General features: G+C 66.6%; 420 protein-coding genes, 5 tRNA genes, 2 pseudogenes and 1 riboswitch (2 of these 428 only partly in view). Of the genes and pseudogenes, 192 read left to right on the top strand and 235 right to left on the bottom strand.

Features of this window, described 5'->3' with window-relative positions; genetic code table 11:
• From NMP03_RS03010 to lon, 5 genes are all read right to left on the bottom strand, one after another.
• Window positions 1–276 carry the beginning of a TonB-dependent receptor domain-containing protein gene (locus NMP03_RS03010; protein ID WP_256507061.1) on the bottom strand. The gene continues 2,478 nt to the left of window position 1, outside the view, so the window shows 276 of its 2,754 coding nt (coding positions 1–276); its start codon is at window positions 274–276; its stop codon lies off the left edge, out of view.
• 91 nt (window positions 277–367) lie between these two features.
• Complete coding sequence (locus tag NMP03_RS03005; RefSeq protein ID WP_256507060.1) at window positions 368–1,972, bottom strand: hypothetical protein; 1,605 nt, start codon at window positions 1,970–1,972, stop codon at window positions 368–370.
• Between the two features lie 283 nt (window positions 1,973–2,255).
• Window positions 2,256–2,330 (bottom strand) — tRNA-Val (locus NMP03_RS03000).
• Window positions 2,331–2,425: 95 nt separating this feature from the next.
• Window positions 2,426–2,698: an HU family DNA-binding protein gene (locus tag NMP03_RS02995; RefSeq protein ID WP_256507059.1), complete on the bottom strand. Its 273-nt coding sequence runs from the start codon at window positions 2,696–2,698 to the stop codon at window positions 2,426–2,428.
• A 142-nt stretch (window positions 2,699–2,840) separates the two neighbouring features.
• Window positions 2,841–5,237 carry an endopeptidase La gene (gene lon / locus NMP03_RS02990; protein ID WP_256507058.1) on the bottom strand — a complete coding sequence of 799 codons (2,397 nt, stop codon included), beginning with the start codon at window positions 5,235–5,237 and terminating at the stop codon, window positions 2,841–2,843.
• A gap of 55 nt (window positions 5,238–5,292) precedes the next feature.
• Between lon and NMP03_RS02985 the strand changes: the two genes are divergently transcribed.
• Window positions 5,293–6,972: a M1 family metallopeptidase gene (locus NMP03_RS02985; protein WP_256507057.1), complete on the top strand. Its 1,680-nt coding sequence runs from the start codon at window positions 5,293–5,295 to the stop codon at window positions 6,970–6,972.
• Window positions 6,973–6,993: 21 nt separating this feature from the next.
• Here NMP03_RS02985 and NMP03_RS02980 read toward each other — a convergent pair whose 3' ends face one another.
• Entirely contained in the window at window positions 6,994–8,109 is a 1,116-nt protein-coding gene (locus NMP03_RS02980; protein ID WP_256507056.1) for a calcium:proton antiporter, read from the bottom strand.
• A gap of 107 nt (window positions 8,110–8,216) precedes the next feature.
• Between NMP03_RS02980 and NMP03_RS02975 the strand changes: the two genes are divergently transcribed.
• Together NMP03_RS02975 and NMP03_RS02970 are read left to right on the top strand one after the other, a co-directional pair.
• Window positions 8,217–8,450 carry a hypothetical protein gene (locus NMP03_RS02975; RefSeq protein ID WP_256507989.1) on the top strand — a complete coding sequence of 78 codons (234 nt, stop codon included), beginning with the start codon at window positions 8,217–8,219 and terminating at the stop codon, window positions 8,448–8,450.
• Window positions 8,451–8,486: 36 nt separating this feature from the next.
• On the top strand, window positions 8,487–8,756 hold the full coding sequence (locus tag NMP03_RS02970) for a DUF1294 domain-containing protein (RefSeq protein WP_256507055.1): 270 nt from the start codon (window positions 8,487–8,489) through the stop codon (window positions 8,754–8,756).
• Window positions 8,757–8,807: 51 nt separating this feature from the next.
• Here NMP03_RS02970 and clpX read toward each other — a convergent pair whose 3' ends face one another.
• From clpX to NMP03_RS02945, 5 genes are all read right to left on the bottom strand, one after another.
• A complete protein-coding gene (clpX, locus tag NMP03_RS02965) occupies window positions 8,808–10,076 on the bottom strand; it encodes an ATP-dependent Clp protease ATP-binding subunit ClpX (RefSeq protein ID WP_033921312.1) in 1,269 nt (422 codons plus the stop codon).
• Between the two features lie 142 nt (window positions 10,077–10,218).
• Entirely contained in the window at window positions 10,219–10,860 is a 642-nt protein-coding gene (locus NMP03_RS02960; RefSeq protein ID WP_256507054.1) for an ATP-dependent Clp protease proteolytic subunit, read from the bottom strand.
• 99 nt (window positions 10,861–10,959) lie between these two features.
• The gene (locus NMP03_RS02955) at window positions 10,960–11,898 is read right to left on the bottom strand and encodes a glycosyltransferase family 2 protein (RefSeq protein ID WP_256507053.1); all 939 of its coding nucleotides are present in this window, start codon (window positions 11,896–11,898) and stop codon (window positions 10,960–10,962) included.
• Window positions 11,899–12,040: 142 nt separating this feature from the next.
• Complete coding sequence (tig, locus tag NMP03_RS02950) at window positions 12,041–13,651, bottom strand: trigger factor (RefSeq protein WP_256507052.1); 1,611 nt, start codon at window positions 13,649–13,651, stop codon at window positions 12,041–12,043.
• A 68-nt stretch (window positions 13,652–13,719) separates the two neighbouring features.
• Window positions 13,720–13,804, bottom strand: a tRNA-Leu gene (locus NMP03_RS02945).
• A 111-nt stretch (window positions 13,805–13,915) separates the two neighbouring features.
• Between NMP03_RS02945 and NMP03_RS02940 the strand changes: the two genes are divergently transcribed.
• Together NMP03_RS02940 and NMP03_RS02935 are read left to right on the top strand one after the other, a co-directional pair.
• A complete protein-coding gene (locus tag NMP03_RS02940; protein WP_256507051.1) occupies window positions 13,916–14,140 on the top strand; it encodes a hypothetical protein in 225 nt (74 codons plus the stop codon).
• A 19-nt stretch (window positions 14,141–14,159) separates the two neighbouring features.
• Window positions 14,160–14,375: a hypothetical protein gene (locus tag NMP03_RS02935; protein ID WP_256507050.1), complete on the top strand. Its 216-nt coding sequence runs from the start codon at window positions 14,160–14,162 to the stop codon at window positions 14,373–14,375.
• Between the two features lie 49 nt (window positions 14,376–14,424).
• Here the strand turns inward: NMP03_RS02935 and gatB are convergent, their stop codons facing one another.
• From gatB to gatC, 3 genes are read right to left on the bottom strand one after another with little or no spacing between them, the layout of a single operon-like run.
• A complete protein-coding gene (gatB, locus tag NMP03_RS02930) occupies window positions 14,425–15,903 on the bottom strand; it encodes an Asp-tRNA(Asn)/Glu-tRNA(Gln) amidotransferase subunit GatB (RefSeq protein ID WP_256507049.1) in 1,479 nt (492 codons plus the stop codon).
• A gap of 1 nt (window position 15,904) precedes the next feature.
• Complete coding sequence (gene gatA, locus NMP03_RS02925; protein ID WP_256507048.1) at window positions 15,905–17,389, bottom strand: Asp-tRNA(Asn)/Glu-tRNA(Gln) amidotransferase subunit GatA; 1,485 nt, start codon at window positions 17,387–17,389, stop codon at window positions 15,905–15,907.
• On the bottom strand, window positions 17,386–17,673 hold the full coding sequence (gene gatC / locus NMP03_RS02920) for an Asp-tRNA(Asn)/Glu-tRNA(Gln) amidotransferase subunit GatC (RefSeq protein ID WP_256507047.1): 288 nt from the start codon (window positions 17,671–17,673) through the stop codon (window positions 17,386–17,388). The genes gatA and gatC overlap by 4 nt, the downstream gene beginning before the upstream one ends.
• A gap of 131 nt (window positions 17,674–17,804) precedes the next feature.
• Here gatC and NMP03_RS02915 point away from each other — a divergent pair, with 131 nt between their 5' ends.
• The 11 genes from NMP03_RS02915 (at window position 17,805) to xylA (ending at window position 30,748) form a co-directional block, all read left to right on the top strand.
• Entirely contained in the window at window positions 17,805–18,908 is a 1,104-nt protein-coding gene (locus NMP03_RS02915; protein ID WP_256507046.1) for a DUF3089 domain-containing protein, read from the top strand.
• Window positions 18,905–19,366, top strand: a complete 462-nt coding sequence (gene ruvX / locus NMP03_RS02910) for a Holliday junction resolvase RuvX (RefSeq protein WP_256507045.1) — start codon at window positions 18,905–18,907, stop codon at window positions 19,364–19,366. The genes NMP03_RS02915 and ruvX overlap by 4 nt, the downstream gene beginning before the upstream one ends.
• A gap of 118 nt (window positions 19,367–19,484) precedes the next feature.
• Entirely contained in the window at window positions 19,485–19,757 is a 273-nt protein-coding gene (locus NMP03_RS02905; RefSeq protein ID WP_256507044.1) for a hypothetical protein, read from the top strand.
• The gene (locus tag NMP03_RS02900; RefSeq protein ID WP_256507043.1) at window positions 19,754–21,277 is read left to right on the top strand and encodes a methyl-accepting chemotaxis protein; all 1,524 of its coding nucleotides are present in this window, start codon (window positions 19,754–19,756) and stop codon (window positions 21,275–21,277) included. The genes NMP03_RS02905 and NMP03_RS02900 overlap by 4 nt, the downstream gene beginning before the upstream one ends.
• Before the next feature lie 40 nt (window positions 21,278–21,317).
• Window positions 21,318–22,307, top strand: coding sequence for an aspartate carbamoyltransferase catalytic subunit (locus NMP03_RS02895; RefSeq protein ID WP_256507042.1), 990 nt, complete (start codon window positions 21,318–21,320; stop codon window positions 22,305–22,307).
• Window positions 22,304–23,524 carry a dihydroorotase gene (locus tag NMP03_RS02890; RefSeq protein ID WP_256507041.1) on the top strand — a complete coding sequence of 407 codons (1,221 nt, stop codon included), beginning with the start codon at window positions 22,304–22,306 and terminating at the stop codon, window positions 23,522–23,524. The genes NMP03_RS02895 and NMP03_RS02890 overlap by 4 nt, the downstream gene beginning before the upstream one ends.
• A gap of 114 nt (window positions 23,525–23,638) precedes the next feature.
• Complete coding sequence (locus NMP03_RS02885; protein WP_455153312.1) at window positions 23,639–24,784, top strand: aldose epimerase family protein; 1,146 nt, start codon at window positions 23,639–23,641, stop codon at window positions 24,782–24,784.
• 30 nt (window positions 24,785–24,814) lie between these two features.
• Window positions 24,815–26,617, top strand: coding sequence for an IlvD/Edd family dehydratase (locus NMP03_RS02880; RefSeq protein WP_256507039.1), 1,803 nt, complete (start codon window positions 24,815–24,817; stop codon window positions 26,615–26,617).
• 223 nt (window positions 26,618–26,840) lie between these two features.
• Window positions 26,841–27,974 (top strand): glycoside hydrolase family 43 protein, encoded by a 1,134-nt coding sequence (locus NMP03_RS02875; RefSeq protein ID WP_256507038.1) that lies wholly within the window; start codon window positions 26,841–26,843, stop codon window positions 27,972–27,974.
• Window positions 27,975–27,980: 6 nt separating this feature from the next.
• Entirely contained in the window at window positions 27,981–29,441 is a 1,461-nt protein-coding gene (gene xylB, locus NMP03_RS02870; protein WP_256507037.1) for a xylulokinase, read from the top strand.
• A complete protein-coding gene (xylA, locus tag NMP03_RS02865; protein WP_256507036.1) occupies window positions 29,438–30,748 on the top strand; it encodes a xylose isomerase in 1,311 nt (436 codons plus the stop codon). Before xylB ends, xylA begins: the two co-directional genes overlap by 4 nt.
• 79 nt (window positions 30,749–30,827) lie before the next feature.
• Here the strand turns inward: xylA and NMP03_RS02860 are convergent, their stop codons facing one another.
• A complete protein-coding gene (locus tag NMP03_RS02860) occupies window positions 30,828–32,447 on the bottom strand; it encodes an alpha-N-arabinofuranosidase (protein ID WP_406698412.1) in 1,620 nt (539 codons plus the stop codon).
• A gap of 88 nt (window positions 32,448–32,535) precedes the next feature.
• On the opposite strand from NMP03_RS02860, the gene NMP03_RS02855 reads away from it, so the two are divergent.
• From NMP03_RS02855 to NMP03_RS02780, 16 genes are all read left to right on the top strand, one after another.
• Window positions 32,536–34,548, top strand: coding sequence for a glycoside hydrolase family 43 protein (locus tag NMP03_RS02855; protein WP_256507035.1), 2,013 nt, complete (start codon window positions 32,536–32,538; stop codon window positions 34,546–34,548).
• Window positions 34,549–34,624: 76 nt separating this feature from the next.
• On the top strand, window positions 34,625–36,580 hold the full coding sequence (locus NMP03_RS02850) for a sialate O-acetylesterase (protein ID WP_256507034.1): 1,956 nt from the start codon (window positions 34,625–34,627) through the stop codon (window positions 36,578–36,580).
• Window positions 36,577–37,635, top strand: coding sequence for a glycoside hydrolase family 43 protein (locus NMP03_RS02845; RefSeq protein WP_256507033.1), 1,059 nt, complete (start codon window positions 36,577–36,579; stop codon window positions 37,633–37,635). The genes NMP03_RS02850 and NMP03_RS02845 overlap by 4 nt, the downstream gene beginning before the upstream one ends.
• A gap of 88 nt (window positions 37,636–37,723) precedes the next feature.
• On the top strand, window positions 37,724–37,978 hold the full coding sequence (locus NMP03_RS02840; protein WP_256507032.1) for a hypothetical protein: 255 nt from the start codon (window positions 37,724–37,726) through the stop codon (window positions 37,976–37,978).
• A gap of 74 nt (window positions 37,979–38,052) precedes the next feature.
• Complete coding sequence (gene cysS, locus NMP03_RS02835; RefSeq protein ID WP_256507031.1) at window positions 38,053–39,495, top strand: cysteine--tRNA ligase; 1,443 nt, start codon at window positions 38,053–38,055, stop codon at window positions 39,493–39,495.
• 150 nt (window positions 39,496–39,645) lie between these two features.
• Complete coding sequence (locus NMP03_RS02830; RefSeq protein ID WP_256507030.1) at window positions 39,646–40,581, top strand: D-2-hydroxyacid dehydrogenase; 936 nt, start codon at window positions 39,646–39,648, stop codon at window positions 40,579–40,581.
• Between the two features lie 39 nt (window positions 40,582–40,620).
• Window positions 40,621–42,210 (top strand): class II 3-deoxy-7-phosphoheptulonate synthase, encoded by a 1,590-nt coding sequence (locus NMP03_RS02825; RefSeq protein WP_256507029.1) that lies wholly within the window; start codon window positions 40,621–40,623, stop codon window positions 42,208–42,210.
• 168 nt (window positions 42,211–42,378) lie between these two features.
• Window positions 42,379–43,167, top strand: a complete 789-nt coding sequence (locus NMP03_RS02820; protein ID WP_256507028.1) for a 3-keto-disaccharide hydrolase — start codon at window positions 42,379–42,381, stop codon at window positions 43,165–43,167.
• A 67-nt stretch (window positions 43,168–43,234) separates the two neighbouring features.
• Window positions 43,235–44,902, top strand: a complete 1,668-nt coding sequence (locus NMP03_RS02815; protein WP_256507027.1) for a formate--tetrahydrofolate ligase — start codon at window positions 43,235–43,237, stop codon at window positions 44,900–44,902.
• A 61-nt stretch (window positions 44,903–44,963) separates the two neighbouring features.
• A tRNA-Glu gene (locus tag NMP03_RS02810) sits at window positions 44,964–45,038 on the top strand.
• A 174-nt stretch (window positions 45,039–45,212) separates the two neighbouring features.
• A complete protein-coding gene (locus tag NMP03_RS02805) occupies window positions 45,213–45,515 on the top strand; it encodes an integrase arm-type DNA-binding domain-containing protein (protein WP_256507026.1) in 303 nt (100 codons plus the stop codon).
• An 18-nt stretch (window positions 45,516–45,533) separates the two neighbouring features.
• A complete protein-coding gene (locus NMP03_RS02800) occupies window positions 45,534–45,710 on the top strand; it encodes a hypothetical protein (protein WP_256507025.1) in 177 nt (58 codons plus the stop codon).
• Between the two features lie 39 nt (window positions 45,711–45,749).
• Window positions 45,750–46,205, top strand: a complete 456-nt coding sequence (locus tag NMP03_RS02795) for an ATP-binding cassette domain-containing protein (protein ID WP_256507024.1) — start codon at window positions 45,750–45,752, stop codon at window positions 46,203–46,205.
• Between the two features lie 15 nt (window positions 46,206–46,220).
• Window positions 46,221–46,361 carry a hypothetical protein gene (locus tag NMP03_RS02790; protein ID WP_256507023.1) on the top strand — a complete coding sequence of 47 codons (141 nt, stop codon included), beginning with the start codon at window positions 46,221–46,223 and terminating at the stop codon, window positions 46,359–46,361.
• Between the two features lie 931 nt (window positions 46,362–47,292).
• Window positions 47,293–47,922, top strand: a complete 630-nt coding sequence (locus NMP03_RS02785; protein WP_256507987.1) for a DUF938 domain-containing protein — start codon at window positions 47,293–47,295, stop codon at window positions 47,920–47,922.
• A 148-nt stretch (window positions 47,923–48,070) separates the two neighbouring features.
• Entirely contained in the window at window positions 48,071–48,406 is a 336-nt protein-coding gene (locus tag NMP03_RS02780) for a TfoX/Sxy family protein (RefSeq protein ID WP_256507022.1), read from the top strand.
• Between the two features lie 433 nt (window positions 48,407–48,839).
• On the opposite strand, the gene NMP03_RS02775 is transcribed toward NMP03_RS02780, so the two are convergent.
• From NMP03_RS02775 to NMP03_RS02740, 8 genes are all read right to left on the bottom strand, one after another.
• Window positions 48,840–49,160, bottom strand: coding sequence for a hypothetical protein (locus NMP03_RS02775; RefSeq protein ID WP_256507021.1), 321 nt, complete (start codon window positions 49,158–49,160; stop codon window positions 48,840–48,842).
• Between the two features lie 354 nt (window positions 49,161–49,514).
• Window positions 49,515–52,073: a TonB-dependent receptor gene (locus tag NMP03_RS02770; RefSeq protein ID WP_256507020.1), complete on the bottom strand. Its 2,559-nt coding sequence runs from the start codon at window positions 52,071–52,073 to the stop codon at window positions 49,515–49,517.
• 82 nt (window positions 52,074–52,155) lie between these two features.
• A complete protein-coding gene (locus tag NMP03_RS02765; protein ID WP_256507019.1) occupies window positions 52,156–52,323 on the bottom strand; it encodes a hypothetical protein in 168 nt (55 codons plus the stop codon).
• An 8-nt stretch (window positions 52,324–52,331) separates the two neighbouring features.
• Window positions 52,332–53,282, bottom strand: coding sequence for a hypothetical protein (locus NMP03_RS02760; protein WP_256507018.1), 951 nt, complete (start codon window positions 53,280–53,282; stop codon window positions 52,332–52,334).
• A gap of 13 nt (window positions 53,283–53,295) precedes the next feature.
• Entirely contained in the window at window positions 53,296–53,685 is a 390-nt protein-coding gene (locus tag NMP03_RS02755; RefSeq protein WP_256507017.1) for a hypothetical protein, read from the bottom strand.
• Between the two features lie 131 nt (window positions 53,686–53,816).
• The gene (locus tag NMP03_RS02750) at window positions 53,817–54,002 is read right to left on the bottom strand and encodes a hypothetical protein (protein ID WP_256507016.1); all 186 of its coding nucleotides are present in this window, start codon (window positions 54,000–54,002) and stop codon (window positions 53,817–53,819) included.
• A gap of 618 nt (window positions 54,003–54,620) precedes the next feature.
• Complete coding sequence (locus NMP03_RS02745) at window positions 54,621–56,216, bottom strand: alkaline phosphatase D family protein (protein WP_256507015.1); 1,596 nt, start codon at window positions 56,214–56,216, stop codon at window positions 54,621–54,623.
• A 13-nt stretch (window positions 56,217–56,229) separates the two neighbouring features.
• Complete coding sequence (locus NMP03_RS02740) at window positions 56,230–59,661, bottom strand: TonB-dependent receptor (protein WP_256507014.1); 3,432 nt, start codon at window positions 59,659–59,661, stop codon at window positions 56,230–56,232.
• 214 nt (window positions 59,662–59,875) lie between these two features.
• Here NMP03_RS02740 and NMP03_RS02735 point away from each other — a divergent pair, with 214 nt between their 5' ends.
• From NMP03_RS02735 to NMP03_RS02710, 6 genes are all read left to right on the top strand, one after another.
• Window positions 59,876–61,132 (top strand): 2OG-Fe(II) oxygenase family protein, encoded by a 1,257-nt coding sequence (locus tag NMP03_RS02735; protein WP_256507013.1) that lies wholly within the window; start codon window positions 59,876–59,878, stop codon window positions 61,130–61,132.
• Between the two features lie 85 nt (window positions 61,133–61,217).
• On the top strand, window positions 61,218–61,691 hold the full coding sequence (locus tag NMP03_RS02730) for a hypothetical protein (protein WP_256507012.1): 474 nt from the start codon (window positions 61,218–61,220) through the stop codon (window positions 61,689–61,691).
• Window positions 61,692–62,314: 623 nt separating this feature from the next.
• Window positions 62,315–65,137: a bifunctional diguanylate cyclase/phosphodiesterase gene (locus NMP03_RS02725; protein WP_256507011.1), complete on the top strand. Its 2,823-nt coding sequence runs from the start codon at window positions 62,315–62,317 to the stop codon at window positions 65,135–65,137.
• Between the two features lie 169 nt (window positions 65,138–65,306).
• Window positions 65,307–66,635, top strand: a complete 1,329-nt coding sequence (locus NMP03_RS02720) for a Gfo/Idh/MocA family protein (protein WP_256507010.1) — start codon at window positions 65,307–65,309, stop codon at window positions 66,633–66,635.
• Window positions 66,636–67,315: 680 nt separating this feature from the next.
• Entirely contained in the window at window positions 67,316–70,087 is a 2,772-nt protein-coding gene (bamA, locus tag NMP03_RS02715) for an outer membrane protein assembly factor BamA (protein WP_256507009.1), read from the top strand.
• Window positions 70,088–70,189: 102 nt separating this feature from the next.
• Complete coding sequence (locus tag NMP03_RS02710; RefSeq protein ID WP_256507008.1) at window positions 70,190–70,510, top strand: hypothetical protein; 321 nt, start codon at window positions 70,190–70,192, stop codon at window positions 70,508–70,510.
• A gap of 37 nt (window positions 70,511–70,547) precedes the next feature.
• On the opposite strand, the gene NMP03_RS02705 is transcribed toward NMP03_RS02710, so the two are convergent.
• Window positions 70,548–71,855, bottom strand: coding sequence for a sensor histidine kinase (locus tag NMP03_RS02705; protein WP_256507007.1), 1,308 nt, complete (start codon window positions 71,853–71,855; stop codon window positions 70,548–70,550).
• An 8-nt stretch (window positions 71,856–71,863) separates the two neighbouring features.
• Entirely contained in the window at window positions 71,864–72,595 is a 732-nt protein-coding gene (locus tag NMP03_RS02700) for a response regulator (RefSeq protein ID WP_256507006.1), read from the bottom strand.
• A 498-nt stretch (window positions 72,596–73,093) separates the two neighbouring features.
• On the opposite strand from NMP03_RS02700, the gene NMP03_RS02695 reads away from it, so the two are divergent.
• On the top strand, window positions 73,094–73,843 hold the full coding sequence (locus tag NMP03_RS02695; RefSeq protein WP_256507005.1) for a winged helix-turn-helix domain-containing protein: 750 nt from the start codon (window positions 73,094–73,096) through the stop codon (window positions 73,841–73,843).
• A 219-nt stretch (window positions 73,844–74,062) separates the two neighbouring features.
• Here NMP03_RS02695 and NMP03_RS02690 read toward each other — a convergent pair whose 3' ends face one another.
• Window positions 74,063–74,656 (bottom strand): DNA-3-methyladenine glycosylase, encoded by a 594-nt coding sequence (locus NMP03_RS02690; protein ID WP_256507004.1) that lies wholly within the window; start codon window positions 74,654–74,656, stop codon window positions 74,063–74,065.
• A 113-nt stretch (window positions 74,657–74,769) separates the two neighbouring features.
• Between NMP03_RS02690 and NMP03_RS02685 the strand changes: the two genes are divergently transcribed.
• Complete coding sequence (locus tag NMP03_RS02685; protein WP_256507003.1) at window positions 74,770–75,519, top strand: DUF72 domain-containing protein; 750 nt, start codon at window positions 74,770–74,772, stop codon at window positions 75,517–75,519.
• Window positions 75,520–75,539: 20 nt separating this feature from the next.
• Here NMP03_RS02685 and NMP03_RS02680 read toward each other — a convergent pair whose 3' ends face one another.
• From NMP03_RS02680 to NMP03_RS02670, 3 genes and pseudogenes are all read right to left on the bottom strand, one after another.
• Entirely contained in the window at window positions 75,540–76,823 is a 1,284-nt protein-coding gene (locus tag NMP03_RS02680) for a DUF2254 family protein (RefSeq protein ID WP_256507002.1), read from the bottom strand.
• Window positions 76,824–76,907: 84 nt separating this feature from the next.
• Complete coding sequence (locus tag NMP03_RS02675; protein WP_256507986.1) at window positions 76,908–77,765, bottom strand: CHAD domain-containing protein; 858 nt, start codon at window positions 77,763–77,765, stop codon at window positions 76,908–76,910.
• A gap of 84 nt (window positions 77,766–77,849) precedes the next feature.
• Window positions 77,850–78,359: pseudogene (locus NMP03_RS02670) on the bottom strand (CYTH domain-containing protein); the annotation flags it as partial.
• Between the two features lie 161 nt (window positions 78,360–78,520).
• On the opposite strand from NMP03_RS02670, the gene NMP03_RS02665 reads away from it, so the two are divergent.
• Together NMP03_RS02665 and NMP03_RS02660 are read left to right on the top strand one after the other, a co-directional pair.
• The gene (locus tag NMP03_RS02665) at window positions 78,521–79,540 is read left to right on the top strand and encodes a PAS domain S-box protein (RefSeq protein ID WP_256507001.1); all 1,020 of its coding nucleotides are present in this window, start codon (window positions 78,521–78,523) and stop codon (window positions 79,538–79,540) included.
• A gap of 27 nt (window positions 79,541–79,567) precedes the next feature.
• On the top strand, window positions 79,568–80,875 hold the full coding sequence (locus NMP03_RS02660; protein ID WP_256507000.1) for an NRAMP family divalent metal transporter: 1,308 nt from the start codon (window positions 79,568–79,570) through the stop codon (window positions 80,873–80,875).
• A gap of 3 nt (window positions 80,876–80,878) precedes the next feature.
• Here the strand turns inward: NMP03_RS02660 and NMP03_RS02655 are convergent, their stop codons facing one another.
• Window positions 80,879–82,207 (bottom strand): glycoside hydrolase family 130 protein, encoded by a 1,329-nt coding sequence (locus NMP03_RS02655; RefSeq protein WP_256506999.1) that lies wholly within the window; start codon window positions 82,205–82,207, stop codon window positions 80,879–80,881.
• Window positions 82,208–82,242: 35 nt separating this feature from the next.
• Window positions 82,243–82,458 carry a hypothetical protein gene (locus NMP03_RS02650; protein ID WP_256506998.1) on the bottom strand — a complete coding sequence of 72 codons (216 nt, stop codon included), beginning with the start codon at window positions 82,456–82,458 and terminating at the stop codon, window positions 82,243–82,245.
• Window positions 82,459–82,597: 139 nt separating this feature from the next.
• Here NMP03_RS02650 and NMP03_RS02645 point away from each other — a divergent pair, with 139 nt between their 5' ends.
• On the top strand, window positions 82,598–83,053 hold the full coding sequence (locus tag NMP03_RS02645; protein ID WP_256506997.1) for a potassium channel family protein: 456 nt from the start codon (window positions 82,598–82,600) through the stop codon (window positions 83,051–83,053).
• Window positions 83,054–83,141: 88 nt separating this feature from the next.
• Window positions 83,142–84,218, top strand: a complete 1,077-nt coding sequence (locus NMP03_RS02640) for an NAD(P)-dependent alcohol dehydrogenase (RefSeq protein WP_256506996.1) — start codon at window positions 83,142–83,144, stop codon at window positions 84,216–84,218.
• 85 nt (window positions 84,219–84,303) lie between these two features.
• On the opposite strand, the gene NMP03_RS02635 is transcribed toward NMP03_RS02640, so the two are convergent.
• Genes NMP03_RS02635 through NMP03_RS02625 form a run of 3 tightly spaced genes read right to left on the bottom strand, consistent with a single transcriptional unit; the run spans window position 84,304 to window position 86,851 of the window.
• Window positions 84,304–85,863, bottom strand: a complete 1,560-nt coding sequence (locus NMP03_RS02635) for a bifunctional aminoglycoside phosphotransferase/ATP-binding protein (protein ID WP_256506995.1) — start codon at window positions 85,861–85,863, stop codon at window positions 84,304–84,306.
• A gap of 11 nt (window positions 85,864–85,874) precedes the next feature.
• Window positions 85,875–86,102 (bottom strand): hypothetical protein, encoded by a 228-nt coding sequence (locus NMP03_RS02630; protein ID WP_256506994.1) that lies wholly within the window; start codon window positions 86,100–86,102, stop codon window positions 85,875–85,877.
• 38 nt (window positions 86,103–86,140) lie between these two features.
• Complete coding sequence (locus NMP03_RS02625; RefSeq protein WP_256506993.1) at window positions 86,141–86,851, bottom strand: NAD(P)H-dependent oxidoreductase; 711 nt, start codon at window positions 86,849–86,851, stop codon at window positions 86,141–86,143.
• 199 nt (window positions 86,852–87,050) lie between these two features.
• Between NMP03_RS02625 and NMP03_RS02620 the strand changes: the two genes are divergently transcribed.
• The gene (locus NMP03_RS02620; RefSeq protein ID WP_256506992.1) at window positions 87,051–89,705 is read left to right on the top strand and encodes a bifunctional acetate--CoA ligase family protein/GNAT family N-acetyltransferase; all 2,655 of its coding nucleotides are present in this window, start codon (window positions 87,051–87,053) and stop codon (window positions 89,703–89,705) included.
• Between the two features lie 15 nt (window positions 89,706–89,720).
• On the opposite strand, the gene NMP03_RS02615 is transcribed toward NMP03_RS02620, so the two are convergent.
• The 4 genes from NMP03_RS02615 to NMP03_RS02600 all read right to left on the bottom strand — a co-directional run bounded on the left by NMP03_RS02615 (window position 89,721) and on the right by NMP03_RS02600 (window position 93,551).
• Window positions 89,721–90,344 (bottom strand): response regulator transcription factor, encoded by a 624-nt coding sequence (locus NMP03_RS02615; RefSeq protein WP_256506991.1) that lies wholly within the window; start codon window positions 90,342–90,344, stop codon window positions 89,721–89,723.
• Window positions 90,341–91,810 carry a PAS domain-containing sensor histidine kinase gene (locus NMP03_RS02610; protein ID WP_256507985.1) on the bottom strand — a complete coding sequence of 490 codons (1,470 nt, stop codon included), beginning with the start codon at window positions 91,808–91,810 and terminating at the stop codon, window positions 90,341–90,343. Before NMP03_RS02610 ends, NMP03_RS02615 begins: the two co-directional genes overlap by 4 nt.
• A 535-nt stretch (window positions 91,811–92,345) precedes the next feature.
• Entirely contained in the window at window positions 92,346–92,687 is a 342-nt protein-coding gene (locus NMP03_RS02605) for a response regulator (protein ID WP_256506990.1), read from the bottom strand.
• Between the two features lie 60 nt (window positions 92,688–92,747).
• Window positions 92,748–93,551 (bottom strand): universal stress protein, encoded by an 804-nt coding sequence (locus NMP03_RS02600; protein ID WP_256506989.1) that lies wholly within the window; start codon window positions 93,549–93,551, stop codon window positions 92,748–92,750.
• Window positions 93,552–93,729: 178 nt separating this feature from the next.
• Between NMP03_RS02600 and NMP03_RS02595 the strand changes: the two genes are divergently transcribed.
• A complete protein-coding gene (locus NMP03_RS02595; protein WP_256506988.1) occupies window positions 93,730–94,305 on the top strand; it encodes an NAD(P)H-dependent oxidoreductase in 576 nt (191 codons plus the stop codon).
• 207 nt (window positions 94,306–94,512) lie between these two features.
• Here NMP03_RS02595 and NMP03_RS02590 read toward each other — a convergent pair whose 3' ends face one another.
• A complete protein-coding gene (locus NMP03_RS02590; RefSeq protein WP_256506987.1) occupies window positions 94,513–97,476 on the bottom strand; it encodes a TonB-dependent receptor plug domain-containing protein in 2,964 nt (987 codons plus the stop codon).
• A 607-nt stretch (window positions 97,477–98,083) separates the two neighbouring features.
• Between NMP03_RS02590 and NMP03_RS02585 the strand changes: the two genes are divergently transcribed.
• The 8 genes from NMP03_RS02585 (at window position 98,084) to NMP03_RS02550 (ending at window position 107,294) form a co-directional block, all read left to right on the top strand.
• The gene (locus NMP03_RS02585; protein ID WP_256506986.1) at window positions 98,084–98,821 is read left to right on the top strand and encodes a GntR family transcriptional regulator; all 738 of its coding nucleotides are present in this window, start codon (window positions 98,084–98,086) and stop codon (window positions 98,819–98,821) included.
• A 77-nt stretch (window positions 98,822–98,898) separates the two neighbouring features.
• Window positions 98,899–100,290, top strand: coding sequence for an amidohydrolase family protein (locus tag NMP03_RS02580; protein WP_256506985.1), 1,392 nt, complete (start codon window positions 98,899–98,901; stop codon window positions 100,288–100,290).
• The gene (locus NMP03_RS02575; protein WP_256506984.1) at window positions 100,287–101,600 is read left to right on the top strand and encodes an MFS transporter; all 1,314 of its coding nucleotides are present in this window, start codon (window positions 100,287–100,289) and stop codon (window positions 101,598–101,600) included. Before NMP03_RS02580 ends, NMP03_RS02575 begins: the two co-directional genes overlap by 4 nt.
• On the top strand, window positions 101,597–102,382 hold the full coding sequence (locus tag NMP03_RS02570; protein ID WP_256506983.1) for a gluconate 2-dehydrogenase subunit 3 family protein: 786 nt from the start codon (window positions 101,597–101,599) through the stop codon (window positions 102,380–102,382). The genes NMP03_RS02575 and NMP03_RS02570 overlap by 4 nt, the downstream gene beginning before the upstream one ends.
• The gene (locus tag NMP03_RS02565) at window positions 102,382–104,163 is read left to right on the top strand and encodes a GMC family oxidoreductase (protein ID WP_256506982.1); all 1,782 of its coding nucleotides are present in this window, start codon (window positions 102,382–102,384) and stop codon (window positions 104,161–104,163) included. Before NMP03_RS02570 ends, NMP03_RS02565 begins: the two co-directional genes overlap by 1 nt.
• A 12-nt stretch (window positions 104,164–104,175) precedes the next feature.
• On the top strand, window positions 104,176–104,574 hold the full coding sequence (locus tag NMP03_RS02560) for a c-type cytochrome (RefSeq protein WP_256506981.1): 399 nt from the start codon (window positions 104,176–104,178) through the stop codon (window positions 104,572–104,574).
• Entirely contained in the window at window positions 104,571–105,806 is a 1,236-nt protein-coding gene (locus tag NMP03_RS02555; protein ID WP_256506980.1) for an iron-containing alcohol dehydrogenase, read from the top strand. Before NMP03_RS02560 ends, NMP03_RS02555 begins: the two co-directional genes overlap by 4 nt.
• A gap of 12 nt (window positions 105,807–105,818) precedes the next feature.
• A complete protein-coding gene (locus NMP03_RS02550) occupies window positions 105,819–107,294 on the top strand; it encodes an NAD-dependent succinate-semialdehyde dehydrogenase (RefSeq protein ID WP_256506979.1) in 1,476 nt (491 codons plus the stop codon).
• A 123-nt stretch (window positions 107,295–107,417) separates the two neighbouring features.
• Here NMP03_RS02550 and NMP03_RS02545 read toward each other — a convergent pair whose 3' ends face one another.
• Window positions 107,418–108,200, bottom strand: a complete 783-nt coding sequence (locus NMP03_RS02545; RefSeq protein WP_256506978.1) for an enoyl-CoA hydratase — start codon at window positions 108,198–108,200, stop codon at window positions 107,418–107,420.
• The gene (locus NMP03_RS02540) at window positions 108,197–109,384 is read right to left on the bottom strand and encodes a CaiB/BaiF CoA transferase family protein (RefSeq protein ID WP_256506977.1); all 1,188 of its coding nucleotides are present in this window, start codon (window positions 109,382–109,384) and stop codon (window positions 108,197–108,199) included. Before NMP03_RS02540 ends, NMP03_RS02545 begins: the two co-directional genes overlap by 4 nt.
• Window positions 109,385–109,589: 205 nt before the next feature.
• On the opposite strand from NMP03_RS02540, the gene NMP03_RS02535 reads away from it, so the two are divergent.
• The 3 genes from NMP03_RS02535 to NMP03_RS02525 are packed head-to-tail and all read left to right on the top strand — an operon-like array spanning window position 109,590 to window position 112,293.
• Window positions 109,590–111,443, top strand: coding sequence for an outer membrane protein assembly factor BamB family protein (locus tag NMP03_RS02535; RefSeq protein WP_256506976.1), 1,854 nt, complete (start codon window positions 109,590–109,592; stop codon window positions 111,441–111,443).
• A gap of 8 nt (window positions 111,444–111,451) precedes the next feature.
• Complete coding sequence (locus NMP03_RS02530; RefSeq protein ID WP_256506975.1) at window positions 111,452–111,769, top strand: hypothetical protein; 318 nt, start codon at window positions 111,452–111,454, stop codon at window positions 111,767–111,769.
• The gene (locus tag NMP03_RS02525; protein WP_256506974.1) at window positions 111,769–112,293 is read left to right on the top strand and encodes a gamma carbonic anhydrase family protein; all 525 of its coding nucleotides are present in this window, start codon (window positions 111,769–111,771) and stop codon (window positions 112,291–112,293) included. The genes NMP03_RS02530 and NMP03_RS02525 overlap by 1 nt, the downstream gene beginning before the upstream one ends.
• A gap of 36 nt (window positions 112,294–112,329) precedes the next feature.
• Here the strand turns inward: NMP03_RS02525 and NMP03_RS02520 are convergent, their stop codons facing one another.
• The 3 genes from NMP03_RS02520 to NMP03_RS02510 are packed head-to-tail and all read right to left on the bottom strand — an operon-like array spanning window position 112,330 to window position 114,688.
• Window positions 112,330–113,322 (bottom strand): SMP-30/gluconolactonase/LRE family protein, encoded by a 993-nt coding sequence (locus NMP03_RS02520; protein ID WP_256506973.1) that lies wholly within the window; start codon window positions 113,320–113,322, stop codon window positions 112,330–112,332.
• An 11-nt stretch (window positions 113,323–113,333) separates the two neighbouring features.
• Window positions 113,334–113,768, bottom strand: a complete 435-nt coding sequence (locus tag NMP03_RS02515; RefSeq protein WP_256506972.1) for a hypothetical protein — start codon at window positions 113,766–113,768, stop codon at window positions 113,334–113,336.
• A gap of 14 nt (window positions 113,769–113,782) precedes the next feature.
• Entirely contained in the window at window positions 113,783–114,688 is a 906-nt protein-coding gene (locus NMP03_RS02510; RefSeq protein WP_256506971.1) for a cupin domain-containing protein, read from the bottom strand.
• 112 nt (window positions 114,689–114,800) lie between these two features.
• On the opposite strand from NMP03_RS02510, the gene NMP03_RS02505 reads away from it, so the two are divergent.
• The 6 genes from NMP03_RS02505 (at window position 114,801) to NMP03_RS02480 (ending at window position 124,375) form a co-directional block, all read left to right on the top strand.
• The gene (locus tag NMP03_RS02505) at window positions 114,801–116,120 is read left to right on the top strand and encodes an MFS transporter (protein ID WP_256506970.1); all 1,320 of its coding nucleotides are present in this window, start codon (window positions 114,801–114,803) and stop codon (window positions 116,118–116,120) included.
• Window positions 116,121–116,175: 55 nt separating this feature from the next.
• Window positions 116,176–117,150 carry a cupin domain-containing protein gene (locus NMP03_RS02500; protein WP_256506969.1) on the top strand — a complete coding sequence of 325 codons (975 nt, stop codon included), beginning with the start codon at window positions 116,176–116,178 and terminating at the stop codon, window positions 117,148–117,150.
• Between the two features lie 133 nt (window positions 117,151–117,283).
• A complete protein-coding gene (locus NMP03_RS02495) occupies window positions 117,284–119,635 on the top strand; it encodes a glycoside hydrolase family 95 protein (protein WP_256506968.1) in 2,352 nt (783 codons plus the stop codon).
• Between the two features lie 32 nt (window positions 119,636–119,667).
• A complete protein-coding gene (locus tag NMP03_RS02490; RefSeq protein WP_256506967.1) occupies window positions 119,668–120,732 on the top strand; it encodes an alpha/beta hydrolase in 1,065 nt (354 codons plus the stop codon).
• A gap of 44 nt (window positions 120,733–120,776) precedes the next feature.
• Complete coding sequence (locus tag NMP03_RS02485; RefSeq protein WP_256507984.1) at window positions 120,777–122,672, top strand: NPCBM/NEW2 domain-containing protein; 1,896 nt, start codon at window positions 120,777–120,779, stop codon at window positions 122,670–122,672.
• Window positions 122,672–124,375 carry a GH39 family glycosyl hydrolase gene (locus tag NMP03_RS02480; RefSeq protein ID WP_256506966.1) on the top strand — a complete coding sequence of 568 codons (1,704 nt, stop codon included), beginning with the start codon at window positions 122,672–122,674 and terminating at the stop codon, window positions 124,373–124,375. Before NMP03_RS02485 ends, NMP03_RS02480 begins: the two co-directional genes overlap by 1 nt.
• 48 nt (window positions 124,376–124,423) lie before the next feature.
• Here NMP03_RS02480 and NMP03_RS02475 read toward each other — a convergent pair whose 3' ends face one another.
• The 3 genes from NMP03_RS02475 to NMP03_RS02465 all read right to left on the bottom strand — a co-directional run bounded on the left by NMP03_RS02475 (window position 124,424) and on the right by NMP03_RS02465 (window position 128,047).
• Window positions 124,424–125,827 carry an NAD(P)H-dependent flavin oxidoreductase gene (locus NMP03_RS02475; protein WP_256506965.1) on the bottom strand — a complete coding sequence of 468 codons (1,404 nt, stop codon included), beginning with the start codon at window positions 125,825–125,827 and terminating at the stop codon, window positions 124,424–124,426.
• 79 nt (window positions 125,828–125,906) lie between these two features.
• Window positions 125,907–127,046, bottom strand: a complete 1,140-nt coding sequence (locus NMP03_RS02470) for a glycosyltransferase family 4 protein (RefSeq protein WP_256506964.1) — start codon at window positions 127,044–127,046, stop codon at window positions 125,907–125,909.
• Window positions 127,043–128,047 (bottom strand): alpha/beta fold hydrolase, encoded by a 1,005-nt coding sequence (locus NMP03_RS02465; RefSeq protein ID WP_256506963.1) that lies wholly within the window; start codon window positions 128,045–128,047, stop codon window positions 127,043–127,045. The genes NMP03_RS02470 and NMP03_RS02465 overlap by 4 nt, the downstream gene beginning before the upstream one ends.
• Window positions 128,048–128,065: 18 nt before the next feature.
• Between NMP03_RS02465 and NMP03_RS02460 the strand changes: the two genes are divergently transcribed.
• From NMP03_RS02460 to NMP03_RS02420, 9 genes are all read left to right on the top strand, one after another.
• Window positions 128,066–129,427, top strand: a complete 1,362-nt coding sequence (locus NMP03_RS02460; RefSeq protein ID WP_256506962.1) for a protein adenylyltransferase SelO — start codon at window positions 128,066–128,068, stop codon at window positions 129,425–129,427.
• 87 nt (window positions 129,428–129,514) lie between these two features.
• Complete coding sequence (gene astD, locus NMP03_RS02455; protein ID WP_256506961.1) at window positions 129,515–130,930, top strand: succinylglutamate-semialdehyde dehydrogenase; 1,416 nt, start codon at window positions 129,515–129,517, stop codon at window positions 130,928–130,930.
• A 9-nt stretch (window positions 130,931–130,939) separates the two neighbouring features.
• Window positions 130,940–131,515 carry a DUF6891 domain-containing protein gene (locus NMP03_RS02450; RefSeq protein WP_256506960.1) on the top strand — a complete coding sequence of 192 codons (576 nt, stop codon included), beginning with the start codon at window positions 130,940–130,942 and terminating at the stop codon, window positions 131,513–131,515.
• Between the two features lie 77 nt (window positions 131,516–131,592).
• Entirely contained in the window at window positions 131,593–132,381 is a 789-nt protein-coding gene (gene cobA / locus NMP03_RS02445) for a uroporphyrinogen-III C-methyltransferase (RefSeq protein ID WP_256506959.1), read from the top strand.
• Window positions 132,378–132,674: a DUF2849 domain-containing protein gene (locus tag NMP03_RS02440; protein ID WP_256506958.1), complete on the top strand. Its 297-nt coding sequence runs from the start codon at window positions 132,378–132,380 to the stop codon at window positions 132,672–132,674. Before cobA ends, NMP03_RS02440 begins: the two co-directional genes overlap by 4 nt.
• A gap of 1 nt (window position 132,675) precedes the next feature.
• The gene (locus NMP03_RS02435) at window positions 132,676–134,313 is read left to right on the top strand and encodes a nitrite/sulfite reductase (RefSeq protein WP_256506957.1); all 1,638 of its coding nucleotides are present in this window, start codon (window positions 132,676–132,678) and stop codon (window positions 134,311–134,313) included.
• Entirely contained in the window at window positions 134,300–134,761 is a 462-nt protein-coding gene (locus NMP03_RS02430) for a DUF934 domain-containing protein (protein ID WP_256506956.1), read from the top strand. The genes NMP03_RS02435 and NMP03_RS02430 overlap by 14 nt, the downstream gene beginning before the upstream one ends.
• Entirely contained in the window at window positions 134,754–135,533 is a 780-nt protein-coding gene (locus NMP03_RS02425) for a phosphoadenylyl-sulfate reductase (protein WP_256506955.1), read from the top strand. The genes NMP03_RS02430 and NMP03_RS02425 overlap by 8 nt, the downstream gene beginning before the upstream one ends.
• 134 nt (window positions 135,534–135,667) lie before the next feature.
• Window positions 135,668–136,519: a universal stress protein gene (locus NMP03_RS02420; RefSeq protein ID WP_256506954.1), complete on the top strand. Its 852-nt coding sequence runs from the start codon at window positions 135,668–135,670 to the stop codon at window positions 136,517–136,519.
• On the opposite strand, the gene NMP03_RS02415 is transcribed toward NMP03_RS02420, so the two are convergent.
• A complete protein-coding gene (locus NMP03_RS02415) occupies window positions 136,516–137,274 on the bottom strand; it encodes a Crp/Fnr family transcriptional regulator (RefSeq protein WP_256506953.1) in 759 nt (252 codons plus the stop codon). The two genes, NMP03_RS02420 and NMP03_RS02415, sit on opposite strands and share 4 nt — an antisense overlap.
• 141 nt (window positions 137,275–137,415) lie before the next feature.
• Between NMP03_RS02415 and NMP03_RS02410 the strand changes: the two genes are divergently transcribed.
• The 3 genes from NMP03_RS02410 to NMP03_RS02400 all read left to right on the top strand — a co-directional run bounded on the left by NMP03_RS02410 (window position 137,416) and on the right by NMP03_RS02400 (window position 140,491).
• Window positions 137,416–137,847 carry a DUF1810 domain-containing protein gene (locus tag NMP03_RS02410; RefSeq protein WP_256507983.1) on the top strand — a complete coding sequence of 144 codons (432 nt, stop codon included), beginning with the start codon at window positions 137,416–137,418 and terminating at the stop codon, window positions 137,845–137,847.
• Window positions 137,848–138,053: 206 nt separating this feature from the next.
• Window positions 138,054–139,001 (top strand): manganese catalase family protein, encoded by a 948-nt coding sequence (locus tag NMP03_RS02405; RefSeq protein WP_256506952.1) that lies wholly within the window; start codon window positions 138,054–138,056, stop codon window positions 138,999–139,001.
• Between the two features lie 146 nt (window positions 139,002–139,147).
• Window positions 139,148–140,491, top strand: coding sequence for a dicarboxylate/amino acid:cation symporter (locus NMP03_RS02400; protein WP_256506951.1), 1,344 nt, complete (start codon window positions 139,148–139,150; stop codon window positions 140,489–140,491).
• Window positions 140,492–140,497: 6 nt separating this feature from the next.
• Here NMP03_RS02400 and NMP03_RS02395 read toward each other — a convergent pair whose 3' ends face one another.
• Window positions 140,498–143,008, bottom strand: coding sequence for an ABC transporter permease (locus NMP03_RS02395; protein ID WP_256506950.1), 2,511 nt, complete (start codon window positions 143,006–143,008; stop codon window positions 140,498–140,500).
• Window positions 143,005–143,703 (bottom strand): ABC transporter ATP-binding protein, encoded by a 699-nt coding sequence (locus NMP03_RS02390; RefSeq protein ID WP_256506949.1) that lies wholly within the window; start codon window positions 143,701–143,703, stop codon window positions 143,005–143,007. The genes NMP03_RS02395 and NMP03_RS02390 overlap by 4 nt, the downstream gene beginning before the upstream one ends.
• On the opposite strand from NMP03_RS02390, the gene NMP03_RS02385 reads away from it, so the two are divergent.
• Window positions 143,698–144,426: an arylesterase gene (locus NMP03_RS02385; protein ID WP_406698111.1), complete on the top strand. Its 729-nt coding sequence runs from the start codon at window positions 143,698–143,700 to the stop codon at window positions 144,424–144,426. The two genes, NMP03_RS02390 and NMP03_RS02385, sit on opposite strands and share 6 nt — an antisense overlap.
• On the opposite strand, the gene NMP03_RS02380 is transcribed toward NMP03_RS02385, so the two are convergent.
• The 3 genes from NMP03_RS02380 to NMP03_RS02370 are packed head-to-tail and all read right to left on the bottom strand — an operon-like array spanning window position 144,415 to window position 147,513.
• Window positions 144,415–145,050, bottom strand: a complete 636-nt coding sequence (locus NMP03_RS02380; protein WP_256506947.1) for a 2-dehydro-3-deoxy-6-phosphogalactonate aldolase — start codon at window positions 145,048–145,050, stop codon at window positions 144,415–144,417. The genes NMP03_RS02385 and NMP03_RS02380 overlap by 12 nt on opposite strands.
• On the bottom strand, window positions 145,047–145,913 hold the full coding sequence (locus tag NMP03_RS02375; protein WP_256506946.1) for a 2-dehydro-3-deoxygalactonokinase: 867 nt from the start codon (window positions 145,911–145,913) through the stop codon (window positions 145,047–145,049). Before NMP03_RS02375 ends, NMP03_RS02380 begins: the two co-directional genes overlap by 4 nt.
• A 4-nt stretch (window positions 145,914–145,917) precedes the next feature.
• Window positions 145,918–147,513: a sodium/sugar symporter gene (locus NMP03_RS02370; protein WP_256506945.1), complete on the bottom strand. Its 1,596-nt coding sequence runs from the start codon at window positions 147,511–147,513 to the stop codon at window positions 145,918–145,920.
• Between the two features lie 126 nt (window positions 147,514–147,639).
• Here NMP03_RS02370 and NMP03_RS02365 point away from each other — a divergent pair, with 126 nt between their 5' ends.
• Window positions 147,640–148,356, top strand: a complete 717-nt coding sequence (locus tag NMP03_RS02365; protein ID WP_256506944.1) for a FadR/GntR family transcriptional regulator — start codon at window positions 147,640–147,642, stop codon at window positions 148,354–148,356.
• Window positions 148,357–148,497: 141 nt separating this feature from the next.
• Here the strand turns inward: NMP03_RS02365 and NMP03_RS02360 are convergent, their stop codons facing one another.
• Window positions 148,498–149,526, bottom strand: a complete 1,029-nt coding sequence (locus NMP03_RS02360; RefSeq protein WP_256506943.1) for an oxidoreductase — start codon at window positions 149,524–149,526, stop codon at window positions 148,498–148,500.
• Window positions 149,527–149,732: 206 nt separating this feature from the next.
• On the opposite strand from NMP03_RS02360, the gene NMP03_RS02355 reads away from it, so the two are divergent.
• Genes NMP03_RS02355 through NMP03_RS02345 form a run of 3 tightly spaced genes read left to right on the top strand, consistent with a single transcriptional unit; the run spans window position 149,733 to window position 155,645 of the window.
• The gene (locus NMP03_RS02355; RefSeq protein ID WP_256506942.1) at window positions 149,733–150,959 is read left to right on the top strand and encodes an efflux RND transporter periplasmic adaptor subunit; all 1,227 of its coding nucleotides are present in this window, start codon (window positions 149,733–149,735) and stop codon (window positions 150,957–150,959) included.
• A gap of 1 nt (window position 150,960) precedes the next feature.
• Window positions 150,961–154,182, top strand: a complete 3,222-nt coding sequence (locus NMP03_RS02350) for an efflux RND transporter permease subunit (protein WP_256506941.1) — start codon at window positions 150,961–150,963, stop codon at window positions 154,180–154,182.
• Window positions 154,179–155,645, top strand: a complete 1,467-nt coding sequence (locus tag NMP03_RS02345; RefSeq protein WP_256506940.1) for an efflux transporter outer membrane subunit — start codon at window positions 154,179–154,181, stop codon at window positions 155,643–155,645. The genes NMP03_RS02350 and NMP03_RS02345 overlap by 4 nt, the downstream gene beginning before the upstream one ends.
• Before the next feature lie 170 nt (window positions 155,646–155,815).
• Here NMP03_RS02345 and NMP03_RS02340 read toward each other — a convergent pair whose 3' ends face one another.
• The 6 genes from NMP03_RS02340 to NMP03_RS02315 form a co-directional block, all read right to left on the bottom strand.
• Complete coding sequence (locus tag NMP03_RS02340; RefSeq protein ID WP_406698106.1) at window positions 155,816–157,204, bottom strand: alpha,alpha-trehalose-phosphate synthase (UDP-forming); 1,389 nt, start codon at window positions 157,202–157,204, stop codon at window positions 155,816–155,818.
• The gene (locus NMP03_RS02335) at window positions 157,201–158,997 is read right to left on the bottom strand and encodes a glycoside hydrolase family 15 protein (RefSeq protein ID WP_256506938.1); all 1,797 of its coding nucleotides are present in this window, start codon (window positions 158,995–158,997) and stop codon (window positions 157,201–157,203) included. Before NMP03_RS02335 ends, NMP03_RS02340 begins: the two co-directional genes overlap by 4 nt.
• Window positions 158,994–159,749: a trehalose-phosphatase gene (gene otsB / locus NMP03_RS02330; protein WP_256506937.1), complete on the bottom strand. Its 756-nt coding sequence runs from the start codon at window positions 159,747–159,749 to the stop codon at window positions 158,994–158,996. Before otsB ends, NMP03_RS02335 begins: the two co-directional genes overlap by 4 nt.
• A gap of 81 nt (window positions 159,750–159,830) precedes the next feature.
• Window positions 159,831–161,303, bottom strand: a complete 1,473-nt coding sequence (locus tag NMP03_RS02325; RefSeq protein ID WP_256506936.1) for a flavin-containing monooxygenase — start codon at window positions 161,301–161,303, stop codon at window positions 159,831–159,833.
• An 82-nt stretch (window positions 161,304–161,385) separates the two neighbouring features.
• Window positions 161,386–165,600, bottom strand: a complete 4,215-nt coding sequence (locus tag NMP03_RS02320; protein WP_256506935.1) for a translocation/assembly module TamB domain-containing protein — start codon at window positions 165,598–165,600, stop codon at window positions 161,386–161,388.
• Window positions 165,600–167,768 (bottom strand): autotransporter assembly complex protein TamA, encoded by a 2,169-nt coding sequence (locus NMP03_RS02315; protein ID WP_406698408.1) that lies wholly within the window; start codon window positions 167,766–167,768, stop codon window positions 165,600–165,602. The genes NMP03_RS02320 and NMP03_RS02315 overlap by 1 nt, the downstream gene beginning before the upstream one ends.
• Before the next feature lie 271 nt (window positions 167,769–168,039).
• Here NMP03_RS02315 and NMP03_RS02310 point away from each other — a divergent pair, with 271 nt between their 5' ends.
• Window positions 168,040–169,059, top strand: a complete 1,020-nt coding sequence (locus tag NMP03_RS02310; protein WP_256506933.1) for a YihY/virulence factor BrkB family protein — start codon at window positions 168,040–168,042, stop codon at window positions 169,057–169,059.
• Here NMP03_RS02310 and NMP03_RS02305 read toward each other — a convergent pair whose 3' ends face one another.
• Entirely contained in the window at window positions 169,060–171,156 is a 2,097-nt protein-coding gene (locus NMP03_RS02305; RefSeq protein WP_256506932.1) for a malate synthase G, read from the bottom strand.
• 77 nt (window positions 171,157–171,233) lie between these two features.
• On the bottom strand, window positions 171,234–171,686 hold the full coding sequence (locus NMP03_RS02300; RefSeq protein WP_256506931.1) for a MarR family winged helix-turn-helix transcriptional regulator: 453 nt from the start codon (window positions 171,684–171,686) through the stop codon (window positions 171,234–171,236).
• A 135-nt stretch (window positions 171,687–171,821) separates the two neighbouring features.
• On the opposite strand from NMP03_RS02300, the gene gntA reads away from it, so the two are divergent.
• Complete coding sequence (gene gntA / locus NMP03_RS02295) at window positions 171,822–172,511, top strand: guanitoxin biosynthesis heme-dependent pre-guanitoxin N-hydroxylase GntA (RefSeq protein WP_256506930.1); 690 nt, start codon at window positions 171,822–171,824, stop codon at window positions 172,509–172,511.
• Window positions 172,469–173,101: a DUF1989 domain-containing protein gene (locus NMP03_RS02290; RefSeq protein WP_406698102.1), complete on the top strand. Its 633-nt coding sequence runs from the start codon at window positions 172,469–172,471 to the stop codon at window positions 173,099–173,101. Before gntA ends, NMP03_RS02290 begins: the two co-directional genes overlap by 43 nt.
• On the opposite strand, the gene NMP03_RS02285 is transcribed toward NMP03_RS02290, so the two are convergent.
• Window positions 173,080–174,015: a GGDEF domain-containing protein gene (locus NMP03_RS02285; protein WP_256506928.1), complete on the bottom strand. Its 936-nt coding sequence runs from the start codon at window positions 174,013–174,015 to the stop codon at window positions 173,080–173,082. The two genes, NMP03_RS02290 and NMP03_RS02285, sit on opposite strands and share 22 nt — an antisense overlap.
• Window positions 174,016–174,289: 274 nt before the next feature.
• On the opposite strand from NMP03_RS02285, the gene NMP03_RS02280 reads away from it, so the two are divergent.
• Window positions 174,290–174,817, top strand: a complete 528-nt coding sequence (locus tag NMP03_RS02280) for a c-type cytochrome (RefSeq protein WP_256506927.1) — start codon at window positions 174,290–174,292, stop codon at window positions 174,815–174,817.
• Window positions 174,818–174,897: 80 nt separating this feature from the next.
• Here the strand turns inward: NMP03_RS02280 and NMP03_RS02275 are convergent, their stop codons facing one another.
• The 7 genes from NMP03_RS02275 to NMP03_RS02245 all read right to left on the bottom strand — a co-directional run bounded on the left by NMP03_RS02275 (window position 174,898) and on the right by NMP03_RS02245 (window position 181,488).
• Window positions 174,898–175,095 carry a hypothetical protein gene (locus tag NMP03_RS02275; protein WP_319937617.1) on the bottom strand — a complete coding sequence of 66 codons (198 nt, stop codon included), beginning with the start codon at window positions 175,093–175,095 and terminating at the stop codon, window positions 174,898–174,900.
• 41 nt (window positions 175,096–175,136) lie between these two features.
• Window positions 175,137–175,628 carry a TspO/MBR family protein gene (locus NMP03_RS02270; protein WP_256506926.1) on the bottom strand — a complete coding sequence of 164 codons (492 nt, stop codon included), beginning with the start codon at window positions 175,626–175,628 and terminating at the stop codon, window positions 175,137–175,139.
• A complete protein-coding gene (locus NMP03_RS02265; protein WP_256506925.1) occupies window positions 175,625–176,818 on the bottom strand; it encodes a geranylgeranyl diphosphate reductase in 1,194 nt (397 codons plus the stop codon). Before NMP03_RS02265 ends, NMP03_RS02270 begins: the two co-directional genes overlap by 4 nt.
• Window positions 176,815–178,137, bottom strand: a complete 1,323-nt coding sequence (locus NMP03_RS02260; RefSeq protein ID WP_256507981.1) for a BCD family MFS transporter — start codon at window positions 178,135–178,137, stop codon at window positions 176,815–176,817. The genes NMP03_RS02265 and NMP03_RS02260 overlap by 4 nt, the downstream gene beginning before the upstream one ends.
• Window positions 178,131–179,039: a chlorophyll synthase ChlG gene (gene chlG, locus NMP03_RS02255; RefSeq protein ID WP_256506924.1), complete on the bottom strand. Its 909-nt coding sequence runs from the start codon at window positions 179,037–179,039 to the stop codon at window positions 178,131–178,133. The genes NMP03_RS02260 and chlG overlap by 7 nt, the downstream gene beginning before the upstream one ends.
• A gap of 86 nt (window positions 179,040–179,125) precedes the next feature.
• Window positions 179,126–180,559 (bottom strand): transcriptional regulator PpsR, encoded by a 1,434-nt coding sequence (gene ppsR, locus NMP03_RS02250; RefSeq protein ID WP_256506923.1) that lies wholly within the window; start codon window positions 180,557–180,559, stop codon window positions 179,126–179,128.
• A 41-nt stretch (window positions 180,560–180,600) separates the two neighbouring features.
• Window positions 180,601–181,488 (bottom strand): cobalamin B12-binding domain-containing protein, encoded by an 888-nt coding sequence (locus NMP03_RS02245; protein ID WP_256506922.1) that lies wholly within the window; start codon window positions 181,486–181,488, stop codon window positions 180,601–180,603.
• A 220-nt stretch (window positions 181,489–181,708) separates the two neighbouring features.
• Between NMP03_RS02245 and bchF the strand changes: the two genes are divergently transcribed.
• From bchF to hemA, 14 genes are read left to right on the top strand one after another with little or no spacing between them, the layout of a single operon-like run.
• Window positions 181,709–182,212 carry a 2-vinyl bacteriochlorophyllide hydratase gene (bchF, locus tag NMP03_RS02240; RefSeq protein WP_256506921.1) on the top strand — a complete coding sequence of 168 codons (504 nt, stop codon included), beginning with the start codon at window positions 181,709–181,711 and terminating at the stop codon, window positions 182,210–182,212.
• Complete coding sequence (locus tag NMP03_RS02235) at window positions 182,209–183,492, top strand: ferredoxin:protochlorophyllide reductase (ATP-dependent) subunit N (protein ID WP_256506920.1); 1,284 nt, start codon at window positions 182,209–182,211, stop codon at window positions 183,490–183,492. Before bchF ends, NMP03_RS02235 begins: the two co-directional genes overlap by 4 nt.
• A 4-nt stretch (window positions 183,493–183,496) precedes the next feature.
• On the top strand, window positions 183,497–185,053 hold the full coding sequence (gene bchB / locus NMP03_RS02230) for a ferredoxin:protochlorophyllide reductase (ATP-dependent) subunit B (RefSeq protein WP_256506919.1): 1,557 nt from the start codon (window positions 183,497–183,499) through the stop codon (window positions 185,051–185,053).
• Window positions 185,043–188,687 (top strand): magnesium chelatase subunit H, encoded by a 3,645-nt coding sequence (locus tag NMP03_RS02225; protein ID WP_256506918.1) that lies wholly within the window; start codon window positions 185,043–185,045, stop codon window positions 188,685–188,687. The genes bchB and NMP03_RS02225 overlap by 11 nt, the downstream gene beginning before the upstream one ends.
• Before the next feature lie 11 nt (window positions 188,688–188,698).
• Window positions 188,699–189,583 carry a ferredoxin:protochlorophyllide reductase (ATP-dependent) iron-sulfur ATP-binding protein gene (bchL, locus tag NMP03_RS02220; RefSeq protein ID WP_256506917.1) on the top strand — a complete coding sequence of 295 codons (885 nt, stop codon included), beginning with the start codon at window positions 188,699–188,701 and terminating at the stop codon, window positions 189,581–189,583.
• On the top strand, window positions 189,580–190,266 hold the full coding sequence (gene bchM / locus NMP03_RS02215; RefSeq protein ID WP_256506916.1) for a magnesium protoporphyrin IX methyltransferase: 687 nt from the start codon (window positions 189,580–189,582) through the stop codon (window positions 190,264–190,266). Before bchL ends, bchM begins: the two co-directional genes overlap by 4 nt.
• Window positions 190,263–191,690 (top strand): BCD family MFS transporter, encoded by a 1,428-nt coding sequence (locus NMP03_RS02210; RefSeq protein ID WP_256506915.1) that lies wholly within the window; start codon window positions 190,263–190,265, stop codon window positions 191,688–191,690. The genes bchM and NMP03_RS02210 overlap by 4 nt, the downstream gene beginning before the upstream one ends.
• Before the next feature lie 13 nt (window positions 191,691–191,703).
• Window positions 191,704–192,477 (top strand): photosynthetic reaction center subunit H, encoded by a 774-nt coding sequence (puhA, locus tag NMP03_RS02205; RefSeq protein ID WP_256506914.1) that lies wholly within the window; start codon window positions 191,704–191,706, stop codon window positions 192,475–192,477.
• Complete coding sequence (gene puhB / locus NMP03_RS02200) at window positions 192,474–193,103, top strand: photosynthetic complex putative assembly protein PuhB (RefSeq protein ID WP_256506913.1); 630 nt, start codon at window positions 192,474–192,476, stop codon at window positions 193,101–193,103. Before puhA ends, puhB begins: the two co-directional genes overlap by 4 nt.
• On the top strand, window positions 193,100–193,573 hold the full coding sequence (puhC, locus tag NMP03_RS02195; protein ID WP_256506912.1) for a photosynthetic complex assembly protein PuhC: 474 nt from the start codon (window positions 193,100–193,102) through the stop codon (window positions 193,571–193,573). Before puhB ends, puhC begins: the two co-directional genes overlap by 4 nt.
• On the top strand, window positions 193,570–193,860 hold the full coding sequence (locus NMP03_RS02190; protein WP_256506911.1) for a hypothetical protein: 291 nt from the start codon (window positions 193,570–193,572) through the stop codon (window positions 193,858–193,860). Before puhC ends, NMP03_RS02190 begins: the two co-directional genes overlap by 4 nt.
• Window positions 193,857–194,948, top strand: coding sequence for a magnesium-protoporphyrin IX monomethyl ester (oxidative) cyclase (gene acsF / locus NMP03_RS02185; protein ID WP_256506910.1), 1,092 nt, complete (start codon window positions 193,857–193,859; stop codon window positions 194,946–194,948). Before NMP03_RS02190 ends, acsF begins: the two co-directional genes overlap by 4 nt.
• Entirely contained in the window at window positions 194,945–195,727 is a 783-nt protein-coding gene (puhE, locus tag NMP03_RS02180; RefSeq protein ID WP_256506909.1) for a putative photosynthetic complex assembly protein PuhE, read from the top strand. Before acsF ends, puhE begins: the two co-directional genes overlap by 4 nt.
• A gap of 15 nt (window positions 195,728–195,742) precedes the next feature.
• On the top strand, window positions 195,743–196,963 hold the full coding sequence (hemA, locus tag NMP03_RS02175) for a 5-aminolevulinate synthase (protein ID WP_256506908.1): 1,221 nt from the start codon (window positions 195,743–195,745) through the stop codon (window positions 196,961–196,963).
• A 40-nt stretch (window positions 196,964–197,003) separates the two neighbouring features.
• On the opposite strand, the gene NMP03_RS02170 is transcribed toward hemA, so the two are convergent.
• The 13 genes from NMP03_RS02170 to NMP03_RS02110 form a co-directional block, all read right to left on the bottom strand.
• A complete protein-coding gene (locus NMP03_RS02170) occupies window positions 197,004–197,306 on the bottom strand; it encodes a hypothetical protein (RefSeq protein WP_256506907.1) in 303 nt (100 codons plus the stop codon).
• A gap of 167 nt (window positions 197,307–197,473) precedes the next feature.
• The gene (locus NMP03_RS02165; RefSeq protein ID WP_256506906.1) at window positions 197,474–198,142 is read right to left on the bottom strand and encodes a DUF4197 family protein; all 669 of its coding nucleotides are present in this window, start codon (window positions 198,140–198,142) and stop codon (window positions 197,474–197,476) included.
• A 42-nt stretch (window positions 198,143–198,184) separates the two neighbouring features.
• Entirely contained in the window at window positions 198,185–199,447 is a 1,263-nt protein-coding gene (locus tag NMP03_RS02160; protein WP_256506905.1) for a DUF3422 domain-containing protein, read from the bottom strand.
• 178 nt (window positions 199,448–199,625) lie between these two features.
• Window positions 199,626–200,783, bottom strand: coding sequence for a photosynthetic reaction center cytochrome PufC (gene pufC / locus NMP03_RS02155; RefSeq protein WP_256506904.1), 1,158 nt, complete (start codon window positions 200,781–200,783; stop codon window positions 199,626–199,628).
• The gene (gene pufM / locus NMP03_RS02150; protein ID WP_256506903.1) at window positions 200,780–201,751 is read right to left on the bottom strand and encodes a photosynthetic reaction center subunit M; all 972 of its coding nucleotides are present in this window, start codon (window positions 201,749–201,751) and stop codon (window positions 200,780–200,782) included. The genes pufC and pufM overlap by 4 nt, the downstream gene beginning before the upstream one ends.
• A gap of 11 nt (window positions 201,752–201,762) precedes the next feature.
• The gene (gene pufL, locus NMP03_RS02145; protein WP_256506902.1) at window positions 201,763–202,602 is read right to left on the bottom strand and encodes a photosynthetic reaction center subunit L; all 840 of its coding nucleotides are present in this window, start codon (window positions 202,600–202,602) and stop codon (window positions 201,763–201,765) included.
• A 142-nt stretch (window positions 202,603–202,744) separates the two neighbouring features.
• On the bottom strand, window positions 202,745–202,933 hold the full coding sequence (gene pufA / locus NMP03_RS02140; protein ID WP_256506901.1) for a light-harvesting antenna LH1, alpha subunit: 189 nt from the start codon (window positions 202,931–202,933) through the stop codon (window positions 202,745–202,747).
• Window positions 202,934–202,945: 12 nt separating this feature from the next.
• Complete coding sequence (gene pufB, locus NMP03_RS02135; RefSeq protein WP_256506900.1) at window positions 202,946–203,179, bottom strand: light-harvesting antenna LH1, beta subunit; 234 nt, start codon at window positions 203,177–203,179, stop codon at window positions 202,946–202,948.
• Window positions 203,180–203,318: 139 nt separating this feature from the next.
• On the bottom strand, window positions 203,319–204,761 hold the full coding sequence (bchZ, locus tag NMP03_RS02130; RefSeq protein ID WP_256506899.1) for a chlorophyllide a reductase subunit Z: 1,443 nt from the start codon (window positions 204,759–204,761) through the stop codon (window positions 203,319–203,321).
• Entirely contained in the window at window positions 204,758–206,101 is a 1,344-nt protein-coding gene (gene bchY, locus NMP03_RS02125; protein ID WP_406698406.1) for a chlorophyllide a reductase subunit Y, read from the bottom strand. The genes bchZ and bchY overlap by 4 nt, the downstream gene beginning before the upstream one ends.
• Before the next feature lie 202 nt (window positions 206,102–206,303).
• Window positions 206,304–207,287 carry a chlorophyllide a reductase iron protein subunit X gene (locus tag NMP03_RS02120; protein ID WP_256506897.1) on the bottom strand — a complete coding sequence of 328 codons (984 nt, stop codon included), beginning with the start codon at window positions 207,285–207,287 and terminating at the stop codon, window positions 206,304–206,306.
• On the bottom strand, window positions 207,284–208,210 hold the full coding sequence (gene bchC, locus NMP03_RS02115) for a chlorophyll synthesis pathway protein BchC (protein ID WP_256506896.1): 927 nt from the start codon (window positions 208,208–208,210) through the stop codon (window positions 207,284–207,286). The genes NMP03_RS02120 and bchC overlap by 4 nt, the downstream gene beginning before the upstream one ends.
• Window positions 208,211–208,316: 106 nt before the next feature.
• Window positions 208,317–209,423 carry a methyltransferase gene (locus NMP03_RS02110; RefSeq protein ID WP_256506895.1) on the bottom strand — a complete coding sequence of 369 codons (1,107 nt, stop codon included), beginning with the start codon at window positions 209,421–209,423 and terminating at the stop codon, window positions 208,317–208,319.
• A 74-nt stretch (window positions 209,424–209,497) separates the two neighbouring features.
• Between NMP03_RS02110 and crtD the strand changes: the two genes are divergently transcribed.
• Window positions 209,498–211,054, top strand: a complete 1,557-nt coding sequence (gene crtD, locus NMP03_RS02105) for a 1-hydroxycarotenoid 3,4-desaturase CrtD (protein ID WP_256506894.1) — start codon at window positions 209,498–209,500, stop codon at window positions 211,052–211,054.
• A complete protein-coding gene (locus NMP03_RS02100) occupies window positions 210,985–211,887 on the top strand; it encodes a hydratase (RefSeq protein ID WP_256506893.1) in 903 nt (300 codons plus the stop codon). The genes crtD and NMP03_RS02100 overlap by 70 nt, the downstream gene beginning before the upstream one ends.
• Here NMP03_RS02100 and NMP03_RS02095 read toward each other — a convergent pair.
• The 4 genes from NMP03_RS02095 to NMP03_RS02080 are packed head-to-tail and all read right to left on the bottom strand — an operon-like array spanning window position 211,879 to window position 215,556.
• A complete protein-coding gene (locus tag NMP03_RS02095; protein ID WP_256506892.1) occupies window positions 211,879–212,022 on the bottom strand; it encodes a hypothetical protein in 144 nt (47 codons plus the stop codon). The two genes, NMP03_RS02100 and NMP03_RS02095, sit on opposite strands and share 9 nt — an antisense overlap.
• A complete protein-coding gene (bchO, locus tag NMP03_RS02090; RefSeq protein WP_256506891.1) occupies window positions 212,019–212,900 on the bottom strand; it encodes an alpha/beta fold hydrolase BchO in 882 nt (293 codons plus the stop codon). Before bchO ends, NMP03_RS02095 begins: the two co-directional genes overlap by 4 nt.
• On the bottom strand, window positions 212,897–214,588 hold the full coding sequence (locus NMP03_RS02085; protein ID WP_256506890.1) for a magnesium chelatase subunit D: 1,692 nt from the start codon (window positions 214,586–214,588) through the stop codon (window positions 212,897–212,899). The genes bchO and NMP03_RS02085 overlap by 4 nt, the downstream gene beginning before the upstream one ends.
• Window positions 214,585–215,556 carry an ATP-binding protein gene (locus NMP03_RS02080; protein ID WP_256506889.1) on the bottom strand — a complete coding sequence of 324 codons (972 nt, stop codon included), beginning with the start codon at window positions 215,554–215,556 and terminating at the stop codon, window positions 214,585–214,587. Before NMP03_RS02080 ends, NMP03_RS02085 begins: the two co-directional genes overlap by 4 nt.
• A gap of 49 nt (window positions 215,557–215,605) precedes the next feature.
• Here NMP03_RS02080 and NMP03_RS02075 point away from each other — a divergent pair, with 49 nt between their 5' ends.
• Both NMP03_RS02075 and NMP03_RS02070 read left to right on the top strand, forming a co-directional pair.
• Window positions 215,606–216,085 (top strand): TspO/MBR family protein, encoded by a 480-nt coding sequence (locus NMP03_RS02075; RefSeq protein ID WP_319937615.1) that lies wholly within the window; start codon window positions 215,606–215,608, stop codon window positions 216,083–216,085.
• Window positions 216,086–216,182: 97 nt separating this feature from the next.
• The gene (locus tag NMP03_RS02070) at window positions 216,183–216,974 is read left to right on the top strand and encodes a DUF2189 domain-containing protein (RefSeq protein ID WP_256506888.1); all 792 of its coding nucleotides are present in this window, start codon (window positions 216,183–216,185) and stop codon (window positions 216,972–216,974) included.
• A gap of 19 nt (window positions 216,975–216,993) precedes the next feature.
• On the opposite strand, the gene NMP03_RS02065 is transcribed toward NMP03_RS02070, so the two are convergent.
• Genes NMP03_RS02065 through ccmC form a run of 7 tightly spaced genes read right to left on the bottom strand, consistent with a single transcriptional unit; the run spans window position 216,994 to window position 221,932 of the window.
• Entirely contained in the window at window positions 216,994–217,641 is a 648-nt protein-coding gene (locus NMP03_RS02065; protein WP_256506887.1) for a tetratricopeptide repeat protein, read from the bottom strand.
• 13 nt (window positions 217,642–217,654) lie between these two features.
• Window positions 217,655–218,062: a cytochrome c-type biogenesis protein gene (locus NMP03_RS02060; protein ID WP_256506886.1), complete on the bottom strand. Its 408-nt coding sequence runs from the start codon at window positions 218,060–218,062 to the stop codon at window positions 217,655–217,657.
• Window positions 218,059–218,586 carry a redoxin family protein gene (locus NMP03_RS02055; RefSeq protein ID WP_256506885.1) on the bottom strand — a complete coding sequence of 176 codons (528 nt, stop codon included), beginning with the start codon at window positions 218,584–218,586 and terminating at the stop codon, window positions 218,059–218,061. Before NMP03_RS02055 ends, NMP03_RS02060 begins: the two co-directional genes overlap by 4 nt.
• Window positions 218,583–220,646: a heme lyase CcmF/NrfE family subunit gene (locus tag NMP03_RS02050; protein ID WP_256506884.1), complete on the bottom strand. Its 2,064-nt coding sequence runs from the start codon at window positions 220,644–220,646 to the stop codon at window positions 218,583–218,585. The genes NMP03_RS02055 and NMP03_RS02050 overlap by 4 nt, the downstream gene beginning before the upstream one ends.
• A gap of 10 nt (window positions 220,647–220,656) precedes the next feature.
• Window positions 220,657–221,091 carry a cytochrome c maturation protein CcmE gene (ccmE, locus tag NMP03_RS02045; protein ID WP_256506883.1) on the bottom strand — a complete coding sequence of 145 codons (435 nt, stop codon included), beginning with the start codon at window positions 221,089–221,091 and terminating at the stop codon, window positions 220,657–220,659.
• A complete protein-coding gene (locus tag NMP03_RS02040; protein WP_256506882.1) occupies window positions 221,088–221,216 on the bottom strand; it encodes a hypothetical protein in 129 nt (42 codons plus the stop codon). The genes ccmE and NMP03_RS02040 overlap by 4 nt, the downstream gene beginning before the upstream one ends.
• Window positions 221,213–221,932, bottom strand: coding sequence for a heme ABC transporter permease CcmC (ccmC, locus tag NMP03_RS02035; RefSeq protein ID WP_256506881.1), 720 nt, complete (start codon window positions 221,930–221,932; stop codon window positions 221,213–221,215). The genes NMP03_RS02040 and ccmC overlap by 4 nt, the downstream gene beginning before the upstream one ends.
• A gap of 247 nt (window positions 221,933–222,179) precedes the next feature.
• Between ccmC and NMP03_RS02030 the strand changes: the two genes are divergently transcribed.
• The 3 genes from NMP03_RS02030 (at window position 222,180) to dapE (ending at window position 225,925) form a co-directional block, all read left to right on the top strand.
• The gene (locus NMP03_RS02030; protein WP_256506880.1) at window positions 222,180–222,848 is read left to right on the top strand and encodes a glutathione S-transferase family protein; all 669 of its coding nucleotides are present in this window, start codon (window positions 222,180–222,182) and stop codon (window positions 222,846–222,848) included.
• Window positions 222,849–222,967: 119 nt separating this feature from the next.
• A complete protein-coding gene (locus tag NMP03_RS02025) occupies window positions 222,968–224,755 on the top strand; it encodes a putative bifunctional diguanylate cyclase/phosphodiesterase (protein WP_256506879.1) in 1,788 nt (595 codons plus the stop codon).
• 48 nt (window positions 224,756–224,803) lie between these two features.
• Window positions 224,804–225,925: a succinyl-diaminopimelate desuccinylase gene (gene dapE, locus NMP03_RS02020; RefSeq protein WP_256506878.1), complete on the top strand. Its 1,122-nt coding sequence runs from the start codon at window positions 224,804–224,806 to the stop codon at window positions 225,923–225,925.
• Here dapE and NMP03_RS02015 read toward each other — a convergent pair.
• From NMP03_RS02015 to NMP03_RS02000, 4 genes are all read right to left on the bottom strand, one after another.
• Entirely contained in the window at window positions 225,903–227,576 is a 1,674-nt protein-coding gene (locus NMP03_RS02015; protein WP_256506877.1) for a putative bifunctional diguanylate cyclase/phosphodiesterase, read from the bottom strand. The two genes, dapE and NMP03_RS02015, sit on opposite strands and share 23 nt — an antisense overlap.
• Before the next feature lie 107 nt (window positions 227,577–227,683).
• Window positions 227,684–228,220 (bottom strand): Smr/MutS family protein, encoded by a 537-nt coding sequence (locus tag NMP03_RS02010; RefSeq protein WP_256506876.1) that lies wholly within the window; start codon window positions 228,218–228,220, stop codon window positions 227,684–227,686.
• 31 nt (window positions 228,221–228,251) lie between these two features.
• Window positions 228,252–229,496: a murein transglycosylase A gene (mltA, locus tag NMP03_RS02005; RefSeq protein ID WP_256506875.1), complete on the bottom strand. Its 1,245-nt coding sequence runs from the start codon at window positions 229,494–229,496 to the stop codon at window positions 228,252–228,254.
• A 25-nt stretch (window positions 229,497–229,521) separates the two neighbouring features.
• Window positions 229,522–230,142, bottom strand: coding sequence for a Tim44/TimA family putative adaptor protein (locus NMP03_RS02000; RefSeq protein WP_256506874.1), 621 nt, complete (start codon window positions 230,140–230,142; stop codon window positions 229,522–229,524).
• Between the two features lie 205 nt (window positions 230,143–230,347).
• Between NMP03_RS02000 and secB the strand changes: the two genes are divergently transcribed.
• The 3 genes from secB (at window position 230,348) to trpS (ending at window position 233,601) form a co-directional block, all read left to right on the top strand.
• Window positions 230,348–230,869 carry a protein-export chaperone SecB gene (secB, locus tag NMP03_RS01995; RefSeq protein ID WP_256506873.1) on the top strand — a complete coding sequence of 174 codons (522 nt, stop codon included), beginning with the start codon at window positions 230,348–230,350 and terminating at the stop codon, window positions 230,867–230,869.
• A gap of 148 nt (window positions 230,870–231,017) precedes the next feature.
• The gene (murJ, locus tag NMP03_RS01990) at window positions 231,018–232,577 is read left to right on the top strand and encodes a murein biosynthesis integral membrane protein MurJ (RefSeq protein ID WP_256506872.1); all 1,560 of its coding nucleotides are present in this window, start codon (window positions 231,018–231,020) and stop codon (window positions 232,575–232,577) included.
• Window positions 232,578–232,593: 16 nt separating this feature from the next.
• On the top strand, window positions 232,594–233,601 hold the full coding sequence (gene trpS / locus NMP03_RS01985; RefSeq protein ID WP_256506871.1) for a tryptophan--tRNA ligase: 1,008 nt from the start codon (window positions 232,594–232,596) through the stop codon (window positions 233,599–233,601).
• 35 nt (window positions 233,602–233,636) lie between these two features.
• On the opposite strand, the gene dnaA is transcribed toward trpS, so the two are convergent.
• From dnaA to mutM, 3 genes are all read right to left on the bottom strand, one after another.
• Window positions 233,637–235,016, bottom strand: a complete 1,380-nt coding sequence (gene dnaA / locus NMP03_RS01980) for a chromosomal replication initiator protein DnaA (protein WP_256506870.1) — start codon at window positions 235,014–235,016, stop codon at window positions 233,637–233,639.
• A gap of 437 nt (window positions 235,017–235,453) precedes the next feature.
• Complete coding sequence (gene rpsT / locus NMP03_RS01975) at window positions 235,454–235,717, bottom strand: 30S ribosomal protein S20 (RefSeq protein ID WP_256506869.1); 264 nt, start codon at window positions 235,715–235,717, stop codon at window positions 235,454–235,456.
• Between the two features lie 97 nt (window positions 235,718–235,814).
• The gene (gene mutM / locus NMP03_RS01970; protein ID WP_256506868.1) at window positions 235,815–236,627 is read right to left on the bottom strand and encodes a bifunctional DNA-formamidopyrimidine glycosylase/DNA-(apurinic or apyrimidinic site) lyase; all 813 of its coding nucleotides are present in this window, start codon (window positions 236,625–236,627) and stop codon (window positions 235,815–235,817) included.
• A gap of 89 nt (window positions 236,628–236,716) precedes the next feature.
• Between mutM and NMP03_RS01965 the strand changes: the two genes are divergently transcribed.
• The 10 genes from NMP03_RS01965 to NMP03_RS01920 all read left to right on the top strand — a co-directional run bounded on the left by NMP03_RS01965 (window position 236,717) and on the right by NMP03_RS01920 (window position 244,993).
• Window positions 236,717–237,448 carry a class I SAM-dependent methyltransferase gene (locus NMP03_RS01965; protein WP_256506867.1) on the top strand — a complete coding sequence of 244 codons (732 nt, stop codon included), beginning with the start codon at window positions 236,717–236,719 and terminating at the stop codon, window positions 237,446–237,448.
• 127 nt (window positions 237,449–237,575) lie between these two features.
• Complete coding sequence (ubiB, locus tag NMP03_RS01960) at window positions 237,576–239,108, top strand: 2-polyprenylphenol 6-hydroxylase (RefSeq protein WP_256506866.1); 1,533 nt, start codon at window positions 237,576–237,578, stop codon at window positions 239,106–239,108.
• Window positions 239,105–240,220: a hypothetical protein gene (locus tag NMP03_RS01955; RefSeq protein ID WP_256506865.1), complete on the top strand. Its 1,116-nt coding sequence runs from the start codon at window positions 239,105–239,107 to the stop codon at window positions 240,218–240,220. The genes ubiB and NMP03_RS01955 overlap by 4 nt, the downstream gene beginning before the upstream one ends.
• A complete protein-coding gene (gene coaBC / locus NMP03_RS01950) occupies window positions 240,217–241,443 on the top strand; it encodes a bifunctional phosphopantothenoylcysteine decarboxylase/phosphopantothenate--cysteine ligase CoaBC (RefSeq protein WP_256506864.1) in 1,227 nt (408 codons plus the stop codon). Before NMP03_RS01955 ends, coaBC begins: the two co-directional genes overlap by 4 nt.
• Complete coding sequence (locus NMP03_RS01945; RefSeq protein ID WP_256506863.1) at window positions 241,430–242,242, top strand: alpha/beta hydrolase; 813 nt, start codon at window positions 241,430–241,432, stop codon at window positions 242,240–242,242. The genes coaBC and NMP03_RS01945 overlap by 14 nt, the downstream gene beginning before the upstream one ends.
• Window positions 242,239–242,691: a dUTP diphosphatase gene (gene dut, locus NMP03_RS01940; protein WP_256506862.1), complete on the top strand. Its 453-nt coding sequence runs from the start codon at window positions 242,239–242,241 to the stop codon at window positions 242,689–242,691. The genes NMP03_RS01945 and dut overlap by 4 nt, the downstream gene beginning before the upstream one ends.
• Window positions 242,691–243,095: a hypothetical protein gene (locus NMP03_RS01935; RefSeq protein ID WP_256506861.1), complete on the top strand. Its 405-nt coding sequence runs from the start codon at window positions 242,691–242,693 to the stop codon at window positions 243,093–243,095. Before dut ends, NMP03_RS01935 begins: the two co-directional genes overlap by 1 nt.
• Window positions 243,092–243,847: a HesA/MoeB/ThiF family protein gene (locus tag NMP03_RS01930; protein ID WP_256507979.1), complete on the top strand. Its 756-nt coding sequence runs from the start codon at window positions 243,092–243,094 to the stop codon at window positions 243,845–243,847. The genes NMP03_RS01935 and NMP03_RS01930 overlap by 4 nt, the downstream gene beginning before the upstream one ends.
• Before the next feature lie 61 nt (window positions 243,848–243,908).
• Window positions 243,909–244,664: a metallophosphoesterase family protein gene (locus NMP03_RS01925; protein WP_256506860.1), complete on the top strand. Its 756-nt coding sequence runs from the start codon at window positions 243,909–243,911 to the stop codon at window positions 244,662–244,664.
• The gene (locus tag NMP03_RS01920) at window positions 244,640–244,993 is read left to right on the top strand and encodes a peroxiredoxin (RefSeq protein WP_256506859.1); all 354 of its coding nucleotides are present in this window, start codon (window positions 244,640–244,642) and stop codon (window positions 244,991–244,993) included. Before NMP03_RS01925 ends, NMP03_RS01920 begins: the two co-directional genes overlap by 25 nt.
• Here the strand turns inward: NMP03_RS01920 and galU are convergent.
• Window positions 244,990–245,859 (bottom strand): UTP--glucose-1-phosphate uridylyltransferase GalU, encoded by an 870-nt coding sequence (galU, locus tag NMP03_RS01915; protein WP_256506858.1) that lies wholly within the window; start codon window positions 245,857–245,859, stop codon window positions 244,990–244,992. The two genes, NMP03_RS01920 and galU, sit on opposite strands and share 4 nt — an antisense overlap.
• A 120-nt stretch (window positions 245,860–245,979) precedes the next feature.
• Here galU and NMP03_RS01910 point away from each other — a divergent pair, with 120 nt between their 5' ends.
• The 4 genes from NMP03_RS01910 (at window position 245,980) to wecC (ending at window position 249,878) form a co-directional block, all read left to right on the top strand.
• A complete protein-coding gene (locus tag NMP03_RS01910) occupies window positions 245,980–246,345 on the top strand; it encodes a VanZ family protein (RefSeq protein WP_256506857.1) in 366 nt (121 codons plus the stop codon).
• A 61-nt stretch (window positions 246,346–246,406) separates the two neighbouring features.
• Complete coding sequence (locus NMP03_RS01905; protein WP_256506856.1) at window positions 246,407–247,405, top strand: NAD-dependent epimerase; 999 nt, start codon at window positions 246,407–246,409, stop codon at window positions 247,403–247,405.
• Between the two features lie 57 nt (window positions 247,406–247,462).
• Window positions 247,463–248,587 (top strand): non-hydrolyzing UDP-N-acetylglucosamine 2-epimerase, encoded by a 1,125-nt coding sequence (wecB, locus tag NMP03_RS01900; protein WP_256506855.1) that lies wholly within the window; start codon window positions 247,463–247,465, stop codon window positions 248,585–248,587.
• Window positions 248,577–249,878: a UDP-N-acetyl-D-mannosamine dehydrogenase gene (gene wecC / locus NMP03_RS01895; protein ID WP_256506854.1), complete on the top strand. Its 1,302-nt coding sequence runs from the start codon at window positions 248,577–248,579 to the stop codon at window positions 249,876–249,878. The genes wecB and wecC overlap by 11 nt, the downstream gene beginning before the upstream one ends.
• 2 nt (window positions 249,879–249,880) lie before the next feature.
• On the opposite strand, the gene NMP03_RS01890 is transcribed toward wecC, so the two are convergent.
• Window positions 249,881–250,900 (bottom strand): M48 family metallopeptidase, encoded by a 1,020-nt coding sequence (locus tag NMP03_RS01890; protein ID WP_256506853.1) that lies wholly within the window; start codon window positions 250,898–250,900, stop codon window positions 249,881–249,883.
• Window positions 250,901–251,296: 396 nt separating this feature from the next.
• Between NMP03_RS01890 and NMP03_RS01885 the strand changes: the two genes are divergently transcribed.
• Entirely contained in the window at window positions 251,297–251,542 is a 246-nt protein-coding gene (locus tag NMP03_RS01885) for a hypothetical protein (RefSeq protein WP_256506852.1), read from the top strand.
• A 161-nt stretch (window positions 251,543–251,703) separates the two neighbouring features.
• On the opposite strand, the gene NMP03_RS01880 is transcribed toward NMP03_RS01885, so the two are convergent.
• The 5 genes from NMP03_RS01880 to rpsU all read right to left on the bottom strand — a co-directional run bounded on the left by NMP03_RS01880 (window position 251,704) and on the right by rpsU (window position 255,686).
• A complete protein-coding gene (locus NMP03_RS01880; RefSeq protein WP_256506851.1) occupies window positions 251,704–251,835 on the bottom strand; it encodes a DUF2474 domain-containing protein in 132 nt (43 codons plus the stop codon).
• Window positions 251,835–252,842, bottom strand: coding sequence for a cytochrome d ubiquinol oxidase subunit II (gene cydB, locus NMP03_RS01875; RefSeq protein ID WP_256506850.1), 1,008 nt, complete (start codon window positions 252,840–252,842; stop codon window positions 251,835–251,837). Before cydB ends, NMP03_RS01880 begins: the two co-directional genes overlap by 1 nt.
• The gene (locus NMP03_RS01870) at window positions 252,842–254,371 is read right to left on the bottom strand and encodes a cytochrome ubiquinol oxidase subunit I (protein WP_256506849.1); all 1,530 of its coding nucleotides are present in this window, start codon (window positions 254,369–254,371) and stop codon (window positions 252,842–252,844) included. The genes cydB and NMP03_RS01870 overlap by 1 nt, the downstream gene beginning before the upstream one ends.
• Before the next feature lie 270 nt (window positions 254,372–254,641).
• Window positions 254,642–255,301 carry an FKBP-type peptidyl-prolyl cis-trans isomerase gene (locus NMP03_RS01865; protein ID WP_256506848.1) on the bottom strand — a complete coding sequence of 220 codons (660 nt, stop codon included), beginning with the start codon at window positions 255,299–255,301 and terminating at the stop codon, window positions 254,642–254,644.
• 178 nt (window positions 255,302–255,479) lie between these two features.
• Window positions 255,480–255,686, bottom strand: a complete 207-nt coding sequence (gene rpsU, locus NMP03_RS01860) for a 30S ribosomal protein S21 (RefSeq protein WP_033922075.1) — start codon at window positions 255,684–255,686, stop codon at window positions 255,480–255,482.
• A gap of 223 nt (window positions 255,687–255,909) precedes the next feature.
• Here rpsU and NMP03_RS01855 point away from each other — a divergent pair, with 223 nt between their 5' ends.
• Complete coding sequence (locus tag NMP03_RS01855; RefSeq protein ID WP_256506847.1) at window positions 255,910–257,217, top strand: MFS transporter; 1,308 nt, start codon at window positions 255,910–255,912, stop codon at window positions 257,215–257,217.
• Between the two features lie 3 nt (window positions 257,218–257,220).
• On the opposite strand, the gene NMP03_RS01850 is transcribed toward NMP03_RS01855, so the two are convergent.
• The 3 genes from NMP03_RS01850 to NMP03_RS01840 form a co-directional block, all read right to left on the bottom strand.
• Window positions 257,221–257,613: a response regulator gene (locus tag NMP03_RS01850; protein ID WP_256506846.1), complete on the bottom strand. Its 393-nt coding sequence runs from the start codon at window positions 257,611–257,613 to the stop codon at window positions 257,221–257,223.
• 65 nt (window positions 257,614–257,678) lie between these two features.
• Window positions 257,679–260,120, bottom strand: a complete 2,442-nt coding sequence (locus NMP03_RS01845; RefSeq protein ID WP_256506845.1) for an ATP-binding protein — start codon at window positions 260,118–260,120, stop codon at window positions 257,679–257,681.
• A gap of 43 nt (window positions 260,121–260,163) precedes the next feature.
• Entirely contained in the window at window positions 260,164–261,495 is a 1,332-nt protein-coding gene (locus NMP03_RS01840) for an EAL domain-containing protein (RefSeq protein ID WP_256507978.1), read from the bottom strand.
• A gap of 473 nt (window positions 261,496–261,968) precedes the next feature.
• On the opposite strand from NMP03_RS01840, the gene NMP03_RS01835 reads away from it, so the two are divergent.
• From NMP03_RS01835 to NMP03_RS01820, 4 genes are all read left to right on the top strand, one after another.
• Window positions 261,969–263,297 (top strand): UDP-glucose dehydrogenase family protein, encoded by a 1,329-nt coding sequence (locus NMP03_RS01835; RefSeq protein ID WP_256506844.1) that lies wholly within the window; start codon window positions 261,969–261,971, stop codon window positions 263,295–263,297.
• 63 nt (window positions 263,298–263,360) lie between these two features.
• A complete protein-coding gene (cysD, locus tag NMP03_RS01830; RefSeq protein ID WP_256506843.1) occupies window positions 263,361–264,275 on the top strand; it encodes a sulfate adenylyltransferase subunit CysD in 915 nt (304 codons plus the stop codon).
• The gene (gene cysN / locus NMP03_RS01825) at window positions 264,275–266,209 is read left to right on the top strand and encodes a sulfate adenylyltransferase subunit CysN (protein WP_256506842.1); all 1,935 of its coding nucleotides are present in this window, start codon (window positions 264,275–264,277) and stop codon (window positions 266,207–266,209) included. The genes cysD and cysN overlap by 1 nt, the downstream gene beginning before the upstream one ends.
• Window positions 266,191–266,934, top strand: coding sequence for a 3'(2'),5'-bisphosphate nucleotidase CysQ (locus NMP03_RS01820; protein WP_256506841.1), 744 nt, complete (start codon window positions 266,191–266,193; stop codon window positions 266,932–266,934). Before cysN ends, NMP03_RS01820 begins: the two co-directional genes overlap by 19 nt.
• Before the next feature lie 7 nt (window positions 266,935–266,941).
• Here NMP03_RS01820 and NMP03_RS01815 read toward each other — a convergent pair whose 3' ends face one another.
• The 3 genes from NMP03_RS01815 to glmU all read right to left on the bottom strand — a co-directional run bounded on the left by NMP03_RS01815 (window position 266,942) and on the right by glmU (window position 272,238).
• Window positions 266,942–268,768, bottom strand: coding sequence for a putative bifunctional diguanylate cyclase/phosphodiesterase (locus tag NMP03_RS01815; RefSeq protein ID WP_256506840.1), 1,827 nt, complete (start codon window positions 268,766–268,768; stop codon window positions 266,942–266,944).
• Window positions 268,769–269,045: 277 nt separating this feature from the next.
• The gene (gene glmS, locus NMP03_RS01810) at window positions 269,046–270,881 is read right to left on the bottom strand and encodes a glutamine--fructose-6-phosphate transaminase (isomerizing) (protein ID WP_256506839.1); all 1,836 of its coding nucleotides are present in this window, start codon (window positions 270,879–270,881) and stop codon (window positions 269,046–269,048) included.
• Window position 270,882: 1 nt separating this feature from the next.
• A complete protein-coding gene (gene glmU / locus NMP03_RS01805) occupies window positions 270,883–272,238 on the bottom strand; it encodes a bifunctional UDP-N-acetylglucosamine diphosphorylase/glucosamine-1-phosphate N-acetyltransferase GlmU (RefSeq protein WP_256506838.1) in 1,356 nt (451 codons plus the stop codon).
• A gap of 76 nt (window positions 272,239–272,314) precedes the next feature.
• Between glmU and NMP03_RS01800 the strand changes: the two genes are divergently transcribed.
• The gene (locus NMP03_RS01800) at window positions 272,315–273,001 is read left to right on the top strand and encodes an HAD-IA family hydrolase (RefSeq protein WP_256506837.1); all 687 of its coding nucleotides are present in this window, start codon (window positions 272,315–272,317) and stop codon (window positions 272,999–273,001) included.
• Here NMP03_RS01800 and NMP03_RS01795 read toward each other — a convergent pair.
• Genes NMP03_RS01795 through NMP03_RS01780 form a run of 4 tightly spaced genes read right to left on the bottom strand, consistent with a single transcriptional unit; the run spans window position 272,983 to window position 275,594 of the window.
• A complete protein-coding gene (locus NMP03_RS01795; protein ID WP_256506836.1) occupies window positions 272,983–274,077 on the bottom strand; it encodes a nucleotidyltransferase domain-containing protein in 1,095 nt (364 codons plus the stop codon). The genes NMP03_RS01800 and NMP03_RS01795 overlap by 19 nt on opposite strands.
• Window positions 274,074–274,928, bottom strand: a complete 855-nt coding sequence (locus NMP03_RS01790) for an HprK-related kinase A (RefSeq protein WP_256506835.1) — start codon at window positions 274,926–274,928, stop codon at window positions 274,074–274,076. The genes NMP03_RS01795 and NMP03_RS01790 overlap by 4 nt, the downstream gene beginning before the upstream one ends.
• The gene (locus NMP03_RS01785) at window positions 274,925–275,197 is read right to left on the bottom strand and encodes an HPr-rel-A system PqqD family peptide chaperone (RefSeq protein WP_256506834.1); all 273 of its coding nucleotides are present in this window, start codon (window positions 275,195–275,197) and stop codon (window positions 274,925–274,927) included. The genes NMP03_RS01790 and NMP03_RS01785 overlap by 4 nt, the downstream gene beginning before the upstream one ends.
• Before the next feature lie 7 nt (window positions 275,198–275,204).
• Window positions 275,205–275,594: a hypothetical protein gene (locus tag NMP03_RS01780; protein WP_256506833.1), complete on the bottom strand. Its 390-nt coding sequence runs from the start codon at window positions 275,592–275,594 to the stop codon at window positions 275,205–275,207.
• A gap of 101 nt (window positions 275,595–275,695) precedes the next feature.
• Here NMP03_RS01780 and NMP03_RS01775 point away from each other — a divergent pair, with 101 nt between their 5' ends.
• From NMP03_RS01775 to NMP03_RS01720, 12 genes are all read left to right on the top strand, one after another.
• Window positions 275,696–276,946 (top strand): ATP-binding protein, encoded by a 1,251-nt coding sequence (locus NMP03_RS01775; RefSeq protein WP_256507977.1) that lies wholly within the window; start codon window positions 275,696–275,698, stop codon window positions 276,944–276,946.
• 55 nt (window positions 276,947–277,001) lie between these two features.
• The gene (locus NMP03_RS01770; RefSeq protein ID WP_256506832.1) at window positions 277,002–278,036 is read left to right on the top strand and encodes a substrate-binding domain-containing protein; all 1,035 of its coding nucleotides are present in this window, start codon (window positions 277,002–277,004) and stop codon (window positions 278,034–278,036) included.
• Entirely contained in the window at window positions 278,033–279,409 is a 1,377-nt protein-coding gene (gene pstC / locus NMP03_RS01765) for a phosphate ABC transporter permease subunit PstC (RefSeq protein WP_256506831.1), read from the top strand. The genes NMP03_RS01770 and pstC overlap by 4 nt, the downstream gene beginning before the upstream one ends.
• Window positions 279,402–280,700 (top strand): phosphate ABC transporter permease PstA, encoded by a 1,299-nt coding sequence (gene pstA / locus NMP03_RS01760; protein ID WP_406698076.1) that lies wholly within the window; start codon window positions 279,402–279,404, stop codon window positions 280,698–280,700. Before pstC ends, pstA begins: the two co-directional genes overlap by 8 nt.
• On the top strand, window positions 280,700–281,512 hold the full coding sequence (gene pstB, locus NMP03_RS01755) for a phosphate ABC transporter ATP-binding protein PstB (protein ID WP_319937613.1): 813 nt from the start codon (window positions 280,700–280,702) through the stop codon (window positions 281,510–281,512). The genes pstA and pstB overlap by 1 nt, the downstream gene beginning before the upstream one ends.
• 25 nt (window positions 281,513–281,537) lie before the next feature.
• Complete coding sequence (gene phoU / locus NMP03_RS01750; protein ID WP_256506830.1) at window positions 281,538–282,227, top strand: phosphate signaling complex protein PhoU; 690 nt, start codon at window positions 281,538–281,540, stop codon at window positions 282,225–282,227.
• A gap of 11 nt (window positions 282,228–282,238) precedes the next feature.
• The gene (gene phoB, locus NMP03_RS01745) at window positions 282,239–282,931 is read left to right on the top strand and encodes a phosphate regulon transcriptional regulator PhoB (RefSeq protein WP_256506829.1); all 693 of its coding nucleotides are present in this window, start codon (window positions 282,239–282,241) and stop codon (window positions 282,929–282,931) included.
• 108 nt (window positions 282,932–283,039) lie between these two features.
• On the top strand, window positions 283,040–283,498 hold the full coding sequence (locus NMP03_RS01740) for a hypothetical protein (protein ID WP_256506828.1): 459 nt from the start codon (window positions 283,040–283,042) through the stop codon (window positions 283,496–283,498).
• A 380-nt stretch (window positions 283,499–283,878) separates the two neighbouring features.
• Window positions 283,879–284,424, top strand: a complete 546-nt coding sequence (locus NMP03_RS01735) for a hypothetical protein (protein ID WP_256506827.1) — start codon at window positions 283,879–283,881, stop codon at window positions 284,422–284,424.
• Window positions 284,424–285,227 (top strand): glycoside hydrolase family 18 protein, encoded by an 804-nt coding sequence (locus tag NMP03_RS01730; protein WP_256506826.1) that lies wholly within the window; start codon window positions 284,424–284,426, stop codon window positions 285,225–285,227. The genes NMP03_RS01735 and NMP03_RS01730 overlap by 1 nt, the downstream gene beginning before the upstream one ends.
• Window positions 285,224–286,207 carry a lipase family protein gene (locus NMP03_RS01725; RefSeq protein WP_256506825.1) on the top strand — a complete coding sequence of 328 codons (984 nt, stop codon included), beginning with the start codon at window positions 285,224–285,226 and terminating at the stop codon, window positions 286,205–286,207. Before NMP03_RS01730 ends, NMP03_RS01725 begins: the two co-directional genes overlap by 4 nt.
• 151 nt (window positions 286,208–286,358) lie before the next feature.
• Complete coding sequence (locus NMP03_RS01720; RefSeq protein WP_406698403.1) at window positions 286,359–288,497, top strand: TonB-dependent receptor; 2,139 nt, start codon at window positions 286,359–286,361, stop codon at window positions 288,495–288,497.
• Window positions 288,498–288,620: 123 nt separating this feature from the next.
• Here NMP03_RS01720 and NMP03_RS01715 read toward each other — a convergent pair whose 3' ends face one another.
• From NMP03_RS01715 to NMP03_RS01705, 3 genes are read right to left on the bottom strand one after another with little or no spacing between them, the layout of a single operon-like run.
• Window positions 288,621–290,024 carry a sensor histidine kinase gene (locus tag NMP03_RS01715; protein ID WP_406698072.1) on the bottom strand — a complete coding sequence of 468 codons (1,404 nt, stop codon included), beginning with the start codon at window positions 290,022–290,024 and terminating at the stop codon, window positions 288,621–288,623.
• Window positions 290,025–290,026: 2 nt separating this feature from the next.
• Window positions 290,027–290,704, bottom strand: a complete 678-nt coding sequence (locus tag NMP03_RS01710) for a response regulator transcription factor (RefSeq protein WP_256506823.1) — start codon at window positions 290,702–290,704, stop codon at window positions 290,027–290,029.
• Between the two features lie 25 nt (window positions 290,705–290,729).
• Complete coding sequence (locus tag NMP03_RS01705; protein WP_256506822.1) at window positions 290,730–291,044, bottom strand: hypothetical protein; 315 nt, start codon at window positions 291,042–291,044, stop codon at window positions 290,730–290,732.
• Window positions 291,045–291,180: 136 nt separating this feature from the next.
• On the opposite strand from NMP03_RS01705, the gene NMP03_RS01700 reads away from it, so the two are divergent.
• The 3 genes from NMP03_RS01700 to NMP03_RS01690 are packed head-to-tail and all read left to right on the top strand — an operon-like array spanning window position 291,181 to window position 293,559.
• Entirely contained in the window at window positions 291,181–292,962 is a 1,782-nt protein-coding gene (locus NMP03_RS01700; RefSeq protein ID WP_256506821.1) for an ABC-F family ATP-binding cassette domain-containing protein, read from the top strand.
• A 31-nt stretch (window positions 292,963–292,993) separates the two neighbouring features.
• A complete protein-coding gene (locus NMP03_RS01695; protein WP_256506820.1) occupies window positions 292,994–293,272 on the top strand; it encodes a ribbon-helix-helix domain-containing protein in 279 nt (92 codons plus the stop codon).
• Complete coding sequence (locus NMP03_RS01690) at window positions 293,272–293,559, top strand: type II toxin-antitoxin system RelE/ParE family toxin (RefSeq protein WP_256506819.1); 288 nt, start codon at window positions 293,272–293,274, stop codon at window positions 293,557–293,559. The genes NMP03_RS01695 and NMP03_RS01690 overlap by 1 nt, the downstream gene beginning before the upstream one ends.
• On the opposite strand, the gene NMP03_RS01685 is transcribed toward NMP03_RS01690, so the two are convergent.
• Genes NMP03_RS01685 through NMP03_RS01665 form a run of 5 tightly spaced genes read right to left on the bottom strand, consistent with a single transcriptional unit; the run spans window position 293,556 to window position 301,180 of the window.
• Complete coding sequence (locus NMP03_RS01685) at window positions 293,556–294,371, bottom strand: ATP-binding protein (RefSeq protein ID WP_256506818.1); 816 nt, start codon at window positions 294,369–294,371, stop codon at window positions 293,556–293,558. The two genes, NMP03_RS01690 and NMP03_RS01685, sit on opposite strands and share 4 nt — an antisense overlap.
• 49 nt (window positions 294,372–294,420) lie before the next feature.
• Window positions 294,421–296,403: a tetratricopeptide repeat protein gene (locus NMP03_RS01680; RefSeq protein ID WP_256506817.1), complete on the bottom strand. Its 1,983-nt coding sequence runs from the start codon at window positions 296,401–296,403 to the stop codon at window positions 294,421–294,423.
• Window positions 296,387–297,730, bottom strand: a complete 1,344-nt coding sequence (prsR, locus tag NMP03_RS01675) for a PEP-CTERM-box response regulator transcription factor (protein WP_256507973.1) — start codon at window positions 297,728–297,730, stop codon at window positions 296,387–296,389. Before prsR ends, NMP03_RS01680 begins: the two co-directional genes overlap by 17 nt.
• Before the next feature lie 8 nt (window positions 297,731–297,738).
• Window positions 297,739–299,802: an XrtA/PEP-CTERM system histidine kinase PrsK gene (gene prsK, locus NMP03_RS01670; RefSeq protein ID WP_256506816.1), complete on the bottom strand. Its 2,064-nt coding sequence runs from the start codon at window positions 299,800–299,802 to the stop codon at window positions 297,739–297,741.
• Window positions 299,792–301,180, bottom strand: coding sequence for a TIGR03013 family XrtA/PEP-CTERM system glycosyltransferase (locus tag NMP03_RS01665; protein WP_256506815.1), 1,389 nt, complete (start codon window positions 301,178–301,180; stop codon window positions 299,792–299,794). Before NMP03_RS01665 ends, prsK begins: the two co-directional genes overlap by 11 nt.
• Window positions 301,181–301,411: 231 nt before the next feature.
• On the opposite strand from NMP03_RS01665, the gene NMP03_RS01660 reads away from it, so the two are divergent.
• Entirely contained in the window at window positions 301,412–302,401 is a 990-nt protein-coding gene (locus NMP03_RS01660) for a mannose-1-phosphate guanylyltransferase (protein ID WP_256507972.1), read from the top strand.
• A gap of 123 nt (window positions 302,402–302,524) precedes the next feature.
• Here NMP03_RS01660 and fdxA read toward each other — a convergent pair whose 3' ends face one another.
• Genes fdxA through NMP03_RS01645 form a run of 3 tightly spaced genes read right to left on the bottom strand, consistent with a single transcriptional unit; the run spans window position 302,525 to window position 305,745 of the window.
• On the bottom strand, window positions 302,525–302,866 hold the full coding sequence (gene fdxA, locus NMP03_RS01655; RefSeq protein WP_033922413.1) for a ferredoxin FdxA: 342 nt from the start codon (window positions 302,864–302,866) through the stop codon (window positions 302,525–302,527).
• A gap of 37 nt (window positions 302,867–302,903) precedes the next feature.
• Entirely contained in the window at window positions 302,904–303,236 is a 333-nt protein-coding gene (locus NMP03_RS01650; RefSeq protein WP_256506814.1) for an RNA-binding S4 domain-containing protein, read from the bottom strand.
• Between the two features lies 1 nt (window position 303,237).
• On the bottom strand, window positions 303,238–305,745 hold the full coding sequence (locus NMP03_RS01645) for a helicase-related protein (RefSeq protein WP_256506813.1): 2,508 nt from the start codon (window positions 305,743–305,745) through the stop codon (window positions 303,238–303,240).
• A 598-nt stretch (window positions 305,746–306,343) separates the two neighbouring features.
• Between NMP03_RS01645 and NMP03_RS01640 the strand changes: the two genes are divergently transcribed.
• Complete coding sequence (locus NMP03_RS01640; protein WP_256506812.1) at window positions 306,344–307,855, top strand: M23 family metallopeptidase; 1,512 nt, start codon at window positions 306,344–306,346, stop codon at window positions 307,853–307,855.
• Window positions 307,856–307,997: 142 nt separating this feature from the next.
• Here NMP03_RS01640 and NMP03_RS01635 read toward each other — a convergent pair whose 3' ends face one another.
• The 9 genes from NMP03_RS01635 to NMP03_RS01595 all read right to left on the bottom strand — a co-directional run bounded on the left by NMP03_RS01635 (window position 307,998) and on the right by NMP03_RS01595 (window position 317,105).
• The gene (locus NMP03_RS01635) at window positions 307,998–309,632 is read right to left on the bottom strand and encodes an ATP-binding protein (RefSeq protein WP_256507971.1); all 1,635 of its coding nucleotides are present in this window, start codon (window positions 309,630–309,632) and stop codon (window positions 307,998–308,000) included.
• A gap of 131 nt (window positions 309,633–309,763) precedes the next feature.
• Window positions 309,764–310,528 carry a TIGR02186 family protein gene (locus NMP03_RS01630; protein ID WP_256506811.1) on the bottom strand — a complete coding sequence of 255 codons (765 nt, stop codon included), beginning with the start codon at window positions 310,526–310,528 and terminating at the stop codon, window positions 309,764–309,766.
• A complete protein-coding gene (locus tag NMP03_RS01625; protein ID WP_256506810.1) occupies window positions 310,525–311,439 on the bottom strand; it encodes a sulfite exporter TauE/SafE family protein in 915 nt (304 codons plus the stop codon). Before NMP03_RS01625 ends, NMP03_RS01630 begins: the two co-directional genes overlap by 4 nt.
• A gap of 301 nt (window positions 311,440–311,740) precedes the next feature.
• Entirely contained in the window at window positions 311,741–313,231 is a 1,491-nt protein-coding gene (gene rpoN / locus NMP03_RS01620) for an RNA polymerase factor sigma-54 (protein WP_256506809.1), read from the bottom strand.
• 136 nt (window positions 313,232–313,367) lie between these two features.
• Window positions 313,368–314,144 carry an LPS export ABC transporter ATP-binding protein gene (gene lptB, locus NMP03_RS01615; protein WP_256506808.1) on the bottom strand — a complete coding sequence of 259 codons (777 nt, stop codon included), beginning with the start codon at window positions 314,142–314,144 and terminating at the stop codon, window positions 313,368–313,370.
• A gap of 297 nt (window positions 314,145–314,441) precedes the next feature.
• Entirely contained in the window at window positions 314,442–314,984 is a 543-nt protein-coding gene (locus NMP03_RS01610; RefSeq protein WP_256507970.1) for an LptA/OstA family protein, read from the bottom strand.
• Window positions 314,984–315,628, bottom strand: coding sequence for an LPS export ABC transporter periplasmic protein LptC (gene lptC / locus NMP03_RS01605; RefSeq protein ID WP_256506807.1), 645 nt, complete (start codon window positions 315,626–315,628; stop codon window positions 314,984–314,986). The genes NMP03_RS01610 and lptC overlap by 1 nt, the downstream gene beginning before the upstream one ends.
• Window positions 315,621–316,241 (bottom strand): ribonuclease D, encoded by a 621-nt coding sequence (locus NMP03_RS01600; protein WP_256506806.1) that lies wholly within the window; start codon window positions 316,239–316,241, stop codon window positions 315,621–315,623. The genes lptC and NMP03_RS01600 overlap by 8 nt, the downstream gene beginning before the upstream one ends.
• Window positions 316,242–316,289: 48 nt before the next feature.
• On the bottom strand, window positions 316,290–317,105 hold the full coding sequence (locus tag NMP03_RS01595) for a TerC family protein (RefSeq protein WP_256506805.1): 816 nt from the start codon (window positions 317,103–317,105) through the stop codon (window positions 316,290–316,292).
• A 209-nt stretch (window positions 317,106–317,314) separates the two neighbouring features.
• On the opposite strand from NMP03_RS01595, the gene NMP03_RS16165 reads away from it, so the two are divergent.
• The 3 genes from NMP03_RS16165 to NMP03_RS01575 all read left to right on the top strand — a co-directional run bounded on the left by NMP03_RS16165 (window position 317,315) and on the right by NMP03_RS01575 (window position 320,005).
• Window positions 317,315–318,139 (top strand): cold-shock protein, encoded by an 825-nt coding sequence (locus tag NMP03_RS16165; RefSeq protein WP_319937612.1) that lies wholly within the window; start codon window positions 317,315–317,317, stop codon window positions 318,137–318,139.
• Between the two features lie 25 nt (window positions 318,140–318,164).
• Complete coding sequence (locus tag NMP03_RS01580) at window positions 318,165–318,971, top strand: glutaminyl-peptide cyclotransferase (RefSeq protein ID WP_256506804.1); 807 nt, start codon at window positions 318,165–318,167, stop codon at window positions 318,969–318,971.
• An 83-nt stretch (window positions 318,972–319,054) separates the two neighbouring features.
• Window positions 319,055–320,005, top strand: coding sequence for a glutathione S-transferase family protein (locus NMP03_RS01575; protein ID WP_256506803.1), 951 nt, complete (start codon window positions 319,055–319,057; stop codon window positions 320,003–320,005).
• A 7-nt stretch (window positions 320,006–320,012) separates the two neighbouring features.
• Here NMP03_RS01575 and NMP03_RS01570 read toward each other — a convergent pair whose 3' ends face one another.
• The 3 genes from NMP03_RS01570 to NMP03_RS01560 all read right to left on the bottom strand — a co-directional run bounded on the left by NMP03_RS01570 (window position 320,013) and on the right by NMP03_RS01560 (window position 322,451).
• Entirely contained in the window at window positions 320,013–321,608 is a 1,596-nt protein-coding gene (locus NMP03_RS01570) for a cisplatin damage response ATP-dependent DNA ligase (protein ID WP_256506802.1), read from the bottom strand.
• Window positions 321,609–321,619: 11 nt separating this feature from the next.
• On the bottom strand, window positions 321,620–321,805 hold the full coding sequence (locus tag NMP03_RS01565; RefSeq protein WP_256506801.1) for a DUF1328 family protein: 186 nt from the start codon (window positions 321,803–321,805) through the stop codon (window positions 321,620–321,622).
• Window positions 321,806–321,950: 145 nt separating this feature from the next.
• The gene (locus NMP03_RS01560; RefSeq protein ID WP_256506800.1) at window positions 321,951–322,451 is read right to left on the bottom strand and encodes a Dps family protein; all 501 of its coding nucleotides are present in this window, start codon (window positions 322,449–322,451) and stop codon (window positions 321,951–321,953) included.
• A gap of 174 nt (window positions 322,452–322,625) precedes the next feature.
• On the opposite strand from NMP03_RS01560, the gene NMP03_RS01555 reads away from it, so the two are divergent.
• Entirely contained in the window at window positions 322,626–324,143 is a 1,518-nt protein-coding gene (locus NMP03_RS01555) for an MFS transporter (protein WP_256506799.1), read from the top strand.
• Complete coding sequence (locus NMP03_RS01550) at window positions 324,140–325,189, top strand: serine hydrolase domain-containing protein (protein ID WP_256506797.1); 1,050 nt, start codon at window positions 324,140–324,142, stop codon at window positions 325,187–325,189. The genes NMP03_RS01555 and NMP03_RS01550 overlap by 4 nt, the downstream gene beginning before the upstream one ends.
• A 124-nt stretch (window positions 325,190–325,313) precedes the next feature.
• Here the strand turns inward: NMP03_RS01550 and NMP03_RS01545 are convergent, their stop codons facing one another.
• Together NMP03_RS01545 and NMP03_RS01540 are read right to left on the bottom strand one after the other, a co-directional pair.
• A complete protein-coding gene (locus tag NMP03_RS01545) occupies window positions 325,314–326,924 on the bottom strand; it encodes an N-acyl-D-amino-acid deacylase family protein (protein WP_406698062.1) in 1,611 nt (536 codons plus the stop codon).
• Window positions 326,921–329,281: a penicillin acylase family protein gene (locus NMP03_RS01540; RefSeq protein ID WP_256506796.1), complete on the bottom strand. Its 2,361-nt coding sequence runs from the start codon at window positions 329,279–329,281 to the stop codon at window positions 326,921–326,923. Before NMP03_RS01540 ends, NMP03_RS01545 begins: the two co-directional genes overlap by 4 nt.
• A gap of 417 nt (window positions 329,282–329,698) precedes the next feature.
• Between NMP03_RS01540 and NMP03_RS01535 the strand changes: the two genes are divergently transcribed.
• Window positions 329,699–332,737, top strand: coding sequence for a TonB-dependent receptor domain-containing protein (locus tag NMP03_RS01535; protein WP_256506794.1), 3,039 nt, complete (start codon window positions 329,699–329,701; stop codon window positions 332,735–332,737).
• 100 nt (window positions 332,738–332,837) lie between these two features.
• Here the strand turns inward: NMP03_RS01535 and dnaJ are convergent, their stop codons facing one another.
• On the bottom strand, window positions 332,838–333,959 hold the full coding sequence (gene dnaJ, locus NMP03_RS01530) for a molecular chaperone DnaJ (protein WP_256506793.1): 1,122 nt from the start codon (window positions 333,957–333,959) through the stop codon (window positions 332,838–332,840).
• Between the two features lie 120 nt (window positions 333,960–334,079).
• Window positions 334,080–335,987: a molecular chaperone DnaK gene (gene dnaK / locus NMP03_RS01525; RefSeq protein ID WP_256506792.1), complete on the bottom strand. Its 1,908-nt coding sequence runs from the start codon at window positions 335,985–335,987 to the stop codon at window positions 334,080–334,082.
• 174 nt (window positions 335,988–336,161) lie between these two features.
• Here dnaK and NMP03_RS01520 point away from each other — a divergent pair, with 174 nt between their 5' ends.
• The 6 genes from NMP03_RS01520 to NMP03_RS01495 all read left to right on the top strand — a co-directional run bounded on the left by NMP03_RS01520 (window position 336,162) and on the right by NMP03_RS01495 (window position 342,357).
• On the top strand, window positions 336,162–336,602 hold the full coding sequence (locus tag NMP03_RS01520) for a copper chaperone PCu(A)C (protein ID WP_256506791.1): 441 nt from the start codon (window positions 336,162–336,164) through the stop codon (window positions 336,600–336,602).
• Window positions 336,599–337,519 carry a hypothetical protein gene (locus NMP03_RS01515; RefSeq protein ID WP_256506790.1) on the top strand — a complete coding sequence of 307 codons (921 nt, stop codon included), beginning with the start codon at window positions 336,599–336,601 and terminating at the stop codon, window positions 337,517–337,519. The genes NMP03_RS01520 and NMP03_RS01515 overlap by 4 nt, the downstream gene beginning before the upstream one ends.
• Window positions 337,516–337,962, top strand: a complete 447-nt coding sequence (locus NMP03_RS01510) for a vgr related protein (RefSeq protein ID WP_256506789.1) — start codon at window positions 337,516–337,518, stop codon at window positions 337,960–337,962. Before NMP03_RS01515 ends, NMP03_RS01510 begins: the two co-directional genes overlap by 4 nt.
• 184 nt (window positions 337,963–338,146) lie before the next feature.
• Entirely contained in the window at window positions 338,147–340,417 is a 2,271-nt protein-coding gene (locus tag NMP03_RS01505; RefSeq protein ID WP_256506788.1) for a TonB-dependent receptor, read from the top strand.
• Between the two features lie 113 nt (window positions 340,418–340,530).
• Entirely contained in the window at window positions 340,531–341,742 is a 1,212-nt protein-coding gene (locus tag NMP03_RS01500) for a dipeptidase (RefSeq protein ID WP_256506787.1), read from the top strand.
• Window positions 341,743–341,919: 177 nt separating this feature from the next.
• Window positions 341,920–342,357: a DUF4168 domain-containing protein gene (locus NMP03_RS01495; protein WP_256506786.1), complete on the top strand. Its 438-nt coding sequence runs from the start codon at window positions 341,920–341,922 to the stop codon at window positions 342,355–342,357.
• A gap of 50 nt (window positions 342,358–342,407) precedes the next feature.
• Here NMP03_RS01495 and dmeF read toward each other — a convergent pair whose 3' ends face one another.
• The 6 genes from dmeF to NMP03_RS01465 form a co-directional block, all read right to left on the bottom strand.
• Window positions 342,408–343,373 carry a CDF family Co(II)/Ni(II) efflux transporter DmeF gene (gene dmeF / locus NMP03_RS01490; RefSeq protein WP_256506784.1) on the bottom strand — a complete coding sequence of 322 codons (966 nt, stop codon included), beginning with the start codon at window positions 343,371–343,373 and terminating at the stop codon, window positions 342,408–342,410.
• A complete protein-coding gene (locus NMP03_RS01485; protein ID WP_256506783.1) occupies window positions 343,370–343,645 on the bottom strand; it encodes a metal/formaldehyde-sensitive transcriptional repressor in 276 nt (91 codons plus the stop codon). Before NMP03_RS01485 ends, dmeF begins: the two co-directional genes overlap by 4 nt.
• Before the next feature lie 45 nt (window positions 343,646–343,690).
• A complete protein-coding gene (locus NMP03_RS01480; protein WP_256506782.1) occupies window positions 343,691–344,251 on the bottom strand; it encodes a septal ring lytic transglycosylase RlpA family protein in 561 nt (186 codons plus the stop codon).
• A 184-nt stretch (window positions 344,252–344,435) separates the two neighbouring features.
• Window positions 344,436–345,131 carry a hypothetical protein gene (locus NMP03_RS01475; protein WP_256506781.1) on the bottom strand — a complete coding sequence of 232 codons (696 nt, stop codon included), beginning with the start codon at window positions 345,129–345,131 and terminating at the stop codon, window positions 344,436–344,438.
• 124 nt (window positions 345,132–345,255) lie between these two features.
• Window positions 345,256–345,645 (bottom strand): MarR family winged helix-turn-helix transcriptional regulator, encoded by a 390-nt coding sequence (locus tag NMP03_RS01470; protein ID WP_256506780.1) that lies wholly within the window; start codon window positions 345,643–345,645, stop codon window positions 345,256–345,258.
• Between the two features lie 34 nt (window positions 345,646–345,679).
• Window positions 345,680–346,030, bottom strand: coding sequence for a hypothetical protein (locus NMP03_RS01465; RefSeq protein ID WP_256506779.1), 351 nt, complete (start codon window positions 346,028–346,030; stop codon window positions 345,680–345,682).
• 148 nt (window positions 346,031–346,178) lie between these two features.
• Here NMP03_RS01465 and NMP03_RS16160 point away from each other — a divergent pair, with 148 nt between their 5' ends.
• Window positions 346,179–346,346 carry a hypothetical protein gene (locus NMP03_RS16160; protein ID WP_319937633.1) on the top strand — a complete coding sequence of 56 codons (168 nt, stop codon included), beginning with the start codon at window positions 346,179–346,181 and terminating at the stop codon, window positions 346,344–346,346.
• Window positions 346,346–346,771, top strand: coding sequence for a type II toxin-antitoxin system VapC family toxin (locus tag NMP03_RS01460; protein WP_256506778.1), 426 nt, complete (start codon window positions 346,346–346,348; stop codon window positions 346,769–346,771). Before NMP03_RS16160 ends, NMP03_RS01460 begins: the two co-directional genes overlap by 1 nt.
• A gap of 174 nt (window positions 346,772–346,945) precedes the next feature.
• Here NMP03_RS01460 and guaA read toward each other — a convergent pair whose 3' ends face one another.
• From guaA to NMP03_RS01255, 41 genes are all read right to left on the bottom strand, one after another.
• On the bottom strand, window positions 346,946–348,502 hold the full coding sequence (gene guaA, locus NMP03_RS01455) for a glutamine-hydrolyzing GMP synthase (RefSeq protein ID WP_256506777.1): 1,557 nt from the start codon (window positions 348,500–348,502) through the stop codon (window positions 346,946–346,948).
• A 54-nt stretch (window positions 348,503–348,556) separates the two neighbouring features.
• Complete coding sequence (locus NMP03_RS01450; protein WP_256506776.1) at window positions 348,557–348,709, bottom strand: hypothetical protein; 153 nt, start codon at window positions 348,707–348,709, stop codon at window positions 348,557–348,559.
• A gap of 14 nt (window positions 348,710–348,723) precedes the next feature.
• Window positions 348,724–350,877: a prolyl oligopeptidase family serine peptidase gene (locus tag NMP03_RS01445; RefSeq protein WP_256506775.1), complete on the bottom strand. Its 2,154-nt coding sequence runs from the start codon at window positions 350,875–350,877 to the stop codon at window positions 348,724–348,726.
• Window positions 350,878–350,981: 104 nt separating this feature from the next.
• On the bottom strand, window positions 350,982–351,404 hold the full coding sequence (rplQ, locus tag NMP03_RS01440) for a 50S ribosomal protein L17 (protein ID WP_256506774.1): 423 nt from the start codon (window positions 351,402–351,404) through the stop codon (window positions 350,982–350,984).
• Window positions 351,405–351,579: 175 nt separating this feature from the next.
• Window positions 351,580–352,644: a DNA-directed RNA polymerase subunit alpha gene (locus NMP03_RS01435; protein ID WP_033921090.1), complete on the bottom strand. Its 1,065-nt coding sequence runs from the start codon at window positions 352,642–352,644 to the stop codon at window positions 351,580–351,582.
• Between the two features lie 102 nt (window positions 352,645–352,746).
• On the bottom strand, window positions 352,747–353,136 hold the full coding sequence (gene rpsK / locus NMP03_RS01430) for a 30S ribosomal protein S11 (RefSeq protein ID WP_033921091.1): 390 nt from the start codon (window positions 353,134–353,136) through the stop codon (window positions 352,747–352,749).
• A 63-nt stretch (window positions 353,137–353,199) separates the two neighbouring features.
• The gene (gene rpsM / locus NMP03_RS01425) at window positions 353,200–353,568 is read right to left on the bottom strand and encodes a 30S ribosomal protein S13 (RefSeq protein ID WP_033921093.1); all 369 of its coding nucleotides are present in this window, start codon (window positions 353,566–353,568) and stop codon (window positions 353,200–353,202) included.
• 158 nt (window positions 353,569–353,726) lie between these two features.
• Entirely contained in the window at window positions 353,727–354,302 is a 576-nt protein-coding gene (locus tag NMP03_RS01420) for a Uma2 family endonuclease (protein WP_256506773.1), read from the bottom strand.
• 50 nt (window positions 354,303–354,352) lie between these two features.
• Entirely contained in the window at window positions 354,353–355,006 is a 654-nt protein-coding gene (locus NMP03_RS01415; RefSeq protein WP_256506771.1) for an adenylate kinase, read from the bottom strand.
• Window positions 355,007–355,042: 36 nt separating this feature from the next.
• Entirely contained in the window at window positions 355,043–356,413 is a 1,371-nt protein-coding gene (gene secY, locus NMP03_RS01410) for a preprotein translocase subunit SecY (RefSeq protein ID WP_256506770.1), read from the bottom strand.
• 220 nt (window positions 356,414–356,633) lie between these two features.
• A complete protein-coding gene (gene rplO, locus NMP03_RS01405; protein ID WP_256506769.1) occupies window positions 356,634–357,191 on the bottom strand; it encodes a 50S ribosomal protein L15 in 558 nt (185 codons plus the stop codon).
• Window positions 357,192–357,293: 102 nt separating this feature from the next.
• Window positions 357,294–357,470 (bottom strand): 50S ribosomal protein L30, encoded by a 177-nt coding sequence (rpmD, locus tag NMP03_RS01400; protein WP_033921099.1) that lies wholly within the window; start codon window positions 357,468–357,470, stop codon window positions 357,294–357,296.
• Between the two features lie 5 nt (window positions 357,471–357,475).
• The gene (rpsE, locus tag NMP03_RS01395; protein ID WP_256506768.1) at window positions 357,476–358,219 is read right to left on the bottom strand and encodes a 30S ribosomal protein S5; all 744 of its coding nucleotides are present in this window, start codon (window positions 358,217–358,219) and stop codon (window positions 357,476–357,478) included.
• Window position 358,220: 1 nt separating this feature from the next.
• Window positions 358,221–358,577, bottom strand: coding sequence for a 50S ribosomal protein L18 (gene rplR, locus NMP03_RS01390; RefSeq protein WP_033921100.1), 357 nt, complete (start codon window positions 358,575–358,577; stop codon window positions 358,221–358,223).
• On the bottom strand, window positions 358,577–359,110 hold the full coding sequence (rplF, locus tag NMP03_RS01385) for a 50S ribosomal protein L6 (protein ID WP_256506767.1): 534 nt from the start codon (window positions 359,108–359,110) through the stop codon (window positions 358,577–358,579). Before rplF ends, rplR begins: the two co-directional genes overlap by 1 nt.
• Complete coding sequence (gene rpsH, locus NMP03_RS01380; protein ID WP_033921102.1) at window positions 359,110–359,505, bottom strand: 30S ribosomal protein S8; 396 nt, start codon at window positions 359,503–359,505, stop codon at window positions 359,110–359,112. Before rpsH ends, rplF begins: the two co-directional genes overlap by 1 nt.
• 9 nt (window positions 359,506–359,514) lie before the next feature.
• Entirely contained in the window at window positions 359,515–359,820 is a 306-nt protein-coding gene (gene rpsN / locus NMP03_RS01375) for a 30S ribosomal protein S14 (protein WP_256506766.1), read from the bottom strand.
• Window positions 359,821–359,980: 160 nt separating this feature from the next.
• Entirely contained in the window at window positions 359,981–360,562 is a 582-nt protein-coding gene (gene rplE, locus NMP03_RS01370; protein ID WP_319937611.1) for a 50S ribosomal protein L5, read from the bottom strand.
• Window positions 360,555–360,872: a 50S ribosomal protein L24 gene (gene rplX / locus NMP03_RS01365; protein WP_256506765.1), complete on the bottom strand. Its 318-nt coding sequence runs from the start codon at window positions 360,870–360,872 to the stop codon at window positions 360,555–360,557. The genes rplE and rplX overlap by 8 nt, the downstream gene beginning before the upstream one ends.
• Window positions 360,872–361,240: a 50S ribosomal protein L14 gene (rplN, locus tag NMP03_RS01360; protein ID WP_033921107.1), complete on the bottom strand. Its 369-nt coding sequence runs from the start codon at window positions 361,238–361,240 to the stop codon at window positions 360,872–360,874. The genes rplX and rplN overlap by 1 nt, the downstream gene beginning before the upstream one ends.
• A gap of 63 nt (window positions 361,241–361,303) precedes the next feature.
• On the bottom strand, window positions 361,304–361,582 hold the full coding sequence (gene rpsQ, locus NMP03_RS01355) for a 30S ribosomal protein S17 (RefSeq protein WP_033921109.1): 279 nt from the start codon (window positions 361,580–361,582) through the stop codon (window positions 361,304–361,306).
• A gap of 11 nt (window positions 361,583–361,593) precedes the next feature.
• On the bottom strand, window positions 361,594–361,797 hold the full coding sequence (gene rpmC, locus NMP03_RS01350; protein ID WP_033921110.1) for a 50S ribosomal protein L29: 204 nt from the start codon (window positions 361,795–361,797) through the stop codon (window positions 361,594–361,596).
• Window positions 361,798–361,802: 5 nt separating this feature from the next.
• On the bottom strand, window positions 361,803–362,234 hold the full coding sequence (rplP, locus tag NMP03_RS01345) for a 50S ribosomal protein L16 (RefSeq protein ID WP_033921111.1): 432 nt from the start codon (window positions 362,232–362,234) through the stop codon (window positions 361,803–361,805).
• A 10-nt stretch (window positions 362,235–362,244) separates the two neighbouring features.
• Complete coding sequence (gene rpsC, locus NMP03_RS01340; RefSeq protein WP_256506764.1) at window positions 362,245–362,952, bottom strand: 30S ribosomal protein S3; 708 nt, start codon at window positions 362,950–362,952, stop codon at window positions 362,245–362,247.
• Between the two features lies 1 nt (window position 362,953).
• Window positions 362,954–363,337: a 50S ribosomal protein L22 gene (rplV, locus tag NMP03_RS01335; RefSeq protein WP_033921115.1), complete on the bottom strand. Its 384-nt coding sequence runs from the start codon at window positions 363,335–363,337 to the stop codon at window positions 362,954–362,956.
• Window positions 363,337–363,615: a 30S ribosomal protein S19 gene (gene rpsS, locus NMP03_RS01330; protein WP_256506763.1), complete on the bottom strand. Its 279-nt coding sequence runs from the start codon at window positions 363,613–363,615 to the stop codon at window positions 363,337–363,339. The genes rplV and rpsS overlap by 1 nt, the downstream gene beginning before the upstream one ends.
• Before the next feature lie 4 nt (window positions 363,616–363,619).
• Complete coding sequence (rplB, locus tag NMP03_RS01325) at window positions 363,620–364,492, bottom strand: 50S ribosomal protein L2 (RefSeq protein WP_256506762.1); 873 nt, start codon at window positions 364,490–364,492, stop codon at window positions 363,620–363,622.
• A 5-nt stretch (window positions 364,493–364,497) separates the two neighbouring features.
• Window positions 364,498–364,812, bottom strand: a complete 315-nt coding sequence (locus tag NMP03_RS01320) for a 50S ribosomal protein L23 (RefSeq protein WP_033921120.1) — start codon at window positions 364,810–364,812, stop codon at window positions 364,498–364,500.
• On the bottom strand, window positions 364,805–365,431 hold the full coding sequence (rplD, locus tag NMP03_RS01315) for a 50S ribosomal protein L4 (protein ID WP_256506761.1): 627 nt from the start codon (window positions 365,429–365,431) through the stop codon (window positions 364,805–364,807). The genes NMP03_RS01320 and rplD overlap by 8 nt, the downstream gene beginning before the upstream one ends.
• A 2-nt stretch (window positions 365,432–365,433) precedes the next feature.
• Window positions 365,434–366,189, bottom strand: coding sequence for a 50S ribosomal protein L3 (gene rplC / locus NMP03_RS01310; RefSeq protein WP_033921123.1), 756 nt, complete (start codon window positions 366,187–366,189; stop codon window positions 365,434–365,436).
• A gap of 283 nt (window positions 366,190–366,472) precedes the next feature.
• Window positions 366,473–366,781, bottom strand: a complete 309-nt coding sequence (rpsJ, locus tag NMP03_RS01305; RefSeq protein ID WP_033921125.1) for a 30S ribosomal protein S10 — start codon at window positions 366,779–366,781, stop codon at window positions 366,473–366,475.
• Between the two features lie 244 nt (window positions 366,782–367,025).
• Entirely contained in the window at window positions 367,026–368,216 is a 1,191-nt protein-coding gene (tuf, locus tag NMP03_RS01300; protein ID WP_256506758.1) for an elongation factor Tu, read from the bottom strand.
• 81 nt (window positions 368,217–368,297) lie between these two features.
• Entirely contained in the window at window positions 368,298–370,394 is a 2,097-nt protein-coding gene (gene fusA / locus NMP03_RS01295; RefSeq protein WP_256506757.1) for an elongation factor G, read from the bottom strand.
• Between the two features lie 220 nt (window positions 370,395–370,614).
• Window positions 370,615–371,085, bottom strand: a complete 471-nt coding sequence (gene rpsG, locus NMP03_RS01290; RefSeq protein ID WP_256506756.1) for a 30S ribosomal protein S7 — start codon at window positions 371,083–371,085, stop codon at window positions 370,615–370,617.
• Between the two features lie 48 nt (window positions 371,086–371,133).
• Window positions 371,134–371,505: a 30S ribosomal protein S12 gene (gene rpsL, locus NMP03_RS01285; protein ID WP_033921175.1), complete on the bottom strand. Its 372-nt coding sequence runs from the start codon at window positions 371,503–371,505 to the stop codon at window positions 371,134–371,136.
• A 766-nt stretch (window positions 371,506–372,271) separates the two neighbouring features.
• Window positions 372,272–373,270 (bottom strand): alpha/beta fold hydrolase, encoded by a 999-nt coding sequence (locus NMP03_RS01280; protein ID WP_256506755.1) that lies wholly within the window; start codon window positions 373,268–373,270, stop codon window positions 372,272–372,274.
• 140 nt (window positions 373,271–373,410) lie between these two features.
• Window positions 373,411–374,715, bottom strand: coding sequence for a Xaa-Pro dipeptidase (locus tag NMP03_RS01275; protein WP_256506754.1), 1,305 nt, complete (start codon window positions 374,713–374,715; stop codon window positions 373,411–373,413).
• Window positions 374,716–374,803: 88 nt separating this feature from the next.
• Window positions 374,804–376,204: a dihydrolipoyl dehydrogenase gene (gene lpdA / locus NMP03_RS01270; RefSeq protein ID WP_256506753.1), complete on the bottom strand. Its 1,401-nt coding sequence runs from the start codon at window positions 376,202–376,204 to the stop codon at window positions 374,804–374,806.
• Entirely contained in the window at window positions 376,197–376,622 is a 426-nt protein-coding gene (locus tag NMP03_RS01265; RefSeq protein ID WP_256506752.1) for an acyl-CoA thioesterase, read from the bottom strand. The genes lpdA and NMP03_RS01265 overlap by 8 nt, the downstream gene beginning before the upstream one ends.
• Window positions 376,619–376,816 carry a hypothetical protein gene (locus NMP03_RS01260; protein ID WP_256506751.1) on the bottom strand — a complete coding sequence of 66 codons (198 nt, stop codon included), beginning with the start codon at window positions 376,814–376,816 and terminating at the stop codon, window positions 376,619–376,621. The genes NMP03_RS01265 and NMP03_RS01260 overlap by 4 nt, the downstream gene beginning before the upstream one ends.
• A 10-nt stretch (window positions 376,817–376,826) precedes the next feature.
• Window positions 376,827–378,161: a pyruvate dehydrogenase complex dihydrolipoamide acetyltransferase gene (locus tag NMP03_RS01255; protein ID WP_256506750.1), complete on the bottom strand. Its 1,335-nt coding sequence runs from the start codon at window positions 378,159–378,161 to the stop codon at window positions 376,827–376,829.
• A 176-nt stretch (window positions 378,162–378,337) separates the two neighbouring features.
• On the opposite strand from NMP03_RS01255, the gene NMP03_RS01250 reads away from it, so the two are divergent.
• A complete protein-coding gene (locus NMP03_RS01250; RefSeq protein WP_033921137.1) occupies window positions 378,338–378,793 on the top strand; it encodes a universal stress protein in 456 nt (151 codons plus the stop codon).
• A gap of 189 nt (window positions 378,794–378,982) precedes the next feature.
• Window positions 378,983–380,281 (top strand): M20/M25/M40 family metallo-hydrolase, encoded by a 1,299-nt coding sequence (locus NMP03_RS01245; RefSeq protein WP_256506749.1) that lies wholly within the window; start codon window positions 378,983–378,985, stop codon window positions 380,279–380,281.
• 377 nt (window positions 380,282–380,658) lie between these two features.
• On the opposite strand, the gene NMP03_RS01240 is transcribed toward NMP03_RS01245, so the two are convergent.
• From NMP03_RS01240 to NMP03_RS01215, 6 genes are all read right to left on the bottom strand, one after another.
• On the bottom strand, window positions 380,659–381,288 hold the full coding sequence (locus NMP03_RS01240; protein ID WP_256506748.1) for a glutathione S-transferase family protein: 630 nt from the start codon (window positions 381,286–381,288) through the stop codon (window positions 380,659–380,661).
• A gap of 44 nt (window positions 381,289–381,332) precedes the next feature.
• Window positions 381,333–382,202 (bottom strand): dienelactone hydrolase family protein, encoded by an 870-nt coding sequence (locus tag NMP03_RS01235; protein WP_256506747.1) that lies wholly within the window; start codon window positions 382,200–382,202, stop codon window positions 381,333–381,335.
• Between the two features lie 234 nt (window positions 382,203–382,436).
• Complete coding sequence (locus tag NMP03_RS01230) at window positions 382,437–383,108, bottom strand: DUF1013 domain-containing protein (protein WP_256506746.1); 672 nt, start codon at window positions 383,106–383,108, stop codon at window positions 382,437–382,439.
• A gap of 102 nt (window positions 383,109–383,210) precedes the next feature.
• Window positions 383,211–384,236 (bottom strand): glycosyltransferase family 4 protein, encoded by a 1,026-nt coding sequence (locus NMP03_RS01225; RefSeq protein ID WP_256506745.1) that lies wholly within the window; start codon window positions 384,234–384,236, stop codon window positions 383,211–383,213.
• A gap of 5 nt (window positions 384,237–384,241) precedes the next feature.
• Window positions 384,242–385,165: a UDP-2,3-diacylglucosamine diphosphatase gene (locus NMP03_RS01220; protein WP_256506744.1), complete on the bottom strand. Its 924-nt coding sequence runs from the start codon at window positions 385,163–385,165 to the stop codon at window positions 384,242–384,244.
• A gap of 112 nt (window positions 385,166–385,277) precedes the next feature.
• Window positions 385,278–386,288 (bottom strand): NAD(P)H-quinone oxidoreductase, encoded by a 1,011-nt coding sequence (locus NMP03_RS01215; RefSeq protein ID WP_256506743.1) that lies wholly within the window; start codon window positions 386,286–386,288, stop codon window positions 385,278–385,280.
• A gap of 77 nt (window positions 386,289–386,365) precedes the next feature.
• Here NMP03_RS01215 and NMP03_RS01210 point away from each other — a divergent pair, with 77 nt between their 5' ends.
• The 9 genes from NMP03_RS01210 (at window position 386,366) to aat (ending at window position 392,849) form a co-directional block, all read left to right on the top strand.
• Complete coding sequence (locus tag NMP03_RS01210) at window positions 386,366–386,563, top strand: DUF1192 domain-containing protein (protein WP_256506742.1); 198 nt, start codon at window positions 386,366–386,368, stop codon at window positions 386,561–386,563.
• Between the two features lie 126 nt (window positions 386,564–386,689).
• The gene (gene clpA / locus NMP03_RS01205) at window positions 386,690–389,017 is read left to right on the top strand and encodes an ATP-dependent Clp protease ATP-binding subunit ClpA (protein WP_256506741.1); all 2,328 of its coding nucleotides are present in this window, start codon (window positions 386,690–386,692) and stop codon (window positions 389,015–389,017) included.
• 56 nt (window positions 389,018–389,073) lie between these two features.
• On the top strand, window positions 389,074–389,271 hold the full coding sequence (locus NMP03_RS01200) for a CopG family transcriptional regulator (protein ID WP_256506740.1): 198 nt from the start codon (window positions 389,074–389,076) through the stop codon (window positions 389,269–389,271).
• Complete coding sequence (locus NMP03_RS01195; protein ID WP_256506739.1) at window positions 389,271–389,546, top strand: type II toxin-antitoxin system RelE/ParE family toxin; 276 nt, start codon at window positions 389,271–389,273, stop codon at window positions 389,544–389,546. Before NMP03_RS01200 ends, NMP03_RS01195 begins: the two co-directional genes overlap by 1 nt.
• A 79-nt stretch (window positions 389,547–389,625) precedes the next feature.
• On the top strand, window positions 389,626–390,225 hold the full coding sequence (locus NMP03_RS01190; protein WP_256506738.1) for a hypothetical protein: 600 nt from the start codon (window positions 389,626–389,628) through the stop codon (window positions 390,223–390,225).
• Window positions 390,226–390,230: 5 nt separating this feature from the next.
• A complete protein-coding gene (locus NMP03_RS01185; protein WP_256506737.1) occupies window positions 390,231–390,761 on the top strand; it encodes an OmpA family protein in 531 nt (176 codons plus the stop codon).
• A gap of 74 nt (window positions 390,762–390,835) precedes the next feature.
• Window positions 390,836–391,219 (top strand): hypothetical protein, encoded by a 384-nt coding sequence (locus tag NMP03_RS01180; RefSeq protein ID WP_256506736.1) that lies wholly within the window; start codon window positions 390,836–390,838, stop codon window positions 391,217–391,219.
• A 119-nt stretch (window positions 391,220–391,338) separates the two neighbouring features.
• Window positions 391,339–392,070: a ParA family protein gene (locus NMP03_RS01175; RefSeq protein ID WP_256506735.1), complete on the top strand. Its 732-nt coding sequence runs from the start codon at window positions 391,339–391,341 to the stop codon at window positions 392,068–392,070.
• A complete protein-coding gene (gene aat, locus NMP03_RS01170) occupies window positions 392,067–392,849 on the top strand; it encodes a leucyl/phenylalanyl-tRNA--protein transferase (RefSeq protein WP_256506734.1) in 783 nt (260 codons plus the stop codon). Before NMP03_RS01175 ends, aat begins: the two co-directional genes overlap by 4 nt.
• Window positions 392,850–392,884: 35 nt before the next feature.
• On the opposite strand, the pseudogene NMP03_RS01165 reads toward aat, so the two are convergent.
• From NMP03_RS01165 to NMP03_RS01145, 5 genes and pseudogenes are all read right to left on the bottom strand, one after another.
• Window positions 392,885–393,118, bottom strand: a pseudogene (locus NMP03_RS01165) (DUF2155 domain-containing protein); the annotation flags it as partial.
• Between the two features lie 218 nt (window positions 393,119–393,336).
• Window positions 393,337–393,726, bottom strand: a complete 390-nt coding sequence (locus NMP03_RS01160) for an NADH:ubiquinone oxidoreductase subunit NDUFA12 (RefSeq protein ID WP_256506733.1) — start codon at window positions 393,724–393,726, stop codon at window positions 393,337–393,339.
• 68 nt (window positions 393,727–393,794) lie between these two features.
• Window positions 393,795–394,319 carry a DUF192 domain-containing protein gene (locus NMP03_RS01155; protein WP_256506732.1) on the bottom strand — a complete coding sequence of 175 codons (525 nt, stop codon included), beginning with the start codon at window positions 394,317–394,319 and terminating at the stop codon, window positions 393,795–393,797.
• Between the two features lie 7 nt (window positions 394,320–394,326).
• The gene (locus NMP03_RS01150; RefSeq protein ID WP_256507966.1) at window positions 394,327–394,866 is read right to left on the bottom strand and encodes a cold shock domain-containing protein; all 540 of its coding nucleotides are present in this window, start codon (window positions 394,864–394,866) and stop codon (window positions 394,327–394,329) included.
• An 89-nt stretch (window positions 394,867–394,955) separates the two neighbouring features.
• Window positions 394,956–395,519, bottom strand: coding sequence for a regulatory protein RecX (locus tag NMP03_RS01145; protein ID WP_256506731.1), 564 nt, complete (start codon window positions 395,517–395,519; stop codon window positions 394,956–394,958).
• A gap of 118 nt (window positions 395,520–395,637) precedes the next feature.
• Between NMP03_RS01145 and NMP03_RS01140 the strand changes: the two genes are divergently transcribed.
• From NMP03_RS01140 to NMP03_RS01130, 3 genes are all read left to right on the top strand, one after another.
• A complete protein-coding gene (locus tag NMP03_RS01140) occupies window positions 395,638–397,422 on the top strand; it encodes a fatty acyl-AMP ligase (protein WP_256506730.1) in 1,785 nt (594 codons plus the stop codon).
• A gap of 169 nt (window positions 397,423–397,591) precedes the next feature.
• The gene (locus NMP03_RS01135; protein WP_256507965.1) at window positions 397,592–399,889 is read left to right on the top strand and encodes a putative bifunctional diguanylate cyclase/phosphodiesterase; all 2,298 of its coding nucleotides are present in this window, start codon (window positions 397,592–397,594) and stop codon (window positions 399,887–399,889) included.
• A 73-nt stretch (window positions 399,890–399,962) separates the two neighbouring features.
• Window positions 399,963–400,038 (top strand) — tRNA-Trp (locus NMP03_RS01130).
• A gap of 20 nt (window positions 400,039–400,058) precedes the next feature.
• Here NMP03_RS01130 and NMP03_RS01125 read toward each other — a convergent pair.
• Window positions 400,059–400,184: a hypothetical protein gene (locus tag NMP03_RS01125; protein ID WP_256506729.1), complete on the bottom strand. Its 126-nt coding sequence runs from the start codon at window positions 400,182–400,184 to the stop codon at window positions 400,059–400,061.
• A gap of 315 nt (window positions 400,185–400,499) precedes the next feature.
• Here NMP03_RS01125 and secE point away from each other — a divergent pair, with 315 nt between their 5' ends.
• From secE to NMP03_RS01110, 3 genes are all read left to right on the top strand, one after another.
• Window positions 400,500–400,697: a preprotein translocase subunit SecE gene (gene secE / locus NMP03_RS01120; protein ID WP_256506728.1), complete on the top strand. Its 198-nt coding sequence runs from the start codon at window positions 400,500–400,502 to the stop codon at window positions 400,695–400,697.
• A gap of 17 nt (window positions 400,698–400,714) precedes the next feature.
• Window positions 400,715–401,251 (top strand): transcription termination/antitermination protein NusG, encoded by a 537-nt coding sequence (nusG, locus tag NMP03_RS01115; protein WP_256506727.1) that lies wholly within the window; start codon window positions 400,715–400,717, stop codon window positions 401,249–401,251.
• A 389-nt stretch (window positions 401,252–401,640) separates the two neighbouring features.
• The gene (locus NMP03_RS01110; protein WP_256506726.1) at window positions 401,641–402,726 is read left to right on the top strand and encodes a glycoside hydrolase family 26 protein; all 1,086 of its coding nucleotides are present in this window, start codon (window positions 401,641–401,643) and stop codon (window positions 402,724–402,726) included.
• Window positions 402,727–402,748: 22 nt separating this feature from the next.
• Here the strand turns inward: NMP03_RS01110 and NMP03_RS01105 are convergent, their stop codons facing one another.
• The 3 genes from NMP03_RS01105 to NMP03_RS01095 all read right to left on the bottom strand — a co-directional run bounded on the left by NMP03_RS01105 (window position 402,749) and on the right by NMP03_RS01095 (window position 407,063).
• Entirely contained in the window at window positions 402,749–404,461 is a 1,713-nt protein-coding gene (locus NMP03_RS01105) for a response regulator (RefSeq protein WP_256506725.1), read from the bottom strand.
• The gene (locus NMP03_RS01100; RefSeq protein WP_256506724.1) at window positions 404,442–405,953 is read right to left on the bottom strand and encodes an ATPase domain-containing protein; all 1,512 of its coding nucleotides are present in this window, start codon (window positions 405,951–405,953) and stop codon (window positions 404,442–404,444) included. Before NMP03_RS01100 ends, NMP03_RS01105 begins: the two co-directional genes overlap by 20 nt.
• 111 nt (window positions 405,954–406,064) lie before the next feature.
• A complete protein-coding gene (locus NMP03_RS01095; RefSeq protein WP_256506723.1) occupies window positions 406,065–407,063 on the bottom strand; it encodes a hypothetical protein in 999 nt (332 codons plus the stop codon).
• A gap of 66 nt (window positions 407,064–407,129) precedes the next feature.
• On the opposite strand from NMP03_RS01095, the gene NMP03_RS01090 reads away from it, so the two are divergent.
• The gene (locus NMP03_RS01090) at window positions 407,130–407,558 is read left to right on the top strand and encodes an endonuclease domain-containing protein (RefSeq protein ID WP_319937609.1); all 429 of its coding nucleotides are present in this window, start codon (window positions 407,130–407,132) and stop codon (window positions 407,556–407,558) included.
• 202 nt (window positions 407,559–407,760) lie between these two features.
• Here NMP03_RS01090 and katG read toward each other — a convergent pair whose 3' ends face one another.
• On the bottom strand, window positions 407,761–409,983 hold the full coding sequence (katG, locus tag NMP03_RS01085) for a catalase/peroxidase HPI (RefSeq protein WP_256506722.1): 2,223 nt from the start codon (window positions 409,981–409,983) through the stop codon (window positions 407,761–407,763).
• A gap of 270 nt (window positions 409,984–410,253) precedes the next feature.
• Between katG and rplK the strand changes: the two genes are divergently transcribed.
• Together rplK and rplA are read left to right on the top strand one after the other, a co-directional pair.
• Window positions 410,254–410,685 (top strand): 50S ribosomal protein L11, encoded by a 432-nt coding sequence (rplK, locus tag NMP03_RS01080; RefSeq protein ID WP_256506721.1) that lies wholly within the window; start codon window positions 410,254–410,256, stop codon window positions 410,683–410,685.
• 4 nt (window positions 410,686–410,689) lie between these two features.
• Window positions 410,690–411,379, top strand: coding sequence for a 50S ribosomal protein L1 (rplA, locus tag NMP03_RS01075; protein WP_256506720.1), 690 nt, complete (start codon window positions 410,690–410,692; stop codon window positions 411,377–411,379).
• A gap of 81 nt (window positions 411,380–411,460) precedes the next feature.
• Here the strand turns inward: rplA and NMP03_RS01070 are convergent, their stop codons facing one another.
• Entirely contained in the window at window positions 411,461–412,072 is a 612-nt protein-coding gene (locus tag NMP03_RS01070) for a L,D-transpeptidase family protein (protein WP_256506718.1), read from the bottom strand.
• Between the two features lie 493 nt (window positions 412,073–412,565).
• Between NMP03_RS01070 and rplJ the strand changes: the two genes are divergently transcribed.
• Both rplJ and rplL read left to right on the top strand, forming a co-directional pair.
• Window positions 412,566–413,081, top strand: a complete 516-nt coding sequence (rplJ, locus tag NMP03_RS01065) for a 50S ribosomal protein L10 (RefSeq protein ID WP_256506717.1) — start codon at window positions 412,566–412,568, stop codon at window positions 413,079–413,081.
• Window positions 413,082–413,141: 60 nt separating this feature from the next.
• Entirely contained in the window at window positions 413,142–413,516 is a 375-nt protein-coding gene (rplL, locus tag NMP03_RS01060) for a 50S ribosomal protein L7/L12 (RefSeq protein WP_256506716.1), read from the top strand.
• A 104-nt stretch (window positions 413,517–413,620) separates the two neighbouring features.
• Here the strand turns inward: rplL and NMP03_RS01055 are convergent, their stop codons facing one another.
• Complete coding sequence (locus NMP03_RS01055; RefSeq protein ID WP_256506714.1) at window positions 413,621–414,367, bottom strand: SDR family oxidoreductase; 747 nt, start codon at window positions 414,365–414,367, stop codon at window positions 413,621–413,623.
• Window positions 414,368–414,648: 281 nt separating this feature from the next.
• Here NMP03_RS01055 and NMP03_RS01050 point away from each other — a divergent pair, with 281 nt between their 5' ends.
• Together NMP03_RS01050 and NMP03_RS01045 are read left to right on the top strand one after the other, a co-directional pair.
• The gene (locus NMP03_RS01050) at window positions 414,649–416,067 is read left to right on the top strand and encodes a L,D-transpeptidase family protein (RefSeq protein WP_256506713.1); all 1,419 of its coding nucleotides are present in this window, start codon (window positions 414,649–414,651) and stop codon (window positions 416,065–416,067) included.
• A gap of 11 nt (window positions 416,068–416,078) precedes the next feature.
• Window positions 416,079–416,381, top strand: coding sequence for a hypothetical protein (locus NMP03_RS01045; RefSeq protein ID WP_256506712.1), 303 nt, complete (start codon window positions 416,079–416,081; stop codon window positions 416,379–416,381).
• 267 nt (window positions 416,382–416,648) lie between these two features.
• Here the strand turns inward: NMP03_RS01045 and NMP03_RS01040 are convergent, their stop codons facing one another.
• Window positions 416,649–417,887, bottom strand: a complete 1,239-nt coding sequence (locus NMP03_RS01040; protein WP_256506711.1) for a threonine synthase — start codon at window positions 417,885–417,887, stop codon at window positions 416,649–416,651.
• A 49-nt stretch (window positions 417,888–417,936) separates the two neighbouring features.
• Entirely contained in the window at window positions 417,937–419,286 is a 1,350-nt protein-coding gene (locus NMP03_RS01035; RefSeq protein WP_256506710.1) for a hypothetical protein, read from the bottom strand.
• Between the two features lie 302 nt (window positions 419,287–419,588).
• Here NMP03_RS01035 and rpoB point away from each other — a divergent pair, with 302 nt between their 5' ends.
• On the top strand, window positions 419,589–423,770 hold the full coding sequence (gene rpoB, locus NMP03_RS01030) for a DNA-directed RNA polymerase subunit beta (protein WP_256506709.1): 4,182 nt from the start codon (window positions 419,589–419,591) through the stop codon (window positions 423,768–423,770).
• 123 nt (window positions 423,771–423,893) lie between these two features.
• On the top strand, window positions 423,894–428,174 hold the full coding sequence (gene rpoC, locus NMP03_RS01025; protein ID WP_256506708.1) for a DNA-directed RNA polymerase subunit beta': 4,281 nt from the start codon (window positions 423,894–423,896) through the stop codon (window positions 428,172–428,174).
• A gap of 92 nt (window positions 428,175–428,266) precedes the next feature.
• Here the strand turns inward: rpoC and NMP03_RS01020 are convergent, their stop codons facing one another.
• The 5 genes from NMP03_RS01020 to lepA form a co-directional block, all read right to left on the bottom strand.
• Complete coding sequence (locus tag NMP03_RS01020; protein ID WP_256506707.1) at window positions 428,267–428,887, bottom strand: ATP-binding cassette domain-containing protein; 621 nt, start codon at window positions 428,885–428,887, stop codon at window positions 428,267–428,269.
• Entirely contained in the window at window positions 428,877–429,566 is a 690-nt protein-coding gene (gene modB / locus NMP03_RS01015) for a molybdate ABC transporter permease subunit (protein ID WP_256506706.1), read from the bottom strand. Before modB ends, NMP03_RS01020 begins: the two co-directional genes overlap by 11 nt.
• A complete protein-coding gene (modA, locus tag NMP03_RS01010; protein ID WP_256506705.1) occupies window positions 429,566–430,297 on the bottom strand; it encodes a molybdate ABC transporter substrate-binding protein in 732 nt (243 codons plus the stop codon). The genes modB and modA overlap by 1 nt, the downstream gene beginning before the upstream one ends.
• Before the next feature lie 223 nt (window positions 430,298–430,520).
• On the bottom strand, window positions 430,521–430,907 hold the full coding sequence (locus NMP03_RS01005; protein WP_256506704.1) for a phasin family protein: 387 nt from the start codon (window positions 430,905–430,907) through the stop codon (window positions 430,521–430,523).
• Between the two features lie 289 nt (window positions 430,908–431,196).
• The gene (lepA, locus tag NMP03_RS01000; protein WP_256506703.1) at window positions 431,197–432,993 is read right to left on the bottom strand and encodes a translation elongation factor 4; all 1,797 of its coding nucleotides are present in this window, start codon (window positions 432,991–432,993) and stop codon (window positions 431,197–431,199) included.
• A 177-nt stretch (window positions 432,994–433,170) separates the two neighbouring features.
• Here lepA and NMP03_RS00995 point away from each other — a divergent pair, with 177 nt between their 5' ends.
• Both NMP03_RS00995 and NMP03_RS00990 read left to right on the top strand, forming a co-directional pair.
• Window positions 433,171–434,007 (top strand): CsgG/HfaB family protein, encoded by an 837-nt coding sequence (locus NMP03_RS00995; RefSeq protein ID WP_256506702.1) that lies wholly within the window; start codon window positions 433,171–433,173, stop codon window positions 434,005–434,007.
• An 89-nt stretch (window positions 434,008–434,096) separates the two neighbouring features.
• Window positions 434,097–434,173: transfer RNA gene (locus NMP03_RS00990), tRNA-Pro, on the top strand.
• 37 nt (window positions 434,174–434,210) lie between these two features.
• Here the strand turns inward: NMP03_RS00990 and NMP03_RS00985 are convergent.
• The 11 genes from NMP03_RS00985 to NMP03_RS00935 are packed head-to-tail and all read right to left on the bottom strand — an operon-like array spanning window position 434,211 to window position 444,978.
• Entirely contained in the window at window positions 434,211–434,747 is a 537-nt protein-coding gene (locus NMP03_RS00985) for a histidine phosphatase family protein (protein ID WP_256506701.1), read from the bottom strand.
• A complete protein-coding gene (locus NMP03_RS00980; RefSeq protein ID WP_256506700.1) occupies window positions 434,744–435,565 on the bottom strand; it encodes an adenosylcobinamide-GDP ribazoletransferase in 822 nt (273 codons plus the stop codon). The genes NMP03_RS00985 and NMP03_RS00980 overlap by 4 nt, the downstream gene beginning before the upstream one ends.
• Complete coding sequence (gene cobT, locus NMP03_RS00975; protein WP_256506699.1) at window positions 435,522–436,535, bottom strand: nicotinate-nucleotide--dimethylbenzimidazole phosphoribosyltransferase; 1,014 nt, start codon at window positions 436,533–436,535, stop codon at window positions 435,522–435,524. The genes NMP03_RS00980 and cobT overlap by 44 nt, the downstream gene beginning before the upstream one ends.
• Window positions 436,532–438,001: a cobyric acid synthase gene (locus NMP03_RS00970; RefSeq protein ID WP_256506698.1), complete on the bottom strand. Its 1,470-nt coding sequence runs from the start codon at window positions 437,999–438,001 to the stop codon at window positions 436,532–436,534. Before NMP03_RS00970 ends, cobT begins: the two co-directional genes overlap by 4 nt.
• Window positions 437,989–438,903 carry an adenosylcobinamide-phosphate synthase CbiB gene (gene cbiB, locus NMP03_RS00965; RefSeq protein WP_256507963.1) on the bottom strand — a complete coding sequence of 305 codons (915 nt, stop codon included), beginning with the start codon at window positions 438,901–438,903 and terminating at the stop codon, window positions 437,989–437,991. The genes NMP03_RS00970 and cbiB overlap by 13 nt, the downstream gene beginning before the upstream one ends.
• A complete protein-coding gene (locus tag NMP03_RS00960) occupies window positions 438,903–439,676 on the bottom strand; it encodes an ABC transporter ATP-binding protein (RefSeq protein ID WP_256506697.1) in 774 nt (257 codons plus the stop codon). The genes cbiB and NMP03_RS00960 overlap by 1 nt, the downstream gene beginning before the upstream one ends.
• Complete coding sequence (locus NMP03_RS00955; protein ID WP_256506696.1) at window positions 439,673–440,632, bottom strand: FecCD family ABC transporter permease; 960 nt, start codon at window positions 440,630–440,632, stop codon at window positions 439,673–439,675. Before NMP03_RS00955 ends, NMP03_RS00960 begins: the two co-directional genes overlap by 4 nt.
• Window positions 440,629–441,459 (bottom strand): ABC transporter substrate-binding protein, encoded by an 831-nt coding sequence (locus tag NMP03_RS00950; protein WP_256506695.1) that lies wholly within the window; start codon window positions 441,457–441,459, stop codon window positions 440,629–440,631. The genes NMP03_RS00955 and NMP03_RS00950 overlap by 4 nt, the downstream gene beginning before the upstream one ends.
• Window positions 441,456–442,067, bottom strand: coding sequence for a cob(I)yrinic acid a,c-diamide adenosyltransferase (gene cobO / locus NMP03_RS00945; RefSeq protein ID WP_256506694.1), 612 nt, complete (start codon window positions 442,065–442,067; stop codon window positions 441,456–441,458). Before cobO ends, NMP03_RS00950 begins: the two co-directional genes overlap by 4 nt.
• Entirely contained in the window at window positions 442,064–443,080 is a 1,017-nt protein-coding gene (locus NMP03_RS00940) for an aminotransferase class I/II-fold pyridoxal phosphate-dependent enzyme (protein ID WP_256506693.1), read from the bottom strand. The genes cobO and NMP03_RS00940 overlap by 4 nt, the downstream gene beginning before the upstream one ends.
• Window positions 443,080–444,978 carry a TonB-dependent receptor plug domain-containing protein gene (locus NMP03_RS00935; RefSeq protein ID WP_256506692.1) on the bottom strand — a complete coding sequence of 633 codons (1,899 nt, stop codon included), beginning with the start codon at window positions 444,976–444,978 and terminating at the stop codon, window positions 443,080–443,082. The genes NMP03_RS00940 and NMP03_RS00935 overlap by 1 nt, the downstream gene beginning before the upstream one ends.
• A gap of 143 nt (window positions 444,979–445,121) precedes the next feature.
• A riboswitch (cobalamin riboswitch) is annotated at window positions 445,122–445,320 on the bottom strand.
• Between the two features lie 29 nt (window positions 445,321–445,349).
• Between NMP03_RS00935 and cobU the strand changes: the two genes are divergently transcribed.
• A complete protein-coding gene (cobU, locus tag NMP03_RS00930; protein ID WP_256506691.1) occupies window positions 445,350–445,859 on the top strand; it encodes a bifunctional adenosylcobinamide kinase/adenosylcobinamide-phosphate guanylyltransferase in 510 nt (169 codons plus the stop codon).
• 208 nt (window positions 445,860–446,067) lie between these two features.
• Window positions 446,068–446,907, top strand: coding sequence for an HpcH/HpaI aldolase/citrate lyase family protein (locus NMP03_RS00925; protein WP_256506690.1), 840 nt, complete (start codon window positions 446,068–446,070; stop codon window positions 446,905–446,907).
• A 6-nt stretch (window positions 446,908–446,913) separates the two neighbouring features.
• Here the strand turns inward: NMP03_RS00925 and NMP03_RS00920 are convergent, their stop codons facing one another.
• From NMP03_RS00920 to NMP03_RS00890, 7 genes are all read right to left on the bottom strand, one after another.
• A complete protein-coding gene (locus NMP03_RS00920; RefSeq protein ID WP_256506689.1) occupies window positions 446,914–447,987 on the bottom strand; it encodes an AI-2E family transporter in 1,074 nt (357 codons plus the stop codon).
• Window positions 447,988–448,061: 74 nt separating this feature from the next.
• Window positions 448,062–450,206, bottom strand: coding sequence for a TonB-dependent receptor (locus NMP03_RS00915; protein ID WP_256506688.1), 2,145 nt, complete (start codon window positions 450,204–450,206; stop codon window positions 448,062–448,064).
• Window positions 450,207–450,327: 121 nt separating this feature from the next.
• A complete protein-coding gene (locus NMP03_RS00910; RefSeq protein ID WP_256506687.1) occupies window positions 450,328–450,513 on the bottom strand; it encodes a hypothetical protein in 186 nt (61 codons plus the stop codon).
• A gap of 8 nt (window positions 450,514–450,521) precedes the next feature.
• Window positions 450,522–451,673 carry a PepSY-associated TM helix domain-containing protein gene (locus tag NMP03_RS00905; RefSeq protein WP_256506686.1) on the bottom strand — a complete coding sequence of 384 codons (1,152 nt, stop codon included), beginning with the start codon at window positions 451,671–451,673 and terminating at the stop codon, window positions 450,522–450,524.
• A gap of 384 nt (window positions 451,674–452,057) precedes the next feature.
• Window positions 452,058–453,986, bottom strand: coding sequence for a 1-deoxy-D-xylulose-5-phosphate synthase (gene dxs, locus NMP03_RS00900; protein WP_256508172.1), 1,929 nt, complete (start codon window positions 453,984–453,986; stop codon window positions 452,058–452,060).
• Window positions 453,987–454,050: 64 nt separating this feature from the next.
• Window positions 454,051–454,512: a Fur family transcriptional regulator gene (locus NMP03_RS00895; RefSeq protein WP_256506685.1), complete on the bottom strand. Its 462-nt coding sequence runs from the start codon at window positions 454,510–454,512 to the stop codon at window positions 454,051–454,053.
• A gap of 44 nt (window positions 454,513–454,556) precedes the next feature.
• Window positions 454,557–454,937: a MerC domain-containing protein gene (locus NMP03_RS00890; RefSeq protein ID WP_256506684.1), complete on the bottom strand. Its 381-nt coding sequence runs from the start codon at window positions 454,935–454,937 to the stop codon at window positions 454,557–454,559.
• 167 nt (window positions 454,938–455,104) lie between these two features.
• Between NMP03_RS00890 and NMP03_RS00885 the strand changes: the two genes are divergently transcribed.
• Both NMP03_RS00885 and cutA read left to right on the top strand, forming a co-directional pair.
• Complete coding sequence (locus NMP03_RS00885) at window positions 455,105–456,163, top strand: COX15/CtaA family protein (RefSeq protein ID WP_406698023.1); 1,059 nt, start codon at window positions 455,105–455,107, stop codon at window positions 456,161–456,163.
• Window positions 456,160–456,421 carry the 5' portion of a divalent-cation tolerance protein CutA gene (gene cutA, locus NMP03_RS00880; protein ID WP_256506683.1) on the top strand. It continues 56 nt past the right edge of the window, so only the first 262 of its 318 coding nucleotides appear in the window; its start codon is at window positions 456,160–456,162; its stop codon lies beyond the right edge, outside the window. Before NMP03_RS00885 ends, cutA begins: the two co-directional genes overlap by 4 nt.

Here is a 456,421-nt window from a genome sequence, read left to right as displayed (position 1 = left end):
GACGACGATATCTTCCTGCGCGTCACCCGAGCCGGGCCCCGAAATTTCGGCCTCCTCCAGAATGTCGGCTTCCGTCTCTGCCTGCTGGCTGGTCGAGTCGGGGGCCACGGTCTGCGGCATCGCCTGCGTGCCGCCAGCGCCCGGAGCGACCGTCTGGCCCGCCGGGGGGGTCGATGTCTGCCGGGTGTTCGGGACCGCAGCCGCCAGCGCCTGTGGCGCGACGAGCTGGGTCGTCAATAGGAGGAGGCTGCCGAATGCGGTCTGCTGTTTCATCATCTAGTTCCGGATCAGAGGTCGTCGTCACGCGAGCGATGCGGGGGTGGCGGGCGATTGCACCACCACCCCCGCATCTTGGCCGCTCGGCGCGTTACGTGGTCGGAAAACCGGTGCACGCCCCGCTGGTCGAACCGAAGTTCGCGCGGTTCGAGTTGCAGGTCCAACCCTGATACCAGGTGTCGTTCGGGCCGCTGACGGCACCGATATAGCTGGTCTGCACCAGGAAGGCCGACCCCGCCGGGTTCAGCGTTGCTGCGTTGAACGCCGGGACGGCGAGGGCCGCAGCAGCCGGGAGATACCCACCGGTAACGGCGCCCGCAGCCGTACCGTTGGTGACGTTGTTGTTGCCCGCGACCAGCTCAGCCTGCTCGGCGTTGGTGACGGTCACGCCGCCCTGCGCGGTTTCGGCGCTAAGCGCGCTGCAGGCGAAGTAAACCGAGTTGAAGCGAAGCGGTCCGGCTTCGTCGATGGCGGGGTTCGCCGGACGGATGGTCGACTTGCCACCGTTGTCGGTGGTGCCAGCGATCACGTTGAGGCACGCCTGCTGGGTTACCACGATGCCGTTCACGAAGGTGAAGTCGGCGCCACCGCGCGGGCGAAGCGCTGCGGGGGTGCCCGAGTTGGTCGACGTGTGGATGAAGGTGAAGTTAGCGATCCGGCCGTTCTGGCGCGGAACCGCGTCTTCGTTGTTGTTCGAGTCGATCTCCATCATGAAGTTGTCGCTCTGGTTGTTGACCGGCTTCTGGATGCCGATCGCGAACTGGATGAAGCCCTTCCAACCAACATCGGTATCCAGCGTATCATCGTCGATGCCGGTGCCGACGAAGTAGCGCAGGTTGTGCGTGCCACCGAAAATCTCGATGCCGTCATCCGAGCTGTTGTGGATCTGCAGATATTCGAAGCGCGTGCCCGAACCGACGCCGCCGGTGGTGATGCCCTGCAGTTCGTTGTTGGGGCTGATGACGGTGCCCGAATAGCGGACCTGAACGTAGCGCATGACGCCCGAGCTGTCGCCCGAGGTGGCACCGCCATAGATCACGTTGCCGGTGCCTTCGACGGTGTTTTCGCAATTCACCGCACCGCCGCCAACGCCGCTGAGGTTGCAGTTCGAGATCGGCGCGCGGCCGGCGATGATGATGCCGCCCCACAGGCCCTGCGATTCGTCGGTCGCGGTGCCGCGCAGGTTCTGCTCGGCGGTGAAGATGATCGGCGCGTTGGCCAGGCCCTCGGCGATGATCGTCGATCCGCGGTTGATCGACAGGAAGTCGTTCTCGGCGTTGGTGGTGTTTGCGTAGATCAGCACGCCAGGTTCGATCGTCAGATTGCCCGCGGTACCGGCGGTACCCGCGCCACCGCGATCGACGCCGACATCGACGCGGCCATTGATCTCATACGCGGTGCCCGCGCGACGCGGCAGCGTCAGATTGGTGACCAGCGACGGGATACGGCACGAGCGCAGATTGCCGATGATGCCGACATCGGTCGTACCCGTCGGGCAGCTAGCGGCAGGTGTTCCGGCGGTCGAGGTTGGGGTGGGCGTTGGGGTTGGCGCCGGCGCGGGGGCAGGCGTCGGGGCAGGCACGACGATCACGCCTTCGCCTGGCGATGCGACGCTCGACGCGCCGTCGCAGGCGGCGAGCGAGGCTGCGGCGCAGCTGGTGAGCAATACGAGGCTGAGGCGTTTGAAATCGGCCATGAAGAATCTCCGTTCCGGTGCTTCCGGTTTGCGAGGGCTGGGCATGGGCGCCCACGATCGACTCGGAAATCCCCCTGTCGACCTCGCGCCCTCGCTAGGGCCCAAGCATGACTACGGGATGGGATTTTGAAGAAAGTTCGGTGGCAGTTTTATTGCTGAACCGTGACGGTTGTTACGCCGCGGTTACAGCGCGCCGCCGATCTGCGGCCCGGCCCCTGCGCCTAACCCCCGACGCGGACACGAAAAACCCCGCCGGCTCTCGACCGACGGGGTTTCGAAAATCTGGTGGGCGCGGCAAGGATTGAACTTGCGACCCCACCCGTGTGAAGGGTGTGCTCTACCACTGAGCTACGCGCCCGCTGCCGAAGCGGCGAACCGAACGGCGGGAGCGCGCTCTTAAGCGAGGCGCGCGCCCTTTGTCCAGCCCGTCGATCGACGGCGTATGTCAGTCGATCAGTTGACCGAATCCTTCAGGCCCTTGCCGGCCTTGAACTTGGGCTGGGTCGAGGCCTTGATCGTCATCGGCTCGCCGGTGCGCGGGTTGCGACCGGTCGATGCCTTGCGCTTGCTGACCGAAAAGGTGCCGAAGCCGACCAGGCGAACTTCGTCGCCCTTCTTGAGCGCGCCCGAGATCGAATCAAACACTGCTTCGACCGCCTTGATCGCGTCGCCCTTGGTAAGCCCCGAATGGTCGGCAACCTGGCCGATCAGTTCCTGTTTGTTCATCCCAAAACCCCTGCTCTAAAAACCGAAACCTGCTCGCTCGCGGATCGAACGTCCGCAATCGGTGCGGCAGTAAGGCCGCTCCAACGCCCTGTGTCAAAGGGATTTGGGCGTTTTTGCGGCCAAACGTCCGAAAAACGGCGGGTTAGTGGTGCACAGACCCCGCCACCGGCGGCACCCCGGGCGGGGGCAAGGCGGCCAGCTCGTCGGCCTCGGTCCAGTCGATCGCCGTCAGCGGTTCGACCAGCGCCAGGCGAAGCACCTCGTCGACATGGCTGACCGGGATGATCTTGAGCCCGTCGCGGATCACCGCGGGGATCTCGACCAGGTCCTTCTCGTTTTCCGCCGGGATCAGCACCGTCGTGATCCCGCCGCGCATCGCCGCGAGCAGCTTTTCCTTCAAGCCGCCAATCGGCAGCACGCGGCCGCGCAGCGTCACCTCGCCGGTCATCGCGATCTCGCGGCGAACCGCAACGCCGGTGAGCGTCGAGACGATCGCGGTGACGATGCCGATACCCGCCGAAGGACCGTCCTTGGGCACCGCGCCCTCGGGCAGATGGATATGGATGTCCTTGCGCGCGAACAGGCTGGGCTTGATCCCATAGGACGGCGCGCGTGCCTTGACGAAGCTGAACGCCGTTTCGATCGATTCCTTCATAACATCGCCGAGCTTGCCGGTGATCTTGGCCGCGCCCTTGCCGGGCACGGTGACGCTTTCGATCGTCAGCAATTCGCCGCCGACTTCGGTCCAGGCAAGCCCGGTGACCGCGCCGATCTGATGCTCTTCCTCGCCGATGCCGAAGCGATGCTTGCGGACCCCGGCATATTCGCCGAGATTTTCGGGCGTGATCGTGATGCTGGTCGCCTGGCCCTCGAGGATCTTGCGCAGCGCCTTGCGCGCCAGCCGCGCGATCTCGCGCTCGAGCGTGCGGACGCCTGCCTCGCGGGTATAATGGCGGATCAGGTCGCGCAGCGCCGCCTGTTCGAGCGTGAACTCGCCTTCCTTCAGGCCATGCGCGTCGATCTGCTTGGCGATCAGATGCCCCTCGGCGATCTCGACCTTTTCATCCTCGGTATAGCCCTCCAGCCGGATGATCTCCATCCGGTCGAGCAGAGGCTGCGGCAGATTCAGCGTGTTCGCGGTCGTGACGAACATGATGTCCGACAGGTCGACGTCGATCTCGAGATAATGGTCCTGGAACTTGCCGTTCTGTTCGGGGTCGAGCACCTCGAGCAACGCCGATGCCGGATCGCCGCGGAAATCCTGGCCCAACTTGTCGATCTCGTCGAGCAGGAACAGCGGGTTCGACGTGCCGGCCTTGCGCAGGTTGGTCACGATCTTGCCCGGAAGCGAACCGATATAGGTGCGGCGATGCCCGCGAATCTCGGCTTCGTCGCGCACGCCGCCCAGCGACTGGCGGATGAACTCGCGCCCCGTCGCCTTGGCGATGCTCTTGCCGAGCGAGGTCTTGCCGACGCCGGGAGGGCCGACGAGGCACAGGATCGGCCCCTTCAGCTTGTTGGTACGCGCTTGGACCGCGAGATATTCGATGATCCGGTCCTTGACCTTCTCGAGGCCATAATGATCGGCATCGAGCACCGCTTCGGCCTCGACCAGATCCTTCTTGATCTTCGATTTCTTGCCCCAGGGCAGCCCGAGCAGGACGTCGAGATAGTTGCGCACCACCGTCGATTCGGCCGACATCGGTGCCATCGTCTTGAGCTTCTTGAGCTCGGCGGTGGCCTTGGTCCGCGCTTCCTTGCTCAGCTTGAGCGTCGCGATCTTCTGCGTCAGCTCCGCGATCTCGTCGCCATCGCCCTCCTCGCCCTCGTTGCCCAGCTCGCGCTGGATCGCCTTGAGCTGTTCGTTGAGGTAATATTCGCGCTGGGTCTTCTCCATCTGGCGCTTCACGCGGCTGCGGATCTTCTTTTCGACCTGCAGCACGCCGAGCTCGCCCTCCATGAAGGCGAACACCATTTCGAGCCGCTTGCGCGGGTCGATCTCGACCAGCAGCGACTGCTTGTCGGCGACCTTGACCGCGATGTTGCCCGCGATCGCATCGGCTAGGCGCGAGGCATCGTCGAGCTCGCCCAGCTGCACCGCGGTTTCGGCGGGCAGCTTGCGGTTGAGCTTGGCGTAATTCTCGAACTGGTCGACCACCGATCGCATCAGCGCCTGCACCTCGGTGCCCTCGACGGCCGCTTCCTCGACCGGCGAGACTGTCGCGGTGAGATAGCCGTCCTTGGCCTCGAGCTGGTCGAGATTGGCGCGCGCCTTGCCCGACACCAGCACGCGGACGGTGCCGTCGGGCAGCTTGAGCAATTGCAGCACTTCGGCCGAGACGCCGGTGTCGTACAGATCGTCGCGGCCAGGATCGTCCTGCGCGGGATCGAGCTGGGCGACCAAGAAAATCTCCTTGTCGTCGGCCATCGCGGCTTCGAGCGCCGCGACCGACTTGTCGCGACCAACGAACAGGGGCACGATCATGTGCGGAAACACGACGATGTCGCGTAGCGGCAATACGGGATAGCTGGATTTCATGAACACTCCGATGGCGTCCGACAAACGACGCCTTTGCAACCTATATGGGGGCGCGATGCAAGGCATCAATCGTGCGGCGCTGCTTGGCGCCGTCGCGCTGCTCACCCCCGCCGCCGCCGATCCGGGTAAGCCGCCGCTCAGCGCGCAAACCGCCACGACGGGCGGGCCGCTCGACCCCGATCAACAAAAGCTGATCTTCGACACCGCCGACCTAGCGTTCGAAATCTTTCCCGAGCGTGAAGCGATCGCTGGCGTGGCGACGCTCGGCTTCACCGCCAAGGCGCCGGTCCGCCGGTTGGTGATCGATCTCGACCGTAATTTGCCGGTGAGTGCGGTGGCGATCGACGAGGTCGCGCTGCCGCGCAGCGCCTGGCGCAACCCGCAAGGCCGCATGACGATCGACCTGCCGCGGCAGGTTGCCGCGGGCGGCAAGGTCAGCGCGCGGATCAGCTATGCCGGTACCCCGCATGTCGCGGTGCGCGCGCCGTGGGACGGCGGCTTCGTCTGGGCGAAGACCCCGTCAGGCAAGCCCTGGGTTGCGACCGCGATCCAGGGCGAGGGCTGCGACCTGTTCTGGCCATGCATCGATTATCCGACCTACGAGCCCAAGCGCATCGACCTGCATATCACCGTTCCCCCCGGGCTCGGCGCGCCCTCGAACGGCGTGCTGACCGGCATCGACACACTGCCCGACGGGCGGAGCCGGTGGAACTGGAGCGTCGCCAATCCGACGATCCATTCGGTCGCGCTCAATGTCGGGCCGTATCGCGAACTCAAGGCGGTCCATACCAGCCGCTTCGGCAACCAGATCCCGATGCATTTCTGGTATCTCGAAGGCAATGAGGCCAAGGCGCGCGGGCTATTCGCCGAATTCGCGCCGACGCTCGATTTCTACGAAGCGATGGTCGGCCCCTACCCCTTCGCCGCCGAGAAGATGGGCGTGGTCGAGACCCCGCACCTCGGCATGGAGCACCAGACGATCAACGCCTATGGCAATGGCTACAAGCAGGCGCCCGAGGGCTTCGACTGGCTGCTGCACCACGAATTCGGCCATGAATGGTTCGCCAACCAGATGACGGTGGCGAACTGGGACGATTTCTGGCTGCACGAGGCCTATACCCAATATATGCAGCCGCTCTACGGCCGTGCCCGCGAGGGCGAAGGACGCTATCTGGCCATGATGCGAGCCGGGCGGGCGCGGTTCGAAAATCTCCATCCGATCGTCTCAGGGAGCGCGCGCGCCGCGAACCTGGTGAGCGACGAAGCGACCGGGCCGGGCAGCGACATTTATTTCAAGGGCGCGTGGATGCTCCACACGCTGCGCGGGCTGATCGGCGATGCGAAGTTCGGCGAAATCATGCGCCGCGTCGTCTATGGCCGGCCCGATCCCGCGCCGGGCAACTTCACCTCGCGCTTCGCGACGACCGCCGAATATCGCGCAATCGTGAACGATGTGGCCGGGCACGACCTAGGCTGGTTCTTCGACGTATATCTGGGGCAGGCAGCGTTGCCCGAACTCGTCGAGACGCGCACGCCGGGGCGGTTGGCGCTGGCGTGGAAAGTGCCGGGGGGTGGCGACTTTCCCCTGCCGGTCGAGGTGTCGGTCGCAGGACGGATGAAGACGCTGGCGATGGCGGAAGGGCACGGTTCGATTGCCGTACCGGCGGGGGCGCAGGTTATCGTCGATCCGCAGTCGCGCGTGCTGCGCAAGCTACCGGGCGACGGCGGCAGCTGACGCGCCACCGCCCGGCTCGGATTACGGCACCACCGTCGTGAACAAATAGGTCGCGAAGATCAGCAGATGGACCACCCCCTGCAACACGGTCGTCCGCCCGTTGCCGAGCGACAGCACCGCGACCAGCAGCGACAGCCCGAGCAGCACGATCGCCTTCGAATCAATGCCGAGCGCGATGTCGAGCCCGAGCACCAGCGACACGATCGCCACGGTCGGGATCGTCAGCCCAATCGTCGCCAGCGCCGAGCCGAGCGCGAGGTTGAGGCTGGTCTGCAGCCGGTTACGCCGCGCCGCCTTCACCGCGGCGAGGCTCTCGGGCGCAAGCACCAGCGCGGCGATCGCCACGCCGACCGTTGCCAGCGGCAGTCCTGCGCCGAGCACGCCGCGCTCGAGCGTCGGCGCCAGATCTTTCGCCAGCAGCACCACCGATACCAATGCCACCAGCAGGACCCCGAACGCGGTCCAGGCCTGTCGAGTGGTGGGCGGCGCTGCATGCGCCTCGTCGCCCAGATCGCCGTCGGCCGCGGGCAGAAAATAATCGCGGTGGCGAACGGTCTGCACCAGCACAAACGTTGCGTAGAGGATCAGCGAGATCGTCGCGGTGAACATCAATTGCGCGGGGCTGAAATAGGGCCCGGCGCGCGCGAGCGTGTAGTTGGGCAACACCAGGCTGAGCACCGCCATCGCCGCCAGCACGCAAAGCGACGCACTGACGCCCTTCAGCACGAAGACCTGTTCATGATGCCGCACCGCGCCCACCAGCAGGCAGATGCCGACGATTCCGTTGAGGATGATCATGATCGCCGCGAACACCGTGTCGCGCGCCAAGGTCGGGGCATCGTCGCCGCCGGTGAGCATTAGCGAGACGATCAGTGACACCTCGATCACCGTCACCGATACCGCCAGCACCAAGGTCCCGAACGGTTCGCCGACCTTGTGCGCAACCACTTCAGCCTGATGCACCGCCGCGAGCACGCATCCGATCAGGATCGCCACCGCCACCGCGATTCCCGCACCTCCGATCTTGGCAAGCGACAGGCCAATCGCGATCAGCCCTAACGCCGGCAGCGCCAGCGACCATAAGGGCAGCATAGGATGATCGGGCAGGTCTGGGGCAGCAATCGGGGCAGCGGGCATGCGGTCTCCTGTCAATTCGGTCGCTCGACGAATGAGCGGGCGCAGCCGGGGTTCCGAGTATCATAGCCAGGCACCGGTGCGTTACGCGCCGATAGGAGATATTGCAGATGACGATCTGGACCAACCGTGCCGCCGAAATGGCGGCCACCTTCATGATCGGCGACGGGCTGTTGGGGCTCGTGCAGCCCAAACGGCACGTCGGTCTGTGGGAGCGTGACGCGCTGGGTGCCGAGAAGCTGGTCGCCCCCTTCCGCGGTCGCCCGGGCCGACGGCAGGCCTATGCGGTGGTACAGATCGCCGCCGGGCTGGTCCTGGCAAGCCGCCAGCGCGGACGGGGTTAAGATTAGCGAAACTTGCCCCGCTTATCATCTATCCCCATGATATATTGGCTGATTACCGCCGCCATCGTGCTGAACGGCTGGACGATGCTCCGCTTCTGGCAGGACAAGCAGCGCGCGATCGAGGGCCTCCGGCGCATCCCCGAAAGCGACCTGCTCGGCCTAGCGCTGATTGGCGGGTCACCGGGCGCGCTGCTTGCGCGGCATCTGTTCCGGCACAAGACGCGCAAACAGCCTTTCTCGACCTATTTGCTGCTGATCGTGATGATCCAGGTCGGGGTCGGGATCGGCCTATGGCTACCGCGATAAAAAGGGGCCCCGGTTTCCCGAGGCCCCTTCGCTAGCAGCATCGCCAATCGATCAGGCGGCGCCGCTGCCCGCTTTTTCCTTCTTGGCGTACACGCGCACCGGTTCCTTGCGGCCCTCGATCACGTCCTTGTCGACCACGACCTCGTCGACGCCGTCCATGCTCGGCAGGTCGAACATCGTGTCGAGCAGAATGCCCTCGAGGATCGAGCGGAGCCCGCGCGCGCCGGTCTTGCGTTCGATCGCCTTCTTCGAGATCGAGACCAAGGCCTCGTCGTTGAAGCCGAGCTTGACGCCCTCCATGTCGAACAGCTTCTGATACTGCTTCACCAACGCGTTCTTGGGCTCGGTGAGGATCTTCATCAGTGCCGACACGTCGAGATCCTCGAGCGTCGCGATCACCGGCAGACGGCCGACGAATTCGGGGATCAGGCCGAACTTCAGCAGATCCTCGGGTTCGACTTGCTTGAGCGTCTCGCCGGTGCGGCGTTCCTCGGGCGCGGCGACATAGGCGCCGAAGCCGATCGACTTGCCCTGCAGGCGATCGCCGATGATCTTCTCGAGGCCCGAGAACGCGCCACCGCAGATGAACAGGATGTTCGTGGTGTCGACCTGCAGGAATTCCTGCTGCGGATGCTTGCGCCCGCCCTGTGGCGGCACCGACGCTGTGGTGCCCTCCATCAGCTTGAGCAGCGCCTGCTGAACGCCCTCGCCCGACACGTCGCGCGTGATCGAGGGGTTCTCGGCCTTGCGGCTGATCTTGTCGATCTCGTCGATATAGACGATCCCGCGCTGCGCGCGCTCGACGTTATAGTCCGAAGCCTGGAGCAGCTTGAGGATGATGTTCTCGACATCCTCGCCGACATAGCCCGCCTCGGTCAGCGTCGTCGCATCGGCCATCGTGAAGGGCACGTCGAGGATTCGCGCCAGCGTCTGCGCCAGCAGCGTCTTGCCGCAGCCGGTCGGGCCCACCAGCAGGATGTTCGACTTCGAGAGCTCGACATCGGCACCCTTGGCGCCATGGTTGAGCCGCTTGTAATGGTTGTGCACCGCCACCGACAGCACGCGCTTGGCGCGCTTCTGGCCGATGACATAATCGTCGAGCACGTCGCAGATTTCCTGCGGCGCAGGCACGCCGCCGTCTTTCTTGCTCACCAGCGCGGACTTGGTTTCCTCGCGGATGATGTCGTTGCACAGTTCGACGCATTCATCGCAGATGAACACCGTCGGCCCGGCGATGAGCTTGCGCACCTCGTGCTGCGACTTGCCGCAGAAGGAGCAATAGAGGGTGCTCTTCGAGTCGCCACCGCTCAGCTTCGTCATTCGATTTCATCCTTGGCGCCGCTCGGGCGCTTTAATCCACCCGCCATCCTACACGGCAGGGTATCAGGGGCAACGCACAAATTGGGGGCTGCCCCCGCCCCCCGCAATGCAGGCCCGCCGAAACGGACCTGCATCCTAGGCCTTACATCGTCGGCGTGGTGCCCGTCGATGGATCCTCGGGCACGCCCGGGCGCTTGTCGTACACTTCATCGACCAGGCCGAAAGCCTTGGCTTCGTCGGCTTCGAGGAAGGTATCGCGGTCCATCGCCTTTTCGATCTCCTCGATCGGCTTGCCGGTGTATTTGGCGTAGAGCTCGTTCATCCGACGGCGGATGCGAAGGATCTCGCGCGCCTGGATCTCGATGTCGCTCGCCATGCCCTGCGCGCCGCCCGAAGGCTGGTGCACCATGATCCGCGCGTTGGTGAGCGCGACGCGCATCCCCGGCTCGCCCGATGCCAGCAGGAAGCTGCCCATCGACGCTGCCTGCCCCATGCAGACCGTGCCGACGCGCGGGCGGATATACTGCATCGTGTCGTGGATCGCCATGCCGGCGGTCACGACGCCGCCGGGCGAGTTGATGTACATCCAGATGTCCTTCTTCGGGTTCTCGGACTCGAGGAAGAGCAGCTGTGCGGTGATGAGCGAGGCCATGCCGTCCTCGACCCCACCAGTGACGAAAACGATGCGCTCGCGCAGAAGCCGCGAGAAAATGTCGAAGCTGCGCTCGCCACGGCTCGACTGTTCGATGACGATAGGAACGAGTGCGCTCATAGGGTCGTGCATGGAAATCCCGCTCAGAAGTTGAAACGCCAACATCGGCGCTAGTGAAGTGCCGCGCAAGGGGGCGCGGCGGGTTGGGCGAACGTAGCCTCAGCGGCGGGGCTAGCGGTCGCCGCCGCGCGATGGCGCCGGATGCGCCAGATAGGCCAGCCGCCGCACCTCGCGCCGCCCGCGCACCACGGTATCGAGGATCAATCCTGCGAAAAGGTTGAGGAAGGCGAGGATCATCAGCCCGGTCGCGAGAATCGCGGTGGGAAAGCGCGGCACCAGCCCGGTGTCGATATAGGTCGCGACCAGCGGGATCGACAGGACCAGCGCCAGCAGCGAGATGGCAGCGGCGATCAGCCCGAAGAACAGCATCGGCCGTTCGATCCGGTACAAGGTCGCGATCGTCGTCGCGATTCGAAAGCCGTCGCCATAGGTGTTGAGTTTCGATTCGGAGCCTTCGGGCCGCGCGAAATAGGGGGTTTCGACCTCGGCGACGGGCATTTTGAGTTCGAGCGCGTGGACGCTGATCTCGGTCTCGATCTCGAACCCCGCCGACAGCGCGGGGAAGCTTTTGACAAAGCGGCGCGAAAACACGCGATAACCCGACAAGATGTCGCTGAAGCTGCGGCCGAACAGCCGCGCGAGCATGCCGGTCAGCGCCTTGTTCCCGAACTGGTGGCCGCGGCGATACGCTTCGGTCGCCTCGTGCACCCGGCTGCCGACGACCATGTCGAGCTGTTCGTCGAGCAGACGTGCGACCATCGCCGGCGCCGAGGCGGCGTCGTAGGTCGCATCGCCATCGGCCATCACATAGATATCGGCGTCGACATCGGCGAACATCCGCCGCACCACCGCGCCCTTGCCCTGTACCCGTTCGGTGCGGACGATAGCGCCGGCAAAGGCGGCGACCTCGGCGGTGCGGTCGCGACTGTTGTTGTCGTACACATAGACGCGCGCGCCGGGCAGCGCGGCGCGGAACGCCACCACCGTCTGCGCGATCGCGGCTTCCTCGTTATAGCAAGGCAGGATCACCGCGATGCGTGGTTCGGTCACATTGCCCCCAAAGCTTCTCCCGCCGGCGGGAGAAGGATACCGTAGCTCGGACACGAAGCGGCCTAGCACAGGTTGGATGAGGGCGGTGCGAGCTGATTAGCTCGTGCGCTCGCTGGTGCAAGCGCTCCGCCCTCACCCAAAATTACTCGGCGTCGGTCTTCTTCTTGCGCGCCGGTGCCTTCTTCTTGGGCGCCTCGGCAGCCTCGTCCGACGCTTCGGCGGCGGCTTCGACCGGCTCTGCAGCCTTCTTGGTCGCTGCCTTCTTCTTAGGAGCAGCGGCTTCGGCAGGCGCGTCGGGTTCGGCGGGCGCTACGTCCTTGTCGGCCGCCGGCTTGGCAGCGGCCTTCTTGGTCTTCGCCTTTGGCTTGGCCGGCGCCTCGTCATGGTCGTGGTCGCAATCGGGGCCATGGACATGCGGCACCACGCCGTCCTCGCTCTCGATCGCGGCTTCGAGTTCCTCGCGCGATACTTCGCGCTCGGTCACTTCGGCCTTGTCGAACAGGAAGTCGACGACCTTGTCCTCGTACAGCGGCGCGCGCAGCTGGGCAGCCGCCATCGGCTCCTGCTGGATATATTGCATGAAGCGCTCGCGGTCTTCCTGGCGATATTGCTGCGCGGCCTGTGCGACCAGCCGGTTCATCTCGGCCTGCGTCACTTCGATGCCATTGGCCTGGCCGATCTCCGACAGGAGCAGCCCCAGGCGTACCCGGCGCTCGGCGATCTTGCGGTAATCGTCGCGCTCGCTCTCGAGCTCGGCCATCGCCGCCGCGGGATCTTCCTCATGGCCGGCTTCATGCTCGAGCTGCTGCCAGATCTGGTTGAACTCAGCCTCGACCATCGACGGCGGCACGGGGAAATCATGGCCCTCGGCGAGCTGGTCGAGCAGCTTGCGCTTCATATGGGTGCGGGTGAGCTGGCCGGTCTCGTTCTCGAGCTGGCCCTTCATCAGCCCCTGCAGCTGCTCGAGGCTCTCGAGCCCGAGCGACTTGGCGAAATCGTCGTCGATCGCCATTTCACCCGAAACCTGAACCTTCTTGACCGTCAGGTCGAAGGTCGCGGGCTTGCCCGCCAGCGTGTCGACGCCGTAATCCTCGGGGAAGGTCACCTCGATCTGCTTTTCGTCGCCGACCTTCACGCCGACGAGTTGATCCTCGAACCCAGGGATCAAGCGGCCGGTGCCGATCTCGACCGACATGTCCTCGCCGGTGCCGCCGTCAAAGGCGACGCCGTCGACCTTGCCCAGGAAATCCATCACGACCAAGTCGCCGGTGGCGGCTGCATGCCCCTCGGGCGCGTCGTCGAACTTCTTCTGCTGCGATGCCAGCTGGTTGATCTGCTCGGCAACCCGCTCCTCGGGCACCGGCACGATCAGCCGCTCGAGCTTGAGCCCCTCGATCGACGGCGCAGGCACGTCAGGGAGCACTTCGAGCTCGACCTTGACCGCTGCGTCCTTGCCTGGCGCATAATCGTCGAGCGACACTGCAGGCGCCATTGCCGGGCGCAGCTTCTGCTCGGCGATCAGCTGCTGGATGCCTTCCTGGATCGAGTTGTTCAGCGCGTCCTGCGCGATCGACTCGCCGTGCATCTTGCGCACCAGATTGGCGGGCACCTTGCCGGGGCGGAAGCCGGGCATGCGGACCTGCGGCGCGACACGCTTCACCTCGGCATCGACCTTGGAATCGATATCCTTGGCGGTGATGGTGAGCGTGTAGGCGCGCTTGAGGCCCTCGTTCAACGTCTCGACAGTCTGCATGTGCGGGGTCGCGCTTTCGTTTCTCGTGAATCCATATGTGGCTGCATCGCCCCTGCATGGGGCGAGACTGGTGCGGGCGAAGGGACTCGAACCCCCACATCTTGCGATACTTGGACCTAAACCAAGCGCGTCTACCAGTTCCGCCACGCCCGCCTGAGAGGACACCGCCGATCAGCCGGCGTCTATAGCAGCCGTGCGAGACAGGGCAAGACACAAGGCAACCGCTATCGATGCGGTTCGTTGTGCCCCTGAAGGAGAGTGTCGATGCCCGTAGAACCCCCGATGCCCGAACAACCGATGCCCGGCGAACCCGGCCAGCCCACCGCACCGCCGCCCGAGGCACCGCCGCACCCCGGCGAACAGCCGAGCCAGCCCGGCATCCCCGCCAGCCCGCCACCCGAATTCAACCCGCCCGGCCCCGATATCGACGTCCCCTCGCCGCAGCCCGGCGGCGATCCCGGCGTTGCCCCCGGCCAGCCGGTAATGTGATTAAACAAGGAGAAGCCCGATGAGCGATCGCGACCCGCATCCAGACAGCATGCCGCAGGACAATACCGACCGCCGCTCGGATATCGAACGCGCGGTTTCGGGGCGCAACGACGATGTCGAGAATGTCGAGGGCGGCACCGGCGGCACCACGTCGCCGACCGAACCGACGGTCTCGCCCGACAGCGCGGGCGGTTCGGGCGGCGTCGTCCGCAACCAGGACGCCGACGCGCAGTAAGTGCACAAGCGGGGCGCACCGACCGCGCGGGGCGCCCCGTTCGAAGGCCTTAGCCGAGCGCCTTCTTCAGCAGTTCGTTGACCACACCGGGGTTGGCCTTGCCGCCCATCGCCTTCATCGTCTGGCCGACGAAGAAGCCGAACAGCTTGTCCTTGCCGCCGCGATAATCGGCGACCTTGTCTGGGTTGGCGGCGATGACCTTGGCGATCTCGGCCTCGATCGCGCCGGTATCGCTGGTCTGCTTGAGCCCGCGTTCCTCGACGATCACACCCGCGCCCTGCCCGGTTTCGAGCATGATCTCGAACACCTGCTTGCCCAGCGTATTCGAGATCGTGCCGTCGGCGATCAGCGCCAGCAATTCGGCGCCCTGCGCGGGGTTGACCGGGCTGTCGGCGATGTCGCGGCCCAGCCGGTTGAGCGCGCCGAACAGGTCCGAAATCAGCCAGTTCGCCGCCGCCTTTGCCGTCACCTGCGAACCGCATTCGGCCAGCAGCGCCTCGAACCAGCGCGTGGTCTCGACCTCGGCGGTGAGCACCGCGGCGTTGTACGCCGACAGCCCCAGCTCGGTTTCGTAGCGCCGGCGCTTCGGATCGGGCAGCTCGGGCAGGCTCGCGCGGCATTCGGCGAGGAAGCCATCGTCGAGCACCAGCGGCAGCAGATCGGGATCGGGGAAATAGCGATAGTCGTGCGCGTCTTCCTTCGACCGCATCGACCGCGTCTCGCCGCGATCGGGATCGTAGAGCCGCGTTTCCTGAACGATCTTGCCACCGGCTTCGAGTACGTCGACCTGGCGCCGCGCCTCATGCTCGATCACCGCCATCACGAAACGCACCGAATTGACGTTCTTCGTCTCGGTCCGCGTGCCGAACTCCTCGCCGGGCTTGCGCACGCTGACATTGACGTCGGCGCGCATCGAGCCTTCCTCCATATTGCCGTCGCACGAGCCGACATAGCGCAGGATCGAGCGCAGCTTGCGGACATAGGCGCCGGCTTCGGCGGGCGAGCGCATGTCGGGTTTCGACACGATCTCCATCAGCGCGACGCCCGACCGGTTGAGATCGACATAGCTTCGCGTCGGATGCTGATCGTGCATCAGCTTGCCAGCGTCCTGCTCGACATGGATCCGCTCGACGCCGATCGCCTTGACCGGCGATTCGGGGTCCTTCTCGTCGAGCTGGACGGTGATCGTCCCCTCACCTACCAGCGGATGATAGAGCTGGCTGATCTGATAGCCCTGCGGCAGATCGGCGTAGAAATAATTCTTGCGATCGAAGCGCGACCATTTGTTGATCGCCGCATCGATCGCCATGCCGGTGCGCACCGCCTGGCGGATGCATTCGCGGTTCGGCGTCGGCAGCATCCCCGGCATCGCCGCATCGACCAGGCTGACCTGGGTGTTGGGCTCGGACCCGAACGCGGTCGACGCGCCCGAGAAGAGCTTGGCGTTCGAGGTGACCTGCGCATGGACTTCGAGGCCGATGACGACCTCCCAGTCGCCGGTGGCGCCCTGGATGCGATAGCTGCTCATCTTACCACCATGCCTCGGCGCGGGCGGTGAAGCCGGCGCGTTCTTCCAATGCCAGGCCGGCATTCAGCACGCTCTGTTCGTCGAGCGGGCGGCCGATCACCTGCAACCCCAGCGGCAGGCCGCCGGCGTCGAGTCCGCCGGGCACCGACATCGCGGGCAGCCCCGCCAGTGACGACGGCACGGTGAACACGTCGTTCAAGTACATCGCCAGCGGATCGGCCATCTTCTCGCCCAACGCGAACGCCGCCGACGGCGCGGTCGGGGTCAGCAGCAGGTCGCAATGGTCCCACGCCTCGGCGAAATCGCGCGCGATCAACGTTCGGACCTTTTGCGCCTGGGTGTAATAGGCGTGGTAATAGCCCGCCGACAGCACATAGGTGCCGATCATGATCCGACGCTTCACCTCGGGACCAAAGCCCGCCGATCGAGTCGCGGCGTACATGTCCTGCAGGTTCGCGCCCTCGGGCAGTTCGCGCTGGCCATAGCGGACGCCGTCATAGCGCGCGAGGTTCGACGACGCCTCGGCCGGGGCGATGATGTAATAGGCCGGGAGTGCGTAGCGGGTGTGCGGCAGCGATACCTCGACGATCTCTGCCCCGGCGTCGCGCAGCCAGTCGATCCCCTGCTGCCACAACGCTTCGATCTCGGCGGGCATACCCTCGACCCGATATTCCTTGGGAATACCGACGCGCTTGCCCTTGAGATCGCTCGACAATCCGGCTTCCCAATGCGGTACTTCCAGATCGAGCGAGGTAGAATCCTTGGCGTCGAACCCGCTCATCGCCTCGAGCATGATCGCGCAGTCACGCACATCACGTGCCATCGGCCCCGCCTGGTCGAGCGACGAGGCGAAGGCGACGACGCCCCAGCGCGAGCAGCGGCCGTACGTAGGCTTGATGCCCGAGATGCCGACAAACGCCGCGGGCTGGCGGATCGATCCGCCGGTGTCGGTGCCGGTCGCCGCGGGGCACAGCCGCGCCGCGATCGCCGAGGCGCTGCCGCCCGACGATCCGCCAGGGGCCATCGCGGCGTTGCCGCCGTCGTTGCGCCGCCAGGGGCTGATGACGTTGCCGAAATAGCTCGTCTCGTTCGACGACCCCATTGCGAACTGGTCGAGGTTGAGCTTGCCGAGCATCCCTGCCCCGGCTTCCCACAATTTCCCCGACACCGTCGATTCATAGGGCGGCACGAAGCCTTCGAGGATGTGGCTCGCTGCGGTGGTCTGCACGCCCTTGGTGCAGAACAGATCCTTCATGCCGATCGGCACGCCCGCCAGCGGCTTGGCCGCGTCGCCTGCCGCGCGCGCGGCGTCAGCGGCGTCGGCGGCGGCCAGAGCATGATCGGGGGTGTCGACGATGAAGGCGTTGAGCGCCTTCGCGCCGGCAACCGCCGCGTTGAAGCCTTCGGCCACTTCGCGCGCCGAGAAATCGCCTGCGCGAAATCCGTCACGGATACCGGCGACGGTGAGGTCGGTAAGCTTGGTCATTCGATCACCTTGGGCACCGCGAAAAAGCCATGTTCGGCCTGCGGCGCGTTGGCCAGCACCAGGTCGCGCTGGTCGGGCTCGGTCACCACGTCTTCGCGCAAACGAAGCGTGTTGGGGATGACGGCGGTCATCGGCTCGATGCCGGTGACATCGACCTCGCCCAATTGCTCGATCCAGCCAAGGATGTTGTTGAGTTCGGGCGCCATTGCCTGCGCCTCGTCATCGGTGATCGCGATCCTGGCGAGGCTCGCGATGCGTTTCACGGTTGCGGTGTCTACGGACATTCGTCGCGGCTAGCATCGTGCCTTGCCCGCTTCAAGCGTCCACCCCCCAAAGCTGCGGTTGCGCCGCGCGCAAGGCTGTCGCACGGGGTGTGCGCGGGTCCGCTGGTTCGCGGGCAGGAAGGATTTGGATAGTGGCGCGCAAATTTCTGTACGTGGTGGCGGTGCTCATCATCCTCGCGATCGCCGCGGCGTTTGCCTATCGCCTGTACGGGATCGAGCTGCTGCGCCGGACGATGGTGCCGAGCGCACCGTTCGAGGCGCTGCCCGAGCCCGAGCCCAATGCCTATGCCAAGCCCGCCATGTGGATCGCGCGGCCCGATCGCGCGGGCAATCCGGCGCTTTGGGTGCCGCAGGGGCTGACCGTCGGCGCGAATCCGCCCGCCGCCGTGTTCTTCATCCACCCCACCTCGTATCTCGATCGTGGCCACTGGAACGCGCCGCTCGACAATGCCGACGCCAATGGCCGCGCCGAGATTTTCCTGCGCGGCCAGGCGAGCGCGTTCAACGAAGTCGGCGCGGTCTGGGCCCCGCGCTACCGCCAGGCGACCTTCGGCGCGTTCCTGACCAGCGAGGACAGCGCGCGCCAGGCGTTGGCGCTCGCCTATCGCGACGTGCTGGCAGCGTTCGACCAGTTTGTGGGCGAAGTCGGTCCCGATCGACCCATCATCCTTGCCGGGCATAGCCAGGGCGCGCTGCACCTGACGCATCTGCTCAAGGACCGGATCGCGGGCCAGCCGATCGCCGACCGGATCGTCGCCGCCTATGTCGTCGGCTGGCCGGTGTCGAAGCCCGCCGATCTGCCCATGCTCGGCCTGCCCGAATGCGCGACGGCGCAGCAGTCCGGCTGCATCCTCTCGTGGCAGAGCTTTGCCGAGCCCGCCGATCCCTCGCTGATCTTCGACACCTTCGATCAAACCACCGGCTTCAACGGCCTGCCGCGCGCGGGAACGCCATTGGTGTGCACCAACCCGATCACCGGCAATGCCGGCGATTCGGCCGAGGCTCCGGCCAATCTGGGCGCATTGTTCCCGTCGGAAGACCTGACCGAGGCGACGCTCGAGCCCGGGCGCATCCCGGCGCGCTGCGAAGGGCGCGGTATCCTGATGATCGGCAGCCCCCCCGACCTCGGCAATTACGTGCTGCCGGGAAACAACTACCACGTGTTCGACTACAGCCTGTTCTGGGGCAATGTCCGGCAGGATGCGGCGCGGCGGATGGCGGCGTTCGCGCGATGATCACCACCGAGAAGGCGGCGTTCGCCGCGGCACTCCCTGCTGGCGGGCGGCTGATCGGGCTCGACGTCGGTACCAAGACGATCGGCACCGCGTTCTGCGACGCCGGCTGGAGCTTCGCCAGCCCCGCCACGCTGATCCGCCGTACCAAGTTCCAGAAGGACAAGGCCGAAATCGCCGGCGTCATCGGCAAGCAGGTCGTGCGCGGGATCGTCATCGGGCTGCCGCTCAGCCTCGACGGCAGCGATACCCCGCGCACCCAATCGACCCGCGCCTTCGCGCGCAATGTCGAGGATTTGGCATTGCCGATACTGCTGTGGGACGAGCGCTGGTCGACCGTCGCGGTCGAGCGGACCTTGATCGAACAGGACGCAAGCCGTGCGAAACGCGCCGAATTGATCGATAACATGGCCGCCGCCTGGATCCTGCAGGGCGCGATCGACGCGCTCGCGCACGGCTGAACAACGGTCCGAAAGACCCTGTTGGGCAGTTTACTTCGCACTAACTACTCGCCGTTACACCGGCCGCGTGTTCCAACTACCGCGTTTTTCATCCTTTTCGATACTCATCGGCCAAGCCGTGGTCGCGATCGTCGGCATGGGCGTGCTCGCGGGGCTTCCTCCGCAGCGCGGGCGTATCCTGATGGTCCCGCTCGACGGCACCTCGGCGGGCGCGATGGCGGCATTGGCACGAGCGGCGGGCGGATCGCTGGTAGCGACCGGCGGCTGGCCGGGGTCGCTGATCGTCGAATCGCCGCTGACAGCGCTGCGCGGGCAAACGCAGGGGCGCGCGATCCTGTTGCTGCGTGCGCCCGGGGCCGGCTGCGGCAGCGAAACGGTGGAGAAGGCATGAACCAGCTCGACGCATTTCGTCGCCGCGGCTTCGACCTGCTGGTCATCGCCGCCTGGGTCAGCGTAGCGGCGATCGGCGTGATGGGAATGGTCCTTCGCGCGCCTGGATTCGGCATCGTGCTGTCGATCGGGATCGCAGCCACGCTGCCCCCCACGATCGCGCTGCTTCGCAGTCAGCGCGACGCCAATGCACGGCTGATGCTGGGCGTGCTCGCCGCGCTGCTCCCCGCGCTAGGCGTCTATCTATATGCGGGTCGCGCGTGGCAGATCGATATCCACATGTATTTCTTCGTCGCGCTCGCTGCATTGGCGGTGCTGTGCGACTGGCGCCCGCTGGTGCTGGCCTCGGCGCTGATCGCGGTGCATCATCTGAGCTTCGGCTTGCTCGTCACAGACTGGGTGTTCCTGGGCGGCAGCAATGTCTGGCGGACGATCATCCACGTGATCGCGGTGGTCCTGCAGTGCGGCGTGCTCGCGTTTCTCACGATGCGGCTGCAGGCGCTGATGCTGCGGCAGGAACAGGCGCAGGCCGACAGCAACTCTGCGGCTGCCGACGCGATCGCGCGCCGCCACGAGGTCGAAGCCGCGATGGAAGCCGCTGCTGCGGCCGAACGCCGCGAAGGCGAGCAGCGCGAACGCCGCGAAGCCGCCGAGCGCGACGCCGCCGAGGCGCGCCGCGCCGAGATGCTGGCGCTCGCGGGCAGCTTCCACGACACGATCGACGCGATCGTCGGATCGGTTTCCGCTGCGTCGTCCGAGCTCGAGGCGTCGGCCCGCGACCTGCAGGACATTGCGCGCCGCGCGAGCCGCGAGACGACCGAAAGCGCCGATACCGCGGCGATGTCGTCAGCCAGCGCCGAGGCGCTTGCAGCGCGGATCGCCGAACTGTCGCTGTCGATCAACGCGATCGGAGCCAGCGTCGATCGCCAGGCGCGGTTGAGCCATGACGCGCGCGACGTATCGACGTCGGGGCACGACGCGGTCCGCCACCTCACCGAGCGCACCGAAGCGATCGGACGCTTCGCCGATTCGGTCCACGCGATCGCTGCACGCACCAATTTGCTAGCGCTCAACGCGACGATCGAGGCGGCGCGTGCGGGCGACGTCGGACGCGGCTTCGCGGTGGTCGCGCAGGAGGTGAAGCTGTTGGCGGGCCAAACCACCGGCGCGACGGGCGAAATCCGCACGCTCGCGACGTCGGTCCATGGCGAGGCCGAGATCGCGCACGATGCGCTAGCCGGAATCACCGGCGCGATCGGCGATCTCGCCACAGCTGCGGCGGCGATCCGCACCGCGATCGACGCGCAGCGCGCCACCGCTGCCGCGCTCAAGACCACGGCGATCGATACCGCGGCGGGAGCAACGCAGATGGCCGACCAGATCGCCAATGTGGTGATGGTGGCGCACGACACCGAAACGCTGTCCGGTCGCGTGCTGGGCGCCGCGTCGGCGCTTGCCGAAACCTCGCGGAAATTGCGCGCCGCTGCTGGCACCTTCGTCTCGAAGCTGGAAGCCGCATAAGCTTGCGTGCGCAGCGGGGGCGTTCTAACCGCCGGCCTTGATGTCAGCTTCGGACCACTCCCCCGCCGCCGTCCTGCCCGGACGCGTCGCGTTCCCGCACCGGCACCTCACGGGTATCGGCGGGCTGCAGCCGCACGAGATCACCTTCCTGCTCGACGAATCGGAGCAATGGATCGAGGCGAACCGCGCGCGCGCCAAGAACGACCGCCGGCTCGACGGGGTCACGCAGATCAACGCGTTCTTCGAAAATTCGACGCGCACGCTGTTGTCGTTCGAGATCGCGGGAAAACGACTCGGCGCCGACGTCGTCAACATGGGCGTCGGCCAGTCGAGCGTGAAGAAGGGCGAGACGCTGATCGACACCGCGGTCACGCTCAACGCGATGCGCGCCGACGTGATCGTCATCCGCCACGGCAGCTCGGGCGCGGTGCAGCTGATCGCCGACAAGGTCGATTGCCCGGTGCTCAACGCCGGCGACGGCAGCCATGAGCACCCGACGCAGGCGCTGCTCGATGCGCTGACGATCCGGCGGCGGCGCGGCAGCATCGCCGGGCAGCGCGTGGTGATCTGCGGCGATGTGCTGCACAGCCGGGTCGCGCGATCGAATATGCTGGCGCTTGCCTCGCTCGCCGCCGAAGTGCGCGTCGTCGGCCCGTCGACGTTGATGCCCGCCGCGGTCGAGCAGATGGCGGTTACGCGCTTCACCGATTTCGACGCCGCGCTCGATGGTGCCGACGTCGTGATGATGCTGCGGCTGCAGAACGAGCGGATGTCGGGGGCGTTTATCCCGTCGACGCGCGAATATCACCGCCGCTATGGCCTGACCCCCGAGCGGCTGGCGCTTGCGAAGCCCGACGCGCTGGTGATGCATCCGGGGCCGATGAACCGCGGGGTCGAGATTACCTCGTCGGTCGCCGATATGCCGGGGCGATCGGCGATCACCGAACAGGTCGAAATGGGGGTCGCGGTGCGGATGGCGTGTCTCGACGTGCTGACGCGGCGCGCACGCGGCGTGGAGGGTTGGGCATGACCACCGCTTTCGTGAACGCGACCTTGGTCTGCCCCGACGGCGGCAAACGGCAAGGCAACCTGCTGGTCGAGGGCGATTGCATTATGCGCGTCGGCGATTTCGACGCGCCGGTAGGTGCCGCGATCGTCGATTGCCGCGGGCGGATGCTGGCGCCCGCGATCGTCGATCTGGGGGTTTTCGCGATCGACAAGCCTGCGTGCCTTGCCGGCGGGATCGTCCGTGTCGGGCTGATGCCCGATCAGTCGCCGATCCTCGACGATCCGGGCATCGTCCAGCGCGCCGCCGACATGGGCAAGCCTGAGCTATGGGTCCATCCGATCGCCGCCGCGACTCGCGCGCTGGCGGGCATCGACCTCGCCGAAATGGCGATCAACCAGGAAGCCGGCGCGCGCGCGGTGGCGACCGGGCGCGGCTGGATCGCCGATAGCGGGGTGATGCGCCGGGTGCTCGCTTATGCCGCCGATATCGGGCTGACGGTTGTCGCCCACCCAGAAGATGCCGGGCTCGCTGCAGGCGCGGTCGCGACCGAGGGCGAGACCGCCACGCGGCTGGGGCTGCGCGCCGCTCCCGCGATCGCCGAATCGCTGGCAATCGCCCGCGACCTGATGCTGGCGGGGGAAACCGGCGCAGCACTCCATTTCCGTCAGGTGACGACGGCCAAGGGCTTCGACCTGATCCGCGCGGCACGTGCGCGCGGGGTTCGGGTGACCTGCGGGATTTCGCCGGGGCATCTGCTGCTTTCGGACATCGCCATGAACGATTTCCGCACCTTCGCGCATCTCTCGCCACCGCTGCGCAGCGAAGACGACCGGCGCGCGGCGCTCGCGGCGCTCGCCGACGGGACGATCGACGTGCTGACTTCGTCGCACGATCCGCGCGGCCCCGAGGAAAAGCGCCTGCCCTTCGCCGATTCGGCGCCGGGCATGTCGGGCGCCGAGACGCTGCTGCCGCTGGGGCTTGGAATGGTGCACGACGGCACGATCACGATCGAGCGGCTGTTCGCGTTGCTCGCCCGAAACCCCGCGCGGATACTGGGGCTCGACACGGGGACGCTGGCGGCGGGGCAGCCCGCCGACCTGATCCTGGTCGATCCGAACATCGGCGCGCAGATCGTCGCCGACCGGATGGTTGGGCGGGCGGGCAACACCCCGTTCGACGGCCTGCCGGTGCAGGGCCGCGTCAAGATGGTTATGAAGGGCGGGTCGATCCTCGCCTGATTGCCGCCGAACCGAACCCGAAAGCCGCCCGCCGGCGCTTGCCCACCGATATGTTGTCTGACTATATCCGCGCAGCGGACGCATAGACCGACGCCCGCGCGGGAGAGACGAAGGATGGCGAACATGAAGGCAGCGACGCTGATGATTGGTGCAATGCTGGCCATGACGTCCCCCGGCGGGGCGATCGCCGCCACCGCTACGCGTGAAGCGGCGGGAACGCTCAAGGACGGATCGGTGGTCGAGGCGATCACGCTCAGCAACGCCAATGGCGTCAGCGCGCGCGTACTGACCTATGGCGCCACGCTGCAATCACTGATGGTACCGGGTCGCGACGGCAAGGTCGCCGATGTGGTGCTCGGTTATGACGACGTCGCCTCCTATGTCGATCGTCCCAATTATTTCGGCGTCACCGTCGGCCGCTTCGCCAACCGGATCGCAGGGGGCAAGTTCACGCTCGACGGCAAGAGCCATCAGCTGCCGCTCAACGACAAGGTCAATTCGCTGCACGGCGGCGGCAACGGTTTCGACAAGATCCTGTGGAAGGTCGTGTCCGTCAGCAGCGGGCCGACCGCCAAGCTGGTGCTGTCGCACCGCAGCCCCGACGGCGATTCCGGCTATCCGGGCAAGCTCGACGTCACCGTCACCTATACGCTCGACGAGACCGGCAATCTGGGGATCGCGTTTGATGCGAAGACCGACAAGCCGACTATCGTCAACATGACCAACCACGCCTTGTTCAACATGGCGGGCGACGGATCGCCGATGGGCGCGACCGACCAGCTGCTGACGATTCCCGCGCGCGCCTATACCCCGGTCAACGCCGCGCTGATCCCGACCGGCGAGCTGCGACCGGTCGAGAATACGCCGTTCGACTTTCGCCGCCCGCGAATGATCGCCGAGCGTATTCGCGACGGCAGGGATGAGCAGATCCGCGTCGCGCAGGGCTACGACCATAATTACGCGCTCGACAAGGGCCTGACCGATACCCCCGAAATCGCGGCGCGGCTCGAGGACCCGGCCTCGGGCCGCGTGCTCGAAGTGCTGTCGACCGAGCCCGGCGTCCAATTCTACAGCGGCAACTTCCTCGATGCCACATACGTTGGGAAAGACGGACATCTTTACCGTATGGGCGACGGCATCGCGCTTGAGCCCCAGAAATTCCCCGATGCCCCCAACCAGCCGAGCTTCGTCTCGGCGCGCGTCGATCCCGGCAAGCCCTATCGGCATGTCATGATCTACCGCGTGTCGACGAAGCGCTGACCCACCTGCCTGTTTCGCGAAAGACCCTGCATGACTGACACGCCCCAGCTCCAGCCAAAGCTCCGCTCGCGCGCCTGGTTCGACAATCCCGAGAACGTCGACATGACCGCGCTGTATCTCGAGCGCTATCTCAACTTCGGCTTGAGCCTAGAGGAATTGCGCTCGGGCAAGCCGATCATTGGCATCGCGCAAACGGGCAGCGATCTGTCCCCGTGCAACCGCCATCACCTCGTGCTGGCCGAACGGCTGCGCGACGGCATCCGGGAAATGGGCGGCATCCCGCTCGAATTCCCCGTCCATCCGATCCAGGAAACCGGCAAGCGCCCGACTGCAGCACTGGATCGCAACCTTGCCTATCTGGCGCTGGTCGAAGTGCTGTACGGCTATCCGCTCGACGGCGTGGTGCTAACGATCGGTTGCGACAAGACGACGCCGGCCTGCCTGATGGCCGCCGCTACCGTGAACATTCCGGCGATCGCGCTGTCGGTCGGGCCGATGCTCAACGGCTGGCACAAGGGCGAGCGCACCGGATCGGGCACTATCGTGTGGAAGGCGCGCGAATTGCTCGCGACCGGCGCGATCGATGACGAGGGCTTCATCAAGCTCGTCGCCTCCTCCGCTCCCTCGACCGGCTATTGCAACACGATGGGCACCGCGACGACGATGAACTCGCTGGCCGAAGCGCTGGGCATGCAGCTGCCCGGCTCGGCAGCGATCCCGGCGCCGTATCGCGACCGCCAGGAAGTCGCCTATTTCACCGGTCGCCGCATCGTCGAAATGGTCGCCGAGGATCTCAAGCCGTCGGACATCATGACGCGCGACGCGTTCCTCAACGCGATCGTCGTCAATTCGGCGATCGGCGGATCAACCAACGCGCCGATCCATCTCGCCGCGATCGCGCGCCACATCGGCGCCGATCTGGCACTCGACGATTGGCAGACGCACGGCCACAAGGTGCCGCTGATGGTCAACCTGCAGCCCGCCGGCGAATATCTGGGGGAAGATTTCTATCATGCCGGCGGCGTCCCCGCGGTGGTGGCCGAGTTGATGAAGCAGGGTCTGATCCACGAGGATGTGATCACCGCCAACGGCAAGACGATCGGCGACAATTGCCGCAATGCGACGATCGAGGACGACAAGGTCATCCGCCCGTTCGCGACGCCGCTGAAGGAAGAAGCCGGGTTCATCGTGCTGCGCGGCAATTTGTTCGAATCAGCGATCATGAAGACCAGCGTGATCAGCCCCGAATTCCGCAACCGTTATCTCTCAAACCCCGACGATCCCGAGGCGTTCGAAGGCCCTGCGGTGGTGTTCGATGGTCCAGAGGATTATCACGCGCGGATCGACGATCCCGCGCTCGGCATCACCGACAGCCATTTGCTGTTCATGCGTGGTGCCGGGCCGATCGGCTATCCGGGGGCGGCCGAAGTCGTGAACATGCGCGCGCCGGCCTATCTGATCCGCGAAGGCGTGCACGCCCTCCCCTGCATCGGCGATGGTCGCCAGTCGGGAACGTCGGGCAGCCCTTCGATCCTCAACGCCTCGCCCGAAGCGGCGGCGATGGGCGGGCTGGCACTGATCCGCACCGGCGACCGCGTGCGGATCGATCTGGGCAAGGGCTCGGCCGACGTGCTGGTCGACGACGCCGAACTAGCGGAGCGCCGCCGCGCGCTTACCGAGGCTGGCGGCTATGCCTATCCCGCCTCGCAGACGCCGTGGCAGGAAATCCAGCGCGCCACCGTCGGCCAGTTGCAGACCGGGGCAATCCTGGAAGGTGCCGAAAAATATCAGCGCATCGCCCAGACAATGGGCCTGCCGCGCGACAATCACTGAGCTTTGGGCACGAGTCGAGGCCGATGCGTCGGCATCCGCGCGGGAAAAGGGAAGCCCGACCGGGACGCCGCAGCGCGCGTCCCGGCGATGGACGCCCTTCCCCCCGCTGCGGGGGCACGCTAGGCTTGTACCAGCCGGGCGTCCGTCTATGATAGCGCTAACGTAATTTTTGACGAACCATCGATCTCGCAGAAGATCGTGACGATAGGAAAGGATCGAAGGCATGAAAATCGGGCTCCAGGCCAGCGCAATGCTGCTTCCCCTCATTTTGCTCGGCGGCTGCAACGCGTCGCAGACCGCGACCTCGAACGAGGCGGTCGCCAACGAAGCGGGCGGCAACACGGCAGCGGGTGGCGAGGCACGCAGCCCCGAGGGCAAGCGCTATCTCAACCAGCCTTTGGTGAGCGAGATCTTCACCGCCGATCCGTCGGCGCATGTCTTCAACGGCAAGCTCTACGTCTATCCGAGCCACGACATCGACGCGGGCATCCCGAATGACGATCTGGGCACCCAATATGCGATGAAAGATTATCGCGTGCTGAGCATGGACCGCCCGGGCGGCGAAGTGACGATCCACCCGGTCGCGATCGACGTATCGCAGATTCCCTGGGCCTCGAAGCAGACCTGGGCACCCGACGCGGCGTACAAGAACGGCACTTACTATCTGTACATGCCGGCGCGCGACAAGGACGACGTCTTCCGCATCGGCGTCGCCACCTCGAAGTCGCCGACCGGCCCGTTTGTCGCCGAGCCGATGCCGATCCCCGGCGCCTATTCGATCGATCCGGCGGTATTCACCGACGACGACAACGAGAGCTACATGTTCTTCGGGGGCATCTGGGGTGGCCAGCTCCAGCGCTGGGCGAACGGCAGCTACAATGCGCAGGGCGGCGACACCGACCTGAAGCAGGACGACAAGCCTGCGCTCGCGCCCAAGATCGCGCGGATGTCGGCCGACATGAAGACCTTCGCCGAGAAGCCGCGCGACGTGCAGATCGTCGATGCCGAAGGCAAGCCGATCCTTGGCGGCGATCACGAGCGGCGCTTCTTCGAGGCGGCGTGGATGTTCAAGCGCGAGGGCAAATATTACTTCACGTACTCGACCGGCGACACGCATTATCTGGCCTATGCGGTGGGTGACAATCCCTATGGCCCGTTCACCTACACCGGGCGGATCATGGAGCCGGTGCAAGGCTGGACCACGCATCATTCGATCGTGAAGTTCGAGGATAAATGGTGGTTGTTCTACCACGACACCCAGCTGTCGAATAAGAACTACCTGCGGTCGGTGAAGATGACCGAGATGACCTTCAACCCCGACGGCACGATCGTCCCGATCAATCCGTTCAAGGACTGATCGCGCATGTTCCTCGGCATCGATATCGGCACCTCGGGCGTAAAGGCCGTGGTGCTCGACGAGACCGGCGCAGTGGTCGGTCAGGGCGTCGCCGCCTTGACCGTCCAGCGCCCGCATCCGCTCTGGTCAGAGCAGGACCCCGCAGCTTGGTGGCGCGCGACCAATGCCGCGGTACAGGCGATCGAGCCGAGCATTCGCCGGTCGGTGCGCGGCGTAGGGCTTGCCGGACAGATGCACGGCGCCACGCTGCTCGATGCCGATGACGTGCCGCTGCGCCCGGCGATCCTGTGGAACGACGGCCGCAGCCACGCCGAATGCGAGGCAATGGAACGCGCAGTCCCCGATCTGCGCAGGATCGCGGGCAATATCGCGATGCCCGGCTTCACCGCGCCCAAATTGCTGTGGGTGCGCGAGCATGAGCCCGAGACCTTCGCCAAGATCGCAACGGTGCTGCTGCCCAAGGACTATGTCCGCTTGCTGATGACGAGCGAGAAGGCGTCGGACCTGTCGGACAGCGCGGGCACCTTGTGGCTCGACGTCGCCAAGCGCGACTGGAGCGATACGCTGCTCAGCGCATGCGGGCTGACCCGCGCGCAGATGCCTCGCCTGTTCGAGGGCACGCAGATTACCGGCACGCTGACCGCTGAGGTCGCCGAAGCCTGGGGCATGCCGCAGGTGCCGGTGGCGGCCGGAGGCAGCGACAATGCTGCGGGCGCCGTGGGCGTCGGCGTCGTTTCCGACGGCGATGCGCTGTTGTCGCTCGGCACCTCGGGCGTGATCTTCGTCGCCACCCAGGAATTCCGACCCAACCCCGATCGCGCGGTGCATGCATTCTGCCATGCGATGCCGGGGATGTGGCACCAGATGTCGGTGCATCTGTCGGCGGCATCGTGCATCGACTGGGTCGCGCGGATCACCGGCGCGGCGGGCGCGGCCGATTTGTTCGCGCGCGCCGAAGCCGCCGGCCCCGCCAGCGGCCCCGAACTGTTCCTCCCCTATCTGTCGGGCGAGCGCACGCCGCACAACGACGCCGAGGTTCGCGGCGCGTTCCTTCGGCTGGATAACGACAGCGACGCCGGACGGCTCTCGCAGGCGGTGCTCGAAGGCGTGGCGTTCGCGCTGGCCGACGGGCTCGAGGTGCTGCGCGAGGCGGGTACCGTGGTCGAGCGGCTGTCGGTGATCGGCGGCGGCGCGCGGTCGCGCTATTGGGGCCAGGTCATCGCCGCGGCGATGGGGGTCGAGCTCGTCTACCTCCAGGGCGGCGAAGTAGGCCCAGCGCTCGGCGCGGCGCGGCTCGCGCAACTCGCGGTCGATGGCGGCGATCCCGCCAAGGTGTGCGTCGCGCCGCCGGTGGCGCATCGCATCGCCCCCGATCCCCAGCTCGTCGCCGCGTTGGCGGAGAAAAAAGCGGCTTTCCAACTGGCCTATCCCCGGATCACCACCAAATCCACGACAAGGAACGCATGATGTCCGACTTCTTCGCCGACATTCCAACGATCAAGTACGAAGGTACCGAATCGACCAATGAACTAGCCTATCGCTATTACGACAAGGACAAGGTCGTGCTGGGCAAGCGGATGGAGGACCATCTGCGCTTCTCCGCCTGCTTCTGGCACACCTTCTGCTGGCCGGGTTCGGACGTGTTCGGCGGCGGGACGTTCAACCGCCCCTGGCATCGCGGCGCGAACGACAGCGCGGCAGCTGCCGAAAAGCGCGAAGTGGCGTTCGACTTCTTCCAGAAGCTCGACGTGCCCTATTATTGCTTCCACGACATCGACGTGATGGCCGATGCGGCGAACGTCAACGAACATCGCCGCTATTTCGCCGAGGCGGTCGATCATCTCGAAAAGCTGCAGGAATCGTCGGGCCGCAAGTTGCTGTGGGGCACCGCCAACCTGTTCAGCCACCCGCGCTTCGCAGCCGGTGCTGCGACCAACCCCAACCCCGAAGTCTATGCCTTCGGCGCGCTGCAGGTGCGCGACGCGCTCGAGGCGACGCATCGCCTGGGCGGCCAGAACTATGTGCTGTGGGGCGGTCGCGAAGGCTATGAGACGCTGCTCAACACCGACCTGAAGCGCGAGCTCGACAATTTCGGGCGGTTCCTGAGCCTGGTGGTCGAGCACAAGCACAAGATCGGCTTCAAGGGCACGATCCTGATCGAACCGAAGCCGCACGAGCCGACCAAGCACCAGTATGACTTCGACACCGCGACGGTGTACGGCTTCCTGAAGCGCTACGGCCTCGAGAACGAAGTGAAGGTCAATATCGAGGCGAACCACGCCACGCTGTCGGGCCACACGTTCGAGCACGAGATCGCGACCGCTGCGGCGCTCGGCATCTTCGGTTCGATCGACGCCAATCGCGGCGATCCGCAGAATGGCTGGGATACCGACCAGTTCCCCAATTCGGTCGAGGAGCTGACGCTCGCGATGATCGAGATCATCCGTGCGGGCGGCTTCACCGATGGCGGCTTCAACTTCGACGCCAAGGTTCGTCGCCAGAGCATCGATCCTGCCGATCTGTTCTATGGCCATGTCGGCGGCATCGACGTCGTTGCCAAGAGCCTGCTGGCAGCAGCGGCAATCATTGAGGACGGCCGCGTCGATGCGATCAAGGCCGAGCGTTATGCCGGCTGGGATGCCGATATCGGCAGCACGATCGGCGGGCTCGACCTCGCCGGCATCGCCGATCTGGCAGTCGAGCGCGACCTGAACCCACACCAGGTGTCGGGCCAGCAGGAGCGGATCGAGAATTTGATCAACCGCTTCCTGTGATCGTCTGCACCGGCCCCGTTCAGCGCGGGGCCGGTGCCACGTCGGCGCCGCCGGGATGGCGACGCCGAAGCTGCGGCCTTTAGCGCAGCGCCAACACCACCACCGATTTCGCCGGCAGCGTCACCGACAAGGTGCCGTTCGCGATCTGCGCGCCATCGAACGCCACCGGCACCAAAGTGTCTGGCCGTTCGAAGCTGTTGTGGGCGTCCATCGCCTCGGCAGTGAGGATCCGCCCGGTAGCACCGGTCGCCTGCACTCCGGTCATCGCGACCGAGATCGGCATCGGCCGGTTGGGGTCGAGGTTGACCAGGGCGACGTGCACCTGCCCGTTCTTGTCGCGCACCGCCGATGCGCTGACCGCCTTCATCGCGAATTCGGCGTTGTGATAATAAGGCGATTCCACCTCGATAGGCAGCGTGGTTGCGTCCATCCACGGCTGGTACATGTCGAAGACGTGATAGGTCGGGGTCTTCACCATCTTGGCGCCGTCGGTCAGCAGCATCGCCTGCAGCACGTTCACCAGCTGCGCGATCGCCGCCATCTTCACGCGATCGGCATGATGCGCGAAGATGTTGAGGTTGAGCCCCGCCACCACCGCATCGCGAAGCGAGTTCTGCTGCTGAAGGAAGCCGGGGTTCGATCCGGGCGTCGGATCATACCAGGTGCCCCATTCGTCGACCGCGAGCATCACCTTCTTCTCGGGATCATATTTGTCCATGATCGCCGAATGCTTGGTGATGAACTCTTCCATCTGGAGCGTATGCGCCATCGTCGAGGCCCATTCACGCTCGGGGAAGCCCAGCGCCGGGCCCTTGTCGCTCCAGTCCTTGTCGCGCGGGCGGGTATAGTAATGCAGCGCCAGCCCGTTGATGTGCTTGCCCGAGATCTTCATGAAGGTCTCGGTCCAGTCATAGTTCGAATCGCTGGGACCGCTGGCGATTTTGAGCATCGGCCCGTTGGTCGATTTGGCGAATTGCGAATATTGGTTGGTCAGGTCGGCGGCGTATTCGGCGCGCATGTTGCCGCCGCAACCCCATAGCTCGTTGCCGATGCCGAGATACTGGACCTTCCACGGCTGCGAGCGGCCATTGGCGCCGCGCTCCTTGGCGAGCACGCTCGTGCCTGCGGGTGCGGTGAGGTATTCGACCCATTGCGCGGTCTCGGCCGGCGGTGCGCTGCCGAGGTTGGCCGAGACATAGGCCTCGGCCCCCAGCTTCTCGACGAAGCCCATGAATTCATGCGTGCCGAAGCTGTTGTCCTCGGTCACACCGCCCCAGTTCGTGTTCACCTTGACCGGGCGCTTGCCGCGCGGGCCGATGCCGTCGCGCCAGTGATATTCGTCGGCGAAGCAGCCGCCGGGCCAGCGCACCATCGGCACGTTGATCGCCTTGAGCGCGGCCAGCACGTCGCGGCGATAGCCACCCTCGTTGGGAATACGCGAATTGCCGCCGACCCAGATGCCTTCATAGATGCCGGTGCCGAGATGCTCGGCGAACTGGCCGAAGACGTTGCGATGCATGACCGGGCCCGGCTTGTCGCCCGACAGCGTCGCGGTGGCGGGCGCCTGACCCGCGGCCTGTTGCGCGAGCGCGGCGGGCGCCGCGACCAATGCCGCGAACGATACGGCCAGCCCTAGATGGAATCGCTTCAGCACTTCTCTCTCCCCTTGGTTTATCTGCGATGCGCGCGCGCGCTGCATCATTCCGCCTAGAAAACCGATATTGTCCGAGTTAAGCAAGTGCAAACGGTCGCACGACGGACATAACGACCGAACGGGGGAGGATGCGATGGCAGGACGACGTCTGGGGCTGGGGCTCGCGCTGGCCATGGCGGCGACGATCGCCGCGGCGAATGCGGGCGGCGGACAGGCGCTGGCCCAATCAGCGACCTGGACCGCCGACAATGGTAACGGCACCTTCACCAATCCGCTGTTCTTCGACGAATTCTCCGACCCCGACATGATCCGCGTCGGCGACGATTTCTACCTCACCGGCACCACGATGCATGCGATGCCGGGGCTGCCGATCCTGCATTCGCGCGACCTGGTGAACTGGAAGTTCGTCGGCTACGCGATGGACAAGCTCGACCTCGGTCCCGAATTCCGGCTCGAGGGCGGCAAGAACGTCTATGGCCGCGGCATCTGGGCGCCGAGCTTCCGCTATCGCGACGGCGTCTTCTACATCTTCACCAACATCAACGGGCAGAACAGCCAGATCTTCAGCGCGACGTCGCCGGGGGGCCCGTGGAAGCGCACGCCGATGAAGCGCAGCCTGCACGACATGTCGGTGCTGTTCGACGACGACGGCAAGACCTGGGTCGTATGGGGCTATCAGGACATTCACCTGGCGCAGCTCGACGCGACGCTGACCGACATCGTGCCCGGCACCGAGCGGATCATCATCCGCAAGGGCGAGGGGATGGGCGAAGGTTCGCATTTCTACAAATTCGCCGGCCGCTACTTCATCACCAGCGCCGAATGGGCGAGCCCGTTCCGCATGCCCGCGGCGCGCGCCGATGCCTTGACAGGCCCGTGGGAGGTCAATCGCGCGATCAGCATCGACGAGGATTTCGGCCAGATCAACGGCTGGCGCGTGGCGGGCAACAAGGAGCCGATCACGCTGGTGCCGCCGAGCACCGCGCGCGGCGCGCTGGCGCTGCACCAGGGCGGCATCATTCAGACCCCTGCGGGCGAATGGTGGGGCTGGTCGATGTTCGAGGGCAATTCGGTCGGGCGGCTGACCGGGCTGTCGCCGATCACCTGGAAGGACGGCTGGCCCTATTTCGGGCTGCCGGGCAATCTCGGCCGGACGCCGCGGACCTGGGTCAAGCCCGCGCTGCCCGTCCAACCGATCCGCGCGCCCTATGCGCGCGGCGACCGTTTCGACGGGCCGGCGCTCGGCGCGGTGTGGCAATGGAACCACGTGCCGGTCGACGCCAATTGGTCGCTGCGGGCACGGCCGGGGGCGTTGCGGCTGACCACCCTCCCCGCCGCTGGCTTCCTGCAGGCGCGCAACACGCTGACGCAGCGCGCGATGGGGCCGCAATCGGCGGCGGTGGTCGAAATCGACGCGAGCGGTCTGCGCACTGGTGACGTTGCGGGGCTGGCGCTGCTCAACCGTCCGCACGCGTCGATCGCGATCGAGCGCACCGGCGCTGGGCTCGCGCTCGTCGTAACCGACGAACTGCGCGGCGAAATCGCGCGGCAGCAGATGTCGTCGGATCGCGTGTGGCTTCGCGCCGATGGCGATTTCGCGACCGACCAGGCGCAGTTCGCGGTGTCGACCGATGGCCGCCGCTTCAGCAATATCGGCACGCCGATCACGATGCCGTACCAGCTGCTGACCTTCCAGGGCGTCCGCTACAGCCTGTTCGCGTACAACAAGGGCAGCAAGCCCGGCGGCCATGCCGATTTCCTCGACTTCGCGGTGAACGAGCCGCGCGCCGAGAGCCGCCCGGCCATCCCCTATGGCAAGCAGGTGCGCTTCATCCCGATCGGCGCAGCCGGATCGCCGATGCTCGCGCAACCATTGCTCGTGCAGCAGCATCCGCTCGGCCGCGTGTCGCTGCTGCGCGGGGGCCAGGCGCTGACGGTGGCGGAGGACGGCGCGGTGACGATGCGCCGCGCCGATGGCGGGGCGGCGCAGCAATTCCAGTGGATGGAGGCGCTGACCGGGGGCGCGTTGCTGATGTCGCTCGAGACCAATCGCTATCTGCACGTCGCCGACGACGGCAGCCTGCGCGCCGACAGCCCCGGCGCGACCGCCGACAACAAGGACCGCAGCCGCTTTTCGGTGCGCTGAGTGCCACGATTATCGTTGCCGGGGGCAACCCGGCATCGCCATAGCACGCGAAAATAACAGGTTTGGGAGTGAGAGCATGACGCCATCCGCCGTACGTCGCCGCTGCTATTGGGCGCTCGCCGCCGCGTCTTGCGCCGCCGCAGTCGGGGCGTCGGCACAGGTGCCGACGATCGCGACGCCGATGGGCGATCATGCGGTGTTGCAACGCGATCGGCCGATCGTCGTCACGGGCACCGCCAAGCCCGGCGAACGGCTGACGGTGAAGCTCGGCACCCAGAGCTTGCGCGTGCGCGCCGCCGCCAATGGCGCGTGGCAAGCCAAGCTGGCGCCGCGAAAGGCGGGTGGCCCGTTCCGGCTCGACGTCACCGGCGCCGACGGCACCGCGAGCGCGAGCGACCTGATGATCGGCGATGTCTGGCTGTGCTCTGGCCAGTCGAACATGGAATATCCGCTGAAGTCGGCGCTCAACGGCGAAGGACTGGTCCAGGCCGCCGCCGATCCCGACATCCGGCTGCTGTCGATGGCGCAGCGCGTCGGGCTTACCGCCGACGAAGCGCTGCCCGAACGCCCGATGTGGCAGGCGGCCACCCCCGAAAGCGCAGCCGATTTCTCCGCCGCCTGCCTGTTGATGGTCAAGGCGCTGAAGGCAGACGCAAAGGTGCCGATGGGGGCTATCGATTCGAGCTGGGGCGGCACGCGAATCCGCCCGTGGATCGCCGCCGCCGATGCGCGCAAGCTGCCCGACACCGCCGCCGACGTCGACCTGCTCGCGCTGTACGCACGCGACCGCACCGCGGCGATCCGCCAATATGCCGACCAATGGGGCGGATGGTGGCGCGCCAAGACCGGCGACGCGGTCGGCGCCGAACCCTGGGCCGCGCCCGACAAGCGCCAGTGGAAGCCGGTTCCCAAGATCGGCGTCTGGCAGGACTATGGCGATCCGCAGACCGCCAAATCGGGCGGGCATGTGTGGTTCCGCAAGCGCTTCGACCTATCCGCCGCGCCCACTGGCGACGCGCTGATCGAATTGGGCGGGGTGGACGAGATCGACGTGGTGTGGGTCAACGGCATCGCGGTCGGATCGACCTTCGGCTGGGGAAGCCCGCGCAGCTACACGGTGCCCGCATCGGTGCTGCGCCAGGGGAGCAACGAGGTGATCGTGTCGGTCGGCGACAGCTGGCAGACCGGCGGGATGATCGGCCCCGCCGAAGCGATCCGCATCACCCCGGCAGGTGCCGCGCCGGTGCCGCTGGGCAAGGGCTGGCGCTATTCGGTCGAGACCGCCGATCTGGGACGCGCGCCGCGGATGCCGTGGGAAAGCCATGCCGGGGTTTCGACGCTCTACAACGGCATGATCGCGCCGCTCGGGCCGATCGCGCTGAAGGGCGCCGCCTGGTATCAGGGTGAGTCGGACGCCGGGATGCCCGGCTATGACGCGCGGATGGCGGCGCTGATGGCCGGATGGCGGCGCCAGTTCGGCGATCCGCAGCTTCCCTTTATCATCGTCGGGCTCGCCAATTTCGGCGCGCCACCGACCGCGCCGCAGGAAAGCGGCTGGGCGGTGGTGCGCGACGAACAGCGCCGCGCCGCGCTCGCCGATGGTCACGCCGCGATCGTCACCGCGGTCGATATCGGCGAGCCGACCGACATCCACCCGGCGAACAAGAACGACCTTGCCAAGCGCATGGCGCAGGCGGCATCGGTGCTCGCTTATGGCGCGAAGCTGCCGCCCTCGGGCCCGCTGCCACTGCATGCGCGCCGCGCCGCCGGCGATATCGTCGTCACCTTCGAAGGCGTGAAGGGCAAGCTTGCGGCGTCGAGCGCGGCGGGGCCGATCGGTTTCGAGCTGTGCGGTCCGACCAGCTGTCGCTTCGCCGAGGCGCGCGCGCAAGGCAGCACCGTCCGGCTCAAGGGCGACGGCCAGGCGGTCGACCGCGTCCGCTATGCCTGGGCCGATGCGCCGGTGGTGAACCTGTTCGACGAAGCCCCGCTGCCCGCCGTACCGTTCGAATTGCCCGTAGGAGCCGAATGATGATCGCTGCCAAACGCCTCCCTCTTCGCACCCTCACATCGGCGATCGCGCTGCTCGCCGTAGGCGGCGCGGTGACGCTAGCCGCCGCGATCGACGCGCCGGCGGCACAGGCACAGAGCAAGCCCGCACCCGCCCCTGGATCGAACCCGTTGTTCCGCGACAAGTTCACCGCCGATCCCGCGCCGCTGGTCGTCGGCGACCGGCTGTATCTGTATGTCGGGCATGACGAGGCCGAGCGCGACCAGATGTTCAACATGCGCGACTGGCTGGTCTATTCGACCACCGACATGAAGACCTGGAGCGATCACGGATCGATCATGAAGGTGTCGGACTTCAAATGGGCCAAGCAGGACGCCTGGGCCGCGCAGACGATCGAGAAGAACGGCAAATTCTGGTTCTTTGCCACGGTCGAGCACGACGCCACGCATCCGGGCAAGGCGATCGCGGTGGCGGTGGCGGACAAGCCGACCGGCCCCTTCGTCGACGCCAAGGGATCGGCGCTCATCACCAACGAGATGACCCCCAAGGGGACGCATAGCTGGGAGGATATCGATCCGACGGTGCTGACCGACGACGACGGTACCACCTGGATCGCCTGGGGCAATCGCCAGGCCTATATCGCCAAGCTCAAGCCCAACATGATCGAAATAGACGGGCCGATCCGCGAGATCACCCCGCCGCATTTTGAAGAAGGGCCATGGCTGCACAAGCGCGGCGACCTCTATTACCTGACCTACGCCTCGCTCGACCGAAAGACGCATCGCGACGAGCGGATTTCCTATTCGACCGCGACCTCGCTCGACGGCCCCTGGACGCATCGCGGCGAGCTGACCGGATCGGGCAAAGCCAGCTTCACGATCCATCCTGGAATCGCCGAATTCAAGAACAACTGGTATCTGTTCGCGCACAACGCATCGCTGACGATCGGCGAACTAAAAGGCTCGATCGGTCGCCGCGCGGTGACCGCCGAGCACCTCCAATATGACGCCAACGGATTGATGAAGCCGGTGGTGCAGACCGATGCCGGCGTGTCGGTGCCGCCGCCGCGCGACTAGCCTCCGTGCGGCTGTTGCCGGCATGTCACGACGAAACGTTCTTGATCGTCGTTGGCGTGAACGCGGAACCAAGCGCGAACCGCCTTGGTTGAAGCGGTCGAACCAGTATCAGGACTTCATCGTAATGCACGTTCAGCACCCCGTCCGCGCCGGCGAGCCCGGCTATCGGCTGCAGGAAATCAATCACTGTCCCGGCTGTGGCGGCTCGCAATGGCTGGTGGGACGGGTGACCGCCGAATGCGCGACTTGCGCAACAGCGCTGCCAATCCGCACTGGTCAAGTGCAGGGCGACAGCATCTTCCGTGTGTCGAACGGAAGCCGGCCCGCGCGCCTCGCCGCCTGATGCCTGCCGCTTGACGTCCTCGGGGCGCGCAAACCCCATTTGCCTTCGCGGCCACGCGCTTTAGACGGGGCGGCATGAACGCCGCCCCCTTGAAGCTCTATAATTCGCTCACCCGCAGCATCGAACCCTTCGTGCCGATCGACCCTGCCGGGCCCGTGCGCGTCTACACCTGCGGGCCGACGGTCTATAATTACCAGCATATCGGCAACATGCGCGCGTTCCTGTTCGCCGATACGCTGGGGCGCGTGCTGCGCTGGAAGGGCTATGGCCTCAAGCACATCATCAACATCACCGATGTCGGCCATTTGACCTCAGACGCCGATGCCGGCGACGACAAGATGGAGAAGGCGGCGGCCACGCAGGAGAAATCGATCTGGGAGATCGCCGCGCATTATACCCAGGTGTTCAAGGCCGATGTCGCGCGGCTCAACATTACCCCGCCCGCGCAATGGACGGTGGCGACCGCCTATGTCCCGCAGATGATCGCCTTTGCGCAGCGGATCGCGGCGCAGCATTGCTACGAGCTCGACAGCGGACTCTATTTCGACGTGTCGAGCGTGCCCGAGTATGGCCGGCTGGCGCGGCAGACCACCGATGCGGGCGAGAGCCGGATCGACCCGGTCGGCGGCAAGCGCAACCCGCAGGACTTCGCGATCTGGCGCAAGACCCCGGCGGGCGAAACTCGGCAGATGGAATGGGATTCGCCCTGGGGCCGCGGTGCGCCGGGCTGGCACCTCGAATGCTCGGTGATGAGCAACGCGCAGCTTGGTCACCCGTTCGACATCCACACCGGCGGGATCGACCATCGCGAGATCCACCACCCCAACGAGATCGCGCAGAACCAGGCGTTCTGCGGCTGCACCGATGCGGAGCCGGGCTTCACCGGCGCGCGGATGTGGATGCACAATAATTTCCTGGTCGATCGCGCGGGCAAGATGTCGAAGTCGGCGGGTGAATTCCTGACGCTGCAGACGCTGGTCGATCGAGGCATCCACCCGCTGGCGTACCGGCTGATGTGCCTGAGCGCGCACTATCGCAGCGAGCTCGAGTTCACCTGGGAGGGCGCGATCGCCGCGCAGACTAGGTTGAAGCGGTTGGTGCAGAGCATCGAGAAGTTGCGTGCGGCGCCCGACAAGCCTTCGCGGACGTCCGCCGATGGGTATCGTTCGCGCTTCGACGAGGCGCTGTCGGACGACCTGAATACCGCGCGTGCGTTGCCGGTGCTTGATGAATTGCTGGCCGACAAGGCGCTGTCGCCCGCCGATCGGTTTGCGGCAGCCGAGGCGTTCGACGCGGCGTTGGGGCTGGAGTTGGCGGCGCTTACCCGTGCCGATCTGCGCGTCCGTCCGGCGACCGCGACGATTGATGCTGTCGATATCGAAGCCAAGCTCGCCGAGCGCCGTGAGGCGCGCGCCGCGAAGGACTTTGCTCGATCGGACGCGCTGCGCGACGAGTTGGCAGCAGCAGGGGTCGAAGTGATGGACGGCGACCCGCTAGGCTGGGATTGGAAGCTATAATCCTCCCCCGGAAGGGGGTGGACCGCGTAGCGGTGGGGGGGGGCGGACACGAGCGCGCCGTAGGGGGTCCGCCCCCTCCACCAGCTTCGCTGGTCCCCCTCCCCCTGGCGGGGGAGGAATCATTATTCGCCTCAACAACGGACTCTGCCGATGAAAACCCTCCTCCCCGCGCTTGCCCGGCCGTTGCTCGAGCCGCACCTCCCGCCCGGTCTCGACCTGCATTGGTTCACCACGCGCGCCGAGGCCGAAGCCGCGATCGTCGATGCCGATATCGCCTGGGTCGACATGCAGAGCCCGCAGGATTCGGCCGAAGTCGCGGCGCTGGGCGCGCGGCTGCGGTGGCTGTCGACGATGCGCGCGGGGATCGACGCCTATGATACCACGCTCCTCCGCGAACGTGGGACGGTGATGACCAACGGCACCGGACTCAATCCGGTCGCGGTCGCCGAATATGCGCTGCTCGGCATGCTGGCCGCGGCAAAGCGCTATGACGAGGTCGTCCGGATGGCGGACCGCCACGATTGGCCGACCGTCGCGCCTGGCACCGTCGAACTCGCGGGCACCAGCGCGTTGATCATCGGCTATGGCACGATCGGCCGGCTGATCGGCAATCGGCTGGCGGCGTTCGGAGTCGCGGTGACCGGGGTCACGCGATCGGGCCGCGACGGCACGCTGACCCCCGATGGCTGGAAGCCGCGCATCGCCGACTATGAATGGATCATCCTTGCGGCGCCTTCGACCGGCGAGACCGCAGCACTGCTCGGCGCACCCGAATTCGCCGCGATGAAGCGCAGCGCCTGGGTCATCAACATGGCGCGCGGCGACATGATCGACCAGCCGGCGCTGATCGAGGCGCTCACCGAACACCAGATCGCCGGCGCGTTCCTCGACACCGTCGATCCCGAACCGCTTCCAGCCGACCACCCCTTATGGTCCGCGCCCAACGCGCTGCACTCGATGCATCTTTCGGGCCGCAGCCAGACGACGATGTTCACCCGCGCAGCCACGCTGTTCCTCGAAAACCTCGCCGCGTTCATGGCTGGTGAACCGATGCGCAACGTCGTCGATCTCGAGGCGGGCTATTGAGGGGTTGCGGATTTACCCCGATCGGGTAAATGCCCGGACATGACAACCTTAGCCGGCACCAAGATCAAACGCTTCCGCGAACAACGCGGCATAACCCGCGCCGCGTTCGGCGCATGGTACGGCACTCCCGGCAGCACGGTGCAGGGCTGGGAGGAAGACGGCAAGCGCGCGCAGGCGGCGGTGGTCAACCAGATCGCCGCCAACGGCATCGCGCATCACGCCGACTGGTTCGTGAAACTACGCAACGCGGAGAACGACATGGCCGATTGGGCCCCCAATAGCTGGACTCATGCCGAAGCGCGTCAGCTTCCCACCTATCCCGACGCCGAAGCGCTCGACGCCGCCACCGCCCAACTCGCAACCTTCCCGCCGCTCGTCTTCGCCGGCGAAGCCCGCAGCCTTACCGCCGAGCTGGCGCCGGTCGCCGAAGGGCGCGGCTTCCTGTTGCAAGGCGGCGATTGCGCCGAAAGCTTCGCCGAGCATAGCGCGAACAACATCCGCGACACCTTCCGCGTCATCCTCCAGATGGCGGTGGTGCTCACCTTCGCCTCGAAGCTGCCGACGGTGAAGCTCGGCCGGATGGCGGGGCAGTTCGCCAAGCCGCGATCGACCGATACCGAGACGATCGGCGACGCCACCCTGCCCTCCTATCGCGGCGACAATGTCAACGACATCGCCTTCACCCCCGAAGGTCGCGTCCCCGATCCGCAGCGGATGATCCGCGCCTATTCGCAGTCGGCGGCAACGCTGAACCTGCTGCGCGCCTTCGCGCAAGGCGGCTACGCCAACCTCCAGCAGGTGCATCGCTGGACCCACGACTTCATGGGCCGCAGCCCCTGGGCCGCCAAATATGCCGACGTCGCCGACCGGATCGGCGAAGCGCTCGACTTCATGGAAGCGTGCGGGATCAATCCCGAAACGGTGCCACAGCTCAAGGCGACCGATTTCTACACCAGCCACGAAGCGCTGCTGCTGCCCTACGAACAGGCGCTGACCCGGCAGGATTCGCTGACCGGCGACTGGTACGACACCAGCGCGCATTTCCTGTGGATCGGCGATCGCACGCGCTTCGAGGGATCGGCGCATGTCGAATTCCTGCGCGGCATCGGCAACCCGATCGGGATGAAATGTGGCCCGACGCTAGAACCCGATGAATTGCTGCGCCTGCTCGACACGCTCAACCCCGGTCGCGTCCCCGGGCGGATGACACTGATCACGCGCTATGGCCACGACAAGATCGAGGGCTTGCTGCCCAAGCTGGTGCGCGCGGTGAAGCGCGAGGGGCATCCGGTGGTGTGGAGCTGCGACCCGATGCACGGCAACGTCATCAAGGCGGCAAACGGCTACAAGACCCGCCCGTTCGAGCGGATCCTCGCCGAAGTGCGCGGCTTCTTCGCGGTGCATCGCGCCGAGGGCACGCATGCCGGCGGCATCCACGCCGAGATGACCGGGCAGAACGTGACCGAATGCACCGGCGGCGCGGTCGATGTGACCGAACAGTCGCTGGGCGATCGCTACCACACGCATTGCGACCCGCGGTTGAACGCTGGGCAAAGCCTCGAGCTTGCGTTCCTGCTGGCCGAGATGCTCAATGAGGAAATGGCCGAACGGCGCAAGGTGGCGGCGTAAGCGCGTCCTCCCCCACCGTTCGTCCTGAGTAGGGGCTGAGCTTGGCGAAGACCCGTATCGAAGGACCTCGGCCCCAACGAAGGCTGCTTCGATACGCCGCTTCGACAAGCTCAGCGGCCACTCAGCACGAACGGTGGGGGCTCTCACGATCGAATGAAGGAACAGCCAATGCCAAGCGACTTCGCCGGCCGCGCCGCCAAAACCCTGTTGTTGCTCCCCGCGTTTGCGCTGCTTGGCGCCGCCCCCGCGCCGCGCTGGCAGTCGCTGTTCGACGGCAAGACGCTCGCCGGCTGGACCCCCAAGATCGCGGGCCGCAGCGTCGGCGAAGACCCGCGCGGCATGTTCATCGTCCACAACGGCGCGATCCGGGTGTCGCATGCCAACTATCCGCGCTTCGAGGGCGAGTTCGGCCATCTGTTCTTGAAGTCGCCGGTCGCTGCTTATCGGCTGCGCTACGAGTATCGGCTGTTCGGCGACTTCCTGCCCGGCGTCGAACCCTGGCAGCAGAGCAACAGCGGCGTGATGTTTCACGCCCAGGCCCCGGCAACGATGACGCGCGACCAGAAATTCCCTGTCAGCCTCGAGATGCAGCTGCTGGCGGTGCCCCGCGCCACCCGCGAGCCATCGGGCAATCTGTGCACCCCCGGCACGATCGTGACGTTCGACGGCAAGCGCGACCCGCGCCATTGCATCCTGGCCACCGGCGAACCACTCCCCGCCGGACGCTGGACCACAGCCGAACTCGAGGTCCTGCCCGATGGTCGCATCACCCACCGGATCGATGGCAAGGTGGTGCTGCGCTATGCCAACCCCGAACTCGATCCCGACGATGCCGATGCAAAGCCGGTGATCGCTGCTGCAGGAGGTAGGCTGAAGCTCGATCGCGGCTATATCGCGCTGCAGGGCGAAGGACATCCCGTCGAGTTCCGCAAGATCGAACTCCAGCCGATCGGCTGATCGCGGGGGACCGAACCCGGCCTAAAGCAACCTTCCCCCCGCCGCGGCTGGGCGCTACGTCTGTGCCATGCTATCCGACATCGAAATCTCGCGCGCGGCCACGCTCCAGCCGATCCAGGCGATCGCCGACCGCGCCGGCCTGCCGCTACAAGCGATCGAGCCCTATGGCCGGCACAAGGCCAAGCTCGACCTCGACTGGCTCGCCGCCAACCCGGCGCCCGCCGGCAAGCTGATCCTGGTCACCGCGATCAACCCGACTCCTGCGGGCGAGGGCAAGACCACCACCTCGGTAGGCCTCGCCGACGCGCTCAATCGCACCGGCCGCAAGACGATGCTGGCGCTGCGCGAACCCTCGCTCGGCCCGTGTTTCGGTACCAAGGGCGGCGCCACCGGCGGCGGCCACGCGCAGGTGGTGCCGATGGAAGACATCAACCTCCACTTCACCGGCGATTTCCACGCGATCACCTCGGCGCACAATCTGCTCGCGGCGATGATCGACAACCATATCCATTGGGGCAATAAGCTGGGGATCGACGTCCGCCGCGTGGTGTGGCGGCGCGTGCTAGACATGAACGATCGGGCGCTGCGCGACATCGTCCAGGGCGTCGGCGGGGTCGCCAACGGCTACCCGCGCGAAAGCGGGTTCGACATCACCGTCGCCTCCGAAGTCATGGCGATCCTGTGCCTGGCAAACGACCTGCACGACCTGGAGGCGCGGCTCGCGCGGGTCGTCGTCGCCTATACCAGCGATCGCCGCCCGATCACCGCCGCCGATCTGAAGGCGAGCGGCGCGATGGCGGTGCTGCTGGCGCAGGCGATCAAGCCCAACCTCGTCCAGACGCTCGAGGGCACCCCCGCGCTGATCCATGGCGGCCCCTTCGCCAACATCGCGCATGGCTGCAATTCGGTGATCGCCACGCGCGCCGCGCTCCAGCTCGCTGATTATGTCGTGACCGAAGCGGGCTTCGGCGCCGATCTGGGGGCGGAGAAGTTCTTCGACATCAAATGCCGCCAGGCGGGGCTCGCCCCCGGCGCGGTGGTGATCGTCGCGACGGTGCGCGCGCTCAAGATGAATGGCGGCGTGGCGAAAGCCGATCTCGCGCACGAAGACGTCGCCGCGGTCGAGCGCGGCGCGGTGAACCTCGTTCGCCACATCGAGAATATCCGCCAGTTCGGCGTCCCCGCCGTGGTCGCGATCAACCATTTCGGCACCGACACCGCAGCTGAGGTCGCGGCGATCGAGCGCTGCGCGACGGCGCATGGCACCGCGGCGATCCTGTGCCGCCACTGGGCCGAAGGCGGCGCGGGCGCCGAAGCGCTGGCGGACGCGGTGGCGGCGCTGGCTGATAAGGATGCGGGGCAGTTCACCCCGCTCTACGACGACGAGCTGTCGCTGTTCGACAAGATCAACACCGTGGCGACGCGGATCTACCGCGCCGAACGCGCGACCGCATCGCCCGCTATCCACGCCCAGCTAGAACGCTGGCAGGCGGCAGGCCATGGCCATCTACCCGTGTGCATGGCCAAGACGCAGTACAGCTTCTCGACCGACCCGCTGCAGCTCGGCGCGCCGACCGGCCATGTCGTGCCGGTGCGCGAGGTGCGGCTGGCGGCGGGCGCGGGCTTCGTCGTCGCGATTTGCGGCGAGTTGATGACGATGCCCGGCCTCCCCCGCACCCCCGCCGCCGAACATATCGGCCTGGGCCCCGACGGCAGCATCGCAGGCCTGAGCTAAGCCCCCGCGCAAACCGCCTTGACGCCCCCCCGCCCCCGCCCTAGATGCGCGGTTCGCTAACGGCCCCTTCGTCTAGCGGTTAGGACGACGCCCTCTCACGGCGTAAGCACGAGTTCGATTCTCGTAGGGGTCACCAAAACACGATCCCAGAACTATCGACAGCGTCCCATAATCGGCTGCGTTCTCCGGTTTCGCGGTACAACCATCCCGGTCGGATCGGCGAAAAGCCACTCCATACCAGCAATCTCATGGTATCTCTGACGGCACCGCGCCGGTCGCATGGACGGAGATACCATCATGGCGGTGTCGGTTGTCTCGGCGACAGAAGACCCTGGCGTTCGGCGTGTGGCCGGATACCGGGCTGGCCGAGGCTCGCGCAGCGCGTGACGCGGCGCGCAAGCTGCGGGCTCGGGGCGATGATCCGGCTGAACGGATCAAGCTCGATCGGATCGCCGCCGCTGTAGCGGCATCCCACAGCTTCAAAGCCGTGGCCGACGAATTGCTGCTCATAGTCGAGAAAGAGGGCCGCTCGGCGGTCACGTTGACGAAGCTGCGCTGGCTGCTGAGCTTCATCAACGCAGCGATTGGGCAGCGCCCCGTCGCCTCGATCTAGGCGCAGGAGTTGCTCATCATGCTGCGCAAGATGGAGGCCAAAGGGCGCTACGAAGCGGCGAAGCGCCTGCGCAGCACCTGCTCGCAGATTTTCCCATCGCTATTGCCCGGGCCGAACGCGATGTCGCGGCCGACCTTCGGGGCGCGTCAATCGTGCCCAAACAGGTTCATCGCGCCGCGATCACCACGCCCTTGAACCAGTGGCACAATCCGTCGGCGTCGCGAACGCGTGGTAATGCTCGACCAGCACGTCGATCCGCTTGACGAGGCAGACACTATCGTTGGTAGCCTCGCGGCTTGTGCCCGCTTCGCGTTTCGCAACCGAGACACACAGCGTATCGTTGGAAGTTTGTCCGGCGGAGAGCGCCTGCGTACGGGACTGGCGGCCACGCTTTCCGGGCCACAACCCGCTTGGCTGTTGATCCTCGACGAGCCGACCAACCATCTCGATGTGTCATCGATCGAGGTCCTGGAGCGGGCGCTCCTGTCCTTCGACGGCGCGCTCTTGGTCGTCAGCCATGACGTCCGCTTCCTTGAAGCGATCGGTATCGAGCGAACGGTCGTGATCGCCACCGACTATCTGCAACCCGGCGGATATTCCCTGCGCTTCGCGTCCTCTCCTATCTCTGCAATTCTTTCAGAAGGCGGAATGTTTGCCGCTTTCCCGTTTTGGTGCGTTCCTGTCGGATAGCAAAGGAGACGGACTATGAATACGACGCACATTCCTGGCAACGAGCCAGATCCTGGTGATATGGCGACCGAGCCCGGCATCGAAATACCGGTCAATCAGCCCGAAAATCGTGACCTGCCCGAAGATGACGCTGAAAGCCTGGGCGATTTCGCCTGACTCGAACGCACTTCTGACCAGTGATCGCTGTGGGCACGCTCGTCGCAAAGGGACCCATTTGCGGTCACTCAGCATCGCTCAGGCGCGTCCCGAAACCGGACACTGATTCATCTCAATCTTTGGTCGGTTGGGGGCGAACCGTCGCGCCGGATTTACGACCGTAATTGGTGGTGAGCAGAAGGGCCGTTAACGGACTGTGCGCCCGAGCCTCACGCGCAGAAGACTCGCTGTAATGATAGCGCCGAATGTCACGAACTGGATCAGGACCGGAATGTAGAATCCGGTGCCATCAGGAAGCGGACTGGCCCCGTTTGCAGTGCGCAGGGCCATAAACCCCAACAGTGCGACAACGAACGTCGTCACCGGCCAAAGAGCGACCTTTACGCACAGCCGATCATTTTTCGTCATACGACCTACTCCCATGCTGCTTCTCGAAAGCGGTTATACCAGTGATCGTTAGAGTCTCCAATTGGGCGACTGCCGCCAGCCCGGTAGCCGCCGGTCTGTTTCCGGGCAGGGAGAGCCGATCGCCAGCGCCGGAACGCCGCTAGGTGGTGGGAAGCCGACATTGGTTGGTTATGGCGTTTGGCGATCTGACTCCGCTAATCAGCGGAAATAGCCCAGCACGTATTTGCGATAGATCGGCCGAACCGCACTATCGAACCAGGGTTCGTGCTGACCCATTTTGTTTCGACCCGGAGCCGCGCACGACGGCTTCTATCTCGCGTGAGTGCTGCAGTCTTCCGGTATCCACGGCCGGCTTATAGCGGTGGTCATTCCCGCGGCCCGATTCAGCACGGAGCTTGGCGCATCAAGCAACGTCCGGTTTTCGGAAGCGACGAAATTGGCCCGCGTCCGGATCGGTTTTCACTATCCCGCCCCGCCCGATCCGGGCAGGTTGAACGCATGCTCCCCGAATCCCTCCCTCGCCATGACTAGGCCCGCCCCCTGGATTGCTGACGAAGCACCCTCGGAGATGTCGCGTCGGCACGCGCCAGCCACGCTGCGCAACCGCGACGCGATCGCCGATCTGCTAGCGACCATCCTGCCTTCAAGCGGCACGGTGCTCGAGGTGGCCAGCGGATCAGGCGAACATTGCGCCTATTTCGCCGAGCGCTTCCGCCACCTCCTTTGGCAGCCGAGTGATCCGGATTCCGCCGCCCGCGCCTCGATTGATGCGTGGTGCGCGGGCCTGACCAACGTGCACCCGGCACTCGATCTCGACGCCGCCTCAAGCGATTGGCCGATCGAAAGCGCGGCGGCGATATTATGCATCAACATGGTCCATATCAGCCCTTGGCCGGCGACGCTCGGACTGCTTGCCGGCGCCGCCCGCCTATTGCGACGGGGCGGGCCGATTGTTCTGTACGGCCCGTATCGCCGGGTCGGTTTCCCGACAGCGCCGTCCAATGAAGCGTTCGACGCCTCGCTCAAAGAGCGTGACGCGCGCTGGGGCTTGCGGGACCTGGATGGGATGATCCAATCGGCAGCAGGGTTCGTTCCAGAGTCCATCGTCGAGATGCCGGCGAACAACCATTCGGTGGTTCTGCGTCGTATTTAGCTTCAGAATGACGACAACAAGACCCAGAGTCGGTCATCCAGCTACATCTTGATCCTCCACGAAAATGAACGTTCGTTCATTGCGGTCGGCGACGCGGACGATGGTCGGTATATTGCTCGCGGCGGGGCTCGTCGGTTAGGTTCACGATATGGCAACGCAGCGACGCACAGTCGATTACCTACTCGAACAGGCAACGGGCGCCGGCACGGTGTCGACCAGGCCGATGTTCGGCGAATACGGCGTATACGTCGACGGCAAGATGATCGGTTCGATCTGTGACGATCAGCTCTACGTGAAGCCGACGGCATCCGGTCGCCTCCATGCCGAGCCGGTGGCGGAAGCGCCGCCCTATCCAGGGGCCAAGCCGCACCTGCTTATCGAGGCCGATCGCTGGGACGATGCCGAGTGGCTAGGTGACCTGCTGCGCTTTACGGCGGCAGAGCTGCCGGTACCCAAACCCCGGAAATCCAAACGAGGCACGTAAGCGGCCGATCGATATGGCTATCCTGCGCGGCGCGTCGGCACGCTACCGCCGATGAGGATCGCTTGCTGGAATACCCAAGTCGGCCATTGGCAGGCCGTTTAGGCCTTACCAACCTTGGCCATTCACTCTTGTTGAGCGCGCGGTCGCTTCGGGACGCTTGCGACAAGGAGCCCGTTCTTGCGCTTTCGCGCGTGCCTAAGGAATGAATTTTGAAGCGGGAATTTCGCGCAAAAAGTAAGGGGCTGTTCGGGTGCAAGATCGGGCGAGTTACGTTTGTGGCAAGCGTTACCAGCCGCCCCGGCGCGCACTCCACGATTCAGGCTGCGGATCGATCCACGCGGTCATCAAACTCGCAAGCTTCTGATGGTCGCTACGGCTGTCGTGGGGGTCGCACGCGCGGTTCGCGGGTGCGAAGTCGGTCCGCATCAGGGCCTCAATTGCCTTCGGCGTCCACCGTGAACACCTCCGGCTTGCCGCGCGACATCGGCTCCCAGCCGGCCGACAAAGCGGCGCGCACGCACCGTGAAATCGTCGCGTCATCAAGCTGGAGGCGACCGCGCGGCAACCCCTTCAATAGCCGCTTGGGCGGCGGGAATTCCAGCAATGCCTCACGCTTGGCATCCCGCTGGAGAAGCGAAACCGTCATGCCCTTCCAACCCCCGTCATCCAACGGATGCGGTTCGCGCTGGAGATGCCAGTCATATGTGACGCCATCGACATCAACGATGCCGGCATTGCTTCGGAAGTTTGACATAGGGGCACTCTAACATGCCAGCGCGCCCAAGGCACAGGGTCGCCGGCCGATGCGCAACATGCCTCCGGTCAGCTCGATGATCGAATTTGGCCCTAGCTCACGCTGACAACCTTTCCGGACTGCGCGCGTCGATGCCGACGCATACCCATAGGTTCAAGAAGCCCTGCCGCTTCCCACTTCCCGCCGTTCGTCGGGGCCAATGGGGATGTGGACGCCTGGGTCGCACAAACCCAATCGGGAAGCACAGAGGGCGCCGGCATACTGCCAGGGCTTGCGGGCACGGCAGGTTCGAGGGTGCCGGCCAACGGCAAGGGGCGGCGGCGGGTCGATGATCGCCGTGTACCGGGGGGGACTCTACAGGATCTTCCGAAGACCGAAGCTCAACGAACGGCCGAGCGGGTCGAGAAAAGTCGGCTGGTAGTTGAATGGCGTCGATCCTGCGTCGTCCCGCACCCGAGGTCGCCTGTTGAACAGATTGTCGATGCCGATGGTGATCCGCGTCCCCCTGAGCCAATTGGGAGCCCGCGCTCCCCCGAAACGGTCTGCAAGGTTCGCGAACAAATTGAGATTCAAGCTCGCGAAATCGGAGAAGCGCAAATCGCCCGTCGAGCCGCCTGGGCTTGACGCCAAGCCTCTCACGACAGTTCCGCTCTGCCAGGCCGCGGTGATCCGCGCACCGAGTCCGCCCTTGAAGGCCCCCGCCTGCAGTTCGAGCTCGTGGCGCGGTCTGCCCCCGCGGCCGCCGATCGCGGATCCGTCCAGTAGGTCGAGGACGGGCACGCCTTCGCGGACGAGGAGTTCGTCCGTGAAGCGCCATGTGTGGTAAATGCTGAAGATCAGGCGGCTCGTAAGGTTCTCGACGCGCTTCGCCGCGGCGCTTCCTGCTTCGGGCCTTACGATCCTGGCGCCGGGGGGAATCGCCGCTTGCAGGCCGGCCTCTCCTCCGCTGACGAAACGGACATTGGCGTTCTGCGATCCGGGTGGCACCAGTCCCAAAGGCCGGGTGAAGTTGACGCCCCAGCGCATTTGCTCTTGGTCGGACCGCTGGAAATTGAGCGGTCTGCTGTCGATCCGCACAAGCCGCCCGTCGCGATCACGGGTGAACCGTTCCGGGAATGCGGCCTCGATCTCGGGCGTCGCGATGGGAAAAGGTGCGATCGGATCCTCGATTCGCGTTCGGATGTAGTCGATGTTGAAGGTGATGTCGGTCGCTTGAAACGGCTTGGCGTTGAGCGCGAGCCGGACGACGTCGCGGTTGTCGGAACGGAGATCCGGATTGCCGCCGAAGACGCGTGTCACGTCGATCGCCTCGCGCCTGATGAAATCATAGGTGCGGACGTTCGGCGTGACGACGAGCGGCGCTCCGAGCTGCTCAACCGTCGGCGGGCCTTCTTCGTCCGTGACCGACGCGATGACGCTGATCGCTTCGACGGGCGACCAGTTGAGGCCATAGCCGAACGTCCGCAACGTGCCGATGTCGGAAAGCTCCTCGACCTCGATGTTGGCATTGGCGGAAAGATTACCGAGCCAACTTGATGGCTGCTTGCGCCGTCTAGCGATGGGCACGTCAAGGCTGGCCTGGACCGCGCCCCTGTCGCGGGAAAAGTCCGCCCGCCGCTCGTCACCGCCGCGCAACGATCTGCTGCGGAAATCGCGGAACTCCGCTCCCCCGCGAAGGCTCATCGACACCGGGCCGGCAGGTAGGTTCAGCACCGAACCGCTGAACACGAGTTCGCCATCGGCGAGCGCGTTCACCAATCGCGCCTCCTCCCGTATCTCCAGCGCGCCGCCGGCATCGGTGAAGGTGTCGGCGGTGGCGCGGTCGTAGTTGCCGGTGAAGAACCACAGCCACCGTCCCGCCGACCCGCTGAGCGAAGTTCCGAGGTGGATGGCGTTCGCCTCGGTGTCGCGTGTCAGCGGTTGATCGCCGGCAAGGCCCAAAAGGCTGCGAGTGTCACTGGTCTGGAAGCGGCCGTTGAGCGTCGCCGACACATCGCGCAACAGGTTGCCGCTTACAGTCCCGGTAAGCGCAAGCCGCTCCGTTTGGGGCAGCAAGGTCCGAAACCGCCCGTCATCCCGCGCGCCGGAAACCCGCGCCAGGTCGCGTTCGCTCTCCAGCAACGCCCTCGCCCGATCATAGTCCGCGTCGAAATTGAAACGCGTGTCGTTGCGTATGCGCAGGTAGCTCGCGTCGATCCCGGCCGTGTCACGCCCACCTTCGGTCGGCATGGCATGGCTGAGCTGACCGGTTCCCGAATTATATCTCTCAAAGGTGACCACGTTGACCACCTTTTGGTCGGCCGGGTACCCGTATTCGAGCGAAAGCTCCTCGGGAAACACCTCCATCCGCTCGATCGCTTCCGTGGGGATCTTAGCGATTTCGGCAAAGCTCGACACGCGCTTTCCATTCAGCAGCACGACGGGATCGCCATCGTCCCGGCCCCGGTCGCTGCTGACCTGCGGCCGGACGGTGTCGAGAAGTTCCTCAATGTCGTTGACCCCGTAAGCTCTGATATCGATCGGGCTGAACGTCCGCTCCGGCGGTAAGTCGCCGACGACCGATCCGCGCGGCCGCTGACCGGTGACGACAACCTCGTCGTCATTCGAGCCCGCGGCCGCCGGACTCGTTATGGATGGCGGCACGCGGTCGACGGGCGGCGGGTCTTTCTTGACCTGCTCCAGCAGCTCGCGCTGGATTTCGGGCGATAATGCCTCGCCGTCTGCTCCCTGGAACTCGATCGTCGGCTCCGATATGTCCTGGGCGGGCCTAGCCTCGGCGGATCGGGGGCCAGAAGGAACCGTCTCGGTCGGAGCCGGTGCGGGAGGTGCGCGGCGCTGTGCCGGCGGCGACTGCACGACGTTCCCCGCCTTTTCCTGCGCTTGCAGTGGCGTCGATGCCGAACCCGCGAGCAACCCCGCCAAAAAAGCGCGTCCAAACCTCATCGCGCCCCACCGACACGCGTCCGCCTTCTGCCGAATCGGGCGAAGCCGGATATCACGTCCATGCTTCCCGTCGCGCGTACGATCCGCTCATCTGCACGGTTGGCGGCTGGATCATCTTCGCGCCTGAAAGCCGGAACGTCGTCACGGCGGCGGCGCGTATTGCGGCGTTGAACTCCGCTTGGCCGTGTCGCTTCTCGTACCACTGCTCGCCGCGCGCCATGGGGCGATCTATTCGCCGATCCGAAGCTTCACGGCTGCTGTCGAATGGTCGCCGCCCCTCGTCTCCGATGGTGGATCGGGCCGATATCGCCTGTCCGACGCGATCCAGGCACGAAAATCAGCGTCCAATGCCTCCAGGGAGGTCGGGGGTCCTTCGTGGCCGGTTCGCGTCAGTACCCAGCGGTCGAGTGGCTCGCCCTTGCGGAACGCGGTCGCCAGCTCGGCCACGATCGCGGTCGACTTCGTCCGGTCGACCAGGAACTCGTAAAAGGCGCGGCCCATGGCGTAGAATCGGGGCGTGTCCTCGGAGACGGCCAGTCTTATGCGGACGGTCTGCCGGGAGGGCGCGGAAGCTGGCCCGGCGGTCGTGGAAGCCGACTCGGCGGTCGTGGAAGCCGACTCGGCGGTCGCTTCGGGGTGGGTCATGGTGAAGAACCGATTCAACGGTATCAAGGTCCCTGTCCTGGCGAAGCGCGCGGCGTCACGACGCCGGCTCGCCGTCAGCTCCTCGCCTTCGAAAGCGACCGCGGCCATCTCGTCCAGCCAATCGGGAGCGTCCCCGCCATATTGATCATGCCTGGAGCTGGGAACGAGGTAGCGGATGAACAGATCGTGCCCGATCTCATGACGCAACGCGTAACTCGGCGGAATCGGCTTTCGGTCACCCGACTTGTTGTTGAACATCCAGCCATAAACGGGCGCTCCGTCCGATGACACGCTGACCCATTTGGAGTTTCCGCCCTGAAGATCGGCTATGCCGAAGCGCATGTCGGGGAGCGCCAGCACTTCGCGAGCCGCGATGTGCGCCGCCCGGCCCTCGGTCAGTGCGGTTTCGACCTCATCGGCCCCCACCTCGACGTATCCAAAGGACGCCTCCACTCTGCTGATCCTGCTCTGACCCGTCATGAAACTTGGCATGGTCAACGGGATCAACAACGCCACCCCGATCGCTGCTCGCATCGGAGGCACGCGGTCATGACCTCCGCGCCGCAGAAAAGGGCAGATCTTTACCGAAGACGTTAACGTCACCAGCCAAGGTTTGGTTCGTCGGATCGACTTCCAAACTGAAGGTCACCGGCGGTCTCGAGTCCAAGGTGAATCGGACGGTACGCGACGAAACCGTCAGCGATTGCATGGGAAGCCATTTGTTAGACTTGGCCGACATGTAGCGTCCGGACCAGACGTCGCCTTCGCGCTTGAATTCGAAAATCCACTCGGTCTGCGCGAACGATCCTGCCCATGTGCCCGCGACGCCGTTCGCGACCAGAGTCTGCGCGGCGACCGAAAAAGTGGGCATCGAAACCGCAGCGCAAACGGCCAGACACGCCACCTTCACAAATGCAACCTGAAAACCCAGAAACATGCCGCCCCCGTTCGATAACTTACTATACTATAATGCGACACTCTTAGAAGCCTGACATCGTCAAGAATGGTCAAGACGGATAATCGATAAACGGGTTCCGTCTCGACCTATTCTCTACGCTGTCCTGATGTTCAGTACACGCCGCCGCCAAAGTCGGTGACGAGATAGACGTCATACGTCACACCGCCCGACTCGAACGAGCCGAGATACTCAACAAGGGATTGCTTCGCTTCCACCGCTGCCGGCGCTGCATGTGCCGTCGTGAACGGCATCACGGTAGAGAACAAGAGGCTTGCAGCAAGTACAATGCGCCTCATGGTCTTTCTCCCTGGCGGGCACCTGTAAAGCCGATATGGAACTTGCAGCCCGATCGAGCCGAATTGCATCATCGGAAATATGATACGTCAAGGGTGAGCTAATTCATAATGGTTCAAACTTCCGATCGGAAGGTCGCACGACGCAAAGGTACTTGGCGTGAAAATGGCCAATCTCATATCGCAAGTATTAGATCTGGGCGCGTCGCAAGGGGATTGGCGTCAAGTATGTCGTCGCCTTCGCTCCGCGTCGGGATCCGAACTTGGACCACCTGTGCATCCGCGCATCGGGACTGGGCCTACATTCCTAGCCGGGATATCCTACCAAGGCGCCCCCCGACCATATGGCGCGCATAGGTCGTCCTAGAGGCATCACGAACCCGATACCGATCGACGCGACGCTAGCATCGCTTCGCTGACGAAGCGACAGGTAGAGCTCTCGCGGCGGTCGCGTTCCGAACCCACCAGTCCTTTGTCGGGCAACGCACCCACCTGATCAACGCCCTGCGACGACATCTTGGCGAATTCAGGCCAGGAACTGTGGGTTTCATCGTGGGTTGATGAAGGCGGTGGCGAGGTAGACCATGGGGCGCTGGCGCTGAAGTCCGCCGCGCTAAGCTGTCAGCCCAGCTGCAGCCGCGCGGCCCCTGCTTCCACCACCAGCTTCTGCCGCGAACTAGCGATTCCCTTGCGATCGCTCACCTGGTCCATGACGATATACTCGGTCTGCCAGCGCTCGCCATCGACGTCGCACATCAGATACCCGCGCCGCGAATTGTGGAATTTGAGCTGCGGGTTGACCTTCTGGATCTCGACGGTCTGCGGTCGCTGGTCCTCGCCATCGCCGCCGCTGGTGATCGAGGTTGCGACGAATTCGGTCGCGATCGGGTCGCGCCCTGGGTTCTTGCCGTCGATGTGCAATTCGCCGGCATAATTCTGGTGCTCGTCGCCGGTCAGCACGACGGCGTTCGACACCCGACGGTCGCGGATTCCCGCCAACAGTCGCTCGCGCGGGACACGATAGCCGGCCCAGCTGTCGAGATTTTCGGTCGTCTCGGGCCCCGGCTCGCGGTCGAGGTCCATGACCATCACCTGCTGCGCGAGCGCCTTCCACTTGGCCTTCGACCCCGAAAGATTGCCCATCAGCCAGTCATGCTGCCGCTTGCCGAGCACCTCGGCCTGACGCTGGGAAATATCGGTGCAGCCAGCGCCCCAGCGGTCGCCGCAGGGCTGGTCGGTGCGATATTGCCGGGTGTCGAGCAGGTTCAGGTCGAGCAGATTGCCGTAGCGCGCCTGGCGGTACAATTGCATCGACGGCCCGACCGGCAGCGACGAAGCGCGCAGCGGCATATGCTCGTAATAGGCCTGCATCGCCATCTGGCGGCGAAGCGCGAAGACCGGTGCCGGGGTGCCATCCTGATCGAGCGAATCGACCCAGTTATTGTCGATCTCGTGATCGTCCCAGGTCACGAACCAGGGCGCTGCGGCATGCGCTGCCTGCAGGTCGGTGTCCATCTTGTACTGCGCGTAGCGGCGGCGGTAATCCTCGATCGAATAGATCTCGCCGCCGAAATGCTGGCGGACGCTCTCGACCGGGCCGTCGGGGCCATTGCGCAGGCGATTGCCGCGGCCTTCGTAGATATAATCGCCATAACAGAACACGAAATCGGGGTTCTGGCTGGCGAGATGACGGTGCGCGGTGAAATAGCCCTGTTCGTAATTCTGGCACCCTGCGACTGCAAAGCGCACCCGGTCGAGCGGCGCGCCAAAGGTGGGCGTCGTCATCGCACGCCCGGTGCCGCTGCGCTCGCGTCCGGCGACGAAGCGGTACCAATAAGGCCGGCCCGGCTTGAGCCCCGCGACCTCGACATGCACCGCATGGCCAAGCTCGGGGCGCGCGACCGCGACGCCCTTTTGCGCCACGGTCTGGAAGCGCTCGTCCTCGGCGACTTCCCATGCCACCTCGACCCCCGCCGACGGCATGCCGTGATCGAGCGCGAAGGGATCGGGCGCCAGCCGCGTCCAGATGACGAACCCGTCGGGCGCGGGCTCGCCCGAAGCGATGCCGAGCTGGAACGGATAGGTCGAAAAGATGGGATCGGCGAGCGCTCGCCCCGCCCAGGGCAAGGCGAAGGCGGTGACCGCGCCGGCGCCGAAGCACCGGAGCAGATGCCGCCGCGACAAATCCAGGCGGGTCGTGCGCTGCCGATCGGTCATGGTCTTTATGTCCTTAGAACGAATAGTTCACGCCGACCTGGATCCGCCACAGCGAAGCCGAAGTCGTCACGTCGTTGTCGTCGTTTGGGTTGAAGTTGTAGTAATTATACCGCCCCTGCGCATCGACGCCTCCGCTGAGCACCGGGATCGACGTGCCGCGGCTGCGGCGGATGTTCCAGGCACTGTCGAGGATGTTCAAGAAATTGTCGAAATCGGCGTAGACGCGCAGCTTGTCGTTGACGCCGAGCAGTCGGCCCGGCCCGGGCAGTTCCTGGCTGATCCGAAGATCGAGATCATAATACCAGTCGTTGCGGCAGGTGTTGCGCGATATGCTGCTGCCCCGCGCCTTCGACAGGCATTCGTCGGCGTTGACGTAAGCGTCGAGCTGGTCGCGGGTAGATGCCGCATTGGGCTGGGTGGCGGTGGTGCCGTTTTGATAGACCACGTTGGGATCGTTCGGACCGGTAGGCACGTACAGCAGCTGTCCCGCACCCGATTGCTCGTCGGCGAAGCGCACGAACGGTGCGGTCGCGGTGGGGGTCAGGTTGGTGGGCTGGTTGAACGTGAAGCTGTACGGCGTCCCCTCGCTGGCGAAGAACGCGATACCGAACTGCGTTGCATAGTCGCCAACGAACTTCTCGCTGAAGTCGAGCCCGAAGGTAATGTTGTGCCGCGTCTCATATTCGGCGGTCGCCGTTGCCACGTCCTGCAGATCGAACACCGCCGCGCCGTCGAAATTGCCGGTGGCGGTGGTGCCGTTGTTGTAGCGGTTGTTCTTGGCGTTGTTGTACGCATAGCCAAGGTTGAAGCGCGTCTGGCCACCCGCGGTCAGCAGCCCCGGGAAGGTTTTCTGCAGGATCGCCGACACGGTGTGCGCGTCGTAACTGCGACCGTTGGTCAGCTGCAGTTCGTCGTCGCGCGTTCCGCCGAAGCATTGCGTCGTGACGTTGCTATACTGTGGCGGCGAACCGCCACCGCCTAGCAGCACCGCGTCGCAGCCGCTGCGGCTGGGATCGATCGCCCGATAGATCGGCCGACCGTCGATGCTGTACCCATTGAGGCCGAGCCGAGTGTCGACGACCTGCGACAGATCGACCAGGCTGATCGGATTGCGGAACCGGCTGTAGATATAGTCGAGCTGGATGCTCCAGTCGTCGAAGAAGCCGGTGCCGACGCCGAAACGCGTACGAAGCCCGATATTGGCGCGCAGCACGGTCGGCTGGGCGAAGTTCGGGTCGACCGACTGGGTGTCGGCAAGCCCTGCCCCCGCCTGGGTAGCGGCGTCGTTGCGGATGCATTGCGGCACCCCGGTAAACTGCCCCCCCTGCAGCACGTTGATCCGCGCGGTGCCGCAGCTACCGCCCTGCGCCGCAGTCGTGCCCGTCGAGCCGAAGCCGAGCGCGATGCCGTTGTTCTGGAAGGCATTCGAGAAATAGACCGCTGGGTCGCCGCCCGAGAAGATGCCCGCGCCGCCCTGGATGACGGTGCGCGACAGAAAGCCGTCATTCTCGAAATCATAGGTGAAGCCGACGCGCGGCAGCACGACCGGATCGAACTTGCTGAACGGCACCGAATTGCTGAAGCCGTAGCGGTTGACGAAATTGGGGTTGTTCGTAGGCGCATCGCCATCGAACCAGTCGACGCGAACGCCGCCCAGCACGCTCAACTGCGGCGTAACCTGCCAGTCATCCTGCGCGTAGAAGGTGTAGATCGAGCGCGACCAGATCGCGGTCGCGTCGTTGATGTCGCCCGATGCGGTGAAGTTGCCATATGCGCCCGCGCCCTGCCCCCCCAGGATCGCCTCGGCATTGGGGTTGGTGTTGGTGCCGCCCGACAGCAGCCCTGCGCGAAGATCGGCAATGTTGGCGAAGGTCAACGTGCCGGTGGTGTTCTGGCCGAACAGGTTGAGCACGTACAGATGGTTGAGCTCGGCACCCAGCGTCAACGTGTGGTTGCCCGCAGTCAGGCTGGCCTTGGCCTTGGCCTGGGTGATCTCGGTCAGCAATTCGTTCGAGGTGCGCGAGAAGCCGGGGCCGGCGAAGAAGCTGCCCTGCTCGGTCCCGTTCTGGATGCCGACGACGATGCGCGGCTGCGGGTTGTCCGACTGCGCCTCGCCGCCGCCGACCGGGCCCTGCACGTCCTGCACCTTGGCGTGCGACACGCGCAGTTCGGTGGTGAAGTTGTCGGTCCAGTTCGAATAGAGGCGGCCGGCGTAGTAATCCGAGACGGTACCTTCGGATTCGAAGCTGTTGATTCCGGTTGCGGTGGTGGTGTTGAGGCCGTCGGCTTCGGTATTCTGCTCCTCGAGCCGCTGATACGACACTTCGAGCCGCTGGCCGTCGGTGATGTACCAGTCGAGCCGGCCGAAATAGCGCTTGCTACTCTCGGTCAGGTCGCGCGCGATACCGCCGCTGTCGATGCCATAGACGTCGCGGACGATCGTCGAGACTTCGTTGAACTGCGCTTCGGTGATGAATTCCTGTTCGTTGGGGAAGCCTGCGCCGATCGGGCCCAGGTTCTGCGTATCGCCGAGCTCGGTCTGCTCATAGCCAGCAAAGAAGAACAGCCGATCCTTGATGATCGGACCCGACAGCGTGCCGCCGAAGCGCTTCTCGCTGCCGCTGACCTGCGGGAAATCCTCGCCGTCGATCTTCGAACCGAGCAGGCTCCCGTCGGTGTAGGTATAGAAACCCGAGCCGTGGAATTTGTTCTCACCCGACTTGGTCACGACGTTGATCGCGCAGCCGGTGAACTGGCCATATTGAACGTCATAGGGCGCGAATTCGACCGAGGTTTCGCGGATCGCGTCGAACGGCAGCGGCAGCGTGTTGCGCGATGCGAACGGCGTCCCGTTCAGGCCATAGGTGTCGGTCTGGATCGCACCGTCGACGGTGAAGGTGTTCGACCGGTCGTTGCCGCCCAGGCACGAGATGCGATCGACTTCGTTCGCGCGATCGAGCCGGACGCGCGGATCGAAGCGGATGATGTCGCGGATGTCGCGGGTGATCGAGGGGAAATCCTGCAGGTCTTCGGTGCCGAACGACTGGCCTGGCCCGATCGCGAGCTGGGTCTGCTGCGCGCGCGCGCCGGTGACGACGATCTCGCCCGCGCCCTCGACCAGCGCGAAGTTGAAGCTGGTGTTGCCCTGGAGATCGATGAACGCCTGTTCGATCGTCTGCCCTTCATACCCCGCCGCGGTGACCGCGATCGTGTAGGGGCCGCCGGTGACCAGGCCATCGGTGCGGAAAGCGCCGGTGTCGTTCGCCGTCAGCGTGCGCGACGCGCCGGTGCGCGTGTCGGTGACGACCACTTCGGCGCCCGGCAGTGCGGCGCCCGCGGCGTCGCGAACCGACCCTTCGATCCCCGAGGTGATCTGCTGCGCCGAAACGGCAACAGGAGAGACGAGCGCGGCGATGGCCGCGCCCACGAACAACGTGTGGCGCATGAGTATTCCCCGATTATGGCAACGCAAACGGCTCTGGTCGGCCGCTGTCGCACGCCCATTGGGGGTCGCGAATTGCGCTTTGATGACAGCGCGCGGACAGTTCGATGAAACGCGACGGAATGATGTGCCGTATTGACGAGGGTTCGGCGACCAGTCGGTTCCGCGACAGGCTGCCGGGGTGGCCGCCCGCCGTCGTTCTTGATAGCGCCGCCCAATGACCAGTTCGATCGACCGCCCCGAGCCCAGCCTGCGGGCGCATGCGCTTGCAGCCTATGCGCGCGGCGATGACGATGCTGCAGGGTTGGTCGCAGCGGCGCTCACCGCCGATCCGCTAGACGGCGGCGTGCTGGTTGCCGACGCCACGCTGGCGCTGGAACAGCGCAGCCCCGTCGCGCTCGATCGATTGGCCGCGATGCTGGCGCGCGCGCCCGATTGGATCGACGGGCATGTCGCGCTGGCGCGGTTGCGCTGGGGCGCGGGCGATCGCAATGGGTTCGCGGCATCGATCGAACAGGCGCTGCGCGTGCTGCCGCGCCATGCCGGGCTGTGGATGCGCTACATGGAGCTGCTCGCCGAAAGCGGACAGCCCTTGCGTGCGGCCGAGGTCGCCGCCGATCTGCGTCGGAGCGGCGGCGACGCCCCCGCGCTCCGGCTGATCGAAGCGCGCCACGCCGGTGCCGCGGGCGCGCTCGATCGCGCCGCAGCATTGCTCGGTAACCTAGACGCGGCAATGCCCGACCATGCCGTGGCATCGGCGCGCTACCGGCTGCAACGCGGTGACGCGCAAGCCGCCGTGCCGATCCTCGACCGCGCGCGCGCAGCCGATCCGGCCGACATCGGGTTGTGGGCGCTTACCGAACTCGCCTGGCGCGCGACCGACGACCCACGCCACCGTTGGTTGATCGACGCCGACACGATGATCGCCGCGGTCGACGTCGTTGCCGATGCCGATACGCGCAGCAGCCTGATCGAGGCGCTACGCCGATTGCATCGCGTCCGCTGGCCGGCGCTCGGGCAAAGCGTCCGCGGCGGCACCCAGACGCGCGGCAACCTCGCGCTGAACGCCGAGCCTTCGATCGCGCTGCTGTTCGACAGGCTGAGGCCGTTGCTTGCCGAACAGGCCCGGAACGTACGCGCGGCCGACCCGCACCACCCGCTGGCGACAGTCGCTGGCAATATTACCAGCGCATGGTCGATCCGCATCGAAGGCCACGGGCATCACGTCGCGCACGTCCATCCGGGCGGCGCACTCAGTTCGGCGTTGCACCTGTCGGTGCCGCCGGGCACCACCGGCAAAGAAGGCTGGCTCGAACTCGGGCGCCCGCCTGCCGACATCGCGCTGCCGCTCGAACCCCTGGTCAGCTTCGCACCGGTGCCGGGGCGAATGATCCTGTTTCCCAGCTTCCTGTATCACGGCACTATTCCCTTCGGGACCGGCGAACGCCTTACGGTGGCGTTCGACGTCGCCTGACGCGCCGTGAAAATCCGATGGGTAGACGCGGTAACGTCATGATTGTCGGCCATTAACCCGGGTCTCAAGGTGCGAGGAACTGACAATGAACGCCATCCGTATCGCCGCATTGGCCGCCTTGGCGCTACCTGCGTCCTGCGCCGGCGGCGTCGCGCCCGGCCCCTCCCCGATCGCCGCGCAACGCGGCCTCCGCATTGCTCCCGAACAGGCCGTGATGAACGCCGCCGCCGTCGCGCCCGCGGGGGTCAGCGCGATATTTGAGATGCAGGTCCGCAACAGCGGTCGCCAGGACGGAATCCTGTATCTGAATTCGGAAGCGGATTACCGCGACCCGCGCTGTCTGACGATCGCAATCGCGGCGCCGATTGCCGATGCGCTGCACCAACGGTTTGGGACCGCGGTGGATCAACATTTGTCCGGCAAGACGATCGCCGTTCGCGGCACCGCGCGGCGTATTCGGATTCACTTTTACAGCAGCGGAAAGATGACCGATAAATATTATTACCAGACGCAGGTAAACCTGAAGGCGGCGCGCCATCTGACCGTGTCCGGGGAATAGCGAAATCATTCAGGCTCCGACGCTGATGAGCTTCGGCATGACCTTCGTCGCACGCGATCCTGACGGTCACCGGCTCCGCGTGTTCGCACCCGTCGCTGCGTGAGCAAGATCCGGGGGGCCACCCACGTGACGGCCACCCCCAAAATGCGTGCGAGCCGATTGTTCCTAAAACGAAGGTTCGGCGCGACAGCGGGGGCAGGGCCGGTATCCATCATGCCTCTGGCCGGACCGATTTCCCGAAACCTGTTCCCGATTGCGCTTTCCCAGAACCCCGAGGTGCACAGGGAGAACGGTACGGTTGCGAGCCGCCAGAACGTTCGTTTCCGGGGTGCGGCATGTGGCCGCGCCTATCGGATATTTCCAACAACAACCATCAGATCGGCCCGGGGCGAACAAGCACTGGATGGCGGCCAACCACCGACGCTCACGCTCTTCCCCGGATCATATTCAGTTAACCATATTGAATCATCGATCATCGTCGACATTGTGATATATTTATACGGCGAACGCCATCGACCATAGCGCACCGTAGACCACGTGATTTCATATAAAAGTTCGATTTCTTGCAGCTATACAGAAGTACGACAGCGTAACTTACCCCATAGTGATCGCGGAAGTGCATTATGCAGCATCATTTCAATACCGGCCTGTTAATCCTTTCCAGCCTAGTAAGCTTTCTCAGCTCGTACACTGCCTTTCGCTTGTTCCAGCTATCCGCCCAACGTGCTGGCACGGCTCGCCATTGGTGGGTGGCTGCTTCTGCCGTGGCGATCGGCGGCGGCGCGATCTGGGCGATGCACTTCATCGCGATGCTCGCGGTCCAGTTCGACGGGATGACGATCGGATACGATATGGAACGGACCGTCTTGTCGCTGTTCGTGGCGGTCGGCGCCACTGCGATCGGGCTGAGCGCGGTTTCGATGCTGGGAGTGCGGACCTGGGTAATTCTCGGGGGCGGGTCGGTGATGGGCATCGGTGTCGCATCGATGCACTATCTCGGCATGAGTGCGATAAACATCGATGCCGTGCTCACCTACGATATCGGCTTGGTGTTGCTGTCGGTTGGCATCGCGGTGGTTGCGTCGATCGCCGCGCTTTGGCTCGTCGCAAAGCTGAACCGCGACCGAGCGCGCTTGGCCGGCGCCGCGGTGATGGCCACGGCCGTCACGTCGATGCACCATGTGGGGATGGCGGCGGTCGACATCAGGATGACCGGTTCTAGTGCGGGTGTGGACGGGTTGCGTCCGACCAATATGCTCTCTCCCGATAATGTCGCATACGGCGTCGCTGCAGTCACATTATTCGTACTGACCGTCGGAATCATCGCAGCTTTTCAAGACCATCGTGCCTATCTGCGGAGGAAAGCAGCGGCGGGGTCGTTGGCCGCTGCCGAGCATTTGCAGGAAAGATGGCGCAAGATGCTCGACGACGTACCGCAAATCATCTGGTCCACCGACGCGGACGGATCCGGGGTCTATCAAAATCAACGCTGGTTCGACTTTACCGGCAGTTCCCGCGCCAATGCGCAGGAATGGATCGAATTGATCCACCCCGATGATCGACCCTGCGTCTTATCCGAATGGCAAGCGTGCCGGGCCAGGCGGCACGCCTATCACGGGCAGTTCCGCCTCCAGCATTTTTCCGGCGGATATCGATGGGTATCGACCAAGGGCGAGCCGAAGCTCGACGAACACGGAGAAGTCTCCGGGTGGATCGGAACCTGTACCGATATCGACGCAAGGGTGGAGGCAGAGACTGACCTGCTGGCAAGCCAGGCGCTCACCAAGGGCATCATCGAAGCCAGCCCCGACTGCATCGGCGTGCTCGACGTTGCCGGGACGGTGCTCTTCATGAACGATGCCTTTCGCCTCAACGCGATCATGAGCGGGGGCAGCTACGGCCTGGGGAGCGTCTGGGGCGCCGGATTCCCATCGGATTTGCACAAGGCGGCAAAGCTGGCGGTCGAGACGGCCCTTTCGGGCCATACCAATAGCATGACGCTGGCGTTCGATTCCCCCGAACAGGGACTGCGCTGGTGGGATACCGCGATCTCGCCGATCCAAAACGACGCGGGCGACGTGTTCAGGCTTGCGGTCATTGCCCGCGACATCACCCGGCAGAAACTAAGGGAGGCAGAGGCCCGATGGACTGCTTCGCACGACGCACTGACCAATCTGCCTTCGCGAATCTTGTTCCATGAAACGCTCGCAAACGCGCTGGCCGACGGCGAGCCCTTTTGCATACTGATACTCGACGTCGATAACTTCAAGCGCATCAACGACATGCTTGGCCATCAGTCAGGCGACGCACTATTGATTGAATTGGCCAATCGCCTGGTGTCGTCGATCGGCAGCCATGATTTCGCCGCTCGGATCGGCGGTGACGAGTTCGTGGTGATCTTGCGCAACCTGACGAGCGACACCGATGCCCGCAACCGCGCCGACCGGATAGCGGATCATCTGAAACAACCCTGGCTCCACAGCGGCCGGCTTTTCGATTGCGCGGCCAGCGTCGGCGCGAGCCTGTTCCCCGACCATGGCGACGTCCAGCCGCTGCTGATGAAAAATGCCGACATCGCACTGTATGTTGCAAAGACTTCGGGTCGCGGCGAAGTCGTCCTTTACGATCCGCCGATGCGGTTGGCGACCGAGCGCCGAACCACGATGCTGGCGCGCGCCAGGGCAGCACTTGACGATGATCTGATATTCCCCTGCTACCAGGCAATGGTCGACCTGCGCACCAGAAGGCTCGTCGGGTTCGAAGCCTTGCTCCGCTTACGACACCGAACCCGCGGCGTGCAGTTGCCGGGTACGATCGAGGCCGCCTTCGAGGATGCAGAGCTTGCGGCTCGTATCAGCGAACGCATGATCACCTGCGTATTGGCCGATATACGACGTTGGCTCGATAAGAGGATAGAATTTGGCCATGTCACGATCAATGCAGCCGCAGCCGAGTTCAGAAGGGGCGACTTTGCCGAACAGCTGCTGAGCAAGCTGGCGGCCGCGGATATATCCACCGCCTATGTACAGATCGAGGTAACCGAGACCGTCTTCCTGGGTCGCGGTGCCGAATATGTCGAGCAAGCGCTCAAGCTGCTGAGTGCGCATGGCGTCAAGATAGGGCTCGACGATTTCGGAACGGGTTATGCTTCTCTGTCGCATCTGCGCCAATTTCCGGTCGACGTGATCAAGATCGATCGCTCGTTCGTGCAGGGGCTACCTGCCGATGCCGGCGGCGTTGCGATCGTCGATGCGGTGATCAGCTTGGGACGCAGCCTGAATATCGCGGTGGTGGCCGAGGGGATCGAAACGCTCGACCAAGAGAAGCTATTGGCCGGCTTGGGCTGTCCATTCGGGCAGGGGTTCTTGTACGGTAAAGCCCTCCCCGCTTCGCGGGTGCCGAACTTTGCTCGGGCTTTTTCGCGCAAGGAACGACTGGCCGCCTGACGCGAACGTCCACGGACCGACCGATGCGACGAAGACGCCGCTGCGCCCCCGGCCCCGGCACGGCGCTTGTCCTTAGCGCGCCCTGAAGGCCGGTCAGCGCGCTTTGGGGCCTTGCGACATGATGTTTTCGCGCTACCAAGGTCGCAACAATAATTCAGGGGGGACCAACATGACCGCCAGCTTCGATCGCCGTGCCCTGCTGGCCGGCGGCCTTGCCGCCTCGGCCGCGAGCGTGGTTCCGCTGAACGAAGCCTTCGCGCAGAGCGTCCGCCGCAGGTCTGCCAACGACAAGGTCCAGGTGGGCTTGATCGGCTGCAAGGGCATGGGCTGGGCGGACCTCACCGCGATGTGCAAGGGCGCCGACGTCACCCCGGTCGCGCTTTGCGACGTCGACGCCAAGGTCCTTGCTGAGCGCGGTGCCGAGCTCAAGAAGTCATCGGGCCGCGCCCCGAAGCTCTACGGCGACTACCGCCAGATGCTCGACGACAAATCGGTCGATGCAGTAATCATCGCGACCCCCGACCATTGGCACGCGCTCCAGCTCGTCGACGCGATGGCGGCGGGCAAGGACGTCTATTGCGAAAAGCCGCTCGGCAATTCGATCGCCGAATGCCGCGCGATGGTCGCCGCCAAGCAACGCCACAACCGCGTTGTCCAGGTCGGCCAGTGGCAGCGCAGCAATCAGCATTGGGCCGATGCCATCGCGCATGTCCATTCGGGCGGGATCGGCCGCGTGCGCAAGGTGAAGGCCTGGGCCTATATGGGCTGGATGAAGCGCGTCGCACCGCAGCCCGACCAGGCGCCGCCGCCGGGCGTCGACTATGACCGCTGGCTCGGCCCGGCGCAGCTGCGCGCCTTCAACCCCAACCGCTTCCACTTCAGCTGGCGCTGGTATTGGGATTATGCCGGTGGCCTCATGACCGACTGGGGCGTCCACCTGATGGACATCGCGCTGCTGGGGATGAAGGCGCAGGTGCCCGACTCGGTCAGTTCGCTGGGGGGCGCCTATGGCTATCCCGACTCGGCGATGGAGACCCCAGACACCCAGACCGCGCTCTTCGACTTCGGTGCCTACTCGGTCGAATGGGAGCATGCGGTGGGCATCAGCCACGGTCCCTTCGGCGGCCATGATCATGGCGTGGCGTTCGTCGGCGAGACCGGCACGTTGGTGGTGGACCGCAGCAAATGGTGGGTCTCGCCCGAGATGAGCGATGGCAAGGCGATGACTCCGGCAATTCCCGTGACCCAGGCCAAGGACGACGGGCTCGATCGGCACACGGCGGACTTCATCGCTTGCGTAAAGGATCGCGCACGCACCCCCGCCTGTCCGATCGAATCGGCGGCCAACATTGCTATCGTCTGCCAGATGGGCAACGTTGCCTGGCGCACCGGCCGCAAGGTCGAATGGGACGCCGCGGCGGGGCAGTTCAAGGGCGACGCCGAAGCCAATGCGCTGATCACCCCGCGCTACCGCGCGCCCTACCGTCTGCCCGTGTAGGCGCCTTTGGTGGCGGGCGAGGGCAGTACCGCCCCCCGCACCGGCATTGCCCCCTGCGGTTGAGAAATACCCTATCGGATAGGCGCCGGAGCGGGGAGTGTCCGATGAAGCGCCGAGCGATCGGCGTGGCCTAGCGTCGCGTCACGCTCGCCCCGTCAGAACGAACGCCACGCCGCGCGCGCCGCGGGGATGCACGTTCGTGCGCGGCGATCATCGATGTTCGGCACGCCGTTCGCCCTGCGGGGCAGCAATGGCCGATCGCGCGTCGATCGAATCCCGCGCCTGCCAGCTCCGTTCGCTCTGAAAGACATCGGTCGACCCATGTCGGCGGCCAAGTCGCGCTTGAAGGCGAATGATCGCAATATTTCCGCGCAGAAATACTTCGCTCATCCCGATGAAATGGCAATGCGGCCATTGATCCCTGTGGCGATGGCCGCCCGCCTAACGCGTAGGTTTAGGGGTACCCCTGGGTCCGGTTTCCCCAATGAAACAAAGAACACACGTGGCAACCGCACGTGCCCGAAGATCGAGCATTTAAAGCGCCCGTGCGGTTTCGCGTCGAGAATATGACTTGGTGATTGTTCGCATCCCCGAAACGAAGCGTCTGCCGACGCCTGCCAATACAAGCATGCCCAGATCGAGGCCTCTCCGCTTTCGGGTTTTTTGGAAAAGATGCAGCTATGCGTAAACACTTGCTCCGCAATATTGGAAAGCCGTTCGTCTGTATCCTTGTTGCAGGCACTGCTGTTCCGATCTCCGCCCACGGTCAGGACGTTATCGACAAATCCGCATCATCGACCTCCACAAATCCGGTATCGGGGATAAGTGAACTGAAACTGCCGGTTCGACCTGCTCGAACGATCCGCTCGTTACGGGTACTCGGCGCCCAGCGGATCGAGCCCGACACGGTGCTGTCGTACACCAAGCTTGGCGTCGGCGAGCCCTACACCAACGAGAGCGTCGATGCCGCGATCAAGGATCTCTACGCCAGCGACCTGATCGCCGAGGCGCAGATCGAGGGCGTCGAGAGCGGCGATCTTATTGTCCGCATCCGCGAGAACCCGGTGATCAACCGCGTAGTGCTCGAGGGCAATCGCCGGCTCAAGAGCGACAAGATCCTCCCCGAGATCAAGCTGGCGCCGCGCCAGATCTTCACCCGCACCGCGGTGCGCGCCGATGTCGGCCGGATCGTCGAGCTGTATCGCCGCCAGGGCCGCTTCGCCGCGGTGGTCGAGCCCAAGCAGGTCGTGCTCGACCAGAACCGCGTCGACGTGGTGTTCGAGATCGCCGAGGGGCCCAAGTCCAAGGTCCGCCAGATCAACATCCTTGGCAACGAGCAGTTCAGCGACAATGCGCTGCGCAAGGAAATGGCGACCAAGCAGGCGCGCTTCTTCCGCTTCTTCAGTTCGGCGACGAGCTACGACCAGGATCGGCTCGCCTACGACCAGCAGAAGCTGCGGCAATATTATCTGACCGAGGGCTATGCCGATTTCCGGGTGATTTCGGCGGTCGCCGAGCTGACCCCCGACAAGGAAGACTTCATCATCACCTATGTGGTGGAGGAGGGCCCGCGCTATAAGTTCGGCGACGTCACCGTCGACAGCGGCATCCGCGACTTCAACGGCGAGCAGCTCGCCAAGAGCCTGCAGATCAAGAAGGGCGAATGGTTCAACGCCAAGCTGGTCGAGGATTCGGTGACGTCGCTCAGCGAGGCGGCCGGGCTGTTCGGCTATGCCTTTGCCGATGTCCGCCCCGAATATCAGCGCGACGAAGAGACGCTGACGATGGGGCTGACCTTCAACATCGCCGAGAGCCAGCGGACCTATGTCGAGCGGATCGAGATCACCGGCAATACCCAGACGCAGGACGAGGTGATCCGCCGCGAGATGCGGATCGCCGAAGGCGATGCGTACAACTCGTTCCTGCGCAAGCGATCGCAGGACCGGATCAATTCGCTCGGCTATTTCCAGGACAAGTTCGAGATCGAGGAGCAGCCGGGATCGACCCCCGACCGCGTCATCCTGACCTCCAACGTCGAGGAACGCTCGACCGGCGAGCTTTCGCTGTCAGCCGGCTTTTCGAGCGTTGAGCAATTCATCCTGCAGGCATCGATCCGGCAGCGAAACTTCCGCGGAAAGGGGCAGGATCTGCGGCTGTCGGGAAGCTATTCGATCTATTCCAAATCGCTCGAGCTTGGCTTCACCGAACCCTATTTGCTCGACAAGAACATCGCGCTGGGCGGGACGATCTTCCGCCGTGACTACAACAATTTCAATTATGTCGGCGACGAACGCAACACCACCTATTCGCAGGTGTCGACGGGCTTCAACATCGTCGCCGGCATCCCGCTGACCGAATATTGGTCGCTGTCGGGGCGCTACACGCTGCAGCAGGACGATGTGTCGCTCGACGAAAGCACCTATTTCTCGAACGGCAGCTGCGACCCGCTGCTCGCCGGGCGCTATCTTTGCGAGCAGCTCGGCGAGCGGCTGACGTCGTCGATCGGGCTTTCGCTGGTCTATGACAGCCTCAATAGCCGGTTGCGGCCGACCGACGGCGAACGCCTGCTGCTGGGGCTCGATTTCGCCGGCATCGGCGGCGACGTCCGCTATGTCCGTGCGCGGTTCGACGGCACCAAATATTTCAACATGGGATCGGGCTTTGTCCTGTCGACCGCGGCGCAGGGCGGGTACATCAAGGCGCTCGAGGAAAGCGCGGGCCCCGGCATCGACCCCGTCCGGATCATCGATCGCTTCTACCTGGGCGAGCCGCAGTTCCGCGGCTTCGACATCCGCGGCGTCGGCCCGCGCGTCCAGCGCATTCCCTTCACTACCGACGACGACGGCAACACCATCCTGGTCACCGATCGCGACCAGATTTCGGACGATGCGCTGGGTGGCAATGCCTATTATCTGGCAAAGGCCGAGATCGAAATTCCGCTCGGAACGGGTGCCGCCGAACTCGGCTTGCGCCCTTCGATCTACGTCATGGCCGGCGCCTTGTTCAGCGTCACCCAGCCGTTGCCGACGGTGAACTTCACCCAAGCGACCGATGAGTCGGGCAATCCCGTGTTCAACGTCGACGGCTCGCCGAGCCTGCAATCGCTGGTGACGCCGGTCACCACCGACGCGGGAGCCGCGCTATATTTGAACAGCTTTACCGGCACCGACGGGGTGGCCGGGACGCGCTACACCACTTGTTCGACCGGCTATGCCGACGCCTATGGCGGCACGTGTAGCGGCAGCGACCAGAACGGCGCCGTCGTCAACACGACCACGCCCTTCGTCGAGCGGTTCCTGGGCAACTCGGCCAAGCCGCGGATCACCGTGGGGATCGGCGTCAATTGGAACTCGCCGTTCGGGCCGCTTCGGATCGATCTCGCCAAGGACCTGATCTCGGTCGATGGCGATGATCCCAAGCTGCTCACCTTCAATGTCGGCGCGGGGTTTTAGGCCTCAACGTGCCGACCGCCCACCGGCACCCGCCAAACCAAACACGAAGGGCAAAGCGGTCCGGCCCAGCGACCGCAACGCCAGCAATGAACGGAGAATGCCATGTTCGTGACCACGAAGCTCGAGGCGGCGCAGTCTCCAGAGGCGGCGATCCCCGCCATCGTCGATAACTCGTTCCTCACCGAGATATTCGCCACCGGCACCGCGGGCGTCGCCGATGTCGGCGGGGTGCTGGTGGTGACCTTCGAATGCGCGCGCTGCGATCATTCGCAAGCCGAGCCCGTCATGGAGCGGGTGATCGTCGGCCGCCTCGCCCTGACGGTCGCCGCGGCGCAGGGATTGGTCGTCAATCTCAACGCCTATCTCGAAGATCATGGGCTAAGCCCGTCGCGCGCCGTAGCGGGCGCCGCATCGGTGCAGTAGCCGATCGCCCAGCGTTCTGGAGCGGCGCGGGTGGCAGTCAGATCGGCAGGGTCAATCGCGCGCAAACGCCGCCGCTGCTTTGATTTTCGAGCGTCACGTCGCCGCCATGCGTGCGCGCGACCCCGCGTGCGCTCGAAAGCCCCAACCCGGTCCCCCCGGTGGCGCGGTTGCGCGAATTCTCGATGCGGTAGAAGGGCTCGAACACCCGGACCAGTTGGTCGGGGGCGATCCCCTCGCCTGCATCGCGCACCTCCAATATCGCCGTGTCGTCGCGCGTGGTGAGCGATACGCGGGCCGACGCACCGTAGCGAACCGCGTTGTCGATCAGGTTATCGATCGCGGATTTGAGCCGACCCGGGTCGCCCTCCAGCACCAGCGGCGGTCCGGGCTCGATCGACACCTGTTCGCCCAGGTCGGCATGGGTGTCGACCACACTCTCGGCGATCGACCGAAGATCGAGCCGACGGCGGGTCGCGGTTTGTGTCACGTCGCGCACATAGGCGGTCGCCGCGACCAGCATGTCCTGCATCTCGGCCAGATTGTGCTCGCAGCCCGCGCGCACCGATTCGGGGAGCGTCTCCAGGCCGATCGACAACCGCATCAGCGGCGTCCGCAGGTCGTGCGCGATCGCGCCCAGCATCATCGTTCGATGCTCGACATAGCGCGCCAGCCGCTGCTGCATTTCGTTGAACGCCGCGGCGGCGTCGGCGATCTCGGGCGGCCCATCGACCTTCAGCGGCAACATGTCAGGATTGCGCCCCAGTCGTTCGGCGGCGGCGGCAAACAGCGTGATCGGACGGGCAACCCAGCGCGCGAGCAGCACCGCAAAGGGCACCACCGCGGCAAGCGCGACCAGCAGCCCGAGCAGGCCGCTCCACCGCCAGCTGGCCAGCGCGTTTTCCTTCGGCGCGAAACTGGTCCAGCTCCCATCGCCTTCGCGCCGCGACACGCGGAAATCGCCGATCAGCAAATCGGTGCGGGCGCCCGGCGGAGGTCGTCGGTCGACGCGTTGACGGGGGACAAAACGGAAGGGAAAGGGCGGGCGTCCAAGCCTCACCCTGACATCGTCGGCGCTCGCGCCGATCGCGACCGCGATCGTTCGGGCCAGCCTGGTCGCGCGCGGATCGGCTTCCTGTGTCGGAGGCGGGGCGTTGACCACGACGCGGAACGGGGTGCGGGCGTCGCCGGGCCGGATCATTGCCGTCGCGACCTGTTGCACGGTGAAGATCGGCGGCTCGGGCGGACGAAAGACCAACAACAACAAACCGTTGAGCATCTGGACCGACAGAACGCAGGCGACCATGACCGCCAGCACCCGCCAGAACACCGGCCACCCCGTTGGCAACAGTCGGCTCATTGGCGCGAAACCGCGGGCACCAGCATATAGCCTTCGTTCCGAACCGTGCGGATCAGGTCGTCGCCCGGCGCCCTGAGCTTTCGCCGAAGCCGGCTGATCTGGACGTCGATGGCGCGGTCGAATGCCTCGGAGGTGGGCCCGCGCGCGGCTTCGAGCAGCTGGTCGCGCGACAGGACGCGCCGCGGCCGCTCGACGAGCACCCGAAGGATCGCGAATTCGCCATCGGTCAAATCGATGAGCGTGCCATCGGCATCGAACAGTTCGTGCGCCAGCACGTCCATCCGCCAGCCGTCGAAACGCAGGTAGCGCAGCGTTTCGTTCTCGAACTTCACGCGCGTTCGCAGGGCCGCGCGAACCGTTGCGAGCACTTCGCGCGCGCTGCAAGGCTTCGCCAGATAATAGCTCGCTCCGAGTTCGAGGCCGAGGATCCGATCCTGCTCGTCGCCCAACGCGCTCAGCATCACGATCGGCGGGGTCGGCTGTTGCGACAGGCGGCGACAGATCGAGATGCCGTCCTCACCGGGCATCATCACGTCGAGGATGACCAGGTCTACCGGTACCCGCTGCAGCGTCTGGTCCATCTCGGCCGCATTGGCAGCACCCGACACGCAATAGCCCCAGCTCTCCAGCGCGCTGGTGAGCAACGCGCGAAGCTCGGCGTCGTCGTCGACGATCAGCACATGCGATGGCGCTTCGGCGGCCGCGGGCAACGGCTCGTCTTCAATCATCGACGAGGCCGATGTCGTCAACGCACAAGGCGTCACCATTGCTTTCACGTCCTGGGAAGAGGCGCCCAACATGCGACTGTAGCGAGCGATCGGCCCGGTCAAGGCGAAATTCCCGCACGCCCCGGCGATCGCACGGACAAAAAGGGCGTTGGACATGCCGCGCCAAGGCCCAGGGCCGGCCGGTCTTGGCCAGCGCGCCCAGGGCTTGGCCTTGCTCGTTCGCGACCTGGTTCCAAGCCGCCGCCCGCCATCTCGTCAAACCCGATCCGACTTCAGCGGAGCAGCGCAGGCAACGACATATGATGTTCGATTCCTATGCACCGCTGTCGCATGCCCGACGCGTTTGTCTGGAATGTTTCCGCGACTGGCGCGCTGGGGTAGCGGCTCGCCCCTGCGGGCGCCGGCGATAACGATCGCCCCTTAAGCGCCGGAACGCCGGCACGCAGCGGACATCCAAGCGACAAACGCCAGCAACAGGTGTCGGCGATAGCGGCAACGATGATGCTGGCCAAAAATCCCCTCGCCGCACCGATCAACGGCGCGCGCATCGCCATCGTTTCCCCCGACCGCAACCGCTATGCCAAGTTGAGCGTCCAGCTGGCCGCTGCCGGTTTTGCCGTCGACTATCTGCCGCCTACCCCGTCGACGGTTCGCACGCTGGCATCTTCGACGCCGCCGCTGGTCGTGCTCGACCATCCGGGGCCGGGGACGGCGATGACCAGGGCGTTGCAATCGATCCGGGGGTCGCTGAGCCAACCTTCGGTCATCGTCCTGTCGCCCGTCGGCGACCTCGGCAGCCGTATCGCCTGCTTGGAACTGGGTGCCGACGACTGCGTCGGCAAAAGCTGCAGCGATCGCGAACTCTATGCGAGGATCAACGCGATCTGGCGCCGGCGGACGCCGATTGCGGGTGCGGCGGTGCGACAGGCGGGCAAGATAGGCCGGTTTTCCCGGTGGGAAATCGATTTCATCGAGCAGCTGATGAAGCGGGACACAGTGATCCGGCGCGACTTCACGCCGCTCGACTTTCGCCTGTTGTCGGTGTTGCTGCGGCATGCGCAGAAGGTGGTCGATCGTACGGTGTTCTTCGATGCGCTGGGGATCACCGACGCCGAACGCCGAAAGCGTTCGATCGATGTCGCAATCAGCCGCTTGCGCAAGAAGCTAGAGGCCGAGGGCGAGGAAGTGATCCGGACCGTACACCGGCGCGGGTATCTGTTTCTGCCGATAGTCCAATGGACTGCGTGATCGCTGACGACAGGGCGCGATTCTTGGTTGGGGCGGTTCGACAGCATGGCGCCCTCACCGTCGAACTTCGGGGGGGGGCAGCTTCGACGATGAGGGCGCGACAAACAACGACACTCGGCGCTTGGGCCGCGTCCCGACCTGTCTTGCGCCCCAATATGTCCGGCAAATTTCCGCTGCCATTTGCAGTTCGCAAAAAAGGTGGGGCGGGGCGCCCAGCCTTCACTGCGGGCGGCTGAGGAATTTCGATCCTTTGGCGCTGTAGCGCCAGGGCAGGTCGGTGCCGCGCGTGATGCCGATCCGCGGGCCGGCGGCGATCGGCTGCCGGTGTGCCGCTTCGAAGAGGTCGAAGGGCGGGCGATCGATTCGGGCGTGGTTCACCGACCCGTCGATGCCGAGCGCCTGGCAGAGTCGCCCGGGGCCCGAGCACAGCCGCCGCGCATCGGCCATGCCGCGGCGGCGCGCCATTTCAGCGATACCAATGGTGGGTTCGATAGCGCGGATCAGCACCGCGCTGCCCACCCCCTCGCCTTCGCAGACGAAGTTCAGGCACCAATGAATTCCGTAGCTTCGATAGACATAGGCGCGGCCGGGCGGGCCGAACATCGCGGCGTTGCGCGGGGTCGCGCCCTTGAAGCTGTGCGACGCCGGATCGGTGGTGTCATAGGCTTCGGTTTCGACGATGATCCCGCCGACGCCATCGACGCGCAGTTCGGTGCCGATCAGCGCGCGCGCCACGGTGCTGGCGTCGCGATCGAAGAACGCGGTGGGGATCGCGGCGCCGCGGGGGTTCGGGGCGGATGCTGGCGCTGGCATCGCGCCGCGTAGCATGGCGGCGGCGTCGCCGATACGCGGCTGCGCAGCGATCGCGCCGGAACCCGCGGCGATCCTCGCGAGTCCTTTGTCTCGAAGCTTGGACTGGTTCTCGCATGACGCACCCTGACGCTGCCACACCGATGATGATCGGCACCGCGGGCTGGTCGATCCCGCGCGAGGCGAGCGATGCCTTTGCCGGCGCGGGCAGCCACCTCGAACGCTATGCGCGGGTGATGCCCGCGGCGGAGATCAACTCGTCGTTCCACCGGCCGCACCGCCGCTCGACCTATGCACGCTGGGCAGCGAGCACCCCCGATCGCTTCCGCTTCTCGGTGAAGATCCCCAGGACGATCTCGCACCAGCACAAGCTGGCCGATACCGATGCGCTACTCGATGGGTTTCTGGAGGAAGCGGGCGGGCTCGGCGCGAAGCTGGGCGTGGTCCTGCTCCAATTGCCGCCGAGCCTGGCCTTTGACCCCGCGATCGCCCCCGGCTTCCTCGAAAGCCTGCGCCGCCGGCTCGCACCGCACGTCCATATCACCTGCGAGCCGCGCCACGCGTCGTGGCTCGCCGCCGACGCCGAAGCGTGCCTGGTCGAGCACCGCGTCGCGCGGGTGGCGGCAGATCCGGCGCGGGCCGAGGGCGGCGAGCGCACCGGGGGCTGGCCGGGGCTGCGCTACCACCGCCTCCACGGATCACCCCGCATGTATTATTCGTCCTATGACGATAGCTATCTCGCGGCGCTGGCAGCGACGATGGCCGCGGGCGCCCAGGCGCAGGCGCAGGTGTGGTGCATCTTCGACAACACCGCGTCGGGGGCGGCAACGGGGGATGCGCTGCGGCTTCGCGCGTTGCTCGGCTAGGCGCGCCGAATGACGGCGATTCACCGGGGCAGCGTTTCAGTGCCCGACGCCGCCGATTGCACGCGTACGAGCGCGGCGGCGATGTCGGCGCGGTCGCTGTCGGTTTGCGCGCGCGCGTCGGCATGCTGCGCGAACGCCTCGGCATGCCGCAGCACGAACGCGCGCAGGCTCTGGTCGACCGCCAACGCCGAACAGGCGCGCGCGAACAAGTCGATCATGTGGATCGCGACCGACGGATAGTTTGCCGCCGATTGGCGCAGCGCCTTGAGCGGGCCGTCCATGAACACCGTCACCCGATCGCGCGGCAAGTGCAGCCGCGCGATCCCGGCGGCATCGCACAACCAATCGCCATCTTCACCCTGATCGAACGCGGCAGCGAGCAGGCTGCCCAGCCGATCGCAACACGCGAGCGCGGTGTAGAAATCATTGATGCCGGGCGACAACGCCCGCGCCGCGACCTCGATCAGCAAATTGATCTCGAACGCCGCGCCGCCGCTGTCGGTGCGATAGGGAACATGGCGGATATGCGCAGTCACCCAGGCGCTGCCCGGATCGCCCGCGATCCAGCCGATCGGTTCGCCGGCGATCATATAATCGCCGGGTGTGAGCGAGAGGCTGACATAGGCGTCGCGCGCCGCTGCGGCGTGCACCATCGCGGTCGACGCGATCTCACCGACATAGCCGGTTGCGCTGGCGAGGATCGGCACCTGCGCGCGCCCGGTCGGTGCGGCGCCACCCGCGCGCTTGGGGGGCAGATTGTTCGCGGCATCGCGGCCGAGCCTGGCGATCGAGGTATCGACCTGGACGGTGCGGCCGAGATGATGGAGCGCATTGCTCATCCAGGCGATCGTCAGGATCGTCGCGCCGGCCAGCACGGTGAGCGACACGCGCGGAACGCGCGCCAAGGGTGCGTCGGTATCGACGGCATAGAGCAGGATCAACGACGCGCTCAGCAGCGACAGCAGCAGCCCTAGCGTGAAGCGGATCGTAAAGTCACCGATCCAGCGATCGATCAGCCGCACGCCCAAATTGCTAGCCGCAAGCGTGAGCACCAGCAGCGTGATCGAGAAATACAGCGTCGAAAAGGCGGCGTGGATCGTCACCAGGCCGGTTGCCAGCGTATCGGCCGTGCTAGGCGATATCGCGAAGGGCCAGCCGAGTGCTTCGATCCACAGCGCGCCACCGCGGTCGTCGATCACCAGCAACACACAGGTCACCGCGACCGCCGCGAGGATCATCGCACAGGGCAGCGCCCAGAAATTGCCCCACAACAAATGCCGCCGTACGCCGATCGAATGCTGCATCCGCGTAGCGCTCCCTCATGCACTGGCTGCCCGTTGCACGATGACGCGCGGGCGGCGCGACGGTTCCTGGCGCGGATCGCTGTCTTACCGCCAGTATCGCTTGCGCTCGTGCAACTCGGCGTGCGCGCGCGCTGCTTGTTTCAGCAGCTTGGCGCCATGGCCGCCCTTGGCGAGCGGCGTAGCATCGGGCGCGATGCCCAGCGTCGCGAGCAGCTGCGGCGCGGTCGCGAGATCGTTGAGCGCGCCGAGCTGGTCCTGCAGCGCCTCCAAAGCCGCGACGAACTTGCGGTACCGCCGCCGTTCACGCTTGCGGCCGAACACACTGGCGAAAAAGTCAGAGGCGTAGCGCAGCTTCTTGGCATCCTTGCGCAATTGGTGCCGCGCCTCGTCGTCAACGCTTTCGAGGTGACGCCCGCCCTTCATGACCTTGCGATGGAACCGGTCGAGTGCCCTGCCCGCGGCTTCGCGCACCGGTTCGTCGCGGTCGGGCGCCAGCGCGGGCACGCGCGTCCAATCGCCCGCGAACGTCCAAGCCGCCAGATCGAGCATCAGCGTGCGGACGCGCGGCGAGCCGAGCACCTGCTCGACGCGCGCATAGGCCGCGTCGCGCGCCGCGGCGAGCCGGTCGTGCAGCCCGCCCGGCCCGACCCGATCGAGCAGCACGTCGAGGTTGCGTGCATCGCCCAGTTCGCCAGCCAGCCAGCGCAATTCGGCCGCCAGGTGCGCCTGGGTGGCGCCCGCGACGATCGGCTTGAAGGTCGCGAAGGCCGATCGCAGTCGGCGCAGCGCCACCCTCGCCTGGTGCAGCGCCGCCGGATTGCGCCCTGCCTGGAGCAGCGCTTCGTTGAGCCGGAACTGGCGGATGCTGGCCTGGACGATCCGGCCGAACGCCTGCGCGGCGGTGGCGGCGCCAGGCAGCACCACCGGCCCCGCCTTCACCATCGCCGGCGCCTCAGCCGACAGCCGATAGCCGCGCTCGGCCTTGCTGAGCACCTCGAGCCGAACGGGTGCGACCGCGTCGACGCGGCGCGCGAGCGCGAACAAGGCGGCGGGATCGCCCTGTTTGAGCTCGAGTTCGAGTTCGCAGATCGGCGTTATCCGCTCGCCCGCCACCGCCTCGCCGCGGTCGAGCGCCACTTCGATGACAGCGCCGTCCTGTTCGACGATCGATCGGTGGCGTTCGATCAGCACGTCGAAGATCGGCGCGATGGCGTCGGTTGCCTAGCCGAGCGCAGCAGCCACCGGGGTCCGGTCGTCGAGCACCGGGGTGTCGCCGTCGACCGGAAACTCCCATTCGGCGCGCGCGAACAGCCCACCGGTGCTCGCGCCATCGGCCTTCACCGTCTGCACCCAGCCGCCGCGCGCATGGCGGACCCGCAGCGACAGCCCGGCCTTCGCGAGAGCAAGATCGGGGGTGTCGAAATAGATCGAACGCTGCGCCAAGATCTCGGCACTACCCGGCCAAAGCCCGCTGGCTTCGATCAAATCGGCTGCCCGCAGCGTCAGCTCAAGCTTCAGTTCGATTTCGTCGCCCATGCGCCCCTCTTCGCCCGCGCTGATTTGGCTGGAACACCACCCGAACGCCGCCGGAAGACGATGGTAGGACAATATAGATCAAGCGTCGACATTCGACTTTTCGTTGCCGATACGGCATAGTGCAGTTCCAAGGTCAGGCTCCTTGGCCAAGGGCGGTAACCGTGTCCGACTCGCTTGTTTCCGCGCCGCTGCCGGCTCTGGAGAGCGTCGATGTCATGGCGCTTGTCGCCGATGCAGTGATCTGCGCCGACGAAGAGGGTCGCATCCTGCTGTTCAACCAGGCCGCCGAACGCGCCTTTGGCTATGCGGCCATCGAAATCATCGGCCAGCCGATCGAAATATTGCTTCCCGAGCGTAACCGCGCCGAGCATGCGCGCCAGGTATTTTCCTTCGCGCAGGGAAACGGCCCCGCGAGCGGGTTCATGGGAAAGCGCCGCGAGGTCAAAGGCCGGCGCAAGGATGGCGAGGAGTTTCCCGCCGAAGCGATGGTGTCGCGCCACCGCATCGCCGGCCGGACGGTGCTGACCGTCGTCCATCGCGACATCACCGAACGCAAGGCGATCGAGGAACGCAACGATGCGATCGCGCGCGAACTCGATCACCGGACGCGCAACGTGCTTTCGGTCGTCAAGGCGCTGGTCTCGCTCAGCGCGCAATGCGCCGCCGATGTCGGTGAATTCAAGGAATCGTTGCTCGGACGGGTGAATGCGCTGGCCGCCACGCAGGCGGTACTGGGATTCGGGGCGCAACAGAGCACGCGGTTCGACGCGCTTCTGTGGGCCGAGCTCGAGCAGTTCCGCACCGCCGACGGGACCAACATCGTCGTCGACGGCCCGGCGATACTGGTCGGCGCGCGCGCCGCACAAACGCTGGCGCTGGTCTTTCACGAGCTTGCGACCAATTCGTCCAAATATGGCGCGCTGAGCGCCACGAGCGGGCACGTCTCTATCACCACCGCCTTCAGCGCCGATGGCAGCCACTACGAGATCGAATGGCGCGAAACCGGCGGGCCACCGGTCACCCCGCCGACGCGCCAGGGGTTCGGCACCACCTTCATCCAGCAGATCACCAAGGCCACCTTTCGCACCGACGTGATCCTCGAATATCCCCGCGAGGGTGCCGTGTGCCGGATGATATTGCCGCGCGCGAAGGTGGAAGCGGCCCCGCGAGCCAATGATTGAACGCCCCCGCCGCGCAGCGGGCGCGGCGTGACCGAGCTCCCGGTCGCAATCGCCGCTGAATCGACCCAGCCCGACGATTCCCCACCGCCGCGCATAGGCTTCCTGCGCACGCTCGGCCCCGGGCTCGTCACCGGCGCGGCCGACGACGACCCCAGCGGGATCGGCACGCACAGCCAGATCGGCGCGCAATTCGGCTATGGCCTCGCTTGGACCTTCGTCCTCAGCTTCCCGCTGATGGTGGTGATCCAGCAGGTCGCCGCCGAGATCGGCCGGGTCACCGGCGGCGGCATCGCCCAGAATCTGCGGCGCCACTACCCGCGGCCGGTGCTGTGGACGATGGTGGTGCTGCTGCTGATCGCCAATATCGTCAACCTGGGGGCCGATCTCAGCGCCATGGGCGCGGCGATGGTGCTGCTGACCGGCGGGAACGCGGTTGCCTATACGCTGTTGTTCGGCGTGGTCTGCGTCGCGCTCGAAGTGTGGCTGAGCTATCCGCGCTACGCCGCGATCCTCAAATGGACGACGCTGTCGCTGTTCGCCTATGTCGGCGTGGTCATGGTCGCGGGGGTGCCGTGGGGCCGCGCGCTCACCGCGCTGGTGGTGCCCGAACTGCAATGGAACGCAGCCTATGCGACCGCGGTCGTGGCGATCCTGGGCACCACGATCAGCCCCTATCTGTTCTTCTGGCAGGCGGGCCAGGAGATCGAAGAGCAGCGCCGCCATCACGCCAAGCCACTGTGCATCGCCCCGCGCGAGGCCGGCCCCGAACTCCGGCGCATTCGCACCGACACGCTGGTGGGAATGGCGTTCAGCTCGATCGTATCGTTGGCGATCGTGTTCGCGACCGCCGCGACGCTCAATGCCAACGGCATCACCGACATCACCACCTCGGCCCAGGCGGCCGAGGCGCTGCGCCCGATCGCCGGTGATCTCGCCTTTGCGATGTTCGCGCTGGGGATCATCGGCACCGGGTTGCTCGCGGTGCCGATCCTGGCGGGATCGGCCGCCTATGCGGTGACCGAGATGGTGGGCAAGGCCGGAAGCCTCGACGCCAAGCCGCTCAAGGCGCGGCTGTTCTACGCGACGATCGCGCTAACCACGCTGGCGGGCGCGGCGCTGACGTCGGTCGCGGTCGATCCGGTGCGCGCGCTGTACTGGGCGGCGGTGGTCAATGGCGTGCTCGCCGCGCCGCTGATGGCGATGATGATGCTGATCGTCCGCAACAAGCGCGCGATGGGGCGGCTGACGCTGTCGCCGATTGCGACGCTGATGGGGTGGATCGCCACGCTGGTGATGGCGGCGGCATCGGCGCTGTTCTTCGCCTTCACGCTGTAGCGGCTATGCCATCCCCGCCAGCAACGCGTCGAGCGGCACCGTCGCGAAGGCGGTGAAGGAATCGGCGACGCCATAGGGCAGCCACAGCGCGCGGCCGAGCACGATCGCGCCGCAGCTATAGACGACATTGGGCACATAACCCTCGCGCGTGTCGTTGCTCGGACGGATCAGCGGCCGCGTCGATCGTGCGATCAGCTTCGACGGATCGTGCTTGTCGAGCAGGCACGCGCCCAGGCAATAATTGCGGATCGGCCCGACGCCATGGGTGATGACCAGCCAGCCCTCGTCGATCTCGATCGGCGAGCCGCAATTGCCGATCTGGATGAACTCCCACGGCCACTGCGGCGACACAATCACGCTGCCGCGGTCCCAGCGATACAGGTCGTCCGATTTGAGCAGCCAGATATTCTCGTGATCGTGGCGCCCCAGCATCGCATATTGCCCGTCGAGCCTGCGTGGGAACAGCGCCATGCCCTTGCTGGCGCTGAGGCCGCCGCGCAGCGCGTCGAGCTCGAAGGTCACGAAATCGTCGGTGCGCAGCAGCTCCTGCCGCACGGTTTCGCCGCTGAAGGCGGTGTAGGTGCCGAGATAGGTGGCGCGCCCGTCATCGTCGGTGAAACGAACCAGCCGCAGATCCTCGATCCCATGACGCTGCTGGAAGCTGATCGGGAAGATGACGACCTGCGCGATATCGCCGGCGGGGCCGTAATCGAGCCCGAGCGCAGGATCGTCGGGCCGATCGCCGGCGATGCGATCGATGACCGGCGAGGTCGCCCAGCGATCGAGCGGGTCGACGGCGATGGTGCCTTGCGCGCTGATCTGGCCGGTCCGGAAGCTGACCGACGACACATGTCCCTCCCCCACCCCGCGCAGCGACAGCACGAAGCGCAGTGCCCCCGGCTCCACCCCGCTTTGGTCGGGATGCGCGACGATGCTGGGGTTAAAGAGCGCGACCGCCTCGAACGCATATTCCTCGGCAAAATAGGCCCCCGCCAGCAGCGCCTGGCCGGGGCTGACACTGCGTCCGGCGAGGAAGCGATCGGCCATCTCCTCGAACCGTCGCTGCAGCAGCCGTTCGACGTCGCGGTGGCGGGTGGCGAGGCTGGTCACCACCCAATCGAGCTCGGCGTCGAGGCCTGCGCTATCGAGCGCGAGCACATGCCGCAGGATATGTTCGACGCGCGATCCATCGCGCGGGTCTGCATCGATCGCGCTCTCGGCGGGAACGAAGGGCCGCAACACGACGCGCGCGGGCGCCGGGCACAGTTCGAGGTCGATCCGCGTCATCAGATCGGCGTCGATCGGATCGCTGCGCGGGGTTACCGCGGGCATCGGGCGCGGGCCATCGCTACCCGGCCCCCCACGCGCTAGCGTCCGTCGTCGCCGAACGCGGGGATTTCGGGCGTCGACCGCGGCGGTTGTTCGAACGCCGGCGCAGGGGCCATGCTTAGGGGCTCCTCGGTCGGCACTTCGTTCGGGCGGGCGGTCGCGGGCATTTCGGGCCGGCCATGCGGGTCGATCGTGTCGGGCGGCGGTTCGCACGGTCGTATCGCGATCGTCAGCTTGCGGCGGATTTCGGTCATCGGCGCATCTCCTTCCCACGCACCCCGGCATAGCGCGCGGCGAAGCGGCGGGCGCTAGGTAATGCTCCCAATGCGCGCAGCGCGGCGCTACGTAGATCGCCGCATCGTTGGCGGCGCTGTGTTCGCGCATAGTGGCGCGATGACCTTGCCCGCCCAGCTCGTTTTGGCCTCGTTGATGGTCACCTTCACGATCGGCGTCCACCTTGGCGGGCTGGCGGCGCTGCTCAGCCTGCTGCGCCGGCATCACGCCGGGCGGCCCGCTGCCTATGTCCTGCTGCACGACAGCGTCGGTATCCTTGCGGCGGCGTTCGGGCTGTTCGCGCTGCATGCGATCGAGATCTGGGCCTATGCGATGCTCTACGCTGCTACGGGGGCACTCGGATCGTTCGAGGAAGCGCTGTATTTCTCGACCTCGACCTACACCACGATCGGCTATGGCGATGTCGTGCTGCCCCCCGGCTGGCGGGTGTTCGGGGCGATCGAGGGCGCCAACGGCATCATCCTGCTCGGCTGGTCGACTGCCTTCTTCTTCGCGGTGGTCAGCCGCATTTGGCTGCTTGAGCTCGAGCTCGAAACCCGAGCCAAGGACGACTGAAGCGCAAACGCCGGCGCGGCCCTAGGGACATTCCGTAGCGACGCGCCCGGCCCGGCACGCGAAAAGCCTTTCAAAAGAGGAGCAAGCCATGGCCGACAAGATGCGCGCGACGATCTTCCTCGAACCCGGGCGGATCGTGCTCGGCGAAAAGCCGATCCCGCATATCGGCCCGCTCGACGCGCTGGTGCGCATTACCACCACGACGATCTGCGGCACCGACGTCCATATCCTCAAGGGCGAATATCCCGTCGCGTCGGGGCTCACCATCGGCCACGAGCCGGTCGGGGTGATCGAGAAGCTGGGCTCGGCGGTGCTCGGCTATGAAGAGGGGCAGCGGGTGATCGCCGGCGCCATCACCCCGTCGGGCTGGTCGAACGCCTCGCTCGACGGCTGCCATTCGCAATGCGGGCGCGACGGGCCGCACGGGTTCAAGCCGCTGGGCGGCTGGCGTTTCGGCAACACCATCGACGGCGCGCAGGCCGAATATCTGCTCGTTCCCGATGCGATGGCCAATCTCGCGCCGATCCCCGACGGGCTGACCGACGAGCAGGTGCTGATGTGCCCCGATATCCTGTCGACCGGCTTCGGCGGCGCCGAGGCGGGCAAGATCCGGATCGGCGACACCGTCGCGGTGTTCGCGCAGGGTCCGATCGGCCTGTGCGCCACCGCCGGCGCACGCGCGATGGGCGCGGCCGAGATCATCGCAGTCGAAAGCCTGCCCGCGCGCGCGGCGATCTCGCGCAAGATGGGCGCCGATCATGTCGTCGACTTTACGCACGAAGACCCGGTCAGCGAGATCATGCGGATCACCCGCGGACGCGGCGTCGACGTCGCGATCGAGGCGCTGGGCCGGCAACAGACCTTCGAATGGGCGCTGCGATGCCTGCGGCCCGGCGGCACGCTGTCGTCGCTGGGCGTCTATTCCGAAGACCTGCGAATCCCGCTCGACGCCTTTGCCGCGGGGCTCGGCGATCATCGCATCGTCACGACCCTGTGCCCCGGCGGCAAGGAACGGATGCGGCGGCTGATGGCGGCGGTGGCGGGCGGCAGGGTCGATACCGCCGCCCTGGTCACGCATCATTTCGGGCTCGACGATATCGAGACCGCCTATGACCTGTTCGCGCACCAGCGCGACGGGGTGCTCAAGGTGGCGATCCGGCCGTGACGCGCGCGCGCGCCACGGACGCCGAGGCTTTGATCCACGGCGACCCGGTGGCGCCGCCGGCATGTCGCTCCGCCGCGCGCTTCGTTCAACGGCCCGCCGGCGGTGCCTGCAACGTGGCAAGCGCCGCGCCGACAACGCTGTGCGCCGGGCCGCCAGCTGCGATTCGCCGCCAGGTCCCGAGCGATCCGATCGCGCGGCGCGACTGAATCCGCGCCACCCGCGCATCGGCATCGGAGGCATCGCCGCGGCGCGCGGTGACGCGCTCGATCCGGACTGCTTCGCTGGCTTCGAGCCATAGGCCGTTAAACGCCACCCCGGCCTCGGTCGCCACCGCTCGTACCGCTTGCCGCTCCGCCGGCAACAGGAACGCGGCATCGGCGATCACGCTCGCCCCTTCGGCGAGGAGCGCCTGCGCCCGGATGCCGAGCGCGCGATAGACCGCGGCGGCGCTGTCGGGGGTGTAGTGATCGGCGGGCAGCGGGGTTTCGGGCGCAACCCCGGCGATCCGCTTGCGCAGCACGTCCGAGCGCAGGATCCGCGCCCCGGGCGCCGCGCCGATGCTGCCGCCGAGCCCGCGCGCGACCGTCGATTTGCCGGTGCCCGATCGCCCGCCGATCGCCACCAGCCGCGGTACCGCAGGCGCGAGAAAGCTGGCCGCGAGCCGCAGATAGTCGCGCGCCAGCGCACGATCGTCTTCGCCCGCCGATCGCTCGCTGCGCGCCGCGGCGACGTGCGCGCGAATCGTCGCGCGAAGCGACAGGAACAGCGGCATCGCGGCAATCCCGTCCGCATCGTCGCCCGACAGGTCGCAATAGCGATTGTAGAGGGCGTTGGCCGCATCGGCCTGACCGCGATGCCACAGGTCCATCAGCAGGAACGCCAGATCGTACAGCGTGTCGATCGTCGCCAGCTCAGGATCGAATTCGAGACAGTCGAAGGGCGTCGGCTCGCCATCGATCATCGCGACATTGGCGAGATGCAGGTCGCCATGCCCGTGGCGCACCCGGCCGCGACGCGCGCGCGCATCGAGCCGGTCGGCGACCTTACACAGCGCGCTGCGCTGGGCCGACAACAGGCTGGTGACCTCGGTCCGATCGAACGCGCCGGGATAACGATCGAGCGCCGCCGCATTGCCCGCAATCACGCGTTCGATCCGCGGAGCGCCAGCGGGATCGGCGCTGATCGCGGCGGCCGCGTGGAAGGCGTGTACGTGCTCGGCGAGCCGCGCCATCAGCCCGGGGTCGATCGGCCCCTGGCGTGCGCGGTCGTCGAGCAACGCATCATCGTCGAACCGGCGCATTTCGAGCAGCCAATCGACCGCCTCGCCCGCGCCGTCGATTGCGAGTGTACCTTCGCCCTCACGCGTGATCGGATGCACCGCGAGGTACAGATCGGGGGCGAGGCGACGATTGAGGCGGAGTTCGGCCTCGAGCGCCGCCTTGCGTAGCGGCGCGGTCGAGAAATCCAGATAGTCGAACCGCACCGGCTGCTTGAGTTTCCAGGCGCGGTCGTGCGTCAGGAATACGCTGGCGGCATGGGTATCGATACGGCGGACGGCGGCGCCTTCGCCGAAGGCACCGCTTTGCAGAAGCGCGCCGATGTCGGCGGCGGGGGCGCGCGACGCCGCCGGCTGCGCGTGGGGCACCCGCGGCAACCTCAGGCGAACAAGGCGCGTTCGTCGTCGCGCTCGATAGGGTCGGGGACCGGAAGTTGGTGATCAAACCGCCCGGCCCAATTGCGCGGGAAGGCAAGCAGCCCCGGCGCCATCGCCATCGTCCACCATTGGGTCGCGAACATATATTGCAGATGCTGCGCCGCGGCTGCCGCCTGCAGCATCTGGTTTGGCCATGCTTCGATCAACGACGGATCGGGATTGTGGGGCATCAAAACCTCGCTAGATGGACGTTGAGGGAAGCCTTGGCTCATGCGGCGCCCGCCGATGCGGGACCGGTCGAGCGCTGCATCAGGTGCTGCGCATAATGCTGGTGCCGCGCCTGCAGCAGCAGCGCGCACATCGCGCGGGTCTTTTCGCGGACCACCGCCAGCGCCTCGTTCGCCGCGCGCGGATCGAGCCCGTCGACGATCGAATCGAAATGGACATGGTCGCTTCGCACCATCCCGAAGATCGTCGCGAGATAGGTATCGAACGCGCGTCGCAGCGCCAGCCATTGGCCCTGCTCCTCGAGCCAGCAGCGGGTCGAGGCCGAAGTGCTGAACATCATCAGCCGCTTTCCGTGCAACGCCGAGTCGATACTGCCCTCCTTGATGCTGCGCGCGACGAAGCCCGCACCGAACACGCGATCGACATAGCCTTTGATGATCGCCGGCGGCATGCCGAACCAGATCGGGTAGATCAACGTCACGATCGCGCTGTCGGCGAGGTAGCCAAGCTCCTGCTTGACGTCACGCGGAAGCCGGGTGCGCGCCGCACCGCGCCGTTCGCCCGGGTTCAGCAGCGGATCGAAGCCGATCGCGTACAGATCGCGAAGCTCGGCCCGCTGCCCGCATTGGCGCACCGTCTCGCAATAGGTCCGTGCGACCGAATGGTTGAAGCTTCCCGCCGTTGGATGGCCGAGCACCACCAGATGCTGGATCGGCACCGAGACGCCGGGATCAGGGGGCGACTCGGTCACCGTCGGTCTCCCGTCAAAACCACCAAAACTGCAATCGCCTTATAGGGCATGAGTCGCTCCTTCCGGGTCTCGAAGGCTCAGCGTATCGCGTAGGGGAGCGGCGGCTATCCGGTTCAATACTAATGGCGGCGACGCGGCATAAGGCGTCGAGTGGGACCAAGCGCTTGGCAACCATGCCGGTGACGCAGGAACCGCCAAGATGACCATTCGCAACCTTGGACCGCTCTTCCAGCCGCGCAGCGTGGCGGTCATCGGCGGGTCGAGCCGGCCCGGATCGCTGGGCGAGCGGATCCTGAGCAACATCCTCGACGGCGGCTATGGCGACACCGTCTATGCGGTGAACCCCAACCGCGTCGATCGCGACGATGCGCGCTGGGTGCGCTCGGTCGACGCGCTGCCCGAGACCGTCGACCTGGCGGTGATCGTCACCCCCGCGGCGACGGTACCGGGGATCGTCGCCGAGCTGGGCGCGCAGGGCACCAAGGCGGCGGTGGTCGTGTCGGCGGGGCTCGCCGACGCCGAATCGCGGGCGGCGTTGCTCGACGCCGCGCGGCCGCATCTGATGCGGATCGTCGGGCCCAATTGCCTGGGCGTGCTGCTGCCCTATGCCAAGCTCAACGCATCGTTCGCGCCGCGCTTCGCCGCGCCGGGGCGGCTGGGCTTCCTCTCGCAAAGCGGCGCGCTGATCACCGCGATGCTCGATTGGGCCGCCGATCGGCATATCGGCTTTTCGAGCGTCGTGTCGGTCGGCGACATGGCCGATGTCGATTTCGGCGACCTGATCGACATGCTCGCCGCCGATCCGCACACCGATGCGATCCTGCTGTATGTCGAGGGCATCACCAATCCCGCCAAGTTCATGTCCGCCGCGCGCGCCGCGTCGCGGATCAAGCCGGTGATCGCGATCAAGGCGGGGCGAACGCAGGCCGCAGGCGCCGCGGCGCGATCGCACACCGGGGCGCTGGTGGGATCGTACGACGTCCACGCCGCGGCGTTCGAGCGCGCCGGGATCGTGCTGGTCGACAGCCTGACCGAGCTGTTCGATGCCGCGCAGATGCTGTGCTGCTATCCTACGGCCAAGGGTGGCCGGCTGGGGATCGTCACCAATGGCGGCGGCGCGGGCGTGCTCGCCGCCGATGCGCTGACGACGATCGGCGGCGCGCTCGCGGTGCTGGCGCCCGACACCGTCGTGGCGCTCGACCCCGCGATGCCCGATCAATGGTCGCGCGCCAATCCGATCGACATCATCGGCGATGCGTCGGCTGCGCGGTTTGCCGACGCGACGCGCGCGGCGCTGGCCGATCCGGGGATCGACGTGCTGCTGGTGATCCACTGCCCGACCGCGGCGGCGACCGGGGCGGACGTCGCGCAGGCGGTGCTATCGGTGCTCGCCGAAGCACCCAAGGGACGCAAGAAGCCCGTCATCGCCTGCTGGATGGGTCCCGCCAACAGCGCATCGGTGCGCTTCGCCTTTGCAGCGGCAGGGGTGCCGTTGTTCGACACGATCGACGATGCGGTGAGCGGCTTCGGCTATCTACTACAGGCGGGGGTGGCGCGCAGCGCGTTGCTGCAGGCGCCGGCGCGGGTGATGCGTCCCGAAGGCGATCGCGCGTGCGCGCGCGCGCTGATCGTCGGCGCGCAGGCCGAAGCACGCACGATGCTCACCGCGACCGAAACCAAGACGCTGCTCGCAGCCTATGGCGTGCCGACGATCGCGTCGCGGCTCGCGCGCACCCCCGAGGCGGTGGCGGCGGCGTGCGCGGGAACGACCGGCCCCTGGGCGCTCAAGCTGGTGTCACCCGACATCAGCCACAAATCCGAGGTCGGCGGCGTGGTGCTGGGGCTGGCGACCGCGACCGCCGCGACCGCGGCGGCGATCCAGATGGCGGCTTCGGTCGCGCGGTCGAACCCGCATGCCAAGATCATCGGCTTCGAGATCGAACCGATGCTCGACCTGCGGGGCGCGCAGGAATTGCTGGTCGGGATCGCCGAGGATCCGACCTTCGGCCCGGTGCTGGCGTTCGGCGCGGGCGGAAAGGCGGTCGAGCTGCTGCGCGATCGCGCGCTGGGGCTGCCCCCGCTCGACGACCGGCTGGCGCGCGACATGATCGCGCGGACGCGGATCGCGCGGCTGCTGGCAGGCTATCGCGACGTCCCCGCGGTCGATATCGACGCGGTCGCCGGCACGCTCGATGCGCTGTCGGCGATCGCGGTCGATTTTCCCGACATCATCGAGCTCGACATCAATCCTTTGGTGGCGACCGCCAACGGCGTCGTCGCGCTCGATGCGCGCGCGCGCATCGCGCCCGCGCCGCGTGCCTCGCGGCTGGTGATCCGCCCCGTGCCGGTCGAATGGTCGGCCGACCTGGTGACGCGCAGCGGGCTCAAGCTGCATGTCCGCCCGGTGCGTCCCGACGACGAAGCGCGGCTGACGACCCTGTTCGACAATGTCGCGCCCGACGATCTGCGCTTCCGCTTCCTCACCGGCATCCGCCATGCCGGGCACGACCGGATCGTCGCGATGACGCAGATCGACTATGCGCGCACGATGCATTTCCTGGCGTTCGCGGGCGACGTGCTGGTCGCCAGCGCGATGCTGGCGAGCGAGCCAGATCGCGTGCGCGGCGAGCTCGCGATCGCCACCCATGCCGGGTACAAGAATCGCGGCGTCAGCTGGACATTGGTCGAGCATGTCATGGCCTATGCTGCCGCCGAGGGGCTGCACGTCATCGAATCGGTCGAGAGCCGCGAAAACCAGGCGGCGCTGGCGCTGGAACGCGAGGCGGCGTTCGCGATCGTCCCCGGATCGGAAAGCGCGAGCGAAGTGACGGTGCGCAGGTCGATCGGCGGCTGATCCGCGCGCGCGCGTTCAGCCGTGGGTTTTCCCCAGGCCTGCGGCAAAGGCGATCCGCAGCGCATCGGACAGGCTGCGCGCGCCGAGCTTGGCCATGACGTTGGCGCGGTGCACCTCGACGGTGCGCGCCGATATGCCAAGGTCATAGGCGATCGTCTTGTTGGGATAGCCCTGCGCCAGGCCGTCGAGCACCTCGCGCTCGCGCGCGGTGAGCGCGCCCAGCGCGACATCGGCTTCGGCGGCGCGCACCAGCGCATGCGCGGCAGTATCGATCCGGTCGAACGCGCGCGCGATCGCGCCGAGCAGCACGTCGCTGTCGAAGGGCTTTTCAATGAAATCGACCGCGCCCGCCTTCATCGCACGCACCGCGATCGTGACGTCGCCATGGCCGGTCAGCACGATCACCGGCATCGCGATCCCGCGATCCTTGAGCGCCTGCTGGACTTCGAGCCCGTCCATCTCGGGCATCCGGATGTCGAGCAGGATGCAGCCGGGCTCGGCGTGGCGCGCTTCCTTGAGGAACGCGACCCCCGATTCCCAGGTACGCGTGGCGAACCCCGACGTCTTCAGCATGAAGCTCGCCGACCGCCGAACGCCATCCTCGTCATCGATCACATGCACCAGCCGCCGATCGCTCATTCCACCGCTTCCTTTTCGAACTGGACCACCGTGAAGTGGAACGCGGTGCCGCCGCCTTCGCGCTGCTCCATCCATATCCGGCCGCCATTTGCCTCGACGATCGTCCGGCAGATCGAAAGGCCGAGCCCCATCCCCCCCGCCTTGGTGCTGTTGAACGCGCGGAACAAGCTTTCTGCCACCGCGGGCGCGATGCCGGTGCCGGTATCGGCCACCGTCAGGCGGACGAACCCTGGCGCATCGACATGCGTCGACACCGCCAATTGGCGTACAGGGGCGTCGGACATCGCCTCGATCGCGTTGCGCATCAGGTTGATGAGTACCTGCTGGATCTGCACCTTGTCGACCAAGACGCAAGCCGCATGCGGATCGTGCGCGAACGTCGCGGTCACGCCCCTTTCATGCGCGCCGATCAGCGCCAGGTTCGATGCTTCCTCGATCAGTCGCGGCAATTCCTCGACGCTCTTTTCGACCTCACCGCGCGCGACGAATTCGCGCAGTCGGCGGACGATGTCGCCCGCGCGCAGCGCCTCGCGCGAGGCGTCCTCGATCGCATCCTCGATCATCTGGCGGTCTTGCGGATCGCCCTCGCGCGTCAGGTTGCGGATGCCGCGCATGTAATTGACCACCGCGGTGATCGGCTGGTTGAGCTCGTGCGCCAGCGTCGAGGCCATCGTCCCCATCGCGCTGACGCGCGCGGCATGGACCAGGCTCGATCGCAATTCCTCGACGCGTTCCTCCATCTGCTGCTTCTCGGTCAGGTCGCGGATGAAGCCGGTGAAGACGCGCTCGCCATCGGTCACCGCCTCGCCCACCGCCAATTCCATCGGGAAGGTGGTGCCGTTGCGCCGCAGCCCGATCACCGTGCGCCCGGTGCCGATGATCCGCCGCTCGCCGGTACGCATATAGCGTTCGAGATAGCCATCATGCCGTTCGCGATCGGGGGTGGGCATCAGCCGCTTGATATTCGTGCCCGCGACTTCGCCCTCGGCATAGCCGAACAACCGCTCGGCAGCGGCGCTGAACGACAGGATGTCGCCCGATCGATTGATGACGATCATTGCATCGGGCACGGTCGACAGGATCGAACGGAGGTGGTTGGCGCTGGCGCTGGCCTGGTGCTCCCCCGCACGCTGTTCGGTAACGTCGCGGATGACGGTGCCATAGCCACGCAGCCGATTGGCCTTGTCGTACAGCGCGGTGATCAGCACGTGCGCCAGGAATTCCGAGCCGTCCTGACGGACCCGCCAGTCCTCCTCGTCGACCTTGCCCATCTTTCGCGCACGTTCGAGATCGGCCTGCGGCTTGCCTGCCGCCGCGGCCTGCGCCGAATAGAACAGCGAACAATGCTGCCCCACGATCTCGCCAGCCTGCCAGCCCTTCAGCCGGCGCGCGCCTTCGTTCCAGATTGACACCCGCCCCGCCGGATCGAGCATGTAGAGCGCATAGCCGCTCGCACCCTCGATCATCAGATTGAGTTCGTCGGCGAGCTCGTCGGCCTGGATTGTCCGACGCGCGATCCGCTGCGAAATCCAGATGACCCCCGCGGCAGCGAGCAGGAAGGGGAACACCCCCATCATGCCGACCCCGCCCGGATCCCAACCGAACGCCATCGCCACCACCACGCTGAGCGCAGTCGCCAGCAACGCCGGTCCGACGCCGCCGAATACGCCGGTGAACAGCACCGCCACGATGCACGGCAGATAGGGAGAGGCAGCGGGAAGCGCGCGGATCGCGACGAGATGCACCAGCACCGCCACACCGATCGCCCCGGTGGCGACGGCGTAGCCAGACACGCGCGGTTGCAGGGCAGCTATACGAATGGGCTACATCCCGCCTTTCAACACTCACGATCCGCTCACCCGCCGTGCGCCGCGTTTCCGCAGCAACGATGGCGTGGCTATGTCATTATCAGAAAACCGTCTTTTGCGCGATATCGGCCGATGGCCATTCGAAACGATACCGCGGGTAAGCTGAGCGAGGCCCAACGCGCATTTGCGACTGCTAGAATAGCTTCGCCAGCGCATTGAGCAGGTCGAGGCGCCCCACCGGCTTGATGAGGACCGCTGCGAACCCGGCACTATTGGCTGCTGCGGCCCGTCCAAGGTGCGGCGATCGGGTCACCAATATCGCCCTGCCCTGCCATCCCGAAGCCCGCAGCACCGACAATAGCGCGCCGCCGCCGGCGTGGAAAACGCCGTCCGCCAACAGCAGGACATGCGCATTACGCGAATAGGCGTCGGCAAGCGCGGGCGGTACGCCGTCGAATGAACGGACCGCGAAGCGCAGTCCCTGCAGCATCAGCTGCAGGCTACGCCGGACGCTGTCTTCGGGCTCGACGATCAACGCGCGACGATCGCCGGTCATCCCGACATCGGGTTCAGTAGAATAGCCCAAGACCGGTGTTCAATGTGCCAGGAAGATCGGCACCGGGCATTGCTTGAGCATGCGCCTGGTAACCCCGCCGAAGGTCGCCTCGACGAAGCGGCTGTGACCGAAGCCGCCCATGACGACATACGCCACGCCGAGCTCGGCCGCGGTGGCCAGGATGAGCGCGCTCGGCAGATCGATCAGCGACGAATGGCGGCGGATCATCGATTTGATGCCGTGGCGCGAAAGATAGGTCGCCGCTTCGGTGGCGGGTACCTTCAGCGAGCCGTCGTCGATCTCGAGGATCGTCACCATGCGGCCGTGCTCGAGCAGCGGGATCGCTGCGCGCAGCGCCGCCTCCGATTGCGGCGACCCGTCCCAGGCAAGCAGTGCGCTGCCGAACGCATCGAAGCGCTTGGTGGTCGCGGGCACCGCCATGATCGGCCTGCCGGTCTTGACCAGGACCTCGCCCACCAGTTCGAGCATGTCGGGGTAGAGGATATCGTCGAGCTCGCGGTTGAGCACGATCAGGTCGGTCATCACCGCCGCATCGCGCACGCACTGGCCCAGAAACCCGCGCGCATCGCGCCAGGTATAAGGAACGTCCTCGACGCGAAGGCGCGCCTCCATCCGCGTCCGGTTGGCGCTTTCACGCTGCTGTTCATCGGCCATCAGCAACGCGGTGCCGCCCATATCGGCATAGTCGCCGACGAAGATCGGGGCGACCGCGACATCGATGCAGGTCAGATGCCCGTTCAGCGCGCGGGTGATGTCGAGCGCGGTCTGGAACCGCGCCTCCTGGCCGGGATCGTCATGCAAGAGCACCAGCACGTTCTTCATCGTTGCCTCCTCAACCGAATGATTGCGAGGCTATCGGCAGCCAGGCGGCTTCGACATTGTGGATGTTACGGAGGGGCGCCGGGGATCGAATGTTAGCAGGACCATCGGCGGATCGCTGTGCTGGCCCTTGGGACAGCTACGTATTTTGGTGGTCGCCTCGCGCAGGCACAGTCGCGCGATGAGCAAGAACATCCTGATCATCGATGGCCATCCCGATGCCGATCGCGGCCGCTATGTCCATGCGCTGGCCGATGCCTATGCCGCCGGCGCAAGCGACAGCGGGCACAAGATAGAGCGCCTCGAGCTCGCGACGATCGACATTCCGTTCCTGCGCTCGCGCGCCGAGTGGACCGACGGCACCCCGCCCCCCGACATCGCCGCGGCGCAACAGGCGATCCGCCGGGCCGAGCACCTCGTCATTCTCTATCCGCTCTGGCTCGGCGACGTGCCCGCGCTGCTCAAGGCGTTTCTCGAGCAGGTGGCGCGGCCCGGATTTGCGCTGGCCGAAGGGACGATGCCGCGCCCCTTGCTGACGGGACGATCGGCGCGGCTGGTGGTGACGATGGGGATGCCGGCGTTTTTCTATCGCTTCTACTACGCCGCGCACAGCGTGAAGAGCTTCGAGCGCAACATCCTCAAGCTGGTGGGGATCGACCCGGTCGAGCACACGCTGATCGGCAATGTCGAGGGCGACACCGAAACCCGCAAGGAATGGCTCGACCGGCTGTTCAACCTCGGCACCGCGGGCGCCTGAGCCGCCTTGCCGAATGAAACGGCACGGACCGCCCTCGGCGCTGGCATTCCTGCGCGACACGATCGGCGGCGATGAGCACCCGCCGCAGCTGACCGGCGGAATCGTCGCGGCATCGATCGTCCCCGGACACAAAAAACCGCGCCACGGGGCGCGGTCCCTTGCGATCGGCGGACGGACCGCTGCTGGCCGACCGCCCGATCGACCGGCTTACATCTTGAAGCGCATCCCCAGGCGGAAGGTGCGGCCAAGCATGTCGTACAGCGCAGGGTTCGAGAAGAAGGGCGACAGCGCCGGATCGCGGTTGAGCAGGTTGTCGACCTTGAAATAGGCGGTGACGTCCTCGGTCACGTTCAGCGTGCCGCCGATGTCGAGATAGAAGGCGCCGGGGACGAAATTCTGGTCGATCGTCGGGGCGTTCGAGGTCGAAACCGGGCACGAGCCCGCTTCGCACACGACATAGTTCGCACCGATCTTGCCGTCGCTGAACCAGCGTTCCTGCACCAGCAGCGAGAAATTATCGTTCTCGTAGCTTTGCGTCGCCAGCCACTTCCAATCGGGGGTGTTGCCCAGGTTCACGCCTGCGCTGTCGGCCGGCACGGTGTTAGGCAAACCGGTATCGGTGATGAACTCGCGCACATGCGTCGCCAGCGCGCGAACCGAGAAGCTGCCCGGCAGGCCGAGCGGCTGGACCCAGCGATAGCCCGCTTCGATATCGAAGCCGCTGGTCTTGATCGACGCCAGGTTGAAGGCCTGGACGTTGATGAAGTTCGGGCCGTTGGTGTTGTTCAGGTTGAACGCGCTGCACGTCTCGGGAACCAGCCCCTGGAAGCACAGATCGACGATCTGGCCGGCGCCGATGCTCGAAATGACGTCGTCGATCTTGATCGAATAATAATCGACCGAGACGCTGAACCCCGGCAGCCAGGATGCGCCCGACAGCGCGATCCCCAAATTGGTGTTGCGTGCGATTTCGGGCCGCAGCTCGGTGTTCCCGATCGAGTTCTGCAGCGCCAGGATGTTGCGGTTCTGGAACGGATCGAAGAAATTGGGCAGCGTCGTCGTGACCGGCGCCGCGAACAGCTCGGACAAATTGGGCGCGCGGACGTCGCGCGAGGTCACGCCGCGGATGCGCAGCCCGTCGATCGGCAGATCCCAGGTGCCGCCGATCTTCCACGTCCAGACGGTGCCCGAGGTCGAGTAATCGGTGATGCGCGCCGCGCCGTTGATGTTCGCACGCCCCATCGCGTCCGAATTGATGACGGGAAGGTCGAGCTCGAGATAGGCTTCCTTGACGCCATAGGCGCCGTTGCCGTTCTTGTAGTTGCCCGCATACCAGTTGTTACCGTCGGCGAGCAGGACCGGGTCGAAGGGGTAGTCGGCATTGTTGGGCGTATTGGTGATGCCCGCGCCATAGGGATCGGCTTCGACGCGGTAGAATTCGTGGCGGAACTCGGCACCGAACGCGACCGACAACGGTCCTGCCCACAGATCGACCGGCGAGCCCGAGAAGTTCACCCCGATCACGTCCTGCGACAGTCGCGTCCGCTGATAGGGTCCCTGTTCGGGCTGGACATAGCGCAGCGCCGCCTCGGACGGATTGCCGCCGATGATGTTGAGCGGCTGGCAACCGCTCGCGCGCGCTGCGGCGCTGCGGCACACGATCGCGCCGTTCAGCATCACCGCGTCGATCGCCTGGTTGAAGCGGTTCGACAGCAGGATGTTGTCGACATCGATATCGGCATAGGTCGTGCCGTGCTGGTAATAGATGTCGTAATTCCAGTCGCTGCCGCCCACCGGCAGCGCGCCCTTGATACCGACGACGCCGCGATACTGGCGGCGGTCGGTCGAAACCTGGGTGTTGCCGAGTGCTGCGTTGCTGGTGCCATAGCGGAAGCTGGTGATGCCCGCGGTCGCGCATTGTGCGCTCACCGACGCAGGCACGAACGGGTTCGCGCACTGGATCGTGAGGTTGGGGCGGTTCTGGCCGTTGATCGGCTGGTTGTTGGTCTTCACCTGGCTGACGCTCAGCGACAGATAGACCTCGTTGTTGGGCAGGAAATCGAAGCCCAGCCGGCCATAGCTGTTCATCCGCTCGATGCCCGACTTGAGCGAACGCCCAGCATCTACGTTGCCCGAAAGATCGCCGCCTTCGCAGAAGCCGGCGAAGCATCCGATGACGGTCCCCGCGGCATTGCCCGAGGGTACGCCGTTCGATCCGTAATCAAACTCGAACGGGCTGCCCGATTGATCGAAGGCGATGCCTTGCAGCGGGCCGGCGGTGATCAAACCATATTTGGTAAAGCCGATCGACTGCGCGAAATCGCGGATCACATATTGCGGCGATCCGTCGTTGAGCACGCCGCGGTTGACCAACGTTCGCTGGGTGTACCAGTCGCGACCATTGGCAAGGTCGATGCCGAACTCGCCCGGCCCGACGCCTGCTTCGTCGGCATATTCGGTGCTGACGACCAGATGCAGGCGATCTTCCATGAAGCTGGTGCCCGCCGCGAGCTGGACTAGGACCGATTCGTCATCGCCATAATCGGTGATGCTGCCCTGGACGTTCCCCTTGACGCCCTTGAACCGGGTGTCGGTGATGAAGTTGACGACACCGCCGACCGCATCGGAGCCATAGGATGCCGACGCGCCGCCGTTGACGATGTCGACGCGCTTGATCAGCAGCTGCGGGAACAGGCTGACGTCGGGCGAACCGGTGACGTTGGCACCGACGACGCGCTGGCCGTCGAGCAGCGTCAGCGTGCGGATCGCGCCGACGCCGCGAAGCGAGAACGAGCTGAGCCCCTGCGCGCCGCTCGAGGTGCTGAAGGTGTTGACCTGCGTACCGCTCGAACCCTGGAGCGAGGGAAGCTGCGACACGGTGGTGAAGATGTTGGGCTGGGCGTTGGCTTCGATCTGCGCGTCGCCGATCACCGTCGTGGGGGTCGGGGCGTTGAAGCCGCTCGAGACGATGCGCGAACCGGTAACGACGACGTCCTGCACCGACGCAGCGCTGTCGGCTTCGGCCTGCGCGGGAAGCGCCGTTTCGTCGGGAGCGGCGGGCGCGGCCTCTTGCGCCATCGCCGGCGTCGCGAGGCAGCACGCAATCGCCAGAACGCTCGCGAACCGAATATGCGCCGTCGCGCGGCCTGACCCATTAACGCCGTTTCGCATCACATCATCTCCCGGATTGATATCGACATTTATCGTGCTCGCGACGGGCCGCGCCCCTTCCTCAGGGTGCGCAGACCGCCGCTTGCCGTAAGCGAATTTCTATCCGCATTGGATTAGATGTCTGAGAAAAGATTTCAAGCGGTTTTTAACAAATCGTATCTGATTTGATTTATTGACCACGAGATACTATAGCATATGCTTTTTACTTCGGTATACTGGTCTATTAGTCAATAGAGTGGGACTATATGAGCCATAACGATATGTTTCTGACTATCGGTGGACTACCGGTCTGGACATTTTAACAGACGCTTCGTGCGTATTATTTGCCGATCCTGCGGAATCGCCCAAAGAGATTTCGGAGTCAGGTTCGCGCATCTGCCATCCACCCTTCGCATATTGTCCGACAACCTACCGGGTCCGCCCCGCCAATCGCCTCCCAAGCGACCCCCTGTCGCGATCGCACTGGCCGCGACCTACGATTCGCTGAATTTTGCAAGATGGTCGAAAGGGTGTGCGTTGGGCAGGCACAGGTCCGCTGCGGCCCCTTTCGCAGGAGAATAATATCCTATAGGTCATGTATAGATACTTGTTACGAAGCGAAACGACGATGCGGCAGACCTATAACGACCCCAATGCGCTGGTGGACGGCGCCGCGCCGCGCCCGCGGGGCGCCCGGCCCTCGGCCGGCCCGACGATGGTCATGCAGGCTTATGACCACCTGCTCACCGCGCTGATGACGCTGCAGATCGCCCCCGGCGAGCGGATCGCGATCGATCAGGTCGCGCGCCGGTTGAATATATCGCAGACCCCGATCCGCGAAGCGCTCAGCCAGCTCGAAGCCGAGAAGATGGTCTGCAAGGTGCCCAATATCGGCTATCGCGCCAGCCCGCAGATGACCCGCGACGAAGTCCGCGACCTCTATACGCTGCGCCAGCTGATCGAGCCCTATGCCGCCGCGCGCGCCGCCGAAGCGATCACCGAGGAGGCGATCGACGTGCTGCGAACGATCGACCGCGACATGTCGAGCGTCGTCGACGGCGATTCGAGCGCCTATCCACGCTTCGCCGAGGCCGATGACCGGCTGCACCGGTTGATCGCGACGCTCAGCGGCAACCGGCTGATCGCCGAGACCGTCGAGCGCCTCCACGCCCATCTCAACATCTTCCGCGTGCTGTATCGCACCAACGCCCCCACCGAGGCGGCGGCCGAGCATCGAATCATCATCGACGCGCTCGTCGCGCGCGACTCGGGCGCCGCCGAACGCGCGGTGCTCGAACATCTCGAACGCTCGCAGCAGCGGATGGACAGCGTGCTTGCCGAGAACGAGGAAGCCGCACCGGCGTAACCGCCGATGATCGCTTGACACACCCCGCTCACCCCCATAGTTCGAATCGTATAGGATACGAAAATAGGGAGAGGGCGATGCGGCGATCACAGCTGCGGCCTGTTGGCATGATAGCCGTCGCGGTCACGCTTTGCATGGCGCAAGCCACTGCGCGTGCCGAAACGGTCGTTCTCGAACATTTCACGTTGATCGACGGTAAAGGCTCGGTGCCGCAGCGCGATCGGTCGCTGGTCATGGTCGACGGGCGGATCACGCAAGTCGGCCCCGCCAGCCGGATCCGGGCCCCGCGCGGCGCCAAGCGCGAAAATCTGCGCGGCGCCTTCGTGATGCCCGGCCTGATCGACGCCCACGTCCATCTCGGGCTGGTCGACGGGATCGACCAGAACTTCACCAAATATTACGACGGCGACAATATCGAGCAGCAATTGAAGCTGTACGCTGCCTATGGCGTGACCTCGGTCTACACGCTCGGCACCGACGGCGACGACATCCACCGCGTCATCGCCGATCAGCGCCGCATCGGCCGGATCGACAGCGCCCGCGCCTTCACCTCGGGCCGCGGCGTCGTGTTCAAGGGCAGCTATGGCGGCGTCCCCGGGCTCGAACAATCGGTCGCCACCCCTGCCGAAGCGCAGGCGATGGTCCAGCGCGAAGTCGCCAAGGGCGATGATTTCGTGAAGTTGTGGGTCGATGACGAGTTCGGCGACTTGGCCGACCGGATGCCCAATTCGATCAGCAAGCCGACGATCGATACCGCGCACCAGCTCGGCAAGAAGGCGGTGGCGCACATCTTCTACCACGACAACGCGACCGCGCTGGTCGGCCAGGATGTCGATGGCTTTATGCACCAGGTACGCGACCGCGCGGTCGATCCTGCGCTTCTCACGTCGATGAAGGCGAAGGATGTGTGGCAGATCGCCTCGACGCTTAGCCGCGAGGCGTCGTTCACCTACAAGCTGCTGCCCTTCGTCGACGAGCCCTTCTTCTCGCGCGGCGTCGCCCCCGCGACGATCGCCGCGCTCAAAAGCCCCGAGCGCCAGCAGCGGTTGGCAACGGGCAAGCATTTCGCCAAATACCCCGCCGCACTGCGCAACGCGTCGGCCAATTTCGGCACGATGGCCAAGGCCGGCGTTACCTATGGCATGGGCACCGATAGCGGCCCGACCGCGCGCTTTCCCGGCTATTTCGCGCATTGGGAATTGGAGTTGATGGTCAAGGCCGGGGTGACCCCGCTGCAGGCGCTGACCGCGGCGACGGGCACCAATGCACGCTTCCTGGACGCACGCGACATCGGCACCGTCGAAAAGGGCAAATGGGCCGACCTGCTGGTACTCAACCGCGATCCGACCGCCGATATCCGCAACACCCGCGCGATCCGCACCGTCTATGTCGCGGGGCGCAAATTGCCGACGATCTGGCAGACCTGCGTCGGCCGCCCCGCCGACGCCTGCGGCGAGGCGCCGAAATGAACACCCCCCTCACCGCCGATGAGACGCTCGCCACCGAGTCCGCCCAGCGCCCGACGCGCACGCGGCATGTCGTCCTGTGGATGACGGTGCTCGCCTATCTGATCACGTATATGGACCGCGTCGTCATCTCGACCGCGGCGCCCTCGATCCAGGAAGAGTTCGGCTTTTCGCTGGTCACGATGGGGTGGATCTTCGCTTCGTTCCAGATCGCCTATGCGCTGTTCCAGATCCCCGGCGGTTGGCTTGGCGATCGCTTCGGCCCGCGCCGGGCGCTGACCGGGGTCGTGCTGTGGTGGTCGATGTTCACAGCGGCGACCGCGCTGACCTGGTCGGCGGGATCGATGATGGTTTCGCGCTTCCTGTTCGGCATGGGCGAGGCGGGCGCCTTCCCGATCGCCACGCGTTCGCTGTCGCGCTGGACCCTGCCCGGCGAGCGTGGCTGGGCGCAGGGGCTGACGCATGCCGGCGCGCGGCTGGGCGGCGCGATCACCCCGGTATTCGTCGCGCTGTTGATCGTCAGCTTCGGCTGGCGGATGCCCTTCGTTGCGTTTGCGTTGATCGGCGTCGCCTGGGCGGGGCTGTGGTTCTGGTTCTATCGCGACACCCCGCGCGAGCATCGCTCGGTCAACGCCGCCGAACTCGCGCTGATCGAGGGCGAACTCGGCCAGGGCAAGCCGCGCAGCAGCGTTCCCTGGCGCAAGCTGCTCGCGCAGCCGCAGCTGTGGACGCTGTCGGCGATGTATTTCTGCTACGCCTATTGCATCAACATCTTCCTGACCTGGTTCCCCAAATATCTCCACGACGCGCGCGGCTATGACCTGGCGATGATGGGGCTGTTCGCGAGCATGCCGCTGATGGCGGGGGTAGTCGGCGACTTGGCCGGCGGCTGGAGCTCGGACCGGCTCGTCAAGCGCGGCGCGGGGCTCAAGATGGCGCGCCGCGTGGTGGCGATCATCGGCTTCCTGATCGCCGCCGCGATGATCCCGCTCGCTGCTTCGATCGAAGCACCGATCGCGAGCATCCTGTGCTTCTGCGTCGCGCTGTTCGGGCTCGAACTGACCGTCGGCGTCTCGTGGGCGGTCACGCTCGACATCGGCGGCGAATATGCCGGTTCGGTGTCGGCGGTGATGAACACGCTCGGCAATATCGGCGCGGCGATCGCGGCGGCGGTGACCGGTTATATCGTCAGCGCGAGCGGGTGGTTCGCGGCGTTCGCGGTGCTCGCGGTGCTGTGCCTGATCGCCGCCGCGTTGTTCCTGCGGATCGACGCATCGCGCCCGCTCTATGTCGAAGGACCCCCTGCGCCATGACCGACCACAAGCTCACCGACCGTCGGACGCTGCTGAAGTTCGCAGGGCTGGGCATGGGCGCCGCAGCGGTGCCGGGTACGCTCGGCGCACAGCAGACCGACCCCGTCGCGCAGACCGGCGCCAATCCGGTGCCGCCATCGGGCGGCCATGCCGGCCACGCCATGGCGGGGCGCACCCCTGCCCCTGCGACCGACGCGGCACCCGCGGGCTATATGTTCCTCGACACCGAAGAGGCGGCGTTCGTCGAAGCCTTTGTCGACACGCTGATCCCCGCCGACGAATTGTCCGCCAAGGGCAGCGAGCTCGGCGTCGCGACCTTCATCGATCGCCAATTATATTCGGCCTGGGGCCAGGGCCGGACGATGTACCTGCAAGGCCCGTTCGTCGAGGGAACCCCCGAGCAGGGGTACCAGTCGGCGCTGACGCCTGCCGATATCGTGCGGCTCGGCATCGCCGAGGCGAATGCGGTGGTCCGCAACACCTATGCCGACAACAGCTTCGATACCGTCACCGATGCCGAGCGCGTGGCGATCGTCACCGCGCTCGAGGCCGACAAGATCGCGCTCGAGGTGGTGCCGACGCCGGTCTTCTTCCGGATGCTCTTCCAGCTCGCGATGGACGGCTTCTTCGCCGATCCGCTGTATGGCGGGAACAAGGGCAAGGCGTCGTGGAAGCTGCTGGGCTATCCCGGAGTCGGCGAAATGTATTCGGACAAGATCGCCGAATGGCGCAACAAGCCGTTCCGCGTCGAGGAACCCATGTCGATCCAGGATTTCGGTTGATGGCAGTCAAGCTTCCCCCCGTCGATGTGGTGATCGTAGGGTCGGGCTGGACCGGCGGAATCGTCGCCAAGGAACTGGCGCCGACGGGCCTCAAGGTCGTGATGCTCGAACGCGGCCGGTTCCAGGACACCAGCCCCGATTTCGCCGCGCCGCAATCGCACGACGCGCTCAAATATTCGCGCCGGCTCGAACTAGCGCAGGATCTGTCGAAGGAGACGGTGACCTTCCGCAACGACGCCAGCCAGACCGCGCTGCCGATGCGGCAATATGGCTTCTTCATCCCCGGCACGAATGTCGGCGGATCGGGCGCGCATTGGTCGGGGCTCACCTGGCGCTGGTCCGAATGGGAACATCGGATGCTGTCGGGCACGGTCGAGAAATATGGGCGGTCGATCATCCCGTCGGACATGCACCTGCAGGACTGGCCGATCGCCTATAAGGACATCGAGCCCTATTACGACCGGTTCGAGAAGGTCTGCGGCATTTCGGGCAAGGCGGGCAATCTGCGCGGCAAGATCCAGCCCGGCGGCAACCCGTTCGAGGCGCCGCGCCGCAACGAATTCCCGCTGCCGCCGATGACCGCGGCGCAGAGCATGGTGATGTTCGAGGCGGCGACCAAGAATCTGGGGTACAACCCCTTCCCCATCCCCACCGCCAATTGTTCGGGCGATTATGTGAACCCCGACGGCGTGGCGCTGGGCCAGTGCCATTATTGCGGCCACTGCACCAATTACGGGTGCGAGGCGAACGCCAAGGCGAGCCCGCATTTCACGATGATCCCGCTGGCGCGCAAGAACCGCAATTTCGAGCTGCGCACCAATTCGATGGTGATGAAGGTCAACCTCGACAGCGAGGGTAAGCGCGCGACCGGCGTCACCTATGTCGACGCGCGCGGGCGCGAATATGAGCAGCCCGCCGATTTGGTGGTGCTCGGCGCCTTCGTTACCGGCAACGTCCAGCTGATGCTGTATTCGGGGATCGGCAAGCCCTATGACGCGCAGAGCAATACCGGCGTGGTGGGGCGCAACTACGCCTTCCAGAGCCTGGGCGGCGCGCGCGTCGAGGTGCCGCGCGACACCTTCATCAACCCGTTCATGGGATCCGGCGCGCTCGGCACCTGGATCGACGATTGGAACGGGGATAACTTCGACTTCGGCAAGGCGGGCTATATCGCCGGCGGTGGCATCAGCGCGGGCCAGAACAGCGGCGATCCGCTGAACTATCACCCGACGGGTCCTGGCCAACCGCGCTGGGGTGCCGGGTGGAAGAAGGCGATGGCCGATGGCTATCAGCATTCGACCGGGGTCGGGTTCCAGGGCGCGGTGATGTCGTACCGGCAGAACTTCCTCGATCTCGATCCCACCTATCGCGATGCCTGGGGCCGGCCGCTGCTGCGCGTCACCTTCGACTGGCAGGCCAACGAACAGAAGATCATCGCCGCAAATACCGCGATCTGCCAGCAGATCGCCGCCGAGATGAGCGGCAAGAAGGCTTCGGCCACGCCGGCACCGGGACGGCTGATCCCCGGGCGGCGCTTCTCATCGGTGCCGTATCAGACGTCGCACAATACCGGCGGCGCGGTGTTCGGCGACGATCCGCGCACCAGTGCGGTCAACAAATATTGCCAGTCGTGGGACGTGCCCAATGTGTTCGTGCTGGGCGCAAGCGCGCTGCCGCAAAATGCCGGACGCAACCCGACCGGCCCGGTCGGCGCGCTCGCCTTCTGGGCCGCCGACGCCATCACCAACCGATATCTGAAGCGCCCCGGGCGCCTAGTATAGCGAGTACAGAATATGATGATCCGTATGTCGATTGCCTGCGCCGCGATGGCCGTCGCGACGCTGGGCGCTGCCGCGGCGACCGCGCTGCCGGTGGCACCGCCGGGCGATGCCGCCAAGGGCAAGACCGTCTTCGCGCGCTGCGCCGCGTGCCATTCGGTAGTGCCGGGCAAGAAGGGGGTCGGCCCCAGCCTGGCGGGGGTCGTCGGGCGTCCTGCCGCGGCGATGCCGGGCTATAGCTATTCGGCCGCGCTCAAGAATTCGAAGCTGGTGTGGAACGATGCGACGATCGCGCGCTTTGTCGCTGGGCCGTCGAAGCTGGTGCCGGGCACCAAGATGATGGCGCCGCCCGTGACCAAACCCGAAGATCAGGCGAACCTCGTCGCCTATCTCAAGACCGTGGGAAGCAAGTGACCCAGCCCCTATCGCTTTTCGGTGCGGCACGGCTGCCGCGGACGATCCTGTTCGGGCGCGGCCAGCGCGGCGCGCTCGGATCGACCAGTGCGCGGCTGGGGCGTCGCGCCTTGGTGGTCACCGATGGCCGCCAGGCGGCGCAACCGGTGTTCGCCGAGATCCTCGCCGATCTGGCGGCGCACGGCGTCACCACCCAGGTGTTCGACGGCGTCATTCCCGACCTGCCGGTCGAATCGATCGAAACCTGCATCGATGCGGCGCGCGATTTCGCGCCCGATCTGGTGATCGCGATCGGCGGCGGCAGCGCGATGGACCATGCCAAGATTGTCGCGGTGCTGCTGGCGCATGGCGGCAAGGTGAGCGACTATTATGGCGAGTTCGCGGTGCCCGGCCCCGTCCTGCCGCTGATCGCGGTGCCGACCACTGCGGGTACCGGCTCGGAGGCGACGCCGGTCGCGGTGGTCGCCGATACCGGGCGCGGCACCAAAGTCGGCGTGGCGAGCCCGTATCTGATCCCCGAGGTCGCGATCTGCGATCCCGACCTGACCGTGTCGTGCCCGCCGTCGCTCACCGCGATCTCGGGCGCCGATGCGCTGACGCATGCGATCGAATCCTTCACCACGGCGCCGCGCACTGGCGATGCGATGCTGACCGAGCAGCATGTGTTCGTCGGCAAGAACGCGCTGTCGGACCATTTTGCCAAGCTGGCGATCGCCAATCTGTTCAAGTTCCTCGAGCGCGCCTGGCGCGACGGCAACGACATCGAAGCGCGCGAGGGGGTCATGCTCGCGTCGCTCACCGCGGGCTGCGCGTTCGGCACTGCGGGGACGGCGGCGGCGCATGCGTTGCAATATCCGATCGGCAATTTGACGCACACCGCGCACGGCGCGGGGGTCGCGGCGCTGATCCCCTTCGTGATGCAGTTTAACCGCCCCGCCTGCGCCGAAGCCTTCGCCGAGTTGGCGACGCTGGTCGGACTGCCCGACGGCAGCGTCGAGGAACGATCGCAGGCGTTCATCGAAGCCGTCGCGGCGCTGCTCGCCTCGATCGGCATCCCCAAATCGCTTGCCGAGTTGGGCTTGCGCGAAGACCAGCAGGAATTCGTCGCCGAACATTCGCTCGACGCCGCCCGGCTCATCAAGAACAACCCGCGCCCGCTCGACCTGACCGCGATGCGCGCGATCACGCAGGCAGCCTATGCCGGCGAGCGCCACCGCCTTGTCGCCATCTGACGGAACCCGATCATGACCGCTAACAGCTTCGCCCCCGCCGGGCAGACCGGCCCCTTCGCGATCCCCACCGAGTTGTTGATCGGCGAGCATTGGGCGCCCGCCGCCTCGGGCAAGCGGATCGACGTCGTCAATCCGTCGAGCGGCGAGGTGCTGACCTCGATCGCCGATGGCGGGGTCGACGAGGCGATCGCCACCGTCGATGCCGCCGATGCGGCGGCCGCGGGCTGGGCCGCGACGCCGCCGCGCAAGCGCGCCGAAATCCTGCTCGCCTGTTTCCACGCGATGATGGCGCAGCAGGAGTGGCTGGCGCAGATCATCTCGCTCGAGAACGGCAAGGCGCTGACCGACGCGCGCGGCGAGGTCGCCTATGCCGCCGAATTCTTCCGCTGGTATGCCGAAGAGGCGGTGCGCATCAACGGCGAGCTGACGATGGCGCCATCGGGCGCCAACCGGATCATGGTGCAATATCAGCCGATCGGCATCGCACTGCTGATCACGCCGTGGAATTTCCCCGCAGCGATGGCGACGCGCAAGATCGCGCCCGCGCTGGCGGCGGGCTGTACCTGCATCCTCAAGCCCGCCGAGGAAACCCCGCTGACCGCGCTGGCGGTGGCCGAGATCATGCGCCGCGCGGGCGTGCCTGCGGGCGTGGTCAACGTGTTCAACACCAGCGATCCCGGCCCTGCGTGCAGCGCGATGCTGCACGACCCGCGGGTGCGCAAATTGTCGTTCACCGGGTCGACCGAGGTCGGCCGCATCCTGCTGCGCGAAGCCGCCGACCAGGTCATCAGCTCGTCGATGGAGCTGGGCGGCAACGCGCCGTTCCTGGTGCTCGACGACGCCGATCTCGACGAAGCGATCGAGGGGGCGATGGTCGCCAAGATGCGCAACGCGGGCGAAGCCTGCACCGCGGCCAACCGTTTCTATGTCCAGCGCGGAATCCATGACGCGTTCGTGGCCAAGCTGTGCGAGCGGATGGGGGCGCTGACGGTCGGCGCAGGGACCGACGCAGCGACCCAGTGCGGCGCGATGATCAACCAGGAGTCGATCGACAAGATCGAGCGGCTGGTCGCCGACGCGGTCGATCGCGGCGCCGAGGTGCGGCTGGGCGGCAAGACGCTCGACCGGCCGGGCTTCTTTTACCCGCCATCGGTGATCGCCAATGTCCAGCCGGGCTCGGAAATCCTCGGCACCGAGGTGTTCGGCCCGGTCGCGGCGGTGATGGCGTTCGACGATGTCGACGAAGCCGTCGCGCTCGCCAACGCCACCGAATATGGGCTGGCGGCCTATGTCTATACCGGCGATCTCAAGCGCGGATTGCAGCTGGCCGAGCGGATCGAATGCGGGATGGTCGCGGTCAATCGCGGGCTGGTGTCCGACGCCGCCGCGCCGTTCGGCGGGATGAAGCAGAGCGGCCTCGGCCGCGAGGGCGCGCACCACGGCATGCTCGAATATTGCGAGGCGAAGTATATCGCGGTGAGCTGGTAACGGGGGGAGGTCAGCCAATAGCCGTCACCCCGGACTTGGTCCGGCGTCCACCGCGCAGCAACCACTGCCGCCGCGGGGGGCAAGCTGGGCCCCGCACCAAGTCCGGGGTGACGGCAGGGGTGGTTAGCGCCCCTCCCAATCGGGTAGGCGCTTGGTCTTCGCGAGGAAATCGGCCACCCCGCGGCGGAAGTCGGCACTGCCATAGACTTCGCCGACCAGCGCTTCGATCGCGGGCAGGTCGCCGAAGGTCATCCGGCGGATCGTTTCCTTGGTCGTGCGCGTCGTCAGTGGCGCATTCTCCGCCGCGCGCGCGCATAATGCCGCCAATTCGCCGTCGATCGCGCCGCGTTCGACCAGCTTGAGCAGGAAGCCGCTCGCGAGCAATTGCTCGGCGGTCAGCATCTCGCCCAGCAGCACCATCCGCTTGGCGAATTGCACCCCCACCGCGCCGCCGACCCGCGCGACGCTCGCCGCCGACAGGCAATTGCCGATCGTCCGCCCGATCGGCGAGCCGAACTTGGCGTCGGGGGTGGCGATGCGGAAGTCGCAGGCGCTGGCGATGTTGATTCCGCCGCCGACCGCCCATCCCTCGATCGCGGCGATCGTCGTGCACGGAATCGCGTCGATCGCGCCCATGCACTCGTCGATGCCGCGCTCATAGTCGATGCCTTGTTCGCCGGTGGTGAAGTCGGCGAATTTGGAAATGTCGGTGCCCGAGATGAACGCCTTGCCGCCGACGCCGCGAAAGGTGACGACACGGACCGATGGATCGGCTGCGACCCCGAGCGCGACGTCGCGCAAATCGAACCACATCTGTCCGGTCAGCGCATTGTGCGCTGAGGGGTTGTCGAAGCGGACGTGCAGTGCGGCCCCGTCGCGGGTGGTGGTGATCTGCCCCACGCTCATTCGGCTGCCTCGCTCGGCGCGGCGAGCAGCCCGCGATCGACCAGTTCCTGGCGGATCGCGGCCGAATGTTCGTTGAGCAAGGGCGGCGGCAGCCGCACTTCCTGCGGGGTGCCGCGCATCTTCACCGGGAAGCCCAGTGCCTTGAACTCGCCTTCGACCGGGTGCGGGATCATCTGCACCATGTCGCGCGCGACCGCCTGTTCGCTTTCGACCGCCTCGCCATAATCGAGGATCGGTGCGGCGGGGACGCCCGCCGCCAGCATCGCGTCGATCCATTGCTGCTTGGTGCGCGTCAGGAAGGTGGGCGCGAGAGCGTCGATGAGGATCTGGCGGTTCTGCACTCGCGCGGCATTGGTAGAATAGCGCGCATCCTCCTGCAGCTCGGGGCGACCGATCACCCCCAGGAAGGTGAGCCACAGCCCCTGGTTCGCTGCGCCGATGACGAACCAGCCGTCGGATGCCTGCACCGCCTGATACGGCGCCGACATGCGGTTGGCCGAGCCGATCGGGGTCGGCGCCTTGCCGGTGCCCCACAACTCGGTGGTCTCCCAGATCGACAGCCCCATCGCCGCCTCGAGCAGCGACGCGTCGATATATTGCCCCTTGCCGCTCGCCTGCCGGCCGATGATCGCGCTGAGGATCGCATAGGCGCTGAACAGCCCGGCGCCGAGATCGGCGACCGCGATCGAATTCTTGGCGGGCTCCATGCCGGGGAAGCCGTTCGAGCTGAGGATTCCCGACATCGCCTGCGCGATCAGGTCGAAGCCCGGGCGCTGCGCCCAGGGGCCGGTCTGGCCGAAGCCCGAGATGCTGGCATAGACCAGCCGCGGATTGATCGCCGCGAGCGTATCGTAATCGATCCCCAACCGTGCCGCGACGCCGGGCCGGGCATTCTCGACCAGGATGTCGGCGGTCTTGACCAGCGCGTAGAGCACTTCGCGGTCGGCATCGTCCTTCAGGTTCAGCGTGATGCTGCGCTTGTTGCGGTTGAGCGCCAGGAAGCCCGGGCTATCCTCGCCCTTCAACCGGAACCCCATCGAGTGCCGCGTCGAATCGCCGGTCTTGGGCGGTTCGATCTTGATGACATCGGCGCCCATGTCGCCCAGCATCATGCAGCAGAACGGCCCTGCCATCACCTGCGATATGTCGAGCACGCGCAGGCCCGAAAGTGGCAAAGTGGACATCGACAAACCTCTCCTCATCGCAGCTTAAAACTGCCGTAGATCATATTGTATATGATTTATAGCCGGTCTATCGATGGGCGCAACGCGATTTGCCGCCGGGCCCGAACCGGAAAAGCAGACGAAGTGGAGAGATGCCTTGCCCCTGCCAATGCCCATGCCATTGCTGCGACCTTCCCGCGCCCTGTTGTCCGGCGCATCCCTTGCCATGGCCTTGGCCGCACTCCCCGCGCTAGCACAGCAAAAAGGCGACTGGGCCAGCTATGGCCGCGACGAGGGCCATGCCCGGCACTCGCCGCTGACCGCGATCAAGCCCGCCAATGTCAGCAAACTCAAGAAGCTGTGGTCGTATCACATGCGCCCCGCCGGGGTGACCGCCGATTCGATCCCGATGCCCGACGGCGTACCCGAACGCTTCAAGACCGGCTTCTCCGCGTCCGAAGCGACGCCGCTGGTGGTCGACGGGACGATGTATCTGTCGACCCCCTATCGCCGTGTCGTCGCGCTCGATGCCGCGACGGGCAAGGAACGCTGGGTGTTCAATTTCCCCGGCAACGACCAGGCATCGACGCGCGGCGTCGCCTATTGGCCGGGCGACGGCAAGACCGGCGCGCGGATCGTCTTCGGGACGCGGACGGGCAAGCTCTATGCGCTCGACGCCAAGACCGGCCAGCCCGCCGCCGGGTTCGGCGAGGCGGGCGCGGTCAACATGAAGACCCCCGAGGTGATGAACGGCACGCGCGCCCCGCTGGGGATGAGCAGCCCGCCGGCGGTCTACAAGAACCTGATCATCACCGGGTCGCGCGTCCAGGAAATGCCGGCCAAGGGCGCGGCGGGCGACGTCCGCGCCTGGGACGCGGTGACGGGCAAGCTCGCCTGGACCTTCCACACCATTCCGCAGCCGGGTGAGGCCAATTTCGGCACCTGGGAGGGCGATAGCTGGAAAGGGCGATCGGGCAACAATGTGTGGACCTTCGTCGTCGTCGACGACCAGCGCGGCATCGCCTATCTGCCCGTGGGCGCGCCGACCTTCGATCGCTGGGGTGGCGATCGCAAAGGCATGAACCTGTATGGCAATTCGATCGTCGCGGTCGAAGCCGCAACGGGCAAATATCTCTGGCATTTCCAGACGATGCACCACGACATCTGGGACGTCGATCTGCCCGCTGCAACGCTGATCGACGTCAAGCGCGACGGCAAGACGATCCCCGCGATCGCGGTGATGAACAAGACCGCGATCATGTTCATCCTCGATCGCGTGACCGGCAAGCCGCTGTACGACGTCAAGGAAGTACCCGTCCCAACCGACACCGACGTGCCGGGCGAGCAGCCCTGGCCGACCCAGCCGATGCCCGCCAAGCCCGCGCCGCTCAGTCGCCTCACGTTCAGCATGGACGAGATGGTGACGGCGCCCGCGTCGCTTCGCGCGACCTGCGACAAGATCGTCGCCGACATGGGGGTGGTCGCGAGCAAGGCGTTCCAGCCGCTGCGCGCCGATTCGGCGGTGGCGTTCTTCCCCGGCAGCTTCGGCGGCATCGACTGGGGCGGCGGATCGTTCGATCCCGCGACCGGGCTGTATGTGGTCAACATCAACAACCTCGCCAGTCCGCAGCAGATGGAGAAGCAGCCCGATGGCAGCTGGGGCCTGAAGGGCGGCTATGCCTATTTCCTCGATCCCGAGACGGGCAATCCGTGCAGCAAGCCGCCTTGGGGCGAGCTCGTCGCGGTCAACGTCAACAGCGGCGACATTGTGTGGCGCAGCGTGCTCGGCGCGAACGAGGACCCCGCGCTCAAGGATGCTGGCGGGATCAGCGCGGGCGGGCCGATCACCACCGCGAGCGGGCTGACCTTCATCGGCGCGACGCGCGATTCGATGATCCGCGCATTCGAGACGCGGACGGGCAAGTTGCTGTGGTCCGACAAGCTACCCGCATCGAACTACGGCACGCCGATGACCTTCGCGATGAAGGATGGCCGCCAAGCGGTCGGCGTGGTCGCGACCGGCGGCTTCGCATTCCAGGCGGCGACGGCCGATGAAGTCGTCGTCTATACCCTGCCATGAGGTACCCCATGCTTATCCCCAAAATCGCATTGCCGCTGCTCGCGCTAGCCCTTGGCGGCCTCGGCACTGCGCTGGCCGGGCAGCAAAGCACCGCGGCCCCGCCCCCGCCCGGCCCCGGGCTCGAGCTGATCAACGAGCGTTGCGGCTATTGCCATTCGACGGCACAGGTGACCGATGTCCGCAAGACGCCCGCGGCCTGGGCAGCGACGGTGCAATCGATGATAGACCGCGGCGCCGAACTCGAGCCCGAGGAGCAGAAGATCATGGTCGACTATCTCGCCGCGCATCGCGCCGCGCCGGTGGACGCCGCGGCGGCAGCGCGCTGATGCCGCTCTACGCGATCGACGGCACCGCGCCGCAGGTGCCCGACGACAGCTGGGTCGCGCCATCGGCCGACGTGATCGGCGATGTCCGGCTGGGGCATGAGGTGGGTATCTGGTTCGGCGCGGTGATCCGCGCCGACAACACCCCGATCGTGCTGGGCGACCGCACCAATGTGCAGGAAGGGTGCATGCTCCACTCTGATCCTGGGGTGCCGCTCAGCGTCGGCGAGGATTGCACGATCGGCCATCACGCGATCCTGCACGGCTGCACGATCGGCAACCGCGTGTTGGTCGGCATGGGCGCGACGGTACTCAACAACGCGGTGATCGGCGACGATTGCCTGGTCGGCGCGGGGGCGCTGGTGACCGAGGGGAAGAGCTTCCCCCCCGGCAGCCTGATCATCGGATCGCCCGCCAAGGTGGCGCGCGAGCTGTCGCCCGAGGCGATCGCGGCGCTGCGGCTGTCGGCGGCGGGCTATGCCGCGCGCCAAGCGCATTTCAAGCGCAGCCTGACGCGCATCGACTGAGCCGGTCGAGGGCGGCATCGCTGCCGCCCTCGCGGCTTAGCGGGCAAAGCGCGGGAGCGCGCCGACGCCCTTGATCGGTACGCGATAGATGCTCGTCGACGCGGTGATCCACAGCGCGTCGCCCTGCTCGCCGAACGCGAGGTTCGCCGCGGTCTCGGGCATGTGGATCCGCCCGAGCGTCTTGCCCGCGGGCGAGAAGATCCAGATCCCCCCCGGCCCGGTCGCCCAGACATTGCCGCGCAGATCGACCTTGAGCCCGTCCGCCCCGCCGCCCGGCCCCTTGGGAAAGGCGAAGAAGCTGCGCCGGTCGGACACCGCGCCGTCGCGCGCGACCTTGTAGGCGAAGATCGTCGCCTGCCCGTAATCGGCGATGTAGAGCGTGTCGCCCTTGGGCGAGAGCCCGATCCCGTTGGGCAGCTTCAGATCGGTGATCACCGCTTCGAGCTTGCCGCCAGCGTAGCGGAACACCGGGTTATTCGGCAGCTCCTTCTTGGGATCCTTGTCCATCCCGTTGAACAGCCCGAAGGGCGGATCGGTGAACCACAAGGCACCGTCGGGGGCGTAGACCAGGTCGTTGGGACTGTTGAGCCGCTTGCCCTGATAGGCCGAAAGGAAGGGCGTGACCTTGCCCGCGGCATCGACGCGGACGATTTGCCGCGCGCCCATCTGCGCCATCAGCACGCTGCCGTCGCGATCGGGGATAAGCCCATTCGATCCGATGCTCGCGCCCGCGGGCGGGTTGGCAAGGCCGCCCGAATTGGCGAGCAGCTCGGTCACCTTGCCGGCGCGATCGACCGTGCGCAATTTGTCGCCGACCACGTCGGAGAACCATAATTTCCCGTCATGCCACAGCGGCCCTTCGGTGAAGCCGAAACCGGTGGCGACGCGCTCGATCGGCGCATCGGCGGCGATCAGCGTGTCGAGCGCAGGATCGATCCGCTCGATCCGCGCGGTGCGTGCGGGCTCCTGCGCAGCGGCTGGGGCAAGCACTGAGAACGCCGCAACGACGGCGGTAGCGATGGGACGCATCGGCAGGCTCCTCAAACGGCGTCGGTGAGCAGGACCAGATAGTCCCGGTTGAGCACGGTATTCTCGATCAGCGGCCAGACCTGCTGGTGGAGATCGGACCCCGCCCACACCTGGCGCTGCTCCTCGCTCTCATAGGTCAGCTGGAAGCGATAGTTGATGCCCGGCGCGAGTGCGGGGCCGCCCTGGATGACGTTGCGCAGCTTGAGCATCTTGAGATCGAGGAAGCCGCGCCCGCGATAGCTTTCGGCGGCGGGGCGGAAGCGGCGGTGGAAATGATCGAGCATCTCGGCTTCGCGCGCGGGGTCGATCGCCAGGTCGCAATAGAGCACGATCGGTTTCCGCGCGGCGGGCTTCGCCGCGCCCTGCGGCATCGCGGCGGTGGCGGCCCCGGTGCCGGCGCCGATGCCGGCAAGCGCCAGCAGCTTCAGTAGATTTCGTCGTTGCATGGGCATTCCTCTCCTCAGCGCGGCCGTTGCTGGCGCGCGACATAGTCGGCCTTGGTGGCCAGATCCTCGGCGATGCCGATCACCATCAATTCGAGCGGCGCGGCACCGGTGGCGCGGATCGCGCGCGCTTGCCCGATATTGACGGGCACCGCGTCCCCCGCAGTGATTGGCGCAGTCTCGCCCGCCACCGTCACTTCGCCCGCGCCCGACACGACATAGAGGACTTCGCTCATTCCCGGGATGTACGCGCTGCCGACGCTGGCGCCGGGCGGCACGACCAGGTGATCGACGAAGCTCCAGGCGGTCGAGAAGACCGTCGGCTCGAGCGCGCGGCGATAGCGCACCGTGCCGGTGCCGCCGTCCATCGCCGCGACGGGCTTGAGCAGCGCGCGGTCGAGCCGCAGCGAGACGAACTGCGGGATTCGATCAAGCGTAGCGTTGTCGAGCGGGTCGTTCAGGTCGAACTTGTCGTACGCCTTGGCCAAGCCGACGTTGATGTTGAGCCATTGGAGCGGCTTGTCGGTGGCGTTGTAGATGCCGTGCGCATGCCCCAGCAGATCGGGCACCGCCGCCGGCCCAGCGAGCGTCGCGGTACGCCCGTCGATCGTGAACTGCGCTTCGCCGTCAAGGATGACGAACATCTCTTCGCCCTGGTGGTGATAATGCTGGCCGATGCCGCTTTTGGGCAGGATCACCCCGCGATGGACGAACACCAGGTTGCTGCGCACCGCATCGGCGCCGAGCAACGGCTGGAACTGCATCTTCCCAGCGCCCTCATGCACCGCGCGAAGCTCGCGCATCTTGGCCGGGTCGGTACGGCCGATCCGCTGCGCCAGCGTTTGCGCGGCGGCGGGTGCCGCCAGCTGCGCGATCGCCAACGACGCCAGCACGAGTGTCGAACCCAGAGTCGAACGCCGCATCCACCCCTCCCCTATTTGTGCCTGTCCGGCCTTTACGCGCCAGTATAACCAGCATAGATACGAATCATATAGGATATTTCGCGACACAACGCGAGGACTGGGGAGGTAGATCATGGTGGCGGGCAAACGCTCCCGGGTACGCGTGCAGCTGGTGTTCCTGCTGTTCATGATCAGCGCGGTCGCCTTCCTCGATCGCACCAACATCTCGGTCGCGGGCGTCCAGATGCGCCAGGAATATGGCATCGACCAGACTCGGCTCGGCTGGGTCTTCAGTGCGTTCCTGCTCGGCTATGCCGCGTTCCAGGTGCCCGCCGGTTGGCTCGCCGCGCGCTACGGCCCGCGCAAGCTGCTGACCTGGGCATTGGTGTGGTGGGGGCTGTTCAGCGTCGCCACCGCCTTGGTGCCGCCCGACGGCCAGAACGCGATCCTGATGCTGGTGATCGTCCGCTTCGCGCTCGGGATCGGCGAGGCGGCGGTCTATCCCTCGAGCAGCCAGTTCATCTCGCGCTGGGTGCCGGTGCAGGAGCGCGGCAAGGCCAACGGGCTGATCTTCGCGGGAGTCGGCGCCGGGTCGGGGCTGACCCCGCCGCTGATCACCGCGGTGATCCTGTTCGCCGGCTGGCGCGCGTCCTTCTATGTCTGCGCCGCGATCGGCCTGATCGTCGCCGCGATCTGGTACGCGATGGCGCGCGACCGGCCCGAGGAGCATGACCGCGTCGATGCCGCGGAGCTAGCGCATATCAAGGCGGGCCTGCCCGCGGCGTCGCTCGGCGCGCAGGTGGCGATCCCGTGGAAGGCGATCCTGTCGAGCCGCAACGTTTGGGGGCTGTTCCTGAGCTATTTCGCGTTCGGCTATGTCATCTGGATCTTCTTCAGCTGGTTCTTCATCTACCTCGCCGAAGCGCGCGGGCTCGACCTCAAGTCGAGCGCGATCTTCGGCATGGCGCCCTTCCTGGCGATGACCGCGGGGTGCCTGCTCGGCGGCGTGCTCAACGATGCGATTTCGAAGCGGCGCGGGCTGTATGCCGGGCGATCGGGGCTGGCGATGGTCGCGTTCGTGCTGACCGGCATCTTCCTGCTGATCGGCTCGCGCGTCGACAATGCGCCGCTGGCGGTGCTGGTGCTCGCGATGGGTGGCGGCGCGATCTATCTGTCGCAGAGCAGCTTTTGGTCGGCGGCGGCGGACATTGCCGGGCAGCATACCGGGGTCGTGTCGGGGCTGATGAACGTCGGCTGCCAATTGGGCGGGGCGATCACCTCGTCGCTCACCCCCTGGATCGCGGCGCAATATGGCTGGGTCGCCGCGTTTGGCACCGGCGCTGCGATCGTGCTGGTCGGCACGATCGCCTGGGCGGTGGTCGATCCGCGCCGCCCGATCGAGCCCGCCGCATCCGACTCCGCCGATCCCGACATCGCGCTGGCGACGGTGTGAGCCCGGCCACGATATCCAGAGACCCGAACAACGGTCCGGTACTTAGGAGAGACTTGTGAAGCGCAATAACATCTACCTGATCATCGGCGCGATGCTGCTGCCGACCGCCGTCGCGGCTTCGGCGCAGACCAATCCTGCGCAGCCGCAGGCCGCGCGCCCCGCCCCGCCGCCGCCGCTCGCCGCCTGGGTGCCCAAGAAGACGCCCTACACGCCGTGGCGCGCGCCCAATCGCCCGCGCTGGCAGCTCGCCGACGCCAAGGCGATGCACCGCGGCAAGGCCAGCTGGACCCAGCCGATCGTCCGCAACAAGGACCTGGTCGCCGACTGGCACCAGCTGGCGCCCGGGCAGAAGACGCCGTCGCTCGCTTATTCGGACAACCGCACCGCGATCATCGTATGGGAAGGCGAAGTGCGCGTCAGCCTCGACGGCCAGCCATCCTTCACCGCGCGCAAGGGGTTCGAGATCGACATCCCCTTCCGCATTCCCTTCACGATCGAGACGCTCGGCAGCCAGCCCGCGCTGTATTTCCAGATCAACGCGGCGAGCGACATGCCGCTCTATCCGCTCGACACGACAACCGCCGCGCCCAAGGCGGCGGGCTGGGTCTATGATCGCCGCATCGTCACCGGTGGCCCGGGCCCGATCGGCGAGCGCGGCAAGCCCTTCCTCGATTATTATGGCGACGTCGTCGAAGGCGGCGCGCGCGCCAGCGCCTTCATCGCCGACCAGCATCTGTTCGTGAACAACATCCGCGGCCGCGCCACCCCCACCCCGCCCGCGTCGAACCTGGGGCATTTCCACGTCGGCTATGACGAATTCTGGTTCGTGATGGAGGGCAATGTGACGCTGCAGGTCGAAGGTCAGCGGGTGTTCACCGCGGCCGCGGGCGACGTCATCTCGGCACCACAGGGCCATTGGCATCGCGCGAGCTTCGGCGGACCCGAAGGGCAGATGGGCACCCGCGTTGCGGTCAATCCCTATCCATCGGGCGGCCATGCCTACACGATGGAATCGCAGGGCCGGCAATAGGCGCAGCGCCGGATTTCCTTGCTTAACTCGGACAATTTGGCTTTCTTGCGCGCGACGGTGCCCCGGCGGGAGCGCATCGCGACCGAATTGGGGAGGGCAATTTGCCGAAGCTGAACTCGAAGGCCAACCGCACGTGACGCGCGCCGGCGACCAGCCGACGCGGCGTGCGCTGCTCAAAGGATCGGTCGGCGCGTCGGCGGTGCTCGCGCTGCCCGAGGCGCTGGCCCGGCCGGCGCAACCGACACCGCGCGCCGACCGGCTCTGGTACGAAGCCCCCGCGACCGAATGGACGCAGGCGCTGCCGATCGGCAACGGCAGGTTGGGAGCGATGGTGTTCGGCGGTGTCGCGAGCGAGCGGCTGCAGCTCAACGAAGATACCTTGTGGGCGGGCGGGCCCTATGACCCGGTCAATCCCGATGCCAAGGCGGCGCTGCCCGAGGTCCGCGCGCTGATCGCCGCGGGGCGCCATGCCGAGGCGCAGGCGCTTGCCAACCAGCGGGTGATGGCCAAGCCGCTGAAGCAGATGCCCTACCAGACGGTGGGCGACCTCGAACTGCGGATGCCGCTGGGCGAACCCTCGGCCTATCGCCGCGAGCTCGACCTCGATGCGGCGATGGCGACCACCAGCTTCACCGCGGGCGGGGTCGACTATGTCCGGCGGGTGATCGCCTCGCCGACGCGGCAGGTGATCGCGGTGCAGCTTACAGCGGATCGGCGCGGCGCGATCGACCTCGACATCGCGCTGACCACCCCGCACGCCGCCACCGTGGCAGCGCAGGGCGACCGGCTGGTGCTGACCGGCGTCAACGGCACCGCTGAAGGGATACCGGGTGCGCTGCGCTTCGCAGCGCAGGTTCGCGTCGTGCCGGGCGGCGGCGAGTTGACGCGTGAGGGCGCCAAGCTGCGCGTGCGCGGCGCCGATACCGTCACCATCCTGGTCGCGATCGCCACCAGCTTTCGCCGCTTCGACGACGTCGGCGGCGATCCGCAAGCGATCGTCGCCGCGCAGATCGCCGATGCTTCGACCCGCCCGTTCGAACGGCTGGCCGACGAGACCGCGGTCGAACATCGCAGGCTCTATCGCCGGGTCGCGCTCGATCTGGGCGACAGCCCCGGCGCCGCCTTGCCCACCGACAAGCGCATCATCGCCGCGCAGCAGCGCGACGATCCGGCGCTGGCGGCGCTCTATTTCGCCTATGCCCGCTATCTGCTGATCTGTTCGTCACGGCCGGGCACCCAGCCGGCGAACCTGCAGGGCATCTGGAACGACAGCAACAAGCCCGCCTGGGAATCGAAATACACGATCAACATCAATACCGAGATGAACTACTGGCCCGCCGAGCCGCTGGCGCTGCCCGAATGCGTCGAGCCGCTGGTGGCGATGGTGCGCGATCTCGCGGTGACCGGGGCGAAGACCGCGCGCGCAATGTACGGCGCGCGCGGATGGGTGACGCATCACAATACCGATCTGTGGCGCGCGACCGCGCCGATCGACGGCGCGCAATGGGGGCTGTGGCCGACCGGCGGCGCGTGGCTATGCACGCATCTGTGGGACCATTACGACTATAGCCGCGACCCGGCGTTCCTCGATTCGATCTATCCGCTGCTGCAGGGCGCCTGCATGTTCTTCCTCGACACGCTGGTGACCGATCCGGCGAGCGGGCGGCTGATGACCAGCCCGTCGATCTCGCCCGAGAACGAGCATCACAAGGGGGTGGCGGTGTGCGCCGGGCCGGCAATGGACCAGCAAATCCTGCGCGACCTGTTCGACCAGACCGCACGCGCCGCCGCGATCCTGGGCCGTGACGCCGATTTCGCGCGTGAAATTCAGGCGGCGCGCGCGCGGCTCGCGCCCGATCGGATCGGCGCGCAGGGCCAGTTGCAGGAGTGGCAGGAAGATTGGGACGCGGGGGCGCCCGAACCGCTGCATCGCCACGTCTCGCATTTGTACGGCCTGTTCCCCAGCGCGCAGATCGACCTCGATCGCACGCCTGCGCTCGCCGCGGCAGCGCGTCGCACGCTCGAACAGCGCGGCGACGAGGCGACCGGATGGGCGACGGCATGGCGCATCAATCTGTGGGCGCGGCTGCGCGACGGCGAGCATGCGCATAGCATCCTTCGCTTCCTGCTCGGCCCCCAGCGCACCTATCCCAACATGTTCGACGCGCACCCGCCCTTCCAGATCGACGGCAATTTCGGCGGCGCGCGCGCAATCGCCGAGATGCTGATGCAGAGCGAGGGCGAGGTGATCCATGCGCTCCCCGCGCTCCCCGCCGCATGGCCGCAGGGCGGCGTCAGCGGCCTTCGCGCGCGCGGCGGCTGCCGCGTCGATCTGGCGTGGCGGGCGGGCAAGCTCGATCGGCTGACGCTGGTCGCAGACCGGCCGGGCAAATGGACGGTGCGGCTGGGAAGCGAGCGGCGCGAGATCGAACTGGCAGCGAAGGAGCGGGTCACGCTGACCGGCGCGCGGCTGATGCGGCAATGAAGCAACGAGGGGGACGGACGATGCGACCGACGATGAAGACCGGATTGGCGATGAGCGCGGCGCTGCTCGGGCTGTGCCTGACGGCGCCGGCACAGGCGCAGGTGGATACCAAGAAGCTGGCGGCGGTGCCCGGCGCCCGCGCGGTGACGGTCGATCGGATCAAGGTCCGCTCGGCGGCGATCGAGGGCAATCTGGAAGGCGAAAGCATCGATCGCGACGTGCTGGTGGTGCTGCCCCCCGGCTATGCCGCCAACCCCACGCGCCGCTACCGCGTGCTCTACGCGCTGCACGGCTATTCGATCGGTGCCGAGCAATGGACCAAGGAAATCCAGGTGCCGCAGGCGATCGAAGGCGCCTTCGCCAAGGGCGCGGGCGAGATGATCGTCGTCTTCCCCGACAGCAAGACCGTCCACAACGGATCGATGTATTCGAGCTCGGTCACCACCGGCGATTTCGAGGCGTTCATCGCGCGCGATCTGGTCGCCTATGTCGACGCCAACTATCGCACGATCGCCGATCGCCGCAGCCGCGGCCTGGCGGGGCATTCGATGGGCGGATACGGCACCACGCGGATCGGCTTCAAGCATCCCGACGTCTTCGGCGCGCTCTACATGATGAGCCCGTGCTGCCTGTCGCCGCGCAATGCCGCGACGATCGATCCGGCGGCGATGGCGGCGCTCGAGAACGTCAAGACGCCCGCGGACTCGGCGAAGCTGCCCTTCATGTTGCGCGCGACCCTGGCGAGTGCGGCGGCTTGGTCGCCCAATCCGACGCGCGCGCCGCTCTATCTCGACTTGCCGGTCAAGGACGGCAAAGTGCAGCCCGACGTGCTCGCGCGCTGGGCCGCCAACGCGCCGCTGGCGATGCTCGACCAATATGTCGGCAATCTGCGTCGCTATGCCGCGATCGCGATCGACGTCGGGGATCGCGACGGGCTGAAGGACGATGCCGCCAAGCTCCACGCCGCGCTCGATCGCTACGGCATCGCCAACAGCTTCCAGATCTATTCGGGCGACCATGTCAGCCATGTCGCCGAACGCTTCCAGGATCATGTGATGCCCTTCTTTTCGAAGCATCTGACGGAGACCCAGCCGTGACCATCAGGACCAACCGCCTGTGGCTTATCGCGGTATTGCCGGTGATGCTGGCAGCGGCGCCCGATGCGCCGCGCGCACCGGTTTCCCCTGCCCCCGCAGCCGCCGCCGATCCGCTGGCCCCCAGCGGTCGCTGGTCGGCGAATACCGACGGCCAGGCAGCGGTGCCGCCGATGGGGTGGAACAGCTGGAACGCCTTCAACAGCGACATCGACGAGGAGAAGGTCCTCGCATCGGCGCGCGTGCTGGTCGATACCGGGCTGTCGCGGCTGGGCTATCGCTACGTCAACATCGACGATGGCTGGTGGCTCAAGCGGCGGCAGACCGATGGCCGGCTGGTGATCCGTTCGGACAAGTTCCCCTCGGCGGGCAAGCCCGGCAGCACCGACACCAGCTTCCGCCCCTTCACCGACAAGATCCACGCGATGGGGCTGAAGGCGGGGATCTATTCGGACATCGGCCGCAACAGCTGCGGCCAGATCTACACCCCCGATTTCAAGAACCAGCCCGAAGGCAGCGTGCAGGAGCGCGAAGTGGGGCTGTACGGCCATGTCGACCAGGACATCGGCCTGTTCTTCCGCGAATGGGGGTTCGATTTCATCAAGGTCGATGGTTGCGGCGTGCGCGGATTGCCCGCCGATGCCGAACGCGTGCGCAGCGGCATGTATCGCGCGCTGCCGCCGATCATCGACATGCAGTCGCTCGGCCGCACCGATGTCGGCGCGGTCAAGGCGCTGTACCAGTCGGTCGGCACTGCGCTCCAGCGCCACCGGCCCGGCGGCGACTATGTCTTTTCGCTGTGCCTGTGGGGATCGGCCGATGTCCGCGCCTGGGGCAAGGATATGGGCAACAGCTCGCGCACCAGCGACGACATCTCGCCGCACTGGGGGCGGATGCTCACCAACCTCGACACCGCGATCACCCGCCCGCTCTACGCGCATCCGGGATCGTGGAACGATGCCGACATGCTGTATGTCGGCACCGGCGATTTCGATGCCGATCATCTGACCGAGGCGCGGTCGCACTTCTCGCTTTGGGCGATGATCAACTCGCCGCTCATCATCGGCTATGACCTGCGCAAGCTGACCGCGGCGCAGCGCACGATCTTCGGCAACGCGCAGATCGTCGCGCTGAACCAGGATCCGGCGGGCAACCAAGCGGTGATCGCCTATCAGTCCGAGGATGTGCAGTTCCTGGTCAAGACACTCGCCGACGGCGGCAAGGCGGTGGCGTTGTTCAACCGCAGCGCCGAACCGGCAGAAGTGCATTTGACCGCCGCGCAGCTCAAATATCGCGAGGATGCGCCGGTCGCGCTGACCGACCTGTGGAGCGGCAAGCGCAGCAGCTTCACCGGCGAACAGGCCTTCAAACTGGCGCCGCACGAAACCCTGGTGTTCCGCACCAGCGGTACCCGGCGGCTGCCGAACGGGCTGTTCCTTTCGGAGCAGCCGGGCAACGTCAATCCGGCGGTCGACGGCGTCGTCGCGCCGCGCGTCGATCCGACGATCCACCAGTCGGTCACGCATTGGCGCGGCACGCGGGGGCCCGGCGAGCATGCGCAATATTCGGGCTGGGGCGGCGCGCAGGCCGATCGCGCGGTTTATGGCCAGGTGCTTCGCGTCGCGGCGCGCAACTACGATACCGGGCTCGGCGTGCTGACGGGATCGCGGATGGAGGTGCGCAACAACGGCTTCGCGCGCTTCACCGCGTCGGTAGGCGTCGACGATTCGAGCGATGCGGCGACCGCCGGCGTCCGCTTCGAAGTCTATGGCGACGGCAAGTTGCTCGCGCGGTCGCGACCGATGCGCTTCGGCGAGGCGGCGCAACCGCTCAGCGCCGATGTGAAGGGCGTGCGGATCGTCGAACTCGTCGCGCGCGCCACCGGCGGCGACGCGCGCAACCCCGCCGCGGTGGTGTGGGCCGATGCGGCGATGGTGCGCTGATGCGCCGCACGCTCAAGGCCGCCTCGGCCGCGCTCGCGCTGGTCGCCGCCACCGCCGGCCCCGCGCAGGAACGACGCACCCCGCCCGCAGCCCCGGCGCAAGCGGCGGCGATCCCGGTATCGATCGCGGTCGACGCTGGTAGCCCCGACGCGCCGGTCGATCCGGTGTGGCGCTTCTTCGGCGCCGACGAGCCCAATTACGCGACGATGAAGGACGGGCGAACGACGCTGGCGACGCTCGGCGCGCTGGCGCCCGACCGCGTCTATTTCCGCACGCACAATTTGCTGACGACGGGCGACGGCACCGCGGCGCTCAAATGGGGATCGACCAACGCCTATACCGAGGATGCGCAGGGGCGTCCGCGTTACGACTGGACGATCGTCGACCGCATCTTCGACACCTATCGCGAACGCGGGGTGAAGCCCTATGTCGAGATCGGCTTCATGCCCGAGGCGCTGTCGTCGAAGCCCAGGCCCTATCAGCATGACTGGCGCCCGGGCAGCGGCAGCCTGCGCACCGGCTGGGCCTATCCGCCGACCGACTATGCCAAATGGGAAGAACTGATCTTCCAATGGGTGTTGCATTGCGTCGAGCGCTATGGCCGCGCCGAAGTCGCCAGCTGGTATTTCCAGACCTGGAACGAGCCCAATCTGCCGCAATATTATTGGGGCGGCACCCAGGCCGAATTCTTCCGGCTGCACGATTCGGCGATCCGCGGCGTGCGCCGGGCGCTGCCCGAAGCGCGCGTCGGCGGGCCCGACATCGCCGGCGCGGGGGACCAATATCTCACCGCCTTCATGCAGCATGTGAAGCAGGCGGGCACCCCCACCGACTTCGTGTCGTTCCACGCCAAGGGCAATCCCGAACTGGTGGGCGAAGGCGCAGGGCAATATGTCCGGATGGGGCTGGCGACCCAGCTCAAGGCTGCCGAGAACGAATATGCGCAGATCGCCGCCGATCCGGTGTTCCGGAAGAAACCGATCATCATCGGCGAGGCCGATCCGGAGGGCTGCGCGGCATGCCAGGGGCCAGCCAACGCCTATCGCAACGGCACGATGTATTCGAGCTACACCGTCGCCTCGTTCGTGCGGTTGCAGCAATTGGCGCAGCGGCGCGGGCTGAACCTGGAGGGTATCCTCACCTGGGCGTTCGAATTCGAGGACCAGGCGCCCTTTGCGGGGTTCCGCCAGCTCACCTCGGGCGGAATCGACCTGCCGGTGATGAACGTCTTCAAGATGTTCGCGATGCTGAAAGGGCGCGTGGTGCCCGCGGTCTCCGATCAACAACGCGCGCTCGACGACGTGCTCGCCAATGGCGTGCGCGGCGCGCCCGATATCGGCAGCATCGCCGCGATCGACGGCAATCGGCTGGCAATGCTGGTCTGGCATTATCATGACGACGACCGCCCCGGCCCCGACGCCGCGGTTCGCCTCGCGATCGCCAACCTGCCCGCCGCGCTGCGCAGCAATCCGCGCGTGACGCAATATCGCGTCGATCGCACGCACTCGAACAGCTATGCCGCGTGGCTGAACATGGGGTCGCCGCTGGCGCCGACCAATCCGCAGCGCGCCGAATTGCTCAAGGCGGGCGAGCTGGCGAGCATCGCCGGCCCGTCGATCACGATGCAGCGAAACGGCGCGACGCTCGACCTCACGCTGCCGCGTACCGGCGTATCGCTGATCGTGCTGGAATCGGGGAAATAGTCGCAAGCACCGGGGCGCGTCGATCGCGCCCCGGTAGCCTCTGGCGGCTCAGTCGCCGGTCAGGATGCGATCGACCAGCTGCTTGACGCTGGGAACGAAACCGTTCGAATAGAACGGGTCCTTCTTGAAGTTATACGCATTGTGCCCGGCGAACATCAGGTTTTGCTCGACGGGGCCGTCATGCGCGATGTCCTGCAGCGTCTTTTGGATGCAGAAGCTGCGCGGATCGGCGAGCCGGCCGGTCGAATTGGTCTCGGTGTCCTTCCACGACGAGAAGGCGCAGTGGCTGAGGCAGCCCATGCAATCGGCTTGGTCCTTGCGGATCACGCCCTTTTCCTCGGGCGTCACGAACACCAGCGTATTGTCGGGGGTCTTGAGCGCGTCGGTGAAGCCGAGGCCGAACCATTCGCGCGCGCGCAGCAGGTCGTTGCGGGTGACCCAGAAATTCTTTCCCTTCACGCCGACGTCGAGCTGGAACACATGGTCGCCGGCTTCCTGCGTCGAGAAGGCGATCTGCCGCTCCGATCGCATCTCTAGGTTGCGCAGGAACGGGTTGCGCACTGCCGAGGAATAAAAGCCGGTGGGCGAGAAGCGGTGGAGAAGCACGTCGCCGGGCTCGAGCCCCATCAGCCGCGCCTTCCACCCCTCGGGGATCGGGCTTTCCTGCGTCAGCAGCGGACGGGTGCCGTATTGGAAGGCGATCGCACCCAGTTCGTCATTGTCGATCCAGTCGCTCCAGTCGCGCAGATACCAGACGCCGCCCGCCATCACGATCGGGGTGCTGTCGGGAATGCCGCCTTCGCGCATGACGTCGCGCAGCGCCTTCACGCGCGGATAGGGATCCTGCGGCTTGAGCGGGTCTTCGGCGTTCGACAGCCCGTTATGCCCGCCGGCGAGCCAGGGATCCTCGTACACCACCGCCGCCAGCCATTCGGCGGCCTTCGAATAGGCACGCTTCCACAGCGCGTTGAACGCGCGGCCCGAGCTGACGATCGGCAGGTAATGGACGTTGTACGACGCCGCGATCTCGCTGAGCTTGTAGGGCATCCCCGCGCCGCAGGTGACGCCCGCCACCTTGCCGCGGGTACGATCGAGCACGCCGTGCAGGATGCGCTGCGCGCCGCCCATTTCCCACAGCACGTTGATGTTGATCGCGCCCTTGCCGTCGGCGATCTCATAAGCACGCTCGACCTGCTGGACCGCGCCTTCGATCGCATATTCGATCAGCTCTTCGTGGCGTTCGCGGCGCGTGAGCGCGCGATAGACCTGCGGGATGATCTTGCCGTCGGGGTCGTAGCTGTCGGCGTTGACCGCGCTCACGGTGCCGATGCCACCGGCAGCGGCCCAGGCGCCTGCCGATGCATGGTTGGTAGCGGCTACCCCTTTTCCACCCTCGACCAGAGGCCAAACCTCGCGGCCATTATACACGATCGGCGACAGGCCTTTGAACAAAACTTCCTCCAGGCGATATATCTGCGCGCAAAATACCGGGCGCGCGTTAGCGGGACCAGCCGAGGCTGGCGAGTTAAAGTTACGGTCCTAACACACCCGGGCGACGCATCGCCGCGCTATATAAATCGCGATACGCGGCGATCATTGCCTGTTCGTCGAACAATTGCGCGGCCTTGATCCGGTTGGCGTTGCCGATCCGCGCGCGAAGCTCGGGGTTCTGCACCAGGATCGCCAGCCGATCGCGCAGATGCACCTCATGCCGATCGGGACTGATATAGGGCAGGTTCTCCTCCGAGACCATGTGGCGGATGTCGCCGACATCGGGCGCGACCACCGGCAAGCCGGTCGCCATCGCCTCGATCACCGAAATCGGTTGCTGCTCGCTCTGCGACGACAGCGCGAAAACGTCGAACAGCCCCATATATTTGTGCGGATCGCGCAGGAAGCCGGGCAGGTGGACGCGGTCCTCCATGAACATCGCCTCGGCCGCATCGACGATCGTCTGGCGCTCGGGTCCCTCGCCGACGATCACCAATTCGGTGTCGAGCGGGATGCCGCCGACCGCGCGCACCAGCAGCGGCAGGTCCTTGACCGGACGCAGCCCCGCAAGCGTGCCGACCACCGGACGGCGCCCCTTGGGGCGGAAGCCGGGAATCGCGTTGCGCTTGGGCTCGACATAATAATTGGCGAGCGCGATGCCGTTGGGAATGCGGTGCACCCGCTCGCGCGGCTGTTTCCAGATCTTGAGCGCGATGTCTTCGAGCCGGTGCGAGGGCACCACCATCGCATGCGCCACCCCCATCGCCATCCGGCGATAGGCGTTGCGCATCCGGTTGAGCCCCTTGGCCTCGTCGCTGTTGAAGCCGTCTTCGTGATGCACCACCGGCGGCGCGCCCTTGGGGAAGACGCGCTTGGCCATCACCCCGTCGATCGCGCCCCAATTATAGGTCAGCACCAGATCGAAGCGGCGCATGAAGCCGGCAATCGCGTCGTAGCGCGCGACCGAGGGCTTGCCGGTGAGCGGCGGCGGGTCTTGCGCGATCTCGTACGCGATCCCCGGCGCGATCGCCGCGCGCGCACCGAGCTCGCCCGGCATACCCGACACGATCGTGTGCCGCGCGGCGGGGCCGAACGCGTTCATCAACCGCACCGCGCGCGCCTCCTTGCCGCCGAGCGCGAAGGACGAATGGAGGTGGAGGATATGGACGGGCGCGGTCAAAGCAGCAGGTCGGGGGCTTCTTCCCCCCTCCCGCTTGCGGGAGGGGCCGGGGGTGGGACTAAATCTGCACCGGGCACGCCGCCTGAGGCCTGGCCCACCCCTAACCCCTCCCGCAAGCGGGAGGGGGACTGGATTGTAGCCAGCAGCCGATCAATCCCCGCCACCGCCTCGGGTTCATCCAGCGTCGGCGCATGCCCCGTTGCCGGCACCGTCACCAACTCCCCCTGCGGCAATTCGGCGAGCATCCGCTCGGCCACCCCCGCCGCCAATATGTCCGACGCCTCGCCGCGCACCAGTAGCGTCGGCACCTGCTTCAGCTGGCGGAAGGCGCCCCACATATCGGGGCCAGCCTCGTTGCCCGGCAGGCGGAACGGCTCGGCGATCTTCATGTCGTAATCGGGGACGATCCGCCCGCCCGAGGTGAGCTTGTACAGCCGCTTGGCCATCACCAGCCATTGTTCGATGCCATATTCGGGATAGACGTCGGCATTATGCTCTGCGATCGTCCGCGCGGCGTGCATCCAAGTGGGATATTGCGACGATTTGCCGACATAGCCGCGGATCCGCGCCAGCCCGCGCGGGTCGAGCTCGGGGCCGACATCGTTGAGCAGCGCGCCTGCCAGCTTCGGCCGCCCCGCCGCCGCGAGCAGCATCGTCAGGATGCCGCCGAGCGAGGTGCCGAACGCGATCACGCTATCGAGTGCAAGTTCGTCGACCAGCCGGCCGATATCCTGCAGATAGGTCAGCGGCACATAGGTCATCGGATCGCGCGCATAGGCGCTTTCGCCGCGCCCGCGCAGATCGACCGCGATCACCCGCCATTCGCCCGCGAGCCGTTCGGCGACGCCCTCGAAATCGCGCGCGTTGCGCGTGAGGCCGGGGATACACAGGATCGCGGGCCGGTCGGCTGGACCGGCATAGTCGCGATAATGCAGGCGGAGCCCGTCATTCGACCACCAATAGGCATCGGTGTAGCGGGCAAGGTTGCGCGAAGCGGCCATCGCCACCCATATCGCCGGATGGCCGATGACACGCAAGCACGACCCGAACGCGCGATCCTCGAACTGGGCGACGCGTTCTACGATCCGGTACAGGGCGCCGACTTTCCGCAGACGATATTGCGCTTCCGCAACGATCGCGCTGCCGCCGGCATAGGCCTGGATCGCTGGAGCGATGCCAACTGGATCGCGCATCTCGCCCGCTTCCCGCCGCTGCCGGGCAGCCTCGATACCCCGCTGGCGCTGCGCTATCACGGGCATCAGTTCCGGCAATATAATCCCGATATCGGCGACGGGCGCGGGTTCCTCTACGCGCAGCTGCGCGACGATGCCGGGCGGCTGATGGACCTGGGCACCAAGGGATCGGGACAGACGCCGTGGAGCCGCTTCGGCGACGGGCGGCTGACGCTCAAGGGCGCGGTGCGCGAAATCCTAGCGACCGAGATGCTCGAGGCGCTCGGCGTCGAAACCTCGCGCACCTTGTCGGTGATCGAGACCGGCGAGGCGCTCGAACGCGGCGACGAGCCCTCGCCCACCCGCTCGGCGGTGCTCGTGCGCCTCAGCCACGGGCATATCCGCATCGGCACCTTCCAGCGGCTCGCCTATCTGCGCGACGCCGAGCATATGGAGGCGCTGGTCGCCTATGTGCTGCGCCATTACTATGGCGAGGATGTAGGCGACGATGGCCCTGCCCGGTTGCTCGGCCATGTCGTCGACCGCACCGCGCGGCTGGCGGCGAGCTACATGGCGGCGGGGTTCGTCCACGGCGTGCTCAACACCGACAATATCAACGTCACCGGCGAAAGCTTCGATTACGGCCCGTGGCGTTTCGCGCAAAGCTGGGACCCGAGCTTCACCGCCGCCTATTTCGACCATGCCGGGCTCTACGCCTTCGGTCGCCAGCCCGAGGCGATCCACTGGAACTGCATGCAGCTCGCGGTCGCGCTGCGCACCGTCAGTGAAGCGCCGCCGCTGATTGCTCAGCTCGATCGCTTCGCCGAGCGCTACCGGATCGAGATCGTGCGCGCGATGCTGTGGCGGTTGGGGGTGATGCCTCTCGATGATGCCAGCGATGCGGCACTGGTCGAGGCACTCGAACAGGCGCTGGTCACGGGCGGTACGGCGATCGATCCGTTCTTCCACGACAGCTTCGGCGGAACGGTGCCCGACCAGTATGGCGAAGGCTTTGCCGGGGTTCGCGAATTGCTGGCGCGCTACACCCCGCGCAAGCCGCGCGATCATGCGCATTGGGCCGACCCCGCCTGCGGAATGCCGATCGAGGAGGTCGAGGCGTTATGGGCGGCAATCGACGAGCGTGACGATTGGGCGCCGCTCCACGCCAAGGTCGCCGCGATCCGGGCGATGGGCGAAGCGCTGGCGTGAGCCGCGAACCACTGCGCTGGCAACGCGCCGCGATTTGCGGCACAAGCCGGCCAGAAGCAGCGATTGCCAGATAAAGAAGGCGTGCGAGTGGCCGGACAGGACCTTTTTTCGACCGAGCCGGCGACCGGCGCAGTGCTGTGGCAGGGGGTGGCGGGCGATGCCGATGCCGAGGTCGCCGCCGCGCGCGCCGGCTGGTCCGAATGGGCCGCGCGTCCGCTCGCCTTCCGCATCGAGACGCTGCGCCGCTTCGCCAATGTCGTGCGCAGCAAGCACGAAGCCTTTGCCGACCTGATCGCGCGCGAGACCGGCAAGCCGCTCTGGGAAGCGCGTACCGAAGTCGACACTGTAGTCGCCAAGGTCGATATTTCGGTCACCGCCTTTTCCGAGCGCACCGGGCAGCGCCGGATCGAAGCGCAGATGGGCGCGCGGCTGGCGCTGCGCCACAAGCCGCATGGCGTGCTCGCGGTGCTTGGTCCGTATAATTTCCCCGCGCATCTGCCCAACGGCCACATCGTCCCCGCGCTGCTCGCGGGCAATGCGGTGGTGTTCAAGCCGTCGGAAAAGACCCCCGCGGTCGGCGCGTTCCTGATCGATTGCTATCGCGCCGCGGGCGTGCCCGAAAACACCGTACGGCTGCTGCTCGGCGGCCCCGAGGAGGGCAAGGCGCTGGCGGGCCATCCCGATATCGACGGGCTGTTATTCACCGGATCGGCGCGCACCGGCCTCGCGCTCAATCGCGCCTTTGCCGACAAGCCCGAAAAGATCCTCGCGCTCGAAATGGGCGGCAACAACCCGATCGTGGTGTGGTCGACCCCCGATCTCTACGCCGCCGCGGTGGTGGTGGTGCAATCGGCCTTCACCAGCGCGGGGCAGCGCTGCACCGCCGCGCGGCGGCTGATCGTCGATGCCAAATTATACGATCCGCTGGTCGAGGAAGTGAACAAGCTGGTCGGCCGGCTGATCATCGGCGAACCGCATGCCGATCCGCAGCCTTTCATGGGGCCGGTGATCGACAACGATACCGCCGACATGCTCACCGAAAGCTTCCTGGCGCTGTCGACCAGCGGCGGCCGGCCGATCCGCTATCTCCAGCGCTCGATCGAGGGCCGCCCGTTCCTCACCCCCGGCCTCATCGACATGACGGGCGCGAGCGAACGCCCCGATATCGAGCTGTTCGGGCCGATCCTACAGGTGATCCGCACCGATACGTTCGAGCAGGCGATCGCCGAGGCGAACAACACCCGCTACGGGCTGTCGGCGAGCCTGGTGAGCCAGGACCCCAAATTATACGATCAGTTCTGGGCAAATATCCGCGCCGGCATCGTCAACTGGAACCGCCCGACCAACGGCGCGTCGTCGGCGGCACCCTTCGGCGGGGTCGGCTGGTCGGGCAACCACCGCCCCAGCGCTTATTATGCGGCGGATTATTGCGCCTTTCCGGTGGTGTCGAGCGAAGCCGAACAGGCGCGCGGCAGCATCGGCATCGGCATGCGCGACAGCTAAAGGACAGTGATGACCGACGAGGAATATGCGCTCGATTCGATCCGCAAATGGGCGTGGTCGGGCTTCTACACGATCGACGAGGCGCGCGAGCTGCTCGAGGAAATCGTCGAGCCCGACGACGATGTCGAGGCGCTGCGCGCCGCGATCGACGCCAGCTTCGCCGAGAAGCTGGCGGCCGAAGCGACCTGGCCCGCCGAAACCGATTGCGACCGGCTCGATGCGGTGTTCGAAGCGCTGCACGACGACGGCATCTGCGCGTTGCAGCACGCCGGATACACGATCGCCGACGGGCATGACGATGTGGGCGAGGTCGTCGCCGAGGAGCCCGAGGGTACCTATCGCGGCTATTGCTTCTTCCACGGCCAGGACGTCGAAGCCGCGATCGACGGCGACGGGCTAGAGATCGCCTTCGGTGCGCTGGGCGACGATCCGGCGGCCGGCCTGGCGGTCGGCGAGGCGGTGAGCGCGGCGTTGCGCGCGGCAGGGTTCGCGGTCGAATGGGACGGCAGCGCGGGGCAACGCATCGCCCTGCCCGCGATCGTCTGGCAGCGCCGCATCCCGACCGAGGAATACGACGCGGAATAGGCCAGGGAAAGAATCCCTTCCCCCGCCCCAAAGCAACATCGGTTGCCCGTACCCCACCGAGCGACCATTTACCCTACATGGCAAGTCTCCTCGATCCTACCGCGCGCGGACGCGTCATCCTGGTCGGCGCCGGCCCCGGCGACCCCGGGCTGCTCACCGTTCGCGCGGTCGAAGCGCTGCGATCGGCCGATATCGTCATCCACGACGGCCTGGTCGATCCGCGCGTGCTCGATCTGGCGCCCGCCGGGGCACAGCGCATCTCGGTCGCCAAGAAGCGCGCGCGCCACACCGTGCCGCAGGACGGCATCAACGCGCTGATCGTCGCGCATGTGAAGACGGGCGCGATCGTCGTTCGGCTCAAGGGCGGCGACCCGTTCATCTTCGGGCGCGGCGGTGAAGAGGTCGAGGCGGTGCGCGCTGCTGGGCTTCGCGTCGAGGTGATCCCCGGCGTTTCGGCGGCGCTGGGTTGCGCAGCCGAGGCGATGCTGCCGCTGACGCACCGCGATCATTCGAGCGCGGTGAGTTTCGTCGCGGGCCAGTGCAAGGGGCTCGCCGATCAGGACTGGTCGGGGCTCGCGGGCCAGGGCCGCACGCTGGTGATCTACATGGGCGTCGCCACCGCGAGCGACATTGCGGAAAAGCTGATGGGCGAAGGCGTCGCACCCGACATGCCGGTGGCGGTGCTCGAACGCGGCACCTGCGAAGGCAGCCGCGCGCTCAAGACCTTGCTTGCCGATCTCGGCGCGATGGTCGATCGCGAGCAGGTGGCCAGCCCCGCGATCATCGTCGTGGGCGAAGTGGTCGAACTGTCGGACGCGCAGGACAAATTGGCACGCTGGGCCAAAGTGGCGGAGAATATTGCGTGAAGATACTGACCGGCAATGATCTGAAGACCGGCGACGTGGTGTGGTGGACCGGCTCGGGCTGGTCGCGGCACGTGGAAGACTCGGCCGATGTCGGCGAGGCGGGCGAAGCACTGGCGCGCCAGGAAGAGGCCGCGCGGCGCGTCAACGTGCCCTATGTGATCGACGCGACCGCCACCCCCGAAGGCCCCCGCCCCGCGCATATCAAGGACCGCGTCCGCGCGCTCGGCCCGACAATACGCCCCGATCTGACGTTGAAACCCGCCGATCCGTCGGCGGGCAACTGGGTAATCTAAGATGTACCAATATGACCAATACGACCAGAACTTGGTCGACACCCGCGTCGCCGAGTTTCGCGACCAGGTCGAACGCCGCCTGTCGGGCGAGCTGAGCGAGGACCAGTTCAAGCCGCTGCGGCTCATGAACGGCCTGTATCTGCAGCTCCACGCGTATATGCTGCGCGTCGCGATCCCCTATGGCACGCTCGACAGCCGGCAGATGCGGATGCTGGGGCATATCGCGCGCAACTATGATCGCGGCTATGGCCACTTCACCACGCGGCAGAACCTGCAGTTCAACTGGATCAAGCTCGAGGACACGCCCGACATCCTCGCCGAGCTGGCAACGGTCGAGATGCATGCGATCCAGACCTCGGGCAATTGCATCCGCAATATCTCGTCCGACCAGTTCGCCGGCGCTGCCGCCGACGAGATCACCGATCCGCGCCCCTGGGCGGAATTGCTGCGCCAGTGGAGCAGCTTCCACCCCGAATTCAGCTATCTGCCGCGCAAGTTCAAGATCGCGGTGATCGCCGCCAAGGAAGACCGCGCGGCGATGCGGCTGCACGATATCGGCATCGAAATCGTCGAGCGCGACGGTGCGCACGGCGCCCGCGTGTTCGTCGGCGGCGGCATGGGCCGTACCCCGATGATCGCCACCGAAATCGCCGAATTCGTGCCGTTATCGGACTTGCTGAGCTATCTCGAAGCCTGCCTGCGCGTGTACAATCGCTACGGCCGCCGCGACAATATCTACAAGGCGCGGATCAAGATCCTGGTCCACGAGATCGGCGCCGACGAATATCGCCGCCAGGTCGAGGAAGAGTTCGTCGCGGTCAAGGCGCTTGGAATCGACCCGCCCGCCGCCGAGTTCGAGCGGATCAAGGCGTTCTTCGCACCGCCGGCCTTCGCCGGCGACGCACCCGACACGCTCGATCGCAGCGATCCCGATTTCGCGGTGTGGCTCGACCAGAACGTCAAGCAGCACAAGCAGCCGGGCCATGCGATCGCGACGATCAGCCTGAAGCCCGCGGGCGGCATTCCGGGCGACGCCAGCGCCGACCAGATCGACCTGATGGCCGATCTTGCGCAGCGCTACAGCTTCGACGAACTGCGCGTCACCCACGCGCAGAACATCGTCCTGCCGCATGTCCGCAAGGCCGATCTGTACGCGGTATGGCAGGCGCTGCACGAGGCGGGGCTGGCCGAGGCCAATCTCGACCTGATCAGCGACATCATCGCCTGCCCCGGCCTCGATTATTGCAGCCTCGCCAATGCGCGCTCGATCCCGGTCGCGCAGAAGATCGCCGAGCGCTTCGCCGATCTCGATCGCCAGCGCGAATTGGGCGAATTGAAGCTCAAGATCTCGGGCTGCATCAACGCCTGCGGCCATCACCATGCCGGCCATATCGGCATCCTTGGCGTCGACAAGAAAGGCCTCGAAAACTACCAGCTATCGTTTGGCGGTTCGGGGGCCGAGGACGTCAGCCTCGCCAAGATCACCGGCCCGGGCTTTTCGGAGGATGGCGTCGTCGACGCGGTCGAAAAGGCCACCGACGTCTATCTCGCGCACCGCGAACAGGGCGAGCGCTTCGTCGACACCTATCGCCGCATCGGCATGGAACCCTTCAAGGAGGCGATTTATGGCCCTGCATGACATCGCCAACGAAGCGGGCACCGGCGAGACGCTGCTGCGCTTTCGCGACGACGAGCCGCATGACGAGCCCGCGGTGACGCTGGAATCGTTCCTCGGCCAATCGAACGCCACCGCCGTGCGCATCGAAGCCGGCGAGGACGCGCGTGCGTTGCTTGGTAATCTCGACCGGATCGCGCTGATCGAGATCGGCTTTCCGACCTTCCGCGACGGGCGCGGCTATTCGGCGGCGCGAGTGCTGCGCGAGGCTGGCTATACCGGCGAACTGCGCGCCGAGGGCGACGTGCTGGTCGACCAACTGCCGCTGATGCGCCGCTGCGGTTTCGACAGCTTCGCGCCCGCCGCTGCGATCGATGCTGCGGTGCTCGACCGCGCGCTGACGCGCTACCAGAATGTCTACCAATCGGCGGCCGATGGGCGTGCGCCGGTGTGGAAGCTACGGCATGGCTAATGCCCTGCTTCGCCCGATCGACCGGATCGATACCGGTCCGCGCTTCACCGCGTCCGACGCACACCGGCTGGACGAGCTGTTCCGCGGGCGCGACACGGTGGAAATGCTGCGCGCCGTGCTTGGCGAGGCGATGCTCGGCGATGCAGCAATTGTGTCGTCGTTCGGTGCCGAATCGGCGGCGTTGCTGCACCTGGTCGCGAGCGTCGATCGCAGCGTGCCGGTGCTGTTCCTTGATACCGAAAAGCATTTTCCCGAGACGCTGCTGTACCGCGACCAGTTGGTCGAGCGGTTGGGGTTGACCGATCTGCGTATCCTGCGCCCCGATCCGCTGACGCTGGCCAAGCGCGACGAGACCGGGCTGCGCTGGTCGTACGACCCCGATGGCTGTTGCGAAATCCGCAAGGTCGTGCCGCTGGCGCGTGCGCTGGCGGGGTTCGACGCGACGGTGACCGGGCGCAAGGCGTTCCAGGCATCGACGCGCAGTGCGTTGCCGCGCTTCGAGCACGATGCGTCGGACGATTTCGGGCGGCTCAAGCTCAACCCGCTCGCGACCTGGACCCAGGCCGACCTGACCGACTATTTCGTCGCGCACGATCTGCCGGTGCATCCGCTGGTTGCCAGGGGCTTCCCCTCGATCGGCTGCGCGCCGTGCACCAGCAAAGTCGCCCCCGGCGAAGACCCGCGCTCGGGCCGCTGGAAAGGGTGGGACAAGGTGGAATGTGGCATCCACGCGCCGGTTGGCGACGGCGACCCCGACCAGCCGTCCTTTTAGGCCGACGCGCGCGATCGATCGCGCTATAGCAGGGCCGAACGCGCATCGGCGCCAGCCCGTGCCAAAGCCCCTTTATCGTCGTGGTTCGACCGGTCGGGGGCGCCAGCGCAACCCCGCGGCGATCGATTAGGAGATTGACCCTGCAGAACATCCTCGCCTGTATCGATGCCTCGAGCTACGCCAATGCGGTCTGCGACCTCGCCGCCTGGGCCGCCAAGCGGCTCGAGATGCCGGTCGAACTGCTCCACGTCGTCCAGCGCAAGGATGCCGCGAGCAGCGCGCTGGCGGGTGCGATCGGGCCGGGTGCCAAGACCGATCTGGTCGCCGAGCTGGCGCAGCTCGACGCCGCCGATGCGCGCTTCCAGGGCGAACGAAGCGAGATTTTGCTGCAGGCAGGCGAAGCACGGCTGCGCGAGAGTGGCATCGCCGAGGTGCGGGCGCTCCACCGCCAGGGCGGCATCGTCGAGACGATCCTCGAGCAGGAAGCCGACGCGCGGATCGTCGTCATCGGCAAGCGCGGCGCCAGCCATGAATTCGCGATCGACCATGTCGGATCGAAGATCGAACGCGTCGTGCGTGCCAGCAACAAGCCGATCCTGATCGCCAGCCGCACCGCCGGGCCGCCCGAGCGGATCGTGTTCGCCTATGACGCCAGCCCTGCCGCCGATCGCGCGCTCGAACGGCTGGTCAATTCGCCGCTGCTGGCCGGGCTGCCGGTGCATATCGTGATGGCCGACAGCGAACATGTCGGTCATCGCATCGCGCTCAAGTCTGCTACCGCGCAGTTGAGCGTCGGGCATGCGATGACCACCACGCTGCAAAAGGGCAAACCCGAGCAGGTCATCGCCGACATCGTGGCGGCGACACCCGGCGCGATGCTGATGATGGGCGCCTATGGCCATTCGCGGCTGCGCTCGCTGATCGTCGGCAGCACGACCACGACGATGATCCGCACCGTCCGCACCCCGGTGTTGCTGATCCGCTAGGAAACCGGATTCCAAAGCCGCGCGCATTCGGAGCGCATGTGCAGATAGCTGCCGTCGAAATCGCCCCGCCGAACCAGCCCTGCCCAATCGACGATCCGGACCGCGCGCTGTTTGCGTTCGATCAGCGCTTCGTCGGACAATATCCGCAACATCCGATTCACGTGTACCGGTGTCAGCCCCAGGCAGTCGCCAAGCTCTTCCTGCGTCATCGGCAATTCATATTCATGGTGGCTGCCCAGCCCGGCGACCTCGAGCCGAAGGCCGAACTCGCACAGCAGATGCGCGATGCGGGTGGCGCCGTCGCGGCGCCCGATGCCGACGATCCGTTCGCGGAACAGCGATCCATCGACCAGCGTGTCGAACCACAGCGCCTCGCCGATCGTGCGGTGCTTGAACGCCACGTCGAGCACCGCTTCGCGCGGAATGAAGGCGACCTCGGCCGCGGTGAGCGCCAGCACCCCGTGATCGGCGATCCGCAACAGCGAGTTCTGCAGATCGACCATGTCACCCGCCATATGTACCGCGAGAATCTGCCGGGCGCCGGTGCGCACGAGCTTTTGCCGATAGGCGAACCCCGATCGCAGCAGGCAGGAATGCGTCGCGCGATCGCCTTCCTTGATGATCGCCTCATTGGGGGCGAGCGACTGCAGCACATAGGGCAGCGCCAGCAATGCCTCACGTTCGACGTCGGTGAGCGTTGCCCATTGTTCGAGCTTGCGCACCATCGGGGCGAGCGGGCTTTGATTCATCAGCATGGGCGTCTTTCGATCGGGACGGATAAATCGCGCTAAAGCGGGTTGCACAAAGGCGGGCTCGCAGCAACCAACCCCGCCCTAACGGATTAACTATCGAAGTTCCGACATTTTTTGCGCCGCAATGACTGGGAGGCTCGAATGATGACAGGCGGGTTCAATCTCGATCGCTTCGTGCTGGCGCAGCGCGAGGTATATGCAACCGCGCTGGCGGAGATCGGCGAGGGGCGAAAGCGGAGCCACTGGATGTGGTTCATCTTTCCGCAGATCGCCGGGCTTGGCCGCAGCGACATTGCGCAGCATTATGCGATCGCGTCGCGCGCCGAAGCCATCGCCTATCTGGCGCACCCGATGCTGGGTCCGCGGCTGCTGGCGTGTGTTTCGGCGCTGCAGCAGCTTCCAGAGCCCGCCGATGCTGCTGCGGTGTTCGGCGCTGTCGACGCGCTCAAGCTTCGCTCCTCGCTGACGCTGTTCGCCGCGGCGGGCGGTTCCCCGATCTTCGGCGAGGCGATCGATCGATGGTTCGGCGGGCAAGCCGATGGTATCACGCTCGAAACGCTTGCGGCTCCACCTTAAGCCGACGGTCAGTCCGTCGATCCGCGCCGCGCGCACATCACATGTCTACATTGCTGTAAATGCGCTAAAAATATCTCCGACCCATTAGGCGCATCAGCAAATCGTCCTGATCGAGATCAATTATCGACTTTAGGTATATAATCATCGGAACATCGCCGTTGACGACCCGTTCTTCTGCCACCTCCTGACAGAACTGGAACCTGCCGATGTTCATGCACAACAAACGGCTGCAATATACTGTTCGCGTTGCTGAACCCAACCCGGTGTTGGCGTCGCTGATGCTCGAGCAGTTCGGCGGCGCCGATGGCGAGCTTGCGGCAGCGATGCGTTACTTCACTCAGGGGCTCGGCGAACTCGATCCGGGCCGCAAGGATCTGTTGATCGACATCGCGACCGAAGAACTCAGCCATCTCGAAGTGATCGGCTCGATCGTCGCGATGCTCAACAAGGGCGCAAAGGCACAACTAGCCGAAGCTTCGATGGAAGAGGCAGAACTGTATCTGTCGATGACGAAGGGCGGCAACAGCCACACCCAGTCGTTGCTGTACGGTGGCGGCCCCTCGCTGACAAACTCGTCGGGCGTGCCATGGACCGCCGCCTATATCGACAGCCGCGGCGATCCGACGTGCGATCTGCGCTCGAACATCGCCGCCGAGAGCCGCGCCAAGATCGTCTATGAGCGGCTGATCAACATTACCGACGATCCCGGCATCAAGGACGCGCTGGGCTTCCTGATGACGCGTGAAATCGCGCATCAGAAGTCGTTCGAAAAGGCGCTCTACGCGATCGAGGACAATTTCCCGTCGGGCAAGCTGCCGGGGATCGAGAAATACGCCAATGTCTATGTCAACACGTCGCAGGGCGAAGGCGATATGGACGGCCCGTGGAATTCGGGCGAGCAGTGGGAGCGGATCGACGACCTCGAACAGACGATGCCGTTCGATGATGGCGACGGTTCGGCCTCGGTCGTCCTCGACAAGGCCGATGCCAAGACCGCCGAAAAGCTCGCCGTGCGCACCGCATCGGTGCCGACCGGCGATCCGACCACCGGGGTCGATCTCGGCGCGGGGGCAGGCGCCGGCCGGATCACCGGCGACGACAAGGGCGCTGCCGCCGATGTCGACGACGCGGTGAAGATGGCCGACGCGATGTAATGCCCTGGCCCGCCGGTTGCGTATCGGCGGGCCATTTTTTCGTGTCGCTGCTGGATCGGTTCGCCGACACGCACTGGTAAAATTCCGCGCCATGCCGTCTATCGCCTGGCTCGCCGCATGATTGCGGTCAGTCTAGGAAGATACCGATGTCGCTCCCAACGATCGCCCCGCTGGCCGACAGCTTCACGCCGTCGGCGCGCAAGCCCTGGTACCGCCACCTCTATGCCCAGGTGCTGCTGGCGATCGTCGCCGGCGTCGCGGTCGGGCATTTCTACCCCGCGACGGGCGAAGCGCTCAAGCCGCTCGGCGATGCCTTCATCAAGCTGGTCAAGATGATCATCGCCCCGGTCATCTTCCTGACGATCGTCACCGGCATCGCCGGGATGCGCGATCTCGCCTCGGTCGGGCGGGTCGCGGGCAAGGCGTTCGCCTATTTCCTGTTCTTCTCCACCTTCGCGTTGGTGATCGGGATGGTCGTCGGCAATCTCGTCCAGCCGGGCGCGGGGCTGAACATCGACCCCGCGACGCTCGATGCCGGGGCGGTTGCCGACTATGCCTCGAAGGCGCAGCAATCGACGCTCACGGGCTTCCTGCTCGACATCATTCCCGCCACCTTCACCGGCGCGCTGACGCAGAGCAACATCCTGCAGGTGCTGTTCGTCGCGATCTTGTTCGGCGTCGCGCTGGCGTTGGTGGGCGACAAGGGCGAGCGCGTGCTGAGCCTGCTCGAGGACGTCTCGACGGTCTTCTTCAAGCTCGTCTCGATCGTCATGCGCGCGGCGCCGGTGGGGGCGTTCGGCGCGATGGCGTTCACGATCGGCGCCTATGGGCTGGGAACGCTCGCCAACCTCGCGGCGCTGGTGGCTACCTTCTACCTCACCGCCTTGCTGTTCGTGATCGTCGTGCTGGGCAGCGTCGCGCGGCTGTGCGGCTTTTCGATCTTCAAGCTGATCGGTTATCTCAAGGCCGAATTGCTGCTGGTGCTCGGCACCTCGTCGTCCGAAAGCGCGCTGCCGTCGCTGATCGAGAAGATGGAGCGCGCGGGCTGCCCCAAATCGATCGTCGGGCTGGTGGTGCCGACCGGCTACAGCTTCAACCTCGACGGCACCAACATCTACATGACGATGGCGGCGCTGTTCATTGCGCAGGCGACCAATGTCGACCTGACGATCGGCGAGCAATTGCTGCTGCTGAGCGTCGCGATGCTGTCGTCGAAGGGTGCGGCGGGGGTCACCGGCGCGGGCTTCATCACGCTGGCGGCGACGCTGTCGATCGTGCCGTCGGTGCCGGTCGCGGGGATGGCGCTGATCCTGGGGGTCGATCGCTTCATGTCCGAATGCCGCAGCCTGACGAACTTCATCGGCAACGCCGTGGCGACGGTCGTGGTATCGCGCTGGGAGAATGCGCTCGACAAGCCGCAGTTCGACGCGGCGATGCGCGGCGAGCTGCCCCCCGTCGAGGAGCTGCCGCGCGGCATGGTCGCGCCCTGAGCGCGGCTACAGCTCTCGCAGCGCCCGCGCCGGGCGGGCGTTGAGCACCGGCAATGCGCCCAGAACGCCGATGACGGTGGTCACCACTACGCCCGCCGCGAGCGTCGCGCCGACGGCGCCATAATCGGGCAGCCATTCGAAGCTGAACAACTGCGTCACGACATACCATGCGCCGCCCAAGCCGAGCGCGAGCGCGAGCGCGGCAAGGATCGCGCTGAGCAGCAGATATTCGATCGCCTGCACCCACAGCACCTGCCCGCGCGTCGCGCCGAGCGTCTTGAGGATCACGCTGTCATAGGTCCGTGCTTCGCGCGTCGCGGCGATCGCGCCGACCAGCACCGCGAGCCCCGCCAGGATCGCGACCGACGCCGCCGCCGCGATCGCGGTCGCCATCGCGCCGACGATGTCGCGCACCTGCGCCAGCACCCCGCCGACCTCGATCACCGAGATAGAGGGGAAGCGCGGCACCAGGGCGTTGAGCACCGCGCGCTCGCGCCCCTTGGGCAGCTCGATCGTCGCCGCCAGGTTATGCGGCGCATCGGCGATGGCGTTGGGACTGAACACCAGGACATAGTTGAAGCCCAGCGTGTCCCAATTGATCTTGCGGAACGACGCCACCCGCGCGGTGCGTTCGACCCCGAGCAGGCTGACGCTGATCGGATCGCCGATCTTGAGGTCGATCGCTTCGGCGAGCCGCTCGTCGACCGACACCAAGGGCGGCCCGGCATAATCCCGCGGCCACCAGCGCCCGGCGACGAGTTCGCTGCCTTCGGGCAAGGTCGCCGCATAGGTCAGCCCGCGTTCGCCGCGAAGCGCCCAGGCGCCTTCGGGTAGTTCCTCGAGATCGGCGACGCGGACGTCGCGATAGCCGGTGACGGTGCCGCGCATCGCGGGGACGGTCGCCACCACCGCGCGCGGCTCGATCGCGGCGATCGTCGCGCGGAAATCGGCTTCGCGCGGCGGCGGGACGTCGAGCGCGAACAGCGCAGGGGCGCGCTGCGGCACCGAACTCGCGATATTGCTATCGATGCTGGTGCGGATCGCCGCCAGCAGAACGAAGAGCGTCAGGCCGAGGCCCAGCGCGACGACCAGCGCGCCAGTGCGCGATCCGGGACGGTGCAGCGCGGCGATGCCAAGCCGCAGCAGCGGCCGGCGCGACCGAGGTAGCCGCGCGGCGGTGCGCCGCACCAGCATGCCGACGCCCGCCAGCAGCAGCAGGACCGCAGCGACGGCGGCAAGGAAGCCCGCGCTGAGCAACGGCTGTTCGGCGGTCGCCAACGCCAGCACGAGGATCGCCGCCCCCGCGCCGCCCACCCAGGGCAACGAATGCCGCCAGGGCACCCGACGCTCCCCGATCACGCCGCGAAGCAACCCGGCGGCCGGCACGCGTCCCGCGGCGATCAACGGGCGCGCGGTGAAGGCCAGCGCAATCAGCAGGCCATAGGCAGCCGCCAGCACCAATGGCACCAACTGCACCTGGAATTCCGGCGCGACCGGCAGGACGTCGCCCGCCGCCCATACGATCAGCGGCACCGCGACCACGCCCGCCAGCAGCCCGGCGGCGATCCCTGCCACGGCGACCACACCGATCTGCAACAGATATACCCGTGCGATTACCCCCGACGTCGCGCCGAGTACTTTCAGCGCCGCGATGCTGCCGCGCCGCGCCGCGAGATACGAGGTCACGCCGTTGCCCACGCCAATCCCCGCGATCACCAGCGCCGACAGCCCGACCAGCAGCAGGAACTGCCCCATCCGGTCGATGAAGCGCGCGGCGCTGGGCGACGCGCCTTCGCGCGTCTTGGTTTCCCAGCCGGCAACGGGAAACGCCTTGTTCCACGCTTCCTCGACGGTCTTGGGATCGCGCGAGGCTGGCATCTGGATACGGTAGCGCGTCGCGTACAGGCTGCCTGGCTGGACGAGCGCGGTGCGCGCGATGCCGTCGAGCGATACCATCGCGACCGGCCCCAGGGTGAAGCCCTCGCCCAATCGGTCGGGTTCCTGGGCGATGATCCCGCCGACGGTGAAGCTCGCCGATCCGATACGGAAGCGATCGCCCTGCCCCACGCGCAGCCGGTCGGCGAGCGCCGGCGCGATCCACACCGTCTCGGCATCGGGCGCGCCGACGCTGCGGCCATCGCGCAGCGTCAGCCGCCCATAGAGCGGATATTCGCGATCGACACCCTTCAGGTCGATCGGCACGATGCGCGGGCTGCCCGGATCGCCGCCGACCGCGGTCGCCTGCATCCGCACGCTCTGCGAGACGGTGCCCAGCCGCGCCATCGCCGCGCGTTCGGCATCGTCGGCGGCGCGCTGCGAAATCTCGAACTCGACGTCGCCGCCCAGGATCGTCTGGCCGCGTGCGGCGAGCTCGCCGCCGATCGCCTGGGTCAGGCTGCCGATCGCCGCCAGCGCGCCGACGCCCAAAAACAGGCAGGCGAGCAACAGCCGCAGCCCGCGAAAGCGCAGGCTCAATTCGCGCCGCGCCAGCCGCCAGGCGATTCCCCAATCGCTCACGCCGCGCGATCCTCGACGATCAGGCCGTCACCCAAGGTCACCACGCGATCACAGCGGACCGCCAATGCCGGATCATGCGTGATGATTACCAAGGTTGCCCCCGCCGCCGCCTGCCGCTCGAACAGCAAATCCATGATCGCCGCGCCGGTCGCGGTGTCGAGATTGCCGGTGGGTTCGTCGGCGAACACCAGATCGGGACGCGGCCCCAGCGCGCGCGCGATCGCCACCCGCTGCTGCTCGCCGCCTGACAATTGGCTGGGGTAATGACCGATACGATGGCCCAAGCCCACCGCCGCCAGCTCGGCATCGGCGCGCTCGAAGGCGTCGGCGACGCCGGCCAGCTCCATCGGCACCGCGACATTCTCGCGCGCGGTCATCGTCGGCAGCAGATGGAAGGCCTGGAGCACGATGCCGATCCGCCCCCGCCGCGCACGCGCCAGCGAATCCTCGTCGAGCGCGCCGAAATCGAGCCCCGCCACCGCGACGCTGCCCCCGGTCGCGCGCTCGAGCCCCGACAATATCGCCATCAGCGACGACTTGCCCGATCCCGATGGCCCCAGCAGCGCGACGCTCTGGCCGCGCGGCACCGCCAGGTCGATGCCGCGCAAAATCTGCGTCGCCGCATCGCCGCTGCCGAGCGTCAGCGTGACATCGCGCGCATCGATGACCATATCGCGCAGCTGTGGGGAATGCATGGAGTGGGCTGGACCTTGGCTAGTTTGAACAAGCGATATGTGACGGCGGCGGCCATTCTCCAAGCGGCATGCCTAGCCGCCTGCGGCGATGAAGCGCTGCCGGTGGCCGAAAACACCGCGACCACCGTTGAAAAGACCGTCGCGGCGGCGCGCCCGGTCGGCGAGGAAAAGCTGGTGCTAGCGTTCGGCGACAGCCTGTACGCAGGCTACCAACTGGGCCGCGGCCAGAGCCTGCCCGATGCGGTGCAGAACCGGCTCCGCGCCGACGGCATCAACGCGACGCTGGTCAACGCCGGCGTATCGGGCGACACCAGCGCGGCGGGCCGCCAGAGGCTGGCCTTCGCGCTCGACAATCTGCCGCGCAAGCCCGACCTCGTGCTGTTGGGGCTAGGCGGCAACGACGTGCTGCGCCAGATCCCCGCCGCCGAAACGCGCGCCAATCTGGTGGCGATGCTCGACGAATTGCGTCGGCGCGAGGTGCCGGTGGTGCTGACCGGCATGGTCGCCCCGCCCAATCTCGGCCCCGAATATGTCGCCGCGTTCAACGCGATCTATACCGATCTCGCCAGGGAATATGGCGCGGCGCTCTACCCCTTCATCCTCGACGGCGTGATCGGCGATCCCGCGCTGATGCTGCCCGATCGGATCCACCCCAACGCCAAGGGCGTCGAGCGGGTGGCCGATCGGGTGACCCCGCTAGTGGCGCAGCGGCTAGCCGGCTGAGGGCAGCGCCGCGACGAAGGCGCGCGCGCGCTCACCGACTTGGGCTGCGGTCATGCCGGGGGCGTAGAGCGCCGACCCCAGCCCGAACCCGGCCGCGCCCGCCTCGCGCCAAGGCCCCATCGCCTCGGGCGTGATACCGCCAACCGGCAGCATCCGAAGATCCTTGGGCAGCACTGCGCGCATCGCCTTGAGCACCTTGGGACTTGCGGCTTCCGCCGGGAACAGTTTCAGCGCCGCCGCGCCCGCCGCCAGCGCAGCAAAGGCTTCGGTGGGGGTGGCGATCCCCGGCATCGCGACCAGCCCGCGCTCGGCCGCCGCCGAGATCACCGAAGGATTGGCGTTGGGGGCGATGATCAGCGTGCCGCCGGTCGCCTCGACGCGCAGCACGTCCTCTACCGTCAGCACCGTCCCCGCGCCGACCACCGCGCGATCACCGAAGCGTCGGGCGAGCAATTCGATGCTCGCGAACGGGTCGGGCGAATTGAGCGGCACTTCGATCAGCGTGAACCCCGCCTCGACTAGCGCGTCGCCGATCGCCTCGATCTCGTCGGGGCGAACCCCGCGCAGGATCGCCACCAGCGGGCAGGCGGCAAAGGCGGCGTCGAAACGGTGGAGGTTCGTCATCGGGCAAGCTCCCAAAGATGTGTGACGCCGGCAAGAAACGCGGCTTCGCTGTCGATCGCGACCGATTGGCCGCCCAGCGTCGAAATTGCAGCGGCATAGAGCGCGCCCAGATTGGCATCTGCGAGCAGATACACCGTCATGCCCGCCTCGATCCGCGCGGCGACATCGGCACCGATCAGCAGCCCGCTGGCATAGCTTGGCACATCGGCATTGTCCCGCAGTCCCAGCACGCTGGCGGCGCGGACGCCGAACAGGCTGGCGGCGAGGTCGCGCTTGGCGCCTTCGCGGACGCCCTCGACAAAGGCATCGCCGGGCGTGACGTCGCCCATGAGCTGCCCCTTCAACACGCTATGCGTCCGCAGCAGCCCGAAAAGCTCGCCGGTCATCGCGGTGGTGAAACTTGCAATCCGCCCCGCCGCCACCGTCGCCCATTTGCAATGCGTACCCGGCTGGCAGACCAGCGCATCGCCCGGCACCATGCCGGCCGCCACCGCGCCGAGGATCTGCAATTCCTCACCGCGCATGACGTCGCCCTGCATGCCCTGCACGATCGACACCCCCGGCACGATCCCGGTGCGATCGTCGATCCACTCGACCGCCGCGACCAGATCGCCCAGCCCCGCCGGCGCGCTGGCATAAGCCACGCTGCGCCATCCGATCGTCGATCCGACCATCCCGCCCAGCAACATCGGCAGATCGCCCAGCCGGTCGCGCAAACCCGCCACTTCGGCGGGATACGCCTCGGCCGGCGTCGCCGCAGCCCCCGGCCCGCCGCGCTCGCTCGCCGCGACGATACCACCCTCGATCCGATAAGCGCGGCGGTTGGTGGTGCCCCAATCGACCGCGATGAATGCGTCGGTCATCGGCTCACCACATCGACGCATAGAGTGCGATCACGACCCCGACGATCGCGAACGCGGCGACGTTGAAGCTCGGCGTCGTGCGGAAGCTCACCCCCTCGGCGGTGATCCGGTCGCTGCCCGCAGCCCCCGGCTTCACCAGCGACAGGACGACGGCGAGCACCAGCGCAATGATGAACACCAGCCCCATGCGGTTGATAAACGGCATGTCGGGCATCCCCACCTTGAACAGATAGGACAGCACCACCGATCCGACCGCGGCGGCGATCGCGCCCCATTCGCTCGCGCGCTTCCAGAACAGCCCCAGCAGGAAGATCACCGTGATCCCTGGCGTGAAGAAGCCCGAAAACTCCTGGATGAACTGGAACGCCTGGTCCGATCCGCCGAGCAAAGGCCGCGCGGTGAACAACGCGATCACCGTCGCCACCGCCGCCGACGAACGACCGATCAGCACCAGATGCTTCTCGCGGCCGGTCCGCGCCGCGCCGTCTTCGGCCACCGTCGGGATGTCACGGAACTTGGCGTAGAGGTCGAGCGTGAAGATCGTCGCGATCGAATTGATCTTCGACGCGGTCGAGGCGACCACCGCCGCCATCAGCGCGGCGAACACCAGCCCCAGCAGTCCCGAGGGCAGATAGCGCATCATCGTGGGGTAGGCTTCGTCGGCGGGATTGAGCCCCGGCGCGAGGATCACCGCCGCCAGCCCCGGCACCACGACGACTAGCGGCATCAGCAGCTTTAGGCCTGCGGCGAACACGATCCCCTTTTGCGCCTCGGCCAGGTTCTTGGCCGCCAGCGCGCGCTGGATGATATATTGGTTGAACCCCCAATAGCTCAGATTCGCGATCCACATGCCGCCCACCAGCACCGCGATGCCGGGCAGCTCCTGATAGCCGACTTCGCCGGGCTCGAGGATCATGTTGAACTTCTCGGGCGCGCGATCGAGCAGAACCCCGAACCCGGCCAGCACCCCCTGCCCGCCACCGACTTCGTTGAGCGTCAGCGCCGAGATCGTCAGGCCGCCGAACACCAGCAACGTCACCTGGACGATGTCGGTCAATGCCACCGCCTTGAGGCCACCGTAAAGCTGGTACAGCAACGCGAACAGTCCGAGCCCGAACAGCGCGACCATCTGGTCGACGCCCGCCACCTTGTTCACCGCGATCGACCCCAGCCACAGGATCGCGGTCAGGTTCACGAAAATGTACAGCGCCAGCCAGAAGATCGCCATCAACGTGCGGATATTCGGGCCGTACCGCTGCTCGAGGAACTGCGGCATCGTGTAGATTTCGTTTTTCAGGAAGATCGGCAAAAAGAATTTGCCGACGATCAGCAGCGTGATCGCCGCCATCCATTCATAAGAGGCGATCGCCAGCCCCATGACATAGCCCGAGCCCGACATGCCGACGATCTGCTCGGCCGAGATGTTGGCCGCGATCAGCGACGCGCCGATCGCCCACCAGGGCAGCGATTTCGACGCCAGGAAATAATCGCTGGTGTCCTTCTCCTTGCCGCCCTTTTCGCGCGACACGAATTGGGCGAGTCCGAAGATGAAGATCGCGTACACGATCACCACGACCAGATCGATCGTCGAAAGCCCCATAGCCGCGTCCTCGTCCTGCGTTGTCGACCGTCCAGCGCATTTATACGATAAAATGCTAGTGTCGAGCGCCGAAGCGGGTGACAAAGCCAAGCAGCTGTATCAAACAGCCCGCCGATGGGGATAGGGATGATCGAAGAGGATAGCGTTTTCGTGCGGCCCGAGCTTGGCCGCAACCTGACGCACGGCATGCTCGAAGTGCTCGGCCGCGCGATCGTGACCGGGGTCTATGCCGACCGCCCCTTTCCCACCGAAGCCGAGATCGCCAAGGTCCACGGCGTCAGCCGATCGGTGACGCGCGAGGCGGTGAAGATGCTGACCGCCAAGGGGCTGGTCAGCGCGCGCCCGCGCCAGGGCACGATCGTCCAGCCCGCGCAGGCGTGGAATCTGTTCGACCCCGACGTGCTGCGCTGGCTGCTCGAGCGCAAATTCTCGGTCGAATTGCTGCGCCAGTTCAACCAGCTGCGGATCGGCATCGAGCCTGCGGCGGCATCGCTCGCCGCGCGCTTCCACGATGCCGCCGACCTGCGCGCGATCCGCGGCGGATTGGACGCGATGACCGCCGCCGAACGCGGCGACGGCGATGCGCTCGATGCCGACATCGCCTTTCATCTGGCGATCCTGCGCGCGTCGAAGAACCCGTTCTACGAACAATTCCAGATGCTGGTCTCGACCGCGCTCCGCACCTCGATCCGCTTCACCAACAAGATCAAGGGGCGCTCGGCCAACATCGTCGATCATGCCGCGGTGGCCGACGCGATCGAGCGCCGCGACGTCGAAGGCGCGCATCGCGCGATGACGGTAATCATCGGCGACGTACTCGACCTGATCGCCGAACGGGATTGAGGCTGCTGAACCTACCCCGTTCGTCCTGAGCCTGTCGAAGGACCGTTCTTCTTTCTACGTGCCGGCCGGAAAGAAACGGACGGCGCCTCGACAAGCTCAGCACGAACGGGGCGGGGTCGGAATGCTTAAACCGTGGCAGAGCTACAGCGCCACGCTGCGTCCCTCACTCGCCGAGCGCCGCGCCGCCTCGAGCACGCGCATGACGTCGAGCGCCTGCGCAACCGGCACCGGGTTCGCCCCCTCCCCGCCGATCGACGCCGCGACACCCGCATAGAAGGCGCGGTAGTCGCCCGCATCGCAGGCAATTGGGCGGCTTTCGACCGCGCCATCCGCGCCGACCAGCGAAAGCTCCGCCGCGACCGGATCGATCCCCCAGCCGGGCGTCCCCGGCAACGCCCCCGCCCGAAGCGCCGCCTCCTGCGGGTCGAGCCCATGCTTCACCCAGCTCCCGAGCATGCCATGCACCGCGAAACGGAGTGCCCCCGCGGGCATCGTCATGCTCGCATGCAGAACCACCCGGAGCTGCGGATAAGCGAGCGTGACATGCGCATAATCGGGCGCCTTGCCCCCCGCGCGCTGGATCGCGAGATCGGCCGTCACGCGCTCGGGCATCCCGAACAGGACCAAAGCCTGGTCGATCAGATGCGGCCCCAGATCGTTCCACACCCCGGCGCCGGCATGTTCGCGCCAGCGCTCGGCGACGTGCGGGCGAAAGCGATCGAAATGGCTCTCGACCTGCATCACCTCGCCCAGCACGCCTTCGCCGATCAGCCGGCGCAGCGTCACGAAATCGGCATCCCAGCGGCGATTGTGGAACACCGACACCATCCGCCCGGCACGATCGCCAGCATCGACGACAGCCTGCGCATCGGTCAATGTGAGCGCGAACGGCTTGTCGACCACGACATGCCGCCCCGCGTCGAGCGCGACGATCGCCTGCTCGGCATGCAGCGCATCGGGGGTCGCAATCACCACCAGATCGATCGAGGCGTCGGCCAGCATCGCCGCCAGATCGGGCACCACGCGCATCCCCGGCAGGTCGGCGTGCACCTTGGCCGCATCGCTCGACACCACCGATCGCAACGCCAGCCCGGCGACGGACGCGACCAACGGCGCGTGGAAAACCTTGGCGGCTAGGCCGTAGCCGACCAGCCCGACTCCAATTGTCATATCCACCCCCTACACACCGGTTTTGCTGCTCCATGCCATCCCGGCTTCGGCGGGCAATGCAACCACGGATGTTGATCCACCAGGGAAATCCGAGCTTTTGAACGGCAGTGTTCAATTATTATCGTTCAGGCTATTGCAATGTTGCGGTTGCGAACGCACTTCCCGTTCGCCGACAAAAATATGTTGAATGCAAGGGGTGAACGGCGATGCAGCAGGTAACGACGAAGCATAAGAACCCGCGTCGGCTTGCCGCCGCGCTGCCGCTGATGTCGGCATTCATGCTCGCGGCATGCTCGGGTCCCGCAGCGCCCCCAGCCCCGCCGCCGATGCAGGTTACGGTCGCCAACCCGATCGAGCGCCAGATTCGCGACTGGGACGAATATGTCGGCCGCTTCGAAGCCGTGCAGGATGCCGAAATCCGCCCGCGAGCGACCGGCACGATCACCAGCGTGTTGTTCACCGATGGCCAGCAGGTTCAGAAAGGCCAGCCGCTGTTCGTGGTCGATCCGCGTCCCTATCGCGCCGCGCTGGCGCAGGCACAGGCGCAGGGCCAGCGCGCACAGGCAACGCTCGCCAACGCGCGCAGCGAATTGCAGCGGGCCGAGAAGCTGCTAGCGGCGCAGGCGGTGAGCCGTGAGGAATTCGAGACCAACCAGGCAACGCTCCGCACCGCGCAGGCCGATGTCGCCGCAGCGCGCGCGCAGACCCAAACCGCCGAGCTGAACCTCTCCTTCACCACCGTCCGCGCACCGATTTCGGGCCGCGTCTCGAACCGGCGCGTCAGCACGGGCAATTTCGTCAGCGACGGCCAGACCGTGCTGACGCGGATCGTCTCGACCAACCCGATCTGGTTCGTCTTCGATGGCGCCGAGGCATTCTACCTCAAATATCGCCGCCAGGATCAGAGCGGCGAGCGCAGCTCGTCGCGCGACACCGGCAACCCGATCGAAGTCCAGCTGGCCGACGAGAGTGGCTGGAACTGGCGCGGGCGGATGGATTTCGTCGACAATGCGATCGACCCCAATTCGGGCACGATCCGCGCGCATGCGGTGATCCAGAACCCCGACGGCTTCCTGACGCCGGGCATGTTCGGTCGCGCGCGGCTGCTCGGCTCGGGCAGCTATCGCGCGATGCTGATCCCCGACGAGGCGATCGTCACCGACCAGACGCGTCGCTTCGTCTATGTCGTCGGCGCCGACGGCAAGACCGCGCAGCGCCCGGTCGTCACCGGCCCGCCCGCCGATGGGTTGCGGGTAGTACGCGAAGGGCTCAAGCTGAACGATCGCGTCGTGATTGCGGGTCTCACCGCGCTCCAGCCGGGGATGCCGGTGCAGGCCAAGCTGACCCGGATCCAGTTGAAGCAGGGCAGCGGTTCGCCGGCGTCGATGCCGGTGACCACGCCGCCGGCCTCCGACGCAAGCGCGGCGAACTGACATGAAATTCCCGCATTTCTTCATCGATCGCCCGATCTTCGCGGCGGTCCTGTCGATCCTCATCCTGGTGTTCGGCCTGGTCGCGCTACCCGCGCTGCCGGTGACGCAATACCCTGAGATCGCGCCGCCGACGGTGGTCGTCACCGCGTCCTTCCCCGGTGCCAGCGCCGAAACGCTCGCCGAGACCGTCGCTGCACCGATCGAGGAAGCGGTCAACGGCGTCGAGAACATGATCTACATGTCCTCGTCGAACACCGGCGACGGCCAGACCCAGATCACGGTTACCTTCGCGCAGGGCACCGATGCCGACCAGGCGCAGGTGCTGGTGCAGAACCGCGTCGCCTCGGCCGAGCCGCGCTTGCCCGAACAGACGCGCCAGATCGGCGTGACGGTGCTCAAGAACTCGCCCGACTTCCTGATGGTCGCGATGTTCTCGTCACCCGACGGCTCGCTCAGCCAGGAATATGTTTCGAACTATGTCGGCACCCAGGTGCTCGACCGGATCTCGCGCGTGTCGGGGGTCGGCAACGCACAGAGCTTCGGCGGGCGGGACTATAATATGCGCGTCTGGATCGACCCCGACCAGGCCGCCGCACGCAACCTGACAGTCGATGAAATCACCTCGGCTGTCCGCGCGCAGAACGCGCAGGCAGCGGTTGGCTCGGTCGGCTCGCCGCCGTTCAACACTGGTAAGAACGCCTTCCAGCTCGGCATCCAGGCCGAAGGGCGCCTCACCACCCCCGAGCAGTTCGGCGAGATCATCGTCAAGCGCGGGGAAGGTGGCGCGCTCACCCGGCTGCGCGATGTCGCGCGCATCGAGCTTGGTGCCGAAACCTATTCGATCAACGCTTTCCTCAACGGCAAGCCCGTCACCGCGGTCGCGGTGTCGCAGCTGCCCGGATCGAACGCGCTCAGCACCGCCGATGCCGTCATCGCCGAGCTCGACGCAGCAGCCGCGTCCTTCCCGCCGGGGATGAAGTACGAGATCCCGTACAACCCGACCGAATATATCTCGGCCTCGATCGACGCGGTCTATTCGACGCTGATCGAAGCGATCATCCTGGTCAGCCTTGTCGTCCTCATCTTCCTGCAGAGCTGGCGCGCGGCGCTCATCCCGATCATCGCGATCCCGGTCTCGCTGGTCGGCGCGCTGGCCGTGCTCCTCGCCTTCGGCTTCTCGCTCAACAACCTGTCGCTGTTCGGTCTGGTGCTTGCGATCGGCATCGTCGTCGATGACGCGATCGTCGTCGTCGAGAATGTCGAGCGATTGATGGAGGAAAAGGGGCTCAGCCCGCTTGCCGCCGCGCATGAAACGATGGACGAAGTCTCGGGCGCACTGATCGCGATCGCGCTGGTGCTGTGCGGGGTGTTCATCCCAACCAGCTTCATCCCGGGTATTTCGGGTACCTTCTACCAGCAGTTCGCGCTGACGATCGTGTCGGCCACCGCGATCTCGGCCTTCGTGTCGCTGACGCTGTCGCCCGCGCTCGCCGCGCTGATCCTCAAGCCCAAGCAGCATCACGATGTAGAGCCCCGCCGCGGCGTCCGCGGCTGGCCGACGCGCTTTGCACGCGGCTTCAACCGCGGGTTCGAATGGCTTGCCGATCGCTATGGCCGGCTCACCGCGCGCGCGATCCGGATGCTCGGCATCGTCGCGGTCGCCTATGTGCTGCTGATCGCGGCGGCCGGCTGGCAATTCTACGCCACCCCGACGGGGTTCATCCCGCCGCAGGACCAAGGCTATGTCATCGTTGCGGCGCAGTTGCCGCCGGGCGCATCGCTTGAGCGGACGACCGAGATGATGCTGCGCGCGCAGACGCTGGCGAAGCAGAACGACTATGTGAAGGACACGATCGCCTTTGTTGGGCTCGACGGCGCAAGCTTCTCGGCAGCGCCCAACACCGCGGCGATGTTCGTGACGATGAAGGGGCACGAGGAACGCCCGTCGACCGACGACGTCGCCAATATGCTGCGCGGCGCGTTCAGCCAGCTGACCCAGGGCATGCTGCTCGTCATCCCGCCGCCCCCCGTCCAGGGAATCGGCACCGGCGGCGGCTGGAAGATGATGATCGAGGATCGCCAGAACCGCGGCTATGGCGCGCTCGAGGCAGCGGCGTTCCAGATGATGATGAAGGCGAATACCGCGCCGGGAATCGCCGGCGGCTTCACGCTCTTCAACACCAAGACGCCGCGGTTGTTCGCCGACATCGATCGCGAACGCGCCGAACAGCTCGGCGTGCCGGTGGCGAGCATCTTCTCGACGCTCGGCACCTATCTGGGGTCGTCGTACATCAACGACTTCAACTTCTTGGGCCGCACCTTCCGCGTGACCGCGCAGGCCGACGCGCCGTATCGCGACGAGACGTCCGACGTCGGTCGGCTGCGGACACGATCGGCATCGGGGCAGATGGTGCCGCTCGATGCGGTGATGACGCTGCGCGACGACAGCGGACCGTATCGCGTGGTGCGCTACAATCTCTATCCCTCGGCCGAATTGCAGGGCGATACCGTACCCGGTTTCTCCACCGGCCAGAGCCTGGCGACGATGGAGCGCATCGCCGCCGAGACGCTGCCCGAAGGCATGAGCTACGAGTGGACCGAGCTCGCCTTCCAGCAGAAGCAGGCGGGCAACACCGCGATCATCGCCTTCGGCCTGGCGGTGCTGTTCGTCTTTCTGCTGCTATCGGCGAATTACGAGAGCCTGACGCTGCCCTTCGCGGTGATCCTGATCGTGCCGATGTGCCTGTTGGCGGCATTGCTCGGGGTCAATTTCATGGGGCTCGACAACAACATCCTCACCCAGATCGGGTTGGTGGTGCTGATCGGCCTGGCGGCGAAGAACGCGATCCTGATCGTCGAGTTCGCCAAGGCGAACGAGGACAAGGGGGACGAACTGTACGAGGCAGCACGGCACGCCGCCGCGCAGCGTTTGCGGCCGATCCTGATGACCTCGATCGCCTTCATCCTCGGCGTGCTGCCGCTGGTAATCGGATCGGGTCCGGGTGCCGAGCTTCGCGCAGCTTTGGGCGTCGCGGTGTTCTTCGGGATGATCGGCGTGACGCTCTTCGGCCTGATGTTCACCCCGGCGTTCTACATCATCAGCCGCCGGATGGGGGATCGCGCGGCGCGCTGGCGCGACCGTCGCAAGCCGCGTCACCCGGTCCAGCCGGTCCAGCCGGTCCCGCCGGTCCAGCCGACCCCAAGCGCCGGAGAGCCCGCATGAAGAAGCTGGCAGCGATCACCGCCGCGCTGATGGTTTCGGCCTGCGCGGTCGGCCCCGACTACGAAAAGCCCGCGACGCCGGGCGGCATCACCAGCGAGGCCGCCTTCGTCGAGGGCCAGCGGCTGAGCGCGGTGTCGGCGCAGGCGCTGCCCGAAAAATGGTGGCAGCTATACGACGATCCGAACATCGATCGGCTGGTCACCGAGGCGCTGGCGCATAACACCGACATCCGCCAGGCCGCGGCGAACCTGCAGCGCGCGCGCGCGGTGCTGGGCGAGGCGCGTGGCCGGCGGCTGCCGACCACCGATCTCGGCGCGCAATATACCCGCCAGCGGACTGGTTCGAACAGCTTCGGTGCGCAGTTCGGCGAGGGGCAGCAGATCCCGTCGTTCGAAACCGACCTGTACACCGCCGGGCTCGACATGGGCTATGAGATCGACCTGTTCGGCGGCGTGAGCCGTGCGATCGAGGCGGCGCGCGGCGATGTAGATGCGGCGGCGGCCCAGGTCGACGCGTCGCGCGTTTCGGTCGCCGCTGAAACCGCGCGCGCCTATGCGACGGCATGCAGCAACGCCAGCCAGATCGCGGTCGCGCGCGAGACGGTGAAGCTCCAGCAGCAGACGCTCGACCTGACGCGCCGGCTGTTCGACGCCGGGCGCGGCCAGCGCCGCGATCTCGAGCGCGCCGATACGCTGCTCGCGCAGACGCAGGCGCAGGTACCCGGGCTCGAGGCCGAACGCCGCGCGTCGCTCTATGCGCTCGCAACGCTTACCGGGCGCCCGCCCGCCGAGATCGATGCCGCGGCGAGCGCCTGCACCACGCCGCCGCGTACCGCGCAGATCATCCCGATCGGTAACGGTGCGGCGTTGCTCAGCCGACGCCCCGATGTGCGGCAGGCCGAGCGCGTGCTTGCCGCCGATACCGCGCGGGTCGGGGTGGCGACCGCGTCGCTCTATCCCTCGATCCAGTTGCTCGGATCGGTCAGCCTCGCCTCGACCGCGATCGACACGCTGGTCGACGACGACAGCTTCAACTTCTCGCTGGGGCCGCTCATCTCGTGGAGCTTTCCCAACCAGACCGCGGCGCGCAGCCGGCTGCGCCAGGCCGAGGCGACCGCCGACGGCAGCCTCGCGGCGTTCGACGGCGTCGTGCTGACCGCGCTTCGCGAAGTCGAGCAGGCGCTGGCACGCTATGCCGGCGAGCTCGACCGCAACCGCGCATTGCAGCGCGCGACGCGCTCGGCGGGCGAAGCTGCGCGGTTGTCGCGGCTGCGCTTCGATTACGGTGCCGAGAGCTTCCTCCAGCTGATCGAATCCGAACGCGAACGCGCCGATGCGCGCGCGGCGCTGGCGAATTCGGACGCGGCTTTGGCCGATGCGCAGGTCAATCTCTTCAAGGCGCTCGGCGGCGGGTGGGAGAATGCACCCCAGGTGACCCGGCGGGTCGCGGTAGCGGCGCAGTAGGCCGACAGGACGGCCCCGCTGTCACCCCGGCCTTGTGCCGGGGTCCACCGCTCCCCGAACACCGTCCGCGGTTGCGGCACGGTGGACCCCGGCACAGGGCCGGGGTGACGGGTTGGGTTGCCGGGCGCAACCCGCCCCCCAGCTCCTCCCTCAGTGTAGGCAGCAGCGCGTCACTCGCCGACCTTGGCATCCCCCATCAGCGCCTGCGTGAAGCGCTTGCGCCACCACACTACGTCTTCGTTGACGACATTGTCCATCATCGTGCGCCAGCGCGTGATCCGCTCGTCGCGCGGCATTTTGAGCGCCTGGACGATCGCGTCGCTGATCTCCTCGGCGCTGTAGGGGTTGATCAGGATCGCCCCGCCCTGCAGCTGGGTCGCCGCGCCCGCGAAGCGCGATAGGATCAGCACGCCGGGATCCTCGGGATCCTGCGCGGCGACATATTCCTTCGCGACCAGGTTCATCCCGTCGCGCAGCGGCGTCACCAGCCCGATCCGCGCGGCGCGATAGATTCCCGCCAGCTGGTCGCGCGGATAACCCTGGTTCACATAGCGGATCGGCACCCAATCGACATCGGCGAAGGCGCCGTTGATACGTCCCGACATCCCCTCGAGCGCAGCACGGATCTTCTGATAGCTCTCGACCGCGCCGCGCGAGGGGGGCGCGATCTGGAGCAGGAACACTTCCTTGCGCTCTTCGGGATAGGTTTTGAGGAAGCGTTCATAGCCGAGGAAGCGCTCCTCGAGCCCCTTCGAATAATCGAGCCGGTCGACCCCGACGATCATGTCGCGCCCCACCGCGCTGTCGCGCATCCGCCGAAACGCCAGCCGCGCAGTGGGGCTGTGCGACGCTTCGATGAACTCGGTCGCATCGATGCCGATCGGATCGGCCATCACGTGCAGCACGCGCTCGCCCAGCGTCAGCGTGTGCCCGTCGAGCGTCGCGCCGAGTTCGACGATTGCATAGTCGCAGAAGCTTTCGAGCCATTCCTCGGTGTGGAAACCGATGACGTCATAGTCGAACAGATGCCGCACCAGCTCGGCCGCCTCGGGCAATACCCCCAGCAAGCGCCGCGGCGGCCAGGGGATGTGGAGGAAGAAGCCGATCCGGTTCTTGCACCCGCGCGCGCGCAGCGAGCTGCCGAGCGGAAACATGTGATAGTCCTGGATCCAGACGACGTCGTCGGGGTCGATCAACGGACGGACGGTATCGGCGAAGCGATCATTGACCCGTTGATAGCCCCCCGCGAAACCGCGCTCATATTCGGCCAAGTCGATGCGGTAGTGAAACAGCGGCCACAGCGTTCGGTTGGCATAGCCGTTATAATATTCGTCGATGTCCTGCTCTTCGAGGTCGACGGTGGCGGTGGTGACCCCCTGCGCGCGCTGGAAGTTGATATGGCCGGTGAAGTGGTCGGTGGTCTCGCCCGACCAGCCGAACCACATCCCCTTATATTCTCGCAACGCCGCCGCCAACGCCACCGCCAACCCACCTTGCGCCCCCGAATTCGAGTCAGTCGGCGCGGATACGCGATTGGAGATGATGATGAGGCGGCTCAACGAATGGCACTCCATGGTTTGCTCAGCAGGACGGCACAATTGATCATGCCGACCAGCGAATAGGTCTGGGGATAGTTGCCCCATAATTCCCCGGTGGCGGGGTCGATATCCTCCGACAACAGCCCGGCGGCGGTGCGCCGCGAGAGCATCTCATCGAACAACGCGCGCGCATCGGCGTCACGCCCGGTGAAATGCAACGCCTCGATCAGCCAAAAGGTGCACACATTGAACGCGGTTTCGGGCAGGCCGAAATCGTCTTCGGTGTCGTAGCGCAGCATATGGCTGCCGCGCCGCAGCCCTTCCTCGACCGCCTTGAGCGTCCCGCGGAAGCGCGGGTCGTCGGGCGAAAGGAAGCGCAGATCGAGCAACTGGATCAAGCTGGCGTCGAGATCGTCGCCCGAAAACGTCGCCGACAGCCGCTGGGTATCCTCGCGCCACGCCGATTGCTCGATCGTCGCGCGCATCGTGTTGGCGCGCCCGGTCCAGAACTTCTCGCGATCAGGCAGGCCGATCCGCCCCGCCGCATTGGCCAGGCGATCGCACGCCGCCCAGCACATCGCCGCCGAATAGGTATGCACCGATTGCCTTGTGCGCAGCTCCCACAGCCCGGCATCGGGCTTGTCGTACAATTCCCAAGCGCGTTCGCCGACGCGCTCGAGCGCTTCGAAATCCTCGATCCCCGCCATGCGGAACAATCGCTGGTCGAAGAACGCTTGGACGTTCGACAGCACGATCTGGCCATAGGCGTCATGCTGGATCTGCTCATAGGCCTGGTTGCCGACGCGAACCGGCCCCATGCCGCGATAGCCCGCCAGCCGCTCGGCCTCGCGCTCGGTCAGCGCGGCTTCGCCCAGCAGACCGTACAGCGGCTGGATATCGCCGCCCTTGGCGCCATCGACGATGTTGCGCAGATAGCCCAGATACCCCTCGAGCACGTCGAGCGCGCCGACGCGGTTGAGCGCCTGCACCGTGTAATAGGCGTCGCGGATCCAGCAATAGCGGTAGTCCCAGTTGCGCTGCGACCCGGCATGTTCGGGGATCGAGGTGGTCAGCGCCGCGACGATCGCGCCGGTTTCCTCATATTGGCAAAGCTTCAGCGTGATCGCCGATCGGATCACCACGTCCTGCCATTCGAACGGCGTCGCCAGCCCGCGCACCCAATGCTGCCAATGCTGGGTGGTATAGGTCAGCATCTCCTCGACCGTGGTCGAAAGATCGCCCGCGAAGCTTTCATCGGGGCCGAGGAAGAAGTGGAGCGGCCGCTCGACGCGGAAGACGCGCTCTTCTTCGAGCATCCCCACCGGCGCGTTGGTCGACAGCCGCAGCTGGATGCCGTCGAGGAGGAAGCGGATATGGTTCGACCCGCTGGTCCGCCCGACCGAGGAATCGCCCCAGTTGCGCGTCGGTCGAAGTCGCACGCGGATCCGCGGACTACCCGCGATCGGCTTGACGCAGCGCACGAAGGCGACCGGGCGATAGGTGCGCCCCAGCCGTTCGAAGCGCGGGCAGAAATCGGTCACCTCGATCACCCCGCCCTGCGAATCGGTCATCCGGCTGACCAGGATCGGGGTGTTCTGGCGATAATATTGGTCGATCGAGACGCAGTCCTCGAGGTCGATCGCCCACAACCCCACCGCATCGTCCGATTCGGGATCGCGCCCGTCGATCAGCGAGGAGAAGGTCGGGTCGCCGTCGACGCGGGGGACACAGCCCCACACGAAGCGCGCGCCGCGATCGACGAGCGCGCTGACCTGGCAATTGCCGATCGGCCAGAGATCGAGCGTCGGGGTCATGCGGTCACCTGCGCGGCGTCCTGCAGCCAGGCGCGCACCTGCGCCACGTCGGCGAGGCGATAGCCCGCCGCGGTCGGGCGCGCATCGCCCACCAATATCCCCACCCCGCCGAGCGCCGCCACCGCGTGGAAGCCATCCTCGTCGGTCACGTCGTCGCCAAGGAACACCGGACGCGTCCCCGCGAAGGGCGCATCCTCCATCAGCCGCGTGATCGCGGTCCCCTTGTCGCCAGTGGCGCCGCGCAATTCGATCATCATCTTCCCCGGTTGCAGATGCAGCGCATGTTCGTCGGCCAGCCGCTCGGCGAGCACGCGCGCGTCGTCCTCATGCTGCGGCGCCATGCGGTAATGCAGCCCGACGCCAAACGGCTTGGTCTCGACCAGCACATGCTCGCGCGAGGCGGCAAACGCGTGGACCTCGGCGCGCGCCGCGTCGAGCGTCGGCGGCAGGCTCGGCTGCAGGTCGCGCCCGTCGGGCCAGCGGAACTCGACGCCGTGGCTGCCCGCCACCGCGAAGGGCAGTCCATCGAACATCACCTCGATATGCTCGATCGCGCGCCCGGTAACGATGGCCAACCGGCCATCAAGCACCGCGCCGAGCCGCGCAATCAAGTCGCGCAAGCTGATGTCGGCGGTGACCGCATCGGGACGGTCTTGCAATTCGACCAGCGTGCCGTCGAAATCTAGGAACAGGCTGGCGTCGCGCAGCAGCCCCCCAGGCGGCGGCAACAGCGCCTGGGGATCGTCATTCAAGTCAGTCTGCAAATCGGCCTCCCGGCACATGAAAATTCCGCCTGCGAACCGGCGTCGCACCGCGGCAAAAGCTTTGAAGGATCACGCAGCACGCTTCTGCCGCGACGGGTTCGAAAACACCATGTCGTCGTCGATCGAGCCGAAGCGCAGCGCCACCAGGTCACGCGCATAGCTCTGATGCAATTTCCACGGCGCGCGTGCGCCCTGTTTGGGAAATCGATCGAGCGCGCGCTGGACATAGCCCGAGGAGAAATCGAGGAACGGATGCGCCGCGGCGTCGGTGTCGCCGGGTACCGGCGTCGCCTGGCGAAGCCCGCGCTTGGTCATCGCGTTGAGCAGCCGGCAGACATAGGCCGCGGTCAGGTCGGCCTTCAGCGTCCACGACGCGTTGGTATAGCCGAACGAATAAGCGAGGTTGGGCACGCCGCTGAACATCATCCCCTTGTAGTTCAGCGTCTGGCTGAAATCGATCGCAGTCCCGTCGACGGTCACCGGCATGTCGGCCATCAGCTGCAGCTCGAGCCCGGTCGCGGTGACGATGATGTCGGCGGGCACTTCCTCGCCATTGGTCAGCCGGATGCCGGTCGGCGTGAAGCGATCGATATGCCCGGTGACGACGCTCGCCTCGCCGCGCTTGATCGTCTCGAACAGATCGGCGTCGGGGACCAGGCATAGCCGCTGATCCCAGGGATTATAGCTCGGGGTGAAATGGGTATCGACGTCATAGTCGGGGCCGAGATGCCCGCGCACCCAGCCGAGCAGTCGCTTCTTGGTGCGTTCGGGATATTTGCGCGTGCGACCGTAGAAGAATTGCCCGAGCAGCACGTTGCGCCAGCGGACCACGCCATAAGCGACCTTCGACGGCGCGACGGTGCGCAACCAATTGGCGAAGCGATCGTGCGAGGGGCGCGCGACGACATAGCTCGGCGAGCGCTGGAGCATCGTGACATGCGCGGCAGTCTTGGCGAGTTCGGGCACCAGGGTCACCGCGGTTGCGCCGCTGCCGATCACCACCACGCGCTTGCCCGCATAATCGAGGTCGGCGGGCCAGAATTGCGGATGGACTATCGTGCCGGCGAAATCGTCGCGCCCCGCAAAATCGGGGGTGTAGCCCTTGGCATAATCGTAATAGCCGGTGCACATGTGCAGGAAGTTGCAGGTGTAGGTCCGCCGCCCTGCCCCCTCTGCCTCCACCGTCAGCGTCCAGCACGCATCGGCGCTCGACCAGTCGGCCCCCACCACACGCTCGCGATAGCGGATACGCGAATCAAGATCGTCCTCGTGCGCGGTTTCCTCGATATAGCGCAGGATCGACGGGCCATCGGCGATCGCCTTGGCCTCGTTCCACGGCTTGAACGCATAGCCGAGCGTATGCATGTCCGAGTCCGAGCGGATCCCCGGATAGCGGAACAGGTCCCAGGTGCCCCCCATCCGCGCGCGACCTTCGAGGATGACGAAGCTGCGATCGGGGCAGCGCTCGCGTAGGTAATGCCCCGCGCCGATTCCCGACAGGCCGGCGCCCACCACCACCACGTCGAAATGCTCAACGGTCATCGCGTTTCTCCCGCGACCTTCGCTAGGCGATCTTGCGCAGCGACGGAAGGCGGGACATCGCCCGCCTTCCGTTCTTCAGTCGTCAATAATCGCGCGAGTAGCGGAAATTGACGCTCGACCCGCCGAACGATCCGGTCTGTGACAGCACGCTCAGCGTCTTGGTCAGCGCGACCTCGAGCTGGGTCGCGGTGAAGCCGCGCGCGTCGGTGATGATCTCGACATAGATGTCGTCGGTCAGATACTGCCCCGCCGACAATGCCGTCCCGCGCCCGGTCGCCTCGTCGCCGCCGACGATCCGCAGCCGGTCGATCCCGCCCGCCTGGCGAAGCTCGCCCAGCGGATTGAGCCCACCGCCCGACCCGCGCAGCGAATTGAGCGCCGAGGCGAGCTGGATCGCCTGGATCGCCGACAGGTTCGTCACCGAGCTGCCGAACAACACCCGCGAGAGCACTTCGTCCTGCGCCAGTGCGGGGGTCGAGGTGAACGCGACCTGCGGCCGCTGCGCGGTGCCGGTGACGTTGATGATCGCCGTTACCCCCTCGGTCGTCGTGCTCGCCGAAATCGCGATATTGGGGTTGGTGAGGTTGTTGCCCTCATAGCTGATCACGCCGCGCGTCAGGTCGAAGCGCTTGCCCGAGAAGGAATAGGTACCGCGCACGACTTCGATCGTCCCGGTGATCCGCGGCGCTGCCGAGGTACCGCCGACACGAAGATTCGCCTCCCATTCGGATTCTAGCCCCATGCCAGACACGTATAGCCGGTTGTCCGCGCGCACGTTGATTGCCAGCCGGAACAGCCCCGGTGGCCCCGATGGCGTGTCGTCGCCATCGTCGGCCGCCCGCACGACATCGCCGCGCCGGCGGACGCCGGTTAGCACCGCGACCTCGGCGGCACCCTGGCGGATCACCTGATAGCGCGCCTCGGGGATCAGGATATCGCCGCGGATCAGCCCGCCATCGGCACCGTTGGTAATCCGCAGGTTCCCCGTCGCGGTCGCGCCCAGCGCGTCGCTACGCGCCAGCCGCGCATTGTCGAGCTTGGCGCGGATATCGATCGGGAAGCCGCTATTGGCGGCAAGCCCGACATACCCCTGCGCGGTGACACTGCCCTCGCCCGCCGTCGCGCGGACCTCGGTCAGTTCGAACCGATCATTGTTGAACCGACCGTTGACCCGCATCGCGGTCAGGCGCGTGCCATAGGTTTCGTTCTCATAGGTCAGGTTGTTCGCGCGCAGGACGCCGGCGATCCGCGGTGCCCCCACGGTGCCCGAGAAGTCGGCGGCGATGCCGACCGGTCCCGACACCTGCTGATCGGCGATTCCCGTCAACGAGAACAGCACGTCAGATGGGCCGTTGTAGCGGATGCCGCCGGTCAACGGCGCCTGCGCATAGCCGCCGCTGCCGGGGGTAAAGCCTGCCACGACGCGGCCGATCGTCGCGCCGCCGCGCTGGACGATCGCGCGCAGGTCGCTGCGCCCCGATCCCAGCGTGCCGATTGCCTGGATATCGACCGGGGCCGAAACCGTGGCGAGGCTCGATCGCGTGAAGTTGGCGACCTCGATGCGTGCAGTGCCGGTCGGGAATGCCGCACCCGCCGCCTGCGTTACCGCGAAACTGCCGCTAGCCGATCCGCCGAGCCCGAGCCCTGGGACGAACGCATTGGCGACTGCCAGGTCGAGCTTGTCGAGCCGTGCCTGCACCGACAGACCGTTGCCATAGGTGCCGGCAATCCGTGCCGAGCCGTTGTCGAAATCGAGCCGTGTCGGGAGCAGTCGATAGCCGCCATTCACCGGGACGATCCGCGCGGGCTGCGCGGTGCGGAAATCGATGCCGTTGCCCGTCCCCTTCAGCGCCACGAGATACTGGTTCGGGCTCAATCGTGCATTGGCCGCGATCTCGAACGGCACGCCCGACGAACCGCGCGCGAGTGCGGTCACGGTACCGTTGCCGCCGCGATAATTGCCGCGCGCGCGCGCCTGCGTCACGACGAACTCGCCCTGGCGGAAATTGGCGACCTGCGCGTCGAACACCATCGCGGGCGCATCGTCGTACAGCACCACCGAGCTATCGACGATCGCACGCCCGATCGTCAGCCCGGCATCGCCTGGAATCCGCGCGTTATAGGCGCGCGCGCTGACATTGGCGCTCTGGTAACGCCCGACCGCACCCAAGCGCGCGGTTCCGTTGATTCCCGAGCCGGCGAAGTTCAGCGCACCGGTGAACGGCCCCGCATCGGTCGCCGCGATCCGCCCGTTGATGTTGACCCCCGCGAATACGGTATCGCGGATATCGGCGGTGAGGCGCGGCGCAGTCCGCAGCAGGACGTTGGCGTTGAACGGGCCATAATCGGTGCCGCCCGTCGCCTTGATCGCATAGCCTTCGCCCTGGCCGCGGATGTTCGCGACCAGATTGGTCAAGCCGACGCCGACCCCCGGGCGTGGCGCACGCACCAGCACGACCGGGGCGGCGACGCTGCCGCTCACCCGCGCCGAGATCGGCCCATATTGGGTCGACACTGCATCGGCATTGACCAGCAATGGCCCGGCAAAATCATATTGCCCCGATCCACGGGTGATGCGGAATTGCGGCGCATTCAGTCGCAGATTGTCGAAGCGGACGATCCCGTCGGGCCCCAGCGACACGTTCGCCGCGGTGGTGGCGTTCCCACCCAGGAAATTGCGGACGCCATCGTTGAACAGCCGCTTGGTCTGCGCGACGACGCGGCCGCGGATTCCATAGCCATCGGCGGTGGCGACGACATCGGCGTCGGTGGTGAGATCGAGAATGCCGATCGAGGCGAGCTCGTAATCGTTGACCCGGCCCTTTAGCGCGCCGGTGTAGCGCCCGCTGCCCAAGTCGGCGACGATGATCGCGGTGGCGTCGATCCGATCCGATCGGATGCGCAGATTGTCCGACAGGATCTGATCGCCCGAATAGGCGAGGTCGCCGTTGATCGTGACGTTGGTGACGAGGCCGCCCACCGCGGCGTTGAGCCCAGAGACGCGCGCCGCACGCGCGCTGACCGGCACCAGGATCCGATCCGTGTTCACCGTCGCGCGGCCTTCGGCGTAGAGCTGTTCAACTACGGTTTCGCCGAAGCCGATCGCCGCCGCCTGCAGCTTATAGTCGACCGTCGGCGTCGCGAACGCGCCGTCGAGCGCGACCTGCGCGCGCACCGCGCGGCCATTGAGGTTTTCGAGGATTGCGCCGGGGGTCAGCAGCAACGCTTCGGCGCGGAAGCCTTCGAAGCGGCTACGCCCCAGATCGAGCAATCCCTGCGTCGATACCGCCAGCGCGTCCGACCGCAGCCGAAGCTGGGTGTCGAGGCGCCGGTTCTCGAGCAGCCGCGCGTCGAGTGCGACCTGTAATGCGGGCGACGTCAGCCGCTCGACCGGGCCTTCGAGATAGGCGCCGGGCTGCGCGCGGCCGCGTACCTGGAAGAAGCCGTCGCGCGCGGTGATGCCGATATTGGCAAGGCTCTGGCCGCCGAGCGTTCCCGCCAGCCGGCCCGTCCAGCGCGCCCAGCTCCCCTGCCCGTCGATCGTGAGGAACAACGGCGCCTGCAGCGACGCCATGCTGCCGATCATCCCGCCCGCCGGGGCATTGAGCTTCAGATCGACGTCGAACCGGTCGTCATCGGGGACCGCGTCGAGCGCCAATGTCAGCCGGTCGCCGCCGGCAACCCCTGCCGCGGCGATCGTCGCTGCGTTGGCGGTGATCTGCGCGCGGCGATCCGCGATATGCACTTCGCTGTCGATCCGCGCTATATAGCGCTGCCCGGCGACTGCCGGAGCGAGCTCGATCCGCTCGATCGCCAGGCGGTTCACGTCGATGTCGAGATCGGGAAGCAACGGCGCGTCGGGATCGCTCGGCGTTTCCTTCAATTCGGGCAGCCGCGCGACACGCACCAGCGGGCTGGTCAGCGACCGGATATCGACATGGTTCGATGCAAACGCGAACGGTCGCCAATCGACCGCAAGGCTCGGCGAGGTCGCGAACACCCCGCGCTGGTCGCGAACGCGCACATCGCGCAGCACCATTGCCCCGTACAACGACCCTTCGATCCGCCCGACCTGGATATTGAGGCCCGAAGCCAGCGTGTAGCCGTTGATCTGGTCGGCGACGAAGCGCCGGCCCGGCGCGGTGTTGATCACCGCGACGATTACCACCAGCAACAGCGCGATGACGCCGATCGCGATCCCGACCCATTTCAGGATGCGCTGCCACAGCGGCGCGCGTACGACGATATGCTCGTCGTGCGGCGCGTCGGGTTGGTCGTGCACGATAGTGTCGGTCATCAAAATGCCTGCCCGATCGAGATATAGACCGCGATCAGCGATTCGCCTTCGCGGCGCGCGATCGGGGTTGCGACATCGAGCCGCATCGGGCCGAAATTGGTATAGAAACGCCCGCCGATCCCAGCGCCAAAGCGCAGGTCCGATCCCTTGGGCAAGGTGCTGTCATACACCTGCCCGGCATCGATGAAGGGGACGATGCCGAAATTGCCGAAGCGATAGCGCGCCTCGATCGCAAATTCGTTCAGGCTGCGGCCGCCGATCGGGCGGAACACCGTTGGCGAGCTGTCTTCGTCCTCGGGATCGAAATCGGGATTGGGCTCGGTGGTGCGCGGGCCGAGTTCCTGGAAGCCGAAGCCGCGCACCGATCCGCCGCCACCCGAATAATATCGCCGCGAAGGCGCAAGGTCGTCGCGCGAAATTCCCGCGATCGCGCCGGCGCGTGCGCGTCCGGCCAGCACGATGCTGTCGCCGATCGGGTAGTAGGCCGTACCCTCGACCATGAACCGGCCATAGGGCCGCGCGCTGCCCTGGACCGACGCTTCGGGGCTCACGTTGAGCTTGAGACGGAAGCCCTTGGTCGGATTGAGCAAATCATCCGAGGTATCGAAGCCGATGAACAGCGGCGCGGCGGCGATGCCATAGGTGCGGCGGACCCGATCGTTCAGGTCGAAGTCGAACACGTCCTCGTTGGTGCCGATCAGCTCGAGCCCGTAAAAATAGGTGATCCGCTTCTGCCAGATCGGCGTCGAGTCATAGCTGATCCGCCCCGACAAGGTGCCGGTGAACGCCTCGAACGCTTCGTAGTTCGAGCGGTTCGCGCTGGCCGTCAGCGACACGGTGCGGTCGCGCCGCCCGGCGTTCGAGCGCCGGAAGGTGACCCCCAGCCCCTGCTCCTGCGTGCCCGCGACGACGTTGGCGATCAGCGCGCCTTCGGGCGGAAACAGGTTGCGATGCGTCCAGGCGCCCTCGACGCGAAGGCCTTGACCGGTGCCATAGCCCGCCTCGGCGGTCAGCGAGCGCGCCGGCCCCTTGTTCTGGCGGACCAGCAGATTCACCTGCTCGGTACCGTCAGGGCCTGGGGTCCCCGTGCGCTGCGGCTCGACCGACACCGTCGAGAACAGGCTGGTGGCGATCAGCGCATCGCGCAGATCGTCGACCTTGCGGCTGTCATAGAGTTCACCCGCGTCGAAGCGGGTCAGCACCTGCAGATGATCGACCTCGAACACCGGATCGCCCTCGGTGGTGATCGTCCCGAACGACGATCGCGGACCGGTCGTCACCGGTAGCGTGTAGGCGCCGGTAAAGACGCGTTCGTCGAGCAGGATGTCGCGCTGCCCGACTTCGGCGAAGGGATAGCCTTGTTGCGGCAGCTTGAGCGAGACATTCGCCTCGGCACCCTGGACGCGCGCAGCATCGATATTCTCGCCGACCTTCAGCGGCAGCTCCCGCAGGATCATGCCGGCGGGAACGGTCTGGTCGGCCTTCACCTCGATCGAACCGAAGCGGTACATCGGACCCGGCGTCGCGGTGAGCACTGCGCGCAAATTGCCCGAATTGGCGGGGTTCTGCTCGACCGCCGACACCACGGTCGCGTCGTAATGGCCGATCGAACGCAGCAGCCGCAGCGCGAGCTCCTCATCCTCGCGCGCACGCGCGGCTACCTGGGTCGCGTTGGCGGCTTCGCCATCGCCTTCCTCGAGCGCCGACAGCGCTTCGAACTCGTCGTCGAGGCCGACTTCCTCGAGCCCGGCGACGGCAATCGTATAGCGGATCTCGACCGGCTTGGTGTCGGTGCCCGCGGCCACCTCGATCGGCGGATTGACCTCGAAGGTCGCAAGCGGCGGCAGCGGCTCGGCAAGGGTCGCCTCGGCCGATAGCGGTTGCGGCGCGATGGCGTTGGGATCGATCACGCCGGGCGCGACGACCTGGTCAGCGTCGGTGGTCTCGGTCGTCATCGGCGGGGTCGCCGGCGTCTCGAAATCCTGCATCGGTTCGAGCGGCGCATTGATGTCGCCCGAAAGCGAGGGCAGCGCGGCTTCGAACTCGGCCTCGGGGATGATCGGACCTTCGACCTGCGGCGCGGGAGCCGACTGCTCCGGAGCGGGCTCGGCCGAAACTTGCGCAACCGCAGCGGCTGGCAGCAGCACCAGCGAGGACACCAGCGCCAGCGTCGAGACGCCCAGGCCCGCGCGACGGCCCGATAAAAGATTGCTCAGAACTCTACCCGTACCCACTGATGGCCCCGCTGTGCGTGCGGGGTGCTGGCGAACGCGGCGCGCTCTTCCCCTCAAACCCCGCAAACGAGCGGCGGGGCGTTATGCTCCCCGCCCCCATGCAGTTTTTTGGCTGCAATGTCAGGTGCAAAGCGTGTTCGTTGCCGGACGCTATGCATCCTAGGGCGCCGGGCGGCGTTAAGCGTGCGATCCAATGGGGGAATAGATGACCGACGCGGCGACCAGCGAAGACCAGCCGACCACCGACCGCGCGGCGATTCCGGGGGTAGATTCACGGCGCCCCTGGCATCACCCCTGGCCCGCTTGGCGGTCGATCCTGTTCCGCGTCTACACGATGACGGGATATCACAACCTGTCGCTGATGGCGGCGGGGGTCGCTTTCTACGCGTTCTTGTCGTTCGTGCCGCTGCTCGGCGCGGTGGTGATGACCTATGGCCTCGTCGCTGATCCGGTGACGGTGACCGGGCATATGCAGACCCTGTTCGAGCTGATGCCCGCCGAAGCCGCCAAGCTGATCTCGGACCAGCTGATCTCGGTCGTCACCACCGCCGCCGACACCGCGGGGCTCGCGCTGGCGATCGCGCTCACGCTGTCGATCTATGGCGCGATGCGTGCGTCGAGCGCGATCATCCAGGCGCTCAACGTGGTGTATGAGGAAGAAGAGGGGCGCAATATCTTCAAGACGACCTTGCTGTCGGCGTTGCTCACGATCGGCGCGGTCGTCGCCGCGATCATCGGACTGATGTCGGCGGGCGTCCTGGGGTATTTGCGGGTATTCACCGACCTGCTCGGCCCCGCGGGCGTGGTCCTCATCCAGGCGCTGACCTGGCTGGTCGCGACGCTGATCGCCACCACCGCCTTCGCCTGCGTCTATCGCTACGGCCCCGATCGCGCGCGGGCGCGCTGGCAGTGGCTGTCGGTGGGGTCGCTCGCCGCGACCGTGCTGTGGCTCGCGGCAACCTTCGGCTTCGGCATCTACGCCGCCAATTTCGCCAATTACAACGCCACTTACGGCGCTTTGGGCGCGGTGGTGGTGCTGCTGATGTGGCTCTTCGTTTCGAGCTATGCGGTGCTGATCGGTGCCGAGATCAATGCCGAGGCCGAGCGCCAGACCGGGGTCGATTCGACCACCGGCCATGCGCGGCCGCAGGGCGAGCGCGGCGCGCGGATGGCCGATACGCTGCCGAGCAAGCGCCAGGTGAAGCCGCGCCGCGACAAATATTGATCAGCGCGCCTTCGCCTGATGGCGGAAGCGATGGAGCAGCGGCTCGGTATAGCCATTGGGCTGCGCCGCGCCCTCGAACACCAGCGCACGCGCCGCCCGATAGGCGAGCGACTCGTCCTCGCGCCCGGCCATCGGACGGTAGTGCGGATCACCGGCGTTCTGCGCATCGACCTTCGCCGCCATCCGCCTGAGCGCGGCATCAACCTCGGCCTCGGTCGCGATGCCGTGCGCGAGCCAGTTGGCGAGCAATTGCGAACTGATCCGCAGCGTCGCGCGGTCCTCCATCAGCCCCACATCGTCGATATCGGGCACCTTCGAACACCCAACCCCCTGGTCGACCCAGCGCACGACATAGCCGAGAATGCCCTGCGCGTTATTGTCGAGCTCGCGCGCAACTTCCAGCGGCGTCCAGTTGCGGCCCAGCGCCAGGGGGATGGTCAGCAGATCGGCGAGCGGCGGGATCGGCTCGGCGGCGCGCGCTGCGCGCCGAGCAGCGACATCGACCTTATGGTAATGCAGCGCATGGAGCGTCGCCGCGGTAGGCGACGGCACCCAGGCGGTGTTCGCGCCGGTCATCGGGTGCGCGATCTTCTGTTCGAGCATGTCGGCCATCCGATCGGGTGCGGCCCACATCCCCTTGCCGATCTGCGCGCGCCCCGCGAACCCAGCCGCCAGCCCGATCAGCACGTTGCGATCCTCATACGCCTTGATCCAGCCGCTGCCCTTCATCTCCCCCTTGGGCACCATCGGCCCGGCGTGCATCGCGGTGTGGATCTCGTCGCCGGTGCGGTCGAGGAAGCCGGTATTGATGAACACGATCCGGTCGCGCACCGCTTCGATGCAGGCGGCGAGATTGGCCGAGGTGCGGCGCTCCTCGTCCATCACCCCCACCTTGATCGTGTGGCGATCGAGCCCCAGCAGATCCTCGACCGCGTCGAACAGGTCGTTGGTGAAGGCGCATTCGGCGGGGCCGTGCATCTTGGGTTTGACGATATAGACCGATCCGGTGCGGCTGTTACGATAGCGGCTGAGCCCGCGCAGGTCGTACAGCGCGATCGTAGCGGTCAGGATCGCATCGAGAATGCCCTCGGGCGCTTCGCTGCCATCGGGCAGCAGCACCGCGGGCGTGGTCATCAGATGGCCGACATTGCGCACGAACAGCACCGCCCTGCCCGGCAGCACCACCTCGCGACCATCGGCGATCGCGTAGCTGCGATCGGGGTTGAGCGTTCGGGTGAGCATCTCGCCCTGCTTGGCGAAGGTCTCGGACAGATCGCCGCGCATCAGCCCCAGCCAATTGGCATAGGCCGCGACCTTGTCGTCGGCATCGACCGCGGCGATCGAATCCTCGAGATCGACGATCGTCGTCAGCGCCGATTCCATCAGGACATCGGCGATCCCAGCCGGGTCGGCAGCGCCGATCGGGTGATCGCGGTCGATCACGACTTCGATATGCAGGCCGTGATGGACGAACAGCAGGTTCGCGCCGTTGTGCCCGACGAACTGGCTCGGGTCGGCAAGATCGAGCAGCCCGGTGGTGAAACCGACCCAGCTACCGCTGGCGAGCGGCACCGCCTGATCGAGGAACGCACGCGCGCGGGCGATCACCTGCGCGCCGCGCTCGGCGTCATAGCCTGCCGCACTCGGGCTGCCCGGCAGCGCATCGGTGCCGTAGAGCGCATCGTACAGGCTGCCCCAGCGCGCATTGGCGGCGTTGAGGACGAAGCGCGCGTTGAGCACCGGCACCACCAGTTGCGGCCCCGCGAGCAGCGCGATCTCGGGATCGACCTTGGTCGTGCCGATCGTGAAGGGCGCAGGCTCGTCGACCAGATAGCCGATCTCGCGCAGGAACGCCTGATAGGCGGCAGGGTCGATCGGGCCGCCGCGATTCGCGTCGTGCCAGGCGTCGACCTTTGCCTGCAATTCGTCGCGCACCGCCAGCAGCGCACGGTTGCGCGGGGCGAAGCGCGCGAAGATCGCCGCGACGCCCTGCCAATAGCCCTGCGCATCGATGCCGAGCCCGGGCAACACCGATTGGTCGACGAACGCCGCAAGCTGGGGGGCGACGATCAATCCGGCGCGATCGGTGGGGGACATGGCAGACTCCTCGTTGTGGCAATGCTGGGCAAATACCCGGGGAGGTGCACCCCGTTCAGCACGCCCCGCGCCCGCGATCAACCCCGTTCGGTCTCCAATGCCGCCGCCGCCGCCTCGAGCCGTTCGAGCATGGCGCGCAGCTGCCGGCGCTCGGCGGCGTCGAAGCCCTCGAACAAGCGGGCCTCCATCTCGATCGCCTTGGGCGCGACCTGTTCGTACAGCGCGCGCCCCGCCGCCGACAGCGACAGGATATGCGATCGCTGGTCGCCCGGGTTGGGGAGCCGATCGACCAGCCCGCGCTCGGCAAGCGCGATCGCCGCGCGGCTGACAGTTACCTTGTCCATCCGCGTCGCCGCCCCCAGCGCCTGCTGCGTCGCGCCTTCGCCCTCGGCAAGCACCGCGACCAGCCGCCATTCGGGGATGCGGAGCCCGAACATCGCCTGGTAGGTGATCGCGACCACGCCCGACACGCGGTTCGACGCGATCGAAAGGCGATAGGGAAGGAAACTGTCGAGGTGGAGGCTGCTCATGCGGGCACGCTAGCGCGGGCTTGCGACGACGTCACGCCGCGCTGCGAAACGCCGCTCAGGGCTGATCGGGAACAGCTGGCCGCGTCATTCGTACTGTTGGTCCCGATTATTACAGGCACGGCGCGAAGCTAATCTATGTTTTACTGGAAGCACGAGGCGCAGGATGCGCTAGAAAAAATGCTCTTCGCGCATGTCGAGGATCGTGCCTTTCCATGCGTCGGCGCCAAGGCGGCGATGGCGAAGGGAACGCTCGAGGTGCTCGCCTGCAACACGATCGACAGCGCGTGGGACGATGTCCGCATCCATGACGGGCTGTTGCGTTTCGCTGCTGCCTATCGCGCAGATCCGGGACTGTATCGCAGCTTCGCGGTGGTCTTCGACGGGCCCGGCGACCTCGACGAACCCGCATTCGAAGCCGCCCTCTGGCGCCGCGTCCAGTCGCTGTCGGACAAGGACGTCTGGCGCGGCCAAGAATATGACGGGCGCGTCAGCCACGATCCGTCGAACCCCCATTTTTCGCTGAGCTTCGGCGGCGAGGCGTTCTTTATCGTCGGGCTGCACCCGCAGGCCAGTCGCCCGGCGCGGCGCTTCGGGCGGCCGACGATGGTGTTCAATCTGCACGATCAGTTCGAGAAGCTACGCGCCGACGGGCAATATGAAAATATGCGCGAAAAGATCATGGTGCGCGACGAGGCGTTGGCGGGCAGCCGAAACCCGATGCTGTCGCGCCACGGCGAGGTGAGCGAAGCACGCCAATATTCGGGCCGCGTGGTTGACGACGAATGGGCGCCGCCCTTCGAATATCGCGGGGATGCCGCGAAGTGAGTGAGACGATCGAGATTCCCGAACGCAGCGGCACCGCGTTCAAGCTCGCCAAGGGCGATGTTCTGGTGGTGATCGACCCCAAGGGCCAGCAAGTGTCCGACCTGCTGGCGTTCAATGCCAGCGATCTGGGCGAGGTCATCTCGTCGGGGCGCACCTTCGACTATGCCGAGCGCATCTATCTCACTACCGGCGATCGGCTTTTCTCGAACCGATCGAACGTGATGCTGACGATCGTCGACGACAGCGTCGGGCGGCACGACTTCCTGCTGACCCCCTGCTCCTACGACACCTTCCGGCTATGCTATGAGAACGAGCCGCCGCATCGCGGGTGTTTCGGCAACCTCGCCGCCGCGCTCGAACCCTATGGCGTCGAGCCCGACCATATCCCCAGCGCGTTCAACTGCTTCATGAACGTTCCCGTCGATGGCGAAACGGGCAAGCTGCAGGTGCTCCCGCCGCTCAGCAAGGCCGGCGACCGCATTGCGTTTCGCGCCGAGATCGACCTGATCGTCGGGCTGACGGCTTGCTCGGCCAAGGATTCGAACGGCGGCAGCTTCAAGCCGATCCATTATCGGATCGAACGCCCGTAACGCACGTCGCCGCCGTTGCCGCGCGGCGCGATTACCAGGCGATTGCGGCCTGCCCGCTTGCCGGCGTAAAGTGCCGCGTCCGCCGCGACGAACAGCGCTTCGGCGCTTTGCGGCGCGTCGATAGCCGGCGACGCCAACCCGGCCGATCCGGTCAGCGACAATATCTCGCTCCCCCAGAGGATCGGCAAAGCGAGTTCGCCCAACGCTTGTTCGGCGCGAAGCGCTACGGTCTCAAGGGTGCCGCGGGTGACCACCGCGAATTCGTCGCCGCCAATCCGCGCCACCATCGCGGCACCCGCGAATACCGCGCGCAACCGCTGCGCGACCGCGATCAGGCAGGCATCGCCCGCGGCATGGCCGAAGCGATCGTTGATCGGCTTGAAGCCATCGATGTCAAACAACACCAGCGTACCAGGGACCGCCGCGACATCGAGAAAGTCGCGCTGGAAAGTCCCGCGGCTGGCAAGGCCGGTGAGCGAATCATAGTCGGCGCGCTGCCGCAAGGCTTCCCAGCGCGCACGATCTGCAGTGATATCCTGCTTCAAGCCATAAAGTTCGCCAGCCTGGCCGGCGATAGCCCCATATTTCGCGCTGATCCTGATCCAGCGGATCTCGGCATCGGGGCGCACGATCTGCGCTTCGATTGTGAAACCGTCACGGCGGGCAATCGCGTCGGTGCGGACGCGCTCCAATTGGTCGCGCGACGCCTCTTCATACAGCGTGATGATGTCGCGCCGGTCGATCGATGCATCGCGATCGACGCCGAACAGGCCATAGACGCCCTCGGTCCAGGCGATCCGGTCCTCGTTCAGGTCGCAGCGCCATGCACCGATGCCCGCCATACGCGTCGCGCGCGCCAGCAGCCCCGCTTCGTCGGGTGCGAGATCGACGATCATCCCCGGTTCGATCAGCATCGCGCTAATTGCCTGTCTGCCTTCGATGCGCGGCTGGTTTCATATTGCATGCGGCGTCCATAAGATCGCAAACGTTACGACTGCGTTGCGATCTGACAAGATCGCCATGGTATTAAAGACCGTATTGCACGGGTTCGGCTTGCGGCTTGCCACAGGGGTGCTAGACATAGGATGGCAGCGCCCCGCCACGGCACCAAATCGTAACCGACGGGTTGTACTGCACCGATGTAGAGTACCGTTAAGCGTACCGTTTAAACAGGCTAGGAGCAGGCGAATGAACTTTGGATCGATGAAGCGCACGGGATGGCTTTCATTGGGCGTAGCGACCACCGCGCTCACGCTCGCCGCCTGCTCGGGCGGCGAATCAGAGGAAAAGGCGGCAGCCCCCGCCACCAACACCGCGACGACCGCGGCCGCACCTGCAGCGGCCCCGGCAGCGACTGCGCCTGCGGCTGACGATACCACCACGGTAACCGGCGCGACCTTCGCCAGCTTCACCGGCGACGCCGCCAGCGGCAAGACGGTGTTCCTCCAGTGCCAGACCTGCCATGCGGTCGAGGCCGGGGTGAACAAGATCGGCCCCTCGCTCGCCGGCATCGTCGGTCGCGCCGCAGGTACGGTTGCGGGCTACAACTACACCCCCGCCAACAAGAACAGCGGCATCACCTGGACGCAGGAGAAGCTGTTCCAGTATCTCGAGAACCCGCAGCGCGTGGTGCCCGGCACCAAGATGGCGTTCGCTGGCATTCCCGACGAACAGAAGCGCGCTGACGTGATCGCGTATCTCGCCGCGCCGCAATAAGGCGAACTAGCATGCCAAAAGCCGCTCCGGGCGACCGGGGCGGCTTTTTATTGTGGGGGGCGGACGCTGCGGTCCCCGCCTTATCGCCGCCTCAGATCGAGCAGATGCACCGGGAACGACGCCAGCAACGGCAGCGCGATCCAGGGCCATGACGCGCCGGTCAGCGCGCCGCGCGTCGCCAGCAGCATCAGCGCGCCCGGAAGCAATCGAAACGCGGCGTCCGACGCGCGCCAACTGCCGCGCGTCACCAGCCAGGCGAACTCCGCAGCCAGCACCACCAGCACCAGATCGACCGCATGGCCGCTGGCGAAGAAGGCGTTCAGGCGAACGGCCCGTTGAGCCGCACGATCTCCCAGTTGAGCGCGCCCGCGAGCAGCACCCAGCCGAGATAGGGCAGCAACAGCATCGCCCCCATCCGCGAATATCGCGCGGCGAACAGCGTCAGCCCCAGCACCGATATGCCGAGCACGACCACCTCGATTGCCGCCCAATCGGGGCGCTGGAGCCGGAAGAACAACAGGCTCCATAGGATGTTGAGGAAGCCGTTGAAGGCGAACAGCCCGATCAGCCAGTCGGCGGCGGCGCGGCTGCCGATCGCGCGCCAGGCGGTGACGCTGCCGAGCGCGGTGGTCGCGAACACCAGGGTCCAGGCGACCCCGTACAGCGCGTCGGGGGGAGCCCAATCGGGCTTGGCGAGCCCGCGATACCAGGGGCCGAGGTCGGTCATCGTCGCACCGACGATCGCGACGAAGGTCGCGGCGACCGCGGCGATCGCGACCGGGAATATCCCCGCGCGGCCGAGCGTCGTCATGTCGCCGACTCCAACAGGTGGCGCATGTCCTTGAAGAAGATTCGCACGTGCGCCATCGGATCGGCGCGTACCAGCCGCTTGTGCATATAGGCCTGCCAGGTCAGCTTCTGGACATCGGGATCCTCGCACATCTTGACGAAGCGCTCGCGGCGCTTGTCGTTGCGGTACCAGAAATATTGCATGATCCCGAGGATCCAGAACACCCGGCCATGTTCGCGCATGAAGCGCTTGCGCGCCTGTTTCAGCGCACGCGCGTCGCCGGTGGTGAGGAACGCGTCGACCGATTCGGCGGCGAACCGCCCGCAAGCCATCGCGTAATAAATGCCCTCGCCCGACGCCGGCGCGACCACCCCCGCGGCGTCGCCCGCGACGATCACGTCGCGCCCATTGTCCCAGCGCTTGAGCGGCTTGAGCGGGATCGGCGCGCCTTCGCAGCGGATCGTCTCGCAATCGCTCAGCCCGCTATCGGCGCGCAGCCGAGCAACTGCGTCGCGCAACGGAAAGCCCTTGTTGGCGCTGCCCACCCCGATGCTCGCAGTGTCGCCGTGCGGAAAGACCCAGGCGTAGAAATCGGGCGATAAATGCCCCTGGTAGATCACGTCGCAGCGGCTGCGGTCGAAGCTCGGGTCGTTGGCGGGCGACCGGATGATCTCGTGATAGGCGAACACGCACGGCGTGCGCTCGCCCTTGAGCGTCGCCTGCGCCACTCCCGATCGCGCGCCGTCGGCGCCGATGACGCTGGCGGCGCGCACCCGTTGCGGCTCGGCATGGCGGCTTTCGCGGAAGACGACGATCGCGGCGCCGTCGCCGTCGCGCTCGACGGTTTCGAAGGTGCCGGTGCGGCGTTCGGCGCCGGCGAGCGCGGCGCGCGCGCGCAGCCATTCGTCGAAGGTCTCGCGATCGACCAGTCCGACGAAGCCGTCGCCGACGGGCATGTCGACGGTCTTGCCCGAGGGCGCGACCATCCGCGCGGTGCGCGCCTTGCCCACCAGCAGATGATCGGGGATCGCGAAATCCTCGATCGCGCGCGGCGGGATCGCGCCGCCGCACGGCTTGATCCGCCCACCGCGATCGAGCAGCAGCACCCGCCGGCCCAGCCGCGCCAGATCGGTCGCGGCGGTCGCCCCCGACGGGCCGCCGCCGACCACCACCACGTCGTAATCATACGTCGTTCTTGCTGCGGTATTCATCGTGCCAGCTCCGCCAGTTCGAGATTTCCCAGAGGTGCGCGCCGGGTGGCCGCACCGATCGCGAGCGCCGCGGCGAAGACGAACAGCGCCGCCTCGCCGCCAAAGACCAGGGCGAAGGCCGCGGAGTCGTCGCCGGTGACGGCGCGCCCCCAGTCGACCCCGACCGCACCGATCAGCCCGCCGAGCCCGAACGCAATCGCCTGCGACGCGCCCCATACGCCCATCCGCATTCCCGCGCGGCCATCGCCCGCAGCGCCCGCGAGCGCCATCATCGTGCCGATCGCGGCGACTGCGAACACGCCGTTGGCAAACCCCAGCAGCGCGACGTTGAGCGCTAGCGGCCAGCCCGGACCCGCCTGCGCTGCCATCGCCAGCCCCGCCAGCGCGACCGCCGAACCGACGCAACCTCCGACGATCCAGCGCCGCAGCCCTATCGCGCTGCGCCCGCCGAACGCGCTGCCGCCGACGCCGACCGCGATCATCCCCGCCAGGACGCCCATATGCTGGATGCCTGCAAGGCTGGTCGATTCGCCGGGTGAATACGCGAACACCAGGCCCGCAAAGGGTTCGAGGATCATGTCCTGCATCGAATAGGCGAGCATCGAGGCGAAGACGAAGGCGGTGAAGCGCCGCGCATCGCGATCGGCGAGCATCGCCGCGATCGCGTCGCCGAAGCGCTCGGGCGCGATCGGCGCTGCCACCGACTGCATCCGGTCACCGCTCGGTTCGATGCCCTGTACCGCGGCTAGCGCGACGAGGAACGCGACCAGCGCGATCCCGCTCACGATCATCGCGAGCCGCGGCAGCGAATAGGGGTCGAGCAACGCCCCCGCGACGCCCGCGCTGGCGATGATTCCCGCCACCATCATGATCCAGGTGATCGCCGCAGCCGCCGGCCGCCGATCGGGCGCGACGCGAGTCGCCAGCAGCGCGAGCAGCGAGGTTCCCGCCGCCCCTACCCCGCCGCCGATCATCGCAAAGGCGAGGATCGCCATCGCATAGCCCGCCACCGATCCGATCGCGAGCAACGCCAGCGAATCGACCGCGACCACCACGCCCAGCGCCAGCACCGCCATCCCGCCGACGATCCACGGCGTGCGCCGATGCCCGCGATCCGAGCCATGTCCCCAAAGCGGGCGCGACAACTGCACCGCATAATGGAACGCCACCAATCCTGCGGGCAACGCCGCCGGAAGCGCATATTCGACCACCATCACCCGGTTGAGCAGCGAGGTCGCGAGCATCACCATTGCGCCGATCGCGCTCTGCACCAGCCCCAGACGGACGATGCCGCCCCAGCCGAGCGAGGCGGTCACAATCCCCACACGCCCCCCAGCCCGAATGCCGATGCCAGCATGCCGAGCACGTACATCGACACCCCGGTCGCGGCATACCAGGGGGTCATCGCGCGGGGATCGCGCAGCAACCGAACCATCGCCGCGAGCTGGCCGACGATCAATAATGCGACGACGCCGGCGACGATCAGGTGATCCCAGCGCAGCAGCAAGGCGACCACCACCAGTTGCGGCAACAGCATCGTCAGGCAGGCGACACGCGCCGCGCGATCGATCCCGAGCATCGCGGGGAGCGAACGCACCCCGGTCGCGAGATCGCCCTCGACCGCCTTGAAATCGTTGAGCGTCATGATGCCGTGCGCGCCGACACTATAGAGCAGCAAGATCACCAGCACCGGCGCGCCGGGCAAGGTGCCCGCCATCACCGCGGCGCCGGTGAACCAGGTCAGCCCTTCATAGCTCAGCGCCACCGCGCCAGGCCCGAGGATCGCGTTGATCTTCAGCCGAAGCGGCGGTGCGCTATACGCCCAGGCGAGCGCGAGCCCGACCAGCGTCGCGACGAACACCCATGGCCCCGTTACCCACGCGACCAGTGCCGACAGAACGCTGCCGATCACCGCGATCGCCAGCCCCCATTGGCCGCCGATCCGGCCCGAGGGGATCGGTCGCTCGGGTTGGTTGATCGCGTCGACATGCCGGTCGAACCAGTCGTTCACCGCCTGGCTTGTGCCGCAGACCAGGGGTCCGGTCAGCAGGATGCCCGCGATCAGGAACGGCCAGCGGTCGCCCAGCGGCACTCCCGACGAGACAACCCCGCACAGGAATGCCCACATCGGCGGAAACCAGGTGATCGGCTTGAGCAGCTCGAGCACGTCGCGCGCCGCGGGGATCCGGGTGATCGGCGAATGAGTCGAGGTCTCGGCCATGGCAGCAGGCTATGCCCCCCCGCCAAAAGCGTCAAACAGAATTGACAGTTCTAGGTGTAAAACTAGCTGCCGCCGCAGCCAGCCGGTTATTCGGGCTCGTTCGTCAGGCTGCCGAGGCCGTGGCGGTGGAGCTTGGAATAGAGGCTCTGCCGGCTCACCCCCAGGATTTCGGCCGCCGAAGCGCGATTGTCCGAGGTGTGCGCCAGCGCTGCCTCGATGCACAATCGCTCGATCAGATCGGTGCTCTCTCGGACGATCTCCTTGAGCGACATCCGCCCGACCAGTTCGGTCAGCTGCTCGACCGACCGCGGTACTTCGCGTCCAGGTTGCGCGGTATCGACCATGCGCCGTGCCAGCGTGCGGATCGTGAAGCCATAATGCATCGACCCGTCGGTGCCCGGCACCGCGACCCCCGACAGTTCGACCTCTTCCTCGCCGCCAGCATTGCCGCGCACGATCGTGGCGACATTGCGCACGGTGCCGTGTTCGCGCAGCTGGGTTTCGATCACCTCGAGGTCGATCCCCGGGCGCCCTAGCCATTGACCGAGCGAACCCCCGGTCATCCGTTCGAGCACCGGCAGTTCGGCGAGTTCGAGGAACGAGGCGTTGGCGGTCAGCACGCGCATCTCAGAATCGGCGAGCACGAAGGCATCGGGCAGCGCGTCGACGACATCGCGCAGCTGCACCGTCTCGCCCGAGTCGGGGGCAGCCACAGCCGCGGGTTCGATCCGCACCAGCAGCAGCGACGCACGCTCCTGCCGGAACAAGGTCGCAACGAACCGGCCCTCGCCGATGCCCTTGCGCAGCGCCATCGCCTCGGTCGGCGGGGTGGCCGACACCGCGGCGGCGCCAAGATAGGCAACCATCCGCTCGCGCTCGGCGGGTTCGACCAGGATCGTCGCGGGCTGGTCGACCAGCGCGCCGGGCTTGGCGTCGACCAGCCGATGCGCGGCGACATTGGCCTCGCGGATTCGCCGAGTCGCGGCGTCGACCACCAGCACCGCCTCGCGTCCCATGTCGAACAGCAGCCGATAGCGCGCCTCGACCTGGCGCAGCCGTATATAGTCGCGCTCGAGCGATTGCTGCGCCTGGATCAGGCGCTGCTGAGTCGCCGCCTGCGCGCGCATGTCGCGGCCGATCGCGATCACGCGCCCGTCGTTGCCGAGCGCCATCGCGAGATAGCGCACCGGCACTTCGCCGTCGTCGGTCGTCTGGTTCACCTGGCGCCAGCGCGCGGGTGCCCCGGCTACCGCGTCGGCGAGCATCTCGTCGATCTTTGCCCGGCTGTCCTTGGTGACGGTCTCGCGCCAGTCGCGATTCGCCCAATGGCCGAACCCGAGCGCGACCATGTCGCGCTCGGCAATGGCGATGTCGAGGATGGTGCCGGCACTGTCGAGCACCAGCGACACGTCGCCCGCGGCCGCAAGCATCTGCGCGGCCGCACTCGAATCGAGCGGGCCGGGATAGCGGTCAGGCTGCGAAAAGCCACTAGGGCCAGCGGGGGCGGGATGCCTGGTCATCGACGATCCGCAACGCTCCGCATGTAAGAGAAAGCCTACCGTCAGCCTCCGGTTTGAAAAGCGACGGCTTGTACCATGGCATCGGCGAGGGCCAACGCCGCGCGCGCGTCGGGTGCAGTGCCATCGGCACCAACATCGTCAACGAGCGCCGGATTTTCAAGGAAGGCAGGGCCGCCTACCAGCACGCGAAGATGCGGGTTGCGCGATACGCTGCGCATCGCAAGGATCACCGATGGCAGCGCGCCGATATGGCACTCGCTGCCGCCGGTCAATCCAGCAATGTCGAACCAGCCGCCCGACAAGCGTTCGCACAGCAACGCCGCGGTGCTCTCGCCCAGCCGATCGGTGTCCCAACCGGCACGGCTGAAGACCTGCTCGATCACCAGCGGCCCGAAGCTGTGCTGGTCGCCCGGCACGACCGCGAACAGCGCGCGGCGGACGTCGTTGGCGCGTCCTTCGGCGAAGGGCACGCGGGCGGCGAGTTCGTGCACGACTTCCTGCAACCGCCACAGCCCCATCGTCACGTCGACGAAATCGCAGCGATCGTCCTTCCAATATTCGCCTAGCGTCCGCGCCGCGGGGGCAAGCAGGTCGAGCAGCAGCGCCTCGGCGGTCACGCCGCGCGCGAGCATCGTCTCGACCAATGCCAGCAACTCGTCGGCTTCGACCTGCAGCGTCAATGGGGTGAAGGCTTCGACTTCGGCGGGGGAGATGACGGGCATCTCGACCGGCACTGCCTGGCCGCCGCTGCGATGCCGCGCGCCCATCAGCCGCGGGATGACTTCGCATTCGATCAGCGTCGATAGCGCGACCGGATCTGCGCGCTGGAACTGCGGCGAGCGGCGCATCGGATGCGACGATCGCGGCACGTTGCGCTCGCGCGCACCCATGGCGGGCAGCGCTTGTCCGGACGGGTAGGTCGATGCCATTCGTGCGGTCTCCAGCCACTATCGAAGCATACGCGATACTGTCGGCGCTCCACCTTTGGCTCCATCGACTCGCCCAATGCTATGCCTGTTACGGATGCATCACAACCCGCGAAACGCGCTGCACCGCACCACATGTAAAAATAATTGGACGTCAATTCCATTTGACACTTGTTGGCGTCAAGCTCATCATCCGGGTAACGAACGATGAGGTGAGGCAGCAATGGTTAGAGGCGGCGGCTCGGTCGGAAAGGAACGGCAACATCGGCCGCTCTACACGCCCGAACAGCGCGCCCGCCGCGACGCCAGCCGCTGGACGTTGGTCCAAGGATTGCTCGCCCCCGTCCAGTTCCTGATCTTCTTGGTGAGCCTGGCGCTGGTGGTCCGCTACCTCGTGACCGGCGAGGGCGCGGGCGCGGCGACCGCCTCGATCGTCGCCAAGACGATCGCGCTTTACACGATCATGGTGACTGGCTCGATCTGGGAAAAGGTCGTGTTCGACAAATGGTTGTTCGCCGAAGGCTTCTGGTGGGAAGACCTGTTCAGCATGGTCGTGCTGGCGCTGCACACCGCCTATCTCGCGATGCTGTTCGCGGGCATCGGCTCGATCGAGCAGCAGATGGCGGTCGCGCTTGCGGGGTATCTCGCTTATGTCGTCAACGCCGGCCAGTTCCTGTGGAAACTGCGCGTCGCACGGCTCGAACAGCCGCGGATGGTGCCGGCATGAGCCCCGCCTTCCCGCTCCCCGCGACCTCGCCGGTCGATTGCCCCCCGGTGCTGCGCGAGCGCGGCCAGCGCGAGGTTTTCTGCGGCCTGACTGGCATCGTCTGGCTGCATCGCAAGGTGCAGGACGCCTTCTTCCTGGTCGTCGGATCGCGCACCTGCGCGCATCTGCTGCAATCGGCGGCGGGGGTGATGATCTTCGCCGAACCGCGCTTCGGCACCGCGATCATCGAGGAGCGCGACCTGGCCGGCCTCGCCGACGCCAATGAGGAGCTCGACCGAGTCGTCGATCGCCTGCTGGTGCGCCGTCCCGACATCAAGATGCTGTTCCTGGTCGGCTCGTGCCCCAGCGAGGTCATCAAGCTCGACCTGTCGCGCGCGGCGCAGCGGCTGTCGGCCAAGCACACCCCCAATGTCCGGATCCTCAGCTATTCGGGCAGCGGGATCGAGACGACCTTTACCGAGGGCGAGGATGCGTGCCTCGCCGCGCTGGTCCCCGAGCTTGCGGCTGAGCCCGTAGGCGCCGCCCCCGCGCTGATGATCGTGGGGGCGCTGCCCGACATCGTCGAGGATCAGTTCCTGCGGCTGTTCGCCGAACTCGGCATCGGCCCGGTCCATTGCCTGCCCGCGCGCAAGGCCAATGCGATGCCGCCGGTTGGGCCGAATACCCGCTTCCTGCTGGCGCAACCGTTTCTCGGCGCGACCGCACTGGCGCTCGAGGAGCGCGGCGCGACGCGGATCGAATCGATCTTCCCCTTCGGTGCCGAGGGTACCACCGCCTGGGTCCACGCCGCGGCGCAGGCCTTCGGCATCGACGAAATGCACTTCCGCCGCGTGATCGCGCCGGGCCGCGAGCGCGCCAAGCGCGCGATCGAACATTGCCGCGAAAAGCTCGAAGGCAAGCGCATCTTCTTCCTGCCCGATTCGCAGCTCGAAGTGCCGCTCGCGCGCTTCCTGTCGAACGAGCTGGGGATGATCCCGGTCGAGGTCGGCACCCCCTATCTCCACCGCGCGCACCTTGCGGGCGAGCTCGCGCTACTGCCGCCGGGCACGCTGGTCAGCGAAGGCCAGGACGTCGACCGCCAGCTCGATCGCGTGCGTGCCGAGCGCCCCGACCTCACCGTCTGCGGCCTCGGGCTCGCCAACCCGCTCGAAGCCGAAGGGCTGACGACCAAATGGGCGATCGAGCTCGTCTTCTCGCCGATCCACGGCTTCGACCAGGCGGGCGACCTCGCCGAATTGTTCGCGCGCCCGCTGCGGCGGCGTGACGTGTTGCGGGTGTAGGGCGATGCAGCTGACCGTCTGGACCTATGAAGGCCCGCCGCATGTCGGTGCAATGCGCGTCGCGACCGCGATGGAGGGCGTCCATTATGTCCTCCACGCGCCGCAGGGCGACACTTATGCCGACCTGCTGTTCACGATGATCGAGCGGCGCGCCAAGCGGCCGCCGGTCACCTACACCACCTTCCAGGCGCGCGATCTCGGCAAGGACACCGCCGAACTCTTCCAGACCGCGGCGCGCGAAGCCTTCGAACGCTACCGCCCGCAGGCGATGATCGTCGGCGCGTCGTGCACCGCCGAGCTGATCCAGGACGATCCCTCGGGATTGATGCAGGCGATGCAGCTGCCGATCCCGGTGATCCCGCTCGAACTGCCAAGCTATAGCCGCAAGGAAAGCTGGGGCGCGTCGGAGACCTTCTACCAGATCGTCCGCACGCTCGCCGATCGCGACGTCCGCCCCGCGCCGCGCGAGGGCCGTCGCCCGCGCGCCAACCTGCTCGGGCCGACCGCGCTCGGCTTTCGCCACCGCGACGACGTGATCGAAATTACCCGGCTGCTCGATACGATGGGGATCGACGTTCACTGCGTTGCGCCGCTGGGCGCTAGCCCCGCCGATATCGCGACGCTGGGCGCCGCCGATTTCACCATCTCGCTCTATCCCGAGACCGCCGACACCGCCGCGCGCTGGCTCGAGAAGACCTTCGGCCAGCCGGTGGTGCGCACCGTGCCGATCGGCCATGGCGCCACCCGCGAGTTCATCGCCGAGGTCGCCGCGGCCGCGGGCGTCGATCCCGCCGCCGCGCTCGACACCTCGCACCTTCCCTGGTGGAGCCGCTCGGTCGATTCGACCTATCTCACCGCCAAGCGCGTCTTCATCTTCGGCGATGCCACCCACGCCATCGCCGCCGCACGCGTCGCGCGCGACGAGCTGGGGTTCGCGGTGGTCGGCCTTGGCTGCTACAATCGCGAATTCGCCCGCGACCTTCGCGCCGCCGCCGCCGAGCATGGCGTCGAACCGCTGATCACCGACGATTATCTCGAGGTTGAATCCGCGATCGCCGAGCTGCAGCCCGAATTGGTGCTGGGTACGCAGATGGAGCGCCACATCGCCAAGCGGCTGGGCATCCCCTGCGCGGTCATCTCCTCGCCAGTGCATGTCCAAGATTTCCCCGCGCGCTACAGCCCGCAAATGGGGTTCGAGGGCGCGAACGTGCTCTTCGATACCTGGGTCCATCCGCTGGTGATGGGGCTCGAGGAACATCTGCTGACGATGTTCCGCGACGATTTCGAATTCGCCGATAATGCAGGCGCCAGCCATCTTGGGCACGGCAAGGTCGCAGGGCAAACCCCGGCGGCAGTAGAGCCCGCCGCCGAGCAAATTCTCGTAGAGGCCGAAGCGCCAGCCACCGGCTGGACCCCCGAGGCCGAACGCGAGCTTCGCAAGATCCCGTTCTTCGTGCGCGGCAAGGCCCGCCGCAACACCGAAGCCTACGCCGCCGACCATGGCCTGCCGACCATCGGCCTCGACACCCTCTATGACGCGAAGGCGCATTATGCCCGATAGCGCACCGATCCATGTGGTCATCATCACGCTCGACAATCATCTGTCGGGTGCCGTCGAACGCGCCGCGGCGCGCTTTGCCAAGGATGGCAGCGGCATCACCATCGGCTTCCACGCCGCCGCCGATTGGGAGGCCTCCCCGCACGCGCTCGACACCACACTCGCCGATATCGGGCGCGCCGACATCGTGCTGGCGACGATGCTGTTCCTCGACGACCATATCCGCGCGGTGATGCCCGCGATCACCGCGCGCCGCGACCATACCCAGGCGACGATCGGCATGATGTCGGGCGCCGAGATCGTGAAGCTCACCAAGATGGGCTCGTACCGGATGGACGCCCCCGCCAAGGGGCCGCTCGCCTTGCTCAAGAAGCTGCGCGGCTCGTCGAAGCCCGGCGCGTCGGCGGGGGCCAAGCAGATGAAGATGCTGCGCCGGCTGCCCAAGATGCTGCGCTTCATCCCCGGCACCGCGCAGGACGTTCGCGCCTATTTTCTGACGCTGCAATATTGGCTCGCGGGCAGCGACGACAATGTCGTAAACATGATCCGCGCGCTGGTCGATCGCTACGCCACCGGCGAGCGCGGCGGCGAGCGCGCGCAGGCGCCGCGCGAATATCCTGAAGTCGGCGTCTACCACCCCGACCTCGCCGATCGCATGTCCGACCGGATCGAGGCGCTGGCGCCGCCCGAAGGCGCGATCGGCACCGTCGGCGTGCTGATGCTGCGCTCGTACATCCTGGCGCGCGACGCGGCGCATTATGACGGCGTCATCCGCGCCCTCGAGGCCAAGGGGCTTCGCGTCATCCCCGCCTTTGCCGGAGGGCTCGATTCGCGCCCCGCGATCGAGAAATTCTTCGTCCGCGACGGCGCGCCGATCGTCGATGCAGTGGTGTCGCTCACCGGCTTCTCGCTGGTCGGCGGCCCGGCATATAATGACTCGGACGCCGCCGAGGCGACGCTTACCAAGCTCGACGTACCTTATGTCGCGGCGCACCCGGTCGAGTTCCAGTCGCTCGAACAATGGGGCGCGGGGCGCCAGGGTCTGTTGCCGCTCGAAGCGACGATGATGGTCGCGATCCCCGAACTCGACGGTGCGACCGCGCCCTCGATCTTCGGTGGCCGCTCGGACGGCGCGGGCGTCGCCTGCACCGGTTGCCACCATGGCTGCACCTTCCCTACCGCGGGGCTGGTGCGAACGATGCATTCGTGCCCCGAGCGCGCGCAGGCGCTCGCCGCCAAGGTCGCACGCACGATCGTGCTCCGCCGCACCCCCCGCGCCGAGCGTCGGATCGCGACGGTGTTGTTCAACTTCCCCCCCAACGCCGGCGCGACCGGCACCGCGGCGCATCTCGCGGTGTGGGAATCGCTCCACGCCACACTGCTGCGGATGCGCGACGAGGGCTATACCGTCGACGTCCCCACCGATGTCGACACGCTGCGCGACGCAGTGCTCAAGGGCAATGCCGAGCGCTTCGGCACCGATGCCAATGTCCATGCGCGGATCAGCGCCGACGATCATGTCCGCCGCGAACGCTGGCTGAGCGAGATCGAGGGCAATTGGGGCCCCGCCCCCGGCAAGGTCCAGTCCGACGGCCGCAACATCCAGGTGCTCGGCGCGCAATTCGGCAATGTCTTTGTCGGGGTCCAGCCCACCTTCGGCTGGGAGGGCGATCCGATGCGGATCCTGTTCGAGGGCCGCTTCACCCCCACCCACGCCTTCAGCGCCTTCTATCGCTGGCTGCGCGAGGATTTCGCGGCGCATGCGGTGCTGCACTTCGGCACCCACGGCGCGCTCGAATTCATGCCCGGCAAGCAGGCGGGGATGTCGGGCGCCTGCTGGCCCGAGCGGCTGATCGGCGACCTGCCCAATTTGTATATCTACGCCGCCAACAACCCTTCCGAGGGGCTGCTCGCCAAGCGCCGCTCGGGTGCGACGCTGATCAGCTATCTCACCCCGCCGCTGGCGCAGGCCGGGCTCTACAAGGGGCTCAACGAACTCAAGGCGCTGATCGAGCGCTGGCGGTCCTCGACCGAGGGCACCGAGCGGCAGGGGCTCGAACCGATGATCCGCGACTGCGCGGTCGCGCTCGACCTCGCGCCTGTGCCCTCGACGGTGGTGGCGATCGATCCGCGGCTTCGCGCCGATGACGATGGCTGCGGCGTGAGCGACGGGCTCGACATCGCGGCGCTGTCGGCGCGGCTGTACGAACTCGAATGCGAGCTGATCCCGCACGGGCTGCACGTTATCGGCAAGAAGCTCGACCCAGCCGAACGCCGCGCCTGGGCGAACCAGATCGCGGCGGGCAACGCCGACAGCGATGCCAGCGAGATCGACCGGCTGCTCGAAGCCAATGACGAGCTCGGCGGGGTCATCCACGCGCTCGACGGCGGCTTCATCGCTCCCGCCCCCGGCGGCGACCTGATCCGCAACCCGCAGGTACTGCCGACCGGGCGCAACCTCCACGGCTTCGATCCCTTCCGCATCCCCGGCGCCTATGCCTGTGTCGAAGGCGTCCGCGCCGCCGAGGGGGTGATCGCGCGGCACATGGCCGATGGCGCGTCCTTCCCCGAAACGCTGGCACTGGTGTTGTGGGGCACCGACAACCTCAAGAGCGAAGGCCAGCAGGTCGCGCAGGCGCTGGCGCTGCTCGGCGCGCGTCCGCGCTTCGACGGCTATGGCCGGTTAAGCGGTTCGGAGCTGATCCCGCTCGCCGAACTCGGCCGTCCGCGGATCGACGTCGTCGTCACGCTGTCGGGGATCTTCCGCGACCTGCTGCCGCTGCAGACGCGGATGATCGCCGAGGCGGCATGGCTGGCGGCGAGCGCCGATGAGCCGCTCGAGCAGAATTTCGTCCGCAAGCACACGCTGGCGCATCAGGCCGCGCATGGCTGTGACCTCGAAACCGCAGCGCTGCGTGTCTTCTCGAATGCCGAGGGTGCCTATGGCGCCAACGTCAACCAGATGATCGACGCCGGCGGCTGGAGCGATCCCGACGAACTCGCCGAGATGTTCGAGCGTAACAAGGGCTTCGCCTATGGCCGCAAGGGCGCGCCCGAGCGCCGCGCCGAATTGTTCAAATCGGCGTTGGCCGGCGTCGATGCGACCTACCAGAACCTCGACTCGGTCGAGCTTGGCGTCACCGACATCGACCAATATGTCGACGCGCTGGGCGGCATGAGCCGGTCGATCGCGCGCGCCAAGGGCAAGGCCGCTCCGGTCTATATCGTTGATGCGACGCAAGGCGCAGCGAAGGTACGGACGCTCGGCGAGCAGGTCGATCTCGAAACCCGCACGCGGATGCTCAACCCGGTCTGGTACGAAGGGATGCTCAAGCACGGCTTCGAGGGCGTCCGCCAGATCGAGGGCCATGTGACCACGACGATGGGCTGGTCGGCAACCACCGGCCAAGTCGCCCCCTGGGTCTATCAGAAGATTTCCGAGACCTACATGCTCGACGACGCGATGCGCCAGCGCCTCGCGACGCTCAATCCCAAGGCATCGGCGCGTGTCGCCAGCCGGCTGATCGAGGCGAGCGAACGCGATTTCTGGCAACCCGATGCCGAAACCCTGGCTGCCCTCCATGCTGCGAGCGACGAGATTGAAGACATGCTCGAAGGCGTGGCGGCGGCGGCCTGAAAGGAACCAACATGGCACTCCACGACCCAATCCGCCCCGATGGCGACGGCAGCGTTCAGGTCCGGCTCGACCCGGTCGACCGCATCGGCAACGCCAAGGTATTCGCGGTCTATGGCAAGGGCGGCATCGGCAAATCGACCACCTCGTCGAACCTGTCGGCGGCACTCTCGCTGCTGGGCAAGCGCGTCCTGCAGATCGGCTGCGATCCCAAGCATGACAGCACCTTCACGCTGACCAAGAAGCTGATGCCAACCGTCATCGACGTGCTCGAAACCGTGAACTTCCACCACGAGGAGCTGCGCCCCGAGGACTATATGTTCGAAGGCTTCAACGGCGTGATGTGCGTCGAGGCAGGCGGCCCGCCCGCGGGCACCGGCTGCGGCGGCTATGTCGTCGGCCAGACGGTGAAACTGCTCAAGCAACATCACCTGCTCGAAGATACCGACGTCGTGCTGTTCGACGTGCTGGGCGATGTCGTGTGCGGCGGCTTTGCCGCGCCGCTCCAGCATGCCGAACGCGCGGTGGTGGTCGCCGCCAATGATTTCGACAGCATCTTCGCGATGAACCGAATCGTCGCGGCGATCCAGGCGAAGTCGAAGAATTACGATGTGCGGATGGCGGGCGTGATCGCCAACCGTTCGGCAGCGACTGACGAGATCGATCGCTTCAACGAGGCCACCGGGCTCAAGCGCCTGGCGCATTTTCCCGATCTCGATGCGATCCGCCGCAGCCGGCTCAAGAAATGCACTTTGTTCGAGATGGAGCAGACCCCCGAGGTCGCCGCGGCATGCGACGAATATAAGCGCCTCGCCGCGCACCTATGGGCGGGCACCGACGCGCTCGATGCCAAGGCGATGAAGGACCGCGACATCTTCGAATTCTTGGGGTTCGAGTGATGACCGCCACCTACGCCCGCTACCGCAGCCAGCTCGAAACCTATTTCGACCGCACCGCGTCGAAGACGTGGGAGCAACTGACCTCCGACGCGCCGGTCAGCCGGATCCGCGCGACGGTGCGCGCCGGCCGCGACCGGATGCGCGAGACGTTGCTCTCGTGGCTGCCCGCCGACATGACCGGGCTGCGGCTGCTCGATGCCGGGTGCGGCACCGGATCGCTCGCGGTCGAGGCCGCCCAGCGCGGCGCCGATGTCGTCGCGATCGATATCGCGGGCAGCCTGGTCCATGTCGCGCGCGATCGCGCCCCGGCGGGGCTTTCGATCGACTGGCGTGTCGGCGACATGCTCGACCCCGCGCTCGGGCGCTTCGATCACGTGGTCGCGATGGATTCGCTGATCCATTATCCCGCGTTCGACATCGTCGACGTGCTGCGCAGCCTGTCCGAGCGCACCAGCGGATCGATCGTCTTCACCTTCGCCCCCGCCACCCCGATGCTCAGCGTCATGCACGCGACGGGCAAGCTCTTCCCGCGCAGCGACCGCGCGCCTGCGATCATCCCCGCGCGCGACCGGTTGCTGCGGACCCTGGTCGCCGGCGCGATCCCCGCTGTGCGCGTCGGCCGCACCCAGCGTATCTCGAGCGGCTTCTACACCAGCCAGGCGATGGAGATCGCGCGGGCATGATCGCAGGCGCCGCCCTTTGGAGCCGGATCGGCACGCAGTTCCTGCCGTTCGCCGACGCTGCGACCCCCGAACTGCCGCTCGGGCGGCTGCTGCGGCTGTCGCTGTTCCAAGTATCGGTCGGCATGGCGGCGGTGTTGCTGACGGGTACGCTCAACCGCGTGATGATCGTTGAACTCGGCATGAGCGTGTCGCTGGTCGCGGCGATGGTGGCGATCCCGCTGCTGTTCGCGCCCTTCCGCGCGCTGATCGGGCATCGGTCGGACCATCACCGATCGGTGCTGGGTTGGAAACGCGTTCCCTATATCTGGTTCGGCAGCCTGCTGCAGTTCGGCGGCTTCGCGATCCTGCCCTTCGGCATGCTGGTGATGGCGGGCGGCGGGCTGGGGCCGGGTGCCGACTGGGCGGGGCATATCGGCAGCGCGCTGGGCTTCCTGATGGTCGGCGCGGGCATGCACATGACGCAGACCGCGGGCCTCGCGCTTGCGACCGACCTTGCGCCGCTCGAATCGCGCCCGCGCGTCGTTGCCTTGCTCTACGTCATGCTGCTGGTCGGCATGCTGGTGAGCGCGATCGTGATCGGCCAGTCGCTGCGCGATTTCTCGCCGACCAAGCTGGTCCAGGTGATCTCGGGGGTCGCGGTCGCGACGATGGTGCTTAACATCATCGCGCTCTGGAAGCAGGAGGTGCGCAACCGCGCCGCCACCAGCGCCGAGCTGCCGCGCCCCGCCTTCTCGGCGCTCTGGGCCGAATTCATCGCCCGCCCGCGCGCCGCGCGCCTGCTGGTTGCGGTCGGGCTGGGCGCCGCGGCGTTCAGCATGCAGGATGTGCTGCTCGAGCCTTATGGCGGATCGATCCTCGGACTTTCGGTATCGGCGACCACCTCGCTCACCGCCTTGTGGGCGGCGGGGATGCTTGGCGGCTTCACGATCGCCGCGCGCGCGATGAATGGCGGCGCCGATCCGGTGCGGCTTGCGGGGTTCGGCGGCGTGGTCGGGATCGGTGCCTTTCTTTGCGTGCTGTTCGCCGCGCCGCTCAATTCGGTGGCGTTGCTCGGCTTCGGTGCGGCGATGATCGGGCTTGGCGGCGGGTTGTTCTCGGTCGGCACGATGGTCGAGGCGATGGGCATGGCCGAAGATGGCCGCGCTGGCCTTGCGCTCGGTGCCTGGGGCTCGGTGCAGGCGACCTGCGCGGGCGCCGCGATCGCGATCGGCGGGATCGCGCGCGACCTGATCTCGACCGCCGCGGTCGCCGATGGCTTCGGCGCGACGCTGGCCAATCCCGCCACCGGCTATGGTGTCGTTTATTGCGTAGAAATTCTGTTGCTCCTCGGCACGCTCGTCGCGCTCGGGCCGCTGGTCAGAGGGCGTATCGACGCCCCGCGCCCCGCGCCCGGCCGCTTCGGGCTCGGCCAGTTTCCGATCTGAAGGGAGAAGGCATGTGAACGTCCTCATCACTCCATATTTCGACGTGGCATTGCTCAGCCTGTACGCGTTCTTCCTCTTCTTCCTGGGGCTGATCGTCTATCTGCGCCGCGAGGATCGCCGCGAGGGCTATCCGATGGAAGACGAATTGACCGGACGGCTCGACACGCCGGGCGGCTTCTTCAGCGCCGATCCCAAATATTTCAAGCTTCCCTTCGGCCACGGCATCGTCTCGACCCCGACGCAAGGGCGCGAGCCCGTCGACATCGCCGCCTATCGCACCGATCGCTTCGCCGGCGCGCCCTATGCGCCGAGCGGCGACCCGCTGGTCGACGGCGTCGGTCCCGCCGCCTGGGTCGAGCGCGCCCGGCGCCCCGACCTCGATTACGAAGGCCATCCCCGGATCGTGCCGCTGGGCGGCAACAGCGACTTCTGGATCGTCAAGGGGGACCCCGATCCGCGCGGCTTCGATGTGATTGCCGCCGATGGCGTCAGCGTCGGCAAGATCAGCGAGATCTGGATCGACAAGGCGGACCGGCTGATCCGCTACCTCACCGTCGACCTGTCGACCGTCCCCGGAAAATCGGTACTCGCGCCGATGTTCATGTCTACGATCGAGGGTAGGCGCGGCCGCGTGGTGATCGACGCGATCAACGCCGCGCAATTCGCCAACGTGCCGCTAGCGGGTGCCGACGGCACGCTCACGCTGTACGACGAAGAACGTATCCAAGCCTATTATGGCGGCGGCTATCTCTATGCCAGCCGCGACCGTCAGGAGCCGATCCTGTGATCACCGAATATGAAATCGAGCCGGTTCCCGGCCTCCCCGCCCCGCTGCCACGCGGTGAACGCATCGTTTGGCAGGGAAAGCCCGAATGGCGGACGCTTGCGCGCACCGCGTTCCACACCCGGATGGTCGCGGGCTATTTCACGCTGCTGACGATCGTCGCGGCGATCGGATCGGGGGGCAATTTGTTCGGCATCGCGATGACCGCGCTGTCGGGAGTCGCCTGCGTCGCGCTGCTGTCGCTGATCGCCTGGGGCACCGCACGCGGCGCGGTGTATACGCTCACCGACAAACGGCTCGTACTGCGCATCGGAATCGCGCTGCCCAAGTGCATCAACCTGCCGCTGACGCTGGTCGGATCGGTCGATCTGGTAACCCGTGCCGACGGCACCGGCGATGTTGCATTGAACGTCACGGGAGCGCAGAACCTTGGTTATGTTGCGCTTTGGCCCCATGCCCGTCCGTGGAAGCTGTCAAAGCCGCAGCCGATGCTGCGCAGCATTCCCGAAGCCCAGCAGGTCGGCGCGTTGATCGCGCGGCTGTGCCTGGCGGCCAGTCCGCAGGGGGAGGCCAGCCCGGCAATGCCGCAGCCCTCGGTGCATAGCTATGGCGAGGCGGTCGCGGCATGAGCGCGCACAGCCATGAAAACACCGTCCCGCGCGGCGCCTTGATGATGGTCGCGGTGCTGGTGGGGCTGGCGCTGGCGATGACCGCGGCGTTCCGCCTCGCGCAGATGCCGCCGACCGCGTCGCCGGTCCTCGAGCGCGCCGCCGCTGGCGTCGCGGCGATCGACAGCCGCAGCCTGCGCTTCTTCGACCAGGCCGATGGCGGCGTGCTGATCGAGCGGATCGGCGACACCCCCGCAGTGATCGAACCCGGCCAGCAGACGGGGTTTGTGCGCGGGGTGATGCGCGGCATGGCACGCGACCGGCGGATGCGCGGCATCGGCAACGAACCGCCCTTCACCCTCACCGCCTGGGCCGATGGCGGGCTGTCGCTCAGCGACCCCTCGACCGGACGGATCGTCGAGCTCAACGGCTTCGGCAACGACAATCGCGCCGCCTTTGCGGCACTGCTCCAGCGAGGACCCGCGAAATGATCGGCCGCAAGCGCTTCGATACGCCCTGCCGCATCGAGGTCGAGCATAGCGATGAGTTCCTCTGCGCGCATGTCCACCTGGCGGGCGGGGTCGCGCTCGAGCCCGGCGACAGCGTCCGCGTCCATGGCGCGCCGATCCATGTCGATTTCGGCGAGCGCCGCAGCTTCGACCGGATCGCCACCGTCGAACGCGCGAGCGTGGTCGAGCGGCTGTGGACCAAGTTCGCCGGTCATTTCGAAATGACCGAACTCTACGAAGTCAGCTTCAGCCCACGGAGCCTCACATGAACGCGATCACCGCCACCGTCGCCGCCGACACGCTGGTCCACGACCCGCACGTGCCCGATACCATGGCGATCGCTGCCCAGGACACCGCGCTGTCCCCGCGCTTCTACACCACCGATTTCGACGCGCTCGACGCGATCGACGTATCGAGCGTGCGCGCCGAATGGGACGTGCTGATCGCCGAGATGGCGGCCGATCCGCGCAAGGCGCATTTCAAGCGCACCCGCGCATTCGAAGGCGTGATCGAAGGCCTGCCCGACGGGCTTCGCGAGGAGTTCATCGACTTCCTGGTGAGTTCGCTCACCGCCGAATTCTCGGGCTGCATCCTCTATGCCGAGATCGCCAAGCGGACCAACAATCCCGACGTGAAACAGCTTTTCCGGCTGATGAGCCGCGACGAAAGCCGGCATGCGGGCTTCATCAACGATACGCTGAAGGACGCCGGGATCGGCATCGACCTGGGCTTCCTGACCCGCGCCAAGAAATACACGTATTTTCGGCCCAAATTCATCTTCTACGCGACGTATCTGTCCGAAAAGATCGGCTATGCGCGCTACATCACGATCTTCCGCCATCTGGCGCGCAATCCCGATCACCGCTTCCACCCGATCTTCAATTGGTTCGAGGAATGGTGCAACGACGAGTTCAGCCATGGCGAGGCGTTCGCGCTGCTGATGCGCGCCGATCCCAAGCTGCTGGCGGGCACCAACAAGCTGTGGATCCGCTTCTTCCTGGTCGCGGTATATGCGACGATGTACGTGCGCGATCACAACCGCCCCGAATTCCACAAGGGGCTGGGGATCGACCCGACCGAATATGACCTGCAGGTCTATCGCGTCTGCTCGGCGATCACCCGGCAGGTGTTCCCCGTCGTGCTCGACACCGACAGCGACGTCTTCCGCGCCGGGCTCGAGTCGATCCGCCTGGCGGCAGCGCGGATCGAGGCGGGCAAGCAGCAGGGCGGGATCGTCGGTGGCTTCCGGCGCGTGACCGGCATGGCGGCGGCGGGCATCGCCTTCGTCCGGCTCTATTGCCACCGTGCCGAGCGCAACCAGGCGCCGGCCAGCGTCCGGATGGTGCCCGCCTGGTGACCTTTCCGCCGCTTCTGTTCGCACTGCTCATGTGGTTCGTCGGCACCGCCGCGGTGGTCTGGCTCGACAGCCGCCCGCGCGCGACCTTCCGCACCAGCTTCCGGCTGGCGGGCGTCGCGGCGCTGGCGGCGACGGGTGCGATCTGGTGGGTGGCGCGCGATGCCAGCGCGAGCGGGGCCTATATCGGTTTTGCCGCGGCGATCGTGATCTGGGGCTGGCACGAGATGGGGTTCCTCATGGGCTTCGTCGCGGGGCCGCGCCGCACCCCCTGCCCCGCCGGTGCCACCGGCATGGCGCGCTTCCGCGCCGCTACCGAGACGGTGATCCATCACGAAGTCGCGCTCGCGGCCACCGCGATCGCACTGTTCATATTGTGCTGGGGCCAGCCCAACCAAGGAGCGCCGCTCACCTTCGCATTGTTGTTCGCACTGCGGCTGTCGGCCAAGATCAACCTGTTCCTGGGCGTCGCGAACCTGTCCGACGAGATCTTCCCGGCGCATCTGGCCTATCTCAAGACCTATTTCGGCACACGGCCGATCAACGTCTGGTATCCTGTCTCGCTGGCGCTCGGGGTCGCGCAGGTGATCTGGGCGTGGAATTTCGCGCAGGGCTCGAGCGGGGGCACAGCGATCACCGCGATGCTGCTGGTCGGCTTGGGCGCGCTCGGCGTGGTCGAGCATCTGTTTCTGGTCCTGCCGCTGCGCGACGGGAAAATGTGGGTCTGGGCCTCGGCCGCAAAGCCCAAAAACAAGGCGGTTCGAACCGCCACACTGGATTGATTGGGGAGGTATCGCATGGACTATGAAGCGTTTTTCCAGACCGAACTGGATGTCCTGCGCGAAGACGGCCGGTATCGCGTATTCGCCGAACTAGAACGCAAGGCAGGCGCTTTTCCGCATGCCACCTGCTTCAATCATGAAGGCGTCGACAAGGTCACCGTGTGGTGCTCGAACGACTATCTCGGCATGGGCCAGCACCCGGCGGTGCTGAGCGCGATGCACGAAACGCTCGACCGCTGCGGCGCGGGCGCGGGCGGCACGCGCAACATCTCGGGCACGACGCATGCGCATGTCGAGCTCGAGCGCGAGCTGGCCGACCTGCACGGCAAGGAATCGGCGTTGCTGTTCACCAGCGGCTATGTCTCGAACTGGGCGGCACTCTCGACGCTCGCAGCGCGCATCCCCGGCTGCATCGTGCTCTCCGACGCGCTCAACCATGCCAGCATGATCGAGGGCATCCGCCACAGCCGCGCCGAATGCCATCGCTTCGCGCATAACGACCCCGAGGATCTCGACCGCCGCCTGTCGGCAATGGACCCCGACCGGCCCAAATTGGTGGTGTTCGAAAGCGTCTATTCGATGGACGGCGACATCGCGCCGATCGAGGAAATCCTCGATGTGTGCGAACGCCATGGCGCGATGAGCTATATCGACGAAGTCCATGGCGTCGGCCTGTACGGCCCGCGCGGCGGCGGAGTTGCGGAAGCGCGCGGCCTGATGGACCGGATCACCGTGATCGAAGGGACGCTGGGCAAAGCGTTCGGGGTGATGGGCGGCTATATCGCTGGTTCGGCGGCGGTGTGCGATTTCGTCCGCAGCTTCGCCAGCGGCTTCATCTTCACGACGGCCCTGCCCCCGGCGCTGGCCGCAGGCGCCGCCGCCAGCATCCGCCACCTCAAGACCAGCCAGGTCGAGCGCGAACGCCATCAGGAACGCGTCGCCTATGTCCGCCGCCGCCTCGACGCGATCGGTATCCCGACGATCGAGAACCCCAGCCACATCATCCCGGTGATGGTGGGCGATGCCAAGAAGTGCAAACGCATCAGCGACTGGCTGATGGAGCATCACGGCATCTATGTGCAGCCGATCAACTATCCCACCGTCCCGGTCGGCACCGAACGGCTGCGGCTAACCCCATCGCCGGTCCATTCGGACGACGATATCGACCGGCTGGTGCGAGGCCTCAGCGAAATCTGGTCGATGTGCGAACTCGCGCGGCGCGAAATGGCAGCCTAGCGGCTGGAGGGCAACACGACCCCGTTGCCCTCGCAATTCGTTATCCGCAGGCCAGAAGGCAAACTTGGTAAGCAGCTTTGGCGCGCCTTTTGCAGCTGCTGCTTCCTGAAATCGCGCAGGCAAGCTTCGCGATTTCATAGGCCGCCGTGCAGGTCGATTCACAATCGGTGATGCCGACATCGGGCTCTACATCGGATTCGGTTAAGCTCGTTGCGGCTTCGTCGACCACGAAACGATCGCCTTCCTTCATCAGCCCGCATTTGACGAAGAATTCTCGGGTCGCCTCCAACGATGTTTCATCGTCGGCCATAACACTAGGGTGCAAGGGAACCTCGGTCATCATGATCTCCAGATGATGTGCAGGGTCGTCGCGGTCCGCGACTAGTCGAGCATATCATCGGCTTAGTTCGAGTTACGGCTCAACCATGTCCATTATGGACATTCAAAACAGCAGCATCCGAAACTCAAGCGACCTAGCGCAATTTTATAGCCTGGGCGGCACAGTCGCCCCTAGCGGCTACCCGCGGTGAGCAACGCCAGGATCGCCGGATCGCGCGTCGCCTGCGGGTTGGCGCGGATCCCCGCCTCCTCGCGGCCGATCGCGCGGAAGATGCTGCGGTTGGCGAGCGCCGAGGCGCTGCGTGCCAGGCCAGCATAATTAGGGCCGCCGCCCGCCCCCGCGATCGCGCCAAGGATTTCGACGACATCGCCCGATAGCCCCAGCGAGAATTCGGGGAACATCGCCTCGATCAGCCGATCGCCCACCTGCGCTTCGAGCAGGTCGGTCGCCGCGGTCGGGCCGCCGCGCGCGATCGCCAGCGCATCGGCGAACGACATCCGGCGGATCGTATCGATGACGATCGGCGCGGCGCGATCGGCGGCTTCGACCGCGATCTCGTTCATCGCCATCGCGACTTGGCGGCGTACCGCGTTGGTGCGCAGCACTGCGCTCAGCACGCCGTCACCGCCGCTAGCGGGGGGCACGATCCGGGTGAGTTGGTCGTCGTAGAAGCCGCCGGGGATCGTCAGCCGGGCAAAGGCGCGCTGGCTCGACAGGCTCAGCAGCCGGTACACGCCGTCTTCGACCGACAAGGCGCCGATCGACCCCGCACAGCCCGCGGCGAGCGCGATGGGCGTGAGCAGCGCGGTGCGCAGCAACGAACGGCGATCGATTTCCATGTACCTCCTATCGCGAGCAACGGCTGAACCGGCGATGAGCCGCTATTCGGCGAAGCCCTTGCGCAGCCGCCGCGCCATCCACCACACCGCCAGCATCACCACCGGCACCGCGCCGGCGACGATATAGGGCTTGGCCTCGGCGCCCGCGGGATAGGCGAGATAGCCGATCAGCGAAACGAGATAATAGCTGATCGCGACCACCGACAGCCCCTCGACCGCCTGTTGCAGCCGCAGTTGCAATTGGGTGCGGCGGTCCATCGATTCGAGCAGGTCGCGATTCTGCTTGGCGAGCGCAATGTCGATCCGGGTGCGTAGCAGCGAGCTGGTCCAGGCGGTGCGCTGCGACAGGTCCTCGAGCCGGTTCGAAAAGCTCGCACACGTCCGCACCGCGGGCACCAGCCGGCGTTCGGTAAAGTCGGCCAGCGTCTGGAAGCCGCGCACCGCGCCGATCCCCAGGCTGCGCAGCCGCTCCATGCTGAGCTCGGCATAGGCGCGCGTCGCACTCATGCGGTAGCGCGTGGTGGCGACCAGCCGTGCGAGCTCGGCGGCGACCGAGGTGAGTTCGTCGAGCAAGGCGTCGTCATTGGTGCTGCGCTCGGACACCTCGTGCGTCAGCGCCGACAGCCGCGCCTCGATCGCGGTGACTTCGGGGGTCAGCTGCTGCGCCATCGGCAGCCCGAGCAGCGCCATGTTGCGGTAATTGCCGAGCTCCTGCAGCCGCACGACCAGCTGCGCTGCCTCGTCGCCCTCGAGCGAGATATCGTCGATCAGCAGCCGGCCGAAGCCGTCGGGGTGGAGCATGAAATCCGATGCGATCCGAGCGTTGCCCTCGGCGACGTCGCAGACGACGATCGCCGATGGATCGAACCAAGTCGCCAGCGTCTCGCGCGGCGGCATGCCTGCGGGATGGCGCAGCACCGCGATCTGCGTCGCCCGGATGACCTGGCCAGGCAGGCCGATCAGGATCGATGCGGCTTCGCCATCGAACACCCCGGTGTCAAACGGATCGGCGAACGCGCCTGCCAGGATCAGCGTGAAGCTCGCGAATTCGGTATGTCCTTCCCACACCAAGGTGAACGGCCCGATCGGTAGCACCGCATAGCGCGAGGCGGTCGCGATCGTCTGGCCATGCGCGGTGGCGATATCCTCGATATAGGCGCGGCTTTCGCGCGCGGCGGCGTCACCAAGCAGCGTCACGACCTGGAGCAAGCGACACGGGCTGGCGAACCGCGGCAGCCGGCGGACATGCATCTCGGCCGAAAGGCTGGCGCGCAGCGGATGGCTGCGGTTGCTCAGGTCATGCATTGGACCTCCGGCGAGTTCATTCTCTTCCGCTTGCGGGAGAAGAGCGAGACTTGGCAGCTTGCTGCCTAGTCGCAGCGGTGAGGGTTGTTGACCTGGTCACGCACGGGAGAAGAGGAACAAGGCCCTCACCCAACCCTCTCCCGCTAGCGGGAGAGGGTTGGAAGCGCTTCGGGCTCCGCTACTTCGCCACCGGGGCGCTCGGCCGGTCGGCAGGGGCCGCCGCCGGACCGGTATTCACCGCCTCGGGCGCGTCGAACGCCTGCTCGGTCGCGACCCGCCCCGCAGCGCCGCCGACATCCTCGGCGACTGCGACCTGACCGACCGGGCCGCGCAGGACCGGCGACCGCGCCAGCATGCTAACCCCGCCGAGCGGCTTTTGCAGCCCCTGGTGGCAGGTCATGCAGTTCACCTTGTACGGATCGCCCTGCGGCCCCTTGCGGTTGGCGGGGAAGATCGGCGCCAGCGGCGTGATGTGCGCATCGTTGATGTTGCCGACCATGCGGATGCCATAATAGGCGGTGGCGCGCTGTGGCCGGCTCAGGTTCCACGCACCCAGCGACTGGGTATTGTGGCAGAAGGTGCAATTGACCCCGAGCGAGGTCGACAGATGCATCATGAAGCCATAGCTCGCCTCGGCTTCCTTCACCGATTTGCCCTGCCCCTCGCCATAGGCCGGATAGATCGTCTTGCCCGCGACCCGCGAGTTCGCCTTGCCGGTCAAATATAGCGCGAAGGGATCATAGGGCAGCGAGGCATAGCCGACATTGGGGTTGGGGGTATTCTGCCCGCGCTTGTTGCCCAGCACCGAATTGGGGTTGGGCGTGCCCTGCTGCACCGCCCACACATATTGCGGAACCGCGTTGCCGCGATGGCAGGTGTAGCAGGTGACCCCGGTCTGCTTGACGTGGCTCGACCATTTCGAGTTCACCTCCTGCGTCATCAGCAGCATCTGCCGCGCGACGAGCTTGGTGTAGATCTCGTCCGACGCCATGTTCGCCGGATTGTGGCAGTAATTGCAGCCCTGTTCGGGCGGTGCGATCCACTGCGTGATCTGCGCCATCAGATGGTTGAAGCGCTCGGCCGAAACGTCGCCCAGCACCTGGACGTTCTGATACACTTCGCTTGCCTTGGGCCCGGTGTCGGGCGGCAGCGCATAGGGATCGTCGGGGATCGCCGCCTGTTCCTTGACGTTGTTCAGGTCGGTGACCTGCGCCATGGCGGTGCCTCGGAACCCCGTCTGGACGACCTGCTTGGGCCCCAGGTCGCATCCCGACAGCGCGAGCGCCGCGCCGGTCACGCCGACCAGCAAGCCAGTGGATCGATGACGCATACTCATTGCGGTGCTCCCGGAAGCGAGGGATCGACCACGCCGGTGCCGGGATAGGCAGGCGCATAGCCATGCTGGATGGCCCAGAGATACCAATTGTCGACCACGGTGCCGGTGAGCAGGATGCCGATCCCGCCGGTCAGCGTCGTCAGCACCGCGAACCACCACGCCCAGCGATGGATCGATTCCATCGTCGCGTTGAAGCCCATCGTCCAGCGCCAGAACAGCCCGGCGCGCTCGGCAGCGGTGCCGCGATCGGTGATCTGCTCGATCTCGCGCTCGCCGCCATAGCGGCCGACCGCGAGGATCGTTGCGCCGTGCATCGCGAACAACAGGGTCGACCCGTAGAGGAAGACGATCGAGAGGCAGTGGAACGGGTTGTAGAAGAGGTTGCCGTAGCGGATCGAGAAGGCCGCGGTCCAATCAAGGTGCGGGAAGATGCCGAACGGCACCGCCTCGGCCCAGCTGCCCATCAGCAGCGGGCGGATGAAGCCCAGCACCAGCATCAGCCAGATCGCGCTCAGGAACGCCCAAGTGACATGCGTCCCCATGCCGAGCGCCTTGGCGCGGCGATAGGTCCGCGCGCACCACAGCAGCACGCTGGCGGTCATGAACATTCCCGCCATGATCCACCAGCCGCCCTCGGCCAGCGGAACGAAGGGGGTGAAGCCCCATTCGGGCCCTGGCGGCTCGAGCGCGAGCCAGAAGAGCTGGCGCACGAACTGCACCGGATCCCAATTGACCGACGCCCACATGTTGAGACCGATGATCTCGAACGCGAGGAACCCGCAGATCAGCGAGGCCATGCCCAGCGGCCCGAGATAGATCGGCCCCAACTGCGCGTTGCCGAGCTTGCCCAGCCAGTAGGAATAGCTCCCGCGGCCGGTGCGATCGAAGGTGGCGCCGTGCATCGGCGGACCCATTTCGGGGGCGGCGCGAAGCTGCACCTGGGTGAAGAGATTCTGATAGCGTGCCATGACGTTTCCCCTCAGCTCCAGATCGGCAGGTCGAGCCACCACGTCCACCATTCGGGCCAGCCGCGTGTCCATAGCGGCCCCGAGATGATGATGCAGACCGCGCTCCAGAAGCCGGCCGACAATGCCAGGAACAGCCCGACGCGGTGAATCCCCAGCGTACCGACCGAATAGCCGATCGTATCGCGGAAGAAGCTGTCCTCATATTCGGGCGTCTTGACCTCGCCCAACGACCCGTCGCGATTGCGCGCCGGGTTCACCGCCGACAGCACCAGTGCGCCGTGCAGCGACAGCGCCAGCGTCGTGGTGAAGAAGAAGCTCACCGCGAGCATGTGCGCCGGGTTATAATGGAAATGCAGATACTGGTAGCCGGTGTTCGACACCCAATCGAGATGGCTGAAGATGCCGTAAGGGAAGCCATGTCCCCAGGCGCCGAGCCAGATCGGGCGGATCACCACCAGGCTGATATAGGCGAAGATCGCCACCCCGAACGCGACGGGTATGTGATAGCCGATGCCCAGCTTGCGGCAGATTTCGACCTCGCGCAGCGCCCATGACACGAACGCGCCGATCGCGCAGATCGTGATGATCTGCCAGAACCCGCCTTCGCGTAGCGGCGCCAGCGCCAACCCGTAACTGAGGTCGGGCGGCTCGATCGAGATCAGCCAAGGGTTCCACGTCGGCCCGAGCGATGCATCGTACAGGATCAGCAGGGTGCCGAGCGCCGCGAAGAACGCGGTCGTCACCCCGAAGAAGCCGACATAAAATGGCCCGACCCAGAAGTCGAACAGGTCGCCGCCCAGCAACGTCCCCCCGCGCACGCGGTATTTCCGCTCGAAACTAAGCAGCGCCATGAGCCATCCCTCCCGCGCGCAGGCAAATTGCCCGGCGTCGTTGCGGTTGCAGTAAATCGGTGGGTGGCAAGGCCGCGGCCCCGTTGGTCGCGCCCTCGCCTGCCCCGCCCCGCGCGCCGATCGGCACGCGGGTTCTTCGGCTTCAGGTGCCCGGGGGCGCCGTTGCCGCCGGCGCCGTCATCGAGGCCGGTGTCGTCTTGGGGCCGTCAAGCCAGTTGAACCGGTCGGTGCTGAGCAAGATGAAGTGAATCAAGATTGCGAGCACGAACAGGAAGATGAACAACGCGACGAGCGTGCGCCGCGGATCGAAGATCAGCCAGGTTCTCCACATGGTCGCTGCTCCTTATGCCAAGAGGGCGGAAAATGTGGCTTGCGCCACGGCGACGCCGTCGTTCAGCGCGGCATAGCCCTCGGGACCGGGCAGCCATGGCCGCCAGCTCCACACCAGGAAATGCGCGATGATCGCAACGATGGTGAAGCCGATGAAGCTGGCCATGAAGAGTTTGTGGAACTCCTTTGCCTCTTCGGGGGTCAGGTAGGTTCCTGGCCCCATCCTTTCGTCTCTGATGTCACTCATGTCTGTCGTCTCCATGTTTCCCGACAAGGACGGGAGCCCGGAACTAGCTCCCAGGCGGTATCGCGGTCGGGAACGCCCGGCTGCGATTGCGTTGCCGCGTGGATCCCCATCGGGGAGGCGCGGAAATCGATGATGGCGGTCATTGGCGCTGCCCTTGCGTCAGCGCGTCGGCCAACCGGCGTTCGGTGACACGGGTTTCGCCCGCGCGGCGGGCGGCGCGCTCGGCAGCGTCGCGGATGCGCTTGGCGGCAGAAATCCGCACCAGTACCGGCTCGCGCTCGACCGCGGCGTCGAGCCCGGCCTTGGCGGCGTCGTCCCAGCCGATCTCGCCCTGGTCGCGCGCGGGGGTCGGCTCGACCTCGTCGAGCTGACCGGCAAGCGGCAGGATGTGGAAGAGCGCGTCGAACAGCGCGTTGCACACTTCCTGGACGAGATAGGTCGCCCCGGCATAGCCCATGAACGGCGTGCCGGTGTGGCGGCGGATCACCGCGCCCGGGAAGCTGGCGGGAACATACATCGCGCGCGAGCCCGCCTCGGCCATGTACATCCGCTCGTTGAAGCTGCCGAACAGGATCAGCGGCGGGTTGTCGCGGATCGATTCCTTGATCGCGTGATTGTCGGGCTTCACCCCGGCGCCGCGCGAATACGCGAAGGTGCAGGGAAGCCCCATGTCACCTTCCAGGAAATTGCGGATCCCTCGCGCGTACGTGTCGGTCGCGACGATGCCGAAGCTCGCGGTGCCGAAGAAATCCTGCGTCACCGATCGCCACAAGTCCCAGAGCGGTTTGATCGTCGTGTGCTTCTCGCGCTCGATGAACGGTTCGGGGTCGAGCCCGAGCAGCTCGCCCAGCTTGCGCAGGAACAAGGTGGTGCTTTCGAGCCCGATCGGCGCCTGCAGAAACGGGCGCTCGAGCGTCTCGCACAGCCCGCGCCCGAATTCGCGGTACATGCAGACATTCACCTCGGCCTCGGCCAGCCGGCGGACATCGGCGAGATGGCTTCCGAGTGGAAATGCCATGCCGACATCGGCGCCGATACCTTCGACCAGCCGCCGGATTTCGGCGAGGTCGGAGGGCATGTTGAAGGTGCCGTACATGGGCCCGATGATGTTGACCTTGGGACGCGCGCCTTCCTTGCGGCGTGCGGGCGGTACCTTTTTCGGCCCGAACTGGGTCCACAGCCACGTCAGCGCGCGATCAGCGGCCTGCCACTGATCCTCGTCGATCGTGCGCGGCAGGAAACGAACGATGTTCGTGCCCTCGGGCGTCACCCCGCCGCCGATCATCTCGGCGATCGACCCGGTCACCACCACTGCGGGCAGATCGGGATCGAGCGTTTTCCACGCCCGCCGCATCGCGCCTTCGGTGCCGTCGCGGCCGAGTTCCTGTTCGGACAGGCCGGTGACGGTGATCGGCAATTCATGCGGCGGCAGCGCGTCGGTGTAATGCAATACCGAGGTGACCGGCAGATTCTCGCAGCCGACCGGGCCGTCGATGATGACCTGCAGCCCCTTGATCGCGGTGAAGGCGTAGACCGCGCCCCAATAGCCGCCCGCGCGATCATGATCGATGATGAGCGTCATACCCCCACCGCCTCGGCGGCCTTCGCCGCCGCGATCCTGCGCGCTGCGAACTTCGCCTTGAAGTCCGGTCGATCGACCGGCGTGGTCTCCCACACCCCGGCACTCGGCCCCGCGCCGACGCCCTCGAAGAACGCGGTCATCCGTTCGAAACGGTCGCGATTGGCGATCGCGGCGTTGACCACCAGCGCCAGGCTTCCCGCCCCCGCCGGCCCCATCAGCGGCCGCGCCGAAATTAGGTTCGTGAAATACAGCGACGGTATCGACAGCGACTTGGCGTGCTGGACCACCGGAGTCGTCCCGATCGCCAGATCGGGGCCGAATTCGTGGACCGCGGCGATGTCCTGCTCGAGGCTCGCGCGGAACTGGATGCGGACGCCCTTGGCCTCGAGCCATTCGCGATCGGGATCCGACCAGCGCGTGCGCGGACAGGCGGTGCCGACATAGGGAACGTCGGCGCCGCTTTCGATCAGCAGCCGCGCGACCAGCAATTCGGAGCCTTCATAACCCGAAACCGTGATCCGGCCTTGAATGGGTCGGGCGGCGAGCGCGGCGCGGATGGCGGGGACGAAGCGGTTCTTCGCGCTATCCACCTTGTCCTGAGCGATACCGCAGGCCTGCCCGATCGCGTCGAGCCACGCCGCCGTCCCTTCGGCGCCCACCGGGGCCGAACCGATTACCTGCCGCCCGGCGGCTTCGAATTCGCGCACGCTGGCGGTGTAGAAGGGATGGATCGCCGCGACCGCGGCGCAATCGAGCGCCGAATACAGCTCGCGCCATTCGCGGGTCGGCACCACCGGCCCAGCGGCAAGCCCCAATGGCTCGAGCAACTGGCCGATCCCCGGCGGGTCGGCGGGAAACATTTCGCCCAGCAGCGTGATCGTCGGCTTGGCGGCGCGGTCGCGCGGCGCAGCGACAGGGCCGGCCTCGGCCTCCTTGCGCGCATAATTGAGCATTGCCCCCGCGAGGACATCCTTGGCCTCGGCATGCGTCGGCACCCCGAACCCCGGCACGTCGATGCCGATCACGCGGACGCCGTTGATGGCATCGGGCAGCAATTGCAGCGGCACCCCGCTGGCGGTGGGCACGCACAAATTGGTAACGACGATGGTGTCGTACAGCGCAGGATCGGCGAGCTGGTGCACCGCGTCGCGAATATCCTCGAACAGCTTGCCAGTGACGAGCGTTTCGGAGCTGAAGGGCACATAGCCGACGCTGCGCTTGGCGCCGTAGAAATGGCTGGTGAAGGTCAGGCCGTAAACGCAGCACGCCGATCCCGACAGGATCGTCGCGGTGCGCCGCATTCGCAGGCCAACCCGAAGCGAGCCGAATGCAGGGCACATCGATTGCGGCTGGTCGTGCGGACCTGCGCTGCGGTCGACGGGATAATCGGCGGCATAGCGATCGAGGATGTCGGACTTGCCCGCGTCGATCGCGGCGGCGCGAAGCGTGTCGCCCGAAGCACAGCCGCCCTCGGCAACGACGATCCGGTCGCGGCTTCTGACATCGCATCCCGCAACGGGAGTGGCCGAAGGAGGGGCCACTTCAGACCGCATCGTACACGACCTCAAGGCTCGGCTTGGTCACGAACGGTTTGCCGCGCATGTCGGCCTGCGTCGCGGGCCGCAGCGTGTAATTGCCGCCGGTATCCTCGGGCTTGAACAGCCCAAGCAACCCGTCCTGGTCGAGCGGCCGCGGCTGGACCGGCGGGGCGCTGGCGACGTTGGCGGCGAGATCGGCGAACAGCGAACCCCATTCGCTCTCGGGGGTGCCGATGATCTGGTAATTCGCCGATTTGCGGCGGATGTCCTCGTTCGCGGGGATCGAGCACAGGGTCGGGATGCCGATCGCCTCGGCGAAGGCCTGCGCCTCGCCGGTGCCGTCATCCTTGTTGATGATCATGCCCGCGACGCCGACATTGCCGCCCATCTTGCGGAAATATTCGACCGCCTTGCAGACATTGTTGGCGACGTAGAGCGACTGGAGGTCGTTCGACGCGACGACGATCACCTTCTGGCACATGTCGCGCGCGATCGGCAGGCCGAAGCCGCCGCACACCACGTCGCCCAGGAAATCGAGCAGGACGTAATCGAACCCCCATTCATGGAAGCCCAGCTTCTCGAGCGTCTCGAACCCATGGATGATCCCGCGCCCGCCGCAACCGCGGCCGACCTCGGGGCCGCCCAATTCCATCGCGAACACGCCGTCGCGCTGGAAACAGACATCCTCGATGCCGATTTCCTCGCCCGCCAGCTTCTTCGCACTCGACGTCTCGATGATCGTTGGGGTCGACTTGCCGCCGAACAACAGGCTGGTGGTGTCCGATTTGGGATCGCAGCCGATCAGCAGCACGCGCTTGCCCTGCTGCGCCATCATGTAGCTGAGGTTGGCGAGCGCGAACGACTTGCCCGATCCGCCCTTGCCATAGATCGCGATGATCTGCGTTTCTTTGGTCACCGGGCCGGTGGGCACCGGATCCGGCTCGTGACTTGCCTCTTCGCGTAACACGCCGACGTCGAACATGGTCATAACGCACTCCAGTCGAGTACCATCTTGCGGCACGCGGGATCGGTGAAAGCGATCGGATAGGCTTCGGCGGCGCGCGCGGCGGGCTCGACATGGCTGATGAGCCCGTCGAGCGACAGCAGCCCCGCCTCGATCAATTCGGTGACCGCGGTGACGTCGGCGGGCTTGAACTCGGCCGATATCCGCAGGCTCGCCTCGCGCATGAACGCGCTGGGGAAGGCGAAGGAAAGGCGGTCGTAGAAGCCTGCCAGGACGATCTCACCGCCGCGGCCCAGCCGCCCGATTAGCGAATCGAGCAACTCGCCCGCGCCACTGGCATCGCAAATCACGCGATAGTCGCGGCGTTCGTCGGCGGCGGGATCGATCACCCGATAGTCGTCTGCGTCGCGGCGATCGGGATTGACCTCCCACACCGTGGGGGCGTCGGCGGCGAGCGCGATGGCGATGCGCGCGATCAGCCGACCGAGCACGCCGTGGCCGACGATAAGGTCGGGGGCGTTGCCGCCGACGACGACGTGATGCGCGGTGGCGGCGAGCGCTAGCAAGGTGCCGTTGCGCCCGAGCGATTCGGCGACGGGCATCGCGCGCGCCGAGGGAAGGATCACCCGCCGCGCGCTACCGCCGAACAGGCCGCGCGCATCGGCATAGCAAGTCGCGCCGGGGACGAAGACCCATTCGCCGATCCGGCCGCGCACGTCGCGCCCGGCATCGATCACCCGGCCGACCGACTCGTAGCCGGGCACCAGCGGGTAACCGAGACCTGGAAAAGGCGGCATCCGCCCCGTCCACAGCAATTTCTCGGTACCGGTGCTGACCCCGCTCCAAGCGATTTCGACGGTAAGGTCGCCATGCCCCATCGGCAGCAGCGAAACCGGGCGCAATGAGAGGCTTTCGGGCGCCTCCAATATCACTGCCAGCGCCTTCATCGCGCGCTCCCCTTTGCTTCGCCGGGACCCCGGTGGGATCCTCACTGCATAAGGGTCACTCTATCTGGACACTGATTAATGTCAATTCTTCTTGACGCTTTTCGTGTCAGCGCCGCGCGACAACCATGCCGGTGGTTAGCGGCAGCGCGGTCGAAACCGATCGCGCGCCTGAGAATCCCGCGGTTTTCGCCATAGCAATGATCTCCGCCGCGGGCCGCGGTCGCCCCGATCCCATCGCCAGCAGGTACCAACCGAAATAGGCATCACCCATCCGCTTGGCGCCCGGCGCATCGGCCATTGGCTCGCCGATCACTAGCGTTCCACCGGGGGGCAGCGCTGCGTGGATGTTGCGCAGCAATCGCAGCGCTGGCGCGTCGTCATGGTCGTGCAGGATGCGGATGAGCGTGATGCAGTCATGCCCCTGCGGCAGCGGCCCGGTGATGAAGTCGCCGCCATGCGCCGCGATGCGATCGGCCATGCCGGCCGACTCGAAGCGCGCCTCCGCGCGCGCTGCCACCGCGGGCAGGTCGAACATCGCCAGCGCTGGTTCCGGTACCCTCCGCGCGAGCTGGAGCGCGAACGCCCCCTCGCCGCCGCCGACATCCAGGATGCGGCGATGCGCCGCGAATCGGTAGGAATCGATCACCTGGTCCGCGACCAGCGGCTGCGACGCCGCCATCAGCGCCGAATAGCCCGCGACCTCGGCCGCATCGCCCTCGCCCGACGCGCCGGCATAATGCCAATAGCCGCCGAGCGTCCCGCCGCCGCCCTTGCGCAGCAGCGCCAGCGGATCGGCGAGGTCGGCATAGAGCAGCCGATGATGCGCGACCATCTCGACGATCCCGCGATTGCCGAGCAGCGCCGCGCCCGCGCCGCCCAGCACCCACCGATCGCCCGCCAACGGTTCGACCAGATCGAGCGTCGCGGCGGCGCGGAGCAGGCGGGCGGTGGCCTCCACCGGCAAAGAGGCGTGGTCCGCCAGCGCGTCGAGCGGCACCGGCCCCGCCGCCATGCGATCGAGCATCCCCGCCTCGAGAAACGCCGACAGAGTCTGCGAATAGACGAACCCCGCGACCAGATCGAACAAGGCGCTCGCCTTGCCGCGCGCCACCCGCCGGGTGAGCCAGGATCGCGCCGCAAAGCGCTGGAATCGGGGACTAGCCAGCACGCGATTGCGCCGGGCGATAAAGCCCTCGCGCCACCCGTCTTTCATTTCGGACAATCCATATGTCCATTGTTCTGGACAGCTGTTAGGGTGGCGTCAACAGCCAGGGAGAGGCGGACGACATGCCCCGCGATCACATGGTCATTATCGGTGCCGGCATCGGCGGCCTCGTCGCCGCCGCCCTGCTCGGCGCGCGGGGCCATGCGGTGACGGTGATCGAGGCGCAGCCGGGTCCCGGGGGCAAGCTGCGCGCGATCGACGTTGCGGGCGACGCGATCGATGCAGGCCCCACGGTGTTCACGCTGCGCGAGGTCTTCGCCGACATCTTCGCGGCGTGTGGCAGCGCGATCGAGGATCACCTGACCTTGCGCCCTGCGACGGTGCTCGCGCGCCACGCCTGGGGCGACGATCGGCTCGACCTCTTCGCCGATCCCGCGCGCAATGAAGCCGCGATCGGCGACTTTGCTGGCGCAGAGGCGGCACGCGGCTATCGCGCCTTCCGTACCGAGTCGGCGCGGATCTTCAATGCGCTCGACCCCGCCTTCATGCGCCGCACGCGATCGGACCCACTGACGCTTACCGCGCGGCTGGCGATGCGCCGCCCCGCCGACGCCTTTGCGCTGCGCCCCTATGAGTCGCTCTGGAGCGCGCTCGGCGGGCATTTCGCCGATCCGCGGCTGCGCCAATTGTTCGGTCGCTATGCCACCTATTGCGGATCGTCACCCATCGCCTGCCCCGCCACGCTGATGCTGGTCGCGCATGTCGAGGCGCGCGGGGTGTGGTTGATCGAGGGTGGGATGCACCGGCTCGCGCTCGCCCTCGAGGCGCTGGCCAAGGCCAATGGCGCGCGCTTCCGCTACGCCGCCCCGGTATCCGACATCACGATCGAACGCGGCCGGGCGTCGGGGGTCACGCTGGCATCGGGCGAGCATATTACCGCCGCTTCGGTGCTGTGCAACGCCGACCCCGCCGCGATCGCCGCGGGACGCTTCGGCCAGGCCGCGCGCCGCGCGGTCGCCGCCTATCCGCCCAAGCATCGCTCGCTCGGCGCGATGGTGTGGCTGGCGAAGGCGAAGCCGTCGGGCTTTCCGCTCGCACGCCACAACGTCCTCTTCTCGCCCGACTATCCCGCCGAGTTCGGATCGCTCGCCGCGAGCCGGCTCGCCGTCGATCCCAGCGTCTATGTCTGTGCGCAAGATCGCGACGATCTGGGCAACGCCCCCGCCGGCCCCGAACGCTTCCAGATCATCGTCAACGCCCCGCCCACCGGCGACACCAACCCACTTACCCCGCAGGAGATCGAGACATGCACCCAGGCGATGCATCGGCGACTGTCGCAGGCCGGGCTTTCGCTCGATTCGGCAGCTGGGGAGACCCGGTTGCTGACCCCGACCGACTTCGAGGCGCTGTGCCCGTCGACGGGTGGAGCCCTTTATGGACGGGCCTCGCACGGGTGGGCGGCGTCCTTCCTGCGCCAGGGCAGCCGGACGCGGATCCCTGGGCTCTATTGCGCGGGCGGGAGCTGCCATCCGGGCGCGGGCCTGCCGATGGCCGCCTTGTCCGCCAGCCTTGCCGTCGATTGCCTGGCAGCGGACCGCGCTTCGACGTCGTGGTTTCGCCGCAGGGCTATGCCTGGTGGTATATCGACGCGACCAGCGATGACGGCGGGCACGGGCTGACGATCATCGCCTTCATCGGCAGCGTCTTTTCCCCTTATTACAAGCTCCTTGGTCGCAATCGGCCCGACAATCACTGCGCGATCAACGTTGCGCTTTGCGGCCCCCGCGCGAATGCCTGGGCGATGACCGAGCGCGGCGCGAAGCATGTGACGCGCGACCGCGACCATTTCGCGGTCGGCCCCAGCGGCATCGCCTGGGACGGCGATTGCCTGACGATCGAGATCAACGAGATTTCGGCACCGATCCCCTACCCCGTGCGCGGGCGAGTGAAGCTCTATCCCGAGCTCATCGCCAACACCGCCTTCGCGCTCGACCCCGCCGCGCGCCATCGCTGGCACCCGATCGCGCCGCGCGCGCGGATCGAGGTCGAGATGGACCGCCCCGGCATCAGCTGGACCGGCAATGGCTATTTCGATTCGAACTTCGGCGATGAGCCGCTCGAGGCGGGCTTTCGCGACTGGCACTGGTCGCGCGCGCATCTCGGACGCGACGTCGCGGTGCTGTACGAGGGCATCCGCCGCGACGGTCGGCCCTTCGATCTGGCGCTGCTCTGCGACCGGCAAGGACGCTGGCGCGATGTCGAGGCGCCACCGGTGCAACGGCTGCCGCGCTCGGGCTGGCTGGTCGATCGGCGCACCCGAGTCGATGTCGGCCATGCGGCCAAGGTGCGAAGGACCTGGATCGACGCGCCCTTCTATGCGCGATCGGGGCTGCAGACGCGGCTGTTTGGCGAGGACGCGTTCGCGGTGCACGAGAGCCTGTCGCTCGACCGATTCGCGTCGACAGTGGTGCAGACGATGCTCCCCTACCGCATGCCGCGCGCGTTATTCTGACTCGTCGCGCGTCCGCTTGGCAGCCTTGTCGCGGTCGATCTCGCGGCTGACCGACACCCATTGCCAGATCGCGAAGCCAAGCACCGGGATCGCGACAATCGCGGCATCGATCAGCCCGTAGATATCAGAATTCATCGCACCCCCTCCGCTTGGCGCGCGAACGCCAGGATCCGCGCGGCGATGTCGGCGGGTCGTTCCTCGTGCGCCAGATGCCCGACCCCCGACACGATCTCGACCGCAGCGCCCGGCACCCGCGCCGCGGCATCGGTCGCGGCCTTCGCCGGGATCGCCGCATCGCGATCGCCATGGATTAGCAGCAGCGGCACGCCAAGCTCGGGCAACCGCGCGGCGAAACTGTCGAGATCCCATTCGGCCATCATCGCGATCGCGCCGCCGATATGCCCCGGATCGCGGAACAGCCGGGCATAATATTCGACCCCGGCGGCATCGATCGTCGATCCGGTGCTGCGCGCCAGGAAGCGCCCGACCTCACCCGATCCGCGCGCGATCTGCGCGAAGATATGCGGCGCGAACGGATTGACGAACAACAGCTTGGCGAGCGTCGGGAATAATTTGGCGGCAAGCCCTGGAAACGGCAGCAACGCAGGGTTGAGCCCGACGATCGCTTGCGGTGCCACCCGCGAATCGAGCGCCATCCTTACCGCGATCGCCGCCCCCGCCGAATGGCCGACGACGATATCGGGCCGCTCGCCCATCGCGTCGAGCAGGTCGCCCACCGCCCCCGCCATCGCGGGCATCGCCAGCCCGCCGATCGGGCGACCGCTGGTGAAGCCATGCCCCGGCAGATCGGGCGCGATCACGGTGAAGTCGTTCGCGAGCAGCGGCGCGACATCGCGCCAGCTATGCGTCGCCGCGCCGGTGCCGTGGAGCAGCAGCAGCGCCGGGCCCTGCCCCATCACCTGGACATGCCAGCGGATTCGCCCGACCGCGACGAACCGGCTCGCCGCGCGGTTGGGCCAGTCGCGGCCCTCGACCTCGAAACGCAGCGTCATTTGGGCGCCACCGCGCGCACCGCCGCGTGCATCGTCCCGGCATCGGCGCGCGGCAAGGCAAGGTAGCGCGCACCCATTGCCGCTGCCAGCCGCTCGCCCTCGGCGCGGGGACGCGGCGAGATGTCGACGAACGCACCTGCGATCCCCGATTCGCCGATCGCCTTGGCCGCGGCTTCGGCATCGCCTGCCGCCGCCGCGCGGTCGGTGCCGCCGTCGAGCGCGATATTGGCGCGCCCATCGCTCAGCACCACCACGAACGGCGTCCGCCCCTTGGCCGCCGCTGCGATCGCGAGGTCGTGCGCTGCCGCCAGCCCCGCCGCGATCGGTGTGCCGCCACCACCGGGTAGCTCGGCGAGCGCGCGCTTGGCCCGCGCAAGGCTGCGCGTCGGCGGCAGCAATATCTCGGCCCCCTCGCCGCGAAACGCCACCAGGGCGACCTGCGCGCGCTTCACATAGGCCTCGGCAAGCAGCAGCTCGACCGCACCCTTCGCCTCGGCCAGCCGCGCCACCGCCGACGAGCCGGAGGCATCGACCGCGAAGATCGTCGTCGCTTCGGCGCGCGTCTCGAACCGGCGGATACGCAGGTCGTCGCGCCGCACCCGAATCCGCGAATCGTCGCGCCCACGCAGCCGCTGCCACGGTGCCGCCGCGCGCAGCGTATCGATCAGGCTCAGCCGCAGCCCGCCGCGCGGCAGCCCGGCGCGCACCCCGATCGCCCGCCCGCGCGTCGGCGATTTGCGCTTGGCCCCCTTGCCGCGCGCGCGGCTGATCGGCCCGCGCCCCTGCCCCGCCGCGATCGCGGCCAGCACGTCGCGCGGCAGGCTCGCCAGCGCCGCCTCGAGCACCATGTCGTCGAGCCGGCGGACTTCACCATCGCCCTGGTCGCCCGGATTGTCTTCGGGCGGCGGTGGCGGTTCGCTGTCGGGCGGCGCTTCGCTTTCGGGAGCCGGCATCCGCGTCGCGCGAGGCCCCAGCACCAGCCGCGCGGCGGTGGCGATGTCGAGATCGGACACCGCGTCCCACCCACCCAGCGCCGCGATCGCCTTGGCGGCGCGCAACGTCAGCAGCGCGCCGCGCGCCGATTCGACCCCCAGCGCGGCCGCGGTGGCGGCGATCGCATGCAGTTGCTCGTCGTCGACCGCAACCTCGCCGTGCGGGGGGACGTCGGGGATACGAAACGCGTGCGGCGCGATTCCAGAAAGGTCGAACCGAAACGCCAGCCGTTCGGCCAGTCCGGTGGCGATCCGCTCGTCCTCGATCCCGTCGTCGAGCGCGACCACCGCGAACCGCGCAGCGTCGCGCAGCGCGACGCCGTCGCGCTCGACCACAACCATCCCGCTATCGATCGCCGCGCAAAGCTGGCTCACCACCATATCGTCGGCGCGCTCGGCACCGGGCATCACCAGCATCCCGCCATTCGCCTCGGCAAGCAGCCCGCGCTGCGCGATCGGCCGCCCCGCCGCCAGCGTCGCGCCCAGATCGAGCCCGCCCACCAGCCGATCGAGATCGACATTGCGCGGCACCCGCCGCACCACCGCACCCTCACAAAGCGCGGCGACCACCGCGTCCTGCGCCGCGCCGTCGCCGCGCAGCACTATCCCACCCAACCCCGGATCGATACGCAACAGCCGCACCGCGAGCATCGCATCGGCAAACAGGTCGGGCGCGTTCTGGCCCGACCCGGTCATGCCGCGAGCTCGGCCAATGCGCGCTCGATCCGCGCGTTCGATCCGCTGTCGTCGAGCGGGTTGCGCCGCAGCCGGTGCCGAAGCGCCATCGGCGCGACGCGATCGAGATGCGTCGCCTCGACGGTCCTGTGCCCCTCGAGCGCCGCCAGCGCACGCGCGGCGCGCATCAGCGTCAGCTCGCCGCGCAAGCCATCAGCGCCGACGGTGCCGCACAGCAAGGCAGCGCGCGTCAGCACCGGCTCGGGCACTTCGATCGCGCCCACCAGATCGCGGCCCTTGGCGATCCGCTTGAGCGTCTTCTTCTCCGACACCCCCCAATGTTCGGCGAACCCGCCCGGATCGCGCTCGAACGCGTCGCAGCGCTTGAGGATTTCGACGCGTTCGGGGATGCCCTTGGGGGTGCGCACCTCGACCGACAGCCCGAAGCGATCGAGCAATTGCGGCCGCAATTCGCCCTCCTCGGGATTGCCGCTGCCGATCAGCACGAAGCGCGCAGCGTGGCGAACGCTCAAGCCTTCGCGCTCCACCAGATTCTCGCCCGATGCCGCGACGTCGAGCAGCAGGTCGACGATATGATCCTCGAGCAAGTTGATCTCGTCGATATAGAGAAAACCGCCATTGGCACGCGCCAGCAGCCCGGGCTCGAAGCGCTTCTCACCGCGCCCTAGCGCCGCTTCGAGATCGAGCGCGCCGACGACGCGGTCCTCGGTCGCGCCCAGCGGCAGGTCGACAAAGGGCACCGGCACCTTGCCCTTGGGCGGCGGCGCGTCGGCGGTCTGGAAGCCCGCGCGCGCCGCGGGGATCGGCGGCAGCAGCGCCGCCAGCGCCCGAACCGCGGTCGACTTGCCCGTGCCGCGGTCGCCGAAGACCATCACCCCGCCCACGCGAGGGTCAACCGCCGCGATCAGCAGCGCCAGTTTCATTTCGTCCTGGCCGACGATTGCCGAAAAAGGAAAGGGTGTACGCATCGCGAAGGTGTACCATGCGTTGGACACTCCACAAGATGGACACTCGATTATGATGACGGGCAGTTGGGCACCGATCTGGATCGCCGGCGGCGGGGCACTGCTGCTGGGCATCGCCGGCGGCGCCACCACGCCGATCGGCAGCTGGTATCGCGAATTGGCCAAGCCGGCCTGGCAGCCGCCCAATTGGGCGTTCGGCCCGGCATGGACGCTGATCCTGGCCTGCGCCGCCACCGCGGCGGTGATGGCGTGGAACGCAGCCCCCGATGCGGCCGCACGCCGCGACATCCTGATCCTGTTCGGGGTGAACGCGTTGTTCTTCCTGGCGTGGAGCCCGTTGTTCTTCATGGCCAAGCGTCCCGACTGGGCGCTGGTCGAGGTCGTGTTTCTCTGGGGCTCGGTGCTCGCGCTGCTGATCGGGCTGTGGCCGATCTCGCGCACCGCCGCGCTGTTCATCCTGCCCTATCTCGGCTGGGTCAGCTTCGCCTCGGCGCTCAATCGCGCGATCGTCGTCCGCAACCTGCCGTTCTGATTTTTGCCAAGCCGTGCGCCGGGGCATAGAATGTTCAGACTACCGATCACCCCAAGAAGAAAGTCGAACTAGCCGAAGCAATCGAAAGGAAGTCGCCATGGCCGTCACGATGCAGTCCGAATCCGCGTCTCCTGCCACCGAAATTGCCCAAGTCCGCCGAATCGGGCGGGCGGATATCGATTGGGCGCTGGCCGAGGGGTGGCGAGACTTCAAGGCAAAGCGCGGCGATCTGGTGTTCCTCGGCATGATCTATCCGGCGATCTGTGTGATTGCCGTGTTCGTGACCTTCAATGATTCGCTGCTGCCGTTGTTCTTTCCGCTGGTTGCGGGGCTGTCGATCGCAGGGCCGGCGGTCGCCTCGGGCTTTTACGAGCTGGCGCGGCGGCGCGAGGAAGGCGTCGATTCGAACTGGTGGCATTTTCTCGATCCGCTCAAAGGTCGCAGCCGGACGCCGATCGCGATGCTCTCGCTGATGCTGGCGGGGCTCTTCATCGGCTGGCTGGTCGCGGCCTATGCGATCTACACGCTCACCTTCGGCACCGACGGGCCGATGCGCGCCAGCGAGCTCGGACGCATCTTCACCACCGATTCGGGCTGGGCGATGATCGTCATCGGCAATCTGGTCGGCCTGGCGTTCGCGGTGGCCGCGATCACCCTGTCGTTCGTTGCCTTCCCGATGGTGGTCGACAAGCCCGTGTCGGCGGCGAGCGCGGTCGCGGCCTCGGTCGCCGCCGCGCGGCGCAATCCGGGCGAGACGATCGGCTGGGGGCTGCGCGTCGCCGCGCTGCTCGCGTTGGGGACGATTCCGTTCGGGGTCGGGCTTGCGGTGGTGTTGCCGTGGCTCGGCTACGCGACCTGGCATCTGTACACGCGGCTGGTGGTTCGGTGAGCGACGACGCCCGCGCGCGTCAGCGCGACGCGGGCGGTTGCCGGGGGGCGCCCTGCATCATCGCGCGAAAGCGGTCGACCACCGCGAGCCGCTCGACGATATCGCCGCGATACGGCGCGTCGGCGGGGGTGAGCGCGAGCGCCTGCGCCCAGGCGGTGCGCGCGGGATCGATCTCGCCCGCGTTCAACAGCGAGATGCCCAGGAAAAAGGGCGGTCCCGGCGCCTTGGGATCAAGCCGCACCGCCTGTGAGAAGGCAAAGCGCGCCGCGGGCGACAATTGCTGCCCGTCATGCACCGCCAGCATCGTCCCGAGCGCGGTCCAGGCGCCGGGATCCTCGGGCGCGCGGCGCACCACGTCGATCAGGATCCGCACCGCCTCGCCCTTGTCGCCGCGCGCCATCGCCGCGTCGGCCAGGCTCATCGCCGCGCGATGGCGCTCGCCCAGGATCGCCGCGCGAAAATCGATGAGCCCCGGATCGACCCGCAGCCCCTGGTCGCCGGTCGCGACCGGCGCGGCGGGCTGCATCGGCTTGCCCTGCAGCGCATAGCCGGTCGCGCCCAATACCAGCGCCGCCGCCATGAGCGTCGCCAGCATCCGCGGCGCGCCGAGCCACCACAAGGTCGCCCCCGCGCCAAGGCCGAGCAATACCAACGCCAGCCAGCCCATCAGCGCGGCCCCATCATCGTGAACGCCGCCGAAAGCTGCGCGCGGCGATCCCCGCGCCCAGGATCAGCAACACGATCGGCGCGATCCACAGCGGCACCGACGCGCCGCTGACAGGCGGGTCATAGCTCACATAATCGCCATAGCGCTCGATCAGCCAGGCACGGACGTCGGCGGCGCTTTCGCCCTGCCCCACCCTCTCGCGCACCAAGGCGCGCATGTCGCCCGCCATGTCGGCATCGCTGTCCGCGATCGATTGCCCCTGGCAGACCAGGCAGCGCAATTCCTCCATCAACTCGCGCGCCTCGGCCTCCTTGGCGGGGTCGGGGAGCTGCTTCCAGGCGAGCTCGGCCTGCGGGACGGCGGATTGCTGTGCCGCGAGCGGAGCCGCAACGAGCAAAGCCAGGATCGCGAACTGCCTCACCGCGCCGCCTCCAACGCCGCCAATATCCGCGGCACGTCGCCCTCGGTGATCGCGCCGATATGCTGCATCGCGATCCGCCCCTGCGCGTCGATCACGAAGGTTTCGGGCACCCCCGACGATCCCAGCGCCAATTGCACCGCGCTTCGCGGATCGTCACCGATCCGGCGATAGGGGTCGCCATGTTCGGCCAGGAAGCGCGCGATCGCCGGCCCGGTATCGCGGATCGCGATCGCGTCGATCGCGACGCCCTCCTGCTTTAGCCGCATCAGCTGCGGCGCCTCGGCAATGCACGGCACGCACCAGCTGGCGAACACGTTCACCAAGCGCGGCTCGCCGCCGGGGTTCTCGCCCAGCGCCAGCCCGGGCTTGCTCGGCAGCATCGGTTCGAGCGTCAGCGCGGGCAACGGCTTGCCCACCAGTGCCGAGCGGATCGTCGGGTCATTGGGCCGGTACAGCCCATGCATCGCGAGCGCGACCAACCCCGCGAACACCAGCAGGGGCACCCACAGCAGCAGCTTCTTCATGCTGCCGCCATCCGATTCGGAATCCGCCGCTCACGCACCACGCGGCCGATCAACGACAACAATCCGCCTAAACCGATCAGCATCCCGCCGAGCCAGATCAGCGTCACGAACGGCTTCCACCATAGACGAAGCTGCCAGCGCCCCTCGCCATCGGGCTGGCCGAGCACGGTATAGAGCTGGCCGTCGAACACCGTCTCGATCGCCGCTTCGCTCGTCACCGTGGGCGGCGCCGAGAAGAAGCGGCTCTGCGGCCCCATGATGAACGGCGCAGCGTCGCCGCGCTGGACGCGCAGCCGTCCTTCGAGCGCCGACCAGTTCGGCCCGACCGCGGGCTTGATGCCTTCGAGCACCACCGAATAGGGGCCGACCTGCGTCACCTGCCCCACCCGCACCGCAACCAGTTTCTCCTGGGTGAACGCAGCCTCGCTCGCCATTCCTGCGACGCTCACCGCGACGCCGAGATGCGCCACGACCATGCCATAAGTGAACAGCGGCGTGCGGCGCAGATTGCGCTTCCACAGCGGCGCAACGCTCGCCACCGCCAGCCCGAACGCGAAGCCGAGCCCGAGCAACGGCAGGATCGCGGTATCGGGCGCGATCACGAACACCGCGACCAGTCCCGCCAGCGCGACCGCGATCGGCGCGGCCATCCGACCGATCAGTTCCTTGCCCTCGTCGCGCCGCCAGCGGATCATCGGCCCCACCGCCATCCCCAGCATCAGCAACAGCGCAATCGGTGCAGTGGTCTTGTTGAAGAACGGCGGACCGACCGACAGTTGCGTCCCCATTGCCTGCGCGACGATCGGATACAGCGTGCCGATCAGCACGATTCCCAGGATCACCGACAGCAACAAATTGTTGAAGATCAGCCCGCCCTCGCGGCTGACCAGTTCGAAGGTCGAACCCTGTTTCACGCTGCCGATCCGCCAGCCGAACAGCACGAGTGCGCCGCCGATATACAGGATCAACAGCGCCAGGATGAAGCTGCCGCGGCTCGGATCCACCGCAAAGGCATGGACGCTGGTCAGGATTCCCGAGCGCACCAGGAAGGTGCCGATCATCGACATGCTGAACGCGACCACCGCGAGCATGATCGTCCACGACCGAAGGCCGTCGCGCGTCGCCAGCACCGTCACCGAATGGAGCAGCGCGGTCGCCGCGAGCCAGGGCATCAGCGAGGCGTTCTCGACCGGATCCCAGAACCACCAGCCACCCCAGCCGAGCTCGTAATAGGCCCAATAGCTGCCTGCGGTTATGCCGATCGTGAGGAATATCCAGGCACCGAGCACCCAGGGGCGCATCGCGCGCGCGAATGCCGGCCCGACATCGCGCATCACCAGCGCGCCGACCGCGAAGCTGAACGCCACCGACAGCCCGACATAGCCGAAATACAAGGTCGGCGGATGGAAGGCGAGACCGGGGTCCTGCAGCAGCGGGTTGAGCCCCGCGCCCTCGGAGGCGGCGGGGTTGAGCCGCGCGAACGGGTTCGATGCGATCAGCAGGAAAGCGTAGAAGCCCAGCGCGATCGCCGCCTGCGCCGCCATCGTCGCGACCAGCGTCGCCTCGTTCAGTCGCCGCTCGATGATCGCGATCGCGCCGCCGGCGATCGCCAGCACGGTGACCCACAGCAGCATCGACCCTTCGTGATTCCCCCACGCGCCGGCGATCTTGTACATTAGCGGCTTGGCCGAATGGCTGTTCTGCGCGACCAGCACGACCGACATGTCCGATCGGATGAACAGGAGGATCAGCAGCACGAACGACAGCGCGGCAAGCAGTCCCTGGACGATCGCGACCGGGCGAACGCCGGCGATGAGCTGCGCGGCGGTTGCCGCGCGCTCGCTCCCGTCCGTTTGCCCTGAGCTTGTCGAAGGGCTGCCCGAACCATCCAGCGATACGCCGGTCGAAGCGGAAGGCCGCCCTTCGACAAGCTCAGGGCGAACGTTATTGGTGGAGCGGGCGCCCCGCCCCATCCACAATCCCAGCCCTGCCAGCACCAGCTGCAACAGCGCCAGCGCCGCGGCAAGCCACAGCGCCGCAAGTCCGGCTTCGGCGATCATGGCGTTCCGATCACGGTTCTAGCGTCTCGGCCGCAGCCATCTTGCCCGCCATTTCGGGCGGCATGTAGCGCTCGTCATGCTTGGCGAGCAGGTTGGTCGCGGTGAAGCTGCCATCGGGCTGGAACATGCCCTCGGCGACTACCCCCGAATCCTCCTTGAACAGATCGGGCGCGATGCCGCTGAAGCGCACCGGCACCGTCGCCTTACCGTCGGTAACCACGAAGTTGATCGACACGCCATCTGGCTGCGGCTTGATCGACCCCGCCGCGACCATCCCGCCCAGGCGCACCGCGCGCCCCACCGGCGGTGGCTTGCCCGCGACATCGGCGGGGGCATAGAAAAACGCGGCTTCGTCTTGCAGCGCCGACAGCGCCAGGCCGCTCGCGCCCATAACCGCGACGAGACCGAGCCCGGCCAGCAGCAACCGCTGATGCTTCGCCTTCATCGCCTGCGTACCTTGTCGGCGGCGTTTTCGGCGCGGCGCATCGACAGGAAGCTTTCGATCAGGATCGCCCCCGTCCCCAGCACCGCGACGCCATAGGCCGCGATCACGAAAAACCACTGGTTCATGCCGCCGCCATCCGGCGCATCCGCGCCTCTACCTTCGAGGAAGCCAGGATCGCGCGCATCCGTATCAGCACGATGCCTGCGAACAGCAGGGTGAAGCCCGACAGCGTGAAGGCCAGCGGCCAGAGGATGGCATTGTCGATCGTCGATTTGGTCAAGCTGAGGCTCTGTCCCTGGTGCAAGGTATTCCACCAGACCACCGAATAGCGGATGATCGGCAGCAGGACGGTGCCCGCGACCCCGAACAACGCGGGAATGCGCGCATCGCCGCCGCGCGCCGCATCGGCGCGCGAAAGTGCTATATAGGCTAGGTATACGAAAAACAGCAGCAGCATCGACGTGAGCCGCCCATCCCATTGCCACCACGTCCCCCAGGTCGGACGACCCCAGATCGATCCGGTGGCTAGGCAGATCGCGGCGAACAGCGCGCCAGGCACCGCGCAGGCGCGTGCCGACACCGCCGCCAGCGGATGCCGCCACACCAGATAGGCGATGCTCGAAATCGCGATACCGCTCCATCCGCCCATCCCCAGCCAGGCGGCAGGAACGTGGAGGTACAAGATCCGCACCGTCTCGCCCTGCAGATAATCGGGGGGTGTCTGCGTCAGCCCAGCCCAAGCGCCGAACAACAGCAAGGCGAGTCCGCCCCACACCAGCACCGGGGTCAACGGCTTCGCGATCTTGAGGAAGCGGACAGGATTGGCGAGCGCGTGGATCACGATGGACCGACCATAAGCGAAACGCGCGGCGAATCTACCGGGCTGTTGGGCGGTGATGCGACAAATCGTGGCTGCAGTGCAGCATGCACCAATCCCCCTCCCGCTTGCGGGAGGGGTTAGGGGTGGGCATCGCGACAGGTGCCGCCGCGCGAACAAGCCCACCCCCGGCCCCTCCCGCAAGCGGGAGGGGGGAGAAGGAACTACCCGCCCGGTTGCCCCGCCGCCCCCGCCCGGCTACCCCCGGCGCATGCTAAAGCTTATCCTGGGCAACAAGGCCTATTCGTCATGGTCGCTTCGCGGCTGGCTCGCGGTCAAGCATGCGGGCCTGGCCTTCGAGGAGGTCGTGGTGCCGCTGTACGACCAGGCCTGGGAACAGCGCCGCGAGGGCGATGAATTCGCCCCGTCGTCGGGCAAGGTGCCGATCCTTTGGGACGATGACGTAGTCGTCTGGGACAGTCTGGCGATCATCGAATATCTCAACGAAAAGACCGGCGACGATCGCTTCTGGCCCGCCGATCCCGCCGCCCGCGCGATGGCGCGGTCGATGGCGGCCGAAATGCATTCGAGCTACGCCGCACTCCGCCGCAAGCATCCGATGAACATCCGCCAGGTTTATGCGGCAGGGGAGCCCGACGCCGATGTATTGGCCGATCTAGGCCGGATCATGGAATTATGGGCGCAGGCACGCGCGCGCTTCGGCGGCGACGGCGAGTTCCTGTTCGGCAAATGGGGTGCGGTCGACATCATGTTCGCGCCGGTCGTGACGCGGATCATCACCTATTCGCTACCCTTCGCGCGCTTCGCTGGGCCATACATGAACGCCGTCATCGCGCATCCGTGCATGCAGGACTGGATCGCCTGCGCGCAGGAAGAGGAATGGGTGCTCGAACAATATGAGCAGGCGCCGACGGTCTGAACCGAGCCTTGCCGCTTCGAGTACCGGCTTCGTAACCGCGCGGGGATTCGGGCCAATATGGCTATTTTGTTGATCCATGATAACGATATAGGCCGTCGGTCTATACGTTTTCTTTAGCCATGACGGGCCATGATCGGTTGATGGCCGATCGATATGAAGCAGCGCGGCTGGATGCGTTACGGCGTCTGAACCTGCTCGACACCTCGCCCAGCGAGGCGTTCGACCGGATTACGCGGCTCGCCAGCCAGATCTTCGGCCTGCCGGTATCGGCGGTGTCGCTGACCGATCACGATCGCCAATGGTTCAAGTCGCGCGTCGGCGTCGCGCATCAATCGATCCCGCGCGACAAGGCGCCCTGCGCGGCGGTTGCCGAGAGCACCGCGCCGCTGGTCGTGCCCGATCTGTCGGCCGACCGCCGCTACGCGACCAGCATTTTGGTCGACCAGGGCGTACGCTTCTATGCAGGGGCCCCGCTGACCACGCGCGACGGCTACGGACTGGGGGCGCTTTGCGTGCTCGGCCCCGAACCGCGCAGCGCGACCGATGCCGAGATGGCATCGCTCAACGACCTCGCCGAGATGGTGATGACACAGATCGAGTTGACGCATGCGATGGGGCGAATCGATCCGCTCAGCGGGCTGCCCAACCGCACCCAGTTTCTCGAGGATCTCGAGGATCTGGCGCGCGACACCCCGGGAGCGCGCCGGCTCGCGGTACTGGTCGACCTCGCCCGCGCCGACCAGCTCGATAATGGCGTCCGCGCGCTCGGCTCGGCCTATATCGATACGCTGGTGCAGGAAGGCGCGCGAGTGCTTCGCGCCAAGCTCGGTTCGAAGCGGACCGCCTATCACGTGGCCTCGACCAAATTCGTGTTCTTGGCGCCGCCCGAGGTCGACGAGCGCAGCTATCGTGGGCAGCTCGAATCGCTGCTGCTGCGGCTGGCCAAGGGACCCGAGACCAAGTTCGGGTTGAGCGGGATGATCGGCGTCGCGCCGTTCATCGTCGGGGAATCGACGCCGAACGACGTGCTGCGCCTGGCGTACAGCGCTTCGCTCGACGCGTGCAATTTCGAACCCGCCATCAGCTTTTACTCGTGCACCGAAGACTCGGCGCATCGCCGACGTTTTACCCTGCTCGAGGATTTTGGCGTGGCGCTCAAAGCGCGCGCGCAACTGCGACTGGTCTATCAGCCGCGGGTCGACCTGGCCTCGCGGCGGTGCCTCGGCGCCGAGGCATTGCTTCGGTGGGACCATCCGACGCTCGGCGAGGTATCACCCGCAGAGTTCATCCCGATCATCGAGCAGACGTCGCTGGCGCGACCCACCACCGCCAAGGTGCTCGATGCGGGACTGGCGCAACTAGGTGCGTGGCTGGCGTCGGGCATGCCGATGCGGCTGTCGATCAACGTGTCGGCCGCCAATCTCGACGAATGCGACTTCGCGCAGCGGCTCCAGCTCGGTCTGTTGAAGCATCGGGTGCCCCCCGATACATTCGAGATCGAGCTGACCGAGAGCGCGGTGATGGAAAACAAGGCGCGCTCGCTCAGCCAGCTGGCGGCGATCGAAGCCGCGGGCATCGCGATCGCGATCGACGATTTCGGCACCGGCCAGAGCAGCCTCGCCTATCTCCAGCAGCTACCGGCGCGGGTGGTCAAGATCGACCAGTCGTTCATCCGGCGCCTCACCGAAGGCGAGCGCGAACAGACGCTAGTGTGTTCGATGATCTCGCTCTCGCACGACCTAGGCTATCGCGTGGTCGCCGAAGGGGTCGAAACCGCCGAGGCCGCCGATTTGTTGTGCGAGATGGGTTGCGACGAGGCGCAGGGCTATTTCTTCGCACGACCGATGGAAGTCGGCGAGTTCGAACGCTGGTACGCCACCCAGGCCGCCGCCCGCGCCGCCGCCTGATACCGTACGGGATTGCGCAGCAGCCACGCTTGGGCGATGCCGCCGCCGATGACCCACGATCCGATCGCCCTCACCACCGCGCTCCTCGCCGTCGACAGCGTCACCCCGGCGCGCGGCCAGGTGTTCGACATCCTCGAAGCGATGCTCGTCCCACTCGGCTTCGCGGTCGATCGATTCGTCGCGGGCGAGGCCCCCGACGGGCCGGTCGAAAACCTCCTCGCCACCCGCGGCGAGGGCGGCACCCACCTCGCCTTTGCCGGGCATCTCGACGTCGTCCCCCCCGGCACCGGCTGGTCCAGCGCGCCGTTCGCGCCCGAAATCCGCGGCGATCACCTCTATGGCCGCGGCGCCGTCGACATGAAGGGCGCGATCGGCGCGTTCGTCGCCGCCTGCGCCGATCCACAGCCGGGCGGCACGCTGAGCCTGATCATCACCGGCGACGAAGAGGGCCCCGCGACCTTCGGCACCCCGGCGCTGATCGACCGCATGGCGGCGCTGGGAATCGCGCCCGACCTCTGCATCGTCGGCGAGCCGACCAGCGTCGATTGCCTGGGCGACATGATGAAGATCGGCCGCCGCGGATCGGTGAACCTCTGGATCACCGTCCCCGGCCGCCAAGGGCACGTCGCCTACCCGCACCTCGCCGACAATCCGATCCCGCGGCTGGTCGCGATCCTGGCCGAGATCGATTCGATCGCGCTCGATCACGGCACCGACTGGTTCCAGCCCTCGAACATCGAAGTGACCGACATCACCGTCGGCAATCCCGCGACCAACGTCATCCCGGCGCAAGCCTCGGCGCGGATCAGCATCCGCTTCAACGATCTGCATCGCGGCGCCGAGCTCGGGGCGCTGATCGAGGGGCTGGCCCGGCGCCACGCGCCCGAGGCGAGCGTCGTCGCGCGGGTTTCGGGCGAGGCCTTCCTCACCCAGCCGGGCAGGCTCTCGATGATCGTCGCCGATTCGGTAGAAGCGCACACCGGCATCCGCCCCGCGCTATCGACCAGCGGCGGCACCTCGGACGCGCGGTTCCTGGCCAAGCTCTGCCCGGTGGTCGAATTCGGGCTCTGCAACGCGACGATGCACAAGCTCGACGAGGCGGTCGCGGTCGCCGACCTCGTCACGCTGCGCGCGATCTACGCCGACATCATCCGGCGAACGCTCGGCTGAGCAACGGCATCCGCGGCGTCTGCGCCCAGGCGAGGAAGATATCCTCGGGCATCGGCCGCGCCACTGCATAGCCCTGCAACACGTCGCAGCCGATGATTCGCAGCACCTGCGCCTGCGCCGCCGATTCGATTCCTTCGGCCACCGCCTCGCAATTCAGCCCGTGGATCAGGCTGATCACCGCCTGCGCGATGATCCGCGCTTCGTGGTGGGTCGCGACGTTCTCGATCAGGCTTCGGTCGAGCTTCACCCGATCGATCGGTAGCGCGCGCAGCCGTGCCAGGTTCGAATAGCCCGTGCCAAAATCGTCGATCGCGATCGTCGCACCATCGGCACGCAGCGCTTCGATCGCGGCGATCACCTCGTCGCTGCAGGTCATCGCCAGCGTTTCGCTGAGCTCAAGCTCGAGCAGCGCCGCGGGCGCCTGCGCATTGTGCATCGCCGCGCGCAGCCGGCGGAAGAACTGCGCGTGGTCGATCTGCCGCGGGCTGATGTTCACCGCCATCCGCTTCTCGATGCCCAGCCGCGCCCAGCGCGCGATCGTCGCCGCGACCGATTCGACGACCCATTCGCCGATCTCGACGATCAGCCCGGTTTCCTCGGCGCGCTGGATGAACGCCGCGGGCAGTCGCTCGCCTTCGGGATGCTGCCAGCGCAGCAGCGCTTCGGCGCCGACGATATGCCCCTCTTGCGCGCTGATTTGCGGCTGGAATACCAGGCTGAACTGCCGCTTCTGGGTCGCCTCACGCAGGTCGCTCTCGAGCTTGGCGCGCGCCGCGATTTCGGTCGCCAGCGTGTCGGTGAAATATTCGGCGTGGCCACGACCGGTGGCCTTGGCATGATACATCGCCGCGTCGGCGGCGCGCATCAGATCGTTGAGATCGGTGCCATGCTGCGGCCGGATCGCGATACCGATGGACGCGCCGATCCGCACTTCCTGGTCGGACAATGCGAAAGGCTGGCTCAGCGCGTGCTGGATTGCGCGCCCGATCCGCTCGATCTCTTCGGTATCGGTAAGCGCGGGAAAGAACATCGTGAACTCGTCGCCCGCAAGACGACCGGTCAACGGCTGCGCCTTGGCGGGCTTGGCGGGCTTGGCGGCATGGCGATCGGCGATTCCGCGGATGCGGTCGGCAACCATCCCGAGCAACACGTCGCCATTCGCATGGCCCAGCGTATCGTTCACCGCCTTGAAGCGGTCGAGATCGATGAAGAACAATGCCGAGATGTCACCGGGGCGTCCGGTGGCCAGCATCGCCTCGCACGAGCGCTGGAAGCTGATCCGGTTGGGCAGCGCGGTGACCGGATCGTACATCGCCAGCCGGTGGACATGCTCGAAATTGCCGTGCAGCTGGCGGAACAACCCGTCCATCGCGCCGGCAAGCGCAGGCGCGGTACGACCGACCTCGGGGGGAATGGCGCTCAGCAGATCGCCATTGGTCGCGCGCGCCAGCCGCTGAATCGCTGCATCGAGCGAATCTGCGTAGGAAGCAAATACCTGGCGCCCCGCAGCCCAGCAAAGCATCGCGCAGCCATTCGCAGCGGCAAGCGCCCCGACCAGATTCGCGCCCGCCGCAAGCGACACGGCAAACACCGCCGCACCTGCACAGATCGCGAATAGGGTCGCCCTGCTCGTGAGCGAGAAGCCATGCATCGTCGGCGGTGAGTCCCCTGGCCCGCCGCTGTTACAAACGGCTTCCTGCGACTCGAAACATCGCGCAAATAGATTAACAAAACAGACGTGTTAGCACCGAAGTGGCGTTAGCCCGTCCGCGCGCGGCGCAGGACGATGTACAGCGCCCCCGCCCCACCATGCCGCGGATGCGCGCCGCGTACCGCCGCGATCCGGTCGGCATGGCGCGAGCCTGCGAGCCAGTCGCCGATCGCCGCGCGAATCGCCCCCCGGCCATAAGGACGCTCGGCATCGGCGCGCGGTGGCTTGCCGGTAACAAGCAGCAGCACCCGATCGCCACGCGTGATCGCATCGGCCAGTCCGGCATCGAGCACGCGATGCGCGGTCGATAGCGTGTGGCCGTGCAGGTCGATCGAGCTTTCGGGTGAGACAAGGCCGCGCGCCAGTCGCTTATCCCAGCCGCCGTCGAGCGTCGCCTTGGCCGCGGGCTTGGGCGGGGCCGGCGGTCGCGCAGCGACCAATGCAGCCGGAACCGGCGCGGGTCGGATCTTCACGAATTTCGGCGGGGGCGATTTGACCGGCGCGGTCCGGGGCGGCGCTGCCACCGGTACCGCGATCGGCGCGGCAGGCTTCGCCCTTCCCTCGATCGGACGCACCGATGCCATCACCCGCGCCCATAGCGCGGTTTCCTCGGGGCTAAGGCGTCGGCTGACCACCGCGCAACCGTGCAAGGGTGCCGCGCGGCACCAAAAGGAAGGCGGTGCCGCGCGCCGACATGCCGCCCGCGGTCGAACGAGCCTCGTCGCCCGCGCCCCAGAAGGTATCGAAGCGGTTGGCGCCCTTGATCGCGCCGCCGGTATCCTGCGCTACCCAGATTCCGTTGGCGTCGGGACGATCCATCGACAGGAACACCGGTGCGCCTAGCGGTACGAAGCGCGGATCGGCGGCAACGGTCGCGCGCGGGGTCACCGGCAGCCCCATCGCCCCCAGCGGCCCTGGCCCGGTCAGTTCGCGGAAGAACACATAGCTCTTGTTCTCGCGCATGATCGCCTGGCCCTCGGCGGAGTTGGCGCGCAAATACGCCATGATCCCCTGCATCGATGCCTGTCCCGGCTGGAGCAGCCCGCGATCGCGCATCAGCTTGCCGATGCCGGTATAGGGTTGGCCGTTCTGGCTGGCGTAGCCGATCCGCATCACCGATCCGTCGGGTAGCCGCAGCCGCCCCGATCCTTGCACCTGCAGGAAGAACAATTCGATCGGATCGGCGGCCCAGGCGAGTTCGAGCCCCTTGCCCGCAAGCACGCCTTCCTCGATTCGAGTACGGTCGTGATAGGGCACGAACGCGCCGTCCTCCACCCGCCCGCGGAACTTGCGTCCGGCAAGGTCCGACGCGAACAGCCCCATATCGATGTCGATCAGATCAGCGGGCTTGGCATAGACCGGGGTTTCATAGCCGCGCTGGCGGGTGCGCGCGCCGCGGATCTCGGGCTCGTAATAGCCGGTCGCGAAGGCGCGCCCGTCGGCGATCTGGACCGCTTCGAAGCTAGTCGAGAAGAAGGTCCGCGCGTCGCTAGCGCGCTGCGCATCGGCGCAGGGCCTGGCCCAGTCGCTGCCGCGCGTCAGCCCGGTGACGTCATTGCGCTTCTGGAGCGACGGGCAGCTCGTGCGGAAAGCAGCGAGCGCGCGCGCGGCCGCTGCGCTGTCGACGGGTAGCGAGGCGATCGCCGGGCCGGCGACGACTCCCGCCGTCGCGGCGCTGACCGCGGTAGCGGGCGCGGCAGGTGCGGGAACCGTATCGAGCGGTTTGGCAGCGGTCGGCCGGCGCGCCGCGTCCGCAAGCTCGACGACAGCAGGTGCCCCGGGCTCGATCCCCCCGGGAACGATCGCGTTGCTGCACGAAGCCAGCAGCAACGCCAGCGCGACTCCCCCCCGGGTCCGCATGTTCCTCAAACCCCCGCCATCGCGCTCAGACTTCGTCGGTCTCGGCGAGCTTCCAATTGGGATCGTCGCTGCGCAGCCGCCGGGTGAAGGTCCACGCATCGTGCGTCTCGACCGCGTCGCTGAGCGAACCCGCAACGACATTGCCCTCCGCACCGCGCGTGATCGCCGCGATATCGGCGTCGAACCGCACCGTGACGCGCGCGAGCGAGCCATCGACCGCGGCATCGGACACGACCGCACGCTCGATCGATACCAGACGGTTCTCGAGTGTTTCGCCCGCGGCGGCACGCGCGTCGATCGCGCTTTCGAACGCCGCCTTCACGTCGGGCTCCACCAGCCACTCGAGCGTCTCGCGATCGCCCTTCCAATAGGCCTCGAGGATCATCCGATACGCCGATTTCGCGCCCTCGACGAACTGCGTCAGGTCGAACGACGGATCGGCGGCGACCAGCGCGCGGATCCCGCTTTCGGCCTTGGGCTCGATCAACCGGTTGACGGTGTCGCGCGTTTCGGCGGGCAGGTCGATCGAGCGCGGCATCGGCAGCGTGGCGACGCGATCCTCCGCCGGCTTGGGCAAGGGCTGTTCATGCCCCGTGCGCTTGCCGAGGACCGAATAGAGCCGCAGCGCCAGAAAGCCCGCAACCATTGCAAGAAGAATAACGTAGAGCACCGTGCCTCCGACGAGTTCGATCCCCAACATAGGCGCAAGGGCGACGGGATTCAAATAGCGCCGCCGATGTCATTTTGGCGAGGGCCGGGCCGTTGAACTGGCGCGGCCTCCCTGCTAGTCGGCGCGCTTTCCAATATTCGGTGCGCCGGGCGTGCCCGCCACCACATGAAAGGCCTATCCGATGGACGAGCAGGGGAACATCGAGGGCTTCGGGCAGCCAGCCGCCAATGGCGAAGATTCGGCGCCGATGGCCAATGTCCTGTCGCAATATGTGAAGGACCTGTCGTTCGAAAACCCCAATGCGCCCGCGATCTACCAGGTGCAGGGCGCGCCCAAGCTCGACGTGCAGTTCAACATCGGCGCGGCGCAGGTGGGCGAGGACGTCCATGAGGTCGTGCTGAAGATCGAAGCGCGCGGCGAGATCGAGGGCCAGGTGATGTATCTGTGCGAACTGTCGTTCGCCGGGTTGTTCGGGCTGCGCAACATCCCGAACGAGCATCTCCAGCCCTTTCTGCTCGGTGAAGCGCCGCGCATCCTGTTCCCCTTCGCGCGCCGCGTGCTCGCCGACGCCGTGCGCGACGGCGGGTTCCCGCCGCTGCTGCTCGAGCCGATCGACTTCGGTGCGCTGTATTTCCAGCAGCAGGCGCAGGCCGCCGCCGCCGAAACCGGCGAGATCGCAGGCGAAGGCATCGGCCACGCTTGAGCGCTAGAAGCCCCTCCCTTTCAGGGAGGGATTGGGGTGGGTCGGGTCCGGGAGGCACCGATCCGTCAGCGCTTAGGGCGCAGTATCGCGAGCACGCCACCCATCCCAACCCCTCCCTTGAAGGGAGGGGCTTAGTTCGAAGGCCCCCATGAACCTCACCCGCGCGCTCGGATCGGTTGGCGGCCTGACGCTCGTCAGCCGGGTCCTCGCGCTGGTGCGCGATTCGCTGCAGGCGACCTTTGTCGGCGCGAGCTTCGCGTCCGACGCCTTCCTGGTCGCGTTCAAGTTGCCGAATATGTTCCGCGCGCTGTTTGCGGAGGGTGCGTTCAACGCGGCGTTCATCCCGCTGTTCAACCGCAAGGTCGGCGCCGAGCGCGATTATGCCGCAGCGTATGATTTCGCCGGGCGCGCGCTGGCGCTGCTGCTGCCGATCCTGATCGGCTTCACCGCGCTGCTGATGATCGCCGCCGATCCGCTGACGCTCGCGCTGTCGGGCGGCTTCGACAACCCGACCCCCGATGAATTCGCCTTCGCGGTCACACTGTCGCGGATCACCATCCCCTATCTCGCACTGATCTCCATCGTCTCGTTGCTCGGCGGCGTCCTCACCTCGCTCGGTAAGTTCGCGGCCAACGCCGCCGCGCCGATCCTGCTCAACATCGCGATGATCGCCGCGCTGTGGTTCTTCCACGGCGACAACGCCTATGAAACCGCGCGCGCGCAGGCGATCTCGGTCACCGTCGGCGGCGCGCTGCAATTGCTATGGCTGATCCTCGCCTGCCGCCGCGCGGGCGTCAGCCTTCGTTTGCGGCTACCGCGGATCGACAACGACGTGCGCGAACTGCTGCGGCTGATCCTGCCCGCCGCGATCGGCGCCGGCGCGATGCAGATCAACCTGGCGGTTTCGACCGCGCTGGCGGGCGGGCTGCTCGAGGCGGGGTCGATCTCCTATCTTTATTATGCAGACAGGCTGAACCAGTTGCCGCTGGGGATGATCGGCATCGGCCTTGGCACCATCCTGCTGCCGACGCTGTCGCGGATGCTGGCGTCGGGTGACGACAAGGCGGCGATGGAAACGCAGAATCGCGGGATTGAACTCGCATTGTTCCTCACCCTCCCCGCCACCGTCGCCTTCCTGGTCGCTGCCGAGCCCATCGTCCGCGGCATCTTCCAGCACGGCGCCTTCACCGCCGAGGACACCCGCGCGGCCGCCCTGGCGCTGTCGGCGTTCTCGATCGGTCTGCCCGCCTATGTGATGATCAAGGTGCTGACCCCGGGCTTCTACGCCCGCGGCGACACCAGGACGCCGGTGCGCTTCGCGATGATCGCGGTAGCGGTGAATCTCGTCGGCAACCTAGTCCTGATCCCGACCATAGGCTTCATGGGGCCGCCGCTCGCGACCGCAGTGTCGGCGCTGGTCAACATGGCGCTACTCTACTGGATGCTGCGCCGGCGCGGCCATTTCGTCGCCGATTCGCAGCTCAAGCGCCGCCTGCCCCGGCTCGCGGTCGCTGCGCTTATGATGGGCGGCGTGCTCTACATGCTCGACGGGCTGATCGACCCCTACACCACCGGTAGCCTGCTGATCCGCATCGCCGGGCTCGGCGCGCTGGTGGCGGGCGGCGGGCTGGTCTATGTCGCCGCCTGTTTCGCGACGGGTGCCTATCGCCCGTCGGACCTCAAGGCGCTCCGCCGCCGCCCCGCTTGAACCAGAAGAAGAATCCATGCGAATCGTCTCGGGAATCCAGACCACCGGCAACCTCCACCTCGGCAATTATCTGGGCGCGATCCGCCAATGGGTGGCGATGCAGGACACGCTGCAGCCCGGCGACGACTGCCTGTTCTTTCTCGCCGACCTCCACGCGCTGACGGTGACGCAGGACCCCAAGGAGCTCGCGCGCACGACTGTAGAGATGGCCGCCACGCTGATCGCCGCAGGCATCGACACCGACCGCGCGATTCTGTTCAACCAGGCGCGCGTGCCCGAACATAGCGAGCTCGCGTGGCTGCTGGGCGGCACCGCGCGGATGGGCTGGCTCAACCGCATGACGCAGTGGAAGGACAAGGCGGGCAAGAACCGCGAAGGTGCCAGCGTCGGCCTGTTCACCTATCCGGTGCTGCAAGCCGCCGACGTATTGCTGTACCGCGCCACGCACGTACCGGTGGGCGAGGACCAGAAGCAGCATCTCGAGCTCGCACGCGACGTCGCGACCAAGTTCAACACCGATTTCGCCGTCGAGCTGTTCCCGCTGCCCGAGCCGCTGATTTCGGCCGCCGCCCCGCGCATCATGTCGCTGCGCGACGGCAGCGCCAAGATGTCGAAGTCCGACCCGTCGGACATGAGCCGGATCAACCTGATCGACGACGACGACACCATCGTCGCCAAGCTACGCAAGGCCAAGAGCGACGCCGATGTGCTGCCCGAGACGATGGCGGGACTCGCCGAGCGTCCCGAGGCACGCAATCTGGTGACGATCTACGCCGCGCTGGCCGGGCGCGGGACCGACGACGTCGTCGCCGAGTTCGCAGGCCAGGGCTTCGGTGCGTTCAAGCCGGCGCTGGCCGACCTGACGGTAGCAACGCTGGGTCCGATCCGCGATCGACTGACCCAGTTGCTGGCGAACCGCGACGAAGTAGCTGCCGAACTACGCAAGGGTGCTGAGAAGGCGCGGACGCTGGCGGCTCCGACGCTGCGCGCGGCGCAGGAAGCGCTGGGGCTTCAGGTCAGCTAACGCTCTCCTCCCTTTCAGCGAGGGGCGCTCAGCGCTCAGCCTTCCAGTTGCCGCATCAAGCTGCGTACCGCACCGTCGATCTCCCGATCCTTGCCGCGGAGGTCTTCGATCCGCTTCACCGCGTGGATCACCGTCGAATGGTCGCGGTTGCCGAATTTACGGCCGATCTCGGGCAGGCTGCGCGTCGTCAGCCGCTTGGCGAGGTACATCGCGATCTGGCGTGGGCGCGCCACCGCCACTGCGCGACGATCGGAAATCAGGTCGAGCTGCTTCATCTCGAAATGCGCCGACACCGCCTTCTGGATGTCGTCGATCGTCACGCGGCGCTGTGCCCCGCGCAGCACTTCGCCCAAGGTCTGGAGCGCGAAGTCCATCGTCACCGTCTCGCCGATCAGCTGGGCATAGGCGACCAGCCGGTTGAGCGCGCCTTCGAGCTCGCGGATGTTGGTGTTGATCCGCATCGCCAGCAGTTCGAGCACCTCGTCGGGCACCGCAACCTGCGGCATCTCGCGCAGCTTGGCGTCGAGGATCGCGCGGCGCAGCCCGAACTCGGGCGGCTTGATGTCGGTGACCAGGCCGGCGCCCAATCGGCTGACCAGCCGCGGCTCGACCCCGTCGAGATGCTGGGGCGAGCGATCGGCGGCGATCACCAGCCTCTTGCCCATCGTCATGAATTCGTTGACGGTGTGGAAGCATTCCTCCTGCGTCGAATCCTTGCCCGCGATGAACTGCAAGTCGTCGATCATCAGCAGGTCGACGCCGCGCAGCCGCTCCTTGAAGCTGAAGGTGTCGCGCGCGCGCACCGCCTTGACGAATTCGAACATGAACCGCTCGGCCGGCATGTAGATCGCTGTCGCACCGGGATTGGCCTCCTGGAAGGCGTGACCGATCGCGTGGCACAGATGCGTCTTGCCCTGCCCCGTCGCGCTGTGGATGTAGAGCGGGCTGAACTGCGGCGGGTTGCGGTCGGCGAGCGCCTTGGCTGCGTTGAGCGCCACCCGGTTCGAGGTATCGGCGACGAAGCGATCGAAGGTGAAGCGCGGATCAAAGGCGAATCGCTCGGTGACGGGCACCGCCTGCGCGACCGCCGCGGCGACGGGCGCGGCCTCGCTCAGCACACGGCGCGGCGCTGGCGCGGCACTCAGCGTCTCGACCGACACCGCGCGGACCCCGGGTAGCATCGTGCGGAACTCGAGCAGTAGCCGCTCGGCATAATGGCCCTTCACATAGTTGGTCATGAACGGCGACGGCAGCGCGATACGGATGCAGTCGAGGTCCGAGCTGTCGGCGAGCGTCGCGGGCTTGAGCCACTGGTCGAACACCTTCGCACCCGATTGGGCGCGCAGGTTACGACGCACCTGTTCCCAGGCGGTTGCCAGTGTCGCCGATCGGCCAGCCTCGTCTTGCTCGTTCACGCGGACAGACCCCTCCTGTGCCGGGAAGCACGTGCTTCCGGCGACGCATCATCGACAGTCAAAAACCCCCTCAGCCGGAAGACACTATTCCGTCTGGTTGCGAAGATTCGCTGAACCCCGCGTGCAACCCTGTCGCTGCGGGAGGTCTGTTTAGAAACTCGATCGTGAGTCGAGCAAGCCTGCGACGTCAAGAAATTGAAATATAAAACGCTTGACTCGACACCCCCGCGGAAATGCTGGGAAATCGCCTAAACCACTGTTTTCAAGCGTTTTTCAGTGTTGTTAAGCGAGCCGACACCGCCCGACTCGTGGACTATCCTCGTTTCGCGCCGATGCATCTCGAAACGCAACGGGAAACCGCATCCTACGCCACGCACACGACAAAAAACCCCGCCGGCGAACCGGCAGGGTTTGAGCATTCGACAACGCGAAAGCGTTTAGGCGAGCGCGCTCAGTCGCTTGGTCAAGCGCGAGAATTTCCGCGAAGCGGTGTTGCGATGCATGACGCCCTTGGCGACACCGCGCGCCAGTTCGGGCTGCATCGCTGCCATCGCTGCGGTGGCGGCAACCTTGTCGCCCGATTCGAGGGCTGCTTCGGCCTTCTTTACGAAGGTGCGGATGCGGCTTACCCTCGCACCGTTGATTTCTGCGCGACGCTCGTTGCGCCGGATACGCTTTTTCGCCTGTGGCGTATTCGCCATGCCGTCCTCGAACCTGCTAATTGGGATGGGCGTGGAACGAAGCTCCATTGCCCGGGAAAGCGCGGCCCATACCCAAGCTGGTCGTCGGGGTCAACCTTTAGCGCTGGCATTGCGGACAAAAGAAGGTCGATCGCCCGCCTTCGACACGCCGGCGAATCACCGTGCCGCAGCCGCATAATTCGCCCTCGCGACCATAAACGCGCCATTGTTTGGAAAAATAGCCGAGTTCGCCATCGGGGCGTGCATAATCGCGCAAGGTTGAGCCGCCGGCTTCGATCGCGGCGACCAGCACGTCGCGGATCGCCGCGACCAACGGCGCGATTCGCCTGGTGGCGATTCGCCCGCCGGCGCGGTTGGGGGCGATGCCCGCCATGTGCAGCGCCTCGCACACATAGATGTTGCCAAGGCCGGCGACGGTGCGCTGGTCGAGGAGCAGCGCCTTCACCGGCGATATCCGATCGGCGAACGCCGCCGCCAGATGCGCGGGGGTGAAATCCTCGTCCAGCGGCTCGGGGCCGAGCGCGGCGAACGGACCCCACTTGGCGATGTCGGCGGTTGGTACCAGATCGACCGACCCGAAGCGCCGCGGATCGTTGAGCGCCAGCCGCCTGCCCTCGTCGGTCTCGAGCACCAGATGGTCGTGGATCAAATCCTCGCTCGGATCGACCCGCCACCGCCCCGACATGCCGAGGTGAAAGACGAAGGTGTCGCCGCGATCGGTGTCGATCAGGCCATATTTGGCGCGCCGCCCGAGCGACGTGACCCGCGCGCCGGTCAGCCGCTGGCCCAGATCGACGGGCATCGCGCGGCGCAGATCGGGGCGGTTGGCGCGCACGCCGACGATCCGCCGCCCCTCGAGCACGGGGCGCAGCCCACGCACCGTGGTCTCGACTTCGGGAAGCTCTGGCATACCGGCTTTGAGCTAGGCGCGCGGGCGCGCCGCCACAAGTGTCGCCATTGGGCTTGGCAGGACAGTCGCAAACCGCCATTTGGACGGGCATGACCGACACCGTCTCCTTCGGCTACGAAGAAATCGCAGCGACCGCCAAGACCGCCCGCGTCGGCGAGGTCTTCACCAATGTCGCCGGCAAATATGACGCGATGAACGACGCCATGTCGGCGGGCATGCATCGCGTGTGGAAGGACGTGTTCGTCCGCCGCGTGAAGCCGCGCGCGGGCGAGACGATCCTCGACATGGCGGGCGGCACCGGCGACATCGCCTTTCGCATGGTCGAATCGGATGCGGCGATCACGGTTGCCGACATCAACCCGGCGATGCTCGACGTCGGCATCGCGCGCGCCGCCAAGCGCGACATTTCGGGCTTGGTGTGGACCGAGGCGAATGCCGAGACGCTGCGCTTCCCCGATCGCTTCTTCGACGCCTATACGATCGCCTTCGGCATCCGCAACGTGACCGACATCCCCAAGGCATTGCGCGAGGCGCACCGCGTGCTCAAGCGCGGCGGGCGCTTCTATTGCCTCGAATTCTCGACGACGTTGTGGCCGGGCTTTGCCGAGGTGTACGACGCCTATTCGCACCGGCTGGTGCCAAAGCTCGGCAAGCTGATCGCCAATGACGAGGACAGCTATCGCTACCTGATCGAATCGATCCGCCGCTTTCCCGACATGGCGCGCTTCGAGGCAATGATCGGCGAAGCGGGCTTCGTCCAGACCAAGGTCGAGCCGATGCTGGGCGGGCTGGTGGCGATCCACAGCGGCTGGAAGATTTGATGGGGTTCGCATCATCCCCCCTCCCGCTCGCGGGAGGGGCCGGGGGTGGGGATTTGGCTCCACCAAGCTCCACGTTTGCGGACATGCCCTCCCCTAACCCCTCCCGCAAGCGGGAGGGGGATTTCCGTTGACTGCGCCTGCCATCCATCTGCTGCGGCTGCTGAAATGGGGTCGCATCCTGGCGCGTCATGGCGCGCTGACCGGGATCGAGCGCAACCCCAACACCCCGCCGGCGCTTCGCCGGCTGTGCCGGGTAGCGCGGATCGGCGCGCGGGTGCCCAAAGTGCCGGCTTATGCCGACGCGTTCCAGGCGATCGGCCCCGCTGCGATCAAGCTGGGGCAGACGCTCGCGACCCGCCCCGACCTGGTCGGCGACGTCGCCGCGCACGACCTGCTTCGCTTGCAGGACGCGCTGCCGCCGGTGCCCTATTCGGTGATCTGCGAGGCGATGAAGGCGAGCTTCGGGAAGCCGCTCGAATCGCTGTTCCTCGATATCGACGAGACGCCGATCGGCGCCGCATCGATCGCGCAGGTTCATCGCGCGACCACCACCGACGGCCGCCGCGTGGCGATCAAGGTCATCCGCCCCGGCGTCGAGACCGAGTTCGTCCGCGCGATCGAAACCTATGAATGGGCGGCGGCGCAGATCGAGCAGATGGGCGGCGAGCTCGCCAGGCTTCGCCCGCGGCTGACGATCGACCAGTTCAAGCGCTGGACGCTGCGCGAGCTCGACCTGCGGCGCGAGGCGGCCTCGGCCTCCGAGCTCAAGAACAACATGCAGGCGCAGCCCGATTTCATGGTGCCCGAAATCGATTGGCAGCGCACCACCGGCAAGGTGATGACGCTCGAATGGATCGACGGCATCAAGCTGTCGGACAAGCAGGCGCTGCTCGCCGCCGGGCACGACCTGTCGGCGCTGTCGCAGACGCTCGTGAAGGCGTTCCTGCGCCAGGCGATCGCCGAGGGCTTCTTCCACGCCGACATGCACCAGGGCAATTTGTTCGCGCTGGCCGACGGCCGGATCGCCGCGATCGATTTCGGCATCATGGGGCGGATCGACCGGCGCGCGCGCGTCTGGCTCGCCGAGATCCTGTACGGTCTGATCACCGGCAACTACACGCGCGTCGCCGAGATCCATTTCGAGGCGGGATACGTCCCCGCGCATCACAATATGGCCGAGTTCGCGACCGCCTTGCGTGCGGTCGGCGAGCCGGTGCGCGGGGTGGCGACCAAGGACATGTCGGTCGGCATGATGCTCGACAGCCTGTTCAACATCACCCGCGAATTCGACATGCAGACCCAGCCGCATCTGCTGCTGCTGCAAAAGACGATGGTGATGGTCGAGGGCGTCGCGACCAGCCTCGATCCCGACGTCAACCTGTGGGACGTCGGCGCGCCCTTCATCGGCGAATGGATCCGCACCGAATTGGGGCCCGAGGCGGCGCTCGCCGACCGGCTGATGCTCGACCTCAAGACCTTCGCGCGGCTGCCCGATCTCATCCGCAACATCGAGCTTCGCTATCCCGCGCCGGGCGGCGCGCCGCCTGCCCCGCCGCTGCGCGACATCCAGATCGTCCGCGTCGGCGGCGGCTGGCGCTATGTGCTGGTGGCCGCCGCAGGGCTCGCGCTGGGCGCGGGCGCGATGTTCGCGATCGGATGAGGCACAAGCCGCCGTTGTGGCTGCGCGCGCCCAGCCGGTTCGCGGGGCTCGGCAAGACACAGGCGCGGCTGCTGCTGGCATTGGCGCTGCTGCTGGTGCTGCTGTCGTTCCAGGCGCTGTTCCTGCCGCCGCTGATCGCCAGCGGAGGCGCGAGCAATGCGGCGGCGGGCGATGGCGACCTGCTGCTGTACGAAAGCATCGTGTCGGGGCTGCACGCCGGCGGCGATTATTACAGCGTCGCCGCCGATTTGCTGCGTTCTGGCAATTATCCGCTCCGCCCGTTCGTCACCTTCCGCCTGCCCACGCTCGCGGTGGTGCAGGCGAGCCTGCCGCCCTTCCTGGCCGGGTCGCTGATGATCGCGATCGCCGCCGCCGCGGGCGTGGTCTGGCTCAACCGCCTGCGCGCCGAAGCCTTGGGGAGCGCGCCGGCGTTGCTGGTCGCCGCGGTGATGCTCGCGGGCGGGCTCATCGCCTTCGTCCAGACCAGCCTATGGGCATTCCACGAATTCTGGGCGGCACCGCTGATCGCGCTGTCGCTGGGGCTGCGGCGCCCCGGGAGCTGGGTGAGCGCCGCCGCGATCGGGCTGATGGCGGTGCTGATCCGCGAAACCGCTTTGGTCTATCTGGTCGTCATGGCGGTGTTCGCCTGGACCGAGGGCGAACGGCGCGAGGCGCTGGGCTGGGGCGCGGCGATCGGGCTGTTCGGCGTGGCGCTCACCTTCCACGCGATCGCGGTCGCCGGGATAACCACCCCGTTCGATCCCGCATCGGGGGGATGGTCGGGGCTCCATGGATTCGGGCTGTTCGTCCGGTCGATCACGCTCGCCACCGCGCTGCAAGCGATACCGTTGTCGATCGCAGCGCCGCTGGTCGCGCTCGCGCTGTTCGGCTGGCTCGGCTGGCGCGACCCGCTGGGGCTTCGCGTCGCCGCGACGTTGGCGGGCTATGCGGTGGTGATCGCCACCTTCGGCCGGCTCGATACCTTTTATTGGGGAGTGATGGCGGCGCCGTTGCTGCTCGTCGGACTGGTGTTCGTGCCCGACAGCCTGCGCGACCTGGGCGTCGCCGCGCTCGACAGGCGGCGCGTGCGGGTGCAGAGGATCGTGCGATGAAGCGCATCCTGCTGATCGTCGGCGGCGGCATTGCCGCGTACAAGGCCTGCGAGCTGATCCGGCTCGCGCGCAAGGCCGGGATCGGCGTGCGCTGCGTCCTCACCGACGGCGGCGCGCAGTTCGTCACCCCGATGACGCTCGCGGCCTTGTCCGAGGCCCCGGTCCACACCAGCCTGTGGGATCTGAAGGACGAGGCCGAGATGGGGCATATCCAGCTCAGCCGCGAAGCCGATCTGGTCGTTGTCGTCCCCGCTACCGCCGACCTGCTGGCACGGATGGCAGCGGGGATCGCCGACGATCTGGCGACGACCTTGCTGCTGGCGACCGACAAGCCGGTGCTCGCCGCGCCCGCGATGAACGTGCGGATGTGGCAGCATGCCGCGACGATCCGTAACGTCGCGCAGTTGCGCGCCGACGGCGTGGGCGTGATCGAGCCCGACGAAGGCGCGATGGCGTGCGGCGAGTTCGGTCCGGGGCGGTTGCCCGAGCCGGCGGTGATCCTGGCGGCGATACAGCGCGCACTCTTCGGCGAGACGAAGGACGATGCTTCGACAAGCTCAGCACGAACGGTGGAACAGCGCGCGCGCTCGCTCGCGGGCAAACACGTTCTCGTTACCGCCGGCCCGACGCATGAGCCGATCGACCCCGTCCGCTACATCGCCAACCGTTCGTCGGGCCGCCAGGGCTTCGCGATCGCGCAGGCGCTGGCCGAGCGCGGCGCGCGGGTGACGCTGGTGGCGGGGCCGGTGACCCTCCCCACCCCTGCCGCGGTCGATCGCGTCGATGTCGAGACCGCGCGCGAAATGGCCGATGCGGTCGCCGCCGCGCTCCCCGCCGACGCCGCGGTGATGGTCGCCGCAGTCGCCGACTGGCGGGTCGAGGCGACCGCGGACCAGAAGCTCAAAAAGGGCACGATGCAGCCCGCGCTCGCGCTCGTTCCCAATCCGGATATTCTCGCAACGCTGGGGGCGAGCCCCGACCGCCCGCGCCTGCTGATCGGCTTTGCCGCCGAGACCGAGAATGTCCTCGGCCACGCCGCCGCCAAGCGCACCGCCAAACATGCCGACTGGATCGTCGCCAACGACGTATCGGGCGACGTGATGGGCGGCGACGCCAATACCGTCCACCTCGTGACCGCGCTCGGCGTCGAGCAATGGGAGCGCCTGCCAAAGGCCACCGTTGCAGCGCGGCTAGCCGACAGGATCGCCGATGCGCTGCTCTAGCCTGCTCCCCGCCTTGCTCACCCCCGTGCTGCTGCTAGCCGGTTGCGCCGCCACGCCGCGCGCCGCGATGCTCGAACCGCCGCTTGCGGGCACGACCTTCGGCAGCGTCAAGCCCGCCAAGGTCGAGACGCTGGTGATCGTCGTCCATGACGATACCGACACCGCGCCGTCGCATGCCGGGTTCGCCGAGCGGGCGGCGGCGGCGATCCCCGATGCCGCGGTCGTCGCGCTGCTGCGTCCCGGCTATGGCAGCACCGGCGGGATTGTGTCGCCCGGGCTGCGCGGCGCGGGCAATGGCGATGCCTATACCGCCGAGATCGTCCGGCTGCTCGGCGAAACCGTCGCCGCGCACCGCCAGCGTTATCCGCGCGCGCGCACCATTTTGGTCGGCGACGGCGGCGGCGCGGCGCTGGTCGCCAACCTTGCGGGCACCCGGCCCAGGCTCGTCGACGGGATGCTGCTCGTCGGCTGCCCCTGCACCCTGCCCGAATGGCGCGCGATGATGGCGAAAGCCAGGCCCGGCAAGGGGTTCAACCGCCCGGTCGAGAGCCTCGATCCGCTGCAGACCGTCGGCGGGATCGCGGTGACGACGCGTACCGCGATCATGGTGGGGGAGAATGACCGGATCACCCCGCCGCGGATCGCGGGCACCTATGCCGAGGCGCTGGCGCTGCGCGGGATCGCGATCGACTTTCGCCGGCTGCCGGGGCGCGGCCACGACATTTTGAACGATACCGAGACGCTGCAGGCGCTTGCCCGCCTCGCGCGACCGGTGCCAAGCCAGGTAGCGACCCGATGACCGCCCTTCCCCCGATCCGTATCGCGCTCAAGCGCCTGCCGCACGGCCAGGGCCTGCCGCTGCCGGCCTATGCGACGCAGGGCGCTGCGGGGATGGACATCGTCGCGGCCGAGACGGTCATGCTCGCGCCGGGCGCGCGGCATGCGGTGGCGACCGGCTTCGGAATCGCGATCCCTGAGGGGTATGAGGTGCAGGTCCGTCCGCGCTCGGGGCTAGCGCTCAAGCACGGCATCACCTGCCTCAACACGCCGGGGACGATCGACAGCGACTATCGCGGCGAGGTGAAGGTGATCCTTGCCAATCTGGGCACCGAGGCGTTCGAGGTCGTTCGCGGCGAGCGGATCGCGCAGCTGGTGCCCGCGGCCGTGCAGGCCGCCACCGTCGCCGAGGTCGAGACGCTCGACGAGACCGCACGCGGCGCCGGCGGCTTCGGGTCGACGGGGCGCTGATGCTGTGGGCGCTGCTCCTGGCGCAGGCGATCCCGCCGGCGCTGCCGCTGCCCTCGCGGCCCGGCCAGACGATCGCGTGGGAGGAGCTGCCGGCGTTGTCCTATCGCGAGCCGCCGACGATCAGCCCGCAGATCACCGCCTTTGTCGTCGGCGAAGTGAAGGCCGGCCGCTGCAAGCCCAATTTGTTCGGCGCGACTCGGCAGGCGATGCAGGTCGACATCGCGGTGCTGGTAACCCCCGAATTCGGCGCGCGGGTGACGATCCCGCGCGCGATCGACTGCCCGACGGTCGAGCAATATGCTGCGGGGCTGGTGCTAGGCTTCGCGCGCAACAACCTGCCCGCGCGGGTGACCGCCGCACCGCGCTGGTACCGTGCCACCATGACCTTCGAATGGCCGATCTGACGCTTACCGACCAGCAACTCGATCGCTACGCGCGCCACATCATCCTGCGCGAGATCGGCGGCGGCGGACAGATTCGGCTGCTGGCGGCGCATGTGGTGGTGATCGGCGCCGGCGGTATCGGTTCGCCCGCGCTGCAATATCTCGCCGCCGCCGGGATCGGGCGGCTGACGATCATCGACGACGATCGCGTCGACCGATCGAACCTCCAGCGCCAGACGTTGTTCGGCACCGACGATATCGGGCGGCTAAAGGTCGAAGCCGCGGCAGCGGCGCTGCGCCGGCTGAACCCCGATGTGACCCCGGCGCCGCGCGCGGTCCGGATCGATGCCGCCAACGCCGCCGATCTGCTCGGCGGCGCCGACTGCGTGCTCGACGGCAGCGACAATTTCGCCACCCGGCTTGCGGTCGCCGATACCGCGCTCCAGCTGCGAATCCCGCTGGTATCGGCGGCGATCGGCGCGTTCGAGGGGCAGCTGGCGGTGTATCGCGGCTGGGAGCCCGATCGCCCCTGCTATCGCTGTTTCGTCGGCAGCGACCCCGACCGCGCCGACATCAGCTGCGCCGATCAGGGCGTGCTCGGCGCGATGACCGGGACGATCGGCAGCCTCGCCGCGATCGAGGTGATCCGGACGATCGTGCCCTTCGGCGACGACATGGCGGGCAAGCTATTGCTCGCCGACGCCTTGTCGATGCGGTTCCGAACGCTGACGTTGCCCAAAGACCCAGGCTGCCCCGCTTGTGCGGTGACATAGCGGTCGCGGCACTTTATGCCCCGACATCCGTTTGGGGCCGACTCCTTACAGCAAGACCGAGATGATCCAGCGCATTTTTCGCAAGACCAAGCCCAAGCAAAGCCGGATCCCCGAAGGCCAGCGCGTCTACGCGATCGGCGACATCCATGGCTGTCTGGCCGAGACCGAAACGTTGCTCGCCAAGATCGAGCACGACAATGCCGGGCGTCCTGCCGCCGAGACGCATCTGATCTTCCTGGGCGACCTGATGGATCGCGGTCCCGATTCGGCGGGTGTGATCGAAAAGCTGCGCACCTTGTCGCTCGACTGGGCAACGCCGCGTTTCCTGACGGGCAATCACGAGGAATTGTTCCTCGGCGCGCTGGCGGGCGAACGCGATGCGCTCAAGGTGTTCGCACGCGCCGGCGGGCGCGAGACGATGCAGAGCTACGGCATGTCCCCCGCCCAGTTCGACGAAGCGACCTGGGACGATCTCGAAGCGCATCTGCCGACGCTGGTCTCCGACGAGCATCGCGCGTTCATCGAGGGGTTCGAGACGATGCTGGTGTTCGGCGACTATCTGTTCGTCCATGCCGGCATCCGCCCCGACGTGCCGCTCGACGAGCAGCGGACATCGGACCTGTTCTGGATTCGCGAACCCTTTCTGAGCCATCGCGGTAGCCTCAGCCATGTGGTGGTGCACGGTCATACCGTGACCGAAGCCGTCGACGAGCGGCGCTGGCGGATCGGAATCGACACCGGTGCCTATGGATCGGGCCGGCTCACCGCGATCGGCCTGCAAGGCACCGAGCGATGGTTCCTGTCGACGCTCGACTGACCGACACGCCGCCGGTTGCGACCGAGGCCGGCGCGCTGGCGATCATCGTCGTGACCGCCGACGTCGAGCGCTGGCGCGCGGCCGCAGCAATAGCGCAGGCCAATGCCGCGCTCGGACGGCGGACCGCGCTGTATCTTCACGAAGCGGCCACCGGCTTACTCGCCGAGGACGACGGTGCGATCGCGGGCATGCTCGAAATGGGTGTGCGGCTGGTAGCGTGCCAGACCGGCCTCGCCGCGCTCGGCCTGGCGTTGCCGCCCGAGATCGAAGCGGGCGGGCTGGTGTCGTTCCTCGCCGAGACCGGCGAGGAACGACTGATCGCCGTTTAGTCCAGCAGCTGCTGCGCGAAGGCGCGGACCTTGGGGCCGATGTCGTCGCGTGCCACTGCCAGCGCCAGATTGGCCTGGATATAGCCCGCCTTGTCGCCGCAATCATAGCGATCGCCGCCGAACTTGAAGGCGTGGAACGGCTGCTTGCCGATCAGCTGCGCCATCGCATCGGTCAGCTGGATCTCGTTGCCCGCGCCGGCCTCCTGCGTCTCGAGGATGCGCATCACCTCGGGCTGCAGGATGTAGCGACCGGGGATCATCAGGTTGGACGGCGCGGTGCCCAGCTTGGGCTTTTCGACCAGGCTCTTGACCTCGACCAGCTGGCCATCGACCGCGCCGGGTTCGACGATGCCATAGCGATCGGTCTCGTCGTCGGGCACTTCATAGCCGCACACGACGTTGCCGCCGACGCGATTATAGGCATCGACCATCTGCTTCATGCAGCCCGGCTGGCCCACCATCAGCTCGTCGGCCAGGAAGATCGCGAAGGGCTCGTCGCCGACGATATCGCGCGCGCACCACACCGCATGGCCGAGCCCCATCGGCTCCTGCTGGCGGACATAGGCGACATTGCCCGGCGTGAGCCGCGTCGCGTCGAGAATGTCGAGCGACTTGCCGCGCGCCTTCATCGTCGCTTCGAGCTCATAGGCGATGTCGAAATGATCCTCGATCGCCGACTTGCCGCGCCCGGTGACGAAGATCATCTGCTCGATCCCCGCCTCGATCGCTTCGTCGACGGCATATTGGATCAGCGGGCGATCGACGACGGGCATCATCTCCTTGGGGATCGCCTTGGTCGCCGGAAGAAACCTGGTGCCAAGCCCGCCGACGGGAAATACGGCCTTGCGAAGCGGCTTTTGCGCCATGGGAAATCTCCTGTTTACGAATGCCGCCCGCCCTAACGGTTGCGGCAGAGCGAGGCAATCACGCGAGGCAATACCGAAACGGGACTGGCGCCTGCATGCTGCGCATGCGAAGGGATCGGCATGCAAATCGTGGTCAAAGCCGTGTTCCTGGTATTGACCGCAGCAATGCTGTTCCTTGCGCTGACCCCAGGGCAGCTGGGGATGATCGTCGAAAGCGGCGAGCACCGACATCTGCTGGCGTTCACGATGCTTCCCCTGGTCGGCAGCCTTGCCTGGCCACGCCTGTCATTGCGCGTGCAGTTCGTATTCTATGCGCTGCTCGGCGGCGTGATCGAGATCGCCCAGGCCTGGATGGCGATGGGGCGGCATGGCGACTGGGGCGACTGGGCGATCGATTGCCTCGCCACCGCTGTTGCACTCCTGATCGTGGGGGTCGTCCGCGGCCGGGTATTCCCGCGCCGCCCGGACCCGCTTCCCGCCGAATAGCTTTCCCTCGTCGCCGATCTGCGGCATTCGTGGCCCACGGGTCGGGGATCGGGGACGGGATTTGACGACATTGGTTACCGGTGCTGCCGGCTTCATCGGCTATCACGTCGCCGACCGGCTGCTGTCGCGCGGCGAGCGGGTGATCGGCATCGACAATATCAACGAGTATTACGACCCCGCGCTCAAGCATGCGCGGCTCGATTCGCTGGCCGGGCGGCACGGCGATAGCTTCGATTTCCGCCGCGTCGATTTCGGCGACGATAGCGCGCTCGATGCCGTATTGGAGGACGCGAGCTTCGATCGCATCGTCCATCTCGGCGCGCAGGCGGGGGTGCGCTATTCGCTGACCAACCCGCGCGCCTATGTCCGCTCGAACCTGACCGGCCATGTCAACATTCTGGAGGTCGCGCGCGCGCGCGGGGTCGCGCATCTCGTCTATGCCTCGTCCTCTTCGGTGTATGGCGCCAATACCAAGCTGCCCTTCAGCGTCGACGATCGTGTCGATCATCCGGTTTCGCTCTATGCCGCGACCAAGAAGGCCGACGAGCTGATGAGCGAAACCTATGCGCATCTCTATCGCATCCCGCAGACGGGGCTGCGTTTCTTCACCGTCTATGGCCCCTGGGGACGCCCCGACATGGCGATGTGGCTGTTCGCCGATGCGATCATGGCGGGGCGGCCGATCGCGGTGTTCAATCACGGGAAGATGCAGCGCGACTTCACCTATATCGACGACATCGTCGACGGCGTCGTTGCGTGCCTCGACCATCCGCCCGCCGACGACGGCGCCGAGAAATCGGGCGGCAGCGTCGCGCCGCATCGGATCTACAATATCGGCAACAACCAGCCCGAGCAGCTGGGGCACATGATTGACCTGATCGAACGCGCGATCGGGCGCGAGGCGGTGCGCGAGTATCAGCCGATGCAGCCGGGCGACGTCCCCGCCACCTATGCCGATATCGACGCGATCCAGCGCGACCTGGGTTTTGCCCCGCGCACCTCGCTCGCCGAGGGGATCCCGCGCTTCGTCGAATGGTTTCGCGGCTACAACGCGCGCTGAGGACGCCGGGAATGCGAGTTAGCGGTTGCTTCACCCGCAGGCGCTAGGACCCGCCGCATGACCGACCGCCGCATCCTCATCGTCTTCGGCACCCGTCCCGAAGCCATCAAGCTGTTCCCCGTCGTCGCCGCATTGCGCGCGACCCCTGGGCTGACCGTGCGCACCTGTGTCACCGCGCAGCATCGCGGGCTGCTCGACCAGGTGCTGGCGATCGCGGGGCTGGTGCCCGACATCGATCTCGACCTGATGGAGCCCGGCCAGTCGCTCGACCGGCTCACCGCGCGGCTGCTGACGGGCCTGGGCGACGTGATGGATGCCGAACAGCCCGACCGGGTGATCGTCCAGGGCGATACCGCCACCGCGATGGTCGGCGCGTTGACCGCTTATTATCGCAAGATCCCGGTCGGGCATGTCGAGGCGGGCTTGCGATCGGGCGACATCTATCACCCCTGGCCCGAGGAGGTGAACCGGCGGATCGTCGCGCCGATCGCCGACCTGCATTTCGCGCCGACCGAAACCTCGGCAGCGGCGCTGCGGGCTGAGAATATCGCGCCGGGATCGATCCACGTCACCGGCAACACCGTGATCGACGCCTTGTTGTGGACGCAGGCGCGGATCGCCGCCGATCCTTCGCTTGCCGCCGCGCTCGATCCGCTGGCGGCGCGGTTCGCGGGCAAGCGCATCGTGCTGGTCACCACGCATCGGCGCGAGAATTTCGGCGACGGCATGGCGAATATCGCGCGCGCGATCGCCCGTATCGCGCAGCGCGACGACGTCGCCATCGTCTTTCCGGTCCATCCCAACCCCAATGTCGTCGCGGTGATGGACGATTTGCTCGGCGACCGCGATAACATCGCGCGGATCGACCCGCTCGATTATCCGCAGTTCATCCGCGCGCTCGACATGGCGCATCTGGTGCTCACCGATTCGGGCGGGGTGCAGGAGGAAGCGCCGGCGCTGGGCAAGCCAGTGCTGGTAATGCGCGAAACCACCGAACGCCCCGAAGGCGTCGCGGCGGGAACCGCCAAGCTGGTCGGCACCGGCGAGGACCGGATCGTTTCCGAAATCTTCAACCTTCTCGACGACAAGGACGCCTATTCCGCGATGGCGCGCGCCCACAATCCGTTCGGCGACGGCCAGGCTGCGGCACGGATCGCTGGGGTTGTCGCGGATGCTTTCTGATACCGAACTCAAGGTCGCAGTGCTCGGCCTCGGCTATATCGGCCTCCCCACCGCCGCGGTGATCGCGCGCACCGGCGCCAAGGTGCTCGGCATCGACGTGTCGCAGACCGTGGTCGAGACGGTCAATTCGGGGCGCGTGCATATCGAGGAGATCGACCTCGACGGGCTCGTCTCGGGCGTGGTCGCGCGCGGCAATCTGCGCGCGTCGACGCTGATCGAACCGGCCGATGTGTTCGTGATCGCGGTGCCGACCCCGTTCGGTGACGATCACGCGCCCGACATTGGCTATGTGCTCGACGCGGCGACCACGGTCGCCGCCGCGCTTAAGCCCGGCGACATGGTGATTCTCGAATCGACCTCGCCGGTCGGCACCACCGAGAAGGTCCGCGACCTGCTGGCGGCGCTTCGCCCCGACCTGAAGGTGCCGGGGATGACGCCGGGCACCCCCGACATTGCGATCGCTTATTGCCCCGAGCGCGTGTTGCCCGGCCGCATCCTGGTCGAGCTGATCGACAATGACCGGGTCATCGGCGGCATCACCCCCCGCTGCGCGCGCAAGGCGCTGCAATTCTACCGCCGCTTCGTGCGCGGTGCGTGCGTCACCACGACGTCGCGCGCGGCGGAGATGACCAAGCTGACCGAAAACGCCTTTCGCGACGTCAACATCGCCTTTGCCAACGAACTGTCGGTGGTGGCCGAGAACATGGGGGTCGATGTGTGGGAGGTGATCCGCCTCGCCAACCGGCACCCGCGGGTCAACATCCTGGCGCCAGGCCCCGGCGTCGGCGGGCATTGCATCGCGGTCGATCCGTGGTTCCTGGTGCATGGCGATCCCGAGAACACCCCGCTGATCCGCACCGCGCGCGAGGTGAACGATGCCAAGACCGGCTATACGATCGGCCGCGCCGAGGCGCTGATCGAAAGCATGCCCGGCGTGCCGGTCGCCTGCCTGGGCCTCGCGTTCAAGGCGAATATCGACGATTTCCGCGAGAGCCCCGCGCTCAAGGTGGCGCAGGCGCTGGCGAAGCGCTTCGGCGAGCGGATGCGGATCGTCGAACCCTATGCGCAGGCGCTGCCCGCGGCGTTCGACGGCACCGGCGCGCGGCTGATCGACATCGACACCGCGATTGAGGAATGCCCGATCTTCGTCGTGCTGGTCGACCACGACGTGTTCAAGTCGGTGCCGCTCGAGGAGCGCGCCGCCAAGCGCGTGTACGATACGCGCGGGATTTGGCCCGATCAGCCAGCGACGCCGCAGCACGCCGCACCGATGCTGCTGCGCACGGGCTGAGTTCAGTCGGCGGCGAGCAACGCGCGCCAGTCGCCGTCGAGCGGGACCGTGCGTTGCTGGAGGATCGGCGGCGCCTTGGGATCGGCCCGACCCGCGGCGATCGCCTCGCCCTCCTGCTGCATCCGTGCCGCGCGTTCGCGCCAGCCGGGATGCGTCGCGCTGCGAAACCAGCCGCCGGCATGGTCGGGGCCGAACTTGCGCCAGAAGGTCGCGGCGGCCAGCGGCGGATAGCCGGCATTGACCAGCAGATGGACGCTCAGGATATCGGCCTCGAGCTCGGTCTGGCGGAACAGCCGCGCGTTGCGGCCGACCCCGGCGAGCAGCCCGCGCGCGACCTTCGCCGCATCGAGCCGATCGCGGTGCCGCAGGATGTTGTGCGCGAGTTCGTGCGCGACGAGGACCGCGACCTCGGAATCGGGATATTCCTCCAACAATCGCGACGAAATCTGGACCATCTCGCCATCGGCCTCGGCATTCACCGCGTCGGATATCTCGAGTTCGAACCGGGTGCGGCAGACAGGAATCGGATCGAGCGTCGTCGTTCGCGCCTGCCCGTCGCGGATCGTCTCGACCTGCACCGGAGCAGTGGGGGACGCTTGCGCGGTGCGGTCGTATAGCGCGATCAGCGGCGCGGTGGGGGTAGCGGTCGGCAGGTCGGCGACCGCAACGTCGCCCCACTTCACCAGTGTTTCGTCGGGCATGATCTTGTCCGCTGCGGGACTCGCATCGACGGTCGCAAGGATCGCGACGTTCCCGGCAAACGCGAAATGCGCCGCCGCCGCGCGAGGGTTCGCGTCATATTGTGCGAGCGCATGCACCACCAGCCCGGTCCCCGGCGCCTGCCGGTCACACAGCGCGCGATTGGCGCGGGCGAGATCGAAGCCGATCGTCGCGAGCCGCTTGTCGAGCGCGCGAATCGCCTCGAACGTCGCCTGGCCGGTGCCGGTGATCGGCGCGGCCTGTCGGGGGGACGATCCCGCCGCAAGCGCGGTCGTCGCCAGCAACGGCGCCGCGATCAGCATGCTTTGGCGTATCAGTGATATTGCGCTGCCCATGTCATGATGTGGGGTGCCGCAGCGGGTCGTGACGGTCAACCAGACGCGAACAATGATCCCGGCGCAGCAATTCGCCGTACTGCGGTAAAGCAGTTTGCCCACCTTATCGGCAGGCGATCGCTTTTCACTAACGTCCTGTCGCTAAACACGTCGCGTAAAATGCGTCGGAATGATCGCAAACGTGTTCAATCGTTGCGCCAGTTCCTTGCAATTGCACGACGAATATGGTTTGTCGCGACCGTTGCTACAGGGCAACAACGCGGCAACTTTTTGATGGTAGCTGTCGTTGTGCGCTTGCGAAGTGGTGGCGACTATGCGACCGTCAAATCGCGTACGATACGTTTAATACAAGGGAGTTTACCCATGCGTTTGGCCAAACTACTGACTGCCGCTTCGGCAGTTTCGCTCATTGCCACGCCCGTCGTGGCAGCCACCAACAGCGCAAGCGCTCTGTCGGTTGCTAAGTCGGCTCGCGTTTCGACCACCGGCAAGAAGTCGAACGAAGCCATTGCAGGCGGCGGCATCATCGTCGGCGTTCTCGCAGCCGCAGCTGTGGTCGCGGGCATCGTGATCGTTGCAGACGGCGACGACGATTCGGACAGCAACTAATCCTTGCTGACTTGATTACGGAAACGGCGGCCCTCGCGGGCCGCCGTTTTTGGTTGTGCTTCTGACCTGACCGGTGCCGGTAAGGCCGACGCAATCGTCGTACTGGCCAGGCTTAGTGCCCGAACGTTAAGCCGAGAATGTCGAGCCGCCGCCTAGCGCGCTCAGCCCAACCCGAGCCACCAGCGGATCACCATCGCGACCGCCCCGAGCAACCCCACGCTCGCGCCCCATATCGCCGCCATCCAGCCCAGCCGCCGCCACAGCGGCTGCCGATCGGCCTCGTTGCCCTGCATCAGTGATATCCTTCGGTACCGACCTTGCCGCGGAACACCCAATAGGCCCAACCGGTGTAGATCAGGATCACCGGCACCAGCACCGCCGCACCCGCCAGCATGAACAACTGGCTCGATTCGGGGGCCGCCGCCTGCCAGATCGTGACGCTGTCGGGCACGATATAGGGGAACATGCTGATCCCCAGCCCGACGAAGCTCAATGCAAACAGTCCCAGTGCCAGCAGGAAGGGCCGCGCCTCACGCTGCTTCTTGAGCGAGCGGTAAAAGGCGAAGGCGAAGATACCCACCAGCAGCGGCACCTGGGCGGTCAACAAGATGCCCGGATAGGCCAGCCAGCGCTGATAATAGGCGTATTCGAGCGTCAGCGTCGACGCACTTACCGCCGCGATCGCCGCCAGCGTGATCACCCCGAAGCGCGCCGCAAGCCGATAGGCATGTGCCTGCGTCCCGCCTTCGGTCTTCCATATCAACCAGGTCGCCCCCAGCAGCGCATAGCCCGCGACCAGGCTGACCCCGGTCAACATGCTGAACGGGGTGAACCAGTCGAGCCAGCCGCCGCCATAGGCGCGGCCATCGACCTCGACCCCCTGGAGCAGCGCCCCCAACGTCACGCCTTGCGCGAACGCCGCGACGACCGAGCCCAGGGTGAACGCCAGATCCCACCAGCGGCGATGCCCCGGATCGCGCCAGCGCGCCTCGAACGCCACCCCGCGGAATACCAGCCCGAGCAGCATCGCGATGATAGGCGGATACAGCGCGGGCATGATGATCGCATAGGCAAGCGGGAAGGCAGCAAACAGCCCGCCGCCGCCGAGCACCAGCCAGGTTTCGTTGCCGTCCCACACCGGCGCGATCGAGTTCATCGCCTGGTCGCGCTCTTCGCCCACCCCGAAAACGGGAAACAGGATCCCGATCCCCAGGTCGAACCCGTCCATCACGATATAGGCGAAGATCGCAAAGGCGATGATTCCCGCCCAGATCGTCGCAAGGTCTGTGTTGACGTACATTATTCGGCCGGCTGCAGCGCGCCGCGCTGCCCCCCGGAGGAACGACCACCGCGCTGCTGCCCGCCCTGTTGGGTCGGGCCGGGAGTGATGCCTGCGCTGCGGATCGGCGCATCGTCCTGGATATCGGGTTCGTCGTCCTGCACACCCTTGGCCATCAGCTTGAGGATGTACCAGGTGCCAAAGCCAAACACGACGAAATAGACGAGGATGAACGCGACCAGCGAGGCACCGACCGCAGGCGCCGCGAGCGGCGACACGCTGTCTGCGGTGGTGAGCAGGTTATACACGGTGAAGGGCTGACGCCCGACCTCGGTGGTGATCCAGCCCGCGATCACCGCAACGAAGCCCGACGGCCCCATCACGATCGCCGCGCGGTGCAGCCAGGGCCAATCATAGAGCCGCTTGCGCAGCCGCGCGAACAGGCTCCACAGCCCGAGCCCGAGCATCGCGAAGCCGATGCCGACCATGATCCGGAACGACCAGAACAGGATCGACACCGGCGGCTCGCGATCGTCGGCGACGGTGTCGAGTCCCGCGAGCGGCGCGTTCAGATCGTGCTTCAGGATCAGCGAAGAGACCTTCGGAATCTCGATCGCATAGTCGATCCGCTTTTCGGCGGCGTTGGGCAGGCCGAACAGGATCAGCGGCGCGCCATCGGGGTGGCTTTGATAATGCCCCTCCATCGCCATGACCTTGGCGGGCTGATGCTCGAGCGTGTTGATCCCGTGCAGGTCGCCGGCGAAGATCTGGATCGGCGCGACGATCGCTGCCATCCACATCGCCATCGAAAACATCTTGCGCGCCGCGGCGTTCGATCGCGGCAGCTCGGGATGTGCGGTCGCAGCGGGGTGGCTGTCGCCGTCGGTTTCGATCCGGTTCTTGCCCGCGCGCGCCTTGAGCAGCTGGAAGGCGCCGACCGCGCCAACGACAAAGGCCGTGGTCAGATACGCTGCGGTAACGGTGTGGAACAGCCGATAGGGGAAGCTGGGGTTGAAGATGATCGTCAGCCACGACCCCGCGGGCACGAACTGCCCGACATCGTTCATCGCATAGCCCACCGGGGTGTGCATCCAGCTGTTGACGCTGAGGATCCAGAATGCCGAAATGAACGTGCCGATCGCCACCATGCAGGTAGCGGCGAAGTGCAGCTTCTTGCCGACGCGGTCCATGCCGAACAGCATGACGCCCAGAAACCCCGCTTCGAGGAAGAAGGCGGTCAGCACCTCATAGGCCATCAGCGGCCCCAGGATCGGCCCGGTGCGGTCGGAGAAGACCGACCAGTTGGTGCCGAACTGGTACGACATCACGATACCCGACACGACGCCCATCGCGAAGGCGACGGCGAAGATCTTCACCCAGAATTTGAAGAGGTCGTGGTACAGATCCTTGCCCGTCTTCAGCCACAGCCCTTCGAGGACCGCAAGGAAGCTCGCCAAGCCGATCGAGAAGGCAGGGAAGATGAAGTGGAAGCTGATGGTGAACGCGAACTGGATGCGCGCAAGGATCAACGGGTCGAAGGAATCGAACACGGCGGCGGAACTCCGGGTCTGGCTGCCTCTCGGCAGGCGTGACTTCAGCGGGTTCCGACATTCCTATTTCGCGCTATCGATCGCGCCCCGCGTCCGGTCCCGTGCTCCCTATATGGGTGCGCCGCAGCATGGCTCAAGCGCAATGCGAGCGAATGCCACTACGGGTGTTAGGCGGTGCGACCGGACGCAGCGGCGCTGACCTATATTAGGGGGCCGATGGCCGCCGGCGCACTGCCTGCGACTAGAAGGCCGGGCAGCGCCTTTTCGCGCTTACTGGCCGGCCGCAGGAGGCGCCGGCGGGCCGCCCGGCATCGCGCCACCCGGCATCGCGCCACCCGGCATCGCCCCGCCTGGCGCACCCTGCTGCATCATCTGCTGCTGCTGCATCTGGCGAACGACCGCCTCGGGGACGAAATCGACCATCTCGACGTCGAACACCAGCAATGCCTCGCCGGGGATCACTTCCTGGCCGGTGCTGGGATCGCGGCGCGGTTCGGCGCCGTAGGCGAGCTCGGGCTTGATCCAGAAACGATATTTCGAACCCTTGGGCATCAGCTTCAGCCCTTCGCCGAAGCCGGGCACGACTTGCGTCGGCGACATCGGGGTCGGCTGCTGGCTGGCGTCGAAGGTCTCGCCGTCGCGCAGCTTGCCGGTGTAGTTCACCAGCACCAGATCGGTATCGGTAGGGCGCGCATCGCCCTCGCCGGCTTCGAGCACGCGATATTGCAGGCCGCTCGCGGTCTGTTCGACCCCGGGCTGCCCAGCATTATAGGCGAGGAACTGCGCATTGCTGCCAGTATCGGCGACGACCGCCGCGGTACCCCTCCACGCGAGCAGCCCCGCGATCAGGACCGCGACCAGCACGCCGACCCACAGCCAGACGAGATAGCCGCGCTTGGTAGGGCGGATCGGAGCTGCGGTGGTCGACATGAGCGGGTGTCCTGGTCACGATGGAAGGTGCTGCCCCCTCCCGGTCGGGCTGAGCCTGTCGAAGCCCGCCCCGAACCATCCCCACACCCGCCGACAGTGCGGGGCGCCCTTCGACAAGCTCAGGGCGAACGGTGGATGGATTGGATGCCCGCCAAGCTAGTTGGCGGGCATGCCGATATTACCGTGCGCCGTCGCGCTCGACGCGCTTGCGCTCCAGCTTGCGCGCGCGACGGATCGCTGCGGCGCGCTCGCGGGCGCGCTTTTCGCTGGGCTTCTCATAGTGCCGACGAAGCTTCATCTCGCGATACACGCCTTCGCGCTGCAGCTTCTTCTTGAGTGCGCGCAAAGCCTGGTCGACGTTGTTGTCGCGAACGATGATTTGCATGAGGTCGGGAAACTCCGATTTCGTAACTGCAGGAAAGTCTTGGTCTATAGAATCATGGTCGCCGGAAACGAGGTTTCCGGGCGCTGTTGGGCCACGTAGCAACATGGCACGCACGTATCAACCCATATGCGCGGCTTTCTCTGGCGCCGCCGTACGCGACTTGTCCTGCCGGGCGAAGCCTCGCTAAGCCCGGTAGCAGGACAATCAGCGCGAGCGAAGCCATATGGCCATCATCACCGACAGCGACGCGCCCGCCCCACTTACCCGTGCGCGGCTTCGTTCGATTCTCGGCGGGTCGGCGGGCAATCTGGTCGAATGGTATGACTGGTACGCCTATGCCGCGTTCACGCTGTATTTCGCGCCGCGCTTCTTCCCCGGCGACGACCCCACCGTCGAGTTGCTGCAGGCCGCCGCGGTCTTCGCGCTCGGCTTCTTCATGCGGCCGATCGGCGGTTGGCTGATGGGGGTCTATTCGGATCGCAAGGGGCGCAAGGCGGGGCTGACGCTGTCGGTCACGCTGATGTGCGTCGGATCGCTCATGATTGCGGTGACGCCGACCTATGCCTCGATCGGGGTGGCCGCGCCGGCATTGCTGCTGATCGCGCGGCTGTTGCAGGGGCTGTCGGTGGGCGGCGAATATGGTGCGAGCGCGACCTATCTGTCCGAGATGGCGGGCCGCAACCGCCGCGGCTTCTTCGCCAGCTTCCAATATGTCACGTTGATCGCGGGGCAGTTGCTCGCGCTGTGCGTATTGCTGCTGCTCCAGGCGACGATGAGCGAGGCGGCGCTCGAGGCGTGGGGCTGGCGAATCCCCTTCGCGATCGGCGGCGCGCTGGCGATCAGCGTGTTCTGGCTGCGGCGCGGGCTGCTCGAGACCGAAAGCTTCGAGAATACCAAGGACGCTGGCGCGCCGCGATCAGGGTTCGTCGCGTTGCTGCGCCACCATCCGCGCGAGACGGTGACGGTGCTGTCGCTCACCGCGGGCGGCACGCTCGCCTTCTATGCCTATTCGATCTACATGCAGAAGTTCCTGGTCAACACCAGCGGCTTCGACCGCGAGACCGCATCGGCGATCAACGCCGCCAGCCTGTTCCTGTTCATGCTGCTCCAGCCCGCGGTCGGCGCGCTGTCCGATCGGATCGGGCGGAAGCCGTTGATGGTCACGTTCGGGGTGCTGGGCGTGCTGCTGACCTATCCGATCTTCACCACGCTGGCGCAGACGCGCGATGCGCTGACCGCGTTCGCGATCTGCTTCGGCGCGCTGGTGATCGTCAGCGGCTACAGCGCGATTTCGGGGGTGGTGAAGGCCGAGATGTTCCCCGCGCACATCCGCACGCTGGGGGTCGCGCTGCCCTACGCGATCGCCAACGCGATCTTCGGCGGGACTGCCGAATATATCGCCTTGTGGTTCAAGGATTCGGGGTTCGAACAGGGATTCTATTGGTACGTCACCGGGATGATCGGGGTGTCGCTGGTCACCTATCTGACGATGCGCGACACGCGCCGGCACAGCATGATCCTCGAGGACTAAACCCTAGAGGATCATCCCGCCGTCTCCGGCCTTGCGCGCCAGCACGCTGCCGATCGCGTCGAACAGCGCGTCCATCGCCACCGGCTTGAAGATCACCGCGTCGGCGCCGATCGCCATGCAGCGCTCGGCGAGGTCGACCGCGGTGTCGGCAGTGACCACGATCAGCGGCAGATTGGCCTTGGCATCGGGGCGCGCGCGGATCCTGCCGATCGCCTCGAACCCGTCCATGCCGGGCATCCGCAGATCGACCAGCACGACGTCGAAGTCGTCGACATCGATCTGGCGAAGCCCCTCTTCGGCGCGATCGGCCTCGGCCATCGTCGCGCCCGCGACGTCGAGCATGTCGCGCACGACCCGGCGGTTCATCGGGTCGTCCTCGATGAACAAGATCTTCATCGGGCTCGCTGCTTGCACGAGTGCGGGAAATGCGCCGGGACAGTCATGATTCGGTCGCTATCTGCTTATGCCGCACGGGAGACAACCCCGGTTAAGGGCTGATCGGGGCCGGATGCGGCGAACAGTTGCGCGGCAAGCGCCACCCCCGCGATCGGCTTGGCGATCACCAGGTCGGCGCCCGCCGCGATCAGCGCCGCGCGATCGTCGTCGCCGGGGTCGCGCCAAAGCACCGCGCAGCGCGCGCCCGCGTCGTGCGCAGCCTTGGCGATCGTCGGCAGCGCCGCCTCGCCACCTTGCGCGCGCAGGATCGAATCGTCGACCAGGACGCATTCGGGCGCCGCGCCGGTGATCGCGCTGGCGGCAGCGGCGGCGCTGTCGGCGAAATGGACCGTTCCTGCGCGCGGCGCGAGCAGCGTGCGCAGCATCGCGCGGGCGATCGGGTTGCCATCGACGATCAGCAGGCCGCCCTTGCCGCCACCGACCGCGAGAGCCGGCGCTGCGACTTCTACCAGCGGCAGGTCGACCGTGAAGGTCGCCCCCTGCCCCGCGGTGCTGCTGACCGCGATATCGCCGCCTAGCGCCTGCGCGAGGTTGCGGCAGATCGTCAGTCCCAGCCCGGTGCCGCCATATTGCCGCGTCGTGGTGGTATCCATCTGGCGGAACGATTCGAAGATGTCGGCGTGCTTCTCGGGCGGGATGCCGATCCCCGAATCGCGCACCACAAGGATCAGCCGCGTGCCGTCGTCACTCTTGTGCGCGCTGAGCCCGACCGACCCTTGCGCGGTGAACTTGATCGCATTCGACAGCAGGTTGAACAGCATCTGCCGCAGCCGCCCCGCGTCGGTTTCGATCCAGTGCGGCGCGGCATCGATGTCGAGGGTGAAGCCAAGCCCCTTGGCGCGCACGGGTTCGGCCCACATCCGCGCGACTTCGTGGAGCGTCTGGCGCAAATCGGCGGGCTCGGGTGCGACGGTCAGGTTACCCGTCTCCATCTTGGCGACGTCGAGGATGTCGTCGACGAGCGCGCGCATCGCCAGACCCGCGCCATGGACGATATTGACTCGCTCGCGCTGTGGTCCGGGCAGCGCTCTGTCGGCAAGCATCACCTGGGTCATGCCGAGGATGCCGTTCAGCGGGGTGCGGATTTCATGGCTGGTAGTCGCCAGGAATTCGGTCTTGGCGGCGAGCGCCTTTTCGAGCGCGACATTGGTGGTGCTGAGCGCGGTATTGGCAGCGCGGACCTGATTGCGGCTGCGCCGAAGCGTGAAGATCCCGAAGCTCAGCAGCGCGAGGATCACCAGCGCGGCGGCGGCGCCGCTGGCGAACAGGGTTTGCTGGCTGCGAACGCGCGCGCGTTCGATCTCGATGCTGGTGCGCAGCTCGTCGGCCTTGAGCCGCGCGATGCGCAATTCCTGATTGGCGAAATCGAAGCGCGCCGCCATCAGCGCGGTGTTGGTCGATGCGGCGAGCTTCGACTGTTCGTCGGTCAAGCGCCGCAATGCCTCGAGGTGATCGAGCGCCTTCGCGCTGTCGCCGAGCTTGCGGTAGATTTCATATGCGGTGACGTGCGCGTCGCGGCGCGAGGCCATCGTCGTTGCCGGATCGATGCCCACGAAACTGGTTTCGATGAGCGACTTTGCACGCGCAAGATCGCCGGCCTGAAACGCTGCACGTGCAGCGAACGCCTGGACATAGGGCTGCCACGCCTCGGCTTCGGGGGACCCAATAGTGAGGTTCCACGCCTGCTGGATGACCGAATTGGCCTGCGCGACGTCTCCTGCCTCGAGATAGACCTGGGCAAGGTTGGTCAGGATGCGCGCTTGCAGGAACGGACTATCCTGCCGCGCGGCCAATGTAAGCGCCCGGCGATACTCGCGCGCCGATTCGGCGTAGCGCCGCATATCACGAAGGCCGGCGCCCCGGTTGTTATAGAGCGTCAGCGAAAGCCGGTCGTCGCCGTCATACACTTCTTCCGACTGGTTGAAGTATCGCTCGGCAGTCCGGTGATCGCCACCATCGACATAAAGGTTGGCGATATTTTGCAGCGCAATCGCCTGCCCGCGCGGATAACCTGCCTGGCGAAAGGCTTCGTGTGCGCCTTGATATGCCTGGAGCGCGCGCGCGGCGTCGCTGCGCGCGGCGTGGATGCCGCCGAGCGTGGTGAGCGTGTCGCCATAAAGCTGCGCATCGCGCAGCCGCCTGGCGATCCGTCCGGCGTTCAGCGCCAGACTTTCGGCATTGTCGGCGCGGCCGAGCCGCACAAGCGCTTCGGCGCCCAGCCAGCGGACCGTTGCCAGTCCGAGGATGGCTTCGGGCGTCTTTTCCGATCCGACTATTCGCTGCTCGATGTCGCGTGAGGCGTTGAAAACGCCGGCGGGGTCGCGCAGCATCAGCCCCTTGGCGATTTCGATGTCCGACGCCAGGGAGTTGCTTGGTTGGGCTCGGGCGTTCGCAGCGAAGGCCGGCAACAGGAGCAACAACGCCATCCAGCGTAGCTTGCCGGTCATGCGCGACCGAGCAGGGGCCGCAACGCAGCCGCTGGACAAAGACTTACGCACGTTTCCAGAACGCTTCCGGTCGCCCGAAGGTAGGGCGCATCGACGCCATGGCGCCCAGATGGCGATCCTGTTCGAGGAACTGGATCATCGCGTCGATCGCGATCGGCCGGCTGATCAGGAAGCCTTGCGCCATGTCGCAGCCCATGACGCTGAGCAACGCCAGCGCCGCGGGGGTTTCGACCCCCTCGGCGGTGACTTCCATGTCGAGCGCATGCGCCAGGTCGATCGTCGAGCGCACGATCAGCGGATCGCGGTTGCTGCTGGTCAACTCGAGCACGAACATCTTGTCGATCTTCAGTTCGCGCGCGGGAAGCTGCTTGAGATAGGCGAGCGAGGAAAGCCCCGCGCCATAATCGTCGATCGCCAGCGTCACGCCGATCTGCGCGAAGGTATGCAGATGCCGGATCGCGCTTTCGGGATCGCGGATGACCGCGGTTTCGGTGATCTCGAAACCGATCTTGGTCGGCACGCCGCGCACCATCGTGCACACTTGATCGACGAATTCGGCATCGGCGAGCAGCATACCCGAGATGTTGACGAAGATGGGGAGGTCGAACCCCGCCGCCGCCAGCAATTGCTGGTCGGCGATGACCTTTCGGATCGTCCACAAGGTGAGCGCGCCGATCTTGCGACTTTCCTCGGCGAGCGGGATGAAATCGGCGGGCGCGATCAGCCCGCGCGTCGGATGCTGCCAGCGTACCAGCGCCTCGACGCTCACGATCTCCTGCTGCCGTAAATGCACCTTGGGTTGATATTGCAGGAATATCTCGCCGTTGCCGATCGCGCCGCTGAGGTCGCGGATCAACGCCATGCGATCATAAGCGTGTTCGATCTGCGTCAGGTCGCGCACGATGTCGATCTGGTCGGTGCGCGCCTGGCCGAGCGCGGCTTCGGCGGCCTCGATCAGCCGGACATCGTCGTCGTCATGGACAGGCATTGCGGCGCCCGCGAATAGCATCTCGATCCGGTGCAGCCCGCCATCGATATCGATCGGCTGGTCGAAGCACCGCCGCAACGCGGCGATCGCCGCATCGGCATCGGTAGGCGTCCTGCCTTCGAATGCGATTTCGAGCATCGAGCGGCTGACCGGCGCCAGCCGCGCCCCTGGCCATGCAATGGCGGCGATCGCCGCGATGTCGTCGATCAAGCGGCCGGCACGCGAACGCCCCAGCGTGCGGCGCAACGCCCCGAAATTGGTTACGTCCGCCAAAATGAACAGCCGCCAGCCGGGCGAACCCAAGGCGCCGCCATCGTCGCGCCGATAGCCATCGACGGCCGATTCGGTGCCGGTGGCCGGCGGCGGGTCTGGATCTTGCGGGCGCATCACGGTTCGCGGTTAACGGTCGATCGTTGCGATCGCGTTAAGATAGGCGGGCTGCCGTCCCGATGCGGGTCATATCGCCGCTTACAAGGCCTTGAAACGTACCTAATTAAATATTAACTATGTTCTGCGTGCACGTTGCAACGCTGGGAGACATTAAATGTTTGACCTGTTCCGTGAGACCTACAGCGAGCAGCTTCGCCCCTGGTAATTCCAGCTGGTCGAAACTTCGGGACGGCGGTTGTCGCCCGAAGGCTCGGTCACTTCCTTCGACCTGCTCGAAGGTGAAAGCGCATCGGCAACGGTGCGCTTTCTTGATTCCGGCGTCCGGCGCCTCCTGCGCGGCAGCCGAGCGCCGTTGACCCGCCCCCGCTTTATTGCCAATCGGAGGCGCGCTTCGCCCCGAAGCATCGGCCTTTTTCCGCGTACGTCACCGCAATGCCGGCGTCCGATTGCGCGAGTTGGGATACACGGACATGCGGATTGTGATGATCGGTTCGGGCTATGTCGGCCTGGTATCGGGTGCCTGTTTCGCCGATTTCGGGCATGACGTGGTGTGTGTCGACAAGGATGACGCCAAGGTCGGCAAGCTGCAGGCCGGTGGCATTCCGATCTATGAGCCCGGGCTCGATGCGTTGGTTGCCAAGAACGTAGCTGCGGGGCGACTGTCGTTCACCACCGACCTGGCGGGGCCGGTCGGCGAAGCCGACGTCGTCTTCATCGGTGTCGGCACCCCTACCCGCCGCGGCGACGGCCATGCCGACCTGTCCTATGTCCACGGCGCCGCGCGCGAGATCGCCGCGGCGCTCAAGCGCTTCACCGTTGTCGTCACCAAATCGACCGTGCCCGTCGGCACCGGCGACGAGGTCGAGCGGATCATCCGCGAAACCAACCCCGATGCCGATTTCGCGGTTGCGTCGAACCCCGAATTCCTGCGCGAAGGCGCTGCGATCGAGGATTTCAAGCGCCCCGACCGGATCGTCGTCGGGATCGAGGACGAGCGCGCGCGCGAGCCGATGGAAGCGGTGTATCGCCCCTTGTACCTCAACAAGTCGCCGGTGATGTTCACCAGCCGGCGCACCAGCGAGCTCATCAAATACGCCGCCAACGCCTTCCTGGCGATGAAGATCACCTTCATCAACGAGGTTGCCGACCTGTGCGAGAAGGTCGGCGCCGATGTCCAGGAAGTGTCGCGCGGGATCGGGCTCGACAACCGGATCGGCGGCAAGTTCCTCCATGCGGGGCCAGGCTATGGCGGATCGTGCTTCCCCAAGGACACGCTGGCGCTGGTCAAGACCGCGCAGGATCATGACAGCCCATTGCGGCTGATCGAGACGACGGTGGCGGTCAACGACACCCGCAAGCGCGCGATGGCGCGCAAGGTGGTCGCGGCGCTCGACGGCGATGTGCGCGGCAAGACCGTCGCGATCCTGGGGCTGACCTTCAAGCCCAATACCGACGACATGCGCGAGGCGCCGTCGATCTCGATCATCCAGGCGCTGCAGGACGCGGGCGCGACGATCCGCGCCTATGATCCCGAAGGCATGGAGGCGGCGCGGCCGATGCTGGGCGACGTCACCTATACGCGATCGGCCTATGACGCCGCCGACGGCGCGGCGGCGGTGGTGATCGTCACCGAATGGGACGCGTTCCGCGCGCTCGACCTGCATCGGCTGAAGGCGACGATGGAAAGCCCGGTGATGGTCGACCTGCGCAACATCTATAACGCGGCGCAGGTCGAGCGCGCGGGGCTGCGCTATATCAGCGTCGGTCGCCCGTCGGCGGAGCAGCCTGCCAAAAGCTGAGCTTGCAGGCGGGGCGGCAAAGCTCGTTGGCGCAATCGCGCCGCCGCCCCTACCTCGCTTGGCATGCAATCTTCCGCCACGCCCCCGCTGACGCATCTCGAACGGCTTGAAGCCGAGAGCATCCATATCCTGCGCGAAGTCGCTGCCGAGGCCGAGCGCCCGGTGATGCTGTACAGCGTCGGCAAGGATTCGGCGGTGATGCTCCATCTCGCCAAGAAGGCGTTCTTTCCCGCGCCCCCGCCCTTCCCGCTGCTGCATGTCGACACGACCTGGAAGTTCCGCGCGATGTACGACCTGCGCGCCAAGGCCGCCGCGGATGCGGGGATGGAATTGCTGGTGCATCAAAATCCCGACGCGATGGCCCGCGGGATCAATCCGTTCGATCACGGCGCGCTGCACACCGATCTTTGGAAGACCGAGGGGCTGAAACAGGCGCTCGACCTGCACGGCTTCGATGCGGCGTTCGGCGGCGCGCGGCGCGACGAGGAAAAGAGCCGCGCCAAGGAGCGGATCTTCAGCTTCCGCTCGGCCAGCCATCGCTGGGATCCCAAGCAGCAGCGCCCCGAATTGTGGCGGCTGTACAATACGCGCAAGGCCAAGGGCGAGAGCATCCGCGTGTTCCCGCTGTCGAACTGGACCGAACTCGACATCTGGCAATATATCCTGGCCGAGGGGATCGAGATCGTCCCGCTCTATTTCGCCGCGCCGCGCCCCACGGTCGAGCGCGACGGGATGCTGCTGATGGTCGACGACGACCGCTTCCGGCTGCTGCCCGGCGAACAGCCGGTCGATCGGTCGATCCGCTTCCGCACGCTTGGCTGCTATCCGCTGACCGGCGCGGTCGAGAGCGAAGCCGCAACGCTGCCGCAGGTGATCCAGGAAATGCTGCTGACGACGACCTCCGAACGCCAGGGCCGCGCGATCGATCGCGATCAGGCGGCAAGCATGGAAAAGAAGAAGCAGGAGGGGTATTTCTGATGGCGACCAACCCGGCGTCCCCGCGCGACTATGTCCCCGACACGCTGATCGCCGATGACATCGACGCCTATTTGGCGGCGCACCAGCGCAAGTCGATGCTGCGCTTCATCACCTGCGGCTCGGTCGACGACGGCAAGTCGACGCTGATCGGGCGGCTGCTGTACGATTCGAAACAGATTTTCGAGGATCAGCTCTCGGCGCTTGAGAGCGACAGCAAGCGCGTCGGGACGCAGGGGCAGAATATCGATTTCGCCTTGCTGGTCGATGGGCTCGCCGCCGAGCGCGAGCAGGGGATCACGATCGACGTCGCGTATCGCTTCTTCGCGACGCCGGCGCGCAAGTTCATCGTCGCCGATACGCCGGGGCATGAGCAATATACCCGCAACATGGTCACCGGCGCGTCGACCGCCGACCTCGCGGTGATCCTGACCGACGCGCGCAAGGGGGTGCTGACGCAGACGCGGCGGCACAGCTATCTCGCGCAGCTGGTGGGGATTCGGCACATCGTGCTGGCGGTGAACAAGATGGACCTGGTCGGTTATGACCAGAGCCGGTTCGATGCGATCGTCGAGGACTATCGCGCCTTTGCCAACGAAATCGGTATCGACGCCTTCACCGCGATCCCGATTTCGGGGCTCGGCGGCGACAATATCGTCGATCGATCGACCGCAATGGATTGGTATGCCGGGCCGACGCTGATGCACCATCTCGATACCGTCGAGATCGACGCCGATCGCGAGGCGGCGCGACCGTTCCGCATGGGCGTCCAGTGGGTCAACCGCCCCAATCTCGACTTTCGCGGGTTCGCAGGGATGATCGCCAGCGGATCGATCAGCGTCGGCGACCCGATCCGCGTGCTGCCCTCGGGGCGGAGCTCGACCGTCGCGCGCATCGTCACCTTTGGCGGCGACCTGCGGAGCGCGCGCGCGGGTCAATCGGTGACGCTGACGCTGGCCGACGAGATCGATTGCTCGCGCGGCGACATCATCGCCGCCGCCGACGATGCACCCCAGGTCGCCGACCAGTTCGAGGCCAAATTGGTGTGGCTCGATGCCGAGCCGCTGCTGCCGGGCCGCGCCTATTGGCTCAAGATCGGCACGCAGACCGTCAGCGCGACGGTACAGGCACCCAAATGCACGATCGACGTCAACACCCTTCAGTCGCTCGCGGCGACGACCTTGCACCTCAACGATATCGGCGAGACCGAGATCATCACCGATCGCCCGATCGCGTTCGAAGCCTATGCCGACAGCCGCGAGCTCGGCGGTTTCATCCTGATCGACCGGATGACCAACCGCACCGTGGCTGCGGGCATGCTCAGCTACGCGCTGCGGCGCGCGCAGAACGTCCATTGGCAGGCGGTCGAAGTCACGCGCGAGGCGCATGCGCGGCAAAAGGGGCAGACCCCCAAATTGCTGTGGTTCACCGGGCTGTCGGGATCGGGCAAGTCGACGATCGCCAATCTGGTCGAAAAGCGGCTGCACGCGCTGGGCAAGCACAGCTTCCTGCTCGACGGCGACAATGTCCGCCACGGGCTGAACCGCGACCTGGGCTTCGGCGATGCCGACCGGATCGAGAATATCCGCCGGGTGGGCGAGGTCGCCAAATTGATGACCGATGCCGGGTTGATCGTGCTGACCGCCTTCATCAGCCCGTTCCGCGCCGAGCGCGAACTGGTGCGCAGTTTGCTCCCCGACGGCGAGTTCGTCGAGATCTTCATCGACACGCCGCTCGATGTCGCAGAGCAGCGCGATGTGAAGGGGCTGTACAAAAAAGCCCGCAGCGGCGAGATCCCGCACTTCACCGGCATTTCGAGCCCCTATGAGGCGCCCGAAACCCCCGACATCCATATCGACACCAGGCGGCTGACCCCCGAGGAGGCCGCCGAGGCGATCGTCGAGCGCGTCGTCGGCGTATGGAGCCCGATGCTGTGAACGACGCACGACTGGCCGCCGATATCGCCACCGAGGCGGGGGCGTTGCTGCTCGCGCTGCAAGGCACGATGGCGCCCTGCCGCGAGCTCGGGACAGCGGGCGATGCACAGGCGAACCGGCTGATCCTCGATCGGCTGCGCGATGCGCGCCCTGAGGATTTCGTGCTGTCGGAGGAAGCCGCCGACGATCCCGCGCGCTGCGCTGCGCAGCGGCTGTGGGTAGTCGATCCGCTCGATGGTACCCGCGAATATGCCGAGGGGCGCGACGATTGGGCGGTGCATATCGGGCTGTCGATCGACGGCGTCGCGGTCACCGGCGCGGTGGCGCTGCCGGGGCTGGGGGTGACGCTGGCGAGCGACGCACCGCCGCCGCTCGCACCCCTGCCCCAGCGGCCACGGATGGTCGTCAGCCGTTCGCGCCCGCCCGCCGAGGCGGTGAAGGTAGCCGACGCGCTCGGCGCCGAGCGTATCCCGATGGGCTCGGCGGGGGCCAAGGCGATGGCGGTGGTGCGCGGCACCGCCGACATCTACCTCCACGCCGGCGGCCAATATGCCTGGGACAATTGCGCCCCCGCAGCGGTGGCAATTGCGACGGGGTTGCACGTGTCGCGCATCGACGGTTCACCGCTGGTCTATAACTGTATCGACGTTTCGGTGCCCGACCTGCTGATCTGCCGAATCGAATGGGCCGACCGCGTATTGGCGCTGCTCGCACAAGCTGACTGAGCGGGGTTTACCCCGGCTTGCCGGTAGCTTCGATCGCGACCACCCGCGGCACCGCCAACTTGATCACCTCGGGGCGCATATAGCGCTGCTGCGCCATCTCGGCGGCGTCCTCGGCTTCCAAGGGGCGCGACAGATGATAGCCCTGGAGGTGCGAACAGCCCGCGATCCGCAGCGCCTGCACCTGCGCCGGGGTTTCGACCCCTTCGGCGACCACCTCCAGCCCCAGCGCGCGCGCAAGGTGGATGATCGACTGGACGATCGCCGCGCTTTCGCGCTCGCGGCCGATACCGTCGATGAAGCTCTTGTCGATCTTGAGGCAATCGAGCGAGAAACGACGGATATTGTACAGGCTCGAATAGCCCGTTCCGAAATCGTCGAGAGCGATGCGGAACCCCATCTGGCGCAGGCGATACAGCGTATCGGCGGCGCGTTCGGCGTCGTCGAAGATCGCGGTCTCGGTGATCTCTATTTGTAGCCGCGTGGGGGCGATCCCCGCATGCTGGACGCGCTCGACCACATGCGCGACGAAATTCTGCCGCCGGAACTGGCGCGGGCTGAAATTGACCGAGACATATTGCCCCGGCCAGCGCTGGAGCATTTCGAGCGCCTGGGTGAGCACCCAATCGCCGAGCTCGTGGATCAGGCTCGATTCCTCGGCGATGGGAATGAACAAGCCGGTGGGGATCGTCCCGTAATCGGGGCTGTCCCAGCGTAGCAGCGCTTCGAAGGCGACGATTTCGAGATCGCCGCGCTCGACGATCGGCTGATAGACCAGCCGCAATTCATCGTTCGCGATCGCCTGAGCTAGGCCGCCTTCGATCTTGCGGCGAAAGCGAATCGATTCGTCCATCGCTTCGTCGAACAGGCGGATAATGCCGCGCCCGCGCCGCTTGGCCTCGTTGAGCGCGAGATCGGCGCGCCGCATGACGTCGATCGGATCGGGTCGCTGCCAGCCTTCGACGAGCACCAGGCCGATCGAGGCGCTGGCCTGCAGCTCGTGATCGAACACCTTGAAATTGGCCGCACAGGCGGCGAGCAGCCGATCGCATATCATCGCCGCCACCTGTTCGCCGGGTGCCGCGAACAGTACCGCGAATTCATCGCCACCCAGCCGTGCGACCACCCCGTCCTCCGGCGCGCTCTCGCGCAGCGCCGCGCAAATCTGGCGTACCAGTTCGTCGCCCGCCAGATGGCCGAACGTATCGTTGACGAGCTTGAAGCGATCGAGATCGATCAGCGCCATCGCGAAATCATCGCCGGTGGCTACCTGGTCCTCCAGCGCGCGCAGGAAGGCCTGCCGATTGGGTGCGTCGGTCAGCGGATCGTGATTGGCGACATGCATCGCCTGGCGCGCGAGTTCGGCAAGTTCGCTTTGCTGCGCTTCGAGCTCGGCGGTTTTGGCCGCGAGCTCGGCGCGCGTCGCCGCGAGCATGCGATCGGATGACCAACGACGGCCCAGCACCCCGGCAATCTGCGCGATCTGCGGCGGCTCGAACGGTTTGGCGATGAAACAGATCTTGTCGGGCGGACCTGCGACGAGGAAAGCCTCGACCGGCGACGTGTCCACCTGATCGCTGATGATCACCAAATTGATGTCGGGATCGACCGCGCGCAACTGCGCCGCGGTTTCGCGACCATCCACCCCCGATGCGCGGACATCGATCAATGCCACGGCAAACTGATCCTGATCCGCGCGCGACAGGAGGTCGACCGCGTCGCCACCTTGATCGACATGGACCAATTCGAACTCGGGAAGGTGGTCGTCGTCGGTTTCGGAGCCGGTACCGTCCGCGGGATCAGACGCGCCGAAGCATTGCCGATACCGGGCATGCATCGAAGGCTCGTCATTCACCACCAGGATGCGCACGACACCTCCACGGTCATGTTATGTATTGCCGCGATGTATGCGGCGACGGTTAAGCGAATATGAAGACCGGGCCGACTATTTTGGGCGCGAAGTGGCAATTAGGTAACGCTCAGCGAATTACTGCATTGCTATCAATCCGATGGGCACGGTGTAGCAAAACTGCAATATTTGTTTCAACGGATACTATACGCAAAAAGCCGCGCGTAGAGACGTTACTAAGGGGTTGATCGTCCGCGGACCCGACTCACTCCACGGTTACGCTCTTGGCCAAATTGCGCGGCTGATCGACGTCGGTGCCCTTGGCGACCGCTACATGATAGGCCAGTAGCTGGACCGGAATCGCATAGACGATCGGCGCGATCAGCGGATGGACCTTGGGCATCTCGATCGTCGCGACCGCATCGTCGCCGGCCTGTGCCAGCCCGTCGGCGTCGGAGATCAGCACCACTTGCGCGCCGCGCGCCTGTGCTTCCTGCATGTTCGACACCGTCTTGTCGAACAACGGGCCCGAGGGCGCGAGGACGATCAACGGCACATGCTCGTCGATCAACGCGATCGGCCCGTGCTTCATCTCGCCCGACGCATAACCTTCGGCGTGGATATAGCTGATTTCCTTGAGCTTCAGCGCGCCTTCGAGCGCGAGCGGATAATCGGGGCCGCGTCCCAGATACAGCACGTCGCGCGCGCCGGCGATCGTGCCCGCCATCGCCTTGATCTCGTCGTCATGCGCCAGCGCCGCGCTGATTGCCGAGGGCACCTCGAGCAGATGATGGACGATCTCGCGCTCCTCGGCGGCGTCGAGCTTGCCCTTGGCGCGCGCCAGGTTGATCGCGAGCGCCGCCATCACCGCCAACTGGCAGGTGAACGCCTTGGTCGAGGCGACGCCGATCTCGGGGCCGGCATGGGTGGGGAGCAGCAGATCTACCTCGCGTGCCATCGAGCTGGTCGGCACGTTGATGATGCCCGCGGTGGTGACCCCGTGCTGCTTCATATGGCGAAGCGCGGCGAGCGTGTCGGCGGTCTCGCCCGACTGGCTCACCACCACGCCGAGCGTGTTCGCCAGCAGCACCGGGTCGCGATAGCGGAATTCCGACGCGACATCGACTTCGACGGGGAGCCGCGCAAAACGCTCGATCCAATATTTGCCGATCATCCCGACATAGCTTGCCGTGCCGCAGGCGACGACCGTCACGCGCTCGACGCTCGACAGGTCGAAATCCATGTCGGGGAGCGCGACCTGCTCCTCGAGCGGCCGGATGTACGAGCGCAGCGTCTGCGCAACGACGATCGGCTGCTCGAAGATTTCCTTCAGCATGAAATGCCGATGGTTGCCCTTGTCGATCAGCGCGCCGGTGACGCCGCTGATCGTGATCGGCCGCTCGACGGCCATGTTGTCGCGATCGAACACTTGCGTGCCCTCGCGCGTCAGCACGACCCAATCGCCCTCCTCGAGATAGGCGATACGCTGGGTGAGCGGCGCCAGCGCCAGCGCGTCCGAGCCGAGGAAGGTTTCGCCCCCCTCATCCTCGCCGCCATAGCCGACTACCAGCGGCGAGCCGAGCCGCGCGCCGATCAGCATGTCGGGATGGTCGCGGAACAGGATCGCGAGCGCGAATGCGCCGTGCAGCCGCGGCAGCACCGCGCGCACCGCCGCCTGCGGATCGCCGGTCGCATCGAGCGCCGAATCGATCAGGTGCGCGACCACCTCGGTGTCGGTCTGGCTGAGAAACACCCGACCCTGCGCCTGAAGTTCCTCACGCAACGGCTTGAAATTCTCGATGATTCCGTTGTGGACGACGGTGACGCGGCCAGCGGTGTGCGGGTGCGCATTGTCCTCGGTCGGCGCACCGTGCGTCGCCCAACGTGTATGCGCGATGCCCACCCGGCCGGGGAGCGGCTCGGCGGCAAGCAGCCGGCCGAGATTGACGAGCTTGCCCTGCGCGCGGCGGCGTTCGAGCCGGCCGTCGTGCAGCGTCGCGATCCCCGCCGAATCATAGCCGCGATATTCGAGCCGCTTCAGCCCGTCGAACAGCCGGTCTGCGACGTCCGAGGTCCCCAATATGCCTACGATACCGCACATCTTATTTGCTCGCCTTTCTTGCCTGCATCAGCGCGCGGAACCGCGCCGCCCAGCCGGGACGCACTTCCTGTCGCGCGCGTGCCAGCGCCAGCGCGCCGGGGTCGACATCGGCAGTCACCACCGATCCCGCCCCGACGATCGCACCGTCGCCGATCGCCACCGGTGCGACCAATGCGCTGTTCGAACCGATAAACGCGCCTTCGCCGATCTTCGTACGATATTTGAAGAAGCCGTCATAATTGCAGGTAATCGTTCCCGCGCCGATATTGGCGTCGGCACCGATATCGGCGTCGCCGAGATAGGTCAGGTGGCTCGCCTTGGCCCCATCGCCCAGCACCGCGTTCTTGATTTCGACGAAATTGCCGACCTTCGCGCCGCGTTCGAGCATTGTTCCCGGCCGCAGCCGCGCGAACGGGCCGACGCTGCATCCTTGCGCTACCGTCGCGCCTTCGAGATGCGAGAAGGCGTGGATCGTCACCCGATCGGCGATCGTCACACCGGGGCCGAAGACGACATTGGGTTCGATCACCACGTCGCGACCGATCACCGTATCGTGCGCGAACCACACCGTCCCGGGCGCGAGCAGCGTCGCGCCATCGGCCATCGCCGCCGCGCGCCGCTTCGCCTGCCAATCGGCCTCGACCGCCGCCAGCTCGCCGCGGCTGTTGACCCCGGCGACTTCGGCGGCGTCGGTCTCGATCACCGCCGAGGCGCGACCATCGGCGGCCGCGAGCATCACGATGTCGGGGAGGTAATATTCGCCCGCGGCATTGTCGTTGCCGACGCGCGCGAGCAGGTCGAACAGGTCTTCCGAGCGCACCGCCATCAGCCCCGAATTGCAGAGCGTCACCGCGCGTTGCGCGTCGCTCGCGTCCTTGAACTCGACCATGCGCTCGATCCGCCCTGCCGCATCGGCGATCACCCGGCCATAGGCGCCCGGATCGGCGGGGCGGAAGCCCAGCACCACGCTGGCCGGGGCATCGTCGCCGTGCAGCCGATCGATCATCCGCTGCATCGTCGCCGCGGTGACCAGCGGCACGTCGCCATAGAGGATCAGCACATCGCCCGAAAAGCCGCCGAGCGCCGCCTGCGCCTGCGCGACCGCATGGCCGGTGCCGAGCTGTTCGGCCTGGTGCGCGATCGAAAGGCCATGCGGCGCCACCGCCGCCTCGACCTGCTCGCGCCCCGCGCCCACCACCGCGACGATCCGGTCGGGCGCCAGCGCGCCAACCGACGCGACCAGATGCAGCAGCATCGGCCGCCCCGCGATCGGGTGGAGCACCTTGTGCAGGTCGGACTTCATCCTCGTGCCCTTGCCGGCGGCAAGGATGATGGCGGCGATCGGTCGCGTGGTCATGCAGCTTCCTCGTTTCGCCGCGCCGACTGCCACGAATGGCTTGCCAATTCCATAGCGCGGCTGGCAGGCGACAGGCATGACCGGATTTCCTTTCGATATCGTGGGCTTCGACCTCGACGGCACCCTGCTCGACACCAGCGGCGATCTCGCGGCGGCGGTGAACCATGTGCTGGCGCTCAACGACCGAGCGCCGCTGGCGGTCGAAGCGGTGAAGCCGATGGTCGGGCTGGGCGCGCGGCACATGCTCAAACAGGGGCTGGCGGCATCGGGCGGGGTTGATGAGGCGATGCTCGATACCGGTTATCCGCTGCTGCTCGATCATTATGCCGCCAATATCTCGGTGCATACCGTCCCCTTCCCGGGGCTACTCGATGCGCTCGATGCGCTGCAGGCGAGCGGTGTCTCGCTCGCGATCGTCACCAACAAGTTCGAGCATATGGCGGTGAAGCTGATCAGCGAACTCGGCCTTTCGGATCGTTTCGCCTGCATCATCGGCGGCGACACGATGGGCAAGGGCAATGCCAAGCCTTCGCCTTTGCCGATCCACGAGATGATCCGCCGCACAGGCGGCGGGCGCGCCGCGTTCGTCGGCGATTCGATCTTCGACATCGACGCGGCGAAGGCGGCGGGGATCCCCTCGATCGCGGTCAGCTTCGGCTTTCTGTGGCAGCCGGTCGAGGAGCTTGGAGCCGATGCGGTGATCGACCGTTTCGACGAACTGATCCCGACGCTGCACCGCTTGGCTCAGCCGGGCGGGCGATAGCCCTTGCGCCACTTGGTCCAAAGGTGGCGCGCTAGCATTGCTGGGGGCATCCGCAGATAATGGCCGCGCAGGTAGAAGGCGAATTCGCTGAGCTTGCGCCGCTGGACGCCCCAGCCGTCGCGACCGAGCAGGCGGCGGCGGTAGAGGCGGTCGGCGAACCTCGCCCCCCTCCCGCTCGCGGGAGGGGCCGCGGGTGGGCTCGTATCGGACAGCGCGCTCGATGAGACATCGAGCCCACCCCTAACCCCTCCCGCAAGGGGAAGGGGGACGTACAGCGCATCGGCCAACCGCACCGCTCTTGCCATTTCGCGCGCTAGCCCGTGATGCGCGGCGCGCGCGATCAGCGCATCGCGGAACCCCGGTGCGTCGAACTCATCGAGCAGGCAGTGGATATCCCACAGGTTGCGCAGGCCGCCCGCCAGATCGCCATCGGCGAACAAATGCGCGGCGGCGTGGACCAGCACATCCTCGCGGCTGAGCATCGACAGCCCGTTCCCCAGTTCGAAGCTATCGGCCAACAATAAGGATGCATCGGGCCGCACCCGCGCGGTAAGCGGCAGGATCGTGTGGTGGACGTCGATCATCCGGTCGCGCTCGCGGTGGATCAGCGGCGGCAGCTCGTGCATCCATTGGCGGTAATAGGCATCGTCATAGGGATCGGGCTTCACCCATTCCCAGCCGGCGGCAAGCAACGCCGCCTCGACGGCATCGATCGACTCGCGCGGCACGAGGATGTCGAGATCGCCGATCGAGCGGCCAACGCCTGCCGACAAGCCCGCCGCAACGAAGGCGGTGCCCTTGAGCAACACCACCGGCACCCCGAGCGGTGCCAGCGCGCGGCGCGCCATCTCGGCCTCCCACAATGCGGCGATCCGCCCCTGATCGGCCGACAATCGCGCGTCGGCGAGGATACGTGCCGCGGCATCGGGCATCGGCAACCCCTGCAGCCGATAGGCGAGTGTGCCGATCATCTGTTCGGCGCGCGCCGCCCCGATCAGCGCGGTCCAGCCATCGGCGTCGAGCGCGGTGACGCTAGGCGGATCGCGCAGCGCCGCGACCAGCAGCAGCGCGCTCATGCCGCCACCGCCTCGACCTGCGCAACCGCGGTCGCGGCATCGGGATAGTCGATCGCGACCGCCGGCACGCCGCGCACCAGCGCGGTCAGCGCATCGAACCCGCGCTCGCCCATCGCGACATAATTGGTCGACGCCTGGGTCAGCCGGACAAAGGTTTCGCTCGGCAGCACCGGACGCTGCGCCGCCTCGAACCCGAAGCGCGGGAACAGGATCGCCGCGGCGCGCGCGGGCTCGGCCATACGCGCGATCGAATCGGCATCGGGCACCAGGTGGCGGATATCGCCCTTGGGCGTCGCGAGCTGCAACGGCCCGAAACGCGCGCGCGGCAGCGCCGCCTCGATCACCGCCACGCTTTCGTTCTTCAGGCTCACCAGCCGCGGAAAGCCGTGGAGCAGCCCGGTCTCGGGATCGACCAACGCGAATTCGTCGCCCATCAGCCGCCAGCCGCGCGCCATCAGCAGCGCCGCCAGCGTCGATTTCCCCGCGCCCGAAATCCCCGTCATCAGCACCGCGCGGCCATCGCGCTCGACGCACGATGCGTGGAGCAGCAGGTAGCGCCGCTGCGCCAGCGCCATCTGCAGGTTCATCCCCATTTCGGCCGCGAGCAGCCCTAGCGACAGCGGCAACGGCGCGGTGTCGGGGATGGTATAGTCGCCGCCGATCATCACCGCCGGGCGCACGAAGCGCCGCCACGGCCGCGCCGCGAACAGCCGGACGCTGAAATCGGGGATGCCGTCATCGGGCTCGGGATAATCGCGATACAGCGTTTCGAGCTGTGCGATCGGCTGGCGCCAATCCGATCCGACGCGAAAGCCGATCGGCCCGATTTTGACGTGGAAGACGTGCCTCACCCGCGTTCGACCAGCCCGACCGCCGCCAGTTCGTCGAGCCTTGCCGCCATCGCCTCGGCGTCGGCATCCCCGAGGTCATAGGTGGCGGTGAGCTTTGCCAGCAGCGCGGCGACGTCCATCGCCTCGGTCGCGAGCGTCTCGAGGATTTCGGGCACCGGCGAAGCGACGACATGCGTCTGCCCCGATGCGCGGTGATAGATCAGCGTTAGCAGGTCGAGCGGCACGATCCGCAGCGCCGCGCCCGCGCTTGCCCGATAGCGTGCGGGCACCGCCGGCTCAGCCGCGCGGCATCTGCAACGAGGCGAAGCAGGTGAAGCCGCTGGTGCCGGTCTGCAGCCGGCGGATGTAATTGGTGTAGGCCTTGCTCTGCGAATAATCGGCGCCGGGCAGCGACCCGCCATTGAGCGCGCGCTTCACCTCCTCGCCGGTGAACGGGCGCGATGCCGGCGGGAAGGCACCCGCTGTGCCTGCGGGCACCACCTTGCCATCCTGCGCGATGTAGCTCCCCGCACGCCCCGGATCGGGCACCGGGATCTCGCAGGTCGACAGCGACGCCGCGGTCTGCGCGAGCGCGGGGCGGATCGAGACGATTGCCGACGCCCCGACCGCGCCCAGCATCAGCGCGCGGCGGCCGGGTTCGGCGGGCTTGGACGGTTCGTCGGTCATGCTGCCACCTTTGTAGGCTTGGATGCCTTACGCAATGGTAAAACAGGGTTAACCCAAGCAGGTGCTACCCCAAAGCGTCCCGGATCGGGTACATGGCGGGAATGTTACAGGGGTCGGGGATTCGGGCGGCGCTTGCGCTGGGCCTGGCAGCGGTGAGCGCGCTCGCCGGTTTTGTCATCGGTGGCAGCATCGAATCGGTCGCGGTCGCGCTGGTCGGTGGGATCGCCGCGGTGCTGGTGGCGATCGGCACCGGCGAGGACGAGGCGCCGCCGCGGGTGCCCGAACCGCTCGCCCCGCCGCCCGCGACGCCCGAGCCAGCGATCGCCGACGTGATCGCGGCGATCGGCGAACCGATGCTGGTCGTCGCCGAAAAGCGCGTCATCCGCGCCAACGCCGCCGCCAAGACGTTGCTCGGCGAGCATATCCTGGGCGAAGACGTGCGGCTGGCGATCCGCCATCCCGCCGCCTCCGAACGGCTGGTCGCCGCCGCCGGGTCGCGCGGCGACGAACCGATCCATCTGGTGGGGCTGGGCACGCGCGAGCAGCGCTGGGAAATGCGCGTGCGCGAGCTCGGCGACGATGTGCGGATCGTCCACCTGGTCGACCGCACCGGCAGCTACGCCACCGACCGCATCCGCGTCGATTTCGTCGCCAATGCCAGCCACGAGCTGCGCACCCCGCTCGCGTCGATCCTGGGCTTCATCGAGACGTTGCGCGACGAAGCCGGCGACGATCCGGGCATCCGCGACCGCTTCCTGAAGGTGATGTTCGACGAGGCGAACCGGATGCGCCGGCTGATCGACGACCTGATGTCGCTCAGCCGGATCGAGGCCGAGAAATATCGCGAGCCCGATACGCTGGTCGACCTCGCCGACCTGGTCGAGGAGGTCCGCTCGGAGATCGCCGCTGCCAGCAACGGGCGCGGCGGCGACCTTTGCTCGGCGATCGCCGATGTCGCGCCGATCAAGGGCGATCGCGCGCAATTGAGCCAGGTGCTCCACAATATCGTCGGCAATGCGATGAAATATGGCCGGCCGGGCACACCCGTGACGATCCAGCTGCGCCACGACGGCGGATCGATGGTCCGCCTTTCGGTGACCGACGAGGGCGAAGGCATCGCGCCACAGCACCTGCCGCGGCTGACCGAGCGATTCTATCGTATCGATTCGGGACGCAGCCGCGCAATGGGGGGCACCGGGCTCGGCCTGTCGATCGTCAAACATATCGTCGAGCGCCATCGCGGGCGGCTCGACATCGCCAGCACGCCGGGCGCGGGAACGGTGGTCACGGTATTGCTGCCGGCTGGACCGGTGTCATCAAAACGCAACGTCAATGTAACAGAGGCTCCGTGACGGGGTGCTAACCCACTCCCAGCGCAACCCGCGCGACCGCCAGGGGCAAGTCCACATGCTGCGTATCGTCGCCATCGCGAGCCTGAGTGCGCTCGCACTCGCCGCTTGCAGCGACAGCCGGGCCGCGCGCGACGAAATCCGCGTCGTCGGCTCGTCGACCGTCTACCCCTTCACCACCGCGGTCGCCGAACAGTTCAACAACGCGCGCCCCGACATGAAGTCGCCGGTGATCGAATCGACCGGCACCGGGGCGGGTATCAAGCAGTTCTGCGCCGGGATCGGCCCGCAATATCCCGACATGCTCAACGCTTCGCGCCGGCTGTACCGCTCCGAATATGACTCGTGCCAAGCCAATGGCGTGCGCGAGATTCTCGAAATCCAGGTCGGGATCGACGGCATCGCGCTCGCCGAATCGCTTAACGGGCCGGGGCTGTCATTCACCCTTGCCGACATTTACCGCGCGGTCGCCGCCAATCCCGGCGGCAAGCCCAACACCGCGCGGCTGTGGTCCGAGGTCAATCCCGCCTTCCCCGCCATCCCGATCCAGGTGCTCGGGCCGCCATCTACCAGCGGGACGCGCGATGCCTTTGTCGAACTGATCCTCGAGCCCGGCTGCAAGGCTGCGGTGCCCGAAGCAGAGGCGCTCGAGGACAGCGACGAGGAGGCCTATAACGCGATGTGCACGCGGATGCGCAACGACTCGGCCTATGTCGACAAGGGCGAGAACGACAATCTGATCGTGCAGAATCTGGTGACCAATCCCAATGCTGTCGGCATTTTCGGCTTCAGCTATCTCGAGGAAAATGCCGGCCGGCTGAAGGGCAGCGCGTTGAACGGCATCGAACCGACCTATGAAACCATCTCGTCGGGCGCTTATCCGGGCGCGCGGCCGCTCTATCTGTATGTGAAGAAGCAGCATATCCGCCCGATCCCCGGATTGCAGTCGTTCCTCGACGATTATGTCGCCGCCTGGGGGCCCGATGGCCCGCTGGTGCGCAAGGGAATGATCGCGGCGCCGCGTGAGATTCGCGAGCGATCGGCCGAAATCGTGAGGCGCGGCATCGCGCTCGATCCTGCGGTGCTCAAATGACCGCGACCGCATTGCTGCTGCTGATCGTCGGCCTCGCGCTGATCGGCTGGCTCACCGCGCGTGCGCGTGCCACCCGGCTGCAGGGCGTCGGCGGCAAGCGGCTGCATTCGCTGCCCGGTCAGCATGGCTGGTATGTCGCGATGTGGGTCGCGGTTCCTGCGCTGGTCTTCCTCGCCTTCTGGTCGTGGCTGAGCCCGCAGCTGGTGAACGATGCCGTGCTCGCGACGCCGCAGGCGCAGTCGCTGCCCGCTGCCGGCTTCGAACGCTCGGCGATCCTCGGCGAAGCGCGCAATCTGGCAGGGACCGAGGGGCTGGGCGCGTTCAATCCCGAGGCCGAAGTCCTCGCCCCGGTCTTCGACGGCTATATGACCAGCTATGCCTGGATCGGTACCGCGATCGCGGTGCTGCTCGCCTTTGCCGGCGGCGCCTTTGCCTATACGCGGATCGCCACCGATTTCCGCGCGCGGACGCGGGTCGAGCGTGCGGTGATGCTCGCGCTGCTGGTGGCGTCGCTGATCGCGATCCTGACGACGCTGGGCATCTTCCTGTCGCTGCTGTTCGAAAGCGCGCGCTTCTTTTCGATCGTGCCGATCACCGATTTCCTGTCCGGCACCAATTGGGCGCCGCAGGTGATCAACCCCGCCGACCCCGGCGCCGACCTGGGCGCCGTGCCGCTGTTCTGGGGCACCTTCTTCATCGGCGCGGTGATCGCGATGCTGGTCGCGATCCCGTTCGGGCTGATGAGCGCGATCTACCTCACCCAATATGCCGCGCCCGCGGTGCGCAAATGGATGAAGCCGATCCTCGAGATCCTCGCGGGCGTTCCCACCGTGGTCTATGGCTATTTCGCCGCGCTCACCGTCGGCCCCGCGATCCGCGACCTTGCGGTGTCGCTGGGCTTCACCTTCGCAAGCTCCGAAAGCGCGCTGTCGGCGGGGCTGGTGATGGGGGTGATGATCATCCCCTTCGTCTCGTCGATGGCCGATGATTCGATCGCCGCGGTGCCGACCTCGATGCGCGACGGCAGCCTGGCGATGGGCGCGACGACGTCGGAGACGATCGGCCGCGTGCTGCTCCCCGCTGCCCTCCCCGGCGTCGTCGCCGGCGTATTGCTCGCGGTGTCGCGCGCGATCGGCGAGACGATGATCGTCGTGATGGCCGCCAGCGGCGCGGCGACGATCACGCTCAACCCCTTCGACAGCGCGACCACCGTCACCAAGCAGATCGTCGACCTGCTGACCGGCGAAGCCGAGTTCAACAGCCCCAAGACGCTGGCGGCCTTCGCGCTTGGCCTCACGCTGTTCGTGATCACTTTCCTCTTGAACATCGTCGCGCTTCGCGTCGTGAAGAAATACCGGGAAGCGTATGAATAGTCCCATCGTTGCCCAGTCGCTTGCGGGGGGACACGAGCCTGCGGAGCGCGCGCCGACCGACTGGAAGACCCAGTCGATGCAGCGCCGCATCCGCCGCCGCTACGCCGCCGAACGTCGCTTCCGGCTGCTGGGCCTTGCCGCAGTCACGATCTCGGCGGGGTTCCTGGCGTTCCTGCTGTGGACGATGCTGTCGAACGGGCTGGCGGGCTTCAGCCGTACCGAGGTTCGACTGCCGCTGAACTTCGCGGCGATGAACCTCGACGTCACCCCCGACCAGCTCGGGCGGCGCGGTGCCGACCTGGCGCTCGCGGGCGCCGGGCTGCAGAACGCGGTCGGCGCAGCGGCGGTCGAGGCGTTCGGCGCCGAGGGCGAACGCTACATCTCGGACAGCGCGTGGGTGACGGTGCGCGAGGCGGTGAAGGACGATCCCAGCCTGCTGACCAAGCAGGCGACGATCACCGTGCCCGCATCGAGCGACATCCACACCGCCGCGACCGAGGATGCCACCCCCGAGACCGAAGCCGCCGCGGCGATGCTGACGCAGCGCGGCGCGCTGACCAGCGGGTTCAACTGGACCTTCCTCACCGGCGCCGATTCGACCGATCCGACCGCGGTGGGCATCTGGGGCGCGCTCAAGGGATCGTTCCTGACGATGCTGGTGACGCTCGCGCTCGCCTTCCCGATCGGCGTGCTCTCGGCAATCTATCTCGAGGAATATGCCCCGCGCAATCGCTGGACCGACCTGATCGAGGTGTCGATCAACAACCTCGCGGCGGTGCCTTCGATCATCTTCGGCCTGCTCGGCCTCGCGGTGTTCCTCGGCACCTTCAACATGCCGCGCTCGGCGCCGATCGTCGGCGGGGTGACGCTGGCGCTGATGATCATGCCCGTGATCGTCATCGCCGGGCGCAACGCGGTGAAGGCGGTACCGCCGTCGATCCGCGACGCGGCGTTGGGGGTCGGGGCGAGCCGGATCCAGGTGGTGTTCCATCACGTCCTGCCGCTCGCGCTGCCCGGCATCCTGACCGGCACGATCATCGGCATGGCGCGCGCGCTGGGAGAAACCGCGCCGCTCCTGATGATCGGCATGCGCGCCTTCATCTCGACCGCGCCCGACGACCTTACCAGCCCGGCGACGGTGCTGCCGGTGCAGATCTTCCTCTGGTCGGATCAGGTGAGCCGCGGCTTCGTCGAAAAGACCAGCGCGGCGATCATCGTGCTATTGATGTTCCTGCTCGCGATGAACGCGCTCGCCATTTATCTCCGCAACCGATTCGAGACCCGCTGGTAATGACCGACGTCCACGTCAAACCCTCTGCCGAAGCCGCGACCAACGCGCCTGCGCGCCCGATCAAGATGGCGGCGCGCGACGTCAACGTCTATTATGGCAAGACCCACGCGATCAAGGACGTGTCGATCGATGTCGACATGGACAATGTGACCGCGTTCATCGGCCCGTCGGGCTGCGGCAAGTCGACCTTCCTGCGCACGCTCAACCGGATGAACGACACGATCCCGATCGCGCGGACCGAAGGCGACATCACGCTAGACGGCGAGGATATCTATTCGCCGTCGATGGACGTCGTGCAGCTGCGCGCGCGCGTCGGGATGGTGTTCCAGAAGCCCAATCCCTTCCCCAAGTCGATCTACGAAAACGTCGCCTATGGCCCGCGAATCCACGGGCTGGCGCCGTCGAAGGCCGATCTCGACCATGTCGTCGAACGCTCGCTGCGCCGCGCGGGGCTGTGGGAAGAAGTGAAGGACCGGCTGCCCGATTCGGGCACCGCTCTGTCGGGCGGCCAGCAGCAGCGGCTTTGCATCGCGCGCGCGATCGCGGTCGATCCCGAAGTCATCCTGATGGACGAGCCGTGCAGCGCGCTCGATCCGATCGCCACTGCCAAGATCGAGGAGTTGATCCACGAGCTGCGCGGCCGCTATGCGATCGTGATCGTCACGCACAACATGCAGCAGGCGGCGCGCGTGTCGCAGCGCACCGCTTTCTTCCACTTGGGCAATCTGGTCGAATATGGCGTGACGTCGGAAATCTTCACGAACCCGCGCCAGGAGCGGACCAAGGACTATATCACCGGCCGCTACGGCTGATCCCTTCGCCTCGAGGCACAACGACATGAACGAGCATACGGTCAAGGTTTTCGACGACGAACTGGGGCAACTGCGCGGGCTGATCGCACAGATGGGCGGACTTGCCGAACAGGCGATCACCGGTGCGATCGAGGCGTTGGTGCGGCATGACCTGGATGCCGCCGCCAAGGTGATCGAGGGCGACAAGAAGATCGACGTGCTCGAGCACGAAGTCGAGCGGCTCGCGGTGCAGCTGATCGCGCTGCGCGCGCCGATGGCCGACGATCTGCGCGAGGTCGTCGCGGCGATGAAGATCTCGAACACGCTCGAGCGCGTCGGCGATCATGCCAAGAACATCGCCAAGCGCGTCGCCGATATCGAGGGGCATCGGCATATCGAGCCGCTGTCGGTGCTGCCCGCGATGGCGGGCGTCGCGAGCGAAATGCTCCACGACGTGCTCGACGCCTTTGCCGCGCGCGACATCGAAAAGGCGATGTCGATCGGCGAGCGCGACCGCGCGGTCGACGATTTCTATAACTCGATCTTCCGCGCGCTGGTGACCTTCATGATGGAGAATCCCGCCAGCATCAGCCAGGCGGCGCATCTGCTGTTCGTCGCCAAGAATCTCGAGCGGATCGGCGACCAGGCGACCAACCTCGCCGAGATGGTATATTACGCGGCAACCGGCGAGCAGATGGGCGAACGCGAACGCATTCCCTCAACCGCAGCGAACTGAAGGTGGCGACGATGGCACGAGTGAAGATGCTGCTGGTCGAGGACGATGCCGCCCTCGCCGAACTGCTCACCTGGCATTTCAAGCGCGAGGATTTCGAGGTCAAGCAGACCCCCGATGGCGAGGAAGCGCTGCTGCTCGCCAAGGAAGCGACACCCGACATCGTGCTGCTCGACTGGATGGTCGAGGGGCTTTCGGGCATCGAAGTCTGCCGCCGGCTGCGACGGATGCCCGAGACCGCCAACGTGCCGATCATCATGCTCACCGCGCGCGGCGAGGAAGAGGACCGCGTCCGCGGGCTCGAAACCGGTGCCGACGATTATGTGACCAAGCCCTTCTCGCCGCGCGAACTCGTCGCGCGCGTGGGCGCGGTGCTGCGCCGGGTGCGGCCGGCGCTCGCGGGCGAGCAACTGGTCTATTCGGACATCGAGATGGACACCGTCGGCCACAAGGTGCGCCGCGGCGGCGAGGTCGTGCCGCTTGGCCCCACCGAATTCCGGCTGCTCAAGCATTTCCTCGAACATCCCGGCTGGGTCTTCTCGCGCGAGCGGTTGCTCGACGCGGTGTGGGGGCATGACAGCGACATCGAGAGCCGGACGGTCGACGTGCATATCCGCCGGCTGCGCAAGGCGATCAACGGCACCGACCGGCCCGACATCATCCGCACCGTGCGATCGGCGGGCTACGCACTCGACTCGGGGGCGTAACGGGGCGCCCTGCCGCCGAAACCGGGGGGACTGGAAAGATTCGCGAGTCAGCGCGTTCCTTGTGCCAGCGCACCCTTTCGCGCTTCGGTATCGAGCAGGAGAGCACGCATGAAATTCATCGCAATGACCGCCGCGCTGGCGCTGAGCAGCGCCGCATTCGCGCAGACCGCCCCCACCAATTCGGGCAACATGCCGCCATCGGGCGCCGACGCGCCGATGAGCAGCGCCGATGCCCCCGCGAGTCAGGGCTCGACCATGGAGCCGACCGCCCCCGACGCGGCGCAGGACGCGCCGCCGATGACGACGCCCGATTCGACGATGCCCCCCGCCAGCCCGGCAGGCCAGCCGATGGAGCAGCAGCCGATGGCGAGCGGCAGCGGGTCGATGACCACGGGTGGCTATATGCCCGCGCAGCCGCCGATGTCGGGCCCGGCGCAGGCGGGTGCAACGGTGCGCGTCCAGGCGTCGATGTCGCCTAGCCAGGCGTTCCCGCCGCCCGCACCCAAGGCCGAATATCCGGTGTGCAAGCGCGGCCAGACCGACGGCTGCCGCAACCGCGGCGAGTAAGCGCTAGTCGACCAAGAGCGCCGGCATGCAGAAAAGGGGCGTGGCAGCAATGCTACGCCCTTTGCCGTTGCCAGCAGAGCCGGAAATTCCTCCCCTCCAGGGGGAGGTGGCAGCCTCGCAGCGCTGACGGAGGGGGCGGCCGTAAGCGCTGTGCTCACGGCAGCCGCCTCCCTCGTCGGCAAGCGGGCGGAATGCAATTTGGCCGCTTTACTATAAGATCAACGCTAGTGTTCAAGTGAAAGCGCACCCTTCTAGGGGGTTCTACTTACATAAAATCGGTCATTGAAGCCGTTTTAGTCCGATCTATTTTTGACGACCGTCATATCCTCTCATACACCCTGCCCGACAACGACGTTATTCGATTTGGACAGGAGGGGCTGATGACGTTACTTTCGGCATTCGAGATCGTATATGAAAATCTCGTTCCTACCGAGGTGGTTCCCGCAGGGCCCAACAATCCGCTGCTGGTACAGGGATATTTCATTCAGATTTCGGTGATCCCGTCGGCGTTTCAGAATGTGAACTTCAATATCGTCTTTCAGGAGACGACAAAGTTCTCCCAGGGACTGGGGCAGAGCGCACTACAGGCGCAGTTCATCGACGCACAGGGCAACGTCAACATCTTCCCGTCGAGCCAGTTCTTCGGATCGACCGCAAACGGCTTCCTCCAGCAGTCGATCTCGCCGGGCCAGACGCTGATCTATGGCGTGCAGTGCATCCCCGGCCTGACCACGGAGAAGGGCGCGATTCCGCAGGGCGGCACCGGGTGGCGCGGCACGGTACAGATCAATCCTTCGACCTCGAACGCGCTGATCGCCACCCCGACGCAGCGGCTGGTCTATTATAGCGGCGCCGACATCGACAATCCGGTGGTCGACGCCGTGGTGTACCCGGTACCCACCTTCAACGGCACGACGTTGATCTGATGATGCCAAGCCAGCTCTTCACCGCCTTCTGGCTTGGATACACCCCCTCGGGCCCCGGCGCCGGACCGACGCTGGCGGCGACCCCGTCCTATATCGATCGGGTCGTGCTGGCGTTCGGCAACCTGTATCCGGGTAACGTCACCTGCCAGGGCTTCCTCCAGAAGGCGAATAGCGAGGATTCGATCCGCAGCGGAATCGCCGCGATCCGCAGCAACGCGCCTAATACCAAGATCCTGTTGTCGCTGATCGGCACGCCCTCGCCCCCGGTAGGCTGGAATACCGGCATCACCGATCCCGCGGCGTTCGGCGATTGGTGCGCCAGCCTTGCCGAAAGCTGGGGGCTCGACGGCTTCGACATCGACAACGAGGATGTCGACACCTTTCCGGGGCAGCAGTTCGTCGACACCGTCATCGGCATGCGAAAGGCGATGCCCGACGCGCTGCTGACGCTCGACACGTATATCTTCGAACGCGACCAGACGGTGATCCAGCAGCTCGCGCCGTATCTCACCGGAATCAACACGATCGCCTATTTTGACGACTATGACACGATGACCGCGCTGGTCGAACAATATGCCACCGTCATCGAGCCCGGGAAGATTTCGATCGGGGTCAAGGCCGACAAGGTCGGTCCGGTCAGCCAGGGCACCACCGTCGAGGAAACCGCGCAGCTTTCGCAATGGAACCCGTCGAGCGGGGCCAAGGCGGGGATGACGTTGTGGAACCTCAGTTCGGATATCGAAAGCATCACCGGCCAACCCGACGGCACCTGGACGAATACCATCCACGAGAATCTGCCATGAGCCCGGCGGCAGTCGATCCGGCGGTACTGATGACGCTGGCGGGAATCGCTTATGGTGCGCCGGCTTCGATCGGCGGCTATCTGGCCGAAGCGACGCCGACTGCGGGTTGGCAGCTTGGCTGGCTGCCGACGCCGCCCGATCCGCCGGTCAACTTCGCCTATCTCGCCACCAGCGCCGATGGGGCGAGCGCGGTGCTTGCGATTCGCGGCACCTATCCCGATCCGTTTTCGTCGGCCTATTGGTATGACGGCAACGAGGACAGCCCGTTCGGCACGATGTCACCCTGGCCGAGCGGCGACGGGGCCAAGATTTCGGCGGGGACCCAACTCGCGCTCGACAATCTGCTGAAGCTCGCCGATCCGCAGGGTGTGACGCTCGAGGCGGCGGTCGCGGCGCTACCCGCTGCGACCACGCTTACCGTCACCGGGCACAGCCTGGGCGGGACGCTCGCCCCGGTGATCGCGCTGTGGCTGAGCGAACGCTTCGCCGACCGCGCGATCGCCGCTAGCAGCTTCGCCGGGATGACCCCGGGGAACGGCGCGTTTGCCGCGCTGTTCGGTCCGGGCACGGCGCTAGACGGCAAGGTGCAGCGCGTCTTCAACACGCTCGACACCGTTTCCTATGGCTGGGACCAGGTGCTGGCGACGCGCGACTTCTATCAGCCGGCGCCGCAGGGCGGGCTGGTGGTTGAGGCGATGCTACTGGCGACCGCCGCGCGCCTCGCGCTGGGTGGCTACGACTATACCGCGATCGGTACCCCGGTTGCGCTCGAAGGCAGCGTGCGCGCGATACCGATCGATTGCGCGCTGGTCGCCTATGTGATCGAAAACCTGCACCAGCATATGCCCGATACCTATCTGGAACTGCTCGGCGCCCCGCCGCTGCCCTTCTCGATCGGTTTCGGGACGATCGTCGCGCCCCGCGGACATAGCCTCGCCGCCGCTACACCGCTGCCCGCACTTCCTGTTGCCTATTTGTAACAGGCGGCGAGAACAAACCCATCCAGCCGATATTGCACCGCACTGCGACAAAAACAGCCTTGAGACTTTATAACATCGCAGTATGAAAGACGCGTTCCTCACGACGACGGGTCTTTCCATGCTCTTGCGTACCTTGCTTGCGACCTCGACGATGCTGGTTGCCGTGCCCGCGCTGGCGCAGCCGTCGAACGACACCGATCGCGCCGCGCCGGCTTCGGTGCCCGCCCCCGCGCCCGCCGCCGAGCCGCAGCGCGGCGATCACACCGCGCAGCCCAACGACATCATCGTCACCGCGCCCTATCAGCGCAATCGGCTCGACGTGCTGTCGGGCACCTCGGTGCTGTCGGGCGAAGTGCTGACGCGCGAATTGCGCCCCACCATCGGCGACACGCTCGCGCGCCAGCCTGGCGTATCGTCGACCTCGTTCGGCCCCAACGCATCGCGCCCGGTGCTCCGCGGCTTCCAGGGCGATCGCATTCGCGTGATGATCGACGGCATCGGCAGCATCGACGCCTCGACCAACTCGGTCGATCACGCCCCCGTCATCAACCCGCTCACCGCCGAACGGATCGAGGTGCTGCGCGGCCCCTCGGCGCTGCTGTTCGGGTCGTCGGCGATCGGCGGCGTCGTCAACGTGATCGACAACCGCATTCCGCGGCGGCTGCCCGACGAAATCATCCATGCCGATGTGCTAGCCACCTATGGCTCGGCCTCGGAAGAACGCTCGATCGCGGGTGAGGTCGAGGCGCGGATCGGCGGCAATCTGGTCGCGCATGTCGATGGCACCTATCTGCGCACCGGCGACCTGCGCACCGGCGGCTATCTGCTGTCGCCGAGCCTGCGCAGCATCGCGCTGACCAGCGACGAAGCCGAGGTTCGCGAGAACGCGAATCTGCGCGGTCGCCTGCCCAACAGCGCCGCCGAAACCTGGGAAGTCGCGGGCGGACTGTCGGTGATCACCGATCGCGGTCACCTGGGCTTCTCGGTCACGCGCTACGAAAGCACCTATGGCGTGCCCTCGCGGATCGAGTTCCAGCACGAGGAAGGCGACGATCACGACCACGCAGAAGGGGCCGAAGCCGAAGAAGGCCATGGCCACGAGAATGTCCGGCTGAACCTGAAGCAGACCCGGTTCGATATCCGCAGCGAGATCGAGACCGATGGCGGCTTCCTCGATCGCATCCGGCTGCGGCTGGCGGCGGCCGACTATCGCCACGACGAACTCGAGGAAACCGGCGAGATCGGCACCAGCTTCTTCAACCAGGGCTATGAAGGCCGGCTCGAGCTGGTGCAGGCGCAGCGCGGCGGTTGGCAGGGCGCGACCGGCGCGCAATTCTTCATCCGCGACTTCAGCGTGGTGGGCGAAGAGAAGTTCGTGCCGCGCAACACGACGCAGCAGCTCGGCCTCTTCACGCTGCAGTCGTTCGATTTCGGCGCGGTGCGCGCCGAAGTGGGGGGCCGCTTCGAGAATACCCAGCTCAAGGCGCAGCCCGATGCCGATCTGGACACGCCGCTCAACCGCCGCGAGTTCAACGCCTTTTCGGGATCGGTCGGCGCCAGCGTCGGCCTGAGCGACACCGTCCGCGTCGGCCTCAACGCCTCGCACACCGAGCGCGCGCCGTCGGCCGAGGAATTGTTCGCCAACGGCCCGCACGCCGGCACCCAGTCGTTCGAGATCGGCAACCCCGACTTCGACAAGGAAACCAGCTGGGGGCTAGAGGGCACGCTGCGCGGCACCGCCGGCCCGCTGACCTTCGGCGCGGCCGCCTATTACAACTGGTTCGACGATTACATCTATCAGTCGCCGACCGGCGAGGACGCCGACGAGCTGCCGGTGTTCCTGTATGCGCAGGCCGATGCCCGCGTCTGGGGCTTCGAGGTCGAGGCGGCGGCGAAGCTGGCCGAAGTTTCGGGGGTGGCGATCAACGTCGATGGCCTAGCCGATTATGTCCGCACGACGATCACCGGGGTCGGCCCCGCGCCGCGCATCCCGGCGGCGCGCTTGCTGGGCGGTCTCGAAGCGCAAGCCGAGCAGTTCGGCGGGCGGGTCGAGGTCGAGCATGTGTTCGAACAGAACCGCGTGACCGATTTCGAGCTGCCGACCGCAGACTATACGATGGTCAACGCCTCGCTGTCGTTCCGCCCGTTCGGACGCGGCAATGCGACGACCTTGCTGCTGCAGGCGACCAACCTGTTCGACGTCGAGGCACGCCGCCACGCGAGCTTCCTCAAGGACTTCGCGCCGCTGGCAGGGCGTGACCTGCGCGCGACGGTGCGGTTCCAGCTGTAGGGGGACTCCCTCCCCTCCCTGGTCAAGGGAGGGGAGGGCGTGGGTCGGTCTGTTGGCAAGCGCGTCGCCCTACAAGCAGCCAACCCACCCCCAACCCCTCCCTTCCAGGGAGGGGAGAAATAACTACCGCGCCGCCGGCAACCTGAGCCGCACCATCAGCCCGCCCAGATCCTCGCTCTCCTCGAGGCTCACCGTCCCGTCGTAAATCTCGGCGACGTCGCGCACGATTGCCAGCCCCAGACCGGTGCCGGGCTTGCCGCTGTCGAGCCGCACCCCGCGATCGAAGATGCGGATGCGGTCGCTTTCGGGAATCCCCACCCCGTCGTCCTCGACCAGGATTTCGACGAACCCCGCCTCGGCGCGTGCGGTGATGAACACGCTGCCGCCGCCATATTTCGCGGCGTTCTCGACCAAATTGCCGAGCATTTCGTCGAGATCCTGCCGCTCGATATGCGCGACAAGGTCCTTGCGCCCGTCGACGTCGATCCGGACATGCTGGTACAGCCGCGCGACCGCGCGCTCGACCGCCTGAATACTGGGCCACACCTCGGCGCGGCTATGCGCGCTGCCGCGCCGTCCCACCGCGCGCGCGCGCGCGAGATGGTGATCGACCTGGCGTCGCATCGTCCGCGCCTCGCGCACCACCGTCTCGGGCAGGTCGTCGGCGCCCGCGGTCGCGGCGTTCATGATCACCGTCAGCGGGGTCTTGAGTGCGTGCGCGAGGTTGCCCGCGTGGCGCCGCGCTTCTTCGGCCTGGCGCTCGTTGTGCGAGATCAGGTCGTTGAGCTCCTCGATGATCGGCGCGACCTCGGCGGGCATCGGCCCGTCGATCCGCGCCGCCTTGCCCCCGCGCATCTTGGCGAGCTCGCGTTGCAGATGGCGCAGCGGCAACAGCCCGTACCAGGTCTGCAGCGCCACCATCAGGATCAGCCCGACCCCGAGCAGCAGGAAGCTGCGGATCAGCGTTTCGCGCAGCGCCAATATCTGCGCGTCGAGCAGTTCACGCTTCTGCGCGATCTGGAAGCGCCACCACACTTTCGATCCGGGCAGCCTTACGTCGCGCTCGGCAACGCGGAGCTTCTCGTCGGCAAATTCTTCGGAGTCATAATAATGCGCCGAGCCCTTGGGCGCGTGATCGGTCACCCGCAGCCGGCGGTCCCACAGCGAGCGCGAAGGCTTGGGGTCGAACCCCGCGCCGCTGACCTGCCAATACAGCCCCGAATAGGGTTCGAAAAACCCCTGGTCGGCCAGCTCGCGGCTGAACTCGACCTGGCCATCGGGGCCGATCTCTGCCGACACGATCATCGAGGTCAGCAGATAATCGAGCTGTTCGTCGAAGCTGCGGGTGATCGCGCTCGACAGCACACGGTCGAGCGCGAAGCCGCCGCCCGTCAGCAGCAGCAGGATCCACGCGCTGGCGATGACGATCATCCGCCGGCTTAGCGATCCGGTCACGCGGACATAGGGACGCGGCCGATCGTGTGGCGCGGCGGCGGCCACGTCTTCGCCAGGGAGCGTCGACGCCATGATCAGGCCGGCGGCGGCGTGCCAGGCTCGTCGAGGCTGTAGCCCATGCCGCGGATCGTGGTGATGACGTCGCTGCCCAGTTTCTTGCGGATCCGCGTCACGAACACCTCGATCGTGTTCGAATCGCGATCGAAATCCTGGTCGTAGATGTGCTCGATCAGCTCGGTGCGGCTGACGACCTTGCCCTTGTGGTGGAGCAGATAGCTCAGCAGTTTATATTCCTGCGCGGTCAGCTTCACCGGCTCGCCCGCGCGCGTGACCTTGCCGCTGCGCGTGTCGAGGCGGATATCGCCCGCGGTCAGCTCGGCCGAGGCGTTGCCCGAAGCGCGGCGGATAAGCGCGCGCAGGCGGGCGATCAGTTCCTCGCTCTGGAAGGGCTTAGCGACATAATCATCTGCGCCTGCGTCGAGCCCGGCGACCTTGTCCGACCAGCTGTCGCGCGCGGTGAGCACCAGCACCGGCGTGGTCTTGCCCTCCTTGCGCCAACGATCGAGCACCGTCAGCCCATCGACCTCGGGCAACCCCAGATCGAGGATGATCGCGTCATATTGCTCGGTCGAGCCGAGATAATGGCCTTCCTCGCCATCGCTTGCCTGATCGACGGCATAGCCCGCCCCCACCAGCGTGTTGCTGAGCTGCTGGCGCAGATTGGGTTCATCCTCGACGATCAAGACGCGCATCGTTGTTCCTTCCGCGTGGGGGTCGTCAGTTGCCCGAACGCCCGAGGACCTGCCCCGAACGCCCGTCGACCGACACCCAGATCACATTGCCATCGCGCAGGAACTTCAGCGTGTAAACCGAACTTCCCGAATCGAATTCAAAGCCGAGATAGCGCGCACCGCGCAGCTGCGGCACCACGCGCCGCTCGATCTCGCGCAGCGGCAGCAGCCGTCCCTGCATCCGCGCCTCGCGCACCGCGTCATGGTCGCGCTGCCGCTGCGACGGTTCGCCGGCTACCGCGCCGAACGGAACCAGCAGGCACGCTATGCCAAGAAAACCACGCATCGCCGACATTGTCATCGGCTTTGCATAGGGTTCGGGCGTTGAACAGCCTCTGAATGGAAACGTCGCCATTCGGCAACGCGCGCGTGGCGAAATGGCAACGCGGCACGCACCCATTGCCGCTAAACCGTCCGCGCCCTAGAGCGTCCCCATCATGGCAGCACCCCTTCTCGCATTCGAAAATCTCGGCCTCGTACAAGGCTCGGGTTGGCTCTTTCGCAACCTCGACATCCATATCGGCGGGCGCGACCGCATCGCGCTGATCGGCCGTAACGGCGCGGGCAAGACGACCTTGCTCAAGTTGCTCGGCGGCCAGGTCGAGGCCGATGAGGGTCGCCGGGTCATCGTGCCCGGCACCAACGTCGTCACGCTCGAACAGGAGCCGCGGATGACCGGCTGCCTGACGCTGATGGACTATGTGCTGTCGGGCGACGATGCGCCCGCGCGGCATGAGGCCGAATCGATCGCCGACCAGCTCGGCATCGACCTGAGCCGCGAGGCCGCGACCGCGAGCGGTGGTGAACGGCGGCGTGCGGGCATCGCGCGCGCGCTGGCGCAGGATCCCGATGTGCTGCTGCTCGACGAGCCGACCAATCATCTCGACATCCACGCGATCGAATGGCTCGAGGAATGGCTGAACCGTTATCGTGGCGCGTTCGTCGTCATCAGCCATGACCGTACCTTCCTGACGCGGCTGACCAAGCAGACCCTGTGGCTCGATCGCGGTTCGATGCGTCGCGCCGAGATCGGCTTTGGCGGGTTCGATGCCTGGACCGAGCAGGTCTATGCCGACGAACAGCGCAATGCCGAGAAGCTCGACGCGCGACTGAAGCTGGAGGAACATTGGCTCCAACGCGGGGTGACCGGGCGGCGCAAGCGCAATCAGGGGCGGCTGACCAAGCTGTACGAAATGCGTGCCGAGCGCGCGGCGATGACCGGCCCCGCGGGCGCGGCGAACCTGACGACCGCTGCCGACAATTCCAAGACCAAGGTGGTGATCGACGCCAAGGGCGTGACAAAGGGCTATGGCGACCGCACGATCATCAACGACCTGACGCTGCGGATCACCCGCGGCGACCGGATCGGCATCGTCGGCAAGAACGGCGCGGGCAAATCGACGCTGCTCAAGCTGCTGACCGGCGAGATCGAACCCGATAGCGGGCACATCCGCCTCGCCAAGACGCTCGATCCGGTGATCATCGACCAGCAGCGCAGCAAGATGGAGCCCGAGAAGACGGTGCGCGAAGTCGTCGCCGATGGCGGCGAATGGATCGACGTCCTGGGGGTGCGCAAGCATATCCACGGCTATCTGAAGGAATTCCTGTTCGAACCGACGATGGTCGAGGCCAAGATCGGCACGCTGTCGGGCGGCGAACGGTCGCGATTGCTGCTGGCGCGCGAATTCGCGCGGCCATCGAATCTGATGGTGCTCGACGAGCCGACCAACGATCTCGACCTCGAAACGCTCGACCTGTTGCAGGAAGTGATCGCCGATTATGACGGCACCGTGCTGATCGTCAGCCATGACCGCGACTTTCTCGACCGCACCGTGACGATGACGATCGGGCTCGACGGATCGGGCACGGTCGACATGGTGGTGGGCGGCTATGCCGATTGGGAAGCCAAGCGGAAGGTGCGCCAGGTCGCTGCGAAGAAGGCGGGCAAGGCCAGCCCCGACGCGCCGAAGTCGAAGCCGGTGAAGCTCAGCTACAAGGACCAGCGCGACTTCGAATTGCTGCCCAAGCGGATCGAGGAGCTGGAGGCGACGATCGCGCGCGACGAGGAGCGGCTCGCCGATCCTGAGCTTTACGCGCGCGACCATGACGGCTTCGACCGGCTGATGGCGACGATCGCCCGCGCGCGCGAGGAAAAGGAAGCCGCCGAAGCACGCTGGCTGGCCCTGGCCGAGCAGGTGGAAGCGCTCGCGGCGGGGTGATAGGTTGCCGGCGCAAAGCAGGAGAGTCGGCATGGGCGAAGTGCGCAAGATCACGATCGAAATCGACGAGGACGAGGCGAGTGGCATTGATAGTGCCGTCGCCGCCGGCGATTATGTCGATGCCGAAGCCGCAGTGCGCGCAGCAGTCCGCTATTGGCAACATGCCCGCGATGCCGAGATCACGCGCCTTCGCGGATTGATCGCCGAAGGACTTGCAAGTGGCGATCCGCAGCCCGTCACCGACGAATGGTTCGAGGACATCATTCGCCGCGGGAAAGCTAGATTGGCGGCAGCGCGCGCCGATCTATAATGCGGGTCGATTATCTGCCCAGCGCCACCGGCGACCTTGACGCCGTTTTCTGGTATATCGCTCCTCACAATGAAGCAGCGGCCGAACGCTTGATCGGTCGGATCAAAGGCTCGATAAACAGGCTCGGAGATTATCCTAGGATCGGGTCCCCGCGTCCGGAACTGGGCAGGACGATCCGAACGCTTTCGGTATCCGATTATCTCGTGATTTACCGGGTCGAGCAGGTCGTAGAGATAATCCGGGTCATCCATGCGGCGCGCGACGTGCGATCGATTGACCTGACCTAGACCGCCCGCCCCTCGCGCCCGGCGACCTCGGTGACATATTGCCACGCCACCCGCCCCGACCGGCTGCCGCGCCGCGTCGCCCATTGCACCGCGTCGTGCGCGTCGAAGGGCAGGCCTTCGGCCTGGCAATAGCCCCGCACGATCGCGAGATAGCCCTCCTGGTCGAGCGCGTGGAAGCCCAGGCTCAGCCCGAAACGGTCGGCGAGCGCCAATTGGTCGTCGATCACGTCGCGCTGATTGATCGCGTCTTCCTGGTCGGCGAGGTTGCGCGGGATCAAATGGCGGCGGTTCGAGGTCACCACCAGCCGCGCATTGTCAGGCCGCGCCTCGGCCCCGCCCTCGAGCAAAGAGCGCAGCGACCGCGCATCGGCGGCGGTGTCGAAGCCCAGGTCATCGACGAAGATCACGAACGCGCGCGCGGTGCCGTCGATCGCCGCGAACAATGCGGGCAAGCTTCCGACCTCGCTCGCCCCGGCTTCGACGAGCGCCAGCGCGCCGCCTTCGGCCTGCACCGCGCCAACCACCGCCTTTACCAGCGCCGACTTGCCCATGCCGCGCGCGCCCCATAGCAACGCGTCCTGCGCCGCGTGGCCCGCGGCCAACCGGCGCAGATTGGCAAGCAACGTCGCCTTCTGCGCATCGATCCCCACCAGCCGGTCGATCGGCAGCGGCACGAACGACCGCGCGGCCGTCAGCGCACCACCGCGCCAGACATAGGCGGGGTGCGCAAGCGGATCGGCGGTGGCGGCGCGCGGCGGTGCCAGCCGGTCGAGTGCGTCGGCGATGCGCCTGAGCGTTTCGGCATTTCCCATGCCGGGTCGTTTCGGGGCAAGTCGCGAAACGGTCAAGCGATACGCCGGCTCACGACGCGCGCAGCTCGGCAATCGCCTGCGTCAGATGCGCGGCGATTCCGGGATGGCCGGGCGCGATCGCCGCTGCCTTGCGGAGCAACTGCACCGCCCCCTGGCGATCACCGCTGGCGCGCAACGCTTCGCCATAGGCATCGGCGACCATCGGGTTCTGTGGCTGCAACGCATAGGCGTCGCGCGCGAATTCGAGCGCCCGGTCTGTCTCGCCTATCGCGAGATGCGCCGTCGCCGACCCCAGCAGCACCGCCGCGTCGCGATTCCCTGCCACGGCTCGGATCGCCGCAAAGCTGTCGATCGCGCTGCCGGGTTCGCCACCCGCGAGCTGCCACGCCGCGCTGAGGCGCAGCGCCGCGAGGTTGCCCGGATGCTGCGACACGAACAGCGCGAGCGTGTTCGCCGCCTCGCCGCGCTGCCCGGCGGCGTCCTGCGCCTCGACCAGCCGGAGCATCGCGGGCTCGTCGAAGCGCAGCGAGGCGGCGCGGGCAAAGGCCTGCGCGGCAGGCGTCGGCTGGCGCGCCAGCATCGCTACGTCACCGATCGCGATATGCGCCGCGGGCAACCCCGGATAGCGCCCCGCCAGCGCTCGCGCCTCGGCAAGCGCCCCCTCCAGATCGCCGCTCCGCACCATCGCACGGACATAGGCGATCGTCGGTCCGGCCGCCCCCCGCGCCCGCCGAGCGCTCGCCAGCGCAGCGCTGAGATTGGTCCCGCCGACAAACGCCCCCGATCCGCCGCGCGCGGGCACCGCGGCGCGATCGAGCAGCCCGGCGGCGGGGTCGCGTTCGCCGATCCGCTCGAACGCGCGCGCGGCGGTGACCAGCGCATAGCTGTCGGCATCGCTGCGTTCGATGACCGGGCGCAGCGCGTCGATCGCGGCGCGCGAAGCGTCGGATCGCGCGAGCGCCGCCGCGAGCAGCCGGCGCGCGGTGAAATTACGTGGCTGGCGGTCGATCAAGCTGCGCAGCGTCGCGATCGCCTGTTCGAGGCGTCCGGCCTTGATGTCGACCACCCCCTTGAGCAGCAGCACCCCGGGCATCGATTCGCCCGCGCCGCCCAGCCGCTGGACGACCGATTCAGCGAGGGCGAAGCGCCCAGCGCGCGCCGCCAGCACCGCCTGCAGATACAGTGCCTGCGGATCCCCTGGGCGAACCGCTTCGGCGCGGCGTACTGTCGCGAGCATCTCGCGCGTGCGACCGATGTCGCCGAGCGTCGCGGCATAGGCGATCAACGCGCCGAAATGCCGCGGATCGCGGGCAGCCGCCTGCTCGAACCAGGGCAAGGCCGCGACCGGCCCGAACTGGCTGCGCACCATCTCGCCGCGCAGCCGCAGCGTATCGACCTGCCGCCGATCAGCAGCAATCGCGCGTTCGCTCGCGGCGATCGCCCCGCCTTCGTCACCGATATCCTGCCGGAACCGCGCAAGCGCCACCCACCCCGCCCAGTCGCCCGGCCGGGCAGCCGTCGCCGCATCGAGCAGCGCGCGTGCGCGATCGGTGTCGCCTTGGTCGGCGAGCGCCAGCGCACGAATGCGATCGGCATAGACGGCGTAGCGCGGATGGCTGCGTCCGACTTCGGCCAATGCCGCTTCGGCATCACCCTGGAGATAGCTCGCATGCGCACGCAATTGCGCGACGCGGCGCATGTCGAACCCTGCCTTCGCCGCGCGATCGAGCGCCGCCGCCGCACCGACTCCGTCGTCGAGCGCGAGCAGCGTCCGCGCCAGCACCGCGTGCGCCAGCCCGTGCGCCGGATCGGCAAGGACCGCTTCATGCGCCGCTGCGACCGCCGCGCTCGGGTTACCCGTCTGGAGCTCACCCAGCGCGCGCGCGATCGCCGCATCCGATCCCGCGCGATCGCTGCGCTCGGGCCACCGCGCGCGCGCAACGAAGATCGCGGCCAGCAGCGCGGCAACCACCAGCACCCCGATCGCCATCCGCCGTCGCAGCGTCCGGCGGGCGCTACGGCTGGAGGCCATAATTCTTCATAAGGTCGTATAGCGTCGGCCGGCTGATCCCTAGCAACCGCGCGGTGCCCGAGATGTTACCCTCGGCGCGCGCCAAGGCCTGCGCGATCGCGCCGCGATCGGCGGCCTCGCGCACCGCGCGCAGGTTGATCGGCAACGCGGCGTCGCGCTCGCCTAGGTCGAGGTCGGCGGCGGTCACCCGCGTGCCGTCGGCCATGATCACCGCGCGCTTCACCCGGTTCTCGAGCTCACGGACATTGCCCGGCCAGCCCCACCCCTCGATCGCGCTCACCGCATCGGGGGCGAAACCCTTGACCCCGCTCTTCATCGCCTCGGCATGGCGGCGCAGGAAATGCCGCGCCAGCAGGACCGCGTCGCCTGCACGCTCGGCGAGCGACGGAATGCGCACGACGATCTCGGCGAGCCGGTAATAAAGGTCCTCGCGGAACCGCCCCGCGGCGACCATGGCATCGATATCCTGGTGTGTCGCGCAGACGATCCGCGTGTCGACCGCGATCGGCTTGCGCCCGCCGACCCGCTCGACCACGCGCTCCTGCAGGAAGCGCAGCAGCTTCACCTGCAGCGGCAGCGGCACATCGCCGATCTCGTCGAGGAACAAGGTGCCCCCCGATGCCTGCTCGATCTTGCCCTCGGTGGTCTTGATCGCGCCGGTGAACGCGCCCTTTTCATGCCCGAACAGCTCGCTTTCGAGCAACGTCTCGGGGATCGCCGCGCAGTTGATCGCGACGAACGCGCCCTTTCGCCGCGGCGAGGCGTCGTGCAGCCCCCGCGCCAGCACCTCCTTGCCGGTGCCGCTCGCGCCGAGCAGCATCACCGAGACGTCGGCGGCGGCGACGCGCTCGATCGTCCGCGTGACCTTGAGCATCTCGGGCGCCGCGGTCACCAACCCGCCCAGCGCCGCGCCGCGATCGACGCGCGCCGCCAGCCGCCGGTTCTCGGCCTCGAGCGCGTGGACGTGAAACGCACGCACGACGATCAGCCCCAGCGCGTCGATGTCGATCGGCTTGGCGTAGAAATCATAGGCACCCTCGGCGATCGCCCGCAGCGCGCTTTCGTGCGCGCCATGGCCCGATGCGACGATCACCTTGAGGTCGGGTTTGAGCGCGAGCATCTCGGCGAGCGCGGCGAACCCCTCGCTGGTGCCGTCGGGATCGGGGGGCAGCCCCAGGTCGAGCGTGACGACCGCGGGCTCCTCGGCGCGCAGCAGCGTCATCGCCGAGGCGCGGTCGCCCGCGACCAACACCTCATAGCCTTCATAAGCCCAGCGCAGCTGGCGCTGGAGCCCGGTATCGTCCTCGACGATCAGCAATTTGCGCATCGGCTCGCTCACGCCGCGCGTTCCAGCGTGCCGGCGGTTGCGATCGGCAGCGTCAGGCGGAAGCAGCTCCCTTCGCCCTCGCGGCTGGTCACCTCGAGCGTGCCGCCCATCGCCACCGCGTGCTGGCGTGCCTCGAACGCGCCGATCCCGAAGCCGCTCGCCTTGGTCGACACGAACGGCTTGAACAGCCGGTCGCGCACGAATGCAGGCGACATGCCGCAACCGCGGTCGATCACCTCGATCACCACGCGATCGGGATGGTAGGAAATCGCGATTCCAACGGGCTCGCCCGGCGCGCTCGCCTCGACCGCGTTCTGGACCAGATGATGGAGCACTTGTTCGAGCCGGGTGGGGTCGGCGAGCGCAAGGACATCCGATGCGCCGGTCACCACCACCGGATGGACCAGCCTCCGCGCGCCCGCGATCGCCTGCGCCAACGCGAATACCGGCACCGGTCGCGGCGGATCGGCGCGCGGCGGTTGCGCCTGCGACAGCCGCGCGATCAGGTCGGTCATCCGAGTCGCCGATTCGTTGAGCGTCGCGACCATGTCGGCGCGGAACGCCGGATTGTCGGCATGCCGCTCGGCATTGCGCGCGACCAGGCTGAGCTGGCTGACGAGGTTCTTGATGTCGTGCAGGATGAAGGCGAATCGGCGGTTGAACTCCTCGAACCGCTCGGCCTCGGTCAGCCGCGCCTGTGCGCGCGCTTCGGCGAGGTAGCTCGCGACTTGGCGGCCGACGACCTTGAGCAGGTCGAAATCCTCCCAATCGAGCGCGCGATCGATCGGCGGGCGCGCGAGCACGATCACGCCAGCCAGCGTGGCGAGGTGCGGCAGCGGCACCACCACCCAGGCGTCGGGCAAGTCGATCAGCCATTGCGGCACCGCGTCGCTGTCCTCGGCGGGGCTGCGCCCGGCGCGCACCTCGTCGAGTTCGACGATCCGCCCGGTGGCTTCGAGATGGCGGACCAGTTCGGGTGCGGTGGCGGTGGCGGGCAGCGCGGCGACCTCCCAGTTCCACGCCGCCCCCATGCCGAGCCCGCCAGCGTCGGGAACGAGCAGCAATCCCGCGGGCGAATCGGTCAGATCGGCGATCGCCTTGACCATCCGCTCGTCGAGCGGCGCGATATCCTCGGGTTTGCCCAGCGTATCGGTGAAGCGCAGCCATTCGGCGCGATAGTCATAACGGTGACGGAACAGGTGCTTAGCGAGCTTCACGCGAGTCCAGGCGCGGAGCCATCCGGTCGACAGGACCGCCAGCGCCGCTGCGGTCGATCCGCAGACGAAGGCGGTCTGCCATAGCCGCGCATGCCCGCCGCCGATCATCTGAAGCCCGCCGGTCACGGCGGCGAGCAGCGCAAAATAGCCGAGGATCGCCAGCAGCGAGAGCGATTGCATCGCCGCCGCGCGCGACAATTGCACCGGACGCGCGCCGCCGCGCTGCAGCGCCACCGCGAGCACCGCGGCGAGCCCCACCAGCACGATGCCGCGCGCCGCCACCAGCTCGGGCGGCCAGTCCTGTGTCGCCCAGGCGAGTGTCAGCAGATTTACCTCGACCAGCCACATCGCCGCCGCCACCCGCGCCAGTGCCCGCGGCGCACCGCTGGCAAACGCGGCATATGCGTTGCGCGTCATCACCAGGGCGCCGATCGACCCCAGCAGCCGCAGGATATAGCCGGCTTCGAGCATCGCGGCGGTCGATACCGCGCCGCCGCCTTGGGCGGCCATCGCGGTCAACAATCCCCCGATCGCCAGCACCGCCGACACGGTGAGGTGAAACACCGCCGCCGCCGGCCCAGCTGCAGCGTGCCCGCGCCGGTACAGCCAGTGGACGACGACCAACCAGGCGAGGTTGCGAGCAATATTGATCAGCTGGGTAACCGCGGCGTCGCCGCCGATGCCGGCTACCGCCAACGCCCACAAGCCAGTCGCCGCAAAGGCAACCGCGAGCACGATGCGCCCCGACCCCGCCGGCTGCCGGGTGGTGGACAATGCGAGCGCTGCGAACGCCAGCGCCGCCAGCGCGTGGCTCCACAATACCAGGAAGGCGATCATCGCCGGGTCACCGCGCACCCTCGGGCCACAGCACCACGCGGATCGTCTGCAACAGGATCAGGATGTCGAGAAAGGGCGAATAGTTCTTGGCGTAGTATAGATCGTATTCGAGCTTCTGCCGCGAATCCTCGATCGAGGCACCATAGGGATAGTTGATCTGCGCCCAGCCGGTGATTCCGGGCTTCACCATGTGGCGCTCGGCATAATAAGGCAGCTGCTGTTCGAGATCGTCGACGAATTGCGGGCGCTCGGGGCGCGGGCCGACGAAGCTCATCTCGCCCTTGAGCACGCTCCAGCATTGCGGCAGCTCGTCGATCCGCGTCTTGCGGATGAATCGGCCGACCGCGGTGATCCGCGGATCGTCCTTCTCGGCCCATACCGCCTGCCCCGGCACCTCGGCATCGACTCGCATCGAGCGTAGCTTCACGATGTCGAAGCCCTGGCTGTACAGCCCGACGCGGCGCTGGCGATAGAAGGCCGGGCCCCTGCTGGTGAGCTTCACCACCAGCGCCATCAACAGGATCACCGGCAGCGTCAGCGCCAGCAGGATCAGGCTGGCGGTCAGGTCGAACAGCCGCTTGAACACGCTCGAAAACATCCGCCCCGACGAAAAGCCGTCGGAGAAGATCAGCCAGGACGGGTTGAGGCTGTCGAGATCGACCCGCCCGGTTTCGCGCTCGAGGAAGGTCGAGATTTCGTTCACATGCACACCGGTGGTCTTGATCCGCACCAGGTCCTTGAGCGGCAGCGCGTTGCGGCGCTCCTCGAGCGCCAGCACGACCTCATAGGCGTTGAGCAGCACGACATGATCGGCAAGGTTGAAGATCGCATCGCGCGCGATCGCCTCGGGGATCACCCGGTTGGCCTCGCTCATCGAGACATAGCCGACGACGACGAAGCCCGCACCGGGCGCGCGCGCCAGCGCCTTCAGCCGCGCCGCCCGCGGGCCCGCACCGAGCACCACTACACGGCGTTTGAATATTTGCCCGCCCAGCGTCTTGCCAATCAGCAGCCGCAGCACGAACAACAGCCCGATCGCCGCGATCATCGCGTAGAGGAGGTTCGAGCGCCAGAAGGTGAGCGCAGGCACCAGGAAGAACAGCACCGCCAGGAAGATCGTCCCCAGCGACACCGCGACGATCAGCCGTGCGGCGGCCACGCGCATCGATGTCAGCGCCTCGGGGCTGTACGCGCCGACCGCGATCATCGCGGTGCCAAGGCTCGCGGCGAAGCTCAGCAATTGCGGGATGCGGGTCGTGAACGCCTCGGGATCGAGCCCCAGTTCGCGCACGCGATACTGCCAGCCGAACTCGGCAGCGGCGATCAGACACAGGAAATCGAGCAGCGCCAGCAGCAGCACCGCGTTCGGCACATAATGCTTGAACAGGCGGATCATCGCGCTCGCTCCGCAGGCAGATATGTAAGGTTGGCCGACACATGTCGGAGATGCCAACAATTGACGAAGAAAAGCTGAACGCCGCGCGTTTGCTACCAACCTTGACCGCTTTCCCTGCGCCGTTGGTCCGCCTATAGCGGCGGCACCCTAAAGAAAGACTGCTGCATGACATCGTCGAACCCGATCATCCCCGTCATCCTTTCCGGCGGATCGGGCACGCGATTATGGCCGATGTCGCGGCCAGAAATGCCCAAGCAGCTGCTCGCGCTGACCGCCGACCAGACGATGCTCCAGCTGACCGCGCAGCGCGCGGGGATCGCCGAGCGCTTCGCGCCGCCGATCGTCGTCGCCAACGCCTATCATGCCGACCTGATCGACGCGCAGCTCGCCGCAGTCGATGCCGTCGCGGCGTCGCTGATCCTCGAGCCCGCGGGCCGCAACACCGCCCCCGCGATCGCGCTGGCGGCGATTGCCGCGGGCGGCGGTGCGCAGCCGCTGCTGGTGATGCCGTCGGACCATGTCATCGCCGACCTGCCCGCCTTCCACGCCGCGATCCACCGCGCGATCCCGATGGTTTCTGAAGGTTGGCTCGTGACTTTCGGGATCACCCCTGACGCGCCCGAGACGGGCTATGGCTATATCCAGGTCGGTGAGGCGATCGCTGCCGGGGTCCACCGCGTCGAACGCTTCGTCGAGAAGCCGCCGCGCGAGCAGGCCGAGGCGATGGTCGCCAGCGGCGACCATGCGTGGAACGGCGGCATCTTCCTGTTCCGCGCCGACATGTATCTGGCGGCGCTCGCGGCGCATGCCCCCGACATGCTCGCGGCAGCCGAGCAATCGATGGAAAAGGCGCGGCGCGAGGGGAACCGGATCTGGCCCGATGCCGAGGCCTTCGCCGCCTCGCCCTCCGATTCGATCGACTATGCGGTGATGGAAAAGGCCGATCGCGTCGCGGTGGTGCCGGTGGCGATGGGCTGGAGCGACGTCGGCAGCTGGGACGCGCTGCACGCGATCAGCGAGGGCGATGCTGGCGGCAACGTCTGCCGCGGCGACGTGGTGGCGATCGAGACCGCCAATTGCTTCGTCCGTGCCGACGGCAAGCGGGTCGCGCTGGTCGGCGTGTCGGACCTGATCGTGGTCGCGAGCGGCGACGACGTGCTGATCCTGCCGCGCGGGCGCAGCCAGGAGGTCAAGCGGCTGCTCGAAGCGATGAAGAAATAGGGCCATATTCCCCTCCCGCCTGCGGGAGGGGCTAGGGGAGGGCGTGTCCTAAGCCGCCACTGCCTTGGGGATCATAAACATCCCCTCCCCCGACCCCTCCCGCAAGCGGGAGGGGGGAAGAAGTCAGTCGCCGGCGCCGGGTTCGGCGGAGAAATGCTCTTCGAACTTGTTCGCGACGCCCTTGAACGCGTCAGCGTCGTCGGGGGTCTGGCCGGCGTTGCGCGTGACGTTGGGCCATTGCGCCGAGAAGGTGTTGTTGAGCTCGAGCCATTGTTCGAGCCCGCTCTCGGTGTCGGGCAGGATCGCCTCGGCTGGGCATTCGGGTTCGCAAACGCCGCAATCGATGCATTCGCTGGGGTTGATCACCAGCATATTCTCGCCCTCATAGAAGCAATCGACGGGGCAGACCTCGACGCAATCCATATACTTGCAGCGGATGCAGGCGTCGGTGACGACGTAGGTCATTGGCAGTGTTGCTCCAGAAGGCGGGTCGGGGATGCTGCTATGCCGCACCATGCTGAACGTCAACGCCCTTGGAGCTGGCAAGGTCCAGTGCGGTGTAATGCAAGGCGGCCTCGGCCGGCGGTCCGCGGCGTGCTGGCAGCGCTTCGATCCGGACCACCCGGACATTGCCGTGCAGCGGAAACGCCAGCACCGACCCGACCCGGACGCACGCCGAACTACGCTCGATCCGCCGGCCATCGAGCCGCAAGGTACCCGCCTCGGCGATTCGCTGCGCGATCGATCGCGACTTGGCAAAGCGCGCATACCACAGAAACAGGTCGAGCCGCATCTCGGCCCCCGCCGCCGCGCTAGCCCCCCTGCTAGCCCCCATGCTAGCCATTCCCGGCGACCAGCTCACGCAGCGCGGCAAAGGCATTGCCCGGGCTCGCCGCCACCGGCGAGGGGCGCGGGGTGCGGCTGCCGCGCCATTTCCAATGCGGCGGCCCTTCGGGCTGCGCCTCGCCGCGGAAGCCCAGCAACACCATCAGCTTGGCGAAGCTTTCGGGCGACAGCCCGATCGAGGTCGCGAGCGCCGGATCGGGGATAAACGGCGCCCGACCCGCGCGCGCGTCATGCGCAGCGCGCGCGATCCGTTCGACCAGATCGACTCGCACCGCCTGGCCACCGATCGGGCGGAAGCCGCTTTGCAGCGACGCATCGCCCGACGGCAGCACCGTCGCGCCGACCGGTACCGCGGCGCCGATCGCCTCGCCGCGCCGCGCCGCGAGCAGCGCCAGCCGCCAGCGCGCGGGCAGCGGCTTGAGCAAGCGCGGGTCGAACACATCGAGCGTGCCGATCACCAGCCCCGCCTTGCGCAGCCATTGCCGCGCCTGGCCGTCGAGCGCCGCCACCGCATCGACGATATCGGCGCGCGGCGCGATCCCCCCCGCCTCGCCCAGCGCGGTCGCGACCGCGCGCAGCGCCGCGGGGGCGGCGGGATCGCGGGTGATCTTGTCGAGCCACACCAGGGGCGGGACATGCCGGCGCAGTTGTTCGGCGACCCAGCGGTCGATCCGCGCCGCCACCGCATCGCGACTTGCGCGTTCGAGGCAGTCGAGCGTCCGATCGAGCCGCACCACCGGACGTGCGGTGGCAGCGCCACCCATGAGGCGCGCAACGACATGCCCGTCCCAGGTGATCGCTGGTTGCTCGCCCGCATCGCCCACCAGCGCCAGCGCGCGATCGTCGGCGGCTACCAGCGCGTCACCGCGCCGCTTCCATTCGCCCGCCAGCCTCTTCTCCGCCGCCGCCAGCAGCATGCGCTTATCACCCGCGCGCGCATCGGGGGCGACGGTGAAGCGAAACCCGTCGAGCCGCCCGAGCAATTGTTCGTCCACCAGCACTTCGCCCCCGCCGCCGATCGTTACCGGAAGCGCGCTGGCATCGGCGCCGATCTTGCGCAGCAGCACCGTCGTCCGCTTGTCGACGAAACGCTGCTGCAGGCTGGCGTGGAGCGCGTCGGACAGTCGCTCCTCGATCGCGCGGGTGCGCTCGGCCCAATGCGTCGGATCGAGCAGCCAGTCCTTGCGATGCGCGATATACGCCCAGCTGCGCGCGCCCGCGATCCGCCCCGCGAGCGTTTCGACATCGCCCTCGGTCCGGTCGAGCCGCGCAATCTCGTCGGCGAACCATTGGTGCGGCAAATGGCCATTACCCTCGGACAAATGCCCGAACACGCGGCCCACGAAGCGCGAATGCGGGTCGAGCCCCAGCTTGCGGAAATCGGGCAGGCCGCACGCCGCCCATAATCGCTGCACCATCGCCGGCGATCGCGTGCGCTGGCGTACCCAATCCTCGTCCGCCAGCCGCTTGAGCACCGCCAGGTCGATCGCCTGCGGCGCGGCGCGCAGCATCTCGTGCGCCGGGCGCATCTCGAGGCTGGCGATCAAGGCGTCGAGCGAGGAGAAATCGGGCTCGCCCTCGCGCCAATAGAGCTGGCGCAGCGGCGGCACCTGATGCTCCTCGATCGCCATCACTTCCTCGGGACCGAAGGCGCTCGGCCCTTCCTCGTGCAGCGCGCCGAAGGTGCCGTCGCGCTGGTGCCGCCCCGCGCGCCCCGCGATCTGCGCCATTTCGGCCACGGTCAGCCGGCGGGTGCGCCGCCCGTCGAACTTGTGGAGCGAGGCGAAGGCGACGTGCGCGACGTCCATGTTGAGCCCCATGCCGATCGCGTCGGTGGCGACCAGATAATCGACCTCGCCCGCCTGGAACATCGCCACCTGCGCGTTGCGCGTGCGGGGGGAGAGCGCGCCCATCACAACCGCGGTGCCGCCGCGCAGCCGCCGGATCGCCTCGGCCACCGCGTACACTTCCTCGACCGAGAAGGCGACGATTGCGCTGCGCTTGGGCAGCCGCGACAATTTGCGCGCACCGGCATAGCTGAGCGTCGAAAAGCGCGGACGGCTGATGATCTCGGCCTCGGGCACCAGCGCCTTGAGCATCGGCTTGAGCGAGGCCGACCCGAGGATCATCGTCTCCTCGCGCCCGCGCGCGCGCAGCAGACGGTCGGTAAAGACGTGGCCGCGCTCGGGATCGGCGCTCAACTGCGCTTCGTCGAGCGCGACGAAGGCGACGTCGCGATCGGTGGGCATCGATTCGGCGGTGCAGAGGAACCAGCGCGCCTTGGGCGGCAGGATCTTCTCCTCGCCGGTCAGCAACGCGACCTCGCTCGGCCCTTTCAGCGCGACGATTCGATCATAGACCTCGCGCGCCAGCAACCGGAGTGGAAACCCCATGATGCCGCTCGAATGCGCAACCATCCGCTCGACCGCGAGGTGGGTCTTGCCGGTGTTGGTCGGGCCAAGCACGGCGGTAACGGGACTACGCTCGAACTGACTCATCGCCCGAACAACATCGGGGGTGCGAAGGCCATGCGCAAGCGCACATTCGTGCGGGCTCCTTGGCTCTCGCCAATCCTCCCCCGCCAGGGGGAGGTGGCGGGCGCTCAGCGCCCGGCGGAGGGGGCGGAGGGGGGGGCCGTGGTGGGGAATACCGACGGGCATCGCTTTCCTCCCCCTCCGTCAGCCTTTGGCTGACACCTCCCCCCTGGCGGGGGAGGATGAGGCTGGAGCGGGTTTCGCCTCGGCCATGACCCAAGCGCACAGGGTGCCGCCACCCCAAATCCTCCCCAGCCAGGGGGAGGTGGCGGGCGCTCGCGCCCGGCGGAGGGGGCGGAGGGGGGAACCTTGGTGGGGAATACCGACGGGCATCGCTTTTCTCCCCCTCCGTCAGCCTTTGGCCGACACCTCCCCTTGGCGCGGGAGGATGACGCTGGCGGGAGGAGTATCCCCCATCCATCGCCCGTGCAAAACGCCTTGCCGCAGTTCGTTCGCCCCGCACGGCGGGTTAATTTGACTTTAAACCTCTTGTTCCACAGTCGCCTTCTCAGCGGCCGGAGCGGGGCGGTCGCATCTGTCTGGGGCGGCCATACTCTTGTTCTTGCGCAACGACCTTGGATTGACCGGCGGTGGCGGCGCCAGCGCGCTGGCATTCGGTCGCGCACCCGCCGCGCTCCCACGCGATCGGGCGACAGGCCTGCGCACGCGGCTCCTTGCACGGCTCGACGAAATCAACTTCGTTCCCGATCTGGGATCGCAGATCGGCTCGCGGCAATGGTTTCGCGGCGCGGCCACCTGCGCTGCGTTGTGCAGCTTCGCCATCCTGCTCTCGCCGGGGCTCGAACCGCGACTGGTCGCACAAATCCCCGACGGCATCACCACCACCGATCGCGACGAACTCGCCTCGCAGTCGATCGCGCCGCTCGCGTTCGGCGCCACCACCGGGCGCCGGATCGGCGCGACCAACGCCGTCACGGTGCTCGCCGACACCCCCGAGCGTCCGATCATCGAATTGAGCGCGACGCTTGGCACCGGCGACGCGCTTCGCCGCGCGCTGGCGCGGACCGGGGTCGGCGCCGCCGAGGCCGAGCATGCCGCCGATCTGATCGCCAGCAGCGTCGCGCTCGGCGCGATCCGCCCGGGCACGCGTCTCGACGTGACGCTCGGTCGTCGTTCGTCTAAGACGGTGCCGCGCCCGCTCGAAAAGCTGGCGTTCCGCGCGCGCTTCGATCTCGCGCTCGAACTGCTGCGCACTGGGGACGGTCTGGCGCTGCGGCGGATTCCGATCGCGATCGACAACACCCCGCTGCGGATTCGCGGGCGGGTCGGCGCGAGCCTCTATCGCTCGGCGCGCGCCGCGGGGGCGCCGGCGCGCGCGGTCGAGGCCTTCATCAAGTCGATCTCGGCCAAGCTGCCGATGACGCGGATCGCCGCCGACGACGAATTCGACCTGATCGTCGAGCGCGCAAGTGCCGCGACCGGCGAGGTGCAATTGGGCAACCTCGTCTATGCCGGGATCGACCAGGGCGCGCGCGACGTGCGGCTGGTGCGCTGGGAACAGGACGGCAAGACCGTGTGGTACGACCCGAGCGGCACCGGCGAGCGCAAGGGGACGATGCAGATGCCGGTTTCGGCGCGCATTTCATCGGGCTTCGGCTGGCGCCGCCACCCGGTGCTCGGCTTCCGCCGGCTGCACAAGGGCATGGACTTCGCCGCCCCTTATGGCAGCGCGATCCGCGCGGCGAGCGACGGCGTGGTCAGCTTCGCCGGGCGCAGCGGCGGCTATGGCAACTTCGTCAAGCTCAGCCACGCAGCGGGGCTGGCGACGGGCTATGGCCATATGAGCCGGATCGCGGTGCGTTCAGGGACCCGCGTCGCGCGCGGCGAGGTGATCGGCTATGTCGGATCGACGGGCTTGTCGACGGGGCCGCATCTCCATTACGAACTGTGGCGCAGCGGCACTCCGATCAATCCGCAGTCGGTATCCTTCTCGACCGTCCAGCGGCTGAGCGGCAGCGACCTGTCGGCGTTCCGGTCGAAGGTAACCCGGTTGATGGCGGTGCCCGTCGGCGCTGCCCGAAAGGCCAGTAGCCAGGAATTGCGGCCCGAGTAGCGTGTGGGCCTGGGCAGCGACGGGCGGCCTGTTGCCGCGCGCCGCCGCTGCCTGAAGTGGTGGGGAGAGAGGCGAACTGATTGCTGTCCGTAGGCCCCTCTCCCGCCCGCACCCAGAAAGGGGACGGGATTCGTGAAACTCTTTAGTGCCGTTGGCTGCGCCAGCGGCGGATGGTGCGATCGATCACACCCTCCTCGCCGCCGCTCTCGCGCCACAATAGGGCGAAAGAAGGGTCAGCCGAGGCCGGACGACGATTTTCGTCCAAATCGTCGAACAAAACGCGGATCGGGGTCGAAACGCCCTCGCCGCAGATGATGCTCTCGCGGTTGCGCAAGGCGGGGATCGCATCGAGGAACCCGCGCGCGCCCTCGGGCATCGCTGCCCGTACATACGCCTGGTCTCGATCATTGTTCAGCCGCATCGCTATGATGGTGCCGCATTGCGACAAGACGCCTTCGGCAAGGTCCGACGGCCGCTGTGTGATAAGCCCCAACGACACACCGTATTTACGCCCTTCCTTGGCGATCCGGCTAAGGATCCTGCCGACCGAAGACCCGTCGGCGTTACGCTCGTTGGGGACATAGCGGTGCGCTTCCTCGCACACCAGCAATATGGGACGAACCGTTTCGCCGCGCGACCATATGGCGAAATCGAACACCATCCGGCTCAATACCGACACCACGACCGAAGTGATTTCGGACGGCACGCCCGAGACATCGATGATCGAGATCGGCTTGCCTTGCGCGGGCAGGCGGAACATCCGCGCCAGGAAACTCGCCATCGTGTCGGCAACCAGCATGCCGGAGAACATGAACGAATAGCGCGGATCGGCCTTGATCTCGTCGATCTTGGTCTTGAGCCGCAGATAGGGCGCGCTGTCGCTCGCGCGATCCATCTTGCCCATTTCGAGCTGCACCAGATTGGTGAGGTCGCTCAGCAGATAGGGGATCGGCGAATCGACCGTCAGCTTGACGTCGGCGGCCAGCCGGTTCTTGCCGCGCGCCGCGAGCAGGCATTTGGCGAGGATGTCGGCATCGACCTGGCGGTCGTTGCCGTCGCTGGTCAGGAACACCTCGCAATGTTCCTCGAAGTTCATCAGCCAATAGGGCATCGCGAGGTTGCCGACGTCGAAGATCGCGCCGTTATGCTTGAACGCCGCGGCATATTCGCCGTGCGGATCGACCATCACGATATGCCCCTGCGGCGCGGCTTCGCAGATGCGGTGGAGGATCAGCGCGGCGGCGGTCGACTTGCCGGTGCCGGTCGACCCGAGCAACGCGAAATGCTTGCCGAGCATCGCATCGATATAGAGCGCGGCGCGGATGTCGCGCGAGGGGTATACGGTGCCGACCTCGACATTGGGGCGGTCGTCGGTCGAATAGATTTGCTTGAGGTCCGAGGTCGAAACCGGAAACACCTCGCAGCCCGGCGTCGGATAGCGGGTGACGCCGCGGCGGAATTTGTAGAGCTTGCCCGTCAGCCGCTCCTCGTCGCCCTCGCCCAAGAAATCGATCTGCGCGGCGATGTCGCCATGCCCGCCGCTCGCCAGCTTGAGCGAACGGATATTGGCGACCAGCCAGGTCATGCCGACGCGCATCTTCACCTGCGCCCCCACCTGCCCCGCGCCCGCGATCGCCGGATCGGCATCGCCGCGCAGCGCCTCGATCGTGCTCCGGTCCATCACGATCTGGCTGCCCGCGCCGCCGATGTCGGTGACCAGGCCGATCGGCGCCGCCAATACGCGCCCGGGCGGGACCGGGGCGGCATCGTCGCTCATCGCCCGCGCCAGATCGCGCCCTGCCGGCATATCCATCGAAACACTCGCCCAAACAACAACGAGCGAGGATCATAGGCGGGCGTTAGTAAAGATTGCGTTCGTACCTCGGGCAAAAGATCGGCGGCGAACGATCAGAATCGCCGCCACAACGCGCCCGCACCCCAGCCGAACAGCACCGACAGCGCGACCGCGATCAGGCCGTACAGCACCGACTGATTCTCGGCAGCGCGCGCGACGAATCGCTCGAACCCCGATTTGCGGATGTCGATCTCGCGCACCGCCGCGGCGAGCACGCGCCCGTCGCGGATCAGGAAGGTCTCGGCGGTGAAGCGCCCCACCGGCACCCGCGCCGGAATCGTAATTCGTGCGCGATAGAGCACGCCGTCGGTGATCTCGACCGATTCGGGGGCTTCGACGAACAGGCCGGTCCGGCGGCGCAGGTCGATCAGCCCCTGGACGAAGCGCGTCTGCAGATCGGCAGGGGCGCTGGTGATCGGCGACAATTGCAGGCTGTCGAGCCCTAGTTCGTAGATCGCGCGGGTACGCTCGTCGACGATCCGCTCGATCGGCTTCGACGAGGCGATCGCGTAGAAGGACGGCACCGATCGATAGCGCATCGATTCGGCGTTCACCCAGATTCCCGCGATCTTCTCCTTCTGGCGCATCATCACCGATTGCACCGGCCCGCGGACCACCACGACGATCTCGGCGGGGTCGGCATCGGGATCGGGCAGGCTGCGATCGGGATAGAGGATCGCGCCGAACAGCAGCAATTCGGCGCCGGTGAACGAATAGACGATCTCGATATCGCGCTGCGACACGTCGGGCACGAGTACCGGCTTGGCGCCGCCCAGCAGCAACGCCGCCAGCATCAGCCCCAATATCCGCGCGATCATGCCGCTTCGACCGAGTAGAGCTCGCCCGGACGCCAGGCGAGCCCCAGCCCCATCCGGATCGCGACGATCAGCACCAGCAGCGCGAGCGCCAGCCGCAGATATTCGGGGCGCATCTTCTGCGCCAGCCGCGACCCGATCTGCGCGCCTGCGACCGATCCCAGCAGCAGCAGCACCGCGAGCACGATATCGACCGCCTTGGTGGTGGTGGCGTGCACCATCGTCGCCGCGGCGGTGGTGAAGACGATCTGGAACAGCGAGGTGCCGACGACGACCTGGGTCGACATGCCGAGCAGATACAGCATCGCCGGAATGAGGATGAACCCGCCGCCGACGCCGAGCAGCATCGTCAGAATGCCGGTCAACACGCCCAGGATCAGCGGCGCGAGCGGCGAGATATACAGCCCCGATCGATAGAAGCGCCAGCGCATCGGCAGCGCGGCGATGAGCGGATGATGCCGCCGCCGCCGCGCGGGTGCCGGGCGATGCCCCTTGGTCACGCGGATGCTGTCGACCGATTCCTTGAGCATCAGCCCGCCGATCGATCCGAGCATCAACACGTACAGGATCGCGATCACGGTATCGATCAGTCCGGTCGCCCTCAGCACCTCGAACAGCCAGGCGCCGATCAACGACCCCAGCACCCCGCCCGCGACCATCACCCCGCCGATATGGTAATCGACCCCCTTGCGCCGGCTATGCGCAAGCATCCCCGACACGCTGGCGCCGGTAACCTGCGACGCCGCCGACGCCGCCGCGACGGTCGGCGGAATGCCGTAGAAGATGAGCAGCGGCGTGGTGAGAAACCCCCCGCCGACGCCGAACATCCCCGACAGCAGCCCGACCCCGAGCCCGAGCGCGATGATGACGAGCGCGTTGACCGACAGGTTGGCGATGGGAAGGTACAGATCCATGGCTGGCCAGAGCGTTACACGTGGAAGCCAAGAAGGCGAAGGGCGGATGGCGCAAAAACTCCCCTCCCTGAAAGGGAGGGGCTGGGGGTGGGTCGATTGCTCGCGATACGGTAGCCCCGGCCGCGCGAGTAGCCGTATCTCCAGGCCTCCACCCACCCCCGACCCCTCCCTTTCAGGGAGGGGGGAAGAAGAAGGCCCTCACCCTATCGGCGCATGCGCGCCTCTTCCCTCTCCCGCCTGCGGGAGAGGGAAGGAGCGGCGTAGCCGCGGAAGGGTGAGGGACTGTCCGGGGTATGAAGAACTACCCTTCGAGCGCCTTCGCCCGCCGCCTCTGCACCGAACTCCCGATCCCCAGCGCCTCGCGATATTTGGCCACCGTCCGCCGCGCGATGTCGAAGCCGCGCGCGTTGAGCAGCTCGACCAGCGTGTCGTCGGACAGAATCTTCGCCCCCTCGCCCGCGATCAGCGCGCGGATCGCCGCCTTGACCGCCTGCGCCGAAACCGCCTCACCGCCATCGGCCGACTGGATCGCCGAGGTGAAGAAGAATTTGAGCTCGAACAGCCCGCGCGCGCAGCTGAGATATTTGTTGCTCGTCACCCGGCTGACCGTCGATTCGTGCATCTCGATCGCCTCGGCGACGCGCGCCAGCGTCAGCGGGCGCAGATGCGCGACGCCGTGGAGGAAGAACGCCTCCTGCTGCTTCACGATCTCGCTCGCCACCTTGATGATCGTGCGCTGCCGCTGGTCGAGCGCCTTGACCAGCCAGTTGGCGCTGGTGAGGCAATCGGCGAGCCAGGTCTTCGATGCCTTGTCGTGGCTGCCCCCCGACAGCTCGACATAATAAGCGCGGTTGACCAGCACGCGCGGCAGCGTCGCGGCGTTGATCTCGACCGCCCAGCCGGCGCCGCGCCGCGCGACGAACAGGTCGGGCACCACCGCCTGCGACGGTTCGCCGCCATAGCGACAGCCGGGCTTGGGATCGTAGCTGCGCAATTCGCGGATCATGTCGGCCATGTCCTCGTCGTCGACGCCGCACATCCGCTTGAGCTGCGCCAACTGCCCGCGCGCGACCAGGTCGAGATTGTCGATCAGCCGCGCCATGCACGGATCGTAGCGATCGGCCTCCTTGGCCTGCAGCGCGAGGCATTCGGACAGGTTGCGCGCGCCGACGCCGGTGGGATCGAAGGTCTGGATGACCCCCAGCACCGCCTCGACCCGTGCCAGCGCGACGCCCAGCCGGTTGGCGACGTCGAGCAGCGACGCGGTGAGATAGCCGCACTCGTCGATCTGATCGATCAGATGCGCGGCGATGAACAGGTCGGCGCCCGCCACCGCGGTGCCCGCCTGCGCCATCAGATGATCGGCAAGGCTCAGCTCGCCGCCCGCGAAACTGTCGAAGTCGAGCCCGTCCTCACCCACCCCGCCGCCGCCGCTCACGCCGTTGAGCCCGAGCCCACCGTCGAGGCTGCCGATCGAATCGGCGGCGCTGTCGTCGGTGACGTTGGCAAGCGCGAGTTCGCCGTCGAAGACCGGGTCTGCGTCGCTGCCGCCGGCGGGCAGCTCGTCGGCCGGCACCGGATCGCCGCCGACGGGCACCGCGACGATCGGCTCGCCGCCGTCGCCGTCCTCACCGCCCGCGCTTTCGAGCAGCGGATTTCGCTCGAGCTCCTCGGCGATGAAGCCCTCGACCTCGAGGTTCGACAGCGCCAGCAGCTTGATCGCCTGCTGGAGCTGCGGCGTCATTACCAGCGATTGCGACTGGCGGATGTCGAGGCGCGGGGCGAGGTTCATGCGCCTTTACCCCCGCCCCGCTCGCCGTCACCCCAGCAAAAGCTGGGGTCACCCCGAAGCGAAGCCCCCGCGCGCGGCACGAGACCCCAGCCTTCGCTGGGGTGACGCAGGGTCGGGGCGAACCGCGCGGCCATGGCTAGAGCGAGAAACCCTCGCCCAGATACAGCCGCCGCACATTCGCGTCGGCCACCAATTCCTCGGGCGACCCGGCGAACAGCACCCGCCCGTCGTAGATGATATACGCGCGATCGACGATCTCGAGCGTCTCGCGGACATTATGGTCGGTGATCAGCACGCCGATGTCGCGCTGCTTCAGGTCGCGCACCAGGTCGCGGATATCGGCGATCGAGATCGGATCGATCCCGGCAAAGGGCTCGTCGAGCAGCATGATCGACGGGTTCGCCGCCAGCGCGCGCGCGATCTCGGCGCGGCGCCGCTCGCCGCCCGACAGCGCCATCGCCGGCGAATCGCGTAGCCGGGTGAGCCCGAATTCGTCGAGCAGCGTATCGAGCCGCGCCATCCGCTCGGCCTTGTCCGGCACCGCGAGCTCGAGCACGGCCAGGATGTTCTTCTCGACGGTCAGCCCGCGAAAGATCGAGGTTTCCTGCGGCAGATAGCCTAGCCCCAGGATCGCGCGGCGATACATCGGCAGCGCGGTGATGTCCTCGCCATCGAGCATGATCCGCCCGGCATCGGGCTTCACCAGCCCCATCACCGAATAGAAGCTCGTGGTCTTGCCCGCGCCGTTGGGGCCGAGCAACCCGACGACCTCGCCGCGCCCGACGCTCAACGACACGTCGGAGAGCACGACCTTCTTGTCATAGGCCTTGGCGATCGAGACGACCGACAGCCCCGCATCGACCGGGGTTTCGACCACCGGCTCGATCGTTTCCAAGGTGGTCAAATCGTCCATCGATATCCCCTGCGCGCTCGGTGCGGCGAGCCTTTCTCGCGCATCGGCATGGCGGTTGGCAAGCTTCGTGCATGGTTTGATGCAGCACGATCAGCGAATCGCAAAGATCGCAAGCGGCAAGGCGGGCATCCTTCACGTCCTCCCGCGACTTCCCGATCCAGATATTCCTCCCCCGCCAGGGGGAGGTGGCGCGCAGCGCCGGAGGGGGAAGATGCCGCCGCGCTCACTGCTTCCTCCCCCTCCGTCAGCCTGCGGCTGCCACCTCCCCCTGGCGGGGGAGGATGTTCGACACGCCGTTTACCGCTGCGGCACCGTGAAGCGCCCGGTCACCCTGCCCTGCCGCCGTTCGATGCCGTTCTCGGCCGGCGCCGCGGCGCCGCCCGCACCTGCCGTCGACCCGTCGAGCGTCGCGCGTCCGGTGTCGAGGTTGATCGACAGCCGCCCACCGCGCAGCGTGTTGTTGCCTTGGATCAGCGATACGTCGCCCAGCATCGTGATGACGCGCTTGTTGAGGTCGTACACGCCATATTGCGCGCGCGCGCGCTGGTTGGGGCGCACCACGGTGACCCCGCCCGAGGCGTCGAGCCGCGAAACCTGCGGCGTTCCGCCGATCACCTGTCCCGTGTACGCGACGGTCACCCTTGCCGCGGTCAGCGTCAGGTCGGCCTGGCGGATGGACACCCCGCCCGACAGCACCGCGCGGTTGGCGCGATCCTGCAGCTCGAGATTCTCGGCGGCGAAATCGATCGGCGCGTTGGTGTTGTGGCGCTGCGCGGCGGCGGGGGCTGCCCACAGGCTAGCGGCCACGATCAGGGCGGGCAGTGCGGGCGCGCGTTTCATCATCGCCTATTTGCGCGCTCGGGGACGATCCGCAAGCGGGCATTGCCACTCATCTTCACCGTCCGCGCTTCGAGATCGGCTTCGAGCCGGTCGCCGCTGAAGCTGCCCTGCGGCGTCGTACCGCTGACCGGCCCGGCCGATCGCAACTGCCGCGTGTTCAGATCGATCGTCGCGTCGCGGGTGTCGAGCGCATAGCCATCGGCAGCGCGAAACTCGATCGGGCCTGCCATCGACACCTGCTCCTGCTCCATGTCGTAGCGGCCGCGATCGGCGGTGAGCGTCGCGGGCCCGTCCCTCATGCCGAGCGCCGCCGACAGCGTATTCAATTCGACCACGCGCTCGGCCGAGCTTTTCTGCACCGCCGAGCCGGCATCGAGCACGAACGGCTTGCCCTCGCTGTCGGAGCCCTGATAGCGCGCTGCCTGGATCCGCATCCGCTCCTCGGCGACTTCGACCTTGTTCTTGTCGAGCACGAACGACACGTCGCCGCCCATGAACAAAGGCGCCATCACGAGGAACGCCGCGAGGATGCCGATCCCCATCGGCAGCCCGACCTGTGCGACCTTTACCAACGAATCATGGCTGCTGCCGGGTGCCGCCCAGCGCTGCCGCTGCGTTCGGCCGCGGCGGGCAACGTCAGACATGCGCGAAAATGTCGGTTTCGGGCCAGCCGGCCAGGTCGAGGTCGGCGCGATGCGGCAGGAAATCGAAGCACGCCTGCGCCAGCTGGGTCCGCCCCTCGCGCGCCAGCCGGCGATCGAGCTCGGCCTTCATCGCGTGGAGATAGCGGACGTCGGAGGCGGCATATTCCTTCTGCGCGTCGGTCAGCACCGGATTGCCCCAGTCCGACGACTGCTGCGCCTTCGACAGTTCCTGCCCGAGCAATTCGCGCACCAGCTCCTTCAGCCCGTGGCGATCGGTATAGGTGCGCACCAGCCGCGAGGCGATCTTGGTGCAATAGACGGGTGCCGCGACGGTATCGAGATAATGGCGGATCGCCGCCAGATCGAAGCGCGCGAAATGATACAGCTTCAGCCGGTCGGGATCGCCCAGCACCGCGCGCAGATTGGGCGCGGCATAGTCGCTGTCGGGGCCGAAGCGCACCAGATGCTCGGTGCCCGAGCCATCCGAGAGCTGGACGACGCACAACCGATCGCGCGGGGTGATGAGCCCCATCGTCTCGGTATCGACGGCGATCGCGGCGCCGGGGGCGAAAATGCCCGCGGGCAAGTCTTCTTCGTGGAGATGAACGGTCATCGCGCTCGCATAGGCGGGCGCGAATGAACGCTCAATGGCCGATGCGCTTTATTCGGCGCTGCCGCCCCGCGTCGCATGCACTTGCGCGTCCTTGCGCAGCTTGGCCCGGCGGTTGAAGATGTTGAGCATCTCGACCAGCGCCGAGAACGCCATCGCGGCATAGATATAGCCCTTGGGCACATGCACCCCGAAGCCCTCGGCGATCAGCACCATGCCGATCATGAGCAGGAAGCCCAGCGCGAGCATCACGACCGTGGGGTTCTTGTTGATGAAATTGCCCAGCGGATCGGCGGCGAGCAGCATCACCGCGACCGCGACCACCACCGCGACATACATGATCTCGACATGGTCGGTCATGCCCACCGCGGTCAGGATCGAATCGATCGAGAACACGATGTCGAGCAGCACGATCTGGACGATCGCCGCGCCGAATGCGGTTTCGGCGACCCGCTTCTTGTCGAGCAGGTCGTCGGACACGCCGGTATCGACCGAGTGGTGGATTTCCTTGGTCGCCTTCCACACCAGGAACAGCCCGCCGATCATCAAGATCAGGTCGCGCCACGAGAACGAGGTCTCGAACGCCGGCCGGCCATATTCGTCGATCGGCCCGGTGATCCCCAGGTCGAACACCGGCGTGGTCAGCCCGACGATCCACGCGATCATCGTCAGCAGGATCAGCCGCATCACCAGCGCGAGCCCGATGCCGATTCGCCGCGCCTTTTGGCGATAGGCTTCGGGCAGCTTGTTCGAAATGATCGAGATGAAGATCAGATTGTCGAGCCCGAGCACCACCTCCATCACGATCAGCGTGACCAGGGCCGCCCAAGCGGCGGGATCGGCAAGCAGCACAGCGACGTTTTCCATAAGTGTCGCTCCTACCCGCGCATTTCGTCGCCGGGCAAGCATCGTTCGCCGCAAGCGCCATAATTGAGACGATTTTGTTCGCCCACCTGGTATTTTTGGGATATATATGGCGCGTGGCGTGAGGTTAGACGCGCCCGAACACTTGCGTTTTTCGTCCGGCGCCAGGGTTTCAGGATATGAATCGGGCGATCGGGAAGACGAACAGGGCAATGAGTTTCGATCGAGGGCGCGGCAACGGGCGCGGTGGGCGCGGCAAAGACAAGCGCGAATTTTTCGGCGATGAAGGCGGCGGCGGTGGCGGCGGCTTTCCTAGCTATGGCGGCGGCGGCGGCGGTGATCGCTTCGGCGGTGGTGGCGGCGGCTTCGGCGGCGGCGGCGATCGCTTCGGTGGCGGCGGCGGCGGTGGTTTCGGCGGCGGTGGCGGCGGCGGCTTTCGTGGCGGCGGCGCTGGTGCTGGCGGCGGCGGCGGTGGTCGCGGCATGCCCCCCCAGGTGGTCGGCGAGGCGACCGGCGTGGTCAAGTTCTTCAACGCGCAAAAGGGCTTTGGCTTCGTCGTGCGCGATGACGGCGGCGAAGACGTGTTCGTCCACATCTCGGCAGTCGAGCAGGCCGGGCTTGCCAGCCTAGCCGAAGGTCAGCCGATGGGCTTCACGCTCGTCGATCGTGGCGGCCGCATCTCGGCGACCGACCTCAAGATCGACGGCGAGCCAATGGCGGTGTCGGATCGCGGCCCGCCGCGTGACGCAGCCCCCGGCGGTGCCCGTGGTCCGGCAGGCGCCGGCGCAGGTGCAGCGGGTGGCCCGCAGCGCCAGCTCACCGGCGAGCGTTCGAGCGGTACGGTCAAGTTTTTCAACGCGATGAAGGGCTTCGGCTTCATTCAGCGCGACGACGGCCAGCCCGATGCGTTCGTGCACATCTCGGCAGTCGAGCGTGCAGGCATGATTTCGCTCAACGAAGGCGACCGGCTCGAGTTCGAACTCGAAGTCGATCGTCGCGGTAAGTACGCCGCGGTCAACCTGAACCCGCAGCAGTAACCGGCGCGCAAGCGCTGGCGCCTTCATGGTGCTGAACCGACTATCTCATACCGCCGCGTCGATTCTCATCGGCGCGGCGTTATGCTGTCCGGCGCCTGCGCACGCGCAGGAGGCCGTGCCTGCCGCCGCTGCCTGCTCCGTGCCGGCGGTCGAAGCGGCCAGCGTCGTGGCGCGCTTTCCCCACGATCCGCGCGCCTTCACCCAAGGGTTGCTTTGGCATGACGGCGCGCTGTTCGAGAGTGTGGGCCAGACCGGCCGCTCCGAGGTCCGCCGAGTCGATCCCGACACCGGCCGCGTCCTGGCACGCCGGGCGATCCCCGCGCGTCAGTTCGGCGAGGGGCTGGCACTTATCGGCGACGAGCTGGTGCAGCTCACCTGGACCAGCGGTATCGCGCATCGCTACGCCGCTCGCGATCTCCAACCGCGCGGCAGCTTTCGCTACGGTGGCGAAGGCTGGGGCCTGACGACGCTCGGCGATCGGCTGGTGCGCTCCGACGGCAGCGACATCCTCACCTTCCACGCCCGCGCCGACTTCGCCGAGACGGGACGGATCGCGGTGCGCCTCGGCGAGCGCCGCCTCAAGAACCTCAACGAGCTCGAGGCGATCGATGGCGCGATCTACGCCAATGTGTGGATGCAGCCCGCGATCGTCTCGATCGATCCCGCTACCGGCTGTGTCACCCGCCGGATCGACCTTGCGCCGCTGGTCGCCGAAGTCGGGCTTAGCGACAGCGACTCGGTGCTCAACGGCATCGCCTGGGACCCGGAGCGCCGGCGGCTGTTCGTCACCGGCAAATATTGGCCGACGCTGTTCGAGATTGCGCTACCCTGACGCGAAACCCTGCGTTTCCGTCGCCTGCGCGGATCGCTCGCCTTCCTCGCCGGTTCGTTCTTCATAGCGATAGGAGAATGACGATGGGTCAGTTGACCGACGGACGCTGGAGCAACGAACAACCGGTCGCGCCGACCGACGAGAAGGGCGATTTCCAGCGCGCCGATTCGACCTTCCGCGACTGGCTCACCGCCGACGGATCGCCCGGCCCCGACGGCCAGCGCGGCGTCCGCGCCGAAGCCGATCGCTTCCACCTCTATGTCAGCCTCGCCTGCCCCTGGGCGCACCGCACCCTGATCGTCCGCGCGCTCAAGGGGCTCGAGGATCTGCTGCCGGTCACCGTCGTCGGCCCGATCATGGGCAAGCACGGCTGGAGCTTCCAGGAAGAGTTCGGCGGCACCGGCGACCCGCTCTACGGTTTCGATCACCTGCACCAGATATACACCCGCAGCGATCCGACGATGTCGGGCAAGGTTACCGTGCCGGTGCTCTGGGACCGCAAGGAAGCGCGGGTCGTGAACAACGAATCGTCCGAAATTATCCGGATGTTCAACACCGCGTTCGACGATCTGGGCGCCAAGCCCGGCGACTTCTACCCCGCCGAACTCCGCGGCGAGATCGATGCGCTGAACGACCGGGTGTATCAAACGGTGAACAACGGCGTCTATCGCGCAGGCTTCGCCAAACAGCAGGCGGCGTATGAGAAGGCCGCCCGCGCGCTGTTCGAATCGCTCGATTGGCTCGAGCACCACCTCGACGGTCGCGAATGGCTGGTGGGTGACCGGATGACAGAGGCCGATATCCGGCTGGTCACCACGCTGATGCGCTTCGATCCGGTCTATCACGGCCATTTCAAGTGCAATTGGCGGCGGATCGTCGACTATCCGCGCCTGCATCGCCTGATGGAGCGGATGATGGCGGTGCCCGGCATCGCCGAAACCGTCGACCTCAACCACATCAAGACGCATTATTATCGCAGCCATCCCGACGTGAACCCCACCGGCATCGTCCCGATCGGCCCCGCGTCGATTTGAGGCCAATTTAGGTCGCGAGGCGCAGTAAAGTTTCGATGTGATCGGCTTCCCCCGCAGGCTTGTCCTTGCGGATTCGCGCGATGCGGGGGAAGCGCATCGCGACCCCCGATTTATGCCGCTTCGAAGCGTGGATTGAATCGAACGCGACTTCGAGCACCAGGGTCTTCTCGACCTCGCGCACCGGGCCGAAGCGCGCGACGGTGTTGTTGCGGACAAAACGATCGAGCCATTTCAGCTCCTCGTCGGTGAAGCCCGAATAGGCCTTGCCCACCGGCAGCAGCTGGCCGTCGGGCGTCCAGCATCCAAAGGTATAATCGCTGTAGAAGCTCGACCGTTTGCCGCTGCCGCGCTGCGCGTACATCATCACGCAATCGGCGACGAGCGGATCGCGCTTCCATTTGTACCACAGCCCCACGCGCCGCCCGGTGACATAGGGCGAATCGCGCCGCTTGAGCATTACCCCCTCGATCGCCGAATCGCGCGCGCCGTCGCGGATCGTGGTGAGCGCGGCGAAATCGGCGGCGTCGATCACTCGGCTTAGGTCGAAGCGATCGGGGTCGAGCGCGGCGACGAACGGCTCGAGCCGCGCGCGGCGCGCGTGCCATGGCAGCTCGCGCAGGTCCTCAGGCCCATCGAACAAGATGTCGTACAGCCGGACGAAGGCGGGGTACTCGGCCTGCATCTTTGCCGAAACCACCTTGCGCCCCAGCCGCTGCTGCAGCGCGTTGAAGCTCGCCGCGCCGCCGCCCTCATCGAGCGCAGCGCCCTGCGCCTCGCCCTTCACCAGCAATTCGCCGTCGAGTACGCCGGGGGTGCGATAGGCGGCCGCGACCTCGGGAAAACTGTCAGTGATGTCGTCGCCGGCGCGACTATAGAGTCGCGTCTCGCCCGCGACATGGACGATCTGAACGCGGATGCCGTCCCATTTCCATTCGGCCGCATAGTCGGCCAGATCGACCTGCGTGTCGTCGAGCGGATGCGCGAGCATGAAGGGGCGGAACACCGGGATGTCGGTCGTGCTCGGCTGGGTTCCCCGCCCCTCCGCCCAGGCGAACAGCGTGTCATAGGGCGCGTCGAGCCCGTGCCAGACTTCCTCGACCGCCTCGACATCGATTCCGAACGCCTGCGCCAGCGCGGTCTTGGCGAGCCGCGCCGATACCCCGACGCGCAAGCCGCCGGTGGCGAGTTTGAGCAGCGCATAGCGTTCGTCCGAGTCGAGTTGGTCGAGCATGTCGGCGAGCACCGCCGGCGCATCGGCGCGGCTCAGGCTCGCCAGCCGCTCGATCACCCGCGCGACGGTCAGCGGCTCGGCGTTGACCGCGCGCGCGGGATTTTCGGGCCATAGCAGCGCAACGGTCTCGGCGGTGTCGCCGACGAAATCGCGGCTCATCGCGAACAGCACCGGATCGGCGCGCTCGACGATCAGCCCGCGGACGGTGCCAGATTTGACCGCGGGCAGATCGAGATCACCCGTCAACGCAGCGAGCGCCCAACCCCGGTCAGGATCAGGCGTCTCGCGTAGATAGTGGCCGATCAACGCCAGCTTGGCGTTGCGCGAGCGAGTATAGATCAGCCGATCGAGCAGATCGGCAAAGGCGCGCATCGCGGTCTAGATCAGGACAAGGTGTCCTTGACCTTCTTGCCCGCCACCAGCCCAAGCACCAACAACACGACGAAGATCGCGACCGCGATGAAGAATAGGATCTTGGCGATCTCGATGAAGGTACCGCCGATGCCGCCGAAGCCGAGCACCGCCATTACGAGGCCGATCACCAGAAATATCACTGCCCACCGAATCATCTGTATTCTCCCTGTTATGTACCAAACCAACCGAGCCAACGCCGCGAAAGTTCCGCCCGTCGCGCGATCGGCTTGGAGGACAGCCCACGCACTTACCCCCGGCCGCGGGGGCAACCGGGGGGCCTGTCATCACCGCACGCTTCGATCAGCCCTTGCGGCTGGCCTCGAACAGGAACCACGCGCGCTCTTCTGCCTGGTCGGTCCAGTCGTCGAGGATGCCGCTGGTAGCATTGTCCTTGGCTTCGTCGACAATGTCCTTGGCTTCGCGCAGCAGCTCGACCAGCGCTAGATTGTCCTCGCGCAGTTCGGCGAGCATCTCGGTCGCCGACACGAAGTCCTTGTCGTTGTCCTTGATCGTCTGGTGGCGCGCGATGTCGCCGATCGAGCGCAGCGTCGTGTTGCCCGTCTTGCGCACGCGCTCGGCGATGTCGTCGGTGGTGGCGAGGATCTGCGCCGCCTGATCGTCGAGCATCAGATGATAGTCGCGGAAATGCGGGCCCGAGACGTGCCAGTGGAAATTCTTGGTCTTGAGATACAGCGCGAAGCTGTCGGCGAGGATGCCGTTGAGCGCCTGCGCCACGGTCTTGGCGTCGTTGGGCTTGAGGTCGGTCGGGGTCTTGAGCGCAGGGTTGGGCGTGTCGGCCATGGGATGCTCCATCTAGTGCGAAAAAATCGGTTCGGATCGACAACGACCGGACCGGCAATTTGCTCCATAGGGTGCAGCGGATAAGTCGTGCCGGCGGTCGGGCGACGGCGATTGACTGTTCGCCCCGATCGCTCGACGATATGCGGCCTTGCCCGCTTCAGGAACCCCCGCGCGATGACCGCGATATCGTCGCCCCCGGCGGCAGTCCCCCACCCCGCGACCATACCGCCGATCGCGCCGGGCAAGGCCCGAATGGCGTTGTTCGGCCTGCTCGGCTTCTCCGCCGGGCTCCCCTTCTACATGTTCTCGACCGTCCTCACGCTTCGGCTCCAGGCGCATGGCGTGGCATTGGTGGTGATCGGCTTCTTTGCCTGGGTGCAGCTGCTGCCAACCTTCAAATTCCTGTGGGCACCGTTGCTCGATCGCTACGACGTTCCCGGCTTCGCGCGTTTCTGGGGGAAAAGGCGGGGGTGGGTCCTGCTGTCGCAGCTCGGCATCTTCAGCGCGATGGTCGGCATGGCGCTCACCGCCGGCGACCAAAGTCTGGGGGTCACCGCCTTATTCGCGGTGCTGCTCGCCTTCTGGACCACCACGCTCGAAGTCGCCGCCGACGCCTGGCGGATCGAGCTTGCGCCGACGCAGGACGAACAAGGCCCGATCGTCGCGGCGAACCTGTGGGGCTATCGCTCGGCGATGGTCGCGGCGGGCAGCGGCGCGCTGCTGATCGCCGATGCCAGCGGCTGGTCGGCCGCCTATCTCGGCATCGCCGCCGCCGCGATCGCGCCCTTCCCGCTGCTGCTGGCGACCGCACCCGATCGCCCCGGCACGCACGGGCGCTGGACCGCCCTTGCCCACGGGCTGGCCGCGAGCGCCGCGATCCTCGCCCTGGTGCTGGTCGTCACCGCCGCGCTCGGCTGGGTCGTGCTCGAATCCGCGTCCGCCGCAGGGATCGGCAGCCAGAGTAACGTCACCCCCTATGTGCTGGGCATCTGCATGCTGCCCTTCATCGCGATGGCGATCGCGCTGCCAAAAATCCGCCGCGCCGCGCCCACCTCGCGCCTCCGCCGATCGGCGGCGATCGGCCCCTATGTCGATTTCTTCTGGCGCTATGGCTTCGGCGCGATCGTGCTGCTGGGCTTCGTGTCGATCTACCGGATGGGCGACGTCCTGGCGCTCAACTTGTCGAAGCCGATGATCCGCGACCTCGGCTACACGCTCGCGCAGATCGGCCGCGCCGACAGCGTCATCGCGCTCGCGGCCAGCATGGTCGGTGTCGGCGTCGGCGGCTTCCTGGTCACCCGCTGGCCGATGGCATGGACGCTGGCACTGGGCGCGGTGTTCGCCGCGATCGGCAATTTCGGCTTCGTCTGGCTGGCGTGGCAACCGCCGAGCGAGGCGTTGCTCTACATCGCCACCGGCGCCGACCAGTTCGGCAACGGCATGGCGGGCGCGATCTTCGTCGTCTATCTATCGCTGTTGGTGAACCCGCGCTTCCCCGGCGCGCAATATGCGTTCCTGTCGGGCTTCGCCTTCCTGCTCCCCCGGCTGCTGTCGGGCGCGGGCGGCGCGATGGTCGGCACGATCGGCTATAACGGCTTTTTCGCGCTGTCGGGCATCGTCAGCCTGGCGGCGATCCCCTTCCTCCCCGCGCTGTCGGGCATCCGCCCGCGCGCTTCGGATTTGCCCGCATGATCGAAGCCATCGCCGACCAAGCCTTCGCCGCCGCCGCGCAAGTCGTCGCCTCTGGCCGCATCCCCGGCGCGACACTCGGCATCGTCACCGCCGATGGCCGCCGTGCGACTCGCCTCGCCGGCCTCGCCAGCCGCGAACCGAGCGAAACCGCGCTCACCCCCGATCACTGGTTCGACCTCGCCTCGCTGACCAAAGTGATCGCCACCACCACGATGATCCTGCGGCTGGCCGACCAGGGCGCGCTCGATCTCGACGCCCCGCTCACTACCGCCATCCCCGACCTTCGCCAGTACGACGTCGCCGGTGCCGCAGAACGCCGCCTCACCTTCCGCGACTGTCTCGCGCACAATACCCACCTGCCAGCGGTCGAACCGATCTACACCTATGGCGACGATCCCAGCCGGCTGCGCGCCTTCATCCTCCAGCGCGAATGGCGGCATGGCCCGCCGGTCTATTCGGACATCAATTTCCTGCTGCTCGGCATCGCGATCGAGCGGCTGACCGGCGGCCCGCTCGACTCACAGCCGCTGGGGCGGGGCCTGAGCTACGGCCCACCCCCCGGCCCGGCCGTCGCCACCGAACGCTGCAGCTGGCGCGGGCGCGTGTTGCAGGGCGAGGTCCACGACGAAAACTGCTTCGCGCTGGGCGGGCGCACCGGCCATGCCGGGCTGTTCGGCACCGTCACCGGCGTGCTCGATTTCGCAGGCGGCCTGCTCGACGGCTCGGGCGCATCGCCCGCGATGCTGGCGGCGATCCGTACCCCCGTCACCGAACGCCGCACGTGCGGCTGGGAGCGGCGGTTCGACGGTTGGCCCGGCGGCGATGCCTGCTCAGCCGAGACGATCGGCCATACCGGCTTCACCGGCACCGGCCTGTGGATCGATTTCGCTCGCGGCATCGGCTGGACGTTGCTCACCAACCGGGTCCACCCGACGCGCCACGCCGACAGCGGCATCGTCGCGCTGCGTGCGGCGACGGGGGATGCGGTGATTGCGGGGTTCGATGAGTATGGAGGGGCCAATGCCCCAACCGTTCGTGCTGAGTAGCGACCGAGTAGCCCGAAGGGCGTAGCGAGGGCGCGTATCGAAGCCCCCGCGCACGAGGCAATGTCCTTCGATACGCGTCTTCGACAAGCTCAGCCGCTACTCAGGACGAACGGGGTGGGGGTAGTTAAGCCGCAGGACACCCAGCCGGCCGCGCCCGCAGCAACGCCCGCCCCGCCGTCGCCCCCGTCGCCGCGCCATCCTCCAACGCCAGCACGCCATTGACGAACAACGACGTCACCCCTGCCGCCGGCTCATTCGGATTCACATAATCCGCACGCGGCGCATAATCCTCGGGATCGAACACCACCACATCGGCGAAATACCCGGCGCGCAGATAGCCGCGCTGTTCGATCTTATACATATCCGCCACCTTGCCGGTCGATCGCCGGATCATCGTCGCCAGATCGATCACTCTGCGCTTGCGAACATATTCGGCGTAGAGCCGGGGGAAGGTGGCATATTGGCGCGGGTGCCCGTCCGATCCGTCGGAGCCGGTGACCACCCAGGGCTGGCGCATGATCAGGTCGATGTCGCGATCGGCCATGTTGAACGACGCGACCGCGCTCCCCGCAGCGCCGGTGCCGCGCGGATTGGCGACGCGCAGGATCCGGATCGCCGCATCGATCGGGTCGATCCCCCAGGCCTGCCCCATCTGCGCCAGCGTCCTGCCGGTCCAGGGGTGCCCCGCGCTGGTCAACAGCAAGCTGTCGGCCCCGCCGCGCCGCCGCAGATTCTCCGCCATCTCGGGCTTGATCCGCGCGATCGTGGCGGGCTGATCGAACCGCGCGATCATCGCGCGATACCCGCCATCGACCGCCCAGCGCGGCACCAGCGAGGCATCGACGCTCGATCCCGATGCGTCCCACGGATATTGGTCGGCGGTCACGTCGATCCCCGCCGCGCGCGCCGCCTCGATCTCGGCGATCAATTGCGGTGCCTGGCCGTGGACGTCTACCCCCAGCGCCTTCAGATGCGCGAAATGCACCGGCATCGCGGCCTCGCGCCCGATGCGGATCGCCTCGCGCGTCGAACCCAGCAGCCCGATCGTGTAGCTCGATTCATCGCGCTGATGCGTGTCGTACATCCCGCCGCGCGACCCCGCCTCGCGCGCCACCGCGATCACCTCCTCGGTGGTGGCAAAGCTCTGCGGCGCATAGAACAGCCCGGTCGAAAGCCCCAAAGCCCCCTCGCACATCGCCTTGGCCACCAGCGCCTTTTCCTGCGCCAGTTCGGCGGGCGTCGGCGCGCGATCGTTCTGCCCCAACACCGCCTCGCGTACCGCGCCGAACCCCACGAAGCGCGCGACATTGGTGCCGATTCCACTCGCCTCCAGCCGAGCGGCGTCGGCAGCGACGTCGGGCGAACCGCCGCCATCGACCCCATGGATGATCGTGCTCACCCCCTGCGCCAGCCAGGGCAGGTTGCGCCGCGCCACCGGGTCGGCCGAGCGGATATAGCTGTCGGGATGGGTATGCGGATCGATGAACCCGGGCGCGACGATCTTGCCCGCCGCATCGATCACGCGCGCCGCCGCCGTCCCGCGCGAAGGCCCGACATAGACGATCCGGTCACCCGCGATCTCGACATCGCCCACCACCGCCGCGCCCTCGCCGCCCGAATAAAGCGTGCCGCCGCGGATCACGACATCGGCGCGCTGCCCGCTCCCCGCCGTCGCGGCGCATCCGGCCAGCGCCAGCGCCAGCGCCAGCATCGAAACCATCGCCTGCCGCATCATTCGCCCCCCTCCGGCACCAGCATCGTCCGCCCCCGCGCATCGGCATCGACCGCGCCGCGACTGAACGGCAGCTTGCGCATCCGCCCGGTGATCCACGGCGCATAATGATCGGGATAATGCGGCGATCGCGGATCGGCCGATTGGCCGGGCAGGTTCAGATACAGGCTGTTGTCCCAATCGCCGACGTCGATCACCTGCAAATAGCTCGCCCCGCCCGACGTCCGATAGCCACGGTTCGCCGCCACCCAGCGCGCGTTGACGGTGTAGTTGTCGCCCGGCGACTGTCCCCCCTCGATCGTCGGAAACGCAGCGGCGATCGCCGGCAGCCGCGCCAGCGGATGCGCGATCCGCACCTGGTGCAGGCTCCCCCAGCGCCACGCCGCCGGGTCATCCCCCATCAGCCGCTTTGCCTCGTCCCACGCCGCCACCAGCGCCTCGTCGAACAGCTTGGCCATGTCCGGACCGCGCGCGCGGAACAGCCGGATCAGCTCGCCCGCCGCGATCGAGGGCACCAATTCTCGCGCCTCCACTGGCACCACCACGTCGAGCACGCGTTTGCCCAGCCCTGCCCACAGGATCTGGAACAGCGCCCCCGCCGCGCTCCCGGCCCCCAATTGCCCGTCCCACCCACGCAACATCGCCGCCGCGGGCATCGCCGCCGCGCTCACCCGCGCCGGGATCAGCGCCACGAGCTCGCGCGCCGGGGTCGACAGCACGTCCTGCTGCAACGCCGCGCTATCAGTGATGCTGTGTTTGGGTTGCCCCGTCAGCACCTGCTTGATGCGCTCGTAGCGATAGGGTTCGCGAAACGAGAAGGCGAGCGGCACCGGATAATCGGCGGGCAGGTTGTTCTGGTTGGCGGTCGCGAACCAACCCTTGGCCGGGTTGTACTCGCTCGGAAGCTTCTCCGCACCGAAGCGCCCCTGCCAGTCGTAGCGCCCGTCGCCCGGCACCGGCAGCAACCCGTCATGCCCGCCGCCGCGGATCGGCGCATGGCCGATCACCTGCCACCCGTGATTGCCGTCGATATCGGCATAATGGAAATTGGTCGGCGACGGATGCAGCTTGAACGCCTCCTTCAGCCCCGCCCAATGGCGCCCCAAGTTGATCGCGATCATCGCGAACGCCCCCATCGCGCCGGGCATCATCGTGACGCTCGCCAGCGACGTCGCGCGCCCCCGCGCCGGATCGTGCAGCAGCACCGGCCCATGCACGCAATAGCGAAGCACCACCGTCCGCGCCGGCGCGCCCTTGGCGGCGATCACCTCCCGAACCTGCACGAACCGTTTCCAGCCGCCATCGTGGCGGTAGCGCTCGGGATCGGCGGGATCGAGTTCGAGGATGAACAAGTCGCTCTGGTCGTTGTGCGAATTGGTGCGCCCGAACGCGAAGCGATCGGTGTGCCCCTGCATGATCCCCGCCAGCCCCGGCGCGCCGCCGCCGATCACGTCGAGCCCCGGCGCGGTCAGATGCGCAACATGGCGCGGGGCAAAGCCGCCGATCCCCAGATGCGGGTCGTTCGCCAATATCGGCCGCCCGGTGGCACTCCGCCCCGGCGCGATCGTCCAGGCGTTCGAGCCGGCGTTCTCGCGCTCGATCCGCACGCCGGCGGGATCGCGCACCGGCGTCGGCGTGGCGCCGAACGGCAACGCCCCCTCGGCCTGCGCCAACACCCCCAGATCGGCTTCGGAAACCTCCGCCACATCGAGCCCCTCGGGCACGCGCAACTCCCACGCCGGGCGTAGCGGCGCGACCAAGGTGTCGAGCTCGAGCATCCCCATCGCCGCCAGCCGCGCGCGGCGGATTTCATCATCGACATTGCCGATCGAAGCACCGCGCGCCAGCACCAGATCGCGCACATCCCAGCGCAGCGGCAGCGCACCCAGGATGCGATATTCGGGCGGCAGCAGCGTGCGATCGGCGATCACCTCGTCGATCCGCGCATTGATCCCCGCGACATAGCCCCGCGCACAATCGAGTATCTCGCGCGGCACCACCGCCAGCTCGGCCTCCAGATCGCCGCGAAAATGGAACAGCCGCTCGCCATGGTCATGGATCGCGAAGTCAGGCCCGAACGCCTCGGCCATCCGCCCCATGCTGCGACGGTGGCTGAGGTCGAGCTGAAACAGCCGATCGCGCGCGACGACATAGCCCTGGCCGAAAAACGCATCGGGCTTGGTCGCGGCGCGGATGTGCGGGATGCCCTGCGAATCCTCGACGATCTCGATCGGTCCGCTCGCACCGCGCACGGTGTGCCGCGCGACCGGCGCTGTCTGCCCCCAGGCACTGCGCGCCAGCGGCAGCAGCGCGACCATCGCCGAGCTACCGCCCAGAAAGACGCGGCGATCGAGCTTCATGCGGTTCTCCCGGGAACATCGTGCGGCATCAGCGCCACGCAGCCGATCACCCAAGCGCGAATAGCCCCCGGGCGAAGCGCTGCAGGCTATCCGATCCGCGCCGCGCATCATATCGCAACCGCTGGCAGGGTCATGCCACCGGGCTATGGCGCGCAACTATCGTTCGTTTGATGGCGATATTTTGGCGCGTCCATGCCCTGAGGCTATGGCGGGGGCAACGCAAAGAAGCTCCGCTTGCCTTGACGGGGTTTGCGCGAGCCCTGCACTATCGAAGTGCCGTTAACGCCAGCCGATGACGGGATGATGACGATCGGGAGGGGCTGCCCGCTACCCAAGGAAATATCCGGGGCGACAGCAACACGAAGCGACGATGCGGGCAACCCGCCCGGCATCGCTTGGACTATCAGGGGGATTTTGATGCACGCCAACCGCCCGCTTTCCGTTCGCATCGCCACGCAGGCCAGCCTTGCCGCGCTCGCGCTCGCCGGCCTGATGCCAGCTACCGCGCTGGCGCAGACCGCGGCCACCGACGTGCAGAGCGAGGCTACCGATTCCGCCACCACCGATCCGGACTTGGTGGTCACCGGCTCGCGGATCGTCCGCGACGGCTTCCAGGCGCCGACCCCGGTCACGGTGCTGACGCTCGAGGACATCCAGAACACCTCGCCCAGCAACAACATCGCCGATTTCGTCAACCAGCTCCCCTCGCTCGCTGGCTCGACCCGCCCCTCCAACTCGCGGCTCAACCTGTCGAGCGGCCAGGCGGGAATCAACGCGCTCAACCTGCGCAACCTGGGTGCCGAGCGGACGCTGGTGCTGCTCGACGGCCGGCGCAGCGTCGGCTCCACCGTCACCGGCCTGGTCGACGTCAACACCATCCCGCAGGCGCTGATCCGCAGCGTCGAGGTCGTCACCGGCGGCGCGTCGTCGGCCTATGGGTCGGACGCGGTCGCGGGGGTCGTCAATTTCGTGCTCGACAAGGATTATACCGGGCTCAAGGTCGCGATCGACAGCGGCATTACCGACAAGGGTGATGGTGCGAACTACTCGCTCAGCGTCGCGGGCGGGATGTCGTTCGGCGCCGACGATCGCGGGCATCTCCTGCTCAGCGCCGAAGTGGCGCATCGCGACGGCATCTTCGACGTCGATCGCGACTGGAACGCGACCGGCTATGTCCGTATCCAGGACCCCGCCTGGACCACCGCCAGCACCACCCCGCGCTATCTGATCCGCCGCCAGGTCGGCGCCGCCAACTCGACCCCCGGCGGCATCATCACCAATTCGGCGGGCGGCACCGCGAACCGGCTGCGCGGGCTCTATTTCGGCGCGAACGGGCAGGTCAGCCAATATCAATATGGCGACCTCACCTTCCCCGCGCGCACCGGCACCGCGGCGCCGACTCTCACCCAGGGTGGCGACTGGCGGGTCAACGATACCGGCCGCCGGATCGGGCTCGACCCGCAGGACGATCGTCACGGCCTGTTCGGGCGGCTGAGCTACGAGATCGCCGAGGGGATCGAGCTGTTCGCCGAGGGTGCGTACAACCGGCAGGAGGTGTTCTTCAACGCCGGTCCCAACCTCGCCACCGGCATCACGCTCAACGCCACTGGCTGCGGCACCGCCGCCACCGCCGCCGCCGCGCCGACGACGTGCAACGCCTTCCTCTACAACACGCTCGGCCCTGCGGCGCTCACCGGCATCACCAGCGTGACGCTCGCCACCAGCGCCGCCGACCTGCCCTTCCGCGCGGTCGACAACAAGCGCGAGGTGCAGCGCTATGCGCTCGGCGCCGAGGGGGACACCGAGGTGTTCGGCAAGCGCGCGACCTGGAACCTGTACGCGCAATATGGCCGCGCCGAGCTGCGCGAGCAGCTGCGCAACATCATGAACAACCAGCGGATGGCCAACGCCACCAACGCCGCCTTCGCGCCCGCGGGCAACGCCGCGGGTTATGCGCCCGGGTCGATCCAGTGCCTGATCAACGTCGACGCCAATGCCGCGAACAACGATCCGGCCTGCGTCGCGCTCAACCGCCTGGGGCTCGGCGTCGCCAACCCCGCGGTGTTCGATTATGCGCTCGGCGATCCCTATCGTGACGAGGTGGTCGAGCAATATAACATCGCCACCAACGCGTCGGTCACCCCCTTTGCCACCTGGGCGGGCGATGTCAGCATCGCGTTCGGCGCCGAATATCGCGAGGAGCGGATCACCGGCTTCGTCCCTGCGCAGTTCCAGCCGACCCCGACCACCGATTCGAGCGGTCGCCCGACCACCAGCAACGCCTGGTCGGTGGGCAATTACCTGCCCACCACCGGCAACTACAACGTCAAGGAAGCCTATCTCGAAACCGTGGTGCCATTGGGCTTCGGGCTAGAATTCAACGGCGCGGTGCGCGCGACCAGCTATTCGACCGCGGGCTATGTCACCACCTGGAAGGCGGGCGCGACCTGGCAGCCGATCGACGACATCCGCCTTCGCGTCACCCGCTCGCGCGACATCCGCGCGCCCAACCTCAATGACCTGTTCCAGGGCGGCTCGGCGAACAGCGATTCGATCCGCAACCCCACCTACACCCCCGACGGGCTCAACGGCCCGGCGAACTATGGCTATTCGGGCTTCGTCACCGGCAACCCCGCGCTTCGCCCCGAACAGGCCAATTCGTGGAACGCGGGCGTAGTGCTCTCGCCGAGCTTCGTTCCGGGCTTCAACCTGTCGGTCGATTATTTCCGCATCGATCTCGAACAGGCGATCAGCACCTTCAGCGCGCAACAGATCGCCGATCTTTGCTATCTGCAGGACCAGCAGAGCTTCTGCGATGCGATCAGCTTCGACCCGATCCGTTCGGCGCCCAACCAGCCCTATCTGCTGATCCGCAGCCAGCCGTTCAACGCCGCCAGCCAGCTGGTGCGCGGGGTCGATATCGACGCCAGCTACCGGCTCCCGCTCGAGCGGATCTTCGCGCAGGCTGCGGGCAACTTCACGCTGCGCGGCGTCGCGACCCGCTATATCGACAATCTGTACGACAGCGGCGTCCCCGGGACGGTAGTGCTCAACAGCGTAGGCGTGAACGGCGGCCAGTTCAGCACCCCCGACTGGATCTATCGCTTCAGCGCCAGCTATGATTCGCCCAGCTTCTCGATCACCGCGGTGGGCCGGGGGATCAGCGCGGGCAAATACGCCGCCAACGGCATCGAATGCACCACCGCCTGCCCAGCGAACGATCCCAATTTCTTCACCTATGACGACAACAGCGTGTCGGGGCTGTTCTATGCCGATCTCAACCTGACGCAGAAGATCGACATGGGCGACGCCGAGGCGCAGTTCTTCATCAACGTCACCAATGTGTTCGATCGCGAACCGCTGCTGCTGCCCGAAACCGGGCTCGCCGCCAACAGCACCTATTCGGACCTGCTGGGCCGCTCGTTCCGCGTCGGCATCCGCATGGAGACGCGCTGAACCTAGCTGACCGCTCCTACCCTCTCCCCGTTCGGGGAATAGGGTAGCCCGAGGCCATCGTCAAAGTGAGCAACGGGGCGCCGCGCGGCGCCCCGTTGTTTCAGCCCCCCAGCGCCGCCTTCATCTTGGCGAAGAAGCCGCTGGTTTCGGGGCATTCCTCGCCCGTCTCGGTATCGCGGAACATCTCGAGCAATTCGCGCTGGCGCCCGGTCAGCCGGGTCGGCGTCTCGACCTCGATCCGCACCACCAGATCGCCGCGGCCGCGGCCCTGTAGCACCGGCATCCCCGCGCCGCGCTGGCGGACTTCGCGCCCGCTCTGCGTACCCGGCGCCACGCGGATCGTGTGATGCGTGCCGTCGGGGCCGGGAATGTGGATCTCGCCACCCAATGCCGCCGTCGTGAAGCTCACCGGCGCGCGCGCGTGGAGCGTCGTGCCCTCGCGCGTGAAGATCGCATGCCGGGCGACGTGCAGGAAGATATACAGGTCACCCGCCGGGCTGCCGCGCGGCCCGGCCTCGCCCTCGCCGGTCAGGCGAATTCGGGTGCCCTCATCGACGCCGGGGGGCACGTTGACGCTCAGCGTCTTGGTCTTGTCGGTCCGCCCGTCGCCGCGGCAGGTGTTGCACGGATCGGCGATCACCTCGCCCGCGCCGTGGCAGGTGGGGCAGGTCCGCTCGACGACGAAGAAGCCCTGCTGCGCCCGCACCTTGCCGTGGCCGGCACAGGTGGAGCAGCCGCGCGCGACGGTGCCGGGCTTGGCACCGCTGCCACCGCAGGTGTCGCACAGCCCCGACACATCGACCGTGATCTCGGTCTGCTTGCCGTTGAAGGCGTCCTCGAGCGTGATCTCCATGTCGTAGCGCAGATCGGCGCCGCGCCGCGTCTGCCGCCGCGCACCGCCCTGCCCGCCGACGAATTCGCCGAACATGCTTTCGAAAATGTCGCTGAAGCCCGAAAAGTCATGGGCGCCGCCGCCGGCGCCCCCGCCGCCATGCTGCTTGAACGCGGCATGGCCATAGCGGTCATAGGCAGCGCGCTTCTGCGGGTCCTTCAGGACCTCATAGGCTTCGCTGACCGCCTTGAACCTGGCTTCGCTGTCCTTGCACCCGCCATTCTTGTCGGGGTGATATTGCATCGCGAGCTTGCGGTACGACGATTTGAGCGTTGCCCCATCGGCGGTGCGCTCGCAACCGAGCACTTCGTAATAATCTTCGGTGGTCATATGTGCCCCCTATGCCCCGAACCATCGCCCCAGCGAAGGCTGGGGCCTCGTGCGACAGAGCCGCTCGCCTGCCGCACGAAATTCCAGCTTTCGCTGGAATGACGGGTCCGGATCATAGTTTTACGCCTTCTGGTTGTCGTCCACCTCGGAGAATTCGGCGTCGACGACGTCCTCCTGCGCGGGGGCGTCGGCCGCAGCCTGCGGCGAAGCCTCGTCGGCCTGCTGCTTTTCGTAGATCGCCTGGCCAAGCTTCATCGCGACCTGCGCGAGCTCGCCCGACTTGGCGGTCATCGCCTCGGCATCGCCGCTCTCGACCGCGGCCTTGGCCTCGGCGATCTTGGCCTCGATCTCGCTCTTGAGCGAGGCGTCGACCTTGTCGCCATTGTCGGCAAGCTGGCGCTCGGTGGTGTGGATCAGGCTTTCGGCGTTGTTCTTCGCCTCGGCCGCCGCACGGCGCTTCTTGTCTTCCTCGGCGAACTGCTCGGCATCGCGCACCATCTGGTCGATGTCGTTGTCCGACAGGCCACCCGATGCCTGGATGCGGATCTGCTGCTCCTTGCCCGTGCCCTTGTCCTTGGCCGACACGTTGACGATGCCGTTGGCGTCGATGTCGAAGGTGACCTCGATCTGCGGCACGCCGCGCGGTGCCGAGGGAATGCCGACCAGGTCGAACTGGCCGAGCATCTTGTTGTCGGCGGCCATTTCGCGCTCGCCCTGGAACACGCGGATCGTCACCGCCTGCTGATTGTCGTCGGCAGTCGAATAGACCTGGCTCTTCTTGGTCGGGATCGTCGTGTTGCGATCGATCATCCGGGTGAACACGCCGCCCAGCGTCTCGATGCCGAGCGACAGCGGCGTCACGTCGAGCAGCAGCACGTCCTTGACGTCGCCCTGCAGCACGCCTGCCTGGATCGCCGCACCGATCGCCACGACTTCGTCGGGGTTCACGCCGGTGTGCGGCTCCTTGCCGCCGAAGAAGTTCTTCACGACTTCGCGCACCTTGGGCATGCGCGTCATGCCGCCGACCAGCACCACTTCGTCGATGCCGTCATTCTTGACGCCGGCATCGGCCATCGCCTTCTTGAGCGGCCCGAGCGTGCGCTGGATCAGCCCGTCGACCATCCGCTCGAGATCGGCGCGGGTGATCGACTTGACCAGATGCTTGGGCCCATTGGCGTCGGCGGTGATGAAGGGCAGGTTCACTTCGGTCGTCTGCGCCGAGGACAGCTCGATCTTCGCCTTCTCCGCGGCTTCCTTCAGCCGCTGCAGCGCCAGCTTGTCCTTGGTGAGGTCGATCCCCTCGGCCTTCTTGAAATCGTCGGCCAGGAACTGGACCACGGTCGAATCGAAATCCTCGCCGCCCAGGAATGTGTCGCCGTTGGTGGCCTTCACCTCGAACACGCCGTCGCCGATCTCGAGGATCGAGATGTCGAAGGTGCCGCCGCCAAGGTCATAGACCGCGATCGTCTTGTTCGTGTCCTTGTCGAGGCCATAGGCCAACGCCGCCGCAGTCGGCTCGTTGATGATGCGCAGCACTTCGAGGCCGGCGATCTTGCCCGCGTCCTTGGTCGCCTGGCGCTGGGCGTCGTTGAAGTACGCCGGCACGGTGATCACCGCCTGCGTGACGGTCTCACCCAGATACGCCTCGGCGGTTTCCTTCATCTTCTGCAGCGTGAACGCGCTGATCTGCGAAGGCGAATATTCCTCGCCGCCCGCCTTCACCCAGGCGTCGCCGTTCGGCCCGCGCACGATGGTGTAGGGGACGAGCTCGGTGTCCTTCTTGGTCACCGGATCGTCGAAGCGGCGGCCGATCAGGCGCTTGACCGCGAAGATCGTGCTGTCGGGATTGGTGACCGCCTGGCGCTTGGCCGGCTGGCCGATCAGTCGTTCGCCGTCCTTGGCGAAGGCGACGATCGACGGCGTGGTGCGCGCACCTTCCGCATTCTCGATCACCTTGGGCTTGCCGCCCTCCATCACTGCAACGCAGCTGTTGGTCGTGCCGAGATCGATACCGATTACTTTAGCCATAGTCCCTCGTAGGCCCCCAAAGGTCTGAACAGATTGACGAAAGCCCCATGCCCGTTCCCGCCGGCCATGGAACCAAATCCAAACCGCGATATAGGTCGGGTTCGCCTTGCCGCAAGATTGCCGTGCGGTTAGACGCAGCCGCAGATTTCCCGGGCTCCTGCAAAAGGCACGCCAATGCGTCGTTTCTCGCTCCCGATCGCGTTGCTCGCCGTGCTGGCCGGCTGCGGTCCGTCCGATCAAATCAGCGTCGAGGAAGCGTGGATCCGCCTGCCCGCGGTCGCCGGTCGACCCGGCGCGGCCTATTTCGCGATCGAGGCCGCGGGCCGCGACGATGCGCTGACCGCGGTATCGACCCCGGTCGCCAAACGCGCCGAATTGCACGAGAGCATGGCGGGCGCGGGCGGCATGATGACGATGAACGCGCTCGAGACCGTGTCGCTGAAGGCGGGCCAGCCGGCAAGCTTCGCCCCGGGCGGGCGGCATGTGATGCTGTTCGAGATGACACCGGGCCTGCAGGCGGGCAACGAAACGCGGCTGAAGCTGGTCTTCGCCTCGGGCCGCGAGCTCGACGTCCCCGCGCGGATCGTCGGCGCGGGCGAAGGCGCTCCGGAATGAAGCTGCTGGTCGCCGCGCTGGCGACCGCTGCAGCCCAAGCATCGCCCGCGGTCTATCCGCAGCAAGGCGCGATCGGCCTCGCCCCGCCGCCGGGCATGGCAGAGGCGGCGGGCTATACCGGGTTCGAGGATATCGCCACCCAGCGATCGATCGTGCTCGCCGAACTGCCCCCCGCCGCGTTCGACGAGATGGTGCGGCGGCTCGATACCGCACCCGGCGGCAGGCTCCCCAACGGCGTGACTCTGACCGGCAAGGGCGAGGCGATCATCGTCGCCGACCGCACCCCTGCGCGGCTCTATCGCGGCGCGCAGACGGTGGGCGGCGTCGCCTACACCAAATGGCTACTACTCGCGGGCGGCAAGACCGCGACCGCGCTCGTGACCGCGCAAGCACCCGCCGCAACCGCATCGGCAGCGGCGGCGGGGTTCGAGGCGGCATTGCGATCGGTGCGGCTGCGCGGCGCAGCCGACCTCGAAGCATCGATCGCGGCCTTGCCCTTCGCGGTCGGCAATCGCGCCGGGTTTCGGCCGGTGCGCACGCTCATGGGATCGGGGCTGTTGCTCACCGACGGTCCGCTCGACGTCGATACCGATGGCGCGCAGCCCTTGGTGGTCGTCGCCAGCAGCCTCGGCGCGGTGCCCGTCGCCGATCGCGCCGATTTCGCACGCAAGGCGGTCGAGGCCACCCCCGAACTCAGCCGGCTGACGGTGCTCGGCGCAGCGGTTTCGAGCGACGGCAGCCTCCACACCGTTGCCGCGACCGCGGTCGATCGCGCGCGGACGATCACGCTGCGCCAGCATATCCGCTTCCTCGAAGGTGGCGGCTATATCCGCATCGTCTGCACCAGCCCGGTCGCCGAAGACATCGCCGGACGCTGCGACCGGCTCGCGCAATCGGTGACGCCGCGGCCGCGATGAAGCGCCCGCTCACCCCCGGCGAGATCGCGCTCGCCAGCAGCATCTTCGGCAACGCGATCGATTATGCGCGCGCTACGGTGGCGAACCGCAAATGGGCGTTCTTCCAGCCGAGGCACGTCACGATGGCCCCCACCGGCTGCATCCATTTCCATCCCCAGGGCGGCCTCTATTGCGACGACTTCGCGCACAGCGGGCGCGATGCGCAGGGGCTGTTCCTGCACGAGATGACGCATATCTGGCAGCACCAGCAGGGCATCTTCCTGCCGCTGCGGCGCCACCCCTTCTGCCGCTATGATTACAGCCTCAAGCCCGGCTGGCGGCTGTCGCGCTACGGGCTCGAACAACAGGCCGAGATCGTCCGCCACATCTTCCTGCTGCGCCAGGGCGCGCTGCTCCCCGGCGCGCCGCCGCTCGAACAATATCGCGGCATCTTGCCCTTCTGAGCGTCGGGCAGCCCGCGCATAGCGAAGCTGTCATCGACTGGTCACACATTGTCACGGCTGCGTCACGGCTTTGCAGCGCAGCGTTCACAACCGGCAGGCACAGGCTCCTTCGAATCAACGGGGGTTACCAATGCAACATCGCCTTTCGCTCGCGGCCGTCCTGCTCGCATCCACCGCCTTAGCCATGCCCGCATTCGCGCAATCGGCGCTGCAGGATAACGTCGAAACCCCCAACGCGCCGGCGGAGGATTCGAACGAGATCATCGTCACCGCGCAGAAGATCGAACAGCGGCTGGTCGACGTGCCGATCACCATCTCGGCGGTGTCGGGCGAACGGATGGCCGAACTCGGCGTCAGCGATCTCGACGAGCTGTCGAACTTCATCCCGGGCCTCAACGTCCAGGAGCAGAGCGCGAACAACCCCGGCATCGTGATCCGCGGCATCACCTCGGACTCGGGCTCATCGCAGCAGGCGCCGCGCGTCACGCTCTATTACAACGGCGTCGACATCGCGCGCTCGCGCGGATCGTACCAGGCGATCTACGACATGGAGCGGATCGAGGTCATCAAGGGGCCGCAGGCGACCCTGTTCGGCACCGCATCGGCGGTCGGCGCGATCAGCATGACCTCGGCGCGCCCGCGCGAGGGTTTCTCGGGCGCGATCACCGCGGGCTATGGCAATTATGACTCGACGATCCTGTCGGGCTTCATCAACGGCGGGTCGGACGTGTTCGCCGGGCGCATCGCCTTCGAATATAAGAAGCGCGACGGGTTCGTCGAAAACCTCTCGCCCAACCAGGACGAGGAACTGTACGCACAGGACCAGCTCGGCATCCGCGCCTCCATCCGCTACACCCCCACCGACCGCTTCACGCTCGACCTGATCGGCACCTATGACCGCCAGCGCAACGGCGGCACCCCGTTCGTCTCGCGCGCGCTGCCGACGCAGGCGGGCCCCGGCAATCCGTTCGGCCAGGCGAATCTTGGCGGCGCACCCGATTCGGCGGCAACGCTGGGCGCGGCGCAGCTCGGGCTCGATCGCGACGTCTATGACTTCAACCTCACCGCCAGCTACGAACTGACCGACAGCCTGACCTTCACCACGGTCAACGGCTATCGCGACTTCGACAGCCTCGAAATCTTCGACGCCGATGGTTCGGCGGCCTGGTATCTCGAATTCGCCGAACTGGCCCAGGGCTGGCAGGCGAGCCACGAGGGCCGCTTCAACTACAACGACCCGCAATGGCGCGCCTCGTTCGGCTGGAACGTGTTCATCGAGGACTCGATCCAGAACGTGCCATTCTCGGCCGAAGAGGGCATCTTCCTGCAGTGCGCGGCGCGTCCGATCCCCGGCCTCGCTTGCATCGACGCCGCGGGTCAGGTTCAGGCGGCGCAGGCCACCGCGATACTGTCGGGTGGCCGGCTGACGCAGGTGCCCTACAGCTCGGTGTTCGAGAATCAGGGGCAGAACGACAGCTATTCGGTGTTCGCCGACACCACATGGATCCCGATCCCCGCGCTCGAGCTCACCGCCGGCGTTCGCGTGCTGATCGAACAGCGCAAGTCGGGCTTCTTCGCCCGCGTCCCGCGCACCCGGCTCACCAATGCCGCGTCGCTGGTGCCTGGCCAGATCGATACTGCGGGTCAGACCTTCATAGCGCAGGAGAGCTTCGCTGCGGTCCTGCCGCGCTTCAACGCGCTGCTTCGCCTGTCCGACGACATCAACGTGTACGCCACCGTCTCGAAGGGCCGCCGCTCGCCGGTGGTGCAGGTCAACGCCCGCAACGCCGCCAGCGGCCCCGCGCGCAACCTGCAGCTGGTGCCCGAGGAAATCGTCTGGAACTATGAAGGCGGGATCAAGGGCAGTGTCGGCCCGATCTCGGGAACGCTCGGCGTCTATTACCAGAAATATGACGGCTTCCAGGTCAGCGTGATCCAGCCCAACGGCACCTCGCTGACGCAGAGCGCGGGCACCGCCAGCAACCTCGGGGTCGAGGCCGAGCTGAGCATTCGCCCCACGACCTGGCTCAACGTCTTCGCCAACGGATCGTACATCGATGGCGGGATCGACGAGGGCAACAATTTCGCCCCCGCCTTCTCGGGCGCACGCTTCCGGCTCCAGCCCGAATGGCAGGCGGCGGCGGGCTTCACGATCGATGCACCGGTCGGCAATGGGATGCGCTTCTTCGCCACCCCGACGGTCACCTATCGTAGCCGCATCTTCTTCGAAGTGCCCAACAACCTGGCGATCTCGCAAGGGCCGGTGACCTTGGTCAACGCCCGCGCGGGCGTCAGCTTCATGGACGAGCGCTTCGAGCTGGCGGGCTTCATCCGCAACGCGACCGACGAGGAATATCTGCTCGACGCCGGCAATACCGGGGGCGCCTTCGGCATCCCGACCTTCATCCGTGCCGAACCGCGCTTCTACGGTGGGCAGCTCACCGCACGCTTCTGAGGTACCGGCCTGCACCCTGCCCTTTTCGGGCGGGGGACCGGTTCGGCCTATGCATCGCCCCTCCCCCGCGACATGATGCGCGCTTTGCGCGACATGGCCGGGGTGGGTACGATATGAAGAAATTGCTTGGGGTTTCGCTGGCACTGGTTCTTGCCGCCCCTGCCTTGGCGCAGACTGCCAGCCCAAGTCCCGACGCCGCCGCGCGGCTCGAACGCTTCCTCGCCACCCGGCCGGTGGTCGACGGCCACAACGACCTGCCCTGGGAGCTTCGCGACCAGCATGGCGGCAGGGTCGAGACCACCGACCTCTCGGCCAATGGCGACAAGCTTGTTCCCCCCGTCCAGACCGACATCGCCCGGCTGCGCGCGGGCGGCTATGGCGGGCAATTCTGGTCGCTCTGGATTCCCGCGACGATCACCGGTGCCGAAGCGGTGAAGACCACGCGCGAGCAGATCGCGCTCGTCCGCCGGCTGGTCGCGCGCTACCCGAATGACCTCGCGCTCGCCACCACCAGCGCCGAGGTCCGCGCCGCGCGGCAGGCGGGGCGGATCGCCTCGCTGATGGGGATCGAGGGCGCGCACCAGATCGCCGACAACGATTTGTCGCTGCTGCGCGACTATCGCAAGGCGGGCGTCCTCTACATGACGCTGACGCATTCGAAGAACGTCTCCTGGGCCGACAGCGCCACCGACACCCCCAATGTCCGCGGCCTCACCCCCTTTGGCCTTGAGGTGATCGCCGAGATGAACCGGATCGGCATGCTGGTCGATCTCAGCCACGTTTCGGCCGACACCGCCAAGGCCGCGCTCGCCGCCACCCGCGCGCCGGTGATCTTTTCGCATTCGAACGCCTTCGCGGTTAACCCGCATCCGCGCAACGTGCCCGATGACGTGCTGCGGCTGACCGCGGCGAATGGCGGCGTGGTGATGGTGAACGTCTATCCGGTGTTCGTCTCGGCAGCCTATGCCGACTGGAACGCGCGGCGCGGCGCCGAGGCTAAGCGGCTTGGGATCGAGACTGAGGATGCCGGCATGGGTGCCTGGACCGCGGCCAACCCGGCCCCGCGCGTCACCGCCGCCGACGTCGCAAACCATGTCGAGCATATCGCACGCATCGCCGGGCGCGATCATGTCGGCCTCGGGGGCGATTACGACGGCATCGGCGGCACCGGCCCCGTGGGGATGAAGGGCGCCGATGGCTGGCGGCTGCTATTCGCCGAGCTGATCCAGCGCGGCTGGTCCGATGCCGATCTCGCGAAGCTGGCAGGCGGCAACGTGCTGCGCGTGCTGGCCAGGGCCGAAGCAGTGGCGGGCGGCAAGAGCTAGTCGACCAATATCGTGAACCGCGGATGAAGCGGTATCGAGCCGCGATGAGATGATTTCTTTGCGATACCGATCGCGCGCAAGCAACCGCTCGCCGCGTTGATGTTGCGGCGCGCGACGCGGCTCCCGATCTTGGTTCGGTAATTCGATGACACCGTATCAACTGTTCGGAGAACCGAAATGAATACTTTCAATCGTACGCTGATCGCTGCCGGCATGATGGCAGTTGCTGCACCCGCATTTGCGCAGAGCATGGCGCCGACGCAGACCGCGCCTGACGCGCAGATGCAGCCGGCCCCCACGACCGGCGCACCGACGAGCTCGACCGCCCCGACGACCGCGGCCCCTGCGACCAGTTCGGGCCCGATCAGTGACACCGATGTGAGCCAGTTCGCCAAGGCGGTGGTCGCCGTCGAAGCAGTCCAGAAGGACACGACGATCGCGGCGGCCGACAAGCAGACGAAGATGGCCGAGAAGGTCCAGGCGACCGGGCTCGACCCCGCGAAGTTCAACCAGATCGCGCAGACGATGCAGAGCGATCCGGCATTGCAGGCGAAGATCTCGGCAGCCGTCCAGGCCGAGAATGGCGGCGCGGCACCGGCGCAGCCCGCACAGTAATCGCTTGGCGCATGACGGCGCGGTCCCTCGAGGACCGCGCCGTTGTCGTGTCAGCGCACCGCAACCGACAGATGCGCCACCGCCGCGCCGGCGAGCCGGGCCCGCGCCAGCGCGTCCGCATCTGCGCCCGTCACCTCGACGATCGCAGCCCGCGCCCCCGCACCGATCCGCCACACGTGCAGGTCGGTGACGCGAACATCGCCCGGCGCTTCCACCCGCGCGCGCAGATCGGCGACCAGCGCCTCGTCGCTCGTATCGAGTAGCACCGCCGCGGTATCGCGCAGCAACCCCCAAGACCAATGCGCGATCACCCCCGCGCCGACGATCCCGATCACCGGATCGAGCCAGTTCCACCCCAGATACCGCCCGGCGAGCAGCGCGACGATCGCCAGCACCGACGTCAGCGCATCGGCCAGCACGTGCAGATAGGCCGCGCGCAGATTATTGTCGTGCCCATGGCCATGCGCGTGCTCGACATGGTCATGCCCGTGCTCGGCATGGTCGTGCTCGGCATGGTCGTGCGCGTGCGAATGCCCGTGATGATGCCCGCCCGATAGCAGCAACGCGCTCGCGAGGTTCACCAGCAGCCCCACCACCGCAACCACCGTAGCCTCACCGAACGCCACGGTCCCCGGATCGAACAGCCGCCGCGCCGATTCGAGCGCGATCCCACCGGCGAACAGCATCAACACCAGCGCCGAGGCGAACCCCGCGAGGTCGCCGACCTTGCCCGTCCCGAAGCTGTAGCGCGGATCATGCGCGTGCCGCCGGGCATAGCGATAGGCGATCGCCGCCACCCCGAGCGCGCCGGCATGCGTCGCCATGTGGAAGCCGTCCGCGAGCAGCGCCATCGATCCGGTCGCGTAACCCGCGACGATCTCGACGACCATCATCGCGGCGGTCAGCAACACCACCCACTGCGTCCGCCGCGCATTGGCGTCATGCGCCGCGCCGAGATAATCGTGCGAGCGCGAGCAGGGGTGCGCCGCATCGACCGGTCCAACCGCGTCGCTCATCGAAAATGCCGTTTCAGCACGGTCGCGAGCTCGTCGGCTCCCGCGATCCGTTCGGCATCGCTCAGCCCCTGTGCCGCGACATGCTCGCGCAGATGCTCCTCGACCAGTTCGTCCATCAGCCCCGCCACCGCGCCGCGCACCGCGGCGACGAGGTGGAGCGTCGTCGCGCACGGCGCGTCGGCGGCAATCGCGCGCTCGACTGCGGCAATCTGCCCGGCGATCCGGCGAACGCGCGCGGTCATGCGATCTGTATCGGCAGCTAAATGTCCCATAGGATAGGGGGGTACCCTATCTAATCGAGGATGCCAAGCCGTGCGCTACCGTGGGACCAGCCCCGCCCGCTCGCCCGCCGCCAATTGCGCGCGAAGATTGTCGAGCACCCTGCCGCTGACGGTAGGCCGTTCGCTAGCCGGCTTTCCCGCGCGCAGCCTCGCAGCATCGCGCGCCGGCGGATCGACCCGGCGCACCCGCACCGCGCCACCCCCCGCCACGCGCATCCCCAGCAGATCAGCAGCACCGCGCGAAAGGTCGATCAGCCGACCGCGTGCAAACGGGCCACGATCGTTGACGCGCACCAGGATCGTCCGCCCGGTCGAGAGCGAGGTCACCTCGACATAGCTCGGCAGCGGCAGCGTCTTGTGCGCCGCGCTGATCCCCTTGGGCCGGAACCGCTCGCCATTGGCGGTCTGGTTGCCCGATTCATTGCCGTACCAACTCGCACTGCCCAGTTCGTCGTAGCGCGGGTCCGCCGCCGGCACATAGGTGACGCCGCGCACCGTGTAGGACGGGCCGATCCGGACCGGCGTATCGGCGACCGGCCGATAGTCGCGCCCCGCGCAGCCCGCGAGCAACAGCGTGGCGATCAGCACGGCGGCCATTTGCCCTGTCAGACGCTGCCCCGCACTCAACCGCCGATCGCCTCCACCGCGCTCATCCCCCTCGATCATGCACCCGTCACATTAAGCCACCGAACCCGCCGAGTAGCGAGTTTCGCCGCGCGTAACCCCGGGGTGGTCGCCGCACAAGCGATCGTGCGTCCCTCTGCCGCCACGATCTCGGACACTACAATTCCGCAGGTCGGGCATCGGTGGTCGGCGAGGCCGAGCCATCGGCTGCGGCAGACCTCGACGCTATGCGAAAACCCGCTCCCCGCCGCAGCATATCGAACGCCATCAGATGGGTCGCACCCGATATGCCGACGCCGAACAGCGGAATGAGCGCCATGGGGAGCGCCGCGACCGGTTGCATGCGAACGTCCTCAAGCAGTGTGAAGGTCAACCCCGTGCCGACCGCGACGACAAAGTCCGCGAACCCGAAAAGGTGAAACCGCAGGTACCGGCCGGGATCTTCTGGACGGGTCACCGCGAATAGCGCGAACAGTCCCGCGATCAGGTCTCCGACCCCGGCAAGGACCCAGAACAACGGTGGAAGCTGACCCTGGGCGCCGTACCAAAAGAACAGCAACGCCGCCGGGATCCGCCAGATATGAAACTGAATGATACGCCGGTGACCGACAGCGTCCATCAGCCCCCGCATCGCTGACGACGCGAAATAGAGGAGGGTCGGAACGATGATGGTGAGCGCGACGATGCCACCGATCAACGGCTGGTAGAGCGTCGCAAGAAATCCCGACTGTGCCGCAACGACGACCGCGGTCGCCCACACCAGCAGCATCGCGATGACGGCGAGCATGGTGAAGCGATAATGTGCCGCTGCGGGCGCGATAGAATGCTGATACGACATGGCAATCTCCTTCAACGCGTGGCGATGCGGGCGGTTGAGCAGCGATGACCGCTTAAGCAGCAAAAACGACCGCTGAGTTCGCGCGCTGGTTCGTTGATATCAACATGCTGGCACGAGGTTTCTGCCACGGATGCTCTCCTTAGCTCAGCGTTCTGAGAGTCTGCCGGAGGCGCTCGGCACCCTCATGTCCGAGCAACGTTTCCGCGGCCTCCTGCGCACGCCGCCAGAGCGGCTCGGCGTCGCTCATCAGCGCAATGCCCTGCGACGTCAGCGACAAGAACCTAAGCCGCCTATCGGTGGCGTCGGGCGAAGACCCGACCAGCCCCCTGCGTTCCAGCGGTTTCAGCGCCGCCGTGAGCGAACTCCGGTCGGTGCCGAGCGCATCCGCCAGGGGCTGCATCGCCCAAACCTCGCGTCCGGCCAGCATCGCAAGCAACGAAAACTGGCCGATCGTCAGGTCCAGGGGGGCTAGACTGTCATCGTAGATGCGCGTCAGCCTGCGCGCGGCACGGCGGATATGGAGCCCCAAACAGGCAGCTCCCACGCGTCGCGCATCTGATGAATCAAAAACCATGCCGCATATTTGTTGATATCAACATTTCTGTCAAGCGGCGATGGAGACGTGGAGCTGTTTGCTCCGCCATCTGCAATCGTCGCAGGAGCCCGAACACGCGGTCGCCGCCCGAGGTATCCGCCGCTCCGGGGTATGAGACAACGTAAATGCCCGCTTCACAGTCCGTCAGGAGAGCGTGCCCAGCGGGCAGCCGTCCTCGATAGGCGGCGTCTGGCAAGGGGATGGCGTGCTTCACGCATTGCTTGCGCAACGCCTTGTCGGAGATGCCGAGTTCCGGCGCTACCTTGGCGACAGCGCGTTCCCAAATGTCGTAAAGCTGCCGGGTGAGAACATGCCGCATCAGCCAAGCTGCTGTTTGCTGGAATCTTCGGTTGGACGCGCTATATGACCATCTAGATGGTCAGGAGCATGACATGGATGCGATCAATCTGGCAGAGGCCAAAGCCCATCTGAGCGAGTAGGTCGACCGGGTCGAGGCGGGCGACTCGATCGACATCACCCGCCGCGGCAAGCCTGTCGCGCGGCTCACCGCTGTGGCTAGGCCGCGCAAGGCGATCGATGCCGCGTTACTTCAAACGCTGACGGCAGCGATGCCGCCGCAGTCCCCAGGTGCCGCCGATCTCGTGCGGTCGATGCGGGACGGCGACCGCTACTAATGCTCTATCTCGACACGTCGCTGATCGTTGCGGCCCTCTCCAATGAAGCGATGACGCCGCGCGTTCAGGCTTGGCTCGCCGAGCAGGATCCGGCCGCGCTCCTAATCAGCGACTGGACCGTCACCGAGATGTCGTCGGCCATGGCAATCAAGCTGCGGACTGGACAGATCACCCTCCAGCAGCGCGCGGCCGCGCTTGCCATGTTCAACAGGCTCGTCACCGAAAGCTTCACCGTGCTGCGCGTGATGGGTGGGCAGTTCCGGGCGGCAGCGAGGTTTGCCGATCAGCACGCCTTGGGGCTTCGTGCCGGCGACGCCCTCCACCTCGCCATCGCATCAGAGCACGGCGCCACGGTGTACACGCTCGACAAGCAGTTCGCCCACGCCGGGCTCGCGCTCGGTGTACCGGCGCAGTCACTGGCATGATCCGGACATCTTCCGTCGAAGGGGGCTTTACATTATCCTTAGAACGCCCCCAGATCAGTCGCATGGGACAGATCGAGTAGACCAGCTGGTCGGAGTGAGAAGCTGGAAGGAACGGCAATCAAGCGACAGCAAAAGCCGCCGTCGATCCTACGCCGTCGTCGCCGTTTGTATCCGTCATTCCCACTCGATCGTGCCCGGCGGCTTCGAGGTATAGTCGTAGGTTACCCGGTTGATCCCGCGCACCTCGTTGATGATCCGCGTCGCGACGCGCGGCAGGAAATCGCCGGGGAAGCTGAAGGCTTCGGCGGTCATCCCGTCGGTCGAGGTCACCGCGCGCAGCGCCAGCACATTGTCATAGGTGCGCCCGTCGCCCATCACCCCGACGCTGCGCACGGGCAGCAGCACCGCGAACGCCTGCCAGATCGCGTCGTAGAGCCCGGCGTTGCGGATTTCCTCGAGATACACCGCATCGGCCTTGCGCAGGATGTCGCAGCGTTCCTTGGTAACCTCGCCCGGGATGCGGATCGCCAGGCCCGGCCCCGGGAACGGGTGCCGGCCGACAAAGATGTCGGGCAACCCGAGCTCGCGGCCCAAGGCGCGCACCTCGTCCTTGAACAATTCGCGCAAGGGCTCGACCAGCTTCATGTTCATGCGTGCCGGCAGCCCGCCGACATTGTGGTGGCTCTTGATCGTCACCGAAGGCCCGCCGGTGAAGCTGACGCTTTCGATCACGTCGGGATAGAGCGTTCCCTGCGCCAGGAATTCGGCACCGCCGACCTTCTTGGCCTCGGCTTCGAACACGTCGATGAAGGTCTTGCCGATGAACTTGCGCTTCGCTTCGGGATCGGTGACCCCGGCCAGCCCGCTCAGGAACAGCGTCTCGGCGTTCACATGGACCAGCGGGATATTGTAATGGTTGCGGAACAGGCTGACGACCTGGTCGGCCTCGCTGGCGCGCATCAGCCCGTGATCGACGAACACGCAGGTCAGCTGTTCACCGATCGCCTCGTGGATCAGCACCGCCGCCACCGCTGAGTCGACGCCGCCCGACAGGCCGCAGATGACTCGCCCGCTGCCAACCTGCGCGCGGATTTCGGCGATCTTGGCGTCGCGGAATTCCGCCATCGTCCAGTCGCCCGACAGCCCGCAGACATGGCGCGCGAAATTGGCGATCAGCTTGCCGCCATCGGGGGTGTGGACCACCTCGGGATGAAATTGCATCGCGTAATAACGACGCGAATCGTCGGCGATCACCGCATAGGGCGCGCCGGGGCTCGCCGCGACAGGGCGGAAGCCCGGCGCCAGCTCGGTCACCTTGTCGCCATGGCTCATCCACACTTGGTGCGTCTCGCGCTCGGCCCACATGCCGTCGAACAGCGCGCAGCTATCGGCGATCTCGATGAAGGCGCGGCCGAACTCGCCCGAATCGCCGCGCATCACCTGCCCGCCTAGCTGCTGCATCATCACCTGCTGGCCATAGCAGATGCCCAGCACCGGGAGCCCGCTGTCGAAGATCGCCTGCGGTACCCGCGGGCTTTCCTCGTCGAGCACCGAAGCCGGGCTGCCCGACAGGATGATGCCGGCGGGCTGCATCCGCTCGAAGGCTTCGGCGGCGGTGGTGAACGGCGCGATCTCCGAATACACCCCCGCCTCGCGCACGCGCCGGGCGATGAGCTGGGTGACCTGGCTACCGAAGTCGACGATCAGGATGGATTGCGAAGGGGTCTGCATGGCAAGCGCATAGCGAGCCACGCGCGGCTGGGAAAGGGGATGATGCCACCGCGGTCAGGCGGCCTTGCGCGGCACCAGCGGTACGACCGTCGTTTCGAGTGAACCCCGGTCGAACCGGCTCGCGCCATCGATATAGAGCCAAACCAGCGTCCCATCGCCGGTGAAATCCGCGATCACGCCTTCGGAAAGGAGGCGCGCCGTTTCCACCGCACCACCTTGCCTCACTGGACCGGTTTCACCTCCAACCCCGTCCACTTCGCTGCGAACGCCCACAGATCGGCCGTCTCCTCGATGATCTTGTCGGTAGGCTTGCCCGATCCATGGCCCGCTCGCGTTTCGATGCGGGCGAGGTGCGGCTTGGGGCCGATGTCGCTCGCCTGGAGCATCGCGGTGTATTTGAAGGTGTGGCCGGGCACCACGCGATCATCGGTGTCGGCGGTGGTCGCCAGGATCGCCGGATAGGTCTTGCCCGCCGCAACATTGTGATACGGCGAATAGGCGCGCAGCACCTTGAAATCGGCCTCCTTCGACGGATAGCCATAGTCGTCGACCCAATAGCGCCCCGCGGTGAAGCGATCGAAGCGCAGCATGTCCATCACCCCCACCGCGGGCAGCGCGGCGGCGAACAGATCGGGGCGCTGATTGACCACCGCACCCACCAGCAACCCGCCATTCGATCCGCCCTGGATCGCCAACTGGGTCTTGCCGGTGATGCCTTGCGCGATCAGATATTCGCCAGCGCCGATGAAATCGTCGAACACATTCTGCTTGTTCGCCAAGCGGCCGCCGTCGTGCCAGGTCTTGCCATATTCGCCGCCGCCGCGAATGTTGGCGACCGCGAGCACCCCGCCCTGCTCCATCCACGCGACGCGCGACGCGGAGAAGCCCGGCAGCACCGGCACGTTGAAGCCGCCATAGGCATAGAGCAACGTCGGCGCGGGGCCGGTCACGTCCTTGCGTTTCACGACGAACATCGGAACCTTGGTGCCGTCCTTCGATGCGTAGAAGCGCTGTTCGACGACATAGTTCGCCGGATCGAACGCCACCTTGGGGCTGGCCCAGGGGCTCGCCTGCCCGGTCTTCACGTCATAGCGATAGACCGTGCTCGGCGTCGCGAAGCTGGTGAAGACGAAGAAGGTCTCGGGATCGTCCTGATCACCGCCGAAGCCGCCCGCAGTGCCGATCCCCGGCAGATCGACCTTGCCCGCAAGCTTGCCACCCAGCGCATAGCGCCGCACCTCGGTCTTGGCATCGACCAGATAGCTGGCGACCAGCATCCCGCCGACGATGCCCGCGCCCTGCAGCACCGCCGCATCCTCGGCGATCAGGTCGCGCGGGGTCGGCGTCGCGGCGCTGACGTCCATCGTCACGATCTTCGATCGCGGCGCACCCTTGTTGGTCGACCAATAGAAGGTCGTCCCCTGGTTGCCGACGAGGCTCCACTCGTTCTCTAGCCCCTTCACCAGCTTGCGCGGGGTGCGCTTGGCGTCCTGCAGGTCGATCAGCGTCACTTCGTAGCGATTGTCGGTGCCCTCGGTGGTGGTGACCACCAGATAGCGGCCATCGTCGGTGACCTGCGCCGTATGGCTGCGCTTGGGCGTCTCGGGGGTGGCATAGATCAGCTGGTCGGCCGCCTGCGCGTTGCCCAGCTTGTGGAAATACACCGCCTGGTTCTCGTTCAGCGCCTGGAACTGCTGGTCGGCGGCGGGCGCGGGGAAACGCGAATAGAAGAAGCCCGACCCGTCCTTGGCCCAGACCAGGGTCGAGAACTTCACCCATTCGACCTTGTCGGCGAGCGGCTTTCCCGTCGCGACGTCGAGCACCTGCACCGTCCGCCAGTCAGAACCGCCGTCCTGCACGCTGTACAGCAGGTGCTTGCCGTCCTCCGAAGGCTCCCATTCGCCCAGCGCGGTCGCGCCGTCCTTCGACCAGCCATTAGGATCGAGCAGCAATCGCCCCTGCCCGTCGACGCTGTCGCGGACGTACAGCACCGCCTGGTTCTGCAGCCCCGAATTATAGCTGTAGAAATAGCGGCCGCCCTTCTTGGTCGGCACGCCGAAGCGCTCATAATCGAACAGCGCCTTCAGCCGCGCCTGGAACAGATCGCGGCCGGGCAGCGTCGCCAGATACGCATCGGTAAGCTTGTTCTGATCAGCGACCCATTTGGCCACCTCGGCATCGTTGCGAACGTCGTTCTCGAGCCAGCGATACGGATCGGCGACCTTCTCGCCGAACTGCTCTTCAGCCACGTCGGTGCGGCGGGTCTGCGGGTAATCGATCGTCGGCATCGCGGCGCGGGTCTCCTGTGGGGCGGAAGCGGCATAGGTCGGAGCGACGAACAGCAGCGGCAAGAGGGCGAGCGAAACACGACGCATGAAGGGGATCTCCGCAGAAACGAGAAAGGCCGCACCCTAATGGGCACGGCCTTTCTGGCAAGTCGGCTAATCCCCCCGCTGAACGGGAGAGGGGCCTAGTTCGATCAGCCCTCGTCGTCGTAATTGTCGTCCGACATCACCGGGCCCGAATCCTGGCCCTTGGCGCTGACGTCGCGGTCGACGAATTCGATGATCGCCATCGGCGAGGCATCCGAAGCGCGGGGGCCGGCCTTGATGATGCGGGTATAGCCGCCGGGACGGTCGGCGTAGCGCGATGCCAGCACGTCGAACAGCTTGATGAGCTGCGCGTCGTCGAGCAGCCGGGCATGTGCCAGGCGGCGGTTCGACAGGCCGCCCTTCTTCGCCAGCGTCACCAGCTTCTCGACATAGGGGCGAAGCTCCTTTGCCTTGGCGACGGTGGTGGTGATCTGCTCATGCTTGATGAGCGCGGCCGACATGTTGCGGAACAGCGCGATGCGATGTGCCGAGGTACGTTGCAGCTTACGGCCGCCTACGCGATGACGCATGATATTTCCTTCGTTCGTTAAGGGGCCGTTCGACGGGACCCCAGACCAGGTGGGGACGGCAGCCCACCCAAATTATCCGTCACCCCGGCGAAAGACGGGGCCTTAAAGGGGAACACATATCCCTTGCCGCGCTGGTCCCCGGCTTTCGCCGGGGTGACGGCAAAGGATGCTGCGATCACCCCATGATTTCCTGCTCGAGCTTCTTGGCCATCTCTTCGATGTTCTCAGGCGGCCAGCCAGGAATTTCCATCCCCAGGCGGAGCCCCATGCCCGAAAGCACTTCCTTGATCTCGTTGAGCGACTTGCGGCCGAAATTCGGCGTGCGCAGCATCTCGGCTTCGGTCTTCTGGACCAGATCGCCGATATAGATGATGTTGTCGTTCTTGAGGCAGTTGGCCGAACGCACCGACAGCTCCAACTCGTCGACCTTCTTGAGAAGGTAACGGTTGATCGTCGCGGTATCGCCAGGCGTTTCAGCAGCGGCAACGGGCAGGCCCGCCGAAACCGGCGCGCTGCGAGTCATCGCCGAATCGTCGAAGTGGACGAACAGCGACAACTGGTCCTGCAGAATGCGACCGGCATAGGCCACCGCATCGTCAGGGGTCACGGTGCCATCGGTCTCGATCGTCAGCGTCAGCTTGTCGTAATCGAGCTCTTGCCCGACGCGGGTGTTCTCGACCTTGTAGCTGACCTGGCGCACCGGCGAATACAGCGCGTCGATGGGAATCAGCCCGATCGGTGCGTCGGCCGGACGGTTAGCAGCGGCGGGCACATAGCCCTTCCCGACGTCAGCCGTCAGCTCCATGTTGAGCGTCGCGCCTTCATCAAGGTGGCACAGTACCAGCTTGGGGTTCATCACTTCGATGTCACCCGAAACGGCGATGTCACCGGCAGTGACGGTCGCAGGACCGGTCGCCGACAGCTGGAGCCGCTTGGGGCCTTCGCCCTGCATGCGGATCGCCAGCTGCTTCACGTTCAGGACGATGTCGGTGACGTCCTCGCGGACTCCCGCCAGCGACGAGAATTCGTGCAGCACGTTCTCGATCTTGATCGAGGTGACCGCAGCACCCTGCAGCGACGACAGCAACACGCGGCGCAGCGCGTTGCCGAGCGTCAGACCGAAGCCCCGCTCGAGCGGTTCGGCGATGAAGGTCGCCTTGCGCTTGGTATCGCCACCGGCCTTCTTTTCGAGACCGCTGGGCTTCTTCAGCTCCTGCCAGTTCTTTGCATTGACAGACACAGGCTTCCCCTGGGTTGGGCGGGAATGGGACTCTCCCGCCGAAAAGCCGCGTGGGCGCGCGGCTCGCAATACTGCGAAGCCGCCCGCCCACGCATAATCGAATTAGACGCGGCGACGCTTCGAAGGACGAACGCCGTTGTGCGGGATCGAGGTCACGTCGCGGATCGACGTGATCTGGAAACCGACCGCCTGCAGCGCGCGAAGCGCCGATTCGCGGCCCGAACCCGGACCCTTTACTTCGACTTCGAGCGTGCGGACGCCGTGCTCGGCAGCCTTCTTGCCCGCGTCTTCGGCGGCGACCTGGGCGGCATAGGGAGTCGACTTGCGGCTGCCCTTGAAGCCCATCGTGCCGGCCGACGACCACGAGATCGTGTTGCCCTGCGCGTCGGTGATGGTGATCATCGTGTTGTTGAAGCTGGCGTTCACATGCGCGACGCCCGAGGAGATATTCTTGCGTTCGCGCCGACGAAGGCGCTGCGGTTCACGTGCCATTTTACTGTCCTGATATCCTGAATAGCGTAAGCGAGCCGCGACGATGCCGCCGCGGCTTCAAGCTTACTTCTTCTTGCCGGCGATCGCCTTCGACTTGCCCTTGCGGGTGCGCGCATTGGTATGCGTGCGCTGGCCGCGGACCGGCAGGCCCTTGCGATGACGAAGCCCACGATAGCAGGCCAGATCCATCAGACGCTTGATGTTCATCGCGGTCTGGCGACGAAGATCGCCTTCCACCGTGTGGGTGGCGTCGATCGTCTCGCGGATCTGCAGCACTTCCGAATCGGTGAGGTCCTGTACCCGGCGTTCGGGAACGATGCTCAATGCTTCGGTGATCTGCTTGGCCTTTGCGGGGCCGATGCCGTGGATATACTGCAGCGCGATGACGACGCGCTTGTTGGTCGGGATGTTGACACCCGCAATACGAGCCATGAACTATATTCTCCCAGCTCCACGGGCACGGCATGGCAGCACGCGCCCATCTCGTAGCGTTAATTCCGAAACGAACGACACCGACGGTCGCGTAAACGCGCCGCCGGCATGACCGGTGCTTCGGAGGGACTGGCAGTTAAGCCGCGAGTCGTCGGCTGTCAAGCGAGCCGGGCGCTGTCAAGCACGATTTGCGGAACCAATTTCGATGCAACGCGTGCGCCGAACGGATGGACCTCGACGCTGGCATAGCCCTCGGGCCTCGGGTCGGTCATCTGGTGGATCGTCCGCGCGTTAAGGTCGACGATCCAGAATTCGGGGATGCCATGTTGTGCGTATAGCGGAGCCTTGCGCGTCAGATCATGCTTCAGCGACGCATCGGCGACTTCGATCGCGAGGCGGGCAAACCCCAGTTCGACGAACTTGTCATCGGGATCGGGAGCCGCGACGAGCAGGTCGGGCTCGGGCAGGCTATGCGGCCCGAGCCGCATCGACACCGGCGACAGAACTTCGAGATCGAGCGCGGCGGCGCCGACCGCGCGGTGAAGCTGCGATCCGATTTCGATGATGACTCGGGCGTGCGGGCGGTGCAGCGGGCTCATCTGATAGATTTCCCCCTCGATCAGCTCGAACCGGCCCTTTCCAAGAAAGAAGCCAGCCTCATCGAGCGCAAGGAACTCCTCCACCGTCAGCTTGTGCACGGTCGGTTCGGAGACGGAAAATCGCTCTTGGCCCATGCCAGCCACGATATCATCCGTTGGGCCGGCCGACAACGGCCGGCACCAGCCTACCCCTGCCCGCCCAGCACGCCCTCGATCGCCGCGGTCACCTGCGCGATGTCGGCCATGCCGTCGATCCGCGTGACCAGTCCGCGCGCGTCGTAGATCGGCAGGATCGGTGCGGTCTTGGCGCGATATTCGGCCATCCGCGTGCGCACCGTCTCGGCATTGTCGTCGGGGCGGCGCTTGAACTCGGTCGATCCGCACACGTCGCACAGGCCGTCGACCAGCGTCGGCTTGAACACGTCGTGATAGCCTGCACCACAATTGCCACAAGTGAAGCGCCCGGTGATCCGCTCGACCAGCGCATCCTCGTCGACCACCAGCTCGATCACATAATGCAGCTCGCGCCCGCGGTCCGCCAGCAGCGTGTCGAGCGCCTCGGCCTGCGCCGCGGTACGCGGATAGCCGTCGAAGATCACCCCGGTCTCGGCGGGCAGTTCGTCGAGCCGCTCACCGATGATCCCCGACACGATCGCGTCCGACACCAGCCCGCCCGAATCCATCACCGCCTTGGCCTCGAGCCCGACCGGCGTGCCCGCCTTCACCGCAGCGCGCAGCATGTCGCCGGTCGAGAGCTGGACCATGCCGTGCTCGCGTTCGAGCCGGCTCGCCTGGGTGCCCTTGCCCGCGCCCGGCGGTCCCAGCAGGATGATGTTCAAGCCTCTTCCCCTATTCGTACGCTTGCGCGCGCGGCTTTAGCGCGCGCGACCGCCCTTGAGCTTCGCCTTCTTGATCAGGTCGCCATACTGGTGCGCCAGCAAATGCGACTGGATCTGCGTCACCGTATCCATGGTTACGTTGACCACGATGAGAAGGCTAGTGCCACCAAGGTAGAAGGGGATGCTCAGCGCCGACACAAGATATTCGGGCACCAGGCAGATGAAGGTCAGATACGCCGCACCGATCACGGTGATCCGCGTCAGCACATAATCGAAATAGGTCTCGGTGCTCTTGCCCGGGCGGATGCCGGGGATGAAGCCGCCATAGCGCTTCAGATTGTCCGCGGTCTCCTCGGGATTGAACACCACCGAGGTGTAGAAGAACGAGAAGAACACGATGCCCAAGCCGTACAGCAGCATATACACCGGGCTGCCATGGGTGAGGTACTGATTCAGCCCGATCACGAAATCGTTCATGAACCCACCCTCGCCGCTGGCCGCGCTCTGGCCGGCGAACTGGCTGACGGTCAGCGGCATCAGCAGCAGCGACGAAGCGAAGATCGGCGGGATGACGCCCGCGGTGTTGATCTTGAGCGGCAGATGGCTGCGCTCGGCCTGCACTCCGCGCGCGGTCTGGCGCTTGGGATATTGGATCAGGATCCGCCGCTGCGCGCGCTCCATGAAGCAGATCAGCAGGATCAGCCCGATCACCGCAACCATGATGCCGACCAGACGGACCGGGTCCATCGTGCCGGTGCGACCGCCTTCGAACAACTGGACCAGCGTCGTCGGCAGATGCGCGACGATGCCCGCCATGATGATCAGCGAAATGCCGTTGCCGATGCCACGGCTGGTGATCTGCTCACCCAGCCACATCAGGAACATCGTGCCGCCGATCAGCGAGATGACCGCGCTGATACGGAACAACATGCCGGGCTCGACCACCGCCTGCGCACCCTGCGTCGCACCGAACGCCTCGAGACCGACCGCGATGAAATAGCCCTGGACCGCGGTCAGGCCGACGGTGCCGTAGCGCGTATACTGGTTGAGCTTCTTGCGCCCGCTCTCGCCTTCCTTCTTGATCGCCGCCAGCGTGGGGCTGAGCGAGGAAGCGAGCTGCACCACGATCGAGGCGGTGATGTAGGGCATCACGCCGAGCGCGATGATCGACATCCGCTCGAGCGCACCGCCCGAGAAGGTGTTGAAGAAATCCATGACGCCGCCCTGCGTCTGCTGCGCGAGCAGATTGAGCTGGGTCGGGTCGATGCCGGGCAGCGGCACGTAGCTGAGCATCCGGAAGATGATGAGCGCGCCCAGCGTGAACCAGAGCCGCTTCTTGAGCTCGGTCGCCTTGCCGAATTTCGACAGGTTCAGGCTGGTCGCCATTTGATCGGCTGCGGATGCCATATGTGGTGTGTCCCGGGAATCAGCGGGCGGAACTTTCGCCCATGTCGCGAGTGCATATAGGCGGTCGGGGCGCGTTGTCTAACCCGGCCGTTCCAAGCTGCCGCGCAAAATCCCCCTCCCGCGCGCGGGAGGGGTTAGGGGAGGGCCTGTCCGCGAGCACCGAAGCTCGAGCCGACACCCCTCCCCCGCCCCCTCCCGACGTCGGGGGGGAGACAGAAGGTTATGCCTTCTTGGCGGCGGCCTTCTTGGCTTCCTTGTCGGCGATCCGCTCGAGGCGAACCTTGCCCTTCTTGGCGGCAGCCTTCTCGCCGGGCGAGACCAGCTCGATCAACTGGACCGAACCGCCGGCCTTTTCGACGGCTTCCTTGGCGCCCTTCGAGGCACCGGCGACGACGAACGAGAGCTTGGCCGAGAAATCGCCCTTGGCGAGGAGGCGAACGCCGTCCTTGCCGCCGCGCGTCAGGCCCGCCGCGGTCAGCAGCGCCTGGTCGATCGTCGCACCCGCTTCGATCTTGCCCAAGTCGATCGCCTTCTGGATCATGCCCAGGTTGATCTCGGCATAGTCCTTGGCGAACGGGTTGTTGAACCCGCGCTTCGGCAGCCGCATGTGGAGCGGCATCTGACCACCCTCAAAACCGTTGATCGCGACGCCCGAGCGCGCCTTGGCACCCTTTTGGCCGCGGCCGGCGGTCTTGCCCACGCCCGAACCGATGCCACGGCCGACGCGTACGCGCTCCTTGCGGGCGCCTTTGTTATCGCGGATGTCGTTGAGTTTCATGATCGTGCACTCGCTTTCGCTTTTGTCGCGCTGACGTTGGGGTAAAAACAGGAAGGGGGCCGATAGCCCCCTTCCCTCATTCTGTCACTGGCAGTGGAGGAATTATTCCTCGACCGACAGCATGTGATGGACCTTCCGGATCATGCCGCGCACCTCGGGGGTGTCGTCGAGCTCGACCGTCTTGTGCATCTTGTTAAGCCCCAGCCCGATCAGCGTTGCACGCTGACTCGGGTCGCGGCGGATGGGCGAACCCGTCTGGGTAATCTTCACCTTGGCCATGTCGCTCACTCCACGACCGCTGCGGCATCGGCCTCGGCGGTCTGTGAACCACCACGGCCGAGCAGGTCGGCGATCTTCTTGCCGCGACGCTGCGCGACGCTCTTAGGCGAGGTCTGCTCACCCAGCGACTCGAAGGTTGCGCGGATCATGTTGTACGGGTTCGACGTCCCGGTCGACTTGGTCACCACGTCGGCGACGCCGAGCGCTTCGAACACGGCGCGCATCGGACCACCGGCGATGATGCCGGTACCCGCAGGTGCCGAACGCAGATACACCAGGCCTGCGCCGAAGTGACCGACGCCGTCATGATGCAGCGTACGACCATCGCGCAGCGGCACGCGGATCATCGCCTTCTTGGCAGCCGCGGTCGCCTTCGAGATCGCCTCGGGCACTTCGCGCGCCTTGCCATGGCCGAAGCCGACACGGCCCTTGCCATCGCCGACGACGACGAGTGCTGCGAAGCCGAAGCGCTTGCCGCCCTTCACCGTCTTCGAAACGCGGTTGATGTGCACCAGCTTCTCGATCAGCTCTTCGCCGCCATCGTCGCTGCCGCCGCGATTGTCGCGCCGGTTGCCGCCGCGATTGTCGCGACCGCCACCACGGTTGTTGTTACCACCGGGGCCGCCGCCGGGACCGCCACGGCCACGACCGCCGCGCGGGCCGCGCGGAGGACCGCCAGGACCATCCTGGGGAGGAGCCGAAGCGGGCGCGGCTGCCGAAGCGCCGGTCGGGTTGTTGTCGTCCGCCATATTAGAACTCCAATCCGCCTTCACGCGCGGCTTCCGCCAGCGCCTTCACGCGACCATGATACAGGAAGCCGCCACGATCGAAGACGACCTGAGTGACGCCGGCGGCCTTCGCCGCCTCGGCCAGGCGCTTGCCGACATCGGCTGCGGTCTCGACATTGGCCTTCGCGCTGTCGCGGAAATCCTTGTCGAGGCTCGATGCCATCGCCAGCGTGCGGCCGGCGACGTCGTCGATCACCTGCGCATAGATATGCTGGCCCGAACGATGGACCGACAGACGCGGCCGACCACCGCCACGCGCCCGAAGCGCGGTACGGTTGCGGCGGCGCCGCTTCTCGAAGAGAGACATGCCCTTGGTCATTACTTCTTCTTCCCTTCCTTGCGGAAGATGAACTCGCCGTCGTACTTGATGCCCTTGCCCTTGTACGGCTCGGGCTTGCGCCAGCGACGGATCTCGGCGGCCAGCTGGCCCACCTTCTGCTTGTCGGAGCCGCTGATCTCGACCGTGGTCGCATCAGGAGTCTTCACCTCGATGCCCTCGGGCACCTCGATGTTGACGTCGTGGCTGTAGCCCAGCTGCAGCTTCAGGTTCTTGCCCTGGGCCGCGGCGCGGTAGCCGACGCCGGTGATGATCAGCTTCTTGGTGAAACCGTCGGTCACGCCGGTCACCAGGTTCTGCACCATGGTCCGCTGCATGCCCCAGAACGCACGAGCACGCTTGGTGTCGTTCGCCGGGGTGACGGCGATGCCGCCATCGACATTCTCATACTTGATGTCGTCGAACAGCGGCATCGTCAGCGTCCCCTTGGGGCCCTTGACGCTGATCTGCTCGCCGTCGATCGTTGCGGTCACGCCCGCAGGGACGCTGACCGGCTTCTTGCCGATGCGGCTCATCAGAATACCTCCGCGAGCACTTCGCCACCGACATTCTGTTCGCGCGCTTCGGCGTCGGACAGAACGCCACGCGGCGTCGATACGATGGTGATGCCAAGGCCGTTGCGGACCTTGGGCAGTTCCTGCGAGCCCGAATAGACCCGGCGACCGGGCTTCGAAACGCGCGCGACATGCTTGATCGCGGGCTGGCCCTCGAAATATTTCAGCTCGATGCGGATGCCGGCCGCGGGGCCCATCTGCTCTTCGCTGTAGCCACGAATATAGCCCTCGCGCTGAAGCACGTCGAGCACGCGGGCCCGCAGCTTCGAAGCGGGCGTCAGGACGGAGTCCTTGCGCGCGCGCTGGCCGTTGCGGATGCGGGTGAGCATGTCACCCAGTGGATCGGTCAAAGCCATGTCAGGTCCTTACCAGCTCGACTTCGTGACGCCGGGGATCAGGCCCTTGTTGGCCAGATCGCGCAGCATGACGCGGGCAAGACGGAACTTGCGGTAATAGCCGCGCGGGCGGCCGCTAAGCTCGCACCGGTTGCGGATGCGGGTCGGGTTGCCGTTGCGCGGCAGCTCGGCCATCTTCAGGCGCGCCATCAGGCGCTCCGTGTCATCGAGGTCGCGGTCATTCGCAATGGCCTTCAGCGCCGCGTACTTGGGCGCGTACTTCTTGACCAGCTTGCGACGCTTCTCGTTCTTGTTGATCGAACTCAGTTTCGCCATCGACTTAAGCTCTCTTTCCTTTTGCTCCCTCTCCCGCTTGCGGGAGAGGGTCGAGTTGAGGGTCTGTAACCCCCAGCATTGATTTGGTGAGGGCTAGGCCCTCACCCTTCCGCCGCTTGCGCGGCTCCCTCCCCCTCCCGCAGGCGGGAGAGGGAAAGCATTACGCTGCCTGCTTCTCTTCTTCTTCGTTCTTGGGGAACGGGAAGCCGAACAGGCGAAGCAGCTCGCGCGCCTCGTCGTCGGTGCGCGCCGTCGTGGTCACGATCACGTCCATGCCGCGCACCTTGTCGATGCGGTCATAGTTGATCTCGGGGAACACCAGCTGCTCCTTCAGGCCGCAGGCATAGTTGCCGCGTCCGTCGAAGCTCTTGGGGTTCAGCCCGCGGAAATCGCGAACGCGCGGCAGCGCGATGGTGATGAAGCGGTCGAGAAACTCGTACATGCGCTCGCGGCGAAGCGTTACCTTCACGCCGATCGGCATGCCCTCACGCAGCTTGAAGGTCGCGACCGACTTCTTCGCCTTGGTGATGACGGGCTTCTGGCCGGCGATCAGCTCCATTTCGGAAGCCGCCTGCTCGACCTTCTTCTTGTCCTGCGTCGCTTCGCCAACGCCCATGTTGAGGACGATCTTGTCGATGCGCGGGATTTCCATCGCGTTCTTGTAGCCGAACTTCTCGGTCATCGCCTTGGCGATTTCCGCGTCGTACTTGGCCCGCATCCGCGGAATATACTTATCAGCCACTGATGACCTCCCCGGTCTTGACCGCAACGCGAACCTTCTTGCCGTCGCGCTCTTCGAAACGGACGCGCGTCGCCTTGCCGTCGCCGGTCACGTGCGCGACCTTCGAGATGTGCAGCGGTGCTTCCGAACGCTCCAGGCCGCCCTGCGGCTGACCCTGCGAAGGCTTTTTGTGGCGAACGGCGATGTTCACGCCCTGGACCACGACCTTCTCGTCGCGTGGCATCGAACGGACGACCTCACCGGTCTTGCCCTTGTCCTTGCCCGACAGGACGACAACGCGGTCGCCCTTCTTGATCTTTGCGGCAGACATTACAGAACCTCCGGCGCCAGGCTGATGATCTTCATGTAGCCACGGCCACGCAGCTCGCGAACCACCGGGCCAAAGATACGGGTGCCGATCGGCTCCTCGTTCTTGTTGACCAGCACCGCGGCGTTGCCGTCGAAGCGGATGACCGAACCATCGGCGCGGCGGATATCCTTGCGCGTGCGGACGATGACGGCGCGATGCACGTCACCCTTCTTCACGCGGCCACGGGGTGCTGCTTCCTTGACGCTGACGACGATCACGTCGCCAACACCGGCCACGCGACGCTTGGAGCCGCCCAGCACCTTGATGCACTGCACCCGCTTCGCGCCGCTATTGTCAGCGACGTCGAGATTGGACTGCATTTGGATCATCGATCCGTATCCTTCTCAATATGGGGTGGATTCCGACCCAGCCCCGCCTTCTACAATGGTGGCTTAGGCTTCCGCCGCTGCCGCCGTCTCTTCGGGAGTGGCATGGACGTTCACACGATCCACGACCTTCCACGTCTTCAGCTTCGAAATCGGTGCGGTCTCTTCGATCCGTACCGTCTCGCCCTCACGATAGGCATTCACCTCGTCGTGAGCGTGATACTTCTTCGTCCGGCGGATGATCTTGCCGTAGAGCGGGTGCTTCACCTTACGCTCGACGCTTACCACCACCGTCTTGTCGGTCTTGTCCGAGACGATCATCCCGGTCAGCACACGCTTCGGCATGTCGTTTCCTCTTACTTGGCGGACGAGCGCTGACGCTCGCCCTGCAAGGTCTTGATACGGGCGATGTCGCGACGGACTTCCTTGACCCGGCTCGGCTTTTCGAGCTGGCTGGTCGCCGCCTGGAAGCGCAGGTTGAATGCCTCGCGCTTCAGGTTGCCCAGGTCGTCGGTCAGCTGGTCGTCGGTCTTGACGCGCATGTCGGTAGGCTTGGTCATCTCAATCAACCCTCCAGGTGCGAGGTGTCGCCGAGACGGGCAACGACCTTCACCTTGATCGGCAGCTTCATCGCCGCCCGCTCGAATGCTTCTGCCGCGAGTGGGCCGGGAACGCCGTCCAGCTCGAACAGAATACGACCCGGCTTCACGCGCGCTGCCCAATATTCAAGGGCACCCTTGCCCGAGCCCATGCGGACTTCGGCGGGCTTCGACGACACCGGCAGGTCGGGGAAGATGCGGATCCACAACCGCCCCTGACGCTTGATGTGACGCGTGATCGCGCGGCGAGCCGCCTCGATCTGGCGCGCGGTGATCCGCTCGGGCTCCATCGCCTTCAGGCCGTACGACCCGAAGTTCAGCGTTGCGCCACCCTTGGCATCGCCCTTGATCCGGCCCTTGAAGGCCTTGCGGAACTTGCTCTTTTTCGGTTGCAGCATTGCCTAACCCTCAGCGACGGTCGTCGCGCGCCGGGCGAACGCCCGACGTCTGCGATTCAAGATTGAGGCGATCGGTTGCCATCGGATCATGGCCCAGGATCTCGCCCTTGAAGATCCACACCTTCACGCCGCACACGCCATAGGCGGTATGCGCCTCGGCTTCGGCGTGATCGATGTTGGCGCGCAGCGTGTGCAGCGGCACCCGGCCTTCACGATACCATTCCGACCGCGCGATTTCGGCGCCACCGAGACGGCCACCGCAATTGATGCGGATGCCCTCGGCACCGAGCCGCATCGCCGACTGCACCGCGCGCTTCATGGCACGGCGGAAGGCGATACGACGCTCGAGCTGGTCGGCGATGCCCTGCGCGACCAAACGCGCATCGACTTCGGGCTTGCGGATCTCGACGATGTTCAGCGAAACGTCCGACGGGGTCATCGTGCCGATCTTCTTGCGAAGCTTCTCGATGTCGGCGCCCTTCTTGCCGATGATCACACCGGGACGGGCAGCGAAGATCGAGATGCGGCACAGCTTTGCCGGACGCTCGATGACGACCTTGGAAATCGCAGCCTGCTTCAGCGTCGACATGATGTACTGGCGGATGCGGAGATCCTCCAGCAGCAGCCGGCCATATTCCGAACCCTCGGCGAACCAGCGGCTGTCCCAGGTACGGTTGATCTGCAGGCGAAGACCGATTGGATTGCTCTTGTGACCCATATCAGGCCTCCTCTTCCTGCTTCTCGCGTACGACGATACGCAAGCGGCTGAACGGCTTCAGGATGCGGGTCGACTTGCCGCGACCGCGCGTGGCGAAACGCTTCATCACGATCGACTTGCCGACCGACGCCTCGGCGACGACGAGTGCGTCGACGTCGAGATTGTGGTTGTTCTCGGCGTTGGCGATCGCGCTGGCGAGCACCTTGCGGGCATCGACAGCCATCGCCTTCTTCGAGAAGGCGAGGATGTTCATCGCCTGACCAACGGGCTGGTTGCGGATCAGCGCAGCCACCAGGTTCAGCTTCTGCGCCGAACCACGGATCTGCGTGCCGACCGACAACGCCTCGTTGTCGGCGACGCGACGGGGAGCCTTAGGCTTCGACATCAGCGCTTGCCCTTCTTGTCTGCGGCGTGGCCGGGGAAGAAGCGCGTGGGCGCGAACTCGCCCAGCTTCATGCCGACCATGTCTTCGTTGACCGAGACGGGAACGAACTTGCGACCGTTATAGACGCTGAACGTAAGTCCCACGAACTGGGGCAGGATCGTCGAGCGACGCGACCAGGTCTTGATCGGGCCGCTGCGACCCCCGGCGTCCTGTGCGGTCTCTGCCTTCTTGAGAAGGCTGAGTTCCACAAACGGACCCTTCCATACCGAACGAGCCATGGCGTTAGCCCTTCTTCTTGGCGTGACGCGACCGGATGATCATGCGATCGGTCGACTTGTTATGACGAGTGCGAGCACCCTTGGTCGGCTTGCCCCATGGCGTGACCGGATGACGGCCGCCCGAGGTCCGGCCTTCACCACCGCCGTGCGGATGGTCGACCGGGTTCTTGGCAACACCGCGCGTCAGCGGGCGGATCCCCTTCCAACGGTTGCGGCCTGCCTTGGCAAGGTTGGTGTTCTGGTTGTCGGGGTTCGACACCGCACCCACCGTCGCCATGCACTCACCGCGAATGTAGCGCTGCTCGCCCGAGTTCAGGCGGACGATCACCATGCCGCGATCACGACCCACCACCTGCACATAGGTGCCGGCCGAACGTGCGATCTGACCGCCCTTGCCGGGCTTCATCTCGACGTTGTGAACGATGGTGCCGACCGGCATCTGGCCGATCTCCATCGCATTGCCCGGCTTCACGTCGGTCTTCTTGCCTGCAACCACCTTGTCGCCGACGGCAAGCCGCTGTGGCGCGATGATGTAGGCGACGTCCGACTTCTCGCCGTTCTCGCCGACTTCACCAAACGGCACTGGGCCGTAGTTGATGAGCGCCAGGAACGCGGTGCGGTTGGGATCGTACTCGAGCCGCTCGACGGTGCCTTCGACGTCCCACTTGCGACGCTTGAAATCGACGATGCGATAGCGCTGCTTGTGGCCGCCGGCGATGCCGCGCGAGGTGACGTGGCCCTTGTTGTTGCGGCCACCGGTCTTGCGCTTACCCTCGGTCAGCGCCTTGACGGGACCGCCCTTGTGGAGCGACGAGCGGTCCACCAGGATGAGGCCACGCCGCGACGGCGAGGTCGGATTATAATGCTTGAGTGCCATTTGCCTCAGACCCCCGTCGTGACGTCGATCGAATCGCCGTCCTTCAGCGTCACGATCGCCTTCTTGATGTCCGAACGCTTGTAGGGCGTGCCCTTCCAGCGCTTCGTCTTGCCCTTCTGGACGATCGTGTTCACGCCGGTGACCTTTACGTCGAACAGCGCTTCAACGGCCGCCTTGATCTCCGGCTTGGTGGCATCGTTTGCCACCTTGAACACAACCGCGTTGTGCTCGGAGACGAGGGTCGACTTCTCGGTGATGTGCGGTGCGACAATCACGTCATAATGACGGTTGTCGATCGCAGCCTTGGTCTGCTTAGCCATGGAAGCGTGCCTCCAGCTTCTCGACCGCGGCGCGCGTCAGCACCAGCGTGTCATGCTTCAGGATGTCGTACACATTGGCGCCGACCGCAGGCATCACGTTGATGTACGACAGGTTGCGGGTTGCCAGCGCGAAGCCGTCTTCCACTGCGTCACCGTCGATCACCAGCGCGGTCTTGCCGAAGCCCATCGCGGCCCAGGCGCCCTGGAGCACCTTGGTCTTGGCTTCGGCGACCTTGAGGTCGTCGAGCACGACGAGCGTGCCGGCAGCAGCGTGGCTCGACAGCGCCATCTTCAGCCCCAGCGCACGAACCTTCTTGTTCAGGCTGTTGTCGAAGTCGCGAAGCCGGGCGCCGTGCGCCTTACCACCGCCGATGAAGATCGGTGCACGGCGATCGCCGTGACGGGCGGTACCGCCGCCCTTCTGGCGACCGAACTTCTTGCCGGTACGCGCGACTTCCGAACGCTCACGCGTCGGACGTGCGGTGCCGCGGCGGTTGTGCAGCTGCCAGGTGACGACGCGGTGCAGGATGTCAGCGCGCGGCTCGACACCGAATACGGCGTCGTTCAGCTCGATGTCGCCATTCTCGGTCGCTTCGAGGGTTTGAACCTTGATCTTCACGTTCAGCCCTCCTGGCCGTCGGTCGTCTCGACCGTGGTCACGTCCTGCGCGGGCGTGTCGGCTGCGACGTCGTTGTTGTTGGCGACCTGCTTGAGGCCTGCGGGATAGGGAGCGTCGGCATGGCGCGCGACCTTCACCGCGTCCTTGACGATCAACCAGCCACCCTTCGAACCGGGAACCGAACCCTTGACGAACAGCAAGCCGCGCTCGACGTCGGTCTGGACGATTTCCAGGTTCTGCTGGGTGCGGTTACGGTCGCCCATGTGGCCGGCCATCTTCTTGTTCTTGAAGACCTTGCCCGGATCCTGGCGCTGGCCGGTCGAACCGTGCGAACGGTGCGACAGCGAAACGCCGTGGGTGGCGCGCAAGCCCCCGAAGCCCCAGCGCTTCATAGCGCCGGCAAAGCCCTTGCCCTGCGTCTTGCCCGAAACGTCGACGATCTGGCCGGCGACGAAATGGTCCGCGCCGATCTCGGCACCGACATCGAGCATCGCATCTTCCGCAACGCGGAATTCGCAAAGCTGCGCCTTCAGCTCGACTTCGGCCTTGCCGAAATGCCCGCGCTGCGGCTTCGCGGTGTTCTTGGCCTTGGCCGAACCCGCGCCTAGCTGAACCGCGACATAGCCGTCGCGATCGATGGTGCGCTGTGCAACCACCTGAACGCCCTCGAGCGCCAGAACGGTTACCGGCACGTGCCGGCCGTCGTCCTGGAACAAGCGGGTCATTCCCAGTTTCTTAACGATCACGCCAGTGCGCATGACCAGTTGCTCCTATACAGAGGCCCACGCGATCAAAAGCGACCGCGCGGGCGTGCCCAACCCATGATGAAAAGCGTGCCCCGTCCCGGGCTGGATGTCCGGCGAACCGGACGTGACGGGGAACGCTGTCCCGGCGGCTTGCGCCACCGGCGGTATTCCTATTTTTCCCTTGCCGTCATCCCAGCGAAAGCTGGGATCTCTTCGTGGCGGGCGCTGCGCCCTGCCCCACGAGACCCCAGCATTCGCTGGGGTGACGATTCAGCGGTGAATCGGAAGCAGGCCTTTACGCCAGCTTGATCTCGACGTCAACGCCTGCGGCCAGGTCGAGCTTCATCAGCGCGTCCACCGTCTGCGGGGTCGGCTGCACAATGTCGAGCAAGCGCTTATAGGTGCGGGTCTCGAACTGCTCGCGCGACTTCTTGTCGATGTGCGGGCCACGGTTGACCGTGAACTTGTCGATGTGAGTCGGCAAAGGGATGGGGCCACGGATGAGCGCGCCGGTGCGACGGGCGGTGTCGGCGATGTCGCCGGCCGCCTGGTCGAGCACGCGGTGGTCGAACGCCTTCAGGCGAATGCGGATGTTGTTGTCCATGTCCCTACCAATGCGAAAGAGCGGGGGCGATCAGGGACTACGTCACCCCAGCGAAGGCTGGGGTCTCTTGCGGCCGGGCGCTCGCGCCTAACCGGGAGATCCCAGCTTCCGCTGGGATGACGGCACCTGCCGCCTCTTGCTGTTTAAACGAAACTGAGCGAGCGCCCCTAACCGGGGTCGCATAGAAAAGCAACCGCCCAGCCCCGTTTTCACAGGACCGGGCGGCTTTATTTGTGCGTCTGGCTTACTTGGTGATGCCGCTGACAACACCTGCGCCGACGGTACGGCCACCCTCACGGATGGTGAAACGCTGGCCGACGTCCATTGCGATCGGTGCGATCAGCTTGATGCCGAGCGCGACGTTGTCGCCTGGCATCACCATCTCGGTGCCCTCGGGCAGCTCGACGGTGCCGGTCACGTCCGTGGTGCGGAAGTAGAACTGCGGACGATAGTTGGCGAAGAACGGCGTGTGACGGCCACCCTCGTCCTTCGACAGCACGTACACTTCCGAAGCGAACTCGGTGTGCGGCTTGATCGAGCCCGGCTTGCAGAGAACCTGGCCGCGCTCGACTTCCTCACGGCCAACGCCGCGGATCAGTGCGCCGATGTTGTCGCCTGCCATGCCCTGGTCGAGCAGCTTGCGGAACATCTCGACGCCAGTGACCGTGGTCTTGCGGGTGTCGTGGATGCCGACGATCTCGACTTCCTCGCCAACCTTCACAACGCCGGTCTCGACGCGGCCGGTGACGACCGTACCACGACCCGAGATCGAGAACACGTCCTCGATCGGCATCATGAACGGCTTGTCGAGCGGACGCTCGGGCTGCGGGATCGACTCGTCGACCGCTGCCATCAGCGCCAGGATCGCGTCCTTGCCGAACGTGTCGTTCGAACCCGAAAGCGCGCAGGTCGCCGAACCACGGATGATCGGAATGTTGTCGCCGTCGAAGTCGCGCTTCGAAAGCTCCTCACGGATCTCCATCTCGACCAGCTCGAGGATTTCCTCGTCGTCGACCAGGTCGACCTTGTTGAGGAAGACCACCATGGTCGGCACGCCGACCTGCTTGGCGAGCAGGATGTGCTCCTTGGTCTGTGGCATCGGGCCGTCGGTGGCCGAAACCACCAGGATCGCGCCGTCCATCTGCGCCGCGCCGGTGATCATGTTCTTCACATAATCGGCGTGGCCCGGGCAATCGACGTGCGCATAGTGACGCGCTGCGGTCTCATACTCAACGTGCGCGGTCGAGATCGTGATGCCACGCTCGCGCTCCTCGGGTGCCTTGTCGATGTTGGCGAAGTCGACTGCGACGCCGCCCGAGGTCTCGGCCAAAACCTTCGTGATCGCCGCCGTCAGCGACGTCTTGCCGTGATCGACGTGACCGATGGTGCCGATGTTGAGATGCGGCTTGTTCCGCTCGAACTTTGCTTTCGCCATGATTCCCTACCTTGCTGAATTCAGATTTCCCGGCCGCTCGGGGACTCGCCGAAAGGCGGCCCCATAGCGGCTCGTATTCGATTACGCCAGCTTCGCCTTCACTTCGTCGGCGACGTTGGCAGGCACTTCGTCGTAATGCGAGAACTGCATGCTGTACTGCGCACGGCCCTGGGTGAACGAGCGCAGCTGATTCACATAGCCGAACATGTTCGCCAGCGGCACGACCGCCTCCACCGCCTGCGCGTTGCCGCGCGTGTCGGTGCCCTGGATCTGCCCACGACGCGAGTTCAGATCGCCGATCACGTCGCCCAGATAGTCCTCCGGGGTAACGACCTCGACCTTCATCATCGGCTCGAGCAGCTTGATGCCCGACTTCTGCGCGGCTTCACGCATTGCACCGCGCGCGCAGATTTCGAACGCCAGCGCCGACGAATCGACGTCATGATAGGCGCCGTCATACAGGTTGATCTCGAAATCGATGATCGGGAACCCGACCAGCGAACCCGTAGCAGCCGTCTCACGGAAGCCCTTCTCGATCGCGGGGATATATTCCTTGGGAATATTACCGCCCTTGATCTCGTCCTTGAAGATGATGCCCGACCCGCGCTCGCCCGGGGTCAGCTTCACCTTCACGCGACCGAACTGGCCGGTGCCGCCCGACTGCTTCTTGTGGGTATAGTCGATATCCACGGGCTTGCCGAGATATTCGCGATACGCCACCTGCGGCGCGCCGACATTGGCCTCGACCTTGAACTCGCGCTTCATGCGATCGACGAGAATCTCGAGGTGAAGCTCGCCCATCCCCTTGATGATCGTCTGACCGCTCTCATGGTCGGTCGACACGCGGAACGACGGATCTTCGCGCGCGAGACGGTTGAGCGCGACGCCCATCTTCTCCTGGTCGGCCTTGGTCTTGGGCTCCACCGAAAGCTCGATCACCGGCTCGGGGAATTCCATCCGCTCGAGGATGATCGGTGCGTTCTGCGCGCAGAGCGTGTCACCAGTCGTGGTATCCTTCAGCCCCGCCAGCGCGACGATGTCGCCCGCGAATGCCTCCTGGATGTCCTCGCGGCTGTTCGCATGCATCAACAGCATGCGACCGACCTTTTCCTTCTTGTCCTTCACCGAATTGGTGACCATCGACGCGGCTTCGAGCTTGCCCGAATAGATGCGTGCGAAGGTCAGCGTACCGACGAAGGGATCGTTCATGATCTTGAACGCCAGCGCCGAGAACGGTGCCTCGTCCGACGACGGACGCTCGTCCGGAGTTTCGCCGTCGAGCTTCAGGCCCTTGATGGCGGGAACGTCGAGCGGCGAAGGCAGATAGTCGACCACCGCGTCGAGCAGCGGCTGGACGCCCTTGTTCTTGAACGCCGAGCCGCACACCACCGGCACGAACGCCATGCCGAGCGTACCCTTGCGGATCAGCTTCTTGAGGTCGGCGGTGCTCGGCTCGTTGCCCTCGAGATAGGCTTCCATCAAGTCGTCGTCCAACTCGACGGCCATCTCGATCAGCTCGCTGCGATACTTTGCAGCCTTCTCGACCATGTCCTCAGGGATTTCCTGATATTCGAACTTCGCGCCCAGGCTCTCTTCAAGCCAGATGATCGCACGGTTCTCGACCAGGTCGACCAGACCCTTGAAGCCGCCCTCGGTACCGATCGGCAAATACAGCACGGCAGGACGCGCGGCGAGGCGCTCGATGATCGAGTTGACGCAGAAATAGAAGTCCGCGCCGGTGCGATCCAGCTTGTTGATGAAGCACATGCGCGGCACACCATACTTGTCGGCCTGGCGCCACACCGTCTCCGACTGCGGCTCGACGCCGGCAACGCCGTCGAAGCACGCGACCGCGCCATCGAGCACCCGCAGCGAACGCTCGACTTCGATCGTGAAGTCGACGTGGCCCGGCGTGTCGATGATGTTGATCAGGTGCTCTTCACCCTTGCCCTCTTCGGCGCGCCACTTGCAAGTGGTGGCCGCGGACGTGATCGTGATCCCGCGCTCCTGCTCCTGCTCCATCCAGTCCATCGTCGCGGTGCCCTCATGGACCTCGCCGATCTTGTAGGACTTGCCGGTGTAATAAAGGATACGCTCGGTCGTCGTCGTCTTGCCGGCGTCGATATGCGCCATGATGCCGATGTTGCGATAGCGGTCGAGCGGATGGCTGCGGGCCATGGTCTTACTCCTGGTGCCGACGGGTCGGCGCGGTGAAATCTGTTCGGGGAATACCCCGGCCGTTCGTCCTAAGTAGCCATTGAGCTTGTCGAACTGGCGTATCGAAGGATGCCGCCTGGAGCAGCCCTTCGATACGGGTCTTCGCCATGCTCAGCCCCTACTCAGGGCGAACGGAAATCGGGAGCGACGCGGATGTTACCCCGCGCCTCCCCCATATAGGTTACCAGCGATAGTGCGAGAAGGCCCGGTTGGCTTCTGCCATCCGGTGGGTGTCTTCGCGCTTCTTCACCGCGTTGCCGCGATTGTTCGCCGCGTCCATCAGCTCGCCCGAAAGGCGGGCCGACATGGTGTTCTCGCTGCGATTGCGCGCCGAGGTGATGAGCCAGCGGATCGCCAGCGCCTGGGCACGCTCGGGGCGAACCTCGACCGGCACTTGATAGGTCGCACCACCGACGCGGCGGCTGCGCACTTCGATGCCCGGCGCGATGTTGTTCAGTGCGTCGTGGAACACGCCGACCGGGTCGCGCTTGGCGCGCTGCTCGACGGTTTCCATGGCGCTGTACACGATGCCTTCTGCGACGGCCTTCTTGCCGTCGAGCATCACGCTGTTCATGAACTTGGGAAGAATTTGATCACCGTATTTCGGATCGGGAAGGATGATCCGCTTTTCGGGACGACGACGACGTGCCATTGATTTCTACCTCTTAACTTCAGCCTGATGGTCGAAAGGACGACCGGCTTACTTCGGACGCTTGGCGCCGTACTTCGAGCGGGACTGCTTGCGATCCTTGACACCCTGGGTATCGAGAACGCCGCGCAGCACATGGTAGCGAACGCCGGGAAGATCGCGAACGCGACCGCCGCGGATCAGCACCACCGAATGCTCCTGCAGGTTGTGGCCTTCACCCGGAATATAGGTGATGACTTCGCGCTGGTTCGTCAGGCGAACCTTGGCGACCTTGCGGAGTGCCGAGTTCGGCTTCTTCGGGGTCGTCGTGTACACGCGGGTGCAAACGCCACGCTTCTGCGGGTTTGCTTCCATCGCAGGGACCTTGCTCTTGGCCTTCTGCGGATCGCGGCCCTTGCGGACCAGCTGGTTAATCGTCGGCATGAAGCCCTTCACCTTTGCGTTACCAGAGCCATTCTGGCGGTTACTTTGCTGGAGCCCTGTGCGAGCGAATACGAAAACGACCCGGGTGGCTTGACCCACCGGGCCTTTGACGTCTCCAACAACGTTCATTGCTCGTCCCGCAGCGCCACGGACACGCCGATGGGAATCGGCAATTCCGGCTGAGGAACGGACGCGCCTATACGCCGGGGGGCGGGAGTGGTCAACAGGGGGCAGGCCGCAGACGCCACTTAGCGCCCCTCCCTGGAAGGGAGGGGTCGGGGGTGGGTCGAGACTTGGCGCTAAGCAAACCCGCCGCCCTATCTGGCCATACCGCGAGCGCTCCACCCACCCTTGCACTTCCCTCGCAGCTACCAGAGCCATGCCGCGATCCCAAAAACGGGAATAGCCGATAGCGCTCGTTGCGGACATGCTCCGTAACTCGCATGATCGGGAAATGACAATCGTTTGGATCGGCATCATTCTATCCGCGACCGTGGTCGGGTTCTTGGTAGGACATCTACGGCAGGGTCGAATACGCGGGGTAAGCTACGTCGCACTGATCCTCGCACCTACGCTGGTGTTGACAGTAGTGTTGGCACTCACCCCTCCTGCGCCGCCCAGCTTCATGGCATGGTGGATGGCTGGAATGGTGATGATTAGTCCGGCTATTGTCGGGTGGGCCATATTCGCGACAGTAGGCTTCGCTGCGGCTCGGTGGAGCGTCCGCTAACCACCACTGTTCGCCGCTCCTTTATAACTCGACGGTCTACTCCAACGCCTCCACCAGTAACCGCTCGAACCGCTCGGGTACCTCGACCTGCGGCGAATGCCCCGCCCCCTCGATCCGCACCAGCCGCGCCCCCTTGATCCGCGCCGCCGCATTAGCCGCCACTTCGGGGATCGGCTTCAACGTCGCCCGCACCTCCTCGGGCGCATTGGCCTTCCCGAACACCGTCCTGTCGCGCGTCCCGATCAGCAATGTCGTCGGCACCGCGATCCGGCCGAGTTCGTACACCACCGGCTGCGTCTGGATCATGTCGCTGGTCTTGGCCTGCGCCAGCGCCACCGTCTCGTTGCCGCCACCGGCATATTGCCCCGCCAGCATCCGCGCCCAACGGTCATACTCCGCAGTCCAGGCGCCGCTATAGTAATTCTCGGTCTGATAGGCGCGGATCGACTGGTAGCTGGTGCGCCGCTCGCCCGCGAGCAACCGGTCGAGCGGGGTATAGGGCACGCCCTGCGCCAGCCGGTCGGCCAGCCCCAGCGGGTTGACCAGCACCAGCCGCTCGGTGCGCTCGGGATGCTGTATCGCGAAGCGCATCGCCAGCATGCCCCCCATCGAATGGCCGACGATCGCCGCGCGCTCGATCCCGCGCGCCTGCATCAGCGCCGCGGTGTTGGCGGCCAGCATCCGCAGCGAATATTGCGCGCCCGCCGGCTTTGCCGATTTGCAAAAACCGATCTGGTCAGGGATCAGCACGCGATACCCCCTGCCCGCCAGCATCCGCGCGGTCCGCTCCCAGGTCGCGCCGCAGAAATTCTTGCCGTGCAGCAGCACCACGGTGCGCCCGTTAGCGCGTGCGGTCGGCGCGACGTCCATATACGCCATGTCGGCAGCGAACTGCCCGACGGGAACGCGGATAGTCTGCACCGGCCAGGGATAGGCGAACCGTTCGAGATTGGGGCCGAGCTCGGCGATCGGCGGATCGGGCGCGGCCGCTTGGGTGGAGGCGGCCAGCGCGAGCAGCGAGGTAAGCAACAACATGGCAATCTCCCCCCTCCCTGAAAGGGAGGGGTCGGGGGTGGGTCGAGGCCGGGAGCTACGGAAACCTCAAGCGATGTCTCCGCCGTACCACGAGCACCCTACCCACCCCCAGCCCCTCCCTTCCAGGGAGGGGAGAAACCTCATTCCCCCGCGCCCTTCTCCAAAACCCCACCCTTCACCACATGGCTCACCCGCTCGAGCACCCGAATATCCGCCAGCGGATCGCCATCGACTGCGACGATGTCGGCATAGCGGCCCACCGCGATCGCCCCCACATCGCGCTCGCGCCCCAGCGCCTGCGCGGCGTTGGTCGTCGCCGCCTGGATCGCCTGCATCGGCGTCATCCCGAACTGCACCATCGTCGCGAACTGCCCCGCGGCGGTATCGTGCGGCATGACCCCAGCGTCGGAGCCGAAGACCAATTTGATCCCCATCCGCACCGCCTTGCCGAAATTGTCGCGCTGGACCTGCGCTACCTCGCGGTCCTTGCGGAGATTTTCCTCGAGAGCGCCGGTCGCCGCGCCCTCGCGCTGGGTGTATTCGGTGTTGAAGATGTCCATCGACAGCCAGGTGCCGCGCTCCTTGGCGAGCCTGAGCCCCTCGTCGTCGATCAGGCTGGCATGTTCGATCGTGTCGATCCCCGCGCGGATCGCCGCCTTGATCCCTTCGGCGCCATGCGCGTGCGCGGCGACCTTCAGCCCCAACATATGCGCCTCGTCGGCGGCGGCCTTGAGTTCGTCGGCGGTCATCTGCTGCTGGCCGGGCTCGGTGTTCTTCGAAAAGACGCCGCCGGTGGCGCAGACCTTGATCACCTCGGCACCGAAGCGCCGGTTCTCGCGTACCTGATAGCGCACCGCCTCGGCGCCGTTCACCCCGCGCTCGGTCTGGTCCTTGTAGCTCGGCGGCAGCAAATTGCTCCCGCCGCAATGCCCGCCGGTCGCCCCGAAGCTCCACGTCGCGGGCACGATCCGCGGGCCGGGATAGAAGCCGCCTTCGATCCCCTGTTTGAGCGCGACATCGGCATAGTCTGCCGAACCGAGATTGCGGACGGTGGTGAACCCCGCCTGCAGCATGTCGCGCGCGTTGCCGACCCCCAGCGTCACCGGAAACACGTCGGTGTATTCGAGGCTCCGATAGCCCCTGATCCGCGCGCTGCCCGCCAGATGGACGTGCATGTCGATAAAGCCCGGCAGCAGAGTCTTGCCGGGCAGGTCGATCCGCTGCGCATCCGCCGGGATATTGGGCCGCCCGCCATTGCGCCCGACCACCGAGGTGATCCGGCCATCGGTGACCACGATCACCGGCTCCTCGATCACCCGCCCCGCGACAACATCGATCATCCGCGCCGCGGTGATGACCGTGGTTCGCGATGCCGAAGCGGTTTGCGCCGATGCCATCCCGGCGCTGGCGAGCGTGACGCATGTGGCAACGGTGATCAAACGCATGTGCTTCCCCTAAAGACAGGGATGCAACCTTGCGGCACGGTGCCGCCGGGTCAATCCCCGGCGGCAGCCCGTGCCCTTGCGCTATCGATCAGATATGCAGCGCCTTGCCGTACGCCGCGAGAACGCTCTCGTGCATCATCTCGCTCAGCGTCGGATGCGGGAACACCGTTTCCATCAGTTCCGCTTCGGTGGTCTCAAGCGTCTTGCCGACGGTATAGCCCTGGATCAATTCGGTCACCTCGGCCCCCACCATGTGCGCCCCGAGCAATTCGCCGGTCTTGGCGTCGAAGATCGTCTTGATGAAGCCTTCGGCCTCGCCCAGCGCGATCGCCTTGCCGTTGCCGATGAAGGGGAAGCTGCCGACCTTCAGTTCGTACCCGGCTTCCTTCGCCTTGGCCTCGGTCAGCCCGACGCTGGCGACCTGCGGGTGGCAATAGGTGCAGCCGGGGATGTTCTTGGGGTCCATCGCGTGCGGATGGTTGCCCGCGATCGCCTCGACCGCGATCACGCCCTCATGGCTCGCCTTGTGCGCCAGCCAGGGCGGCGCGGTGATGTCGCCGATCGCCCACAGCCCGGGCACGTTGGTGCGGCACATCGGATCGGTCTTGAGGAAGCCGCGATCGTCCATCTCGACGCCCAGTTCCTTCAGGCCGATATCGGCGGTGTTGGGGACGATGCCGATCGCGACGATGACATGGCTGAATTCGCCGGCGGTTTCCTTGCCCGCCTTGTCCTTCAGCTTGGCGGTGACGCCGTTCGCGCCAACCTTGATGTCGCTGATGCTCGCGCCGGTCATGATCGTCATGCCCTGCTTGGTCAGCGACTTTTCGAGGAACGCCGACACATCGGCATCCTCGACCGGCACGATCCGGTCGACCATCTCGACGACGGTAACGTCCGCGCCCATGTCATTATAGAAGCTGGCGAATTCGATGCCGATCGCGCCCGATCCGATGACGAGCAGCTTGGTCGGCATCTCGGTCGGCACCATCGCATGGCGATAGGTCCACACCCGCTTGCCGTCGGCGGGCGTGCCCGGCAGGTCGCGCGCGCGCGCGCCGGTGGCGACGATGATGTTCTTGGCTTCGATCTCGGTGGTCTTGCCGTCCTTGTCGGTGACGGTCAGCTTGCCGGGCGCGGTGAGCTTGCCGGTGCCCATATGCACCGCGATCTTGTTCTTCTTCATCAGGTGCGTGACGCCCTGGTTGAGCTGCTTCGACACCCCGCGTGAGCGCTTCACCACCGCATCGAGATCGGCGCTGATCCCGTCGGCCTTCAGCCCGTAGTCCTTGGCGTGCTGCATATAATGGAAGATCTCGGCCGAGCGCAGCAGCGCCTTGGTCGGGATGCAGCCCCAGTTGAGGCAGATGCCGCCGAGCAATTCGCGCTCGACGATCGCGGTCTTCATCCCCAGCTGCGCCGCGCGGATCGCCGCGACATAGCCGCCGGGGCCCGAGCCCAGCACGATGAGGTCGTAGGTGTCAGCCATGAACTTCTCCAAATCCCTCGCCCTTGGGTGCCGAGGGGTTCTCTATTACGCGAGGCTTGCGCGCCTCATCGATCGCGACGAACACAAAGCGCGCCTGCGTCACCCGGCATTGTTCTTCCTGGTGCCGGTCGCGGCGCCAGGCTTCGACTTCGATCGTCATCGAAGTGCGACCGACCTTCACCAGCTCGCAATAGACCGACACTTCGTCGCCCACCGCGACGGGGGCGTGGAACTGCATCCCGTCCATCGCGATCGTCACCGCGCGGCCCTTCGAATAGCGCGCCGCGACCAGCCCGGCGGCCATGTCCATCTGGCTCATCAGCCAGCCGCCGAAGATGTCGCCATAGGCATTGGCGTCGCCCGGCATCGTCGTCACGCGGATCGCGGGGCTGCCCTCGGGCGGGGTTTCGGCATTCATCGCGGTATTCCCCGGGCGGCGCGCACGATCGGGCGCACCCCCATCAAGACCACCGCGACCATCGCGGCATAGGTCACCAGCCAGATATTCTTGGCGCCGATCGGATACGCCCATTCGGCGGTCAGCCCGATCACGATCGCCGCGCCCAGTCCGAGCAGGACGTAGAACAGCTCGATCAGGACGCGAAAGACCATTGCGCGTCGCTCAGGCGATCATGCCAAGCGGGCTTTCGACCAGCTCCTTGAACAGCTTCATCAGCTGCGCGCCGTCGGCGCCGTCGATCGCGCGGTGATCGAAGCTGCCGGTCGCCGACATCACCGTCGCGACGCCCAGCGCATCGTCGACGATATAGGGCCGCTTCTCGCCCGCGCCGACCGCCAGGATCATCCCCTGCGGCGGGTTGATGACCGCATCGAACTGCTTGATCCCGAACATCCCCATGTTCGAGATGCTCGCGGTACCGCCCTGATATTGCTCGGGCTTGAGCTTGTTGTCCTTCGCCAGCCCCGCGAGCTCCTTCATCTGCGTCGAGATCTTCGACAGGCTGATGCTGGCGGCGTCGCGGATGATCGGCGTGATCAGCCCCGAGGGCGTCGACACCGCGACCGACACGTCGGCGCGCTTATAGCTGACCAGCTCGTTGCCAAGGAAGGTGACGTTGCACTTGGGCGTCGCCTCGAGCGCGACGCCGAGCGCCTTGATCAGCATGTCGTTGACCGACAGCTTCACGCCGCGGCTCTCGAGCCCCTTGTTGAGCTCGCCGCGCAGCTTGAGCAGCGCATCGAGCCGGATGTCGAGCGTCAGATAGATGTGCGGGATCGTCTGCTTCGCCTCGGTCAGGCGGCGCGCGATCGTCTTGCGGATGTTCGAGAGCTTCTCGACCTCGTGCGGGATGCTTTCGTCGTACCAAACAGCCTTGGCCTCGGTCGGCGCGGCCGCAGCGGCAGCAGGCGCTTCGCTCTTGGCGGCAGGCGCGGCGGCCTTTTGGGCAGCGGGCGCGGCGCCCGGCTTGGCGCCCTCGAGATCGGCCTTCACGATCCGGCCATTCGGCCCCGAACCCGCCAGCGCCGAAAGCTCGATGCCCTTTTCGGCGGCCAGCCGGCGCGCCAGCGGGCTAGCCTTCACGCGATCGCCCGACGCCGGGGCTGGCGCGGTACCGGCAGCATCGGTCGCGCCGGTCTCTTCGCTGACTTCCTGCGTACGCGCCTCGTCGGCGGTAGCGGCGGGGCCGACGTTATCGGCCTTGGGTGCGGGCGCGGCAGCAGCCTTGGGCGCTTCGACCGATCCCGCATCCTCGCCCTCTTCGGCGATGATCGCGATCACGGTGCCTACCTTCACCCCGTCGGTGCCCTCGGCGACCAGGATCTTGGCCATCACGCCTTCGTCGACCGCTTCGAATTCCATCGTCGCCTTGTCGGTCTCGATCTCGGCCATCAGGTCGCCCGACTTCACGCTGTCGCCTTCCTTGACCAGCCATTTGGCCAGCGTGCCTTCTTCCATCGTCGGTGACAGCGCCGGCATCTTGAGTTCGATCGACATCGCAAATCCTGGCATTTGATCCTGGGGAAGGCCTTCCTTCGCGATGTGACCCGCGCAGGTCAAGGCTTGGGGTTATCGCTTGGCGGCCAAAGGAGCGCGCGAACCGCACGAACCCGTAGCGGCATCTTGCACGCGGGCGCGCGCCGGGCCACCTGTGGGAAAAAGGGGGAGAGCAAATGCGTACCTATCTGGTGGTGATCGACGAAAGTCCCGAATCCGAGATCGCGATGCGCTTCACCGCGCGGCGAGCGGTCAAGACCGGCGGCGGGGTCGAGATCCTCGCGCTCGTCCCCACCCCCGACTTCGTCCAATGGGGCGGCGTGATGGCGACGATCGAGGAAGAAGCGCTGCTGCGCGCCGAGGCGCTGGTCGCGGGCGCGGCGGGCACCTTGCTCACCGAATCGGGTCTCAAGCCTTCGATCACCGTGCGCCAGGGCGAAGGCCCCAAGGTCGTCCGCGAGATGATCGCCGCCAACCCCGACATCGCCGCGCTCGTGCTCGGCGCCGCGGCGAGCGGCCCGCCGGGGCCGCTGGTGTCGCACTTCGCCGGCGCCGATGCGGGCACGCTCTCGGTGCCGCTGATGATCATCCCCGGCAGCCTCGACCGCGACGCGATCGACCGGCTGAGCTGAGGAAACCCGCTTACCCCCGTTCGTGCTGAGCCTGTCGAAGCACGGTCCTTCTCTCGCGCGTCAGTCGCAGAAGAAGATCAGTGCTTCGACAGGCTCAGCACGAACGGGGAAAGGGTATTACGCAATCACCAGCGCGTCCCCCCAAACGAAAACCTTGAGCCGCGCCCGATTTCCAGCCACGTTCGCGCCATGCTCAAAACCCTCCCCCTCCCGCTCGTCCTCCTCGCCACCCCCGCCATCGCGCAAGACCGGCCCAGCCCGCAGCGGCTGCGCGCCGATGTCCAGACGATGGTCGATTTCGGCACCCGCCACACCGCCTCCTCGGTCACCGATCCCAAGCGCGGGATCGGCGCCGCGCGCCGCTGGGCGCAGGCCGAGTTCGATCGGATCGCCAAGGCGTGCGGCGGCTGCATCAAGACCGAGACGATCGAGCGCAGTTTCACCGGCCCGCGCGCACCGACCGGCGTCAACGTCGTCGACGTGCTCGCGATCCAGCCGGGCACCGAGCCTGGCCGCGTCGTCATTCTCCAGGGGCATATCGACAGCCGCAACAGCGACGTGATGGACGCAACGGGCGACGCGCCCGGCGCCAACGACGATGCCTCGGGGGTCGCCTTGGTGTTCGAAGCCGCGCGGCTGCTGTCGAAGCAGAAGCATCGTGCGACGATCGTTTATGCCGCGCTGTCGGGCGAGGAGCAGGGGCTGTGGGGCGCAACGCTGCTCGCCGAAACCGCGCGCGAGCGCGGCTGGAACGTCTCGGCGGTGCTCAGCAACGACATCGTCGGCAACACGGTAGGCCAGAACGGCAAGCGCGTCGCCGACCGCGTCCGCGTCTTCTCCGAAGGCATCCGCCAGGTCGAGACGATCGAGGAAGCCAAGCGCCGGCGCGGCGACGGCGGCGAGGATGACGGCCCCAGCCGCTCGCTCGCCAAGGCGGTCGACGACGTCGCCGAGGGCATGCCCGGCGCGCTCGACGTGTTCGCGGTGCGCCGCCCCGACCGGTTCGGCCGCGGTGGCGATCACGAGGCGTTCCTGCGGCTGGGCTATCCTGCGGTGCGCTTCTCGGTCGGCGCCGAGAATTACGACCAGCAGCACCAGAATCTGCGCACCGAAAACGGCCGCGTCTATGGCGACACGATCGACAAGATGGACTTCCCCTATCTGGCGAAGGTTACCGCGATCAACATCGCCGCCGCCCGCCGCCTCGCCAATGCTCCCGCCGCCCCCGAGGGCGTGAGCGTCGACGGCGCGCTGAGCTTCGACGCGACGGTGAAGTGGCAGCCGGTCGAGGGCGCCGCCCGCTATCGCATCCACTGGCGCCGCAACGACACCTCCGACTGGACCGGTCACCGCGACACCACCGGAACCGAATTGGTGGTCAAGGACATGATCGTCGACGATCATTTCTTCGGGGTATCGTCGGTGGGGGCGGATGGGACCGAGAGCATCGTCACCTTCGCCGGAAGGACGCCTCCTGCGCCGCGGTGAGGGCCCGCGCGGCATTGCCCGTTTCCGGCCTCAGCGGGTCTCCCCACCCGTTCGTGCTGAGTAGCCGCTGAGCGCGTCGAAGCGGCGTATCGAAGCACCGGTCCGCTTGGGGCAAGGTCCTTCGATACGGGTCTTCGCCAAGCTCAGCCCCTACTCAGGACGAAAGGGGGGAAAACCAACCTGGCGAACGAATCCAAATCTTTCCCCCCTTGCCGGGGAGGGATTGGGGGTGGGTAGACCTGAGGCCCTTGGCGCGTTTCCGCGCTGACCTACTCACCCCGTTCGTTTCGAGCGAAGTCGAAAAACCGCCCCCAGCGCCCAACCCCGTTTCTCGACTTCGCTCGAAACGAACGCCAGCGCGTTGCGACCCGATCGCCCTATCCCGCCGCCTCCTGCATCTCGGCAATCAACGCGTCATCCGCCGCCTTCGCGCGCTTGTACCCCTCGCGCTCGGTCAACCGCGCCGCATATGCTTCGAACGAAGCCCGCTTGGGCAGTGAACCGAACCCCAGCCCCCAGATCACCTGCGCCCCCACATAAACATCGGCCGCGGTAAAGCGTCCGCCCGCGACATGGTCGTGCGTCGCCAGCCAGCCGTCGAGCACGTCGACCACCCGGTCGAAATCGCCATAGCCCATCATCGCGGTCTTCTCGGGCGGCACCTCGACCCCCAGCGCGCGGTTGGTCACCGCCTGTTCGACCGGGCCGGCGGCGAAGAACAGCCAGCGATAATAGTCGGCGCGGTCGATGGTCGCCGGCGCCAGCCCGGCATCCGGAAAGGCGTCGGCCAGATACGCGCAGATCGCAGCGCATTCGGTCACCACGCGGTCGCCGTGCTGGATCGCGGGCACCTTCGCCATCGGGTTGATCGCGCGATACGCGTCGCTGTCCATCGTGCCATATTCGAGCAGCTCGGTGCGGTAGGGCGCGCCCGTCTCCTCGAGCATCCAGCGCGCGATCTGCCCGCGTGACATCGGATTGGTGTAGAAAACCAGATCGTCGCTCATGATCGCCTCCGAGTCGCGCCGGAACAAATGTCGAACGAAATCGCTCAGCCGTCAAGATGCTTCGCGAACAGCGCCAGCGTGCGCGACCAGGCGAGATCGGCCGCCGACTTGTCGTAGCGCGCCGCCGAGGTATCGTTGTTGAACGCGTGGTCGACCTCGGGATAGACGAACGCCTCTCCCCTGCCTGCCGCCTTCAGCGCCTCGCCCCATGGCACGCCGGTCGCGTTCACCCGCGCGTCCTTGCCCGCCAGATGGACGACCATCGCGGCGCGAACCTTCGCCGCCTCGGTCGGGGCGGGCGCCGGGCCGTAATAGGACGCGCCGGCGTCCAGCGCTTGGCCCGCCGCGACCGCCAACCGGTTGACGAAGGCGCCACCCCAGCAAAAGCCGACCGCGCCGACGCGCGCGCCGCTGGTATCGCGCTTCATCCGCTGCGCGGTGGCGACGGCTTGCGCCAGCGCCAGGTCGTAATCGAGCGTGCCGATCAGCGCGCGCGCCTGGTCCTCATCGGCGGGGGTGCCGCCCTGCGGGGCAAGGAAATCGGGCGCGATCGCGCGATAGCCGGCCAGCGCCACGCGGCGCGCGACATCCTTGATATGCGCGTTGAGCCCGCGATTTTCGTGGACGACCAGCACATAGCCGGCATTGCGGGCGGCCTGGCGCGGCGCGGCGAAATAGGCGGTGAAGGGCTTGCCTGCCTCGACCCCCGTCTTGGTTTCGGTCACCAGCCGCGGATCATCGGCGGCGATTTGCTGCGCCGCGGCGGGTGATGCCGCGATCGTCGCGATCAGCGCCTCGGCAGCCGCGACCGATCCGACCAGCAGCGCGGTCTCGCGCAGCAATTGCCGCCGGTCGCGATGCTCGTGGGTGAAGGCGTCGTACAGGTCGATCGCACGCTGGCGCAGGTCGGTCATGGCTGGCTCCCGATGGATTCGGGGCAGCGTAGCCGCGGCGCGCGCGGAGGCAATGCCTGCTTTTATCCTCCCCATGCAATGGGGAGGGGGACCGCCGAAGGCGGTGGAGGGGACGCCGCGCGACGTCCCCGCGTCCGCAAAAAGAAAGACCGCCGGCTTTGCCGACGGCCCCTCCACCATCCTGCGGATGGTCCCCCTCCCCATCTGCGATGGGGAGGATTGTCGATCACCCGATCACTTCTTCCAGGGATCGACGATGTCGCTCTTGAACAACGGCTTCTCGGTCTCGACCACGTCGCCGCGCGCCAGCGCCTCGCGCTCGGCGCGCAGCTGCGCCAGCAGCACTTCGCGATCGCCCTCGAGCCGCGTGTCGGTCGGCGCCTCGATCCCCGCGGCCTTCGCCGCCTTGGCGACCAATGCGTCGAGCTCGCGCTGCGAGCACAGCCCCAACGTCACCGGATCCTTGGGCGTGATGTTGGCGATGTTCCAGTGGCTGCGGTCGCGCAGCGCCGCGATCGTCGTGCGCGTGGTGCCGATCAGCTTGCCGATCGCGCCGTCCGAAATCTCGGGGTGGTTGCGGATGATCCAGGCGATGCCGTCGGGCTTGTCCTGGCGCTTGCTCACCGGGGTATAGCGCGGGCCCTTGGTGCGGCGGACCTGCTCGGGGCCCTTCTGCATCACCAGCCGATAGTCGGGATCGGCCTGGCCCTTCTCGATCTCGTCCTGAGTCAGTTCGTGCGCGCGCACCGGATCGCGCCCGGTCAGCTTGGCCGAGGTCGTGTCGTCGGCGATCGCCTGGATCTCGAGGATGTGCAGGCCGCAGAAATCGGCGATCTGGTCGAACGAAAGCGCGGTGTTGTCGACCAGCCAGGAAGCGGTCGCATGCGGCATCAAAGGCTGGGCCACGGCAAAGTCTCCAGAAACAATAAGGGCCACCCCTTCCGGGGTGGCCGTGTAATGGCGAAGACTTAGTGCAGCGCCGGCCCAAGGGCAAGGAGTAGCGTGACGTCAGGCGGCGGCGCGATTGACCCCGCCGATCGGCACCAGCGCGCCCAGGAACTGCGCAGCGCTCGCTTCCCAGGTGAATTGCCGGCCAAAGGCGGCGCACGCCGCGCGGTCGCGGGTCAACGCGGTGGCGATCGCCTCGTCGAGCGTTTCGGCCAGCGCCCCCGCCTCAGGCGTGACGATGTCGATCGGCCCGGTCACCGGATAGGCCGCAACCGGGGTCCCGCAAGCGAGCGCCTCGATCATCACCAGCCCGAAGGTGTCGGTACGGCTGGGAAAGACGAACACATCGGCGCCGGCATAGAAGCGCGCCAGCTCGTCGCCGAAGCGCGGCCCCATGAAGCATACCTCGGGATATTTCGCCGCCAGCGCCGCGCGCGCCGGCCCGTCGCCGACCACGACCTTGCTGCCGGAATGCGCGCATTCGAGGAACGCCTCGAGGTTCTTCTCGACCGCGATCCGCCCGACATAGAGCTGGATCGGCCCCGCAAGCCCGGCCAGTTCGGGATGCGGCGCGACGCCCGGATGGAACGCCGCCAGGTCGACCCCCCGCCCCCAATGCCGCACCTGCTCGAGCCCATGCGCCACCAGGGTCTGCCGGATCGACGGCGTCGAGGCGAGCACCGCGCGCGCCGGCGCATGGAACCAGCGGATATAGCGCCAGATCCACTCGGCGGGCACGCCCGATCGCGCCGAGACATAGTCGGGAAACTGGGTGTGATAGGCGGTGGTGAAGGGATAGCCCCGCCGCAGGCTCCAGCGCCGCGCGGCGATGCACAGCGGCCCCTCGGTCGCCAGATGAATCGCCTGCGGCTGGAAATCCGCCAGCAGCCCGCCCACCGTCGCGGTGCGCACCATCGCCAGCCGGATCTCGGGATAGGTCGGGCACGGCACCGAATAGAAACGGTCGGGCGAAACCACCATCACCTCATGCCCTTGACGTTCCAGCACCGCTCTCACCGATTGGAGCGTGCGGACGACGCCGTTGACCTGCGGCTCCCAGGCATCGGTGACGATCGCGATCCGCATCGGCGTCAGGCCGCCACGCGCGCCTCGGTCACGCGCACCTCGGCATCGGTGGTGGCAGCGGCGGCATCGCGCTCGCGCGCCGCGATCTCGTCGGCCCAGTGCAGGATTTCCATCCGTCCATCCTCATGCTCGACCAAAGCCGTACAGCCCTCGACCCAGTCGCCGTCGTTATAATAGTCGATTCCGTCGATATGGCGATAGTCGGCGGTGTGGATGTGCCCCGCGATCACCCCGTCGACGTCGCGCGTCTTTGCCTCGTGCGCGACGATCTCCTCGAAGTTCGAAATGAACTCGACCGCGTTCTTCACCTTGTGCTTGGCATATTTGCTCAGCGACCAATAGGGCAGCTTCAGCGCGCGGCGATACAGATTCACCCAGCGGTTGAGCGTCATCATCATGTGATACGCAAAGTCGCCGGCATGCGCGAGCCAGCGATGCGACAGCGTGATCGCGTCGAATTCGTCGCCGTGCAGCACCAGCAAGCGGCGGCCATCGGCGGTGGTGTGGATCGCCTGGCGCTTGATCTTCACCCCGCCGAAATCGAGCCCGGTGAACTGGCGGAACATTTCGTCGTGGTTGCCGGGGATGTAGACGATCTTGGTGCCACGCTTGGCGCGCTTCATGATCCGCCAGACGATGTCGTTGTGCGTCGCGGGCCAGTAGAATTTCTTCTTGAGCTGCCAGCCGTCGAAGATGTCGCCGACCAGATACATGGTGTCGCTGTCGACATGGTCGAGAAAGTCGATCAGCATCTCGGCATTGCAGCCGCGCGTGCCCAGATGGACGTCGCTGATCCACACGGTGCGATATTGCCGCCGCTCGATGATCTTTTCGGGCACCGATGGTTCGAGCGTGCCGAAATCGCCCCCCTGCCCCAACAATCGGTCGGTGATCGCCGCGTCGAACGGCAGTCGGGTGATAGCGCCCATGTCCAAGGTTTCCTGCGGTTGTCCTTGTCTAGGCGTCCTATGCAGGTGAATTGTGACAGATTGCGGGTGGCATGGTCATGCGAGTGTCATACGCGGCGGCACCCAACCGCCATCACCCCATCGTCAGCACGATCTTCCCGACATGGTCGCCCGCTTCCATCCAGCGGTGCGCGTCGGCCGCGTCGGCCAGCGGAAAGGTCCGGTCGATCACCGGCTTCAGCCGCCCCGCCTCGACATGCGGCCATACATTTGCCTGGAGCTCGTCGGCGACCAGCGCCTTGAACTGGCCGTCGCGCGGGCGCAGCGTCGAGCCCGTCAGCGTCAGCCGACGGCGCATGATCTCGAACAGCGGCACGCTCGCCTCGGCCCCGCGCTGGACCGCGATCGAGACATGGCGGCCATCCTCGGCCAGGCACTTCAGGTTGCGCGGCACATAATCGCCGCCGACCATGTCGAGCACCGCCGCCACCCCCGCGCCATCGGTGATCCGGCGGACCTCCTCGACGAAATCGGCGGTCTTGTAGTTGATCGCATGATCGGCGCCCAGCGCCAGCGCCGCCTCGCGCTTGGCGTCGGAGCCGACCGTCACGATCGTCGTCAGCCCGAACAGCCCGCCGAGCATGATCGCCATCGTGCCGATTCCCGAGGTGCCGCCATGCACCAGCACCGTGTCGCCCTCGCTGGCATAGGCGCGCTCGAACAAATTGGTCCACACCGTGAACAGCGTCTCGGGCAGCGCCGCCGCCTCGATCATCGTCAGCGCATGCGGTACCGGCAGGCATTGCCCCGCGGGCGCCACCGCATATTCGGCATAGCCGCCGCCTGCCAGCAGCGCGCAAACGGGCTGGCCGAGCATCACTTCATCGACCCCCTCGCCCACCGCGACGATCTCGCCCGCGACCTCCAGGCCCAGAATCGATGGCGCCCCCGGCGGCATCGGATACAGCCCCTTGCGCTGCATCACGTCGGGGCGGTTCACGCCCGCGGCGGCGACGCGCAGCAGCACCTCGCCGGGCTCGGGCGCGGGTACCGGGCGCCGCACCGGCACCAGCACTTCGGGACCGCCGGCGCCCTCGGGATCGATCGCCCACATCGCATCGGGCATCGTTTCGGATAAGATCATTGCGTCGCGGTGCCCCCTGCCGCAGGAATTCGTCGGTCTTATTGACATCGCCGCCGCACGGGTCAACGTTTGGTGTCATGGACGCCGACGATAATCTCCCGCGTCGCAAGGACGATACGCTCGCCGCCCTGGTGGTGCAGGACCTCGACCCGCTGTCGATCGCCGAGCTCGAGGCGCGCGCCGCCGCGCTCGAGGGGGAGATTGCTCGGGTTCGGCGGCATATCGACAAGGCGGTGCGCCATCGCGACAGCGCCGATGCGCTGTTCCGCCGATGACCCGCCCGGTCGCCCGCATGGTCCAAAGCCCGTTGCCGGCGCCCCGCTTGCCGAACCGCCCTGCCGACCCGACATTGGTACTAAGGGCCGCGTGTCACGCTGCGGCCGATTGGAGTAGCTAACCCCATGCCGTCTTTCGCATCCGCACTCGAATCAACGCTCCACAAAGCGCTCGAGGCTGCGTCCTCGCGTCGGCACGAATATGCGACGCTCGAACATCTGTTGCTCGCGCTCATCGACGACGAACATGGCGCCAAGGTCATGGCGTCGTGCGGCGTCGACCTGGGCGACCTCAAGGCGACGGTTGCGACCTATCTCGACACCGAGCTCGAAGCGCTCAAGGTCGACAGCGCCACCGATCCCTCGCCCACCAGCGGCTTCCAGCGCGTCGTCCAGCGTGCGATCCTCCACGTCCAGTCCTCGGGCCGCGACGAAGTGACCGGCGCCAATGTGCTCGTCGCCTTGTTTAGCGAGCGCGAAAGCTATGCGGTGTATTTCCTGCAGCAGCAGGACATGAGCCGGCTCGACGCGGTCAGCTTCATCAGTCACGGCGTCGGCAAGGGCGGTGCGCCCACCGAAGCCCGCGAAGTGAAGGGCGCCGCCGAAGAGGACAAGCCCGCGCAAAAGGGCGGCAAGGACGCCAAGGAAAGCGCGCTCAAGCAGTTCTGCGTCGACCTCAACGAAAAGGCCAAGAACGGCAAGATCGATCCGCTGATCGGTCGCGGCCCCGAAGTCGATCGCACAGTGCAGATCCTGTGCCGCCGCTCGAAGAACAACCCGCTCTATGTCGGCGATCCCGGCGTCGGCAAGACCGCGATCGCCGAGGGCCTCGCGCGCAAGATCGTCGAGGGCGACGTTCCCGAAGTGCTGCTGCCCGCGGTCATCTATTCGCTCGACATGGGCGCTTTGCTTGCGGGCACCCGCTATCGCGGCGATTTCGAGGAGCGGCTGAAGCAGGTCGTCAACGAGCTCGAAAAGCTGCCACATGCGGTGCTCTTCATCGACGAGATTCACACCGTAATCGGTGCCGGCGCGACCAGTGGTGGCGCGATGGACGCGTCGAACCTGCTGAAGCCCGCGCTGTCGGGGGGCACGATCCGCTGCATCGGATCGACCACCTACAAGGAATTCCGCAACCATTTCGAAAAGGACCGCGCCTTGCTGCGCCGGTTCCAGAAGATCGACGTGAACGAACCGACGATCGAAGACACGATCAAGATCCTCTCGGGGCTACGCAGCGCGTTCGAGGGGCATCACTCGGTGAAGTACACCCCCGACGCGATCAAGTCGGCGGTTGAGCTTTCGGCGCGCTACATCAACGACCGCAAACTGCCCGACAAGGCAATCGACGTGATCGATGAGGTCGGTGCGATGCAGATGCTGGTCGCCCCCAACAAGCGCAAGAAGGTGATCACTTCGAAGGAGATCGAGCAGGTCATCGCGACGATGGCGCGGATACCGCCGAAAACGGTGTCGTCGGACGATACCCGCGTGCTCGCCAATCTCGGCACCGATCTAAAGCGCGTGGTGTTCGGCCAGGATGCCGCGATCGAAGTGCTGTCGTCGGCGATCAAGCTGTCGCGCGCGGGGCTGCGCGAACCTGACAAGCCGATCGGCAACTATCTGTTCACCGGCCCCACCGGCGTCGGCAAGACCGAAGTCGCGCGCCAGCTCGCCGAGATCATGGGCATCCCGCTCCAGCGTTTCGACATGTCCGAATATATGGAGCGCCACTCGGTCAGCCGGCTGATCGGTGCGCCTCCGGGCTATGTCGGCTATGATCAGGGCGGCCTGCTCACCGACGCGATCGACCAGCAGCCGCATTGCGTGCTGTTGCTCGACGAGATCGAGAAGGCGCATCCCGACCTGTTCAACATCCTGTTGCAGGTGATGGACAACGGCAAGCTGACCGATCACCACGGCAAGACCGTCGATTTCCGCAACGTCATCCTGATCATGACGACCAATGCGGGCGCGTCGGACATGGCGCGCGAATCGATCGGCTTCGGCGCCAGCAATCGCGACGACGTGCAGGAAGAAGCGGTGAAGAAGCTCTTCACCCCCGAATTCCGCAACCGCCTCGATGCTATCGTGCCGTTCGGCTATCTGCCGCCCGAAGTGGTGGCACGCGTCGTCGACAAGTTCATCCTCCAGCTCGAGCTGCAGCTCGCCGATCGCGGCGTGCACATCCGTCTGGACGATGAATCGAAGGCATGGCTCACCGAGCGCGGCTACGACAAGCTCTACGGCGCACGCCCGATGGGCCGGCTGATCCAGGAGAAGGTCAAGCAGCCGCTCGCCGAGGAACTGTTGTTCGGCAAGCTGATGCATGGCGGCGAAGTGAACGTGAAGCTCAAGGATGCGGCACTCGCCTTCGAAATCGTCCCCGCGCCGCCCAAAAAGGCCAAGCGCAAGGGCGGCGGCAGGAAGACCGAACCCGCCGACGCGAAGTAGGGAAAAGCGGCGGCGCCCAATTTGGCGCCGCCGCCTTCTGTTGGTAGGATGGCAATATGGATGAGCCGCGCGAGCCTTTCTGGGATCCGAACGAACCCGGCATCTTCGACGATCCCGCGGTGATCGCCGCTGCCGATGCTCGTGCGATTGCCGACATCGAAGCAGGACGGGTTATCAGCAACGAAGCCGTGATCCGCTGGCTTACCGAGATCGGAAAGGGTAATCGCCCGCCGCCACCACAAATCGGCGACTGATGGCAATCGTTTCGTGGTCGATCGCGGCATCGGTCGAACTTCAGGCAATCATCGATTTCATTGATCTGTCTGACAGCCCTGCCGCCGATCGTCTTGGCCGGCGCCTGGCGGCAGCTGCCCGCTCGCTCGACACCTTCCCCAACCGCGGCTGCGAGATCGCCCCCGGCATCCGCCAGCTCTCGGTGGTCTACCCCTATCTCATCCGCTATCGCGTCGCGGGCGATCGCTTCGAAATCCTCTCGGTGCGGCACGGCGCGCGCGACGAGGACGGCTGAGGACGCGGTGAGTCGTTAGGAACCCCGCCCGCCCCGGGCGGTTATTCGCCTACCGCAACGATTTCGGAGCGCCGATCGCATGAAGTCCATCTCGCTGTCCCTTCTGGCTTTTTCCACCGCGCTGACGCTTGCCGCCTGCAACACCCGCACCGAAGACGCCGCCAACGCCGATGCCGAAGCCGCCGCGACGGTCGGCAACAGCGAAGCGAACCTCACCCCCGAGGAAGCCGGGATCTTCGACAAGCTCTTCGCCGACGGCAAGCCGACCCGGCTCGCGCTCGAACAGGTCCACCCCAATGGCGGCGTGCTCAAGGTCAATGCCATCCAGGTTAAGCCCACCGAGACGATCGTGAACATCACCTATGTCAACGGCCACACCCGCCCGGTCGACCTCAACTGGCTGCGCAACAGCAAGCGCACTTTCCTTCTGGCCGAGAACCGCAAGTTCATCGTGTCGCCGCCGCAGCTAAACGAGCAGATCGAAGTCGAGAGCGGCGCGACGATGACCGGCGACCTGGTGTTCGTCGGCGCGGTCCCGCAGACCGACCGCCTCCAGCTGGTGCTCAACGAAAGCGGCTCGACCAGCGAAAGCGCCAGCAACCCCAAATTCATTCTCGACATCCCCACCCCCGCCACCGCGTGGTCCGACGATGGCTCAAAAAAAAAGTCAGCAGTCTAAAGGCATTGCAGGCGGGCTATTCAGCGCTTGAGATTGCCAACGGCACCGGCAGCAGCTTTGGCACCGGCTCGGTCGCGACCTCGAACCTGTCGCAGGTGCAGACGCTGCAGACCGAGCTCAACGCCACCCAGACCGATCGCGGCACGCTGGTGTCGCTCCCTGGCGACGTGCTGTTCGACTTCGACAAGGCGACGATCCGTGCCGACGCGCGCGGCACGCTCGACAAGCTTGCTGAGCTCGTCAAGGCGCAGAACCCGCCCAGCGTGTCGATCGAGGGCCATACCGACGCCAAGGGCGACGATGCCTATAACAAGCGGCTTTCCGAGGGCCGGGCGCAAGCGGTGCGCGACTATCTGGTCGAGCAGCGCCAGGTCGATGCCGCGATACTCACCGCGATCGGGCTGGGCGAGTTGCGTCCAACCGCGCCCAATGCCAATCCCACCGGTGGCGACGATCCCGACGGCCGACAGAAGAACCGCCGCGTCGAGATCGTCTTGGCGAATAATGCGGCCGCGCCTGCCGCGGCGCAACAATGAACAAGCGTTCAGCTTAGTCGAACGCTACGGGTTTCGCTTGACGCGGCTTGCTGCATACGCGAAATCGCGTGCCTATGAAGCATCGCATCCTCCCCGCCGTGGCGGTCCTCGCCGCCCTGTCGCTGGCCGCGTGCCAGCAGGCCGAACCCGAAGTCGTCGACAGCCGGGCGCCCGACCCGCTCGCCGCTGCAAAGGAAAAGGCAGCGCCCGTCGAACTGCCGCCCGCGATCCGCGGCAATGTCGCGTTCCGCTGCAAGGACAACAGCCTGCTGTACGTCGAATTCTTCGACGGCGACAAGCTGGTGAACCTGCGCGACAAGCGCGGCGAAACCCCAACGCCGCTGCGCGCGCCAGAGGCGGGCCAGCCCTATGTCGCCGAAGGCTATTCGCTGACCGGCGACATGGAAAACATCACCGTGACCCAGCCGGGCAAGGGCGAGCAGACCTGCCGCGCCTGATTGCGTCCTCCTCCAGATGATCATAGGCCGGCGGGACCATCCCGCCGGCCTTTTTCTTTGCACCGCGCCCATCGGTTGGGGCATGCTCGTCCACGGGCAAGGACGGGAGCGGCGGGCAATTGGCGGTAGTGGCGGTCTATAGTTTGAAGGGCGGCGTCGGGAAGACCACGCTGGCGGTCAACCTCGCCTGGTGCGCCGCGCAGTTATCCGCCCGCCGCACCTTGCTTTGGGACCTCGACCCCCAGGCCGCCTCCACCTTCCTGCTCGGACGCGACCAGCGCGCCGCCGATTCGGCGCAGGCGATTTTCACCAAGGATGTCGAGCCCACCCGGCTGGTACGCCCGACCGGGATTGACCGGCTCGACCTGATCGGCGCCGACACCTCGCTGCGCAGCCTCGACGTCGTCTTCCACTCGCTCGACAAGAAGAAGCGGCTCGCCAAGCTCGTCGGCTCGCTCGATTCGGCCTATGACCGGCTGATCCTCGATTGTCCGCCGGGGCTCACCGAGACCAGCGAACAGGTGATGCGCGCCGCCGACCTCATCATTGTGCCGATCATCCCCTCACCGCTCGCCACCCGCGCGTTCGAGGAAGTGGTCCAGCATCTCGATCGCAAGGGCGGCAAGGTGCCGCTGCTGCCGGTGCATGCGATGGTCGACAAGCGCCGCAAGCTCCACGCCGACCGGCTCGCGCTGCATCCCGACTGGCCGGTGATCCCGATGGCGAGCATGGTCGAGACGATGGCGGCGCGGCGCCTGCCCGTCGGCGCCTTCGCGCCCAAGAGCGCGGCGCAGGCGGCGTTCGCGGGGCTGTGGCAGGCGGTCGAACGTCGGCTGTCGGCGGCGCGATGACCCGCCGGCTCTCGCTATACCAGGAACTCGATCCCGAACTGGTTTTGCGGGCCTATGCTATGGGGGTGTTCCCGATGGCCGACCATCGCGATGCCCCCGGCGTCTATTGGGTCGAGCCCAAGTTGCGCGGCGTGCTGCCGCTCGACGGCTTCCATCTCTCGCGCTCGCTGCGCAAGACGATCGCGCGCGACCGCTACCGCGTCACCGCCGACCGCGCCTTCGACGCGATCGTCGCGCTGTGCGCGCAATCGGCGACCGACCGGCCCGAAACCTGGATCAACCCGCCGATCGCGCACGTCTTCGCGCAGCTCCACGAACGCGGCTTCGCGCATTCGATCGAATGCTGGGACGGCGACCGGCTGGTCGGCGGGCTCTATGGCCTGGCGCTCGGCCGCGCGTTCTTCGGCGAAAGCATGGTCAGCCGCGCCACCGATGCGTCGAAGGTCGCGCTCGCCTGGCTGACCGCGCGGCTACGCGTCGGCGGCTTCACCCTGCTCGATTGCCAGTTCCAGACCGACCACCTCCGATCGCTCGGCGCGATCGAGATCCGCCGCGACGCCTATATGGCGTTGCTCGGCGCCTCGCTCGGCGAGACCTCGGCGGGGCTCGCCTCGGGCGCGCCGGTGGTCACCGGCGTGTTCGGCGCGCTTGACCGCCTGCGCGAGGTCGGCCTCGCCGCCCCCGCGCCGCTCGCCTCGCCCGATCCCTTCGTCATGTCGACGGTATCGGGCCCGGTGTCGGGCCGCGACATCGTGCAGCTCTTGGGCCACACATCGTAGATCGGATGCGGCACGACGTTCAGCGCCGGCCGCTCCTTGAACAGCCAGCCCGAAAAGGCGCGCCGCCATTTGGCGTCGCTGCCGCGCGTGTCGAGCTGGACGAACGCGCCGGTATATTGCTCGGTCTCCCACGGCGCGGTGACTTCGCACGCGCGCAGCCGCACGATCGCGTCGCCGATCCGCACCGCCTGTCCCGGCCGCAGCGTCAGGTCGCGGCTTTCGCCGTTGCGCTTGTTGAGCAGCCCCACCACCGCGACACGCTGCGCCATCGGCGTGGTCCCACGCGTGGCGGCGAGGTTCGATTCCTCGCTCTCGACGGTGACGATGTCGCTAGCCGCCTTGGGCGCGGGGGCGGGCACGTCGATCGAGGTCGCAGCGGTCGGCGTGGTAGCCACCGCGCGGCCATGCCCGAGCAGCGCGATGCCCTGCCACGCACCCACACCCAGCGCGGCGGCGATCGCGGTGCCGCCCAGGACCCGACGAAGCCTCATCCCTCGGGCGACCACGCCTCATAGTCGCCGGTGGCGCGGACGCGCTGGCCACCCTTTTCCAGTGCCCCCGGCGGGCGATAGGCAAGCGCGGTGCCGGTCTGGTTGGGCAAGGGCGGCTGTTCCCAGGCGCGCGGCTGCACCGACTGGTCGGGCACGTCGTCGCTTTGCTGGTGCAGCCAGCCGAACCATTCGGGGGGCACCCGGCTGGCATCGTTGGCGCCGTTGTAGATCACCCAGCGGCGCGGACGGCCCGCAGTGTCCTTGCCGCCCATCCAATAGACGTTGCCCAGCGAATCGCTGCCCATCTTTTGCTTGCCGTGCAGCGCCAGCGTGGTGCCGATGGTGGCGCCGTTCCACCAGGTGAAGATCGATCCGAGGATACCCATGTTCGTCCCATTAGCGCGTTCGCGGGGGCGGTGGCAACGTGCCTCGTCGCAGCCGCGCGTGTGCAGGTTCAGCCCGCCGGGAAACCCGCCCAGCTGACCTTGTCGCCCGGCGAGATGCCGAGCTCGGCGGCGCGCCCGCCGACCAGCTCGAGCACCGCGCCCACCGGCTCGCCCGACGGCACCGGCGCTTCGGAGAAGGGCACGGTGTTCTCGGCGATGCTCGCGATCGTCCCGTCGGCACGGATGAAGAGGATATCGAGCGGGGTCGGCGTATTCTTCATCCAGAAGCTGGCCTCCTTGGGCCCTCCCCCCTCGGCCGGATAGGGATAGAACAGCATCGCCGATGTCGGGCCAAGATCGGTGCGGTACATCAGCCCGCGATCCTGCTCGGCGCGCGTGCGCGCGGGCTCGGCTTCGAACCGATGCGCGCCGCTTGCGGTGGTGATCGTCAGCGGAATCGGTTTCAGCACGAGGCTCGAACTGGGTTCCGGCGACGGCGCCGAAATCGCGTTGGCCGAACCCCCGGCATCGCAGCCGGCGGTGATGATGAGCACGGCGCAAACCAGCGACGCTCGAAGACTACGCGATACCATGGCCGGGTTATTCGGGCTTTTCGATCGCGACCGCAAGCGGTCCCTTATCGCCCGCGACGATCCGCGCGCGCAGCGGCTGCTCGGGCTCGACCTCGTCGATATTGGCGCGACGCAGCGTTTCCATGTGGACGAAGATATCGCCGTCGCCGTCGGGACGGACCAGAAAGCCATAGCCCTTCAGCCGGTTGAACCATTTGACGATCACCGGCTCGAACGGCCCGGCATCGTCGACCAGCTTCAGCCGGTCGGCGCGATCGCCCTGCCCTTGCGGCCGCGGCGCCTCGATCGCGGTCGACAGGTCGATCGCGACGATCTGGCTCGCCTGGAACCCGCGCTGGCGTCGCACTGCGCGGCACTCGACGCGCGCGCCCTCGGGAAGACTGCGCCGCCCATGATCCTGCAACACCGAGAAATGGACAAGAATATCGCCGACGTCCTGTTCGTCGGCGATGACGAATCCAAACCCTCGCGTGACGTCGAACCATTTGACGACACCCGAATACACGGGCGCATCAACCTGCCCGCCGTGATCGTCCTCTCGGGCCATCGGCAGCTCCATGTCGAACGCATCCGGCATCGGTTGCGGATCTGAACGCATCTTTATAATACCCCCGACCAATATCTTAACACAGGGTTTCAATAAAGCGAATGGAGGAGTAGCGCTTCAAAATCAATATCTTGCCCCGAATGGGACAGCGGCTGCATTGCTGCGATGCGGCGTGCCAGCGCGGGCGCATGGCCGGCGCGAATCATCGCCGCCATATGTTTCTCGCGCCCCGGCCGTTCGGCGGCCTCGCGCGCATACGGCCCGATCCGCTTGCGGCGCGCGAAGCTCAGCGCGCTTTCCACCGCCTTTTCCTCGGCTTGCGGTACGATGCCGACAGCGTCCTCGCCGCCTACCCCCGCCTGCTGCAGCGCGATCGCCACCCGGCGCGCGCCGAACCCACGCCGCGTCAGCGCCGCCGCGCGTGCCTCGCCGAACGCGCGATCGTCGATATAGCCAAGCGCGGCGACCCGCTCGACCAGCGGGTCGATCGCCGGCGGGTCGAGGTCCTCGCCCCAGCCGCGCTCGCGGATCTTGCGCGCCAGATACGTCGCCAGCTTGGCGCGCGTCGTCGCAAACCGCTCGACATAGCGTAGCGCCAGCCGTTCGAGCGTATCGGGCGCAAGCGGCGGTGCAGGGCTACGGATTCGGGCCATGCCATGTTTGTGCCACACTGGCGCACGATCTAGCAAAGTCCATCGATGGGTGAAAAATCGGCCAGCGACTTGCTTTTGGTCGGCTGCGCAACGAAAGCCGTCGGCCACAACGGGCAGAATGTCCGGAAAACGACGTAAAAGGGTATCGGGACCGCGTGACGTGAGATTATCCGAGACGACCAACCGGGCGGCCACGCCCAGCAGCGATGCGCTGCCGCGCCGCTTTTCGGATTTCGAAACGCTGGGCGAGGCGCTCGACTATGCCGCACGCGGCGAGCGCGGGCTGAACTTCCACGACGCCCGCGGCACGCTGGCGCGCGCCTATCCCTATGCCGAGCTGCGCAGCGACGCGCTCGACCAGGCGGCGCGGCTGATCGCTGCGGGCGTCAACCCCGGCGACCGCATCGCGCTGGTCGCCGAGACCGGCCCCGAATTCGCCTCGCTGTTCTTCGGCGTGGTCTATGCCGGCGGCTGGCCGGTGCCGCTGCCGCTGCCCACTTCGTTCGGCGGCCGCGACAGCTATATCGAGCAATTGCGCGTCCAGCTCGCCAGCTGCGACCCCACGATGCTGTTCTACCCCGGCGAACTCGCCGCGATGGCGGGTGAAGCAGCGCGGATCGCCGGCGTCGAAGGGATCGAATGGGAAAGCTTCGCGCTGCGCGAGGTGCCCGCGGTCACGCTGCCCACTGCGACCGCCGACGATATCGCCTATCTGCAATATTCGAGCGGATCGACGCGCTTCCCGCACGGCGTCATCATCAGCCACCGCGCCTTGCTCAACAACCTTGCGGCGCATTCGCACGGCATGAAGCTGATCGACGGCGATCGCTGCATTTCTTGGCTGCCCTGGTATCACGACATGGGGCTGGTCGGCTGCCTGCTCTCGCCGGTCGCCAACCAGGTATCGGCCGATTATCTGAAGACCGAGGATTTCGCGCGGCGCCCGCTCGCCTGGCTCGACCTCATCAGCCGCAATCCGGGCACCACCCTCTCCTATTCGCCCACCTTCGGCTACGACATCTGCGCGCGCCGCATGTCGAGCCAGACCAAGGCGTCCGAACGCTTCGACCTGTCGCGCTGGCGCGTCGCCGGCAACGGCGCCGACATGATTCGCCCCGACGTGATGCAGAAATTCGTCGACGCCTTTGCCGATGCGGGCTTTGCCGCCTCGGCCTTCCTGCCGAGCTACGGCCTCGCCGAAGCGACGCTCGCGGTGTCGATCATGCCCCCGGGCGAAGGAATCGTCGTCGAGCTCGTCGAGGAAACCCAGCTGTCGGGCATGTCGGTCGATGGCGGCCGCCCGCAGCGATTTCGCGCGATCGTCAATTGCGGCAGGCCGGTGCGCGACATGGCGGTCGAAATCCGCGAGGAAGACGGCACCCCGCTCCCCGACAAGGCGATCGGCAAGGTCTGGTGCAAGGGCCCGTCGCTGATGGCGGGCTATTTCCGCGACGATGCTGCCACCGACGCGTGCATGACCGATGGTTGGCTCGACACCGGCGACATGGGATATCTGTCCGACGGCTATGTCTATATCGTCGGCCGCGCCAAGGACATGATCATCATCAACGGCCGCAACCACTGGCCGCAGGACATCGAATGGGCGGTCGAGCAACTGCCCGGCTTCAAGGCGGGCGACATCGCCGCCTTCGCGATCACCACCCCCGGCGGCGAGGAGACGCCCGCGGTGCTGGTCCAGTGCCGCACGAGCGACGACGCCGAACGCTCGCGGCTGCGCGACGATATCCGCGAGCGCGTCCGCTCGGTGACCGGCATGCACTGCGTCGTCGAACTCGTGCCCCCGCGCACGCTGCCGCGCACCAGCTCGGGCAAATTGAGCCGTGCCAAGGCGCGCAATCTGTACCTGGCGGGCGAGATCAAGCCCTACGATATCGCCGCCTGACCGCGACCGTGCTGCAGGCGTTCGCGCCTGCAGCAGCCACACATAAATATCGCAGCGCGGGCGCGCCATAACCTCTCGCTAACCAACATGGCGCTACTACCGCGCGGTGACTAGCGATACGACCTCCCAGTTCGCCAAGCCGCGGATCGATGCCCGCGCGCTCCTAGGTATGCACGACCCGCGCGATCTGACCGATTGGGGTCCGATCCGCGCGGCGCAGCTCAACGCCGGCAGCCAGCTCGCGCTGTTCCTGCTCGCCGCCAACGTCTTCGGCGCGGCGCTGCTGATCCTGCAGTTTCGCAATCTCTTGCCGGTCTGGCTGTTGTTCGGCTGGGGTGCCTTGGTCGCGGTGATTTCCGCAGCGGTAGGCATCCGCCGCCTGTCGTCCCGCGCGCGCACCCAGATTTCGGCGACGATCGAGGACATTCGCGACACCGCGTATGAAGGCCTCGCGCTCGGCATCATCTGGTCGATCGCGCCGGTGGTCTTCGGCCCCTATGCGCAGGGCGAATCGGCGCTCGCCTTGTGGTTGACGCTGTCGATCCTGATGACCGCCTCGGCGGTCGCGCTCGCCGCCTTGCCGCTGGCGACGATCATTTTCCTAAGCGTCGTCGGCACCTCGGTCTCGGTATCGCTGCTGATCGCCACCGGCCCGGTGCTGGCGGCGGCGGCGGCGTTCTTCACCGCCTTGCTGATCGTCGCCTGCTTCGCGCGCGGCAAGGCGCTGGTGGTCATCCGCGCGGGCGAGATCGCGGTCGCCGAACGCGACGAGACCGTCAGCCTGTTGCTCCGCGAGTTCGAGGATCACGGCGCCGACTGGCTGTGGGAGACCGACGCCCAGCGCCGCGTCGTCCGCGCCTCGCCGCGCTTCGCCTATTCGGTCGGGCTCGATCCGGTGACGATCGACGGCATGCCCTTCCTCCAGGTGCTCGCCGGCCCGCATTGGGAAACCGGCAGCTTCCCCGCCGGCCTCCACCAGCTCGCCGAGCGGCTCAAGGCGCGCGATGCGTTCCGCGACCTGCTGCTGCCCGTCAGCATCGGCGACGAGGAACGCTGGTGGGAAATCTCCGCCAGCCCGCGCTTCGACGAACGCGGCAGCTTCATCGGCTTTCGCGGCGTCGGCTCCGACGTGACCGAAGCGCGCGCCTCGACCGACAAGATCAACCGCATGGCGCGCTACGACATGCTCACCGGCCTGCCCAACCGGCTGCTGCTCAACGAAGCGCTCGCGCGCGCGATGGCCGAGGCCGAGAAATGGGGCGGGCGCTGCGCCTTCATGATGATCGATCTCGATCGCTTCAAGGCGGTCAATGATTCGCTCGGCCACCCACTCGGCGACCGGCTGCTCCAGCGAGTCGCCGAACGGCTCGCGCATCTGGTGACCGACAACGAAGTGATCGGCCGGCTCGGCGGCGACGAATTCGCCGTCGTCGTCCGCGACGCGCGCGATACCGAGCGGCTCGAACGCCTAGCGCGCACGATCATCGCGACGCTCTCGCGCTCGTACGAGGTCGACCAGCACACGCTCTACATCGGCGCCAGCGTCGGCCTCGCGGTCGGCCCGCGCGACGGCCGCAGCGCCGAGATGCTCGTCCGCTCGGCCGACCTCGCGCTCTACCGCTCGAAGGACGCCGGCGGCGGCGTGTTCAACGTCTATGAACCGCAATTGCACGTCGCCGCCGAAGAACGTCGCGTGCTAGAAATCGCGCTGCGGGGCGCACTGGAGAATGACGAGCTCGCGCTGAACTACCAGCCGGTGGTCCATGCCGGCACCGGCGCGCTCACCGGGTTCGAGGCGCTGCTGCGCTGGACCCACCCGACGCTCGGCCCGATCAGCCCCGCCAAGTTCATTCCGCTCGCCGAGGATGCGCGGCTGATCGCGCCGATCGGCGAATGGGTGCTGCGCAACGCCTGCGCCGAGGCGGCCAAGTGGGACGACGACATCCGAATCGCGGTCAACGTCTCCCCCGAACAGCTCCACAACCCCGCCTTCGTCGCGGTCATCGCACAGGCGATCACCCAGACCGGCATTTCGCCCGACCGGCTCGAGCTCGAGGTCACCGAAAGCGTGTTCCTGCGCGAAGGCACCGGCGCGGTCCGCGTGCTCGAACACATCCTCCAACTCGGCTGCCGCCTCAGCCTCGACGATTTCGGCACCGGCTATTCGTCGCTTGGCTATCTCTCGCGCACCAAATTCTCGTCGATCAAGATCGATCGCAGCTTCGTCCAGAGCGCGTCGAAGGGGGTGCGCGAGGCGATCGCCATTATCCGCGCGGTGGTCGCGCTCGCGCAGTCGCTCGGCATGGCGACCACCGCCGAGGGCGTCGAAACCGAGGAGGAGCACCAAATGGTCCAGGAGCTCGGCTGCACCAAGGTCCAGGGCTATTATTTCGGACGCCCGCTCCCCACCGACGAGGCGCGGCACCTCGCCACGCGGCGCAAGCGCGGCGCGAGCATCGCCGCCTGATCGACGTGCCCGCCGGCGCCGGTTCGGTTTTTCTTGCGGGGAGCGAAACGCGCGGCTAGGGCGATCGCGCTGCAGGAGTGTAGCTCAGTTGGTAGAGCATCGGTCTCCAAAACCGAGGGCCGTGGGTTCGAGTCCCTCCACTCCTGCCAGCCGCAACGCGCGGCGGCGTTCAGACGAACAGCAGCGGCAGCAGCAGGATCGCCCACAACAGCGCCGCGATCGGCAGCGAGTATAGCAGCCCGCGCATCGGCAGCGCCCGTCGTAGCACCGGGCCGGCCTGCGGACCTGAATGCAACGGGCTGACTCTGGCGCGCGACCGCATGACTGCTCTCCTGTGGCGGACAGGCTGGGTGGCTGGAACCGCCCTCTCGTTTCTCCTATGCGCCTACTCCCCTAATATAGGGTTCGGAGGCGTTTTCGCCAGGATATGGCGCCGCTTTGTTCCCGCCCCGGCGCGCATGCTTGCACTGCCCCTTATCCTTCGCTAGATACCGGTCCCAATCCGACAGTCTGGATGGGCAGCGCCGGTTTCCTCTGAAGGAACCGGGCAGCGGCCCTTTGCCCGGCGGTCGGCGAACCAACGAACCCATTGTCAAAGGGCAGCACGCCAGTGGCGAAAACGACCCCGATCGAGTTCATGCGGCAGGTCCGCGCCGAAACCGCCAAGGTCGTCTGGCCGACGCGCAAGGAAACGGTGATGACCGCGGTGATGGTCGTCATCATGACCTCGCTGCTGGCGATCTTCTTCCTCGGCGTCGACAGCTTCTTCGACGCGTTCGTGAAGTTCCTGCTCTCCCTCGCCGACTAAGAAACGGAACAACACGCATGGCGCGCTGGTACATCATTCACGCCTATTCGGGCTTCGAGAACAAGGTCCGCGACCAGATCCTGGCCGATGCGACGCGCATGGGGCTCGACGCGCTGGTCGAGAGCGTCGAAGTGCCGACCGAGACGATCACCGAGGTCCGCCGCGGCAAGAAGGTGCAGTCCGAACGCAAGTTCTTCCCGGGCTATGTGCTCGCCAAGCTCGACATGAACGACGACGTCTATCACCTGGTGAAAAACACCCCGAAGGTGACGGGCTTCCTCGGCAGCATGGGCAAGCCGCAGCCGATCAGCGAGGGCGAAGCCGCGCGGATCCTGAACACCAAGGAAGAAGCAGCCGCCGCGCCCAAGCAGCAGATCAAGGTCGATTACGAGATCGGCGACAATGTGAAGGTGCTCGACGGCCCGTTCGCCAGCTTCAACGGCATGGTCGAGGAGCTCGATTTCGACAAGTCGAAGGTCAAGGTATCGGTATCGATCTTCGGCCGTGCGACTCCTGTCGAGCTCGATTTCGAACAGGTCGAACGCAGCAAGTAAGCTTACGCCGGCGCCGCCCGGGCCAAAGCCCAGGCCGACCATTCGGCGTGTCTGGCTGGCAGTGCCGGGGGAACGGATGACGACAGCGATGGCTGCGCCGTCATCGTTCTGCGCCGCCGCGCGTCTTTCCGGTGGGCATTCGCACGCCGCGGGATAGCGTCGCGGTCAAACTGGGCCGGGGATCCGGCCAGGAATTATCACGGTTGGCTCGGCACTGGGTGCGATCCACCGCCCCGGCCTTTCGGCCTGCCGCGAACGCCCACGCCGACCGCCCTGCATAAACTCGCCAGTAACCGCTTGGCGCTACGTCGGGTTCCATGCTCGCGACCACGCCCCCCCTCGTCGGCCCCGCAGTTCCTCGGCGGTGGCTTTCCCGTAGCGCGACCAGCGTGTCGCTGACGCTGTGCATGCTGCTCGCAGCGTGCGGCGGCGAGGATAGCGGCGGGGCCGAGACGGCGGGGTCGGTGGTGATCGCGCCCGGCGCTGGCGCGGGCGCGGTGACGCCGGCCGCGCCCCCCCCGGCGCCGACGCCCGCCCCGGCGCCAGCCCCCGCCCCCGCGCCGACGCCATCCACCAGCCCCGCAGCGGCGACACCTGCCCCCGGCGCCACCCCCACCCCGTCGCCCGCCCCTGCGCCCTCGGCGGCGCTCGAAAACTCGTTTTACGTCGGCAACGATCCCAACCAGATCGGCGTCGTCGAACGCTGGCTGGCACGCAAACCCGATGCGGTGCAGCTGCATATCGGCCGCGCGGGGTGGAGCGACTGGCGCAGTTCCTCGGGCTGGATGGCGGGGCTGTTCGCCGGGCGCGGGGTCGATATTCGCTGGTCGGTGCCGCTGATCGCGACCGGCGCGACGCTCGAACAGGCGGCCGCCGGCGCCTATGACGAGCATTATCGCGATCAGGCGCGCACGCTCAACCGCGCGACCCCAGCGGGCAAGAAGATCCCCGTCCGCATCGGCTGGGAGTTCAACGCCGACTGGCAGCCCTGGGCCGCGATCAAGAATCCCGAGGCCTACAAGGGCGCGTTCCGCAAGGTGGTCGACATCTTTCGCCAGGAAACCGACCGCTTCGAATTCGAATGGACCCCCAACATCGGCGATCACGGGATGGACCCCGCGCTCGCCTATCCCGGCGACGGCTATGTCGACGTGATCGGGATGGACTTCTACTACAACACCCAGTGGCATCCCAAGGACCCCGAGGCGGCGTGGATCTACATGGTCAACGAGAAATACGGCCTCGCCTGGCACCAGCAATTCGCCGCTGCGCGCAAGAAGCCCACCGCCTATGCCGAATGGGGGGTCGATGCCGACACGTCGGGTCCGTTCATCAAGCGCGCCAAACAATGGTTCGTGACGCACAAGGTGCAATATCACAGCTACTGGGATTCGAACGCCGACTTCAAAGGCATGCTCAGCAACAACCAGTTCCCGCGCGCTGCGCAGGACTTCAAGGAAGCGTTCGGCAACTGATACGCGGCGTGGGGCGGCGGGGTTAGTGCCGCGCCCCGGCCTGCGCGCGCGCGAGCGTACCCGCGATCCGATCGGCCAGCTCGGCCAGACGATAGGGTTTGCGGATCAGCGTTTCCTCGCTCAGTTCGCTCCTGGTGTCCGCCATGTCGGCATAGCCGCTGGCGAACAGGATCGGCATCGCCGGATCGATCGCGCGCACCCGCCGCGCGAATTCCAGGCCGTTCATCCCCGGCATCAGGATGTCGGTCAGCACCATGTCGAACCGCTCGCCCGCGAAATCGGCGAGCGCATGCCGCGCGCTGTCGCAGGCGGTGACCTCGTAGCCGATCTCGCACAGCATCTGCGCCGCGATCGCGCGGACCTCGTCATCGTCGTCGACCACCAGGATGTGCGCATTGCCCGCGGTGATTGCGTCGCGCGTCGTGTCGCGCGGCTCGGGCGCGACAGGGTCGTGGGTGCGCGGTAGGTAGAGCGTGACGGTGGCACCGCGCCCCTCTTCGCTCGCGATATGCACCGTGCCCCCCGACTGGCGCGCAAAGCCATAGATTTGCGCGAGGCCGAGCCCGGTGCCCTTGCCCTTTTCCTTGGTGGTGAAGAAGGGCTCGAACGCGCGCGCGATCACCGCCTCGGACATGCCGGTGCCGGTGTCCGACACCGCGATCGCGATATAATGCCCCTCGGCCAGTTCGCCCGCGACCTCGGCGGGAACCGTATCGACATTGCAGGTGGCGATCCGCAGCGTACCGCCCTCGGGCATCGCATCGCGCGCGTTGATCGCCAGGTTGAGCAGCATCACCTCGAGCTGCGTCGGATCGGCGAGCGCGGGCCACAGATCGTCGGCGAGCGCGGTCTCGACGACGACATCGTCGGTGATGACGCGCGCGAGCATCTCGCTCATCGCCGCGACGACACGGTTGGGCTGCACCGGCGCGGGCGACAATTGCTGCTTGCGCGAGAAGGACAGCAATTGCGAGGTGAGCGACGCCCCGCGCTCGCCCGCCTGCAGTGCCATCCCCGCCAGCCTGCGGACCTTCTCGTCGTCGGTCCGGCGCAGCAGCAGGTCGAGCGAGCCGATCACCGCGGTCAGCAGATTGTTGAAATCGTGCGCGATCCCGCCGGTCAGCTGGCCGATCGCCTCCATCTTGCGCGCCTGGACTAGCCGCGCCTCGGCACGCTCGCGCTCGGCGATCTCGGCGGTCAGCCGGTCGTTGGCGCTGGCGAGCTCGGCGGTGCGCTCGGCCACCTTGCGCTCGAGCGTATCGGCGAAGCGCCGGAGTTCCGCGCGCGCGCGCTCGCGTTCCTGCAGATGCTCGGCCGCCAGCCGCTGGCGCCGCCGTGCCCGCGCCAGCGCCCGCGCCGCCGACACCAAGGACGCCGGATGCAGCGGCCGCTCGAGCACGGTGACGTTCACCAGCTCCTCGTTGACCTTCATCCCCGGCCGACTGCCGCCCCGCTTCGACAGCAGGATGAAGGGGAAGTCCGACCAGGGCGGCTGCTGCTCGATCGCCTGCCGCAGCCGCTCGGGATCGATCCGCGCCAGCGCATCGTCGGTGACGATCGCGCCTTCGTTGTCGCCCGCCGCCACCGCGGCGATCAGCGCCTCGCCATCGCGATCGAGCACGCAAGACAGCCCCGCGCTGCGCAGCAATTGCGCGATCACCTCGCCGTCGCGGCCCTCGGGCGCGACGACCAGGAAGGCGTGCAGCGCGGCGTCGTCAGGTTTCGGCGTCGTCACGGTTCGTCATAAGCTTTCCTCCCGCCACCATTTGCGGCACGCCGGTCAGAACGCCACGGAACCCATTGAGTTTCGGCCCGACGCGAAGTCCTTCGGAATCGATCATCAATTCGCGCAGCGCCTTTTCGTGATGCCCGGTGCGCTTCTTCATCACCGACATCACCCGCCGGATCTCGCCCTCGGCCTCGAAGAAGCGCACCAGCAGCACATTGTCCGACAGATAGGTCAGGTCGATCGGCGACTGCATCGCGCCGATCAGCCCGGTCTGCGTCAGCACCAGCAGCGCCAACACCCCCTGCTGGTTCAGATACGTCACCAGCTCGTGCATCTGGAGCAGCATGTAGCGCTCCTCGGGCATCGCATGCTGGTAGCCCGACAGCGAATCGAGCACGACCATCGTCGTCCCGCTCTCGACATGGCTGCGGATCAGCTGCGCCAGTTCGCCCGGCGACATTTCGGCGGGATCGACCTGCTCGAACACGAACCGCCCCTCGGCGGTCGCTTGCTGGACGTCCATGTTGAGCCCCGCGCCGCGGCGCAAAAACACCCGCTCGGTCTCGTCGAAGCTCACGAACAGCGCCTTTTCGCCGTGCTTCAATCCCTCGAACACATATTGCATCGCCATCGTCGTCTTGCCCGCGCCCGACGGCCCCATGAACAGCGTCGAGGTGCCGTAATCGAGCCCGCCGCCCACCAGCAGGTCGAGCTCGGCGATCCCGCTCGAGGCGACCCGGTCGCGATAGCCCGCGTCGGGATGCGCCGCCGCGCTCAGCCGGGGAAAGATGTCGAGCCCGCCGGGACGGATCACGAAATCATGGAACCCCCCGCGAAACCCGCGCGCGCGCATCTTGTACACCCGCAGCCGCCGGCGCTCGGCGCCATAGGGCTGCGCGGTCTGCTCGAGCCGGATGACGCCGTGCGCCAGGCTGTGCAGGCTGAAATCCTCGATCGTCTGGGTAAGATCGTCGAGGAACACCACGGTGCACCCGCGCTGCGCGAAATAATGCTTCATCGCCAGCACCTGGCGGCGGAAGCGCAACCCCCCTTGCGCCAGCATCCGGATTTCGGACAGGCTGTCGAACACCAGCCGCGTCGGTTTTACCCGCTCGACCTCGGCCATCACCATCCGCACCGTTTCGCCGAGCTCGAGGTCCGACGAATAGACGATCGACTGTTCGCGCTCGGGGTCGAGGCTCAGTTCGGGCGGCACCAGCTCGAATATCTCGATCCCCGATACGTCCCAGCCATGCGTGCCCGCAACCTGCAACAGCTCCTCGCGGCTTTCGGACAAGGTGATGTACATGCAGCGATCGCCCTCGGCGACGCCGGCGAGCAGGAACTGTATCCCCAGCGTGGTCTTGCCCGATCCGGGTTCGCCTTCCAGCAAGTGGAGTCGGTTATAGGCGTAACCGCCATCGAGGATGCGATCGAGCGCGGGCGAGCCCGACGACACGGCGCCGCCGCCGCCTGCTGGTATCGAGATGTCGGACACGCGGTACTCCCGTCGCCCGATCGAGATCGGCCGGGCTATGTGCCTGCTATGCCAATAAAAAACGCTGCGGCCAACCCGCGTGCACCAGCCGCCGCCGCGCCGCCCCCGCGCCTACTCGCCGTGCTGCCGCTCGATGTCCTCGAACCGCCACCCGCCGAACAGCGCGCGCGTCGGGTCGTGCGGCGTCTTGTCGGTATCGGCGCGCGACCAGCCGGTCACCTGGTCGAGCGCGGGCAGCACCGGCGGCGGCGGCTCGTGCGGCAGCGGCGCGACCCGGTCGAGTGCCGAGCGCAACGCCGCGTTGGTCGCCGCCATCTTGAGGGCCTCGGTCTCGCGCGTCTTGGCCGCGCGATAATCGGCCGCGCGGCGCTCGCTCCATTGTCCGCTGCTCTCACCACGCCTGCGGTTCATATACGGTGCCTGCGCCCATAGCCGCGCGGTCTTGTGGTGCAGATACAGCAATTGCAGCGCCTGATTCACCGTCATCGCGGGCAACTCGGGTGGTTCGTTGTGGCGCCACGCGTCATGCTCGTGCGCCTCGACCTCGAAGCTTTCGAGCAACCCGGCCTCGATCCGCGTATAGCCCATCTCGAGCGCCAGGTGCATCTCGCGCGCGAACCCCGGGTTGCGCCGTCGCCGCCGATAAAAGGCCGCGGGCGACGCCCCCGCCGCCGCCGCCGACAGCCGGATGTTGGCGGTCGCCGACAGCGCCGCCAGGAACGCCTGTTCGCATTGCCGCGTGATCTTCCCCGGCTGCGCGCTGCGCACCTGCAGCTTGCCGTCGCGCCGCTGCACCACCACCGCCTCGCCCCCCAAGGTTCGATGACTGGCGGTACGATCACTGGCGGAGCGATGGCCGACAGCCCCACCCGCCTTCGCCGCGCTATCCGCCAGCCGCCCCCCGCCATCCTCGACCAACCGCGCATCGGCCATCGCGACCGCGACGTCCCATTGCTGCGCAAAGGCCGGATGCGCCGCGCGCCGCCCATGCATCGTCGCCGCCGCCCGCCCAATCGCCCGCGCCGCCGCCCGGACATTCCCGGTTTGCGTCAACGCGGCGATAAACGCCGCATTCTCCAACGCCTGCGCACGATCGAACGGTCGAGCCATGTTCCCGTTGTGTTCGCGAAAATCCAACATTACAAGTCGAATCCTCCCCCGCCAGGGGGAGGTGGCATGCGCAGCATGACGGAGGGGGAGGAAACGATGCGCCTCGCAGGCACGCGAAACGCCAAAACCACCGCCCGCCACCTCCGCCAGGCAATGACCCCGCCCGAACTAGCCCTATGGCAAGCCCTACGCCGCCAAGCATCCGCCCCCCGCTTCCGCCGCCGACACCCCGCCGGCGCCTTCATCCTCGATTTCTACTGCGCCCCCGCAAGCCTCGCGATCGAAGTCGACGGCGAAGCCCATAACCGCGGTGACCGCCCTGTGCGCGACGCAGCCCGCACCGAATGGCTGGCAGCGCAGGGGGTGGAAGTGCTGCGGTTCACCGCGACTGATGTGCTAAAGGACTTAGACGCGGTCGTCCGCCAAATCATCGCCGTCACCCACCAACGCATAGCCGCAACCCTTCCCCCAACCTCCCCCTCCGACGGCCGCTAAAGCGCCCGCCACCTCCCCCTGGCAGGGGAGAAAAGACCCCACCCAAATCCTCCCCCGCCAGGGGGAGGTGGCATGCGAAGCATGACGGAGGGGGCGGACACGGCGCGCTCGCTTCGGCTCCCCCCCAAACAAGAAAAAGGCCGGAAGCGCACCCGCGCTCCCGGCCCCATCCGCAAACCCCGACACCGCCGGGGGCCCTACCTCACACCGTCAGATCGAACCGATCGGCGTTCATCACCTTCACCCACGCCTTCACGAACTGATCGACGAACATCCCACCGGCATCGTCGCACGCATAGACCTCGGCCAGCGCACGCAGCTGCGAGTTCGAGCCGAACACCAGGTCGGTGCGCGATGCGGTCCACTTGGGCTCGCCGGTCGCGCGGTCGGTTCCCAGATATTCCTGGTCGCTCTCCTCGCTGATCTGCTTCCACGCGGTGCCCATGTCGAGCAGGTTGACGAAGAAGTCGTTGGTCAGCTGCCCCGGACGATGCGTGAACACCCCATGCTTCTCGGCCTTGGGATGGTTGGCACCCATCACGCGAAGCCCGCCCACCAGCACCGCCATTTCGGGCGCGCTGAGATACAGCAGCTGCGCGCGGTCGATCATCAGCTCCTCGGTCGGCACGTTGAACTCGACCTGCAGATAGTTGCGGAAGCCATCGGCCTTGGGCTCGAGCACGTCGAAGCTCTCAGCGTCGGTCATTTCCTCGGTCGCGTCGGTGCGGCCTGGGAGGAACGGCACCTCGATTTCGTGACCCGCGGCTTCCGCCGCCTGCTCGACCCCCACCGAACCGCCGAGCACGATCAGGTCGGCGATCGACACCTTCTTGCCGCCGCTAGCCTTGCCATCGAAATCGGCCTTGATGCGCTCATACACGCCCAGCACGCGGTGGAGCTGCTCGGGCTCGTTGACCTCCCAGTCCTTCTGCGGTGCAAGGCGAATGCGCGCGCCATTGGCGCCGCCGCGATGGTCGGACCAGCGATAGGTCGATGCCGATGCCCAGGCGGTGGTCACCAGCTCGCGCACCGTCAGCTCCGATGCCTTGATCGCTTCCTTGAGCGCGCCGATGTCGGCGTCCTCGATCTGCGCATAATCGGCCTTGGGGATCGGGTCCTGCCAGATCAGGTCTTCGGCGGGCACTTCGGGGCCGATGTAGCGCGCTTTGGGGCCCATGTCGCGATGGCACAGCTTGAACCATGCGCGCGCCCACGCATCGGCGAAATAGGCCGGATCGGCGCGGAACTTCTCCATGATCGCGCGGTACGAAGGATCGACCTTCAGCGCCATGTCGGCCGAGGTCATCATCGTCGGCACGCGCTTGCCCGGGGTATGCGCGGCAGGTGCCAGCGTCTCTTCGGGGTTGCCGATCGGCTGGAACTGGTTCGCGCCCGCGGGGCTCTTCACCAGCTCATATTCGTGATCGAGCAGCATGTCGAAATACGACATGTCCCAGGTGATCGGCGTCGGCGTCCACGCGCCCTCTAGCCCCGAGGTGATCGTGTCGTCGCCCACGCCGGTGCCGTGGGTCGAGGTCCAGCCGAGCCCCTGCGATGCGATGTCCGAACCCTCGGGCTCGCGGCCGACCAGCTTGGGGTCGCCGGCGCCATGCGCCTTGCCGAAGGTATGGCCACCCGCGGTGAGCGCAGCGGTTTCCTCGTCGTTCATCCCCATCCGCGCGAAGGTCTCGCGCATGTCGCGCGCCGAGCCCATCGGATTGGGGCAGCCGCCGGGGCCTTCGGGATTGACGTAGATGAGGCCCATCTGGATCGCCGCGAGCGGGTTCTCGAGCACGACCTCCTTTTCCTCGTCGATCCGCGTGTCGCCGAGCCACTCTTCCTCGGTGCCCCAATAGATATCCTGCTCGGGCTCATAGACGTCGCCGCGGCCGCCGCCGAAGCCGAAGGTCGGACCGCCCATCGATTCGATCGCGACATTGCCTGTCAGGATGAACAGGTCGGCCCAGCTGAGCTTGGCGCCATACTTCTGCTTGATCGGCCACAACAGGCGACGCGCCTTGTCGAGATTGCCGTTGTCGGGCCACGAGTTCAGCGGCGCGAAACGCTGCTGCCCCGACGACGAACCGCCGCGCCCGTCGCCGGTGCGATAGGTGCCCGCGGCGTGCCATGCCATGCGGATGAAGAACGGGCCGTAATGGCCGTAATCGGCAGGCCACCAGGGCTTGCTGTCGGTCATCAGCGCGGTCAAGTCAGCCTTCAGCGCGGCATAGTCGATCGTCTTGAAGGCTTCGGCATAGTTGAAATCGTCGCCCATCGGATTGCCCGTCAGGCCGTTCTGGTGGAGGATTTCCAGGCTGATCGCCTCGGGCCACCAGTCGCGGCTCGTGCGGCCGAGCAGCTTGCGCTTGGCTGCGGGTTCCTTCTTGGGATCGTTGAGCGGGCTGCCAGATGTGATCGAGTCCATTGCGGCTCTCCTTGCGGGTAAATTCTGCCCGCAATCTATGCCAATCTGCTGATCGGACAAAGTGATTAAACTTCGTCAACACGAGCGGTAAAACCGATTAATCGCGGCGACGGCGATCGCGCCCGGCCCGTTGCATCGCACCGCGCTTTGCGCTAAGCGCGCCAGCTTCCAACGCTAGCGATGGATGTTGCGGGAGGCGGCCCTTGGCCGTCGCACGAACCGCTAAACTTGCACCGGCGCGCATTCGTGGCCGGCAACAGAGTGAGTATCATGGCAAAGAAGATTACCGGCTACATCAAGCTGCAGGTTCCTGCAGGCAAGGCGAACCCCTCGCCGCCGATCGGCCCCGCATTGGGCCAGCGCGGCGTGAACATCATGGAGTTCTGCAAGGCGTTCAACGCATCGACCGGCGACCAGGAGGTCGGCACCCCGCTGCCCACCGTCATCACCGTCTATGCCGATCGCTCGTTCAGCTTCGAGACCAAGACCCCGCCCGCCACGTATCTGATCAAGAAGGCCGCCGGCCTGAAGTCGGGTTCGAAGGAGCCGGGCAAGGTTTCGGCCGGATCGATCAAGCGCTCGCAGCTTTCGGAAATCGCGACCGCGAAGATGAAGGATCTGAACGCCAACGACATCGACGCCGCAACGAAGATCATCGAAGGCTCCGCACGCGCGATGGGCCTCCAGGTAGTGGAGGGCTGATCCGATGGCCAATCTGAGCAAGAAGCAGAAGGCACTCACGATCGATCGTGAGAAGCTGCACCCGATCGACGAAGCGATCGCGCTGGCCCGCAGCAACGCGACCTCGAAGTTCGACGAGACGATCGAAGTCGCGATGAACCTCGGCGTCGACCCGCGTCATGCGGACCAGATGGTCCGCGGCGTAGTCACCCTCCCCAAGGGCACGGGCAAGACCGTTCGCGTCGGCGTGTTCGCCAAGGGCGCGAAGGCCGACGAAGCACGTGAAGCAGGTGCCGATGTCGTGGGCGCCGAAGACCTGATGGAGATCATCCAGGGCGGCAAGATCGATTTCGACCGCTGCATCGCCACGCCCGACATGATGGGCGTCGTGGGCCGGCTCGGCAAGATCCTGGGGCCCAAGGGCATGATGCCCAACCCCAAGCTCGGCACCGTGACGATGAACGTCGCCGAAGCGGTCAAGGCAGCCAAGGGCGGCCAGGTCGAATATCGCGTCGAAAAGGCCGGTATCATCCATTCGGGCATCGGCAAGGCGTCGTTCCCGCAGGAAGATCTGCGCGCCAACTTCGACGCGCTGGTCGACGCGGTGGTCAAGGCAAAGCCGACCGGTGCCAAGGGCAAATATGTCCGCAAGATCGCGGTCAGCTCGTCGATGGGCCCGGGGATCAAGGTCGACGTCGCCGAAGTCGGCGTCTGATCCTTCGGATCATCACGGCATAGAAAAGGGCCGGGAGAGCGATCTCCCGGCCCTTTTTCGTTGCCGCGATGACGGCGGCGATCAGTCGGGCGGAGTCAGGATTGCGTAAGGCGCTCCAACGACTTCGTTCGCTGCGACGGCAACCGGCACTTCCTCGACCGACTCGACAACTTCTGCGATCGCATGCGGATCGGGCGCATTGATCTCGGCCTCGTACAGCGCCGGCATCCATTTGCGCGTGACCGTCACGATGTCGCCCATCTTGGTCGCGTCGAACAGCAGCGCCGCGAATTCATCGGGGACGCCGACACAGCCATGCGTCGCGGCGTTGGCTTCGACCTCACTACCGTGGATCGCCACCCCGCCCCAGGTCAGCCGCTGCATGTACGGCATCGGTGCGTTGTACAGATTGGAGATGTGGTGGCGCTTCTTCTGCAGGATCGGGAAGGTGCCGGTCGGTGTCGGCTTGTGATCGGCACCATAGAGGATGAACGCGCGCCCGATCTCCACCCCGCCGCGATAGACGTACAGCTTCTGCGCGGTCAGATCGATCACGATCCGCGTCGGGCCCGCGGCGACGCCATCAGCGTTCCAGGCATATTCTCCCGGCACCAAAGGCGCTTCGAGTGCGAGGACGCTGCGAACCTCGGGGGTACGCGCCTGCGCAACTTGCGGCGCAAGCGTTGCGGCCAAGATCAGCGCGCCCCATCGTAGCGAACGGGTCTTTCGCGGGATGTTGCCGTTAACCATCGATGTCGCTTTCTGTGTCTTGCCGTTGCTTTAGTGTATTGGTTTTTCGCCTGGGTTTTGCCAGTGGTTGTTTTGCGCTGTACCGATGTTGGACGGATCGGCGCGCTTGCAATGCGATAAGGTTAACGCCGGGCCCAGCCGCCCGCCACCGTTGACTTTCCTCAGCTTCCCGCTATCAGCGCCCCCTTGCCGGAACGGACTCGTCCGTGTCGGCATCCGTCCGAGACAGCAGGTGGCCAGGGATTTGCCCGGCCTTAATGTCCTGCCAAGACGGGGAATGCATTTTCGCCGGATACTTCCGCCAGGGAGGTTCGGGTCATGCGCGGGGCCACCCGCCGCTTGACGATCATGCCCCTCGGACGAGGGAGCCGGGCAGTCGCCCGACTTCCGACGTAACCGGGCCTTCGCAGTGAAGGCCTTTTTTGAGGAGACCGGCATGGATCGTTCGCAAAAGACCGACGCCGTCGCCGCGCTGAACAGCACCTTCAACGAAGTTGCCGTGGTGGTCGTCACCCGCAACCTCGGGATGACCGTCGCCCAGTCGACGCTACTCCGCACGAAGATGCGCGAAGCCGGTGCCAGCTACAAGGTCAGCAAGAACAGCCTTGCTCGCATCGCCCTTGCGGGCACCGAGTATGAAGGTCTGTCGGACCTGCTGACCGGCCCCGTAGCCCTTGCCACCTCGACCGATCCCGTGGCTGCGGCCAAGGTGGTCGCCGAGTTCGCCAAGACGAACGACAAGATCGAAATCGTCGGCGGCGCAATGGGCAGCCAGATGCTCGACGTCGAGGGCGTGAAGGCGCTCGCGACGCTGCCGTCGCTGGACGAACTTCGTGGCAAGCTTGTGGGGCTCATCGTGGCACCTGCAACCAAGATCGCGACGATCGCTCAGGCACCGGCCGCACAGATCGCGCGCGTGCTTTCGGCATATGCGGAGAAGGAAGCCGCCTGAAACGGCGCTTCCCCAAGGCTTATTTACTGACCCGAACCCTTTGAATATTGGAGTATTACCATGGCTGACCTGAACAAGCTCGTCGACGACCTGAGCGCCCTGACCGTCCTGGAAGCCGCTGAGCTTTCGAAGATGCTCGAAGAGAAGTGGGGCGTTTCGGCTGCTGCCGCAGTTGCAGCACCTGCCGCTGGCGGCGGCGCTGCCGCTCCTGCTGCCGAAGAGCAGACCGAATTCGACGTGATCCTCACCGGCGACGGTGGCAAGAAGATCAACGTGATTAAGGAAGTCCGCGCGATCACCGCACTCGGCCTGACCGAAGCAAAGGCGCTGGTCGAGTCGGCTCCCAAGGCCGTCAAGGAAGGCGTGTCGAAGGACGAAGCCGCCAAGATCAAGGCCCAGCTGGAAGCAGCCGGCGCGACCGTCGAAGTCAAGTAATCGGTTTTGCCACCCGGCAACGGGCGGCGATACGATTGAAGGAGGGCGGCCCCATCGGGGTCGCCCTTTTTCGTGTGGGGCGGAGGTGGGTGGCGCGAACCGTTCTAAACCGAATTCTTGTTCACAACGCCGAAAAACAAGCGCGGCGCCACCCGCTGGGCCAATTTCAGAACCTTCGCCAGACCCACCACGACTTCGGGATCGCCCGCGTCCAGCCCTTTCATCGCCGCAGCGACGAAGGCCGGCAGCGGCATCGCCTTCGGTGGCGTGCGTGCCAGCCCGCGATGCAACGCGGTATCGACGACAGGTGGAAGTATCTCGACGACTTTCACCGAAGTGTCGGCCAGTTGATACCGCAACGACATCGTGAACGAATGCACCGCAGCCTTGGTGGCCGAATAGACGGGAGCCATGGCCAACGGGACATAGGCGAGACCGGACCCTATGTGGACCAGACGCGCCGACGGCTGGCGGCGCAGGAGCGGCAAAAACGCCGCGCTGACATGGATGAGCCCCTTCAGATTGGTGTCGATCTCGCGCGAAATGGTGGCGATATCGGGCGGCGTTTCCCCGGCGAAGTCGAGCACCTGCTGGATACCGGCGTTGTTTATCAGCAGGTTCAGGCCGGGAAGACGATCGGCGACGCAGGCTACCAGCGCCTCGACCGATGCCGGTTGGGAAACATCGACGTCGGCCACCATCATGCCGGGACAGCGCAAAGCGACGGCATCGAGCGAGGCGCGATTGCGCCCAGCGATCATGACGGTCGCACCGCGTGCATGAAAGGCCTCCGCCAGCCCCATGCCGATACCCGAGCCACCCCCGGTGACCAGAACGCATTCCTTGCTCATCGCTGCCTCTTTCCTGAATTTGCCATCCCACCTGCCATGCCACACACTGCGAAGCCCCACCTTTTTTGTAACAGAACGTATCCGCCACCGCTTCGGCTTTGCTCCGCCGCGCCAGGCACGATAAGGCTTGCGGCGAACGGTTCGGCGCGGCGTTCGGTGTCGAAGAACGAGTGAGAGTATCCCTGCCCATGCGCAATGTTGGCCTAACTGCCCTGCTCCTGACCTCGCTCGCTACCCCGGCGGTTGCGCAGGCCCAGGCTTCTGCGCCGCGCGCGCCCGCAATGCCCGCCGCCCCGCCCGCGCGGATCATCCCGCCGGCGATGCAGACCACACCGCTGCCGCCATCGATCCCGGTGCCGATGGTGCAGCCGGTTGCGCCGCTCCCGGTGCTTACCCCGGTCCAGGCAACCCAGCTGGCAGCGTTGCTGGAGCAGGATGGCGCGGTGCAGGGACTGCGGTCGGTAGATGCTGCGGTTTCGATCCCGCAGGCGAACGACGCGCTGGTACGCGCCGCGCTCGATCACGCGCATGCGGTACATGCCGGACGGCTCGATACCGCCGATTTCCAGGAAGATTGGGCGCTGCGTCCCGCCGCCTACGACCCCCGCCCCGCCTTTGCCAAGGCAGTCGCCGAGGATCGCATCGCGCAATGGTTCGCCGCGCTGCCGCCACCCTGGGCAGGCTATGATGGCTTGCGCGCGGGGCTAACGCGCTATCGCGGCATCGTGACCGCAGGCGGTTGGCAGGCGATCCCCGCCGGCGCCGATCTGTCGATGGGATCGAAGGGTGCGCGTGTCGCCGCGTTACGCAAGCGCTTGGCGATCGAGGATCCGGAGGTTGTCGCGACCGGCGACAGCTTCGACGCCACGTTGAAGGCGGCAGTACAGCGCGCGCAGCGCCGCTACGGGCTGAATCCCACCGGAACCGTCTCGACCCAGACGATGGGTGCGCTCAACGTGCCCGCGCGCGACCGGGTGCGCCAGATCATGGCGAATATGGAGCGCTGGCGCTGGCTGCCGCACGAACTCCCCAAAAACCGGATCCAGGTGAACATCGCCGCCGCGGTGCTGACGGTGTTCGAAGGCGACAGCCCGGTGATGTCGATGAAGGCGGTTACCGGCAAGCCCGGCGGAGGCGAGACGCCGATGCTGCAATCGACGATCCATTCGGTGGTGCTCAATCCGCCGTGGAACGTGCCGTCGAGCATCGCCAATCGCGAGCTGTTCCCCAAAGGCGATGGCTATCTGAAGGCCAACAACTTCCGCATCATCGGCGAAGGCCCCAACCGCCGCCTGCAACAGGCATCGGGCGACACCAGCGCGCTCGGTCGCTTCAAATTCGATTTCGACAACCCGTTCGCGGTGTATCTGCACGATACCCCGGCACAGGCCGGCTTCTCGCGCTTCGACCGGCTGGCGAGCCATGGCTGCATCCGCCTGGAAAAGCCCGCCGAGCTCGCCAAATTGCTGCTGCGCGACGTTCCCGAATGGAGCGAAGCGGCGATCGACGAGCAGGTGACCACCACCACCAAGACCGTCCGCGCGCGGCTCAACACCCCGGTGCAGGTGTATCTGCTCTATTGGACCGCGTTTGCGAGCGCGAACGGGCAGATGAGCTTCCGCGCCGATCCGTATAAATGGGACGCGGTACTCGCCGACAAGATCGAACGCCGTTCGGCCGCGCAGGTCGCGAGCCGGTGAAGAGGATTAGCATGATGAAGAAGACCGCATTGCTCGGGCTTATGGCGCTCGCCGCCTGTTCGGCCGAACCCGAAACCGGCCCGCCGCCAAGTGAAGCAGTGACTGACGAGGCACCCGCCTATGTCGAGCCCGAGCCGCTCCCCGAACCCGCGCCGCTGCCCGAGCCCAGCCCCGAGCCGACTCCCACCGAGGAGCCCGAGCCGATCGCACCCGACGAGCAGATGCTCGACGACGCCGAAGCGACGGGGATGACCTCGCGGGTGGATCGTTCGGAAGACGGGACGACGCAGGAGGAAGTGCCGGTTCGGGAGTAGGTTGGGGGTTGCGCCTTAGCTCCCTCCTCTAATCGTCACCCCAGCGAAAGCTGGGGTCTCCCGCGGCAATCGCGCGCTTCGTAACAGAAAGACCCCAGCTTTCGCTGGGGTGACGCAATTTAGGGGGGGCGTCGCCTTCTTCCCCCCTCCCTGAAAGGGAGGGGTCGGGGGTGGGTCGAGGCCTGGCGATACCGTCGCCGCGGGCGCTACGCCGCTGTACCATGACCACTCGACCCACCCCCAGCCCCTCCCTTTCAGGGAGGGGAGTCAGAGCCCCGCCAAATCGATCGCCCCATGCCGATCGAGCGTCCGCGACTTATCCGGCATCGGATATTTCAGCCCCGTCGCGCAGTTGAACAACACGACCTGCTCGTCGCGCCCGATCTCGCCATCGGCCAAGGCACGTTCATACGCCGCCAGCGTCGCGCCGCCCTCGGGGCACAGCAGCAGCCCGTCCTTCGCCGCCTCCTCGACCGCCGCGACGATCGCAGGATCGCCCACCGCCAGCGCCTTGCCGCCGCTTTCGCGCACCGCGTCGAGGATCAGGAAATCGCCTACTGCCTTGGGCACGCGGATCCCTGCCGCAAGCGTGTGCGCGTCCTCCCAGCGTTCGGCGTGGCGCTCGCCCGCCTCGAACGCGCGGACGATCGGTGCGCAGCCCGATGCCTGGATCGCATACATGCGCGGGCGGCGCGAGCCGATGAAGCCGATCGCCTCGAGCTCGTCGAACGCCTTCCACATGCCGATCAAGCCGGTACCGCCACCAGTGGGGTAGAAGATCGCATCGGGCAGCTCCCACCCGAATTGTTCGGCCAGCTCGAGCCCCATCGTCTTCTTGCCCTCGATCCGATACGGCTCCTTGAGCGTCGAGAGGTCGAACCACCCATTGGCCTTGGCCCCCTCCCCGACGATCTTGCCGCAATCGTCGATCAGCCCGTTGACGCGATAGACCCGTCCGCCCTGCGCCGCGATCTCGCGCACGTTGATCTCGGGCGTGTCGTCGGGGCAGAAAATAATGCTCTCGATCCCCGCGCGCGTCGCATACGCTGCCGCCGCGGCCCCGGCATTGCCGTTGGTCGGCATCGCGATCGTCTCGACGCCCAGCGCCTTGGCCATGCTGATCGCCATCACCAGCCCGCGCGCCTTGAACGATCCGGTCGGCAGCCGCCCTTCGTCCTTCACGATCGGCGCGCGCGCGGCCAGGCGCTCGCCGGTACGGTCGAGCGTGACCAGCGGGGTTTCGTTCTCGCCCAGGCTGACGATGTTCGCGGTATCGCGTACCGGCAGCAATTCGCGCCAGCGCCACAGGTCGCGCGGCCGCTGGGCTAGCGCTTCCTTGGTGAGCGCAGCACGCACCGCGGGCAGGTCGTAGCGGACGAGCAAGGGCCGGCCGGCGGCGGACAGGCCGTGGAGGCGATCGGCTTCGTAGCGTTCGCCGGTCAGGCCGCATTCGAGGTGGGAGACGAAGGTAGGGCGCTCGGTGACGAGGTTGGCGTTGCTTTGCATGCGCGGTGGATGCGGCGAGCCGCCGCGGGCGTCAAGCTCGCCCCGCCCCTCAAGCTGCGGGGCGTGGCAGCCGATACGCGCGCGCCGCCAATCCTTCGACCACGCGCGGGCCGCGATCGACGAACACCGGCGCCAACTTGCCGCTCGACGGGTGCGGGCGGCCGATCATGTACGCCGCCGAGGTGCGCCCCGCGACGCCGCTCTGCGTGCGATAGCGCGCGTCGAGCAGCAACATCGGCGCGAAGAAGCGGCGACCTGCTGCCTCGACCAGATGGAGCTGGTCGAACGGTACGCCCATCGCCGCGCGCAGCTCGCGATGCTCGCCGGGACGCAGCGCGAAGATATTGTGACGCGAAGGGTCGGCGGGTTCGGCGAGATAGTCGAGCAGCTGGCGGTCCTGCTGCGGGTTGGCCGACACCAGCCATGCCGACACCAGCAGATCGCCGACCACGACGTCCGAGGGGTTGATGACCGCGAAGGTATATTCGACGAACCCCGTATCCTCGGTGCATCCCGCGCGGATCGGCTGCAGCTCGAGCCCGAGCATCGGCGCCGGCGCGGCGGGTGATCGGAACGCGGTGATGAACCCGGCATCGGCAGCGGGCGGTGGCGGGGCGGCCGCGCGCGGTCGGTTCTGGAACGCCTTGAGCGTGCCATCGGGCGCCAATACCGGGCGGGGGGCTGCGGGGCGCGCGGGCACGGTCAGGAACTGCGTGTCGCTGCCGCGTGGGGCTGCAGCCGCCAGCGCTTCGGCCATTTCGGGTTCCGCAACCGGGGTAGCCGCCCGCCGCATCGGCGGCGTCGGCGCCAGCACCGGCGGTGCGAGGTCGACCGCCGGCTCGGCAAAATCCGCCGCCGTGGCTGCGTCGCGGCGGCGCCACGCCAGCAGCGCCGCCGCCGTTACCAAAGCAAGCCCGCCCGCGAGCATCCACCACGTCCAATCGGCTTCGTCAGGCTGCGCCGCGGGCGCCGCGGTGATTTCGGGCGATGGCGCCGGTAGCGGCTGCACCGGCGTCGCCGCGGTGGGCGACAGCTCGATCGGCGTGCCGGTCGGCTGCGTGGCGGGTGCACGCGCCGCGGGTGCAGGCGCGGGTGTGGGGACGATCGCGGGGGTCGCACGCAGCGTCGGCCGTGCGCGCGGCGTCGGCTCGGGGGCTGGCGTCGGGACGACGATCAGCGGCGGGGCAACACGCGTTGGCGTTGGCGCCGGTGCGGGTGGCGGGGTCTCGCTGCTTTCGCCGGGGGGCAGCGAATAGCGGATCGGCGGGGTAATCCGCTCGGGTGGCGCATCCTGCGCCGACGCGGGCGCGCCCAGCACCAGCGCCGTCGCAAGGGCTAAGATCGAAGCGGCAAAGGCACGCACCGGGGCCTGCCCGGGAGACGAGGGTAAACGAACCATGCAGTCGCCTATCGCGCGCGGCGGCTTCCCGCTAGTCCGAACATCGCCATCGGGAACCGAAAGCCTTGCCCGCGGTTTGACACGCCCCCGTTGGTGACCTATATCCGCCACTCACCCCGATGACCGGGAAATGAAGTGCCGTCGCGCAGCGCTTCGTACGGATAGGTCGGCAGGGGTTTGCAACGACGCCGAAAGCTGCGGCTCCCCCTATGGAGCGCGCGGCTTTTTGCGTCTTCGCATGCGCGCCGCCCTCCCAGGCGGCCGACATCGAAGTTTCTTGAGCTGAGAGGCGAACAGCACCCATGGCAACCCAGGCATCAGACGGCGGCGCGGCATCGCAGCGCATCGAGCGCAGCACCGTGAAGCGGCGCATCCGCAAGGTCTTCGGCGACAACCACGAAGTGGTGCAGATGCCGAACCTGATCGAAGTGCAGCGCGAAAGCTATGAGCAGTTCCTGCGTAGCGATCCGTCGATCGGTTATGTTTCGGGCCTCGAAAAGACGCTGCGCTCGGTCTTCCCGATCCGCGATTTCGCCGGCACCGCCGAGCTCGATTTCGTCAATTACGAGCTCGAGCCGCCGAAGTTCGATACCGAGGAATGCCGCCAGCGCGGGATCACCTATGCCGCGCCGATGCGCGTCACGCTTCGCCTGATCGTGTTCGAGGTCGATGCCGATACCGAGGCGCGCAGCGTGCTCGATATCAAGGAGCAGGACGTCTATATGGGCGACATGCCGCTGATGACGGGGAACGGCACGTTCATCGTCAACGGCACCGAGCGCGTGATCGTCAGCCAGATGCACCGCAGTCCGGGCGTCCTGTTCGACCATGATCGCGGCAAGACCCACGCATCGGGCAAGTATCTGTTCGCCGCGCGCGTCATTCCGTACCGCGGTTCGTGGCTCGATTTCGAATTCGACGCCAAGGACATCGTCAACGTCCGCATCGATCGCAAGCGCAAGCTGCCGGTGACGACGCTGCTGTATGCGCTCGGCATGAACAGCGAGGAAATCCTCAACCACTTCTACAACCGCGTCACCTATGTGCGCGGCGAAGGCGGCTGGCAGATCCCGTTCGCCGCCGAGAATTGGCGTGGGCAAAAGCCGATGTTCGACATCGTCGATGCCAAGTCGGGCGAGATCATGTTCCCCGCCGGCCAGAAGATCAGCCCACGCGCCGCAAACAAGGCAGCCAAGGACGGCCTGACCGACCTGCTGATCCCGACCGAGGAAATCTTCGGCCGCTATTCGGCCTATGATCTCATCAACGAGACTACGGGCGAGATCTATGTGGAGGCGGGCGACGAGATCGACGCCGAGAATCTCGAACTGCTTGACAAGGCCGGCATCGACACCGTCGAACTGCTCGACATCGATCATGTCTCGACCGGTCCGTGGATCCGCAACACGCTCAAGGTCGATAAGGCCGAGGAGCGCGAGCAGGCGCTGTCGGACATTTATCGCGTGATGCGTCCTGGCGAGCCGCCGACGCTCGAGACCGCGGAGTCGCTGTTCAGCGGCCTGTTCTTTGATCCCGATCGCTACGACCTGTCGGCAGTCGGCCGCGTCAAGCTCAACATGCGCCTCGACCTCGATGTCGAGGACACGGTGACGACGCTGCGTACCGACGACATTCTCGAGGTCGTCAAGACGCTCGTGAACCTGAAGGACGGCAAGGGCGAAGTCGACGACATCGACAATCTCGGCAACCGCCGCGTGCGTTCGGTGGGCGAATTGCTCGAGAACCAGTATCGCGTCGGCCTGCTCCGCATGGAGCGCGCGGTGAAGGAGCGGATGTCGTCGGTCGATGTCTCGACCGTGATGCCCAACGACCTGATCAACGCCAAGCCCGCGGTTGCCGCGGTGCGCGAATTCTTCGGCTCGTCGCAGCTGTCGCAGTTCATGGATCAGACCAATCCGCTGTCCGAAGTCACCCACAAGCGCCGCGTGTCGGCACTTGGACCGGGTGGTCTGACGCGCGAGCGCGCAGGCTTCGAAGTCCGCGACGTTCACCCGACGCATTATGGCCGTATCTGCCCGATCGAGACGCCCGAAGGCCCGAACATCGGCCTGATCAACTCACTGGCCACCTTCAGCCGCGTGAACAAATACGGCTTCATCGAGACGCCGTACCGCAAGATCGTCGACGGCAAGGTGACCAACGACGTCGTCTATCTCTCGGCGATGGAAGAGCAGAAGCACACCGTTGCCCAGGCATCGGCGGCGCTGCACCCCGACAACAGCTTCTCCGAGGAGCTGGTTTCGGCGCGGCAGGCGGGCGAATTCCTGATGGCGTTGCCTGACCAGGTGACGCTGATGGACGTCAGCCCAAAGCAGCTCGTGTCGGTCGCGGCATCGCTCATTCCGTTCCTGGAAAACGATGACGCCAACCGCGCGCTGATGGGCTCGAACATGCAGCGCCAGGCTGTTCCGCTGGTCCAGGCCGAGGCACCGTTCGTCGGCACCGGCATGGAACAGACCGTGGCACGCGATTCGGGTGCGGCGATCTCGGCCAAGCGCGCGGGCGTCGTCGACCAGGTCGATGCGACCCGTATCGTCATCCGCGCGACCGGCGAGGTCGAGGCGACTGCCAGCGGCGTCGACATCTACACGCTGATGAAGTTCCAGCGATCGAACCAGAACACTTGCATCAACCAGCGTCCGCTGGTGCAGGTCGGCGATATCGTGAAGGCTGGCGACGTGCTGGCCGATGGCCCGTCGACCGAGTTCGGCGAGCTGGCGCTTGGGCGTAACAGCCTGGTCGCGTTCATGCCGTGGAATGGCTATAATTATGAGGATTCGATCCTCATCAGCGAACGCATCGTGAAGGACGACGTCTTCACCTCGATCCATATCGAGGAATTCGAAGTCATGGCGCGCGATACCAAGCTGGGGCCAGAGGACATCACGCGCGACATCCCGAACGTCGGCGAGGAAGCGCTTCGCAACCTCGACGAAGCGGGCATCGTGTACATTGGTGCCGAGGTCGAGCCTGGCGACATTCTGGCGGGCAAGATCACCCCCAAGGGTGAATCGCCGATGACGCCGGAAGAGAAGCTGCTCCGCGCGATCTTCGGTGAAAAGGCGTCGGACGTTCGCGATACCTCGCTTCGCCTGCCGCCGGGCGTTGCTGGCACCGTTGTCGAGGTCCGGGTGTTCAACCGCCACGGCATCGACAAGGACGAGCGTGCGATGGCGATCGAGCGCGAAGAGATCGAGCGCCTGAAGAAGGACTCGGACGACGAGCGCGGCATCCTCAACCGTGCGACCTGGTCGCGCCTGAAGGAAATGCTGCTCGGCCAGACCGCGACCGCAGCGCCCAAGGGCGTCAAGAAGGGCGTCGTGATCGACGACGCGCTGCTCGACAGCGTCGAGCGGCACGAATGGTGGAAGTTCGGCGTGGCCGACGATGGCGTCCAGTCGAACCTGGAAGCCGTCAAGGTCCAGTATGACGAAGCCGCCAAGAAGATCACCGACAAGTTCCACGATCGGCGCGACAAGCTCGAGCGTGGCGACGAGCTGCCGCCGGGCGTGCTCAAGATGGTCAAGGTGTTCGTCGCGGTGAAGCGCAAGCTGCAGCCGGGCGACAAGATGGCAGGCCGCCACGGCAATAAGGGTGTGATTTCGCGCATCCTGCCGCAGGAGGACATGCCGTTCCTCGAGGACGGTACCCCGGTCGATCTGGTGCTCAACCCGCTGGGCGTGCCGTCGCGCATGAACGTCGGGCAGATCTTCGAGACGCATCTGGGCTGGGCCGCGCGCGGTCTTGGTCGTCAGATCACCCAGGCGCTCGAGGAATGGCGCGAGGCCAATCCCAACCCCGAGCCGGGCGCGATGCCCGACGCGGTCAAGGATCGCCTCAAGACGGTCTATGGCGAGAAGTATCACGCCGAGATCGACGAGCGGAACGGCGACCAGATCATCGAACTGGCGCAGCACCTGAAGAACGGCGTGCCGATGGCGACGCCGGTGTTCGATGGCGCGCGCGAGGCCGATGTCGCGGCGATGCTCGAACTGGCGGGTCTCGACCCATCGGGTCAGGTGACGCTGTTCGACGGTCGCACCGGCGATGCGTTCGATCGCAAGGTGACGGTGGGCTATATCTACATGCTCAAGCTGCATCACCTTGTGGACGACAAGATCCACGCACGTTCGATCGGGCCGTACTCGTTGGTCACCCAGCAGCCGCTGGGCGGTAAGGCGCAGTTCGGCGGCCAGCGCTTCGGTGAGATGGAGGTGTGGGCGCTACAGGCGTACGGCGCCGCCTACACGCTGCAGGAAATGCTGACGGTGAAGTCGGACGATGTGGTCGGCCGTACCAAGGTCTACGAGGCGATCGTCAAGGGTGACGACACGTTCGAGGCGGGCATCCCCGAGAGCTTCAACGTGCTCGTCAAGGAAATGCGCTCGCTGGGCCTGAACGTCGAATTGAAGACGATGGAACTCGGCTACGATTCGGACGGCGTGCAGATCGCGGCGGAATAATTCGCACTTCCCCCCTCCCGCTTGCGGGAGGGGTCGGGGGTGGGCCTTTCTTGAAAGGCTCCACCCATGGAAATGCCCACCCCTAGCCCCTCCCGCAAGCGGGAGGGGGATGAGGTATCAGACATGAACGAACTGACCAATTTCGCCAATCCGGTCGCCAAGGCCGAAACCTTCGACCAGATCCAGATCGGCCTCGCCTCGCCCGACCGCATTCGCAGCTGGTCGTTCGGTGAGATCAAGAAGCCCGAGACGATCAACTATCGCACGTTCAAGCCCGAGCGTGACGGCCTGTTCTGCGCGCGCATCTTCGGTCCGATCAAGGATTACGAGTGCCTGTGCGGCAAGTACAAGCGCATGAAGTATAAGGGCATCGTCTGCGAAAAGTGCGGCGTCGAGGTTACCGTCTCGAAGGTCCGCCGCGAGCGGATGGGCCATATCGAGCTGGCCGCGCCGGTCGCGCACATCTGGTTCCTGAAGTCGCTGCCGTCGCGCATCGGCCTGCTGCTCGACATGCAGCTCAAGCAGCTCGAGCGCGTGCTGTATTTCGAGAGCTATATCGTGATTGAGCCGGGCATCACCGGCCTCGAGCGCTATCAGTTGCTCACCGAAGACGAGCTGCTCGACGCGCAGGATCAATATGGCGAGGACGCATTCTCCGCCGGGATCGGTGCCGAGGCGGTGAAGCAGATGCTCATCGACCTCGACCTTGAGGGCGAAAAGCGCGACCTGCTCGAAGAGCTGGCGGTCACTAAGTCCGAGCTGAAGCCAAAGAAGATCATCAAGCGGCTGAAGGTCGTCGAAAGCTTCATCGATTCGGGCAATCGTCCCGAGTGGATGATCCTCGACGTCGTTCCGGTCATCCCGCCCGAGCTTCGCCCGCTGGTGCCGCTCGACGGTGGCCGCTTCGCGACGTCAGATCTCAACGATCTGTATCGCCGCGTCATCAACCGCAACAACCGCCTGAAGCGCCTCATGGAGCTGCGTGCGCCGGACATCATCGTACGCAACGAGAAGCGCATGCTCCAGGAGGCCGTCGACGCCCTGTTCGACAATGGTCGCCGCGGTCGCACGATCACGGGCGCCAACAAGCGTCCGCTGAAGTCACTCTCGGACATGCTCAAGGGCAAGCAGGGCCGCTTCCGTCAGAACCTGCTCGGCAAGCGCGTCGACTATTCGGGTCGTTCGGTCATCGTGACCGGGCCGGAACTCAAGCTGCACCAATGCGGCCTCCCGAAGAAGATGGCGCTCGAGCTGTTCAAGCCGTTCATCTACGCGCGCCTCGACGCCAAGGGCCTGAGCATGACGCTCAAGCAGGCGAAGAAGTGGGTCGAGAAGGAGCGCAAGGAAGTCTGGGACATCCTCGACGAGGTGATCCGCGAGCATCCCGTGATGCTGAACCGCGCGCCCACGCTTCACCGTCTGGGCATCCAGGCGTTCGAGCCGGTATTGATCGAGGGGAAGGCGATCCAGCTTCACCCGCTGGTCTGCTCGGCCTTCAACGCCGATTTCGACGGCGATCAGATGGCCGTCCACGTCCCGCTGTCGCTCGAAGCGCAGTTGGAAGCACGCGTGCTGATGATGTCGACCAACAACATCCTGTCGCCCGCCAACGGCAAGCCGATCATCGTGCCGTCGCAGGACATGGTCTTGGGTCTCTATTACATCTCGATGATGAAGGAGAACGAGCCCGGCGAAGGCATGCTGCTGGGCGACATGAGCGAGGTGCATCAGGCGCTGAACGCGGGTGCGGTCACGCTGCACACCAAGATCATCAGCCGCATCCTGCAGACCGACGAGAAGGGCGAGACGTATCTCAAGCGTTTCGAGACGACGCCGGGCCGCATGCTGCTGGGCGAATGCCTGCCGCAGAGCCACAAGGTGCCGTTCGACATCGTCAACCGCCTGCTGACCAAGAAGGACGTCGGCGACGTGATCGACGAGGTCTATCGTCACACCGGCCAGAAGGAGACGGTGCTGTTCGCCGACGCGATCATGTCGCTCGGCTTCCGCAACGCCTTCAAGGCGGGCATCAGCTTCGGCAAGGACGACATGATCATCCCCGACGCCAAGGTAGGGCTGGTCGACGAGACCCGCGGCCTGGTGAAGGACTTCGAGCAGCAATATCAGGACGGCCTGATCACGCAGCAGGAGAAGTACAACAAGGTGATCGACGCCTGGAGCCGTTGCGGTGATCAGGTGGCGACCGCGATGATGGACGAGATCAAGGCGGTCAAATACTACGAAGACGGCCCGATGAAGGGCCGCGAGAAGCCGATCAACTCGATCTACATGATGGCGCATTCGGGTGCGCGTGGTTCGCAGGCGCAGATCAAGCAGCTTGCCGGCATGCGCGGGCTGATGGCCAAGCCGTCAGGCGAGATCATCGAAACGCCGATCATCTCGAACTTCAAGGAAGGCCTGACCGTCCTTGAGTATTTCAACTCCACCCACGGCGCGCGTAAGGGCCTCGCGGACACGGCGTTGAAGACCGCGAACTCGGGCTACCTCACCCGCCGTCTGGTCGATGTGTCGCAGGATTGCGTCATCATGGAGCTCGATTGCGGTACCGAGCGGGCGCTCGAAATGCGCGCGATCGTGCAAGGCGGTTCGACCATCGCGTCGCTCGGCGAGCGTATCCTTGGCCGTACCACGGCAGAGGACGTCGTCGATCCCAAGACCAACGCGGTCGTCATCCCTTCGGGCACGTTGCTCGACGAGCCGATGATCACGCAGATCGAAGCGATCGGCATCCTTGGCATGAAGATTCGCAGCCCGCTGGTGTGCGAGGCCAAGATCGGCGTGTGCGGCAAATGCTATGGCCGCGATCTTGCCCGTGGTACCCCGGTGAACATCGGTGAAGCTGTCGGCGTCATCGCCGCGCAGTCGATCGGTGAGCCGGGTACCCAGCTGACGATGCGTACCTTCCACATCGGTGGCGCAGCGCAGCTCAACGAGCAGTCGAACCTGGAAGCCACTTCCGACGGCAAGATGGAATATCGCGACCTTCGCATCATCGTCGATCAGCGCGGCCGCCGCGTCGTGCTGAGCCGTTCGGGCGAGCTGGCGATCATCGACATGGATGGCCGCGAGCTGGCGGTGCATCGCATCCCTTATGGTGCGTATGTGCTGTTCGACGACGGGCATATCGTGTCGCAGGGCGACCGGATGGCCGAGTGGGACCCGTTCACCATGCCGGTGATCACCGAGAACCCCGGTACGGTGAAATATGTCGATCTGATCGACGGCAAGACGCTGACCGAACAGGCCGACGAAGCCACCGGCATCACCCAGGCGGTCGTCACCGAATATCGCGGCAAGGCCAAGGAGGATCTTCGTCCTCGCTTGACCCTGCTCGACGACAATTCGGGCGAGGCGGGTCGCTACATGCTGGCATCGGGTGCCACGCTGTCGGTGCAGGACGGGGCGCAGGTCTCGGGCGGCGACGTTCTCGCTCGTGTCAGCCGCGAAGCTGCCAAGACGCGCGACATCACCGGTGGTCTGCCGCGCGTTGCCGAGCTGTTCGAAGCGCGCAAGCCCAAGGAAAATGCGATCATCGCCAAGGTCTCGGGCCGCGTGGTGTTCGGCAAGGACTATAAGGCCAAGCGCAAGATCGGCATCCAGCCCGAGGATGGCGGCGAGGTCGTCGAGTATCTGGTGCCGAAGTCCAAGGTCATCGACGTGCAGGAAGGCGATTACGTCAAGCGCGGCGACAATCTGATCGGCGGCTCGCCCGATCCGCACGATATTCTCGAAGTGCTCGGCATCGAGCCTCTGGCGGAATATCTCGTGTCGGAAATCCAGGAGGTCTATCGTCTCCAGGGCGTGAAGATCAACGACAAGCACATCGAGGTGATCGTTCGCCAGATGCTGCAGAAGGTCGAGATCACCGACGGCGGCGACACCACCCTGCTCGCGGGCGAACAGCTCGACCGCGACGAGATGGACGAAGCCAATGCCAAGCTCGACAAGAACCAGACCCCGGCACAGGGCAAGCCGATCCTGCTCGGGATCACCAAGGCGTCGCTGCAAACCCGCAGCTTCATCTCGGCGGCTTCGTTCCAGGAGACGACGCGCGTCCTCACCGAGGCTTCGGTGCAGGGCAAGATCGACAACCTCAACGGGTTGAAGGAAAACGTGATCGTCGGCCGGCTTATCCCGGCGGGTACCGGCGCGGGCATGAATCGCCTGCGCGTGGCGGCTTCGTCGCGCGACGCAGCCCTCCGCGTCCAGCAGCGCAAGCTGCAGGAAGTGCTGATCGCGCCCAATTCGGCGGCTGAAGAACGTGCCGCCGAAAAGGCACGCAATGCCCGCGACGAAGCCGGCACCGGCGACGATCCGCTCGGCAAGGTCGTGACCAGCGGCACCGGCACCGATGCCGATGCCGGCGAGTATCTGAACGACTGATCGGCACTGCCGATTTGAGGATGCGAAACCGCCGTCCGGGCAACCGGGCGGCGGTTTTGTTTTGGGGGGCGCGGGCGGCGGTGCCGGGCGCGCTACATCGTGACGATGCGGGTGCCCAAACGCTCGGCTTCGGTGCGGTCGTGGGTGACGAGCAGGATCGGTAGCTTGAGCCGGTCGCGGACATCCTCGATCACCCGTGCGATCTCCTCACGGCGGGCGTGGTCGAGGAACGACAGCGGCTCGTCGAGCAGCAGGAAGCGCGGGGCCGACAGCAACGCCCGCCCGATCGCGACACGGCGCGCCTCGCCGCCCGACAGCGTTGCGGGCCAGCGGCGCAGCAGGCGTTCGATGTCGAGGAACGCGACGACGGTGTCGAAGTCGATCCAGCGGTCGGCGGGGGCGGCCAGCCGTTCGCCATAGCGCAGATTGGCGGCGACGCGCAGGTGGGGGAACAGCCGTGCGTCCTGGAACACATAGCCCGCCCGCCGCCGATGCGCCGGCTCGTCGATCCGCGCGCTGTCGTCGTACAGCGTTTCGCCGCCGACCCGGACATGGCCGGTATCGGGGCGAAGCAGCCCCGCGACCATGTCGAGCACGCTGCTCTTGCCGACGCCCGAGGGGCCGAACAGCACCGTCACCCCCTCGCCACCCGCGACATTGCCCGCGACCAGCACATCGCCGCGCCGCTTCACGACCGAGATGTCAAAGGACATGCCCGCCCCTTCCCGACCGGCGCGCCAGCCATTCTGACAGGATCAGCGCGGCGAGTGACAGCACCACCGACACGACGGCGAGGCGCAGCACGATCGAGTCACCCCCGGGTATCTGCAGCGCCGAATAGATGGCGATCGGCAGCGTTCGTGTCTCGCCCGGAATGTTCGACACGAAGGTGATCGTCGCGCCGAACTCGCCCAGCGCACGCGCGAAGCCCAACACCGCGCCTGCCAGAATGCCGGGTACCGCCAGCGGCAGTGTGACCGTGGCGAACACCCGGCCCCTGCCTGCCCCCAAGGTCGCCGCCGCCGCCTCCAGCCTGCGATCCACGCCCTCGATCGACAAGCGGATCGCACGCACCATCAGCGGCAGCGCCATCACCCCCGCCGCGATCGCGGCGCCGGTCCAGCGAAACAACACGCTCGCGCCGAACCAGCCCTGCAGCCAGCCACCGATCGGGCCGGTAGGCGCGAAGGCTAGCAGCAGCAGCCAGCCGGTGACGACCGGCGGCAGCACCAACGGCAGATGGACGATACCGTCGAGCAGCACCTTGCCCGGAAACCGCCCCCGCGCGAGCAGCCAGGCGAGCGCGAACGCCACCGGCATCGTCAGCGCGACCGCGGTGCCGCCGACCAGCAGCGACAGCCGAACGATCTCCCATTCCTCGCCCGACAACATCAGGGCGCGCTGAAGCCATGCGCGCGCAGGATCGCGCGGCCGGCGGGCGAAAGCAGGAAGCGGCGAAAGGCTTCGGCGGAGGGCTCGCGCGAGCGGGCAAGCCGAGCGATCGGATAGCGGATCGGCGGATGGCTGGCAGCGGGGAATACCCCGACGACGCGCACCGCCCTCGATGCGCGTGCGTCGGTGGCGTAGACGACCCCCAACGGCGCCGCGCCGCGCTCGACCAACGCCAGCGCCGCGCGAACATTCTCGGCGGCGGCGACGCGGGGAGCGATGGCTCGCCACGCTCCCATACGGGAGAGCGCGACCCGGGCGTAGCGGCCAGCGGGTACCGCCTGCGGATCGGCGATCGCGATGCGCCCATTGCCGAGCGCCGCAACGATCTGTGCCCCGGTGCGGACGGGGGGCAAGCGGCTGGCGGTCGGCGCGATCAGGGCAAGGCGATTGCCCGCCAGCGTCGCGCGGGTGCCGGGGGCGAGCAAGCCTGCCTCTTCGACCAAGTCCATCCAGCCTTCATCGGCGGAGACGAACAGGTCGGCGGGGGCACCGGCGGTGATCTGCCGCGCAAGCGCGGAGGAGGCGGCGAACGACAGCACCGGTCGCGGTTGGCCTTGCGCGGCGAAGCGATCGGCGGCGGCGCTGAGCGCCTCCTGTAAGCTGGCAGCGGCAAGGACGAGCGGACCGCGGGTTTGGGCGGATGCAGGCGCGGAGACAAGGATCAGCGCCAACAACGCGACGGCAGTTGGGCGCCACCGCCCCCACACCCGTTCGGGCTGAGCTTGTCGAAGCCCGGCCCGTACCAGCACCCAGCGGGGCAGCCGAAAGCGCGGGCCGCCCTTCGACAGGCTCAGGGCGAACGGGGGGCGTGGGTGCGCCCTTAGAGAGCCGGTATAAGACATCCCCAGCGGTCTATCGCGCACGCATCCGCCGCGATAGACCGCCCGCGATTTCTCAGCTGCGCCCGGTCATCTGCCCCATCGCGGTGCGCCCGAAATTGGCGATCAGCTCGCTGATCTCGCGCACCTGGCCGACCGATCGCGAGCCCTGGTCGCGGATATATTCGCTCTGGATGCGCATGATTTCGCTGACGTCGTTGGCGGCGGCGGCGGCGCGCATCGCCTTGAACGCCTCGGCGGTGTTGGTCTCGGCCTGGTCGAGCATCTTCATGCCCAGCTGCGATCCGGTATCGGCCATCGCCCCGCCCGCTGCCTGCAACTTCTCGGCCCCCGCGCGCATCTGATCGGTGGCCTGGTTGGCCGCGCCGGTGGCGGCATCGGCCGCATTGCGCGTCGCTTCGTTCGCTGCATCGGCAGCGTTCTTGCCGGTCTCGTTCGCCATCGCAAATCTCCTGCTAGTCGGCGGTTTCGTCGTCGAACCGCTCCCCCAATGGACGCGCAAATGGCGGCGAGGTTCCGCATGTCCAAAACCTTCTCCCGCTGGCGGGAGAAGGATACCGAAGCTTGCCAGCTTGCTGGCTAGCGGAGGTTGGATGAGGGTGGTGCGGCGCTCTAGCGCCGCGCGGTCGCGAGTGCGACCGCGGCACCCTCACCGAGCTCCGACTAGGCTTCGCTGAGGAACCGAGACCAAGTCTGCGCAACCCTCTTCCGCTCGCGGTAGAGGGAGCGAATCAGGTCTCATCCCCCATCCGCAACGCCGCGATGAACGCCTCCTGCGGGATGCTGACGCTCCCATATTCGCGCATCTTCGCCTTGCCCTTCTTCTGCTTGTCGAGCAGCTTGCGCTTGCGGGTCGCATCGCCGCCATAGCATTTCGCGGTCACGTCCTTGCGCATCGCGCTGATCGTCTCGCGCGCGATCACCTTGCCGCCGATCGCCGCCTGGATCGGAATCTTGAACAAGTGGCGCGGGATCAGCTCCTTCAGGCGCTCGACCATGCCGCGACCGCGCACTTCGGCGGTAGAACGGTGGACGATCATGCTCAGCGCATCGACCGGCTCTTCGTTGACCAGGATGCCCATCTTCACCAGATCGCCCTCGCGATAACCGATCTGCTGGTAATCGAAGCTCGCATAGCCCTTCGACAGCGACTTCAGCCGGTCGTAGAAATCGAACACCACTTCGTTGAGCGGCAATTCATACGTCGCCTGCGCGCGCCCGCCGACATAGGTGAGGTTCTTCTGGATGCCGCGCCGATCCTGGCACAGCTTCAGGATGCTCCCCAGATATTCGTCGGGCACATAGATCGTCGCGTTAATCCACGGCTCGCTGATCGTCTCGATCTTGCTCGGATCGGGCATATCGGCGGGATTGTGCAGTTCGATATGACCGCCGCCATGCGTCAGGTCGATCTCGTACACCACGCTCGGCGCAGTGGTGATGAGGTCGAGGTCATATTCGCGCGTCAGTCGCTCCTGGATGATTTCCAGGTGCAACAGCCCCAGGAAGCCGCAGCGATAGCCAAAGCCCAAGGCCGCCGACGTCTCCATCTCGAAGCTGAACGACGCATCGTTGAGCCGAAGCTTGCTGATCGATTCGCGCAGTTTCTCGAAGTCGTTGGCGTCGACCGGGAACAGCCCGCAGAACACCACCGGCTGGACTTCCTTGAAGCCCTCGAGCGCCTGTACCGCGGGGCGCTTGGCATCGGTGAGCGTGTCGCCGACGCGCGCCTGCGCCACGTCCTTGATCTGCGCGGTGATGAAACCGATCTCGCCGACGCCAAGGTCGGTCAGTTGCTCGATCTTGGGCCGAAAGCAGCCGACGCGATCGATCAGGTGGACGGTGCCCGCCTGCATGAACTTGATCTGCTGGCCCTTTTTCAGCGTGCCTTCCATGACCCGCACCAGGATCACGACGCCCAGATACGGGTCGTACCAGCTGTCGACCAGCATCGCCTTCAATGGCGCGTCGGCATCGCCCTTGGGCGGCGGGATGCGTTCGACGATCGCGTCGAGGATTTCCTCGATGCCGATTCCCGCCTTGGCGCTGGCGAGCACCGCGCGGCTGGCGTCGATGCCGATCACATCCTCGATCTCGGCGCGCACCTTTTCGGGTTCGGCGGCGGGCAGGTCGATCTTGTTGATCACCGGCACGATTTCGTGGTCGTGCTCGATCGACTGATAGACATTGGCCAGCGTCTGCGCCTCGACGCCCTGCGCCGCATCGACCACCAGCAGCGCGCCCTCGCATGCCGCCAAGCTACGCGAGACTTCATAGGCGAAATCGACATGCCCCGGCGTGTCCATCAGATTGAGGACATAGCCCTTCCAGTCGAGGCGCACCGTCTGCGCCTTGATCGTGATCCCGCGTTCCTTCTCGATATCCATATTGTCGAGCACCTGCGCCGACATTTCGCGCTCGGTAAGCCCACCGGTGCGCTGGATCAGCCGGTCGGCCAGCGTCGATTTGCCGTGATCGATATGCGCGATGATCGAAAAGTTGCGGATCTTGTCGAGAGGGGTTGCCACGATGCCTGGGTCATTTCCGAAATGCGAGGAGTTGGGCGGGCGATAGCAGCTTCGCGGGCGCTTGCCAAAACGGGCTTTCGTTCCCGCTCGCGCTCGCCTTTTGGGTCTGATATGCAGCGCATCGGGCGGTCGCCCCGGTTGCAATGCGTATCATCGAATTCGGGGGGATTTGACTATATGCGCAACACCGCGTCCGCCGCCGCCATCGCCGCGCTGCTCGCCACCACGCCCTTGCTCGCCGCGCCTGCCGAGGCGCAGACCGCGACCTCCTCGGGCCGCCAGAACCGCGACGGCACCACCCGCGGTGCCTCGTCGGCGCGCAAGGATCAGGAACGCGCGATGCGACAGGTGCCGCGCTGCACCCGCAAGCTCGGCACCGTCGCGATCGTCGAGCCCGACAATCAATGGTGGCGCGAATTCAACCTCGGCAGCCCCGAGGCGATCCTGCGCGTGTTCGTCCAGCAATCGGGGTGCTTCACCATGGTCAACCGCGGGCGCAGCATGCAGAGCCGCGCGATGGAACGCGCGCTGGCCGACCAGGGCGAATTGCAGGACAATTCGAACCTCGGCCGCGCGCAGGTGAAGGCCGCCGATTATTTCCTGCAGCCCGACATCGTGACCTCGAACGCCAATTCGGGCGGCAACGCGGTCGGCGGCGTCCTCGGCGGACTGTTGGGGCGTAGCCGCGGCATCCTGGGCGGCGTCGGCGCAATCGCCGGCGGGATCAACACCCGCAAGGCCGAGGCGAACGTCACGCTGTCGATCGTCAACGCGCGCACCACCGAGGAAGAAGCGCTGACCGAAGGCTATGCCCGCAAGAGCGACCTCAGCTTCGGCGTGGGCGGCGGCGCGTTCGGCGGTGGCGGGGCGTTCGGCGCCGCGGGTGGCGGCTACCAAAATACCGAGATCGGCCAGGTCATCGTGCTTGCGTACCTCGACGCCTACACCAAGCTGGTGACCGAGATGGGTGGCCTCCCCGAAAACGCGTCGGAGGCTGCGCCGGTCGCACGCTGAACCCGCGCGCAACGCGGCGCTTGAAAAGCGCGACCATGGTGATATATGCCGCGGCTCGCTGACCGGCATCGCCGGACAAGCGCCCCGGTCGGGGGATAGCTCAGCCTGGTAGAGCACTGCCTTCGGGAGGCAGGGGCCGGAGGTTCGAATCCTCTTTCCCCGACCATTTTTCTCAGCTTATGAATCTTTGGGCGCGCGACGTATTACCGCGGCAGCCGCGCGGTTCCGCCCGTCGGCGGAACGAGCTTCGGCCAATCGCGGGGGGGCACGCCCGCTCTGCTTCCCAGCAGCGCCGCGATCGCGCCGCCATGGCTCACCACCAGCACGCGGCCTGCAGGCAGCGCGTCGCAGCCAGCAATGGCGCGGGCGGCGAGTTCGCTAGTCGTTTCCCCGCCACCGGGGCGGAAGCTGTCGGGGGCGTCGATCATGCCGTCCATCGCGTTGCCGGTGGCGCGATAGATTGCCTGCCAGCTTCGCCCCTCCCACGCTCCGAAATCGCGCTCGCGCCAGCGGCGGTCGCTCGTGATCGGCGCACCCGAAGCCTTCGCCACCGCCTCCGCGAGCACCGCCGCGCGGCGCAACCCCGAATGGACGATATGCGTCGGCCCCCACGCAACCAGCTCGGGAAGTAGCGCGTGCATCTGCATCGCTCCCGCCCGGCTGAGCCCGACGTCGCTCATCCCATAGCAGCGCCCCGCCCACGCGCGCGCCACCGCGGGATGGCGCACCAGCAGGATCATCGCGCGCTCGCCGCCAGCAGCGCGATCAGCTGCCCGGCATAGGCCGCGAAGCCGAGGCAGTCGCCGGTGCTGCCGCCGATCCGCCGCAGCAGCAGCCGGCGGAACCACCACAGGAACGCGCACGCCGCGAGAAAGGCGAACAGCAAGGCGGCGGGATCGATCGCCGCGAACCAGACCAACCCCGGCAGCGCAACCAGCGCTGCGAACCCCAGCCGCCGCATATCGGTAATTGCGCCGATGTCCTTGGCCAGGCCCGTTCCCGCCGGCGCAGGGTCGATCGCCGCCATCGTCGCCACCACCAGCAACCGCCCTAAGGTCGCCGCCGCGACGATCGCGACGAACGCCTCGACCGGCGGCAGTGCCTGCACCAGCGCGATCATCGTCCCCGCGCGCAGCGCGATCGCCAGCACCAGCCCGACCGCACCGTAGCTGCCGATCCGGCTGTCCTTCATGATCCGCCGCACATCCTCCGACGTCAGCCCGCCGCCGAACGCATCGCAGAAATCGGCGACCGCATCCTCGTGGAACGCGCCGGTCAGCAGCGCCTCGACGATGAGCGACAGCACCACCGCGACCGGTACCGGCCACACCGCGCTGGCCGAAACCGCCACCGCCGCAGTGACGCACCCGACCAAAGTGCCGACCGCAGGAAACCAGCCGACCGCGCGCGCAAGCCCGTCGACGACCTGCTCGCGCGACAGCCGCGCAGTCATCGGCACCGGAATTCGTGTAAGAAACTGGACCGCCAGCAGCGGCGGTGCCCAGCCGGGAGCCTTAGTCGGCACGCCCCACCCCCAGATCAGCAAGCGATGCGACATCGCACAGGATCGCCGCCGCGCTGTCGAGCAAGGGCAGCGCCACCAGCGCGCCGGTGCCCTCGCCCAGCCGCATCTCCCAATCGAGCAGTGGCTCGAGCCCCAGATGCGCGAGCGCCGCGCCGTGGCCGGGCTCGGCCGAACGATGCGCCGCGATCATCGCGCGCGCGGTGCCCGGAGCCAGCCGCTCCGCGATCAGCGCGGCAGCGGTAGCGACATAGCCGTCGAGCAGCAGCGTAGCACCCGCCTCGGCACCGGCGGCGAAATAGCCCGCCATCGCCGCAATCTCGAACCCGGCGACCGAGGCGATGGCGGCACGCGGATCGGCCTCGCTGCGGGCGCGCGCGACGGCTTCGCGGACGACGCGCTGCTTGATCGCCTGCACCTCGGCATCGGCCCCTGCCCCCGGCCCCACCGCCGTTTCGGTCGCGACGTCCGCCAGCAATGCGGTCAGGCAGGCGGCTGGCGTGGTGTTGCCGATCCCCATTTCGCCCGCAATCAGCACCGCGACCCCGGCACGCACCGCGCGTTCGGCTTCCTCGGCTCCCACGTCCCAGGCCGCGTCGAACTGTTCGAGCGTCAGCGCGGGGCGGGTCGCCAGATCGGCGCTCCCCCTGCCCAGCGACGCATCGCGAAAATGATCGGGCATCGCCCCGCCCGGCGGCGAGGCCACCCCCATGTCGACCAGCCGCAAGTCGCAGCCATGCGCCGCCGCCAGTGCATTGCTCGCCGCGCGGCCCATCGCGATCGTCGCGACCATCAGCCCGGTGACGTCGCTCGGCCAGGCCGACACGCCCTGCGCGACGACGCCGTGATCGGCGGCGAACAGCACGATCCGGCGCGGGCGGGTGACCGGATCGAGTCGCTGCTGGATGCAGGCCAACCGCACCGCCAGCGCTTCGAGCTTCCCCAGGCTGCGGCGCGGTTTGGCGAGCAAGTCGAGATGGTCCCAGGCGGCGGCTTCGTCGATCATGCAGCAGTCCTTGCGATGGTGAGCAGGCGGTCGGCATCGACCACGCGGTCGAGCGCGGCGGCGAGCGAATCGAGCGCGGCATCGACCCGAGCGGTTTCGTGGATGCCGTTCGATGCGGCACCCAGCCGCGCGAGCAACGCGGCGCGCTGTGCGGGATGGTCGAACAGGCGGTGGACATAGCAGCCCGCGATCTTGCCGAGCACCGCGCCATCCTCGCCGCCATCGGCGAAGCGGAGCATCGGCCGCGTCCCCGGCGCGGTGCTGGTGCGCCCGGCGTGGATCTCATAGCCGGCAAAGGCGGCGGCATCGGCGATGCTGGTGCCGGTCACGTCCTCGAGCCGCTTGTCGCCAGTCAGTACGGTATCGACCGGCAACAGCCCGAGGCCGGCGACCTCACCCGCTGCCCCCTCGACCCCATCGGGATCGGCGATCGTCCGCCCGAGCATCTGATAGCCGCCGCAAATCCCCAGCACCTGCCCGCCGCGCCGGACATGGCCGGCAAGGTCGATGTCCCATCCTTGCGCGCGCAAAAAGCCCAGGTCGGCGATCGTCGCCTTGGTCCCCGGCAGGATCACCAGCGCGGCGTCGGCGGGAAGCGGTGATCCGGGCGGCACCATCACCAGCCGCACGCCGGGTTCGGCGGCAAGCGAATCGAAATCGTCGAAATTGGCGATCCGCGACAGCATCGGCACCGCGATCACCACCGCGCCCTCCCCCGACGCGGCCGAATCGAGAACCACCGCATCCTCGGCCGGCAGCGAGCGCGCGGCGGCGAGCCAGGGGACGACGCCAAGCCCGAGCCAGCCGGTACACCGTTCGATCTCGCGCAGGCCATCGTCGAACAGCGCGACGTCGCCGCGAAACTTGTTGATCAGGAACCCCCGGATCATCGCGCCATCCTGGGCATCGAGCATCGCATGGGTGCCGACCAGCGAGGCAATCACACCGCCGCGATCGATGTCGCCGACCAACACCACCGGCACCCCGGCGGGGCGGGCAAAGCCCATATTGGCGATGTCACCGGCGCGCAGATTGGTCTCGGCGGGGCTGCCCGCGCCCTCGACGATCACCAGGTCGCATTCGGCCGACAGCCGCGCATAGGAGCCGAGCACCGCCCCGAGCAGCGAGACCTTCGCCGCCTGATAGTCGCGCGCGGCGAACTGGCCGCGCACCTGGCCATGTACGATCACCTGCGCGCCGACATCGGATTGCGGCTTGATCAGCACCGGGTTCATGTCGATCGTCGGCGGGGTGCGACAGGCGAGCGCCTGCAACGCCTGCGCGCGCCCGATCTCGCCGCGCCGGCCATTGGCGTCGGGCTGGGTGACGGCGGCGTTGTTCGACATGTTCTGCGGCTTGAACGGGCGCACGGTAAGCCCGCGATTGGCGAACAACCGGCACAGCCCCGCGACCAGCACCGATTTGCCGACGTCGGAACCGGTACCCTGCAACATCACCGCAGCCATGCGAGCACTCCCACGATTCCCCACAGCAACAGGCACGCGCGCAGATACATCGCCAGCGCGCGGCGCAGATCGCGGGCGTCGGGTGCGCGGCCCTGCCCCAGCCAGGGGCGAGCCGCCGGTTCGCCGTCATAGCTGACCGGGCCGCCGAGCCGGACGCCCAGCGCCCCGGCCATCGCCGCCTCGGGCCAACCGCCATTGGGCGAGGCATGCGCGGGTGCGTCGCGCAGCATCGTCCGCCAGCCGCCGCCACCGACCAGGCAGAGCATCACGCCCGACAGCCGCGCGGGCAGCCAGTTGATCACGTCATCAGCGCGCGCGCATGCCCCGCCGAACGCGGCGTAGCGCACATCGCGATGACCGACCATGCTGTCGGCAGTGTTGATCGCCTTGCAGATCGCCAGCCCCGGCAGCCCCGCGACCGCGAACCAGAAAGCGGGCGCGGCGACACCGTCGCAAAAGCTTTCCGCCAGGCTCTCGATCGTGCCGGTGGCAATCCCCGCTTCATCGAGCGCTCCGGTATCACGCCCAACGATCATCGCCAGCGCCCCCCGCGCCCCCACGACGTCGCCCGCCGCCAAAGGGCCCAGCACCGCCGCGACATGATCGTACAGGCTGCGCTGCGCGAGCCCGGTAGTTGCCAGCAGCACGATGACGGCAACCCAGCCAATCTCTTCGATCGCCCAGCCTGCACCGCCCGCCACCAGCGCCAACACCGCGAGCAACGCGCACCCCGAAACCCGCCGCGCACCCCAGCCGCCACGGTTCATCCGCACCTCGATCGCCGCGATCAGGGCGCCGATCCAGGTCACCGGATGGCCGATCCGCCGATACACCGCCGCCGGATAGCCCAGCGCCGCCTCGACGATCAGCGCCGCGAGCAATTGTTCCTCGCGGCCGAGCATCACGTCCGCCGCACCGGGATCACATAGCGCTGCCCTTCGGGCGTGTGCCCCACATGCGCCTCGACGCCGTAAGTCTGCGCGATCAGCGCCGGCGTCAGCACGGTTTCGGGTGCGCCCGCCGCGACGATCCGCCCGCCGCGCATCAGCACGACATCGTCGGCCACGCGCGCCGCCTGGTTGAGGTCGTGGAGCACCACCACCACCCCCGCGCCCTCGCCCGCCACCGCCCGCAGCCGATCGAGCACGTCGAGCTGGTGCGCGGGATCGAGGCTGGCGAGCGGTTCGTCGGCAAGCAGCCATTCGGGCTCGCCCGCCAGCACGCGCGCGAGCAGCACCCGCCCGCGCTCGCCCCCCGACAATGTCTCGACCCGGCGATCGGCGAAGCGCGTGACATCGGTCGCCGCCATCGCGCGCGCCACCGCCGCGCGATCCTCGTCGCTCTCGCCCCAACGCCCGCGCCGGGGATAGCGGCCCAGCGCCACCAAGGTCGCGACATCGACGTCCCAATGGACATCGGCGGTCTGCGGCAGCAGCCCGATCCGCCGCGCGCGATCGCGCGGGTCGATCGCCGCCAGTGCCTGCCCGTCGAGCATGATCGTGCCGCTGTCGGGCGCGCGCAGGCTGGCGAGGCAGGCGAGCAGGCTGCTCTTGCCCGCGCCGTTCGGCCCCAGCACCGCCGCCACCCGCCCGCGCGCGAAGCTGGCGTCGATCCCGCCCAGCACCGCCGTGCCGCCGAGCGACAGCCGCAGCGCGCGAACCAGCAACCCGTTCATGCGAGCTTCCTCCGCATCCGCACCAGCAGCACCAGGAAGAACGGCCCGCCGAGCATCGACATTGCGATGCCAAGCCGCAATTCGCTCACCGTCGGCGCTGCGCGCACCAGGCTGTCGGCGAGCAGCAGCAGCAGCGCCCCGCCCAGCGCCGAAGGGAGCAGCGTCGCCGAGGGCCGGTTGCCGACGAACGGACGCACCAGATGCGGCACGATCAATCCCACGAAGCCGATGATCCCCGCCGCCGCCACCGACGCGCCGACGCACAGCCCGACGCCGATCACGATCAGCCATTGCAGCCGCGTGCGATCGACCCCCATCGATCGTGCCGCCGCCTCGCCCAGCGTCAACACGTCGAGCGCGCGCCCGGTAAAGGCAATGCACGCCGCGCCGACCGCGATGATCGGCAGCGCCAGCAGCACGTCGTCCCAGCTGCGATCGGTCAGCGCGCCCATCAGCCAGGTCACGATCTCGCTCGCGGCGAAGGGCGTGGGCGCGAGGCTGATCGCCAGCGCGGTCATTGACCCTGCGACGCTCGACACGATGACGCCCGCCAGGGTGAACACCAGCACGCTCGCAGATCGTCCGGCGAGCAACGCCAGCAGCGCCATCGTAGCCGCAGCGCCGGTCAGCGCGAAGGCGGGCAGCAGCCAAGCCGACAGCGCGAAGCCGAAGAACATCGACAGCACAGCCCCCAGCGCCGCCCCCGCCGAGACGCCGAACAGCCCCGGATCCGCAAGCGGATTGCGCAGATACCCCTGCATCGCCGCACCCGACAGCCCCAGCGCCGCGCCGATCGCCAGCCCCAGCACCGTCCGCGGCATCCGCAGTTCGAAGATGATCAGGAAGCGCGGGTCGTCGGCGTTCCACGCTTCGGCGGGAAGCCACACCTTTCCCGCGATCAGCGAAAGAACCACCGCGAAGGCGATGCCAACCGCCAATGTCAGGTTCAGTCTCATGCGGCGGGCAATCGGCTACGGATCGCGCGCAGCCGAGTCATCGCATCGACGATCGTCGGCCCGCCGCAATGCATCAGCCGCTCGGGCCAGGCCGCGCGCACCATGTGGCGCGCGAGCGGGCGAAGCACCGGATGGCTCAGCCGCCGGTCGCCGGTCCCCTCGCCCTTCCCTACCGTCAGCAGCACGCGCGGCGGCTTCGCCACCAGACGCTCGAGCGGCAGCACATCCCAATTCTTGAGGCCGTAATCGGCGCTGAGGTTCCGAAATCCTCCGGCGCGCAGCATGTCGCTCGACAGCGTGTCGGTGCCCGGCACCAGCCCGCCGCCCTGCCAGATCAGTGCGGGAATCGCCCGGTCATCGGCGGGCTCCGCCGCTCGCACCGCGCGTTCGATCGCGCCGGCCAGCACCGCACCGCGCTCGGGCCGCCCGACCGTGTCGGCGATCAGCCGTACCTGCGCCACGCTTTCGGCAATCGTCGTCGGCACCGGCAACTGCACCAGCCGTACGCCCATCCGCCGCAGCGCCAGGATCGTCGAGGGCGCGACATGCTGGCCCGACAGCACCACGTCGGGGGCAAGCGCCACCACTTCCTCGGCAGTCCCCGACGTCGCCTTGAAGTGGCGCGCGATGGTGACGGGGATAGAGCTGGCCTCGGGATCGTGCGAATAATGGCTGATCGCCGCGATCTGGCCACGATCGGCGACGCGCATCAGCACCGAATCGGCGCAGGGGTTGATCGACACCACGCGCAAGGGGGCGCGCAAGGGGGCTGGCGCGGGGGCCGCCCCCACGCACAGCAGCGCCGCCAGGATTGCCGCGCGCTTCAATATTCGACGCCCTTCTGCGCCTTGAAGCCCGCCTTGTACGGATGCTTCACCTCGGCGAATTCGGTCACCAGATCGGCGATCTCGAGCAGTTCGGGCTTCGCGCCCCGCCCGGTGATGCACACATGCTTGGTCAGCGGGCGGTCGCGCAGGAAGCCGACGATCTCGTCGATCGGGAGCGTATCGTTGCGCAGCACGATGTTGAGCTCGTCGAGGATGATGAAATCATAGGCGGGGTCGAGGATCAGTTCCTTCGATCGCTCCCACGCCGCGCGCGCCGCCTCGATATCGCGCGCGCGATCCTGCGTGTCCCAGGTGAAGCCTTCGCCCATCACTTCGAAGGTCAACAGGTCGGGCGATGCCATGAAGAAGTTCTTCTCGCCGGTTTCCCACGCGCCCTTCACATATTGGACGATGCCGACCTTCATACCCCAGCCAAGCGAACGGATCGCCATGCCGAAGGCCGAGGAGGATTTGCCCTTGCCGTTGCCGGTATGGACGATCAGCAGCCCGCGTTCGAGCGTGTGGCGCGCCTGCATCCGCTCGCGCGCCGCCTGAACCCGCTTCATGCGGGCGTTGTGGCGGGCATAGTCGTCGGGCGTGTCGGTCATGGCTTGCTCCAGTCGTTGAGCGCGGTGTCGATGCGATCCCATGCCGCGGGGGTGCCGGGCAACCCCAGCCGCAACGCCTGCGGCCGATCGGCGAAGGGCCGCGTGAGGATGCCGCGCTGCGCCAGATGGTCGAACAGCGCGTGCGCGTGCGGCGTCTCGACCAGCCGGAACAACGCGGTGCCACCCGCCACGCGCAGCCCGGCGCCGGCAAACAGCCCATCGAGCCGCGCCGCCGCCTCGGTCACCCGCGCCACCTGCATCGCCGCCCAGTCGCGATCGGCATAGGCGGCCGTCCCGATCGCGATCGCCGGCCCCGACACCGGCCAGTCACCGAGCAGCTCGCGCAACCCCTGGACGATCGCCGGCGGCGCGATCACGAACCCCAGCCGCAATCCTGCAAGCCCATAGAATTTGCCGAACGACCGCAGCACGATCAGCGAATCCCATGCCTGCCCCGCCAGGCTCAGCTCGGGCGTCGCATCGACAAAGGCTTCGTCGACGATCAGCCAGTCGTCGCGCTCGGCAAGGCGTTCTAGCGTCGCGATATCGACGACATGCCCGTCGGGATTGTTGGGCCGCGCGACCACCACGGTCTCGCCCGTGCGCGCGCTATCGGCAAGCGACCCGAGCCCTGCAGCCACCGCACGGCCCGCCCACATCGCCACATGCCCCGAATAGCCCGGCCCCGCCACCGCGGCATGCCCGCCGATCATCCGCCCCAGCAATCGCAGCGCCAGATCGCTCCCCGGCACCGCCACCACGCCCGCCGCGCTCGTGCCGAACGCAGCAGCGGCGGTCGCCTCGAGCGTGGCCAGCGCATCGGGCGTCGGCAGATGCGTCAGCGCCGAGGCATCGATCGTCGCGGGCCAGGCCCAGGGACTGAGCCCCGTCGACAGATCGATCCAGTCGGCGACCGCGGAATAGGCCGCCCGCGCGGCATCGATCCGTCCGCCATGCACGGCGAACCGGGCAATATCGGGCGGCGCGATAGCGATGCGGGCGGCCTGCGCCATCAGTAGCGCACCCGAACGCCGCCATAGGCAGCGCGCCCCGGCGTGCCGTAGCGGAACAGCGTTTCGTAGCGCTCGTCGAACAGATTCTCGACGCGCCCGTACAGCTCGACATTGCGCGTCACCGGCAGCGCCGCGCGCAGTTCGGCCAGCACATAGCCCTCGATCCGCCGCGCGTTGCTGGCATTGTCGAAGCTGGTGCCGACATGCGTCAGCGTCGCCCCCGTCTGCAGCCCGAACGGCCAGCTGTAATCGACCGTCGTCGTCACGCTGTCGCTCGGCCGCCGTGCCAATCGCCGGTCGAAATTGGCATCGCCGGGCGAACGGTTGCGCGCGTCGATATGCGTGTAGCTCCCCTGGATGCGCAGCGCGGGCACTGGCTGCAGCGCCAGCGCCACCTCGACACCCTTCGACGTCGCCTCCGCGATATTGTCGTAGGTGCCCGATGGCCGTCCGGCGCAGATGCCGCTCAGCGGCGCGGGGCACGACACGAACACGATCAGGTCCTGGCTGTCGCGCCGGAAATAGGTCGCAATCGCCTCGATCGCGCCATCGAGCAGCCGCTGTGTCAGCCCGGCGTCCCAGCCATGCGCGCGTTCGGGCCGAAGCGCCTGATTCCCATATTCGCTCTGCAGCTGGAACAGCGACGGCGCCTTGAACCCCTCGCTATAGCTCGCGCGCAGGATCGTAGCGCCGTCATTGGGCGAGAACACCCCGCTCGCCGCCGCGGTGGTCGCGCCGCCGAAGCGGTTATGCTCGTCGTGCCGCAGCCCGCCAGTCAGCGTCAGCCCGGCGATCGGTGTCGCCACCAGCTGGCCATATACGCTGTCGATCTGCGCGCGCCCGCGCGTCTCGGGGCCGCCATAGCTCGACGAGGTGAAGCGCGAGGTCTCGCGCTCGAGCCCGAAGGTCGCCTGGCTACCCGCGACGATATCGACGACGCCCTGATATTCCAGCCGCTCGTTGCGGCCCTTGCCCGCGAAGGTCTCGGCGGGGTCGAAGCTGGCGCGATCCGAATCGGTATAGGCAAAGCCCAGCCGGTTGCGGAACCGCCCGTCGAACAGCGCGGCGTTGAGCCCCGCATAGCCGACGAACTCGCGCGTCGTGCTGTACTCCTCGGTATCGCCGAACGCGAAGCTCGGGGCTGCGAAGCCGTCGATCTCGACCCGCCCGTCCGAATAATAGCCGCGCGCGTCGAACGAAATCGCGTCGGTCAGCGCCAGGTTGAGGTTCAGGTTCGCACCCCAGTTGCGATAACCATCGCGCTCGTTGCCGGCGCCGAACGCCGAAATGCCGTCGCTACGGAAATAGCCGCCCCCCGCGCTCGCCGAAAGCGGCCCCGCCTTGCCCGAAATATTGGCGACTGCCTGGCCGGTATTGCGCCACCCAGCTTCGGCGCGCGCGTTCACCGCCAGCGCCTCGGTCGGCGGCGCGGTCAGCAGGTTGACGACGCCGCCGATCGCCTGGCTGCCCCACAGGATCGACGACGGCCCGCGAAGCACCTCGATCCGCTGGATATTGCCGACCAGCAGGTTTCCGAAGTTGAAACCGCCGCCGGGCGACGACGGATCGTTCAGCTTCACCCCGTCGATCAGCGCGACGGTCTGGTCGCCATCCGCGCCGCGGATCGACACCGACGTCACCGCCCCTACCCCGCCGTTGCGCGTCACGGTGACGCCGGGCAGCGTCCGCAGCAGATCGGCGACCGCTTGGGTCTGGCGGATCTCGATTTCCTCGGCATCGAGGATGCTGATGCTCTGGCCGACTCGGTCGAGCGGCTGCTCGCTGCGGTTGGCGGTGACGACGATCGTGTCGTCGGGGGTTTCGGGGATATCGCGGGCGTAAGCGGGCGATGCCGCCAGCACGACGGCCAGCGAAAGTAACGAAATACGGACAGGCATGTTCTTCCCCTCATCAACAACAAGGGGTCGCGCGCCCGGCGGGCACGATCATGTGGTCGTGGAATCCTTCCCACGCGCGCCACCCCAACGGTGTCGTCACACGAGGAAAAAACCTCGATCGCCCGGATATTCCCGTCCGCGCGATGGACCGACCGTGACAGGCAGGTCTCCTGGCTCCCGGGTCACCGCGTTCGTCCCGCCTTCCCGGACCCGAGGGTCCAGTGGCATGGATGGGCGAACGCTCGCCGGTCACAGTTGCGGGTACAGCCCCGGATCACGGCTTGGCCGCTTCCGGGTTCCCTTTTGATCCCATCTCTGGGAACCTGTCACCCGATCGCCCCTAATATGCGGTCGAAGCGGAGGCAATAGGCTTGGATCGCGTGCATTTCTTCATTGGCGGCGCCCGATCGGGCAAGAGCCGGCTGGCGCAGGCCGCCGCCGAAGCGCTGCCGGGATCACTGGTGTATCTCGCGACAGCACAGGCCTTCGACGAGGAAATGACCGACCGGATCGCCCACCACATCGCCGATCGCGGCGCGCGCTGGCGCACCGTGGAATGCCCGCTCGACCTACCCGCCGCGATTGTGCGCGAAAGCGGCGAAGGATCGGTGCTGCTGGTCGACTGCCTCACCTTGTGGCTGACCAACCTGATGCTGGGCGACCACCCGATCGAGCCCGCCGCCGATGCACTGGTCGCTGCCCTCGCGGCGGCGCGCTGTCCGGTGATGCTGGTATCGAATGAAGTCGGCATGGGCATCGTCCCCGAAAACGCGCTGGCCCGCCGGTTTCGCGATGAAGCCGGGCGACTGAACCAGCGGGTGGCGGCGGCGGCAGATTCGGTGGTGCTGGTTGCGGCGGGGTTGGCGTTGCGGATGAAGTAGCTCGCGCTTCGAGCAACACCCCCACCAACACACGCCCCCACCCAACACACGTCATCCCAGCGAAAGCTGGGATCTCCCCGTGTGGCACGCGTCGCCCACCAAACGGGGATGCCCCAGCTTTCGCTGGGGCGACGGCACTTGGAGGCACGGAAGCGCAAGCAGCCGCTCCCCATAGGCATCCCCCCGCCGCCGATGCTATCCCCGCGCCATGACCGACACCCCCCGCCGCCGCCGCAGCGCGCTGTACCTGCCCGCCTCGAACGACCGCGCGATCGCCAAGGCGCGCACGCTCGCCTGCGACGTGGTGATCCTCGACCTCGAAGACTCGGTCGCGCCCGAGGCGAAGGAAGCCGCGCGCGCGCAAGCGGTGACAGCGCTCGCGCTGGGCGATTTCGGCGACCGCGAACTGGTCGTCCGCATCAACGCGCTCGACACCGAATGGGCCGCCGCCGACCTCGCCGCGCTCGCCGAAGCCCCGCCGCACGCCATCCTGCTCCCCAAGGTCAACGGCCCCGCCGACCTTGCCGCCTGCGCCGCGCTCCTGCCCGGGGACGTGGCGCTCTGGGCGATGATCGAGACCCCCGCCGCCTTGCTCGCATTGGGCCAGATAGCCGCCGCGCCGCGGCTCGCCGCGCTGGTGATGGGGATCAACGATCTTGCCAAGGACATGGGGATGCAGCCCGGCAGCGACCGCCTGCCCTTCCATTCCTTCCTCGCCACCACTGTCGCTGCAGCGCGCGCGCACGGCCTCGGCGCGCTCGACGGCGTCTTCAACGGCATCGACGATGCGCAAGGGCTCGTCGCCGAATGCGCGCAGGGCCGCCGTTTCGGCTTCGACGGTAAGACGCTGATCCACCCCTCGCAGATCGCCGCCTGCAACAGCGCGTTCAGCCCCGGCACCGCCGAAATCGCCGAGGCCGAAGCGATCCGCGACGCCTTCGCGCTACCCGAACATGCTGGCAAAGGCGCGATCCGCCTCGACGGCCGAATGGTCGAACGCCTGCACCTCGCGCAGGCGCTGCGCGTGCTGGCGACCGTCGGCCGCTGACGGGCGTCAGTCGGCCTTTTCTGCGGCGGTCTCGATCGGCTTGCCCAGCAGCGTCTTCACATAGATTCGCTGCACCAGCACGAAGATCACCACCGTCAGCGGCGCGGCGAGCAACACCCCGAGCAACCCGAACAGGATGCCCGCGCCCGCGACCGCGAACAGCAGCACCCCCGGCGGCACGTCGACCGCGCGCTTCTGGATCAGCGGCTGGAGCAGGTTGCCCTGGATCTGCTGGATCAGCAGGAATAGCCCGAGCGTCCACAAGGCGGTCGACGGCGATACCGTGAAGGCCAGCAGCACCGCCGGCACCGCCGCGATGATCGGCCCGATGAACGGGATGATGTCGAGCAGCCCGGCGATCAGCCCCAGCCCGCCCGCCGCGGGCACGCCGAGCAGCCACAGCCCCAGCGCGGTGAACGCCGCGACCACCACCATCGACATCAGCTGACCGATCATCCAGCCCTTGAGCGCGGTCCCGGCATCGTCGAGCGCTGCTTCGGTCACATCCTCGGCGCGCTCGGGCATCAGCAGTACCAGCCCGCGGCGATACACGCCCGGCTCGACCGCCAGAAAGATCGCCCCCACCAGCACCAGCGCGAAATCGGCGAGCCCGCTACCCGCCGACAGCGCATAGCCGCCAGCGCCCTGCAGCAGGCTGGTCAGGTCCTTCGTCCCACCGGCCACCAGCTCGCGCGCCTGGCCGCCGACGCCCCAGCTATCGAGCTGTTGCTGGATACCCTCGAGCGCGGTCGGAAACTTTTCGCGGATCGTGTCGAACTCGGCGGCGAGCTGCGCGCCGAACATCGCGAAGATGCCGATGAAGCTGCCCAGGATCAGCAACACCGCAGCGGTCAGCGCCAGCCCGCGCGGCAGCTTCGTCCAGCGCTGCATCAGGCTGGCGAGCGTCTCGAACACCGCCGACAGCACGATCGCGGCGAAGATCAGCAGGAACAGGTTGGTCAGCGAGATCAGCAGCATCGCCAAGCCGACCAGCGCGATCAGGATCACCCCGGCGCGCGCGATGCGCGATGGCGTCCACTGTTTGTCCGCCGGCTGCGCGGTGCCTGGCTGCTCGATCATGTTTCCCCCTGGACCGCCGACGACAAAAACGGCCTCTAGGTCGCCACAAGCAGTCAAACCAGCGCTTTGTTCCGCTACAGCTCGACCGAGGCCGACAGCTTCACCGTCCGCGGCATGCCCTGCAACAGGCTGGGCGAGAAGCTGTCGAACGCCGACTGCCAATAGCGTTCGTTGGCGACGTTATCGACGTTGAGCCGCAGCGTCAGCGGGCGCTGCGCCGCTGCAACGACATAGCGCGCGCCGAGGTCGAAGCGCGTCCAGCCAGGAATCTCCAGCGTGTTGGCGCGATCGACCTGCTGCTTGCCGGTATCGATCACCCGTCCGGTCAGCGTGAAGCCGGGGATGAACGGCGTGTCCCATTCGACATTCGCGTTGATGGTATAATCGGGCACGCCGACCGCGGTATTGCCGTCGAGCGTCCCGCCCTCGGTATCGCGAAGCTTGGCCTGGATCACCGATGCGCCGCCGATGAAGCGCAAGCCATCGACCAGTTCGCCGTCGAGCGTCAGTTCGACCCCGCGATGACGCTGTACCCCCTCGACCGCGAAGATCCGTGGGCCGGTAGGATCGGCGGCATTGATCGGCCGAGCAAAGGCGCTGGGCTGTGCGATCTGGAATACCGCCGCCCCGGCGTTGAACCGCCCGAAGGTGAGCTTTCCGCCGACCTCATATTGCGCCGATGTGAACGGAGCGAACACTTCGCCGGGGTTGACGATCAACGGATCGGTGGTCGGCGCGGTGGGGCCTTGCGCCAGCCCCTCGATCCGGTTGGCGAACAGCGACAGTCCTTCGACCGGCTTGACGACCAGCCCGACGACGGGGGTCACCGCGTCCTCGGCATATTCGCTGGCCAGCGACCCACCGGTGTACGAATAGCCGCGCACGTTGATCGCCTGCAGCCGAAGCCCCGCCGTCAGCAGCACCCGATCATCGAAAAAGCCCAGCGTATCCGAAACGAACGCGCTGCCCAGCCGCACCCGCGAGACCGCGAACGGATCGTCGAGGTCGCCACCGACGAAGCCGGTGCCCGGCTGCGGCACCACCGGGGTGTCGTACAGGTTGGTCGCAAAACCACTCAGAAAGTCGAAGGCATTGCGATTGACCTGCCACGACATCGATCCGCCGAAGTTGATCTCGTGGCTGACCCCGCCCGCCGCGAGCTTCAAGCGAAGCCCCGCCTGCGCGGCCTCGTTATTGTCGGTGCGCGGCACGAACAGCGCGTCGCCCCTCGCCGCGCCCGTCACCGCGTCGGTGACGGTCAGCCCGCTGTAGATCCCGTCCTCCGATCCGTCGCGCGCACCGAACGACGCGTACAGCAGCGCATTGTCTGCAAGGTCGTACTCGCCCTTCACCAGCCCGAACACGTCGCGCAACTCGGTGTAGGTCCAGGGCTGGGCATAATTGGCATCGGCGCGCGGCACCTCGGGAATGCTGGTGAGCCCGATGACGGTTACCTTGGGCCGAAGCCCGCGCACTTCGAGCCGCTGATAGGCAAGGTCGAGCGACAGCCGCGCCCGTTCGCCGCGCCAGTCGAAACCGGCACCGATCACCGCCGAGCGACGAAATTCATCGTTCACGCTGACGTCGCCCGCACGGTACGCCCCGTTGATCCGCACCCCGAACTCGCCCCCCGCGCCGAAGCGCCGCGACACGTCGACCGCACCGCCGAAATGCGCGCCCTCGCTGAAATTACCCGTCACCCGCGTCAGCGGACGATCGCCCGCCCGCTTCAGGGTCAGGTTCACGCTCCCACCGATCCCGGTCCCACCCGGCGCCGCACCGTTCAGGAACGCGCTCGCACCGTTCAATATCTGTACCTGCTCGTAGAGCTCGGGCGAGATCAGCTGCCGCGGCGCCATGCCGTACAACCCGTCGAGCCCGATATCGTCGCCGAACAACGGGAAGCCACGGATGACGAAGAGTTCGGCGGCGTTGCCGAAGCCATAGCTCGCGCGCACCGACGGATCGTTTTCGAGCACCTGCCCCAGCGTCAGCGGCTGCTGGTTGAGGATCAGCGTCTCGCCATAGGCGCGGATGCTGAACGGCACGTCCTCGCCGGCCTTGTCGCCCAGCACCCCGACCTGCCCGCCGCGGATCACCTGCGTCTGATTATCGGCCTGCGCGGTGACCACGATGTCGTCGTCATCGCGCGGCGCCTCCTGGGCGTGTGCGACAGAGGCAGCAAACAGACAGCAACCGGCAAGCAAAACGAACTTCATCGAAAATCCCCAATAGAAAATTCCCTTCCCGCCTGCGGGAGAGGGAGGGAGGCGCGCAGCGCCGGAAGGGTGAGGGCCTGTCCGAACCCCGTTCGGTTCAAGCAAACGGGGCCCGGCGCCCCTATCCGCGCCGGAACCGCATCGCCCAAATCACCGCTGCCACCGGCAACGCCAGGGCGACCCACGACACGATGTCGGCCGCCCCGTCGCCCAGCAGCGCCGCCACCAGCCCGATCATGCTCGCCACCGCGAGCAGCAGCGGCACCGCGAAGATCGCGCCGGTCGATCGCGAGCGCGGTCGATGCATCACCCCGCTCATTCAGCCGGCACCAGCACGCCGCCGCTTTCGACCTCGCGTGCCTTCGCCTCGCTCGATGCGTGGCGCTTGGCGAACCACAGATACAGCCCCGACCCGAGCACCAGGATCGTGAACAGGTCGAGCACTGCCCACAGGATCTTGAGCGGCAGCGCGCCATAATCGCCGAAGTGCAGCGGCTGCGACAATTGCAGCGCCTGGACATACCAGGGCATCGGTCGCACCGCCGCCAACGCGCCGGTGCGCGCATCGACCAGCGCGGGCGTCAGCAGCCCCTTGGTCAGCGGCGTATCGCCCTGCAGAAACACCGCATAATGCTGGCGGCTGCTATAGGCGACGCCAGGAAAGGCGACGAACTGCACCCGGCTGCCCGGTACCGCCGCCTTGGCGGTCTCGACCGCGGCGTTGATCGATGCGAGCCGGGTCGGCACGGGCAAGCCGCGCGCGTCATGCTCGCGGGTGATCGCGGCCAGATCGTCGCTGCGCCACTGCGCGATGATCGGCTCGGCGAGCGTGTTTATCACCCCCGTGAGCCCGACTACGCTCGCCCAGGCGAGCACGACGACCCCGAGCAGATTGTGATAGTCGAGCCACTTCGTCCGCCGCGCGCGGCCGGTGCGGACGGTCCCGAAGTCGAGCTTGCGCATGAACGGCGCGTAGAGAACGACGCCCGAGACGATCGCGGCGAGGAACAACACCCCCATCGCGCCGAGGAACAACATCCCCGGCAGCCCGGCGAACATGTCGGTGTGGAGCTGCAGGATGAAGTCCATCACCCCGTCCTGCGCGATCGCGCCGACCAGCGACCCGTCACGCTGGTCATAAGCGGTCAGCGTCATCTCGGCCCCGCCGGCATCGGGCGAGGGGCCGGTGGTGACGTTCACGACGGGGCGATCCTCGTCGAAGCTCATATATAGCCCGACCTCGCCCGGCCGATCGGCCAGCGCGCGCGCCAGGATCGTATCGAGCGACTGCAGCGGCGTCCCTGCCGGCATCGCAGCGATCGGCGGCTGGTCGTCGAGCAATTCGTCGATCTCGTGGTGGAAGATCAGCGGCAGCCCGGTGATGCAGAGCATCAGCAGGAAGGCGGTGCACACCAGGCTCGACCAGCTGTGCAAAACCACCCAGCCGCGGATCGTCCGGCGGGTCATGCGGCGAAGGTGCGGCTGAGAACCATTCGCAACCGCTAGCGCGAACCATTCGCAACTGCAAGTGCGGCTTTCGGCCAGGCCGATCCTCCCCCTTCAGGGAGAGGTGGCAGCCCGAAGGGATGACGGAGGGGGCGTCACGACAACCGCAGCGTCCGCGGCAGCCCCCTCCACCGCTCCGCGGTCCCCCTCCCCCTGAAGGGGAGGAGTGGGTTTTTGATCGGTTGGGCTCGAACACCCAAACCCCGTTCGTCCTGAGTAGGAACTGAGCGTAGGCGAAGGCCCGTATCGGAGGACATGGCCCAAGCGGGCCGCATGCTTCGATACGCCGCTTCGACAAGCTCAGCGGCTACTCAGCACGGACTGACGAAAAACGAAAGGCGAACCTTAAGCCCGCGCGTCCCCAACCCGGCCCACATCCTCATTGTGCCGCAGCGCCTTCAGCACCGTATCGACGATATGCACCGCGTTCAGCCGTGCCTCGTCATATTGCTTGTCGGGCTTGTCCTGGTCCTGGAAGATGTCGGGCAGCCGCATCGTGCGCAGCTTCAATCCGCCGTCGATCAACCCCTGGTCGCTTGCCAGCGTCAGCACGTGCGCGCCGAGGCCACCGACCGCGTTTTCCTCGATCGTCACCGCGACCTCGTGCGTCGTCAGCAGCCGGCGAATCATCGCCTCGTCGAGCGGCTTGGCGAAGCGAAGATCGGCGACGGTGGTCGACAGCCCCTTGGCCTCGAGCGTCTCGGCGGCCTTCATCGCTTCCTCAAGCCGGGTGCCGAGCGACAGGATCGCCACGGTCTTGCCCTCGCGCACGATCCGCCCCTTGCCGATTTCGAGCAGCTCGGGCGTCTCGGGCAGCGCGACTCCGGTGCCGTTGCCGCGCGGGTAGCGTAGCGCGATCGGGCCGCTGTCGTGGCAGACCGCAGTATAGGTCATGTGGACCAATTCGGCTTCGTCGGCGGGCGCCATGATGACGAAATTGGGCAAGGTCGCGAGGTAAGTGACGTCGAACGACCCGGCATGGGTGCAGCCATCGGCGCCCACCAGGCCCGCACGGTCGATCGCGAAGCGCACCGGCAGGTTCTGGATCGCGACGTCATGAACCACCTGGTCATAGGCGCGCTGGAGGAAGGTCGAATAGATCGCGCAGAACGGGCGCATCCCCTGTGCCGCAAGGCCGGCGGCGAAGGTCACCGCATGCTGTTCGGCGATCCCCACGTCGAACGCCCGCGTCGGGTGCGCCGCGGCAAACTTGTCGACCCCGGTGCCGCCGGGCATCGCCGCGGTGATCGCACAGATGCGTTCGTCGGTCTCGGCCAGCTTCGCCAGCGTCTCACCGAACACGTTCTGATAGCTTGGCGGCCCCGGCGGTGCCTTGGCCTGCGCGCCGGTGATGACGTCGAACTTCTGGACGCCATGATATTTGTCCGCCGATTCCTCGGCGGGGGCATAGCCCTTGCCCTTCTTGGTCACGACATGGACCAGGATCGGGCCTTCCTCGGCATCGCGGACATTTTCGAGCACCGGGATCAGGTGATCGAGATTATGCCCGTCGATCGGCCCGACATAATAAAAGCCCAGCTCTTCGAACAGCGTGCCGCCCATCGTCAGCCCGCGCGCGAACTCGTCGGTCTTGCGCGCGGCGGCATGCATCGGGCGTGGCAGGCGGCGCGCGAATTTCTTGAGCGTCTCGCGCAGCCCCAGGAACTCGCGGCTCGACACGATCCGGCTGAGATAGGCCGAAAGCCCGCCGACCGGCGGCGCGATCGACATGTCGTTGTCGTTGAGGATCACGATCAGCCGGTTGCCCGCCTGCTCGGCATTGTTCATCGCCTCATAGGCCATGCCCGCCGACATCGATCCGTCGCCGATCACCGCGATGCCCTTGCCCGGCGTTCCGGCCAGCTTGTTGGCGACCGCGAAGCCCAACGCCGCCGAGATCGAGGTCGAGCTGTGCGCCGCGCCGAACGGGTCATATTCGCTCTCGGCACGCTTGGTGAAGCCGCTGAGGCCCCCGCCCATCCGCAGCGTGCGGATCCGGTCGCGCCGCCCGGTCAGGATCTTGTGCGGATAGCATTGGTGCCCGACGTCCCACACCAGCCGGTCGACCGGGGTGTCGAACACATAGTGGATCGCAACGGTCAGCTCGACGACGCCAAGCCCCGATCCCAAATGCCCGCCGGTCGTGCCGACCGCCGAAATCGTTTCGTGGCGCAGCTCGTCGGCCAATTGGCGCAGATCGGCTGGCTTGAGCTTTCGCAGGTCGGCCGGAACATCAACCGTGTCGAGCAGCGGGGTCGCAGATACGTCTACCATCATGGTGGTGTACCGCGTCGCTTCGGACGTGTCGAATGTTACTGCCGTATTGCGTTGATTGTGATTAAGCCGTGCAATCGGCGCACGTCCCGCGCACTTCGATCACCGGTCGGGTCGGCGAGAAGCCCGAATCGGTCGCCGCCGAGCGTACCGAACCGGTGATCTTGTCGTCATCGATATGCGTGGTCTGGCCGCATAGGTCGCACACCAGGAAGATGCAGTCGTGCAGGCATCCCGGGTGCGAATTCGCGACATAGGCGTTCGCACTCTCGACGCGGCGCGCCAGGTTCGCCTGCACGAACAGGTCGAGGATGCGATAGACGCTGTTGGCGGCGATCCGCCGACCCTCGCTCTTCGATACCGCCTCGGCGATGTCATAGGCCGAGGCGGGCTTTTCGAACCCGGCGAGCGTCTGGAAGATACGCTCGCGCATCGCGGTCCATTGCTCACCCGCCTGCTCCAGCGTCTTGCGCGCAGCGGTCGTTAGGTCGTCGCCCTGCGGCTCGTGATGGTCGTGCGAATGCATGATCGGGATGTAAGCGCGAGCGGCCCGCGCGGCAAGCAAGCCGGTCAGATCACCGCGCGGCGATTGAGGTCGTGACCGAGCGCCAAGATGCCGACGCCGATCATCGTCCAGACGATCTCGCCCGATCCGTGCGGCAGCGTCATCGCACCGCCCATGATGCCAAGGCCCAACGCGCCGATCGCCGGCGGCATGATATAGCCATGCTTCACGATCCCGCGCCCCAGCGCTAGCGCGCCGAGCAGGATCGCGATCCCCAGCCCCAGTTCGTGCACCCAATCGGCGACGAATTCGCCCGCGACGGTCGACAGCAGCGCCACCACCGCCGCGCTCGCCAGGCAGTGCATCACGCACAGCGCCGACACGCCGATCGCGATGCGATCGAGCATGCCATCAGCGGCGAAACGGGAAGCGATGCGACTGGCCATGGCTGCCATCTAGGCCAGCATGGGCAAGGTTACAACATCACATCGGCGATTTTTCTGCCGCTGGCACCTGCTACCGGCTTAGGTCCGCAGCGACATCGCGCGCCCGCGCCCCATATGCGCACCAGCCGCCATCGACGCCCGATGCGCGAAACGCTAAAGGCCCGATCGTGTCGCATATCGCCTCCCCCTCCGCCCTGCCCGCCGCATCGGCGCGCATCGCCGCGCGCCCCGCGGCGATCGCCACCTGGCTCTGGACCGTCGCGCTGTTGATCGTGCTGATGGTCGCGGTCGGCGGGATTACGCGGCTGACCGAATCGGGGCTGTCGATCACCGAATGGAAGCCGGTGTCGGGCGCGGTCCCGCCGCTGAACGACGCGGCATGGGCGAGCGAGTTCGCGAAATACCAAGCGACCCCCGAATATCGCGAAATCAATGCCGGGATGAGCCTGGCCGATTTCAAGTTCATCTATTTCTGGGAATATATCCACCGGCTGCTCGGCCGCTTGATCGGCCTCGCCTTCGCGCTGCCGCTGCTGTGGTTCGCGGTGCGGCGGCAGATCCCTGGGGGCTATGCGCCGCGGCTGGTGCTGCTGCTGATCGCCGGCGGCATGCAAGGCGTGGTCGGCTGGTGGATGGTCACCTCGGGCCTCGCCGAGCGCACCGACGTCAGCCATTTCCGGCTCGCGGTGCACCTCAACATGGCGCTGGTGATCCTCGCCGCGGTCGTGTGGACCGCGCTCGACATGCGGCGCCTGGCGCGCGCCCCCGCTGCGCCCGCCGCACGACTCACGAAGGTGGCGGTGGTCACCGGCGGCGTGTTGCTGTTCCAATTGGTGTTCGGCGCGTTCGTCGCGGGGATGAACGCCGGACTGGTGACCAGCGAATGGCCGCTGATGAACGGGCGGCTGGTGCCGCAGGTCGATACCAGTGGCGGCGTGCTGTCAGCTCTGGTGAACGACCCTTGGGCGATCCACTTCATCCACCGCTGGTGGGCATTGGTCGCCTTGGTGGCGCTGGTCGTGCTCGCGCGCGCCGCCAAGGGTGCGGGCAACCGTCCTGCATCGATCGCGATCCACAGCGCGGTCGGCATCCAGGTGCTGCTCGGCATCGCCACGGTGATGAGCGGGGTGAACTTCCACGCCGCGGTGACGCATCAGGTGGTCGGCGCGCTGCTGGTCGCGTCTGCCGCGTGGGGCGCGCATGCCGCCGGACGGCGCGCGGCATGAGCGACCTCGCGCTGCTCCACGTCACCTTCGGCACCGCCGAGGAAGCCGAATCGGTCGCGCGCGCGGTAATCGAGGAACGCTTGGCCGCCTGCGCTAACGTCATGCAGTCGTGCACCTCGATCTATCGCTGGAAGGACAATATCGAGACCGAGATCGAGGTGCCGGTGTTGTTCAAGACCGGGATGGAGCAGGCGCTGGCGCTGCGCGACCGGATCACCCAGCTCCACAGCTACGACACCCCCGCGATCGAATTATGGC

This window comes from Sphingomonas qomolangmaensis, assembly GCF_024496245.1.
Classification (GTDB): Bacteria; Pseudomonadota; Alphaproteobacteria; order Sphingomonadales; family Sphingomonadaceae; genus Sphingomonas; species Sphingomonas qomolangmaensis.
The sequence above is the reverse complement of the archived record's forward strand: the minus strand, read 5'-3'. Positions and strand labels throughout refer to the sequence as shown.

What these genes read in the sequence shown, in the direction of transcription:
- rpsG (WP_256506756.1), bottom strand. Translation starts at nt 371,085, where the DNA reads ATGGCACGTCGTCGTCGTCCCGAAAAGCGGATCATCCTTCCCGATCCG.
- NMP03_RS02545 (WP_256506978.1), bottom strand. Translation starts at nt 108,200, where the DNA reads ATGAGCGTGGGGCAGATCACCACCACCCGCGACGGGGCCGCACTGCAC.
- bchZ (WP_256506899.1), bottom strand. Translation starts at nt 204,761, where the DNA reads ATGACGCTCATCATCGATCATGATCGCGCGGGCGGCTATTGGGGCGCG.
- NMP03_RS02875 (WP_256507038.1), top strand. Translation starts at nt 26,841, where the DNA reads ATGAAAATCGGGCTCCAGGCCAGCGCAATGCTGCTTCCCCTCATTTTG.
- bchB (WP_256506919.1), top strand. Translation starts at nt 183,497, where the DNA reads ATGCAGCTGACCGTCTGGACCTATGAAGGCCCGCCGCATGTCGGTGCA.
- NMP03_RS01135 (WP_256507965.1), top strand. Translation starts at nt 397,592, where the DNA reads ATGCACGACCCGCGCGATCTGACCGATTGGGGTCCGATCCGCGCGGCG.
- NMP03_RS02780 (WP_256507022.1), top strand. Translation starts at nt 48,071, where the DNA reads ATGGCAACGCAGCGACGCACAGTCGATTACCTACTCGAACAGGCAACG.
- NMP03_RS02885 (WP_455153312.1), top strand. Translation starts at nt 23,639, where the DNA reads ATGGCGAACATGAAGGCAGCGACGCTGATGATTGGTGCAATGCTGGCC.
- NMP03_RS02960 (WP_256507054.1), bottom strand. Translation starts at nt 10,860, where the DNA reads ATGCACGACCCTATGAGCGCACTCGTTCCTATCGTCATCGAACAGTCG.
- NMP03_RS00915 (WP_256506688.1), bottom strand. Translation starts at nt 450,206, where the DNA reads ATGAAGTTCGTTTTGCTTGCCGGTTGCTGTCTGTTTGCTGCCTCTGTC.
- NMP03_RS02845 (WP_256507033.1), top strand. Translation starts at nt 36,577, where the DNA reads ATGATGATCGCTGCCAAACGCCTCCCTCTTCGCACCCTCACATCGGCG.
- NMP03_RS02800 (WP_256507025.1), top strand. Translation starts at nt 45,534, where the DNA reads ATGCTGCGCAAGATGGAGGCCAAAGGGCGCTACGAAGCGGCGAAGCGC.
- NMP03_RS01850 (WP_256506846.1), bottom strand. Translation starts at nt 257,613, where the DNA reads ATGAAGATCTTGTTCATCGAGGACGACCCGATGAACCGCCGGGTCGTG.
- NMP03_RS00970 (WP_256506698.1), bottom strand. Translation starts at nt 438,001, where the DNA reads ATGGCTGCGGTGATGTTGCAGGGTACCGGTTCCGACGTCGGCAAATCG.
- NMP03_RS01035 (WP_256506710.1), bottom strand. Translation starts at nt 419,286, where the DNA reads ATGGTTCGTTTACCCTCGTCTCCCGGGCAGGCCCCGGTGCGTGCCTTT.
- NMP03_RS01550 (WP_256506797.1), top strand. Translation starts at nt 324,140, where the DNA reads ATGATCGAAGCCATCGCCGACCAAGCCTTCGCCGCCGCCGCGCAAGTC.
- NMP03_RS01855 (WP_256506847.1), top strand. Translation starts at nt 255,910, where the DNA reads ATGGCCATCATCACCGACAGCGACGCGCCCGCCCCACTTACCCGTGCG.
- NMP03_RS02040 (WP_256506882.1), bottom strand. Translation starts at nt 221,216, where the DNA reads ATGAACCAGTGGTTTTTCGTGATCGCGGCCTATGGCGTCGCGGTGCTG.
- NMP03_RS02680 (WP_256507002.1), bottom strand. Translation starts at nt 76,823, where the DNA reads ATGCAGCATTCGATCGGCGTACGGCGGCATTTGTTGTGGGGCAATTTC.
- NMP03_RS01865 (WP_256506848.1), bottom strand. Translation starts at nt 255,301, where the DNA reads ATGTCGACCACCGCAGCTCCGATCCGCCCTACCAAGCGCGGCTATCTC.
- NMP03_RS02760 (WP_256507018.1), bottom strand. Translation starts at nt 53,282, where the DNA reads ATGCGAGCAGCGATCGGGGTGGCGTTGTTGATCCCGTTGACCATGCCA.
- cbiB (WP_256507963.1), bottom strand. Translation starts at nt 438,903, where the DNA reads ATGCTCGGCCGCGAGGAACAATTGCTCGCGGCGCTGATCGTCGAGGCG.
- NMP03_RS01665 (WP_256506815.1), bottom strand. Translation starts at nt 301,180, where the DNA reads ATGATCCGCCTGTTCAAGCATTATGTGCCGAACGCGGTGCTGCTGCTG.
- NMP03_RS02465 (WP_256506963.1), bottom strand. Translation starts at nt 128,047, where the DNA reads ATGGCCGCTTCGCGCAACCTTGCCCGCTACACCGATGCCTATTGGTGG.
- NMP03_RS02610 (WP_256507985.1), bottom strand. Translation starts at nt 91,810, where the DNA reads ATGATCGAGGGTGCGAGCGGCTATGCGCTCTACATGCTCGATCCGGCG.
- NMP03_RS02170 (WP_256506907.1), bottom strand. Translation starts at nt 197,306, where the DNA reads ATGATGACCGAGGTTCCCTTGCACCCTAGTGTTATGGCCGACGATGAA.
- NMP03_RS01630 (WP_256506811.1), bottom strand. Translation starts at nt 310,528, where the DNA reads ATGATCGCGCGGATATTGGGGCTGATGCTGGCGGCGTTGCTGCTGGGC.
- pufA (WP_256506901.1), bottom strand. Translation starts at nt 202,933, where the DNA reads ATGTGGAGAACCTGGCTGATCTTCGATCCGCGGCGCACGCTCGTCGCG.
- NMP03_RS02560 (WP_256506981.1), top strand. Translation starts at nt 104,176, where the DNA reads ATGATGATCCGTATGTCGATTGCCTGCGCCGCGATGGCCGTCGCGACG.
- rplQ (WP_256506774.1), bottom strand. Translation starts at nt 351,404, where the DNA reads ATGCGTCATCGCGTAGGCGGCCGTAAGCTGCAACGTACCTCGGCACAT.
- nusG (WP_256506727.1), top strand. Translation starts at nt 400,715, where the DNA reads ATGGCGCGCTGGTACATCATTCACGCCTATTCGGGCTTCGAGAACAAG.
- NMP03_RS02615 (WP_256506991.1), bottom strand. Translation starts at nt 90,344, where the DNA reads ATGAGCGATCGGCGGCTGGTGCATGTGATCGATGACGAGGATGGCGTT.
- NMP03_RS02365 (WP_256506944.1), top strand. Translation starts at nt 147,640, where the DNA reads ATGATCGAAGAGGATAGCGTTTTCGTGCGGCCCGAGCTTGGCCGCAAC.
- NMP03_RS01715 (WP_406698072.1), bottom strand. Translation starts at nt 290,024, where the DNA reads ATGGCGTCGACGCTCCCTGGCGAAGACGTGGCCGCCGCCGCGCCACAC.
- NMP03_RS02015 (WP_256506877.1), bottom strand. Translation starts at nt 227,576, where the DNA reads ATGCATGGCTTCTCGCTCACGAGCAGGGCGACCCTATTCGCGATCTGT.
- NMP03_RS02775 (WP_256507021.1), bottom strand. Translation starts at nt 49,160, where the DNA reads ATGTCAAACTTCCGAAGCAATGCCGGCATCGTTGATGTCGATGGCGTC.
- NMP03_RS01635 (WP_256507971.1), bottom strand. Translation starts at nt 309,632, where the DNA reads ATGAGCGACGATGCCGCCCCGGTCCCGCCCGGGCGCGTATTGGCGGCG.
- NMP03_RS00895 (WP_256506685.1), bottom strand. Translation starts at nt 454,512, where the DNA reads ATGCATTCGCACGACCATCACGAGCCGCAGGGCGACGACCTAACGACC.
- NMP03_RS01215 (WP_256506743.1), bottom strand. Translation starts at nt 386,288, where the DNA reads ATGATCTTATCCGAAACGATGCCCGATGCGATGTGGGCGATCGATCCC.
- NMP03_RS02525 (WP_256506974.1), top strand. Translation starts at nt 111,769, where the DNA reads ATGCCGCTCTACGCGATCGACGGCACCGCGCCGCAGGTGCCCGACGAC.
- NMP03_RS02290 (WP_406698102.1), top strand. Translation starts at nt 172,469, where the DNA reads ATGGGCGCCGCCCTTCGAATATCGCGGGGATGCCGCGAAGTGAGTGAG.
- pstC (WP_256506831.1), top strand. Translation starts at nt 278,033, where the DNA reads ATGACCGCGACCGCATTGCTGCTGCTGATCGTCGGCCTCGCGCTGATC.
- gntA (WP_256506930.1), top strand. Translation starts at nt 171,822, where the DNA reads ATGTTTTACTGGAAGCACGAGGCGCAGGATGCGCTAGAAAAAATGCTC.
- NMP03_RS02355 (WP_256506942.1), top strand. Translation starts at nt 149,733, where the DNA reads ATGCAGCAGGTAACGACGAAGCATAAGAACCCGCGTCGGCTTGCCGCC.
- pstA (WP_406698076.1), top strand. Translation starts at nt 279,402, where the DNA reads ATGAATAGTCCCATCGTTGCCCAGTCGCTTGCGGGGGGACACGAGCCT.
- NMP03_RS02460 (WP_256506962.1), top strand. Translation starts at nt 128,066, where the DNA reads ATGGCCGATGACACGCAAGCACGACCCGAACGCGCGATCCTCGAACTG.
- rplF (WP_256506767.1), bottom strand. Translation starts at nt 359,110, where the DNA reads ATGAGCCGCATCGGCAAGAAGCCGGTCAGCGTCCCTGCGGGCGTGACC.
- rpmC (WP_033921110.1), bottom strand. Translation starts at nt 361,797, where the DNA reads ATGACCAAGCCTACCGACATGCGCGTCAAGACCGACGACCAGCTGACC.
- NMP03_RS02935 (WP_256507050.1), top strand. Translation starts at nt 14,160, where the DNA reads ATGAGCGATCGCGACCCGCATCCAGACAGCATGCCGCAGGACAATACC.
- NMP03_RS02755 (WP_256507017.1), bottom strand. Translation starts at nt 53,685, where the DNA reads ATGTTTCTGGGTTTTCAGGTTGCATTTGTGAAGGTGGCGTGTCTGGCC.
- rpsJ (WP_033921125.1), bottom strand. Translation starts at nt 366,781, where the DNA reads ATGGACAACAACATCCGCATTCGCCTGAAGGCGTTCGACCACCGCGTG.
- NMP03_RS00925 (WP_256506690.1), top strand. Translation starts at nt 446,068, where the DNA reads ATGACCGACACCCCCCGCCGCCGCCGCAGCGCGCTGTACCTGCCCGCC.
- wecC (WP_256506854.1), top strand. Translation starts at nt 248,577, where the DNA reads ATGCTTTCTGATACCGAACTCAAGGTCGCAGTGCTCGGCCTCGGCTAT.
- secB (WP_256506873.1), top strand. Translation starts at nt 230,348, where the DNA reads ATGGACGAGCAGGGGAACATCGAGGGCTTCGGGCAGCCAGCCGCCAAT.
- bchY (WP_406698406.1), bottom strand. Translation starts at nt 206,101, where the DNA reads ATGTGCCCTGCATTCGGCTCGCTTCGGGTTGGCCTGCGAATGCGGCGC.
- NMP03_RS02030 (WP_256506880.1), top strand. Translation starts at nt 222,180, where the DNA reads ATGCTAAAGCTTATCCTGGGCAACAAGGCCTATTCGTCATGGTCGCTT.
- NMP03_RS02480 (WP_256506966.1), top strand. Translation starts at nt 122,672, where the DNA reads ATGCGCCGCACGCTCAAGGCCGCCTCGGCCGCGCTCGCGCTGGTCGCC.
- NMP03_RS00985 (WP_256506701.1), bottom strand. Translation starts at nt 434,747, where the DNA reads ATGATCCTGCTGGTGCGCCATCCCGCGGTGGCGCGCGCGTGGGCGGGG.
- katG (WP_256506722.1), bottom strand. Translation starts at nt 409,983, where the DNA reads ATGGACTCGATCACATCTGGCAGCCCGCTCAACGATCCCAAGAAGGAA.
- NMP03_RS02640 (WP_256506996.1), top strand. Translation starts at nt 83,142, where the DNA reads ATGGCCGACAAGATGCGCGCGACGATCTTCCTCGAACCCGGGCGGATC.
- NMP03_RS01740 (WP_256506828.1), top strand. Translation starts at nt 283,040, where the DNA reads ATGAAATTCATCGCAATGACCGCCGCGCTGGCGCTGAGCAGCGCCGCA.
- NMP03_RS01705 (WP_256506822.1), bottom strand. Translation starts at nt 291,044, where the DNA reads ATGACAATGTCGGCGATGCGTGGTTTTCTTGGCATAGCGTGCCTGCTG.
- NMP03_RS02360 (WP_256506943.1), bottom strand. Translation starts at nt 149,526, where the DNA reads ATGACAATTGGAGTCGGGCTGGTCGGCTACGGCCTAGCCGCCAAGGTT.
- NMP03_RS02285 (WP_256506928.1), bottom strand. Translation starts at nt 174,015, where the DNA reads ATGCTGATCGAACCGGGGATGATCGTCGATCTCGCACCCGACGAAGCG.
- NMP03_RS02750 (WP_256507016.1), bottom strand. Translation starts at nt 54,002, where the DNA reads ATGAGGCGCATTGTACTTGCTGCAAGCCTCTTGTTCTCTACCGTGATG.
- rpoC (WP_256506708.1), top strand. Translation starts at nt 423,894, where the DNA reads ATGAACGAACTGACCAATTTCGCCAATCCGGTCGCCAAGGCCGAAACC.
- NMP03_RS01180 (WP_256506736.1), top strand. Translation starts at nt 390,836, where the DNA reads ATGAAGCATCGCATCCTCCCCGCCGTGGCGGTCCTCGCCGCCCTGTCG.
- NMP03_RS01160 (WP_256506733.1), bottom strand. Translation starts at nt 393,726, where the DNA reads ATGGGTATCCTCGGATCGATCTTCACCTGGTGGAACGGCGCCACCATC.
- NMP03_RS02890 (WP_256507041.1), top strand. Translation starts at nt 22,304, where the DNA reads ATGACCACCGCTTTCGTGAACGCGACCTTGGTCTGCCCCGACGGCGGC.
- NMP03_RS02765 (WP_256507019.1), bottom strand. Translation starts at nt 52,323, where the DNA reads ATGGCGCGCGGCGAGCAGTGGTACGAGAAGCGACACGGCCAAGCGGAG.
- acsF (WP_256506910.1), top strand. Translation starts at nt 193,857, where the DNA reads ATGAACGCGATCACCGCCACCGTCGCCGCCGACACGCTGGTCCACGAC.
- NMP03_RS00910 (WP_256506687.1), bottom strand. Translation starts at nt 450,513, where the DNA reads ATGCATCGACCGCGCTCGCGATCGACCGGCGCGATCTTCGCGGTGCCG.
- bchO (WP_256506891.1), bottom strand. Translation starts at nt 212,900, where the DNA reads ATGACGCTGCGTTTCGAGGTCGAGGGCCGCGACTGGCCCAACCGCGCG.
- rpsE (WP_256506768.1), bottom strand. Translation starts at nt 358,219, where the DNA reads ATGGCGGACGACAACAACCCGACCGGCGCTTCGGCAGCCGCGCCCGCT.
- NMP03_RS02520 (WP_256506973.1), bottom strand. Translation starts at nt 113,322, where the DNA reads ATGCGTCCCATCGCTACCGCCGTCGTTGCGGCGTTCTCAGTGCTTGCC.
- NMP03_RS00960 (WP_256506697.1), bottom strand. Translation starts at nt 439,676, where the DNA reads ATGAACGGGTTGCTGGTTCGCGCGCTGCGGCTGTCGCTCGGCGGCACG.
- chlG (WP_256506924.1), bottom strand. Translation starts at nt 179,039, where the DNA reads ATGGCCGAGACCTCGACTCATTCGCCGATCACCCGGATCCCCGCGGCG.
- dapE (WP_256506878.1), top strand. Translation starts at nt 224,804, where the DNA reads ATGACCCACGATCCGATCGCCCTCACCACCGCGCTCCTCGCCGTCGAC.
- lptC (WP_256506807.1), bottom strand. Translation starts at nt 315,628, where the DNA reads ATGTCTGACGTTGCCCGCCGCGGCCGAACGCAGCGGCAGCGCTGGGCG.
- xylA (WP_256507036.1), top strand. Translation starts at nt 29,438, where the DNA reads ATGATGTCCGACTTCTTCGCCGACATTCCAACGATCAAGTACGAAGGT.
- NMP03_RS02385 (WP_406698111.1), top strand. Translation starts at nt 143,698, where the DNA reads ATGCATGGAGTGGGCTGGACCTTGGCTAGTTTGAACAAGCGATATGTG.
- rplA (WP_256506720.1), top strand. Translation starts at nt 410,690, where the DNA reads ATGGCCAATCTGAGCAAGAAGCAGAAGGCACTCACGATCGATCGTGAG.
- NMP03_RS02830 (WP_256507030.1), top strand. Translation starts at nt 39,646, where the DNA reads ATGAAAACCCTCCTCCCCGCGCTTGCCCGGCCGTTGCTCGAGCCGCAC.
- mltA (WP_256506875.1), bottom strand. Translation starts at nt 229,496, where the DNA reads ATGCGGACCCGGGGGGGAGTCGCGCTGGCGTTGCTGCTGGCTTCGTGC.
- NMP03_RS01570 (WP_256506802.1), bottom strand. Translation starts at nt 321,608, where the DNA reads ATGCGCGCCTTTGCCGATCTGCTCGATCGGCTGATCTATACTCGCTCG.
- NMP03_RS01680 (WP_256506817.1), bottom strand. Translation starts at nt 296,403, where the DNA reads ATGGCCTCCAGCCGTAGCGCCCGCCGGACGCTGCGACGGCGGATGGCG.
- NMP03_RS02530 (WP_256506975.1), top strand. Translation starts at nt 111,452, where the DNA reads ATGCTTATCCCCAAAATCGCATTGCCGCTGCTCGCGCTAGCCCTTGGC.
- NMP03_RS02700 (WP_256507006.1), bottom strand. Translation starts at nt 72,595, where the DNA reads ATGATTGAAGACGAGCCGTTGCCCGCGGCCGCCGAAGCGCCATCGCAT.
- rpsM (WP_033921093.1), bottom strand. Translation starts at nt 353,568, where the DNA reads ATGGCTCGTATTGCGGGTGTCAACATCCCGACCAACAAGCGCGTCGTC.
- NMP03_RS01520 (WP_256506791.1), top strand. Translation starts at nt 336,162, where the DNA reads ATGCGTCGTTTCTCGCTCCCGATCGCGTTGCTCGCCGTGCTGGCCGGC.
- rplK (WP_256506721.1), top strand. Translation starts at nt 410,254, where the DNA reads ATGGCAAAGAAGATTACCGGCTACATCAAGCTGCAGGTTCCTGCAGGC.
- NMP03_RS02120 (WP_256506897.1), bottom strand. Translation starts at nt 207,287, where the DNA reads ATGACCATGTTCGACGTCGGCGTGTTACGCGAAGAGGCAAGTCACGAG.
- NMP03_RS02970 (WP_256507055.1), top strand. Translation starts at nt 8,487, where the DNA reads ATGATATATTGGCTGATTACCGCCGCCATCGTGCTGAACGGCTGGACG.
- NMP03_RS01600 (WP_256506806.1), bottom strand. Translation starts at nt 316,241, where the DNA reads ATGACCGTTCATCTCCACGAAGAAGACTTGCCCGCGGGCATTTTCGCC.
- NMP03_RS01460 (WP_256506778.1), top strand. Translation starts at nt 346,346, where the DNA reads ATGCTCTATCTCGACACGTCGCTGATCGTTGCGGCCCTCTCCAATGAA.
- bchC (WP_256506896.1), bottom strand. Translation starts at nt 208,210, where the DNA reads ATGAAGGCGCTGGCAGTGATATTGGAGGCGCCCGAAAGCCTCTCATTG.
- NMP03_RS01890 (WP_256506853.1), bottom strand. Translation starts at nt 250,900, where the DNA reads ATGCTGATCGCGGCGCCGTTGCTGGCGACGACCGCGCTTGCGGCGGGA.
- bchL (WP_256506917.1), top strand. Translation starts at nt 188,699, where the DNA reads ATGGCACTCCACGACCCAATCCGCCCCGATGGCGACGGCAGCGTTCAG.
- NMP03_RS02070 (WP_256506888.1), top strand. Translation starts at nt 216,183, where the DNA reads ATGGCCGTCACGATGCAGTCCGAATCCGCGTCTCCTGCCACCGAAATT.
- prsR (WP_256507973.1), bottom strand. Translation starts at nt 297,730, where the DNA reads ATGCGCAAATTGCTGATCGTCGAGGACGATACCGGGCTCCAGCGCCAG.
- NMP03_RS02695 (WP_256507005.1), top strand. Translation starts at nt 73,094, where the DNA reads ATGATGCTGGCCAAAAATCCCCTCGCCGCACCGATCAACGGCGCGCGC.
- NMP03_RS02080 (WP_256506889.1), bottom strand. Translation starts at nt 215,556, where the DNA reads ATGCGTACACCCTTTCCTTTTTCGGCAATCGTCGGCCAGGACGAAATG.
- NMP03_RS02050 (WP_256506884.1), bottom strand. Translation starts at nt 220,646, where the DNA reads ATGATCGCCGAAGCCGGACTTGCGGCGCTGTGGCTTGCCGCGGCGCTG.
- NMP03_RS01505 (WP_256506788.1), top strand. Translation starts at nt 338,147, where the DNA reads ATGCCCGCATTCGCGCAATCGGCGCTGCAGGATAACGTCGAAACCCCC.
- NMP03_RS02075 (WP_319937615.1), top strand. Translation starts at nt 215,606, where the DNA reads ATGATGACGGGCAGTTGGGCACCGATCTGGATCGCCGGCGGCGGGGCA.
- rplX (WP_256506765.1), bottom strand. Translation starts at nt 360,872, where the DNA reads ATGTCTGCCGCAAAGATCAAGAAGGGCGACCGCGTTGTCGTCCTGTCG.
- rplR (WP_033921100.1), bottom strand. Translation starts at nt 358,577, where the DNA reads ATGACCAAGGGCATGTCTCTCTTCGAGAAGCGGCGCCGCCGCAACCGT.
- NMP03_RS00980 (WP_256506700.1), bottom strand. Translation starts at nt 435,565, where the DNA reads ATGTCGCATCGCTTGCTGATCTGGGGGTGGGGCGTGCCGACTAAGGCT.
- NMP03_RS02720 (WP_256507010.1), top strand. Translation starts at nt 65,307, where the DNA reads ATGACCGCCAGCTTCGATCGCCGTGCCCTGCTGGCCGGCGGCCTTGCC.
- NMP03_RS01545 (WP_406698062.1), bottom strand. Translation starts at nt 326,924, where the DNA reads ATGATGCGGCAGGCGATGGTTTCGATGCTGGCGCTGGCGCTGGCGCTG.
- NMP03_RS02025 (WP_256506879.1), top strand. Translation starts at nt 222,968, where the DNA reads ATGACGGGCCATGATCGGTTGATGGCCGATCGATATGAAGCAGCGCGG.
- NMP03_RS01685 (WP_256506818.1), bottom strand. Translation starts at nt 294,371, where the DNA reads ATGGGAAATGCCGAAACGCTCAGGCGCATCGCCGACGCACTCGACCGG.
- NMP03_RS01945 (WP_256506863.1), top strand. Translation starts at nt 241,430, where the DNA reads ATGCGCTGCTCTAGCCTGCTCCCCGCCTTGCTCACCCCCGTGCTGCTG.
- NMP03_RS00890 (WP_256506684.1), bottom strand. Translation starts at nt 454,937, where the DNA reads ATGGCCAGTCGCATCGCTTCCCGTTTCGCCGCTGATGGCATGCTCGAT.
- NMP03_RS02350 (WP_256506941.1), top strand. Translation starts at nt 150,961, where the DNA reads ATGAAATTCCCGCATTTCTTCATCGATCGCCCGATCTTCGCGGCGGTC.
- clpX (WP_033921312.1), bottom strand. Translation starts at nt 10,076, where the DNA reads ATGACGAAGCTGAGCGGTGGCGACTCGAAGAGCACCCTCTATTGCTCC.
- NMP03_RS01575 (WP_256506803.1), top strand. Translation starts at nt 319,055, where the DNA reads ATGGGTCAGTTGACCGACGGACGCTGGAGCAACGAACAACCGGTCGCG.
- fdxA (WP_033922413.1), bottom strand. Translation starts at nt 302,866, where the DNA reads ATGACCTACGTCGTCACCGACGCCTGCATCCGCTGCAAGTATATGGAT.
- rpsC (WP_256506764.1), bottom strand. Translation starts at nt 362,952, where the DNA reads ATGGGTCACAAGAGCAATCCAATCGGTCTTCGCCTGCAGATCAACCGT.
- NMP03_RS01420 (WP_256506773.1), bottom strand. Translation starts at nt 354,302, where the DNA reads ATGGGCCAAGAGCGATTTTCCGTCTCCGAACCGACCGTGCACAAGCTG.
- NMP03_RS02620 (WP_256506992.1), top strand. Translation starts at nt 87,051, where the DNA reads ATGACCATTCGCAACCTTGGACCGCTCTTCCAGCCGCGCAGCGTGGCG.
- NMP03_RS01050 (WP_256506713.1), top strand. Translation starts at nt 414,649, where the DNA reads ATGCCCGCCGCCCCGCCCGCGCGGATCATCCCGCCGGCGATGCAGACC.
- NMP03_RS00905 (WP_256506686.1), bottom strand. Translation starts at nt 451,673, where the DNA reads ATGACCCGCCGGACGATCCGCGGCTGGGTGGTTTTGCACAGCTGGTCG.
- NMP03_RS00995 (WP_256506702.1), top strand. Translation starts at nt 433,171, where the DNA reads ATGCGCAACACCGCGTCCGCCGCCGCCATCGCCGCGCTGCTCGCCACC.
- rpsU (WP_033922075.1), bottom strand. Translation starts at nt 255,686, where the DNA reads ATGCAAATCATCGTTCGCGACAACAACGTCGACCAGGCTTTGCGCGCA.
- lpdA (WP_256506753.1), bottom strand. Translation starts at nt 376,204, where the DNA reads ATGGCTGACACCTACGACCTCATCGTGCTGGGCTCGGGCCCCGGCGGC.
- NMP03_RS01280 (WP_256506755.1), bottom strand. Translation starts at nt 373,270, where the DNA reads ATGTTGTTGCTTACCTCGCTGCTCGCGCTGGCCGCCTCCACCCAAGCG.
- NMP03_RS02535 (WP_256506976.1), top strand. Translation starts at nt 109,590, where the DNA reads ATGGCCTTGGCCGCACTCCCCGCGCTAGCACAGCAAAAAGGCGACTGG.
- NMP03_RS02095 (WP_256506892.1), bottom strand. Translation starts at nt 212,022, where the DNA reads ATGAATTCTGATATCTACGGGCTGATCGATGCCGCGATTGTCGCGATC.
- NMP03_RS01580 (WP_256506804.1), top strand. Translation starts at nt 318,165, where the DNA reads ATGGTGCTGAACCGACTATCTCATACCGCCGCGTCGATTCTCATCGGC.
- NMP03_RS01140 (WP_256506730.1), top strand. Translation starts at nt 395,638, where the DNA reads ATGTCCGGAAAACGACGTAAAAGGGTATCGGGACCGCGTGACGTGAGA.
- aat (WP_256506734.1), top strand. Translation starts at nt 392,067, where the DNA reads ATGACCCGCCGGCTCTCGCTATACCAGGAACTCGATCCCGAACTGGTT.
- NMP03_RS02600 (WP_256506989.1), bottom strand. Translation starts at nt 93,551, where the DNA reads ATGAAGAACGTGCTGGTGCTCTTGCATGACGATCCCGGCCAGGAGGCG.
- NMP03_RS02735 (WP_256507013.1), top strand. Translation starts at nt 59,876, where the DNA reads ATGACCAGTTCGATCGACCGCCCCGAGCCCAGCCTGCGGGCGCATGCG.
- rpsL (WP_033921175.1), bottom strand. Translation starts at nt 371,505, where the DNA reads ATGCCGACGATTAACCAGCTGGTCCGCAAGGGCCGCGATCCGCAGAAG.
- hemA (WP_256506908.1), top strand. Translation starts at nt 195,743, where the DNA reads ATGGACTATGAAGCGTTTTTCCAGACCGAACTGGATGTCCTGCGCGAA.
- NMP03_RS02540 (WP_256506977.1), bottom strand. Translation starts at nt 109,384, where the DNA reads ATGTCCACTTTGCCACTTTCGGGCCTGCGCGTGCTCGACATATCGCAG.
- NMP03_RS16165 (WP_319937612.1), top strand. Translation starts at nt 317,315, where the DNA reads ATGAGTTTCGATCGAGGGCGCGGCAACGGGCGCGGTGGGCGCGGCAAA.
- NMP03_RS02860 (WP_406698412.1), bottom strand. Translation starts at nt 32,447, where the DNA reads ATGCAGCGCGCGCGCGCATCGCAGATAAACCAAGGGGAGAGAGAAGTG.
- NMP03_RS01565 (WP_256506801.1), bottom strand. Translation starts at nt 321,805, where the DNA reads ATGATTCGGTGGGCAGTGATATTTCTGGTGATCGGCCTCGTAATGGCG.
- NMP03_RS02570 (WP_256506983.1), top strand. Translation starts at nt 101,597, where the DNA reads ATGACCGACCACAAGCTCACCGACCGTCGGACGCTGCTGAAGTTCGCA.
- xylB (WP_256507037.1), top strand. Translation starts at nt 27,981, where the DNA reads ATGTTCCTCGGCATCGATATCGGCACCTCGGGCGTAAAGGCCGTGGTG.
- NMP03_RS00940 (WP_256506693.1), bottom strand. Translation starts at nt 443,080, where the DNA reads ATGGCGCAGGCCGCCCGCATCGCTATCGCGCCGCCCGATATTGCCCGG.
- cobT (WP_256506699.1), bottom strand. Translation starts at nt 436,535, where the DNA reads ATGATCGACGAAGCCGCCGCCTGGGACCATCTCGACTTGCTCGCCAAA.
- rplP (WP_033921111.1), bottom strand. Translation starts at nt 362,234, where the DNA reads ATGCTGCAACCGAAAAAGAGCAAGTTCCGCAAGGCCTTCAAGGGCCGG.
- NMP03_RS02685 (WP_256507003.1), top strand. Translation starts at nt 74,770, where the DNA reads ATGACGCACCCTGACGCTGCCACACCGATGATGATCGGCACCGCGGGC.
- pstB (WP_319937613.1), top strand. Translation starts at nt 280,700, where the DNA reads ATGACCGACGTCCACGTCAAACCCTCTGCCGAAGCCGCGACCAACGCG.
- NMP03_RS02510 (WP_256506971.1), bottom strand. Translation starts at nt 114,688, where the DNA reads ATGCGGCGTTCGACTCTGGGTTCGACACTCGTGCTGGCGTCGTTGGCG.
- NMP03_RS02065 (WP_256506887.1), bottom strand. Translation starts at nt 217,641, where the DNA reads ATGGGCTGGCTGGCGTTGGTATTGCTCGGCCTTGGCGCGGGGGCGACC.
- cysS (WP_256507031.1), top strand. Translation starts at nt 38,053, where the DNA reads ATGAACGCCGCCCCCTTGAAGCTCTATAATTCGCTCACCCGCAGCATC.
- rpsH (WP_033921102.1), bottom strand. Translation starts at nt 359,505, where the DNA reads ATGGCTTTGACCGATCCACTGGGTGACATGCTCACCCGCATCCGCAAC.
- NMP03_RS02165 (WP_256506906.1), bottom strand. Translation starts at nt 198,142, where the DNA reads ATGGAAATCGATCGCCGTTCGTTGCTGCGCACCGCGCTGCTCACGCCC.
- NMP03_RS01020 (WP_256506707.1), bottom strand. Translation starts at nt 428,887, where the DNA reads ATGTCCTTTGACATCTCGGTCGTGAAGCGGCGCGGCGATGTGCTGGTC.
- NMP03_RS01260 (WP_256506751.1), bottom strand. Translation starts at nt 376,816, where the DNA reads ATGGTCTTTCGCGTCCTGATCGAGCTGTTCTACGTCCTGCTCGGACTG.
- NMP03_RS01200 (WP_256506740.1), top strand. Translation starts at nt 389,074, where the DNA reads ATGGATGAGCCGCGCGAGCCTTTCTGGGATCCGAACGAACCCGGCATC.
- galU (WP_256506858.1), bottom strand. Translation starts at nt 245,859, where the DNA reads ATGGCGCAAAAGCCGCTTCGCAAGGCCGTATTTCCCGTCGGCGGGCTT.
- NMP03_RS02110 (WP_256506895.1), bottom strand. Translation starts at nt 209,423, where the DNA reads ATGAAAGACGGGTGGCGCGAGGGCTTTATCGCCCGGCGCAATCGCGTG.
- NMP03_RS01920 (WP_256506859.1), top strand. Translation starts at nt 244,640, where the DNA reads ATGGTTCCTGTCGACGCTCGACTGACCGACACGCCGCCGGTTGCGACC.
- NMP03_RS02815 (WP_256507027.1), top strand. Translation starts at nt 43,235, where the DNA reads ATGCTATCCGACATCGAAATCTCGCGCGCGGCCACGCTCCAGCCGATC.
- NMP03_RS02450 (WP_256506960.1), top strand. Translation starts at nt 130,940, where the DNA reads ATGACCGACGAGGAATATGCGCTCGATTCGATCCGCAAATGGGCGTGG.
- NMP03_RS02210 (WP_256506915.1), top strand. Translation starts at nt 190,263, where the DNA reads ATGATCGCAGGCGCCGCCCTTTGGAGCCGGATCGGCACGCAGTTCCTG.
- NMP03_RS01005 (WP_256506704.1), bottom strand. Translation starts at nt 430,907, where the DNA reads ATGGCGAACGAGACCGGCAAGAACGCTGCCGATGCAGCGAACGAAGCG.
- NMP03_RS02825 (WP_256507029.1), top strand. Translation starts at nt 40,621, where the DNA reads ATGACAACCTTAGCCGGCACCAAGATCAAACGCTTCCGCGAACAACGC.
- NMP03_RS02410 (WP_256507983.1), top strand. Translation starts at nt 137,416, where the DNA reads ATGACAGGCGGGTTCAATCTCGATCGCTTCGTGCTGGCGCAGCGCGAG.
- rplC (WP_033921123.1), bottom strand. Translation starts at nt 366,189, where the DNA reads ATGCGCACTGGCGTGATCGTTAAGAAACTGGGAATGACCCGCTTGTTC.
- NMP03_RS02400 (WP_256506951.1), top strand. Translation starts at nt 139,148, where the DNA reads ATGTCGCTCCCAACGATCGCCCCGCTGGCCGACAGCTTCACGCCGTCG.
- NMP03_RS01210 (WP_256506742.1), top strand. Translation starts at nt 386,366, where the DNA reads ATGGACGCCGACGATAATCTCCCGCGTCGCAAGGACGATACGCTCGCC.
- NMP03_RS01540 (WP_256506796.1), bottom strand. Translation starts at nt 329,281, where the DNA reads ATGAAGCTCGATCGCCGCGTCTTTCTGGGCGGTAGCTCGGCGATGGTC.
- NMP03_RS01250 (WP_033921137.1), top strand. Translation starts at nt 378,338, where the DNA reads ATGCGTACCTATCTGGTGGTGATCGACGAAAGTCCCGAATCCGAGATC.
- NMP03_RS01155 (WP_256506732.1), bottom strand. Translation starts at nt 394,319, where the DNA reads ATGGTATCGCGTAGTCTTCGAGCGTCGCTGGTTTGCGCCGTGCTCATC.
- NMP03_RS01055 (WP_256506714.1), bottom strand. Translation starts at nt 414,367, where the DNA reads ATGAGCAAGGAATGCGTTCTGGTCACCGGGGGTGGCTCGGGTATCGGC.
- dut (WP_256506862.1), top strand. Translation starts at nt 242,239, where the DNA reads ATGACCGCCCTTCCCCCGATCCGTATCGCGCTCAAGCGCCTGCCGCAC.
- NMP03_RS01090 (WP_319937609.1), top strand. Translation starts at nt 407,130, where the DNA reads ATGCGCAGCATGACGGAGGGGGAGGAAACGATGCGCCTCGCAGGCACG.
- NMP03_RS02630 (WP_256506994.1), bottom strand. Translation starts at nt 86,102, where the DNA reads ATGCCCCACAATCCCGATCCGTCGTTGATCGAAGCATGGCCAAACCAG.
- bchF (WP_256506921.1), top strand. Translation starts at nt 181,709, where the DNA reads ATGGTTAGAGGCGGCGGCTCGGTCGGAAAGGAACGGCAACATCGGCCG.
- murJ (WP_256506872.1), top strand. Translation starts at nt 231,018, where the DNA reads ATGAACCTCACCCGCGCGCTCGGATCGGTTGGCGGCCTGACGCTCGTC.
- trpS (WP_256506871.1), top strand. Translation starts at nt 232,594, where the DNA reads ATGCGAATCGTCTCGGGAATCCAGACCACCGGCAACCTCCACCTCGGC.
- rpsT (WP_256506869.1), bottom strand. Translation starts at nt 235,717, where the DNA reads ATGGCGAATACGCCACAGGCGAAAAAGCGTATCCGGCGCAACGAGCGT.
- NMP03_RS02975 (WP_256507989.1), top strand. Translation starts at nt 8,217, where the DNA reads ATGACGATCTGGACCAACCGTGCCGCCGAAATGGCGGCCACCTTCATG.
- NMP03_RS03005 (WP_256507060.1), bottom strand. Translation starts at nt 1,972, where the DNA reads ATGGCCGATTTCAAACGCCTCAGCCTCGTATTGCTCACCAGCTGCGCC.
- cysN (WP_256506842.1), top strand. Translation starts at nt 264,275, where the DNA reads ATGGCGACCAACCCGGCGTCCCCGCGCGACTATGTCCCCGACACGCTG.
- NMP03_RS01190 (WP_256506738.1), top strand. Translation starts at nt 389,626, where the DNA reads ATGAAGTCCATCTCGCTGTCCCTTCTGGCTTTTTCCACCGCGCTGACG.
- rpsN (WP_256506766.1), bottom strand. Translation starts at nt 359,820, where the DNA reads ATGGCGAAACTGAGTTCGATCAACAAGAACGAGAAGCGTCGCAAGCTG.
- NMP03_RS02675 (WP_256507986.1), bottom strand. Translation starts at nt 77,765, where the DNA reads ATGGTGAAGGCGGGGCCGGTGGTGCTGCCTGGCGCCGCCACCGCCGCG.
- NMP03_RS02190 (WP_256506911.1), top strand. Translation starts at nt 193,570, where the DNA reads ATGATCGGCCGCAAGCGCTTCGATACGCCCTGCCGCATCGAGGTCGAG.
- ppsR (WP_256506923.1), bottom strand. Translation starts at nt 180,559, where the DNA reads ATGACCAGGCATCCCGCCCCCGCTGGCCCTAGTGGCTTTTCGCAGCCT.
- dmeF (WP_256506784.1), bottom strand. Translation starts at nt 343,373, where the DNA reads ATGAGCGACGCGGTTGGACCGGTCGATGCGGCGCACCCCTGCTCGCGC.
- NMP03_RS00955 (WP_256506696.1), bottom strand. Translation starts at nt 440,632, where the DNA reads ATGAGACTGAACCTGACATTGGCGGTTGGCATCGCCTTCGCGGTGGTT.
- secY (WP_256506770.1), bottom strand. Translation starts at nt 356,413, where the DNA reads ATGGCATCCGCAGCCGATCAAATGGCGACCAGCCTGAACCTGTCGAAA.
- NMP03_RS02580 (WP_256506985.1), top strand. Translation starts at nt 98,899, where the DNA reads ATGCGGCGATCACAGCTGCGGCCTGTTGGCATGATAGCCGTCGCGGTC.
- NMP03_RS02270 (WP_256506926.1), bottom strand. Translation starts at nt 175,628, where the DNA reads ATGACGACGCTCGGCCGCGCGGGGATATTCCCGGTCGCGATCGCCGCG.
- puhC (WP_256506912.1), top strand. Translation starts at nt 193,100, where the DNA reads ATGAGCGCGCACAGCCATGAAAACACCGTCCCGCGCGGCGCCTTGATG.
- cysD (WP_256506843.1), top strand. Translation starts at nt 263,361, where the DNA reads ATGCAATCTTCCGCCACGCCCCCGCTGACGCATCTCGAACGGCTTGAA.
- NMP03_RS02980 (WP_256507056.1), bottom strand. Translation starts at nt 8,109, where the DNA reads ATGCCCGCTGCCCCGATTGCTGCCCCAGACCTGCCCGATCATCCTATG.
- NMP03_RS02390 (WP_256506949.1), bottom strand. Translation starts at nt 143,703, where the DNA reads ATGCATTCCCCACAGCTGCGCGATATGGTCATCGATGCGCGCGATGTC.
- NMP03_RS01480 (WP_256506782.1), bottom strand. Translation starts at nt 344,251, where the DNA reads ATGGCCGCCGTGCTGATCGCCACGCTGTTGCTCGCGGGCTGCGCGGGG.
- NMP03_RS01845 (WP_256506845.1), bottom strand. Translation starts at nt 260,120, where the DNA reads ATGACCGGCAAGCTACGCTGGATGGCGTTGTTGCTCCTGTTGCCGGCC.
- NMP03_RS02300 (WP_256506931.1), bottom strand. Translation starts at nt 171,686, where the DNA reads ATGAGCAGCCTCCACCTCGACAGTTTCCTTCCCTATCGCCTTTCGATC.
- dnaK (WP_256506792.1), bottom strand. Translation starts at nt 335,987, where the DNA reads ATGGCTAAAGTAATCGGTATCGATCTCGGCACGACCAACAGCTGCGTT.
- NMP03_RS01660 (WP_256507972.1), top strand. Translation starts at nt 301,412, where the DNA reads ATGTCGCGGCCAGAAATGCCCAAGCAGCTGCTCGCGCTGACCGCCGAC.
- NMP03_RS02225 (WP_256506918.1), top strand. Translation starts at nt 185,043, where the DNA reads ATGCCCGATAGCGCACCGATCCATGTGGTCATCATCACGCTCGACAAT.
- NMP03_RS02000 (WP_256506874.1), bottom strand. Translation starts at nt 230,142, where the DNA reads ATGGTTGCGGGCTTTCTGGCGCTGCGGCTCTATTCGGTCCTCGGCAAG.
- NMP03_RS01800 (WP_256506837.1), top strand. Translation starts at nt 272,315, where the DNA reads ATGACCGGATTTCCTTTCGATATCGTGGGCTTCGACCTCGACGGCACC.
- NMP03_RS02565 (WP_256506982.1), top strand. Translation starts at nt 102,382, where the DNA reads ATGGCAGTCAAGCTTCCCCCCGTCGATGTGGTGATCGTAGGGTCGGGC.
- NMP03_RS02380 (WP_256506947.1), bottom strand. Translation starts at nt 145,050, where the DNA reads ATGACGAACCTCCACCGTTTCGACGCCGCCTTTGCCGCCTGCCCGCTG.
- NMP03_RS01225 (WP_256506745.1), bottom strand. Translation starts at nt 384,236, where the DNA reads ATGCGGATCGCGATCGTCACCGATGCCTGGGAGCCGCAGGTCAACGGC.
- NMP03_RS02425 (WP_256506955.1), top strand. Translation starts at nt 134,754, where the DNA reads ATGGCTAATGCCCTGCTTCGCCCGATCGACCGGATCGATACCGGTCCG.
- NMP03_RS01485 (WP_256506783.1), bottom strand. Translation starts at nt 343,645, where the DNA reads ATGGGACATTTAGCTGCCGATACAGATCGCATGACCGCGCGCGTTCGC.
- NMP03_RS02725 (WP_256507011.1), top strand. Translation starts at nt 62,315, where the DNA reads ATGCAGCATCATTTCAATACCGGCCTGTTAATCCTTTCCAGCCTAGTA.
- NMP03_RS02310 (WP_256506933.1), top strand. Translation starts at nt 168,040, where the DNA reads ATGACCGACGCGGCGACCAGCGAAGACCAGCCGACCACCGACCGCGCG.
- phoU (WP_256506830.1), top strand. Translation starts at nt 281,538, where the DNA reads ATGAACGAGCATACGGTCAAGGTTTTCGACGACGAACTGGGGCAACTG.
- NMP03_RS01925 (WP_256506860.1), top strand. Translation starts at nt 243,909, where the DNA reads ATGATCCAGCGCATTTTTCGCAAGACCAAGCCCAAGCAAAGCCGGATC.
- NMP03_RS01730 (WP_256506826.1), top strand. Translation starts at nt 284,424, where the DNA reads ATGATGCCAAGCCAGCTCTTCACCGCCTTCTGGCTTGGATACACCCCC.
- NMP03_RS02405 (WP_256506952.1), top strand. Translation starts at nt 138,054, where the DNA reads ATGTTCATGCACAACAAACGGCTGCAATATACTGTTCGCGTTGCTGAA.
- NMP03_RS02590 (WP_256506987.1), bottom strand. Translation starts at nt 97,476, where the DNA reads ATGCGAAACGGCGTTAATGGGTCAGGCCGCGCGACGGCGCATATTCGG.
- pufL (WP_256506902.1), bottom strand. Translation starts at nt 202,602, where the DNA reads ATGGCGCTGCTTAGTTTCGAGCGGAAATACCGCGTGCGCGGGGGGACG.
- NMP03_RS01555 (WP_256506799.1), top strand. Translation starts at nt 322,626, where the DNA reads ATGACCGCGATATCGTCGCCCCCGGCGGCAGTCCCCCACCCCGCGACC.
- rplN (WP_033921107.1), bottom strand. Translation starts at nt 361,240, where the DNA reads ATGATCCAAATGCAGTCCAATCTCGACGTCGCTGACAATAGCGGCGCG.
- rpoN (WP_256506809.1), bottom strand. Translation starts at nt 313,231, where the DNA reads ATGAACCTCGCCCCGCGCCTCGACATCCGCCAGTCGCAATCGCTGGTA.
- NMP03_RS01610 (WP_256507970.1), bottom strand. Translation starts at nt 314,984, where the DNA reads ATGAAACGCGCGCCCGCACTGCCCGCCCTGATCGTGGCCGCTAGCCTG.
- clpA (WP_256506741.1), top strand. Translation starts at nt 386,690, where the DNA reads ATGCCGTCTTTCGCATCCGCACTCGAATCAACGCTCCACAAAGCGCTC.
- rpmD (WP_033921099.1), bottom strand. Translation starts at nt 357,470, where the DNA reads ATGGCCAAGGTGAAGATTACCCAGACGGGTTCGCCCATCCGCCGCGAC.
- NMP03_RS02655 (WP_256506999.1), bottom strand. Translation starts at nt 82,207, where the DNA reads ATGCCCGCGGTAACCCCGCGCAGCGATCCGATCGACGCCGATCTGATG.
- NMP03_RS02710 (WP_256507008.1), top strand. Translation starts at nt 70,190, where the DNA reads ATGTTCGTGACCACGAAGCTCGAGGCGGCGCAGTCTCCAGAGGCGGCG.
- NMP03_RS02850 (WP_256507034.1), top strand. Translation starts at nt 34,625, where the DNA reads ATGACGCCATCCGCCGTACGTCGCCGCTGCTATTGGGCGCTCGCCGCC.
- NMP03_RS02515 (WP_256506972.1), bottom strand. Translation starts at nt 113,768, where the DNA reads ATGCAACGACGAAATCTACTGAAGCTGCTGGCGCTTGCCGGCATCGGC.
- NMP03_RS02370 (WP_256506945.1), bottom strand. Translation starts at nt 147,513, where the DNA reads ATGGGGCTTTCGACGATCGATCTGGTCGTGGTGATCGTGTACGCGATC.
- NMP03_RS01955 (WP_256506865.1), top strand. Translation starts at nt 239,105, where the DNA reads ATGAGGCACAAGCCGCCGTTGTGGCTGCGCGCGCCCAGCCGGTTCGCG.
- NMP03_RS01255 (WP_256506750.1), bottom strand. Translation starts at nt 378,161, where the DNA reads ATGTCGATCGAACTCAAGATGCCGGCGCTGTCACCGACGATGGAAGAA.
- NMP03_RS02435 (WP_256506957.1), top strand. Translation starts at nt 132,676, where the DNA reads ATGTACCAATATGACCAATACGACCAGAACTTGGTCGACACCCGCGTC.
- NMP03_RS01795 (WP_256506836.1), bottom strand. Translation starts at nt 274,077, where the DNA reads ATGAGCGCGCTGCTGCTGGTCGCGGCGCTGCGCGATCCGCCTAGCGTC.
- NMP03_RS02085 (WP_256506890.1), bottom strand. Translation starts at nt 214,588, where the DNA reads ATGACCGGGTCGGGCCAGAACGCGCCCGACCTGTTTGCCGATGCGATG.
- NMP03_RS01320 (WP_033921120.1), bottom strand. Translation starts at nt 364,812, where the DNA reads ATGGCTAAGCAGACCAAGGCTGCGATCGACAACCGTCATTATGACGTG.
- dnaJ (WP_256506793.1), bottom strand. Translation starts at nt 333,959, where the DNA reads ATGACCACCGAAGATTATTACGAAGTGCTCGGTTGCGAGCGCACCGCC.
- NMP03_RS02855 (WP_256507035.1), top strand. Translation starts at nt 32,536, where the DNA reads ATGGCAGGACGACGTCTGGGGCTGGGGCTCGCGCTGGCCATGGCGGCG.
- NMP03_RS01095 (WP_256506723.1), bottom strand. Translation starts at nt 407,063, where the DNA reads ATGGCTCGACCGTTCGATCGTGCGCAGGCGTTGGAGAATGCGGCGTTT.
- rpoB (WP_256506709.1), top strand. Translation starts at nt 419,589, where the DNA reads ATGGCAACCCAGGCATCAGACGGCGGCGCGGCATCGCAGCGCATCGAG.
- NMP03_RS02430 (WP_256506956.1), top strand. Translation starts at nt 134,300, where the DNA reads ATGGCCCTGCATGACATCGCCAACGAAGCGGGCACCGGCGAGACGCTG.
- NMP03_RS01515 (WP_256506790.1), top strand. Translation starts at nt 336,599, where the DNA reads ATGAAGCTGCTGGTCGCCGCGCTGGCGACCGCTGCAGCCCAAGCATCG.
- NMP03_RS02280 (WP_256506927.1), top strand. Translation starts at nt 174,290, where the DNA reads ATGAACTTTGGATCGATGAAGCGCACGGGATGGCTTTCATTGGGCGTA.
- NMP03_RS02880 (WP_256507039.1), top strand. Translation starts at nt 24,815, where the DNA reads ATGACTGACACGCCCCAGCTCCAGCCAAAGCTCCGCTCGCGCGCCTGG.
- rplL (WP_256506716.1), top strand. Translation starts at nt 413,142, where the DNA reads ATGGCTGACCTGAACAAGCTCGTCGACGACCTGAGCGCCCTGACCGTC.
- NMP03_RS02690 (WP_256507004.1), bottom strand. Translation starts at nt 74,656, where the DNA reads ATGCCAGCGCCAGCATCCGCCCCGAACCCCCGCGGCGCCGCGATCCCC.
- NMP03_RS02575 (WP_256506984.1), top strand. Translation starts at nt 100,287, where the DNA reads ATGAACACCCCCCTCACCGCCGATGAGACGCTCGCCACCGAGTCCGCC.
- NMP03_RS02995 (WP_256507059.1), bottom strand. Translation starts at nt 2,698, where the DNA reads ATGAACAAACAGGAACTGATCGGCCAGGTTGCCGACCATTCGGGGCTT.
- crtD (WP_256506894.1), top strand. Translation starts at nt 209,498, where the DNA reads ATGCCCCGCGATCACATGGTCATTATCGGTGCCGGCATCGGCGGCCTC.
- NMP03_RS02585 (WP_256506986.1), top strand. Translation starts at nt 98,084, where the DNA reads ATGCGGCAGACCTATAACGACCCCAATGCGCTGGTGGACGGCGCCGCG.
- NMP03_RS02790 (WP_256507023.1), top strand. Translation starts at nt 46,221, where the DNA reads ATGAATACGACGCACATTCCTGGCAACGAGCCAGATCCTGGTGATATG.
- NMP03_RS02010 (WP_256506876.1), bottom strand. Translation starts at nt 228,220, where the DNA reads ATGGCATCGGTGCGTCCGATCGAGGGAAGGGCGAAGCCTGCCGCGCCG.
- NMP03_RS02595 (WP_256506988.1), top strand. Translation starts at nt 93,730, where the DNA reads ATGAGCAAGAACATCCTGATCATCGATGGCCATCCCGATGCCGATCGC.
- NMP03_RS02335 (WP_256506938.1), bottom strand. Translation starts at nt 158,997, where the DNA reads ATGACCCCGACGCTCGATCTCTGGCCGATCGGCAATTGCCAGGTCAGC.
- NMP03_RS01150 (WP_256507966.1), bottom strand. Translation starts at nt 394,866, where the DNA reads ATGGCCCGAGAGGACGATCACGGCGGGCAGGTTGATGCGCCCGTGTAT.
- NMP03_RS02245 (WP_256506922.1), bottom strand. Translation starts at nt 181,488, where the DNA reads ATGGCATCGACCTACCCGTCCGGACAAGCGCTGCCCGCCATGGGTGCG.
- NMP03_RS02415 (WP_256506953.1), bottom strand. Translation starts at nt 137,274, where the DNA reads ATGCTGATGAATCAAAGCCCGCTCGCCCCGATGGTGCGCAAGCTCGAA.
- NMP03_RS01690 (WP_256506819.1), top strand. Translation starts at nt 293,272, where the DNA reads ATGCGGGTCGATTATCTGCCCAGCGCCACCGGCGACCTTGACGCCGTT.
- NMP03_RS01935 (WP_256506861.1), top strand. Translation starts at nt 242,691, where the DNA reads ATGCTGTGGGCGCTGCTCCTGGCGCAGGCGATCCCGCCGGCGCTGCCG.
- NMP03_RS01465 (WP_256506779.1), bottom strand. Translation starts at nt 346,030, where the DNA reads ATGCGGCATGTTCTCACCCGGCAGCTTTACGACATTTGGGAACGCGCT.
- NMP03_RS01695 (WP_256506820.1), top strand. Translation starts at nt 292,994, where the DNA reads ATGGGCGAAGTGCGCAAGATCACGATCGAAATCGACGAGGACGAGGCG.
- NMP03_RS01720 (WP_406698403.1), top strand. Translation starts at nt 286,359, where the DNA reads ATGCTGGTTGCCGTGCCCGCGCTGGCGCAGCCGTCGAACGACACCGAT.
- NMP03_RS01195 (WP_256506739.1), top strand. Translation starts at nt 389,271, where the DNA reads ATGGCAATCGTTTCGTGGTCGATCGCGGCATCGGTCGAACTTCAGGCA.
- NMP03_RS02375 (WP_256506946.1), bottom strand. Translation starts at nt 145,913, where the DNA reads ATGACCGACGCATTCATCGCGGTCGATTGGGGCACCACCAACCGCCGC.
- NMP03_RS02325 (WP_256506936.1), bottom strand. Translation starts at nt 161,303, where the DNA reads ATGACCGTTGAGCATTTCGACGTGGTGGTGGTGGGCGCCGGCCTGTCG.
- NMP03_RS00935 (WP_256506692.1), bottom strand. Translation starts at nt 444,978, where the DNA reads ATGCCTGTCCGTATTTCGTTACTTTCGCTGGCCGTCGTGCTGGCGGCA.
- NMP03_RS02485 (WP_256507984.1), top strand. Translation starts at nt 120,777, where the DNA reads ATGCTGGCAGCGGCGCCCGATGCGCCGCGCGCACCGGTTTCCCCTGCC.
- NMP03_RS02550 (WP_256506979.1), top strand. Translation starts at nt 105,819, where the DNA reads ATGACCGCTAACAGCTTCGCCCCCGCCGGGCAGACCGGCCCCTTCGCG.
- NMP03_RS02895 (WP_256507042.1), top strand. Translation starts at nt 21,318, where the DNA reads ATGTCAGCTTCGGACCACTCCCCCGCCGCCGTCCTGCCCGGACGCGTC.
- rplV (WP_033921115.1), bottom strand. Translation starts at nt 363,337, where the DNA reads ATGTCGAAGCCTAAGGCTCCCCGTCGCGTCGCCGACAACGAGGCGTTG.
- ccmE (WP_256506883.1), bottom strand. Translation starts at nt 221,091, where the DNA reads ATGAAGGCGAAGCATCAGCGGTTGCTGCTGGCCGGGCTCGGTCTCGTC.
- NMP03_RS02740 (WP_256507014.1), bottom strand. Translation starts at nt 59,661, where the DNA reads ATGCGCCACACGTTGTTCGTGGGCGCGGCCATCGCCGCGCTCGTCTCT.
- NMP03_RS02490 (WP_256506967.1), top strand. Translation starts at nt 119,668, where the DNA reads ATGAAGACCGGATTGGCGATGAGCGCGGCGCTGCTCGGGCTGTGCCTG.
- tuf (WP_256506758.1), bottom strand. Translation starts at nt 368,216, where the DNA reads ATGGCGAAAGCAAAGTTCGAGCGGAACAAGCCGCATCTCAACATCGGC.
- wecB (WP_256506855.1), top strand. Translation starts at nt 247,463, where the DNA reads ATGACCGACCGCCGCATCCTCATCGTCTTCGGCACCCGTCCCGAAGCC.
- NMP03_RS01245 (WP_256506749.1), top strand. Translation starts at nt 378,983, where the DNA reads ATGCTCAAAACCCTCCCCCTCCCGCTCGTCCTCCTCGCCACCCCCGCC.
- glmS (WP_256506839.1), bottom strand. Translation starts at nt 270,881, where the DNA reads ATGTGCGGTATCGTAGGCATATTGGGGACCTCGGACGTCGCAGACCGG.
- pufC (WP_256506904.1), bottom strand. Translation starts at nt 200,783, where the DNA reads ATGAGTATGCGTCATCGATCCACTGGCTTGCTGGTCGGCGTGACCGGC.
- NMP03_RS01650 (WP_256506814.1), bottom strand. Translation starts at nt 303,236, where the DNA reads ATGGGGGCTAGCAGGGGGGCTAGCGCGGCGGCGGGGGCCGAGATGCGG.
- NMP03_RS01835 (WP_256506844.1), top strand. Translation starts at nt 261,969, where the DNA reads ATGCGGATTGTGATGATCGGTTCGGGCTATGTCGGCCTGGTATCGGGT.
- NMP03_RS01840 (WP_256507978.1), bottom strand. Translation starts at nt 261,495, where the DNA reads ATGCGCCCGCAAGATCCAGACCCGCCGCCGGCCACCGGCACCGAATCG.
- cydB (WP_256506850.1), bottom strand. Translation starts at nt 252,842, where the DNA reads ATGTACGTCAACACAGACCTTGCGACGATCTGGGCGGGAATCATCGCC.
- NMP03_RS01815 (WP_256506840.1), bottom strand. Translation starts at nt 268,768, where the DNA reads ATGCATGCCCGGTATCGGCAATGCTTCGGCGCGTCTGATCCCGCGGAC.
- NMP03_RS01510 (WP_256506789.1), top strand. Translation starts at nt 337,516, where the DNA reads ATGAAGCGCCCGCTCACCCCCGGCGAGATCGCGCTCGCCAGCAGCATC.
- bamA (WP_256507009.1), top strand. Translation starts at nt 67,316, where the DNA reads ATGCGTAAACACTTGCTCCGCAATATTGGAAAGCCGTTCGTCTGTATC.
- NMP03_RS01445 (WP_256506775.1), bottom strand. Translation starts at nt 350,877, where the DNA reads ATGCGTCGTGTTTCGCTCGCCCTCTTGCCGCTGCTGTTCGTCGCTCCG.
- NMP03_RS01595 (WP_256506805.1), bottom strand. Translation starts at nt 317,105, where the DNA reads ATGGAAAACGTCGCTGTGCTGCTTGCCGATCCCGCCGCTTGGGCGGCC.
- gatB (WP_256507049.1), bottom strand. Translation starts at nt 15,903, where the DNA reads ATGAGCAGCTATCGCATCCAGGGCGCCACCGGCGACTGGGAGGTCGTC.
- NMP03_RS02505 (WP_256506970.1), top strand. Translation starts at nt 114,801, where the DNA reads ATGGTGGCGGGCAAACGCTCCCGGGTACGCGTGCAGCTGGTGTTCCTG.
- pufM (WP_256506903.1), bottom strand. Translation starts at nt 201,751, where the DNA reads ATGGCACGCTATCAGAATCTCTTCACCCAGGTGCAGCTTCGCGCCGCC.
- fusA (WP_256506757.1), bottom strand. Translation starts at nt 370,394, where the DNA reads ATGGCCCGCAGCCATCCGCTCGACCGCTATCGCAACATCGGCATCATG.
- NMP03_RS01625 (WP_256506810.1), bottom strand. Translation starts at nt 311,439, where the DNA reads ATGGATCTGTACCTTCCCATCGCCAACCTGTCGGTCAACGCGCTCGTC.
- NMP03_RS01220 (WP_256506744.1), bottom strand. Translation starts at nt 385,165, where the DNA reads ATGGGCGCTATCACCCGACTGCCGTTCGACGCGGCGATCACCGACCGA.
- guaA (WP_256506777.1), bottom strand. Translation starts at nt 348,502, where the DNA reads ATGCAGACCCCTTCGCAATCCATCCTGATCGTCGACTTCGGTAGCCAG.
- NMP03_RS01235 (WP_256506747.1), bottom strand. Translation starts at nt 382,202, where the DNA reads ATGACCGACCTGCGCCAGCGTGCGATCGACCTGTACGACGCCTTCACC.
- NMP03_RS02985 (WP_256507057.1), top strand. Translation starts at nt 5,293, where the DNA reads ATGCAAGGCATCAATCGTGCGGCGCTGCTTGGCGCCGTCGCGCTGCTC.
- tig (WP_256507052.1), bottom strand. Translation starts at nt 13,651, where the DNA reads ATGCAGACTGTCGAGACGTTGAACGAGGGCCTCAAGCGCGCCTACACG.
- mutM (WP_256506868.1), bottom strand. Translation starts at nt 236,627, where the DNA reads ATGCCAGAGCTTCCCGAAGTCGAGACCACGGTGCGTGGGCTGCGCCCC.
- modB (WP_256506706.1), bottom strand. Translation starts at nt 429,566, where the DNA reads ATGTTGTCGGGCGAGGAATGGGAGATCGTTCGGCTGTCGCTGCTGGTC.
- NMP03_RS01780 (WP_256506833.1), bottom strand. Translation starts at nt 275,594, where the DNA reads ATGACCGACGAACCGTCCAAGCCCGCCGAACCCGGCCGCCGCGCGCTG.
- NMP03_RS02745 (WP_256507015.1), bottom strand. Translation starts at nt 56,216, where the DNA reads ATGACCGATCGGCAGCGCACGACCCGCCTGGATTTGTCGCGGCGGCAT.
- NMP03_RS01885 (WP_256506852.1), top strand. Translation starts at nt 251,297, where the DNA reads ATGCGTTTGGCCAAACTACTGACTGCCGCTTCGGCAGTTTCGCTCATT.
- NMP03_RS01735 (WP_256506827.1), top strand. Translation starts at nt 283,879, where the DNA reads ATGACGTTACTTTCGGCATTCGAGATCGTATATGAAAATCTCGTTCCT.
- NMP03_RS02345 (WP_256506940.1), top strand. Translation starts at nt 154,179, where the DNA reads ATGAAGAAGCTGGCAGCGATCACCGCCGCGCTGATGGTTTCGGCCTGC.
- NMP03_RS01775 (WP_256507977.1), top strand. Translation starts at nt 275,696, where the DNA reads ATGTTACAGGGGTCGGGGATTCGGGCGGCGCTTGCGCTGGGCCTGGCA.
- NMP03_RS01240 (WP_256506748.1), bottom strand. Translation starts at nt 381,288, where the DNA reads ATGAGCGACGATCTGGTTTTCTACACCAATCCGATGTCACGCGGGCAG.
- cobA (WP_256506959.1), top strand. Translation starts at nt 131,593, where the DNA reads ATGGCAAGTCTCCTCGATCCTACCGCGCGCGGACGCGTCATCCTGGTC.
- cobO (WP_256506694.1), bottom strand. Translation starts at nt 442,067, where the DNA reads ATGACCGACACGCCCGACGACTATGCCCGCCACAACGCCCGCATGAAG.
- ruvX (WP_256507045.1), top strand. Translation starts at nt 18,905, where the DNA reads ATGATCACCACCGAGAAGGCGGCGTTCGCCGCGGCACTCCCTGCTGGC.
- NMP03_RS02650 (WP_256506998.1), bottom strand. Translation starts at nt 82,458, where the DNA reads ATGACCGAAATCCGCCGCAAGCTGACGATCGCGATACGACCGTGCGAA.
- NMP03_RS01495 (WP_256506786.1), top strand. Translation starts at nt 341,920, where the DNA reads ATGAATACTTTCAATCGTACGCTGATCGCTGCCGGCATGATGGCAGTT.
- rplB (WP_256506762.1), bottom strand. Translation starts at nt 364,492, where the DNA reads ATGGCACTCAAGCATTATAATCCGACCTCGCCGTCGCGGCGTGGCCTC.
- NMP03_RS01965 (WP_256506867.1), top strand. Translation starts at nt 236,717, where the DNA reads ATGACCGACACCGTCTCCTTCGGCTACGAAGAAATCGCAGCGACCGCC.
- NMP03_RS02055 (WP_256506885.1), bottom strand. Translation starts at nt 218,586, where the DNA reads ATGAAGAAGCTGCTGCTGTGGGTGCCCCTGCTGGTGTTCGCGGGGTTG.
- NMP03_RS02265 (WP_256506925.1), bottom strand. Translation starts at nt 176,818, where the DNA reads ATGAATACCGCAGCAAGAACGACGTATGATTACGACGTGGTGGTGGTC.
- rpsK (WP_033921091.1), bottom strand. Translation starts at nt 353,136, where the DNA reads ATGGCACGTGAACCGCAGCGCCTTCGTCGGCGCGAACGCAAGAATATC.
- NMP03_RS01710 (WP_256506823.1), bottom strand. Translation starts at nt 290,704, where the DNA reads ATGCGCGTCTTGATCGTCGAGGATGAACCCAATCTGCGCCAGCAGCTC.
- NMP03_RS01500 (WP_256506787.1), top strand. Translation starts at nt 340,531, where the DNA reads ATGAAGAAATTGCTTGGGGTTTCGCTGGCACTGGTTCTTGCCGCCCCT.
- NMP03_RS02305 (WP_256506932.1), bottom strand. Translation starts at nt 171,156, where the DNA reads ATGTCCCCCACCGATCGCGCCGGATTGATCGTCGCCCCCCAGCTTGCG.
- NMP03_RS01145 (WP_256506731.1), bottom strand. Translation starts at nt 395,519, where the DNA reads ATGGCCCGAATCCGTAGCCCTGCACCGCCGCTTGCGCCCGATACGCTC.
- lon (WP_256507058.1), bottom strand. Translation starts at nt 5,237, where the DNA reads ATGAAATCCAGCTATCCCGTATTGCCGCTACGCGACATCGTCGTGTTT.
- rpsQ (WP_033921109.1), bottom strand. Translation starts at nt 361,582, where the DNA reads ATGCCGAAGCGTGTGCTGACCGGGATGATCGTCTCGGACAAGACCGAC.
- lptB (WP_256506808.1), bottom strand. Translation starts at nt 314,144, where the DNA reads ATGGACGATTTGACCACCTTGGAAACGATCGAGCCGGTGGTCGAAACC.
- phoB (WP_256506829.1), top strand. Translation starts at nt 282,239, where the DNA reads ATGGCACGAGTGAAGATGCTGCTGGTCGAGGACGATGCCGCCCTCGCC.
- NMP03_RS01820 (WP_256506841.1), top strand. Translation starts at nt 266,191, where the DNA reads ATGGAGCCCGATGCTGTGAACGACGCACGACTGGCCGCCGATATCGCC.
- NMP03_RS01045 (WP_256506712.1), top strand. Translation starts at nt 416,079, where the DNA reads ATGATGAAGAAGACCGCATTGCTCGGGCTTATGGCGCTCGCCGCCTGT.
- NMP03_RS02645 (WP_256506997.1), top strand. Translation starts at nt 82,598, where the DNA reads ATGACCTTGCCCGCCCAGCTCGTTTTGGCCTCGTTGATGGTCACCTTC.
- NMP03_RS02820 (WP_256507028.1), top strand. Translation starts at nt 42,379, where the DNA reads ATGCCAAGCGACTTCGCCGGCCGCGCCGCCAAAACCCTGTTGTTGCTC.
- pufB (WP_256506900.1), bottom strand. Translation starts at nt 203,179, where the DNA reads ATGAGTGACATCAGAGACGAAAGGATGGGGCCAGGAACCTACCTGACC.
- NMP03_RS02795 (WP_256507024.1), top strand. Translation starts at nt 45,750, where the DNA reads ATGCTCGACCAGCACGTCGATCCGCTTGACGAGGCAGACACTATCGTT.
- gatA (WP_256507048.1), bottom strand. Translation starts at nt 17,389, where the DNA reads ATGACCAAGCTTACCGACCTCACCGTCGCCGGTATCCGTGACGGATTT.
- NMP03_RS01040 (WP_256506711.1), bottom strand. Translation starts at nt 417,887, where the DNA reads ATGCAAAGCAACGCCAACCTCGTCACCGAGCGCCCTACCTTCGTCTCC.
- coaBC (WP_256506864.1), top strand. Translation starts at nt 240,217, where the DNA reads ATGAAGCGCATCCTGCTGATCGTCGGCGGCGGCATTGCCGCGTACAAG.
- NMP03_RS00920 (WP_256506689.1), bottom strand. Translation starts at nt 447,987, where the DNA reads ATGATCGAGCAGCCAGGCACCGCGCAGCCGGCGGACAAACAGTGGACG.
- rplO (WP_256506769.1), bottom strand. Translation starts at nt 357,191, where the DNA reads ATGAAACTCAACGACATCCGCGATAACAAAGGCGCCCGCAAGGAGCGC.
- gatC (WP_256507047.1), bottom strand. Translation starts at nt 17,673, where the DNA reads ATGTCCGTAGACACCGCAACCGTGAAACGCATCGCGAGCCTCGCCAGG.
- NMP03_RS02940 (WP_256507051.1), top strand. Translation starts at nt 13,916, where the DNA reads ATGCCCGTAGAACCCCCGATGCCCGAACAACCGATGCCCGGCGAACCC.
- NMP03_RS01880 (WP_256506851.1), bottom strand. Translation starts at nt 251,835, where the DNA reads ATGCAGGGCAACGAGGCCGATCGGCAGCCGCTGTGGCGGCGGCTGGGC.
- NMP03_RS01645 (WP_256506813.1), bottom strand. Translation starts at nt 305,745, where the DNA reads ATGAGTCAGTTCGAGCGTAGTCCCGTTACCGCCGTGCTTGGCCCGACC.
- NMP03_RS02785 (WP_256507987.1), top strand. Translation starts at nt 47,293, where the DNA reads ATGACTAGGCCCGCCCCCTGGATTGCTGACGAAGCACCCTCGGAGATG.
- NMP03_RS01265 (WP_256506752.1), bottom strand. Translation starts at nt 376,622, where the DNA reads ATGAATGCCGAAACCCCGCCCGAGGGCAGCCCCGCGATCCGCGTGACG.
- NMP03_RS01770 (WP_256506832.1), top strand. Translation starts at nt 277,002, where the DNA reads ATGCTGCGTATCGTCGCCATCGCGAGCCTGAGTGCGCTCGCACTCGCC.
- NMP03_RS01275 (WP_256506754.1), bottom strand. Translation starts at nt 374,715, where the DNA reads ATGCGTTTGATCACCGTTGCCACATGCGTCACGCTCGCCAGCGCCGGG.
- NMP03_RS02235 (WP_256506920.1), top strand. Translation starts at nt 182,209, where the DNA reads ATGAGCCCCGCCTTCCCGCTCCCCGCGACCTCGCCGGTCGATTGCCCC.
- NMP03_RS01535 (WP_256506794.1), top strand. Translation starts at nt 329,699, where the DNA reads ATGCACGCCAACCGCCCGCTTTCCGTTCGCATCGCCACGCAGGCCAGC.
- glmU (WP_256506838.1), bottom strand. Translation starts at nt 272,238, where the DNA reads ATGACCACGCGACCGATCGCCGCCATCATCCTTGCCGCCGGCAAGGGC.
- rpsS (WP_256506763.1), bottom strand. Translation starts at nt 363,615, where the DNA reads ATGGCTCGTTCGGTATGGAAGGGTCCGTTTGTGGAACTCAGCCTTCTC.
- NMP03_RS02160 (WP_256506905.1), bottom strand. Translation starts at nt 199,447, where the DNA reads ATGCATGACCTGAGCAACCGCAGCCATCCGCTGCGCGCCAGCCTTTCG.
- NMP03_RS01910 (WP_256506857.1), top strand. Translation starts at nt 245,980, where the DNA reads ATGCAAATCGTGGTCAAAGCCGTGTTCCTGGTATTGACCGCAGCAATG.
- NMP03_RS02320 (WP_256506935.1), bottom strand. Translation starts at nt 165,600, where the DNA reads ATGACCGACACTATCGTGCACGACCAACCCGACGCGCCGCACGACGAG.
- dxs (WP_256508172.1), bottom strand. Translation starts at nt 453,986, where the DNA reads ATGGTAGACGTATCTGCGACCCCGCTGCTCGACACGGTTGATGTTCCG.
- NMP03_RS02900 (WP_256507043.1), top strand. Translation starts at nt 19,754, where the DNA reads ATGAACCAGCTCGACGCATTTCGTCGCCGCGGCTTCGACCTGCTGGTC.
- rplJ (WP_256506717.1), top strand. Translation starts at nt 412,566, where the DNA reads ATGGATCGTTCGCAAAAGACCGACGCCGTCGCCGCGCTGAACAGCACC.
- NMP03_RS01700 (WP_256506821.1), top strand. Translation starts at nt 291,181, where the DNA reads ATGGCAGCACCCCTTCTCGCATTCGAAAATCTCGGCCTCGTACAAGGC.
- NMP03_RS02730 (WP_256507012.1), top strand. Translation starts at nt 61,218, where the DNA reads ATGAACGCCATCCGTATCGCCGCATTGGCCGCCTTGGCGCTACCTGCG.
- NMP03_RS01725 (WP_256506825.1), top strand. Translation starts at nt 285,224, where the DNA reads ATGAGCCCGGCGGCAGTCGATCCGGCGGTACTGATGACGCTGGCGGGA.
- NMP03_RS01560 (WP_256506800.1), bottom strand. Translation starts at nt 322,451, where the DNA reads ATGGCCGACACGCCCAACCCTGCGCTCAAGACCCCGACCGACCTCAAG.